The sequence below is a fragment of the Paraburkholderia aromaticivorans genome (assembly GCF_012689525.1).
In the GTDB taxonomy this organism is placed as follows: domain Bacteria; phylum Pseudomonadota; class Gammaproteobacteria; order Burkholderiales; family Burkholderiaceae; genus Paraburkholderia; species Paraburkholderia aromaticivorans_A.
In genome coordinates, this window is record NZ_CP051515.1 from 55019 (window position 1) to 512584 (window position 457566).

The 457566-nt window shown below is 62.3% G+C and carries 427 protein-coding genes and 6 pseudogenes (2 of these 433 only partly in view); 224 read left to right on the plus strand and 209 right to left on the minus strand.

Features of this window, described 5'->3' with window-relative positions:
* The 10 genes in view from HF916_RS12030 to HF916_RS12075 are tightly spaced (at most 45 nt apart) and all read left to right on the plus strand, a layout consistent with a single transcriptional unit that may run on beyond the window.
* Window positions 1-23 carry the end of a cupin domain-containing protein gene (locus tag HF916_RS12030; RefSeq protein ID WP_168789184.1) on the plus strand. It extends 505 nt beyond the left edge of the window, so the window shows 23 of its 528 coding nt (coding positions 506-528); its start codon lies beyond the left edge, outside the window; it ends in the stop codon at window positions 21-23.
* Between the two features lie 45 nt (window positions 24-68).
* Window positions 69-959 (plus strand): alpha/beta fold hydrolase, encoded by an 891-nt coding sequence (locus HF916_RS12035; protein WP_168789185.1) that lies wholly within the window; start codon window positions 69-71, stop codon window positions 957-959.
* Window positions 960-1844, plus strand: coding sequence for an IclR family transcriptional regulator (locus HF916_RS12040; protein ID WP_206001871.1), 885 nt, complete (start codon window positions 960-962; stop codon window positions 1842-1844). It abuts the gene before it with no gap.
* Entirely contained in the window at window positions 1844-2641 is a 798-nt protein-coding gene (locus HF916_RS12045; RefSeq protein WP_168789186.1) for an SDR family oxidoreductase, read from the plus strand. The genes HF916_RS12040 and HF916_RS12045 overlap by 1 nt, the downstream gene beginning before the upstream one ends.
* A complete protein-coding gene (locus tag HF916_RS12050; RefSeq protein WP_168789187.1) occupies window positions 2634-4292 on the plus strand; it encodes a thiamine pyrophosphate-binding protein in 1659 nt (552 codons plus the stop codon). The genes HF916_RS12045 and HF916_RS12050 overlap by 8 nt, the downstream gene beginning before the upstream one ends.
* Window positions 4285-5115, plus strand: a complete 831-nt coding sequence (locus tag HF916_RS12055; RefSeq protein WP_168789188.1) for an aspartate dehydrogenase — start codon at window positions 4285-4287, stop codon at window positions 5113-5115. The genes HF916_RS12050 and HF916_RS12055 overlap by 8 nt, the downstream gene beginning before the upstream one ends.
* A 39-nt stretch (window positions 5116-5154) precedes the next feature.
* The gene (locus HF916_RS12060; protein WP_168791973.1) at window positions 5155-6645 is read left to right on the plus strand and encodes an aldehyde dehydrogenase; all 1491 of its coding nucleotides are present in this window, start codon (window positions 5155-5157) and stop codon (window positions 6643-6645) included.
* A 26-nt stretch (window positions 6646-6671) separates the two neighbouring features.
* The gene (locus HF916_RS12065) at window positions 6672-7637 is read left to right on the plus strand and encodes a VOC family protein (RefSeq protein WP_168789189.1); all 966 of its coding nucleotides are present in this window, start codon (window positions 6672-6674) and stop codon (window positions 7635-7637) included.
* Window positions 7630-8895, plus strand: a complete 1266-nt coding sequence (locus HF916_RS12070) for an NAD(P)/FAD-dependent oxidoreductase (RefSeq protein WP_168789190.1) — start codon at window positions 7630-7632, stop codon at window positions 8893-8895. Before HF916_RS12065 ends, HF916_RS12070 begins: the two co-directional genes overlap by 8 nt.
* Window positions 8896-8920: 25 nt before the next feature.
* Complete coding sequence (locus HF916_RS12075; RefSeq protein ID WP_168789191.1) at window positions 8921-10324, plus strand: MFS transporter; 1404 nt, start codon at window positions 8921-8923, stop codon at window positions 10322-10324.
* Window positions 10325-10431: 107 nt separating this feature from the next.
* Here the strand turns inward: HF916_RS12075 and HF916_RS12080 are convergent, their stop codons facing one another.
* From HF916_RS12080 to HF916_RS12095, 4 genes are all read right to left on the minus strand, one after another.
* Window positions 10432-12156, minus strand: coding sequence for a J domain-containing protein (locus tag HF916_RS12080; protein ID WP_168789192.1), 1725 nt, complete (start codon window positions 12154-12156; stop codon window positions 10432-10434).
* A 6-nt stretch (window positions 12157-12162) separates the two neighbouring features.
* On the minus strand, window positions 12163-13872 hold the full coding sequence (locus HF916_RS12085; protein WP_168789193.1) for a molecular chaperone HscC: 1710 nt from the start codon (window positions 13870-13872) through the stop codon (window positions 12163-12165).
* A gap of 281 nt (window positions 13873-14153) precedes the next feature.
* Entirely contained in the window at window positions 14154-14615 is a 462-nt protein-coding gene (locus HF916_RS12090; RefSeq protein ID WP_168789194.1) for a GNAT family N-acetyltransferase, read from the minus strand.
* 63 nt (window positions 14616-14678) lie between these two features.
* Window positions 14679-15215, minus strand: a complete 537-nt coding sequence (locus HF916_RS12095) for a hypothetical protein (protein ID WP_168789195.1) — start codon at window positions 15213-15215, stop codon at window positions 14679-14681.
* 58 nt (window positions 15216-15273) lie between these two features.
* Between HF916_RS12095 and HF916_RS12100 the strand changes: the two genes are divergently transcribed.
* The gene (locus HF916_RS12100) at window positions 15274-15723 is read left to right on the plus strand and encodes a hypothetical protein (protein WP_168789196.1); all 450 of its coding nucleotides are present in this window, start codon (window positions 15274-15276) and stop codon (window positions 15721-15723) included.
* A 530-nt stretch (window positions 15724-16253) separates the two neighbouring features.
* Here HF916_RS12100 and HF916_RS12105 read toward each other — a convergent pair.
* Together HF916_RS12105 and HF916_RS12110 are read right to left on the minus strand one after the other, a co-directional pair.
* Window positions 16254-17009: a hypothetical protein gene (locus tag HF916_RS12105; protein WP_168789197.1), complete on the minus strand. Its 756-nt coding sequence runs from the start codon at window positions 17007-17009 to the stop codon at window positions 16254-16256.
* A 2-nt stretch (window positions 17010-17011) separates the two neighbouring features.
* Complete coding sequence (locus HF916_RS12110; protein WP_168789198.1) at window positions 17012-17461, minus strand: hypothetical protein; 450 nt, start codon at window positions 17459-17461, stop codon at window positions 17012-17014.
* A gap of 231 nt (window positions 17462-17692) precedes the next feature.
* Between HF916_RS12110 and HF916_RS12115 the strand changes: the two genes are divergently transcribed.
* A complete protein-coding gene (locus tag HF916_RS12115; RefSeq protein WP_206001872.1) occupies window positions 17693-17881 on the plus strand; it encodes a hypothetical protein in 189 nt (62 codons plus the stop codon).
* Window positions 17878-18060 (plus strand): hypothetical protein, encoded by a 183-nt coding sequence (locus HF916_RS12120; protein WP_168789200.1) that lies wholly within the window; start codon window positions 17878-17880, stop codon window positions 18058-18060. The genes HF916_RS12115 and HF916_RS12120 overlap by 4 nt, the downstream gene beginning before the upstream one ends.
* 13 nt (window positions 18061-18073) lie before the next feature.
* Here HF916_RS12120 and HF916_RS12125 read toward each other — a convergent pair whose 3' ends face one another.
* The 4 genes from HF916_RS12125 to HF916_RS12140 all read right to left on the minus strand — a co-directional run bounded on the left by HF916_RS12125 (window position 18074) and on the right by HF916_RS12140 (window position 21207).
* Entirely contained in the window at window positions 18074-18493 is a 420-nt protein-coding gene (locus HF916_RS12125) for a hypothetical protein (RefSeq protein ID WP_168789201.1), read from the minus strand.
* Window positions 18494-18519: 26 nt separating this feature from the next.
* Window positions 18520-19623: an NAD(P)/FAD-dependent oxidoreductase gene (locus HF916_RS12130; protein ID WP_168789202.1), complete on the minus strand. Its 1104-nt coding sequence runs from the start codon at window positions 19621-19623 to the stop codon at window positions 18520-18522.
* A gap of 139 nt (window positions 19624-19762) precedes the next feature.
* On the minus strand, window positions 19763-19966 hold the full coding sequence (locus tag HF916_RS12135; RefSeq protein ID WP_168789203.1) for a DUF3562 domain-containing protein: 204 nt from the start codon (window positions 19964-19966) through the stop codon (window positions 19763-19765).
* Window positions 19967-20142: 176 nt separating this feature from the next.
* A complete protein-coding gene (locus tag HF916_RS12140; protein WP_168789204.1) occupies window positions 20143-21207 on the minus strand; it encodes a DMT family transporter in 1065 nt (354 codons plus the stop codon).
* A 318-nt stretch (window positions 21208-21525) separates the two neighbouring features.
* Between HF916_RS12140 and HF916_RS12145 the strand changes: the two genes are divergently transcribed.
* The 7 genes from HF916_RS12145 (at window position 21526) to HF916_RS12180 (ending at window position 28998) form a co-directional block, all read left to right on the plus strand.
* Window positions 21526-22143, plus strand: coding sequence for a lipocalin family protein (locus HF916_RS12145; RefSeq protein WP_168789205.1), 618 nt, complete (start codon window positions 21526-21528; stop codon window positions 22141-22143).
* A 70-nt stretch (window positions 22144-22213) separates the two neighbouring features.
* Window positions 22214-22990, plus strand: coding sequence for a DUF1295 domain-containing protein (locus HF916_RS12150; protein ID WP_168789206.1), 777 nt, complete (start codon window positions 22214-22216; stop codon window positions 22988-22990).
* Window positions 22991-23053: 63 nt separating this feature from the next.
* Window positions 23054-24154 carry an SAM-dependent methyltransferase gene (locus HF916_RS12155; protein WP_168789207.1) on the plus strand — a complete coding sequence of 367 codons (1101 nt, stop codon included), beginning with the start codon at window positions 23054-23056 and terminating at the stop codon, window positions 24152-24154.
* 532 nt (window positions 24155-24686) lie between these two features.
* Window positions 24687-25286, plus strand: a complete 600-nt coding sequence (locus tag HF916_RS12160; RefSeq protein WP_168789208.1) for a cytochrome b — start codon at window positions 24687-24689, stop codon at window positions 25284-25286.
* A 49-nt stretch (window positions 25287-25335) separates the two neighbouring features.
* Complete coding sequence (locus tag HF916_RS12165) at window positions 25336-26787, plus strand: glycosyltransferase family 2 protein (protein ID WP_168789209.1); 1452 nt, start codon at window positions 25336-25338, stop codon at window positions 26785-26787.
* Between the two features lie 187 nt (window positions 26788-26974).
* On the plus strand, window positions 26975-28195 hold the full coding sequence (locus HF916_RS12170; RefSeq protein ID WP_168789210.1) for an aromatic ring-hydroxylating oxygenase subunit alpha: 1221 nt from the start codon (window positions 26975-26977) through the stop codon (window positions 28193-28195).
* Window positions 28196-28581: 386 nt separating this feature from the next.
* On the plus strand, window positions 28582-28998 hold the full coding sequence (locus HF916_RS12180) for a rubredoxin (protein WP_168789211.1): 417 nt from the start codon (window positions 28582-28584) through the stop codon (window positions 28996-28998).
* Between the two features lie 42 nt (window positions 28999-29040).
* Here the strand turns inward: HF916_RS12180 and HF916_RS12185 are convergent, their stop codons facing one another.
* Together HF916_RS12185 and HF916_RS12190 are read right to left on the minus strand one after the other, a co-directional pair.
* On the minus strand, window positions 29041-29895 hold the full coding sequence (locus tag HF916_RS12185; protein ID WP_168789212.1) for an oxidoreductase: 855 nt from the start codon (window positions 29893-29895) through the stop codon (window positions 29041-29043).
* A gap of 177 nt (window positions 29896-30072) precedes the next feature.
* Window positions 30073-31002 (minus strand): LysR family transcriptional regulator, encoded by a 930-nt coding sequence (locus tag HF916_RS12190; protein WP_168789213.1) that lies wholly within the window; start codon window positions 31000-31002, stop codon window positions 30073-30075.
* A 95-nt stretch (window positions 31003-31097) separates the two neighbouring features.
* Between HF916_RS12190 and lysA the strand changes: the two genes are divergently transcribed.
* Entirely contained in the window at window positions 31098-32360 is a 1263-nt protein-coding gene (gene lysA, locus HF916_RS12195; protein WP_168789214.1) for a diaminopimelate decarboxylase, read from the plus strand.
* Window positions 32361-32373: 13 nt separating this feature from the next.
* On the opposite strand, the gene HF916_RS12200 is transcribed toward lysA, so the two are convergent.
* Window positions 32374-33294, minus strand: coding sequence for a LysR substrate-binding domain-containing protein (locus HF916_RS12200; protein WP_168791974.1), 921 nt, complete (start codon window positions 33292-33294; stop codon window positions 32374-32376).
* Between the two features lie 121 nt (window positions 33295-33415).
* Here HF916_RS12200 and HF916_RS12205 point away from each other — a divergent pair, with 121 nt between their 5' ends.
* Entirely contained in the window at window positions 33416-34195 is a 780-nt protein-coding gene (locus tag HF916_RS12205) for a transporter substrate-binding domain-containing protein (RefSeq protein WP_168789215.1), read from the plus strand.
* A gap of 38 nt (window positions 34196-34233) precedes the next feature.
* Window positions 34234-35349 carry a succinylglutamate desuccinylase/aspartoacylase family protein gene (locus HF916_RS12210; RefSeq protein WP_168789216.1) on the plus strand — a complete coding sequence of 372 codons (1116 nt, stop codon included), beginning with the start codon at window positions 34234-34236 and terminating at the stop codon, window positions 35347-35349.
* Between the two features lie 50 nt (window positions 35350-35399).
* On the opposite strand, the gene HF916_RS12215 is transcribed toward HF916_RS12210, so the two are convergent.
* The 3 genes from HF916_RS12215 to HF916_RS50875 all read right to left on the minus strand — a co-directional run bounded on the left by HF916_RS12215 (window position 35400) and on the right by HF916_RS50875 (window position 38187).
* Window positions 35400-35669 (minus strand): cupin domain-containing protein, encoded by a 270-nt coding sequence (locus tag HF916_RS12215; RefSeq protein WP_168789217.1) that lies wholly within the window; start codon window positions 35667-35669, stop codon window positions 35400-35402.
* 156 nt (window positions 35670-35825) lie between these two features.
* Window positions 35826-37979 (minus strand): phosphocholine-specific phospholipase C, encoded by a 2154-nt coding sequence (locus HF916_RS12220; protein ID WP_168789218.1) that lies wholly within the window; start codon window positions 37977-37979, stop codon window positions 35826-35828.
* Window positions 37980-38037: 58 nt separating this feature from the next.
* Window positions 38038-38187, minus strand: coding sequence for a hypothetical protein (locus HF916_RS50875; protein WP_240975523.1), 150 nt, complete (start codon window positions 38185-38187; stop codon window positions 38038-38040).
* A gap of 375 nt (window positions 38188-38562) precedes the next feature.
* Between HF916_RS50875 and HF916_RS12230 the strand changes: the two genes are divergently transcribed.
* The 5 genes from HF916_RS12230 (at window position 38563) to HF916_RS12250 (ending at window position 46724) form a co-directional block, all read left to right on the plus strand.
* Complete coding sequence (locus HF916_RS12230) at window positions 38563-40548, plus strand: amylo-alpha-1,6-glucosidase (protein WP_168789220.1); 1986 nt, start codon at window positions 38563-38565, stop codon at window positions 40546-40548.
* Between the two features lie 51 nt (window positions 40549-40599).
* Window positions 40600-43407, plus strand: coding sequence for an MGH1-like glycoside hydrolase domain-containing protein (locus HF916_RS12235; protein ID WP_168789221.1), 2808 nt, complete (start codon window positions 40600-40602; stop codon window positions 43405-43407).
* Window positions 43408-43559: 152 nt separating this feature from the next.
* Window positions 43560-45167, plus strand: a complete 1608-nt coding sequence (zwf, locus tag HF916_RS12240; protein WP_168789222.1) for a glucose-6-phosphate dehydrogenase — start codon at window positions 43560-43562, stop codon at window positions 45165-45167.
* Window positions 45168-45335: 168 nt separating this feature from the next.
* A complete protein-coding gene (locus tag HF916_RS12245) occupies window positions 45336-46115 on the plus strand; it encodes an ROK family protein (RefSeq protein WP_168791975.1) in 780 nt (259 codons plus the stop codon).
* Between the two features lie 39 nt (window positions 46116-46154).
* Entirely contained in the window at window positions 46155-46724 is a 570-nt protein-coding gene (locus tag HF916_RS12250) for a YbhB/YbcL family Raf kinase inhibitor-like protein (RefSeq protein WP_168789223.1), read from the plus strand.
* Between the two features lie 31 nt (window positions 46725-46755).
* Here the strand turns inward: HF916_RS12250 and HF916_RS12255 are convergent, their stop codons facing one another.
* Entirely contained in the window at window positions 46756-47751 is a 996-nt protein-coding gene (locus HF916_RS12255) for an aldo/keto reductase (protein ID WP_168789224.1), read from the minus strand.
* Between the two features lie 454 nt (window positions 47752-48205).
* Here HF916_RS12255 and HF916_RS12260 point away from each other — a divergent pair, with 454 nt between their 5' ends.
* From HF916_RS12260 to HF916_RS12285, 6 genes are all read left to right on the plus strand, one after another.
* A complete protein-coding gene (locus tag HF916_RS12260; RefSeq protein ID WP_168789225.1) occupies window positions 48206-50407 on the plus strand; it encodes a TonB-dependent receptor in 2202 nt (733 codons plus the stop codon).
* A gap of 70 nt (window positions 50408-50477) precedes the next feature.
* Window positions 50478-51161 (plus strand): Fe2+-dependent dioxygenase, encoded by a 684-nt coding sequence (locus tag HF916_RS12265; protein WP_168789226.1) that lies wholly within the window; start codon window positions 50478-50480, stop codon window positions 51159-51161.
* Entirely contained in the window at window positions 51158-51880 is a 723-nt protein-coding gene (locus tag HF916_RS12270; protein WP_168789227.1) for a PepSY-associated TM helix domain-containing protein, read from the plus strand. The genes HF916_RS12265 and HF916_RS12270 overlap by 4 nt, the downstream gene beginning before the upstream one ends.
* A 20-nt stretch (window positions 51881-51900) precedes the next feature.
* Complete coding sequence (locus HF916_RS12275; protein WP_240975524.1) at window positions 51901-52296, plus strand: response regulator; 396 nt, start codon at window positions 51901-51903, stop codon at window positions 52294-52296.
* 108 nt (window positions 52297-52404) lie between these two features.
* On the plus strand, window positions 52405-53094 hold the full coding sequence (locus tag HF916_RS12280; RefSeq protein ID WP_168789228.1) for a nitroreductase: 690 nt from the start codon (window positions 52405-52407) through the stop codon (window positions 53092-53094).
* 49 nt (window positions 53095-53143) lie between these two features.
* Entirely contained in the window at window positions 53144-53455 is a 312-nt protein-coding gene (locus HF916_RS12285; protein WP_168789229.1) for a high-potential iron-sulfur protein, read from the plus strand.
* Between the two features lie 52 nt (window positions 53456-53507).
* Here the strand turns inward: HF916_RS12285 and HF916_RS12290 are convergent, their stop codons facing one another.
* Complete coding sequence (locus HF916_RS12290) at window positions 53508-53858, minus strand: DOPA 4,5-dioxygenase family protein (protein ID WP_168789230.1); 351 nt, start codon at window positions 53856-53858, stop codon at window positions 53508-53510.
* Between the two features lie 35 nt (window positions 53859-53893).
* Window positions 53894-54367: a GNAT family N-acetyltransferase gene (locus tag HF916_RS12295; RefSeq protein ID WP_168789231.1), complete on the minus strand. Its 474-nt coding sequence runs from the start codon at window positions 54365-54367 to the stop codon at window positions 53894-53896.
* Between the two features lie 377 nt (window positions 54368-54744).
* Between HF916_RS12295 and HF916_RS12300 the strand changes: the two genes are divergently transcribed.
* From HF916_RS12300 to HF916_RS12310, 3 genes are all read left to right on the plus strand, one after another.
* Window positions 54745-55059 (plus strand): hypothetical protein, encoded by a 315-nt coding sequence (locus tag HF916_RS12300; protein ID WP_168789232.1) that lies wholly within the window; start codon window positions 54745-54747, stop codon window positions 55057-55059.
* A 113-nt stretch (window positions 55060-55172) separates the two neighbouring features.
* Window positions 55173-55445 carry a DUF1488 domain-containing protein gene (locus HF916_RS12305; RefSeq protein ID WP_168789233.1) on the plus strand — a complete coding sequence of 91 codons (273 nt, stop codon included), beginning with the start codon at window positions 55173-55175 and terminating at the stop codon, window positions 55443-55445.
* 1056 nt (window positions 55446-56501) lie between these two features.
* Complete coding sequence (locus tag HF916_RS12310) at window positions 56502-56975, plus strand: hypothetical protein (protein ID WP_168789234.1); 474 nt, start codon at window positions 56502-56504, stop codon at window positions 56973-56975.
* A 98-nt stretch (window positions 56976-57073) separates the two neighbouring features.
* Here HF916_RS12310 and HF916_RS12315 read toward each other — a convergent pair whose 3' ends face one another.
* Window positions 57074-58879 (minus strand): hypothetical protein, encoded by a 1806-nt coding sequence (locus tag HF916_RS12315; protein ID WP_240975525.1) that lies wholly within the window; start codon window positions 58877-58879, stop codon window positions 57074-57076.
* Between the two features lie 589 nt (window positions 58880-59468).
* Here HF916_RS12315 and HF916_RS12320 point away from each other — a divergent pair.
* From HF916_RS12320 to HF916_RS12340, 5 genes are all read left to right on the plus strand, one after another.
* Window positions 59469-59822, plus strand: coding sequence for a YciI family protein (locus HF916_RS12320; RefSeq protein ID WP_168789236.1), 354 nt, complete (start codon window positions 59469-59471; stop codon window positions 59820-59822).
* 149 nt (window positions 59823-59971) lie between these two features.
* Window positions 59972-60385: a YciI family protein gene (locus tag HF916_RS12325; RefSeq protein WP_168789237.1), complete on the plus strand. Its 414-nt coding sequence runs from the start codon at window positions 59972-59974 to the stop codon at window positions 60383-60385.
* A gap of 50 nt (window positions 60386-60435) precedes the next feature.
* Window positions 60436-60963: an SRPBCC family protein gene (locus HF916_RS12330; RefSeq protein ID WP_168789238.1), complete on the plus strand. Its 528-nt coding sequence runs from the start codon at window positions 60436-60438 to the stop codon at window positions 60961-60963.
* 56 nt (window positions 60964-61019) lie between these two features.
* Window positions 61020-61427, plus strand: coding sequence for a VOC family protein (locus tag HF916_RS12335; RefSeq protein WP_168789239.1), 408 nt, complete (start codon window positions 61020-61022; stop codon window positions 61425-61427).
* A gap of 4 nt (window positions 61428-61431) precedes the next feature.
* Window positions 61432-62706 carry an RNA polymerase sigma factor gene (locus HF916_RS12340; RefSeq protein ID WP_168789240.1) on the plus strand — a complete coding sequence of 425 codons (1275 nt, stop codon included), beginning with the start codon at window positions 61432-61434 and terminating at the stop codon, window positions 62704-62706.
* Window positions 62707-62742: 36 nt separating this feature from the next.
* On the opposite strand, the gene HF916_RS12345 is transcribed toward HF916_RS12340, so the two are convergent.
* From HF916_RS12345 to HF916_RS12375, 7 genes are all read right to left on the minus strand, one after another.
* A complete protein-coding gene (locus HF916_RS12345) occupies window positions 62743-63432 on the minus strand; it encodes a class I SAM-dependent methyltransferase (protein WP_168789241.1) in 690 nt (229 codons plus the stop codon).
* Window positions 63433-63617: 185 nt separating this feature from the next.
* Window positions 63618-64235, minus strand: coding sequence for a LysE family translocator (locus HF916_RS12350; RefSeq protein ID WP_168789242.1), 618 nt, complete (start codon window positions 64233-64235; stop codon window positions 63618-63620).
* A 56-nt stretch (window positions 64236-64291) separates the two neighbouring features.
* Window positions 64292-64870, minus strand: coding sequence for a DUF4337 domain-containing protein (locus HF916_RS12355; protein ID WP_168789243.1), 579 nt, complete (start codon window positions 64868-64870; stop codon window positions 64292-64294).
* Between the two features lie 183 nt (window positions 64871-65053).
* Complete coding sequence (locus HF916_RS12360) at window positions 65054-65230, minus strand: DUF1427 family protein (protein WP_168789244.1); 177 nt, start codon at window positions 65228-65230, stop codon at window positions 65054-65056.
* Between the two features lie 55 nt (window positions 65231-65285).
* Window positions 65286-66251, minus strand: a complete 966-nt coding sequence (locus HF916_RS12365; RefSeq protein WP_168789245.1) for a quinone oxidoreductase family protein — start codon at window positions 66249-66251, stop codon at window positions 65286-65288.
* A gap of 149 nt (window positions 66252-66400) precedes the next feature.
* On the minus strand, window positions 66401-67231 hold the full coding sequence (locus tag HF916_RS12370) for an AraC family transcriptional regulator (RefSeq protein WP_168789246.1): 831 nt from the start codon (window positions 67229-67231) through the stop codon (window positions 66401-66403).
* A 136-nt stretch (window positions 67232-67367) separates the two neighbouring features.
* Window positions 67368-68312 carry an AEC family transporter gene (locus HF916_RS12375; protein ID WP_168789247.1) on the minus strand — a complete coding sequence of 315 codons (945 nt, stop codon included), beginning with the start codon at window positions 68310-68312 and terminating at the stop codon, window positions 67368-67370.
* A 122-nt stretch (window positions 68313-68434) separates the two neighbouring features.
* Here HF916_RS12375 and HF916_RS12380 point away from each other — a divergent pair, with 122 nt between their 5' ends.
* The gene (locus HF916_RS12380; RefSeq protein ID WP_168789248.1) at window positions 68435-69301 is read left to right on the plus strand and encodes a LysR family transcriptional regulator; all 867 of its coding nucleotides are present in this window, start codon (window positions 68435-68437) and stop codon (window positions 69299-69301) included.
* Between the two features lie 9 nt (window positions 69302-69310).
* Here HF916_RS12380 and HF916_RS12385 read toward each other — a convergent pair whose 3' ends face one another.
* A complete protein-coding gene (locus tag HF916_RS12385; RefSeq protein WP_168789249.1) occupies window positions 69311-69985 on the minus strand; it encodes a VC0807 family protein in 675 nt (224 codons plus the stop codon).
* Window positions 69986-70175: 190 nt separating this feature from the next.
* Between HF916_RS12385 and HF916_RS12390 the strand changes: the two genes are divergently transcribed.
* Window positions 70176-70709, plus strand: coding sequence for a GNAT family N-acetyltransferase (locus HF916_RS12390; protein WP_168789250.1), 534 nt, complete (start codon window positions 70176-70178; stop codon window positions 70707-70709).
* 75 nt (window positions 70710-70784) lie between these two features.
* Here HF916_RS12390 and HF916_RS12395 read toward each other — a convergent pair whose 3' ends face one another.
* Window positions 70785-71525, minus strand: coding sequence for a GNAT family N-acetyltransferase (locus tag HF916_RS12395; protein WP_168789251.1), 741 nt, complete (start codon window positions 71523-71525; stop codon window positions 70785-70787).
* 124 nt (window positions 71526-71649) lie between these two features.
* Between HF916_RS12395 and HF916_RS12400 the strand changes: the two genes are divergently transcribed.
* Entirely contained in the window at window positions 71650-73173 is a 1524-nt protein-coding gene (locus tag HF916_RS12400) for a PLP-dependent aminotransferase family protein (protein WP_168789252.1), read from the plus strand.
* Between the two features lie 230 nt (window positions 73174-73403).
* On the plus strand, window positions 73404-73736 hold the full coding sequence (locus HF916_RS12405; RefSeq protein WP_168789253.1) for a hypothetical protein: 333 nt from the start codon (window positions 73404-73406) through the stop codon (window positions 73734-73736).
* Between the two features lie 60 nt (window positions 73737-73796).
* Here HF916_RS12405 and HF916_RS12410 read toward each other — a convergent pair whose 3' ends face one another.
* Window positions 73797-74600: an aminoglycoside phosphotransferase family protein gene (locus HF916_RS12410; RefSeq protein ID WP_168789254.1), complete on the minus strand. Its 804-nt coding sequence runs from the start codon at window positions 74598-74600 to the stop codon at window positions 73797-73799.
* Window positions 74601-74793: 193 nt separating this feature from the next.
* On the opposite strand from HF916_RS12410, the gene HF916_RS12415 reads away from it, so the two are divergent.
* Complete coding sequence (locus HF916_RS12415) at window positions 74794-75378, plus strand: flavin reductase family protein (RefSeq protein ID WP_168789255.1); 585 nt, start codon at window positions 74794-74796, stop codon at window positions 75376-75378.
* 31 nt (window positions 75379-75409) lie between these two features.
* On the opposite strand, the gene HF916_RS12420 is transcribed toward HF916_RS12415, so the two are convergent.
* Window positions 75410-75895, minus strand: coding sequence for a GNAT family N-acetyltransferase (locus tag HF916_RS12420; RefSeq protein WP_168789256.1), 486 nt, complete (start codon window positions 75893-75895; stop codon window positions 75410-75412).
* 366 nt (window positions 75896-76261) lie between these two features.
* Here HF916_RS12420 and thrS point away from each other — a divergent pair, with 366 nt between their 5' ends.
* Window positions 76262-77476 carry a threonine--tRNA ligase gene (gene thrS / locus HF916_RS12425; RefSeq protein WP_168789257.1) on the plus strand — a complete coding sequence of 405 codons (1215 nt, stop codon included), beginning with the start codon at window positions 76262-76264 and terminating at the stop codon, window positions 77474-77476.
* A gap of 93 nt (window positions 77477-77569) precedes the next feature.
* On the opposite strand, the gene HF916_RS12430 is transcribed toward thrS, so the two are convergent.
* The 8 genes from HF916_RS12430 to HF916_RS12465 form a co-directional block, all read right to left on the minus strand.
* A complete protein-coding gene (locus HF916_RS12430; RefSeq protein WP_168789258.1) occupies window positions 77570-78301 on the minus strand; it encodes a maleate cis-trans isomerase family protein in 732 nt (243 codons plus the stop codon).
* A 24-nt stretch (window positions 78302-78325) separates the two neighbouring features.
* A complete protein-coding gene (locus HF916_RS12435) occupies window positions 78326-79705 on the minus strand; it encodes an amidohydrolase family protein (RefSeq protein ID WP_431311438.1) in 1380 nt (459 codons plus the stop codon).
* A gap of 79 nt (window positions 79706-79784) precedes the next feature.
* Window positions 79785-81125 (minus strand): nucleobase:cation symporter-2 family protein, encoded by a 1341-nt coding sequence (locus HF916_RS12440; RefSeq protein ID WP_168789260.1) that lies wholly within the window; start codon window positions 81123-81125, stop codon window positions 79785-79787.
* Window positions 81126-81214: 89 nt separating this feature from the next.
* Window positions 81215-82315 (minus strand): CobW family GTP-binding protein, encoded by a 1101-nt coding sequence (locus tag HF916_RS12445; RefSeq protein WP_168789261.1) that lies wholly within the window; start codon window positions 82313-82315, stop codon window positions 81215-81217.
* Window positions 82316-82355: 40 nt separating this feature from the next.
* Window positions 82356-82946 carry a UbiX family flavin prenyltransferase gene (locus tag HF916_RS12450; RefSeq protein WP_168789262.1) on the minus strand — a complete coding sequence of 197 codons (591 nt, stop codon included), beginning with the start codon at window positions 82944-82946 and terminating at the stop codon, window positions 82356-82358.
* Window positions 82943-84337: a UbiD family decarboxylase gene (locus HF916_RS12455; protein ID WP_168789263.1), complete on the minus strand. Its 1395-nt coding sequence runs from the start codon at window positions 84335-84337 to the stop codon at window positions 82943-82945. Before HF916_RS12455 ends, HF916_RS12450 begins: the two co-directional genes overlap by 4 nt.
* Window positions 84338-84412: 75 nt before the next feature.
* A complete protein-coding gene (locus tag HF916_RS12460; RefSeq protein ID WP_168789264.1) occupies window positions 84413-85339 on the minus strand; it encodes an amidohydrolase family protein in 927 nt (308 codons plus the stop codon).
* Entirely contained in the window at window positions 85339-86295 is a 957-nt protein-coding gene (locus HF916_RS12465; protein WP_168791976.1) for an amidohydrolase family protein, read from the minus strand. The genes HF916_RS12460 and HF916_RS12465 overlap by 1 nt, the downstream gene beginning before the upstream one ends.
* A 240-nt stretch (window positions 86296-86535) precedes the next feature.
* On the opposite strand from HF916_RS12465, the gene HF916_RS12470 reads away from it, so the two are divergent.
* A complete protein-coding gene (locus HF916_RS12470; protein ID WP_168789265.1) occupies window positions 86536-87423 on the plus strand; it encodes a LysR substrate-binding domain-containing protein in 888 nt (295 codons plus the stop codon).
* Here HF916_RS12470 and HF916_RS12475 read toward each other — a convergent pair.
* A complete protein-coding gene (locus HF916_RS12475) occupies window positions 87420-88316 on the minus strand; it encodes a LysR substrate-binding domain-containing protein (protein ID WP_168789266.1) in 897 nt (298 codons plus the stop codon). The two genes, HF916_RS12470 and HF916_RS12475, sit on opposite strands and share 4 nt — an antisense overlap.
* Before the next feature lie 147 nt (window positions 88317-88463).
* Between HF916_RS12475 and HF916_RS12480 the strand changes: the two genes are divergently transcribed.
* Both HF916_RS12480 and HF916_RS12485 read left to right on the plus strand, forming a co-directional pair.
* Window positions 88464-88991, plus strand: a complete 528-nt coding sequence (locus tag HF916_RS12480; RefSeq protein ID WP_168789267.1) for a (2Fe-2S)-binding protein — start codon at window positions 88464-88466, stop codon at window positions 88989-88991.
* Complete coding sequence (locus tag HF916_RS12485) at window positions 88992-91250, plus strand: xanthine dehydrogenase family protein molybdopterin-binding subunit (RefSeq protein ID WP_168789268.1); 2259 nt, start codon at window positions 88992-88994, stop codon at window positions 91248-91250. It abuts the gene before it with no gap.
* 379 nt (window positions 91251-91629) lie between these two features.
* Here the strand turns inward: HF916_RS12485 and HF916_RS49910 are convergent, their stop codons facing one another.
* The 8 genes from HF916_RS49910 to HF916_RS12520 all read right to left on the minus strand — a co-directional run bounded on the left by HF916_RS49910 (window position 91630) and on the right by HF916_RS12520 (window position 100275).
* Window positions 91630-92160 carry a hypothetical protein gene (locus tag HF916_RS49910; protein ID WP_206001873.1) on the minus strand — a complete coding sequence of 177 codons (531 nt, stop codon included), beginning with the start codon at window positions 92158-92160 and terminating at the stop codon, window positions 91630-91632.
* 14 nt (window positions 92161-92174) lie between these two features.
* Window positions 92175-94667 (minus strand): CoA transferase, encoded by a 2493-nt coding sequence (locus tag HF916_RS12490; RefSeq protein WP_168789269.1) that lies wholly within the window; start codon window positions 94665-94667, stop codon window positions 92175-92177.
* Window positions 94668-94828: 161 nt separating this feature from the next.
* A complete protein-coding gene (locus tag HF916_RS12495; RefSeq protein WP_168791977.1) occupies window positions 94829-95659 on the minus strand; it encodes a class II aldolase/adducin family protein in 831 nt (276 codons plus the stop codon).
* 602 nt (window positions 95660-96261) lie between these two features.
* Window positions 96262-97230: a formimidoylglutamase gene (gene hutG, locus HF916_RS12500; RefSeq protein ID WP_168789270.1), complete on the minus strand. Its 969-nt coding sequence runs from the start codon at window positions 97228-97230 to the stop codon at window positions 96262-96264.
* Complete coding sequence (locus HF916_RS12505; protein ID WP_168789271.1) at window positions 97227-98003, minus strand: amino acid ABC transporter ATP-binding protein; 777 nt, start codon at window positions 98001-98003, stop codon at window positions 97227-97229. The genes hutG and HF916_RS12505 overlap by 4 nt, the downstream gene beginning before the upstream one ends.
* Entirely contained in the window at window positions 98000-98668 is a 669-nt protein-coding gene (locus tag HF916_RS12510) for an amino acid ABC transporter permease (protein ID WP_168789272.1), read from the minus strand. The genes HF916_RS12505 and HF916_RS12510 overlap by 4 nt, the downstream gene beginning before the upstream one ends.
* A 17-nt stretch (window positions 98669-98685) precedes the next feature.
* Window positions 98686-99441: a transporter substrate-binding domain-containing protein gene (locus HF916_RS12515; RefSeq protein WP_168789273.1), complete on the minus strand. Its 756-nt coding sequence runs from the start codon at window positions 99439-99441 to the stop codon at window positions 98686-98688.
* Between the two features lie 84 nt (window positions 99442-99525).
* Window positions 99526-100275 carry an IclR family transcriptional regulator gene (locus HF916_RS12520; protein WP_168789274.1) on the minus strand — a complete coding sequence of 250 codons (750 nt, stop codon included), beginning with the start codon at window positions 100273-100275 and terminating at the stop codon, window positions 99526-99528.
* 836 nt (window positions 100276-101111) lie between these two features.
* Between HF916_RS12520 and HF916_RS50880 the strand changes: the two genes are divergently transcribed.
* The 3 genes from HF916_RS50880 to ald all read left to right on the plus strand — a co-directional run bounded on the left by HF916_RS50880 (window position 101112) and on the right by ald (window position 103299).
* Window positions 101112-101567 carry a hypothetical protein gene (locus HF916_RS50880; RefSeq protein ID WP_240975635.1) on the plus strand — a complete coding sequence of 152 codons (456 nt, stop codon included), beginning with the start codon at window positions 101112-101114 and terminating at the stop codon, window positions 101565-101567.
* A gap of 206 nt (window positions 101568-101773) precedes the next feature.
* A complete protein-coding gene (locus HF916_RS12525; RefSeq protein ID WP_168789275.1) occupies window positions 101774-101923 on the plus strand; it encodes a hypothetical protein in 150 nt (49 codons plus the stop codon).
* Window positions 101924-102180: 257 nt separating this feature from the next.
* Window positions 102181-103299, plus strand: coding sequence for an alanine dehydrogenase (gene ald, locus HF916_RS12530; protein WP_168789276.1), 1119 nt, complete (start codon window positions 102181-102183; stop codon window positions 103297-103299).
* 172 nt (window positions 103300-103471) lie between these two features.
* On the opposite strand, the gene HF916_RS12535 is transcribed toward ald, so the two are convergent.
* The 17 genes from HF916_RS12535 to HF916_RS12615 all read right to left on the minus strand — a co-directional run bounded on the left by HF916_RS12535 (window position 103472) and on the right by HF916_RS12615 (window position 122491).
* A complete protein-coding gene (locus HF916_RS12535; RefSeq protein ID WP_240975526.1) occupies window positions 103472-104470 on the minus strand; it encodes an alpha/beta hydrolase family protein in 999 nt (332 codons plus the stop codon).
* A 159-nt stretch (window positions 104471-104629) separates the two neighbouring features.
* On the minus strand, window positions 104630-105463 hold the full coding sequence (locus HF916_RS12540; protein ID WP_168789277.1) for an AraC family transcriptional regulator: 834 nt from the start codon (window positions 105461-105463) through the stop codon (window positions 104630-104632).
* A gap of 86 nt (window positions 105464-105549) precedes the next feature.
* Window positions 105550-107058 carry a DHA2 family efflux MFS transporter permease subunit gene (locus HF916_RS12545; RefSeq protein ID WP_168789278.1) on the minus strand — a complete coding sequence of 503 codons (1509 nt, stop codon included), beginning with the start codon at window positions 107056-107058 and terminating at the stop codon, window positions 105550-105552.
* 185 nt (window positions 107059-107243) lie between these two features.
* Window positions 107244-107921: a glutathione S-transferase gene (locus tag HF916_RS12550; protein WP_168789279.1), complete on the minus strand. Its 678-nt coding sequence runs from the start codon at window positions 107919-107921 to the stop codon at window positions 107244-107246.
* A gap of 73 nt (window positions 107922-107994) precedes the next feature.
* Window positions 107995-109218, minus strand: coding sequence for a dienelactone hydrolase family protein (locus tag HF916_RS12555; protein ID WP_168789280.1), 1224 nt, complete (start codon window positions 109216-109218; stop codon window positions 107995-107997).
* Between the two features lie 29 nt (window positions 109219-109247).
* Complete coding sequence (locus tag HF916_RS12560; protein ID WP_168789281.1) at window positions 109248-110888, minus strand: AMP-binding protein; 1641 nt, start codon at window positions 110886-110888, stop codon at window positions 109248-109250.
* A gap of 79 nt (window positions 110889-110967) precedes the next feature.
* Window positions 110968-111363 carry a RidA family protein gene (locus HF916_RS12565; RefSeq protein ID WP_168789282.1) on the minus strand — a complete coding sequence of 132 codons (396 nt, stop codon included), beginning with the start codon at window positions 111361-111363 and terminating at the stop codon, window positions 110968-110970.
* Window positions 111360-111803, minus strand: a complete 444-nt coding sequence (locus HF916_RS12570; protein ID WP_168789283.1) for an acyl-CoA thioesterase — start codon at window positions 111801-111803, stop codon at window positions 111360-111362. Before HF916_RS12570 ends, HF916_RS12565 begins: the two co-directional genes overlap by 4 nt.
* Window positions 111800-113008, minus strand: a complete 1209-nt coding sequence (locus HF916_RS12575; protein ID WP_168789284.1) for an acyl-CoA dehydrogenase family protein — start codon at window positions 113006-113008, stop codon at window positions 111800-111802. Before HF916_RS12575 ends, HF916_RS12570 begins: the two co-directional genes overlap by 4 nt.
* Window position 113009: 1 nt before the next feature.
* On the minus strand, window positions 113010-113861 hold the full coding sequence (locus tag HF916_RS12580; RefSeq protein ID WP_168789285.1) for an enoyl-CoA hydratase family protein: 852 nt from the start codon (window positions 113859-113861) through the stop codon (window positions 113010-113012).
* Window positions 113862-113888: 27 nt separating this feature from the next.
* Window positions 113889-114449 carry a MarR family winged helix-turn-helix transcriptional regulator gene (locus HF916_RS12585; RefSeq protein ID WP_168789286.1) on the minus strand — a complete coding sequence of 187 codons (561 nt, stop codon included), beginning with the start codon at window positions 114447-114449 and terminating at the stop codon, window positions 113889-113891.
* Window positions 114446-115219, minus strand: coding sequence for an SDR family NAD(P)-dependent oxidoreductase (locus tag HF916_RS12590; protein ID WP_168789287.1), 774 nt, complete (start codon window positions 115217-115219; stop codon window positions 114446-114448). Before HF916_RS12590 ends, HF916_RS12585 begins: the two co-directional genes overlap by 4 nt.
* Entirely contained in the window at window positions 115216-117588 is a 2373-nt protein-coding gene (locus HF916_RS12595) for a bifunctional salicylyl-CoA 5-hydroxylase/oxidoreductase (RefSeq protein WP_168789288.1), read from the minus strand. Before HF916_RS12595 ends, HF916_RS12590 begins: the two co-directional genes overlap by 4 nt.
* A gap of 276 nt (window positions 117589-117864) precedes the next feature.
* Window positions 117865-118464 carry a hypothetical protein gene (locus HF916_RS12600; RefSeq protein ID WP_168789289.1) on the minus strand — a complete coding sequence of 200 codons (600 nt, stop codon included), beginning with the start codon at window positions 118462-118464 and terminating at the stop codon, window positions 117865-117867.
* 858 nt (window positions 118465-119322) lie between these two features.
* On the minus strand, window positions 119323-119880 hold the full coding sequence (locus tag HF916_RS12605; RefSeq protein WP_206001874.1) for a glycine zipper family protein: 558 nt from the start codon (window positions 119878-119880) through the stop codon (window positions 119323-119325).
* Window positions 119881-120128: 248 nt separating this feature from the next.
* The gene (locus tag HF916_RS12610) at window positions 120129-120926 is read right to left on the minus strand and encodes a hypothetical protein (RefSeq protein WP_168789290.1); all 798 of its coding nucleotides are present in this window, start codon (window positions 120924-120926) and stop codon (window positions 120129-120131) included.
* Window positions 120927-120949: 23 nt separating this feature from the next.
* Window positions 120950-122491 (minus strand): hypothetical protein, encoded by a 1542-nt coding sequence (locus tag HF916_RS12615; protein ID WP_168789291.1) that lies wholly within the window; start codon window positions 122489-122491, stop codon window positions 120950-120952.
* A gap of 686 nt (window positions 122492-123177) precedes the next feature.
* On the opposite strand from HF916_RS12615, the gene HF916_RS49915 reads away from it, so the two are divergent.
* From HF916_RS49915 to HF916_RS12630, 4 genes are all read left to right on the plus strand, one after another.
* Window positions 123178-123411, plus strand: coding sequence for an immune inhibitor A domain-containing protein (locus HF916_RS49915; protein ID WP_206001875.1), 234 nt, complete (start codon window positions 123178-123180; stop codon window positions 123409-123411).
* 24 nt (window positions 123412-123435) lie between these two features.
* Window positions 123436-123930: a hypothetical protein gene (locus HF916_RS49920; protein ID WP_206001876.1), complete on the plus strand. Its 495-nt coding sequence runs from the start codon at window positions 123436-123438 to the stop codon at window positions 123928-123930.
* Between the two features lie 267 nt (window positions 123931-124197).
* The gene (locus tag HF916_RS12625) at window positions 124198-124587 is read left to right on the plus strand and encodes a nucleotide pyrophosphohydrolase (RefSeq protein ID WP_168789292.1); all 390 of its coding nucleotides are present in this window, start codon (window positions 124198-124200) and stop codon (window positions 124585-124587) included.
* A gap of 51 nt (window positions 124588-124638) precedes the next feature.
* Entirely contained in the window at window positions 124639-126075 is a 1437-nt protein-coding gene (locus HF916_RS12630; RefSeq protein WP_168789293.1) for an MFS transporter, read from the plus strand.
* 83 nt (window positions 126076-126158) lie between these two features.
* On the opposite strand, the gene HF916_RS12635 is transcribed toward HF916_RS12630, so the two are convergent.
* From HF916_RS12635 to HF916_RS12645, 3 genes are all read right to left on the minus strand, one after another.
* Complete coding sequence (locus HF916_RS12635; protein WP_168789294.1) at window positions 126159-126929, minus strand: SDR family oxidoreductase; 771 nt, start codon at window positions 126927-126929, stop codon at window positions 126159-126161.
* Between the two features lie 51 nt (window positions 126930-126980).
* Window positions 126981-127835, minus strand: a complete 855-nt coding sequence (locus HF916_RS12640) for an alpha/beta fold hydrolase (RefSeq protein WP_168789295.1) — start codon at window positions 127833-127835, stop codon at window positions 126981-126983.
* A gap of 92 nt (window positions 127836-127927) precedes the next feature.
* Window positions 127928-128623 (minus strand): alpha/beta hydrolase, encoded by a 696-nt coding sequence (locus HF916_RS12645; RefSeq protein WP_168789296.1) that lies wholly within the window; start codon window positions 128621-128623, stop codon window positions 127928-127930.
* Between the two features lie 173 nt (window positions 128624-128796).
* Here HF916_RS12645 and HF916_RS12650 point away from each other — a divergent pair, with 173 nt between their 5' ends.
* The 3 genes and pseudogenes from HF916_RS12650 (at window position 128797) to HF916_RS12660 (ending at window position 130356) form a co-directional block, all read left to right on the plus strand.
* On the plus strand, window positions 128797-129429 hold the full coding sequence (locus HF916_RS12650) for a CGNR zinc finger domain-containing protein (RefSeq protein ID WP_168791980.1): 633 nt from the start codon (window positions 128797-128799) through the stop codon (window positions 129427-129429).
* A 54-nt stretch (window positions 129430-129483) separates the two neighbouring features.
* Window positions 129484-129735, plus strand: a pseudogene (locus HF916_RS12655) (HAD-IA family hydrolase); the annotation flags it as partial.
* 165 nt (window positions 129736-129900) lie between these two features.
* Window positions 129901-130356, plus strand: a complete 456-nt coding sequence (locus HF916_RS12660) for a hypothetical protein (protein WP_168789297.1) — start codon at window positions 129901-129903, stop codon at window positions 130354-130356.
* 118 nt (window positions 130357-130474) lie between these two features.
* On the opposite strand, the gene arsC is transcribed toward HF916_RS12660, so the two are convergent.
* The 3 genes from arsC to HF916_RS12675 are packed head-to-tail and all read right to left on the minus strand — an operon-like array spanning window position 130475 to window position 132302.
* The gene (gene arsC / locus HF916_RS12665; protein ID WP_168789298.1) at window positions 130475-130897 is read right to left on the minus strand and encodes an arsenate reductase (glutaredoxin); all 423 of its coding nucleotides are present in this window, start codon (window positions 130895-130897) and stop codon (window positions 130475-130477) included.
* Window positions 130894-131979 carry an ACR3 family arsenite efflux transporter gene (gene arsB / locus HF916_RS12670; RefSeq protein WP_168789299.1) on the minus strand — a complete coding sequence of 362 codons (1086 nt, stop codon included), beginning with the start codon at window positions 131977-131979 and terminating at the stop codon, window positions 130894-130896. Before arsB ends, arsC begins: the two co-directional genes overlap by 4 nt.
* Window positions 131976-132302 (minus strand): ArsR/SmtB family transcription factor, encoded by a 327-nt coding sequence (locus HF916_RS12675; RefSeq protein WP_168789300.1) that lies wholly within the window; start codon window positions 132300-132302, stop codon window positions 131976-131978. Before HF916_RS12675 ends, arsB begins: the two co-directional genes overlap by 4 nt.
* Window positions 132303-132534: 232 nt before the next feature.
* Here HF916_RS12675 and nthA point away from each other — a divergent pair, with 232 nt between their 5' ends.
* From nthA to HF916_RS12695, 4 genes are all read left to right on the plus strand, one after another.
* Window positions 132535-133203 (plus strand): nitrile hydratase subunit alpha, encoded by a 669-nt coding sequence (gene nthA / locus HF916_RS12680; RefSeq protein ID WP_168789301.1) that lies wholly within the window; start codon window positions 132535-132537, stop codon window positions 133201-133203.
* Window positions 133200-133871, plus strand: a complete 672-nt coding sequence (gene nthB / locus HF916_RS12685; protein WP_168789302.1) for a nitrile hydratase subunit beta — start codon at window positions 133200-133202, stop codon at window positions 133869-133871. The genes nthA and nthB overlap by 4 nt, the downstream gene beginning before the upstream one ends.
* Window positions 133864-134232, plus strand: coding sequence for a nitrile hydratase accessory protein (locus tag HF916_RS12690; RefSeq protein WP_168789303.1), 369 nt, complete (start codon window positions 133864-133866; stop codon window positions 134230-134232). Before nthB ends, HF916_RS12690 begins: the two co-directional genes overlap by 8 nt.
* 89 nt (window positions 134233-134321) lie before the next feature.
* A complete protein-coding gene (locus HF916_RS12695; protein WP_168789304.1) occupies window positions 134322-134807 on the plus strand; it encodes a RidA family protein in 486 nt (161 codons plus the stop codon).
* 51 nt (window positions 134808-134858) lie between these two features.
* Here HF916_RS12695 and HF916_RS12700 read toward each other — a convergent pair whose 3' ends face one another.
* Window positions 134859-135305: an SRPBCC family protein gene (locus HF916_RS12700; protein ID WP_168789305.1), complete on the minus strand. Its 447-nt coding sequence runs from the start codon at window positions 135303-135305 to the stop codon at window positions 134859-134861.
* Window positions 135306-135860: 555 nt separating this feature from the next.
* Between HF916_RS12700 and HF916_RS12705 the strand changes: the two genes are divergently transcribed.
* The 5 genes from HF916_RS12705 to HF916_RS12725 all read left to right on the plus strand — a co-directional run bounded on the left by HF916_RS12705 (window position 135861) and on the right by HF916_RS12725 (window position 141128).
* On the plus strand, window positions 135861-137162 hold the full coding sequence (locus HF916_RS12705; protein WP_168789306.1) for a gallate dioxygenase: 1302 nt from the start codon (window positions 135861-135863) through the stop codon (window positions 137160-137162).
* A gap of 130 nt (window positions 137163-137292) precedes the next feature.
* Window positions 137293-138642 (plus strand): MFS transporter, encoded by a 1350-nt coding sequence (locus HF916_RS12710; RefSeq protein WP_168789307.1) that lies wholly within the window; start codon window positions 137293-137295, stop codon window positions 138640-138642.
* A 64-nt stretch (window positions 138643-138706) separates the two neighbouring features.
* The gene (locus HF916_RS12715) at window positions 138707-139732 is read left to right on the plus strand and encodes an amidohydrolase family protein (protein WP_168789308.1); all 1026 of its coding nucleotides are present in this window, start codon (window positions 138707-138709) and stop codon (window positions 139730-139732) included.
* A 2-nt stretch (window positions 139733-139734) separates the two neighbouring features.
* A complete protein-coding gene (ligK, locus tag HF916_RS12720; protein ID WP_168789309.1) occupies window positions 139735-140418 on the plus strand; it encodes a 4-carboxy-4-hydroxy-2-oxoadipate aldolase/oxaloacetate decarboxylase in 684 nt (227 codons plus the stop codon).
* Between the two features lie 14 nt (window positions 140419-140432).
* Window positions 140433-141128, plus strand: a complete 696-nt coding sequence (locus tag HF916_RS12725; RefSeq protein ID WP_168789310.1) for a substrate-binding domain-containing protein — start codon at window positions 140433-140435, stop codon at window positions 141126-141128.
* Between the two features lie 12 nt (window positions 141129-141140).
* Here HF916_RS12725 and HF916_RS12730 read toward each other — a convergent pair whose 3' ends face one another.
* The gene (locus HF916_RS12730) at window positions 141141-141392 is read right to left on the minus strand and encodes a hypothetical protein (protein WP_168789311.1); all 252 of its coding nucleotides are present in this window, start codon (window positions 141390-141392) and stop codon (window positions 141141-141143) included.
* 198 nt (window positions 141393-141590) lie between these two features.
* Between HF916_RS12730 and HF916_RS12735 the strand changes: the two genes are divergently transcribed.
* Window positions 141591-142028: a DUF1801 domain-containing protein gene (locus HF916_RS12735; RefSeq protein ID WP_168789312.1), complete on the plus strand. Its 438-nt coding sequence runs from the start codon at window positions 141591-141593 to the stop codon at window positions 142026-142028.
* Window positions 142029-142112: 84 nt separating this feature from the next.
* On the opposite strand, the gene HF916_RS12740 is transcribed toward HF916_RS12735, so the two are convergent.
* Window positions 142113-142865, minus strand: coding sequence for an ArsR/SmtB family transcription factor (locus HF916_RS12740; RefSeq protein ID WP_168789313.1), 753 nt, complete (start codon window positions 142863-142865; stop codon window positions 142113-142115).
* Between the two features lie 132 nt (window positions 142866-142997).
* On the opposite strand from HF916_RS12740, the gene HF916_RS12745 reads away from it, so the two are divergent.
* Entirely contained in the window at window positions 142998-144380 is a 1383-nt protein-coding gene (locus HF916_RS12745) for an MFS transporter (protein WP_240975527.1), read from the plus strand.
* Between the two features lie 121 nt (window positions 144381-144501).
* Entirely contained in the window at window positions 144502-144813 is a 312-nt protein-coding gene (locus tag HF916_RS12750; protein WP_012428971.1) for a hypothetical protein, read from the plus strand.
* Window positions 144814-144914: 101 nt separating this feature from the next.
* Here the strand turns inward: HF916_RS12750 and HF916_RS12755 are convergent, their stop codons facing one another.
* The 4 genes from HF916_RS12755 to HF916_RS12770 form a co-directional block, all read right to left on the minus strand.
* Window positions 144915-145298, minus strand: coding sequence for a nuclear transport factor 2 family protein (locus tag HF916_RS12755; protein ID WP_168789315.1), 384 nt, complete (start codon window positions 145296-145298; stop codon window positions 144915-144917).
* 176 nt (window positions 145299-145474) lie between these two features.
* Window positions 145475-146503 carry a tryptophan--tRNA ligase gene (trpS, locus tag HF916_RS12760; RefSeq protein ID WP_168789316.1) on the minus strand — a complete coding sequence of 343 codons (1029 nt, stop codon included), beginning with the start codon at window positions 146501-146503 and terminating at the stop codon, window positions 145475-145477.
* A 298-nt stretch (window positions 146504-146801) separates the two neighbouring features.
* Window positions 146802-147140: a hypothetical protein gene (locus HF916_RS12765; RefSeq protein WP_168789317.1), complete on the minus strand. Its 339-nt coding sequence runs from the start codon at window positions 147138-147140 to the stop codon at window positions 146802-146804.
* Between the two features lie 120 nt (window positions 147141-147260).
* Window positions 147261-148682: an aldehyde dehydrogenase family protein gene (locus tag HF916_RS12770; RefSeq protein WP_168789318.1), complete on the minus strand. Its 1422-nt coding sequence runs from the start codon at window positions 148680-148682 to the stop codon at window positions 147261-147263.
* Between the two features lie 98 nt (window positions 148683-148780).
* Here HF916_RS12770 and HF916_RS12775 point away from each other — a divergent pair, with 98 nt between their 5' ends.
* The 8 genes from HF916_RS12775 (at window position 148781) to HF916_RS12810 (ending at window position 156469) form a co-directional block, all read left to right on the plus strand.
* Window positions 148781-149719 carry a LysR family transcriptional regulator gene (locus HF916_RS12775; RefSeq protein WP_168789319.1) on the plus strand — a complete coding sequence of 313 codons (939 nt, stop codon included), beginning with the start codon at window positions 148781-148783 and terminating at the stop codon, window positions 149717-149719.
* Between the two features lie 128 nt (window positions 149720-149847).
* Entirely contained in the window at window positions 149848-151782 is a 1935-nt protein-coding gene (locus tag HF916_RS12780) for a putative bifunctional diguanylate cyclase/phosphodiesterase (protein ID WP_168789320.1), read from the plus strand.
* Between the two features lie 6 nt (window positions 151783-151788).
* Window positions 151789-152232 (plus strand): hypothetical protein, encoded by a 444-nt coding sequence (locus HF916_RS12785; RefSeq protein WP_168789321.1) that lies wholly within the window; start codon window positions 151789-151791, stop codon window positions 152230-152232.
* 137 nt (window positions 152233-152369) lie between these two features.
* The gene (locus HF916_RS12790; RefSeq protein WP_168789322.1) at window positions 152370-152594 is read left to right on the plus strand and encodes a hypothetical protein; all 225 of its coding nucleotides are present in this window, start codon (window positions 152370-152372) and stop codon (window positions 152592-152594) included.
* 386 nt (window positions 152595-152980) lie between these two features.
* A complete protein-coding gene (locus HF916_RS12795; RefSeq protein ID WP_168789323.1) occupies window positions 152981-154672 on the plus strand; it encodes a purple acid phosphatase family protein in 1692 nt (563 codons plus the stop codon).
* 270 nt (window positions 154673-154942) lie between these two features.
* On the plus strand, window positions 154943-155383 hold the full coding sequence (locus HF916_RS12800; protein ID WP_168789324.1) for a hypothetical protein: 441 nt from the start codon (window positions 154943-154945) through the stop codon (window positions 155381-155383).
* Window positions 155384-155633: 250 nt separating this feature from the next.
* Window positions 155634-156164 (plus strand): nucleoside 2-deoxyribosyltransferase, encoded by a 531-nt coding sequence (locus HF916_RS12805; RefSeq protein WP_240975528.1) that lies wholly within the window; start codon window positions 155634-155636, stop codon window positions 156162-156164.
* Window positions 156165-156319: 155 nt separating this feature from the next.
* Window positions 156320-156469: a hypothetical protein gene (locus tag HF916_RS12810; protein ID WP_168789326.1), complete on the plus strand. Its 150-nt coding sequence runs from the start codon at window positions 156320-156322 to the stop codon at window positions 156467-156469.
* A 155-nt stretch (window positions 156470-156624) separates the two neighbouring features.
* On the opposite strand, the gene HF916_RS12815 is transcribed toward HF916_RS12810, so the two are convergent.
* Window positions 156625-157071, minus strand: coding sequence for a Fur family transcriptional regulator (locus HF916_RS12815; protein WP_168789327.1), 447 nt, complete (start codon window positions 157069-157071; stop codon window positions 156625-156627).
* 624 nt (window positions 157072-157695) lie between these two features.
* Here HF916_RS12815 and HF916_RS12820 point away from each other — a divergent pair.
* Window positions 157696-158856 carry a porin gene (locus HF916_RS12820; protein ID WP_168789328.1) on the plus strand — a complete coding sequence of 387 codons (1161 nt, stop codon included), beginning with the start codon at window positions 157696-157698 and terminating at the stop codon, window positions 158854-158856.
* 163 nt (window positions 158857-159019) lie between these two features.
* On the opposite strand, the gene HF916_RS12825 is transcribed toward HF916_RS12820, so the two are convergent.
* Window positions 159020-159685, minus strand: coding sequence for a DsbA family oxidoreductase (locus HF916_RS12825; protein WP_168789329.1), 666 nt, complete (start codon window positions 159683-159685; stop codon window positions 159020-159022).
* Between the two features lie 299 nt (window positions 159686-159984).
* Between HF916_RS12825 and HF916_RS12830 the strand changes: the two genes are divergently transcribed.
* Window positions 159985-160278, plus strand: coding sequence for a DUF1330 domain-containing protein (locus tag HF916_RS12830; protein ID WP_168789330.1), 294 nt, complete (start codon window positions 159985-159987; stop codon window positions 160276-160278).
* Window positions 160279-160334: 56 nt separating this feature from the next.
* Here the strand turns inward: HF916_RS12830 and HF916_RS12835 are convergent, their stop codons facing one another.
* From HF916_RS12835 to HF916_RS12845, 3 genes are all read right to left on the minus strand, one after another.
* Complete coding sequence (locus HF916_RS12835; RefSeq protein ID WP_168789331.1) at window positions 160335-161186, minus strand: carbohydrate ABC transporter permease; 852 nt, start codon at window positions 161184-161186, stop codon at window positions 160335-160337.
* Window positions 161183-162073, minus strand: coding sequence for a carbohydrate ABC transporter permease (locus HF916_RS12840; protein ID WP_168789332.1), 891 nt, complete (start codon window positions 162071-162073; stop codon window positions 161183-161185). The genes HF916_RS12835 and HF916_RS12840 overlap by 4 nt, the downstream gene beginning before the upstream one ends.
* Window positions 162074-162216: 143 nt before the next feature.
* Entirely contained in the window at window positions 162217-163449 is a 1233-nt protein-coding gene (locus HF916_RS12845; RefSeq protein WP_168789333.1) for an ABC transporter substrate-binding protein, read from the minus strand.
* Between the two features lie 279 nt (window positions 163450-163728).
* On the opposite strand from HF916_RS12845, the gene HF916_RS12850 reads away from it, so the two are divergent.
* From HF916_RS12850 to HF916_RS12860, 3 genes are all read left to right on the plus strand, one after another.
* Window positions 163729-164502, plus strand: coding sequence for an SDR family oxidoreductase (locus tag HF916_RS12850; RefSeq protein WP_168789334.1), 774 nt, complete (start codon window positions 163729-163731; stop codon window positions 164500-164502).
* Window positions 164503-164577: 75 nt separating this feature from the next.
* A complete protein-coding gene (locus HF916_RS12855) occupies window positions 164578-165660 on the plus strand; it encodes an ABC transporter ATP-binding protein (RefSeq protein ID WP_168789335.1) in 1083 nt (360 codons plus the stop codon).
* 174 nt (window positions 165661-165834) lie between these two features.
* Window positions 165835-166698, plus strand: a complete 864-nt coding sequence (locus HF916_RS12860) for a MurR/RpiR family transcriptional regulator (protein WP_168789336.1) — start codon at window positions 165835-165837, stop codon at window positions 166696-166698.
* A 92-nt stretch (window positions 166699-166790) separates the two neighbouring features.
* On the opposite strand, the pseudogene HF916_RS12865 reads toward HF916_RS12860, so the two are convergent.
* Both HF916_RS12865 and HF916_RS12870 read right to left on the minus strand, forming a co-directional pair.
* Window positions 166791-167652, minus strand: a pseudogene (locus HF916_RS12865) (IclR family transcriptional regulator).
* Window positions 167649-168536 carry an IclR family transcriptional regulator gene (locus HF916_RS12870; protein WP_168789337.1) on the minus strand — a complete coding sequence of 296 codons (888 nt, stop codon included), beginning with the start codon at window positions 168534-168536 and terminating at the stop codon, window positions 167649-167651. The pseudogene HF916_RS12865 and the gene HF916_RS12870 overlap by 4 nt, the downstream one beginning before the upstream one ends.
* A gap of 239 nt (window positions 168537-168775) precedes the next feature.
* On the opposite strand from HF916_RS12870, the gene HF916_RS12875 reads away from it, so the two are divergent.
* The 5 genes from HF916_RS12875 (at window position 168776) to HF916_RS12895 (ending at window position 173354) form a co-directional block, all read left to right on the plus strand.
* The gene (locus tag HF916_RS12875) at window positions 168776-169735 is read left to right on the plus strand and encodes an MBL fold metallo-hydrolase (RefSeq protein ID WP_168789338.1); all 960 of its coding nucleotides are present in this window, start codon (window positions 168776-168778) and stop codon (window positions 169733-169735) included.
* A 54-nt stretch (window positions 169736-169789) separates the two neighbouring features.
* Entirely contained in the window at window positions 169790-171499 is a 1710-nt protein-coding gene (locus tag HF916_RS12880; protein ID WP_168789339.1) for an FAD-dependent oxidoreductase, read from the plus strand.
* A 37-nt stretch (window positions 171500-171536) separates the two neighbouring features.
* Window positions 171537-171773, plus strand: coding sequence for a DUF2783 domain-containing protein (locus HF916_RS12885; RefSeq protein ID WP_168789340.1), 237 nt, complete (start codon window positions 171537-171539; stop codon window positions 171771-171773).
* A 321-nt stretch (window positions 171774-172094) separates the two neighbouring features.
* The gene (locus tag HF916_RS12890) at window positions 172095-172571 is read left to right on the plus strand and encodes a hypothetical protein (protein WP_168789341.1); all 477 of its coding nucleotides are present in this window, start codon (window positions 172095-172097) and stop codon (window positions 172569-172571) included.
* A gap of 87 nt (window positions 172572-172658) precedes the next feature.
* Window positions 172659-173354, plus strand: coding sequence for a 4'-phosphopantetheinyl transferase family protein (locus HF916_RS12895; RefSeq protein WP_168789342.1), 696 nt, complete (start codon window positions 172659-172661; stop codon window positions 173352-173354).
* 20 nt (window positions 173355-173374) lie between these two features.
* Here HF916_RS12895 and HF916_RS12900 read toward each other — a convergent pair whose 3' ends face one another.
* From HF916_RS12900 to HF916_RS12910, 3 genes are all read right to left on the minus strand, one after another.
* Window positions 173375-174226 (minus strand): hypothetical protein, encoded by an 852-nt coding sequence (locus HF916_RS12900; RefSeq protein ID WP_168789343.1) that lies wholly within the window; start codon window positions 174224-174226, stop codon window positions 173375-173377.
* 12 nt (window positions 174227-174238) lie between these two features.
* The gene (locus tag HF916_RS12905; protein ID WP_168789344.1) at window positions 174239-174718 is read right to left on the minus strand and encodes a hypothetical protein; all 480 of its coding nucleotides are present in this window, start codon (window positions 174716-174718) and stop codon (window positions 174239-174241) included.
* A 155-nt stretch (window positions 174719-174873) separates the two neighbouring features.
* The gene (locus HF916_RS12910) at window positions 174874-175548 is read right to left on the minus strand and encodes a nitroreductase family protein (RefSeq protein WP_206001877.1); all 675 of its coding nucleotides are present in this window, start codon (window positions 175546-175548) and stop codon (window positions 174874-174876) included.
* 274 nt (window positions 175549-175822) lie between these two features.
* On the opposite strand from HF916_RS12910, the gene HF916_RS12915 reads away from it, so the two are divergent.
* Entirely contained in the window at window positions 175823-177052 is a 1230-nt protein-coding gene (locus tag HF916_RS12915) for a YbfB/YjiJ family MFS transporter (protein WP_168789345.1), read from the plus strand.
* 40 nt (window positions 177053-177092) lie between these two features.
* On the opposite strand, the gene HF916_RS12920 is transcribed toward HF916_RS12915, so the two are convergent.
* From HF916_RS12920 to HF916_RS12930, 3 genes are all read right to left on the minus strand, one after another.
* Entirely contained in the window at window positions 177093-177566 is a 474-nt protein-coding gene (locus HF916_RS12920; protein WP_168789346.1) for an Lrp/AsnC family transcriptional regulator, read from the minus strand.
* 390 nt (window positions 177567-177956) lie between these two features.
* Window positions 177957-178328, minus strand: coding sequence for a hypothetical protein (locus tag HF916_RS12925; protein ID WP_168789347.1), 372 nt, complete (start codon window positions 178326-178328; stop codon window positions 177957-177959).
* Window positions 178329-178768: 440 nt separating this feature from the next.
* A complete protein-coding gene (locus HF916_RS12930) occupies window positions 178769-179824 on the minus strand; it encodes a LacI family DNA-binding transcriptional regulator (protein ID WP_168789348.1) in 1056 nt (351 codons plus the stop codon).
* A 202-nt stretch (window positions 179825-180026) separates the two neighbouring features.
* Here HF916_RS12930 and HF916_RS12935 point away from each other — a divergent pair, with 202 nt between their 5' ends.
* From HF916_RS12935 to HF916_RS12955, 5 genes are all read left to right on the plus strand, one after another.
* Window positions 180027-181052: a TRAP transporter substrate-binding protein gene (locus tag HF916_RS12935; RefSeq protein WP_168789349.1), complete on the plus strand. Its 1026-nt coding sequence runs from the start codon at window positions 180027-180029 to the stop codon at window positions 181050-181052.
* 62 nt (window positions 181053-181114) lie between these two features.
* The gene (locus HF916_RS12940) at window positions 181115-183001 is read left to right on the plus strand and encodes a TRAP transporter large permease subunit (protein ID WP_168789350.1); all 1887 of its coding nucleotides are present in this window, start codon (window positions 181115-181117) and stop codon (window positions 182999-183001) included.
* Between the two features lie 103 nt (window positions 183002-183104).
* Complete coding sequence (locus tag HF916_RS12945) at window positions 183105-183644, plus strand: VOC family protein (RefSeq protein ID WP_168789351.1); 540 nt, start codon at window positions 183105-183107, stop codon at window positions 183642-183644.
* A complete protein-coding gene (locus HF916_RS12950; RefSeq protein WP_168789352.1) occupies window positions 183641-184939 on the plus strand; it encodes a ribulose-bisphosphate carboxylase large subunit family protein in 1299 nt (432 codons plus the stop codon). Before HF916_RS12945 ends, HF916_RS12950 begins: the two co-directional genes overlap by 4 nt.
* A gap of 26 nt (window positions 184940-184965) precedes the next feature.
* Window positions 184966-186312, plus strand: a complete 1347-nt coding sequence (locus tag HF916_RS12955) for a four-carbon acid sugar kinase family protein (RefSeq protein ID WP_168789353.1) — start codon at window positions 184966-184968, stop codon at window positions 186310-186312.
* Here HF916_RS12955 and HF916_RS12960 read toward each other — a convergent pair.
* From HF916_RS12960 to HF916_RS13020, 13 genes are all read right to left on the minus strand, one after another.
* Window positions 186309-187109: an SDR family oxidoreductase gene (locus HF916_RS12960; RefSeq protein ID WP_168789354.1), complete on the minus strand. Its 801-nt coding sequence runs from the start codon at window positions 187107-187109 to the stop codon at window positions 186309-186311. The genes HF916_RS12955 and HF916_RS12960 overlap by 4 nt on opposite strands.
* 147 nt (window positions 187110-187256) lie before the next feature.
* Entirely contained in the window at window positions 187257-187412 is a 156-nt protein-coding gene (locus HF916_RS12965; RefSeq protein WP_168789355.1) for a DUF3309 family protein, read from the minus strand.
* Between the two features lie 154 nt (window positions 187413-187566).
* Window positions 187567-188793 (minus strand): YbfB/YjiJ family MFS transporter, encoded by a 1227-nt coding sequence (locus tag HF916_RS12970; RefSeq protein WP_168789356.1) that lies wholly within the window; start codon window positions 188791-188793, stop codon window positions 187567-187569.
* An 89-nt stretch (window positions 188794-188882) separates the two neighbouring features.
* Window positions 188883-189497, minus strand: a complete 615-nt coding sequence (locus HF916_RS12975) for a TetR/AcrR family transcriptional regulator (protein ID WP_168789357.1) — start codon at window positions 189495-189497, stop codon at window positions 188883-188885.
* 118 nt (window positions 189498-189615) lie between these two features.
* On the minus strand, window positions 189616-191253 hold the full coding sequence (locus tag HF916_RS12980) for an MFS transporter (protein WP_168789358.1): 1638 nt from the start codon (window positions 191251-191253) through the stop codon (window positions 189616-189618).
* A gap of 7 nt (window positions 191254-191260) precedes the next feature.
* Complete coding sequence (locus tag HF916_RS12985; RefSeq protein ID WP_168789359.1) at window positions 191261-191548, minus strand: DUF3303 domain-containing protein; 288 nt, start codon at window positions 191546-191548, stop codon at window positions 191261-191263.
* 410 nt (window positions 191549-191958) lie between these two features.
* On the minus strand, window positions 191959-192168 hold the full coding sequence (locus tag HF916_RS12990) for a hypothetical protein (RefSeq protein WP_168789360.1): 210 nt from the start codon (window positions 192166-192168) through the stop codon (window positions 191959-191961).
* 183 nt (window positions 192169-192351) lie between these two features.
* Window positions 192352-192636, minus strand: coding sequence for a hypothetical protein (locus tag HF916_RS12995; RefSeq protein WP_091806164.1), 285 nt, complete (start codon window positions 192634-192636; stop codon window positions 192352-192354).
* Window positions 192637-192724: 88 nt separating this feature from the next.
* Entirely contained in the window at window positions 192725-193003 is a 279-nt protein-coding gene (locus HF916_RS13000; protein WP_168789361.1) for a hypothetical protein, read from the minus strand.
* A 676-nt stretch (window positions 193004-193679) separates the two neighbouring features.
* Window positions 193680-193886, minus strand: a complete 207-nt coding sequence (locus HF916_RS13005) for a hypothetical protein (RefSeq protein ID WP_168789362.1) — start codon at window positions 193884-193886, stop codon at window positions 193680-193682.
* 316 nt (window positions 193887-194202) lie between these two features.
* The gene (locus tag HF916_RS13010; RefSeq protein WP_168789360.1) at window positions 194203-194412 is read right to left on the minus strand and encodes a hypothetical protein; all 210 of its coding nucleotides are present in this window, start codon (window positions 194410-194412) and stop codon (window positions 194203-194205) included.
* A 183-nt stretch (window positions 194413-194595) separates the two neighbouring features.
* Window positions 194596-194880: a hypothetical protein gene (locus HF916_RS13015; RefSeq protein WP_091806164.1), complete on the minus strand. Its 285-nt coding sequence runs from the start codon at window positions 194878-194880 to the stop codon at window positions 194596-194598.
* A gap of 88 nt (window positions 194881-194968) precedes the next feature.
* Window positions 194969-195247 carry a hypothetical protein gene (locus tag HF916_RS13020; RefSeq protein WP_168789361.1) on the minus strand — a complete coding sequence of 93 codons (279 nt, stop codon included), beginning with the start codon at window positions 195245-195247 and terminating at the stop codon, window positions 194969-194971.
* Between the two features lie 415 nt (window positions 195248-195662).
* Between HF916_RS13020 and HF916_RS13025 the strand changes: the two genes are divergently transcribed.
* Window positions 195663-197825, plus strand: coding sequence for a serine/threonine protein kinase (locus tag HF916_RS13025; protein ID WP_168789363.1), 2163 nt, complete (start codon window positions 195663-195665; stop codon window positions 197823-197825).
* A gap of 68 nt (window positions 197826-197893) precedes the next feature.
* On the opposite strand, the gene HF916_RS52030 is transcribed toward HF916_RS13025, so the two are convergent.
* Window positions 197894-198544 (minus strand): formylglycine-generating enzyme family protein, encoded by a 651-nt coding sequence (locus HF916_RS52030; protein ID WP_431311439.1) that lies wholly within the window; start codon window positions 198542-198544, stop codon window positions 197894-197896.
* Between the two features lie 531 nt (window positions 198545-199075).
* Window positions 199076-199945 (minus strand): annotated as a pseudogene (locus tag HF916_RS52035) (caspase family protein); the annotation flags it as partial.
* A 279-nt stretch (window positions 199946-200224) separates the two neighbouring features.
* Here HF916_RS52035 and HF916_RS13035 point away from each other — a divergent pair.
* The 9 genes from HF916_RS13035 to HF916_RS13075 all read left to right on the plus strand — a co-directional run bounded on the left by HF916_RS13035 (window position 200225) and on the right by HF916_RS13075 (window position 212905).
* Window positions 200225-200728, plus strand: coding sequence for a DUF4399 domain-containing protein (locus HF916_RS13035; protein WP_168789365.1), 504 nt, complete (start codon window positions 200225-200227; stop codon window positions 200726-200728).
* Window positions 200729-200775: 47 nt separating this feature from the next.
* Window positions 200776-201210, plus strand: a complete 435-nt coding sequence (locus HF916_RS13040; RefSeq protein WP_168789366.1) for a DUF4399 domain-containing protein — start codon at window positions 200776-200778, stop codon at window positions 201208-201210.
* Window positions 201211-201512: 302 nt separating this feature from the next.
* Window positions 201513-201794 carry a hypothetical protein gene (locus HF916_RS13045; RefSeq protein WP_168789367.1) on the plus strand — a complete coding sequence of 94 codons (282 nt, stop codon included), beginning with the start codon at window positions 201513-201515 and terminating at the stop codon, window positions 201792-201794.
* A gap of 225 nt (window positions 201795-202019) precedes the next feature.
* Entirely contained in the window at window positions 202020-203474 is a 1455-nt protein-coding gene (locus HF916_RS13050; protein WP_168789368.1) for an efflux transporter outer membrane subunit, read from the plus strand.
* 229 nt (window positions 203475-203703) lie between these two features.
* Window positions 203704-206286 carry an FHA domain-containing protein gene (locus HF916_RS13055; protein WP_168789369.1) on the plus strand — a complete coding sequence of 861 codons (2583 nt, stop codon included), beginning with the start codon at window positions 203704-203706 and terminating at the stop codon, window positions 206284-206286.
* A complete protein-coding gene (locus HF916_RS13060; protein WP_168789370.1) occupies window positions 206264-207637 on the plus strand; it encodes an HlyD family efflux transporter periplasmic adaptor subunit in 1374 nt (457 codons plus the stop codon). The genes HF916_RS13055 and HF916_RS13060 overlap by 23 nt, the downstream gene beginning before the upstream one ends.
* Before the next feature lie 37 nt (window positions 207638-207674).
* The gene (locus HF916_RS13065; protein ID WP_168789371.1) at window positions 207675-208427 is read left to right on the plus strand and encodes a peptidylprolyl isomerase; all 753 of its coding nucleotides are present in this window, start codon (window positions 207675-207677) and stop codon (window positions 208425-208427) included.
* A 66-nt stretch (window positions 208428-208493) separates the two neighbouring features.
* Window positions 208494-211550: a peptidase domain-containing ABC transporter gene (locus tag HF916_RS13070; RefSeq protein WP_168789372.1), complete on the plus strand. Its 3057-nt coding sequence runs from the start codon at window positions 208494-208496 to the stop codon at window positions 211548-211550.
* Window positions 211550-212905: a sigma-54 interaction domain-containing protein gene (locus HF916_RS13075; protein ID WP_168789373.1), complete on the plus strand. Its 1356-nt coding sequence runs from the start codon at window positions 211550-211552 to the stop codon at window positions 212903-212905. Before HF916_RS13070 ends, HF916_RS13075 begins: the two co-directional genes overlap by 1 nt.
* Window positions 212906-212929: 24 nt before the next feature.
* Here the strand turns inward: HF916_RS13075 and HF916_RS13080 are convergent, their stop codons facing one another.
* Together HF916_RS13080 and HF916_RS13085 are read right to left on the minus strand one after the other, a co-directional pair.
* Window positions 212930-213700 (minus strand): PP2C family protein-serine/threonine phosphatase, encoded by a 771-nt coding sequence (locus HF916_RS13080; RefSeq protein ID WP_168789374.1) that lies wholly within the window; start codon window positions 213698-213700, stop codon window positions 212930-212932.
* A 5-nt stretch (window positions 213701-213705) separates the two neighbouring features.
* Entirely contained in the window at window positions 213706-213993 is a 288-nt protein-coding gene (locus HF916_RS13085) for a hypothetical protein (RefSeq protein ID WP_168789375.1), read from the minus strand.
* A 471-nt stretch (window positions 213994-214464) separates the two neighbouring features.
* On the opposite strand from HF916_RS13085, the gene HF916_RS13090 reads away from it, so the two are divergent.
* Both HF916_RS13090 and HF916_RS13095 read left to right on the plus strand, forming a co-directional pair.
* On the plus strand, window positions 214465-214962 hold the full coding sequence (locus tag HF916_RS13090; RefSeq protein WP_168789376.1) for a lecithin retinol acyltransferase family protein: 498 nt from the start codon (window positions 214465-214467) through the stop codon (window positions 214960-214962).
* Window positions 214963-215043: 81 nt separating this feature from the next.
* Complete coding sequence (locus HF916_RS13095; RefSeq protein ID WP_168789377.1) at window positions 215044-215301, plus strand: hypothetical protein; 258 nt, start codon at window positions 215044-215046, stop codon at window positions 215299-215301.
* Here the strand turns inward: HF916_RS13095 and HF916_RS13100 are convergent.
* The gene (locus HF916_RS13100; protein ID WP_168789378.1) at window positions 215298-216176 is read right to left on the minus strand and encodes a LysR family transcriptional regulator; all 879 of its coding nucleotides are present in this window, start codon (window positions 216174-216176) and stop codon (window positions 215298-215300) included. The two genes, HF916_RS13095 and HF916_RS13100, sit on opposite strands and share 4 nt — an antisense overlap.
* A gap of 128 nt (window positions 216177-216304) precedes the next feature.
* On the opposite strand from HF916_RS13100, the pseudogene HF916_RS13105 reads away from it, so the two are divergent.
* A pseudogene (locus HF916_RS13105) lies at window positions 216305-216556 on the plus strand (serine hydrolase); the annotation flags it as partial.
* Here the strand turns inward: HF916_RS13105 and HF916_RS13110 are convergent.
* Window positions 216549-216773: a hypothetical protein gene (locus HF916_RS13110; RefSeq protein ID WP_168789379.1), complete on the minus strand. Its 225-nt coding sequence runs from the start codon at window positions 216771-216773 to the stop codon at window positions 216549-216551. The pseudogene HF916_RS13105 and the gene HF916_RS13110 sit on opposite strands and share 8 nt — an antisense overlap.
* Before the next feature lie 33 nt (window positions 216774-216806).
* On the opposite strand from HF916_RS13110, the gene HF916_RS13115 reads away from it, so the two are divergent.
* A complete protein-coding gene (locus tag HF916_RS13115) occupies window positions 216807-217271 on the plus strand; it encodes a DUF4126 domain-containing protein (protein ID WP_168789380.1) in 465 nt (154 codons plus the stop codon).
* Between the two features lie 68 nt (window positions 217272-217339).
* On the opposite strand, the gene tehA is transcribed toward HF916_RS13115, so the two are convergent.
* Window positions 217340-218356 (minus strand): dicarboxylate transporter/tellurite-resistance protein TehA, encoded by a 1017-nt coding sequence (tehA, locus tag HF916_RS13120; RefSeq protein WP_168789381.1) that lies wholly within the window; start codon window positions 218354-218356, stop codon window positions 217340-217342.
* 280 nt (window positions 218357-218636) lie between these two features.
* Between tehA and HF916_RS13125 the strand changes: the two genes are divergently transcribed.
* A complete protein-coding gene (locus HF916_RS13125; protein WP_168789382.1) occupies window positions 218637-219401 on the plus strand; it encodes an IclR family transcriptional regulator in 765 nt (254 codons plus the stop codon).
* 29 nt (window positions 219402-219430) lie between these two features.
* On the opposite strand, the gene HF916_RS13130 is transcribed toward HF916_RS13125, so the two are convergent.
* From HF916_RS13130 to HF916_RS13170, 9 genes are all read right to left on the minus strand, one after another.
* Complete coding sequence (locus HF916_RS13130; RefSeq protein ID WP_168789383.1) at window positions 219431-220255, minus strand: citryl-CoA lyase; 825 nt, start codon at window positions 220253-220255, stop codon at window positions 219431-219433.
* Window positions 220256-220257: 2 nt separating this feature from the next.
* Window positions 220258-221457 (minus strand): CaiB/BaiF CoA transferase family protein, encoded by a 1200-nt coding sequence (locus HF916_RS13135; protein WP_168789384.1) that lies wholly within the window; start codon window positions 221455-221457, stop codon window positions 220258-220260.
* A gap of 38 nt (window positions 221458-221495) precedes the next feature.
* Window positions 221496-222929 (minus strand): MFS transporter, encoded by a 1434-nt coding sequence (locus tag HF916_RS13140; protein WP_168789385.1) that lies wholly within the window; start codon window positions 222927-222929, stop codon window positions 221496-221498.
* A gap of 198 nt (window positions 222930-223127) precedes the next feature.
* Window positions 223128-223478 (minus strand): response regulator, encoded by a 351-nt coding sequence (locus HF916_RS13145; protein ID WP_168789386.1) that lies wholly within the window; start codon window positions 223476-223478, stop codon window positions 223128-223130.
* A gap of 6 nt (window positions 223479-223484) precedes the next feature.
* Complete coding sequence (locus tag HF916_RS13150; RefSeq protein ID WP_168789387.1) at window positions 223485-224960, minus strand: ATPase domain-containing protein; 1476 nt, start codon at window positions 224958-224960, stop codon at window positions 223485-223487.
* A 358-nt stretch (window positions 224961-225318) separates the two neighbouring features.
* Entirely contained in the window at window positions 225319-227052 is a 1734-nt protein-coding gene (locus tag HF916_RS13155; RefSeq protein WP_168789388.1) for a tannase/feruloyl esterase family alpha/beta hydrolase, read from the minus strand.
* A gap of 10 nt (window positions 227053-227062) precedes the next feature.
* Window positions 227063-228202 (minus strand): porin, encoded by a 1140-nt coding sequence (locus HF916_RS13160; RefSeq protein ID WP_168789389.1) that lies wholly within the window; start codon window positions 228200-228202, stop codon window positions 227063-227065.
* Between the two features lie 68 nt (window positions 228203-228270).
* A complete protein-coding gene (gene mhpT, locus HF916_RS13165) occupies window positions 228271-229500 on the minus strand; it encodes a 3-(3-hydroxy-phenyl)propionate transporter MhpT (RefSeq protein ID WP_168791982.1) in 1230 nt (409 codons plus the stop codon).
* Between the two features lie 349 nt (window positions 229501-229849).
* Window positions 229850-230350: a MarR family winged helix-turn-helix transcriptional regulator gene (locus tag HF916_RS13170; RefSeq protein ID WP_168789390.1), complete on the minus strand. Its 501-nt coding sequence runs from the start codon at window positions 230348-230350 to the stop codon at window positions 229850-229852.
* A gap of 137 nt (window positions 230351-230487) precedes the next feature.
* On the opposite strand from HF916_RS13170, the gene HF916_RS13175 reads away from it, so the two are divergent.
* The 6 genes from HF916_RS13175 to HF916_RS13200 all read left to right on the plus strand — a co-directional run bounded on the left by HF916_RS13175 (window position 230488) and on the right by HF916_RS13200 (window position 237465).
* Window positions 230488-231315, plus strand: coding sequence for a p-hydroxycinnamoyl CoA hydratase/lyase (locus tag HF916_RS13175; RefSeq protein WP_168789391.1), 828 nt, complete (start codon window positions 230488-230490; stop codon window positions 231313-231315).
* A gap of 81 nt (window positions 231316-231396) precedes the next feature.
* Window positions 231397-232848 carry an aldehyde dehydrogenase gene (locus HF916_RS13180; protein WP_168789392.1) on the plus strand — a complete coding sequence of 484 codons (1452 nt, stop codon included), beginning with the start codon at window positions 231397-231399 and terminating at the stop codon, window positions 232846-232848.
* A 136-nt stretch (window positions 232849-232984) separates the two neighbouring features.
* Window positions 232985-234886, plus strand: a complete 1902-nt coding sequence (locus HF916_RS13185) for a feruloyl-CoA synthase (protein WP_168789393.1) — start codon at window positions 232985-232987, stop codon at window positions 234884-234886.
* Between the two features lie 34 nt (window positions 234887-234920).
* The gene (locus tag HF916_RS13190; protein WP_168789394.1) at window positions 234921-235805 is read left to right on the plus strand and encodes an amidohydrolase family protein; all 885 of its coding nucleotides are present in this window, start codon (window positions 234921-234923) and stop codon (window positions 235803-235805) included.
* A 135-nt stretch (window positions 235806-235940) separates the two neighbouring features.
* Window positions 235941-236987 (plus strand): squalene/phytoene synthase family protein, encoded by a 1047-nt coding sequence (locus tag HF916_RS13195; RefSeq protein ID WP_168789395.1) that lies wholly within the window; start codon window positions 235941-235943, stop codon window positions 236985-236987.
* 229 nt (window positions 236988-237216) lie between these two features.
* Window positions 237217-237465 carry a hypothetical protein gene (locus HF916_RS13200; protein ID WP_168789396.1) on the plus strand — a complete coding sequence of 83 codons (249 nt, stop codon included), beginning with the start codon at window positions 237217-237219 and terminating at the stop codon, window positions 237463-237465.
* 348 nt (window positions 237466-237813) lie between these two features.
* Here the strand turns inward: HF916_RS13200 and HF916_RS13205 are convergent, their stop codons facing one another.
* The 8 genes from HF916_RS13205 to HF916_RS13240 form a co-directional block, all read right to left on the minus strand.
* The gene (locus HF916_RS13205; RefSeq protein ID WP_168789397.1) at window positions 237814-238131 is read right to left on the minus strand and encodes a DUF4148 domain-containing protein; all 318 of its coding nucleotides are present in this window, start codon (window positions 238129-238131) and stop codon (window positions 237814-237816) included.
* A gap of 228 nt (window positions 238132-238359) precedes the next feature.
* Window positions 238360-239052 (minus strand): hypothetical protein, encoded by a 693-nt coding sequence (locus tag HF916_RS13210; RefSeq protein ID WP_168789398.1) that lies wholly within the window; start codon window positions 239050-239052, stop codon window positions 238360-238362.
* On the minus strand, window positions 239052-239534 hold the full coding sequence (locus tag HF916_RS13215) for a glycoside hydrolase family 108 protein (RefSeq protein WP_168789399.1): 483 nt from the start codon (window positions 239532-239534) through the stop codon (window positions 239052-239054). The genes HF916_RS13210 and HF916_RS13215 overlap by 1 nt, the downstream gene beginning before the upstream one ends.
* 97 nt (window positions 239535-239631) lie before the next feature.
* On the minus strand, window positions 239632-241065 hold the full coding sequence (locus HF916_RS13220) for a tetratricopeptide repeat protein (RefSeq protein ID WP_168789400.1): 1434 nt from the start codon (window positions 241063-241065) through the stop codon (window positions 239632-239634).
* A gap of 336 nt (window positions 241066-241401) precedes the next feature.
* Entirely contained in the window at window positions 241402-241668 is a 267-nt protein-coding gene (locus HF916_RS13225; RefSeq protein WP_168789401.1) for a hypothetical protein, read from the minus strand.
* Window positions 241669-242597: 929 nt separating this feature from the next.
* Window positions 242598-243461 (minus strand): ABC transporter permease, encoded by an 864-nt coding sequence (locus tag HF916_RS13230; protein ID WP_168789402.1) that lies wholly within the window; start codon window positions 243459-243461, stop codon window positions 242598-242600.
* A gap of 16 nt (window positions 243462-243477) precedes the next feature.
* On the minus strand, window positions 243478-244272 hold the full coding sequence (locus HF916_RS13235; protein WP_168789403.1) for an ABC transporter ATP-binding protein: 795 nt from the start codon (window positions 244270-244272) through the stop codon (window positions 243478-243480).
* A 39-nt stretch (window positions 244273-244311) separates the two neighbouring features.
* A complete protein-coding gene (locus tag HF916_RS13240) occupies window positions 244312-245331 on the minus strand; it encodes an ABC transporter substrate-binding protein (protein WP_168789404.1) in 1020 nt (339 codons plus the stop codon).
* A gap of 249 nt (window positions 245332-245580) precedes the next feature.
* Between HF916_RS13240 and HF916_RS13245 the strand changes: the two genes are divergently transcribed.
* The 8 genes from HF916_RS13245 (at window position 245581) to HF916_RS13280 (ending at window position 253767) form a co-directional block, all read left to right on the plus strand.
* Entirely contained in the window at window positions 245581-246258 is a 678-nt protein-coding gene (locus tag HF916_RS13245; RefSeq protein ID WP_168789405.1) for a response regulator, read from the plus strand.
* Window positions 246248-247642 (plus strand): sensor histidine kinase, encoded by a 1395-nt coding sequence (locus tag HF916_RS13250; protein WP_168789406.1) that lies wholly within the window; start codon window positions 246248-246250, stop codon window positions 247640-247642. The genes HF916_RS13245 and HF916_RS13250 overlap by 11 nt, the downstream gene beginning before the upstream one ends.
* Before the next feature lie 154 nt (window positions 247643-247796).
* A complete protein-coding gene (locus HF916_RS13255; protein WP_168789407.1) occupies window positions 247797-248837 on the plus strand; it encodes an ABC transporter substrate-binding protein in 1041 nt (346 codons plus the stop codon).
* Between the two features lie 66 nt (window positions 248838-248903).
* Window positions 248904-250286 (plus strand): sensor histidine kinase, encoded by a 1383-nt coding sequence (locus HF916_RS13260; RefSeq protein WP_168789408.1) that lies wholly within the window; start codon window positions 248904-248906, stop codon window positions 250284-250286.
* 25 nt (window positions 250287-250311) lie between these two features.
* On the plus strand, window positions 250312-251010 hold the full coding sequence (locus HF916_RS13265; RefSeq protein ID WP_168789409.1) for a response regulator transcription factor: 699 nt from the start codon (window positions 250312-250314) through the stop codon (window positions 251008-251010).
* Window positions 251011-251192: 182 nt separating this feature from the next.
* A complete protein-coding gene (locus tag HF916_RS13270) occupies window positions 251193-252317 on the plus strand; it encodes a porin (RefSeq protein WP_168789410.1) in 1125 nt (374 codons plus the stop codon).
* A 171-nt stretch (window positions 252318-252488) separates the two neighbouring features.
* The gene (locus tag HF916_RS13275; protein WP_168789411.1) at window positions 252489-253274 is read left to right on the plus strand and encodes a COG4705 family protein; all 786 of its coding nucleotides are present in this window, start codon (window positions 252489-252491) and stop codon (window positions 253272-253274) included.
* A gap of 73 nt (window positions 253275-253347) precedes the next feature.
* Complete coding sequence (locus tag HF916_RS13280) at window positions 253348-253767, plus strand: histidine kinase (protein WP_168789412.1); 420 nt, start codon at window positions 253348-253350, stop codon at window positions 253765-253767.
* Between the two features lie 92 nt (window positions 253768-253859).
* Here the strand turns inward: HF916_RS13280 and HF916_RS52040 are convergent, their stop codons facing one another.
* The 8 genes and pseudogenes from HF916_RS52040 to HF916_RS13315 all read right to left on the minus strand — a co-directional run.
* Window positions 253860-254231: a transposase gene (locus HF916_RS52040; protein WP_431311420.1), complete on the minus strand. Its 372-nt coding sequence runs from the start codon at window positions 254229-254231 to the stop codon at window positions 253860-253862.
* Between the two features lie 761 nt (window positions 254232-254992).
* Window positions 254993-255175, minus strand: a complete 183-nt coding sequence (locus HF916_RS13290) for a hypothetical protein (RefSeq protein WP_168789414.1) — start codon at window positions 255173-255175, stop codon at window positions 254993-254995.
* A gap of 484 nt (window positions 255176-255659) precedes the next feature.
* Window positions 255660-256124: pseudogene (locus HF916_RS13295) on the minus strand (isoprenylcysteine carboxylmethyltransferase family protein); the annotation flags it as partial.
* Window positions 256125-256160: 36 nt separating this feature from the next.
* Window positions 256161-256325: a hypothetical protein gene (locus HF916_RS51715; protein ID WP_346777726.1), complete on the minus strand. Its 165-nt coding sequence runs from the start codon at window positions 256323-256325 to the stop codon at window positions 256161-256163.
* Window positions 256326-256450: 125 nt separating this feature from the next.
* Window positions 256451-256690, minus strand: coding sequence for a hypothetical protein (locus HF916_RS13300; protein WP_240975531.1), 240 nt, complete (start codon window positions 256688-256690; stop codon window positions 256451-256453).
* A 125-nt stretch (window positions 256691-256815) separates the two neighbouring features.
* Entirely contained in the window at window positions 256816-257976 is a 1161-nt protein-coding gene (locus HF916_RS13305) for an iron-containing alcohol dehydrogenase (RefSeq protein WP_168791983.1), read from the minus strand.
* Window positions 257976-258284, minus strand: a complete 309-nt coding sequence (locus tag HF916_RS13310; RefSeq protein WP_168789415.1) for a putative quinol monooxygenase — start codon at window positions 258282-258284, stop codon at window positions 257976-257978. Before HF916_RS13310 ends, HF916_RS13305 begins: the two co-directional genes overlap by 1 nt.
* A 41-nt stretch (window positions 258285-258325) precedes the next feature.
* A pseudogene (locus HF916_RS13315) lies at window positions 258326-258472 on the minus strand (glycerol-3-phosphate responsive antiterminator); the annotation flags it as partial.
* Between the two features lie 318 nt (window positions 258473-258790).
* On the opposite strand from HF916_RS13315, the gene HF916_RS13320 reads away from it, so the two are divergent.
* The 7 genes from HF916_RS13320 (at window position 258791) to HF916_RS13350 (ending at window position 265848) form a co-directional block, all read left to right on the plus strand.
* A complete protein-coding gene (locus tag HF916_RS13320) occupies window positions 258791-259462 on the plus strand; it encodes an RNA polymerase factor sigma-70 (protein WP_168789416.1) in 672 nt (223 codons plus the stop codon).
* 128 nt (window positions 259463-259590) lie between these two features.
* The gene (locus HF916_RS13325) at window positions 259591-259830 is read left to right on the plus strand and encodes an MbtH family protein (RefSeq protein ID WP_168789417.1); all 240 of its coding nucleotides are present in this window, start codon (window positions 259591-259593) and stop codon (window positions 259828-259830) included.
* Window positions 259831-259915: 85 nt separating this feature from the next.
* Entirely contained in the window at window positions 259916-260938 is a 1023-nt protein-coding gene (locus HF916_RS13330; RefSeq protein WP_168789418.1) for a TauD/TfdA family dioxygenase, read from the plus strand.
* Entirely contained in the window at window positions 260935-261801 is an 867-nt protein-coding gene (locus HF916_RS13335; RefSeq protein ID WP_168789419.1) for an ABC transporter ATP-binding protein, read from the plus strand. The genes HF916_RS13330 and HF916_RS13335 overlap by 4 nt, the downstream gene beginning before the upstream one ends.
* Window positions 261798-263906 (plus strand): Fe(3+)-hydroxamate ABC transporter permease FhuB, encoded by a 2109-nt coding sequence (gene fhuB, locus HF916_RS13340; RefSeq protein ID WP_168789420.1) that lies wholly within the window; start codon window positions 261798-261800, stop codon window positions 263904-263906. Before HF916_RS13335 ends, fhuB begins: the two co-directional genes overlap by 4 nt.
* The gene (gene fhuF / locus HF916_RS13345) at window positions 263906-264721 is read left to right on the plus strand and encodes a siderophore-iron reductase FhuF (protein WP_168789421.1); all 816 of its coding nucleotides are present in this window, start codon (window positions 263906-263908) and stop codon (window positions 264719-264721) included. Before fhuB ends, fhuF begins: the two co-directional genes overlap by 1 nt.
* A gap of 77 nt (window positions 264722-264798) precedes the next feature.
* On the plus strand, window positions 264799-265848 hold the full coding sequence (locus HF916_RS13350; RefSeq protein WP_168789422.1) for an ABC transporter substrate-binding protein: 1050 nt from the start codon (window positions 264799-264801) through the stop codon (window positions 265846-265848).
* A 169-nt stretch (window positions 265849-266017) separates the two neighbouring features.
* Here the strand turns inward: HF916_RS13350 and HF916_RS13355 are convergent, their stop codons facing one another.
* Window positions 266018-266458, minus strand: coding sequence for a YciI family protein (locus HF916_RS13355; RefSeq protein WP_168789423.1), 441 nt, complete (start codon window positions 266456-266458; stop codon window positions 266018-266020).
* A 234-nt stretch (window positions 266459-266692) separates the two neighbouring features.
* Window positions 266693-268459 carry a cyclic peptide export ABC transporter gene (locus tag HF916_RS13360; protein WP_168789424.1) on the minus strand — a complete coding sequence of 589 codons (1767 nt, stop codon included), beginning with the start codon at window positions 268457-268459 and terminating at the stop codon, window positions 266693-266695.
* A gap of 281 nt (window positions 268460-268740) precedes the next feature.
* Between HF916_RS13360 and HF916_RS13365 the strand changes: the two genes are divergently transcribed.
* The 5 genes from HF916_RS13365 (at window position 268741) to HF916_RS13385 (ending at window position 288137) form a co-directional block, all read left to right on the plus strand.
* Window positions 268741-278439, plus strand: a complete 9699-nt coding sequence (locus HF916_RS13365; RefSeq protein ID WP_168789425.1) for a non-ribosomal peptide synthetase — start codon at window positions 268741-268743, stop codon at window positions 278437-278439.
* Between the two features lie 34 nt (window positions 278440-278473).
* Window positions 278474-283498 carry a non-ribosomal peptide synthetase gene (locus tag HF916_RS13370; RefSeq protein ID WP_168789426.1) on the plus strand — a complete coding sequence of 1675 codons (5025 nt, stop codon included), beginning with the start codon at window positions 278474-278476 and terminating at the stop codon, window positions 283496-283498.
* A 115-nt stretch (window positions 283499-283613) separates the two neighbouring features.
* Complete coding sequence (locus HF916_RS13375) at window positions 283614-284984, plus strand: lysine N(6)-hydroxylase/L-ornithine N(5)-oxygenase family protein (RefSeq protein WP_168789427.1); 1371 nt, start codon at window positions 283614-283616, stop codon at window positions 284982-284984.
* Window positions 284985-285031: 47 nt separating this feature from the next.
* On the plus strand, window positions 285032-287257 hold the full coding sequence (locus tag HF916_RS13380; protein ID WP_168789428.1) for a TonB-dependent siderophore receptor: 2226 nt from the start codon (window positions 285032-285034) through the stop codon (window positions 287255-287257).
* Window positions 287258-287294: 37 nt separating this feature from the next.
* Complete coding sequence (locus HF916_RS13385; RefSeq protein ID WP_168789429.1) at window positions 287295-288137, plus strand: N(5)-hydroxyornithine transformylase PvdF; 843 nt, start codon at window positions 287295-287297, stop codon at window positions 288135-288137.
* A gap of 70 nt (window positions 288138-288207) precedes the next feature.
* Here the strand turns inward: HF916_RS13385 and HF916_RS13390 are convergent, their stop codons facing one another.
* Complete coding sequence (locus HF916_RS13390; RefSeq protein ID WP_240975532.1) at window positions 288208-289731, minus strand: MFS transporter; 1524 nt, start codon at window positions 289729-289731, stop codon at window positions 288208-288210.
* 321 nt (window positions 289732-290052) lie between these two features.
* Here HF916_RS13390 and HF916_RS13395 point away from each other — a divergent pair, with 321 nt between their 5' ends.
* Window positions 290053-290991 (plus strand): LysR family transcriptional regulator, encoded by a 939-nt coding sequence (locus tag HF916_RS13395; RefSeq protein WP_168789431.1) that lies wholly within the window; start codon window positions 290053-290055, stop codon window positions 290989-290991.
* On the opposite strand, the gene HF916_RS13400 is transcribed toward HF916_RS13395, so the two are convergent.
* Window positions 290988-293171, minus strand: coding sequence for a TonB-dependent siderophore receptor (locus HF916_RS13400; protein WP_168789432.1), 2184 nt, complete (start codon window positions 293169-293171; stop codon window positions 290988-290990). The two genes, HF916_RS13395 and HF916_RS13400, sit on opposite strands and share 4 nt — an antisense overlap.
* A 413-nt stretch (window positions 293172-293584) precedes the next feature.
* Between HF916_RS13400 and HF916_RS13405 the strand changes: the two genes are divergently transcribed.
* Window positions 293585-295813, plus strand: a complete 2229-nt coding sequence (locus HF916_RS13405) for an NADP-dependent isocitrate dehydrogenase (RefSeq protein ID WP_168789433.1) — start codon at window positions 293585-293587, stop codon at window positions 295811-295813.
* A gap of 101 nt (window positions 295814-295914) precedes the next feature.
* On the opposite strand, the gene HF916_RS13410 is transcribed toward HF916_RS13405, so the two are convergent.
* From HF916_RS13410 to HF916_RS13430, 6 genes are all read right to left on the minus strand, one after another.
* Entirely contained in the window at window positions 295915-296145 is a 231-nt protein-coding gene (locus HF916_RS13410; protein WP_168789434.1) for a hypothetical protein, read from the minus strand.
* A 392-nt stretch (window positions 296146-296537) separates the two neighbouring features.
* A complete protein-coding gene (locus HF916_RS13415; protein WP_168789435.1) occupies window positions 296538-297356 on the minus strand; it encodes an alpha/beta fold hydrolase in 819 nt (272 codons plus the stop codon).
* A 183-nt stretch (window positions 297357-297539) separates the two neighbouring features.
* Window positions 297540-298928, minus strand: a complete 1389-nt coding sequence (locus tag HF916_RS13420; protein WP_168789436.1) for an MFS transporter — start codon at window positions 298926-298928, stop codon at window positions 297540-297542.
* A gap of 107 nt (window positions 298929-299035) precedes the next feature.
* Entirely contained in the window at window positions 299036-300307 is a 1272-nt protein-coding gene (locus tag HF916_RS50885) for an acetate--CoA ligase family protein (protein ID WP_240975533.1), read from the minus strand.
* A complete protein-coding gene (locus HF916_RS50890) occupies window positions 300235-301323 on the minus strand; it encodes a CoA-binding protein (RefSeq protein ID WP_240975534.1) in 1089 nt (362 codons plus the stop codon). Before HF916_RS50890 ends, HF916_RS50885 begins: the two co-directional genes overlap by 73 nt.
* A gap of 8 nt (window positions 301324-301331) precedes the next feature.
* A complete protein-coding gene (locus tag HF916_RS13430; protein ID WP_168789437.1) occupies window positions 301332-302528 on the minus strand; it encodes an acyl-CoA dehydrogenase family protein in 1197 nt (398 codons plus the stop codon).
* Window positions 302529-302673: 145 nt separating this feature from the next.
* Here HF916_RS13430 and HF916_RS13435 point away from each other — a divergent pair, with 145 nt between their 5' ends.
* On the plus strand, window positions 302674-303525 hold the full coding sequence (locus HF916_RS13435; protein ID WP_206001878.1) for an IclR family transcriptional regulator: 852 nt from the start codon (window positions 302674-302676) through the stop codon (window positions 303523-303525).
* Between the two features lie 207 nt (window positions 303526-303732).
* On the opposite strand, the gene HF916_RS13440 is transcribed toward HF916_RS13435, so the two are convergent.
* The 3 genes from HF916_RS13440 to HF916_RS13450 form a co-directional block, all read right to left on the minus strand.
* Window positions 303733-305061: a DUF3443 domain-containing protein gene (locus HF916_RS13440; RefSeq protein WP_168789438.1), complete on the minus strand. Its 1329-nt coding sequence runs from the start codon at window positions 305059-305061 to the stop codon at window positions 303733-303735.
* 30 nt (window positions 305062-305091) lie between these two features.
* Window positions 305092-305598: a DUF2844 domain-containing protein gene (locus tag HF916_RS13445; RefSeq protein WP_168789439.1), complete on the minus strand. Its 507-nt coding sequence runs from the start codon at window positions 305596-305598 to the stop codon at window positions 305092-305094.
* 157 nt (window positions 305599-305755) lie between these two features.
* The gene (locus tag HF916_RS13450) at window positions 305756-306649 is read right to left on the minus strand and encodes a LysR family transcriptional regulator (protein ID WP_168789440.1); all 894 of its coding nucleotides are present in this window, start codon (window positions 306647-306649) and stop codon (window positions 305756-305758) included.
* A 99-nt stretch (window positions 306650-306748) separates the two neighbouring features.
* Here HF916_RS13450 and HF916_RS13455 point away from each other — a divergent pair, with 99 nt between their 5' ends.
* From HF916_RS13455 to HF916_RS13465, 3 genes are read left to right on the plus strand one after another with little or no spacing between them, the layout of a single operon-like run.
* Window positions 306749-308053: a CitMHS family transporter gene (locus tag HF916_RS13455; RefSeq protein WP_168789441.1), complete on the plus strand. Its 1305-nt coding sequence runs from the start codon at window positions 306749-306751 to the stop codon at window positions 308051-308053.
* A 25-nt stretch (window positions 308054-308078) separates the two neighbouring features.
* A complete protein-coding gene (locus HF916_RS13460) occupies window positions 308079-309437 on the plus strand; it encodes an acyclic terpene utilization AtuA family protein (protein ID WP_168789442.1) in 1359 nt (452 codons plus the stop codon).
* 1 nt (window position 309438) lies between these two features.
* Window positions 309439-309753: an AtuA-related protein gene (locus tag HF916_RS13465; protein ID WP_168789443.1), complete on the plus strand. Its 315-nt coding sequence runs from the start codon at window positions 309439-309441 to the stop codon at window positions 309751-309753.
* Window positions 309754-309772: 19 nt separating this feature from the next.
* Here the strand turns inward: HF916_RS13465 and HF916_RS13470 are convergent, their stop codons facing one another.
* On the minus strand, window positions 309773-310690 hold the full coding sequence (locus HF916_RS13470; protein WP_168789444.1) for a LysR family transcriptional regulator: 918 nt from the start codon (window positions 310688-310690) through the stop codon (window positions 309773-309775).
* A gap of 179 nt (window positions 310691-310869) precedes the next feature.
* Here HF916_RS13470 and HF916_RS13475 point away from each other — a divergent pair, with 179 nt between their 5' ends.
* Window positions 310870-312138 carry an MFS transporter gene (locus HF916_RS13475; protein WP_168789445.1) on the plus strand — a complete coding sequence of 423 codons (1269 nt, stop codon included), beginning with the start codon at window positions 310870-310872 and terminating at the stop codon, window positions 312136-312138.
* A 232-nt stretch (window positions 312139-312370) separates the two neighbouring features.
* Window positions 312371-313480 (plus strand): alkene reductase, encoded by a 1110-nt coding sequence (locus HF916_RS13480; RefSeq protein ID WP_168789446.1) that lies wholly within the window; start codon window positions 312371-312373, stop codon window positions 313478-313480.
* 122 nt (window positions 313481-313602) lie between these two features.
* On the opposite strand, the gene HF916_RS13485 is transcribed toward HF916_RS13480, so the two are convergent.
* The 5 genes from HF916_RS13485 to HF916_RS13505 all read right to left on the minus strand — a co-directional run bounded on the left by HF916_RS13485 (window position 313603) and on the right by HF916_RS13505 (window position 318210).
* Window positions 313603-314619, minus strand: coding sequence for a LysR family transcriptional regulator (locus HF916_RS13485; RefSeq protein WP_431311421.1), 1017 nt, complete (start codon window positions 314617-314619; stop codon window positions 313603-313605).
* Window positions 314620-314632: 13 nt separating this feature from the next.
* Complete coding sequence (locus HF916_RS13490) at window positions 314633-315217, minus strand: TetR/AcrR family transcriptional regulator (protein ID WP_168789447.1); 585 nt, start codon at window positions 315215-315217, stop codon at window positions 314633-314635.
* 78 nt (window positions 315218-315295) lie between these two features.
* Window positions 315296-316417 (minus strand): Gfo/Idh/MocA family protein, encoded by a 1122-nt coding sequence (locus HF916_RS13495; RefSeq protein WP_168789448.1) that lies wholly within the window; start codon window positions 316415-316417, stop codon window positions 315296-315298.
* Window positions 316418-316497: 80 nt separating this feature from the next.
* Entirely contained in the window at window positions 316498-317244 is a 747-nt protein-coding gene (locus tag HF916_RS13500; protein WP_168789449.1) for an SDR family oxidoreductase, read from the minus strand.
* Between the two features lie 255 nt (window positions 317245-317499).
* A complete protein-coding gene (locus HF916_RS13505; RefSeq protein ID WP_168789450.1) occupies window positions 317500-318210 on the minus strand; it encodes a FadR/GntR family transcriptional regulator in 711 nt (236 codons plus the stop codon).
* A 422-nt stretch (window positions 318211-318632) separates the two neighbouring features.
* On the opposite strand from HF916_RS13505, the gene HF916_RS13510 reads away from it, so the two are divergent.
* The 3 genes from HF916_RS13510 (at window position 318633) to kdgD (ending at window position 322438) form a co-directional block, all read left to right on the plus strand.
* On the plus strand, window positions 318633-319964 hold the full coding sequence (locus tag HF916_RS13510) for an MFS transporter (protein ID WP_168789451.1): 1332 nt from the start codon (window positions 318633-318635) through the stop codon (window positions 319962-319964).
* A 132-nt stretch (window positions 319965-320096) separates the two neighbouring features.
* Window positions 320097-321446: a glucarate dehydratase gene (gene gudD, locus HF916_RS13515; RefSeq protein ID WP_168789452.1), complete on the plus strand. Its 1350-nt coding sequence runs from the start codon at window positions 320097-320099 to the stop codon at window positions 321444-321446.
* Between the two features lie 116 nt (window positions 321447-321562).
* The gene (gene kdgD / locus HF916_RS13520; protein ID WP_240975637.1) at window positions 321563-322438 is read left to right on the plus strand and encodes a 5-dehydro-4-deoxyglucarate dehydratase; all 876 of its coding nucleotides are present in this window, start codon (window positions 321563-321565) and stop codon (window positions 322436-322438) included.
* Between the two features lie 146 nt (window positions 322439-322584).
* On the opposite strand, the gene HF916_RS13525 is transcribed toward kdgD, so the two are convergent.
* The 3 genes from HF916_RS13525 to HF916_RS13535 form a co-directional block, all read right to left on the minus strand.
* A complete protein-coding gene (locus HF916_RS13525; protein WP_168791986.1) occupies window positions 322585-324093 on the minus strand; it encodes an MFS transporter in 1509 nt (502 codons plus the stop codon).
* A 294-nt stretch (window positions 324094-324387) separates the two neighbouring features.
* Complete coding sequence (locus HF916_RS13530; protein ID WP_168789453.1) at window positions 324388-324843, minus strand: type II 3-dehydroquinate dehydratase; 456 nt, start codon at window positions 324841-324843, stop codon at window positions 324388-324390.
* A gap of 61 nt (window positions 324844-324904) precedes the next feature.
* The gene (locus HF916_RS13535; protein WP_168789454.1) at window positions 324905-326281 is read right to left on the minus strand and encodes an MFS transporter; all 1377 of its coding nucleotides are present in this window, start codon (window positions 326279-326281) and stop codon (window positions 324905-324907) included.
* A gap of 237 nt (window positions 326282-326518) precedes the next feature.
* Between HF916_RS13535 and HF916_RS13540 the strand changes: the two genes are divergently transcribed.
* The gene (locus HF916_RS13540) at window positions 326519-327301 is read left to right on the plus strand and encodes an IclR family transcriptional regulator (protein ID WP_168789455.1); all 783 of its coding nucleotides are present in this window, start codon (window positions 326519-326521) and stop codon (window positions 327299-327301) included.
* Here HF916_RS13540 and HF916_RS13545 read toward each other — a convergent pair.
* From HF916_RS13545 to HF916_RS13560, 4 genes are all read right to left on the minus strand, one after another.
* Window positions 327275-328381 (minus strand): SDR family oxidoreductase, encoded by a 1107-nt coding sequence (locus HF916_RS13545; protein ID WP_168789456.1) that lies wholly within the window; start codon window positions 328379-328381, stop codon window positions 327275-327277. The two genes, HF916_RS13540 and HF916_RS13545, sit on opposite strands and share 27 nt — an antisense overlap.
* Window positions 328382-328590: 209 nt before the next feature.
* Window positions 328591-329454, minus strand: a complete 864-nt coding sequence (locus tag HF916_RS13550) for an intradiol ring-cleavage dioxygenase (protein WP_168789457.1) — start codon at window positions 329452-329454, stop codon at window positions 328591-328593.
* A 105-nt stretch (window positions 329455-329559) separates the two neighbouring features.
* Complete coding sequence (locus tag HF916_RS13555) at window positions 329560-330108, minus strand: hypothetical protein (protein ID WP_240975535.1); 549 nt, start codon at window positions 330106-330108, stop codon at window positions 329560-329562.
* Window positions 330109-330463: 355 nt separating this feature from the next.
* On the minus strand, window positions 330464-331342 hold the full coding sequence (locus tag HF916_RS13560; RefSeq protein WP_168789458.1) for an SDR family oxidoreductase: 879 nt from the start codon (window positions 331340-331342) through the stop codon (window positions 330464-330466).
* A 118-nt stretch (window positions 331343-331460) separates the two neighbouring features.
* On the opposite strand from HF916_RS13560, the gene HF916_RS13565 reads away from it, so the two are divergent.
* Window positions 331461-332351 (plus strand): LysR family transcriptional regulator, encoded by an 891-nt coding sequence (locus HF916_RS13565; RefSeq protein WP_168789459.1) that lies wholly within the window; start codon window positions 331461-331463, stop codon window positions 332349-332351.
* A 49-nt stretch (window positions 332352-332400) separates the two neighbouring features.
* Here the strand turns inward: HF916_RS13565 and HF916_RS13570 are convergent, their stop codons facing one another.
* Together HF916_RS13570 and HF916_RS13575 are read right to left on the minus strand one after the other, a co-directional pair.
* Window positions 332401-333033, minus strand: coding sequence for a Vgb family protein (locus HF916_RS13570; RefSeq protein ID WP_168789460.1), 633 nt, complete (start codon window positions 333031-333033; stop codon window positions 332401-332403).
* Window positions 333034-333065: 32 nt separating this feature from the next.
* Entirely contained in the window at window positions 333066-334286 is a 1221-nt protein-coding gene (locus HF916_RS13575) for a helix-turn-helix domain-containing protein (RefSeq protein ID WP_168789461.1), read from the minus strand.
* 107 nt (window positions 334287-334393) lie between these two features.
* Between HF916_RS13575 and HF916_RS13580 the strand changes: the two genes are divergently transcribed.
* The 3 genes from HF916_RS13580 (at window position 334394) to HF916_RS13590 (ending at window position 338298) form a co-directional block, all read left to right on the plus strand.
* Window positions 334394-335161, plus strand: a complete 768-nt coding sequence (locus HF916_RS13580) for a DUF899 domain-containing protein (protein ID WP_168789462.1) — start codon at window positions 334394-334396, stop codon at window positions 335159-335161.
* A 204-nt stretch (window positions 335162-335365) separates the two neighbouring features.
* Window positions 335366-337003 (plus strand): methyl-accepting chemotaxis protein, encoded by a 1638-nt coding sequence (locus HF916_RS13585; protein ID WP_168789463.1) that lies wholly within the window; start codon window positions 335366-335368, stop codon window positions 337001-337003.
* 266 nt (window positions 337004-337269) lie between these two features.
* Window positions 337270-338298 carry a porin gene (locus HF916_RS13590; protein WP_240975536.1) on the plus strand — a complete coding sequence of 343 codons (1029 nt, stop codon included), beginning with the start codon at window positions 337270-337272 and terminating at the stop codon, window positions 338296-338298.
* A 63-nt stretch (window positions 338299-338361) separates the two neighbouring features.
* Here the strand turns inward: HF916_RS13590 and HF916_RS13595 are convergent, their stop codons facing one another.
* Window positions 338362-339708: a PQQ-dependent sugar dehydrogenase gene (locus HF916_RS13595; RefSeq protein WP_168789465.1), complete on the minus strand. Its 1347-nt coding sequence runs from the start codon at window positions 339706-339708 to the stop codon at window positions 338362-338364.
* 242 nt (window positions 339709-339950) lie between these two features.
* Between HF916_RS13595 and HF916_RS13600 the strand changes: the two genes are divergently transcribed.
* A complete protein-coding gene (locus tag HF916_RS13600) occupies window positions 339951-340658 on the plus strand; it encodes a dienelactone hydrolase family protein (protein WP_168789466.1) in 708 nt (235 codons plus the stop codon).
* Between the two features lie 146 nt (window positions 340659-340804).
* Here HF916_RS13600 and HF916_RS13605 read toward each other — a convergent pair whose 3' ends face one another.
* Together HF916_RS13605 and HF916_RS13610 are read right to left on the minus strand one after the other, a co-directional pair.
* Window positions 340805-341551, minus strand: coding sequence for an SDR family NAD(P)-dependent oxidoreductase (locus HF916_RS13605; RefSeq protein WP_168789467.1), 747 nt, complete (start codon window positions 341549-341551; stop codon window positions 340805-340807).
* A 65-nt stretch (window positions 341552-341616) separates the two neighbouring features.
* On the minus strand, window positions 341617-342510 hold the full coding sequence (locus HF916_RS13610; protein ID WP_168789468.1) for an alpha/beta fold hydrolase: 894 nt from the start codon (window positions 342508-342510) through the stop codon (window positions 341617-341619).
* 197 nt (window positions 342511-342707) lie between these two features.
* Between HF916_RS13610 and HF916_RS13615 the strand changes: the two genes are divergently transcribed.
* The 4 genes from HF916_RS13615 to HF916_RS13630 all read left to right on the plus strand — a co-directional run bounded on the left by HF916_RS13615 (window position 342708) and on the right by HF916_RS13630 (window position 347626).
* Window positions 342708-343607: a LysR substrate-binding domain-containing protein gene (locus tag HF916_RS13615; protein ID WP_168789469.1), complete on the plus strand. Its 900-nt coding sequence runs from the start codon at window positions 342708-342710 to the stop codon at window positions 343605-343607.
* A 76-nt stretch (window positions 343608-343683) separates the two neighbouring features.
* Window positions 343684-345270: an alpha/beta hydrolase family protein gene (locus HF916_RS13620; RefSeq protein ID WP_168789470.1), complete on the plus strand. Its 1587-nt coding sequence runs from the start codon at window positions 343684-343686 to the stop codon at window positions 345268-345270.
* Between the two features lie 251 nt (window positions 345271-345521).
* Complete coding sequence (locus tag HF916_RS13625) at window positions 345522-346763, plus strand: Zn-dependent hydrolase (RefSeq protein ID WP_168789471.1); 1242 nt, start codon at window positions 345522-345524, stop codon at window positions 346761-346763.
* Window positions 346745-347626 (plus strand): GNAT family N-acetyltransferase, encoded by an 882-nt coding sequence (locus HF916_RS13630; RefSeq protein ID WP_206001879.1) that lies wholly within the window; start codon window positions 346745-346747, stop codon window positions 347624-347626. The genes HF916_RS13625 and HF916_RS13630 overlap by 19 nt, the downstream gene beginning before the upstream one ends.
* Before the next feature lie 76 nt (window positions 347627-347702).
* On the opposite strand, the gene HF916_RS13635 is transcribed toward HF916_RS13630, so the two are convergent.
* Window positions 347703-348008 carry a panthothenate synthetase gene (locus HF916_RS13635; protein ID WP_168789472.1) on the minus strand — a complete coding sequence of 102 codons (306 nt, stop codon included), beginning with the start codon at window positions 348006-348008 and terminating at the stop codon, window positions 347703-347705.
* A gap of 129 nt (window positions 348009-348137) precedes the next feature.
* Window positions 348138-348770 carry a methylated-DNA--[protein]-cysteine S-methyltransferase gene (locus HF916_RS13640; protein WP_168789473.1) on the minus strand — a complete coding sequence of 211 codons (633 nt, stop codon included), beginning with the start codon at window positions 348768-348770 and terminating at the stop codon, window positions 348138-348140.
* Window positions 348771-349062: 292 nt separating this feature from the next.
* Between HF916_RS13640 and HF916_RS13645 the strand changes: the two genes are divergently transcribed.
* Both HF916_RS13645 and HF916_RS13650 read left to right on the plus strand, forming a co-directional pair.
* A complete protein-coding gene (locus HF916_RS13645; RefSeq protein WP_168789474.1) occupies window positions 349063-350400 on the plus strand; it encodes a leucine-rich repeat-containing protein kinase family protein in 1338 nt (445 codons plus the stop codon).
* A gap of 79 nt (window positions 350401-350479) precedes the next feature.
* The gene (locus HF916_RS13650) at window positions 350480-351469 is read left to right on the plus strand and encodes a substrate-binding domain-containing protein (RefSeq protein WP_168789475.1); all 990 of its coding nucleotides are present in this window, start codon (window positions 350480-350482) and stop codon (window positions 351467-351469) included.
* Between the two features lie 71 nt (window positions 351470-351540).
* Here HF916_RS13650 and HF916_RS13655 read toward each other — a convergent pair whose 3' ends face one another.
* On the minus strand, window positions 351541-351972 hold the full coding sequence (locus tag HF916_RS13655) for a PRC-barrel domain-containing protein (protein WP_168789476.1): 432 nt from the start codon (window positions 351970-351972) through the stop codon (window positions 351541-351543).
* A gap of 397 nt (window positions 351973-352369) precedes the next feature.
* Here HF916_RS13655 and HF916_RS13660 point away from each other — a divergent pair, with 397 nt between their 5' ends.
* Both HF916_RS13660 and HF916_RS13665 read left to right on the plus strand, forming a co-directional pair.
* A complete protein-coding gene (locus HF916_RS13660; RefSeq protein ID WP_168789477.1) occupies window positions 352370-353542 on the plus strand; it encodes a glycosyltransferase family 9 protein in 1173 nt (390 codons plus the stop codon).
* Between the two features lie 103 nt (window positions 353543-353645).
* Window positions 353646-354050, plus strand: a complete 405-nt coding sequence (locus HF916_RS13665; protein WP_168789478.1) for an ester cyclase — start codon at window positions 353646-353648, stop codon at window positions 354048-354050.
* A gap of 11 nt (window positions 354051-354061) precedes the next feature.
* Here HF916_RS13665 and HF916_RS13670 read toward each other — a convergent pair whose 3' ends face one another.
* Window positions 354062-355150, minus strand: a complete 1089-nt coding sequence (locus tag HF916_RS13670) for an alpha/beta hydrolase family protein (protein ID WP_206001880.1) — start codon at window positions 355148-355150, stop codon at window positions 354062-354064.
* Window positions 355151-355205: 55 nt separating this feature from the next.
* Window positions 355206-356432 carry an NAD(P)/FAD-dependent oxidoreductase gene (locus HF916_RS13675; protein ID WP_168789479.1) on the minus strand — a complete coding sequence of 409 codons (1227 nt, stop codon included), beginning with the start codon at window positions 356430-356432 and terminating at the stop codon, window positions 355206-355208.
* A 273-nt stretch (window positions 356433-356705) separates the two neighbouring features.
* On the opposite strand from HF916_RS13675, the gene HF916_RS13680 reads away from it, so the two are divergent.
* A complete protein-coding gene (locus HF916_RS13680) occupies window positions 356706-357167 on the plus strand; it encodes a MarR family winged helix-turn-helix transcriptional regulator (RefSeq protein ID WP_168789480.1) in 462 nt (153 codons plus the stop codon).
* A 127-nt stretch (window positions 357168-357294) separates the two neighbouring features.
* Here HF916_RS13680 and msrA read toward each other — a convergent pair whose 3' ends face one another.
* From msrA to HF916_RS13695, 3 genes are all read right to left on the minus strand, one after another.
* A complete protein-coding gene (msrA, locus tag HF916_RS13685) occupies window positions 357295-357801 on the minus strand; it encodes a peptide-methionine (S)-S-oxide reductase MsrA (protein WP_168791989.1) in 507 nt (168 codons plus the stop codon).
* A 163-nt stretch (window positions 357802-357964) separates the two neighbouring features.
* Window positions 357965-358237, minus strand: a complete 273-nt coding sequence (locus tag HF916_RS13690; RefSeq protein WP_168789481.1) for a hypothetical protein — start codon at window positions 358235-358237, stop codon at window positions 357965-357967.
* Window positions 358238-358328: 91 nt separating this feature from the next.
* A complete protein-coding gene (locus tag HF916_RS13695; protein WP_168789482.1) occupies window positions 358329-358754 on the minus strand; it encodes an Ohr family peroxiredoxin in 426 nt (141 codons plus the stop codon).
* 289 nt (window positions 358755-359043) lie between these two features.
* On the opposite strand from HF916_RS13695, the gene HF916_RS13700 reads away from it, so the two are divergent.
* Window positions 359044-360183 (plus strand): FUSC family protein, encoded by a 1140-nt coding sequence (locus HF916_RS13700; protein ID WP_168789483.1) that lies wholly within the window; start codon window positions 359044-359046, stop codon window positions 360181-360183.
* A 39-nt stretch (window positions 360184-360222) separates the two neighbouring features.
* On the opposite strand, the gene HF916_RS13705 is transcribed toward HF916_RS13700, so the two are convergent.
* Window positions 360223-361134: a LysR family transcriptional regulator gene (locus HF916_RS13705; protein WP_168789484.1), complete on the minus strand. Its 912-nt coding sequence runs from the start codon at window positions 361132-361134 to the stop codon at window positions 360223-360225.
* A gap of 162 nt (window positions 361135-361296) precedes the next feature.
* Between HF916_RS13705 and HF916_RS13710 the strand changes: the two genes are divergently transcribed.
* Entirely contained in the window at window positions 361297-362397 is a 1101-nt protein-coding gene (locus tag HF916_RS13710; protein WP_168789485.1) for an NAD(P)H-dependent flavin oxidoreductase, read from the plus strand.
* Between the two features lie 41 nt (window positions 362398-362438).
* Here the strand turns inward: HF916_RS13710 and HF916_RS13715 are convergent, their stop codons facing one another.
* The 3 genes from HF916_RS13715 to HF916_RS13725 all read right to left on the minus strand — a co-directional run bounded on the left by HF916_RS13715 (window position 362439) and on the right by HF916_RS13725 (window position 364829).
* Window positions 362439-362675: a tautomerase family protein gene (locus tag HF916_RS13715; protein ID WP_168789486.1), complete on the minus strand. Its 237-nt coding sequence runs from the start codon at window positions 362673-362675 to the stop codon at window positions 362439-362441.
* Between the two features lie 60 nt (window positions 362676-362735).
* Complete coding sequence (locus HF916_RS13720) at window positions 362736-363446, minus strand: SDR family NAD(P)-dependent oxidoreductase (RefSeq protein WP_168789487.1); 711 nt, start codon at window positions 363444-363446, stop codon at window positions 362736-362738.
* A 219-nt stretch (window positions 363447-363665) separates the two neighbouring features.
* On the minus strand, window positions 363666-364829 hold the full coding sequence (locus HF916_RS13725; protein ID WP_168789488.1) for a patatin-like phospholipase family protein: 1164 nt from the start codon (window positions 364827-364829) through the stop codon (window positions 363666-363668).
* Between the two features lie 664 nt (window positions 364830-365493).
* Between HF916_RS13725 and HF916_RS13730 the strand changes: the two genes are divergently transcribed.
* The 3 genes from HF916_RS13730 to HF916_RS13740 are packed head-to-tail and all read left to right on the plus strand — an operon-like array spanning window position 365494 to window position 371765.
* Window positions 365494-367179 (plus strand): efflux RND transporter periplasmic adaptor subunit, encoded by a 1686-nt coding sequence (locus HF916_RS13730; RefSeq protein ID WP_168789489.1) that lies wholly within the window; start codon window positions 365494-365496, stop codon window positions 367177-367179.
* Window positions 367180-367182: 3 nt separating this feature from the next.
* Entirely contained in the window at window positions 367183-370350 is a 3168-nt protein-coding gene (locus tag HF916_RS13735) for an efflux RND transporter permease subunit (RefSeq protein ID WP_168789490.1), read from the plus strand.
* The gene (locus HF916_RS13740) at window positions 370347-371765 is read left to right on the plus strand and encodes an efflux transporter outer membrane subunit (protein WP_168789491.1); all 1419 of its coding nucleotides are present in this window, start codon (window positions 370347-370349) and stop codon (window positions 371763-371765) included. Before HF916_RS13735 ends, HF916_RS13740 begins: the two co-directional genes overlap by 4 nt.
* A 26-nt stretch (window positions 371766-371791) precedes the next feature.
* Here the strand turns inward: HF916_RS13740 and HF916_RS13745 are convergent, their stop codons facing one another.
* The 6 genes from HF916_RS13745 to HF916_RS13770 all read right to left on the minus strand — a co-directional run bounded on the left by HF916_RS13745 (window position 371792) and on the right by HF916_RS13770 (window position 376976).
* Window positions 371792-372175 (minus strand): hypothetical protein, encoded by a 384-nt coding sequence (locus tag HF916_RS13745; RefSeq protein WP_168789492.1) that lies wholly within the window; start codon window positions 372173-372175, stop codon window positions 371792-371794.
* Window positions 372176-372248: 73 nt separating this feature from the next.
* Window positions 372249-372692 carry a hypothetical protein gene (locus HF916_RS13750; protein ID WP_168789493.1) on the minus strand — a complete coding sequence of 148 codons (444 nt, stop codon included), beginning with the start codon at window positions 372690-372692 and terminating at the stop codon, window positions 372249-372251.
* Window positions 372693-372882: 190 nt separating this feature from the next.
* The gene (locus HF916_RS13755) at window positions 372883-374016 is read right to left on the minus strand and encodes an alkene reductase (protein ID WP_168789494.1); all 1134 of its coding nucleotides are present in this window, start codon (window positions 374014-374016) and stop codon (window positions 372883-372885) included.
* A 95-nt stretch (window positions 374017-374111) separates the two neighbouring features.
* Window positions 374112-375131 (minus strand): LysR family transcriptional regulator, encoded by a 1020-nt coding sequence (locus tag HF916_RS13760; RefSeq protein ID WP_346777727.1) that lies wholly within the window; start codon window positions 375129-375131, stop codon window positions 374112-374114.
* Window positions 375132-375235: 104 nt separating this feature from the next.
* Window positions 375236-375955 carry a hypothetical protein gene (locus HF916_RS13765; protein ID WP_168789495.1) on the minus strand — a complete coding sequence of 240 codons (720 nt, stop codon included), beginning with the start codon at window positions 375953-375955 and terminating at the stop codon, window positions 375236-375238.
* A gap of 196 nt (window positions 375956-376151) precedes the next feature.
* Window positions 376152-376976 (minus strand): isocitrate lyase/PEP mutase family protein, encoded by an 825-nt coding sequence (locus tag HF916_RS13770; protein WP_168789496.1) that lies wholly within the window; start codon window positions 376974-376976, stop codon window positions 376152-376154.
* 367 nt (window positions 376977-377343) lie between these two features.
* Between HF916_RS13770 and HF916_RS13775 the strand changes: the two genes are divergently transcribed.
* Window positions 377344-378381, plus strand: a complete 1038-nt coding sequence (locus HF916_RS13775) for a LacI family DNA-binding transcriptional regulator (RefSeq protein WP_168789497.1) — start codon at window positions 377344-377346, stop codon at window positions 378379-378381.
* A gap of 44 nt (window positions 378382-378425) precedes the next feature.
* Here the strand turns inward: HF916_RS13775 and HF916_RS13780 are convergent, their stop codons facing one another.
* The 3 genes from HF916_RS13780 to HF916_RS13790 form a co-directional block, all read right to left on the minus strand.
* Window positions 378426-378770 carry a non-heme iron oxygenase ferredoxin subunit gene (locus HF916_RS13780; protein ID WP_168789498.1) on the minus strand — a complete coding sequence of 115 codons (345 nt, stop codon included), beginning with the start codon at window positions 378768-378770 and terminating at the stop codon, window positions 378426-378428.
* Window positions 378771-378842: 72 nt separating this feature from the next.
* On the minus strand, window positions 378843-379883 hold the full coding sequence (locus HF916_RS13785) for a fatty acid desaturase (RefSeq protein WP_168789499.1): 1041 nt from the start codon (window positions 379881-379883) through the stop codon (window positions 378843-378845).
* Between the two features lie 244 nt (window positions 379884-380127).
* The gene (locus HF916_RS13790; protein WP_168789500.1) at window positions 380128-381027 is read right to left on the minus strand and encodes a LysR substrate-binding domain-containing protein; all 900 of its coding nucleotides are present in this window, start codon (window positions 381025-381027) and stop codon (window positions 380128-380130) included.
* A gap of 92 nt (window positions 381028-381119) precedes the next feature.
* Between HF916_RS13790 and HF916_RS13795 the strand changes: the two genes are divergently transcribed.
* A complete protein-coding gene (locus tag HF916_RS13795; protein WP_168789501.1) occupies window positions 381120-382073 on the plus strand; it encodes a nitrilase-related carbon-nitrogen hydrolase in 954 nt (317 codons plus the stop codon).
* A 20-nt stretch (window positions 382074-382093) separates the two neighbouring features.
* On the opposite strand, the gene HF916_RS13800 is transcribed toward HF916_RS13795, so the two are convergent.
* Entirely contained in the window at window positions 382094-382966 is an 873-nt protein-coding gene (locus HF916_RS13800; protein ID WP_106278522.1) for a LysR family transcriptional regulator, read from the minus strand.
* A gap of 193 nt (window positions 382967-383159) precedes the next feature.
* Between HF916_RS13800 and HF916_RS13805 the strand changes: the two genes are divergently transcribed.
* From HF916_RS13805 to HF916_RS13860, 12 genes are all read left to right on the plus strand, one after another.
* Complete coding sequence (locus HF916_RS13805; protein ID WP_168789502.1) at window positions 383160-384125, plus strand: sugar ABC transporter substrate-binding protein; 966 nt, start codon at window positions 383160-383162, stop codon at window positions 384123-384125.
* Window positions 384126-384198: 73 nt separating this feature from the next.
* Window positions 384199-385812: a sugar ABC transporter ATP-binding protein gene (locus HF916_RS13810; RefSeq protein WP_168789503.1), complete on the plus strand. Its 1614-nt coding sequence runs from the start codon at window positions 384199-384201 to the stop codon at window positions 385810-385812.
* A 2-nt stretch (window positions 385813-385814) separates the two neighbouring features.
* Window positions 385815-386816 carry an ABC transporter permease gene (locus tag HF916_RS13815; RefSeq protein WP_168789504.1) on the plus strand — a complete coding sequence of 334 codons (1002 nt, stop codon included), beginning with the start codon at window positions 385815-385817 and terminating at the stop codon, window positions 386814-386816.
* Window positions 386817-386984: 168 nt separating this feature from the next.
* The gene (gene rbsK / locus HF916_RS13820) at window positions 386985-387917 is read left to right on the plus strand and encodes a ribokinase (protein ID WP_431311422.1); all 933 of its coding nucleotides are present in this window, start codon (window positions 386985-386987) and stop codon (window positions 387915-387917) included.
* A 122-nt stretch (window positions 387918-388039) separates the two neighbouring features.
* Entirely contained in the window at window positions 388040-389143 is a 1104-nt protein-coding gene (locus tag HF916_RS13825) for a nucleoside hydrolase (protein ID WP_168789506.1), read from the plus strand.
* Between the two features lie 638 nt (window positions 389144-389781).
* Window positions 389782-391536, plus strand: a complete 1755-nt coding sequence (locus tag HF916_RS13830) for a CHASE2 domain-containing protein (RefSeq protein ID WP_168789507.1) — start codon at window positions 389782-389784, stop codon at window positions 391534-391536.
* Between the two features lie 2 nt (window positions 391537-391538).
* Entirely contained in the window at window positions 391539-391919 is a 381-nt protein-coding gene (locus HF916_RS13835; protein WP_168789508.1) for a hypothetical protein, read from the plus strand.
* A gap of 74 nt (window positions 391920-391993) precedes the next feature.
* Window positions 391994-393628, plus strand: a complete 1635-nt coding sequence (locus HF916_RS13840; protein WP_240975537.1) for a M48 family metallopeptidase — start codon at window positions 391994-391996, stop codon at window positions 393626-393628.
* Window positions 393629-394159: 531 nt separating this feature from the next.
* Window positions 394160-394921: a substrate-binding periplasmic protein gene (locus HF916_RS13845; protein WP_168789510.1), complete on the plus strand. Its 762-nt coding sequence runs from the start codon at window positions 394160-394162 to the stop codon at window positions 394919-394921.
* 79 nt (window positions 394922-395000) lie between these two features.
* Complete coding sequence (locus HF916_RS13850; protein WP_168789511.1) at window positions 395001-395660, plus strand: amino acid ABC transporter permease; 660 nt, start codon at window positions 395001-395003, stop codon at window positions 395658-395660.
* Entirely contained in the window at window positions 395657-396388 is a 732-nt protein-coding gene (locus tag HF916_RS13855) for an amino acid ABC transporter ATP-binding protein (protein ID WP_168789512.1), read from the plus strand. Before HF916_RS13850 ends, HF916_RS13855 begins: the two co-directional genes overlap by 4 nt.
* A 3-nt stretch (window positions 396389-396391) precedes the next feature.
* On the plus strand, window positions 396392-397687 hold the full coding sequence (locus tag HF916_RS13860; RefSeq protein WP_168789513.1) for an NAD(P)/FAD-dependent oxidoreductase: 1296 nt from the start codon (window positions 396392-396394) through the stop codon (window positions 397685-397687).
* Window positions 397688-397718: 31 nt separating this feature from the next.
* Here the strand turns inward: HF916_RS13860 and HF916_RS13865 are convergent, their stop codons facing one another.
* Together HF916_RS13865 and HF916_RS50900 are read right to left on the minus strand one after the other, a co-directional pair.
* Window positions 397719-398609, minus strand: a complete 891-nt coding sequence (locus HF916_RS13865; protein WP_168789514.1) for a LysR substrate-binding domain-containing protein — start codon at window positions 398607-398609, stop codon at window positions 397719-397721.
* An 8-nt stretch (window positions 398610-398617) separates the two neighbouring features.
* Entirely contained in the window at window positions 398618-398956 is a 339-nt protein-coding gene (locus HF916_RS50900) for a hypothetical protein (RefSeq protein ID WP_240975662.1), read from the minus strand.
* On the opposite strand from HF916_RS50900, the gene HF916_RS13870 reads away from it, so the two are divergent.
* Window positions 398906-400069: an NAD(P)/FAD-dependent oxidoreductase gene (locus HF916_RS13870; RefSeq protein ID WP_240975639.1), complete on the plus strand. Its 1164-nt coding sequence runs from the start codon at window positions 398906-398908 to the stop codon at window positions 400067-400069. The two genes, HF916_RS50900 and HF916_RS13870, sit on opposite strands and share 51 nt — an antisense overlap.
* A 75-nt stretch (window positions 400070-400144) precedes the next feature.
* The gene (locus HF916_RS13875) at window positions 400145-401275 is read left to right on the plus strand and encodes a polyamine ABC transporter substrate-binding protein (RefSeq protein ID WP_168789515.1); all 1131 of its coding nucleotides are present in this window, start codon (window positions 400145-400147) and stop codon (window positions 401273-401275) included.
* A 75-nt stretch (window positions 401276-401350) separates the two neighbouring features.
* Here HF916_RS13875 and HF916_RS13880 read toward each other — a convergent pair whose 3' ends face one another.
* On the minus strand, window positions 401351-402193 hold the full coding sequence (locus tag HF916_RS13880; RefSeq protein ID WP_168789516.1) for an IclR family transcriptional regulator: 843 nt from the start codon (window positions 402191-402193) through the stop codon (window positions 401351-401353).
* Between the two features lie 373 nt (window positions 402194-402566).
* Between HF916_RS13880 and HF916_RS13885 the strand changes: the two genes are divergently transcribed.
* Window positions 402567-404063, plus strand: coding sequence for an aldehyde dehydrogenase (locus tag HF916_RS13885; RefSeq protein WP_168789517.1), 1497 nt, complete (start codon window positions 402567-402569; stop codon window positions 404061-404063).
* A 117-nt stretch (window positions 404064-404180) separates the two neighbouring features.
* Window positions 404181-405284 (plus strand): branched-chain amino acid ABC transporter substrate-binding protein, encoded by a 1104-nt coding sequence (locus tag HF916_RS13890; protein WP_240975640.1) that lies wholly within the window; start codon window positions 404181-404183, stop codon window positions 405282-405284.
* 57 nt (window positions 405285-405341) lie between these two features.
* On the opposite strand, the gene HF916_RS13895 is transcribed toward HF916_RS13890, so the two are convergent.
* The 3 genes from HF916_RS13895 to HF916_RS13905 all read right to left on the minus strand — a co-directional run bounded on the left by HF916_RS13895 (window position 405342) and on the right by HF916_RS13905 (window position 407839).
* Window positions 405342-405662, minus strand: coding sequence for a DMT family transporter (locus HF916_RS13895; RefSeq protein WP_168789519.1), 321 nt, complete (start codon window positions 405660-405662; stop codon window positions 405342-405344).
* A gap of 176 nt (window positions 405663-405838) precedes the next feature.
* Complete coding sequence (locus HF916_RS13900; RefSeq protein WP_168789520.1) at window positions 405839-406294, minus strand: carboxymuconolactone decarboxylase family protein; 456 nt, start codon at window positions 406292-406294, stop codon at window positions 405839-405841.
* Window positions 406295-406417: 123 nt separating this feature from the next.
* The gene (locus HF916_RS13905; RefSeq protein ID WP_168789521.1) at window positions 406418-407839 is read right to left on the minus strand and encodes a PLP-dependent aminotransferase family protein; all 1422 of its coding nucleotides are present in this window, start codon (window positions 407837-407839) and stop codon (window positions 406418-406420) included.
* 259 nt (window positions 407840-408098) lie between these two features.
* On the opposite strand from HF916_RS13905, the gene HF916_RS13910 reads away from it, so the two are divergent.
* A complete protein-coding gene (locus tag HF916_RS13910) occupies window positions 408099-408680 on the plus strand; it encodes a TIGR00730 family Rossman fold protein (protein WP_168789522.1) in 582 nt (193 codons plus the stop codon).
* Between the two features lie 4 nt (window positions 408681-408684).
* Here HF916_RS13910 and HF916_RS13915 read toward each other — a convergent pair whose 3' ends face one another.
* Entirely contained in the window at window positions 408685-409272 is a 588-nt protein-coding gene (locus HF916_RS13915; protein WP_168789523.1) for a hypothetical protein, read from the minus strand.
* A 123-nt stretch (window positions 409273-409395) separates the two neighbouring features.
* Between HF916_RS13915 and HF916_RS13920 the strand changes: the two genes are divergently transcribed.
* On the plus strand, window positions 409396-409938 hold the full coding sequence (locus tag HF916_RS13920; RefSeq protein ID WP_168789524.1) for a MarR family winged helix-turn-helix transcriptional regulator: 543 nt from the start codon (window positions 409396-409398) through the stop codon (window positions 409936-409938).
* A gap of 62 nt (window positions 409939-410000) precedes the next feature.
* On the opposite strand, the gene HF916_RS13925 is transcribed toward HF916_RS13920, so the two are convergent.
* Entirely contained in the window at window positions 410001-411224 is a 1224-nt protein-coding gene (locus HF916_RS13925; protein ID WP_168789525.1) for an IscS subfamily cysteine desulfurase, read from the minus strand.
* Window positions 411225-411500: 276 nt separating this feature from the next.
* Between HF916_RS13925 and HF916_RS13930 the strand changes: the two genes are divergently transcribed.
* The 11 genes from HF916_RS13930 to HF916_RS13980 all read left to right on the plus strand — a co-directional run bounded on the left by HF916_RS13930 (window position 411501) and on the right by HF916_RS13980 (window position 421324).
* Window positions 411501-412031: a flavin reductase family protein gene (locus tag HF916_RS13930; protein ID WP_168789526.1), complete on the plus strand. Its 531-nt coding sequence runs from the start codon at window positions 411501-411503 to the stop codon at window positions 412029-412031.
* Window positions 412032-412063: 32 nt separating this feature from the next.
* Window positions 412064-413542, plus strand: a complete 1479-nt coding sequence (locus HF916_RS13935; protein WP_168789527.1) for a 4-hydroxyphenylacetate 3-hydroxylase family protein — start codon at window positions 412064-412066, stop codon at window positions 413540-413542.
* A gap of 40 nt (window positions 413543-413582) precedes the next feature.
* Window positions 413583-413969 carry a cupin domain-containing protein gene (locus HF916_RS13940; protein WP_168789528.1) on the plus strand — a complete coding sequence of 129 codons (387 nt, stop codon included), beginning with the start codon at window positions 413583-413585 and terminating at the stop codon, window positions 413967-413969.
* 2 nt (window positions 413970-413971) lie between these two features.
* Complete coding sequence (locus HF916_RS13945; RefSeq protein WP_168789529.1) at window positions 413972-415315, plus strand: amidase; 1344 nt, start codon at window positions 413972-413974, stop codon at window positions 415313-415315.
* Between the two features lie 59 nt (window positions 415316-415374).
* Window positions 415375-416610 (plus strand): ABC transporter substrate-binding protein, encoded by a 1236-nt coding sequence (locus HF916_RS13950; RefSeq protein WP_168789530.1) that lies wholly within the window; start codon window positions 415375-415377, stop codon window positions 416608-416610.
* Between the two features lie 56 nt (window positions 416611-416666).
* Entirely contained in the window at window positions 416667-417356 is a 690-nt protein-coding gene (locus HF916_RS13955; protein ID WP_168789531.1) for a DUF2848 domain-containing protein, read from the plus strand.
* Window positions 417357-417401: 45 nt separating this feature from the next.
* A complete protein-coding gene (locus HF916_RS13960; RefSeq protein ID WP_168789532.1) occupies window positions 417402-418172 on the plus strand; it encodes an ABC transporter ATP-binding protein in 771 nt (256 codons plus the stop codon).
* Window positions 418153-418923, plus strand: coding sequence for an ABC transporter ATP-binding protein (locus HF916_RS13965; protein WP_168789533.1), 771 nt, complete (start codon window positions 418153-418155; stop codon window positions 418921-418923). The genes HF916_RS13960 and HF916_RS13965 overlap by 20 nt, the downstream gene beginning before the upstream one ends.
* A 14-nt stretch (window positions 418924-418937) precedes the next feature.
* On the plus strand, window positions 418938-419822 hold the full coding sequence (locus tag HF916_RS13970; protein ID WP_168791992.1) for a branched-chain amino acid ABC transporter permease: 885 nt from the start codon (window positions 418938-418940) through the stop codon (window positions 419820-419822).
* 8 nt (window positions 419823-419830) lie between these two features.
* Window positions 419831-420877 carry a branched-chain amino acid ABC transporter permease gene (locus HF916_RS13975; protein WP_168789534.1) on the plus strand — a complete coding sequence of 349 codons (1047 nt, stop codon included), beginning with the start codon at window positions 419831-419833 and terminating at the stop codon, window positions 420875-420877.
* Window positions 420878-421063: 186 nt separating this feature from the next.
* A complete protein-coding gene (locus tag HF916_RS13980) occupies window positions 421064-421324 on the plus strand; it encodes a hypothetical protein (RefSeq protein WP_168789535.1) in 261 nt (86 codons plus the stop codon).
* Window positions 421325-421339: 15 nt separating this feature from the next.
* On the opposite strand, the gene HF916_RS13985 is transcribed toward HF916_RS13980, so the two are convergent.
* From HF916_RS13985 to HF916_RS14000, 4 genes are all read right to left on the minus strand, one after another.
* Window positions 421340-422680 carry a sensor histidine kinase gene (locus tag HF916_RS13985; protein WP_168789536.1) on the minus strand — a complete coding sequence of 447 codons (1341 nt, stop codon included), beginning with the start codon at window positions 422678-422680 and terminating at the stop codon, window positions 421340-421342.
* 107 nt (window positions 422681-422787) lie between these two features.
* Window positions 422788-423522, minus strand: a complete 735-nt coding sequence (locus tag HF916_RS13990; RefSeq protein WP_168789537.1) for a TetR/AcrR family transcriptional regulator — start codon at window positions 423520-423522, stop codon at window positions 422788-422790.
* Window positions 423523-423699: 177 nt separating this feature from the next.
* Window positions 423700-424143: a hypothetical protein gene (locus HF916_RS13995; protein WP_168789538.1), complete on the minus strand. Its 444-nt coding sequence runs from the start codon at window positions 424141-424143 to the stop codon at window positions 423700-423702.
* A 41-nt stretch (window positions 424144-424184) separates the two neighbouring features.
* Complete coding sequence (locus tag HF916_RS14000; RefSeq protein ID WP_168789539.1) at window positions 424185-424379, minus strand: hypothetical protein; 195 nt, start codon at window positions 424377-424379, stop codon at window positions 424185-424187.
* Between the two features lie 235 nt (window positions 424380-424614).
* Here HF916_RS14000 and HF916_RS14005 point away from each other — a divergent pair, with 235 nt between their 5' ends.
* The 5 genes from HF916_RS14005 (at window position 424615) to HF916_RS14025 (ending at window position 430129) form a co-directional block, all read left to right on the plus strand.
* A complete protein-coding gene (locus tag HF916_RS14005) occupies window positions 424615-424821 on the plus strand; it encodes a hypothetical protein (RefSeq protein ID WP_168789540.1) in 207 nt (68 codons plus the stop codon).
* A 317-nt stretch (window positions 424822-425138) separates the two neighbouring features.
* The gene (locus tag HF916_RS14010) at window positions 425139-426650 is read left to right on the plus strand and encodes a sugar ABC transporter ATP-binding protein (RefSeq protein WP_168789541.1); all 1512 of its coding nucleotides are present in this window, start codon (window positions 425139-425141) and stop codon (window positions 426648-426650) included.
* Between the two features lie 17 nt (window positions 426651-426667).
* Window positions 426668-427693 (plus strand): ABC transporter permease, encoded by a 1026-nt coding sequence (locus HF916_RS14015; protein WP_168789542.1) that lies wholly within the window; start codon window positions 426668-426670, stop codon window positions 427691-427693.
* 85 nt (window positions 427694-427778) lie between these two features.
* Window positions 427779-428720: an ABC transporter substrate-binding protein gene (locus HF916_RS14020; protein ID WP_168789543.1), complete on the plus strand. Its 942-nt coding sequence runs from the start codon at window positions 427779-427781 to the stop codon at window positions 428718-428720.
* Between the two features lie 110 nt (window positions 428721-428830).
* Window positions 428831-430129 carry an L-fuconate dehydratase gene (locus tag HF916_RS14025; RefSeq protein ID WP_168789544.1) on the plus strand — a complete coding sequence of 433 codons (1299 nt, stop codon included), beginning with the start codon at window positions 428831-428833 and terminating at the stop codon, window positions 430127-430129.
* Window positions 430130-430548: 419 nt separating this feature from the next.
* Here the strand turns inward: HF916_RS14025 and HF916_RS14030 are convergent, their stop codons facing one another.
* From HF916_RS14030 to HF916_RS14040, 3 genes are all read right to left on the minus strand, one after another.
* A complete protein-coding gene (locus HF916_RS14030; protein ID WP_168791993.1) occupies window positions 430549-431619 on the minus strand; it encodes a rhodanese-like domain-containing protein in 1071 nt (356 codons plus the stop codon).
* 193 nt (window positions 431620-431812) lie between these two features.
* Complete coding sequence (locus tag HF916_RS14035; RefSeq protein WP_168789545.1) at window positions 431813-432469, minus strand: peroxiredoxin; 657 nt, start codon at window positions 432467-432469, stop codon at window positions 431813-431815.
* A 369-nt stretch (window positions 432470-432838) separates the two neighbouring features.
* Window positions 432839-433681, minus strand: a complete 843-nt coding sequence (locus HF916_RS14040) for a DMT family transporter (protein ID WP_168789546.1) — start codon at window positions 433679-433681, stop codon at window positions 432839-432841.
* 221 nt (window positions 433682-433902) lie between these two features.
* On the opposite strand from HF916_RS14040, the gene gcvA reads away from it, so the two are divergent.
* From gcvA to HF916_RS14080, 9 genes are all read left to right on the plus strand, one after another.
* Entirely contained in the window at window positions 433903-434811 is a 909-nt protein-coding gene (gcvA, locus tag HF916_RS14045; RefSeq protein WP_168789547.1) for a transcriptional regulator GcvA, read from the plus strand.
* Window positions 434812-434977: 166 nt separating this feature from the next.
* Entirely contained in the window at window positions 434978-435082 is a 105-nt protein-coding gene (locus HF916_RS49925; protein WP_206001882.1) for a potassium ABC transporter ATPase, read from the plus strand.
* Complete coding sequence (locus HF916_RS14050) at window positions 435079-435174, plus strand: potassium-transporting ATPase subunit F (protein WP_168789548.1); 96 nt, start codon at window positions 435079-435081, stop codon at window positions 435172-435174. Before HF916_RS49925 ends, HF916_RS14050 begins: the two co-directional genes overlap by 4 nt.
* A complete protein-coding gene (kdpA, locus tag HF916_RS14055; protein ID WP_168789549.1) occupies window positions 435171-436979 on the plus strand; it encodes a potassium-transporting ATPase subunit KdpA in 1809 nt (602 codons plus the stop codon). Before HF916_RS14050 ends, kdpA begins: the two co-directional genes overlap by 4 nt.
* An 85-nt stretch (window positions 436980-437064) precedes the next feature.
* Window positions 437065-439128, plus strand: a complete 2064-nt coding sequence (gene kdpB / locus HF916_RS14060) for a potassium-transporting ATPase subunit KdpB (RefSeq protein WP_168791994.1) — start codon at window positions 437065-437067, stop codon at window positions 439126-439128.
* A gap of 19 nt (window positions 439129-439147) precedes the next feature.
* Window positions 439148-439729 (plus strand): potassium-transporting ATPase subunit KdpC, encoded by a 582-nt coding sequence (gene kdpC, locus HF916_RS14065; RefSeq protein WP_168789550.1) that lies wholly within the window; start codon window positions 439148-439150, stop codon window positions 439727-439729.
* 20 nt (window positions 439730-439749) lie between these two features.
* A complete protein-coding gene (locus tag HF916_RS14070) occupies window positions 439750-440448 on the plus strand; it encodes a response regulator (RefSeq protein ID WP_168789551.1) in 699 nt (232 codons plus the stop codon).
* Window positions 440449-440622: 174 nt separating this feature from the next.
* Window positions 440623-440967 (plus strand): hypothetical protein, encoded by a 345-nt coding sequence (locus tag HF916_RS14075; RefSeq protein ID WP_240975539.1) that lies wholly within the window; start codon window positions 440623-440625, stop codon window positions 440965-440967.
* Window positions 440968-441088: 121 nt separating this feature from the next.
* Window positions 441089-441505, plus strand: a complete 417-nt coding sequence (locus HF916_RS14080; protein ID WP_168789552.1) for a universal stress protein — start codon at window positions 441089-441091, stop codon at window positions 441503-441505.
* 18 nt (window positions 441506-441523) lie between these two features.
* Here the strand turns inward: HF916_RS14080 and HF916_RS14085 are convergent, their stop codons facing one another.
* Together HF916_RS14085 and HF916_RS14090 are read right to left on the minus strand one after the other, a co-directional pair.
* Window positions 441524-442489: a D-2-hydroxyacid dehydrogenase family protein gene (locus HF916_RS14085; protein ID WP_168789553.1), complete on the minus strand. Its 966-nt coding sequence runs from the start codon at window positions 442487-442489 to the stop codon at window positions 441524-441526.
* A gap of 186 nt (window positions 442490-442675) precedes the next feature.
* Window positions 442676-443602 carry a LysR substrate-binding domain-containing protein gene (locus HF916_RS14090; protein WP_240975540.1) on the minus strand — a complete coding sequence of 309 codons (927 nt, stop codon included), beginning with the start codon at window positions 443600-443602 and terminating at the stop codon, window positions 442676-442678.
* A 348-nt stretch (window positions 443603-443950) separates the two neighbouring features.
* On the opposite strand from HF916_RS14090, the gene HF916_RS14095 reads away from it, so the two are divergent.
* Together HF916_RS14095 and HF916_RS14100 are read left to right on the plus strand one after the other, a co-directional pair.
* Window positions 443951-445282: an MFS transporter gene (locus tag HF916_RS14095; RefSeq protein ID WP_240975541.1), complete on the plus strand. Its 1332-nt coding sequence runs from the start codon at window positions 443951-443953 to the stop codon at window positions 445280-445282.
* Between the two features lie 85 nt (window positions 445283-445367).
* Complete coding sequence (locus HF916_RS14100; RefSeq protein WP_206001883.1) at window positions 445368-446117, plus strand: maleate cis-trans isomerase family protein; 750 nt, start codon at window positions 445368-445370, stop codon at window positions 446115-446117.
* Window positions 446118-446132: 15 nt separating this feature from the next.
* On the opposite strand, the gene HF916_RS14105 is transcribed toward HF916_RS14100, so the two are convergent.
* Together HF916_RS14105 and HF916_RS14110 are read right to left on the minus strand one after the other, a co-directional pair.
* The gene (locus HF916_RS14105; RefSeq protein ID WP_168789555.1) at window positions 446133-446534 is read right to left on the minus strand and encodes a nuclear transport factor 2 family protein; all 402 of its coding nucleotides are present in this window, start codon (window positions 446532-446534) and stop codon (window positions 446133-446135) included.
* Window positions 446535-446571: 37 nt separating this feature from the next.
* A complete protein-coding gene (locus tag HF916_RS14110) occupies window positions 446572-447693 on the minus strand; it encodes an alkene reductase (RefSeq protein WP_168789556.1) in 1122 nt (373 codons plus the stop codon).
* Window positions 447694-447846: 153 nt separating this feature from the next.
* On the opposite strand from HF916_RS14110, the gene HF916_RS14115 reads away from it, so the two are divergent.
* From HF916_RS14115 to HF916_RS14140, 6 genes are all read left to right on the plus strand, one after another.
* Window positions 447847-448476 (plus strand): TetR/AcrR family transcriptional regulator, encoded by a 630-nt coding sequence (locus tag HF916_RS14115; RefSeq protein WP_168789557.1) that lies wholly within the window; start codon window positions 447847-447849, stop codon window positions 448474-448476.
* A 52-nt stretch (window positions 448477-448528) separates the two neighbouring features.
* The gene (locus HF916_RS14120; RefSeq protein ID WP_168789558.1) at window positions 448529-449428 is read left to right on the plus strand and encodes a LysR family transcriptional regulator; all 900 of its coding nucleotides are present in this window, start codon (window positions 448529-448531) and stop codon (window positions 449426-449428) included.
* Between the two features lie 98 nt (window positions 449429-449526).
* Entirely contained in the window at window positions 449527-450201 is a 675-nt protein-coding gene (locus HF916_RS14125) for a histidine phosphatase family protein (protein ID WP_168789559.1), read from the plus strand.
* A 22-nt stretch (window positions 450202-450223) separates the two neighbouring features.
* A complete protein-coding gene (locus HF916_RS14130; RefSeq protein ID WP_206001927.1) occupies window positions 450224-451243 on the plus strand; it encodes a phosphotransferase in 1020 nt (339 codons plus the stop codon).
* A 44-nt stretch (window positions 451244-451287) separates the two neighbouring features.
* The gene (locus HF916_RS14135) at window positions 451288-452052 is read left to right on the plus strand and encodes an SDR family oxidoreductase (RefSeq protein ID WP_168789561.1); all 765 of its coding nucleotides are present in this window, start codon (window positions 451288-451290) and stop codon (window positions 452050-452052) included.
* 68 nt (window positions 452053-452120) lie between these two features.
* The gene (locus HF916_RS14140) at window positions 452121-453365 is read left to right on the plus strand and encodes an acyl-CoA dehydrogenase family protein (RefSeq protein ID WP_168789562.1); all 1245 of its coding nucleotides are present in this window, start codon (window positions 452121-452123) and stop codon (window positions 453363-453365) included.
* 111 nt (window positions 453366-453476) lie between these two features.
* Here the strand turns inward: HF916_RS14140 and HF916_RS14145 are convergent, their stop codons facing one another.
* Window positions 453477-454124, minus strand: a complete 648-nt coding sequence (locus HF916_RS14145) for a TetR/AcrR family transcriptional regulator (protein WP_206001884.1) — start codon at window positions 454122-454124, stop codon at window positions 453477-453479.
* A 117-nt stretch (window positions 454125-454241) separates the two neighbouring features.
* Between HF916_RS14145 and HF916_RS14150 the strand changes: the two genes are divergently transcribed.
* On the plus strand, window positions 454242-456371 hold the full coding sequence (locus HF916_RS14150) for an alpha/beta hydrolase fold domain-containing protein (protein WP_168789564.1): 2130 nt from the start codon (window positions 454242-454244) through the stop codon (window positions 456369-456371).
* Between the two features lie 14 nt (window positions 456372-456385).
* Window positions 456386-457566, plus strand: the 5' portion of a protein-coding gene (locus HF916_RS14155; RefSeq protein WP_346777728.1) for a long-chain fatty acid--CoA ligase. 655 nt of this gene lie beyond the right edge of the window; only the first 1181 of its 1836 coding nucleotides appear in the window; its start codon is at window positions 456386-456388; its stop codon lies beyond the right edge, outside the window.

Here is a 457566-nt window from a genome sequence, read left to right on the forward strand (position 1 = left end):
CGCTGGCCGCGCTCAAGCGCTAGCCCTTCAAACGCTACCGCAGTTTTAAAACACCCGCGAAGGAAATCATGTCCGCAGTCCCGTCCGTTACCGCCGATCAGCACGCCACGCTCGAAGCCCGCCTCGCGCGCTTTCCTGCGCAGCAGATCGGGCTGGCCTCGCAACGCGCGGTGAGCTATCGCGAAGTGGATAGCGCCGACAGCAGCGCGCTGCCGCTCGTGTTGCTGCACGGTATCGGTTCGGGCGCGGCGTCGTGGGTGCAGCAGTTCGAAGGACTCGGCGCGACGCGCCGCGTGCTGGCGTGGGATGCGCCGGGTTATGGCGCATCCACGCCGGTCGCGGCCGAATCGCCCGCTGCCGCCGATTACGCGACCGTGCTGAAGGAATGGCTCGACGCGCTCGGCATCGAACGCTGCGTGCTGCTCGGCCATTCGCTCGGCGCGGTTGTTGCCGGCGCGTTTGCCGTGACGCATCCGCAGCGTGTGGCTGGTTTGCTGCTGTTGTCGCCGGCTGGTGGCTACGGCGCGGCATCGGCTGATGTGCGCAACACGAAGCGCGATCAGCGTCTCGCGATGCTCAACGAACTCGGCCCGCAAGGCCTCGCTGAAAAACGCAGCACCAACATGCTGTCCGCTCACGCGAGCGACGAAGCGCGCGCATGGGTGCGCTGGAACATGTCGCGCGTGATCCCGCTCGGCTATGCGCAGGCCACGCATCTGCTCGCCAACGCCGATCTCGCCGGCGACCTTGCGCGCTTTAAAGGCCGCATCAACGTGGCCGTCGGCGCCGACGACACCATTACGACGCCCGAAGCCTGCGAGCGACTCGCACGGGCCGCGGGCACCCAACTGCAGGTCGTGCCGCGCGCGGGCCACGCCGGCTATATCGAAGCACCCGCCGCGTACACCGCGATCATCGACACGTTCTGTCGCACGAGCGACGGACCACGGAGCCAATGAATGACGCCCGACACGATTAGCGCCGAGCGCGACGCGGACGAAGACCGCAACGGCACCACCGGCGACACCGCCTATCGGGTGCCGGGTCTCGAACGCGGTCTGAAGATTCTCACGGAGTTCTCGCCACGCGAGCCGGTTCTCGGCGCACCGGAATTATCCAGGCGCCTGAAGATTCCTCGCACGACGGTGTTCCGTCTGTTGCAAACGCTCGAATCGCTCGGCTTTCTGGAGCGTGCCGACAAGGACCGCAACTATCGCCTCGGCGTCGCGGTGCTGCGGCTCGGTTTCGAATATCTGAGCTCGCTCGAATTGACCGACCTCGGTTTGCCGATCATCGAGGCGCTGCGTAACGAAACGGGACTCACCAGCCACATCGTGATCCGCGATGGACGTGACGTCGTGTTCGTCGCCAAGGCACAAAGCCATGCGCCGATTTTCAGCTCGGTGAAGGTCAACGTGGGCACGCGTCTGCCGGCTTATGCCACGACGCACGGCCAGGTGCTGATGGGCGACCTCACGCTCGACGAGTTGAAGAAGCTGTATCCCGAACCGGAACTCGAACGCTTCACGAAGCAGACGCCCGTGACCGTCGACGACCTGTACGAACGGATTTGCGACGACGCGCGGCGCGGTTTCGCGATCAGCGAGTCGTCGTTCGAGCGCGGCATTTCGGTGGTGAGCGTACCGGTGCGTAACGACACGGGCCGCATCGTCGCCGTCATCACGACGACGATTCCGCGCCACGAGATCGACGCGTCGCTGCTCGACAGCGGCCTGATCGACAAGGTACGCCGCGCGGCCGACGAACTTTCGCAGCGGCTCAACTATCGGCCGAAGGCTGGCGCGAAGTCGGGCAGCAATTACATGAAGGCATTGGGGCTCTGATGATCCAAATCGATTTGACCGGACAGGTAGCGGTGGTGACGGGCGGTTCGTCCGGCATCGGCCTCGCGACTGCCGAACTGTTTCTGCGGGCGGGCGCCTCGGTCGCGATCTGCGGCCGCGACACCGAACGTCTCGCGCAAGCGGAAGCCGCGCTGAAGACGCAGTTTGCAAACGCGCAACTGCTGGCGCGCCGCTGCGACGTGCTCGACGCCGACGACGTGAAGGCGTTCGCGGAAGCGGTGCAGACGCGTTTTGGCCGCACGGACATGCTGGTGAATAACGCAGGCCAAGGCCGCGTGTCGACTTTCGCCGACACCACCGACGACGCCTGGCGCGAAGAACTCGACCTGAAGTACTTCAGCGTGATTCGCCCGACCCGCGCGTTTCTGCCGATGCTGCGCGACGCTTCCAATCCGGCGATTGTGTGCGTCAACTCGCTGCTGGCGCTGCAACCCGAGCCGCACATGGTGGCCACTTCATCAGCGCGCGCCGGCGTGCAGAACCTGCTCAAGTCGCTCGCGGTGGAACTCGCGCCGCAGCGCATCCGCGTCAATTCGATTCTGATCGGCATCGTCGAATCGGGTCAATGGCGCCGCCGTTACGCGAAGGAAGCGCAGCCGGGCCAGAGCTGGGAAGACTGGACCGCCGAGCTGGCGCGCAAGAAAAACATTCCGCTAGGCCGCTTCGGTCGCCCCGAAGAAGCCGCTCAAGCGCTCTTTTATCTGGCTACGACGCTGTCGTCCTATACGACGGGCAGTCATATCGATGTTTCTGGAGGCGTTGCACGACATGTCTAACAAAACCACCGTTGGCGAACTGATCGCCGCCTTTCTCGAGCAATGCGGCGTTCAAACCGCATTCGGCGTGATCTCGATCCACAACATGCCGATTCTCGACGCGATCCACAATCGCGGCAAGATCCGCTACGTCGGCGCGCGCGGCGAAGCCGGCGCGGTCAACATGGCCGATGGTCTCGCGCGTGTCTCCGGCGGCCTCGGCGTCGCGTTCACCAGCACGGGCACCGCGGCGGGCAACGCAGCGGGCGCGATGGTCGAAGCATTGACCGCCGGCACCGCGCTGCTGCACGTCACCGGCCAGATCGAAACCGAATACCTCGATCAGGACCTCGCGTATATCCACGAAGCGCCGGATCAACTGTCGATGCTGTCGTCGATCTCGAAGGCGGCGTTCCGCGTGCGTTCGGTTGAAACCGCACTGCCGACGATCCGCGAAGCCGTGCGCGTCGCGCAGACGGCGCCGAGCGGTCCGGTGAGCGTCGAGATTCCGATCGACATTCAGGCCGCCGAAATCGAATGGCCCGCCGATCTGGCCGCGCCGCACATCACGACGCTCACGCATTGCAAGCAGCGCGTCGCGCAGCTCGCCGATTCGCTGGCCACGGCCAAGCGTCCGCTGTTGTGGCTGGGCGGCGGCACGCGTCACGCGACGAAGGCAGTCGAGCGTCTGGTGGCGCTGGGCTTCGGCGTCGTGACCAGCGTGCAAGGCCGTGGCGTGCTGCCGGAAGATCATCCGGCGACGCTCGGCGCGTTCAACGTGCATGCAGCGGTCGAGAGCTTCTACAAGACGTGTGACGCGCTGGTGGTGGTCGGTTCGCGTCTGCGTGGCAATGAAACGCTGAAGTACAAGCTCGCGTTGCCGCAACCGCTGTATCGCATCGACGCCGACGCGCTCGCGGACAACCGCGGTTACCGCAACGAGATGTTCATTCACGGCGATGCATCTTCGGTACTCGAAGAACTTGCAACGCTGCTCGAAGGCCGTCTGAAAGTTGATCCGACGTTCACGCAAGATCTGGCTGCCGCACGCGAAAGCGCCGTCGCCGATGTGGGCAAGGGCCTCGGTCCGTACAAGCGTCTCGTCGATGCATTGCAAGGAGCCGTAGGCCGCGACTACAACTGGGTGCGCGACGTCACGATCTCGAACAGCACGTGGGGCAACCGCATGCTGAAGATTTTCTCGCCGCGTGCGGGTGTTCATGCGCTCGGCGGCGGCATCGGCCAAGGCATGCAGATGGGCATCGGCGCGGCGCTGGCGGGTAGCGCGGCGAAGACCGTGTGCCTCGTCGGCGACGGCGGTCTGATGGTCAACGTCGGCGAACTCGCGACGGCCGTGCAGGAAAACGCCAACGTGATGATCGTGCTGATGAACGACCAGTGCTACGGCGTGATCCGCAACATTCAGGACGCGCAATACGGCGGCCGCCGCTGCTACGTCGATCTGCATCAGCCGGATTTCGCGCAGTTCTGCGAGAGCCTCAAGCTCACGCACTACCGCATCAAATCGCTCGATCAGGCCGACGCGATCATCCGCGAAGGTATGGCGAAGACGGGCCCGGTGCTGGTCGAAGTGGACATGCTGTCGGTCGGCTCGTTCGCGACCGCGTTCGCCGGCCCGCCGGTCAAGGAACAGGAGCCGGAACATGCGTGACGCGGGCTACGCGGGGCATCACGCACCCGTCGACGTCGCGATGATCGGCTTCGGCGCGATCGGCCAGGCAGTGTATCGCTCGGTCGCCGCCGATCCGACCGTGCGCGTGTCGCACGTGATCGTGCCGGAGCGCCACATGGCTTCGGTGCGTGAAGTAGTGGGCGACTCGGTGGATGTCGTGGCCTCCGTGTCCGCCTTGAGCAGCCAGCCGCATTTCGCGCTGGAATGCGCGGGCCATAGCGCGCTGGTCGATCACGTGGTGCCGTTGCTGAAGGCCGGCACGGACTGCGCGGTCGCGTCGATCGGTGCGCTGTCCGACATGCTGCTGTTGGACGCACTGTCCGCCGCCGCCGATGAAGGCGACGCCACGTTGACGCTGCTCTCCGGCGCGATCGGTGGTGTGGATGCGCTGGCCGCGGCCAAGCTCGGCGGTCTCGACGAAGTGCTGTACACCGGCCGCAAGCCGCCCACGGGATGGCTCGGCACGCCGGCGGAGCAGTTCTGCGATCTGCACACGCTGAACGAAGAGACGGTGATCTTCGAAGGCAGCGCGCGCGAAGCGGCGCGGCTCTATCCGAAGAACGCCAACGTGGCCGCGACGATCGCGCTGGCCGGACTCGGTCTGGACCACACCACGGTTCGACTGATCGCCGACCCGAACGTGACGCGCAACGTGCACCGCATCGTGGCGCGTGGCGCATTCGGTGAGATGTCGCTCGAAATGTGCGGCAAGCCGCTGCCGGATAACCCTAAGACGTCCGCGCTGACCGCGTATAGCGCGATGCGTGCGCTACGCAATCGCGCGGCGCGCTGCGTGATTTAAGCCCCAGTTGATTAGCTGAAGCAAACCGGAATGACCGACATGACTCACTTCGATACCAGCCTCGTGCCCAACGGCGATATTTTCATCGGCGGCGAATGGCGGCAAGGGCGTGGCAACCCGTACACAAGCCTGTATCCGGCGGATCAGTCGGTCAACATGGAAATCTCGACGGCCAATGCCGACGACGCCCGCGACGCCGTGGAAGCCGCGGACATCGCATGGCGCCGCGCGGACTGGTCGGGTTTGAAGCCGCATCAACGCGCGCTGATTCTGTACCGCATTGCCGATCTGATCATGGCGCGCCACGAAGCGCTCGCGCAATTGCAGCGCCGCGACAACGGCAAGCCGATTAGCGAAACGCGCGTTTTGGTGGCGAGCGCTGCGAACACGTTCCGTTATTTCGCCGCCTGCCTCGAAACGCTCGACGAAGAAGTCACGCCCTCGCGCGGCGACTATCTGACGATGAGCATCTACGAGCCGATCGGCGTGATCGCCGCGATTACGCCGTGGAATTCGCCGATTGCTTCCGACGCGCAGAAGCTCGCGCCGGCACTCGCGGGCGGTAACGCGGTCGTGTTGAAACCGGCAGAAGTGACGCCGTTGGTCTCGCTGGCATTGGCTCGGATCTGCGAGGAAACCGGCGTACCGAAGGGCGTGATCAGCGTGCTGCCGGGCAAGGGCTCGGTGATCGGCGACGTGTTGGTGCGTCATCCGCTGGTGAAGAAGGTGTCGTTCACGGGCGGTACCGAAGTGGGCCGCGGCATCGCGCGCATCGCGGCGGACAAGCTGATGCCGGTCTCGTTAGAACTCGGCGGCAAATCGCCGACCATCGTTTTCGACGACGCCGATCTCGATCACGCGGTCAACGGCGTGCTGTACGGCATCTTCAGTTCGTCGGGCGAAGCGTGCATCGCGGGTTCGCGCCTGTTCGTACAACGCTCGATTTACGAAGCGTTCATGAAGCGTCTCGCGGAAGGCGCGCGCAAATTGCGTGTCGGCGATCCGACGCGTTCCGAAACGCAAATGGGTCCGCTGATTACGGCGGCGCATCGCGAAACCGTTGAGCGCTATGTCGCGCTCGGCCTCGAAGAAGGCGGCCGTCTGCTGTGCGGCGGCGAACGCCCGGTTGGCGATGGCCGCGAGGCAGGCACCTACTTCCAGCCGACGATTCTCGAAGGCCTGACCAACGACGCCCGCATCTGCCAGGAAGAAATCTTCGGCCCGGTGCTGGTGGCAATGCCGTTCGATGACGAAGCCTCGCTCCTCAAAGAAGCGAACAACAGCGTGTTCGGCCTCGCCGCCGGCATCTGGACGCGCGACTACAAGCGCGCCTACCGGATCGCCCGCGCACTTGAAGCCGGCACCATCTGGATCAACACCTACAAGCTGTTCTCGATCGCGACGCCGTTCAGCGGCTGGAAAGAGAGCGGCATGGGACGCGAGAAAGGCCGGCTCGGCATCCGCGAATACATGCAACAGAAAAGCCTCTACTGGGGCTTGAACGACGCGCCGCTGGCGTGGGCGAACTAATCCGCAAGATACGCAAGAGGCACGTTATGACGATTCTCGGCATTGAACAGATTATTTACGGCGTGACGGATCTGGCCACCTGTCGCCGCTTTTTCGCGGACTGGGGCTTGAAGGAAGTCGCGCACGACGAAACCCAGGCGCGTTTCGAAACGCTGAACGGCTGCACGATTCTTTTAACGAACGCAGACGATGCTTCGTTGCCGCCGGCATTCGAAGAAGGCCCGACGCTGCGCGAAGTGACGTGGGGCGTCGCAACCAAAGCCGAACTCGACGAACTGCGCGGCCGCTTCGCTGGTCAGCCGGGCCATTTCGAAACCGACGACGCCGTCGGCTGTATCGACCCGAACGGCATGGCGATTCGCGTGGAAGTGACCCGCAAGCGCGCGCTCGACATTCACGGTTCGCCGTCGAATGTGTGGGGCCAGACGCTGCGCGTCGATCAGCCTTCGCCGATTTACGAACGCGCCGAACCGGTCGAAGTGGGCCACGTGGTGTTCTTCACGAACCGTCTCGCCGAACAGGAAAAGTTCTATCAAGAGCTGCTCGGCTTCGAAATGTCGGACCGTTATCCGGGCCGTGGCGCGTTCATGCGCTGCGCGCCGCACGGCGGCCATCACGACATTTTCCTGCTAGCGCTGCCCAACGGTAAGCGCGGCCTGAACCACGTCGCGTTCACCGTGCGCGATATCCACGAAGTGTTCGGCGGCGGCATGCATATCAGCCGCTGCGGTTGGGATACGCAACTCGGGCCGGGGCGTCATCCGGTGTCGTCGGCTTACTTCTGGTACTTCCAGAACCCGGCAGGCGGCCTGATCGAGTACTACGCCGACGAAGATCAACTCACGCCCGAATGGCAGCCGCGCGATTTCGAACCGGGTCCGACGGTGTTCGCCGAATGGGCGATCGACGGCGGCATCGACGGCAATACGCGGCGTCAGAAAAACGCGAAGGCGCCGGAAGACAAGTTCATGACGGAGCGGAAAAATGACTGATGCTGCTGCTGCAAAGGCGCAAGCCGCCCATGCCGGACTGGAAGCACCGCGCACGATCGTTGTGATCGGCGGCGGCCAGGCGGCCGGTTGGGTCGTGAAGACCTTGCGCAAGGAAGGCTTCGACGGCCGTCTCGTGATGATCGCCGACGAAGTCCATCTGCCGTACGAACGGCCGCCGTTGTCGAAAGCGGTGCTGGCGGGCGAAGCGGATATCGACACCGTGCGGCTCGTGAAGCCCGACGACTTCGAGGCGCTGAACGTCGAAGCATGGCAGCCGGATTGCGCGACTTCGATCGATCGCGAACAGCGCATCGTGCGCACGCAATCGGGCCGAGAAGTGCAGTATGACCGACTGGTGATCGCCACCGGCGGCGCGGCGCGCAAGCTGCCGGAGTCGCTCGTAAAGACCTCGCACATCGCTTACCTGCGTACGCTCGACGAAGCCGTCGCTTTGGGTGAGCGGCTGCGCGCCAGTAAGCGCGTGCTGGTGGTGGGCGGCGGCTGGATCGGTCTCGAAGTCGCGGCCACGGCGCGCAAGCTCGGCGTCGAGGCCACGGTGGTGGAAGGTGCGCCGCGTCTGTGCGCCCGTTCGCTGCCGCCGATGGTGTCCGGCTTCCTGCTCGACCTGCATCGCGCGAACGGCGTGGACGTGCGTTTGAACGCTTCGCTCGTGTCGCTCGCAGATCATCCGAACGACGGCAATCGCATTCGCGCCACGTTCGCGGACGGCTCGACGCTCGACGCCGATTTCGCGGTGGCCGGCATCGGTCTCACGCCGCACACGGCGTTGGCGGAAGCCGCTGGCGTGAAGGTGGAAGACGGCATCGTGGTCGATCATTTCGGCGCCACCGACGACCCGCGCATTTTCGCGTGCGGCGACGTCGCCAATCATCCGAGCGCGTGGCTCAAGCGGCGCGTGCGGCTCGAATCGTGGGCCAATGCGCAGAACCAGGCGATTGCCGCCGCGAAAGCATTGCTCGGCACCTTCGAACCGTATGCGGACATTCCGTGGTTCTGGTCCGATCAGTACGACGTGAATCTGCAGATTCTCGGCGACATTCCAGGCGATGCACAACTCGCCGTACGCGGCGATTTGCCCGGCAAACGCGCCACGCTGTTCCATCTGGAAGACAGCGCGATTCGCGGCGTGATCGCCATCAATACGCCGCGCGAACTGAAACTGTCGCGCAAATGGATGAACCAAGGCCGGACCATCGACCTTGCCACCCTGACCGACGCTTCAACGGCACTTGCCTAACCACATCTACGGACGGCACAACGGCATGAGAACCATCGACAACACCATGGGGGACCGCAGCAGCGCCGGTGTCTCAGGCCCTGTGACCCGGGGCTCGATCATCGCGCGTCTGGAGCGTTTGCCCAAGAATGCGATGCAGGTGCGCGCGCGTATTCTGATCGGTCTCGCGACGTTCTTCGACGGCTTCGACGTGATCGCGATCGCGGCCACGTTGCCGATCCTGATCGCAAAGTGGCATCTGACGCCGTGGGAAATCGGCTTTCTGATCGGTTCCGGTTCGGTCGGTCAACTGATCGGCGCGTTCGTTTTTCCGTGGTATGCGGAGCGCAAGGGGCGTGTGAAAGCGATCGCGCTGAGCTCGGGGATCATCGGCATCACCAGCATTGCGTGCGGTTTTGCGCCCACATTTGCAGCGTTTGTTGTGCTGCGCGTGATTCAGGGGCTCGGGCTCGGCGGCGAATTGCCGGTGGCCGCGACGTACATCAACGAGATCAGCCGTGCGCATGGACGTGGCCGTTTCGTGCTGCTGTATGAAATCGTTTTCCCGGTTGGACTGCTCGCCTCGAATGCGCTGGGTGCGTGGATCGTGCCGCGTTTCGGCTGGCAAGTCATGTACTTTATCGGCGGCATGCCGTTGATTCTGTTCTTCGTGCTGCGCAAGCTCGTGCCGGAATCGCCGCGCTGGCTCGCCGAACGTGAGCGGATGGCCGATGCGGACGTTGCAGTGCATGTGTTCGAACGCGCGGTTAAAGGTCCGCTTCCGCCGGTGACACAATCGGCTGAATTCGAGGCGATGGCCAATCGTCATCCGAAGCGCCGCATGGCCGACCTGTTCGGTCCCGCGTATCTGAAGCGCACGCTGGCCGTGGCCATGTTGTGGATCACGTGCGGCTTCATTCAATACGGTCTTTCGACGTGGCTGCCGACGATTTACCGCACGATTTACCACGCGCCGCTGCAACTCGCGTTGAATCTGGCGGTGGCCGCTTCGGTGCTCGGCGTGGTGGGTTCGCTCACTTGCGCGTTGCTGGTCGACAAGGTGGGGCGTAAGCCGATCATCAATTTTTCGTTTGTTGCGTGTGCGATTTCATTGCTGCTGGCGGGTGTGTTCCACGATTCGTCGGTGTATGTCGTGGCGACGTGCTGCGCGTTCTCGCTGGGCTTCCTGGCGTGCGGGTTCATCACGGCTTACGTGTACACGCCGGAGCTTTATCCGACGAGTATCCGCGCAATGGGTTGCGGCGTCGGCGGCGCGTGGCTGAAGGTGGCGGCGATCTTCGCGCCGGCTATCGTGTCGAAGACGATGATCGGCGGCAATTTGCAGGTTGCGTTTTATATCCTCGCGGTCGTCCCGTTTCTTGCGGCGGTGGCGGTGCACTTTCTTGGTATTGAAACCAAAGGCAAGGTGCTGGAGCAACTGGAGGCTTGAGGTTTTTTGTCGGTCGAGTTTTGGTGGGCGGTTGATGTTGAAGTACCGCGATAGCAGGAAGACGAAGGGCGCACTGGGTGGTGCGCCCTTTCGTTTTGTGGGGATGCTTACCGCATGGCTTGTCGCGCTTCGCGCCGTTGCTTGATCCCATCAATAACCCAGATACTCATCAGCCCCGCACTCACACAGGCGATGATGTCCGGCTTGTAAATCGCCAGCGCCATCCACACGAGGTTCGCATACCCGCGGAAAAACACCGGTATCGCATTGCGCAAATCGTTCCAACGCGTCGTCGCCAGCACGCCGCCCGCCGCCGACATCACCGCAAACAACGCCCACGCGAACTGCGTCGCACGCGCTTCGCGCTGCAACAGCAACACGATCAACGCTACGAATCCAGCGAACCACAAAGGCACGCAAGCCCAAAACAACCGCGGCCGACGCGCGATCCATCCGCGCCATTCCGCCTGCGAAAACGAGAAGAAGAACGCAAACAGCACACCGTGCGCGTAAGGCATCAGCCACGCATGCGAATCCGTGGCGATCCAGTGGCCCGCAAAACCCAACGCCGTCGCGCTGAACGCAGCCAGTATCGCGAGCCCCTTAATGGGCGGCCAGCCGTGAATCAACGCGGCCCAGATCGTACAGACGCCTAGTGTGGCCATCGCGATCGATGTCGAATGACCGCTGCCGTCCTCACACAGTGCAACGGTGGTCGCGCCAAGCCAAACGGGAATCCAGCCATAACGCAGCCAGCCGATCGAGCGCAACGCTCGCAGTCGATGTTGCTGCGGCTCGGACAGCAGCACGGTCGTGGCGGCGACCGTCATCAGCGCGAGCATCAACGTCGACAGAAAAATGCCCAACTGAGCGGGCGACCACTGATCGAACCACCTGTTGCTATTGGGGTTCAGCGACGCGTTGGCGAACAGCAAACCGCACCACGCGTTCAACGCGAGTGCCGGACCAAACAGGCGGCCCGCGCCGACGCGGAATTTGAGGCAACGTCCCCAGAAATCGACTTTCTCGGCATCGAGCCGCAGCCGTACGACATTCGGATGGTAGCGGCCAAGGGCGGTCAACAGTTGCTCCATCTCGGCGCGCAAACCGGCACGAAGCAGTGCTCGCGCGCCGGTCGCCATTTGCGGCAACGGACCTTCGAGCAATGCCATCGCGTTCGTGAAGCGCAGACGCAGCGCGTTGTAGTCTTCGTCGGCGAACACGCGGTTCAAGGCGAGCGTGGCGATGGCCGCGTTGCGTCGCCGCAGATGCGTCGAGTTGTCCCGCCAGCCGAGGACCGCGCTCAGGTTCATCCGCAGCGTGGCAGGCGTGTCCTCGTTCAGACAATGACACAGCGCCTGCCATTCGAGTTCGTCGCGTGTCGGAATGTTGACGACGGCGGCGAACAGATCCTGCAGCGAACGGCGCGATGCGAGGTCGTCCGTTTGCGCGATGAAGTTCTGCCAGAGTTGGACGGCGGTTTCAAAGGCGTCGGGTTCGCGGACGGTGGCCTCGACGTCCGAACTGTTGACCCTAACGCGGGACGTCGCCGGCACGATTGCCGGCTCCCGCGTGATTCCGATCAAAATCGCGGGTTCAGCGCCAGAGGCGTTCGCGGTCGGCTCCGCAACTGCTCCCTTCGAGACCGCGCCGCTCGCCATCTGCAACGCGGATTCATACGCGTACCGCAGACGCTGAAATGCCTCAGCATCTTCATCCGGACGTTGTTGTTTCAACAGCCGTGCATAAGCGCGACGCACCGCGCGCTCGTCGGCACTCGACTCGATGCCGAGCACGTCCCAAGGCCATTGATTGTTCGAGATCGTATTCATGGCCGGTCAGTAAGTCACATGCACGTCGAAGCGATCCAGCAGCGCGCTCAGTTCGCCGCGCGCCTGCGCGATTTCATCGGTATTCTGGCGCTCGATCAATGCCTGGAAGCGAGCGATATGCGCGGCCAGATATTGCCGATGATCGCCGAGTGTTTCTTCATAGACACGGTCGGCGCGCGTCAACAGCGTCCGGTTCTCGAGTTGATCGCGTGGGTGAATCTTCAGCGCACTCAACGCCGCGAGACGCTGGCGGATTTCTTCCGGCGTCATTACGCCGGGGTTTTCTTCGATCACCATCGCGCGCTTCACGCCGCCCGGGAATGCAGTGGCTTCGACTTCCAGAACGCCGTTGATGTCGTAGGTGAAACGCACATCCGCGCCAGCTTCGCCCGCCGCTTTGAGCGGTACTTCCAGCGTGAATTCACCGAGCGCGACGTTGTCCGTGGTCAAACGCGCTTCGCCCTGAAACACCTTGATGCTGAGCATCTGCTGACGGTCGCGCACCGTGAAAATGCGCTGCATGCGGCTCACCGGCACGATCGTGTTGCGCTCAATGATCGGCAGAAAGTGACCGGGCACGAACTGAGCCGGGCCGACCTGCATGGCCGTGTCGATGCCGAGGCTATAGGGCGCGACATCGGTCAACACCATTTCGTCGAGCCCGGCATCGCGTCCAACGAGTCCGGCCTGTACCGCAGCGCCGAGCGCGACCACTTCGTCGGGGTTCAGATGTCCGGCGGGCAGGCGGCCGAACATCTTCGAGACCAGCTTGCGGACCATCGGCATACGCGAGGCACCGCCGACGAGGATGATCTCGTCGAGCGCGGCGACGGCGATCTTCGAATCGCGCAATGCGCGTTCCACCGGTTTGCGCAGCCGTTGCAGCAGATGCTCGCAGGTGCGCTCCGCGGTGGCCGCGTCGAGTTCGAGCGCGTGCGCGTGGTCGCCGATCATGAGTTCGAGCGTGACGCTGTCGACGCCGTTCTGCGTGAGCTGACGTTTCGCGCGTTCGGCCTGCTGATGCAGCCGTTGCGCGGCAACCGGCGTGAGCGATTGGACCTTGAGACCGTTGCGCTGGCAGAACAATTCGACCAATGCTTCGGTGAAGTCTTCGCCGCCCAGAAAATTGTCGCCGGTGCTCGCGCGCACTTCCATCACGCCTTCGAAGAAGTCGAGCACGGAGACGTCGAAGGTGCCGCCGCCCAGATCGAAGATCAGAAACTTGCGCTCGCTATCGCGTTGATGCACGCCGTACGCGAGCGAGGCCGCGGTCGGTTCGTTGACGAGACGCAGTACATTCAGGCCGGCGAGTTCGCCGGCGATGCGCGTGGCTTTGCGTTGCGCGTCGCTGAAATAGGCCGGTACGGCGATCACGGCGTCGCTGACCGTTGCGCCGAGAAAGGCTTCGGCATCGGCCTTCAACGACTTGAGCACCAGCGAGGACAACTCTTCGGGACGCAGCATTTGCGTGCCGAGCGACACGGTGCGGCTCGTGCCCATATAGCGTTTGAAGTTGGCGGCGGTGCGCTCGGGATGCGTATGCAAACGGTCATGAGCGGGGCGGCCGACGAGGATCGAGCCATCGCCGTCGATAGAGACGCACGAGGGCGTGAGTGTTTCGCCTAACGCGTTCGGGATGAGCACGGCATGGTTGTCGCGCCAGATTGCCGCGAGACTATGCGTGGTTCCAAGATCGATGCCGATGATCGAAGGCATGTACAGTTTCCGATTCGTTTGCGCCCCTCCATGAGGAGATCGCCCAAGGTTTCGCCGATGAACCGCGTGGAGCCGGGTGTAGCTCCGTCCAATGGCGATAACGGCAGACCGCACGCAAACTTGAGCGGCGCGGGTCTGGAAGGTGGCGAGAATCGGACTGGACAATGCGCGGCGCATGGCGGCCGCGCGATCGGTCGGACATAAATGTGCGGTGTGCCGCGCAGGGCGCGCGGCACGGCGCGACGCGCTGAAAGCACGCTACGCGAGCCCGCCACGCGGCATCACAGCGCTTTGCGATACACCACGAAGCCCGAGCGGTCCGCGACCTTGTCGTACAGCTTCATCGCCGTCTGATTCGTTTCGTGCGTTTGCCAGTAAACGCGTTGCGAACCATCGGCTTTGGCGCGCGCATACACCGCTTCGATCAACGCGCGGCCGACGCCTTTGCCGCGCTCGCTGTCGAGTGTGTACAGGTCTTGCAGATAGCAGATCGGTCCTTTCATCGTCGTGTGACGGTGATACAGGAAGTGTACGAGGCCGAGCAACTCGCCGTTGCGTTCGGCGACCATGGCATGCATCGGCTCGTAGCCATCGAAGAAACGTTCCCACGTGATTTGCGTGATCTCGCGCGGCAACGCGGTTTCGCCCGAGCGGCCATAGAACGCGTTGTAGGCGTCCCACAGCGGCAGCCAGGCATCGAAGTCGCCGGGGACGACGGCGCGGATCTGAATCGAATCGGACATGTGCGGTTCCTTGTTGAGTGAAGACTGCCAATCCGTCAGCATAGGAAATTTGACGCACCATTGTTAGCTCCACGAGGCGGCCGGAATTTGGAGCCACGAGTTGGACGATGGGCTGTTGATGTCGAAGTCGAGCGCGCCTTGGGTGGGCGCAAGCTCAGATAATCGAATGACAAGGGCAATATGAGGAAGCTGGTGACGTGTGCGGCTGTGGTGTCCCTGAGCGAGTGCGCCGCCACTCCACCTGGTGCGGGCGCGGCGGAGGTGCCGCCTGGTCGCGCGATGGCGTATCAAAAGAAGCCGCAAGGCGGGGACTATGGCACCGTGCTCATCACGAGCGATAGCTCGTTCTTCGGTGCAGGTAATGTCGCGACGGTGAGCATCGATCGCTAACCGGTGGTCGAGGTGTGAAGTAGTGAGCGCGTGAAGCTCTATGTGCCATCCGGTGAACACATATTCAGCGCAAAGATGCCGATGCTGCCGCGCAAGGATGTTGAAGCGATCATCAATCCGGGTGTGACGCGCTACTACCGGCTCGCGGTTCACTCTTCGGGCGGCATCGATATTGATCCGACGTTGCTGGAGGAGCGAGAGGAAATACAAGATGGCATACGCGTTATATTCAGCGCTTTCCTAGCCCGCCTTCAGCACGATCCGCCTCATGACCTACCACGCCGTTACAGTCACCCTCGAAAACATCGGCGGAATAGTTGCCCAAAAAGACAAAAATGGCGCGAGAACAGTCAGAACAGCCTTTAACGTCACGGTCGCAGGAAAACGTCAGTACGCTGTACAAATAGCCGGCGCCCCCCGACTTGAAAATGGCATGGTGGTGACTGCAGTACTGCGCGATACGGAGAACTGGCAAACACTGGCAGGATGGCTAAATCACGCAACGGGCGAAATTTGTGGCGTTGAATCGCCCGGGAAATCTTTATTTTTGTGCCTGTTTGGTTTCCTTCTGTCAGTCCTGTTCACCGTCAAGATGACAAGCGGGAATGTCAGTGCGGGCGGCTTTACCTTTTGGTGCGTCGCGGTCATAGCGATGAATGCGTGGACGATTTTCTCGTGGCGCAAGTCAGCAATGATCTACCGCCTATTAAAACCCTGAGTGTGAAGATTCACTAGCATCACCCACCCGCCGCGCATCGTTATTCGTGACTGAGCCGCTATTCGCGAGTCTAGCCAAAAAACGCCCGCGCGAGGCGGGCGTTGGCATCCAATGGGCTAATTCGTCACCCCACGCGTCTCACAGATAACCCCTGACTGTATCCGTGTCGATCCAGTCTCTCGCTGCTTTTCGCCGCAGCATCAACACTGCTCCTAAGCGTAGCCAAACGCAGAGCGCTATCAGGGAGATGGCCCACACTCCCAATGCGTACAGATAGGGGGCACCTGAGACGGTCCACACGAGGCTAAAGGCCGCGATCCACTTGAGTAGGTCGTAGCCGCGCTTCTCTCGCTTTAGCACCCAGCATATTGCCAAAGGATTTGCCACTAGGCTTGCAGATGCGGCCAACCAACCTTCCCAAGGCAGAGACAAAAAACAAAATAAAGCAAGTTCTACGGCCGCCTCACACAGAAAGGCGAGGGTGAACGCAATGAGCGAAACCCGAATGCAACGCGGAATTACAGTCATGGCTATCTGAACATCGTGCTCGGACAATAATTCATCCAACTGTCAAGGTCGGAGCCTCCATTCTGATCGTACAAATAGTGGCAGTAGTCCTGCTTGTATTTGGATTCGCTTACTGGCGTGAAACTACCCGGTACGGGAGTTCCCGAGATTCTTAAAATGGAGCCGGATGCCATGTCGTCACTCATACAGGCGAACAATCCTTTTCCCGTCATTAGTTCGTCGTATGAGTAAAGATTCCATCCGCTACCAGTCTGCATGCTACCCCAGTAGAGAGACGCACTAGCAATCGAAGCGGGGTTTGAAAGTTGCAGCGTGTTTGCCAGAACATTGCCGAGCCATATCTTCGCAGAACTCATATACGGTTGAAACGACGATTGCAGATCAGCAGCGAGGGCGAGTGCACCGATTGCCGCCGCTGCACCCGGGCCAATTTCCGCCCACACAAGAAGCGTAATTGCGATCGTTCCGGTCGCGCTTATAAGGGTAAGCACGTCGCCCGGTTGCACTTTTTTGTTCGGGTCTTTCCAATCCATCGCAATACGGGTTAGTGCAGAAGTCGCCGCTAATCCGTTTGTAATGATGCGGATCGGTTGCAGCGCAGAGGAGACATTTGATACGGTCGCAATAAGACTACTGCCGTTCTGAATTATTGATATCGAATCATTTGGGCTGTTTCCTGCATTCATAAACGCTTGATACGAGGACATCGAATTCGATCCTGATTCTACCCATTGAAATACCATTTCTGCCTTTGCCATTTTTATTCGGCCTTTGATTCGGTATTCCAGGGGGCAATCGAATTCACGATTGAACTGACGGAGGGCGAAATCGACGGACTCGATCCAACTACGTAGCGATAATAGAGTTGTGTGCTCCCCGTTTTCGGCGTGTACGCGGGTTGGGCGATATACGATTTCGCTGCCGTCAGAGTGAGCGGCACGACATCAATGATCTGTGAGAAGCCCCTATCTGTTGCCATCTGGAGACTGGCGACGATATCGCCCTTCGGGTCATCAAAATTTATAATGCGTACCCAGAATATCCACGATCCGTCATCGCGCTTCAGTGCGGTTGCGCCGTTTGTCAGCGCATATCCGTGTCGCGCCGTAGCAGATACCTGAGGGTTTGCAGGCGTTGCCCTTGCAACTTGAGACGTGATGCCTACAAGGGACAAAGCGCTAGTGCGCAAAAATAGCCGTCTATTTGTCATCGTTCTTATCCGGTTGAATGGCTTGCGCCGTTTGTATATGTAGCTTTCACTACAGTCACAAACCTATCGTGATGGTGGATGTGGTTGACATCGGAGAATTCCGAAAGCTGGCTACTCTATTGGCAGAGCGATCAGGGCAGGCAGGAACAAGCCGCAGATGCCTTGGCGCGTGCGTAAGGGGAGGGGCGACGGGAATAGAAATAAGGCCGCCAAAGAAGGCAGTCTTTCTTTGTGCTGCTGGTCGATAGTGGGAAATATGCGCGGCATTTGCGGCGCATGCGGCGCCTATATCAGCAACGCCGTGGCGCGCTGGTGGACGCGATCGAGCGTCACATGGGCAACCTGGTCACGATTTCATCCGACGGCGGTGGCATGCATTTGACGATGCGGTTCGACGCGCCGCCGCGCGAGCAGACGTGAGCGCCGTCACGCGTGAGCACGGCTTGTATATCGCAGCCTTGAGTGCGTTGCGCGAGAAACCGGCACGAGACGCCGCGCACTACAACGACTTCATGCTCGGCTATGCGGGCATCAGCCCACAGGAGGCGGATGTGCTGGTGGCGAGGCTGGCTGACGTCTTACGTGGCCTGCTGAATTAAATCGCAACCGCACTCAATAAGAACGCTGCTTGATGCCCCAGCGCCCGTCCTGCCACGTCACGATCCAGACATTGCGATGCTGCGTGATGATTGAACCGTCCGCGCGATTGCGCGAATACACCACACGCAGGTGCACTTTGCGCGGGCTCACCAGCACCACGTGCTTCTCCTGATACGCAGTGTGATGCCACCCGATATCGCGCATCAGATCGTCGAAGAAGCCGGCGGGTAATTGGCCCGGCCGTTCCCAGATCACCAGTTGTTCGCCCGATAGAATGACGTGCGGGAAATGCAAATGCGCGTCCATGCCGTCGAGATCGCGCGCGTTGAAGCAGGCGGTAAAGCCGTCGATGCAGGCGAGCGCGGCAAGCGTCATCGCGGATTCGTCGATGCCGTCCTGCTGCGGGATGAACAATGCGTTGGCGTCAGCCATCGTTACGTATGAGTAAAGGCGCCCGTTCAGACCGTCTCGGCTCTGAGCCATCGGGCGAGCGTGGCGTCGTCGTCCGTCTCCAGCGCCTCCGCGATTCGCCCTCCCACCGCTGCGCCAAATTTGTAGCCGTGTCCGGAGCAAGCCGATACCACCAACGTATTGCCGAGCCGCTTCGAAAAGAAGCGGTTATCCGCTGTAAATGTGTACGCGCACGTTTTTACTTCGGATACCGTATATTCGTCGATCCGGCTGAAAGGCGGCGAAAACAGCCGCCGCAAGCGGTCGCCTTCGTCGGGCGACGCCACGCGATTCGCCTCGGGGTCGGGCGTGCGTGCTTTATTGATGCCGGCGCCAAACTTCAGACCAATGCCGTCGAGCGGCGGCAGCACATAGCCGTCGCTCGCGCCGCCGATATCGACGATCGCGGGCGCCGTCGACCACGCGTCTTCCAGATCCACTGGCGGCTCCAGATAGGCGACGGTGTTGCGATAGGTCATCAGGTTTTCGGCAAGCGCGGGAAACAGTTGCGGCGTCCATGCGCCCGCGGTGACCACCAGCCGGTCGGCACGCACGATCTCGTCGTTTTCGATGTGCACGGAAGCGGTCTTCGGATCGACCGCGTGCACCTTGGTGTGCATGCGAATGTCGGCGCCGCGCATCTTGAGCCACGCCTTCATGTCGCGTGCAATGCGTTCGCTGAAAAGTGCGCCGCCGTCGTGATCGAGGTAAGCGTAACGAAACGTGGCTGGGTCGAGAAACGGATAGCGTGCCGCTGCGTCGAGCGGTTCGAGCCGTTCATACTCGAATCCCATCCGGTCGAGGCCGGTGCGGAACTGTTCGGCGCCATCGCCTGCGAATTGCGAAATGCCGAGCACGCCGCAATTTGCATAGTGGGACACGCCGAGATCGTTCCATAGCAGGTCCCAGCTATCGAACGCCTCTTCGATGTTTCGCGCATAACCATCCGCATCGCCGTATGCGCGACGAATCATGCGATGCCGGTCGCCCGATGCGGCGAGTGGATTTGGAATCGAGCCCTGCTCGATCAGTGTGATGTCATGTCCCTGTTTCGAGAGCGACCACGCCGTGCTTAAACCGGCGATGCCCGCGCCTACGATTGTTACCCGCATGCCAACTCCCCCGAGTCGATGGTTCTGGGCCAGAGTCTATCAGCGGGAAAAAAATCAGTGCGCGTTATGTGAATTTTCGCGCGAGTCGGTCGAGGCGAACAGGTGATTCAGCAGGCGGTGGTCTCCGCGCGCCGCCGTGTCAGTGTTTGCGATTCAAATTGTCGCGAAGCTGGTTGCGTACTTTTTTCGCGGCAAAGAGCGGCACGTAGTCGAATACACGCGCGTCGTGCCGATAGCTGGCCAAGGTGTCTGCGTACATCTTCGAGACCGTTTCCGCCGGCGTGTCGGTTTCTTCGGCGATGCTTTTCACTAATTCGTCTACGTTAGGCTCGGGTTGCGACATAGATCTCTCCAAACATGCAGGCGGGGTGGACGGGTGACACGCGGACAACAGGAATTTCATTACAGGATGTGATGCGCGGCGATGCCAATTGAATCGGTCTATCGCCTGATTTTTTTCCACAGAGATTTTTGTCTTGCGATGCAGCAAGTGCCCGTGCAGCGCGGCCGAGCGAAAAATCAATGCGTATGCCGGTGGTGGATGTCCGGGAAATGCGCATGCGCGTGCGTCATGGGTGCATGGCGGTGCGGATGGGTATGCGGCTCGTCGCCGTTCCACGCGAAATCATGCTCGTGCTGGTGATGCGCGTCGTGCCGGTGACGATGCGAGTGCTCGAGCGGATCGTGCGTGTGCGGATGCTCATGACGTTCGCGAATGTGCAGCCACACGCCCAGCGTCATCAGCGCGGCGGCGACCCAGAATAGCGGCGGAGGCAGCTCCGGCCATAGCAGCCATGACAAGGTCACGCCGAATAGCGGCGCGACCGAGAAATAAGCGCCGGTTCGCGCGGTGCCGAGATTGCGCAGCGCGACGACGAACAGAACGAGACTCACGCCGTAGCCCGCAAAGCCGGTGAGCATGGCGAGCGCGACAGTCGAGAGCTTCGGCCATGCGGCGCCGAGGGTGAGCGCGAGCGCCACGTTGACCGAACCGGCCACGAGTCCTTTTACGCAGGCGATGAACATCGCGTCGTGCGTCGACACTTTGCGCGTGAGGTTGTTGTCCACGGCCCAGCACGCGCAGGCGCCGGCCAGCAGCAGCGTGCCCGGCGGCAGTCCCGCCGCGCCCGGTTGCCAGGACAACGCCACGCCGCCCGCGACGATCGCGGTCATGCCGAGGAACACCTGCACGTCGACGTTCTCGCGAAACACGATCCACGCGATCAGCGCGGTGAATACGCCTTCCAGATTCAGCAGCAGCGAACCGGTGGCGGCGGGCGTCGTTTGCAAACCCAGCATCAATAAAGCGGGCCCCGCGACGCCGCCGGCTGCGATCGCGCCGGCCAGCCAAGGGATTTCGCGTAATGGGAAATGGCTGTGGCCGGCCGGCTGCCCGGCGCCGCTGCCTTTTAGCCGGCGCGCCAGCATTACCGCGGCAAGGCCGCAGCCGCTGCCGAGGTAGAACAGCCCGGCAAGCAGGAACGGCGAGAGCGAGCCGAGCAGCGCTTTGGCGAGCGGTGTCGTCGCGCCGAACAGGGCGGCGGCGAGCAAAGCGGTGAATGGGGCGTTGAAGCGGATCGACATGAGGGAATTCGCGTGGGAGCGGGCGTTGCGGACACGATAGCGCTAACCGGATCACGCCGCTTGTAAGCTTGGCGTAAAGCGTCGCTGGCGTTCGGACAGTAAAGCTACGAAAGCGCGCAGTTTAGACGAATGTGGTCGCCTGGACGGCCAGAGCACCGAAACGGTCGCGCGTGCGCGAGGTGGTCGTCGAGCACGCTTTGCGGGTTGCTGCGTGGCCTTGCGCGAATCAGCCGCGTCGAATCACGGGCGCCGCACGCATCCAGACGGCCCTGTCGAACGTAATACGTTTATTGCCGCCACACGTTCGAGGCCGCTGCCATGCGCCGAGTTGTCTATGCCATTGCCACTGCCGCCGCCACTGCTGTTGCGTCGGTGCTGCTGTTATCGCTCACGGCTTGCTCCAACGATCCGCCCAATCCCAACCCGCGTGCAAGCGAACCGCTCTCCACCGTACCGGTCGACTTGCCGCGCTATATGGGCCGCTGGTACATCATCGCGAACATTCCGTATTTCGCCGAGCGCGACATGGTGGCGAGCCGCGCCGAATGGACACTGCGTCCGGACGGCAAGATCGACGATTCGTACTACGCCCGCAAGAAGAGCTTCGACGCCGAGGAAAAGCACTATCAGTTTCTCGACACGCCCGTGCCCGGCAAAGACGGCGGCGAGTGGAGCGTGCAGTTGTTCTGGCCCGTCCACGTGACGCAACTGACGCTTTACGTCGACCGGGACTATCGCTACACGATCCTCGGTTATCCGGGCAAAAACCTCGGCTGGATCTTTTCGCGTGAGTCGGACATGAGCGACGACACGTATCGGGCCTTACTTGCGCGGCTCGATGCGATGGGCTACGACACGTCGCGTTTCAGACGCGTGCCGCAGCGGCCGGAGCAGTTGGGCAAACCGGGCTTTGCTTCGCCGGGCGACAAGGACTGACGGGCGCGCCGCGCGCATCCGATACCACCGTCGCAGCGTATAACCCGCATCGCCGTCGAACGAGGAAACCATGCCGCCACTTGCCACCGCCGTGATTGCCCTGACCGGACTCGTCGCGATTTTCAGCGCGGTCTGGGCGTGGCAGTTGAAGAGCGAAAACGCCGGCATGGTCGATCCCGTCTGGGCGTATTCGCTCGGCCTCGTGGCGGCGCTCTACGCGGTGCTCGGCACCGGCGACCCCGTCGCGCGCGCACTGACCGCGCTCGGCGGTTTGATTTGGGGCGTGCGGCTCGGCACGCATCTGTGGAAACGCAACGCCGGCAAGCCCGAAGACGCTCGCTATCACCGCTTCCGCGAAGAATGGGGCGATAAGGCGGCAAGCAGGATGTTCTGGTTTTTCCAGATGCAAGTCGTGATTTCGATGCTGCTGTCGATCGCGTTTCTGGTGCCGTCGTATCGCGGCACGGCACCGGCTACAGCATGGATCGTGCTGGCCGTCGTGGTGTGGATCGTCTCCGTGGCCGGTGAAGCCATGGCCGACCGCCAGTTGCAAAGCTTCAAGGCTGATCCGGCCAATCGCGACGCGGTGTGCCGCGTCGGCTTGTGGCGTTACTCGCGGCATCCGAATTACTTCTTCGAATGCGTGCATTGGGTCGCTTATATCGCGTTGTCGATCGGCACGCCGTGGGCTTGGTTCACGCTGTTGCCGCCGGTACTGATGGCGTTTCTATTGCTGAAGCTCTCCGGCATTCCGTTACTCGAAGAAAGCATGGCAAAACGGCGTCCCGGTTACGCCGATTACATGCGCACCACCAGCGCGCTGATTCCGTGGCCGCCGCGGCATTGAACACGCAACCACGGCGCACGCGCACATTCAAAAAGTCCAGAAGAAGGACAGGGAGTTAGCCTCATGAGCCTATCCACCACCGACCACACCCTACCGCCATCGTCTGCCGAGCCCAGCGATGGCTGGCTCATTCAAAGCTGCGAACGCGGCTGGCTACCCGACAGCGTGATCCGCTTCGGCATGCGTCAGCTGATGCGTCAGCGCCTGCGCGATGAAGCGGCCGACAACGGCGAATTACGCGCGCAACGGTTCAACCGTCTGCTCGACGATCTGCGCGCGAGTCCGATCGCCATTGAAACGCAAGCCGCCAACACGCAGCATTACGAGGTGCCGGCGTCGTTCTTCCACGCGCATCTCGGGCCGCATCTGAAGTATTCGTGCTGCCTGTATCCGACCGGTGAGGAGACGCTCGCGCAAGCCGAAGCGGCCATGCTCGAACGCTATGCCGAGCGCGCGGAACTCGCCGACGGTCAGCGGATTCTCGACCTCGGCTGCGGCTGGGGTTCGCTGTCGTTATGGCTGGCAGCGCGTTATCCGAATGCGCGGATCGTCGCGCTATCGAACTCGCATGGGCAGCGTGCGTTCATCGAAGCGCGCGCGGTGCAGGCAGGCTTGCACAACCTCTCGGTGGTGACGGGCAACATCGTCGATTTCGAATTCGACGAAGCGCAGCTTGGCCGCGGTTTCGATCGCGTGGTGTCGATCGAAATGTTCGAGCATATGAAGAACTACGGTCTGCTGCTCGCGAAAATCGCGCGCTGGATGCACCACGACGCGAAGCTGTTCGTGCATATCTTCGCGCATCGCACGCTTGCATATCACTTCCAGGTGGAGGACGGCAGTGACTGGATGTCGAAGTACTTTTTCACCGGCGGTACGATGCCGTCGGAGGCGCTGCTGCTCAATTTCCAGGACGACCTGCGCGTGGAGCGGCAGTGGTGGGTGAGCGGCACGCATTACGAGCGCACGGCGAATCATTGGCTCGCCGCGCTCGATGCGGCGCGTGACCAGGTGATGCCGATGCTCGCCGATACCTACGGCGCGCGCGATGCGGCAGTGTGGCTGCAACGGTGGCGCATGTTCTATATGGCCGTGGCCGAGCTGTTCGGCTACGCGAATGGGAGCGAATGGGGCGTCGGGCATTATCGGTTCGTGAAGCGCTAGACGGCGGCCCGCTGGTTCCCTGATGCGCGAGCCGCGACGCGATTCGCCGGCTGTCTTTCATTGTGTTTTCACGCCCGGCTTCCTGCTGGGCATCGGCTCGCGGCTGCCGCGCGACGATTTATCGCGTCGGCAGGAAACTGCGTAGTCATCCGGGTATCAAACCTTGGGCGCATCCCAAGGTATCCCGCCGCAACGACACTGGCGTTCCGCTCGTCGTTCGCCCATTGCCGCAACCGACCCGCCTGAAATCGCCACTGACTGGATGCGCGTGCAACCAACGGCTGGCTCGACGAATGGACCGAGTCGGCCGCGCTGATCCCGCGGAGCGGCGCATGAGTCGGCGCACGTTTAAGGTGCAACGGTCCCGCTCAACCCGCGCGCACGAAATAATCCGAAACACAGTGTTAAGCGCCCGGTGGAATAAAGCGGCACACTGGGGCGTTTGCCTATACTACGGCGCGCCTGGATGTGCTACGGCCACGCCGGATTTTCAAACAGCTTTCGCAGCCATGCCGCTGCGGACGGAATAAACATGAACACGTACGCCGACCCTTTGACCGATTCGACCGGCACGCCCGTGCCATCGCGCTACACCCGCACGGCCATGGTGCTGCACTGGCTCATCGCGCTGCTGATGATCGGTAACGTCGTGCTCGGCCTGAGCGCGGATTCGTTGCCGGACGACTGGGTGCGTCCGGTGGTCGACACCCACAAGTCGATCGGCATCACGGTACTCGGTCTCGCGCTCATGCGCATCTTGTGGCGCGTGTCGCACAAGCCGCCGCCGTTGCCACGCGAGTTTCCGTCGTGGGAAAAGATCGCCGCGCACGTCGCGCATTTTCTGCTGTATCTGCTGATGATTGCGCTGCCGCTGTCCGGCTGGCTGCACGATTCCGCATGGAAAGACGCGGCGACGCACCCCATGCACCTGTTCAACCTGTTTCCGTGGCCGCGTATCGGCTATGTGATGAACCTCGATCCGGCGCTCAAGGAAACCTTGCACGACCGCTTCGGCGCCTTGCATACCTGGCTCGGCTACGCGCTCTATGCGCTGCTGGCGATGCATATCGGCGGCGCTTTGAAGCATCAGTGGATCGATCGCAAGTCGGTTCTGAAGCGCATGGTGCCGTAAGGGCTGCTTCCCTCTTATCAACCGCAACACAGACTAGCCGGCAGTCATTTTGAAGAAAACCCTGGAACAGGCTCTCGCTCTCGCTTCGCCGCGCATTGTGCCGCGTCGTACGACGCCGTTGAGCACGCTGATTCATCTGAGTGTGGTCGTATTGTGGCTGCTGCTGTTCGCGCGCGCCTTCTTTTTGCAGGGCGCGCTGGCGTGGTCGACGGGTATTGCGTACGTGGTGTACGACACTTTGCTGCTGGCGTTCGTCACGTGGAAAACACTGCCGTTGATGCGGCGTGCGCCGCCGCTCGAGCCAGACTTCGAGCGGCGCAGCTTGCCGAGCATGGGCGTGATCGTCGCGTCGCATAACGAAGCGACCGTGCTGCCGGTAACGATCGCCGCGCTGCTGCGGCAAACGCATGGGCCGTCGCAAATCGTGATCGCCGACGACGGTTCCACCGACGCGACCCGCGAACTGCTTACCGAACGCTTCGGCCTCACCGCGGCCGCCGACGGCGTGCTGAGCGCGCCAAGCGCGCTGTATCCGAATCTGTTCTGGCTGCGCGTGCCGCACGGCGGCAAGGCCCGCGCGCTGAATGCGGCGATCACCGTGATGACCACGGAAACCGTCATGACGGTCGACGCCGACACCCTGCTCGACGACGACGCTACCTACGCCATGCGCGCCGCTTTCGCGAGCGAACCGAAGCTGGTCGCCGCGGCTGGCATTCTGGTGCCGGTATGCGGCAAGTCGGTGTCGGGGCGCGTGTTCGAGTGGTTCCAGACCTACGAGTACATGCGCAACTTCATCGCCCGTTTTGCGTGGATGCGTGCGGACAGTCTGCTGCTGATTTCGGGCGCCTTCGCGTCCTTCAAGCGCGACGCGCTGGTCGACGTCGGCGGTTTCGATCCGCAGTGCCTCGTCGAAGACTACGAGCTGATTCACCGGCTGCGCCGCTATTCGGTCGACCACGATCTCGGCTGGGACGTTCGCGTAGTCGGCGAGGCGCATGCCCGCACCGACGCGCCGGACAACCTCGCCAGCTTTCTGCGTCAACGCCGCCGCTGGTTCGCGGGCTTCCTGCAGACGCAGTACTGGAACCGCGACATGACCGGCAATCCGCGCTACGGCACGCTCGGCATGCTGATGCTGCCGGTCAAGGCGATCGACACCATGCAGCCGATCTACGGCCTGACCGCGTTCGCGCTGCTGCTCGCCTTTGTGTTCGGCGGACATGGCGCGATCGTCGTGTCGATCTTCAGCGTGATCGGCGTGAAAACGGCGATCGACCTCGCGTTCTATCTGTGGAGCATCCATCTGTACCGGCGCTGGACCGGCGAGCGCACCGGCTCGAGTTTGTGGATGGCGATGCTCGCGGCGGTCGCCGAGCCGTTCACGTTTCAACTGGTGCGGCACGTGGGCGCCGCGCTTGGCTGGCTGCATTTCCTGCGCGGCGGTCGGTCGTGGGGCGTGCAGCGCCGCTCGGGACTGGTGGCGCACGACGAGAGCTGACGCGGCGCGTCGCCTCTTCAAGGGTGCATTGGGAGCCGGGCGGCGCGCTTTTATGGGCGGGCGTCACCGCGGGCCGTTGCGCGGTCCCCGAACCCATACGGCTTCGGGTTCTAGTAGACTGACGACGATGCCGCCCGCAATTTGCAGGGTGGCAACCTTCTATCCGCCGGTGCACGGAGACCCACCTATGCATGCTGTTCCCCCGCTAGAACAAGACACCGTCGATGTAACCGTCGATGCGTCGCCTGCTCAGGCCGCATCGCAGAAACCGGTTCACGCGCCGGGCCAGGCCGCCAACGACGCACCGGTGCGCGATCTGCGCCGCGTCGGTATTCACCCTGATTACTGGTATCCGCTGGCGTGGTCGCACGAGGTGAAGCGGGGCAAGACGCATGGTGTGACGTTCGCGGGCGACCCGATCGTGCTGGCGCGCACGGAGTCCGGCAAGGTGTTCGCGCTGGAGGACCGCTGCGCGCATCGTCAGGTGCCGTTGCATCAGGGCGTCGTGGATGGCGAATCGATCCGCTGCGGCTATCACGGCTGGACTTACGACTGCTCGGGCAAGTGCATCGACGTGCCGTACCTGGGCCGCGAGCGTCTGCCGAACGGCGTGCGCTCCTATCCGTGCCGCGAAATCGAAGGCCTGATTTTCGTTTTCCCCGGCGATGCCGCGTTGGCCGAACAACGGCCGCTGCCCGACCTCGCATCGGTCTCGGACAAGAAGTACAAGACGCGCAGTTTCGGCCGTCCGGTGAATTGCCATTACTCGTTCATGCACGAGAATCTGATGGACATGAACCATCAGTTTTTGCATCGCAAGCAGATGGGGCAGATGCGGGCGCGTTCGCTCGGCCGGCGGCGCGGCGAGGGCTGGGTCGAAGTCGATTACACGTTTGCGCGCATGGCCGGCCAGCAGCCGATCGGCGAAGCGATCGTGTTCGGCCAGAGCCGTAAAACCGGCGGCGACAACGACAAGGACGTGATGACGATCCGCACCGAGTATCCGTTTCAGACGCTGCAGATCCGCACGTCCGAGCAGACGCTGGTGATGAATCTGTGGATCATCTACGTGCCGCTCGATCGCGAGCAGCGCACCAATCGCACGTTCGGGCTGCTGTCGATTCGCAAACCGGGCATTCCCGGCGTGTTGAATCTCGCATGGCCGCTGCTGGTGTGGTTCACCGAGCGCATTTTCAAGGAAGACCGCGAGATCGTCGAAGCCGAACAACGCGCCCACGATTCGCAAGGCGCGGACTGGAATCACGAGGTGTTTCCGGTAATCAACGATCTGCGCGCGTTGCTGCGCGAAAATGGCGCACCGGATCAGGTAGTGGGTGCTGGAACGGGCGACACCGCAGTGATTCGCTTCTGGGATTCGCGCCACGGCAGCCCGTTGGCGAAGAGCTGATCTTTCCCCTCCAAGGGGAATTAATCCATCTCCGGACGGTAGGGAATCCAAGGGGATCGAGCAGCGATAATGGCAGCTAATGCACGGCGGTTTGCGCTATTCGACATGCGCCGGCCGCGGACCCGTGTACCATTTCGCTTTTTCCGATCTTCAAGAATAGCCCGTGACTACGCAACAAATCCCTACCGCACCCCGTAAATCCCTCACGCTGCTGCAATTGCTGGGCCTCATCGGCGCCGCCGGCCTGATCGCCGCGATCGTGCTGAACCGGTTCGTCTGATCTCCACGCAGAAGCCTCTGCGTGACGCTTCCGACCCATGCCGGCACGCCCCCAAGGAGATTCCTTGCGGGACGCGCTGCCGGCTTCATCGATATTCCGATTTGCCATGTACAAAAAGGGCGTAGCCGTAGAAATCCAGTTTTCCTCTGAGCGGCTCAACGACGGCGCGGGCGATCCCTACTGGATCGACTTGACGCAGGCTGAAGCGCAGCGACTGCTGGAGAGCCTGCAGGCTCGTCTCGCGGAAACCGGCGTGGGCACAGTCGCGCCTTTGGTGGTGAGCCTCGATGAAACACCGGCGTCGCACGCGGCCGATGCGCCGCAGGCGCCAGCCGAACCTGCCGCGTCGGCGGACGACTTCAAGCAGTGGGTCTGCGTGATCTGCGGCTGGGTCTACGACGAAGCCGCAGGTTTGCCGGACGAGGGCATCGCGCCGGGCACGCGCTGGGCGGACGTGCCGGCCGACTGGCGCTGCCCGCTTTGCGACGTGGGCAAGGAAGATTTCGCGTTGGTCGAGTTTTAAGCCCGGCCAACGGCCAACGGACTGCGTGAAAACTCGCGCGGCTTAACCCGCTCCTTCCGGAAAATCGGCGCCCACCGTGGTGGCTTCCCACGCATCGAAATCGCCGCGCATGAAGTCCACCTTCTTACGCGCCAGTTCAAGCGCCATCTTGCCGAGCAACAATCGCAGTGGCGGTGTGTCCGACAGCGCGGCGTCGATAATGGCCTGCGCGGCGCGCACCGGGTCGCCCGCCTGCTTGCCGCTGCGCGCCTCGGTCTGCTTGCGGCGCTCACCGGCCGTGGCCGCGTAGTCGTCGATTACCGTGGCCGATTGTTTGATCGACGGACCCGCCCAGTTCGTGCGGAACGGTCCCGGTTCGACGATCAGCACGTCGATGCCGAGCGGCTTCACCTCCGCCGCCAGCGATTCGGATAGACCCTCCACCGCGTATTTGGTGGCGTGGTAATAGCCGGTCGCCGCGAAACTCGTAATACCGCCGATCGACGACACATTGACGATCAAGCCGCTGTGCTGCTCGCGCATGATCGGCAAGACCGCCTTCGTGATGTCGATGAGGCCGAACACGTTGGTTTCGAACATGGCGCGGACTTCGTCGTCCTCGCCTTCCTCGATCGCCGCCAGATAGCCATAGCCCGCGTTGTTGACGAGCGCGTCGATGCGGCCGAAACGCTGCTTCGCTTGCGTCACCACGTCGTCGATCTGCTTGGGGTTCGTCACATCGAGTGGCAGGATCAGTGCGCGATCGCCGTGGGCCTCGGCGATATCTTTCACTTTCGACGGATCGCGTGCGGTGACCACCGCGCGCCAGCCGCGCTCGAGCACCAGCTTTGCCAATTCGCGGCCAAAGCCGGTGGAACATCCTGTGATCAGCCAGACGGGATTGTCTCGATTCATCATTTGGGAAACTCCTGTTGATGGTCTACGACATGTGAAAACTCATGCGGCGCGACGGCGCTATGCGTCGTTCGCGTTCGCAATCGGTGTGCTGATGTGCTTAGCTTGAAGCGTGCCCGGACTTTTTCGGTGGTGGATGTCGGCAATGGCTGGCGCGCGTTGATTCGCGAACAAAAGCCGTCACTGCTGCCTGCGTCCGGTGTGGGATTTCAATTGTAGCCGCAGCGCGGCGGCTTCGCTTTGCAGCGCTCCAACGAACTCGCCAGCCAGCGGGTGACCCGGACGATGCTCCGGCTGAATCACACTCACGCGAAACGGCAACGACACGGCGAGCGGCCGGATATGCAGATGGCGGCCCACGAAATCGAGGGCTGTCAGCGGATTGACGATCGCGACGCCAAGCCCTTGCCGAACGAAGCTGCACACGGAGACCGCCGTAGGCGTCTCGACGATCTGGCGGCGCGCGATTCCCGCTTGCGCGAAGGTCTCGTCGATCAGGATCCGGTACGGATCGTTCGACGACAGGCTGATGAACGGCTGATTGGCGAAATCCTTCAACGCGATCACACGCTTGCCGAGCAACGGATGCTCGTCGGGCAGCACGCACACTTCATCCACTTCGAGCAACGGCGTCAGGCGCGTGCCCGCGGGCGGCGCGCCATGTTCGGTCAGGCCGAGGTCGTAGCGCTGCGCGGTCAGCCATTCCTCGAGAAACGGCGACTCCTGCGTCGCGATCGACAGACTCGCGCCCGGTTGGGCATCGTGAAAGCGCTTCGCGGCGCCCGGCAAGATCGAATGTGAAAAGGCGGGCAACGCGATGACGGAAAGCTGGCCGCCCTGAAATTCGCGCAAGCTCGCGGCGGTGGACGCCACGCGTTCGAGCCCGACATACGCACGCTTGATCTCGTCGAACAAGGTCAGCGCGGACAGCGTGGGACGCAGCCGGCCATTCGTACGTTCGAACAGGGCAAAGCCGATGCTCTGCTCCATGCGCGCGAGTTCGCGGCTGACCGTGGGCTGCGAGGTGAACAGCATCTCGGCTGCTTTGGTGACGCTGCCCGCGGTCATCAGCGCGCGGAAGACTTCGATGTGCCGATGTGTGAGCGCCATGATGGGTATATCAAGAGTGAATGAGCATGCCAAAGATTGGTATTTTACTGAATGGAAGGTTTTCAGCATCATGTCGTTCAAGCTAATGCTTCGACATGAAGAGAGAAACGGGAACCGTGACACCATTCAATCCGCAACAACTCGTCGAACTCGCCCACGAGCACGGCACGCCGCTGTGGGTCTACGACGCTGACGCAATCCGCAAACGCATTGCCGAATTGCGCAGCTTCGACGTGATCCGCTACGCGCAGAAGGCGTGTTCGAATCTGCATATCCTCAAACTGATGCGCGACGAAGGAGCGATGGTCGATGCGGTCTCGCTGGGCGAAATCAAACGCAGTCTCGCGGCGGGCTTCACGCCGGATGGCGATCCCGAAGGCGTCGTGTTCACCGCCGATCTGATCGATCACGCGACGCTTGCCACCGTGATCGAGCACCGCATCACGGTCAACGCGGGCTCGCTCGATATGCTCGAACGGATAGGACGGCATGCGCCCGAAGGTCATCGCGTGTGGCTGCGGATCAATCCGGGCTTCGGTCATGGGCACAGCAACAAGACCAACACGGGCGGCGAGCATAGCAAGCACGGCATCTGGCTCGACGATGTGCCGCAAGCGGTCGAGCTGATCCGGCGTTATCGCCTGAAGCTGGTCGGACTGCACATGCATATCGGCTCCGGCGTCGACTATGGGCATCTGTCGCGTGTCTGCGATGCGATGGTCGAAGCCGTGAAGGGCCTGGACCACGATATCGAAGCGATTTCCGCGGGCGGTGGCTTGTCGGTGCCGTATCGCGAAGGCGAGCGCGAGATCGACGTCGCGCATTACATCCGGCTCTGGGATGCGGCGCGCCGGCAGATCGAAACGCATGTCGGACATCGCGTGAGGTTGGAGATTGAGCCGGGACGCTTTCTGGTCGCGCAGGCGGGCGTGCTCGTTGCTGAAGTTCACGCGTTGAATCGACGTCCCGCACAGCAGTTTGCTTTGGTCGACGCCGGATTCAACGACCTGGTGCGGCCGTCGTTTTACGGCAGTTATCATGAGATGACGGTGTTGAAACGCGACGGCGCGTTAAGCGACGCGCCGGTCGATTCGTTCGCGGTGGCCGGGCCGCTCTGCGAAGCCGGCGATGTCTTCACACAAGCCGAAGGCGGTGTCATCACGAACCGCTCAATACACACGCCCGAAGTGGGCGACTTCATCGTGTTTCACGATGCAGGTGCGTATGGCGCGTCGATGTCCTCGAACTACAACAGCCGGCCGCTTGCGCCCGAGGTGTTGCTGGAGCACGGCAAGCCGCGGCTGATCCGCCGGCGCCAGACTCTCGACGAATTGCTCGCGCTCGAAACATCGGCGTGAAATCAGCGCCGCTTCAACGCGCCCGCACCGTGCGCATGTACGAAGCGATCATCGTGGCGAGTTCCTGCGCGGCGGGCGTGAGCGGAATGGCCGCGCGCTGCAGCAGGCAAACGTTCTGTTCGACCGCGCGCTCGCGCACCGGAATAGCGGTGAGCGTGCTCGCAAACGGCCCGCGCTTCACCACGATCGACGCTTCCAGCGACAGGCAATCCGTCGCGCTCACCAGGTGCAGCGTCTCGTACAGGCCTTCCACCGTCGCGACGATTTTCGGCGGCGGCAAGCCGTGGCTTTCGAACAGATGGTTCAGGCGGTTGGTTTGCGGATCGTCCGTGAGATTCGGCGAGCGCGTGGCCACCCACGTGCAATCGACCAGTTCGGCCAGCGAGGTCGCCCCGGCTTTCGGATGCCCTTGGCGGCAGACGACTACCGGATCGGACGGATACAGCGGCATCACCGAGAGATCGGCGGTATCCGTGTGCTTCGACACCAGCGCAACCGCGAAATCCAGCGTGCCTTCGCGAATCCACGAAATCATCATGCGCGAGGTGCCGGTGCGCAGATGCACGGCGACCCGTTCGAAGCGCGTGCGAAATTCCATCAGCACCGGCGCAAAGGCGTCGATCAGCGGTTCGGTCGTCATGCCGAAGGTGACCTCGCCGACGTAGTCGCCGCGCAGTTGCTGCACTTCCTGTTCGGCGCGCTCGCATTCGCCGATGATCGCGCCGGCCCGCTGCAACAGCCGCTGGCCGAGGGCAGTCAGCGCAATGCCGCGATTCGTGCGGGTGAACAGGGTCGCGCCGAGCATCGATTCGAGGTTCTGCAACTGCTGCGTGATGCCGCTCTGCGCGATGCCGAGCGCCCGCGAGGCCGCGCGGATGCTGCCATGCTCGGCCACCGCGGTGAACGCGCGGAGTTGGGAGATCGTCAACGCCATGAAGGCTGCCGTCCAGTGATCGGTAAAAGTGATCATGATAGTCCGAATGGGACTTCTTTGAGGCGCGGACGCGGCATAGGATAGTTCGGTCGTCATCCGCCCACCCACACTCCGTCCTCCCATGAAAATTCCGCTGACAATCTTGGGCGCCGCGTTGAGCGCCGCGCTGGCTTTCAGCAGTGGCGCGTTCGCCGCTGAGCCGACCACGCTGCGCCTCGGTATCGACCCGAGCTATCCGCCGATGGACGCCAAGGCGCCCGACGGCAGCTTCAAAGGTTTCGACGTCGATCTCGGCAACGAAATCTGCAAGCGTATCCACGCGCGCTGCCAGTGGGTCGAACTCGAATTTTCGGGGATGATTCCGGCGTTGCAGGCGCGCAAGATCGACGCGATCCTTTCGTCGATGGCGATCACGGAGAAGCGCGAGCAGCAGATTCTGTTTTCATCGAAACTCTTCCAGTTCAAATCGCGGCTGATCGCGCGGCAAGGTTCGGCGCTCGCGGGCGGCACGAATGCATTGGCCGGCAAGCAGATCGGCGTGCAGTCGGGCACGCAGTTCGAGGGCTATGCGCTGAAGAACTGGGCGCCGCTCGGCGCGCATGTGGTGGCGTACAAGAGTCAGGACGAAGTGTTCGCCGACTTGCAGAACGGGCGACTGGATGGCGCATTGCTCGGCTCGGTGGAAGCGGACATCGGTTTCCTGCGCACGCCGGCGGGCAAGGGTTTTGCGTTTGTCGGCGAACCGCTTTCGATGGGCGATCGCGGCGTGGGCATCGGCTTGCGCAAGGATGAAACCGCGGTGCAGGCCTCCATCAACGCGGCGATCGCCTCGATGCTCAAGGACGGCACGTACGCGCAGATCGCGAAGAAGTACTTCGACTTCGACCCGTACGGCAATTGATTCTTCGACCTCCGACTTCTTTCTACAGACTCCCGCTCATGAATAGGCAATCGATTCCGCTTCTCTCGCCGGCTATCGGCACGCACCGCGAACTGGTGTCGTTTCATTTCGGCCCGGCGAATAGCGGGCAGAAGATTTATATACAGTCGTCGCTGCATGCCGATGAAACCCCTGCGATGTTGACGACCGTTTTGCTCAAGCGTCGTTTGCTCGAACTGGAAAAGCGGGGTGCGCTGAACGTGGAAATCGTGCTGGTGCCGGTGGCGAATCCGGTCGGGCTCGGGCAATACGTGCTCGGGCAGTTTCTCGGCCGTTTCGATCTGGGTAGCGGGAAGAACTTCAATCGTCACTTCCTGCAGTTCTCGAAGCTGGTCGCGCGCGCTAAAGAAACGTTGGGTTCCGATGCAAGCGAAAACGTGCGGCTGGTGCGGCAATTGATCGCCGAGGAATTGGCCGATCAGAAACCGCTGACCGAGTTCGAATCGCTGCAATTGGCATTGCTGAAGCTCTCGTTCGATGCGGATGTGATTATCGATCTGCACTGTTCGCTCGAAGCGGCCATGCATCTCTACACCAGCGAGGCCGCGTGGCCGGAGTTCGAACCGTTGTCGCGCTATCTCGGGGCGCAGGCGTCGTTGCTTGCCACCAATTCAGGCGGCGAATCGTTCGATGAAACGCACAGCCTGGTGTGGTGGAAATTGCAGCAGGAGTTGCCGGCCGATAAGCCCGTGCCCAACGGTGCGATTGCCGTGACCGTGGAATGCCGCGGACAGCGCGACGTGTCCTACGAGGTCGCTCAGGAAGATGCGGACGCGCTCGTCGATTATCTCGTGTGGCGCAAGGCGATCAAGCTCGATGCCAAGTCTTTGCCGGAATTGCTGTCGCCTGCGACACCGCTCGCCGGCAGTGAGCAGTTTTATGCGCCTGTAAGCGGGATTCTGATTCATCGCGCGAAGATCGGCGACACGATTCGCGTCGGCCAGGCGCTGTTCGATATCGTCGATCCGCTGACCGACGAGACGACCACGATCGTTAGCAAAACGGAAGGTGTGTTTTATATGCGGCGCGCGATTCGCTTCGTGACGGCCGGCGCGCCGCTCGGTCGTGTGACGGGCACGCTGCCTTTCAGAACCGGGGTGTTGTTGGGGGCTTGACGTTTTTTATGCAGACAGGCGCGTGCTGTCTTTCTCTTTCTGCCCGCGCCTTACTGCTTCCTGCCCACCAGATACGTTACGCCGTTCGGACCATAGCGCTCCGAATGCGGTTTGTTCGCCGGCAAGTGGAAGACGTCGCCGACGCGATATGCCCGCTCTTCGTCGTCCACGCGGATGCTCAGTTCGCCTTCCAGGATCAGGGCCCTGGCTTCGAACGGATGCTCGTGAACGTCCATCTCGATGTTCGCCTCGCGCGTGACAACCACGGCGTCAGGGAATCCTTCTTTCGTCAGGCTTTCGGTGAATGCGTTACGGTCCATGATGTGCCCATCGGCAGGAAGTGCGGAAGACTGACTGTAACGCTATCCGCCGTTTCGTGCAGGGCGTCTTGCGCGACGACAGCCCGGCGCTGAGCTTCGGTCAAGCGTGCCGCCGAGGCAGCCGCCTGACCGAAGCCCATTTGCCTTCGAGCGCCCTTAATTCGCCACCAACACCGGCGCAACCGCCGCCGGATCGCTAATGCTCGGGCGGCCATTCTCGACGTGACCCGCAAGGCGGCGCGAGAAGCTTGCATCGTCATTACTCGTCACTGTCAAGTCGTACCAGTGATGGCTCGACGCCAGCACCCACGCCTCTTCAATATGCGCGCCGGCCGGCACCAGCACCGGACGCGGGCGCGCACCGTACGCGTTGTCCGTCACCGTCAAGCGTGCAATGCCGCTGCCCTTGTTGCTGAACTTCAGGAACACGTTGCCGTTCGCGGCGTCGTATTGCACCTTCACTTCCGGCTCGGACGGTTTGTTCTTACCGTGGCCGGCGGCAATCTGCGCGTTCTGTGCCGTTGCCTGCTGCGTGTTGCCCGCGAACTTGCGCACGAAACCGTTCGGCCCGAACACTTCGAAGCTGTACACGCCGTTGGTCACCGTGAGATCGAAAGTCTCGTTGATCGACTTGCCCGCTTCGACGGTGTAACGCCACGGACCATCCGTGCGATTCGTAGCGTACAGATAGAAATGTGCGCCCTGGTCGCCGGTGTTGCCGATCGAGATCTCGAACGTGTTCTTCTTCTCGTTGGCCTGGCCGTTCACATGCAACTCATATGGCAACGCGCGCGCGAAACGAATGCCGCTTTCCTGCGGATCGATGGCGCCCGGCGTCGCGGGGACGGTCGGCTTCGGCTGTGTCGCGCACTGGTTGTCGGCGATGCTCTTGTAGTTGCTCGTGTCCGGCAGCGGCGGCACTTTCGAGTCCGGCGTGCGGAAGTCGAAGGCCGTGGTCAGGTCGCCGCACACCGCGCGGCGCCATGCCGTGATGTTCGGCTCGTACACGCCAAAGCGCGCTTCGATGAAGCGAATCACCGACGTATGATCGAACACCTGCGAGCAGACGAAACCGCCCTTGCTCCACGGCGATACGATCGTCATCGGCACACGCGGTCCGAGGCCGTACGGCAGGCCGTCGGCGGTGTAGCTGCCTCCGCGCAGCGGATTCACCACGTTGTGAATTTCGCCTTCGGTGCTGACCGTCGACTGGCCTTGCGCGCCGGTCGTCGCCGGTTGCGGCGGCACGAGGTGATCGAAGAAGCCGTCGTTCTCGTCGTACATGATGAACAGCACGGTCTTGCTCCACACCTCGGGATTCGACGTCAACGCATCCAGAATCTGCGAGGTGTACTCCGCGCCGTAGGCGGGCGTATAGCTCGGGTGTTCCGAGTACGCGGCCGGCGGGCACAACCACGACACTTGCGGCAGCTTGTTGGCCAGCACATCGGCCTTCAGGTCGTCGATGGTGCGCACGGTTTGCGCGCGCTCATACAGCGGCGAACCCGGCTGCGCGTTGATGAAGTTCGTGAAGTTCTGCAGGATGTTGGTGCCGTAGTTGCCGTTCAACGGATCGGCGCCGGTCAACCCCTGCTGGTACACCTGCCAGGAAATCCCCGCGGATTGCAGACGTTCCGGGTACGTGGTCCACGAGAGCAACTGATAATTCGGCGGCCCGTCGCCGTCGACGAAATCGTTGTTGTCGAGCAGCGGACCTCCCAGCGTGCCGCTCGGATCGACCATGCCGGTCATCAGATACGAGCGGTTCGGGTGCGTCGGTCCCGGCAACGAGCAGAAGTAAGCGTCGCAGATAGTGAACGCATCGGCCAGCGCGTAGTGGAACGGAATGTCGCTGCGCAGGTGATAGCCCATCGTCATGTCGGTCTTGTTGGCGGGCCACTGGTCGTAGCGGCCGCCGTCGATCGCGGCATGGGTCTTGTACCAGGTGTGATCGAGATCGCCGACGCATTGCGCGCTGGTGGTCGCCGTGTTCAGATGGAACGGCAGGACCGGCTGGGTCGGATCTTCCTTCGACGGTTGATACCACACCGGCTTGCCGTTCGGCAGCGGAATCGGGAAGCGGTCGTTGTAGCCACGCACGCCGCGCATATGGCCGAAGTAGTGGTCGAACGAGCGGTTCTCCTGCATGAACACGACGATGTGCTCGACATCGCGGATCGTGCCGGTGCGCGAAAACGCGGGAACGGCGAGCGCATTGCGAATCGACTCAGGCAGTGCGGTCAGCGCGGCAGCAGCGCCGGCGGATGAAGCCACGGTCTGCAGGAAACGGCGACGGCTAGTTGATGTCATCGAATATCACCTTCTGCGGGGGGAAGAATAGCGCGCTTCGCGCGCCGGTGGAATTGGGTCAGTTGCTGCTGGCGCTGTCGCCGGGTGCGTAATGCATGACCGGCGCGACTTGCTGGTTGTCCGCGGCGAGACTGGCTTGCATGTTTTGCGTGATCGGATCGGAAGCCGCTGCCGGGTCCGCTGCGAGCGGCGAAGATGCGTTGAGCATTGGCGTCGCGGGAGAGCTAGCCGCATTCGGCGCGGCGTCGTTGTTCGCAACGGCCGGCGTTGAAGATGCTGCCGACGGCGCGGAATCATCCGCACCGCAACCGCTCAACGCTAAAGTTGCAAGGGCAACCAAAGCGGCACTCGCGAGGCGTTGGTTTCTTCTCATGTCTGCATCCCGTTTCGTGAAAGCGGGTGCAGTCTCCAACCCTTTCAAGAAATAATTGTGAAACGTTTGCGAGTGGTAAAACTTGCGTCGATAAGTCGGTTTTTCGAAAGGAAGCGGAAAGTGATAAGTAGGAGAATGGTCACCGCGGCGCCTTATGCCTGACATTCAGGCGCACTGAAAGATGGATGGCTTTGCTCAACCGGTAAGTTCATGACACACATCGAACGACCTTTCGACATCACGCGTCTCGAAGACGAATGGCTGGAAGCCGACGGCTTCGGCGGATTCGCGTCGGGCACCGTGGGCACGCTGCGCACGCGCCGCTATCACGCGCTGCTGCTCACCGCAACGCGTGCGCCGGGCGGTCGCGTGGTGCTGGTCAACGGCGTAGAAGCGTGGCTCGAAGCGAACGGCGAGCGTTATCCATTGAGCATGCAGCGGTACGTGCCGGACGCGATCTATCCGGACCTGACAGCGAGTCTTGTCGCGTTCGATACGAAGCCGTGGCCAACATGGCGTCTTCAGCTCGATGCACATCTGGTGCTGACCGCTGATGTGTTCGTCAGCAAGACGACCCGCGAAACGGTTTTACGGTGGCGCCTGGAAGAGGGTGCGGGAGCCGGTTCTGAAACGAACGCGCTAACGTTGAAAGTCAGGCCGCTGCTGTCGGGCCGCGACTACCATGCACTGCATCATGAAAATGCCGCGTTCAATTTCAACGCGCAGGCAAGCGACGACCAGGCCAGCGTAAATTGGCAACCCTACGGCGACCTGCCGGTGATCCACGCCGCGACGAACGGCGTCTACACGCACGCGCCCGATTGGTATCGCAACTTCTGCTACGTCCGCGAGCGGGAGCGCGGCCTCGACTTCAGCGAGGATCTCGCAACGCCCGGCGTGTTCAGCTTCAATCTCGCCGATGGTGAAGCGGTGATGATTCTCAGCGCGTCAGGCACCACGAGCGGAACGCAACCGGCGAATGCAAAAGCGGCGGCAAGCCACGCAACAGAACTCGCGCGCATCGAACAACAACGCCGCGACGCGCTCGGCTCGCGGTTGCAGCGCTCCGCCGACGCGTACGTCGTGACGCGCAACGAAGGCCGCACGATCCTCGCGGGCTTTCCGTGGTTCACCGACTGGGGCCGCGACACCTTCATCGCGATGCGCGGCCTGCTGATCGCGTCGGGCCGGCTCGACGACGCCGAAGCGATCCTGCTCGAATGGTCGGGCACGCTGTCAGAAGGCATGTTGCCGAATCGCTTCCCCGACTATGGCGATACACCGGAATACAACTCCGTCGATGCCTCGTTGTGGTTCATCGTCACCGTGCACGATTATCTGGCGACGCATCATGCGAGCGCTGCGACGCAGCAGCGGCTGCAACAGGCATGCGAAGCCATCCTCACGGGTTACACGAACGGCACGCGCTTCAACATCCAGGCGTCGGCCGACGATGGCCTCCTGAGCGCCGGCGTGCCCGGCGTGCAACTCACGTGGATGGATGCAAAAGTCGGCGACTGGGTGGTCACGCCGCGAATCGGCAAGCCGGTCGAGGTGCAAGCACTCTGGATCAACGCATTGCGCATTGCAGCAACGTGGAATCCGCAATGGCAGCCGGCCGCCGACCGAGCGTTGCGAGCGTTTCATGAACGCTTCGTCGATCCGTCCACGCAAGCGCTTTTCGACAACGTGGACGTCGACCACGTCAAAGGCACGACAGATCGCGCGATCCGTCCCAATCAGATCTTTGCCCTGGGCGGCCTGCCGTTTCCATTGATCGAGGGCGCGGCGGCGCGCGCGGTGCTTGATCAGGTTGAAGCACAGTTGCTCACGCCGCTGGGACTGAGGACGCTCGCGCCATCCGACCCTGCCTATCGCGGACGCTACGGCGGGTCTCCACTCGAGCGCGATGGCGCCTATCATCAGGGAACCGTGTGGCCGTGGCTGCTCGGTCCGTTCGTCGAAGCGTGGCTGCGAGTCCACGGTGGCGCGGCGGATGCCCGTATGCAGGCGAAAACGCGCTTTCTCGACCCGCTCTACGCGCATCTCGACCACGCCGGTCTCGACCATCTCTCCGAAATCGCCGACGGTGATGCGCCGCACGCACCCGCCGGCACGCCGTTTCAGGCGTGGTCGCTGGGTGAGTTGCTGCGCATTGAACGCCTGCTTGCCGAGTTGGTGGCCGCCGGTGCCTAAACCGCGCTACGATGTGTGTCCCACCGCCAAGCCGAATGCAAGGATGTAGTCATGCCACCGCTGCGCGCTGCCAATCTGCTCGCCACCGTTGAAGGTTCACGGCTGCATTCGGCCGATTGTGCGCATTGGCAGCGCTGGGGCCCGTATCTCAGCGAGCGTCAATGGGGCACCGTGCGCGAGGATTACAGCCCGGACGGCACGGCCTGGGACTATTTTCCGCACGACCATGCGCGCAGCCGAGCATATCGCTGGGGTGAGGACGGCATTGCCGGTTTCGGCGACGACAAGCTCAACTGGTGCGTTTCACTCGCGCTATGGAATCGTAACGACGCGATCCTGAAGGAGCGCCTGTTCGGCGTCACGAATGCGCAGGGCAATCACGGCGAGGACGTGAAGGAACTGTACTTTTACGTCGACGGCACGCCGACGCATTCGTACATGCGCATGCTCTACAAGTACCCGCACGCCGCCTATCCGTACGACGACCTCGTTCAGGAAAACGCGCGCCGTGGCGGCGACATGCCGGAGTACGAAATTCTCGACACGGGCGTGTTCGACGATTTGCGCTACTTCGACGTGCAGGTGGAATACGCCAAACACGCGCCGGACGACATCCTCATGCGCGTGACCATCGAGAATCGCGCGGACCAGGCGGCCTCGCTGGATGTGCTGCCGCAAATCTGGGCGCGCAATTCGTGGTCGTGGAAGGAGAACAAGGACAGGCCCTCGCTCGCCGCCGGCACGGACCATAACGGCGAGGCGCATGTGGTCGGGCATCAGCATGGGCATGAGCCGATTGTCGTGACGGCCTGGTCGAAAGACGCGCCGCAAGTGACGTGGCTCTTCTGCGAGAACGACACCAACGTCAAGCGCCTCTTCAACATGGACGGCGCGGGTCCGTTCAAAGATGGCTTCAACGATTACCTCGTGCACGGCAATGAACAGGCGATTCGCCGCGACACCGGCACTAAGGCCGGCGCGCATGCCGCGATCGAGGTCGAACCGTATGGACGCGCCGTGGTGTACATGCGCTGGCGTCCGCAGTCGAGTCCCGACGACGTGCAACTCGATGCCGACGCGATCTTCGCGCACCGCATCGCCGAGGCCGACGAATTCTATGGCGCGCTGCAACACGAGATCACCGATCCCGACGCGCGCCTCGTGCAGCGTCAGGCGCTCGCCGGCATGCTGTGGTCGAAGCAGTACTACCAGTACGACGTGCAGCGCTGGCTCGAAGGCGATCCGCTTCAGCCGACGCCGGCCGCCAGCCGCAAACAAGGCCGCAATAGGGATTGGCGGCACCTGTGCAACGCGGACATCGTGTCGATGCCCGACAAGTGGGAATACCCGTGGTACGCGTCGTGGGACCTGGCGTTTCATGCGGCTGCGTTCGCACTGATCGACCCGGCGTTCGCGAAACGGCAACTGCTATTGCTGGTGAAGGACCGCTATCAGCATCCGAACGGTCAGATTCCCGCCTACGAATGGGCGCTCGGCGACGCCAATCCGCCCGTGCATGCATGGGCCGCGTGGCGCGTGTATGAAATCGACCGCGCGCTCACCGGCAAGGCGGATCGCGATTTTCTGGAACTCGTGTTCCATAAGCTGCTGTTGAATTTCTCGTGGTGGGTGAACCGCAAGGACGCCGACGGCCACAATATTTTTCAAGGCGGCTTTCTCGGGCTGGATAACGTCGGGATCTTCGACCGCTCATCGCCGCTGCCGACCGGCGGGCACATCGATCAGTCCGACGGTACGGCGTGGATGGCCGCGTACGCGCTCGACCTGATGCGTATCGCGCTGGAACTCGCGTACGCCAATCATGTGTTCGTCGACATCGGCGTGAAGTTCTTCGAGCACTTCCTGTATATCGCCGAGGCCGTGAGTTGCGACGACGGCTGCGAAACCGGCCTGTGGGACAGCGAGGACGAGTTCTTCTACGACAAGCTGCACCTGCCGGACGGCAGCAGCATTCCCATGCGGCTGCGCTCGATCGTGGGTCTGATTCCGCTATTCGCGGTGCACGTGCTCGAAGAGCGTCTGCACGGCGGCTTGCCGGGTTTGCGCGAACGGCTGATCTGGTTCCTCGAACATCGGCCCGATCTGGCGAAGCTGGTCTCGCGCTGGAACGAGCCGGGCAAGGGCAATGCACTGCTGCTCTCGCTATTGCGCGGGCATCGCATGAAAGCGTTGTTGCGTCGTGCGCTCGACGAAAGTGAATTCCTTTCCGATCATGGCGTGCGGGCGCTGTCGCAATACCACCGCGATCATCCGTTCGTGTTCAATCACAACGGCAACAGTTTTACCGTGAAGTATTTGCCGGCCGAATCCGATACGCGCGTGTTCGGCGGTAATTCGAACTGGCGTGGTCCGATATGGATGCCGGTGAACTATCTGCTGATCGAGTCGCTATACGAATTTCACCGCTATTACGGCGAGGATTTCAAAGTCGAGTATCCGACCGGTTCGGGCGAGAAGTTCTCGCTGAGCCAGATTGCCGACGAACTGGCGCGCCGCTGCACCACGCTGTTTCTCAAGAACAGGGACGGTGAGCGTCCGGTAATGGGCGCTTATCCGCAGTTGCAGGCCGACCCGCGTTCACGCGATCTGATCCTGTTCCACGAGTATTTCCATGGCGATAACGGGCGCGGCGTGGGCGCTTCGCATCAGACCGGCTGGACCGGGCTGGTCGCGTTGCTGTTGCAGCCGCGCGCGATGAGCGCGTCGGGCAACGTACCGCTGGCGGGCGAAACGGATCAGGCGCCGATTCCGACGTCACCTTCGGCGCAAGCCACCGCGCCGGCATGCCCGGCCGAGCCCGCGCCGGTTGCCGAGCCGGCGCATGCATCGGTGAAGTAGTGCGCAGCGGCGGCGCGAGCGAGTGAGGTTACACAAGCCATACAACGTCGCAGGGTGAACAGGTTGCGTGGCCGTTTTTGAACTGTGTGGGTTCAAGCGTGGTCTTTCATATACCACCACGTCCGTTCCATTGGTTTCCAAAAGTGAATCCCATGTCGACTACACCGAATACCCCAGCAGCCGATCGTCCCGCCGCCAGCCAACCACCGAGCTGCAAAGTCAGCGCGAGCCCGCAGGAAGCGCCGGCCTCGCCGCCCGGCAAGCGGCCCGCGCCGCCATGCACGCTGGTGATCTTCGGCGCCGGCGGCGACCTGACCAAGCGGCTTCTGATGCCGGCGCTGTACAACCTCGCGGTGGATGGCCTGCTCGATGGCGGGATGAAAATCATCGGCGTGAACCACGGCGAGCGCGAGACGAGCGCATGGCGCGAAGATCTGCACAAGTCGCTCGAACAGTTCGCCGCCGACAAGGCCAGCACCTTCCACGCCGGCAAGCTCGACGACAAGGCGTGGGACTGGGTCGCGCAACGCCTCGAATACATGTCCGGCGAATTCGAAACCGACGATACTTTCACGAAGCTCAAGCAAAAGCTTGAGCAGACGCCGGGCGGCAACGTCATCTTCTATCTCGCGGTCAGCTCGCGCTTCTTCAAACCGATCGTCGAGCATCTCGGCAAGGCGGGTCTGCTGAAAGAGGGCGACGGCGGCGGCTTCCGCCGGATCGTGATCGAGAAACCGTTCGGTGTCGATCTCGCTTCTGCGAAAGATCTGAACGCGCATATCCTGTCGTATGCAAAAGAAGATCAGGTGTATCGCATCGATCACTTTCTCGGCAAGGACACCGTGCAGAGCATTCTCGCGGTGCGCTTCGCCAATGCGCTGTTCGAACCGATGTGGCGGCGCGAATATATCGATAGTGTGCAGATCACGGCGGCGGAAACCATCGGCGTGGAAGGGCGCGGCAAGTTCTACGAACAGACCGGCGCGTTCCGCGACATGCTGCCGAACCATCTGTTCCAGTTGCTCGGCATGGTCGCCATGGAGCCGCCCAATTCGTTCGACGCCGAAGCCGTACGCGACAAGAAGGCCGAAATCTTCGACGCGATCAAGCCGTTGACGCCGGACGACGTCGTGTTCGGTCAATACGAAAAGGGGCCGGCCGGTGTCGGCTATCGCGAGGAGCCGGATGTCGCGGCGGGCAGCACGACGGAAACCTACGCCGCGGCGCGCGTGTTCGTCGAGAACTGGCGCTGGGCCGGCGTGCCGTTCTATTTGCGCACCGGCAAGCGGCTTGCCGCGCGTCGCACGGAAATCTCGGTGCAGTTGAAGCCGGTGCCGTTCCGCCTGTTTCGCGACACACCCGTCGACGCGCTCACGCCGAACGTGCTGACCTTGCGCATCGATCCGGCGCACGGCACGAGCTTCGACTTCAATGTGAAAACGCCGGGGCCGGTCATGCAGATCGGCGCGGTGCAGTCGTCGTTCGACTATGGCGACTTCTTCGCGGAACGCGCCAATGTCGGCTATGAGACCTTGCTCTACGACTGCATGCTCGGCGACGAGACGTTGTTCCAGCGCGCCGACAGTATCGAAACGAGCTGGTGCGCGGTGGACGACGTGCTGCATCCGACATCCGGCGGCGCGGTGCCGGTGCATGGCTATGCGGCCGGCGGCGAAGGCCCCGCGGAAGCAGACGCGCTATTGGCGCGCGACGGCCACGCATGGCGGCCGCTGAAACGGGATGCTGTGCAGAAGAAGTAATTCAACGACGAGTCGCACCAACACAATCGGGGGGACACCGTGGTGACACGCAAGACGACACGTAAGACGGCGACGAAGACGCCAGGCAAGACGGCAAGCAAGACGGCAAGCAAGACGGCAAGCAAGACGCCAACCAAAGCGGCGCGTAAGCCGTCAAGTAAAACGAAAGTGACAGGCAGCACCGAGCGGATTCTGGCGATCGACGTCGGCGGCACGGGATTGAAAGCCGCGATCATCGACGCGGACGGCAAGATGAAAACCGAACGCCTGCGGGTGGCGACGCCGCATCCGTGCACACCGGATCAACTTGTGGACGCGCTGGCGAAGCTGGTTGCACCGCTCGTCGAACAGGAGCCGCCGACGCTGATGTCGATCGGCTTTCCGGGCGTGGTGCGCAACAACCGCATTCTGACCGCGCCGCACTTCGGCGTTGAAGGCTGGCATGACATCCCGCTCGCCGATTCGCTGGCGCAACGCCTGGGTGGCTTGCCGGTCCGTATGATCAACGACGCCGAGATGCAGGGCTTCGCCGCGATCGAAGGCCAGGGCCTCGAATTCGTGCTGACGCTCGGCACGGGCGCGGGCACGGCGATGTTCCGCGACGGCGAGCTGATGCCCCATCTGGAACTCGCCCATCACCCGGTCAGCAAGAAGGGCGTGGCGTACGACGAATACATCGGCGACGCGGCACGTGAAAAAGCCGGGAATAAACGCTGGAACCGGCGCGTTCAGAAGGTGATCGGGATTCTGGATGCGCTGGTGAACTACGACAAGCTGTGGATCGGCGGCGGCAACGCGGCGCGCCTCGCGTTCGATCTGCCGGCGAACGTGGCCACCGTGTCGAACGATGCGGGTATCGAAGGCGGCGCGCGTCTATGGCATCCGAGATCCGTGCGCGAGACGCGGCAACTGCCCGAAGCGAACGCGCGGACGGGCCGCTTCAAGTGATGTTGGACCACCGCTGAACCCTGGCCGGAGTCAGAAACGATGATTCGCAGCAATCGCTTCGGCGTCGCACGACGCCTTTTGCCGGTCGGCGTGTCTGCCGTGCTGGCGCTTGCCGCGGTGCATGCCCGAGCGGCAGAAGTCTTCGTGGTGTCGTCGCCGGGATTGGCCGACGGCGGCACGCTGGATTCGACCCACGCGGCGAGCGCGAACGATTGCGGTGGCGGCAATGTATCGCCGGCCCTGCAATGGCGCAACGCGCCCGCCGGCACGAAGAGTTATGCGGTGACCCTTTTCGATCCCGACGGCGCGAAGGGTCTGGGAATCGTGCATTGGGTGCTGTATGGCGTCGCGCCCTCGATAACCTCGCTCGGTGCCGGCGTCAGCCAGCCGCCCGGCAGCGTCGCGGGCACGAATCGGACGGGCGGCACGGGGTATCGCGGGCCATGCCCGACGGTGGGGGACAATCCGCATCACTACATCGCGCAAGTCTATGCGCTCGATCTGCCGCCGGATGCGCTGCCGCCCGGTTTGACGAGGGACGCGTTGTTCGCCGCAATCAAGGACCACGTGATTGCGGCGACGAGTACGGTGCTGCGTTACGGGCGATGAACGCCGCGGCCTTCGCCGCCGGCGACTAAGCTCATCGCGCAGCGTCACCCCAACGATATTCCACACTCGCTTCATCGAGCTTCGTCTTGATCTCGTCATCGAGCACGAGCTCGGACGCCGCGAGCGTGTCGCTCAATTGCTCGGCACGGCTCGCGCCGATAATCGCCGACGTGACGAGCGGATTCGCCAGCACCCAGGCGAGCGAAACCCGCGTCAGCGATTCGCCGGTCGGCGCCACGATCGCTTTCAATTGCTCGATCGTCTCGAACTCGCGTTTGTGCCAGTACCGTTGCTGATACATCGCGCCGGCCTTGCCGACGGTTTCGGTGAAACGGCCAGACGTGGGCGCGGCATCCAGTTGATGCTTGCCCGTAAGCAGGCCGCCCGCGAGCGGGTTGTACGGCATCACGGCCAATTGCTCCTCGGCTGCGAGCGGCAACAATTCGCGTTCGATCTGGCGGAACAGCAAGTTATAGCGAGGCTGCACGGAGACAAAGCGCGCCACGCGCAAAACGTCGGCGCGGCCCAACGCGCGCGCCAGCCGATACGCGAGAAAGTTCGATACGCCGATATAGCGGGCCTTGCCTGAGCGAACGATCACGTCCAGCGCCTCGAGCGTTTCGTCGAGCGGCGTATTCGCGTCGTCGGAGTGGAGCTGGTAGAGGTCCACGTAATCCGTGCCGAGGCGTTGCAACGAGGCGTCGATCGCATTCAGCAGATGTTTGCGCGACGCGCCTTGATCCCACGCCGACGGCCCCATCTTGCCCACCGCTTTCGTCGCCAGAATAAAGCGGTCGCGCTTGCCCTTCAGCCAGCGCCCGACGATCTCCTCCGTGCGGCCCGCAATGTTCTCACCGCCGCCGAGCGGATACACATTGGCCGTGTCGATGAAGTTCACGCCGGCATCTGCCGCCGTGTCGAGAATGCGATGCGAGACATCTTCTTCAGTCTGCAGGCCGAAAGTCATCGTGCCGAGACATAGGCGCGACACGGTCAGGCCGGTGCGGCCGAATTTGCGGTATTGCATGGTCAACTCCGGGGATGAACGGAACAGTTCGATAGGCAGTGTTGCAAAAAGGATAAACCGACTCGGGATTGAGTGCCGGCCGCGGGTGCAGTCAGTTGTTATTTATTTGAAAGCTTTCGGGTGGCGTCTTTATGCTTTCGACCGTCAAAGTCTTTCCTTTCAACACGCTTAATATTACAAACCTGTAATGAACTGAGATGAGAGCCGGGTTAAAAATTACAAAATGCCTACATCAGTAAAAAATAGAAACAATTCTGTTACTAGGGGTAAGACGCGTCGCGATTGATGCGTTTTTATGCGTGTGGAATGATAGCGATTCTCATTTAACCACTAGCCAGCCATCCCGTCGTCGGCGTCTTGCGCACGCGACCGGCAGCCAGCCAAATTGCGGCTTTGTCATCGATTCCGTCTCAGGTATGCGGATCCGGCGAGCGCATTTCCGACGGGAATTCCCATGTTCAACCACACGCCGCTTGCGACTGCGTTAGCGTTAGCTTTTGCCGTTCCCTTTGCGACTCCGGCGGTCGCGCAGACTGCTCCGCAAACCACTTCGCAGCCGTCGGCCGCGAATGCAAACGCGACGACGACGACCACCGCAGCCGACAGCGGCACCTTGCCAACCATCGGCGTCGCGGCGCAGGCGGAACAACAGGACTTCCAGGCGGAGCGTGCGACGGTCGGTGCAAAGACGCCCACGGCGCTGCGCGATATTCCGCAGACCGTCACCGTCATCAACAAGGCCGTGCTGCAATCGCAAGGCGCCACTTCGTTCCAGGACGCGTTGCGCAACGCGCCGGGCGTGACGATCGGCGCGGCTGAAGGCGGCCAGATCGGCAATAACATCAACCTGCGTGGCTTCACCGCACAGAACGACATCTATCTGGACGGCTTCCGCGATCGCAACCAGTACTATCGCGACACGTTCGACCTCGAAGAACTCGAAGTGTTGTACGGCCCGTCGTCGATGCTGTTCGGCCGCGGCTCGACGGGCGGCGTGATCAACCAGGTCAGCAAGAAAGCGAACCTGCATGACTCGGCGGAAGTCACGGGCATGATCGGCACCGACGCCAAATATCGCAGCACCGTCGACGTCAACCACAAGCTGACAGATACCTCGGCGATTCGCCTGAACGCGTTCGGCCAAAGCCTCGGTTCGACGCGCGACGAGATGAAAAACAAGGACTACGGCATCGCGCCGGAAGTGCGCTTCGGGATCGGCACACCAACCGAAGTGACGATCTCCGCGCTGATCCAGCACAACTACGACATGCCGGACTACGGCGTGCAGGCGTTGAACGGCCGCCCGTCGCCGGTGCCGAAGAACACCTTCTACGGCTTGACCACCGACCGCACGATCCAGGACATCCAGACCTTCACGGCGGGCATCAAGCACAAGTTCTCGGACAACCTGATCCTGACGAACCAGACGCAGTTCTCGCACTCGATGACCGACGCGCGCGAAACCGCGCCGCAAGCGGTGTTGACGGGACCGCTCGCCACCAGCACCGCGTTGACCAATGGCAATTTCACGACGCTGTCGCCGTCTCAACTGTTCATCAAGTTGCAAAGCCACGACCGTGTGATCGAGAACCACTCGCTGTACAACGACACGATGCTCGAATACAAGTTCGACACGGGCCCGATCAAGCATGACCTGATCACCGGTATCGACCTCGGTCACGACAGCTATTCGAACCAGGCGTCCACCCGGAACAACTTGCCGGTCGTGACGATGCTGAACCCGGCGTATCTGTCCAACCCGGCCGGTGTGACCACCACGGTCGGCAACTACGCCGATTCCGGCTCGAATGAAATTGGCGCCTACGTGAACGACACGGTGTCGATCGGGCAGAACTGGAAGGTCATTGGCGGTTTGCGTTGGGATCGCTTCCAGGCGCAGATCCACAACACGATCAGCCTGCCAGGCTATGCGACGCAGACCAACTTCTTCACCAGCGTGCGCGCCGGCGTGATCTATCAGCCGACCGACTGGCAGTCGTACTACGTGTCGTACGGCACGTCGTTCAATCCGTCGCTCGAAGCGCTGACGGTGACCAACCTCACGCAGAACCTTGCGCCTGAGTCGACCAAATCGTACGAAGTGGGCGGCAAATGGGATCTGCTCGGCGGCAATCTCTCGGTGACGTCGTCGTTCTTCCGTGAAGAAAAGACTAACGCGCGCACGCAAGTCTCGCCGACCGAATACGAGCTCGACGGCGACATTCGCGTCGACGGTTTCCAGGCCGGCGTGACGGGCCACATTACCGACAAGTGGCAAGTGTTCGGCGGCTACACGTACATGGACGCCGTCATCCTGAGTGCGCGCGACGGTACGCAAGGACACGTGCCAGCCAACACGCCGCGCAACACGCTGACGTTCTGGACCACCTACGCGCTCACGCCGCATTGGGAAATCGGCGGTGGTCCGACGTATATGTCGCCGCGCTATGCATCGAACACGAACTACGTGCAAGTGCCGGGCTACACACGCTGGGATGCGACCGCTGCGTACCACGCGAAGAAATACGACGTGCGCCTGAATTTGCTGAACATGACCAACAAGTACTACTACGACGCGCTGATCCCGTCGGACGGTGGACGTTCCGTGCCGGGTATCGGACGCACGTTGCTGGCGACGTTCGACTACCGCTTTTGATATGCGTTGAACGGATACGTTAGGCTTGCCGTTTTCGAAGACGGCAAGCCGACGCAAAAAAGGAAACACCATGTTGCTGCACATTCCGAACGTCCTGAACGCCGAGCAGTTGCAGCTCGTGCGCGAGCGGCTCGACCAGGCGGGCGATGCCTGGGTCGACGGCCGCGCGACCGCCGGCTATCAGGGCGCGCCGGTCAAGCGTAATCAGCAGATCGCCGAGCACACGCCGGTTGCGCGTGAACTCGGCGACGTGATTCTCGCGTCGATCGAGCGCAACCCGCTGTTCATCAGCGCGGTGTTGCCGAACCAGGTGTATCCGCCGCTCTTCAATCGTTACGAAGGCGGCATGCAGTTCGGCAGTCACGTCGACGGAGCCGTGCGCGTGCTGCCCAACGGCGTGAAACTGCGCACCGACGTCTCGGTGACGCTGTTCATTTCCGATCCCGCCGACTACGACGGCGGCGAACTCGTGATCGAAGACACGTACGGCGTGCAGCAGGTCAAACTGCCGGCCGGCGACATGATCGTCTATCCGGCGACGAGTTTGCATCAGGTCACGCCGGTCACGCGCGGCGCGCGGATCGCGAGTTTCTTCTGGGTGCAAAGCCTCGTGCGCAGCGATACGCAGCGCGCGATGCTGTTCGACATGGATACGGCGATTCAACGGCTGAACGCCACCAACGCCGACGATACCGCGCGCCGCAGTCTCGTCGGCATCTATCACAACCTGTTGCGGACATGGAGCGAGACGTGAGCGTACCCGAGGCAATCGACATTCAAGCGCCCGCGGGCATCGACCGGACGACGCGCGAGCCGCAGCGGCTGGACAACGACGAATTGAAAGCGCGCCAGCAGCGCTCGCGCCGCGCCACCTTCGTCAGATGGCTGCGCAAGGTGCATGGCTGGATCGGCTTGTGGGGCGCGGCGCTGGGTTTGCTGTTCGGCACCACGGGGTTCCTGCTGAACCATCGCGGCGGACCGCTCAAAGTGTCGACCGGCGAGCCGCAAGTAGCGGTGCTGCAGGTGCCGTTGCCGCAACCCGCGCCGGAAACGCCGCGTGATCTGGGCGAGTGGCTTAAGCACGAACTGAAACTGGCGGGCACGCCCGGACGCGTTCAGAAAGAGCCGGCTCATCCGGTGGCATGGGGCGAGCGTAGCGTCGTCCAGCCGGAGCGCTGGCAGCTCAACTTCGCGTCGCCGCATGAGAACACTTCCGCCGAGTACTGGGTGGGCAACGGCTATGTGACGGTCAAGCGCAGCGAGAACACGTTTCTCGCAATGCTGACGAACCTGCACAAGGGCGTCGGCCTGAGCGTCGGATGGGTGCTGCTGATCGATACGCTCGCGGGCAGCATCATTTTGCTGTCGCTCACCGGCGTTCTGCTCTGGACGGAGTTGAACAAACGCAAGACCATCGGCGCGGTGTTGGTGCTGGGATCGATCGTCGCCGCGGTGTGTGTGGGCCTGCTGTAAAGACGCTGCAAGCCCGACCCATGATGCCGGATAGCGCCGATAGTTTCGTCACTCAGACGCGGCTGCGGATTCTGCTGGTGGAAGACGACGAACTGATTCGCGTGAGCACGGCTGAATTGCTGCGCACGTTCGATTTCGACATTCTGGAAGCCGAAGGCGAGCATGACGCCAAGCAGATTCTCAGCGAACACGCGATCAGCGTGATGCTGACCGACGTGGGGCTGGCGGGCAAGTCGGGTATCGATCTGGCGCTCGAGGTATGTCGCGAGCGGCCCGATCTGCGCGTGATCTTTCTGACCGGCTACGACCTCGTGCTGACGCCGGCGCAGCGCGCGGTCTTGCCGCACGCGATCCTGCTGCGCAAGCCCTACGACCCGCTCGATCTCATCGATGCGCTGAAAACGCCGCTGCGTTAAACCGAACTGCGCGCGGCCGACGCTTGCCGGCCCGCCAGCGGGAAAGTGCGCGCTCGCGCTAGAATTCCCGCAGACCGCCACAACTGCTGGTTCCACCGGAATTCGCCGATGACCACACCCGTCAACGACGTCGACGCCGCGCTCGTCACGCGGCGCTCGATTCGCGCCTTTCTGCCCACGCCGGTGCCGCGCGCCGATATCGAAGCCATTCTTGAAGCCGCCAGCCGCGCGCCGTCGGGCACCAATACGCAGCCGTGGAAAGTCTGTGTGGTGACGGGCGAGTCGCTGGCGCGTCTCTCACAGGCCTTGCTCGACGCTTACGACGACCCGCAACGCGACGCGCTGTACCAGGAAGAGTATCCGTACTATCCGCATCGATGGGTGTCGCCGTACATCGATCGGCGGCGCAAAATCGGCTGGGATCTGTATGGCCTGCTCGGCATCGAAAAGGGCGACAAGGCGCGTATGCACGAGCAGCATGCGCAGAACTATCGCTTCTTCGGCGCACCGGTGGGCTTGTTCTTTACCATCGACCGGGTGATGGAGCGCGGCAGCTGGCTCGACTACGGCATGTTTCTGCAGGCGATCATGACGGCCGCGCGCGGGCGCGGTCTCGATACGTGTCCGCAGGCCGCCTTTACACCGTTTCATCGGGTGATTGCGGAGCAGCTCGGCTTGCCGCCTGAAGAGCAACTGGTGTGCGGCATGTCACTCGGTTTCGCCGACGAAACCGCTTTGGTCAACACGTTACGCACCGAGCGCGAACCAGTCGAACGGTTCACGCGATTTCTCGATTGACGGCGCTCGATCGCGATCGAGGCAAGTCCCCACTTTCCATCGGACCTATATGAAAACGTCGCGTCGCCATTTTCTGCTGCTGGGCGTGAGCGCAGGCTCAGCGCTCATGCTCACCCGTGCCGCCTTCGCAGACACCGCGAATACACTCAACGAAACCGATCCAAAGGCGCAAGCCGTCGGCTATAGAGAGGACGCGTCCAAGGTCGACAAAGCGAAGTTCCCCGGCTACGCCACCGGACAAAATTGCGGCAACTGCTCGCTGTTCCAGGGCAAAGCCAACGACGCATACGGCGGGTGCACGCTGTTCGGCGACAAGCAAGTCGCCGCGCCTGGCTGGTGCAGTTCGTACTCGAATATGTGAACCGCAAGAGGCGGCGCGTGATTCGGTCCGCCGCGCGCCGCGTTCACAGCGGTCAATTCAACGCGCTCAGCACCAGTTCGTGCGAACGGCCGATCCACACGGCTGCGTCGCGATGATCGCGTAACGCGTCGCCGGTATTGGGATGCAGGAAGATGTCCAGCGCGCCGTGATTCAGCGCGAGCCAGCCGACCAGTTCGGCGAACTGCGCCTGCGTGAACGCGAGTTGATACGACCACATGGGATGCGGTCCCACCGGGCGCTCGTGAAAGCGGCCCAGTTGCAGTGCGTCGCCCCAGTGCGCGTCGATCTGCTCGCGGAAAGTCCACGCGGCGTCGCGGCTGCCCGCGTCGAAATACACGTGGGCGTGCCAGCTTGTGATGGCGGAGGTGTCGCGAAAGGTCATAACAGGTCCGTTGCGTATCAGTCTTTATCCGACATTCATTCTGCTTCAATTTCCGCCGACGCGCGCGGCGCGCGCCTCATGTGAAACTGTCTCTCATCTTCGCCGACGATCTCGAAGCCGAGGCGCTCGTACAGTCGCTGCGCGGGATTGCCTTTGAGCACCTTGAGGGTGACCGGCAATGCGTCGGCCTGCGCGGCGCGCAACACCATCTGCAGCGCGCGTTCACCGATGCCGCGCCCTTGCAGCGCCGGCGCGATCTGCAATTGCACGACGACCCACTCGGCGCCGGTGCGATGCGCTTTGAGCAAACCGGAGGGCGCGCCGTCGATGCAAATCACGCGCGCTGTGTCATAACGATGCAGCAGACGCGCGCGATGCTCGGTATCGTCCGACGGTTCGCCGACGCGCGCGAGGTGCTCCGTCATGGTCGCCTTGCGCAGCTCGAATAGAAAGGCCTCGTCCGTGTCCAGTGCCGGACGCAGGGTGAAGACAGGTTCTTGAACGGACATGTTGGTAACGTTGCCGGCGTGCCGACGGCCAGTAAGAATGGTCGTGAATTGTTGCGCCAGCAGCGCTTTTTTACCACGCGGTTATGTTTGTGCCTCTCGCGTTTGCTAGTCGCCGGTCGCGCCGATGCCGTCGTCATAAGGTCCGCGCTGCGAAGGATTCGTGCGCTACCGCGTGCGTTGCTTCAGGCGCGGTCGGCGTTTGCGGCTTGCTGGCGGCATGTTGCCGGCTGTTTGCGTCGTGCTCGCCGCGGTGCGTGCGATGCGTTTTGCGCTCGTTGGCATGCGCTTTGCTGTTGCCTCATCCGCGAATTGCTGGCGCGTGCGGGTTCGTACGTCGAACCACCGAGACACGACGCCAACCTGGCATAACAACGAAAATGCTGAATACGAAACCACATACGGTCACGCACGGGGTCGACGGCGACGCGATGACGCTCGTCTTTTATCCCGATACCGGTTGTCTGCGCTTTGCCGATGCCCGCGGCATGTGCCACGAGCTTCGGCCGCCGCATTCCTGGTTCGCGCTATCGTCCGCGTTGCGCGGCGTGCGGCGCGGTACGCAAGCCATGACGGAAGGGTTGAATGCGCTGCTGCATGAGTTCTGCGCGAAACGTCCGCGCTGGTCGAGCGCGCATGCTTCGGCCCACTCGACGGTGGTCCAGCGCACAGTGAGCCTGGCCGTGGCGCGTTAGCGTGCATTGATCAGTCGAAGGAACTCGACGCGTGTTTCGCATTTACATTCAGTTTTTTTCGGTGTCGTTCGTTCAACACGGCGAGCGGTTTAACGAACTTTGCGAGGTGGGCCATGGAGATTATCGAGTTTGAACCAAGCGTCTCGGCAGACGGACGCGCGGTGATTTTCCAGCTTTCGACGCGAGGACGGGACCTCGAGTGCGCCGTCACGCGTGAGGCCCTGGAACAGCATTTCTGGTTGCAACGCGACGCCGGCGAGGACCGCGTACTGAAGACTTTCGCGGACGGCCGCAAACGCATTACCGCCGTGGCGGAGAGAAAACTGCTGGCGCGTCCAGGCGAAAAAGTGCTGCTGACGATCAGCGATTTTGTCTCCCGCGGTTGACGAGATCACGCTGCTCGTCTTGCAAGCGCCCATGCTCGAAGGTCAGCGAGCGACGGTGACGCGCCGTCGCTCGCGTCGTTGCTGATCCGATCGGCGCGTTTTTTCGGCAGTGCGGCCGACGTCGTCGACGACGAACTGGCCCAGTCAATAACCGCATGTTTCGCAGTGGCGGCGCAGGCTACGCGCTACTCACCTCTGAGGAAATCGGGCTGTTACACCGATTCGCCAAACTGGCTTGCCAAATCCCTTCGCTTCGCCCAATTGCATTCGCATGTGCCGGAATACACTGTTTTCCATGGAGCGACAAATCACCGAGCCCCATCGACGCGGTCTTCCCCCGCGTTGTTTTGAACCGTACCGTTGATGGCAGTTTGCCGCGGTTGTCGAACGCAGCAGGGCAGTAAAGCAGTAGGTAGTAGAAGCAATGCAAACGGCGCGCGATCCATGTAATTTGCGCGTGAATCAGCAGGGGGTTGCAGCCAGGCGATGTTGAAGGCGAAGGACCCGGCTGTGATTGCAGTGAGCAGTTCCGAAACGAATGTTTTTTCGCAGCAGCAGTATGGGCAGCACGGTTTTATTTGTCGTGGTAGTTCACGCAGAACAGCTTTATTTGCAGTGGCAGTTCATGCAACACAGCTTCAGCAGGTGTAGTTCAAGTAACAACAGCTTTGCTAGTTTGCGGTGGGTATACGTCGGCAAGCATCCACGCGCGAGTACGACTGTTCCATCCTGTCAGGCCCTGTTCCCTCGCGGGAACAGGGTTTTTTTTCGTCGTGACACGCGACGCGACTTGCAATTGGCAAGTTCGAGCCGATATCCCTACGCTGCGCGCTACGCTTTTGGCGGAATCGAACAACCGGCGGGCTGCGTAGTGTGGGATGCTGCACACAAACCGGACTTGAAGTCGTTTAAGTCTGTCTTAATAGTTGCTTGCCATGATGGCTGCACAGACTCACATCAGGGCCTGTCAAGCCGCCGGCGTATTGGCGGCGTTTGCCACCGGAGCAGAAGAATTCGGTGGCGAAGCCGAGAGTTAGAGAAGGAGGTTGAACCGATATGTCCAGTAAATCGCGAGTCCGCAAGCACAACCAGTCGGCCATGTCCCCGTTGTTGCGCGCGCTGACCTATAGCCGCACCGCTCATGAGCCGGTTACGTCGGCGATGCTCCTGCAGTGCTACACCGCCCTCGATGCATTCCGGCACGGCCACGGCTCGCGGAATCTGCATATGACCTTGAGCCGGCATTTGCTGGTATCGCAAGAGTTGGCGCGTCTCGGTCTTGGCGAAGATGTTCCGTCTGACATCGAAAGCGCACATGCGGCGATGGTTCAGCTCGATATGCGTGAACACGACGAAGGCGCGTGGGCACTGCAAGACGGCGAATACGCCCGCTTGTGCACGGCGTTGGCGATTCTCGACGGACAACTATCCGTGGCATCGCTGAGCGAGATCGCGAGCGCGGAAGCGCGAATGATCGAAGGATTGATGAGGTCCGCGCAGGTGCAGGCGATTGCGGAGGCCGCGGTCTGAGCCGCCCGCACGCGTTTCTCCTTTCTCATACGCGCAGATGAAACGCCCCACGTGGGGCGTTTTTTCGTTCAGCCGCGTTGACGTACTAAGGGACGGCACTAATCGTTGTACGCCGTCGAATCGTAGAACGCGGTTGTGTCCTGCCCGCCGTTCAATTGCACGAGCCGTGAATATCCCGAGGTCAGCGGCGGGAATCCGCAATTCAAGCAAGTCAGCACGCCGAGCGAATTGCTGCCTGCGCTGACCGTCGCCTGATACTGTCCGACGACGGCAGAGCCGTTCGGCGCGCCAACGAAATAGCCGTCCACTTCCGGGGCTGGCCCCGAGGCTGTCAGACCGGTTGCCTGAATCTGCACGGATGTCACCGGAAACGCGAGGTCCTGCCCGTTCATGAGGCCCGACCACGTCACGCTCGCCGTGCTCTGCAGACCCGCGAGCGAACCGCCGGGCGTCAGGAATTGATTGGCGAAATCCGGCAGCAGCGTCGGCCATACGATCGAGTTGCCAGCCGCCGCGCTCAATGCGCTGCCCGGATTGATGATCGGCGACTGGCCGAGTTGCGCGCCGTTCCTGTCGTAGAACGTGATCGTGTAGGTCGAGTAAAGCGGCACGATGCTCGCGTCCACCGGGTGCACGGCGTAGTAGCCGCTCGCGGCGGGCGCGAGGAAGTTCGCTGTCGACGAAATCGATTGCCACGACCAGCGATAAAACGTCGTGTTGCTGCCGGTCGTGGCAGGCGACACCGGCGCGGCGCTCAACGCCGCGTCCGACAAAGCCAGCGTGCTGCCACCGGGGACCGTGCGCTGCATCAGCCAGACCGGCGCGGCGAGACCCGGACCGGTAACGGAAGCCGAATACACCGACGGATTCGACGCGGTCGGGATCGTGATCATCAGGCCCGACTCGTAACGGTCCACATCGTTCGGCTTCAAATCGAGGAAGGCGCGTCGCGCGATTTGCGAGTTGATCGACACGGCGAATTGCGACTGATTGCCGATCAGATCCCAGCCAAACTGCGTGCCGTCGGTGAGCGTGACCGGCGTCGCGCGTTGTTGCACGATGCTGTAGAACAGGCCCGCCGACTTGCCGTCCGAGAGCGTGACCGGGAACTGCACGAGCGTCTGCTGCTTGCCGTTGAGTGCGACGAAGGCGAGCGTCTTCGGCGAACCAAATACGGCGCCGGTCAAGTCCGCATCCGTGAAGCCATGGCCGACGGCGAGATCGGTCGAACCGTTCTCCAGGAACGTGGCGTCGATCGCCGGCGAGCAGGACGCGTTGAACGTCCCGGATGCGGCGCAGGCGGTCAGCAGCGTCGCGAGCGGTTCCAGATAATTCGCGGGTGCGGGTGGCGGGTCGAGTATCACCCCTCGCGTGGTGCTCCTGTTCAGCGCCACGGTCGTATTGGGCGCGGCATTCGACAGCAGCATCAAGCCGCCGTTAGCGGCCGGGACGACGGACACCGCGTCGATGACGGCGTCGACGCCGGTATGGTCCGGTGTGAACGCCCCGCCCATCAGATCGAAGTCGATCCCTCCGACGCCGTTCCGCGCGAGGATAGTCCCCAGTATCCCGCTGAGCGTATCGGCTTCGATCTGCACGGTGGCCTGGGCTACCTTGGCAAGCGCCGTGGGCGACGCGAGGTCGAGCGGGTTGCCGGAGACCGTGAGCATGGCGGCAACCGCGGTGGTCAGCGTCGTGACGTTGGCGACGGCCGGCGCCGGGCCGTCCGGTAACTGGGCCAGCACCGAAACGAGCGGGGCGGACAAACGGGCAGCGTCGCTGGCGACGATCAGGAACGGCGGCGTCATGCCCTTCACCGAGATCGAGTACACGCTTTGCCCGTTGGCCGACCCGTTAACCCAGACGCCGGTCGAATCGATCACCGTGACATGCGCGTCAGGCATGAGGCTGCCTGCGGTCACCGTCCCGGTGAGGACGGTCGTCGGGACCGTCGGCGTGCTCGACGAGCTGGAGCCCGAATTGGAGCTGGAGCCGCCGCCACCGCCGCAACCGCTGAGTTGGAAAAAGGCCAGGGCCACGATGGCGGCAACGCCGTTGCGCACTAACGATCGATGCATGATTTTCCCCACTGCTCTAATCATTCGATTGCTTGTGAATCGGCCGTTTTTTTGCGGGCAGATTTTGCCAATCATTGCGCGCAATCTGGACCGTGCACCGTCCTCAAATTGGAAGCCGGTTATTCACGTGTGTCAACACGATAAAACGCCACCTTCACGGCGGTCTTTAGTGCGTTGGGGGATGATTTCAACGTGGCGTTATTGTGCCGCACGGTAAAAAGCATTCCTGATGACGTGCGCATATTACGAGTCTCCGTAAGACGCCCGATTGGCCGCCGCGTCAGCGCCGGATCGGGTTTGCCGGAGGCTTTCATGCTTGTTAGACTGCCTCTCGCAAGCCCACCGCACGCGCGTTTTTGTCTTCATACGCCTCCAGGGCGTTCACATCCGCGGCGCGATCAAAATCGGAGACACCATGTCTTATATGCTGCTCATCGTCGAACCCCCGAATCAACGCATTGAACGCGGCGAGGCCGCAGGCCGCGAAGTCTACGATCAGATGGTGCACTTCGCCGCCGATCTGAAAGAGCGCGGCAAACTGGTCGCGGTCGAATCGCTCACGTCCTTGAATGACGCCGTGCGCGTACAGGTGCGCGACGGCCACCCAAAACTGCTCGACGGCCCGTTCGCCGAGGCCAAGGAAATGGTCGGCGGGTTCTTTCTCCTCAATTGCGAAACGCGTGAAGAAGCCGTGGCGATTGCCCAAGCCTGCCCGGCCGCAACGTGGTGCACGGTCGAAGTCCGCAAGCTCGGGCCTTGTTTCCTCTAGCCGGTTCGCGCATCGACAGCATTTGTTCTCGGGGTTTTCCCTGGAGGATCGGCAAGTGTGTCGATCCGGCTGCGCGTTGCTCGTCGTGTGAGTAAGAAGCCAGCCTAGGGGCGCGGCTCTCCCTCTCACAACGATAAGGAGTAACGGCGATGCGATTCATGATCCTCGTAAAAGCGACCGCTGCCAGCGAAGCCGGTGAGATGCCGGAAGCGTCCCTGATGGCCGCGATGGGCGCGTACCACGAAGAACTGGCCAAAGCCGGCGTGCTGCTCGACGCCACCGGCCTGCAACCGAGTTCGAAAGGCTGGCGCGTTCGCTACAGCGGCGGCAAGCGCTCGCTGGTCGACGGCCCGTTTCCGGAGACCAAGGAACTGATTGCCGGCTACACGCTGATCCAGGTGCGCTCGCGTGAAGAAGCCATGGAATGGGCGCGGCGCTTTCCGGCGCCGTTCGGCGAGCAAGCGGACGGCGAAATCGAAGTGCGTCAATTGTTCGAACTCGACGACTTCGAACCCGGCCCGGAGTTGGACCGGTTCCGCGAACTGGAAGCCGGCAAGCGCTGAAGCGGAAACGCAAGGCGCGCGCCGCTCCGGTTTTATCGAGAGGATTCATCATGCTCAAGACCATACTGATTGCCGTGGTCGCGGCCGTGGGCCTGCTGCTGGTCTACGCGGCGACCCGGCCCGACACTTTTCGCATCGAGCGCAGCGTGCGCATCCAGGCGCCGCCCGAGCGGATTTATTCGTTGATCGACAATCTCCATCAATTCAACTTGTGGAATCCGTTTTTGCGTAAAGACCCCGCGACCCATGGCACCTATAGCGGCACCCCGAACGGCAAGGGCGCGCGTTATGCGTGGCAAAGCGAAAAGGTCGGCGTGGGGCAAATGGAAATCGTCGATACGGCCGTGCCGTCGAGCGTGACGCTCAACCTCGATTTTCTGAAGCCGTTCGAAGCGCACAACATGGCCGAATTCACGTTGAAGCCTGAAACGGGTGCGACTGAAGTGACCTGGGCGATGCACGGACCCGCGCCGTTCATGTCGAAGTTGATTCAGGTGTTCTTCAGCATGGACAAAATGGTCGGCAAGGATTTCGAGGACGGCCTGAACAATCTGAAGACGCTCGCTGAGGCGAGCTGAACACGGCGCACCGGGCCGCAGACGCCCGAGCCATAACCCGATCACCGGACTCCATCATGCATAAGCAGATCTACGTCAATCTCGCGGTCGACAATCTCGAACGATCGAAAGCCTTCTTCAGCGCGATCGGTTTGAGCTTCGAACCGCAATTCACGAACGAACAGGCGGCCTGTCTGATCCTCGGCGAGAACCTCTACACGATGCTGCTGGTCAAGGACCTGTTCAAGTCGTTCACCCGCAAGTCGCTGTGCGATCCGAAGGAAAGCACGGAAGCACTGGTGGGCCTGTCGTGCGAAAGCCGGGCGGAGGTGGATGCGCTGGTCGCCAAAGCGCTCGCCGCCGGCGGCACCGTACCGCGCGCGCCGCAAGACTACGGCTTCATGTATGGGCACGGCTTCGAGGATATCGACGGCCACATCTGGGAGCTCATCTACATGGACCCGAACGGCAAGGCAGCGGGCTGAAGCTGTGACCACGGCAGCCACCCACCGTGCCATCGAGGCAGTCTGGCGGATCGAATCCGCCAAGGTCATCGCCCATGTCGCGCGGATCGTGCGCGACGTCGGGCTCGCCGAGGAATTGGCGCAAGACGCGCTGGTGGCCGCGCTCGAACATTGGCCCGACGCGGGCGTGCCCGACAACCCGGGAGCATGGCTGATGGCGACCGCAAAGAACCGTGCGCTCGACCGCTTGCGGCAGGAAGCGTTGCATGCCCGCAAGCGCCAGGAGCTGGGTCACGATCTCGACGCGATGGAGGCGCATCTCGTGCCCGATTTCGTCGATGCCCTCGATGCCGCCCGCGCCGACGATATCGGCGACGACCTGCTGCGGCTGGTGTTCACCGCGTGCCACCCGGTGTTGTCGACCGATGCACGCGTCGCGCTCACCCTGCGCCTGCTTGGCGGCCTCACCACGGACGAAATCGCGCGCGCGTTTCTCGTGCCGGAGCCGACCGTCGCGCAGCGTATCGTGCGGGCCAAGCGCACGCTCTCGGCGGCCAAGGTGCCGTTCGAGGTGCCGCAGGCGGACGCACGCGCGCCGCGGCTCGCTTCGGTGCTGCAGGTCATCTATCTGATCTTCAACGAAGGCTACTCGGCCACGGCCGGCGACGACTGGATGCGTCCGGCGCTCTGCGAGGAAGCGCTGCGGCTCGGCCGTGTGCTGAGCGGCCTCGTGCCCGACGAAAGCGAAGTGCACGGCCTCGTTGCGCTGATGGAGATTCAGGCCTCGCGCACGCATGCCCGCACGGATGCGCAAGGCCGTCCGGTGCTGCTGCTCGATCAGGATCGCAGCCGCTGGGATCCGCTTCTGATCCGTCGCGGGCTGGCCGCGCTTAACAGCGCGCATGCGTTGGGCGGCGCGAGCGGCCAGTATGCGCTGCAGGCGGCGCTCGCCGCCTGTCACGCCCGTGCGCGTCGCGCGAGCGATACCGACTGGGCGCAGATTGTCGCGTTGTATGACGCGCTAGCGCAGGTAGCGCCGTCGCCGGTGGTCGAGTTGAACCGCGCGGTGGCGGTCGGCATGGCGTTCGGTCCGGCGGCCGGCCTGGAGATCGTCGATGCGCTGGCAAGCGACGCCGCACTCGCGAACTATCACTGGCTGCCGAGCGTGCGCGGCGATCTGCTGGCGAAGCTCGGACGCGTGGAAGAAGCGCGCGCCGAATTCGAACGTGCCGCCGGGATGACGCGCAATGCGCGCGAGCGCGAGTTGTTGCTCGAACGCGCACACGGTATCGCGCATTGAAGCTCGCCGTGTATCGCGCTGACTTGTGCGGCCGTGTCAGACGGCGCTCGCCCGCAGCAGATAAAACTCGCGCGGGCCACGCTCTTGCGGCGGATCGCTGAGCGGCTCGAGGTAGCGGGTGATGCCGATCCGATCGAATCCCGCGGTCACGCAGGCGGCTTCGAGTGCCGCCGCGTCATGCACAGTGAAGCCGTACTCTGCGAAAGGCATCTCGATTGCTGCCTCGGGCGTAATGGCCGCGATCACCAGCGTGCCGTCCACGCGTAACACGCGGCGTATTTCTTTCAGGCCGGCCGTCAGGTCGGGCCAAAAGTATGTGCTGTTGCTCGTAACCGCTTTGTCGAACGAAGCCGCGGCGAACGGTATGGCGACGACGTCGGCGCTTTCGAGCCTGACGCGGCCGTCGCGCACGAACTCCGCATTGCGGCAGCGCGTGGCGGCAATCATGGTCGGCGATATATCGATGCCGGTGAAGCGCAACCTCTCAGCCAGATCGAGTACGAAGGCGATGTGGCCGCCGTTGCCGATGCCCACTTCTAGCACTCGCTCGTTCGCGTGCAGGTCGAGTAGATCGAATGAAGTAATGATGACGGCGCGATTCGAGCGCTCCAGCATATCGGCGACTGCTACGCCTATCTTGCCCGCAGGACAGCCGAGCTGCGGAATAAGAATGCTTTCCTCGAGGTTGGCGGTCACCTCGCCTGACGGATCAGTTGTTTCTCTCACAGCGATTCCTCCATGACAGATCGCGCCGAATGCGGTGTTCGCCGCACACGCGCTGACGGTAATACGTCCTCCTCAATTTATGTCATGGAGCCGCGCTGCGGGTATCTCTTTAATACCCGCCTTTTTCGACGCGAGATGGAGTGCAAAACAGTCTGAACGCACGCCTCGTGCGTAGGAGCGCAGAACTACCGGATCAACTGACGCACGCCCAACGCGACGATCAGCCCGCCGCACACGCGGTCGATCCACCCCTTGCAGCGCCGGTACGCGGTCGCGATCCGCTCATGCGACAAGGTGAGTGCGACGAACCCGTACCAGCTGCTCGCGACCACGCACACCATGCCGAGCATCGCGGCAAACGTGCCGACGCTCACATGCGCAGGCGCGGCGGAAGAGAACACGGCGGCGAAGAACGCCATCGACTTCGGATTCGCGATGTTGGTCGCGAAGCCTTGCGCGAACGCTTGCCGGAAACCGCCTGCCGTGGCATTGACGCCGGCGGTCGGCTTGCCCGCCGACGCGTTGACGATCAGGCGTCCGCCGAACCAGATCAGATAGCCGGCGCCGGCCAGCTTCACCGCCAACGCGAGCCACGGAAAGGCCGTGAACACGATGCCGACGCCGAGAATCGCGCAGCTTGCCCAGAACAGATTGACCAGCACGATGCCGCCGACCATCGCGAGCGCTTCGACGCGCGTCGCCGATGCGGCCTTGTGCGCGACCGCGACGAAGTTCGGGCCGGGAATCACCACGCCGGCCACGTACACAGAGAAAACGCCTAGAACCGCGGACCCATCAATCACGCTGTACTCCTTCATTCGCACCGCGCGGCCACTATGGCTGCGCGATGTTTCACCCATCAAGCCGAGAAAAACGCCAACGCGCCGGTGATCACACCCGCACCCGCCACCACGAACGAGAGATTGCGCAGCCATTTCTTGCGGGTCAGCAATGTGATCGCGCACAGGGCGATCGCCACCTGAATCAGCGTGGTGGCCTGCGCCCAGCGATGATGGCCGTGCAGCAACCCTTCGCTGCGCGCGTCGTTATCGACGACTTCCTTTTCGATCGCTTCAGCTTTCGCGCGGATCGGCTCTTTCTGCTGCTTGTACTTGTCGACGTCGGCGAGGAATTTCGCATGCGCGTCCGTGTTGCCGGTGGACAGCGCCGCGCCGAGTTCGGCGAGATTCTGCTTCTCGCCCTTCGCCTGGTAGTAGTTCCACTGGTTCGACGCTTCGGTCTTTTTGATCGCGGCTTCGTTCTTGTAGTACAGCGCGAGATTTTCGCTGTTGCCGCTCTGGTACGCGCACAGCGCGCCGATCGTCGCGAGAATGGCCGTCATCACGGCCATTCGGCTCGCGAACGGATCCACATCGTGATGACCGGCGTGTTCCACCGCATGGTCGTGCGGACCATGCACTTCATATTCTTCAGGCATCTGATTCTCCGAGGCAAAGCTTTTCTTGTCGTAGGCGGGCGACGCACGGGCCCGTCGGGCTCAATCTTAGCGTGTGACGCAGGGTGACGGAAAAGGTGCCCCTTGGAGAGGCGGCCGCGCCGGTGTTTTATCCGACGACTGCGCTGAATCCGGCGCGAGCGAGGCGCGCCGGCAAGATGCGTGTCAATAAATGCCTGATGCCAGCCAGGTCCGCACCAACGGAATCATGTGTTCGCCGCCGAGCATGCCGAGCAGCCCGACCAGCGCGACGGTCGGCGGCGCGGGCGACTTCACGTCCATCACGCTGTAGAGGAGGCCGACCAGCACACCGGCGGCCAGCGAGATCAAATACGCTTTCATGACTGTTGTATCCAGGTGAGAGGCGGGCTGCCACGCCCGCCGGCCGCGACGGCAATTACATGGTGATGACGACCCGGCCGCGTGTGCCGGCGGCCACGGCCTCGTAGGCTTCGCGAGCGCGTTCGAGCGGGAATGTCTGCGCGATGGCCGGGCCGGTCAGCTTGCCGGTTTCGAAGCCTTCGACCAGCGCCGTCATCAACGGCGCCGATTCCGCGACGCCGAGCTTTGCGCTGTCCACACCCAGCAATTGCGTCTCGTTGTGATAGAAGTCGATCAGATCGAATTCGACGCGGCGCTTGCCCGTGCCGCTGATTTCTAGCACGCGGCCACGACGTTTGACGAGGCTCAATGCGGTCTCGAACGCCACGCCGCCGACTGTGTCGTACACCACGTCCGCGCCCGCGCCGTCGGTGAGCGCCCTCACGCGGTCCGTGACGTTTTCATCGAACGGCACGTAGTCGTCGATCAGGCGGCCCGCCGGCGTGTCCGCGTCGAGCGGATGACGGTCCACGGCGATCACACGGGCGCCGCGCGCCTTGGCAATCTGCACCACCGCACCGCCCACGCCGCCACCCGCGCCGATCACGGCGATGGTTTCACCCGCTTGCAGATGCGCGTACTCGACCGTGCCGAGCCAGGCGACCACGAAGTTCACGCCGATCGCGGAGGCTTCCGCATGGCTCAGCGTTTTGGGTTTGCGCGAGAGTGCCGCGAGCGGCACCTTGATGAACTCGGCGTGCGTGCCATCGCGCGTGAAGCCGATGTCGCCGCCGGTGCCCCACACTTCGGCGCCGAGCCAGGCTTGCGGGCCGTCCACCACCACACCGCTGAAGTCGCGCCCCGGCGTGCGCGGCAAGACCGTGTGTCCGAAATGCCCGGAGACGTTCTTGACGTCGCTCGGGTTCACCGAGGCCGCCTTGACCTGCACGACGACGTTGTCGGCATCGGCTTGCGGCGTCGGCAGATCGGCGTAGTCGAGCACCTCGGGGCTGCCAAAAGATTTGAACTGGATGGCTTTCATCGTGTGTGGCTCCAATTGGATTCCGGGCTGCTTCGCGCAGCAGATTGAACGTTAGTCTAGGTGACCGGTAGAAAGGCGTTGAGACAAAGACTTTCGAAATTCGGACAAGACGCGTGGAAAGCCGTGCGCCCGCGATGCTGCGAAGCTGATCAACTTTGACGGCTTTTTGCGGCTTCGGGCGAGACAGCGGAAGCGGCCTCGCTCAACGTGCCGCTCGGATCGAAGCCGGTCGGCGGCGCGCCCAGTTCGCGCCGGAACATGTCGCTGAAGCTGCTCGGCTGGAAACCGAGCGAGCGCGCGATGCTGCTCACCGGGCGTCCTTCGGCGAGCCAGGAGACGGCGACCGCCAGTTGCACCTGGCGGCGCCATTCGGCAAAGCCGACGCCCAGTTCGCGCGTGAAGAGCCGCGCCAGCGTTCGCACGCTCGCCCCGACCGAAGCCGCGTGCTGCTCGAAGCTGATCGCGATCGACGGATTGTCGATCACCGCGCGGCACAACGCTTCGAGCCGCCGGTCCGAAGCATCGGGCAGCGCGATGCGCAGCGACGAGCGCGGCGCGTGTCCCAGTTCCAGCATGGCGAGACGGTACGCGGCGTCGAGATAGGTTTGATCGCGCGAGTCGCTGCCTTCATGCTCCGCGATCGAGGTGATCAGTTCGCGCAGCAAGCCGTTCACCTCGAACACGTCGCTGCGCCGGCTTAGATGACCGACATTGCGCGCGTGGAGATAGAGATTGCGCATCTCCACCTCGCTCATCATGTGGATGGAGTGCAGCGTGCCCGCCGGCAGCCAGACCGCGCGCTGCGGCGGCACGACCAGCGCTTCGCGGCCGACCTCGACCCACATCACGCCCGATACCGCGTACAGCACCTGCGCCCAAGTGTGCGAATGCGGGTCGATGCGCAGCCCGCGCGGATAGTGCCGCGCGAGCGAACGGGCGTCGGCGTCGTCGTGGAGTTCGGGTGGGCGGGCTTTGGGCACGGGGGTTTAAGGTCAGGCTTCGCGTATTGCAAATGAAGGTCGCGGACCGGGTCGATCCGTTCGCGAAGCATAGCGCGAGGCGCGGGCCTGTGCAGCTTGCGCGCCGGTCGGCGCGTTCGGATGCGCCTGGATGCGCTTACGTGCGATGGCCCATCAACGGCAGCAGCAATGAGAGGGTCACGATCGAGCCCACGGTCGACAGCAAGATCGTTCGCGAGGTGATATGCGCTTCACGTTCGTAGAACTCGGCGAGCATGAACGGGCCGGTGCCAGTGGGCAACGCGGCGAGGATGACCGCCATTTCGACCAGCGTGGACGGGAGTCCGAACACGCGCGCCGCGAGCCACCACGTTAGCGCCGGCTGCACCAGCAGCTTGACGCCGGTCAGCAACCAGGAGATGCCTCGTGCGCCGTCGTCGGACGGGCGTTTCTCGGCGAGGAACAGGCCGAGGCTCACCAGCGCGCACGGACTCGCCGCGCCGCCCAGCAGTTTCAGGAAGGTCTCCGCGCTGGCCGGCAACGCGACATGGAGACTGGCAAACAGCACGCCCGCAATCGGCGACACGATCAGCGGATTGCGCGCCAGTGAACGCAGCACTTTCAAACCCAGCTTATGCGGCGTGCGCTCGGTCTGCAGACCCACTTCGATCAGCACGATCGCAACCGCGAACAGCACGCACGCGACAAGGATCGTGGCGATCGTGGTCGGCGTCAGGCTAGCCGAGCCGAACGCGATCATGCCCAGCGGGAAGCCGATATAGCCGGTGTTCGGATACGAGGCCGCAATCGCATCGACGCTCGCATCGGCGAGATGCCGGCCGCTCATCAACCGCATCGCCAGAATCAGGACGAACACGCTGACGCACGCAATCGAAAATGTGGCGACGAAAGCCGGTTGATAGAGCTGCTGCCAGGTGGCGTGCGCCATGATGTCGAACAGCAACGCCGGCAGCGCCAGCCAGACCACGAAGCGGTTCAGCTCCGACGCCGAGTTCGGTCCGAGCACGTTGCGCCGGCGGCAGGCGAAACCCGCGAAAATCAGGCCGAAGACGGGGAGCAGGATTTCGAGGGTGGCTAACATCGGCGCAGAAATGTGGGGAGGATGGCGATTCGCCAGCGTAGTGGCTAGCGGCGATACAATCCAATACTGTTTTTTGTGCCGGACAATACCTTTTTTGCATTGTCATTTCGCGTGAGTGCATCGTGATCGATATCAAGCCGCTGCGCTACTTCGTGACGCTTGCCGAGACGCGCCATTTCGGCCGGGCGGCCGCGCGTCTGAATCTGTCGCAGCCGCCGTTGAGCCGGCAACTGGCGGCGTTGGAGGCGAGCATCGGCGTGACGCTGGTCGAGCGCAGCCCGCGCAGCGTGACCTTGACCGCCGCGGGTGAGCGTTTTTACGCCGATGCGAAAGCGATTCTCGCCTCCGTTGAGCAAGCCGTCAGCAACGCGCAAGCCGCCGCGCATGGCGACGCCGGCAAGCTCGCGATCGGCTTCACGATGTGTGCAGCGTATAGCGTCGTGCCCGGTTATGCGCGAGCTTTTGGCGCCGCGTTTCCCGAAGTCGCGTTGAACTTGCGTGAGGTCGTCTCCAACGATCTCACCGCGCAGGTGCTGGCCGGCCAGATCGACGCGGCCATCATGTTCCCGAACGTGCCGGACAAGGGGCTCGCCACACGCACGATTCTCAGCGAGCCTTTATGCGTTGCGCTGTCGCGCAGCCATCCGCGGGCTCGCGCGCGGCGTCTGAAGATTGCGCAACTCGCCGGCGAACCGTTCGTGCTCGCATCCGAAGAAGTCGCACCGACGTTGCGCGCGACGATCCTAAAGCATTGCCGCTCCGGCGGCTTCGAACCCGACATACGTTTCGAAGTGCAGTTGCAACAGACGGTGCTGAGTCTCGTCGACGAAGGGGTGGGCGTGGCGCTGGTGCCGGCTTCCATGCGCCGCGCGCAACTAGCCGGCGTGGTGTTCCGGCCGCTGGTCGATGCGCCGCTGATCCAACAGGTGTTGGCGTGGTCGCCGGCGAATCGCAATCCGTGCCTGGCGCGCTTTCTCGAACTGGCGTGAGGGCCGGGCTCATGAACTGGCGAGGGGGTTTGTCTTTGTCGGGTCTACGGTGTCGTCCGGATAGCGCAGCGCATCTTGCTTGATGAGCCGGCGGCACCAGAAGGTCCAGGCTGTCAGGCCGGCATAGACGCCGTACCTCAGCACGTTGGACGCGATGGCCGAGTGCGGGTCATCGGGCCATTGCCAGACGATCAGACTGCGCAAGATGTTCTCGCCCGTCAAGCCGATGCCCCACACGAGCGTCATCAAGCGGATGTACGCGACGAGCGAGGGACGTTCGCGCCAATGCTTTTCGAAGCTCTCGATGTTGCGATGATCCTCACGCGACATGGTCGAGCGCGCGAGGTAAAACACGAGCGGCTTTGGCAATGCTAGCGACACCAGGAACGACGCGCCGATCATTCCGGACACCATCGGCTCTTCGATCTCGCGCATTCGAGCGTTGCCGCCGAGGCCCACGCTGATCGCCAACAGCGAAAGCAGGATGCCGACCAGCACGAGCGCGCTGAGCGCGTCGAAATGGCGATAGCGAAGCAGATCCCAGCTCATCCACGCAATCAGCGGCAACGCCGACGCGGCCAGCGCGCCGAGCTGGCCACAGTGCGGGAAGGCGAGCCGGTAGGCGAGCCAGGGCAAGGCGACGTTCACGATCAGCGCGGTGAGGTAGCGCAGGCGAGGTTTCATCGACGGAGCGGTGGTGAGCGTGGCAACGATGTATGGCCGTACCCGGCGAGTGTAGGGCGAAGTCTCTTCGCATGCCATAGCTTGCGGCGTGCACGGCCAGGATTTTGTCCACGTCCCAGGCGCGCAAAAAATCTGCGATCATCGAACCGCTGTTTGCCGAGCCACTCCATCAACTATCCGCTCCTACGCAATGTCGATTGCTCCCCCACTCCTCACCACCCCCCGCCTCACCCTGCGACCCCACACCCGCGACGATTTCCTCGAAAGTTACGCGATGTGGTCCGATCCCGAGGTGATCCGCTATATCGGCGGCAAGCCCTTCACGCGCGAGGAAGTCTGGGCGCGTCTGCTGCGTTACGCCGGTCATTGGGCGATGCTGAACTATGGCTATTGGGTCGTGCGGGAAAAGGAGAGCGGCCGGTTTCTCGGCGAAGTCGGCTTTGCCGACTACCATCGCGAGATCGAGCCGTCATTGATGGTGCCCGAAGTCGGCTGGGCGCTGGACCCGGCCGTGCATGGCCGCGGCTACGCGACCGAAGCCGTGCGTGCCGCGCTGGAGTGGGCCGACCAGCAATGGCCGGATGGCGAGACGGCCTGCATCGTCGCGCCGGAGAATCTGCCGTCGCTGCGCGTCGCTCATAAGTGCGGCTATCGTGAGCAACATCGCACCACGTACAAAGGCAAGCCGACCATCGTGCTGCGTCGGCAGGCACATACAGGTTGAGCCGGCGCGCGGCGCGCGCCGCAGTTGCCGGTTACGTCGAGCGAGCCGTGTGCGCCGGCCGGCTCGACAATCAGCTCACTGCGCGTCGCCGCTTGCCAATGACCGCTGCTGTGCGATCAGATCCACCAGCCGTTCGACCTGCTGGCCTTGCGCATCGAAGTTGCCGGTATCCAGCCATCGCGTGTAGCTCGGACGCAGTGCGGGCCATTCACTGTCGATGATCGAAAACCACGCGGTATCGCGATTGCGTTCGCGATATACGATCGCCTGACGGAAGATCCCCTCGAACGTGAAGCCGTAGCGCAACGCCGCCGTGCGCGACGGCTCGTTCAACGAATCGCACTTCCATTCGAAGCGCCGATAGCCGAGTTTGTCGAACACCTGCGTCATCAGCAGAAACATCGCTTCGGTGGCGATGCGCGTGCGCTTCAGGCGCGGCGAATACGTGACGTGGCCGACTTCGATCACGCCGTTCGCGCGGTCGATGCGCATCAGCGCCAGCGTACCGACAGCCTTGCCGGTCGCCAGATCGATCACCGTGTGGTGCAGCGGATCGGTGGAGGCGGCGGCGCGCGTCAGATGCTCGCGATAGGCGGCGAGACTCTCGAACGGACCGACCGTCAGATAGGTCCAGTCGCGGCCGTCTGTGGCGGAGCTGTAAGCGTCGTAGAGGTCCTCGGCGTGACGTTCCACGTCCACCGGTTCGATCCGGCAATAGCGGCCTACCAGCGGCTCGCGGCCAGGGGCCTGAGCGCCGTTCCAACCCGGCACGGGGGCGCCGATCGGCTGGTCGAATGCGTTACGTCTGGATTCCATATCTCTGGTCCCATGCAAGATGGTTGCTGTCGGTTACGAATGATCGTCGATGATGGAGAACGATACGGCAAACGTGGTATGTTAAAAAGATCCACGCCAACCTCATTTGATAGGTCCAGCTGCGATGATCGAGATCATTGGCCCGCTTGCCAGCCCGGCTGCGTCGGCGGCCGCCGGCAACGGTGCAAAGCCCGAGCCGCTGCAAAAACAATTGCTCGAGCGCCTGCAGCAGGCGATTCTCGCGGGCCGTTTGCCGGCGGGATCGCTGCTGCCGTCGTCGCGCCTGCTCGCGGCGGAAATGGGCGTCTCGCGCAACACGGTGGTGATCGCGTACGAGCATCTGGCCGCCGTCGGCTATGTGGTCGCCGACAAGAAGGGCACGCGCGTGAGCCCGCTCTCCAGCCCGTCCGCACGCGGTGAGCCGCCCTCGCAGCCTGCCGCGCCGGAGGTGGCCTACGCGTCGCGCGTCGGGCAGTTCGCGGCCACGCGCACCCACGCCGACAACACCTTCCCTCTGACGCCCGGCACGCCCGCGCTGGACCGATTCCCGGTGACCGCGTGGCGGCGCGCGCTCGAGCGCGCGATGGAGCGCGCATTGCCCCTCGCGCTGGGCTACGGCACGCCCGCTGGCGAGCCCGCGTTGCGCGACGCCATCGCCGCACATTTGCGCATGGCGCGCGGCGTGCGCTGCGAAGGATCGCAGGTGGTGATCACCGAGGGCGCGCAGGAGGCGCTGAACCTGTGCGTGCGCCTTTTCACCAATCCGGGCGATGTCGCGTGGGTCGAGGACCCCGGCTATCGCGGCGCGAAGGCCGCGTTCAATCTGGGCGACCTGACCGCGCTGCCGATACCCGTCGACGCGGAAGGCATGGCGGTGCCATCCGACGCATGGCGCACGCAGCCGCCGAAGCTGATCTACACGTCGCCCGCGCATCAGTATCCGACGGGTTCGGTGCTGTCCGTGGCGCGTCGTCTGGAGCTGATTGCCCAGGCGCGCCGCAGCGGCGCGTGGCTAATCGAAGACGATTACGACGGCGAGTTCCGCCACACCGGCGAGCCGATTGCCAGCATGCAAGGGCTGGTGGAGGACGCGCCGGTGTTGTACGTCGGCTCGTTCAGCAAAACGATGTTTCCCGCGCTGCGCATCGGCTTCGTGGTGTTGCCGCGACCGATCGCGGCGCACACTGCCGTCGCGGTGCAGGAGATGCTGCGCGGCGGCCATCGGCTGGAACAACTGGCGCTTGCGCATTTCATCGAGAGCGGCGAGTTCGGGCGGCATCTCGGGCGCATGCGGCGTCTGTATCGCGAGCGCCAGCAGGCGTTGCGCGACGCGCTGACCACGCATTTCGCGCCGTCGCAGATTCTCGGCGGCAATTGCGGCATGCATCTGACGCTGCGCTTGCCGCCGCGCATCGATGACCGGACCCTGGCCGAACGCGCGCTCGCGCAAGGGCTCAATCCGCGTGCGCTGTCGGGTTTCGCGTTACAGCCGCGCGCCGAAACGAATGGGCTCGTGATCGGTTACGGCAATACGCCTGCCGAACGACTGGCGCCCGCAATTCGCGTGCTGGCCGGGCTCGCGGCCGAGTTGGACGGCAAGCCGAAGCGCCGTCCGGCAGCCACGTCGGGCACGAAGATGCACGTGTAACTTTTTGCGTTTGTCCGCGCGGGCCATGTCGCGCTATCGTGTCGCTTATGCGCGGCGATTTCGGAGTGTGCGACATCGACGGATCGCCCGCAGCTCATGCCGCACGCGCCGCACTGCAACATCGCGTGATACGTGGTGCCGCAAGCGCGCTTACCGGGTCGTTGTTGGCCCGGGCATGAAGAATGCCTTTGTTGTGGTTATCTATGACGATCTATCCGACCGGAGACGACATGAAGGAAATCGAACCGACCCCGTGGTTTGAGCTTGAGGCCCACACGCCCGTCCGTGAAGGCTGGTACGAGGTGCAGTTGACGAGCGGGGACACGGCTTTTGCGAAATTTGGCGACGGCGTATGGACGGAGAAGCCGTTGCTCGTATTTACACACTGGCGCGGCTTGTCCGCCGATCCATCAACAGCCGGCGAAGGCGAGACCGAATCGATCGCCGCCGAGGCCACCGCGGCGCAAGGCGTGCGGGCCGCCTGGAACGCGTTCTTCCCGGGACTTGGTGAGGAACAGCACAAGCCACTGGACGCCGTCCCCAACGGTAAAGCGCCGCACTGAGGCACGCCTGGGCGGCGGCTCACGAGTTGCCGCCCTGATTTGCCTGACCTTACTTGCGCTTCAGCGCTTGAGCGCCTCGGCAGCCAGCTTGCCGATCTCCCTATCGATGTCGGGCGCCTCGCCCGTCTCGATAATCCACGCCGCGGACAAACCGGACCACGCCAGTATCCACTGCAGCAGACGGCGCCGGTCGAGTCCGGCCATCCGCGCGACCCGTTCCACGCGACGCTCGAACGACCCCGGTCGCAATGCCGATTTGTCGTCGGGATTGCAGAAAATGTTCGCGTAGTCGAATCCGCGTTCGCCGTAGAGGCCTTTCGGGTCGATCGCCTGCCAGCCGCGCGGGCCGAAATCGAGTACGTTGCCGTGATGGATGTCGCCGTGCAGCACCACAGGGTCTTGCGGCGTGGCGAGTAAAGCTTGCGCGACGCTGGCGCTGTCCTGCAACCAGCCGCCGTATTTTTGCGCGGCAGGCCAGAGGCTTGCAAACCAGCGTGGCAAATCGATCAATTCGGGCAGCGGTTTGTTTCGCGGCGCGTGGAGCCGCGCGGCGGTGGCGCAGAGAATGTCGGTGGCTTGGTCGTCGGCGTCGCTATTGCCGGTGCGTGCCAGATCCGCCAGCGCGTGACTGCTTTGCGCGCGCTCGAGCAGCAGGGCGTCGGCATCGTGCGCGAGCACGCGGGCCGCGCCTTCGCCGTCCCACCACAGCATCAACCGCGCGCCGAATTTCTCTTCGGGTTCCTGCGCGACTTTCAGCATTGCGGGCATGCCGTGGTGGCGCACCGGCAGCAGCCGGCTGCTGTGCGTGCGAATCGGCTCGCCGTCCTGCTGCAGATCCCATTTGACGATGTACTCGGTGAACATTTGAGCTTCAGTTCGCGAGCGCGGCGATGTTGCTGTTAGCGGTATGCAGGCAGACGATGCGCACGGCTCCTCCAACGAGTTCGACGGTCTTGCATTCTCGCCTGGATCGGCTAGAAATGGCACGCGCAGCGCGCAGCGCGTATCGAGCCCCGACGCTACAATCGCTCTCATTCATTTGACGCGGAATCTACGTATGAAAATCACCCGAGAACCCGTGGCCTTGCCGCGGGCCACGCAGCTGCTGAATCATGGGCCGGTCACGATCATCACCAGCGCGCACGGCGGCCGCTCGAACGTGATGGCGGCGTCGTGGGCGATGCCGCTCGACTTCAATCCGCCGAAGGTCGTGGTGGTAGTGGATAGCCGCACGCTCACGCGACAACTGATCGAGGCAAGCGGCGTGTTCGGACTACAAATGCCGAGCCGTGGATTCGCTGCGCAAACGCTGGCGGTGGGTACGAACGCGGGCACCGAACTCGACAAGTTCTCCGCCTTCGACCTGGAGACGTTCCCCGCGCAACAGATCGACGTGCCCATGCTCGCGGGTTGCATCACGTGGATGGAGTGCAGAGTCATTCCGGACGATAGCCAGCGCCACGATCTGATCATCGGCGAAGTTGTCGCAGCGTATGCGGATAGCCGCGTGTACTCGAACAACCGCTGGCATTTCGGCGATGATCCCGATCTGCGCACCTGTCACTACGTGGCCGGCGGGACGTTCTTTGCCACGGGCGATGCGTTCGAGGTGGACGCCGTGGCGAATGGCGCGGCGGAGTGAGCGTCGGCGGGCGCGCAAACACGCGCAACACTCACGCGTCGCCCTCGGCAAACTTCTTCAGCGCGTCTCCCGCCAACCGATACCGCACCCATTCGCTTTGCGCGCTCGCGCCGATCGATTCATAGAAGCCGATGGCCGGCTCGTTCCAGTCGAGCACGCTCCATTCGAAGCGGCCGCAACCGGTGTCGCAGGCAATGCGCGCGAGGTGGCGCAGCATCTGTTTGCCCGCGCCACTGCCACGCGATGCCGGCGACACGTACAGGTCCTCCAGATAAAGCCCCTGCTTGCCGAGCCAGGTGGAGTACGAAAAAAAGTAGACGCAAAAGCCGATGGGCTCCCCGTTCATCTCGCAGATCAGCGCCTTCGCGCTGGAAGCGGCGGAAAACAGGCTCGCTTCGATGTCGTCGACGGTCGCGACGACTTCGTGCTTCGCCTTTTCGTACACCGCGAGTTCGGTGATGAAGCGAAGAATCAACGCTGCGTCGGCGGCGTAAGCGGGACGGATATGGATAGTCAAGGTCAGAGGCTCGATTGATCGGTTGAGTTGCAGACCGAAGTTTCGCGCAGACGCACGGGCTTCGGATCAGACATACATCGTAGCGTTTAACGTGCCGTTCTGACCAGAGCGCGACAAGAATGCGATTGACGTCCCGTCACAAAATCGTTTACTGTCGATCCATGGACTTCCATTCGATTCCCTTCGCTGCCGTCACCACCACGACGACCACCTTCGCAGGCGGGTCGTCTGGAGGTTGCGCGCACTAGAAGCAGGACGCTGTGGCAAACCACCAAAGGCCTCGCCGGAAACGGACGGGGCCTTTGGCGTTTCAGGACCTCCGTTTGCGGCATCCATTCGCGGTAACCGATCAAATGGAGCAAGACTGTGAACGACATCGACCATCGTGTACTAGGCAATAAACTCGACCTCTTCCATCAACAGGAAGAAGGCGCCGGCATGGTTTTCTGGCATCCGCGCGGCTGGGAGCTGTATCGCGTGCTCGAAGATTATGTGCGTGCGCGCATGCGTCGCGCAGGTTTTCGCGAGATTCGCACGCCGCAATTGCTGGCGCGCTCGCTGTGGGAAAAGAGCGGGCATTGGGAGAAGTTCGGCGCGGCGATGTATTCGTTGGCCGATGCAGAAGAAGGCCGCGCGCTGTGTCTGAAGCCGATGAGTTGTCCCTGTCATGTGCAGGTGTTTAATCAGCGCGTGCGGTCGTATCGCGAGTTGCCGGTGCGGTACAGCGAGTTCGGCGCCTGTCATCGAGACGAACCGTCGGGTTCGCTGGAAGGGCTGAAGCGCACGCGTGCTTTCGTACAGGACGATGCGCATGTGTTCTGCATGGAGGCTCATATCGAGGCGGAAGTCGGCCGCTTCTGTGCGTTGCTGCGCGCGGTCTACGCGGATCTCGGTTTTCCCGAGTTCAAGGTCGCGCTAGCGACGCGGCCGGCCATGCGCGCGGGCGACGATCAAACGTGGGAACGCGCGGAAGATGCGTTGGCGAACGCGGCGCGTGCGGCTGGTCTTGAGTTCGACGTGCTCGAAGGAGAGGGCGCTTTTTATGGGCCGAAACTCGAATTTCATCTGATGGACAGCCGCGCGCGGAGTTGGCAGTGCGGCACGATCCAGCTTGATTTCGTGTTGCCCGAGCGGCTCGACGCGGAGTTCGTCAACGAGCGCAATGAGCGTGAGCGGCCTGTGATGATTCATCACGCGGTGCTTGGCAGCATGGAGCGGTTCATCGCGATGCTGATCGAGCACCACGAGGGATGGTTGCCGGTGTGGCTGGCTCCTGAACAGGTCGTGGTTGCGACGATTAGCGATGCGAATTGCGCTTACGCGCAAGAGGTCATGCAGGCGCTCGATGATGCCGGTGTCAGGGCGGTGCTTGATAGCAGGCCTGAACGGCTGGAGAAGAAGATCGTCGATGCGCGCGAGAAGCAGGTGCCGCTTCTGGTCGTGGTGGGTTCGCGCGATGAGCGGGATCGGACGATTAGTATTCGCTTGCGGGATGGGCGGCAAATGACTTTGTCGTTTGCCGAGGGCGTCGAGTATTTGAGGGTGGCGGCGCGGCCGCCTGTGGTGGCGTCGAGGATTTGACGTGACGCTTGCTGGGGGGGCGTTTTGAGTCGCGCCCTCCGGTCTGTCGACTCGACGGCGGGCGGCGCGGCGTCATGGCTCAGAGGCAAGAACCTACCGCACCTCCGCAAACAACCGCCCCCACCGCCCCAACGGCTCCATATCCACCCCCACCATCCTCAACGCCTTCCAAACCACCGTCGCCACCGTGTCATACGCGGGAACATCCGTAGCCGTCTCAAACGCACGCACCAGATGCGCCGCATGCAAATTCGTGCAGAAGGTCGTCACCGCATCCGGTCTCGCGAACGCGGCTTCGCGCATCATGATCGAGAGTTGTGTATCGGGCACTTCGGCAAAGCTGAAATTATCCTGCAGCCCCAAATGCCGCTCAGCCACGCATTCGATGCCAAGCTTCTCGTAGTTACGCACGATCCGCTGCTGAACATCATCGGTATAAGGCGAAACGAGACCCAATCGCCGTACGCCGGTCTTCTCAAAGATCTCGTTAAGCGCCAGCACTGAAGTCGTCGCAGGAATGCCCGTCGCCTCCGTAATCTGTCGACACAGCGCCTGATCGCGCTCGAACCCCAGCCACCCCGCCGACGTGCCGCTCCAGCCGATCACGTCCACCCGCGCATCGCCCAGTTGACGCGCGGCCGCCAGAATCCGGCTCACATCGAACTGGCCGAGCGCCTGCTCGGACAACGCGATCTCCGTCACCGTGAAGCGGGCAAAATGCGCGCTGACGCGCGGCAGTTCGCTCAGCATCGCCGCCGTCATCGGCTCGAGCGCGGTGTTCGACGACGGCGTCAGAATACCGAGCCGGATTCGTTTGCTTTGCATCGCAGCGTGTCCTTGACTCTTAGCTTAATCGGCCAGCAGCAACTTCACGCCCTCGGCGGCTTCATAACGAAGCGCGTCGAGATCGAGACCCGGAATCACGCCGTTATCGACCACCACGCGGCCATTCACCACGTTGTAGCGAACGCGCGCCGGCTCGCCCGCCGTCACCGGCGCAACGGCAACATCGTGAAAACCGTTGAAGCGCAGGTCGCTAACGTCATACAGCACGAAGTCCGCCGCCTTGCCGACTTCAAGCGTCCCGACCGCGTCGAGTCCGAGCACGCCTGCGCCGCCTGCGCTGCCCCAGTGGATCGTCTCTTCCACAGTGGTCGCGGACGCGCCCTGCGCCGCGCGATGCACGAGCCACGCGAAATGCGCTTCGTTGGTCATGCTGCCGGATTCGTTCGACGCCACGCCATCCACGGCGAGCGACATCGGCACGCCCGCGGCCGCCATTTGCGGCGCAGGCGCGATGCCGCTGCCCAACCGCGCATTACTGACCGGGCAATGCGAGCAACCGCTGCCAGTTTCAGCGAGCATCGCGATCTCGCTCGCTTGCAGATGCACGAGGTGCGCAAACCAGACATCGGGTCCAAGCCACTCGTGATCGGCAACGAACTCCACCGGCAGTTTGTTGAAACGCTCCTTGCAGAAATCGACGTATCGGGTCGTCTCGGACAGATGCGTATGCAACCTCAAACCCATCCGCCGAGCCGCGCGCGCGACTTCAGGCAACAGTTCGGGCGGCAAGGAAAACGTCGGCGTGGTCGGCGCGACGACAACGCGACGCATCGAAGCCTCGCCACCATCGTGATAGCGCGACTTCAAACGTTCGATATCGGCGAGCATCTGATCGAGCGTCTCAGGCTTGAGCGCGACTTTGGAAAAACCCGGATGATCTCCCGCCGCCTGCAATGCGCCGCCACGACACAGCACGAAGCGCATGCCGAACGAAGCCGCTTCGTCGAATAGCAGATCGCCGGTTTCGGTGGTGCCGTCCGCGTGATAGAGATAGTGATGATCGGCGCAGGTCGTCACGCCGGAGAGCAGCAACTCGGCAAGACCCAGGCGAGCGGCAACGCGCGCCAGATCCGGCGTAAAGCGCGCGAGACGCGGATACGGCACGGCAGCCAGCCATTCCTGCAAATCCGCATTGATACCAGACGGCACGGCCTTCAGCAGGTTCTGGAACAGATGATGGTGCGTGTTCACCCAGCCCGGATAAACCACACAGGAACGCGCGTCGATCACGCGTTCATCGGCACGAGGTTCGAGATTCGGCGCGATGGATTCGATGCGGCCTTGGCGAATCCGCAGATCGACCTGGCCGAGCCTTGCGCGCTCGCCGCCCATTCCGCTCATCACGGCGGCAGGGTTCTTGATCAGCAACGCTTCAGTTTGCATGCTCACGATTCGATGTCCTTTCAGTTACTGCGAAGCGGCCGTCTTTGCAAGGACGGCCGTGCTCGTCATGCAGCGTCCGTTATTCGCGGACCATGTTGTGCGCCGGCACCACGTCTTCTTCATGCGCGCCGTTGAGCACCGCGTTCAGCACCACGGAAACGAGGCACGCCAGCACCACGCCGCTATGCAGGAACGGTTGTGTCCAGTCGGGCATGTGCTTGAAGACTTGTGGCGCCATCACCGGAATCAACGCGGTGGCGATCGTAAAGCCGACGATCAGCACGTTGTAGCGATTGCGCTCGAAGTCCACCTTCGCCAACGTCTGCACACCCGCCGCGACCACTACGCCGAACATGGCGATACCTGCGCCGCCGAGCGCCGCGGAGGGCGTCGAGGCTACGACCGCACCAATCTTCGGCACTAGCGCCACTACGCACATCAGCACGCCGCTGATCGCCACCACCCAGCGGCTGCGCACGCCGGTCAGAATGACGAGCCCGACGTTCTCCATGAACGCGATGAACGGAAACGCCGCGAACATGCCGGCAATCGCGCTCGCCAGACCGTTGGCGCGCATGCCGCGCACCACGTCCTCCTCACTCACGTCCTTATCGACGATGTCGCCGATCGCGACGAACAGGCCCATGGATTCGACCATCTGCACCACCATCACGACGATCATCGTCAGCACCGGCACCAGCGAAAACACGGGCGTGCCAAAGTGAAACGGCATCGGCATGGTGAACCACGGCGCCTGCGCCACGCTCGTGAAGTTCCCCATGCCGAGCGAGCACGCCAGAACGCCACCGGCAATCAAACCGATCAGCACTGACAGATTGCGCAGGAACGCATTGGCAAAGCGGTTGATCGCGAGAATCACCAGTGCGACGAACAGCGTGACGCTCAGGAAGGGCAGCGCGCCGAACTGCTGTTGCGCGGCCTCGCCGCCACCGGCCCATTGATATGCGACGGGAAACAACTGCAAGCCGATCACCGTCACGATGCAGCCGGTCACCACGGGTGGGAAGAATCTTCGTAAGCGCCCGACCAGCGGCGCGGCGAACATCGTGAACAGACCCGCGCCAATCACCGCGCCACACACGCCGGCAAAGCCGACGCCCGGACTCGTGCCGATTGCGATCACCGGCCCGACGCTGCTGAATGCGACGCCTTGCAGAATCGGCAGACGCACACCGAACTTCCAGACGCCGACGGTTTGCAGAATCGTCGAGATGCCCGAGCAAAACAGCGCCGTGCTGATGAGCACGGTGGTGTCGGCCGGCGACATCTTCAGTGCCGACGCGACGATCAGCGGCACCGCAATGGCGCCGATGTAAGCCACTAGCATGTGCTGCAAACCGAGCGTGATCATCTGGCGCTTCGGCAGAATGCGATCGACGGGGTGTATGGCGGTGTTCATGACGTGTCTCCAGATTATGTTTATCGATCGGAGCGCGCCGCGCGGACCTAGCCGCGCGGCACTACATCGCGCGCCGACCGGATCTCCCGTCAGGCCGCAACCGGCACGGCAAGACAGGCATGGAAGCGGTCGGTCAGTGCGGCGCGATCGAGATCGCGTCCGATGAAAACGATGCGGCACGAACGCGGCTCACTGCCCCACACTTGCGCCGCGCGCAGTTCGATGACGTTGTGCACGCCTTGCAGCACATAGCGATGCGACTGGCCTTGCACGGCGAGAATGCCTTTCATACGGAACAGGTTCGCGGCATCCGAGTCGCGTAACTCGGCGAGCCACGCTTGCAGTGCATCGAGGTCGATATCCGCATCGACTTCGATCCCAACCGAGGAAACGCTTTCGTCGTGCTGGTGGTCGGCGTGATCGTCGTCGTGATGAGCGTGCTCGTGCTCGTGCTCATGCTCATGCTCATGGTCTTCATGGCCATGCGCGTGTTCTCCTTCATGCAAGCCATCGGTCTCGACGAGAATCTGCGAGAACTCGTTCGCGCCTACGCCGAGAATCTTCCCGAGGTCGATCTGCGCATAGCTCGACTCGACGATTTCCGCCGTGGCATTGAGTCCGCGAATGCGCTGCGTGAGCGAAGCGATATCGTCCGGTCCCACCAGATCAACCTTGTTGATGACGATACGGTCCGCGCACACGATCTGATCGACGGCCTGATTGTCGCTGCCGTCGAGTACCAGATCGTCCAGATGCGCAGCGATATGCTTCGCGTCCACCATCGTGACGACGGCGTCGAGGGTGACTTGTTTGGCGATGGGATCATCGAGAAAGAACGTCTGCGCAACCGGATACGGATCGGCGAGCCCGCTGGTTTCGACGATGATGTGATCGAGCCGGTCCGGCCGTTCTACCAGCATACGCACGATCCTCACCAGATCCTCGCGCACCGCGCCGACGCAGCACACGCAGCCGTTCGTCATTTCGTAAATCTCTTCGGTCGATTCGAGCACGAGGCCACCGTCGATGCCGATTTCGCCGAACTCGTTTTCGATCACCGCGATCTTGCGGCCGTGCTTCTCGCGCAGGATGTAGTTGAGCAGTGTCGTTTTGCCGGCGCCGAGAAAGCCGGTCAGCACCGTGACGGGGATTTTCTCGATTTCGTTGTGGGTGGTGTGAATGTGATTCATGGCTCGTCTCCGTTTCTTCGTTCGTACTGCGGTTCGGCTATCAGGCGATATACGGTGCTTGTGTTTCAACTTCTCGCCAGCGTTTGACGGTGCCCGCTTCGAGGCCGAACAGATCGAGCACGCGGCCAAGCGTGTGATCGATCATCTGGTCGAGGGAAGCGGGGCGCGCGTAAAACGCCGGCACGGGTGGCGCGACGATCGCGCCCATTTCGGTTACGGCAATCATGTTGCGCAGATGCGCCAGCGTGTACGGCGTTTCACGCGCCAGCAGTACTAGCGGGCGGCGCTCTTTCAACGTGACGTCGGCGGCGCGTGAAATCAGGCTCGACGACATGCCGCTGGCAATTTCGGCAAGTGTCTTCATCGAACACGGCGCGACGATCATGCCCAGCGAGCGGAACGAGCCGCTGGAAATGGCCGCGGCCATGTCGTCGCAACGATAGGTGGCGCTGGCCAGCGCGCTGACGTCGGCGAACTTGTAGTCGGTTTCGTGCGTCATCGTGAGCAGCGCGCTGCGCGAGACGGTCAAATGCGTTTCGATATCGAGTTGACGCAGCAATTGCAGCAGGCGTACACCGTACGCAAAGCCGGATGCGCCGCTGATGCCGACCACGAGTCGCCGCGCGCTCATCGCTGTGCTCCGGCGGCGCGGGCCAGAATGTCGATGGCCTGTTGCGAGGCGCGTTCGCTGATGCGAGCGCGGATGCCGTCGAAATGCGAGCCGCGTGTCGCGTCGATACCCATACGCGACGTGGTGCCCGCCGCGGACGACGAAGGATCGAGCGGACTGCCCGGCAGGCCATCGACGATAAACACGTCCTGGTGCGGCTGAAAATGCGTGGCGATGGCCCACAGCACTTGCGAGTCGTTGGCGATGTCGATGTCGCTATCCACTGCCACGACGTTCTTCAGGTACGGATCCCAGCCGAGCAGCGCGAGCATGATCTGGCGCGCTTCGCCGTCGCGAGTCTGATTCAGCGCAACGTAGCAGTGAAAATGCGTGCCGGAGTTGGGGTAATGCAACGCGGTGACCGACGGAAAGCGCGCCTTCAACTTCTCGCTCATCTCCGCTTCGCGCGGCAAACGCGCAAGCGTCAGATGCTCTGCGTACGGGCCGCCGACCACGTCGACGAGCCAGGCATCGTCACGACGCATCATCGTGTCGACGCGCAATACGTTGTTGGTCGAGCGGTCCGATGAATAGCCGGTGAATTCGCCGAACGGGCCTTCTTCGGCGTGGGCTGAAGGATCGATCGTGCCTTCCAGCACGAACTCGGCGGAAGCGGGCACGCCGATGCCGTAGCGCGGCGTGCGCACCAGTTCCAGCGGCGCACCGAACAGACCGCCTGCGATTGCGCGTTCGTCGGTGCCGAACGGCACGCGCGCGGCGGCCGCCAACATGAACAGCGGATGCGCGCCGATCACCATCGCGACTTTCAACGTGTCGCCGCGTGCCTGGGCGGTTTGCAGCATGCGCCAGAGATGGCCGCGCGAATGCAGGCTGGTGGCCAAAGCGTTTTTCGCGTGCCGCATCGAGCGGTGATAGCTGAGGTTCGCCACGCCGGTGACCGGATCTTCGGCGACGATTACGGCATTCGTAATGTACGGGCCGCGGTCGGTATCGAAGTGGCGGATCATCGGCAGTTGCGCGAGATCGACGGCGTCGCCTTCGATCACCTGATCCAGCACGGGACCGTTCGCCACATATGCCGGCGCAATTGGCGCATTCGCACGCTGTTGATATGCGTCGAACAAACCAGACGCATCGACATCGAACAGGCGCCCAATGCGTGTACGTGACGCAAAGAAATTGGTGACGAGAGGCGTTGCGATACCGTCGACTTTTTCGCAAATCAACATGGGATGCTGCCCGCGCGCCGCGAGTTCGGCGACCACCGCCGTGACATCCTGATCGGCGGATACCGGCTGCGAGAGCGTCAAAACATCATCGGGATAGTGCTCGCGATACGCATGCCCAAAGCGATGAAAATCCTGCGTGGCGCGGAAGAGGTTATCCGCCATAGTGAACTCCGTGTGAGACAACAGAGGCAGGCACGGCGCTGACCGCGCCTGCTTTGAACCATCAGTCAGTCAGCGTTAAGCCGGCTGCGTGACGTCATTCACATAAGTCGCCTTCAACCGCTTCTCCGCTTCAGCGAGGTCCTTCGGCGGCTTGGTCGGTTCGATTCCGACCAGACGGGCGATGTTATTGCCCATATAGTCTTCGAGACCGTCCTCATCCAGATTCATGCCTTGCGGCGTGGGACCGCACAGCATTTCCAGTTCGCGCAGCCACATGCCCGGCTCGTTCGGCGGCGAATCCGTGCCGAAAACGATCTTGTTGCGCGGCAGTTCGCGAGCGAATTCGACGATGCGCGACTGATAGCACCAACCCGATTCGCAATACACGTTCGGCGTATCCATCGCCATCCAGAAGGCTTCGAACGAGTAGTTGCCGCCCGTCTGAATCCCGAAGTGACCGATGATGAAATTCACCATCGGGAATTCGCGGATGATCGGATAAAACTGCGTCGGAATCGTGTACGGCCCATCGCCGGTGTGAATCAGCACGACCACGCCCAATTCCGCGCACTTCTTCATCGCAGGACGCAACCAGTCGAGCGCGCGATCCGGCCGATAGCCGTGCATGTTCGCGTGCAGCTTGAGCATCTTGAAGCCGTATTCCTTGACGTGGAATTCGAGCTCGGCTGCGCCATTCTCCGGACCCCAACGCGGGTTGTACGTGAAGTTGCCGATAAAGCGATCCGGGTACTTCTGCGTCAATTCGGCGATATACGACATGTAATCTCGAATGCCTTCACGGCCGCGTCGATTGCCGTCGCGATAGCCCGTGTTGCCCGGCGGCGGCTGAATGAAGCCCATGTCGATACGGCGCGGCTTGCCGTTGATGATGTACGGACCGTCCATCATCTTCAGCAGACGTTCGCCGGTGAATGGCTCGCCGGTATGGCGCCAGGCTTCGTCGACGAGATTCGTGGGGTGCAGATGGGTATCGATGATCATCAGCGGGCTCCTGCGTAGTCGGCCTGGCCCGCGTGTTTCTTCGCGGCGCCGGCATGGTGTTTCAGATAGGCTTGCGCTTCTTCGACGCTTCTCGGCCGCGCGCTCGGCTCAATGCCGATCATGCGGGCCAGGTTGTTGCCGAGATAATCCTCGAGCGTGTCTTCGTCGAGATTCAGGCCTTGCGGCGGTTCGTGACACAGCACTTCGAGCAAACGCAACCACATGCCCGGCTCGTTCGGTGGCGTGTCGGAGCCGTAAAGGATCTTGTGCGTGGGCAGTACCTTCGCGAATTCGACGATGCGCGATTGCAGGCACCAGCTCGATTCGCAATACACGTTCGGTGTATCGAGCGCCATTTGATACGGTTCGAAGCAATACACGCCACCCGTCTGCACGCCGAAGTGCGCCATGATGAAATTCACCGACGGGAATTCGCGGATCAGCGGATACCACTCGCTCGGAATGCTGTATGGGCCGTCGCCGGTATGCAGCTTCACGAGCAGGCCGAGGTCCGCGCATTTGCGCAACGCGGGGCGCAGCCAGTCGAGCGCGCGGTCGGGACGGTACGCATGCATGTTGGCCTGCAACTGCACCATCTTGAAGCCGTGTTCCTTCGCGTAGAACTCGATCGCTTCAGCGCCGTTCTCCGGACCGCAACGCGGGTTATAGACAAAACAGCCCAGCAGACGGTCCGGATACTTCTGAACGCATTCCACGGTGTACGCCATGTAGTCGTCGATCGACTCGCGGCCCGAGCGTTCGCCGTCCGTCCACGTATAGATGGTGTTGCCTTGAGGCGGTTGAATAAACGCCTTGTCGATACGGCGAGGCTTGCCGTTGATGATGTAGGGGCCGTCCATCACCTCGATCAGACGCTCGCCGGAAAATGGCTCGCCGTCATGGCGCCACGCGAGGTCGACCAGGTTGGTCGGATAACAGCTAGTGTCGATGATCATGTACTCGATCTCCTTGAGAGGAACTGGTGTATCCAGTTGCCGGATCGCGGGCAGGCGCATCGATGGACTCAGCCCGTTGGGCTTGCCCATGCGGCCCTTTGCAAGGCGCCGTGTTCGTGCGCCTTCCCCTCGCCGGCATCGAGTGTCACACTGATGTGCACTGCTGCTTGCGATGCAGTCTCACAAGATAAAAACGCTCTGTACAATATTTTTTAACCACGATCTTGATACGTTTGCGATATGGACATCCGGCTGTTGCGTTACTTCGCGGTACTTGCCGACGAACTGCATTTCGGCCGGGCAGCCGCGCGGCTGCACATTTCCCAGCCGCCGCTGAGTCAGCAGATTCGCATCCTCGAAGAGGAGATGGGCACCGCGTTGTTCTCGCGCTCGCAACATCGTGTCGAACTCACCGAGGCAGGGAAAACACTTAAAGAGCAGGTGCCGTTGATCTTCGCGCAGTTCGAACGCGCGATCGATCTGACGCGCTGCGCGGGGCGTGGCGAAGTGGGGAGCCTCGAGATCGGCATCATCAGTTCGGCGATGGTCGAGCCGATTCCGCGCGCGCTACGGGTATTCGCGGAGAAGCATCCGCAAGTGCGGTGGACGCTGCATGAGATGACGCCGGCCGCGCAGATTCTCGCGTTGAAAGAGCGCCGGCTCGATGTGTGTTTCTTCCGCGTCTCGCATGAAGACCCGGAGATTCGCAGCGAAGTGGTGATGCGCGAGTCGGCGGTGGTCGCGTTGCCGTTGGGGCATGCGCTGGCGTCGCGTGGGGAGATTGCGCTTCGGGAGTTGGAGGCCGAGCGTTTCGTGTCGTTCGGTTTGCGGCAGTCGCAACTGGCGCGCTTTCTACAGGACTGTTGCGTCGAAGCAGGGTTTACACCGCGCATCGAACAGGAAGTGGTCGAGGTGCATACGCTGTTGTGTCTCGTGCGCGAAGGGTTGGGCGTGGCGCTGCTGCCTTCTTCCGCGCGGCAGTTGTCGACAGGCGGCGTCGCATTTGTGCCGGTGGCCGCGCCGCGACCCGAAGTGTCGCTGCACGCGCGCTATCGGGCCGAGACGCCTTCGCCGGTGTTGTCGCGGTTTCTCGATACCGTGCGGGAAGTGGCGGCTAGTACGACCTAACGCGCGCTGTTAGTTTGTGCGACCAGGTTGCGGATCACGTCGATTAGCGGCGCCACACGCTCGGCTTTCTCACGCGGCCACACGGCGTAGAGGTTGTAGTGCGTTGGAATTTCCACTTGCGTGAGTTCGACCAGACTGCCGTTGCGTTGGGCGTCGGCGGCGAGCAGGCCGCGCGCCAAACCTGCGCCGACGCCTGCGCTGGCGGCGGCGATCAAGCCTGCGGCGTTATCGAAAACCGCTACGGCGTCGGGCTCGACCTCGGGCAGGCCCGCTGCGGCGAGCCAGGGAATCCACGAACGCTTCGTATAGCCGAGCAACGGCAAATCCAGTAGCTGCTCAGGCGTGAGCGGCACGTTGAGCCCGCGTGCCTGTAATAGCGACGGCGAGCCCACCGCCGTCAGACGGTCGCCGCAAATCAATGCGTTTTCGAACCCGTCCCATTCTCCATACCCATACCGCAGCGCCATATCCACGCGCTCGAACGCGCTGCGGTCATGACGCGGCGTGGACAGGACAGTGAGCGACGTGCCCGTCAACGCGCCGAGTAACGCCGGCAAACGCGCCACCAGCCAGCTCTGCGCGAGTTCGGGATCGACGTCGAGTGTGATGGACTGCTTGACCTTGCGTTCCTTCACCGACGACAACGCACGATCGATCTGTTCGAAGCCATCCGCCAACTGATTCGCGAACAGCACGCCCGCATCGGTCAGCACCACGCGGCCGCTTTCACGCACGAAAAGCGGCTGGCCGACGAACTCCTCGAGCGTGCGGATCTGCTGGCTGATTGCGCTATGCGTGAGCGACAACTGCCGCGCCGCGCTCGAAAAGCTGCCGACGCGCGCGGCCTGCAGGAAGGCCTGCATCGACTGAATGGACGGATAGCGCTTCAACATGGTGTTAGCCGGACTGACAGACGGTGGAAGAAATGGTCGCTGGCGTTGCGCTTAACGGCTTTCAATAATGGCCGCAAGCACGCGGCCCTTGTCATGCATCCACTCATGCATGCGCCGCGCTGCACAACGACATTCAGGAGACAGCGCATGATCGAGATCGTGGTCAACGATACGCGGCACTCGCTCGACAATGTACCGGAAGACATGCCCCTGTTGTGGGTGTTGCGCGACCGGCTCCAATTGACCGGGACGAAATTCGGCTGCGGCGGCGGTTTTTGCGGCGCGTGTACGGTGCATCTGGAGGGCGAGGCGGTGCGCTCCTGTTTGCTACCCGCTGTTGCCGTGGCCGGCAAACGCATTACGACGATAGAAGGGTTATCGAAGGACGGCCGGCATCCGCTGCAACTCGCGTGGGTCGCCGAGGATGTGCCGCAATGCGGCTACTGCCAGTCCGGACAGTTGATGCAGGCGGCCGCGTTTCTCAAGGACAAGCCGACCGTCAACGACGAAACCATCACGACGGCGATGTCGGGCAACATCTGTCGATGCGGCACATACTCGCGGATTCGCAAGGCGATCAAGCGGGCGGCGTCGGGCGATCCGGCGTTGGCGGCTGTAGATACACCTGAGTGTGCGGCGGCCTGCTCGTCCTATGTCACGAACGAGGAGGCCTGAATGTACAACGACAAAGAAGTGTTGACCAGCGCTCGCGGCACCGCGCGTCGTCGGTTTATCAAACAGAGTTCGGCGTTGTTGGCTTCGGGTCTCGCGATCGGCTTCCAGTTGCCCGAAGCCTTCGCCAAGGGCGACAACAAAAGCGGCGACCCCAAACCGCAGGCCGGTGAATTCGAACCGAATGCGTGGGTGCGCGTGCTGCCGGACGATACGATCAAGCTGGTTGTTCATAAACACGATTCCGGTACGGGGACGCGTACCGCGCTGGCTGCGATGGTCGCGGAAGAACTGGACGTCGATCTGTTTCGCGTCGATGTGATCACGCCGGAGAATCCGTTTTACGGCGACTACATTCATCCGTTGTGGAAGGTGTTTTCGACGGGTGGGAGTACGAGCGTGTCGTTGGAATACGAGCGCTTGCGGCGTGCGGGTGCGACGGCGCGCGCGATGTTGATTGCTGCGGCCGCGAAACAATGGAATGTGGCACCGTCGACGTGTTCGACGGAAAACGGCTTCGTGGTCAATAAGGCCAGCGGCAAGCGCGCGAACTATGGGTCGCTTGCGCAGGTCGCGGCGCAAATGCCCGCGCCGAAAGACGTCGTGTTGAAAGATCCGTCGCAGTTCAAATACATCGGCAAATTGCGGAAGAAACGCGGCGCTGCGGAGAAGGCGAGGGGCGCGTTTCCGTACAGCATCGACGTGTCGTTGCCGGGCATGCTGGTCGCGGTCGTCACGCGTGCGCCGGTGATCGATGCGCGCGCGCGCAGCGTGGATGCCAAAGCGGCGTTGGCCGTGCCGGGCGTGCGGCAGGTGTTGCAGATTCCTGGGCGGCCCGACATTCTCGGCGGCAATCAGGCGGGCGTTGCGGTGTTGGCCGATGATTATTGGTCCGCGCATAAGGGGCAGGCGGCGTTGCATGTGGAGTGGGAAGATAGTCCGCTTGAGACTTTCGATAGCAGCACGCTTGCTGCGCGTCAGGCGGCGTGGCTCGATGATCCTGCGGCGCGGGTGGTGCCGACTATTCAGAGTGGGGATCTGAAGACTGCGTTTCCGCACGGGGCGCGGGTGATTGAGGCTTCTTATTCGATGCCTTATAAGGCGCCGTGTCCGCTTGAGCCGATTAATGTGACTGCGTGGGCTAAGAAGGACGGTTCGATTGAGTATTGGGGTGGGCTGCAAGTGCCGTCGACGGTGCAGGAGGCGGCTGAGGTGATCGGCGGCATTCCTGCGAATCGTGTGGTGTTGCATGAGCTTGTTTCAGGTGGGAGCTTTGGGTCGCGTGAGTCGAAGTACTGGCTTTTTGAAGTGACGTGGCTTGCGTTGAAAGTTGGGAAGCCGGTCAAGTTGATGAATAGCCGTGAAGATGAAATGCGGGCGCTTTATTACCACTCTGCGAGTTATCACCGGGCGAAGGCTGTGCTCGATGCGCGTGGGAATTTGGCGACGTTGCAGTTGCGTGCGGTGATGCCTGCTTCGCCGGAACAATGGGAACCTGGGTACTTTGATCGGCCGGATCGGATGGATTACAGCACCACTGAGGCGATCAGTAAGTATGAGTTCGCTTATGGGGCGCCGCATGTGGATATTGGTTGGGTGCGGCATGAAACGGGTGTGCCGACTGGATGGTACCGGGCGGTGAGTTATATCCCGAATGTGTTTGCGGTTGAGTCGTTTGTGGATGAGGCTGCGCATGCGGGGCATCGGGATGCGGTTGAGTTTCGGCTCGCGCATATGAAGGATCCGAGGCATCAGGCTGTTTTGCGGGAGGCGGCGAAGCGGGCTGGGTGGGGGAAGGCGTTGCCCGCTGGGACTGCTTTGGGCGTGGCGACTAATCAGGCGTATAGCAGTTATGTGGCGGTGGTGGCGCGGGTGGCTCGGAAGGGTGATGGGGTTGTGATTGAGAAGCTGACTTGTGTCGCGGATTGTGGGTTGGCGGTTTCGCCTGGTGGGGTTGAGGAGCAGCTTTATGGTGGGTTGATGTGGGGGCTTGGGCATGCGACCGCGGATCGGGTTGATATTCGGCATGGGCAGATCCAGCAGAAGAACTTTGATACTTACCGGGTTATGCGGATGAGTGATTTGCCGGAGGTTGATATTTTGATTGTGCAGGGGGATACCTCCAAACCCGGCGGCGTGGGGGAGTTGTCTAGTCCTTCGGTGGCGCCTGCGGTGGGGAATGCGGTTTTTAGGCTTACTGGGAAGCGGGTGAGGGAGACGCCTTTTGAGCTAGTGACGATGGGCGGGAAAGGGAAGGCTTGAGACAGCGGCTGGCCGGTCAAATTGTGGTATCCCAAGGGACGATAGCTTGCGTATCGCGACCGATACCTTGGTTTCCGCAAGTCGGCCATTGCCGACATTGGGAGAGGCCGGGTTCCATGTCAGCAATGTGGCGGACAGCTGACGATGACGGCATCGAACACTCGACGTCGGTTTCCTGCATCAGCGAAATCACACTCACGCCCCATTGACGACGGTCGTCTCACCACAGTGACGGGCAACTATCGAGCCGCCATAGGACACTCGAAGCCGCAGACAATTTTTGATTTCGGCATTCAATGTTAGGTGGATTGAGCCTCGGTCCTCACTGTGCACGGGTAGCGCGCTTTAGCGATAGTCGATGGGTTTTGGCATCATAGCGTCACGTTCGGCGTTCAGAAGATCCATAAGACGCATTGATAGTGCTATCACGCGCCCTCCAGCCCAGTTGAATAAGCATTGTCTCGATGGGCAAACGAGGCGGAACGGGCCACAGCACGATGGGCAAATCGGGCCGTTGAGCCGCTCCCGGCCTGGCCGGACCACGGCACGGCGAAAGCGGCGCACCACCGTTCAGGGCGCTTGCAGCCGCTGGTGGCCTCACTTCGCGAAGGACTTCGACAGCGCGATGCGTTGCACCCCGTTGAGATACCGGTGTAAATGCTCGTTCGCGAAAAAATAAGATGCAGCGCTCATACGTATCGGGTACGCCACCACGCAGTTCTTCGGCGTGCGTGCCGTCGCGCATGTGTTCGCCGATAGCCGCGTCGGCGAACATCCTCGCACCTTCCTTGGCGAATGGCGGGGCAAACTGGTACGTGATGATCCAAGTGCCTAGAAAGAGGGCTTTCGGCAAGGCATGACTGAAATCGGGTGTGTTCCAGATCCGCGCCGAAAACTCCTCGAACCGCAAAAGAACCACGAGAGTCAGAGGGGAAGATAGTGATGCAGTACAGACCACCCGTCTCTGGTGATGCCTCGTTCCTTCAACTCAGCGATTTCCTCGGGGCCAAATCCGAAATCCCGAAGAACCTCTGTTGTGTCGGAACCGGGAAGCGGCGCCGACCGAAGTTGCGCGATGGGAGTGCGAGCCGTCCGATACCACGTGGGCAAAAGCGTTGAGACGGCGTAACCACTGGGATGGTCAAAGTGCTGCATCACGATGGAGCGCTTGTCCGCTGCATTGGGACTTTTTTGAATTCCTTCCAGCTCATACTCCGCGCGAAGCTCGTCCAGCCGTCGAACCGCGACCGCCGCAGTAAGTGGGACGCACGCAACTGCCTCCGAGACCTCCCGCTTGCCGAGTTGGCGAATTCTGGCTGCGATTCCGTCGTAACTCGTGGCGTCGGCCTTCAGCGCGTCGGCAATCGCTTCAATAGACGACTTTCGGCCCCCAAGGTAAACCCAGCCGTCTGCCGCACGATAAACGGCCTGAACCGGGCCATAGCCGGTAGCGCTCGATACTTCTGGCTCGTTCAGTCGACTTACGCTGTCGACGACATACGGGAACTGCACGAGCTGGCCGCCCATGCTCAGGGACGTTTGCACATTTGCGCTTCCGCGGCCCAGTTCTCTTGCTATCAGCGACTGAGCAATACCCAGGGCCGACAGGAAACCGGTTATGTAGTCGATACACGATGCCAACCCGTGCAGGACCGGTTGCCCGGCGGTGCCGTAGCGGGAAGCAATGCCGACGCCGAACTGCACGACGGGGTCGTAGCCAGGGTCGTTCTTGCGGGGACCGCCCAAGGGGCCGCGCCATGCGGTTATCTGGGACGCAATCGCAGCAGGGTTGGCGTCAGAGATCTGAGGGAGCGAAATCCCCAGTTTCTGGCTCGACTCGTCGAGAAAATTCTGGATGACGACGTCGGATTGCTTAACGATCCGGCGCAGCGACTCGCGGCCTTCTTCGGCCTTCAGGTCGATGATGATGGCCCGCTTACCCTGGTTGACTTCCATGCCGAACCACATGGTGTGGCGAGGACCTGCAATCGGTGCCGGCGGATCAACGCGAATGACGTCAGCTCCGAATTCAGCCAGGACCCGCGCGGCCGCAGGGCCGGCAATCGTATTGGAGATATCCACCACGCGGATACCCTCCAGCACGGTCTGACGCCCGGCGTTGACTGCTTTGGTTTCGATACGTTTGCCGGACCACCGCGCCGCTAGCGGGTCGGCAATATGGCAGTACGGGCGCAATTCCGGTGAAACACTTTTACCATTCGCGCCAAGCAAGGTTACGAAACGACCGGCTTGACGAGTCTCGCCAAGGATCGGATCAACCAGTGACGTAACGTTGCCACCTTCCAGTGCAGATGGAAGCTGGAGCCATTCTTTGGTCGTGCGAACGATAGAGACAGGTACGCCGGCGTGGGCAAGGTGCATTTCCCATTCGGCGGCCGGTCGGGTGGAGATGCATTCTGCGATGGCTGTCCGCAACTTCTTCCGCCAACTGACGCTCAGCGTCGCCAGATTGACGTTGTTATCAGCTCCGCTCTCGTCGAACGGACTGCCAAGTACGAGTCCGTCGCCAATCATGCGATCGAGCAACCCGAGTGCCTGCAGGAGCGCACGGGACTGCTGGACATGTTCCACCGCATTGATGAAGATCTGCCTGCCATCCGAGCAGCGATACGTCGCAAACATCGGCCATGCGAAGTCGGACAGGTAGCCGTCCAACGCGGCGCGATGTTCGGCCGTGAGGTGCGTCGAAAGGTCCCGCAGAATCGGGAAAGCAACATCCCGCATCGCCTTTTCAACCGGCGGGAGGTCGAACCGCACGGGTTGGTTTTCAATATTAATCGCCAGCAGCGCCATCGCAGACATCGCCGCATCTGCCAGCGGGACTTCAATGTACTGTCCCATACCGCTGCGCAGTCGATGGAGATAGCCCATGCTTGCGGCAATCGCCCCGTGCACGCCGCCGTATGCCGAAGCCAGCGGAATGGACGTAAAGCGCGGGGCACCGCCACGCAACGGTCCGGCAAGATGGATGTCGGTGTACACGCCGCAGACCGCGTTGATCACGCCTTCCCAGCCGGGGATTTCGCTCTCCACGCTCTGTGATGCGAACGCAGGCAGCGAGATGTAGACGGTTGCAGGATTGAGTGCCTCGATTGCAGGATAGTCAATACCGAAACTTGCGCTTCGGCCTGGGCCGAGATTTTCGATAATGATGTCCGCGTCCTGGGCGAGCGCGACGGCGGCCCGGCGACCCGGTTCGGATTTGAGGTCGAGAGTTATGCCGGTTTTGCCGCGACCCAGCAGCGCATCTTCCGCGGAAGTTTGTCGATTCGGCGGCTCAATCTCGATGACTTCCGCGCCCTGGTCGGCAAGAAGCATTGCGGCAACCCGGCCGGCCCAGGCGCTGCCGAGATGGAGTACCCGGACATCTTTCATCGGGTAGGTGAGTTTGGTCATTCGCTGTCTCCTCGAGTCGTCCACTTTTAGAAGCGCACCGGCAAAGTCAGGTTTCGCGGCGAGATTAGTCAGGCTTTATCCGGTAGTTCCTGCTCGCCACGGAATTCGTCGCGCTCGATGACAATTTCAGCGACAGCTTGCAGATGGACGTGGCCACGGACTCAGTCCAGCAGATCCGGTTGTTCCTTGGCGATGCGGGAATAGAGGAGCTGGAACTGGAACCAGCCCGCCTGCGCGGAGCCGACGATCGAATGCGACTGGCGCGCGGCGGCATCGGAAATCGTCTTCAGCGGTGCGCCGGTGTGTGCCGCTGCAGCTTGCGCCATCAGTTGCACCTGGCATGAACGCTCCATGGTGATGAACCACCATGCGGCCTCGTCCACGGTCTTGCCAACAGTCAGCAAACCATGATTCTGCAGAATGGCCGCCTTGTTCGAACCCAGTGCATCGGCTATGCGCTGGCCTTCGTCCAACTCCACTGCCACGCCGCCGAATTCATCATAGAGGGCATGGTCGTTGTAGAAGGCGCAGACATCCTGCGTGATCGGGTCCAGCGGGCGGCCGAGCGTCGACCACGTTCTGCCGTAGGTACTGTGCGTATGCGCGGCTGCCATCGCGTCGGGACGGGCCTGGTGCACGCGCGAATGGATCGCAAAGGCCGCGGCGTTGACTGGGAGGTCTCCCTCCACGACTTTGCCATGATGGTCGCAGCGGATCAGGTTGGACACCTTCATCTGACTGAAATGCACGCCGAACGGATTGACCCAGAAGGTGTCGCCAAACTCTGGATCGCGCATCGTGATGTGGCCCGCCGCACCTTCGTCGAAGCCGAACTTGGAGAACAGCCGGAACGCAGCCGCGAGGCGCTGCTTGCCGTGCAAACGCGCCTGCGCCGGGGAATCGAACTCAGGTGGGCGAGAGACATGCTGGTATCGTGCCTTGAGTTCATCGGAGAGGCCCGTAGCCATATCAAAGCCGGGCGCAGCTTGCATTTGGGGGGACGTCATGTCGATTTTCGCCTGAGTGGATTTGCGAGTGAATGGATGGATACGTGCAGTCACTGCGCTGCACTCTCACAATGACACCCGTTTCCATTCGGCTTGACCACATCCTAAGACCTCGCATAATCATTAATCTGCAAGATTTCTTCCATTTTCAGGTTTTCCGATGCAGTTTCTGATTCGCCCGGTTTTGCTATCGATAGTCTCCTGGTTAAGTACAAGCGGTCGCTGGTGGAGCACCTTCGAGTGAGCGGGTCTGGCCGATTGCACCCGCTGAGATCCTGCGTCACCAAGCTGCCCCTAGCGCCGGAAAATTTTTTTGACTGGCAGCATACGGCTAACGTGGTTGGACGCGAACAATCGGCCAACTGCAGACGTTGGCACACCGGTTTACACGGACCTTCGAACGACCGCAGCATCCAGATACCGGACCTTCTCTAGCGGATCATGCCAGTCGGTGGGGTGCAGCCGAATCGGAAATTCGCAGCCGGTAGCACCTCTCATCCCTGGCAATCATGACGCATGATCGTCGCATTTTGTGGGATGGGCGGTGCCGGGCGTCCACGCATGACAGAGCCGCGCGATAGCGCGATTCAAAGCAGCCGGTACGCCAGTCGCATGGCCGCCCTCGCAGTGCGCTTGTCCTGATCGAGCGTCGGGTTGTACTCCGCGATATCCGCCACGCGCAGCTTACCCGAAGTCCGCACGTGCAGGACCATCGCTTCGACCACCGATAGCGGTACGCCTAGCGCAGCGGGCGCCGACACACCCGGCGCCGTGCCAGCCGGCAACACGTCGAGGTCGATCGTCAGATAGACGTCGTCCGCTGCGTCCAGGAACTGCTGAAGCTCATGCAGACGCTGCGACAGTTGCGTTTCCTGCATATCGACGTCAAGCACGTAGCGCACGCCGAGCCGCTCCGCGTGCGCGAACAGCGAAGAGGTATTGCCCAGATCGCTGATGCCGAAGCACACGTAGTCGAACGGCACACCTCGTTCTGCGCAGTCGAGCGCGATCTGATCGAACGGCGTCCCGGAATTGGCGGGCCGCTTCTGGCGTAGATCGAAGTGAGCGTCGAAGTTGATGATCAGTAGTTTACGCAATGTGAGTGGCACGGCTGCGTTGTCGGCTTCACGCTGCTGGTGCAGCCGCAGGCCGTTATACGTCCCCCACGCGACTTCGTGACCGCCACCAAACACCAGCGGCCGTCCACCGCTCGCCAGGACATCGCTAACCACCTGGGCCAGCTCCGCCTGCGCACCTTCGAGGTCGCCGTCATCGCACACGACGTCGCCTGCATCAGCAAGCGCGGCCATCGACGCTTTGGCCGGCAAGCCCGCCAGCACACGGCGCAATTCCATGGGTGCATGCGCTGCGCCGATCCGCCCCTGGTTGCGGCGTACGCCTTCATCGGAGCCGAAGCCGACGATTACCGGCACATCGCGCCGCACCTGCACGGCGTTACTAAACGGTATCACCTGATTGAAAACGCGCCGCGTGTCGCCGGGCTCGCCGTCGTCGGACCGGCCTACCCACGCCCTGTCATTGAACGGAACTCTCATGCGCGTGACAACACCGCTTGCAGGAAGGCCCGGGTGCGCGGCTGCGAAGGCGCAGAGAATATCTCCGCCGGCGGCCCCGCTTCGACGATCACACCGCCGTCCATAACGACCACCACGTCGGCCACTTCTTTCGCGAAGCCCATTTCGTGCGTGACGACCACCATCGTCATACCTTCACTCGCGAGCAGTTTCATCACTTGCAACACTTCGCCGACCAGTTCGGGATCGAGCGCGGACGTCGGCTCGTCGAACAGCATCACGCGCGGCTGCATCGCTAAAGCGCGAGCAATCGCAACCCGTTGCTTCTGACCGCCCGAGAGACTCGCCGGCATCACATGCGCCTTGTGCGCGAGTCCGACTTTTTCCAGCAGCGCGATCGCAGCCGCTTCGGCCTGCGCCTTACCGAGACCGCGCAACATGCGCGGACCGACAGTGATATTGTGCAGCACTGACAAATGCGGAAACAGATTGAACGACTGAAACACCATGCCGACTTCGGCGCGCAGCGCATTCAGCGAACGCTCCTTGAGCATCTCGCCCTGCTCGACGAGTCGATGCCCGCAGATGTCGATCGTGCCGCCTTCCGCTTGTTCGAGTCCGTTGCAGCAGCGCAGAAAGGTACTCTTGCCCGAGCCGCTCGGCCCGATCACGACCACGACCTGTTGTGGCTGGATATCGAAATCGATGCCGTTGAGGACGGTATGCGAGCCGAACGATTTGGTCAGCCCCCGAATGCTGACGATAGGCTCATTGACTTTGGCCACGGTATTCATTGCACCATCCCTCCCGCACGCAAACGACGCTCGACGCGATGCAGTGCGTAATTGGTCGCCTGCGTCAACACCAGATACACCAACGCGATGGCCAGATACACTTCGAGCGAACGATACGACACGCTGATGATCTTCTGACCTTCGTGCATCAGATCGTCGATCGTCAGCAGCGACACCAGCGCCGAGTTCTTGATCAACGCGATGAATTCGTTGCCGAGCGGCGGGATCATCCGCACGATGGCCTGCGGCAGAATGATCGCGCGCATCGCCTGCCCCGACGACATGCCGATCGAACGCGCTGCCTCCATCTGTCCGCGATCGACGGACTGAACCGCGCCGCGCACGATCTCCGAGACGTAAGCCGCCGAATACAGGCCGAGCCCCAGCATGCCGCACACAAACGCCGGCAGCAGAATGCCGAATTGCGGCAGGCCAAAGAACAGCAGGAAGAGTTGCACAAGCAACGGCGTGCCGCGGAAGAACGTCAAATATGCGGTACAGAGGCCGTACACGATGCGCCGCTTCGGCGTCAGCCGGCCGATGCCGATCAACAGGCCAAGCACGCAACTGAGCGCGAGCGACGCGGCGGTCACTTCAACCGTCACCAATGCGCCGTGCATGATGTCTGGCCAACCGGCAATCACCGGCGAGAAATCAAGTTCCATTTCGTTTGCCCGGCCGTTTATTGCGCACTCGCGCCGAACCATTTCTTGACGATCGCCGCATACGTGCCGTCAGCCTTGATCTTGGCGAGCGCGGTGTTGAAGGCCGCTTTCAGTTGCGGCTCGTCCTTGCGCACGGCGATGCCGTAGGCTTCGGTCGTCAGCGTTTTGTCGAGCACGCGGAAGCCGCTGCGCGTTTTCGCGAGTTGATACGCGGCCGGCTTGCCCGTCACGGCAGCGTCGGCACGACCGATCCCCACCAGGTCGAACATTTCCTGGTTCTTCTCGACCTCGACGCGAGTGATCTGCGGGAAGTTGTCGCGCAGGAAGTTCACCGACTTCGTGCCCACCTGGACTGAAACTTTCTTGCCGTTCAGATCGGCTACCGTCTTGATCGGCGAATCGCTTTTCACCAGCACGGCCAGACCGCCCGCATAGTACGAATCGGTGAAGTCGACCACTTTCGCGCGCTCGTCGGTAATGTAAATTCCTGAGATGGCAGCGTCGAAACGATGCGCGATCAAGCCTGGAATCAGCCCCTTGAAGTCGATGTCGGTCCATTGCACGCGTTTGCCCATCGCCTTCGCGAGCGCATTCATCAGGTCGACGTCGAAGCCGGTGCGTGCGCCGTTTTCGGTGTACTCCATCGGCGGGAAGGTGGCGTCGGTGGCCACGTTCAGCACGTCCGGCGTTTGTGCCGACGCCGCGCCGGAGAAGCCGGCAAACGTCACGGCGAACGTGACGCATGCGAGGGACAACAGTCGTTGCAGTTTCATGGGGGTAGGCTCCTGGTGGTTCTATCGATTCGTGCGGTTCGTTCGGAATCCGTATTGAGGATGAAATTGAAAAGCTTCGTCCAGTCAATCGGTTTGCATATGCTCGGAAATGGCGCGGGCCGTACGTAGCGTCCCGTCGATGAATTGGCTTTCGCGGCCGATAGCACGCGTGGACGGCGCCATCAACGTGATCGAGGCGCCGCTGCCGGCGCTGCGTCCACTGCGATGAAAGATCGGGGCGCTGACGCCCCACACACCCGGGTCGACTTCGCTGTCGCTGACGGCGTAGCCCTGGGCGCGAATCTGTTGAAGTTCTGCTTCGATCTTGGCACGGCCGACGGGGTCGTTGTCGAACACGCTGTCGAGCACTTCGGCACGCGCCTTGTCGGCCATGAACGCCAATAGCGATTTCGCCGAAGCGCCCGCTTTGAGCGGCACGGCGCGGCCTTTCTCGAACGAGCAACGCAACGAATGCTGACTGTCGACCATCTCGAGGCACATCACCTGATGCTTGACTGCGACCACCAGTCCAATGCTTTCCTGCGACGCGCGCGCGAGTTGCTGCATTTCGCTGCGACTGGCTTCTATGAGCAGCGAATTAACGTCGAAGCCAAGCGCGAGTTGCAGGCTGATCGGACCAGGCGCGTAATACCCCCCGTTTTCGGCAACGAAACCCCAGCGCTTGAGCAGCGTGATCTGCCGATACAGCGTGCTTTGCGCAAGGCCGGTCACGGCTAGCAGATCTTTGACCGACAACGCCTTGCCCTGACTGGCGAGTGCGGCCAGCACCAGCAGTACCCGTTCGGCCCCTGTCACACCTTGTTCGACGTTCACGATCGCGCCACCCACAATCCAACAAGAGTTCAGAATGCCAGAGCATTCTCGAAATTGGAAAGCCTAATTCCTGGGTGACGGGAATCATGGGGCAGGGATTTCCCGGAGCAGTGCATCGGCGGGGCGGGATAGTCCCGTCACTCGACTGCCCTTAACGTTGAAAAGGGAAACGATTTCCAGAATGGACCGGGTTCATTGGCCCCAACCCATTCCAGCTGAAGCAACCATCCGGCGCGCTCGAATGTCCGGTTGTCGCGAACGGCCGAAGTGACCGAGGACGTAGCGACGAAAAAGGCGTCTGGAGCGGCAACTGCATCACTGTAATCTGCCCTTCAGCAACTGATGGGTCGAAAGACAGCAGTGGGTCGGGAGGGTGAGTTCGCAAATGCAGGAAGCGGCCGTCGAATTGCTCCCTGCCGCCATCGTCAGCAGTCCGGCACATTGCTGACGTAGAACCCAATCCGCCTCAATGACAGCAATGGCCTAATTCCAGTCATCGCGACCTATGCCGCTGTCCCTTGGACCAAATTAAACATTTAGCCTGCACAGTTGATAGCAACCCGTTTGCCCTGATTTATCATCTCCAAGTCGCTGGGAGACACCCGGCGACCAGGTTTAGCAGCCTGATCGTTACGTCCGCGCTCCTACCCAGGTGGGAGCGCGTCTACCGCTGCACGTCTATATTCCAATGGGCGGGTCGTGGTGGGGGAGCCGCGAGGCTCGCCGGTTTGACGTAACGCCGGTCTGCTAACCCCGTCACGTGCCCGCTCACCCCTTTGCAAGCGAGTGTCGGGCGATCCAGGGAATCACCAGGGAGATCGCACCATGACCAAGTCATCAAAAAAAACCAGCCAACCTCACGTCCACCTGTCGACGCACTCCAGTACGAAAAACTCGCCCTCTCAGCATTCGATTTATGCGACCGGCAGGTGGGTCAACTGGACACATTGATCACACTTGCATCCTCGATATGTAGGAATCCTGCTATCACGAGTGACGAAAGACGGCGTCATCGAACGCTCCTTGAATTGCTGGTGGACACAGCAGAGCAATATCAGCAGGAGCTCGAATGCGACCGTGAACTGTTCCAGGTGATCGCACTCAATGCGAGGGGCGTCCCGCATAGTCGCATCACGGCACGTCACGCGGCAAACCTGTTGGCCGAGGCATCGCAGAGAGCGAAAGCATCCGAAGCTGCCGCAAGCGAGTCACAGCACAAAAGCCCATCATCGAAAGGTCCCGCAACGTTAAGCGCCGGCGCGGCGCAGCAACCGGCCGCCGCGCCTCACTGAGGGATCGAGAAAAGGCGGCAGGCTGAGAAGGGCTATACCCCATCCTGATCAAAATCGCCAAGGGACTAACGCTGCCTACGCGCCGCTCACAGGCGTCACTGTGAGCGACAAGCTCTGGCAGACCCCGGAACACGGCGCGGAGGAGATCGGACCAATCGCCCATGCCTTGAACCTATTCGTCAAGCCCATTGTGCAAAGCAGCAGGTGTGGCGAATCTGGACCTGATCGATTCACTGGACCTCATCAAAATCGCGCGGGAAGTGGGCCATTATTTGAACCGCTCATTACGCGAGGCGCTGGCGGAAGTCCCGATCGCGGGCGATGCGCACGGCGAGAGGAATGCTGGCGGCCATTAGCCTATCGCCAATCGGAATGACCTCCTCTTCTTCAATCCAGCGCTCAAGGTCAGCCCACCCATTGCTGCGCCGCTCCTTGACAACAACATCATTAGACGCGCCATCCTTCAAAGCGATATTCTGAACTCCACGCCTCCGCGTTATCCGATCCACGCGGAAGCGAACGTTACCGTCGACGCACCACCAGGCGCAATCGACGCGATCACCAGCGCACTTGCCACAAGCGAGCGCCTGAATCCACTCCGAGGAGACATAAAATGAAAATCGCCGTACCAAAGGAAATCAAAACGCAGGAGTACCGGGTTGGTCTGACGCCGGTGTCGGTCGCCGAGTTGGTTCGACATGGCCATAGCGTCACCGTCGAGAAAGGCGCGGGCGAAGGATCAGGCATCGCTGACAGCGACTACGTCAAGGCGGGTGCAAGCATCGAGGAATCGGTCGAGCGCCTGTGGAAGGAGGCGGAGTTGATCGTCAAGGTCAAGGAGCCGCAAGCGATAGAACGCGCACGTCTGTCCCGCGGCCAGATCCTGTTCACCTACCTGCACCTCGCGGCCGACGCCGATCAGACGGCCGATCTGATCAGGAGCGGCGCCACCTGCATCGCATACGAAACAGTGACCTCGCGTTCAGGCGGTTTGCCTTTGCTGACGCCCATGTCGGAGGTGGCGGGCCGGCTTGCGCCACAGGCGGGCGCCCGTTGCCTCGAAAAATCGATGGGTGGCCGCGGCGTGCTGCTAGGCGGTGTGCCCGGTGTGCCGCCGGGAGAGGTGCTGATTCTGGGTGGCGGCGTGTCCGGCACACACGCGGCGACGATCGCGCTGGGCATGGGCGCGAAGGTGACCGTGGTCGACCGGTCCGCCGACGTTCTGAAGCGTCTGACGGTGCAGTTCGGCAGCGCGATCCAGACCGTCTTCTCGGTGCAGGCTCAAGTCGAGGAGCTGCTTGAACGGGCCGATCTCGTGATCGGATGCGTGTTGCTGCCCGGCGCGGCGGCACCGAAGTTGATCAAGCGGGAAATGTTGGCGCGCATGAAGCCGGGTTCGGTGATTGTCGACGTCGCGATCGATCAAGGCGGCTGCTGCGAGACCTCGCGGCCGACAACGCACGACGCACCCACGTACGTCGTCGACGGCGTGGTGCACTATTGCGTTGCAAATATGCCCGGCGCGGTGGCGAGAACGTCGACATTCGCCTTGAACAACGCCACGCTGCCGTTCGTCGTCGATATCGCGAACAAAGGCTGGAAGCAGGCATTGCTTGACGATGAGTACCTGCGTCCCGGCCTGAATGTTCATGAAGGCCGGCTCACCTGCAAACCGGTCGGCGACGCGTTGGGGATAGATAGCTGGGAGGTCAGTGACGTGCTCGCAGCCTGAGTAGCGCCTGCTTGGTAATTCGAGGGCAATCTTTTTTCCGGGGCGGTTGCAACCGCGTGCGACCTCTCCGGATATTCAAGCAATGACCTAGTGAAACACTCGCAAGATTCAATTGAAAAGTCGCGACCGATTTCGCGGCATACGGGCCAGCGTAGGCAGGAGGATAAGTTTCCTATCGCAGCGTTGCCTCAAAAAACTGCACCACGTCGGCGTTGAATTGCTTATGAAACGCCTCGCGGTCGAAGCCCGGCAGGCTGTTGCAAATTTCCGGCCGTAGCCGGGAAAGACGCGCATCGCAGGGTGGCAGGAAGTCGTAGTGGCCTGCGTTGGCAACGACGTGATATTCGGGCGCGTGGGGCAAGTCGTCGCGCACGGCCTCGTCATAGTAGGGATGCGGCTGATGACGATCGTCGGCAGCGCTCCAGAGCTGGACCGGGGCGCGAACGCCGCCTAGCCTTGCGCTACCGAACGCAAACCCAAACGAAGGCGCGGCGGCGACGACGGCCCTGATGCGCGGATCGTGGACCCAGGCGCCGGCGGGGACATTCGCGCCGGCATGGAGGTCGACGCCGGCATGCCGCAGGGCTTCACACAGATCTTGATCCGGATGAGCCTCGCAAAACGGGGCGATTGTCGACAGATCCGGGATACCGCCTGCTGCCACGAGCACGGTGAAGCCGCCGTTAGAAAAGCCAAACGCACCGACGCGCGCCGCATCCAACTGTGCGTGCCCGTGCCACTTGTCGAGCATGTAATCAACCAGCCCGTGAAGATGGGCAGGACGGCGCCAGAGTTGCAGGACCCGGCTCTGATCATCGAAAGTGTCACCGGCGTGACTGACCGCTGCCACGACGAAGCCCACCTGAGCCAACGCGAGAGCCGTATCGTAATGCCCGCCGTACCAGCTTCCGCCGCCGTGCGACATCACCACGAGTGGCAGGCGATTGCCGGCGATGGGCGCGTCCGCTGCCACAGTCTGGGTGAAATTGCCCAAGACGTGTGACGTCGCCGGCGCATCAGTCGGATACCAGATGCCGACAGTGAGCGGCGGCTCAGCACCATTCGGTATCTTGACCTCCTCAAAGCCGACATTGGCCGCGAAGACGGGCGCGGCCACCAGCCCCAGAAGCAAGGTGACGATGGCCATCAATCTCACGGTGGTTTGCATCATTGTCGTCACTCAAACCGAATCGGACAAAGTAGGCACGGAGAAACGAGCAGTCGTATGAGCGAGACACATCGGTCGCATCGCGCCCATCCTATCAGCCGATAGCGGGGTTACCGGCGATGCACCTGCCACATGCATCGCCGAGACGAGCGGGCGGGCTCCTCAGGTCTTCAACGGCAACCAGATCTCAAGCCCGCCCATCCCGCTGACAGGATCGAATTTCTCGTCATAGCGCTCGAAGTTCGGCGCATCGGCAGGAATATGTCCCGATGCCGGCAGCCACTGATTCCAGATCGTATTCCAGGTGCGCCGGATAGTCGAAATATGCTCGCGATGGCTAAACACCGCATACCGCTGCGGCGAAATACGCAAGCGGCTCAGCTCAGCAGGCAACGCCGAGAAGTCGCTGACTTCAACGCCACTCAGATAATCGATGTTGCCGCTGTCGTCAGCGTTATAACAAACGCCATACGCCACATTGCCGACCTGCCCCGGCACTTTGCCGAAGTAGTCACCAAAGCGCTGCCACTGCGACGGAATCGCGGCACAGGTTTCGCTGGTATAGCGCTCACTCAGGCCCGCGACGAGAAACGCTTTGCCGTCCTCAAAGCGCGGCGGTTCGAGATGGGTAAGCAGGGTTTCGTCCATTTTGATCGGCTCCACGAGGGCGAGATTGTCGAGACGGCCACGCGCGCGCAGCGCGTCGGGCGTGAGCCCGAATTGCTCGCGAAACGCGCGCGTGAATGCCTCGTGAGAACCGTAGCCGGCGTCGATGGCAACCGCGAGGATATCCGGTGCGCCGCTCGCCAGCCGACGCGCCGCTTCGCTCAAGCGACGCCCGCGCACATAGCGCATCACCGAAAACCCCGTGGCCGCTTCGAAGGCGCGCGCCAGATGAAAACGCGACACGCATCCGCCATTGGCGATGTCGTCGAGCGTCAACTCGTGGGCAAAGTGGCTTTCGATAAACCACAGCGCTTTTCCAACCGGGTTCATGTGGGGTCTCATGTCAGCATGGAAGCAGCATAGCGAGCGCCGATCAGGGGTGTTTGATCGGGATTGCGGTTCTGCGGAAACGCGTTTTAATAGTTCTCGGTCACGGTTTTGTTGCCCGTGGCGGTGGAATGTCCATCCGTTGCCGTCACGTTGTGACCGTGAGCGTCTTCACTCGAACCCGCACCACCCGCGCGCCCCGTCCGCAACAACAAGCCACCCAGAATCCCCGCCACCGCCGCAAAAATCGCCCCAAACAAAAACGCGACGTGATACCCGCTATTCAGCGCCGCCACGGCATCGCCAGACGATGCCTGCATCGCGTCACTCCGCGCTGCGGCAAGACTCGCGAGCACCGCGAGCCCAAGCGCGCCACCCATCATGAACGACGTATTGACGATACCCGACGCGAGCCCCGAATCGCTAGGATCGACATCGCTCATAGCGGCCAGCAGCATCGGATTAAAGACGATACCTGCGCCGACGCCAAGCAGAATCATCCCCGGCATAACATCGAGCACAAAACTGCCGCCAACCGGCGCGCGAGCGAACAACGCAAGACCGCAAGCCGCGACCAGCAGCCCCACGGCTAGAGGAACACGCAGCCCAAAGCGCATCACCACCCGCGCCGACAGCCCGAGCGAAAAGAACCCCATAATCAGATTAGCGGGCAGGAACGCAAGCCCAACCTGCAACGGCCGATAGCCAAGCACACGCTGCAAATACAGCGCGGAGATAAAGAACCAGGCGAACATCGCCGCCGCCCACAGCACGCCGACCACATTCGCAGTCGCGACATTACGCAAGCGGAACAGACCCAGCGGCATCAACGGATGCTGCACGCGCGATTCAATCACCAGGAACACGGCCAGCAGCGCCAGCGCCGCAAACAGCAAACCAAGCGTCTGCGCCGAAGTCCAACCCGCCTCATTACCATTCACCACCGCATACACGGCCAGCATCAGCGACACAGTGACGGATACCGCGCCGGCCACATCGAGGCGCTCGCCATGTGCATGCCCGCGCGCGGACGGCAACAGCGCGACACAGAGCGCGTACACAGCAATACCAATGGGCAGATTGACGAGAAAGATCCAATGCCAGCTCAGCAGATTAGTGAGCAGCCCGCCGAGCAACACACCGATACTGCCGCCACCCGCACACACGAACCCGTACACGCCCATGGCTTTCGCGCGCTCGCCGGGCTCGGTGAACAGATTCATGATGAGCGACAGCGAAACCGCCGAGACGATGGCACCCGCTACACCTTGAACCGCACGCGCACAAACCAGCAGCCCTTGTGAGTTCGAAATGCCGCAGGCAAGCGACGCCAGCGTAAACAACGTGATACCGATAAGAAACAGCTTGCGATGCCCATACAGATCGCCGAGCCGCCCACCGAGCAGCAGGCAACCGCCGAACGTCAGCATATACGCATTCACCACCCACACGAGCGACGTCTCGGTAAACCCAAGATCCGCCGCGATGGACGGCAGCGCAACGTTCACGATCGTCGTATCGAGCACGATCATGAGCACGCCGAGGCACAGCACGATCAGTGCGAGCCAGCGTTTGTTGCCGTGGATGGAATGGGTCATGCAGGCGACTCCTTAGGCATGGTCGATCGAATGCCGAGCATGCCGCTGCCGAAACAGGCACCGCGCCAAAAGAACCGGCGCAGTCCAGCCCAACCGGTAGGCAACTCGTTGACGACAATAGGATTTGTCAGTCTAGCATCCGCGAATTTCGACCCACAACTACGAGTTCCAGGTTTGCGCGAACCTCAATCGCCGCCGAGCAATTCGTACTTGCCGCCGCGCTCCAACGCCCGCTGATAAGCCGGCCTCGCATGAATGCGCTTGAGGAAATCGACCACTGCCGGAATTTGACCTTCCATCCCGCCGCGCGCCGTGGCGGCTTCGAGCGGGAAACTCATCTGTACATCAGCCGCCGTGAAGTCGCTGCCGACGAACCAACCGGTCGCGCTCAGTTCTTTGTTGATGTAACCCAGGTGCAGCTTCAACTGCGGATCGATGAAACTCGATTGCAGCGTGCCGGCGATTTTGCGCGCGATCGGCTTGGCGAAAAACGGCATCGGCGCGCTGGCAATCCGCAGCGCCACGAGCTTGAGCAGCAGCGGCGGCATCGCCGAACCTTCAGCGTAATGCAGCCAGTATGTATAACGCAGCCGCTCCGGCGTGCCCGGTGCCGGCGCAAAACGTCCCTGCCCGTATTTGTCGATCAGATACTCGATGATCGCGCCCGATTCGGCGATAGTCTGGCCGTCGTCGGTAATCACGGGCGACTTGCCGAGCGGATGCACCGCGCGCAATTCGGGCGGCGCGAGCATCGTCTTCGGATCGCGCTGGTAGCGCTTGATCTCGTACGGAACGCCGAGTTCTTCGAGCAGCCACAACACACGTTGCGAGCGGGAGTTATTCAGATGATGGACGATCAGCATGGGTCGAGGGACGGTGGCCAGTAAGGTGTCACATCATAAGGATGTTGTGCAGAGGCGGGCCTCTAGTCGCACTTCACACGCGTGATTTGCTACCCATCAACTGATTCGACGGCAGCGTTTCGTCGAGCAGCTTGCGCGCGCTCTCGATACCGGCCACCGGCAGTCCCTCGGGGTTCAACAAGCCCACCTGCACCAGCACGGAAGCCTGATCCCAATAGATGTGCTCGTTATAGAGCTTGTCGCCTCGGAAACAAACGACCGCGAGCATGGGCACCTCGAAATACTTACCGGTCGGTGCAACGCCGGGCAGCAACCAGTCGATTTCGCAGCTATGTGTGCAGCTAAAAATAAATTCATCGACGATGCGATCCGCACCGATGGTGCGCGAAATCGGAATCAGCTTCGTATCGACGGGATTCGAGTTGACGAAGTGATGCGTATAGAAACGCTTCAGGTTGTCATGACCGACTCCGCCGGTCATGGTCGGAACGTGATTGACATAGGGTTGCGCGACCATGGTCGGCATGACGGCATCCACGTCGCGCGTGGCGAACTCATAGTAGCAATGCGCTTCCCACAGCGCGTTGAGATCGTAGACCGGCCCGAGCACTTTGCGCAGCAGCGCGAGCGTACGCGAATACGCCATCATCGCTGCGGGCTTGTCGTATTGCGGGCGCGACGGTGCCGCGAACGCGTGACCGCAACCCGGGTACACGTATTGCTCGATTTGCGGCCGCGTGCGCAATGCGGCGCTGATGCGTTCGCGGATTTCCGGCGGGCAGTGCGAGTCGTTTTCGGGGAAGTGGAACACCATCGGGCAGCGAATCGCGGGCACTTCATCCAGATGCGCTTCGAGGCCGACGCCGTAGTAGCTGACCGCGCAGTCGACATCGGTTCGCGCGGCGCTCAGGAACGCGAGCTTGCCGCCGAGGCAGTAGCCCACCGTGCCGACTTTGCCGGCCTGTTCAGGCATGGCACGCATTGCGGTGAGCGTGGCGGCGATATCGTCGATGGCCCGATCCGTGTCGAACTGACCGAGATAGTCGAGCGCCTGTTTCATGTCGGCTTCGCCGTAACCGAGCACGATGCCCGGTTTGATCCGCCAGAACAGATCGGGCACCAGCACCACATAACCCTCTTCGGCGAAGCGGTCGGCCATCGCCTTCATCGTGTCATTGATGCCGAAAATTTCCTGCAGCAGCACGAGTCCCGGGCCCGACCCTTGCGCGGGGCGCGCGACGTAGGCATTGAAACGGCCGCCATCCTGGGCGACGACTTCGATGAAAGAGGCGGTCATGCGGTGTGTCTCCATGCAGGTAATTTGAGCTATGCCATCGTACGCAATTCGAAGCGTTTGAGCTTGCCGGTTTCGGTGCGCGGCAATGAATCGACGAAAACGATGATGCGTGGATATTTATACGGCGCCACGCTATTTTTCACGAAATCCTGCAGTTGTGCGACCAGTTTGCCGTCGCGCTCGTAACCGGGATTCACCACGACGAACGCCTTGACGATCTGCCCGCGGGTGTCGTCCGGCACGCCGATCACGCCGCATTCGGACACCGCGTCGTGTTGCAGCAGGACGCTTTCCACTTCGGGCCCGGAGATGTTGTAGCCGGCGGAGACGATCATATCGTCGGCGCGCGCCTGGTAGAACACGTAGCCGTCTTCGTCGAGATAGACGGAATCGCCGGGCAGATTCCAGCCGTCGCGCACGAACTTCTTCTGCCGCTCGTCGGCGAGATAGCGGCAGCCGGTCGGGCCACGCACCGCGAGTTTGCCAATCGTGCCGGGCGCGACCGGCTGCATGTCGTCATCCACGGCTTGCACGACGTAACCCGGCACCGCGCGGCCGATGGCGTTCGGGCGAATCTCGTCGCCCTGCGCCGAAATGAAAATGTGGATCAACTCGGTGCCGCCAATACCGTCGATCATGTCGATGTCGGTCGCGTCACGCCACAGACGCCGTGTCGAATCCGGCAACGCCTCACCCGCCGACACGGTTTTTTTCAACGAAGAGATGTCGTGGTGCGCAACCAGCGGCGCCATCTGTCGATAGAAAGTCGGCGCGGTGAACATGACGGTCGCATGAAACCGCTCGACGGTCTGCAACAATGTCTCGGGCGTGAGCCTCTCGATCAGCACCGTGGATGCGCCCACTCGCAACGGAAAACACAGTAAGCCGCCAAGCCCGAACGTAAACGCGAGCGGCGGTGTGCCGCAAAAAATATCGCTCGACGTCGGCTTGAGCACGTGACGCGGAAACAGATCGCACATGGCCACGACATCGCGATGAAAGTGCATGCAGCCTTTCGGCGCGCCGGTCGTGCCGCTGGTGAAGGCGATCAGACAGACGTCATCGGCGGCGGTGTCGCACGCGGAGAAGTGGTCGGGCTTGTTGATCGCGAGCGTGTCGAGCGAATCGGCGGCGTCGTCGTGGAAGAGGCGCGTTTGCTTCAGGCCCGCGCAGTAAAACTCGTCTTCTGGATCGCTGCAGCGCGCGAGTTCGGCGGTCAGACGGGCGTCGCACAACGCTGCACCAACTTGCGCTTTCTCGATGATCTGCTTCAGTTCCTTGGCTCGCAGGAGTGGCATGGTCGGCACCACGACGAGCCCGGCCTTCAGCGCCGCGAGCGCGGTCACCGCCATATGCAGCGTATTCGGGCCGCGCAGTAAAACGCGGTTGCCGGGCTGCAGTCCCATTTCGTCGACCAGCACGTGCGCGCTGCGATTCACGAGCGCCAGCAATTCACCGTATGTGGTGGCGCGCGGCGTGCCATCCACATCGGACCAGATCGCGGGGTCATCCCGATGGCCCGCGTCGATGGTTCTGTCGAGCAACTCCGTCGCGCAGTTCAAGCGCGCCGGGTACGCGACGTCCGGATTGTCGAGCAGAAAGACGGGCCACTGATCCTGCGGCGGAAGATTGTCGCGCGCGAAGGTATCGACGTGTGCTGACGGTTCCATCATGGTCTCCCGGGCGTTGAGCCGGCTAAATGCGCTTCGGTTGGCTTGGTGGGTTCTTTTCGTGTGCTTTGTTGCTCTGTTACTGAGGGACCACCGCGGTCGCCTCGATTTCAACTTTCGCTTCGTCTTCGATTAGCGCAACCACTTGAACCGCGCTCATCGCGATGTCGTAGTCGCCGATCAACTCGCGAAACGCGCGGCCGATGTCTTTCAACGACGCGAGATATTCACGTTTGTCGGTGACGTACCACGTCAATCGCACCAGGTGCTCGGGCTTGCCGCCTGCCTCATGCAAAACGGCGAGCACGTTCTTGAGCGCCTGGATGGCTTGCGCGGCGAAGTCGGTCGTCTGGAAACGCGCCTGTTCGTCCCAGCCGATCTGGCCGGCGATGAACACCTGCGTGCCGGTTGCCGCGACGCCGTTAGCGTAACCACGCGGCTTGACCCAGCCGGCGGGGAGAAGAGCTTTTTTCATGAGCGATGCGCCTCAGTGGAGTCGGGCTGTGGGGCAAACGTCGCGAGCGCGCTCGCGATGTCGGCGGGAATGTCGATGGATGTGCCGCGTTCGAGCGACGTCGTTACAAGCACCTGTTTCGCGCGGAAACGGGTTTCGCCGTTGCAATGGCCGACGATCTCGATGCTGATCGAGCGTCGGCCGATCGCGATAACGTTGAGTGTCAGCGTGATCGTTTCGCCCATCTGGCTCGGCCGCGAAAACTCGCAATCAAGTTTGACGATCGGCAAACCGAGGCGGCGTTGCGCGATCATGTGCGCGTAGTCGATATGCAGGCCTTCGTTGAACCAGTCTTCGACCAGCGCGTTGGTCATCACCAGATATTGCGGGAAGAACACGATGCCCGCCGGATCACAGTGCGAGAAGCGAATGCGTACGGGCCGTTCGAAAGACGCGCTCATTTGGCGTTGTCTCCGGCAGTCGCGGCTGCGTGCGCTTTCAACAGATCGCGTCCGATAATCAGTTGCTGCACTTCGGTCGCGCCTTCGTAAATGCGCAGTGCGCGGATCTCGCGATACAGCATCTCGACGGCCGTGCCGCTTTGCACACCCATGCCGCCGTAGAGTTGCACGGCTGCGTCGATCACCTGTTGCGCGCCTTCGCTCGCATGCCATTTCGCCATCGCGGCTTCACGCGTGACGCTTTCGCCTTGATCGCGCAGCCACGCAGCGCGGTAGACCAGCAACGCGCTGCTGTCGATGGTCAACGCCATCTGCGCGAGTTTGGCTTGCGTCAGTTGAAAATCGCCGAGCGTCTGCCCGAACATCTTGCGCGACGCAGCGCGTGCGAGACCTTCGGCCATCGCATGACGCGCGAAGCCGAGCGACGCAGCCGCCACGGAGGTACGGAAAATATCCAGCGTGCGCATGGCGAGCTTGAACCCTTCGCCGGGCGCGCCGAGCATCTGGCTGCGCGGCACGCGCGCGCCGGCAAAATGCAAACGCGCGAGCGGATGCGGCGCGATCACGTCGATGCGTTCAGCGATCTCCAGTCCTGGCGTATCCGCATCGACAATGAATGCGCTGATGCCGCGCGCACCGGGCGCTTCGCCGGTTCTTGCGAACACCACATAGAAATCGGCGATGCCGCCGTTGGAGATCCACGTCTTGTCGCCGTCGAGCACGTAGGCGTCGCCGTCCTCGCGAGCGGAGAGCGCCATGGCGGCGACGTCGGAGCCGGCTTCAGGTTCGGACAGCGCGAACGCTGCGAGCGCCGTGCCGTTGGCGACGCGCGGCAGATAGCGGGTCTTTTGTTCGTGCGTGCCGCCGAGCGAGATGGCGCCCGAACCGAGTCCCTGCATCGCCAATGCGAAATCCGCGAGTCCGGAATGTTTGGCAAGCGTTTCGCGCAGCAGGCAAACGGCGCGCGTGTCGATCGTGTCGCCGTGGCCGCCGTACGCGACGCCGCCCACGCCATATTTCAGCCAGCCCGCCGCGCCGAGTTCACGCACCAGACGGCGACAGGTTGCATCGACGTCCTTGTGGTCTTCGTGCGAGAGGTTCGCGCGGCACCATGCCTCGATACCCGCAGCCAGTTCGCGATGGCGCGGCTCGAAGAACGGCCACGCCAGCGCGCTATGCAGATCCAGATCGGTGTTGGCGCTCAATTCAATCTCCTTCGAACACCGGACGCGACTTCGCGGCAAACGCACTGTAGGCGCGCTCGAAATCGCGAGTGCTCATGCAGATGGCTTGGGCTTGCGCTTCCGACTCGATCGCTTCGTCGATACTCATGCTCCATTCCTGATGCAGCATCTTCTTGGTGATGCCGTGTGCGAAAGTCGGACCGGCGACGAGATCGGCGGCGAGCTTGTGCGCTTCTTCAAGCAGCGCGGCGGGTTCGCACAACCGGTTGTAGAAGCCCCATGCGTGGCCTTCGTCGCCGCTTGCCGAGCGTCCGGTGAAGAGCAGTTCGGCGGCGCGTCCCTGGCCGATGATGCGGGGCAGAATCGCGCAAGCGCCCATATCGCAGCCGGCGAGACCGACGCGCGAAAACAGAAAAGCGAGCTTGCTGCGCGCGGTGCCGAGCCGCATGTCGGACGACATCGCGAGAATCGCGCCGGCGCCGGCGCAGACGCCGTCGACCGCTGCAATGACCGGTTGCGGGCAATGGCGCATGGCTTTCACCAGATCGCCGGTCATGCGCGTGAAGAGCAGCAACTCAGGCATCGGCAGATCGATCAGCGGCGCGATGATGTCGTGCACGTCGCCGCCGGAACAGAAGTTTTCACCTGCGCCGTGAATCACCACGGCCTTGACATCGGTCGCATAGGTCAATTGCCGGAACAGATCGCGCAACTCCGCATACGACTCGAAAGTCAGCGGATTCTTGCGCTCGGGGCGGTTCAGCGTGATCGTCGCGACCTTGTCGGCGACCGACCAGCCGAAGTGCCGCGCTTCGTAGCCGGCCAGCGTGAGGCGATTGCCGGCCAGCAGGGCGTCGGCGTTGGATCGTGTCATGAGTCTCTCTCCGCGGTTCGATGTCGATCAGTCTTTCAGACTGTCGAGCAGATGTTGCTTGAGTTTGCCGAGGCGCTGATGGGTCCGCGATTTTTCATCGAGACTCAAACCGCCGAACAGTTCGACCACCCATTGCTCGTGCGCGACCGCCATCTTGTCGAACGCTTTGCGTCCGGCCGGCGTCAGGCACACGCTGATCGAGCGTCGGTCGTTCGGATCGTTATCGCGCGACACCAGGCCTTCTTTTTCGAGCTGATCCGTGATGCCGGTGATGTTCCCGCCCGTCACCATCAAGCGACGCGACAGTTCGGTCATCTTCAAGCCTTCAGGATGACGCTCCAACTGCGCCATCAGATCGAAACGCGGCAACGTGGTGTCGAATTCGTTGCGCAGACGCTTGCGCAGTTCCGCTTGCACGAGGTTGGTCGTCGTCAGCATGCGCAGCCACAGACGCAAGCCCATGTGGCTATCCGCGCCCGTGCTCATTTCGAGGTCCACGACGTTCTCCGCGGGTTTGGGGACGCCTTTGCGCGGCGGTTTCGTGTCAGCCGCCGCCGCGGGCTTCTTGATGTTCGATGACTTGGTCACATGACTTCTCCACCGGAGATGGAAATGGATTGCCCCGTGATGGCGTCCGAGCCGGGTTGGCAGAGCCAGAGCACCGCATTGGCGACCTGTTCCGGACTCACGAAGCGATGTTGCGGATTCGAGCGAAGCAAGCTTTCGCGCGCCTGTTGCTCGGTGCGCGAGGTCTTGCCGGTGATCTGTTCAAGCGATGCGTGCAGCAGTTCTGTTTCCGTGTAACCGGGGCAAACGGCGTTGACGGTGACGCCTTTTTTCGCGACTTCCAGCGCAAGCGAACGGGTGAGACCGATCACGCCATGTTTCGCGGCGCAATAGGCGGCGACGTACGCGTAGCCGATCTGTCCCGCCGTGCTGGCCACGTTGACGATACGTCCGTGGCCGCGTTCGAGCATGCCGGGCAATACCGCGCGCGTGCCGAGAAAGACGCCGGTGAGATTCACGTCCAGCATGCGCTGCCAGAGCGCCATGTCGGTGTGCGTGAACGGCGCGGCCTGCGCCTGGCCCGCGTTGTTGATGAGGATGTCGACAGCGCCGGCCTCGGTGAATGCACTCGCGACGGAGTCTTCCTGCGTGACGTCGACGCTGATGCAAGCCACGTCGCCCAGCGCGCGACATTTCTCGCGCTGCATGTCGAGACGTTCCGCGTTGCGGCCCATCAACGTGACGCGCGCGCCGGCGCGTAGCAGAGCTTCCGCGACGGCGGAGCCGATGCCGCTGCCGCCGCCGGTGACGACCGCATGCTGGCCCGCGAGGGTGGAATTGAGCGTGTTCACACGGTTCCTTCGGCGCGTTGCGCGCGTTCTTGCGCCGACAGTCCGGCGTTCGCGGCGGCTTGAGCGCGCTCGCGTTCGAGGTTGCGTTCGAGTTGAGACTTCGCTGCGGTGTAGGGCTTCGGCCACATCACGTCGAAATAGCCGATCTTGGCCGCTTCGTTCAACGTCCACGAAGGATTCGCCAGATGCGGGCGCGCAATCGCGCACAGATCCGCGCGGCCCGCCGCGATGATGCTGTTCACGTGATCCGCTTCGGAGATCGCGCCGACCGCGATCGTCGCGATGCCCGCTTCGTTGCGCACGCGGTCGGCGAACGGGGTCTGGAACATGCGGCCGAATACCGGCTTTTCTTCCTTGCTGACCTGGCCCGACGAGACATCGATCATGTCTGCGCCGGCTGCCTTGAAGGCTTGGGCGATCTTGACTGCGTCGTCGGGTGTCGTGCCGCCTTCGACCCAATCGTTCGCCGAGATACGCACGGAAATCGGCTTGTCCTGCGGCCAGACCGCGCGGATCGACTTGAAAACCTGCAACGGATAGCGCAGACGATTTTCGAGCGAGCCGCCGTATTCGTCAGTTCGGTGATTGGTGAGCGGCGACAGGAAGCTCGACAGGAAATAGCCGTGCGCGCAATGCAATTCGAGCCAGTCGAAGCCTGCCTCGGCCGACATTTGTGTGGCGCGGACGAACTGCGCTTCGATTTCGCGCAGTTCGTCTTGCGTGGCTTCGCGCGAATGCTGGCTGACGTCACGCAGATATTGTTGCGGCGATGCGGAGATGAGCGGCCAGTTGCCTTCCGCGAGTGGCTGATCGATGCCTTCCCACGAGACACGTGTTGAACCTTTCGCGCCGGAATGGCCGATCTGGATGCCAATCTTCGCATCCGACTGACGATGCACGAGGTCGACGATACGCTTCCAGGCGGTGAGATGCTCGGGCGCATACATGCCGGGACACGCGGGCGTAATGCGCGCTTCGGGGGAGACGCAGGTCATTTCCGTCATGACCAGCCCTGCGCCGCCCATGGCGCGAGCGCCGAGATGCATCAGGTGATAGTCGCCCGCAATGCCGTCGACGGCGGAGTATTGCGCCATGGGCGATACCACTACGCGGTTTTTGAGCGTCACGCTACGCAACGTGAAGGGCGTGAACATGGGCGGGACGGAGTGCTTCTCGGGCGCGCGATTCACGCCGGAGCGCTGGGCGAGCCAGTCTTCGAAACCGGATAGATACTGCGCGTCACGTTCACGCAAATTCTCGTGTGGGATGCGCTGCGAGCGCGTGAGCAGCGAATACGCGAACTGTTCCGGCTCGAACGACGTATAGCGGTCGACATGCTCGAACCATTCCGTCGAATTACGCGCCGCGTTCTGAATACGCAATACGTCGATGCTGCGCACGTCGGTGTAATGCTTCAGCGCGGCCGACAGATCACCCGGATGCGCGCCCATGCTGTTGGCGAGTTCGATCGAATCTTCGAGCGCGAGCTTGGTGCCTGAGCCGATCGAGAAGTGGGCAGTATGCGCGGCGTCGCCCATGAGGACGACCGGCGTTTGCGTGCCGTCAGCGTTGCTGCGCCAATGCACCCATTCGTCGTTGACGACACGTGGGAAACGAATCCACTGCGACGAGCCGCGCAAATGCGTCGCGTTCGACAGCAGGGCGTTGCCGTCCAGATACTTCGCGAACAGTTTCTCGCAGAAGGCGATGCTGTCTTCCTTGCTCATTTCGTCGAGGCCGGCAGCACGCCACACGCGCTCCGGCGCTTCGACGATGAACGTGGAGGTCTGATCGTCGAAACGATAAGCGTGCGCCTGGAACCAGCCGAATTCGGTTTCCTCGAAGGCGAAGGTGAAGGCGTCGAAGAGTTTTTTGGTGCCGAGCCAGACGAAGCGGCAATCGCGCATGTCGATGGCGGGCCGATAGGTGGCCGCGTACTTTTGACGAACCGCGCTGTTGGCGCCGTCGCAGGCGATGATCAGGTCGGCTTCGTAGACGCTGTCGTCCGTGACCTGGGTTTCGAAAACCAGCTTGACGCCGAGTTCTTCGCAGCGCGCCTGCAGGATATTCAGCAGACGCTTACGGCCGATGCCGCAGAAGCCGTGACCCGACGAACGGATTTGCCGGCCGCGGAAATTGATCTCGATGTCGTCCCAGTGATTGAAGGCATCGAGGATCGCGTCGGCGCTGGGGGCGTCGGCGGCGCGCAGATTGCCGAGCGTCTGGTCGGAGAAGACGACGCCCCAGCCGAAGGTGTCGTAGGGACGGTTGCGCTCGACGACCGTGACGTCGTAGGCCGGGTTCCGGCTTTTCATCAAGAGGCCGAAGTACAGGCCGGCTGGGCCGCCACCAATGCAAACGATGCGCATGCTTGTTCCCCATATGTGAACGCTGCTGATGGGGGTAATTTAGGCTTCGATAGTTTAGATGTCAAGTAAATTTGGGGGTGGAGGGCGCGTCGGTGCCCGCCAACATGACGAGCACCGACGGCCTACGGCGTTCACATTGCGATAGATCGGAAAGTTGAAACCATCATCTCGCTGTACGCGCAGGCATTAAAGAGCAAAAACTTGCGCCCAACCTCGGGCCCGGCTCCCTTCATGAAAGCGCAATAGCGAGCAAGCGCGAACCTATCCAGGACTCGACTAGCGAAAGCCGTAGACCAGGACCTTTTTCCCCTCAAAGCTTTCTTGCACACCTTGCGTGCAACTCGGGGGGCATATTGTGCCGTCCGGCGTCTGGCCAGCTACGGTGACCGCCTTGGAGACAACCGATTCGACGACCGACCCGTCGGCAGCGACGACGATTTGCAGGTCAGTCTCGACGCCGGCCGGCACGGGTCCGGCGGTATAGATGATTTGCATGGTGCCGGTGCAATCCGAGTTCACCGTGTAGGTGCCGTTCTGGTTCGGATTGAATGTCGTCTGCCCCCCTTTCGGCAGGCCGGCGATTACCCCGTAGTCGGTGCGTGAGAATTGGCCTGCACCGTTGAACGTCACGAGGGCGACGTCATCGAGGATAGACGGGGACGCGTACGGATGCACCAAATTATCCGGACCGATCAATCCAAGAATTTGTCCGTGACCGATAAACGCATACGGTCCCTTTAGCGTTGCGTTCGAACAAAGGCCGCCGGAATGGTCGCCGCCGCCCGCATGCTCGCCGCCGCCAGCCTGCGCGGCGCCGCTGAGCGAGAGAAGCGCAACGGCAGTTGCCGACAGAATGCATAAATGCTTGATCTTCATGGTCATCTCCTTGTTAGCGAATCAGGCGTTTAACATCACAGCGCGCAGGAGGGCTGTCGCCTGGCTGGATCAGGTGTCCAATTCAAACAAACAAAATTAAAAATCGCCGCCGTTTGCGGAGCAAGCAATGAGAGAACGCGAGGCCGTGGGTGCGGCCGGCTGTTCCGGAGAGTGAGGCGAGAAAGGCCAGGCGTAGGCCAAAGCAATCAATGGCGAAATGCTTCACCAAGCGGTCATTTTTCGCTCGATGTCGGCGGACACGTGCGGAAGGGGTGCACACAAGCACGCGCAATGGTGACTTCGTGAGTCGGCCACGCTTTAAAGTCGCATAGCAAAAAAAGTGTAATCCACGATATGCGGGGGTGCCAGATGAATATCGGACAAAAGACAGGCGCATTCAGAATCGCGTGATGAGGACAATGCGCAATCGGCGGTTAGCGAATGACTGCGGAGGCCTCATAGGTCGGCCGGCACGTAGGCGGGATTGTCGACGTCACGGCAACACGGCAACACGGCAACACGGCAACACGGCACTCTGGCCGAGTTGCACCAAAGCAAGCTCTCGTACGTGGACTTGCGGTCGTTCGTTGGTGAATTGCACGAAGCCCGAGTTCCATCATCCTTGCGTTGACGTACCTCGCGATTCGCGCTCATGCCAACATCGCGATCGGGCGGTAGATACATCAACCCAATGTGTGCCGGCACGACGCGCCGAACTCGACACGATCCTGTCGGCCGCGATCTGGATTGGCTTGTCGGAGCAACGAACCACTTCTGATGCGACAGCAGGCTAACGCTGTTGGTGAACCATGGCCGCATCTTCACGCGCCAGAGTGAGAAGCGCGTTAGCTCGGACAGTCAGTAAGACCAGTAGCCGAAGCGTTGCGGGTAGCCATAAACGACGGGAGCCGGTGCATACGCGACGGGAGGCGGAGCGTAGACAGGCGCGGTGGTATAGACGGCCGGCTGGGAAATACTGTTGCCCTTCGAGGCCATGCATTGCGCGTAGGCGGCGTTGTATCGCGCCTGCAGACTGGCCGAAGTGGCTTGCGCGCCGTTTGCACCGACGGCACTGCCAAGCAGCAGGCCCGCGCCCGCACCGATCGCTGCGCCAATGCCGGCGTCGCCTGCCGCAGCGCCGAGCAGCGCGCCAGCGGCCGCTCCGCCCACGGTTCCGATCGCACTGCTGCCGACGCCCTCAGGTATTGCGCCGTGTGCCGGTGCGGCGGCATTGTCCGAGCGGAACGCGTAATCCCGGCAAGCGTAGTCTTCCTGCTGGAACACGCTTATCGGTTTGCCGCCTGGCGGCAATGCAACGACCGACGGGCCGGTCGGCGGCATGACGGCGCAGCCGGTGAGCGCAACGGTGACCAAGCATACGGGCAAGGCTATGCGCGCGGTTCTTAAGAGCTTCATGATGTCACGTCCCCTGATTCGATGACGCCATCTTGAACGCGCACAATTAGCCCTGAATTAGCTTGACGCCGCGCAGGGCGGGCGAGGGTTTGTCTAACCCCATTCCTTCATCACCGCCGTCGGCTTCCCGGGATGATTCCACCATAGCTATGACGCGCTTGAGGTTGTACGCCAATACCCGAAGCTTGCGGATAGTCGCCTGACGCGACTAAACAGCAATGTCCGATGCGCTATCGGCCGTTACGGCATCACCCGCCGCTCGGAAAATACGATGCGTCGACGAGATAGTGCTCGCGGGTGAACGCGCCGTAGATATATTGCGGATTCTCGACGTCCTTGTTGTAGTACTCGTGCCACCAGCTTGCCGACTGCCAGATCGCCTCGGGGCAACTGGACCGGCTCTCAAGTCCGGGCGTGAGATCGAATCCATTGGCCGCATACGCCGTCTCCAGCATCGCGGCCGAAGGCATGCCGAAGCCTTCGCCCAATGGATTCGACGGCACGCCGCAACCCCAGGCATAGCCTATCCAACGCAGCAGCAGACTCGACAGATCAATCGACATGCGCTCACGGTGCAGTTGCGTGAGACTCGCTTGAATCGCTTCGCCCGCGACGGGCCACACGATGAGCGCCACGTTCGGATACTGTTCGGGGGAATCGATATGCGCGAGCGTGCCTGTCTGGATCGCATTGCAGATGGGCGCAAATCCGTCCGGCGGATACCAGGCTTCCGGCGAAAGCGACACGCTGATCACTTCCGTGTCTTTCGTCGCGGCTTTGCTTTTCACGCCAATGAACATCGCCTGCGACCACGAACTCGGCGACATGTCACTGCGCACGTGCGCCTGCGCGAGTCTCAAGCGGAACGACAGTGGATCGGCGCCGCCGATCAACAGGATGAAACTGTGCTCCTTGATGCCTTTCAACGGGACGCTCTTGAGCGCCCGGTTGATCCACACGATGTTGCCTTCCTTCTTCTTCCGTGTCAGCGCGAGCAGATTCTTATTGCGGGCTGCCGCTCTGGACCGGCGTGCGATGACTGACATGATGGTGGTCTCCCTTGATCGTTTCAGTGAGCGGCCGTCAGTTTGAAATGCGCGCTCCAACGCGTTTTCGCATTCACTTCCTGATCGCGATGAAGCGGCACGCAGTCGACCTGAACATTGAGAGACCCGCCCACACGTTGAATGCAGAGCATCAGCGCAAGATTGCCTCTCATCGTTGACGAGGGGCGAGGGTTGAGGGTCGTCGGCAGCAGGAGCGACTGATAGTCGCCCAGGCTGCCGAATCTCGATGGCGGATCGCCGGGGTTAGGGTGCGTGGGCCAGGGATCGCGTGGCCCGAACCAGCCGGCAATCGCCGACTTGACCTTCTTGAATTCGTCGATCCCAAGCGACTTGACCAGCGACGTGGGCGATGAAATCACTTCATAGACCGGGCCGCGGTTCAACGTATCGGCGCGCAGTATCCTGCCCCAGTGAACATCGCCGGTCAGGCAGGTCAGCGGCAATCCCGCAGTCGAGACGCGTTCGATCTGTTCCACCATGAAGCGATAGTCGGCTTCGTAATTCGCCAACTCGTAGTCCGCAACGTGGCCATCGAACGCGCTCGCCGGATCGGCAAAGAGCGATTGTCCCGTCAATAGAAAACCGTAACGGGGGTTGGGCATGTTCGCGGAGGCAACGAGCGTGTTCACCCATGCGGCGAGCGCGTCGCGGCCCGCGTTGCCAAGCAGCGCACCTGACGGGTTGAGCATGGTTGCGTGATCAGGCGCATTGCCGACGCCTCTTTCGCGCTGACTGCGCGTATCCAGCAACAGGATCGAAAGAGGCTCTATGTCGATCACGCGTGGCTGCCCCAGCGGGCCCGGGTAGCCTTGCTGAAACATGCTGAAGCCGATTTCGGCTGCGGTGCGCCAGCGGTCCCTGCCCGCTTCGGTCCAACTATTCTGGATGAGCGGGCTCTTGAAGGGGGCGTTGTTCCAGTACTCGTGATCATCGGGAATCGACGCGACGGGCGCCAGCGAGAGCAATTGCGGAAACCCTTCTGGAATGCCGCTTCCATTCGCGGGCGACGCACCGGGCGCATACCAGTTGCTCACGTAGTCTTCCTGGAACTTTGCTTCGAGCCAGGCCTGGTTATTCGAAAAGTTGAGTTCCGTGGGCAGGTCCAGATAGACCTGATCGCCTGCGAACAGCACGAGGTCTGGACGCGGCTTATATGACGAGATCCATCTGCCCGCTTCGCCGTGCCGGTCCTGTGCGCCGTGAAAACATGACAGAAGCAGCAGATTGAATCGCTCACCGAATTCCTGAGGGATCGCTTGAGGCAGGGTGCGAAATGACCGCACGACGGGCGCGATGGCGTCGAGGCTCAATCCGGCTTCATGCTCGGAAGCCGGCGCAAGGCCACTGAATTCGACAACCGTGGAGCAGAAAGGGAGCTTTCCCTGAACTTTCCAGCACTGCAGCGGGCGCACGGTCGAAGGCACGACCGGTTTGCCGCCGAGTGTCCAGGCCAGCGCCGATGCAGTGCCATTGGCAGCCGCGAGAATGCCGGCCCATACGCGTAACGTCGTGGCGTTATCGGCGACGTGATTCACAAGAGACACGATCATTTCGATGGCCCGGAAGAATGATTCGTTCTTGTGTTTCGAACGGGCAATACCTGTCCGGCGCAATCAAAGTTGCGCGGACGAGCACGGCATTCGATGGCCCACTCGATCAGGATGGAATTCTCCAATCAGCATAGAAATAGACCTGACAATTTGTAATGAGGGTTTTCCGGACCACCAGACAGGCGATCAATCGCTCCAACGTGCGGAAGTCAACATTCAATCAGGCGCGCAAGGCGTATGAAAGCATCGTTGAAAGCAAAAAAGAAAACTAATGCGCCGACGGTCTATCCAGGGCGGCTGACGGGCGAGAGAGCCATCCGGGGAAGCTGCATTCGGTCGAGGAGATCGATACGGAAATGCAGAAACGCTTCGGGAACATGAATCCCCGAGAGCCTGTCTCCGATCCTGATGAACGGAGGTGATTGCCATGCGTTGCCACGTCAAGCCTATCCGCAATCATGTTTGCACCCACGCGTTTTGCCGCGTGCCGCTGTCGCCAGACGCAATCGCTCAACTCTATGCGCGCTTCATGGAGCTCAAGGAAAAGCGCCGGTTGCCAAAGAGCATGACGTTCGACTAGTACTATTCTGTTTGGCGCAGCAGCAGGCGCGGCGAGAATTTCGTGGGTCTGGACGACGGCGCTCTTTATCATCCATGCGGGCGGCGGAGCGGAGCAGACATTGTCGCGCGACGACGTATGGAGCCACAAATGGGTCATTCCAGACGGCGTGAAGGTTGGCCCCAAACTTACCGTGCAAACTTATCTGACGGTGCCGGAAGATTGCAACATGGGCGTATGCGCGCACGAATGGGGACATCTCGCCGCGCGCTGGGCCGACTACTACGACACGGGCCGCGTTCAGCAGATGCAGTCGAACGGGCTCGGCAATTACTGTCTGATGGCGGCGGGCTAGTGGGGCAACAACGGACTGACGCCCGTGCTTCCGAACGGCATGCTGCGCATGTTTCATAGCTGGATCGAACCAAGGCTCGTCACGAAGACGACGAAGAACATTGACCTCGAACCCGCGGCCGAGGGCGGCAGCATCGTCTATATCAACAACGCTGCGCGAATGGTCGAAGAGCAGTACATCATCGTCGAGTATCGGCGGCGACGCGGACAGGATTCGTTTGCGCCGGATAAGGGCGTGGCAATCTATGTCGTGGACGAGCGGATCGACAACGTCAACGACGAACAGCATCTCGCCATCGAACTGATGCAGGCCGACAACCGGCGCGATCTCGCGAAGATTTTCGAACAGGGTAATCGCCGCGACTCGACGGACCTGTATCCGAACGGCACCAAACGCTCGATCGGCAAGGCAACCAAGCCCGCGCTCCATTTGCCCGATGGCAAATGGAGCGGCGTGACGATCACCGTGTCGGGAACGCCTGGGGCTGACAAGATGAAAATTAGCGTGACGATGGAGTGAGGCGGGCGCAGCGCAGTATCGGCGAAGGCCGGACCGGACGAGATGAACGCGTTCGGTCGGGCCTCCCGTGCGCGAGGTAATGACTCTTCTGTTCCGAGAGCTGCCGCTTAACTGATCGTGCGGCTACCCGCCAAAATGGGGCGAAAGTAGCGCTGACGCGACAGACTATATCTCGCGGTCACATACGAGTTTCCTTGGTGTTGCGTGTCAAGATGGCGGAGACCGGTCCCTACCAGTATGCTATCGGACTCGGCGATCGATCCACGCATGCAACACGGGAGCAACGTGAAAAAGACGGAGTTGCGAAACGACCTATTGGAACTGCGCGAACTCATCCGCGAGTTTGTCAGCGAGCGCGACTGGGACCAATTCCACACGCCGAAGAATCTGGCAACGGCGCTAAGTGTCGAGGCAAGCGAACTGCTCGAACCTTTTCAATGGCTTGTTTCGGGTGACAAAAGCGAACTCGACGAAGCGAAGGAAACAGCTATCCGACACGAAATGGCCGACGTTCTGGTGTACCTCGTTCGCCTCGCCGACAAGATGGATGTCGACCTGTTTCAGGCTGTGGTGGAAAAGATGGCGCTCAATCGGCAAAAATATCCCGTCGACAAAGTGCGCGGCGACTCGCGAAAGTACTCCGAGTACAAAGACTAAAGCAGCGAGCCGTTCTCGCAGCCTCACCCCGCAATTCAGGAGTGTCAGCCGATGTCGGCTTCGTCATCCGCCACCGCACACCCCGGCGCTTCCTCGCTGATCACCTCGCTGGTCGCGGCCGCGTTGTTCATGGAAAACCTCGACGGCTCGATTATCGCAACCGCGCTGCCGCAAATGGCGCATTCGTTTCATATCACGCCGGTCGAGCTGAGCATCGGCATCACCTCGTATCTGTTGACGCTCGCGGTATTCATCCCGATCAGCGGCTGGATCGCCGACCGGGTCGGCGTGCGCACGGTGTTCACGGCGGCGCTTGCGATCTTTACCTCCGCATCGGTGCTGTGCGGATTGACCGACAACCTCGTCGAATTCACCGGCGCGCGGATTTTGCAAGGCATAGGCGGCGCGATGATGGTGCCGGTGGGACGGCTCGCCGTGTTGCGCGCCACGCCGAAAGAAGGCCTGATGCGCGCGATCTCGATCATCACGTGGCCGGGGCTGGTCGCGCCGGTCCTCGGACCGCCGCTCGGCGGCTTCATCACGACGTACTCGTCGTGGCGCTGGATCTTCTATCTGAACGTGCCGCTCGGACTCGTGGGCATGGTGCTGGCCTGGCGCTTCATCAGCGCGGAACGCGACACGGATCGCCGTCCGTTCGACATGCTGGGTTTCGTGCTGACCGGCGTCGCGGGCACCTCGGTGATGTACGCGATGGAGGCGATCGGCCGCGCGGACTCGTCATGGCGCACGGCGTTGGTGTTTCTGGCAATCGGTCTCGCGGCTTGCGCGGGGGCGTGGTTTCATCTGCGACGCAGCGCGCATCCGATGGTCGATCTGTCGGCGTTCCGGATCAAGACGTTCATGGTGGCGATCGGCGGCGGGTCGCTGTTCCGGATTGCGATCGGCTCGGTGCCGTTCCTGCTTCCGCTGATGTTTCAGGTCGGCTTCGGCATGAATCCGTTTCAGTCGGGCTTGCTCACGCTCGGAGTATTCGCCGGCAATCTGTCGACGAAACTCGTCACGACGCGGATCTTGCGGCGCTTCGGCTTTCGCTCGGTGCTCCTGTACAACGGCGCGTTCGCCGCGGTGACGCTGGCGAGCATGAGTCTGCTGACGGCCTCCACGCCGTATGGATGGATCCTTTTCGCGTTATTCGTCAGCGGCGTCGCGCGGTCGTTGCAATTCACGGCGATCAACACGCTCGGCTTCGCGGATGTGCCGAAGCAGCAGATGAGCGGCGCGTCGACCTTATCGAGCACCTTGGGTCAGATGACGATGGGGATGGGCGTCGCGGCTGGTGCGATCGCGTTGCGGATCGCCGCGTGGTGGCACGGACACGACGCACAAACATTGGCGCCGGCCGATTTCACGATCGCGTTTCTGATAATGGCGGCATTGAGCGTGATCGCGATAGCGGATGTCATTTCGTTGTCGCCTGATGCTGGCGCGCATGTCAGCGGGCATCGGCGGGCGGGCGAAAAGTCGTGACGAAACGGGTGAACTGCACACCCAACGTTCTACGCCCGGCTTAGACAATAAATCCGCGACACCCGAACATCGCGGCCCGCGACTCAAATCGACTTCACTTCTCCACCGTCCATCCGCAAGCTCGATCCTGTCATCCAGCGCGCCTCGGGCGATACGACAAACGCCATCAACGCGGCAATCTCCTCCGGCGTGCCGTAACGCGTAATACCGGCTTCAACGGGAAACTTTGCCGTCGCTTCTTCGACGGACATGTTGTGCAGCGGAGCCCAACGCTCCAGATACGAGCGGCGCCGGCCGGTCATCACGGGCCCCGGCAGCACGCTGTTCACCTGCACGCCATCGGTGATGCCACGATCCGAGAACGCTTTCGCCAGCGCCACGATCGCCGCGTTGATCGTGCCCACGGCCGCATAGGGCGCCTTGGGGAACAGCGCAGAATTCCCCGACATCAGCACGACCGATCCTGAACTCTCCTTCAGCGCCGGCCACGCCGCGATCGTCAATCGACGTGCGCCGTGCAGCTTGAGCGCGAGACCGCGGTCCCATTGCTCGTCGGTCATCTCCAGCACATCGATCTGCGGCACCGCGCCGGCAATGTTGAGCAAGGCGTCGATCCGCCCGAACGTCGCGAGCGTCTGCTCGACGACTTGCCGCGCGACGTCGGGTTCAGAGAGGTCGACGTCGATAACGAGCGTCGCGGCGCCGGCCTTCTTCACCTCCACAGCGGTTTCTTCGAGGTTCGCGCGGTTGCGTGCCACGAGCACAATCGAATCAAAATCCCGCGCCAGTCTGATGGCGGTCGAACGACCGATACCCTGGCTTGCGCCCGTCACGATGGCGACTTTGCTGGACATGTTGCTTCTCCTGATTGATTGAATGAAGCACGGTTCAGTGCTTCGGATAGGTCAGTGGTCGAGGAAGTCCGAAATTGCCGCGGCGATTTCCGTGGCGTGCGTCTCCAGCGCGAAGTGGCCGGTATCGAAGAAGCGCACCACGGCGCCCGGAATGTCGCGCCTGAATGCGTCGGCGCCAGCGGGCAGAAAGAAGGGATCGTTTTTTCCCCACACGGCGAGCAGGGGCGGTTGATGCGTGCGGAAGTATTGCTGGAATGCCGGGTACAGCGCGACGTTGCTTTGATAGTCGCGGAACAGATCGAGTTGTACCTCGTGCGCACCCGGCCGGCTCAGATAGAAGTCGTCGAGCGAGTAACCGTCAGGCGACACGGACGCCGTGTCGGACACACCGTGCGTGTACTGCCAGACGGTCGTTTCGTGCGTCAGCAGCGCGCGAAGCGCGTCCCGATTCGACGGCGAAGCGTCTTGCCAATAGGCACGGATAGGATTCCAGCCTTCGCTCAATCCTTCTTCGTAGGCGTTGCCGTTCTGCGAAATGATCGCGGTGATTCGCTCGGGATGGCGGATTGCAAGGCGGAAACCGGTCGGCGCACCGTAGTCGAATACATAGACCGCAAAACGGTCGAAGCCGATCACCTCTGTGAAATGCTCGATAACGTTGGCGATGTTGTCGAACGTGTAAGCAAAATCGTCGCGACTGGGCATGTCGGACTGCCCGAAGCCCGGCAGATCCGGCGCGACGATATGGAAACGGTCGGCGAGCTTCGGAATCAGGTCCCGAAACATATGGCTCGAACTCGGAAAGCCGTGCAGGAGCAGCAGCTTTGGCGCGCCCGGGCGGCCGGCTTCGCGGTAGAACACCTTGAAGCCGTCGACGTCGGCGTGACGATAGGCAATTGAAGTCATGATTTCCCTCCTGAGGGGAACAGAGTTAAACGGGTGACGTAGGCGCCGTGCGATGTTGGGTATCGCAGGTCGCATAGAACTCGCGGATAACGTTAGCGAGCGGAAACCGACTGGACTGCTTCGGCGATGACATGCGTCACAGCATCCGAAGCCGTCACGATCGGCGTGTGGTCGGCCTGATACGACCGCACGTGCGCATTCATGCGAGCCGCCATGAAATGCTGGGTTTCAGGGTTGATCATCCGGTCCTGTTCGGCGATCAGGAACCAGCTTGGACGATCTTTCCACAGCGGACGCCCGACTGCTTCGCCAATGCACGCCACGGAAATCGGACGCTGCACCGCAGCGAGCATCGCCAATTCTTGCTGCGTTGCGTGCTGCGCAAACGCCTGGGCGAACGCCTCTTGCGGCAGCCATATCAATCCGTGTCGATCCGGCGCGAGTGTCGGCGCCAGCGGATGCGTTTCGCCGCGATAGAACACGTCACCGACCGTTTCGCCTTCATCGGGTGCCAGCGCGGCGACGTAGACCAATGCCCTGATTTTTTCGGACCGGCTCGATCCGATCACGGCGCCGGCATACGCATGGCCGGCTAGCACCACCGGGCCATCGATCCCTTCGAGCGTCCGGTCGAGCGCGGCCACGTCCTCGCTCAGCGACGTGAGCGGCAGCGGAGCCGCAACCGCATCGATCCCCTGTTTCTTCAGACCTTCGATCACCTTGCCCCAGCTCGATCCGTCCGCCCACGCGCCGTGCACCAGCACTGCGCTCGCCTTGCCAGAAGACATGTCCCACTCCTTTGAAGATAGTGAATGCTGCTTGCGAAATGCGGCCAGATTCGCCGTATCTAGGTAACCTGTTTGACGCTGTTTTAAAGGTTACTTATTTAAGATGTAACTTGTCAAGTGCGTTTTTAGTGGTTACGATACTGACATCGTCATTGCAGATTGATCACAAGAAAATGGACTACCGTCAGATTCCCGCGATATTCGTAGCCGATGCGCCGGGCCTCGATTTCCTGAACTCGGTCGCGACGCCGGTGGATGAACAGGTCGACTGGATCAGCGATGGAGGCGGATTGCTGGCCTGGCTGGAGCAGGCTGGACTGGCACCGCGCGCCGCGCTTGCGGCACTGCGGTCGCAGTCCACGCCGGCCGAACTCGACGCTGTGGCGGAGCAGGCTCGCGCGCTGCGCGAGTGGTTCAGGGTATTTGCGCAGAAGAGGAAGGGGCGGCCGTTGACCGCGAGAGATTTGCGTGAGCTCGCGCCGCTGAATCAACTGCTCGAGCGCGACGACCGGTATGGAGAAATCGTCGCCGATGCGACGGGCGAAGTGTCGCCTTTTGAGTTCCGGACGAATCGGCGTTGGAAGTCGCCGGAGTCATTGCTGATGCCCATCGCGGAAGCGTTGGCGAACCTGGTGTGTGTCGAGGACTTCACGCACGTGAAGGCATGTGAAGGTCCGCGCTGCACGCTGATGTTTGCCGATCACACGCGGGGGCACGCGCGCCGCTGGTGCAGCATGGCAATTTGCGGGAATCGCGCGAAGGTGGCCGCTCACCGGAAGCGGCTCAAGGAACAGCAAGGCGAGTGACGTAACGTGGTTCGCGAGTCAGCGTTGTACTGAGGTCTGTTTGGGAGGCGTGATATGGACCACATCAAAGCAATTGCATTCGATTTGTACGGCACCCTTTACGATGTCCACTCAGTGGTGGCGCGGTGCGATGAACAATTTCCGGGGCGCGGGCGTGAAATCAGCACGCTCTGGCGACAGAAGCAACTCGAATACACGTGGCTGCGGAGTCTGATGAACCGCTACGTTACCTTCGAGCAGGCGACGGAAGACGCATTGCGCTTTACCTGCCGGCACCTTCGGTTCGATCTGGATGATGAAGCCTACCCGACTGGCAACTGCAAGGTCTTGACGGATTGCTAGCGCTATTCGATGGCGGCGCCGGCGGGTCGACGCAGCGCTGATCCCTGGTGCATGCCGTTCGAGCGAATCTGTGAACGCTTCCGGCGCGCAGCTATAATCGCGCTCGAACATGGCTAGGGGAAGTTACTCGTGAAAAAGATCGCCGCCTTTGCGCTCGTTGCGCTTGTCCTGACTGGTTGCTCGTCTGCCGAAAAGCAGGAGCAGCAAGCACAGAAGTTCCTCCACAACGAAACCAACCTTGCCGCCGCTCAACGCAATGCGGCGGTCGACTGCGAACCGGCGAACTGCGACGCCGCTTGGGCGCTCACGAAACGCTATATCGAGCAGCATTCCGATACGGCCGTGACGCGCGCGGACGCAGTCGCAATCGACACCGACGTGCCGGGTGGTTCAGGCAAGGTCGCCTTTTCCGCGACCCGCGCTGCAAAAAGTGCGGGCGCGACCTTGACGCTCTTTGCGCAGTGCCGCGGTATGTATGGGCCGGAGAACGCAAAGGGTTCGGACTATGACGAGTGCGCCGAGAAAATCCTCAAGGCGCAGAACGGCTATGTGGCGTTTCTTAGGGCGCACGCGTCCGGTCAGTAACGCCTGGAGCTGGCGCAGCCTCGACGATCTGTCGGCCCGCGCTTATCGACTCGCCGGCATGCACTGCGCACTTACTAGCATCACTACGAGCCGCTGATGTCGGAAGCTTTCTCCCGCATCAACGCACCCTCCGTCCCGCACTATCGATCACCTGTTCGCCGTCCTCTTTTACAAACGCACGTTGTTGCCCGGCGGGGAGGATGTCGAGCACGATTTCAGAAGGTCTGCATAAGCGCACGCCGAGCGGCGTGACGACAATCGGACGATTGATGAGGATTGGATGGGCCAGCATGGCGTCGAGTAACTGCTCATCGCTCAGCGTCGTATCAGCGAGGCCGAGTTCGTCGTAGGGCGTGCCTTTTTCGCGTAGCACGGTTCGCACGGTAAGGCCCGCGCGTTCGATCAGGTTCTTCAGCGTGTCCCGATCGGGCGGGCTGTTCAGATACTCGATGATCTCCGGCTCGATGCCGGCATTGCGAATCATCGCCAACGTATTGCGCGAAGTGCCGCAATCCGGATTGTGATAGATCGTGACGCTCATACACGTTGTCCTTTCACGCCTGGTTTCGTCTCGTACCAGTGCTGCGAACGATTGACGACGCCGACCACCAGCAGCATCACCGGCACTTCGATCAGCACGCCTACAACGGTAGCTAGCGCGGCGCCCGAGTGGAATCCGAACAGACTGATCGCCGTGGCGACCGCCAGCTCGAAGAAATTGCTCGCGCCGATCAGACTCGACGGACCCGCCACACAATGCGCAACGCCGAGCCGGCGATTCAGCAGATACGCGAGTCCGGAATTGAAAAACACCTGAATCAGAATCGGCACCGCGAGCATGGCGATGACCAGTGGTTCGTCGACGATGGCCTGTCCCTGGAAGGCGAACAGCAACACCAGCGTGGCGAGTAGCGCGCCGATCGAGTAGGGGCCGAGATGGGCGACCACCTGCTGGAAGTTGGCGTCGCCCCTGGCCAGCAGACGCCGTCGCAGTAACTGGGCGAGGATGACCGGAACGACGATGTACAGACCGACTGATGTGATCAGCGTGTCCCATGGCACCGTGATGGCTGATAGACCCAGCAAAAGCGCGACCAGTGGCGCGAAGGCCACGATCATGATGGAGTCGTTGAGCGCCACTTGTGAGAGCGTGAAATACGGGTCGCCCTTGCAAAGCTGCGACCAGACGAACACCATGGCCGTGCAGGGTGCCGCGGCCAGCAGGATGAGGCCTGCGATATAGCTGTCGAGTTGAGTGGCGGGAAGCCAGGGCGCAAAGACATGCCGGATAAAAATCCAGCCGAGCAGCGCCATCGAAAACGGCTTGACGAGCCAGTTCACAAACAAGGTGACGCCGATGCCGCGCCACTGGCTTTTCACCTGCGTCATGGCGGTGAAATCGATCTTGATCAGCATCGGAATGATCATCACCCAGATCAACACGCCGACCGGAAGATTGACCTGCGCCACTTCCATACGGCCGATCGCCTGGAACAGCAGAGGTAGCCATTGTCCAAGCGCGACGCCGCACACGATGCACAGCGCGACCCACACGGTCAGGTAACGCTCGAAGAATCCAATCGCGGGCTGCGCGCCGCGAATCGTCGTGACAGTGCTGGTCATTTTTCGCAGCAGCCCGGAAGATCCGTGGCGCTGCACGTCGCGCCGGCACAGCAGTTTTCCGTGAGGAAGCCGATCAGGTCCGTCATGGAATCGAAATTCGCCGAATAGATGACGAAGCGGCCGTCTTGCCGCGGCTTGACCAATTCAGCATGCGCCAGATCCTTGAGGTGAAAGGACAGGCTGGACGGCGAGAGCCCCAACTGTTGCGCGATTTCACCGGCAGCCATGCCGTCTTTCCCGGCGACAACCAGCAGGCGGAAAATCGCCAGGCGAGATTCATGAGCGAGCGCGCCAAGGACGCGTACCACGAGGTTCGAGTTCATGACCGAACGATACGCCCTTCGTTTTTATATTTCAAGTATTGTTGAAATGACGCCGTGAACATCGCGACTGCAACAGGTCACACGCAGGGCGCTTTCTATTGGAATTTCGCAGGCGCTGATCGGCTGAACTTCACGGGATGACCCTGCATGCACGCTTGACTTAACCCAGATTGCATTTGCTCTCCGCGCGAACCATACTTGTTTTCTCTTTTATTGCTCGCGGTGAACGGCGATGAACGGTAACGATCACGATGGCGATCACCCCGCGCACCCGCACACCGACACGCACGACCACCACGCTAGTGCTTTGTCGGAGATGGATCTGCGTGTTCGTGCTCTGGAGTCCCTGCTGGTCGAGAAAGGGTATGTCGATCCGCAGGCGCTGGACATACTCGTCGAAACCTATGAGCACAAAGTCGGGCCGCGCAATGGTGCCCGCGTGATCGCAAAGGCGTGGCGTGATCCGGCGTACAAACAATGGCTGCTCGACGACGCCACCGCGGCGATCGCGTCACTCGGCTACACGGGCCGACAGGGCGAGCACATGATCGTGCTGGAGAACACACCCGCGACGCACAACATGGTGGTCTGCACATTGTGCTCGTGCTACCCGTGGCCTGTGCTCGGACTTCCGCCGGTGTGGTACAAATCGGCGCCTTACCGGTCGCGTGCCGTCATCGATCCCCGTGGTGTATTGAAGGAGTTCGGCTTCGAATTACCCGCGGACGTCGAGTTTCGTGTGTGGGATTCCACCGCTGAAGTTCGGTACCTCGTGTTGCCCATGCAGCCGCCGGGGACCGATGACTTCGCCGAAGAGGCGCTAGCCGAACTGGTGACGCGCGATTCGATGATCGGCACGGGATTGCCGACGACTCCGCAATCGACACGGGGGACACCATGAACGGCGCGCAGGACCTTGGTGGCATGCAGTCGTTCGGTCCGATATGCCCCGACAACGACGTCTCGCCGTTTCACGCCGACTGGGAGCGCAGGGTGCACGCGACCACGATCGCCATGGGCGCAACCGGTAAGTGGAACATCGACATGTCGCGTGCGGCGCGAGAGAGTTTGCCGCCGGCACAATACCTTTCCAGCAGCTACTACCAGATCTGGTTCGAGGGTTTGAAGAAACTCATCCTGAGCACCGGTCTGGCCACGGCCGACGAAATCGAGTCAGGCGAGTCGAGGACTCAAGCGGCGCCGGTTCCACGCGTGCTGATGGCCAAAGACGTATCCGCGGCGCTGCTGCGGGGCAGTCCGGTCGACCGGCCGGCGGCCGTCGAGGCGAAGTTTGCCATTGGCGATTGGGTGGGGGCCCGTCAAATCAATCCTTCCTCGCATACTCGATTGCCGCGTTATTGTCGGGGAAAACGCGGGCGCATCGTCGCCGTGCACGGCGCGCATGTCTTTCCCGACGCCAACGCGATCGGCCTGGGCGAGCAGCCGCAATGGCTTTACACGGTGCGCTTCGACGGTGCGGAGCTGTGGGGACGTGATACGACTGCGGCATCGGTGTGCGTCGACTGTTGGGAACCGTATCTCGAGCCGCCGCCTGCCCACGATGACTGACGCTCAAACGAAACTGCCCGAACTGCGCGCCGTGTTGCCAGCACTGCCTTGCGACGACGCTGGGCCGGTTTTCAACGCACCGTGGGAAGCGCAGGCGTTTGCGATGACGCTGGCGTTGCACGAGCGCGGCATGTTCACCTGGGGCGAGTGGGCTGCGTGCTTGAACGAGGCAATCCGCGACGCGCAGGCCGGCGGTGATGCAGACCACGGCGACACTTACTACTCGCACTGGCTGACAGCGCTGGAGCGCATCAGCACGATCAAGGGACTCGTGACCGACGACTCGCTTCTGCGTCGCCGCAGCGCGTGGGACGCAGCAGCGCGCCGCACGCCGCATGGACAGCCGATCGAACTCGGGTGACGGTGCGCTTGATTGGTAATCCGCACGTTACGACTTGAAAAGCGGATTGCCGGCATCTAACGTTCTTCGTAGGTTCCGAGGAGACGGCGATGGCAAGAATCGAGGCAAAGCTGGCGCAAATGGGATTGACCTTGCCGCAGCCGTTACAGATGCCAGCAAACGTACGCATGTCCTTGCCCTTCGCCTGGGTGCGCGTGAGCGGCACGCGAGCGTTTGTCTCGGGCCATGTGCCGCTCAATGCCGACGGGACGATCGCACAACCCGTCGGTAAAGTCGGCGCCGAGGTTTCGCCGGACGAAGGCTACGCAGCAGCACGCCTTGTAGCGCTCGCACAATTGGCCAGTCTTCAGAAAGCGCTCGGCGACCTGGATCGCATTACGGCGTGGGTGCGTGTCTTTGCCATGATCAACGCGGCGCCAACTTTCGACCAGATGCCAAGGATCGCGAACGGCTTCTCGGATTTGATCCTTGATCTGTTCGGGCCGGACATCGGAACGCACGCCCGGTCGGCAGTCGGCGTGGCGCTCCCCCTCAACGTGCCTGTGGAATGCGAGGCGGAGGTCGAGTTTGACTGATCACGTCTGCAGGCATCTCGAACGCCGGCGCGCACGCCAGTGTGCCCGTCGTCAGTCAGGAATCTCAGGCTCGACGAGCCTCGCCAACTGAACAAGCGACTCCTGCCAACCGAGGTAGCACATCTCCACAGGAATGACCTCGGGCACGCCCTCCTGCACGATGATGAGTTCAGTTCCGCACGACATCTGCCGCAATGAAATGGTGGCGTGCATCTCGCCCGGCAGGTTCGGGTCGTCGAATCGATCCGAATAGCGGATTTTCTCGAACGGCACCAGTTCGAGATACTCGCCGCCGAACGAGTGGCTGTGGCCGGTGCCGAAGTTACGGAAGGACATCTTGTGGGTGCCACCGACCTTGGCATCCATGTGGTGAACCTGACAGGTGAACCCGTACGGAGGAAGCCACCGGACTATCGCATCTGGTTCGAGGAAGGCGCGATAGATGCGTTCGGGCGTGGCGCGCAAGACGCGGTGGAGGTGGATCGTTCCGGTAGCCATGGTGTGTTTTCCTTTTCATTAAAGAAGTTGGACATACTTCTACGACGATCCGACGACGCCGGTGTCGACGTAGGTTAAGACCAGGAAAAACCCGAAGGCGTTGCGCGGTTCAAACTCGCAAATCGACGGCGAGCTTACTCCCTCGGCGAGACTCACTCATCCCTCCACGCTGGACATGTCTTTTTATCAAGTCTTCTACGCGCCCGTTCCCCATTTACTCCCGCGTTTGCGATCTCTTCTTGCCGGCGCCGTGTGTCCGGCAGTTTGCGAATTGAATTTAGACCCATCTGTTTTGTTTATCGCGATCTGAAAGGCCGTTAAAACCGGTTCACAGAGCGGAGCGGACGCGGGACCCCGAAAGCGCTTTACAGGGCGCGGCCCGCCGATATCGTCAGATCAAGCGACAGGAAGCGTAACGGCGCTTCCAAGCCGCTAATTCATGGTTTACCCGCACTTTCTGCCAAGCCGCGCTATTCATACCTTTGTATCCCGAGATGCCCGCTGTCTGAGTTGATTGCGCCGGCGGTTCAAATGAGTTTTTGAAGGAGTACAGGCATGGCACGGATCATTGGAGGCATCGCTGCCTCACACACACCAACCATCGGTTTTGCTTTCGATAAGAACAAGCGTGACGATCCCGTGTGGGCACCCATCTTCGAAAACTTCGCCCCGCTGGCCGACTGGCTCGCCGACAAGCGTCCTGACGTGTTGCTGGCGATCTACAACGACCACGTCACTTCGTTTTTCTTCGATCACTACTCCGCGTTCACGCTAGGCGTGGGACCCGAGTGGAACGTCGCCGACGAAGGGGGCGGCGCACGCGATCTGCCGCCCATCAAAGGCCATCCGGCGTTGGCCGCGCACATCGGCACCTCGCTGATGACCGATGAATTCGACATGTCGTTCTTTCAGAACAAGGCGCTCGATCACGGCTGCTTTTCGCCGCTGTCGATGCTTTGCCCGCACAAGCCCGAATGGCCGGTGAAGCTCGTGCCTCTGCAGATGGGCGTACTGCAACTGCCGGTTCCGAGCGCACGGCGCTTCTACAAGCTTGGGCAAGCATTGAGACGTGCAATCGAGAGCTATCCCGAAGATCTCAAAGTCGCGATCGTCGCAACGGGTGGCCTGTCGCATCAGGTGCACGGGGAACGTGCGGGTTTCAACAATACCGAATGGGACCAGCGCTTTCTCGATCTCTTCGAAAACGATCCCGAGCAACTGGCCGAGATGACGCTTGCCGAATATGCGGAGCTGGGCGGCTTCGAAGGCGCGGAAGTGATCATGTGGCTCACGATGCGAGGCGCACTGCCGTCCAACGTCGGTTGCAAACATCGCAGCTACTACCTGCCGTCGATGGCAGGCATCGCGACCGCGATCTACGAAGGCGAAGAGAACGAGACGAAGCCTTCCGTCGTCGAACGTCACCGGCAGCGGATGGCGGTTCAACTCGCCGATGTCGAGAAACTCGAGGGCACTTATCCGTTTTCGATCGAAGTCGCCGTGCGGGCCTATCGGATCAACGATTACCTTCACCGGATGGTCGAGCCTGCCCATCGCGAAGCGTTCCTGAAGGATCCGGAAGCGAGCTTGGAAGCGGCGGCGTTGAGCGAGGAGGAGCGCGACCTGATCCGCCGTCGCGACTGGCGCGGCCTGCTGCACTACGGTGTGATCTTTTTCATGCTCGAGAAACTCGGCGCCGTGGTTGGCGTGTCGAATCTGCACATCTATGCCGCCATGCGCGGCGAAACGCTAGAGGCTTTCCAACGCACCCGCAACGCGCCCGGCGCACTTTACTCAGTGGCGGGGAAAGCCGCTGGAAAACTTGATTGGGACAACGCAGAAAAAGGAAAGAGCTGAAAGACGAAGCAGCAGCGCCGATGCTTTCGCCGCCCGGGCGGAGTATCGGACTCGATAGAAGCAGGGCGTGACGGAAAACAACATAGTCAACTACGTCAGTACGCCAAAGCAAGGAGACAGGAGTAAATCGATGACAAACGGAAAAGCGATCGACATCAAGGCGTTTATCGACGAGCGAGCCATCTCGCCCTACCAGTGGTTACTGGTGGCGCTGTGCTTTCTCGTGGTGACAGCCGACGGCATGGACGTGGCGATCATGGGCTTTGTGGCGCCCTCGATCATCCACGATTGGGGGATTTCACGCCCCACATTCGGACTCGTGATGAGCGCGGCGCCGCTGGGACTCGTCATCGGCGCGTTGGCGGCGGGTCCGGCTTCGGATCGTATCGGGCGGAAGTGGGTGCTGATTACCTCGGTTTTCCTGTTCGGCATTTTCACCATTGCGACGGCTTTCACTCACTCGCCCATGGAAATGGCGGTGCTGCGGCTGCTGACAGGTATCGGCCTCGGCGCCGCAATGCCGAACACGACGACGCTTCTGTCCGAGTACGCGCCTCAGCGCAAACGCTCGCTGATGATCACGGTCATGTTCACCGGCTTCAATCTGGGTTCGGCATTGATCGGCTTTGCGGCCGGCTGGCTGATTCCCGTCCATGGCTGGCGTTCGGTTCTGATTTTCGGCGGCGCGCTGCCGTTGGCGCTGATCCCGTTGCAAGTGTGGCTGCTGCCGGAATCTGCCCGCCTGCTCGCGGTGCGCGGCGCATCGCCGGCGCGTATCGGCGCCGTGCTCGGTCGGGTATGCGGTGCGCGCTTTACCGGCGACGAGGTATTCATTTCCAACGAACCGCCGTTGCCCACGCGCAAGCCGATTGGCGTGCTCTTCTCGCAAGGCTATGGCGTCATGACGGCGACGCTTTGGGTGACCTATTTCATGGGTCTGCTCGTCATCTATCTGCTGACGGGCTGGCTGCCCACGTTGATGAAAGACGCAGGGTTGACGGTCACGTCGGCCGCTAACGTCACGGCGATGTTCCAGATCGGCGGAACGATCGGCGCCATTCTCGTGGGTTGGGTGATGGACAAGGTGCGGCCGGCGCGGGTGATCAGCGCGGCGTACCTCGGCGGCGCGCTGTGCGTTCTTGGACTCGCATGGATCGGCGCATTGTCGTCGTCGCTGGCCTTGCTGGTATTCGCGGCGGGTTTCTGCATGAGCGGCGCGCAGACGGGCTTGAATGCGTTCGCGCCTGGCCGTTACCCGACGGTTGCGCGTGCCACCGGCGTCAGCTGGATGCTGGGTATGGGCCGTTTCGGCAGCATCTTCGGCTCCGCCATCGGCGGCGCGTTGCTCGGCCTCGGCTGGCAGTTCGGCGCGATTCTCGCGATGCTGGCCGTACCCGCAACTCTGGCTGCACTCGCCATCACGTTCGCTCAACGGGCGAGGACCGGCGAGCCGGCTGTGCAGGTGACTGCGGCGCACTGAGAAAGTCATCGGGCGATGCCATTCGTGGCATCGCCCGATAAACGAATCAACTGTTGGAGTAACGATGATCATCGATATTCACGGCCACTATACTACGGCGCCCAAGGCGCTGGAGCAGTGGCGCAACCGCCAGATCGCGGGCATCAACCATCCTTCGGAAATGCCCAAGGTCTCCGAGTTGCAGATCAGCGACGATGAGTTGCGCGAATCGATCGAGACCAACCAGTTGCGCCTGATGCGCGAACGCGGCCTCGATCTCACCATCTTCAGCCCGCGCGCCAGTTTCATGGCGCATCACGTTGGCGATTTTCAGGTGTCCAGTACCTGGGCGGCGATCTGCAACGAGTTGTGTTTCCGTGTGAGTCGGCTTTTTCCCGATCATTTCATTCCGGCCGCGATGCTTCCGCAAAGCCTTGGCGCGGATGTCGCCACCTGCATTCCCGAACTCGTGAAGTGCGTGGAGCAGTACGGCAACGTGGCGATCAATCTCAACCCGGATCCGTCGGGCGGTCATTGGACCAGCGCGCCGCTGTCCGATCGCTCCTGGTATCCGATCTACGAGAAGATGGTCGAGTACGACATCCCCGCGATGATCCATGTGAGCACGAGCTGCAATGCGTGCTTCCACACGACGGGCGCGCATTACCTGAACGCCGACACCACGGCGTTCATGCAGTGCCTGACGTCGGACCTGTTCTGCGATTTTCCGACCTTGCGCTTCGTGATTCCGCACGGCGGCGGCGCGGTGCCCTATCACTGGGGGCGTTTTCGCGGACTCGCGCAGGAACTCAAGAAGCCGTTGCTGAAAGACCATCTGCTCAACAACGTGTTCTTCGACACCTGTGTGTATCACCAGCCTGGCATCGATCTGCTCACGCGCGTGATTCCGGTGGACAACATCCTGTTTGCGAGCGAGATGATCGGCGCCGTGCGCGGCATCGATCCGGAGACGGGCAATTATTTCGACGACACAAAGCGCTACATCGAAGCCGCGCATATCGATGCGGACGAGCGCTACAGGATCTACGAGGGCAACGCACGTCGCGTCTATCCGCGCCTCGATGCAGCATTGAAGACAAAGGGACATTGATCATGGTTGAACTAGGTGTGGTGTATCGCAACATCCAGCGGGCAGACGGCGACGTCGCCGCGAAGCTCGGTGCGCTCGGGACCGCCACCGTGCACGAGGCAATGGGCCGCATCGGTCTGTTGAAGCCTTATATGCGCCCGATCTACGCCGGTGCACGTGCCCACGGCACGGCCGTCACGGTGCTGCTGCAGCCCGGCGACAACTGGATGCTGCACGTCGCGGCGGAACAGATCCAGCCGGGCGATATCGTCATTGCCGGCGTCACGGCCGATTGCACGGACGGCTATTTCGGCGACCTGCTGGCGACGAGCTTCAAGGCGCGCGGCGCCCAAGGATTGATCATCGATGCCGGCGTGCGCGATGTGAGCGTGCTCACTGAAATGAAGTTCCCGGTCTGGAGCAAGGCGATCTCCGCCAAAGGGACAGTCAAGGCGACGCTCGGTTCGGTAAACATTCCGGTGGTGTGCGCCGGGGCGCTGGTGAATCCGGGTGACGTGGTCGTCGCGGATGAAGACGGTGTGGTCGTGGTCCCCGCAGCGTCGGCACAGAAGGTGCTCGACAAAGCGGCGGCGCGCGAAGCCAACGAAGGCGAGAAGCGCGCGAAGCTGGCGAGCGGCGTGCTGGGTCTCGACATGTACAACATGCGCGAACCGTTGCGACAAGCCGGACTGCGCTATATCGATTGAGAGGCAGAGAAACCATGAGCAGACAGCTCACCGGCATCTCGTCGATGGCCACCCGCACTGTGCTCGCCGAGTTGGTCCAGAACTATGAACGGCTTTCTGGGCAGCCGGTTGTCGTCAAGTCTGTTGGTGGTGTCGATGCGGCGCGGCGCGTCGAGAGCGGCGACGGGTTCGACTTTGTCGTACTCGCCGCCGATGTGATTGATCGGCTGGAAGCCGCCGGCCATGTCGTGTCGGGCAGTCGGGTCGACGTGGCCCGCTCGGGAGTGGCAATCGCGGTGGCAGCCGGTGCGCCGCGACCCGATGTCGGCACTGAGGCGGCGCTTCGCGACGCTATTCTCGCCGCGCGCAGTATTGGGTATTCGACGGGACCCAGCGGTTCACATCTGACCCGCCTGTTCGAGCGCTGGGGCATTGCCGACGTGGTTGCGCCGCGGATTGTGCAGGCCCCGCCCGGTGTTCCGGTCGGCGCGCTTGTTGCACGCAGGGACGTCGAGTTGGGTTTTCAGCAGCTAAGCGAATTAATGCACTTGCCGGGAATCGATGTAATTGGTCCTATGCCTGCGGAAGTTCAGATCGTAACCGTCTTTTCAGCCGGCATCTGCATGGCATCCGGGCAAAAAGATGTCGCGAAGGCGTTCCTGTCTTTTCTGGCTTCGTCACAGTGCGATCAAGCCAAGCTGAGTCAGGGGATGGAACCTGCTATCCGGTAAAAACGAAACGATTCAGCGCTCCTTTCTATGCGCTTGCGCGGCGACCATCCAACAGACCACTGCACCCGCAGCCCAACCGCATGCGAACATCAGTTCGAGATCGAGCAAGCCCTGGAAATTCTCCGCATTCTCGTAGCTGCATGTTCGATGAGTTTGAAACTGGATACAGCCGGTTTGTATGTCCTGGAAGACGACAAATAACTTATACAGACCGAACACAGTGAATGCCAGCGCGAGAAGCGCGAGTTTTTTTGGTTTGGTCATCGCATGTTCCCTTGGTTCGGTCTAACAGCATACCAATTGTCAGCGATACACACGCGCTGATTTCCCTCATTCGACAGGTCGCGGGAATTCGTAGAGAATCGGTCGGCATATCCCGCTGCGGATTGGCGCACTTGCGACTTTCCTTCCGCGCGTCTTTAAACGACACAAGGAGCCGGGTATGAAAGGGGACCAGAGTCGATGAACAAAGAACCATTAGATGCATCGGAACGTATCGACCAACTGATCGCCGGACTAACGGACTGGCGTGGCAAAACGTTCGCGAGTGTCCGCAAGGTCATCCTCGAGGCTGACCCGGAGATAATCGAGGAATGGAAGTGGATGGGTAGCCCGGTCTGGTCTCGGGACGGCATGATCGCGGTCGCCAATGCTCACAAAGGGAAGGTGAAGGTTACCTTTGCGCACGGCGCGGGCTTCGACGATCCTGACAAGCTCTTCAACGCGGGTCTCGAAGGCAACGAGCGACGAGCAATCGATTTTTTGGAAGGCGATAAGGTCAATGGGCGCGCGCTAAAAAATCTCGTCCGCGCCGCTATTGCGTACAACCAGACCCATTTGAAGAAGAACAAAACGCCCGCGAGCAAGCGGGCAAAAGTGGACAAGAGTAAAGCGAGGTGAAGGTTAGGCCGTCGGCTACCTGAGAGCGGAAACACAAAGCGCCGGTTTGCGCCGGTTCGACTGCGGTGGCTCCGCTAGACCGTATCACGCGAACGCGGATCGCTCATCCGTCTTGTCGGTTTTGGGAAGCGACGCGGACGCCTCGCACCTATCGCGCGGAATGCCGAAGTGTTTGTCGAGCGCCACCCACCCTTGAGCAGTGATGGTCACTGACCGCGTAACGGGTGACTTGCGCATCCAGTCCCACGCCAGAAATGCGTCCATGAGCCGGGCGCCCAACGGTCCTGCAATGTGGTATTGCCGCTCGGTCCAGTCGAGGCATTGTCGCGCATGCCCAGCGTGGTCGATAGCCGGGTCGCCCGCGTCGATGCCGAGTTCTTGCAACCACTCGCGGCCCGACACCGTGAGTGCGTATTGCCGATCGTCCGCCTCGAGGAGGAAGCCACGCTGGAGCATGCTCTGCGTGACGGCGACGCCGATCTGACCCGCCAGATGGTCATAGCAGCAGCGGGCGAAGCGCAACTCGCGAGCCGAGCGGTTCGGCGTACTGCGCCAGGCAGGCGTAACCGGTCCGACCGACGCCAGGCTTTCGAGCACATGTGAAACATGCGCGCCGGCGAGCCGGTAATAGCGGTGCCGGCCTTTGCTTTCGACGGTCAGCAAACCGCCGTCCAGCAGTTTGGCAAGGTGGGAACTCGCGGTCTGCGCGGTTACGCCCGCTGCTTCCGCAAGTGCGCTCGCCGACAGCGCGCGGCCATCGGCAAGCGTGATCAGAATCGTGGCGCGAACGGGCTCGGCGATGAGGTGCGCAACGGTGGAAATATTGTGCTGGCCCATTATTTCAGCGTCCGGAATTGATGCGTGTCGGCCAAAAAGAACCTTTGCCTTCGATTACACACTTCGACACGCCTCGAAGCATTCTCGGTGCACGCCGCACTATAGTCAATCCGGGAATGGCTAATGGGGCTGATGCTCGTGAATCAAGAAAATGAATACCGAAAGCGGGTATTAACGGCGACGAGTCTCAGCTATGTCATCGTCATATTGGATACGTCGATCGTCAATGTCGCGCTGGAGCCCGTTGCGGCAAGCTTCGGTTCGGACATTACCGGCCTGCAGTGGGTCGTCAACGCTTATACGCTCACGTTTGCGAGCTTGCTGCTGAGCGGCGGCGCCTTGGGGGACCGGCTCGGTGCCAAATCTGTCTATCTTGCCGGGTTGCTGATCTTTGCCTGCGCGTCGGCACTATGCGGAGTCGCGCCGGATTTGCAGATTCTGGTTGCCGCGCGGATTTTGCAGGGCGCGGGTGCCGCACTGTTGGTGCCGTGCTCACTGACGCTTATCAATAGCGCTTTTCCGGTTGCCCGGCAGCGGGCGAGTGCGATCGGTGTGTGGGCCGGTTGTGGCGGTATCGCGATGGCGGCCGGGCCGCTGGTCGGTGGCGTGCTGATTCATCTACTGGGCTGGCGAAGCATTTTTCTGGTGAACGTTCCCATTGCGCTGATGGGCGCCTGGTTGACCACGCGCGTCGAATCCATTCGACCGGATGCGTCCGGCAAACCGTTGGACGTGGCCGGTCAGTTGCTCGCGATAGTTGCACTTGGCGCGTCCGTGGCGGTCCTGATCGAGGGCGCGAAGCTGGGGTGGCACGCACTCGCCATCCGCGCCGGCGCCGCGGCCGCCATTGTCGGCTGGCTTGCCTTTGTGTCGGTCGAAACGAGGCGCAGGCAACCGATGCTGCCCATGGGTCTGTTTCGAAGCCCGGTATTTTCCGCATCGGCGTTTGCTTCGATGATCTCGGGCCTCGTGTTCTATGGATTGTTCTTCCTGCTGAGTCTCTATTTCCAATCGGCGCGCGGTTGGCCGCCGTTGCAGACCGGACTGGCGTTTCTGCCGTTGACCGCAAGCGTCGCTATCGGCAGTTTCGTTTCCGGCGCGTTGAACCGTGCGTACGGTGCACGCCGGCTCGTGTGCGGCGGTTTCCTGCTGTACGCCGCGGGTTTCGCCGGGCTGCTCGCGCTTGCCGAGCATGCGCCTTATTGGCGCATCGCCCTGTGCTTTCCCGCGGTCGGTTTCGGCGCGGGCGTGATTACGCCGGCCGCGACCGCCGCTTTGATGACCGCAGTGGACAAGGCACGCGCCGGCGTTGCAGCGGGCGTGCTCAACGCGAGCCGGCAAGCGGGGTCCGCATTCGGGGTCGCGATCTTCGGCGCGCTGATGAGCGCGATCCAGCCACTCGACGCCGGGATTCGGGTGACGGTGTATCTGGCGGTCGGCTTGTCGTTGCTGGCTGCGCTTTCCTGGAGCGTCGCGCTGACGCTGGCCACGCGTCAGGCGCGCAGTACGGCCTAGCCCGCTATGCGCGTTGCCTCGCATTCACACTGGACTCGCTCAAATAGACCCGTTAGTCTGACAACATTGCACGACGCAGTCTGGCGATGCTGTTCCTAACCGAAAACGTGGGAGCCGAAACATGGAAGTGAGCACGGAAGCGCTTGTTGACATGCTGCGAGAAGTCGAAGCCGACGACCCGATCGACTACGCCGACCTTCCTTTCGGCGAGCAGGAACTCAGGCGTCTGGTGATGACCTCGCTCGTCGAGCGCCATCACCAGGTCGAGGCCGGCAACATGTCGGTGTCCGACATACATGCGCTGTACCTCCTTAGCACCGCCAAGCTGGTTCTTGAAAATACGGTGCTTCACGCAAGGCTGCTTCTGCTTCAGGGGCGGCAGATCGATGTGCAGTCTCTGCTGGCTCCATTCACGCTCAAGGGCAAATCATAGGCCGGGCAAGGAAGGATCCCAGCCACAGCGAGAACCACGTCGTCAAACGAGCGTGGTTCGCTAGCACGAAGGCTGATTGACCCGAGCCAGGATGTTCAAGGCTAATAAGGGCGCGCGGCTGTATCGAAGAATTCCACCCAACGGGTCACCAGACCGTCTTTGACGGTGAAGATATGCGCCCATTCTGATTCGAACGATTGGCCTGTCGCCTTGATGGTCGAAGCGACAAAGCCGAGCACGATAACGTTCTCGCCCGCATCGATGAATTCACGGGGCTCGAATCGGGTAATGTCCTCAGCCAGAAAGAGGTCATCGAAATAGCGCTGCACGTCTGCGCGCGTGCGACATTGAGTGGCATACGGGAGACTGGCGGGCCCCACCACTCGCCAGTCGATGTCAGCGGGCATCAGCGCCAGCAGCGCGTGAATATCGCCCCGGCCAAAGGCGGCGTATGCATCTTTGACGACCTTCATCGCGTTGCTCATGTCAATCTCCCGGGCGACAGCCAACGTGGACATAGAAGAGCACGCAGACATGGACGGACGCGTTACTCCGCTATCGACAGTGACTGCGTCCTATCATAGAACCCGTCCGGTCAAAATTCACGCTGCAGCGCGGTTCAGCCGGCGGCCGGAGCAAAACGCCGCCCGCCGGCTTTCGCTCAGTTCTGAAAGTAGTTCAGACCGAGCGCATTTTTTACCTCGGATACCGTCGCGCCCGCCACTTCCCGCGCGCGCATCGTCCCGCGGCGCAGGACGTTCAGCACCTCCGCACGGTCGGCTTCGAACTCGCGGCGGCGCTCCCGAATGGGGGCGATCATCGACTGCAGCCGTTCGTTGAGCACGCGCTTGACCGCGCTGTCGCCGAGGCCGCCGCGGCGGTAGTGCGCCTTGAGTTCGTCGACCATCGGGACGTCCGGCTCGAACGCGTCGAGGAACGCGAACACCACGTTGCCTTCCACCTGGCCCGGATCGCTGACGCGCAGATGGTTGGGGTCGGTGTACATGTTGTTCACGGCCTTGGTGATTTCGTCCGGCGTCGCGCCCAGCGTGATCGCGTTCCCCAGCGACTTGCTCATCTTGGCTTTGCCGTCGATGCCCGGCAACCGTGCAACGTGCGAGAGCACGGCTTCGCATTCGACCAGCACCTGTTGATCGACCGTGTTGTTGAAACGGCGCACCAGTTCGTTGGTTTGTTCGATCATCGGCAACTGGTCGTCACCGACAGGCACGCGCGTCGCCTTGAACGCGGTGATGTCGGCGGCCTGGCTGACCGGATACGTCAGAAAGCCGGCGGGGATGTCCCGCTCGAAACCGCGCAGCACGATTTCCGCCTTGATGGTCGGGTTGCGCTCGAGGCGTGCGACCGTGACGAGATTAAGCAGGTACTGGGTCAGTTCCGCCAGCTCGGGCACCTGCGACTGGATGAAGATGGTCGACTTCGCCGGGTCGATGCCGACGGCGAGATAGTCGAGCGCGACCTCGATGACGTTTTCCGTGACTTTCTGGTGCCGGCCGACGTTGTCGGTCATGGCTTGCGCATCGGCTAGCAACAGGAACTGCTGCGCTTCGTGCTGGAGTTGCACGCGCGAGCGCAACGAGCCGATATAGTGGCCAAGGTGCAGCGGGCCGGTCGTTCGGTCGCCGGTAAGGATAATGGGTTGGTTCGTGGTCGGTTTTGCGTCTGTCATGGTCTGGGGTTGTGCGTTTGTCGATACCACCAGCCGTCAGCGCGCAGAAACGAAAATGCCGCCAGGACTGGCGGCATCACGTTTCGATGGTCGAGTGGAAACGGGCCGCCTAAGTCAGGCGCGCCACCAACAGTTCAGCGTGATCGGCTTCGTATCCATCGGCAGAGTATAACGCGGCGGATCGCCAGGTCGTCAACGGCGGGCCGGAAAGTGCGTCCCCACGGCCGCAACCCGGGAGTGCGGACGCGTGACGACTACGCGCCGTGTAATCCGCCCTACAACCGATCCGCACCGCCGTCTAGGCCGCCGAAAAAACAACCGCTGCGGCGTCCTCGACCTGCGTGAAAGTGCGTACAAAGCGATAGGCCTGGCCGCCTATCTCCATCTCGTTGACGCCCGAGCGGGTCAGTTCCAGCATCTCATTGGCGAGCGGGATGGCAATCGTGCCAAGCTTCTTCATTTCCTCGATCAGACCGGCCGGGTCGCCCAGGTAGACCGTGCAAACGTCGTTCGTGTGGCGCGTCATGACCACGCTCGCCGCCCTGTCGAGCGAGAGTTCGAGATACTCGACCAAGGTCTGCAGCGACTCTGGCACGGGCTCGCGAGAGCCGTTCATCGATGTATTTGCGACTGTCATCTCGTAGTCCCCCATCGCGCCGATCTACGGGTAGGCCGCTGGAGATCAGCGGTGCATCCACTATACGGCATCGTACATCGATACTCGACTCACGCGGCTCCCGGGGGCGGCGATGACCAATCAGAAAACACCCAGCACCGACTTCGGCTCCAGAAACGCTTCCAGCCCGAACGTACCGTATTCACGCCCAATACCGGATTGCTTGAAGCCGCCGAACGGCGCAGCCGGCTCGTGGGCCAGCGTGTTGACCAGCACGCGTCCCGCTTCGATCCGCGACGCGACCTCATGCGCGCGTTGCGTGTCCCGCGACAACACATAAGCCTGCAAGCCGTAGCTCGTATCGTTGGCGATCGCGATGGCCTCGTCGATGTCGCGATAGCCAATGATCGACAGCACCGGGCCGAAAATCTCCTCACGCGCAATCGTCATGTCGTTCGTGACATCGCTGAAGACGGTCGGACGCACGAACCAGCCCGTGTCGACGCCATCCGGCCGTCCCTGGCCGCCCGCGATCAGGCGTGCGCCTTCGTCGATGCCGACGCGGATATAACGCTGCACTCGCTCCCATTGCTTCTGGCTGACCATCGGGCCGACCGTAGTTTTCGGGTCGCGCGGATCGCCTGACTGGCTGCGCGCGACCTCTTCCTGCACGCGCGTTTCGAACTCCGCGAGCCGTTGCCGCGGCACCAGAATGCGAGTGCCCGCGATGCATGCCTGACCGCTATTCATGAAGCCGGCCTGAATGGCGAGCGGCACCGCTTCGTCGAAGTCCGCGTCGTCGAGCACGATTACGGGCGACTTGCCGCCGAGTTCGAGCGTCACGCGCTTCAACGTGTCGGACGCCGCGCGCAAAATCGTTTTGCCGACGGCCGTGGAGCCCGTGAACGACAGCTTGGCGACGTCGGGATGCGAAGTGATCTCCGCACCCACGGTGTCGCCGCGCCCTGTCACGATGTTGAACACGCCCGCGGGCAGGCCCGCTTCATGCAGCGCCTCGGTCACGATGCGCGTCTGGATCGCGCTCATCTCGCTCGGCTTGATAACGGCTGTGCAACCCGCAGCCAGAGCGGCCGCGAGCTTGCCGCAGATGAAACCCGCGTCGCTATTCCACGGCGTGATCAAACCGGCGACGCCCAACGGCTGCATGACGACCTCGGCGCTGCCCGCGCGGCGCGTGAATGCATAGTCCTGCAAGACCTTCGCCGCTTCGAGCAGCACGCTGCTCGCATGCTGCGCCATCCAGCGGCCACGCGACACTGGCGCGCCATATTCTTCGGTGATCGCTTCGTAAAGCTCGTCTTCTTTTGCCACGACGGCTTCATGCATGCGCTTTAGCATGTCGATGCGTTCACGCGGGCTGGTGCGCGAAAAGGCGGGAAACGCGCGTTTCGCGGCGCCGATGGCGTCGCGTGCGTCTTGCGCGTCGGCGAGGCGCACCTGGCCGATCACTTGCTCCGTCGCCGGGTTGAAGAGGTCGAACATTTCGCTGCCGTGCGGCGTGACGAACGCGCCGTCGATATAAATCCTGTCGATGATCTGCATGCTTGCTCCAAAGAAGTCTCGAACGAATCACAATAGACCGCTGGCATTGCGTTGACTAGCCGTACAATCAAGAACGTCACGTTGAAAAATTTGGGACAATGAAAACTTCGGGTCTGGGTGAACTGGAGGCCATTCTGGCCGTCGCGCGCCATCGCAGCTTTCGGGCGGCCGCGACTGAACTCGGCCTGTCGACGTCCGCGCTCAGTCATGCGGTCGCGGCGCTCGAAGCGCGCATCGGCGTCCGGCTTTTCAATCGCACGACGCGCAGCGTGTCGCTGTCGGAAGCGGGCGCGCAATTCGTGGACAGCGTGGCGCCCGCGCTGTCCACGATCCGCGTTGCAATCGAACAGGCCGGCAGCTTCCGCGACACGCTGTCGGGCACGCTGCGCGTCAACGCGTCGGTGGGCGCGGCGAGGCAAGCCATGCCGCTCTTCATCGCGTTTTTGCAGCGCTATCCCGACATGAAGCTCGATCTCGTCACCGAGGGCAGGCTGATCGACATCGTCGTCGAAGGTTTCGATGCGGGTATCCGTCTGGCCGAAACGGTGCCGCAGGACATGATCGCGGTGCCGTTCGGCGATAAGCAACGCTTTGCGGTCGTCGGCAGTCCCGCGTACTTTGCGCAGCACAAGGCGCCGCGCACGCCCGCCGATCTGCTCGCGCACCGCTGTATCCGCACGCGCATGCCGAGCGGCGCGATCTATCAATGGGAATTCGAGCGCCGCGGCGAGACGGTGCGGATCGACGGAAAAGGCGCGCTGACGCTCGACGAACCGGGTTTGATGCTGGAAGCGGCACGCGCCGGCCTCGGCGTGACCTATCTGACCGAATGGAATGTCGCCGCGGATCTGCAGGCGGGCACGCTGGTACGCGTGCTGGAGGACTGGACTCCGCCGCTGGACGGCCTGTGTTTGTACTATCCCGGCCGTCGTCACGCGCCAGCCGGGTTACGGGCGCTCATCGATATGATCCGCGAGCACGCCGATGCACAGCGCGAACAGGCGCGGACCAGGCGTAAGGTGCGTGGTCCGCGGTAAGTCATTTTTTCCTGCCCGGATAGAGTCCGGCTCGTTTCCTCAGTCGAATTAACCCGATCCTCTATGTTTGCGTAATAATCGCAACACGCGCGGGTTTCGATTTATCAACCATCAAAAATGCGTAGGTCATGGCTTTCAGCGAACCAAGGTCTCCATTTTTCAAGTGGGTCGTCTCGTCCTCTCAGGATCTGAGCGCGGATAATCGCCAGATATTGCTTGCCAATCTGTTCACGCGAACCGCGTCGATCGTGTTCGCGTCGATTTGTGAAATCAGCGTCTGCGCAACTGCTTACTACCTTTATCCCAAGGCCCTTTACGCGAGTTGGGGCAGCGCCGTCGTCGCATTGCTGATCGCCCGGCTCGTGTTGATCTGGTTGTGCTGCTCGCGCAGCGCCAACGGTCAGCCGACTCCTACCTCCGCCTTTCTGTTCGCGAGCCTGCTCTGGAGCGTGCTGTTCGGCTTCGGCACCTTGCTGTGCAATATCAGCGGAGACCAGACACTGTTCCTGCTCGGCAACGTTTGCGCAGTGGGCGTTATTGGCGGATTGGCCGGCCGTAATGCGGGCACGCCCCGGCTCGTATTGTTGCAAATCACGTTTATTCTCGGGTTATTGGCTCTCGGTGCAGCGCTGTCGCCCGGCTCCGGCAAACTGGTGCTGCTGTTCCAGGCGCCGTTCTGCGCCGCCGGCTTCTTTACGGTTGCGCTGCGCAGCAATCGCGACACGGTCGCGTTGCTTCTGGCGCGGGAAAACAGCCACCGGCTCGCCCATCACGACAGCCTCACCGGTTTGCCCAATCGCGCGCGTATCAGCGAACTGCTGCTCGAACGCACGGAGATGGGCGCGCTGCGCAAAGATCAATCGTTCGCTGTTCTACTGATCGATCTGGACGGATTCAAGGCCATCAATGACAGCCTGGGCCATGCCGCCGGCGATCAGATCCTTCAGGAAGCGGCAATTCGTTTGCGTGAAGTGTTGCCGAGTGGCGACCTCGTCGGGCGCCTGGCCGGCGATGAGTTCGTGGCGCTTTCCGATGGTATGGGGCAGGCTCGCGACGTGCGCATTCTGGCGGACCGCATCGTGAAGACGCTAGCGCGCCCGTTCGCGTTGCGCGAGGCGCTGGTGCATATCGGCGCGAGCGTGGGCGTCTCGCTCTATCCCGAACACGCGAGGACCGGCCCGCAACTGTTGATTTGCGCCGATCGCGCCTTGTATGCCGTGAAACGCAGCGGCAAAAGCGCGTTCGCTATTTTCGATGCCGCGAAACACGCGTCAGATGAAAGCCTGAGCCTTCTGCGCAGCGATCTGGAAGGCGCGCTGCATTCGTTCAGCGGTTTGCGCATGGAGTACCAGCCCATCGTCGATCTCAGCAGCGGTGCGGTGTCCGGCCGCGAGGCGCTGATGCGCTGGACCCATCCCACACGCGGCGAACTCTCGCCTTCCGCGTTCATTCCTACGGCCGAACGTACGGGCCTCATTCTGTCCTTGGGCGAGTGGGCTTTGCTGCAATCGTGCAAGGAAGCGGTGACCTGGCGAGACAAGGTGATCGTCGCCGTGAATGTATCGCCGGTGCAATTGCGGGAGGAGTCGTTTGCGTCGACCGTTTCGGCGATTCTCCGCAAGACGAAGCTTCCGCCGCAGCGCCTGAATATCGAGATCACGGAAACGGTGCTGCTGAACGACGATGTCGTGACCCGGCGCAACGTCGGGAGGCTGCGAGCGTTGGGCATCGGTCTCGCGCTCGACGATTTCGGCACCGGCTTTTCGACCATGTCGACGCTCGTGCGCTTTTCGTTCGACAAGCTCAAGATCGATAGCTCGTTCGTCAAGGAGTCCGTGCACCGTCGAGAATCGGCGGCGGTGGTGCGTGGGATTGTGGCGTTGGCGCGGGAAATCGGCATGCCGACTACGGCGGAAGGCATCGAGACGCAAGAGCAACTGGACTTCGTGCGCGTATGCGGATGCACGCATGCTCAAGGTTTTCTGCTCGGCAAGCCGGTGCAAAGCCACGAGATTGCGCGGATCGAAGAAAAGGTTGCCGCGCATTCCGCGGATAAGGAATGAGCGTTTATGAATGCCGACACCGAGGCGACTAGGGAACCTGCCTTGCGGTTCCAGCTACGGATTACCGTCTCGCTCGAACTGGCCGACACGCTACGTGCTGACCCGACGTGTGCGTCGCATAGCGCGCTCCGTGATGTTCTGCACAGGCACGACGCGACGTTGAAATGCCAGTTCGATGCATTCGCGGACTATGTGAGCGAAGCAGAACGCCATGGCACGGAAAACTATCCGCTCTATCAATGGACCCGCGAGACGATCGAGAACCCGGAGAAGAAGGCGAAGTACCTGCGGTCGTTTACTGTCTACGTGAATGGCGGCGAAGTCTACGGCAAAGATGTCGCCGATATCATGGAGAACGAACTATTGCAGTTGATCCGCGAAGACGGAATACAACGCATCTCCAGATTCAATACCAATCCGGCGAATAATCCGCAGCCGCCCCAGCGATAGGCGTCACGCTTACTAAACGTAAAGTTCGTCGTGCCTTTCAGCGGTGTCAGCTTATCGTCATTTCGGTTTTACATTTGAGGACAAGGCGCCGAGTTTCGTGAGACGATGCAAGCTCACTTTTTTTCGAGGAGAGCGACATGGGACTCTTGGACGAAGCAGGAAAGATTGCGGGGGCGATCGCCGCCGTTGAAGCGGCGGAAAAAGTGGATCCGGAAGCGGGTTTGCTGACGAAAGGCGTCGCCGCTATCGCCGGTTTTGAAGGCGCCGGCAAGCTGGAATCAATGATCGAAAAGAAAGACGACGACAAGCAGGACGTCGCCGACAATACCCAGTCCACGGACGACACGAATCCGCAGACGTAAGTGATGGTTTGCCGCCGGTCGCATGATCCACGATGGAATCCATGCGCCGGCAACTTCGGCGCTCAGTTCTGAGTGTCGTCTATTGTCCGTTCATTCTCTGCATGTGCCACTGCCCGGCGTTCGCTCGGTGCGGAACGGCATTCAACGCGAAACTTGCTCGTCGTTCACCATCGAATCATCGCGTGTCGTCGCCGCGCCCTTGCACGTCAAATGGGGGCGAACCTCTACGCCTCACGCCGTTTCATCTGAGTGTCATAGCCTGGCGACTACGATGGCTGGTCGTCTCCGTTGCGCGCCGGTCTTCAGCGTACTCGCCGTTCACGAAGAACGCGGTGTGCCCGGCCTGCGCGTCGGCGTCCTTCCACCCCCGTACAACAACACCAGACATGTCGAACAAAAAAATCGCTAAGGCTTCGCCGACCGATGAAGGCGCTTCCATCGTCTCGCGTCGCGGGTTCCTGAAGTTTGCCGGCGCATCCAGTCTCGCTACGGCGGCGGGCACGCTTTCATCGGCGGCGCGCGCGGCGAACAGCGCGCCCGACGGCACACCGGAGCAGGTCCACCTGACTTGGGGCAACGATCCGACCCATGAGGTCACGGTGTCATGGGCGTCGCTTGCGCCGGCAGTCAACCCCCAGGTGCGCGTCAGCGGCGCGCGCGAGGGGAAACATACGGTGCATGGCGTTCAAAGCACCTATACCGACGGCCTCAACGGCGAGGTGGTGTTCACGTATCACGCGCGTCTGCGAGATCTGAAACCCGATACGAGCTACGAATACGAGGTCACCGCCGAGAACGACAGCAACGCGGCTCAGCCCTTCACGGCCAGCTTCCGTACTGCGCCGCGCGGACGTGCGCCGTTTCGCTGGACGAGCTATGGCGATCTCGCGACGCCGAATACCGGCTGGGTTCTGTCGTCGCCGCAAAGCCGCTTCGCGGTGCAGGCGGTCGAGCGCTTCCAGCCGCTGTTCCACTTGCTCAACGGCGACCTGTGTTACGCCAACCTGAATCCGACGCACCAGCCGGACGTGTGGCGCGACTTTGGCAACAACTGCCAGACGTCCGCGTCGAACCGGCCGTGGATGCCGTGTCCGGGCAACCACGAGCTCGAGTTTCATAACGGCGAACAAGGCCTTGCTTCGTACCTCGCGCGCTACACGCTGCCGGACAATCACACGCGCTTTCAGGGCCGCTGGTACAGCTTCCGCGTGAGCTCCGTGCTGTTCATTTCGCTCGATGCCGACGACGTCGTCTATCAGGACGCGGCCGCGTTCGTTGCCGGCCCGGATCCGCTGGTGCCGGTTGCGAGCACCGGCAATCCGCCCATTCAACCCGGCACGTCGCTCTATGTGCGCGGCTATAGCGCCGGCGAGCAGACGCGTTGGCTCGAGAGGACATTGCACCGTGCAGCCGAAGACGACGAGGTCGACTGGATCATCGTGCAGATGCATCAGGACGCGCTGAGTTCATCGAAGACCGGCAACGGGTCCGATAAAGGCATCCGCGAAGCCTGGTTGCCGCTGTTCGATCGCTACGGCGTGGACCTGGTGTTGTGCGGCCACGATCACGACTACGAACGCAGTTATCCCGTGCGCGGCTGCAACCACGACAAGGGCACCGACATCGCGACGGGCCGGCCGGTGGATACGTTGCAGCCGAAACCGGTGATGTCGGCGGTGTCGCCGGGCGCATCGACGTTCGATACGAGCCACGGCACGATCCACCTGATTCTCGGCGGCGGCGGCACGAGCGCGCCGCTGGATGTCTATGGCGTGGATGCCGGCACGGGGCTGCCGCAGGCGCGTATTTTCACGCGTCCCAACCGCCCGGTGACCGGCACGACGGCCGGGACTTTCGTGCGCGCGAACGCGGACGCCGTGGAAGATGCGATCTGGTCGGCGCAACGCGATACCGGCACCGGTTATGGGATCGCGGTGTTCGATCACGATCCGGGGCATGCGGGCGGCGAGACCACGATCACGATGAACTACTATCACGCGCCCGGCGCGGATCAAACGCCGACGCAGAACTACGAATTGTTCGAGACCGTCGAGCTGAAAAAGAAGCGGCGCGGATAAGGTTCGACAGTGAGCGGTTGACGGGCTGCTGGTCTACGGCGGCCCGCCGGTATCGTCGGCGCGATAATCAAGATGATTAGCTATCCGTAGGATATCCAGGAGCAACCGGCAATCTTCTCTTCCTGTTTGACTTGAAGCTTTTAAAAGCCTCCGCTCTCGACCCTTCGATCATTTTGTTACACGTCTTACTGATGTGGCACGACGTGGTTACAAAAGCCTTTCATGAGCGCGGTTATACTCGGCGCCGTCAACAACAATGAAAGAGCTTTTATGTCGAAGAGAATCCTCAAGATTGTTGCCGTTGCCGCGCTCACGGCTTCGGCGTCGTTGTCGGCAATTGCCGGCGATATGAACAACGCGCTTGGCGGCGCGCTCGGCGGTGTCGCCGGCGCTGCGCTGGGTGGCGCGGTGGGCGGCAGCACGGGCGCCGTGCTCGGCGGAGCAGTCGGCGGCGGCGCCGGCGGCGCGGTCACGTCGAACCGCAGGGAACGCACGGGCGCCATTATCGGCGGCGCGCTTGGCGGCGGTGCGGGCACGGCGGCCGGCAATGCAATGGGCGGTCGCGGCGGCGGTCTCGTCGGCGCTGCGTTGGGCGGCGGTGCGGGTTCGGCGCTCGGCGGCAATATCTCGCGCTCCAACTCGTACGCCGACGACTATTCCCGCGGCAACCCATCGGGCAAGCGTCATCACAAGCATCGGCATTACGACTGAGCGGAGAGCGAGAGGGCGGCGTAATGCGTAGCACAGGTATTTGCCCGCGCGCCGAGTGCGCCGGGCAATAGGTGACCGACGCTGTGCATTGACTTTGCTTCGTCGATGGTTATCGTAAACGGTCCTCGCAGTCGCATGCCGACACACGCTGCGAGGGTACTTCACGATTTCCTCCGTCCTCAGGAGACGAAAAAAGATGCCACGAGTGTATTGCGCGGGTCCGCTCTTCAACGCAGCCGAACGAACCGAAATGGATTCGATTGCCGCCACGCTGGAGGCTGCGGGTTTGACGACATTTCTTCCGCATCGCGACGGTCTCGAGTTCGCGAAGCTGAAGCCGGAACTTGAGAAACTTGGCGCGTCGGTTGAAGAAGCCGCGCACTTGCTCGACCGCGCAATCTTCAGCCTGGATACGTATCAGTTGCTCAGGCGTTGCGATGTGGTCGTCGCCAATCTCAACGGCCGCGTTGCCGATGAAGGCACGGTTGTCGAGGCGTCGCTGGCGTGGCACGCGGGCAAACCGCTTGTGCTCTTCAAGGCTGACGCACGGTCCATGCTCAGCGGCTCCGACAATCCGATGCTCACGGGCTTAGGCGATTTCGACGTGGTCGACCAACTGTCGGCGCTGCCGCAGGCTATTCTGGAAGCCGTGGCGCGCGATCGGAGTCGCAGCGTGGAAGGGACGTTGGACAACGGTGCGGAGATCGCGTCGCTTCGCGAGAGCGGTGGTGAGTTGACCGCGCTTGCGAAGACGCTGTATAGCGCTTTCAAGAAGGCCTAAGCCACGATGCCTGCGAGGCAGGCGCTCTATTTGGTCGATTGCAACAGTGAAGCCGACTGACGCTCATTCGACGTTCGCGTTGCCGTTTGCGCGGATACTGATCCCGCCGCGGCAGCGGCGACGGCAAGCACGATCGTGGCGATCAGCACAGACAGGTGGCGCGGCGGATTCATTTTCTGATCACCACCACATTGCTCGAACCCGACACGTTGGTAGCAGCGCCACCATTCGTGGTCGCGTTCTGGTTGACCGGTTGCGGCGGCGGTGGCGCGGGCGCCGCCGAAGTGGCGGACGGAGCGGGGTGAGTTTCGGGCGGCGCCGGCCTCGCAATACAGCGCATTTCACATTGCCATCGCGAGCAAACTCCTTTGCCACACCGGCGAACTTCCGCGCGCTTGCGGCCGCAGCGGCAGAAGCTCCAGCGGCGCAAGTATGAGTCGAAGAGCAGCGTCGCGAGTCGCTATCTCCTGACTACCGCTCTTGTCAGCGCACCGCTCTTTCTACACTCGGCACACATGCCGAACAGAACCAACTGACGTCCCGTCACCGCGAAGTCGAGGCTGTTCGCGACAGACTGCTGTCGCGCCTCGATTTCCGCATCGAAGAACTCATAGATTCGACCGCAGACCGTGCAGACGAGGTGATCGTGCCGGGTTCCGTCATTCAGTTCGTAGACCATGCGGCTGTCGCCAAAGGCTACGCCAGACAATAAATCCGCATCCACGAGTTGACCGAGCACGCGATAGACCGTGGCGAGACTCATGTTGCGCATCTCATCGTTGAGAAGCTTATAGACCTGTTCAGCGCTGAAGTGGTCACGAGCGTGCTGATGGAAAAACTCCAGCACCAGGACTCGTGGGAAGGTGGGCCGCAGACGGGCTTGCTCCAGAATTCTATAAATGTTCATGGACGTCGTCGCAATGGAGCAGTGGCGGCCGACCTGTTGGATTCCAGGTCGCCGCCATGAAGAAGTCGTCGGGAATGACGTCGTGCTGTTTCGACAAGACGAACCGCGAGTGGCCGAACTATGTAAGCCGGTTCCTTAAGAGAGCCTTAAGCGCCAGTATCAGGAAGCATGGGACGATCGCGAACCGATGAATTCAAACGAGTTCTCCCCGTTAAATTACGTATTCCTTTCGCTCGGGGTTTTGCCGTCAAAATCGCGCCACACTGACTCCCGGCACATGCCGCAACCCGTTAAGCTTCGTCCCCTCATTGTTCTTTTGACGCCACGCGGCTTATTTTTTTTGACACCGCATTTATTTTCATCGCCCTATGATCGGGGGGCTCGTTTTCCGCCGCGCTGGCTAGCACGCGCCGACAGAGCCGATTTGAAAACCATGCAATAGATAAGCGCACACCATGGCAAAGCCATTGAAATGACGTGTCGCGCAATAAACATCCTATAACTACTTATGCTTCTCGCAGTTTGCGCAACAACGGTTGCAAATGTATTGCATGCGTGTTCACGGTGCTGGTGGAAAGAGCAATTGATACCCTCAATTACCGCTTGATCACGGAGCCAACAAGTATGAAAAAGTCTTTACTCGCGGCCGCGCTCTTCGGCGCATTTACGATGTCGGCGCATGCGCAAAGTAGCGTGACGCTCTACGGCCTCATCGATACCGGATTGGTGTACACGAACAATCAGTTTGGGCACAGCAACTGGCAGGAAGTGAGCAGCTCGACCCAGAACACGGTCTTCGGTCTCAAGGGCTCTGAGGATCTGGGTGGCGGTTTGCACGCGGTCTTCAAACTCGAGCAAGGTTTCCTGCTGAACAACGGTGCCCAGGCATTCTCCGGCGATGGTTTCGGTTCTCAGGCGTGGGTCGGCCTGCAAAGCGATCCTTACGGCACCTTGACGTTCGGCCGCCAGTTCGACGTGATGAACGACCTCGTCGGACCGCTCACGGCGGAGTTCAACACGTGGGGCGGCAGCATGGCCGCGCATCCGTTCGAAAACGACAACCTTGCTGCGAATTCCGTCGTGATCAACAACTCGGTCAAGTACGCGAGCCCGACTTACCGCGGCGTTACGTTCGAAACGATGTATTCGTTCAGCAACAAGGCGGGCGACTTTGGGAATAACCGGTCGTACGGTTTCGGCGTTTCGTATGCGCAAGGTCCGGTGAATCTCGCCGCCGGCTATCTGCAACTGAACAACGCGGGCAATGGCAGCGGCGCGGTGACGTCGAGCGATGCAAGCGCGAACTTCCTCGCACAACGCCAGCGTATCTGGTCGCTGGGTGGTAACTACACGTTCGGGCCGGCCACCGTCGGGCTGGTCTGGAGCCACGCTCAGATCGACAACGCGTCGGGCGTGTTCTCGTTCGGCACGGGTAGCTACCTCGGTTCGGGCGATACGTCCGCGGGATCGCTGGGTGGTTCACTGCGTCTCGACAACTATGAGTTGAACGCGAAGTACGCGCTAACGCAGGCGTTGAGCGTATCCGGCGAATACACGTACACGCATGGCGCGTATAACGGTTCGTCGCCGGGATGGAACACGGCCATGCTGCAAACCGACTACGCGATCAGCAAGCGCACGGACTTCTATCTCGAAGGCGTTTATCAGAACGTGCATGGTGCGCCTGCGGACTCCGTACTCTCGCATGCCATGATCAACACGTTGTCGCCGTCGGCGACCAACACGCAAGTGGCGGTCACCGTGGGCATGCGTCACGCGTTCTAAGCAGGCTTGCGCCAAGTAATGTGAAGACGCATGCCTTGTTTTTGCAGGGCATGCGTCGTCGTGCAAGCTTGTTGGTGAAGGGCTTGAATCGATCGGAACGATCAGGTTTAGAAGCGCGATCCCGATCGCATCGGTGTTTCCGATGCCTGCACGACGTTCAGCGTTACGTGCCCTGTGAACCCTCATTCTTCGCTTCAGCCAGAATCTGCTGGATGACTTGCTCGAAAGTTTCGACAGGCTGTCCGCCGCTCACCAGGTAGCGACGGTTGAAGATAATGGCCGGCACCGACTGAATAGCCATTGCCTCGTTATTCCGCTCCTCTGCGCGAACCTCGGCGGCATAGGTTCGGTTTTGCAGTACGTCACGCGCCTCCGCGGCATCGAGCCCGACGGACTGCGCGGCTTCGATCAGCACTTCGTGATCGCTCGGATCTTTGCCCTCAGAGTGATACGCCCGCAGCAGCGCCAACTTGAGCGGCAACTGCTTGCCCTCGATGCCCGCCCAATGCAACAGACGGTGCGCGTCGAAGGTGTTGTACACGTGGGTGCGCGGGCCAAAAGTAAAACCGACGCTCGCACCACGCTCGCGGATCGCGGCCTGCGTTTCGGCGATCTGTTCCGGTGTGCGGCCATATTTTTTGCCGAGATAGTCGACAATGGTCTCGCCGTCCGGTCCCATGTCCGGATTCAATTCGAACGGATGCACGACGATTTGCGCGTCGACCGCATCGCCGAGACGCGAGAGCGCGCGTTGGAGCGAGGAGAGGCCGATCGCGCACCATGGGCATGCGATATCGGAGACAAAATCGATAGTGAGCGCTTGAGTCATTGCGGTGATCCTGTTGACCAGAGCACTTACTCTGGTCCCATGCGAGATAGTTGCGAGTGGAGATGATCTGTCGCGTGGCCACTTTGGTGCCACAGCGAAATCCGCGAACAGCGTAACCTGAATCGCCAGGTTTTGCAGGACCGCCCTCGTGACGGAACGCGAGCCGGCGCTTTACAATTCACCAGCCGCAGTTGAAACCATTGACCACACGAGCAACAGGGATGCCGGCAGGCGTCATAATCCCTCTTCGCCGTCGTGCACGATAACGACTGCTTTTCCAACGTTGAAAGGAGCTTCAAATGAGCAAGGGATATTGGGTGACGTCATATCGCGCGACGAAGGACGCAACCAAACTGGCCGCGTATGCGCAGCTTGCCGTACCCGCGGTGGCGGCTGCCGGCGGCAAGTTCATCGTGCGTGGCGCGGCGGAAGAGGCTCGTGAGCAAGGCTTGAAGGAGCGGACGGTCGTGATCGAGTTTCCGACCTACGAAGCGGCCCTCGCCGCTTACGACAGCGAACTCTACAAGAAAGCGCTGGCGGCATTGGGCGATGGCGTCGAGCGCGATCTGCGGATTGTGCGCGGCACGGAGTAACGCGAAGGATAGGGCGAGCGCGGCCTGCCCATGCAGACCCGCGCTCGCCCCAATTTCTACTTCACCGCCCCCAACGCCAGTCCCTTCACCAGATACCTCTGCAACCACGCGAACACGATCGAAACCGGCAACGTCGCGCAGAGCGTAGCGGCCATCACCAGATGCCACTGGACCACGTATTTCCCGGCGACCATGTCGGTCACCTGCACGGTCAGCGTCTTGTTCTCGGGTGAGCGGATCAAGGTATAGACCACGGCAAACTCGTTCCACGCGTTGATGAACGTGAAGATCGCGGTGACGACGATCGCCGGCACCGCGAGCGGCAGGAACACTTTGAAGACCGCCTTGGTCCGTCCGCATCCTTCGAGCCACGCCGACTCTTCCAGATCTCGCGGCACCGTCTGAAAGTACGAAGACAGCATCCACACGGCAAACGCGATATTGAAGGCCGCGTAAGACACGATCACGCCGATCTTGGAGTCAACCAGATTCCCATCGCCATAAGGAATCATCGCTGCCAGCCGGAACAGGCCGACCACGAGCAGAATCGGCGACAACATCTGCGTGACGAGCAGAAACTGACGGTAGAGCCCGCGTCCGCGAAACGGAAATCTGGCCAATGCATAAGCCGCCGGCAAGCTGACAGCCAGCGCAAGCGCGGTCGACAGCAAGCTGATTACCGTGCTATTGCGCAGCGCCACGCCGAAATTGGCCGCCACCCACATATCGGAGAAATTGCTCCACTGCCAATGCACGGGCAGCCAGCGCGCCGGATACACAAAAATCTCGGAGGCCGGCTTCAACGCGGTGAACAACATGACGGCAAACGGAAACAGCACCACTACGACCAGCGGCGACAGCGCGAGCCAGCACCACAGCGTGCGCTTCATCTTGACGCTGAGACTCATGACGGATCTCCTTCTTTCGCGGGCTGCAGGCGCAGATAGGCGATCGAGAAAACAAACAGCATGACGAGCATGATTAGCGACACCGCCGCGGCTTCGCCGGGACGCCCGAGCCGGAAGCCGAGTTCATAAAGATACGTGACGAGAATGTGCGTGCTGTTGTCAGGACCACCTTGCGTCATCACCCAGATGATCGGAAATGAGTTGAACACGTAGATCACGTTCAACAGAATCGTCATGTTGATGAACGGACGCAACAGCGGCATGGTGAGTTTACGAAACTGTTGCCAGGCGCTCGCGCCGTCCATGCGCGCGGCTTCGTAAATATCGCCGGGCACCGAGGACAAACCGCCCAGCAGAATCGTCACCGTAAATGGAACCGACACCAGAATGCCGACCGCGATTTCGACCGGAAACGCGAGTTCCGGCGTGGCCAGCCAATGAATCGGACCGCCGATCAAGCCGAGCCTCTGCAACGTGACGTTGACCATGCCGTAGTCGTCGTTGAAGGCCCAGCGCCAGACCACGGCGGTCATGGTCAGCGAGACGGACCACGGCAGCATCACGATCGTGCGCGCTACGCCGCGCCCGTAGAAATCCTGATTCAGCACTAGCGCAACGGGCACCGAGATCAGCACCGTGCCGCCCACCACGCAGACGGTCCAGACAAGGGTCCGCCTAGCGGCGGCAAGAAACGCGGGATCGCTGAAGATCGTGTAGAAATTCTGCAGGCCGGTGAAATCGCGAATCGCGCCGAAGCGTGAGACCTCGTGCAGCGATTGCCACACGATGTTGAATATCGGATAGCTGATGATGAAAAGCGCCAGTACCAGACTCGGCGCAATCAGCAACCAGGGCGCTTGCAGGCGCGAAGAAGCGGAGCGGCTCATGCGTGCTCGATCGTAAGACGCGTCCGCGTTGATCGGCGGGCGCGACGGGATGGGCCGGATAGTGCATTACGACCGAAACGCGCACCGCCTTTGCAGTGGCGGCGCGCGTTCCGGGTTCAGCAGATCACTACGAGACTAAGCGATTACTTGCCGAGCGACTTGTTCGCTTGCGTGGCCGCCGCGTTCAATGCGTCAGCCGGCTTTGCCTTGCCCAGGTAGATCGATTGCATCGCGTCGGTCACGGCCTTCGCGGTGTCTTCCCAGCCAGTGACGGTCGGTGCGAAGTGGGCGGTCGGCAGCAGTGCGACGAAGGCCTTGGTGTCCGGATCGTTGAATGCCGGATCGGTCGCCTCAGCCTTGGTGGTCGGCAGGAAGCCTTCGGTCGTGGTGAACTCCACGCGCGGTTCCTTCGTGAACAGATAGTCGAGGAACTTCCACGCCGACTTCTTCACCTTCGAGTTCTTGAACATCACGATCGAGTCCGTGACGGCGTAGGTGGCGTGCGCCGTGCCCATCGGAATCGGATCGATGCCGTACTTCAGGTTCGGCGCTTCTTTCTTGATCTGCTTGGCGAGGAACGGTGCGGAGATCATCATCGCGACGCGGCCTTGCTTGAACAGATTCTGCACGTCTTCACGGCTATAGCCGGTCACGCCCGGTTGCGTCAGACCGTCGTCGATCATCGTCTTGTACAGCGTGGCTGCCTTGATGCCGGCCGGCGAATTGAACGCCGCCTTGCCGTCCTTGCCGACCACGTCGCCGCCATTGGTCCACAGGGCGTAGTAATAGTAGACGTCGGTCTCGATTTCCTTGCCTTGCAGACCGAAGCCGGCAATGCCCTGCGCCTTCAGTTTCTTCGACGCTTCGATCACGTCGTTCCAGGTCTTCGGACCGTCGGGATAGCCGACCTTGGCGAGCAGGTCCTTGTTGTAGTACAGCCCACGCGCGGACGCGGCGATCGGCAGGCCGTACACCTTGCCGTTGATTTCACCCGGTGCGAGGAACGGGCCGATGAAGCGGCTCTTGAAGTTCGCGTCCATGTAGCCGTCGAGCGGCTCGGCGACGTCGTCCTTCACGAAGTCGAGCAGCCAGCGCGTGCCGACGATCGCGAGGTCGGCGTTGGCGTTGCCGGAAATGTCTGTCTGCAGTTTCTGTTGCAGCGTGTCCCAGTTCACGTCTTCGATCTTGATCGTCGTGCCGGGATTGGCCTTCTCGAAGTTGCGGGCCATTTTTTCGAAGTACGGCGCGGTCGCGTCGCTGTAGTGTGCGACGGTCACGCGAACCGTGTCGGCGTGAGCCGCGACGGCGATACCTGCAAACGCGAGCGCCACGGCAACTTTGCCTAGCGCGAGGGAAGCACGGGCATGCAACGACATTTCTCTCTCCTGGATGGTTTGCTGCCGTCGCCGGCCGCTTCGGGTTAAATTGTTTGAAAAAATCCTACATGACGCAAAATAGCTTGTCACGTAGGGTCTGCCATATTTTTTCCCAGCCAGTTTTGTGCATAAGATGCTGTAAAGCAGGGGTATTCTGCGCAACGCGATGTCATGGATACCCAATCTTCGGGATGACTAGACAACTGTGGCGAGTGAGGATTTGTAGGAAATTTACACGCTAATCCGGGCTGGCGGCGCGGTTGAACAGCGAGGCGGACAATGAATCGTGTGGTGTTGGTAACGGGCGCTTGCGGCGGCATTGGCAGCGTGTTGTGTAAGCGCTTCGTGGAGCAGGGCGATACGGTGCTGGCGCTCGACATCGACGCCGCCGCGCTGAAGGCTTTGAGCGCGCAGCTCGGCGAGGCCAACGTCACGCCGATCGCGGTCGATCTCGGCGACGCCGCCGCAGTGCAGCAAGCAGTGGCCGCCGCGGTCGAGTTGCGCGGTCCGGTGGATGTGCTGGTCGCCAACGCGGGCGCGGCACAAGGTCTGACGCTCGCCACGACCGACGTCGCGAGCTGGCAGCGCGACATCCATCTGAATCTGAACGGCACGTATCACACGGTTGAAGCGGTGCGCGCGTCGATGATCGAGCGGCAGCGGGGCGTGCTGGTGCTGATCGGTTCGGTGAACGGCATGGCCGCGCTCGGTCATCCGGCGTACAGCGCGGCGAAGGCCGGGCTCATCAGTTATACGAAAGCGCTCGCGCTCGAACTCGGCCGCTACGGCATTCGCGCGAACATCGTGTGTCCAGGCACGGTGAAGACGCAGGCGTGGCAGGCGCGCGTCGACAAGAACCCGCAGGTCTTCGAGGATCTGAAAAAGTGGTACCCGTTGCGCGACTTCGCGACGCCTGACGACATCGCCGACGCGGTGCTGTTTCTCGCCTCGCCGATGGCGCGTGTGATTACCGGCGTCGCACTGCCGGTCGACGGCGGCCTGATGGCCGGCAACCGTTTGATGGCGGAAGAACTGACGCTCGAGTCGCTCTGAACGGCCTGAAGCAACACGCAGCAAATACGCAGGCACCACGAGATCGAGTCAACCAAGCAAGACGATGAGGACAGCATGGCAGCAGTGCAACTGAGCGGCATCTTCAAACGCTATGGCGACACGCAAGTGGTGCACGGCATCGATCTCGACATCGACGACGGTGAGTTCGTCGTGCTGGTCGGGCCGTCGGGCTGCGGCAAGAGCACGTTGATGCGCATGGTGGCGGGGCTCGAGGAGATCAGCGGCGGCGATCTGATGATCGGCGGCACGCGCGCGAACAGTCTCGCGCCGCAGCAGCGCAATATCTCGATGGTGTTCCAGAGCTACGCGCTGTATCCGCATCTGTCCGTCTACGAGAACATCGCGTTCGGGCCGCGGATTCGCAAGGAGTCGGCGGCGAGTTTCAAGCCGCGAATCGAAGCCGCCGCGAAGATGCTGAACCTCAGCGGCTATCTGGACCGTTTGCCGCGCGCGCTGTCCGGCGGTCAACGGCAACGCGTGGCAATGGGCCGAGCGGTGGTGCGCGAGCCGTCGCTGTTCCTGTTCGACGAGCCGCTGTCCAATCTCGACGCCAAGCTGCGCGTGCAGATGCGCACCGAAATCAAGGCGCTGCATCAGCGGCTGAAGAATACGGTGATCTACGTCACGCACGATCAGATCGAAGCGATGACGATGGCGGACCGCATTGTCGTCATGAACGCGGGGCGGATCGAGCAGATCGGCCGTCCGCTGGAGCTGTACGATCATCCGGCGAATCTGTTCGTGGCGAGCTTCCTCGGCTCGCCGTCGATGAATTTCGCCGAAGGTGTGATCGCGAGCCGCGCGCAAGGCCAGGGCCTCGCGTTGAATCTCACGGACGGCGGCGAGATCGTGCTGGAGGGCGCGCCCGCATCGGCGGTGGTCGGCGCGAAGGTCACGCTCGGCGTGCGGCCGGAACACATCGAAACCATGACGCAGACGCCCGACGCGACGATGGAAGTCGAAGTGGTCGAGCCGACTGGCGCGGAGACTCACTTGTACGGGAAAATAGGCGGCGGCACGTGGTGCGTGACGACTCGTCAGCGCTCGAAGATCGAGCCCGGCCAGCGCGTGACGCTGCGTTTGCCGGCCGAACATATTCATCTGTTCGATACGGAGAGTGGACGCAGGCTGGTCTGAACCGCGTGTTGCCGTTTGAGGTCGATACGAGCTTGCCTCAGGCTCACTGAAGTTGCGACGCGACGCGGATTTATTTAACGCATGAGAAAGCGCCGGGTCGCCCCAAGTTTTCTCAGCCCGTCGGGGGGCCTGGCGCGAAGCGACAGGTCTGGGGGCGCTTTGAAGGAACACCGGGTGTCCGCACCGAACTTGATTCCCCACATCCGCAGCGCACTCGCCAGTTTGCGGCCCGCCGAGCGCAAGGTCGCCGAGATGGTGCTGAGCGACGTCGACTTCGCGATGCGCGCGAGCATCACCGAACTCGCGCAACGCGCGGAGGTGTCCGAGCCTTCCGTCACGCGCTTTTGCCGCGCCATCGGTGCGCATGGTCTGCGCGACTTCAAGATGCAATTGGCGCAAAGCGTGGCGGGCGGGCTGCCGTATGCATCCACGGCGGTGGCGCGCGACGACGACGTGCAGACGCTCATGGACAAGGTGGGCGAGGCGGCGGTCGACGGCATCACGCACGCGCGTGGCGCGCTGGATCCGGCGGTGGTCGAGAGTGCGATCGCGGCGCTGTCGAGCGCGAGGCGGGTGTTTTTCTTCGGCGTCGGTTCGGGCTCGGGGCTGGTCGCGCAGGATGCGGCGCTGCGGTTTCTACGGCTCGATATTGCGTCCACAGCATTTACGGATGGACATCTGCAGCGTCTTTACGCGGGCCTGATGGAACCAGGCGATGTGGCCTTTGCGATTTCGCATTCGGGCCGTAGTGTTGAAGTCAACGAGAGCATTCAGATCGCCAAGGAACGCGGCGCCACTACGATTGCGCTGACCAATGTCGGCTCGCGCCTTGCGTGGCTGGTGGATATTCCGCTACTGCTGCGCGTACCGAGCCCGATCGATCCGAACACGCCGGGCGTGTCGCGGCTCGTGCATCTTTGCATCATGGACGCGCTGGCGATCGGCGTCGCGCTCAAAGCCGGGCCGAAGACGCTCGAGAAGATGCGGCATGCGAAGGCGAGGCTGGCGTCGCATGAGCCGGAGGCGGCGAGGGATTGAGGGAGGGCGCGGACGTAGCTCGTCGTTTTCCGCGCAGTTTTGATTATTCGGCTCTCGAAACGATTACAAACGGCCAGATTTCTAAAAAACGCTTACTCGGAAGCCCCGGCTATCCACCCAAGACGCCGCGACAGCCTGGACGTCGCGGCGCGCAAAGTCTGCGCCGGCCCGCCCGCCAATTCGCTGTCGAAGCTGCCGCTCAGCCCCATCAACGCCAGAACGAGACAGATGCTGCCCGTATGATCCAGCACCGGCGCGGCTAGCGTATTAATGCCCGGTACAGGCCGGCTGAGCGCCGTATCGATCCCATCCGCGCGGATTTGCGCAAGACGCTGCGCCCGTGTCGCTCGCCGCTTTACCTTTGCCCGCCGGCGCCGGCTTTCCTTCAAAAACATCCGCCGCATCCGCCCCCGCCAACCGCAGATGATCCTGCGCCAGCAAACCCGCGCGCACATCGTCCGCGACATAAGCGGCGAACACGCGGCCAATCGCGGTATTCGCCAGCGACATCACCGTGCCGACCCGCAGGCTCACATGCAGCGGCCGCGCCGACTCCTCCAGACGCACGACGGTCGGCCCAAGCGGACCGAGCACCGCCATCGCGACGCTCATGCCCGTCGACGCCGCCAATTCGACCACTTCGGGGTCCGCTTCACGTGTCGGCGACAAGCGCTGCAAACCGATCAAACCGAGCTCCAGCGCGAGCGGCCCGGCTTCGAAACAGCCCGACGCATCGCGATTAAGCAAGCCGATTTTCAGCAGACTCACCAGATGCGGAAACGCCTTCGCCGGCGGCATGCCCGCGGCAGCGGCAAGATCGCGCAGGCTCAACGGCCGCGCCGCCGCGACCAGCGCCGCCAACAATTCGCCCGTGCTATCGAGCGACTGGATGCCGCGCTGCGGTTTCGCATCGGCGGCGGAATGAGCGTGAGAAGTGTCGAGAGAATCGGTCACGATGCGGAAGAAGCCAGCATGGGAGGGGCAATCGCCAATTCAGCGCCGATGTCGCGCGCTGTCGCAAGCAGCGAACGCGCGATCGGACCGTCGGCGGCGACGTCGATCGCGCCGGTCGAGCCGATCACCGTCAGCGCGAGCGACAAGTGACCGTCGGCATCCAGCACGGGCGCGCTCAGACTGCTGATGCCCGGACTCGGCGCATCCACGCTGTACTCCAGGCCGCGCGCGCGGATCGCGTCCAGCGCGGCTTCGAAGGCGGCGCTTTGGTCAGGCGGCGTCATGGCATTGCCAATAGCGCCCGATTGATTCGCCCACATTGCGTCAAGCACCTCGTGCCGCGAATAAGCGCAAAACACCCGTCCCGTCGACGTGGCCGGCAGCGACATCACCGTGCCCACATGCAAATTGACGTGCAACGGAAAGCCCGCATGCTCATAGCGAACGATGGTCGGCCCTTGCGGCCCGGCAATACAGATCGCGACGCTGAAGCCGATCGCTTCCGCCAACGCGGCTACGCGCGGCACGGCGGCGCGAAACGCCGGCTGGTTCTCCAGATGCAGCAAACCGAGCCGCAACGACAGCGGACCGGGTTCGAAGCGGCCCGACAGTTCGTCGCGCTTGATCAAACCCAGCCGGCTTAAGCTCACTAAGTAGGCGTGGGCCTGCCCCGGCGCGATCTGCGCGGCGCTGGCGAGGTCGGACAAGGCGAGCGGCGTGCGCGCCTGCGCGAGCGCCAGCAACACGCGGCCGCCCACTTCGACGCTCTGAATGCCGCGCTGCGTCTTGCCACCGTCCGTCGTCTCGCTGCCGCCCATGCCTTTGCCCGTGGCCGATTTCGCTGCTTTGCTCACACCCGCGCTCGTCCGTAAAAAAGGGTCCATGTTAACCGAAGGCCTATGCCTTCCTATCCTCATCTTAGGCCTCTCAAGATTTGCGTATGGCGATACATTTCGCTATTGACAAATAAACGGGCGCCGTCCTAAGATGCATTCACCCCGACACACCGGCGCAGTTATAGAGTCAAGAAACGGGGCGAGACAATCCTCCAATACCGTCAGCCCGCGCGGCATTCGCGCAGCCGGCCGTCTCGCCTCACGTCCAACTTTTGAGGGAGACAAGCATGGCAAAGGCATTCGCATCCCAGGCCGATCTGGAAGTCAAGAAAGTCACGTGGACCAAGCTATCCGAGAACGCCTACGCGTACACCGCTGAGGGCGATCCGAACTCGGGCGTGATCATCGGCGACGACGGCGTGCTGATCGTCGACACCACCGCCACGCCGGCCATGGCGCAAGACCTCATCGCGAAGATTCGCAGCGTCACCGATAAGCCGATCAAATACGTCGTGCTGTCGCATTACCACGCGGTGCGCGTGCTCGGCGCATCGGCCTATTTCGAGGAAGGCGCGCAGGAAGTGATCGCGAGCCGCGGCACGTACGAGATGATCGTCGAGCGCGGCGAAGCGGACATGAAGTCGGAAATCGAACGCTTCCCGCGTCTGTTCGCCGGCGTCGAAACGGTGCCGGGCCTGACGTGGCCGACGCTCGTGTTCGAAAAGGAAATGACGCTGTTCCTCGGCAAGCTCGAAGTGCGCATCGCTCATCTCGGCGCGGGTCACACCAAGGGCGATACGGTGGTGTGGCTGCCGTCGCAGAAGGTGCTGTTCTCCGGCGATCTGGTCGAATACGACGCCGCCTGCTATTGCGGCGACGCGCAACTCGAACAATGGCCGGCCACGCTCGAAGCGCTGCGCGCGCTGAAAGCCGACAAGCTGGTGCCGGGCCGCGGTCCTGCATTGACCACGCCGGAAGACGTCAACAAAGGCCTCGATTACACGAAAGATTTCGTCACCACGCTGCTGCAACAAGGCCGTGAAGCCGTCGAACAGAAACTCGATCTGAAAGCCGCGATGGCGCACACTCGCAAGGCCATGGACCCGAAGTTCGGCCAGGTTTTCATCTACGAGCACTGTCTGCCGTTCGATGTGTCGCGCGCTTTCGACGAAGCGAGCGGTATCGCGCATCCGCGTATCTGGACCGCGCAGCGCGACAAGGAAATGTGGGACGCGCTGCAAGCCTGATAAGAACAGACGCACAGCAAGACCAAGCAGAGCGGAGAAGGACGGAGACACAAGATGAGTATCAACTACCAGACGCTGTCGTTCGAATACCAGCCGTGCCGTGAACAGAGCGCGCAGGGCGACGCGGACCAGGCGGCCTATCCCGTGATCGTGGTCGGTGCAGGCCCGGTGGGTCTCGCTACCGCGATCGATCTCGCACAGCAGGGCGTGCCGGTCGTGCTGGTCGACGACGATTGTTCGTTGTCCACGGGATCGCGCGCGATCTGCTTTTCGAAGCGCTCGCTCGATATTTTCGATCGCCTGGGATGCGGGCAGCGAATGGTGGACAAGGGCATCAGCTGGAATGTCGGCAAGGTGTTCCTGAAAAACGACTTGGTGTACACGTTCAATCTGCAACCCGAAGCGGGCCACAACCGGCCCGCGTTCATCAACCTGCAGCAGTACTACGTGGAAGGCTTTCTGCTCGAACGCGCGCAGGAGATGCAGAATCTCGAGATCCGCTGGAAAAACAAAGTGGTCGGCGTGCAGCAAAGCGGTACGCCCGGCACGCACGACGCCAGCGTGACGCTGACAGTCGACACGCCCAATGGTGAGTACGCGTTGCGCGGCCGCTATGTGGTCGCCGCCGACGGCTCGCGCAGTCCGATCCGCAATCTGATGGGACTCGACAGTAAAGGTGTGACGTTCAAAGATCGTTTCCTGATCGCCGACGTCAAGATGGAAGCGGAATTTCCCACTGAACGCTGGTTCTGGTTCGATCCGCCGTTTCATCCGAATCAATCGGTGTTGCTGCATCGTCAGCCGGATAACGTATGGCGGATCGATTTCCAGTTAGGCTGGGACGCCGATCCGGTGCTGGAAAAAACGCCGGAGCGCGTGATCCCGCGCGTGCGCGCGTTGCTCGGGCCGGACGCGAAGTTCGAGCTGGAATGGGTCAGCGTCTATACGTTTTCTTGTTTGCGCATGGAGCGCTTCCGCCATGGCAACGTGCTGTTCGCCGGGGACTCCGCGCATGGCGTGTCGCCGTTCGGCGCGCGTGGTGCGAATAGCGGTGTGCAGGACGCGGAAAACCTCGCATGGAAACTGGCGATGGTGCTCGAAGGCAAGGCCTCCGATGCTTTGCTCGACACCTATGCAAGCGAACGCGAATTCGCCGCCGACGAAAACATCCGCAACTCCACGCGTTCCACCGATTTCATTACGCCGAAGAGTCCCGTGAGCGGTGTGTTCCGCGACGCGGTGCTGAAGCTCTCGCGTCATCATCCGTTTGCGCGGCAATTGGCCAATAGTGGCCGGCTGTCGGTGCCGGCGGTGTTGAGTGATTCCCCGCTGAATACAGCGGACTGTGACCAGTTTGAAGGGTCGATGGTGCCGGGTGCGTCATGCGTCGATGCACCTCTGCAAGTCGCGGCACAACCGGCATGGCTGCTGCAGCAACTCGGCCAGCAATTCACCGGCGTGCTGTTCTGCGGCGAACAAGGTGTCGATCAGTCGATTCAGACCGCGTTGGACACGTTGCGCGCGGGACCGATTCCGCTGAAGCTCGTCGTGGTGACGCGTGGCGATCCGCAGGCCGTTGCGTCGGCGGGCGCGCAAGTGGCGCACGATATCGAAGGGCTGGCCCACGCACGCTACGATGCAAAGCCCGGCTCGTTTTATCTGATCCGTCCGGACCAGCATGTTTGCGCGCGCTGGCGGCAACTCGATGCCGGTGATGTCGGGTATGCGTTGAAACGCGCGTTGTGCGTCGAAGGTACGGCTTGAACGGGCGGCATCAGCAAAAAAATAGCAGGAGACACACATGACACTAAACACGCATCCGAATCTCGCCCACCCCGATGATTTCTACGAGGCGTTGATCGATATGCATCGCGATCTGGACGATGCGCAGAGCCAGTCGGCCAATGCGCAACTGATCCTGCTACTCGCCAACCATATCGGCGATCACGCCACGCTGCTCGAAGCGATACGGCATGCCCGCGAGGGCGTGACCGACATGCCGGCGCGAAATGGTGAAGCGCGTCCGCTAGCTGCTTAAGCGCCTGACGCGACCAAAGTTTGACTTTGCGCAAGGCGGATGTCGGAAGACGTCAATAGTAGTGATTTGTTGCGCGCGCTTCCTCTCAAACTCGCGGTGGATAACCCGCGATTTCTCTCAATTGTTTCTTTCCTACTATCAGATTCTTCTTAGCAAAGTGGCACATGCGCTGCCTCATACTAGCCGGCTTGCTGAGCGAAGGATGATTAGATCGCATAGGGTGTGACGTTCCCGTGAGCCGGATTGCTTCGTGCCGGCGCGCCATGTCCTCGTGCGTTGCCGGTGGGAAATTTCCCGCGTTCGGCTAGAAAGAGACACGAGATGAAATTCTTTTTGATAAGCGACCTTGTCGTTCAAGAGTTGGCGTCGATGAAAGTCGACGGAAAGTGGCTTTCTCCCGCGCAGTTTGCCGAATCGGCGTTGCTCTGGATCAACCACTACGCGCCTGGTCTGGACGTGCCTGAATCATTTTTTTTCGAAGTCGAGTGCGAAGTGCTGCAAATCGCCACGCAACTCGCGGTCGGAGAATTGGCGTCCATCGACGATTCGCCATTAGCGCAGTTGTTTGGCGATTATCCAACGGTGAATTACGCGCATCCTTTGAGCGCGAAAGCGTTGGCCGCGACGCTTGCAGCATGCCGCGAAAAAATCTCCAGTGGTACTAAGACTGCATCGCCGAATGATGCGTCCTGGTCGCGGCAGTTCGCTCGCTGTACGAAGAACGCGCCGCAGTCTCCTGGGTGTCACCCCATCCTTTGCCAGTTGATGTGCCATATCGGCGACACGTCGAAGGCATGAAGCGTCGCTAAAGATCGAGGGCTTCGGACGTTATATCGGGTAGAGTCGCGGCTATGCGTCCGCGATTGCACCCATCACGTCCGAACTATGTATTCCATCGACCCTGTTCCGCTGCCCCACGACGGCCCGCCCGACATTGCGTTGTGGCGGATTGACATCGACTTCACTGCGTCGCTCGACGCGCCCGCCTTCGCATCCCTCAGCGACGACGAACGCACGCGAGCCCGCAACTTTCGCCGCCATGAAGACGCGTTGCGCTTCGCCAGCGTGCGCGCCGCGCTGCGTGAAGAGCTCGCGCGGCGGCTCGACATCGCGGCGCACGCCGTGCGTTTTTCGCTCGACGCCAACCACCGACCTCATCTCGCGGATTCGGATCGCTTCGATTTCAATGTGTCACATGCGGGCGCGTATGGATTGATCGCGATGTCGCCGATTCGGCGCGTCGGCGTCGATATCGAGCAGTGCAGCGACAAATTCGATTGGCGTTCGATTGCGTCCTTGACGCTCGACCAGGAAGAGGCCGCGTGGATCGAACGTCTCGACGCGGGACAGCAGAGCGCTGCGTTTTACGACGCGTGGGTCGCCAAGGAAGCGCTCGTCAAAACAACGGGCGTGGGCATCACACGCGGGTTGCAGCATTTGACTGTGCTGCCGCGTGAGAGTACGCGCGTGACGCTGCGCAAGCAGATTCCCGCCGATATGCGCGATGTCGCCGCGCACTGGCTCGCCGCACCGGACGCCTACGCTGCGTGCGTCGCGTGGTCGGTGACCGCGTTCCGGTAATTGCAAACAGACTCAGCGCGCTAGGCGTTTGCCTGCCCGAACGCCAAAGCCTTCGGCCAGCCGAATGTATGCACGTGGGTGAGCGGCTGCCTGGCCGGCTGCGCAAGCGCGACCGCCGCGCGAATCTTGCCGGCCATCGGTACATCGAGCACATGCCAGAGCCCGTGTTCGGCGAGATCGAACGCACCGGTTGCGGTGTGGCTGAACAGCCGTTCGACATCGATGTCGACGGGTGCGTAACGCAGCGCATTGCAGAGACTGCCATAGCGAGCGCGCCGGCGCGAGGCTTCCGGCGTCTTGTCGGGCGCCGCGCCGGGCGAAGGCACGACGACGCTCAATCCCAGCGTCGCCGATGCAATGCCGATCACGATCCAGATGCCGCCGTACGCGATATCGATCGTGATGCCGCGACCGTCGCGAGGATGACGTGCCCGCAGTTTCTCGTTGCCGTCGTCCTGGAGATCGACGGCGTGCGGCTCGCAGTCGAACAGATTCCCGACGATCCAGCGCACCACCACGCGCGCACTGACAAAGCGCTTGCGCAACGCGGCGTTCGGATGCAGCCGCGCGCGCTCGCGTTCGCTCTTCGACAACCAGCTATCGCCTTCCTGCACCGGCACCGGTAGCCATTCGCAGCGGAACCGCCAAAGATGCAACTCGCCTGCGCGCGGCGCGGCGACGTTGTACGGATAGCTGCGTGTCAGCGGATGACACAGGAATGCGGGTGCGGCCGCGGCGGCGATAGGGGGTGCGATGCTGGCGGCCTGCACGGTAGGTTCGCCGGCACTGCGTTCAGCGACGACTTCGCGTGACTCGCGGCTGTCGCGCACACGCGAAGTCGCCGGGCAAGCCTGGTCCAGTTCCAATGGCATAGGCCTGCTTCCTTAATGCATGTAGGTGATGCGCCGTGCTTGCACGTCGAGTTCCACACCGGCGTCGAGCAGATCGATGGCAAACCAGCGAATCAGCTTCAGGACGCCACTCACCGCGGGCGCGGGCAGCCATTCGTTCAGCATGCGCAACGCCGCGCCGCTATGCGTTTTTTGCAGCAACGCGATGGTCTGCAGGATCACGGCTTCGTCCTTGCCGAGATCGCTGGCGCAGCGGCAGCGCATATCGAGCGGTCGGTACGACACGTGCATCAGCGAACGCATCAGCAGATCGAAGTGTTCGATGCCGTCCTGTCGCAGACCGACGCCGCTGAGAATGTCGCGCCAGTGCACGCCGCCGCGCGCCGTTTCGCAAGCGGGCCGCAGCCATGTGCGGACGGCGCTCAGGACGGTGCGGTCGGGCGCGTCGGCGGTGTCGGTCGGATGATCGTCGATCAGTTCCTGACGGCTGCTGTGTTGAGAGCGAAAGTTCATCGATGCTCCTGAATGGACACGGTCCAATGAATCGCGCCGGCCGGATGGGACGGGTGCCGCGTCGCAGGCCAGCGCTTGTCGCGTGCGACGGATGGACGATGACGCAGAGCCTGCGTCGGGTGCTTAGGTGTTTGTGGCCGTTACCGGCGTTTGCTTCAGCTTTGAGCCGGCTGCGTCGGTTGCGTCGGTTGCCACTCGCGCGCGTGCGCGCTGCGCGCCGGACGCGCCGGTGCTTGCCCCGGCGTTTTCGGCGTGCCGACAAAGAGGAAGCCGAGCAGGCGCTCGTTCGGCGCGAAGCCCAAGGCGTCGTGCAGGCGCGCTTCATAACTGTCCGGTCCGGTGGACCAGAAGCCGCCATAGCCGAGCGCGTGGATCGCATTGAGCATGTTCATCGCTGCCGCGCCGGCGGCCAGCAATTGCTCGATCTCGGGCACCTTGGGATGCGCCGAGATCGCCGCGCCGAGCGCGATCACCAGCGGCGCGGCGAATGCCTTCTGCCGGCGATGCGCATGCGCGGAACGCGGTTCGTCCGGCGAGCGGGCGCAGGCGAGGTCGACCAGCACGTCACCGAGAGGGCCGCGCGCGTCGCCGCGAATCGTCACAAAGCGCCAGGGACGCAGATTGCCGTGATCCGGTGCGCGCAAGGCGGCGTCGAAGATCAGGTCGAACTCGGCGTCGGCCGGACCGGGCTCGGTCAGCGGCCATTGCGATTGACGTGACAGCAGGACGTCGAGCGCAGCCGAAGCATTTGGCCCGACGCCGATGGCAGGCTTTGCCGCCGCTGGGCGCTGGCTTTCGGTTCCGGGGCGGCTGATGTCTAGCGTCGTCATGATTTCGGGTTCGGCTGATGGTGTGAGCCGAATAATGAGCCAATTTGCCAGTAAATGCAAATCATTCGCATTTAGAAACTGTATTCGTGATTGGGTTTCGCGCCTGTCCGGCGCTCTGCGCGGAACGCGGGCGGTATGACCAGCCAAGGGACAAGGCACTAACGCAACTAACAGTCAACCGCGCCCGGCGCCCCCGGATATGATGACGAAGTGCCGAATTCAGCCTTTCTGGCAAAAGCGGCTTGCAGCCTCCTTGCCCACTTTCGCTCGCCCCATGCCGACAAAAACACTCGACGCCGCATCGACTTCCAAGGCCACCGAAGCAGCGCAGCGCCTCCCCACGCTGATGCTCGCCGCGTCACTGTCGCTGGGCAGCGCGATCGCGCTCGGGCTCGCCCGCTTCGCGTACGCGCTGCTGCTGCCGTCGATGAAACTCGACCTCGGCTGGAGTTTCGCGCAAGCCGGCGCGATGAATACGGCCAACGCGGTGGGTTATCTACTCGGCGCGCTGGCTTTTCCGCGCCTTGCGCGCCGCTGGTCGGCCGGCACATTGTTCAGCGGCGGTTGCGTGGCGACTGCGCTACTGATGGCCGTCAGCGGTCTGCTTGCCGACACGGACTCGCTGCTCGCCTTGCGCGTTATCACCGGCGTGAGCAGCGCGGCGGTCTTTATCAGCGGCGGCGTGTTGGCGGCGCGGCTCGCGTCGGCGAGACCGCACGACGCAGGGCTCGTCCTCGGTTTGTATTACGGCGGCACGGGGTGGGGCATCGTGGCGTCGTCGGTGCTGGTGCCGCTGACTATCTTCAATGTCGCGCACGGCTGGCAGTACGCGTGGTTCGCACTCGCGCTCGCGTGTGCGGCGCTCGCCGCGGTGGCCGTCGGCGCAGCGCGAAAAATCGAGACCGTGCACGCGACGGCGTCGTCGGCCACGCAATCACACGCCACCGTCGACGCGCCCCGCTGGCCGCGATTCAGCCTCGCGCTGGCGGGCTACACCTTGTTCGGCGTCGGCTATATCGGCTACATGACGTTTATCGTGGCGCTGCTGCGCAACGCGGGCATGAGCGCGGCGATCGTGACGTGCTTTTATCTGCTGCTCGGCGTGGCGACCGTGGTCTCGGCGCGCGTGTGGTCGGGGTTGCTCGATCGCATGCGCGGCGGCCAGGCACTCGCGGTGCTGAACGCTTTGCTCGCGGTCGCGACGCTGCTGCCCGCACTGTTCACGCAGCCGTGGGTGGCGTTCGTGTCCGGCGTGTTGTTCGGCGCGACGTTCCTCTCCGCCGTGGCGTCGACCACGGCTTTCGTGCGCCACAATCTGCCCGCGAGTCATTGGGCCAAAGGCATCAGCGCGTTCACGATCGTGTTCGCGTTCGGGCAGATCGTCGGGCCGATGGCGATCGGCTGGGTCTCGGACGGCGCGGGTCTCGCGCGCGGGCTGGTGTATTCCGCGCTGCTGCTCGCGGCGGGCGCGGTGCTGGCGGCCTGTCAGAAGGCGTTGCGCTAAACGTGACTCCGCGCATTCAGGCCAGGGCGCTGCACGCTTTTCACACCTGCACGGACGGGATGCTCTTCATGCAACGCAAGGCGAACATCGAACGGCTATGACGGATGCCGGCGATCTTGTAGAGCTTCTCACGCAGAAATCGCTCGTAGCCAGCCGTGCCGTCGACCGCTACCTTCACCAGATAATCGTAGTCGCCAGACACGAGATACGCTTCCAGCACTTCGGTTAGCGTCGCCAACTCGGCGCCGAAGCGGGCGAGGGCGTCGTCGTCGTGACGGTCGAGCGTCACTTCGAGCAGGACGATGTCCGCGAAGCCGAGCTTCTGCTGATCGAGCAACGCAACGTAGCCGCGGATATACCCCTCGGTTTCCAATTGACGCGTGCGATTCCAGCACGCGGTGGTCGACATGCCGACCAACTCTGCCAACTCGGCATTGCTTAAGCGCGCGTTCTTTTGCAGTTCGCGCATGATCTTGCGATCCTGGTTGTCGAGCGGGCGATTTCGGATGGTCATGGGCGTCACTGGAAGTTTGTTCTGGAAAATCGCATTCTAAAGGAAGATCGTCCCGACAGCGCGTGGGAAGCCTAGTGCTTTAAGAAGCCTATCCAGCCTGCGTCCCGGTATATTTTCAGGGTGCATTCATGCCCGGGACAACCGTCCGGGCTGCGGGCCTCGCGCCTGCGGCCTTGCGCGGCCACAAGCTGCCATCCGGTGTCTCGCCGCCTTTCACAGGAAGGCGGCACGCGGGCGAATTGCGGCGTTACCAGCGCCGCAAGACGCGCTCGCCGGGCATGGACGCATGTTCCTGACCGAATGCCTGCCAGCATGATCGTCCGCACGACCGGGTTTTTCGACCCGCATCGATAGCGGCGGTGCGTTGAGAAGCGACGTGTAGCCGCCTGATCAACCTGGTTTGGTCGGCGCTTTGGCCGCGCTCTGTACCGCGACATTGCGGTAGACGTCACGGCAAAATTGCATGCCGCTTTGATGCGTGCCGTTGACACCCGCCGCGATGCGTACCGTTCCCTCCACATGCTGAGGTGCCGGCGGATTGACGATGCCGGCGTCGATCGCGAACGGATCAGAAGGCGACGCGCGCATGATGCCGATGCCCTTGATCGTCACGGCAAGGCAGGGGTCGGGTAGTTGCGGAGCGTGGCCGGCCGCGACGTCGAAATTGATGTTCAGCGTCCAGAAACCCTCGTGAATATCCTGATGAATAATGACGGCCTTCACCACGTCCTGGTGTGACAGCGTGTACTCGTTGCTTGCCATTGGTCCCTCCTTGCTCGTACGCATTCTGAGCGTACGTGTGCAGAAATGGCATTTTTCGCGGACTAGGGAAGGTTAGTTTTACGCGCCATTCCTCGCCGCGCAAGGGGAAAGATAGGCGTGTCGATGCGTCAGCAAACGAGCATCGTGCGGACGCACGAAAGGCGACGCCTGGACGCTGGCGTCGCCTCTCTCGCCGCAGCCACGTGGGCTGTGGCGCAATGGAACGAACCTCAGATCACTCGCGCAAACGAGTAGGTTTCAAGGGTTAGTGGAAGATGAGGTACAGGATGACCAGTACGATCAACGGGACGCCAAGCAGCCAGCCGAGAAGGTAAGGCATGGTGTGATCTCCTTTCGTATCGAGGTTTGAATACAAAAGTGATTGAGCATCCGGCGTGCCTGACATGCCGCCTTGAGCCCTCGGCACCGTCACGGCAACGTCAAGGCAAATTCTCCCGCAGAACAATGCTGAATTGCACCGGCTTCACGTCGCTCATCGCATCGCGCTTCTCGCGCACGTTGCGAAAAATACGCAGACAATTTCCCACCATGGCTTGCGGCGTTTGCGTGATCAACGCATCCATGGTTCCGTCGATCAGCAACGCTCGCGTGTCGGGCGTCAAGCCATGACCGACAAACAGAATCTTCTGCTCCGAGCGCGCCTCCACGATCGCGCGCGCCACGCCATCCGATCCGCCGCCGCTGTTGTAAATGCCGGCAAGATCGGGATGCTGTTCCAGGAGCTTGCGCGTCTGCATATAGTTGCGCTCGCTATCGTCGTGTCCTTCACGTAATCCGATCACGCGCACTTGTGGAAACGTCGATTCGATCAAATGCAGAAAACCGATCTCGCGTTCCTCATGCCCACGATAGTTGAGGCTGCCCGCGAGCATCGCGATCTTTCCGTTAGGCCGAGGCCCCATGAAGCGCCCGAGCAGCAACGCCGCCGTGCGTCCCGCCGAACGATTGTCGATGCCCACATAAGCCAGCCGCCGCGCATTCGATAAATCCGAGATCAGCGTGATGGCCGGCACGCCCTGGTCCGCCAATGCATTCACGGCGTCGCGCACCACGGGATGTTCGAGCGCCATGAACACCACGCCATCCGCGCGCTTTCCGTAGTGCAACAGACGGTCGGCCAGTTCCTTCGGGTTGAAACTCTCGACGTAGTGCACACGGCACTTCATGTCCAACGCGTTCCACTGATCGTGCGCGAAGTCGATGTAGTCGCCGAGCATATGCAAGTAGCGATTGGTGCCGGCAGGCAGCAGGAACGCGATGCGCATCGGCTTCGAGGTGGGCACGACAGGCACCTCTGGCGTGAGCAGATAGCCGAGTTGGGCGGCCGCTTGCAGCACGCGTTGCGCCGTCACGGCGCGCACGCCTTCGCGGCCATTGAGCACGCGATCCACCGTGGCGGTCGACACACCGGCGGCGCGCGCAATGTCGGGAATGCGGGCACGCGCGGCGGCGGTGAGGACAAGCGTATCGGACATGGCAGTCCTTCCTTCGCAGAACGGAAGTCCATCAAAAAACATCAAGCTCGCGGTTTGACAGCGCTAGCCGCGCACGCCTAGTCTTGCAGCTATCACACGACGACGCGACACCGGTGACTATAAGCCAAGGCGTAGCGAGCGGGCGATGATCGTTTTTGATGGATTCGACAGGCACATCAATTATAAGCAAGGAGACGCTCAAATGACCAACCTCGCGAGACGCACCCTGCTGCGTGCGGCGGCCGCCGTGCCGGTAGCCAGCGCGCTGGGCTTTCCGGCGATCGTGCGCGCGGCGTCCGGCCCGGAGTTCGTGTTCAAGTACGGCAACAACCTGCCGCTCACGCATCCGCTGAACGTACGCTCGCAAGAGGCAGCGAATCAGATCAAAGAGGCGTCGAAAGGGCGCATGGAGATCCGCATATTCCCTAACAACCAGTTGGGCGGCGATACCGACATGCTCGCGCAGGTGCGCAGCGGCGGCATCGAGATGTTCACGCCGTCGGCGCTGGTGGTGTCGACGCTGGCGCCATCGGTGGCAATCAACGCGGTGGGCTTTGCATTCAGCGACTACAACCAGGTGTGGGGCGCTATGGACGGCAAGCTCGGCGCCTACGTGCGCGCCGCGATGCAGAAGGCCGGCCTCGAATCGTTCGAAAAGATGTGGGACAACGGCTTTCGTCAGACGACCACCAGCACCGGTCCGATCACGAGCGCGCAGAACATGCGCGGTCTGAAGATTCGCGTGCCGGTGAGTCCGCTCAGCATCGATATGTTCAAGGGACTCGGCGCTTCGCCGACCAGCCTGCAATTCAGCGAGGTCTATTCGTCGCTGCAAACCCATATCGTCGATGCGCAGGAAAATCCGTTGCCGATCGTGCAGGTCGCGAAACTCTACGAAGTGCAGAAGTACTGTTCGCTCACCAACCACATGTGGGACGGCTACTGGTTCGTTCTGAACCCGCGCGCGTGGCAGCGCTTGCCGAAGGATCTGCAGGGCATTGCCAGCGACGCGTTCAACCAGTCGGCGCTCAAGCAGCGTGAAGACGTGCGCAAGCTGAACGACGCAGCGGTCGCGGATCTGCAAAGCAAGGGTCTGTCGATCAACCGTCCCACGCCCGACACGTTCCGCGCGGCGCTGCGCCAGGCGGGTTTCTACGCCGAATGGAAAAGCAAGTTCGGCAATCAGGCGTGGGACCTGCTCGAACAATCGGTCGGCAAGCTAGCCTGACCGTGCTGCATACGGGTGAGCCTGAGACGAAGCGCGGCGAGCCGCCGCGAGGAGACAGCAGGATGTCGAATCACGCATTGAATCCGGCGGACGCGGGCGTGCCGTTGCACGCGGCGAGCATGCCGCGCCGCTGGCTGAGGAGCTTCGACCGCGGTCTGATCGCGCTCGTCGAAGTGTGCGCGGCGGCGCTGCTTGTGATGGAGATTGTCGTGATGTTCGCGGGCGTGGTGTGTCGCTACGTGCTGCATCAACCGCTCGTCTGGTCGGATGAACTGGCCGGCATTCTGTTCCTGTGGCTCGCCATGCTTGGCGCCGTGCTCGCGTTGCGGCGCGGCGAACATATGCGGATGACGGCGCTGGTCAGCCGCCTGTCGCCGCAGCGGCGCGCATTCGTCGATACGCTGGCGATCGCCGCATCAATCGCTTTGCTTGCGCTGTTGATCGCCCCTGCTTACGACTATGCGTCCGGTGAGGCGGCGATCGTGACGCCCGCCTTGCAGATCAGCAACGCGTGGCGCGCGCTCGCCTTGCCGATCGGCGCGGCGCTCATGCTGCTAGTCGGCCTGATCCGTCTTGCCCAGGTGAGCCGTGCGCGCGACGTCGTAATCGTGCTCGCGATCACCGCTGTATTGGCCGCGGTGGCCGTGTTCGCCGGGCCGTGGTTTCAGACGCTCGGCAAAACCAATCTCGTGATCTTTTTCGTCGGCGTGGTGGCGATGGGGATTTTTTCGGGCGTGCCCATCGGCTTTTCGTTTGCGCTCGCCACGTTCGGTTATCTGGGACTCTCGACCTTTACACCGCTCGAAGTCGTGGTCGGCCGTATGGACGAAGGCATGTCGCATCTCGTGCTGCTGGCCGTGCCGCTCTTCGTCTTCCTCGGCTTGCTGATCGAAATGACCGGCATGGCGCGCGCGATGATCGAGTTTCTCGCGAGCCTCGTCGGTCATGTGCATGGTGGTTTGTCGTTCGTGCTGATCGGCGCGATGTATCTGGTCTCGGGCATCTCCGGTTCGAAAGTGGCGGACATGGCGGCGATCGCGCCGGTGCTGTTCCCGGAGATGAAAAAACGCGGCGCTTCCGAAGGCGATCTGGTCGCGCTGCTCGCCACGACCGGCGCACAAAGCGAAACCATTCCGCCGAGCATCGTGCTGATTACGATCGGTTCGGTGACGGGGCTGTCGATTTCCGCGCTCTTCACGGCGGGCATGCTGCCGGGCGCGGTGCTCGCGCTGATTCTGTGCGTGGTGGTGTGGTGGCGCTATCGCAAGGAAGACCTGAGCGGCGCGCAGCGTTTCAGCAAGCGGCAGATCGGGCGTTTGTTCATCGTGTCGCTGCCGGCGCTGGCGTTGCCGTTCGTGATTCGCATGGCGGTGGTCGAAGGTGTGGCGACGGCGACGGAGGTCTCGACCATCGGCATCGCCTATTCGATGCTGATCGGCCTGCTGGTGTATCGCCGTTTCGAATGGCGGCGGCTCGGCCGCATGCTGGTGGATGCGACGACCTTGTCGGGCGCGATTCTCTTCATCATCGGCTGCGCCACGGCGATGGCGTGGGCGCTCACACAGTCCGGCTTCTCGCAGGACCTCGCGCAACTGATGGGCTCGATGCCTGGCGGCGCGTACGGTTTTCTGGCGGTGTCGATCGTGGTGTTCGTGATGCTCGGCAGCGTGCTCGAAGGGATTCCCGCCATTGTGCTGTTCGGGCCGCTGCTGTTTCCCATCGCGCGGCTCGCGGGCGTGCATGAAGTGCATTACGCGATCGTCGTGATTCTTTCGATGGGCGTGGGCCTCTTCTCGCCGCCGTTCGGTGTCGGCTACTACTCGGCGTGCGCGATCAGCAAGGTCAATCCCGATGCGGGCATTCGTCCGATTGTCGGTTATATGGGCGCATTGATCGTCGGGCTGATTCTGGTCGCGGCGATCCCCTGGATTTCGATCGGGTTTCTTTAAGCAGATCTCTCAAGTTCATTAACAGGTTCGACCTTCGGGCGCTGCGTTCTCGCCGCGCCGGGGTGTCGCTCGTCTTTCAACCCCGCAGCATCGGGAGAGTTTCATGAGTCGTTTCTTTGGCGAAATCCGGCAGGCAGGCTACGTGGTGCGGGACATCGAAGCCGCGATGGACTACTGGAGCCGCGTGCTCGGCGTGGGTCCGTGGTTCTATAACGAACGCGTGCCGATCGAGAACTACACCTACCGTGGGCAATCGTATGAGGTGCATAACTCGGTGGCATTGGCGAACTCGGGGCCGTTGCAGGTAGAACTGATCCAGACACGCAACGACGCGCCGTCGATGTATCGCGACTTTCTCGCCGCGGGCCATACCGGCTTGCAGCACAACGCGTACTGGACTACTTCGTTCGACGCGGATCTCGCGCGACTGCAGGAGCAGGGTTTCAAAGTCGCCATGAGCGGCGAAGTGGGGCGTAACGGGCGCTTTGTCTACTTCGATACGGAGGACCATCCTGGCACGGTGATCGAGTTGTCCGAGATCGCCGGGCCGAAAGGCAAGCTTTTCGACATGATCTACGCGGCGTCGCGCGATTGGGACGGCCGCGAGCCAGTGCGTCGTTTTCCCGATCTGGGCACGCTATGAGCGAGACGCTGCAACCACGCGCCGTCGACGACGATACGCTACAGGCCGACTATCTGATCGAGACGCCGCTCGATCCCGCGCGCGTCGCCGACGTCATGGCCGGCGAGCAATCGAGCGGCACCTTCGTGCGCGTTGCCAACGAATCCGATGCGCTGCGCTCGCGCAGTCGCGCGAGCGTGCTGCGCGTCGAGGAACTCGAAGCGGCGGCACGGCCCAGCTTGCCGAACGCATGGCTCGAGCGTCAAGGCACGCCGGGGCCGTGGCGGCGCGCGCGCATCACGCTGTCGTTTCCGCTCGCTAATATCGACGCGAATCTGCCCACGCTGGCCGCGACCGTCGCCGGCAATCTGTACGATCTCGGCGAAGTGACCGGCATGCGGCTGCTGTCGTTGCGCTTGCCGGCTTCGTACCGCAAGCGTTTCGAATTGCCGCGTCATGGCGTGGCCGGCACTCGCGCGCTGACGGAGGTGAAGGACAGGCCGATGATCGGCACCATCATCAAGCCGAACGTTGGTCTGAGCGCGGCGGAAACGGCTGCGTTGGTGCGCGATCTGTGTGAAGCGGGCGTCGATTTCATCAAGGATGACGAGGTGTGCGCGAATCCCGCACATGCACCGTTGGCGGAGCGCGTGCGCGCGGTGATGTCCGAAGTGCACCGCTACCGTGAACGCAGCGGCCGCCTTGTCATGGTCGCGTTCAATATCACCGACGACCTCGACGCCATGCGCCGTCACGCGGAACTGGTCGAGCGCGAAGGCGGCAGTTGCGTGATGGCCAGCATCAACTGGTGCGGCTTTTCCGCGATCCAGACGCTGCGCCGCGCCACGCCGCTCGTGCTGCACGCGCACCGCAACGGCTACGGCATGATGTCGCGCGATCCGGCGTTGGGCATGTCGTTTCAGGCGTATCAGACGCTCTGGCGTTTGAGCGGCGTCGATCATATGCACGTGCATGGTCTCGTCGGCAAATTCGCGCAGAGCGACGCCGAAGTGATCGAGTCGGCGCGCGACTGCGCGACGCCGCTCGCCGCGGGTTGCGACGATACGGTGCTGCCGGCATTTTCATCAGGGCAATGGGCCGGCACCGTGCAAGCGACATTCGACGCGGTGCGCTCCACCGACCTGCTGTTCATGTCGGGCGGCGGCATTCTCGCGCATCCGGACGGTCCCGCCGCGGGTGTCATGAGCGTGCGCCAGGCATGGGCGGCGGTACAGGCCGGCACGCCGCTGCCGGTGTACGCCGAGCACATGCCGGAACTGCGACGCGCCTTGGCGTTTTTCGGCCGCCGCACGTGAACGCTTCAGGCGACACGGAACAAAAGATGAGCGACGAAGCAAACGGCAACGGTCCCGCTTACGCCTTCTACGGCGACGACTTCACCGGCGCAACCGACACGCTGGCGCATCTCGCCCGCGCCGGTTTGCGCACCATGCTGTTCTTCGCACCGCCCGATGCCGCGCGTCTTTCGATGCTCGGCCGTTTGGATGCACTCGGCGTGGCGGGCGCCGCGCGGACCATGCCGCCGGCCGCGCAGCGGCAGGAACTCGAACGTGTCGGCGCCGCCTTCGCCGCGCTCGGCGTGCGGGTGATGCACTACAAAGTGTGCTCGACGTTTGATAGCGCGCCGGAAACGGGCAGCATCGGCGTGGCGATTCGCACCTTGCGCGAGTACTGCGCGAATGAGCTTGTCGCGGTGGTCGGCGGTCAGCCGAATTTGCGGCGCTACTGCGTGTTCGGCGAGCTGTTTGCGGCAGCCGGCGCGGACGACAGCGCGCAGTCGATTTACCGCATCGACCGTCATCCGACCATGAGCCGCCATCCCGTCACGCCGATGAACGAAGCGGACTTGCGCGTGCATCTTCAGCGCCAAGGTGTGAAGAATGTGCAATCGATCGACTGGCGTTGCTACGCGCGCGGCGATGCCGAACTGCAAGAAGAAGTGCAGCGCCGGCTCGATTCGAACCCCGACGCCGTGCTATTCGACGTACTCGACGATTCGCATCTGCAAGCGATTGGCCGAGTGATCGCGCGTCATGCCGCGGTGTCGGCGCCGTTGCTCGCGGTTGGTGCGAGCAGCGTTGCACAGGCTTATGCATTGGCGCGCGAGACTCTCGCCGAACCCGCCGTTTCACAAGCACGAACCACGCCGCCATTGACTCGCGCACGCGGCCCCGTATTCGTGCTCGCAGGCAGCCTCTCGCCATTGACCGAAGTACAAATCAGCGCCGCGCAATCCTATCTGCGTGTGGAACTGGACCCGCTGAAAATGACCGGCGACGCAGCCTCCGGCTATCTGGCGGAGCGCGTGACGGCGATAGCCGGACCCTTGCGCGATGGACGCAACGTGCTCGCTTTCACGACGCGCCGCGCGTCGAGCGAAGGCGGCGCGCTGCCACAACTCGCGCACGCCTGTGCGTCACTCTTGCAACAGGTACTCGGCGCCGTGCGATTGCAACGCATCGGCATTGCGGGCGGCGACACGTCGAGTTTTGCGGTGCGCGCGCTCGGCGCTTGGGGACTGTCGTATCTCGCGCCGTTATCGGCGGGCGTCACCGTCTGCCGTCTCCATGCCGATCGCGCGGAACTCGACGGCATGGAGATCATGCTCAAAGGCGGGCAAATGGGCGACGCGGATCTGTTCGAGCAACTGCTCGAAGGCAACGGCTAACCGTTGTCGGCGAAACCGGGATAGAGCGTCATGCCGCCATCGACGAACAATGTCGTGCCGACCACGTAGTCGCTTTCATCCGAGGCAAGCCAGACGGCGGCCTTGCCGATGTCGTCCGCTTCGCCCACGCGGCCGTAGGGAATCAACTTCAACAATTTCTGCAGCGCGGCCTCGTTGTCCCACGCGTCCTTATTGATCGGCGTGCGGATCGCGCCCGGCGCAATGGAGTTGACGCGGATCCGTTCGGGCGCGACCTCCTGCGCGAGCGATTTCATGAACATCTGAATACCGCCTTTGGACGCCGCGTAATTGACGTGCCCCGCCCATGGAATGACCTCGTGAACCGAGCTCATGCAAATGATCTTGCCGAGCGCTTTGGAGGTGGTCCTCGGGCCGCGTCGCCGGAATTCTTTCACGGCCGCTTGTGCGGTCAGGAACTGGCCGGTGAGATTGGTCGCCAGCACCTGTTGCCAATCGTCCAGCGTCATATCGGCAAACGCATTGTCTTTCTGCAAGCCCGAATTCGCGACCACGATATCCACGCTCTCGAAACGCGCGCGGCATGCCGCGAACATCTTTTCGACCTGTGCGGGATCGGCGACGTCGGCCTGAACCGCGAGAGCGGCGCCGCCAGCTTTCTCAATCTCGGCGGCGAGTTGCTCCGCCTCTTCGGCATGTGAGTGATAGTTCACGACGACGGCCGCGCCCGCATCCGCGAGCGCCTTGGCGACGCCGGAACCAATGCCCGAACTGGCGCCCGTGACCAGCGCGACCTGATTCGCGAGTAACTTTTCCATTGCTGCTCCCGAGGTGACAGGGGGAATGTGCATCGACCATCGACATAGCAAGGCCGCCGGATCTCCATGCAGCGAACTGCACGGATATCCGGCGGCCGACCCGCCTTCAAGGAATGCGGATACTACAAAAGACAACAGCAGCTAAGGCTATATGATGCCGACGACCAGCAGCACGATCACCACGATCACGACGAGTCCGAGACCGCCCGTAGGACCGTAACCCCACGCACGGCTGTGCGGCCACGTGGGGAGCGCACCGATGAGGAGAAGAATCAGCACGACTAGAAGAATAGTTCCCAACATATGAATGACCTCCGCCTAGTTAATTGGACCTGCCTTCACGACCGCCACGCAAGGCCCGCTTTGCGGGCGTTCCTGCGAAAGGCAATATCGATGTCATGGAGGAGCAAGCCGCATGCCCGAGGTGACAAGTCGAACCGGAAATGTTTTGAACCCGTCACGCCGCTGTGTGGCGGGCGGTGCCGATACGCGACGCAATCAAATCCCCGACGAAGGCGACAGCGAGCGCCGCCGCACCGCAAGCGAAGATCAACGCGTAATCGTTATGCGTATGCGAGAAAAGGTATGAGTAGCCATAGCCGCCGAGCGCCTGGAAAAGCGCGAAGGCCGTCGTCGCGCGACTCCATGCGGCCCGCTGTTCTGTGTGATCGTGCGGCACGAGTTCATGAATGCGGCCGAGCACGAGCGGCACGATGCCCGGCGTGAAGATGCCGAGAATCACAGTCGACGCAGCCAGCACGAACGTGCTGCCCGAGAACGCGAGCATGGCGACGGCGGCCGCTTGCAGAAGCAGGCCGACGCGATAGGCCTTGCCGAAGCCAATGCGATCGGCCACGTTGCCGCAAATCACCGGTCCGGCGATTGCAGCGAGGCCATAGAGCACCCAGTAGTCCGCGCCGATTGCGGCGCCGCGTCCCAGGCCGCGAGCGACATAGTCGACCAGCAGCACCATCGCCGGGACGAGACCGAGTGCGTTCGCCGCGTATTGCGCGTACAGCACGCGCAGCGTGAAGCCTTGCGGGCGCATCGCGTGATGCGCGCCGGACGGCACGACCGGTGCGGGCGGATTGGTCGACGGCCAACCGAACCAGCTCACCGCGGTCAGCACCAGTGCTACGACGCCGAGACCGATCCACGTGGTTTGCAAACCATAGTGAAGCAACTTCGGAATCAAGGTGCCGGATGCCGCGATACCGAGACCGAGTCCAAGAAAGATCATGCCGCTCACGAAGCCTCGGCGTGGCGTCGGAATGTGCGGAAGAATCGACGTCGCCACCAGCACCATGATCGCGCCGCCGGAAATGCCCGACAACAAACGCCACGTGAAAAACCAGCTCACCGAAAGCGGATACGCGCAGGCGAAGAAGGCGGCCGTCACCACCGCCATCAGCATGCGCAACGCGCTGCGGTTCGACAGCGCCGCTGCGAGCGGACGGCCGATCAACGCGCCGACCAGATAGCCGGCGAAGTTCGCCGCGCCGAGCGTTACCGCTTGCGACGACGTGAACCAATGCGCCTGGATCAGCGACGGAATCAACGGCGTGTACGCGAAGCGCGCGAGGCCGATGGCGACGAGACTGCCGCACAGACCTGCGAGCGTTGCGAAGAGTGCGCGGGCATCGAGTGAGACTGGATTGTCGGACGTTATCGAAGCAGCGGACATGACGGTTCCTTTACCGGTGCGCGTCCTGATGGCGGCGCTGCCGGATGTCGGTGGGAAAGCGAAGGGGCGCGCCTTGTCAGGCGCGTGGCTCAGGCGTCGTAGTCGGTCGACGGTAGGGCAGGCAAACCAAGCAGCAGCAAAGCCGGCGCAATCGCGCCAACCAGCAGCGTTGGTTGCGGATTGACCCGCGCGAGAACGCGGACGCCGATCAACGTGGCCAGCAGGTGAGTGGCGGCGTCATCGGCGGAAACGACGGCCGTAATCTCGCCGCTCTCGGCGACTGCAACCATGCAGCGGTGGAAAAATCCACGGATTTCAGCGAATTCCGTGGCGACGATTTCACGGAATGCTTCGTCGTCCGATGTGGTTTCCAGCGCGGAGTTGACCAGCATGCAGCCGCGCTTGCCGGGATCGGCGAGCGTTCGCTCCAGGATCTCCTGGAAGAACATCGTAACGCCCAGTGCCGGCGATACGGTGCGTTCCAATCGCCTGATCCGCTCACGCAAGGTGTGCTCGAGATAATGCTCGAGCGCGCGCAGATATAGCGTGCGCTTGTCGCCGAACGCGTTGTAGAGGCTCGGCTGCGTCAGGCCGGTCGATTTGACCAGGTCGCGCGTGGAGGTCGCCTCATAGCCCTTCGTCCAGAAGGCCGCGCTGGCGGCTTCCAGCACCTCGTGTTCGTCGAATTCGCGGGGTCTTGCCATGGTGGATGTCCTTCCAGCGTCACTGACGACTGATTCTGTATCAGTCGATATAAAAAGCGATTATATATCGATCGATACAGAACGCAAGAAGAAGATTCGAGGATGTCCGGCGCTGCGCTTAAAGTACGCTTCGGTGCGGTGGACGGGGATCGGCGGGTGGTTGCCCATCCGGTGCGAGTTCGGTTTCCGGATAGCTGATGCGCACCGGCGGCACGAACCAGGCGAGGCACAGGCCGATCAATGCGGCGGCGCCGGCCACCAGAATGCCGATATGAATCGACTGCACCAGTGCCTCGCGCGCGGACCTCATCATGGCGTCGCCCGACTGGCCCGCACTCACCAGACGATTGATCAGCGCGGCCTGTTCCGCGCGATCCACTAGCAACTCGGGACTGGCGAAGGACTTGAACCACTGCGTCGCCTGATACGAATCGAGCGAGCGATGCACCCCGCGCGAGTAGAGATGGCCGAGCAACGCGCCGGTCATCACCGTGCCGAGCATGCCGCCGAATGTCCGCAGCGATTGAAGCAGCGCGGTGGCCGCGCCGACATGGTCCCGCCCGACGATTTGCTGCGAGCAGACGGTCAGGCTGGTCGCCACCAGGCCGAGGCCGAGCCCGCTGATGCCCATGCACGACGCCCACACCAGATGCGGTTCCGTGCCCCGCAAGACGACCACGCTCAGACAGGCAAGCGCGGACAGCGCAAAGCCCACATACATGATGCCGTTCGCGCGGCGGACTCGTGTGACGATACGATTGTTGAGCACGCTGCCCACGGTCGTGCCGAGCAGCAGCGGCGTGATCAGCATGCCCGAGTCATGCGCGGACATCGCGTAGCCGCCCTGAAACAGCAGCGGTACGTAGAACACCAGCGAAAAGAGCGCGAAGCCGCCGAGCACCGACATCGCGAACAGCGCGGAGAGCTTGCGGTCCATGAGCATGTCCACCGGCACGATCGGATAGCCGATGCGCCGCTCCCAGAGCCAGAGAACCAGCCCACAGGTCACGGCTACGATGGTCAGCACGATGGTCGTCGTGTCGATGCCGCGCCTCGGAAACAGTTCGATCAGCACTTGCAGTGAGCCGAACGTGACCGCGAGCACAAACGCGCCGAGCCAGTCGAGCCGCACGGGACCCTTGCGTCGCAGATGAAGCAGCGGAGGCAGAAAGCGCTGCACGAACAGCAGCGAGACGAGCCCGATCGGCACGTTGACGAAAAACACCAGCCGCCAGCCGCCGTACTGCGTCAACATTCCGCCGAGCGTCGGCCCGACCATATTGGACACGCCGAAGGCGGACGTGACGAACACCAGCCAGCGCAGTCGCAGTTTCGGATTCGGAAACAGATCGGCGACGGTGGCGAACACTGTGCCGATCAGAATGCCGCCGCCGATGCCTTGCAGGCCGCGCGAAATCACCAGTAGGAACATACTGCTGGCGAATCCGCACAACACCGAGGCGCCGGTGAACAACAGGATCGCGGCGATCAGAAACCGCTTGCGGCCGAACAGATCGCCCAGCCGCCCGAAGATGGGAATCGTGATGACGGACGCGAGCATGTACGACGTCGCGACCCACGCGTAGAGGTCGAAGCCCTTCAGTTCCGCGACGATGCGCGGTAGCGCCGTGCCGACGATGGTTTGATCCAGCGCCACCAGCATCGCGACGAAAGCGATGCCGAGCATCGCGAGGAACGATTCGCGGAACGGCAGCAGTTGGCCGCTCGGAAGCGGTGCGGTGAACCCGGTGCTCATGGCGTGCTTACTTGTTACCCGCTGCGCCATATTTGCCGAGGGCGCCGCCTAGTTCTTCGTCGGTCAAGGCCGGGGAGATGTTCATCGTGAGCAGGTCGCCCCATTCGAGCGCCAGCGCCGCCATCGCGCCCGTGTCCTCAGACTCGACGATCGCAACGCCGTGCAAGCCGCCGATAGCGTGCCAGCGTCCCAGCAGTTTGACTCCGTCCGGCACCCGGCCGCCGGTCTTCATGAAACGTTCGATGACGGAACTCTCGGCGGTCGGCAGACCGTTCCATAGGACGATAAATTTCATTGCGCGTCTCCAATCCGAATTGGCGATGCCGGCTCGTGGCGCGCTGCCATCGTCGCTTATGGGTACGGCGCGTCGTGGATGCGGTGCGTCGTGTTCACTTCTGCGCCAGCAAGCTGTCCGGATAGTGCGTGCTATTGGCGGACAGCGATAAAAAAACCACGTGGCGTCCTAAGCATCATAGGTGAGCGTAGGGCGGCCGGCGTCGCCGCGTGCGGACATTCACCAGGCGAATTGCACAAGTCCACTTTCATGGCAAAGAAGCGAGGAGCGCTGTCGCCAGTTGGGAATATTTCGTGGGTCGTTTGCGTTATCTGGCTGAGGCGCTGCGCTTCTGTCGACAACAAAAGCAAAAGGCACGCGTGGGTGACGCGTGCCGTTGTTGTGACTGTGCGACGCTGGGGCTGCGCGCGCTACGGTTTGCGCTGCATGGCCGCTTTGGCAATCGTCTGATGCGCGGCGGGGAACCCCGGCGGATATTCGACGACGCGTGCCGAAGCCGGCACCAGCGGCACGGCCGCGTTCAGCCGCGCGCCGATACGCGCGCCGCCGACGATGGCCGTCATCGCCTGGCGATCGAGTTCGACGCTATCTTTGAGGTCCCTGATGATCAGCTTGGTCATGGTGGCTCCAGGAAAGGAATCGAGCGGTGCGCCGGTGCAATGCGCCGGCCGCCGCTCGGGTGTGTCGTGAAGTGTGCTGAGGTCTCCCCGCACTATCAGTATAGGAAATCTCGCTGCAACTCGCCGGCCGGCGATGATCTGCCGGCATTAGTGAGGCCCCCCGGCCCTCGCGACGGCAAGCCGTCACACGTTGGCGTAGTTGGCGCCCCACAGCGACGGGCTGACGTTCAGGTGCAGCGGCACGAAGCCCGCGCCGATCACGCCGACGTTGTTGAGTGCGGCGACGTTGACGTACTGCATCTGGTTGAGGTTCTGGTTGATCGAGACGTTGACGTTGGCAATGCCGCCAAGGCCGGCGACCGAGGGCAGGCCGGGCACGCTGCTGCCGGTGCCGCCGGCCACCGCCGACATCGCGCGGCGGTCGAGCTCGCGGGTGCCGGACAGATCGCGAATCATGAGGGATGACATGGTGCTTCTCCAAAGGTGCGCGGAAGACGGGGGTAATCGTCGGCAGGCGAAGCGCGCCGGCGAGCCGGGCGCCCCGTCTCGCCACGCATTACACGTGGATGTTGTTGCTCGTCGTGACGTACGGGCTGACCGTCGAGCTGATGCCGGTGGCGAACGCGACGTTGTTGCCGTTGGCGTTCTGCAGGCTCAGCTGGTTGTTGATCAGTTGCGTGGCATCGACCTTCTTGCTGTCGTTCGGAGCAAAGACGGGGCTGAAGTTGAAGTACGAGGAGGACGGATAGTAGCCGGTGCCGCCGCGCACGGCGCTCATGGCCTTGCTGTCGAGTTGTTCGGTGATGGACAGGTCTTTGATCATCAGTGCGTTCATGGTGAATCTCCAGAAGGTAAAGGTCAGGGTCTTGCGGTCGGGTGCGAGCAACTTGTCTGCTCGGGTATCACTAATGCACAGGCTGTGCCAGTTTTATTCAAGGTTCCTAAGAAAGTTGGTGCACGCCTGCTGCACAAGGGTTTCGCGCCACCGTGCCGGGCTCGCACCAGCGCACTGCCGCGTGGAAGCGATGAACGACTGACGGCACACGCCCGACAGACCACTGCATGCTGTTGGATATCGAACGACACACGCATCGGCGAAGGGAATCGCTTTGACCGGGGCGTTCAGACTTCGAGAGGATGCAGAAGGTGTTTGATCTGGAATTGACCACAGCGCGCGCGCGATTCACGGCACAGCGCGCTCGGCTGTGACGCTGTCGCCGGGGTGGATCGGTTCAACGATTGTCCGATGCCGTCGCAGACTCGATGACTTCGTGCGAGGAATTCGATGGATTGGTTGGCCTGGACGAAGCGATGGCCGAAGAGATGTCGTTCAACGTCGGGGCGTCGAAGTGCGAGCGTCAAGGCGACGCCGCTTGAAATGAGTTGCCAGGCAAGAGGCAAGCATCGGTGAGAACACGATAGGCGGGGCATTCATCCCATCAATGAACAGGCCCCCTTCAACGGCGAAGACTGAAGGGGGCCTGTTTCTAATTGCGGACACCTCGCGCGTCCTATAAGTAAGGCCCTTTAATACGCCCTTCGAAGATGGCGGTGTTGATACCGAAGTCGTCGACCTGGCCGAGAGGGCCACGGTCGACGGTGACAATGACGGAACGGCCGCCCCGCAGAGCCTTCATCTGCGCGGCGGTGAGCGTCATTTCGTCGTGTGTGTGATCCGCGGAACGTGGCAGGTCCTTGATGATGACGGTGGATTTCATGGCACTACTCCTGAAGGTGGATGAGTGAGCACGGTGCGGTGCTCACCCATGGTTCTGCAAGGGGCATGCCAATTTGCGGACGATGAGCGAGGAAACAGAATGCGAGGCGGCAACGCAAGACCAGCAAGCCATAGACGATATGCGTTCTTCGACTATGGCGTTCAGTGAACTTGAGATTCGACGGAACTGTTTGGCGACGTCCCACCAATCGCGTGTGGGATGTCGGCTTATGGCGCTCCATCGACAACAAAGGCAAACGGCACGCGTGGGTGACGCGTGCCGTTGTTGTGACTGTGCGACGCCGGGGCTACACGCGCTACGGTTTGCGCTGCATGGCCGCTTTGGCAATCGTCTGATGCGCGGCGGGGAACCCCGGCGGATATTCGACGACGCGGGCCGAAGCCGGCACCAGCGGCACGGCAGCATTCAGCCGCGCGCCGATACGCGCGCCGCCGACGATGGCCGTCATCGCCTGCCGATCGAGTTCGACGCTATCTTTGAGGTCCCTGATGATCAGCTTGGTCATGGTGGCTCCAGGAAAGGAATCGAGCGGCGCGCCGGTGCAATGCGCCGGCCGCCGCTCGGGTGTGTCGTGAAGTGTGCTGAGGTCTCCCCGCACTCTCAGTATAGGAAATCTCTCTGCAACTCGCCGGCCGGCGATGATCTGCCGGCCTTCGTGAGGCCCCCCGGCCCTCGCGACGGCAAGCCGTCACACGTTGGCGTAGTTGGCGCCCCACAGCGACGGGCTGACGTTCAGGTGCAGCGGCACGAAGCCCGCGCCGATCACGCCGACGTTGTTGAGTGCGGCGACGTTGACGTACTGCATCTGGTTGAGGTTCTGGTTGATCGAGACGTTGACGTTGGCAATGCCGCCAAGGCCGGCGACCGAGGGCAGGCCGGGCACGCTGCTGCCGGTGCCGCCGGCCACCGCCGACATCGCGCGGCGGTCAAGCTCGCGGGTGCCGGACAGATCGCGAATCATGAGGGATGACATGGTGCTTCTCCAAAGGTGCGCGGAAGACGGGGGTAATCGTCGGCAGGCGAAGCGCGCCGGCGAGCCGGGCGCCTCGTCTCGCCACGTATTACACGTGGATGTTGTTGCTCGTCGTGACGTACGGGCTGACCGTCGAGCTGATGCCGGTGGCGAACGCGACGTTGTTGCCGTTGGCGTTCTGCAGGCTCAGCTGGTTGTTGATCAGTTGGGTGGCATCGACCTTCTTGCTGTCGTTCGGAGCAAAGACGGGGCTGAAGTTGAAGTACGAGGAGGACGGATAGTAGCCGGTGCCGCCGCGCACGGCGCTCATGGCCTTGCTGTCGAGTTGTTCGGTGATGGACAGGTCTTTGATCATCAGTGCGTTCATGGTGAGTCTCCAGAAGGTAAAGGTCAGGGTCTTGCGGTCGGGTGCGAGCAACTTGTCTGCTCGGGTATCACTAATGCACAGGCTGTGCCAGTTTTATTCAAGGTTCCTAAGAAAGTTGGTGCACGCCTGCTGCGCAAGGGTTTCGCGTCGCCGTGCCGGGCTCGCACCAGCGCACTGCCGCGTGGAAGCGATGAACGACTGACGGCACACGCCCGACAGACCACCGCATGCTGTTGGATATCGCACGACACGGGCGCGCTGCGCAGGCAGCGGGGCAATCCTGGTTTGCGAAAGGACGGAGCGGGAGCTAGTATCGAAGCGGCACATGTAACTGGTTACGAAAGGTTCTCTATCAGCCCGACAGGCTTGGGTCGCACGCGACCCGGCCCAACGGCAGCGGCGGCGCTTCGCACAAATGGCTAGCCTTGCGCGTGTGATTCACGATTTTCAGAACGGCGAGCTGTCCCGTGACGAGTTCGTGGCTCAACTCGACAGCACGTTGACGACCGAAGGGCTCGGCCCCACGCAGCTGCTAGACATGCTTGGCGCGGCACATCGCAAAGCGCCGCTCCCCAACGATCTCTACGTGGAAGTGCGGCGGCGCATCGAGCAGTTGCGCGTCTCGAACGTGGCGGCGGGCGGCGACGAAACCGGCATCCAGACCACCGTCGAGATTCCGTCGATACGATCGGCAAGTGCGGGCAGCGCAGCCAATGCAGCCAATGCAGCCAATGCAGCCAATGCAGCGGGCGCCGGCAGTACTGCGGGACACGACCAGATCAAAGGCACCGGCGACACGCTCAATAACCGCTTCGTGCTCGAGGAATGCCTCGGCGTCGGCGGCATGGGCACGGTGTACAAGGCGCTCGATCTGCGCAAGCTCGAGGCTTCGGATCGCAAGCCGTATCTCGCGGTCAAGGTGCTCAACGTCCAGTTCCGCGGCAACCCGAATTCGCTGGTCGCGTTGCAGCGCGAGGCGCGCAAGGCGCAAGTGCTCGCGCATCGCAACATCATCACGGTGTACGACTTCGACCGCGACGGCCCGATCGTCTATCTGACGATGGAGTACCTGTCCGGCAAGCCGCTCAGCCAGTTACTGCGCACGCCGGGCTATCAGGGCATGCCGGTGCGCGCGGCGCTGCCGATCGTGCGTGGCATGTGCAGCGCGCTCGCCTATGCGCACGAACGCGGCTTCGTCCATTGCGACTTCAAACCCGCCAACGTGTTTCTCACGACGAACGCCGAAGTGAAGGTGATCGACTTCGGCATCGCCCGCGTGTTCCAGCGTCCGGAAGAGGAGAGCGATGCAACCGTCTTCGATCCGGGCAGCCTCGGCGCGTTGACGCCCGCGTATGCCAGCCCGGAAATGATCGAGCATCGCGAGCCGGATCCGCGCGACGATATCTACGCGCTCGGTTGCATCACGTATGAGTTGCTGACCGGCCACCATCCGTTCGACCGCTTGTCCGCGACGCAAGCCCGCAATTCCGATTTCAAGCCGCAGCGGCCGGCCAATCTCGATTCAAAACAATGGCGGGCGCTGCGTGCCGCGCTGTCGTTTGATCGCAATGCGCGCATGTCGAGCGTGGTGCGCTTCATCGCCGAGTTCGATAACGAAGCGCGCGCGGAAAAGTCGGGCACGCTGGCGAAGGTGGGGCTCGCGAGTTTCGCGGTGGTGTGCGCTGCAGCGGTCGGCGTGTTCGCGTTCCGCTCGGGGGCGAACCGGCATAACGGATCACAGACGCAAGCAGGCGCATCGCAGGCTTTGACGGAGCAGGTGGGTTCGTCGACTTCGGAAGGGACGGTGACCGCGCCGCCTGTGGCACCGCCGGCAAGTCCGGTCGCGGCAGCGCCCGCCACGCCACCGGCGGCGCCCGCAGCGAAGCCTGCGCCGAAGCCGGCGCTGACTCTCGCCGCCGTCACACCGGCGCTGACGCAAGTGCCCTGTTCGGCGCTGTCCGCCTCAGTACAGGACCACTCGCTGACGGTGCGGGGCTACGTCTCGCAACGCTATGGCGCGGCGCATCTGAAGGACACGCTGGCGGCGTTGCCGGGCGTCGATACATTGACGCTCCAGGCGGAGCCGCTCGCCGACGACAAATGCGACACCATCAAGGCGTTCGCGCCCTACTGGATTCACAACATGCAGACGGGCCACGTTGCGGCCTTGCATGTGCGGCCGCCCGGCGGTCAGTTGAGCGACGGCGACCCGCTGGTCGTCGACGTCACCACGCCGGGCTACGACTCGTATGTGAACCTCGACTACTACCAGCTCGACGGCAGCGTCGTGCACATGGTGCCGAGCCCGCGCGCGAAGGACAATCAGGCGCCGCCGCACTACGCCGCCACGGTCGGCAGCGCCGGTGACTGGATCATTTCGAAGCCGTTCGGATCGGAGATGGTGGTGCTGCTGATCACGCCGGCGCCGCTATTCGACAAGCCGCGCCCGGAGAGCGAATCACGCGCCGATTATCTGCGCGCGGTCGACGCACGGCTCGCGCAGATCGGCGGCAAATACGGCCACGATCACATCGTCGCCGATTTCGCGCCGATCACGACGAAGCCACGGTCCCCCTGAGTGGAGTGTGAGCGTGGCTCGCGAGTCGGCTGCGAGTCCGACCGGGAGCCGCTTGCGGCCCCGACAAGTCACTTGAGATCTTTGACGACCCGGAAGCCATCCTGCGATTGGCGCACGCCCGAGCTGTACTTGAAGCGTGTCGCGCTGAGCATGTAGCCGCCGCCTTCGCGCCACGAACCGCCGCGAATCACCCGCATGTCGCAGCCGGGGGTGTCCCATGCGTGGCCATCGGCGGGCGCGCCCTGGTAGGAGTTGTGCCAGCAGTCGGCGGTCCATTCCCAGACGCTGCCGTTCATGTCGTACAGGCCGAGCGGATTCGGTGCGAACGAACCGGCGGCCTCGGGTCCTTCCTTGTGCCACGGGTCGCCGCAGTCCTTGCAATTGGCGTTGCCCTTGCGCATCTGGTCGCCCCACCAGTAGGCGGTCGTGGTGCCGCCGCGATCCGCGTATTCCCATTCCGCTTCAGTAGGCAGACGGTACGGTTTGCCGGTGGTCTTGCTCAACCATTTCACGTATTGCTGCGCGTCGTCCCAACTGAGGTCGCGCGCCGGTGCGGCTTTGTTGGTGTTGCTTTCCGGCGTGAGCTTCTGGCACGCATTGGCGGCGACGCACGCGTTCCACTGGTCGACCGTTACCTCGTACTTGCCGATCGCGAACGGCGCGCCAATGGTCACGTGATGAACGGGCTTTTCGGACGGGTCGTCGGTACTGCTGCCCATCGAGAACGAACCGGCGGGCACGGTGATCACGATCGGACAGGTCGCGCAATCGCGGCTTTCGCCGGCAACCGGCGCATGCGTGACGGGCTTTTGCGCGACCGCCGCCGCAGTTGGCGCAGCGGGCGGGGCGGCACTCGGAGCGGGCTTGGGTGCCGGGGTACTGGCCGGCGGCGTTGGCCGCGCGGCCGGCGGCGCGGGTGCTGCTGAAGGCGCAGCAGGCGTGGCTGCGGACGGCGCATTCGACGTCGCCGCAGCACGTAAGCGGTCGATGCGGGCATGAGCGAGCGTGGCGAAGCGGCCGTTCGGATAGACCTTCAAATACGCCTCGTAGTCGCCCGGGTAGTTGCTGTCCTTGATCGAATTCCAGAACGTGATTTCGTATTGTTCGCTGCTGTCTTTCGGCAGGATGCCTCTGCTGTGCAGCGTGACGATGGGATTGTCCCGCGCTGTGGATGCAGCGTCGGCCGTCAGCAAGGGCCGAGGAAGCGACGAGGCAAGCCACGGCGATTGCTCGCCGCCAGTCGCGTCGCGAACCTGCGCTGCGACGCGTTGCAGCAGATCCGCCAGCGTTAGCGACGGAGCACTGTCGAGCGCGTGCAGCCATGCATTCGTATAGACGCCATGCCGTGCGCCGTCCGCCGCAAAGCCGCCGGGCGCGGTTGCGTAGGCAACCACCGTATTGCCGGGAAGCGCTGACGTATCGTCCGTCAGGTTCGCCGAGAACGGATCGTTCAGACACGTATCGAGGATCACGAGATTGAGCCGGCCGTCACGCGGCCCGCGCATTGCCTGCAATACGGTGTGCAGATCGACACCGTTGCTCACGACCAAAGCCGGCGAGCGAGCATCGAGTCCTGCGGGAATGAGCAGTGTTTGCGGGCCGATCCGCATGCCGTGTCCGGCGAAATAGAAGAGACCGACACCGCCCGCCCGTAAGCGCTGATGAAATTCGCCGATGGCCTCGCGCATTTGCTGCGGCGTCGCATTCGTGCGCATGATGACGTCGAAGCCGAGCGTCTGGAGCCTATCGCGCATGGCTGCGGCGTCGCGTGGCGCGTTCTCCCACAGTGCATCCACTTGCGGGTCGTCGCGATCCACACCGTCCGCACCATACGCGCCGTTACCGATCACAAGCGCGATCCGTGGAGGAAGCGCGTTGCCTCGTTGTGGCGTGAACGGAGTAACCAGCGTGAGTGGCAAACTCGGCGCACTCGCACCCCGCTCGACGCCATCACGTTGCGGCGCCGCAAAAGCATCGCCCCAATGCGCCTGCATTGCCCCGGCCATGCACACCAGCATGAATATTCGCCACATCTTCACATCCTGTTTGTTCCGGACAGAACATAGGCAATCGAGGACCGCACAACTCGCAGCCGCCGCCGGAGTGAATCGCGCGAACATCGACGCCGCTATCGACCATCCATCTGCAACCTCTTAATAACGATAGCACGCGCTTTGCGCGCCACAACTGTCCGCGTGCCCCGAATGCGTCATACGGTTAACGAGTGTGGCGTATCTTTTTGGCAAGTTACGTCCTAAGCTAATTCACAAAGTAGGGCGGCAAGCTCGTTTTAACCAGGTGGCCGTCCAATCGCGCGTGCGTCCGCGACATCCAGCCGGAACGCCCGGCCTGCCTTGTGCAGCCGAGCTGGCCATGACCCCTCTTCGGGAGAGTGCGCTATGCGAAGAACCGTTAGCCCCGTTGTTCTCGACGTGCGTCATGGATCGAATGCGCGTCGCGAGGTATTGCGCCGAACGTTGCGCGCGACGCTCGTCCTCATGTTCGGCAACATGGTGCCGAGCGTCTTTGCGGCGGCCGAGCACACGGCGTCGCCGCCGGGCGCCGAGGAATACATCATCTGGCCATCGGACGGCACGGTGATTCACGGCGGCAAGTTGTGGGTGCGCATGGGACTGCGGAACATGGGTGTATGCCCGAAGGGCGTCGTGTTCCCGAACACCGGCCATCACCATTTGCTGATCGACACTGACCTGCCGCCGCTCGATCAGGAGATCCCATCGGATCGCAATCACCTGCACTTCGGCGCGGGTGAGACGGACGCGCGGATCGAGTTGCCGCCGGGCAAGCACACGTTGCAGCTCATTCTCGGCGACCACAACCACGTGCCGCATGTGCCGCCTGTGTATTCGAAAAAGATCACTATCACCGTGCTAAAAGACTAGCGCGATCCGTTCGTTCAACGCGGGTCCGTCAGGACGGAGAGACCTTCATGTACAAGATCATCGCGGTCGCGGCGCTCGTCATGTCGGCGGCATTCGCTTCGCCGAATGTCGCCATTGCAGGTACGACGCCGGCGCCGGCCGGCGCCCACGCGTATATCGGCTATCCCAACGATGGCCAGGCGGTGCCTGCCAACAAGCCGTTCAAGGTGTGGTTCGGCCTGCGGTACATGGGCGTGGCGCCGAAAGGCGTCAAGTATCCGAATACCGGCCACCATCATCTGCTGATCGACACCGACTTGCCGCCGATGGATCAGGAGATTCCGTCGGATCGCAATCATCTGCACTTCGGTGCGGGTGAGACGGAGACCATGATTCAACTCCCGCCAGGCAAGCACACGTTGCAGTTGCTGATGGGCGACGACATGCATGTGCCGCACAATCCGCCGGTGTATTCGAAGAAGATCACCGTCATTGCGCGGTGACGCGCGCTTGTGCATTGCGCGGCGTGACGCGGCGCGCCGGTTAGCGCCCCAGTGTCACGCCGCAACCAACAATTTCGCACGGGTTGTTGGCCGCGATCCACCATCCTCCGCGCGTCGCTTCACGGCTCCATCTCGCGTTCGCCGTCCGGCCAGCCCCGCAACCCTTTATCTACGGCATTCCGGCATATTTCTTAGGAGAGGAAAGCAGTCCTGGCACAGCCCATGCATTAGTGACACTCGAGCAGACAAGTTGCTCGAACCCAACCGCAAACTGTGCTGTATTCCCTTCCAGGAGATTTACCATGAACACGCTGATGATCAAAGACCTGTCCATCACCGAACAACTCGACAGCAAGGCCATGAGCGCCGTGCGCGGCGGTATGGGCTACTATCCGTCCTCGTCGTACTTCAACTTCATGCCGGTGTATGCGCCGAACAACAGCAAGACCGTCGACGCCACCCAACTGATCAACACGACGATGAACATCCAGAATGCCAACGGCAACAACGCAGCGTTCGTCGCCGGCATCTCGACAACGATCGACCCGCACGTGACCGCGAGCAACAACATCAACGTGCACTAAACGGCGCAGGCCGCCGCGGAGGCGCGACAGCCTCCGCGGACTCTCACCGGCCGCTCCTCAAAAAGATTTCGCAGCCAATCGTTCTTTTCACGCCACCCCCGTTTCACCGCCCGATTCCCGCGCCGATCTTCTTGCATCGCTTCGATGGTGAAGCCGCGCAGGAGATGCTTTACTTAAAGGGCGCGCGCTTCTCGTGCAACGAAGTGGGCGTCATCGGAGACCATCGTGTCAGCGTTGCTTTCATCAGCTCGTCAGCGCTTCTTTCGCAGGACATCCGCGCTGCGCAGCGTTTGCGCGGCGACGGTATGCGCGCTCTCGCTGTCGGCCTGTATCGATGTCAGCATGCCCGACTACAAGCGTCCCGACACGCCCGCCAAGGCCTCGTGGTCGGATCAGAAAGGCTCGCCCGTATCGGCCGCCGCGACGATCGAACCCGACTGGTGGAAAGGCTTCCACGATCCCTATCTCGACACGCTGATCGCAAAGGCGATTGCCGGCAACTTCGATATCAAGGTGCTGGCCGCGCGTATCGACGTGGCCGGCACGCAGATCGGCGAAGCCAAGGCGGGCGCCTTGCCGACCATGGATCTCGGCGCCGGCGCCGATTTCGAAAAGACCACGCACCAAACCTTCTCGAAGCAGTACAACCTCGCGACCCAGGTGAACTGGGATATCGATATCTGGGGCAAAGTCGAGAAGGGTGTGCAGGCGCAAAAGGCGGAATTCCACGCCAGCGAGGCGGACTGGCGCGCCGGTTATCTGGAACTGGTGTCGAACGTGTCCAGCACATACTTCCAGATTCTGCAATTCGACGACCAGATCGAACAGCAACAAAAAACGCTCGAAACGAACCGGCAGATTCTCGCGATTTACGACGGCCAGCGCCGCAACGGCCTCGTGCCGCAAACCCAGGTGTTGCGCCAGCAGGCGGAGATCAACCGCCTGACCAATCAGCTGCTTGAGCTGCGCCGTTCGCGCGCGCTGGCCAACAACGCGCTCTGTACGTTGACCGGCGTGCCGGCGGGTGAGTTTCAGATGCCCAAGGGGCATTTGCAGCAGCGCGTGCAACTGCCGCCCGTGCCAGACGGCTTGCCCGCACAACTGCTCGCGCGCCGTCCCGACGTGGTGGCCGCCGAGTTCAGAGTGCTGGAATCCTACGACCTCGTCGGCCAGGCCAAGCTCGCGCAACTGCCGACCATCAGCCTGACCGCGCACGGCGGCACCGCGAGTTTCGCGCTGACCGATCTGCTGAAATCGTTCACCTACGGCTTCATGCCCAGCATCAACATTCCGCTGCTCGATCCTGGCGTGCGGGCGCATGTGAAAGTCACCAAAGCGCAATCGACGGTGGCCGAGCAACAGTATCGCGTGGCAGTGATGGCCGCGTTCGAGGAAGTGGAAAACGCGCTGGTCAACGTGAATTCGCACAAGGAACAGCGCGTGGAGTTGCAGCAGGAGGTGTCGCGGCTGCAGATCGTCGCGGACCAGATCCAGTCGCAGTTGCGCCTCGGCGTGGTGTCGCAACTGGAGGTATTCGAAACCGAACGGACCTTGCTTGAGGCGCAGCAGGAACTGCTCGCCAACCATCAGCAGATTCTGTCCGACACGGTGTTGCTTTATAAAGCGCTGGGCGGGGGCTGGCCGAGCGTCGACGTGCAGACCGAAGTAAAGGAACACTGAGCTAATCCGCAATGTGGCGCGCAGCGTGGGGTATTTCGGCTGCTTTCGACGCACTCGTTGCCTTCATAACCGACGATCGGAAAATTGACACTCGCCATGTGTGACTTACAATCATTAAGGAGTCGGCTTTTGCACGGCTCACACGAACAATATCTTTTCGCCGTAGTCCTTCGTCCCGTTTCCGTTGCGCTCTCGCTGCAACGGGTAAACGCTTAGTGATCCAGATAAAATGGCCGCCGGCGAAGCTCCGATTGCTGAGATGCGCGCGACAGAAGACGCCGCGTTCGACGTGGTGTTGTCGCCGGCTGCGTCCGCGCAACGTCCCGCGCTCGACGCGATCCGTATCGTCGACAACCTGTTCGCAATCGGGCGCAGCGAAGCACCTTTTACCGACTATCCCGCCGAGCGCATTGCGCGCCTGTCCCGCCGTCATGCGCGGGTTTTCACGGAACACGGCGCGGTCTACGTCGCCGACCTCGGCAGCAAGAACGGCACGACGGTGAACGGCGTGGCGGTGCGGCAAACACCGGCGCGCGTGCGTGCCGGCGACGAACTGTGCTTCGGCGGCGAGCTCTGCTACCGCGTGAGCATCGAGCCGCGCGCGCGTATCGTGGCGGTCGCCAGTTCGTCCGCCGCGCCGGGACTGCTGCTGGTGCCGCAGCGCGACGACCTCGACCTGCAACCTATCGAGGTGCAGGCATTTCCGTTTCTCGTCAGCAAAGCGGATGAAGTCTTCTCGCGCTACAAAGACCGCTATCCGCATCAGGTCAACTACATCTCGCGCCGGCACGCGCACATCTTTCTGAAGGGCGGTGAGCTCTATGTCGAGGATCTCGGCAGCACCAACGGCACATTCGTCGGCGGAAAGCGGCTGGACGAATCCGCGCTGCCGCTGGTAGAAGGAGACCTCGTTGCATTTGGCGGGGACCACTTCGTCTACAGGGTGACGCTGCAGACACCCCCTGAAGTCGAGCCCACCGTGACACAGCTATTCCTCAATCCGGCCGCCGACGAAGCGGCGGATCCCGACAAGACCACCTTTGTCGGCGCCGCGCATTCATTCCTCGATATCTTTTGCGTCGACCCCGGCCTCCAACGTGAAGACGAAGTCAACGAGGCGGCACAGCCCGCGTCCGCGCATGCGAAGCGCGACGCGCCGACGGGCACGGCAAGAGGGGCGACTGGCACGAACGGAACCAACGGTGCGAATGGCGCCGCCAACGCGGCTGCCGCGAAGGGCCGGTCGCGCCGTTGGCGCTTGCTCGCGGGCGAACTCGGCAAGGCGTTTGCCATCGACGATCGCGCAAGCGTGCGGCGTATGGCGACATGGGGCGGCGTGGGCGTCGTGGTGCTGGCGGCGATTGGAACGACGCTGTATATGCGCGGTTCGTCGGAGCGCGAATTGAAGAACCTGCTGGCGAACGGCGATTACTCGAGCGCGGTCACGGCGGCATCGGGCTATCTGGCGAGCCATCCCACGGATACCAAAGTCAGCGCCCTCGCGAGCGAAGCGCTGTTGAAGGCGAAGCTCCCCAACTGGCTGAATGCGCTGCAAAAGGCGCAGTTCGATCAGGCCGACGCGTTGCTCAAGGAGATGCGTTCGTCGAGCGCAAACAATGCGGACGCCGCGTCGTTGATCAACGAGCTGCAATGGGTGGGCGATCTGGAGCGTTTCGTCGCGGCGCGCGGCGGCATGGACGCGCCGATTCGCATGTACGCGGACGAGGGCACGATCAACAACCTGCTGCAACGCTGGGAAGACGACGCGAAGAGCCATCAGCGCGCGCTCGACCGCATTGCCTCCTACGTGCCCGTGTTCGCCGATCCCTATGCGCAGGCGCTGAGCCATCTGCGCAAACTGGAAAGCGACGATTCGGTGTATCTCGCCGCCATCGACCGTCTGAATGGGACGATTCGCACCGAACTGGCGCGAGACAAACCCGACGCGCTGCCTCCCGTGCTCGACGATTACGCGCAGCGCTATCCCCGTCTCGCGGGCATAGACCGGGTGCGTCAGGATTTGCGCCAATACACCGATTTGTTGAACGCAGCGCTGAGCCGGCAACTGGTGCCGTTGCTCGCGATGTTGAAGTCGGCGCACTTCAGCACGCCGCCTTTTCAGGCGCAGTTTCAACAACTGGCGACGAGCCGTTTGCCTTCGCCTGATGTGATTGCGCGCCACGACGCGGTGACGGCGGCCTGGCAGCGCGGCGACGCACAACAGGCGCTTGCCGGTCTGCAGGCCATGCCCGCGGGGCCGTGGTCCGACGTGCTCGCGGCGGAACTGGCGCACAAGAAGGCGCTGCTCGATCAGTATGCGCAGCTGCAGAAGACGCGCGGCGACAAGGATTACGACCAGCGTCTGCTGTCGTTCTACGCGAGTCTCGATCCGGCAACGGACGTGTGGTTCCTGCAATCGATCCAGAAAGACGTCGCCGCATTGCACGACAAAGCGCTGGCGCGTGCGCAAGACCTGCTGCTGCGCGCCCAGAGCCTGTGGAAACAGTATCGCGCGGGCGGATCGATCGGCGGTACACAGCGTCTCGAAGCCGGCATTTCGCCGGGATTTCGCAGCGAGGCGCGTCTGCTTTCCGATGCGCAAACGTCGGCGCAACAGGGCATGCGTATCTACACGCAATTGAAGGCGGATCATCCCGCCGACTTCGACCGTCTGCTGGCGGACATCGAAGCCGAAGCCAATCTGCAGCGCCGTTCGCTAACGGAGTTGCGCATGGTGCTGGACCCGGGACTTCTCAAAGCGAAGCTGGCATTGATCGGAGGCGAGCAGAGTGAAACGCGACAGTCACCCTAAGCCGTTGTCGGAGGCACTGGAAGATCACAGCGTCGAGGGCATCGCTATTCTGATGGCGGAGCCGGTAAAGCTCGCGCGCGCGCTGATCTGGGCGATGGTCGCGTTGGTCGTGGTCGGTCTGTTGTGGTCGTTCGTGGGGCGTGCCGACGTGATCGTCAGCGCGCAGGGCACCTTGTCGCCGGAATCCGAGGTGCGCCGGATCTATGCACCGATCGACGGCGAACTCGCCGATCTGTATATCGCTGAAGGGCAACCCGTGCAGAAAGGCGACGTGCTGGCGCGGCTGAATGCGCGCGGCGCGATCGAGGCCGCCAGCAATGCGTTGCAAGCGCAACTCAAACTGGAAGACGCCGAGCGTGACTGGAAGCAGTTTCCCGAGAAGAAAGCGCTCATGGAGCGTAAAGCCGCCGCGCTCAAGACACAGATGGAAGTGGAAGCGCGCCAGCATGAAACCCGCGTCTCCGAAGGCACGACCAAACTCGCTGAAGGGCAGAAGGCCGAACTCGACGAAGCGCGTAGCAATCTCGACAATGCCCGGCGAGTTCGTGAAGCGGCGCGTCAGGAACTGGACCGCTACTCGCGGCTTTTCGCGCAGCCGGGCGGCGGCGGTATTGCCGAATTGCAGGTGGAACAGAAACGCACCGCGGCAATGGAAGCAGATAACGCGTACCGCGTCGCGCAATCGAAACTCGCGGAACTGGATTTCCGCTTGAGCCACGAATATACGCAGGCGAATGCGCAACTGGAAACCAGCGGCCAGCAGACCACCGACCTGCAGCTTCAATACGATTCGGCTGTGCGCGACATTACCGACGCGGAAGACAAGTTGCGCCTGCAACTGCAAAGCGCGCGACTGGTGTCCGAAGCGGCCGCGCGGATTCGCTTCGAGAACATCGACAAAGACAATTTCCTGCTGATTCTCGCGCCGGTCTCGGGCGTCATCACCGACGTGACGTCGACCCAGCGCGGCGACAAGATTCAGGCGAACGCGCCGCTCGGCGGCATTGCGCCCAAAGACGCGCGGCCCGTGCTGAAGATCGAAATCGCCGAACACGATCGTGCGTTTCTCCATGAGGGCCTGCCGGTCAAACTGAAATTTAACGCTTTTCCGTATCAACGCTATGGCCTGATCAGCGGCACGCTGGCCTACATTTCGCCGGCCACCAAGCCGTCGGCGACGGACAAACAGCCGGTCTACGAAGGCCGCGTCACGCTCGACAAAAATTACTACCAGATTGCCGACACGCGTTATCCGTTGCGCTACGGCATGACGGCAAGCGCTGAGATCGTGGTGCGCGAGCGGCGCCTGATCGATCTGGGTCTCGATCCGTTCAGGCAGGTGGCGGGTTGACCGCACGGATCACACGTCAATTAAAGGAGCGGATGAAATGACCGCGATAGTGCGAATTGATGACGAAGTCGTGGACGTGTCCGAGTTCATTCGTCTTCTGAAACTGACGGGCCAGTTCGAGAGCCTGATCGAGCAGATCGTGCGCGACAAGCTCACGGTGCACGCGGCGAAAAAGCAAGGCCTGGCCGTCACCGCCGACGAAATCCAGCAACGCGCCGATCAGTTCCGTCGCGTGCGCGGCCTGCATCGCGCGACGGATATGAATCAGTACCTCGACGCGCTCAACGTCAGTCTCGACGAGTTCGAGGCCTTCATTACCGACGGGCTGTATCAGGAGAAGATGCTCGACGAGATCGGCAACGAGGCCGCGATCAAGGACTACTTCGCGCTGAATTCGCCGAAGTTCGACGCGATCGAAGTGAGCCACATCGTGCTCGACAGCGAGGGCAAGGCGAAGGAAATGATTTCGTATCTGCACGACGATCCCGACAGTTTCGCCGACATGGCGCGCGAGCATTCGATCGCGGACACGCGCGAGGCGGGCGGCGTGATCGGCAAGGTACTGCGCGGCTCGTTGAAGCCGGATATCGAAGCGAAGATTTTCAACGCGGCGGTGGGCGATCTGCTGGGACCGTTTCCGTCGGCGGACCGTTCGTGCTTCGAGATTTTCGCCGTGACGGCCAAATATCCGGCGACGCTCGACGCCGACGTGGCCTCCGAAGTCCGGCGCCTGCTGCGCGAAAGCTGGTTGATTTCACGCGCCCAGGAGCACGTGATCGAAGCGCGCTAGCCTGTTCGAGGCCGCACGCTGTATTAAAACAACCCAACGACACGCCGATTCGAGGTCCGTAAGCACATGGATGCACCCCAGACCACGCCCTCCGCAGCCGAGTTTCTCACCTCGGTGGAAATTCTTTCGCCGTTTTCGCGCGACGAGATCGAGCGTCTTGCCGAATATGCGCAAGCGCGCTTCTATGCGTTCGGCGAAACGGTGTGCTCCGCGGGCGAGACGGCTGACGGGCTGTATGTGATTCGCTCGGGTTCCGTGCGGATCTTTACGGAGGAGCACGGCAAGGAAACCAGCATGGGAGTGCGCAAGTCGGGCGAGATCTTCGCCGATATTGCGATGTTGCGCACCTATGTCCACGAAGCGTCGGTGCGGTCGTCGGCGAAAACCGAGTTGCTGTTCATTCCGCGCGCCGCGATCGAGCCTGTGATCGCGGGCAATCAGGCCGCGTTGGCGTTCGTTGCCAGCTATGTGGCGATCAATTCGGCGGGCGGTTTCGTCGCGCAGTTATTCGATCTGCGCGGCAAACTGAATAAGGCCGAACTCGAAGAGTATGTGCGCAGCGTCGGCGTGAAACGGGTGGCCGCAGGCAAGGAAATCCTCAAGCAGGACGGACGCGAGGACCGGCGCCTGTACGTGGTGCGCCATGGCGAAGTGCGTATCGTGCGGCACGAGGAAGGGCATGACTACACGCTCGCCACGCTCGGTGAAGGCGAGATATTCGGCGAGAAAGCGTGTTTGATGCGCCAGGAGCAGATGGCGTCGGTGGTCGCGACGACCGATACGCGGTTGCTGGTGATTCCGGAGCGCACGGTCCATTTCATTCTCGAACGCAATCCGAAACTGCGTGAGGTGCTCGACGAGCGGATTCGCTACGGTGACCGCGAATTGCAGCGGCAAAAGCGGGTCGAGCAGCGGCGCAGGTTGCCGCTGATGCTCGATTTGCAGACCAAGCCCGCGATGGGCGAGAAAGTCATCAAACGCTTCGCGCTGGTCGAACAGGCGGAAGAAATGGATTGCGGCGCGGCGTGCCTTGCCATGGTATGCCGCCACTACAGCATTCCAATGACGCTCGGCAAATTGCGCGAACTCGCCAACGTCACGACTCAGGGCGCGACGCTCGACAGTCTCGCTCGTGCCGGCGAATCGCTGGGCTTTACAGCGCGCGGCGTGCAATGCACGTTCGATTCGCTACGTGGTTTCGATCTGCCGTTCATCGTGCACTGGGAAGGCTATCACTACGTCGTGGTGTACGGGCTCTCCAAGGATTACGTGTGGGTCGCGGACCCGGCGGTCGGCTTCAAGAAAATGACGGTCGAAGATTTCGAGCGTGGCTGGAGCGGCACTTGTCTGCTGTTTACCGGCGGACCGCATCTGCTGCAAATGTCCGCTGCGCGTTCGCCGTGGATACGCTTTGTCGGCTATCTCACGCCGTACAAAAAGATTCTCGGTCACCTGTTTCTCGCCACCTTCGTGATCCAGGTACTGGGCGTGATTCCGCCGCTGATTATCCAGAACATTCTCGACGGTGTGATCGTGCATCAGAATGTCAGCCTGCTGCATCTGCTGATCGGCGGCCTGATCATCGCGAATGTCTTTTCGCAATTGATGTCGTCGATTCGCGCGTATCTGGCGAATTTCATGGTGCGCAACATGGACTTCGCGATGATGTCGCAGTTCTTCAAGCACACCATGTCGCTGCCGTTTTCGTTTTTCGCCAAGCGCAAGACCGGCGACATTTTCGCGCGCTTCCAGGAGAACCAGACGATCCGCGCCTTCCTCACCGAATCCACCGTCACCACGGCGTTGAACCTGCTGATGGTCTTCATCTACTTCACGATCATGTTTGTCTACAACGTGAAGATGACGCTGGTGCTGATCGCGTTCGTGATTCCGATCATGGCGCTGACCGCGATCGCTACGCCTAAGATCAAAGGCTATGCGCGCGAAGTGTTCACCGCGTCGACCGAGTCGAAATCGTTTCTGATGGAAGCACTCGCCGGCGTGGAGACCATCAAGGGCATGGGCATCGAGCGGCCGGTGCGCTTGCGCTGGGAGAAGAAGTACGCAAAGGCGCTCGAAGTGCAGTACCGCGCGCACGCGTTCAGTATTCTCGTCGGACTCGGCAGCCAGTTGCTGAACGCCGCGACGACGATTGCGATTCTCTGGGTCGGCGCGAATCTCGTGCTGGCGCGCGAAATGACGATCGGTCAGTTGATCGCGTTCAACGCGTTCATGGGTAGCGTACTGGGTCCGCTAATGGGCCTGGTCGGCTTGTGGAGCATGTTGAACGATGCGGGCGTGGCGATGGAACGTCTCGGCGACGTGCTCGATATCGAACCCGAGCAGAAGCCCCAGGATTTGCCTTCGCGTGTGATGTTGCCGGAACTGCAAGGCGAGATCAGCCTCAGCGGCGTCTATTTCCGTTACGGCGAAAACGACTCGGCGTACGTGCTCGAAAACATCAGCTTCGATATCAAGCCCGGCGAACTGGTGGCAATTGTCGGGCGCAGCGGGTCGGGCAAGACGACGCTCGCCAAATTGCTGGTCGGCTTCTACACGCCGACCGAAGGCAAGATGACGATCGACGGTTACGATCTCGGCGTGGTCGACAAAGCCTATTACCGTGCGCAGATCGGCTACGTGATGCAGAGCAATCTGCTGTTCTCCGGCACGATTTCGGAGAACATCGCGAGCGGCGACGACGCGCCCGATCGGCGCCGCATCGAGGAAGTCGCGAAGATGGCCGACGCGCACGGATTCATCAGCAAGATGCCGCTCGGCTACGAGCAGATTGTCGGCGAGCGCGGAATTGGGTTGTCCGGTGGGCAGATCCAGCGGCTGTGCATTGCACGGGCGCTGTATCACGATCCGCGTCTGCTCGTATTCGACGAAGCGACCTCGGCACTGGACTCGCAATCGGAGAGCAATATCCTCGGCAATATGCACGACATTCTGAAGGGCCGCACGGCGGTGATCATCGCGCACCGGCTCAGCACGATCATGCGTGCGGACAAGATTCTCGTGCTGTATGAAGGGGCGATTGTCGAACAAGGCCGTCACGACGAGCTGATCCAGCGCGGCGGGATGTATTACCAGCTGGTCCAGAAACAGTTGAGTGCATGATGATGAAAATACTCGACCAGATTGAAGAGGCCAGCCCCGCGATTTCGTACGCGGGCCTGATCGAGCGGATCGAGATTTTACGCTCGACATTGCGCTGGTCGTCGCGGCTGGAGCGCGCGGACATCGACAAACTGCTCCGGCAAGCCACCTCGCTGCGCGACGAGGTGATGCAACTCTCGCACAAGGAGCGCTTCGTGCAGGCGGCGGTTGCCGCCGAGCCGCAAGCGAGCGCCGACCAATCGCGCGGCGCGCGCCGCAAAGCGCTGCTCGAACGCAGTTTCATTTTCGAAGGGACGTTTGGCGACAATCCGCGCCTGCTCGAATCGCTCGAAATCGCCGAGAAAGCGGCACCGACCGATTTGCCGGTTTTGATCGACGGCGAGAGCGGCACCGGTAAGGAGTTGATGGCGAAGGTGATTCACGCCAACGGCTCGCGTTCCGACAAGCCGTTCATTTCCGTGAACTGCGGCGCGATTCCGGACAATCTGCTGGAGTCGGAATTGTTCGGCCATCGCAAGGGTGCGTTCACGGGCGCTTCGAACGATCGCAAGGGAAAATTCGAAAGCGCGCATACAGGTACCATCTTTCTCGACGAAATCGGCGAGTTGCCGCTCGCCGGCCAGGTGAAGCTGCTGCGTGTGCTGGAAGCGCATGAGATTCAGCGCGTCGGGTCCGATGAGACGATTGCGGTGGACACGCGCATCGTCGCGGCGACCAATCGCAATCTGCGGCGGCTCAGCGAAGAGGGCAAATTCCGCGAGGATCTGTTCTACCGGCTTAGCGTGATTCATGTGACGTTGCCGCCGCTGCGGGAGCGTCGCGATGAAATTCCGCTGCTGATCTCGTGGTTCGGCGACGAAGCCGCCGGCACGTTAAAGCGCAGGCCCGTGCGAATGACGCCGCGTCTGCGGGACTTTCTGCTGAACTATGCGTACCCAGGCAATATCCGCGAGTTGCGCAACGTGATGTATCGCGTGTCGTGTCTGGCCGGCGATATGGCCGATGTCGATCATTTGCCGGTGGACATGCGGCCGGCGGCGCCCGGATCGGCGGCGGCGTCCAACGCCGCGACCGCGACGGGGCAGGAGCCGATCAGCGTGGCTAACCTGATGTCGCTGAGCGACGCGAAGCGTGCGGCCAGCGACGACGCCGAAAAAGCCTTTCTCGAGCGCGGCCTTCGCGAAGTGAGCGGCACGGTCGCGGAACTGGCCCGTCGTATCGACATGAACCGGTCGCATCTGCAAATGCTGTTAAAGAAACACGGCCTGCATTCCAAAGACTTCCGCAACCGCAATCAACCAGGCGCGAACAAGAACGGCGCGGAAGATCGCGACGACGAAGACAATGAGACGTGAGACCGCGTCGTTAAAGCAGTAGGCTCAGGGCGACGGATTCAGAAGGGTTTTGTCTGACGCATTAGGGTCTTCAGCGCGCACGACAACGGCGGTGATGTTGTCGCGGCCGCCGCGCGCGAGCGCCAGGTCGACGAGTTCTTCAGACGCGTTCGCGCCCGCCGCATTGCTTAGCACAGTGAGCATGTCGTCTTCGCTGACTTCGTTGCTCAGGCCGTCGCTGCAGAGAAGGAAGACGTCGCCGTCCGTGACCTCGATGGCATCGTCGTCGAGTTCAAGCACGTCGGTCGCGCCGACGGCGCGCGTGATCATGTGTTGCGCCGGATGATGCCGCGCCTCTTCCTCGGTGAGCACGCCGAGCGACTTCAGCGCTTCCACCTGACTGTGATCACGCGTGAGTTGCCGCAGGCTGCCTTCGCGCAGCAGGTACAGGCGGCTGTCGCCGGCCCATATGTAGCCGCAGAAGCGATCGCAGGCGAGCAGCACGACGACCGTGCTGCCGATACGCTGCACCTGGCGGCGCGCGGCTTCTTCCCTCAATTGACGATTGGCGGTTTGCAGGCGCGCGCGCGCATCGGCGACGAAGGACTTCATGCTGATCGGCGGCGTGAGCCGGCCGAGCGCGTCGATCACCAGACGGCTCGCCAGATCGCCGACCGCGTGTCCACCCATGCCGTCGGCGACGGCCCAGCGTCCGAGCGCGGACTGGTCGAGGCAGGAATCTTCGTTGATTTCGCGGACGCGTCCGGCGTCGGAACGCGCGGACGACGTCCAGCGAAATTGGCTCGCACAGGTCACAACGTTTACACCGTATCGTTTCTGCTGCGTGCGTCGGGAGAGACACTGATGTTCGAGTTCGCGCCGGTGTTGCGGACATCGACCGACTGGAACGTGTTGATCATCTGGTTAGCATAGAAGTTGTTGGTCACATCGTACAGGTTCACGACGGGTCCAATGCTCGGCGTATCGCGTACATAAGGCTGAATCCAGCCGTACACCCACGGGGCGCCGCCGCCGCCGCGAATCGCCGTCATCGCTTTACGGTCTAGCGCGAGGTTCAGCGAGAGGTCGCTTACTGTAATAGAAGCCATGTCGTTTCTCCGGTTGGCCGCGTGTGTAACTCGCGCGGTGACGCGCGGTTAAGAAGTGTCTGGCCGTTATAGTGCAAGTGCTATGCCAATTCGCGAGTGATTCGCGCGGTTTGTCGTAACGCCTTGATTGCCGGGCGATTGCGCGCGCTTGCGGATACAGCGCACGGGCGCGCATGAATTCATCGGTCGGCGGGCAGCCAACATACCCCTACGCGGACCGGTGCGCGACCCAACACATTCCGGCCGCTCGCCGTACCTCTTCAATCTACGCACTTCCTCCATCCACGGCAGCGGCAAATGAGCGCCGCTCGCCAACACTTCGACCAGATTTCTGTCGGCCCGCGACACACACTCGTCGCCCCCGGAGTATCGTGGTTTCTCGCGAAGCCCTTTAAATAAAGGCTTTCGCGCACATGGCCCGGATGATGCAAAAGATCTCGCAACAGTGTTGGAAATCGAAGCGAGACAGCCATGAACACGAACCAAACCAGCAGCGAAAACAGCGAAGACCGCTGCGACGCTGCGTCCACCATCGACCTGCCGATCGGCGCGCATCTCGTCACGCAACGTCGCGGTTACGAACACCACGGCATTTATGTGGGCAATGGCCACGTGGTTCATTACTCGGGCTTTGCGGGTTCAGCGCATCGCGGCCCGGTTGAGGAAGTGGAACTGGAACGCTTCGCGGCCGGCCATCCGCTGACAATCCGTTCTACCCCGTCCGCCCGCTACGTCGGCGACGAAGCCGTGAGCCGCGCACGCTCCCGCCTCGGCGAAAACCATTATCGCCTGCTCACGAACAACTGCGAGCACTTCTGCGCATGGTGCCTGCTCGGCGAAAGCCGTAGCGAACAAGTGCATTGCTGCCTGCGCCATCCGCGTACCGGCATGCATGCGCTGGTGTGCCTCGTGAAGGCTTTTGTGGAAAGCAGCGCGAAGGGCGCTCACGGTTCCGCTCAGTTGGCGTGAACCAGCGACACCGAATTTCAGTGACTCATTTCGGTGACTCATTTTAGTGATTCAACCATTCAAGGATTCAAGGAGAACATCATGGCTGCCGCAGAAAAGACCTTGCACTGGGCTGTGGACAAATGGCTCGCCCCGACCCCGTCGATGCCCGCTCGCGTCGTACAGTTCTGCCACCGTGCGTCGCAACATCAGCGCTATGTGTGCGTGGAAGCCTTGCGCCCGGGTGGCTTGCTGTCGATCTTCTTCTTCCGTCACGACGACGGCTCGTGGAACGTGTTTCCGCCGCAAGCTGAACGGCCCGCCATGAACGGACATCGCCGCGCTTTGCTAGCTGCCTAGTTCTCTGTCTGTGCAGACGCTTTCTTGATGATCCACTGATTGAACAGCAGCATCGCCGGCGTCATGGGTTTGCCCTTCAACCATGTCAGCCAGTAACTGCCGGCGTGAACCTCCACTTCGAACGGGCGCACCAGCCTGCCTGTATTGATCTCGTGGTCGAACATCAGCGCGGGCGCGAGCGCGATACCCGCACCCTGCATCGCCGCTTCCACCATCAGCCGCGACGAATCGAACACCGGCCCGCGAATCGGCCGCGGCGGAATGCCCGCGGCGGTGAACCAGCTTATCCAGTCGTCGGTGCGATAGGAGCGCAGCAAGGTCTCGTCGACGAGATCCTCCGGCTTCGACAGACGCGCGGCGATCTCCGGCGTGCACAGCAGCGCAAGCGGCGCGTCGAGCAGACGGGTCGCGAGCGAACCGGGCCACGTGCCGTCGCCGAAACGGATCGCGAAGTCGAGGCCTTCGGTGGCGAGATCGACCAGGTTGTTGTTCGTCAGCAGCCGCAGTTCGACGAACGGATGCGCGTCGCGAAACGACTTGAGGCGCGGCATCAGCCAGCCCACCGCGAAGGTACCCACCACGCCGACCGTCAGCACCTCGTGAAAGTGGCCGCCTTCGAATTGTTTGAGCACCGCTTCGATGCGATCGAATGCGTCGGTCAGCACCGGACGCAGCGCGAGGCCCTCGTCGGTCATGGCGAGGCCGCGCGGCAGGCGCTTGAAAAGCGGGGTGCCAAGCCGCTCTTCCAACGTTCGGACCTGCTGGCTGACGGCGGCCTGGGTGACGTTCAGTTCGAGTGCCGCGCGCGTGAAGCTCAGATGCCGGGCGGACGATTCGAAGGCGCGCAGCGCGTTCAACGGAAGGTACGGTCTCATGGCGAAGGCATAAGATTTTCTTGTGAGTTGGCTAACTTATCATCGTTTGTCAGCGACCGGCGGAAAACTGATAGTTGCGGCTTCACACAAAGGAGCGGCGATGATCACAAGACGGAAGTTCGCGGGCGCAACTGCTGGCGTGGCTCGCGGCCAACGAGACCGGCGGCGCACGGATTCGCGCGAAGATGCCGAAGGACTGGGGCGTGGGCGACAAGACCGGCACCGGCGATCACGGCACCGCCAACGACGTGGCGATTCTGTGGCCGCCCGGACGCGGTCCGGTGCTGGTGACCGTGTACCTGACCGAAACGGATGGCGACGCGGCGCGCAGCAATGCGGCGATCGCGGACGTGGGCGCGCTGGTGGTGGCGTCTATCTGATGCCGGCGCGGACAGGCACATACGCGACGCAATGAAGGCCGCTGCGTCCCGCGGCCATCGCCGCCGATGCGCCGATCGAAGTATGCGACACTAGGGCCACACCGAAAGGAGGCGACTGCGGATCGGCCTCGATGGATGCGGTGAGAAGTTGACTGTCCATGGAAATGCTCGACACCTTCTGCCGACGTTCGTCCAGGTAAGCCGTCGGCTTGTCCAACCACGCATCGTTGCCCTTGATTCGGAGTCCCCTATGTCTGTCTATGTCCTGGCATTGCTGATCGGCGTCGTGGCCGGTCTCCGCGCGATGACCGCGCCCGCCGCGGTCAGTTGGGCGGCATATCTGGGCTGGTTGCCGTTGCAAGACACGCCGCTGGCATTTCTCGGCTTCACCGCCACGCCGTATATCTTCACGGTGCTGGCCATCGTCGAACTGATCACCGATCAACTGCCGAAAACCCCTAGCCGTACCGTGCCGATGCAATTCGGCGCGCGTCTCGTGCTCGGCGGGTTGAGCGGTGCGGCGATCGGCGCGGCGCATGGCGGAGTGGGGAACGGGTTGATCGCGGGATTGATCGGTGCCGTGATCGGCACTTTGGGCGGCGCGAGAGTCCGTGGCGCGCTGGCGCGTGCGTTTGGACGGGACCAGCCGGCCGCGTTGATCGAAGATGCGGTGGCGATCGTCGGCGCGGTGTTGATCGTGATGGCGTTGCGTTAATGCGCTTCAGCGAGACGAGACGAGACGAGACGCGTCTCGCCTCATTTCGCTGAAGCAGTTCGGGCAGTCTAGCTGGCCCGTGCGATACGTGAACCGGCGGGTGCCCGCGGTGCGGGCAGGGCACCCATAGCCGCAGTGGCGGGAATCAGTTTGCCGCGCACCAGCAAGCCCAACGTCTTCACCGCCAGAATCGCGATGATCACATTCGCCGCGATGAACAGAACCGGCGCGGCGTATTCAACCGGACCCGTCGCGCCTCGTTCGACCATCCAAAGCGCCATCGTCGGCAGGGCAGCCACGCCGAAGCTGAAGGCCCAGTAAGCCGGCACAAAAGCCTGTTGGCGAATCCACGGCAGCAAACGCAAGAGCAGCAGAGCCTGGTACAAGCCATAACCGAGCAGCACCAAAGCGAACAAGTCGGGCGTGCCGTTGCTCAGGCTCAGATAGGCCACGCCACCCACCACCGGCGGTGCAAGCTGGATGCCGAGCACTGGGCGCAATGCGTCGGGCAGCGGTTCATGCACGGCGGCGCGGTGCAGGATCAGCGATTCGATCGCGAGCCACGACAGCAAACCCGCGCCGAAAAACAGCCCGCCCAACTGATGGAAACCGAAGGCCGCCGCCGCTGTGCCCGCCACGAAGCTCGGCGCCACGGTCGGCAGATAAATGGCGGGCGTCACCAGTTCAGGCTTGCGCCCGCCTTGCCAGAGCCGGCCGTGCAAATACATGCCGAGCGCCAGTTGCGCGACCACGGCCACGCCGAACAGCGCGAGCGCCAACGTATGCGCGTAAGGCTGCAGAAGCTGCGCGGCCAGCAGGCTCGATACGGGGCCGAGCGCCGAGAACGACGATTGCACCGGATGCTGCATTTCCGTGCGGGCTTCGTCGGCGTGCGTCAGCCACTTTTGCCCGTATGCCACCAGAATCACGAGCCACACGACGAGCGCGGCCACGGTCATCACATCGCCCACCACGGCGGGCAGGTGCCAGAGCCTGATCGCCACGCGCCACAAATTGGCGAACGCCAGCGCGCCCACCGCGATTCCGAAGAAAGCAACAGGAATCGTCCCACGATTGCTGTTCATCATCGATTCTCCAAAAGTTGCGTCGCGCTCCGATCTTCCGGTTCCACGCAATCGATGACCTACTTTAAAAGGCGGCGGCCAAACGCTGAATGCTGGGTGCGCTCAACAAATCGCGCGATCGTCTCAAGATGCAGCGAGCCGCATGCGGCAAGTGTTTGCGTCGTGGTTTCCGCTCATACCCCGGATTCCGCGCAGATTCAGCGCCGAAGCGCCCGTGGCGGGTATGACAGCCCGGCGTCCTGGCGTAAAATTTCCGCTTCCCTATGAAGTCATGCCATCCATGCCAACGCCTGCGGACAAATCGAACACGAAGGAAAGCGAAGGTGTTGCCGTCATCGATCGTGCTTGCGCCATCCTGTTCGCCTTCCGGCCGGACGATGCCGCGCTCACGCTCGCCGAACTGGCGGCGCGCACGGGGCTTTACAAGAGCACGTTGTTGCGGCTCGCGGGCTCGTTGATCCAGCACCGTCTGCTGCTGCGTCTCGACGACGGCCGCTATCAGCTCGGCTCCGCCACCTTCATGCTGGGCGCGTTGTATCAACGCAGCCTGAACCTCGGCGATATTGTTGTGCCGCTCATGCGCGAACTCGCGGAAACCAGCAGCGAAAGCGTGTCGTTTTACGTGCGCGACGAAGCGGTGCGGGTGTGTTTGCATCGGGTGGATTCGAAGCATGCGGTGCGTTTTCACGTGCGCGAAGGCGACGTGCTGCCGCTGGAAAGCGGTTCGGGCGGCCACGCATTGCTCGCCTTCGACGGCATGCCGGGCGTACCGTACGAGAAGATTCGGGAGGACTTCTACTGTGTGTCGATCGGCGAACGCGATCGGGAGACGGCGGGTATTTCCATGCCGGTATTCGGCGTGCGGCAGAGCCTCCGTGGCGTGCTGACGCTGGCGGGTCCGAGCTCGCGTATCGATCAAGCCTTTCTCGAACGCAATCTCGGCGCGCTATTCGATTGCGCCGCGCGCGCCACTGATGCCTTGGGCGGCGATTCGCGCGCCATGCGCAACGCGCAGCGGCGCGCGGCCGAAGTTCAGGACAAGTAGTTCAGGGCAAGCGGCTCAAGGCAAGCGACTCAAGGCAGGTGCCGCTCGGGCTTGCCGGTGTAGGTATAGGCCATCTGGCGCGGCATCGGACCTTTGTTGCGCTCTTTGCGTCCGCGCTGCTCCCATGCATGCGACAGAATGCCGACCGCGCGCGACAGGCAGAACACGCCGCGCGCCAGCTCGGGCGCAAAGCCGAGTTCGGCGTAGATTACGGCGGTGGCGCCGTCGATATTCATCGGCACGGGCTTGCTCTTGCGGCTCATGAGCAGCGCTTCGATGCCGCGCGCGATCGCGGCATAGCGTCCGCTGATACGCTCCGCGCGGACATTCTCGTCCACCAGCGCGAGAAGGCGCGGCGCACGCGGATCGACCGGATGAAAGCGATGCCCGAAACCGGGCAGATATTTACCGTGCGCCGCGATGAACGCATCGACACCTTGTTCGACGGCGTGTTCCAGAGTGGCGCCCGCTTGCATGCGCGCGTCGATAGCGTCGTACAGTTCGACCGCTTGCTGACCCGCGCCACCGTGCACGTCGTCCAATGCGTTGATCGCCGAGGCCATCGCGCCGTTCAGCGGCAAGCCGCAACTCGTCGCCATCCGCGAGATGGCGATCGACGGCGCATGCGGGCCATGATCCACCGACGACACCAGCGCCGCTTCGAACAAACGCGCTTGGTCTGCGTCAGGCAACTCGCCGCGCAGCATCAGCCAGATCATCTGCGGAAAGCTGATGTTGCCGATCAACTCCTGAATCGGGAAACCGCGCACGTTGATCGAGCCCGGATGAATGTCGATGATCGAGGTGCTCCAATAGTCGGCAGCGAGCTTCGCTGCGTCGAATGCTTGCGTCATGTTCAGACCACTCCTTCGGCGCGTAGTTGGTCGATGTGTGCGTCGTCGTAACCGAGCGCGACGAGATGTTCACGCGTGTGAGCGGAGAGAACCGGCGCGGGTGTGCTCGGCGCCGTGTCGGCATCATGCAGACGAAAACCGGCACGGGTCACGCGCTGGCGGTCCGTGTTGGCATCGGCGGCGAATTCGCGGATGAACCTGCGCGACTCCAGATGCGGATGCGCGAGAATCTCCGGCACGGACATCACGCGGCCGGCCGGCACGCCGGCTTCGAAGAAACGGGCTTCCCAGTTCGCGGCGCTATCGTGCGCGAGGGCCGTTTCGATCTCCGCTTTCAATGCCGCGCGATTCAGCTTGCGGGCGTTGCGCTCGGAAAAACGCGGATCGTCGAGCAGATCGGCCCGGCCGATCAACTGACACAAGCTCGCGAACTGTTTGTTCTCGTTGGCGGCAATGTTGAGTGGGCCGTCGCCGGTTTTGAACGTGCCGGACGGCGCGGCGGTGAAGTTCTCGTTGCCCATCGGCGTCGGCGTGACGCCGGCGTTCAGGAAGTTCGAGACGACCCAACCCATGGTCGCGAGCGTGGCTTCAAGCATCGACACGTCGAGCATGCGGCCGTGGCCCGTGGCGCGCGCGTCGAGCAACGCAGCGCAGATGCCGAACGCCGCGGTGAGGCCGCCCACCGTGTCCGACACCGGATAGCCGACGCGCAACGGTGCGCTGTCGGCATCGCCGGTCACGCTCATCACGCCGGAAATGCCCTGAATGATCTGATCGTAAGCAGGCCGTTTCGAAAACTCGCCGTCCATGCCGAAGCCGGAGATCGCGCAATACACGAGTTTGGGATTGACCTCGCGCAGCGCCTCGAAATCGAGTCCGAGCCGCGTCATCACGCCGGGCCGGAAATTTTCGACCAGCACGTCCGCCGTTTTGACGAGGTCGCGCAGAATCGCCTTGCCGCGCGGGTCTTTCAGATTGAGCGTGACCGACTGCTTGCCCGCGTTCACGGCGACGAACGAGGTGCCCATATTGCGTGCCGACGCGTCCTTGTCGGCGCCCAGACGGCGTGCCAGATCGCCGCCTTCTGGATGCTCGACCTTGATCACTTCGGCGCCGAGCAACGCGAGTTGATACGCGCAAAACGGCCCGGCCAATACATTCGATAAGTCCAGTACGCGGACTCCAGCCAACGGCAGCGTCATGTTCAAAGCCTCTTGTTCAAAATGCGATTCAATGCAGTTCAATGCGAAATTTCGTCGAGATTGAGATTGTTGGTCCGCGGCCCGAAGATGCCGATCGCGCCCATCACCATCACCATCGACGCGCTGATCAACGCGAACACGCCGCTCACGCCAAAGTGACGCAGCGCGAACGCGATCATGAAGCCGGAGAACATGGCCGACAGACGCGACATCGAATAGACGAAGCCGACGGCGCGTGCCCGCAAGCGCGTCGGGAAGAGTTCGGTCTGATACGCGTGATAGCCGACCGAGAGCAGCGTGCCGCTCAGTGTGATCAGCACGCCGAGCGTCATCAGCATGGCGGGCGAGGTTTGCGTCGCGAACAGGCTGCCGAACACGGCAATGCCGAGCGCCGACACTACGATCAACGTTTTCCGTTCGATGCGGTCCGCGATCGCCATGCCGATCAGCGGTCCGAACGGATTTGAAACCGCGATCACGAACGAGTACAGCAGACTGTGCGTAATGGTCACGCCTTTGGAGACGAGCAGTGTCGGCACCCACGAGGCGAAGCCGTAGAAACCGATCGCCTGGAACAGATTGAAGACGAGCATCGTGATCGCGCGTTTGCGATACGGCGGCTGCCAGATTTCGCGGAAGGCGGCCTTGGTGGTCGCCGGTTCGACGGTCGGCACGGCGGGCGGCAGCGGCTTGCCGTATTGCGCGGCGACTTTCGCTTCCAGCGCCTGCAGCACCTGCTCGGCTTCGGCAGCGCGGCCCTGTTGCGCGAGCCAGCGCGGGCTTTCCGGCACACGCCGGCGAATCGCCCACACCACCACCGCGCCCAACGCGCCGATGATCACGACCCAGCGCCAGCCGTCGAGTCCGAATGGCGTGAGCGGCACCAGCCACCACGCGAGAAACGCGACCGACGGCACCGCCGTGTACTGCACCAGATGAACAAACGCAAAGGCTCGGCCGCGCAAATGTTTAGGCACGAGTTCGCTGACGTAAGTATCGATCGTCACCAGTTCGACGCCCACGCCGATGCCGGCGATCAGGCGCCACAGATTGATGGCGGGCGCCGTGCTTTGCAGCGCCATGATGAGCGTCGCGGCGGAGTACCACAGCAGCGACACGGTGAACACGGTCTTGCGGCCGTAGCGGTCGGCCATCCCCGCCAGAAAGAACGTGCCGATGAAGAGTCCGGCAAACGAAGCCGCCACGAATGCGCCAAGGCCGGAGACGCCGAAGAACGACGCGGTGGTCGTCGAGTAGACGCCGCTTTTGACGAGACCGGGGCCGACGTACGCGGTGAAGAACAGATCGTAAAACTCGAACCAGCCGCCGATCGACAGGAGGAACACCAGCATCCACACCGCGCGCGTCGCGGGCAGGCGGTCTATGCGCGCGTTGACGCCGGGCGTGAGCCCCTGCGCGCCGGCGCTTGAATGGGGCGACGCGCCGGACGTGTCGATCGGCAGGCTTGCCATGGAATTCCTCCTTCGGGTGTCTCTCGGCAGCGTCGTTCTGTTAGATAGAACGACGTTCTGTTTAATGGATGTGCCGAGAGTAGTCGGTGTGGCCGGTGCCAGGAATCCGGGGTTTTACCTAGAGAGGGGGAAAGGCGCTTGCGGATAGGCGCTCGCGCGGCGTGCGCGCCGGCCCGCCGTATGAGGCGCTCCTACGCTTTACGCGGACATGCGCTGAAGCATGGCCAGCAGCGTATCGAATGAAAGCGGCTTACGCGCGTATTCGATGCGGGGATTCGGCTGCACGGGGATATCCGCGGCCGCGCTGCACAGAATGATCGGAATGACGCGCAGATCAGGATCGGCGTTCAGCGCCGCGCACAATTGCAGCCCCGACATGATCGGCATCATGCAGTCCGACACGATGATGTCAGGCCGGGTCTTGCGTATCTGTTCGAGCGCGGCGGCCCCGTTCGACGCCGTCAGGACGGTATAGCCGTGCCGCTCCAGCAGCAGCCGCCAGACTGTCAGGATGTCGAACTCGTCGTCCACGACCAGAATGGTTTTCATGGGCGGCTAGGTATTTCGTCTCGGCTGAAGCGTGGCCGACAGGCCGGCCGGCGCATGCAGGCTGGCAGCACTCGCCGGGTTTTCGATGACATCGAGGCCTTGAGACGAAATCACAAGCTCGCGCAAAGAAGTGTCGTGGGCGCTTTCACGCTGCTTGACCACGGAAATCATGCGCCGCAGACCCGCCTCGGTTTCGGCGTAACGCAGCAGCACGAGGTTTTCCGTCAGCGCTGAAACGCGCACGCTCTTCGCGTGGCCGGGATCGGCGTAAAGCGGCAGTTCTTCGGTCAGCAGCGTGGAGACGCAGGCTTCGCGAAGCTGGTGCAACAGCGCATTCAGGAACAGGCCGAAGCGCTCGGTACGCAACGCGGAATCGCGGAACCCTTCCACGCCGTCGATGACGATGCGCGACGCACCGATCCGCTCGACGGTGGCGAGCGCGGTGGCCGCGACTTCGTCGATGGCCAATTCAATGGCGGGTTGCCATTGAATCACGAGTCGGCCGTCCTTATACGCGTCCGTGAGTCCGATCGACACGGCTTCGGCTTTGCCGATCAGCCGCTGCGGTCCTTCGTAAAAACCGAGGTACACGCAGCGCTCGCCTCGCGCGACGCCGGCCGCGAGAAATTGCAGACAGAGCAGCGTCTTGCCGACGCCCGACGGTCCGATCAGCGTAGTCGTGGAGCCTTGCGCGAAGCCGCCGCCGAGCAGGCCGTCGAGATGCGGCAGGCCGAAGCCGAGACGCGTTTTCAGATCCACGGGACCGGGTTGCGCGGCAGATTGCGCTTCCAGGCGCGGGAACATCAAGAGCCCGCTTTCGGCGATACGGAAGAAATGCTTGCCCATCAGATGATTGCGCGCGCGCATCTTGTGGACTTCGATTTCGCGCGAGCGTCGCATGCCGTCGCTGTAGCGGTTCAGTTCGATCAGGCCGTCGACGAGCGTATGTTCCGGATGCGGCTCATTGCCGGAGAGCGGCGCGAGCAGCAAGGTCGTGCAATCCATGGCCGCGACCAGCGCATTCAATTCGTGGATGAACTTGGACAGCGACAGCTCGGTTTCGCTGAATTCACGTGCGCTCCGAAAGCCGTCGATGATCATCAGGCTCGGGCGGTAATCGTAGATGCTCGAGGCAATCAGCTTGAGGAAGCCGTCGAGGCCGCCCTGCATCAGTTCGTGATAACCCGACACGAACAGCATCTGCTGGGAGACCGCCTTCTCGTCGAAGAAGCTTAGACCCTTGAGATGACCTAGCAGCTTGTCGTGCGATTCGGCGATCAAGGTCATGTACAGCACCTTCTCGCCCTGGCTTACACGATGAAAACCAATCTGGCTCGACAGGATTGTCTTGCCGGCACCGGCCATGCCTTCCAGCAGATACACGCCGCCGCGGACCAGACCTCCGCCCAGGATCTCGTCGAGACCGGGGACACCCGTTTCCACGTTGGATCGGGAAGATGTCTGAGATTCGTGGTTAGTCATTGTCGAAAGTGTCGTTCAAAGTGCGGAGAAGCGATGGCTCGCACAGGAACCGTCCATTGCTCAAACTACTATTACCAGCAATCCGCGTTCCCGCTCCGGGGCGGCGACGCTGTGCGTCGGCATGAGATGCAGGGGATTCTACCTGGCGGCGAGGCGCTTGGCGAACGGCATCTCGGCAGTGCGGTGCGGTGCGAGGCGTGGGGGGCGGACCGTTGGCGATCACCGAATAGCGGCGAACTTTTCAACGCGATGCAAGGAAGAGGAAAGAACGGGGCCGCGCCTCGCGCATGCGATAGTACGACGGTGCATTGCATCCGCGAGGCGGGTAAAGCGAAGCGGGCCGATGCCCGCTCTTGACTCAGCTACAAGCGAAACTACTTGCGGCGTTGACGTCGCCGCCCTGGTAGCGCGCCACTTTCGGATACGGGCACAGCGGCCGCGTGCGTCCCGCGCCCCAGCCGGCGGGCACGTCCGCGTTCGGCACGACATTGCTGGCGTCGCGCGCGGTGGCGACCACGCTGTCCGGCGCCTTGCCCTGTTCGACCCATGCGACGAGCGGCGTGAGCATGTCGAACTGATCGGTGCTCGGGCCGCCGCTGCAGTGGTTCATGCCGGCAATCGTGTAAAGACGCGCGAAGTTAGACGCGTCGCCGCTGTTGGCCGTGGTGAGCCGCTGATACCAATCGGTCGTGTCGTTCGATGAAAACACCGGGTCGCTCGTGCCGTGATAGACCATCAGCTTCGCCCCGCGCTGCTTTAATGCGCTCAGATTGGTTTCGTCGGGCGGCGTCATGAATGACCAGGCCGACTCGCTATACGCGCCGCTGGTGGCGAAGATCTTCGGCGCGTCGGTGTCCATGCTGAAGTTCAGTGCGTACGCCGACAACTGGCTCAACACCGATGCGCTTTGCGGCAGCGTGGTGAATGTAAAGGCCGCCGCGGCCGGATCGAGCGTGATCGAGTTGGCCTGCTTCCATGCCGACCAGCCGGGGCCGAGTCCGGCGTCATACGGAAAGCTTGCATAGAGGGCGGTGCCGGCACTGTTGCGCGCGCCGGAGAACACGTTGCCGACGGCGTCCTTCTGCGCGCTCGTCAAACAGGTGCCGTCGCGGACGTTGTTCGTGCACGTGGGGATATCGGTGACAAGGCTGAAATTTGCCTGGCATGCCTTGATATCCTGAATGAGGCCGTCGGTCGCACCGTCGAGCGCATCGCACTTTGACAGTATTTTCGACGCCACCATTTGACGTTCCGCAGCAGTGAAGCCGGTCGTGATATCGGGCAGGCCGTTCGAGGTCGTCGCCGTCGCCACTTTCGCGAGCTGCTGCGCGCTCCACATTTCACCGACGGCCGCCTTCGGCAGATGAAAGCCCGGATCGCCCGCAATGATGCCGTCATATTCCGCCGACGAGCGTGCCGCCGCGACCAGCGCATGACGTCCACCGTTGGAGCAGCCGTCGAAGTAGCTGCGGTCCGGCGCTTTGCCGTATGCGAGCTTGATGACCTGTTTGGCCATCGGCGTGAGCGTAGCGACCGCGTTGTAGCCGTAGTCGATCCGCGCCTGCGGGTCGAGACCGAACAGCGGATTTTGCGCCGAACTGTGCCCCGCATCGGAGCTGATGACCGCGAAGCCCATGTTGAGCGCGTCGCTGGTGGGACCGCCGCCGCCGATCTCGCCGGTGGCCGTGACCACATTGCCGTCGAGTCCGCCGTTGGCCTGATAGAAGAAACGCCCATTCCATGCAATCGGCAGACGCATTTCGAAGCCGATCGCATAGGTCTTGCCGTCGACGCTGCTGACCCGCTGATTCATGCTGCCTTGAATCAGGCAGTGTTCGGCGATCGGCTTGCCGGCCACTTTAAGCGTGCCGGCCGCGACGTCCGTCACGGTGGTGAAGACGGTGTTGGCAAAAGTGAGCTTCGCGGCGAGCGCCGCGCAATTCCCCGCGAGCGTGCCGGGCGTGGCCGCGCTCAGTTGCGGCAAGGCGGAGGAGTTGGCGCTGGTGTTGGCGGCGCTGCCGAGATCGTTGCCGCCGCACGCGGCGAGTGTGAGCGCTGCGGCCGACGCAAGCGCGATAGAGGTGCACTTCATGCTGTGTCTCCTAGAACGAATGACGAATGCCGACCATCGCGCCGGTCTGGCCGGTGCCTGCCGCGGGCGTCGTGCCGCCGCCGCCGGCGCTGACCGAGTAGTGCGCCTTCGCGCTGTTGGCGAGGTACGAACCCTGGGCGTAGACAGCGGTGCGCTTCGAAAGCAGATAGGTGGTGCGCAGCGTGCCCATCGTGGCGCGCGTGTCGTGTTCGCTATTGGTGATGTGATAAACCTCACCGTCGACGATGAAAGCGGGCGTCACGTAGTACGACGCGGCCACAAAGAACAGATTCGAACGCACGCTGGCAATCGTGTCCGCGCCCGGTTCGACGCGGCGGTTGAGCCATCCCACGCCGAGCTTGGCCTTGCCGAGGTTCGCGTAGGCGCTCACATGCGTGCGGATGTCCTTGTCGCCGGCGCTGGTGAGTGGAGTCGGCGCGATGCCGTCGAAGAAGTTCGCCGCTGCTGTGCTGCCGCCACGCTGCTCTTCATACGATGCCGCAACGCCGAAGAGCGGCGCGTCGTACTTCAGCATCACGGACCATTCGCGGCATTGAGTCGCCTGTCCGGCGACCGATCCCGTACACGTGCCCTGGCCCGGCGAGTTGCCGGTGCCGGCTGCGTCGCGGCCGAACGAGTAGTTCGCGCCGAGCGTCACGCCCGCATAGCTGCCGAGGTAGACCACCGAGTTGTCGGCGCGGGCGTTGGGCACATAGGCGTCGAGCGAGCCGAGACCGTAGATGTCCGGGCCGATCAGGTCCGCGCCCATCAGCGCGAGGTACGTCATCGTGTACTGGCGGCCGAACGAGACCGTGCCGTACGGGCTCTTGATGCCGACGAATGCCTGACGGCCGAACAGCCGCCCGCCTTGGCCGAGATCGCCGGCGCGCACGTTGAAGCCGCTTTCCAGCGTGAAGACCGCGCTATAGCCGCCGCCCAGGTCTTCATTGCCGCGCAGTCCCCAGCGCGAAGGCAGTTCGCCCGTGACCGACGGCATGCGGAACACGCTCTTGCCCGCGGCGTTCGCGTGCGAAACGTATTCGATGCCGGTATCGACAATGCCGTAGAGCGTCACGCTCGATTGGGCCGCTGCGGCGCCGCTGACGGTGCACAGTGCGCCGCAGAGTAAAAGACGTGCGGATGCTTGCATGAAGGGTGTCTCCGAACCGTTGAATGAATGTGTGTGTTTGTTGTTGTTGAGTCTTCTTGTGCGGACGATCAGTCGTCGGCGCGCGGGCGGCGCAGCAGGAGCAGCGCGGCTGCTGCTGCGATCAGCGTGACGGGAATGCTCGCGCCGATCACGGTCGACGAACTGCGGCCCATCGCCAGCAATTGACCCGCGGCGAGCGGCCCGACCACCGAGCCGATGCGGCCCACCGCCACCGCCGCGCCGACGCCGGTGCCGCGCATCGCCGTCGGATAGAACGCCGCGGAAAGCGCGTACAGCACCGATTGGCCGCCGATCACGAACATGCCCGCGAAGAAAGCAGAGGCCGCGAGCGCGCCGAAGCCGTGCGCCATCGAAAGCGTCGCGAGCGAGGCGATGATTCCGACATACATACCGGCCACCACGACGCCCGAGCGCATTCGATCCATCAACATGCCGATGCACAACGCGCCGATCCCGCCGCCGATGTTGAAAAAGATCTGCACGTAGCCGACCTGCGCGCGCGTCAGACCGCTCGCGGCCATCAACGAGGGCAGCCAGTTGAGCAGAAAGTAGAGGACGATCAGCGTGCAGAAGTAGCTAACCCAGATCTGCACGGTGGAGAGGCCACGCGTGCCGCCAAACAGGATTTCGCCGACCGGCGCAGGCTTGGCTTGTCCATCGCGTGATGCTTTGGTGAACGCCTTCGAATCCGCGAGGAATACGAGCAGCAGCGGCACCAGCACCAGCGGTCCCGCACCGCCGACGTAAAAGATGTGACGCCATTCGGTGTCGCCGGCGCTCAACACGCCGATCACCGACGCGATCACGCCGCCGAACGGAATGCCGCAATACATCACGCTCACGGCGGTGCTACGCGAGCGCGGCTCAACCGCTTCCGACGACAACGCAATCAGATTCGGCAGTGCGCCGCCGAGTCCGATACCTGTCAGCACCCGCACGATCACGAGCGTGTGAAAGTCGCTCACCAGCGCGGTCATGATCGACAGCAGCCCGAACAGGCACGCGGATATCACGAGCACGCGCTTGCGGCCGATGCGGTCGGCGAGTCGTCCGCCGAACATCGCGCCGGGCAGCAAGCCGAAGGTGCCGGCGCTGAACGCCAGTCCCATTTGCGCGACCGAAAGGCCGAACTCGCGCGCCATGCGCGGCGCGGCGACGCCAACCGACTGCAGGTCGAGTCCTTCGAGCAGGGCGATGGCAAAGCACAATCCGAGGGTGACGAAGGCGCCTGTCCGGCTGGACGTCGCCGGGACCGTGGTGGCTTCGGTCGAATTCAATGTGCCGGCTCTTTTCACGTTAGTGATCCTTATTAAATGGCGTGGTTTTCCGGTTTCGCTGAGAGACAGCAGATGCCGAGTCGCCGTCTTGCACATCAGACGGGTTCGGCAAGCGGGCTTCAGATCATCGTCGAGGCCGCGATTGAATGCCCGGCAGCAGCGCAGCGAACACCGCCGCGCGCGGCGCATCGTTTCGATGGCCAGACGACGGTGCATTTGCTTCGAGGCGATGCGGCGCGTCTCCACACGCTGCATCGTGGACTGGATTTAATATCAGGTAGGCTGATAACACAAGCGCAAATTGTTCGGTGAAAACACCTAGCAATTCGGCGACGTGGCGCGAGCGGATCTAGCCGCGCAGATTACGAACGAAAGTTTCGAGGTGGGTTTGGACCGCGCCGGCGGCATCGAGCTCGATGCCTTCCATCATTTGCTTTTCGATGGTCTTGACGGCCTGCTCGCATTCGCGCAACACGGCGCGCCCTTCATCCGTGAGTCGCAGCAGCACGATGCGGCCATGCGTCGGGTCCGGCTCGCGGCTCACCCAGTTGCGGCTCGCCATCGCGTTCATCACTTCGTTGGCTGATTGCGGCGTGATGAACGAACGCTCGGCGACCTGCGCATTGGACGCTTGTCCTTTGGCATCGAGCACGGAAAGCGCGGTGAATTGCGCGAGCGTCAGGCCGAGCGGCGCGAGCGCTTCAGTCATGCGGCGTCGCAGAATGCGGTCGAGACTGCCGATCACATAGGTCAGGCGCAGGCTGGAACGGCGAGTGCGCGTGGCGGCAGGTTCGGCAGGCGTATTTTGATTTTTGCTCATCATGGGCAGGAGGTTCGGTCTATCCCGCATCTTAGCGCGCCTCGACGCGAATTCCGCCGCTAGGGGTTTGCACCGAGCGGGTGAATTTCCGCTTTACATATCAGGCAGCCTGATATTAAATGTGTTCATCAGGCCGCGGTCGCGGCCAACGTTCACGGAGAAAGCAGATGAGTTATGAAGGCCGTTGGAAAACCGTCAAGGTCGATGTCGTGGAAGGAATCGCATGGGTCTCGTTCAATCGGCCCGAGAAGCGCAATGCCATGAGCCCGACGCTGAACAAGGAAATGATCGAGGTGCTCGAAGCCGTTGAACTCGACACCGAAGCGCAGGTTCTGGTGCTCACGGGCGAAGGCGACGCGTGGACTGCCGGCATGGACCTGAAGGAATATTTCCGCGAAGTCGACGCCGGCCCCGAGATCCTGCAGGAAAAAATCCGCCGCGACGCGTGCCGCTGGCAATGGCAACTGCTGCGCATGTACGCGAAGCCGACCATCGCGATGGTCAACGGCTGGTGCTTCGGTGGCGGCTTCTCGCCGCTGGTGGCGTGCGACCTGGCGATTGCCGCTGATGAAGCCACGTTCGGTCTCTCCGAAATCAACTGGGGCATTCCGCCGGGCAATCTGGTGAGCAAAGCGATGGCCGATACTGTGGGGCATCGTCAGGCGCTGTATTACATCATGACGGGCGAGACGTTCACCGGGCAGGAAGCGGCGCAGATGGGCCTCGTCAACAAGAGCGTGCCGCGTGCCGAACTGCGCGAGGTGACGCGCGTGCTCGCCGGCAAACTGCTGGAGAAGAACCCGGTGGTATTGCGCGCCGCCAAGAATGGCTTCAAGCGTTGCCGCGAACTGACGTGGGATCAGAACGAAGACTACCTGTACGCGAAGCTCGATCAGGCGCAACTGCGCGATCCGGAAGGCGGCCGCGAACAGGGCCTCAAGCAGTTCCTCGACGACAAGGCGATCAAGCCGGGTCTGCAAACGTACAAGCGCTGATCGGTCGCATCGGCGTGGACTTCGGTTCACGCAGACTACGGCGAGAGACGCAGCGAGAGAGACAGCGAGGAGACGACAGACATGCATGAAGTGACTTTGTTGATTGGCGGCGAAAGCCGTGGCGCGTCGGACGGCAAGACCTTCGAGCGGATCAATCCCGCGAGCGGCCGAGTTGCATCGCGTGCGGCAGCGGCCACGCTAGCCGATGCCGACGCCGCGGTCGAAGCGGCGTCGCGGGCCTTTCCGGCCTGGTCGGCGCTGGCGCCGACCGAGCGCCGCAAGCGGTTGCTGGCGGCAGCCGATCTGATGGACGCCCGCACCGCGCAGTTCATCGAAACCGGTGTCGCCGAAACCGGCGCGATGCCGAACTGGTACGGCTTCAACGTGATGCTGGCCGCCAACATGTTGCGTGAGGCCGCGGCCATGACCACGCAAATCGACGGCGACGTGATTCCTTCCGACGTGCCGGGCAGTCTCGCGATGGCGGTGCGCCAACCATGCGGCGTGGTGCTCGGTATGGCGCCGTGGAATGCGCCGGTGATCCTCGGCACGCGGGCCATTGCCATGCCGCTCGCGTGCGGCAACACGGTCGTGCTCAAGGCGTCGGAAGGTTGTCCGGGCGTGCATCGATTGATCGGCAGCGTGCTGCAGGAAGCCGGTCTCGGCGATGGCGTAGTCAACGTGATCACGCATTCCGCTGAAGATGCACCGGCGATCGTCGAGCGGCTGATTGCGCATCCGGCAGTACGTCGCGTGAATTTCACCGGTTCGACGCGAGTGGGGCGCATTGTCGCGCAACATGCGGCGTCGCATCTGAAGCCGGCGTTGCTTGAACTCGGCGGCAAGGCGCCGGTGGTCGTGCTCGACGACGCCGATCTGGATGCGGCCGTGGCCGGCATCGCGTTCGGCGCGTTTTTCAACCAGGGGCAGATTTGCATGTCGACGGAGCGGGTGATCGTCGACCGGAAGATTGCGGACGCGTTGGTCGAGAAACTCGTGGCGAAAGCGCTGACTTTGAAAGCGGGCGATCCGGCCGCTGCGGATTCCGTGCTCGGCGTGCTCGAGAGCGCCGCCGCCGCGCAACGCATCAAGACGTTGATCGAAGATGCGCGCGAGAAGGGCGCCAGGTTGCCGGTCGGCTGCTCGGTCGAAGGCGCCGTGATGCAACCGGCGATTGTCGACGGCATCACGCCTGCCATGAAGCTGTACGCGGAAGAATCGTTCGGACCGGTGGTCACGGTGCAACGCGTGGACGGCGACGAAGAAGCGATTCGAATCGCCAACGACAGCGAGTACGGACTCTCGGCAGCGGTATTCAGCCGCGATGTGTCCCGAGCGTTGAACGTGGCGAAGCGTATCGAATCGGGCATCTGCCATATCAACGGTCCGACAGTGCACGACGAAGCGCAGATGCCGTTCGGCGGTGTGAAGAAAAGCGGTTACGGGCGATTCGGCAGCAAGGCGTCGATTGCCGAGTTCACGGATCTGCGGTGGATCACGATTCAAACCGGACCTCGGCATTATCCGATTTGAGCGTGGCGCTCGCGGTTTTCACACCAGATCAAAGCATTAAAGAAGGTGGCTTTGCCGCATAGGGCACAGAGCACAGAGTGAAGCGCCCGGCGTCGCAGCAAGGCGCCGCGCAGGCACTTTTCCAAGGAGACAGGCTTTGCATTCCGAGCCGATACAACCGAACACCCCCGACGCGCCAAAGCGCTACCGGGCGACGACGATCGGCGCTTCATCGTTGCACACGCAACGCCAGGGCGACACGTGGTATTTGCGCGCGGCTGAACCGCTCGGCGAGCATCCGCAACGTATGACCGAACGGCTCGCGAGCGGCGCGCAAGCGCATCCCGAGCGATGGCTGGCGGCGCGTCGCGGCAGCGATGGTCAATGGATCGGCCTGAGCTACGCGAAAGCATTGCAAAGCGCTCGCGCGATCGGCCAGGCGCTGCTCGCGCGGGATCTTTCCGCTGAACGGCCCGTCGTGATTTTGTCGGGCAACGATCTCGAACATCTGCAATTTGCGCTGGGTGCGATGTGGGCGGGGATTCCCTATGCCGCGATTTCGCCCGCCTACGCGCTTGCTTCCGGCGATTTCGGCAAGCTGCGCCATACGATCGATTTGCTGACACCGGGTCTCGTGTTTGCAAGCGCCTACGATACGTTCGCCAAGGCAATCGACGCAGTCGTGTCGGCCGATGTTGAAGTGGTGGCCGCGAGATTGCCACGAGAACAGCCGGCGACACGCAACGTGACTTCGTTCGACGACCTGCTGAACACAACGCCAACCACGGTCGACTCCGTTCACGCCACGGTGAGCCCGGACTCGATCGCCAAATTTCTTTTCACCTCGGGCTCCACCAAGCTGCCGAAGGCAGTGCCGACCACGCACCGCATGCTGTGCAGCAACCAGCAGATGCTGCTTGAAACGTTTCCCGAGTTCGCGAAGGAACCGCCGGTGCTGGTCGACTGGCTGCCCTGGAACCACACGTTCGGCGGCAGCCACAACGTGGGCATCGCGCTCTACAACGGCGGCACGCTCTACATCGACGACGGCAAACCGGTCAACGGCAAATTCGAGGAAACCCTGCGCAATCTGCGCGAAATCGCGCCGACCATCTACTTCAACGTGCCGAAGGGTTGGGAGGAGCTGGCGATTGCGCTGGAACGCGACGAGCAACTGCGCGAGACGTTCTTCTCGCGCGTGAAGGTCTGTTTCTTCTCCGGTGCCGGCTTATCGCAAGCGGCGTGGGACCGGCTCGAACGCGTCACTGAAACATATTGCGGCGAGCGCATTCGCATCATGGCCGGACTCGGCATGACGGAAACGTCGCCGTCGTGTCTGTTCACCACGGGGCCGATCATGCGCGCGGGCTATGTGGGCCTGCCCGCGCACGGTTGCGAAGTCAAACTCGCGCCGGTCGGCGACAAGCTCGAGGCGCGTTATCGCGGGCCGCACGTCATGGCCGGCTACTGGCGCGCCGACGCGGTGGAGTTGCAGAACGCCTTCGACGAAGAAGGCTACTTCCGCAGCGGCGACGCCTTGCGCTTTGTCGACGTGGCGCGACCAGAACTCGGACTGCTGTTCGACGGGCGTATCGCGGAGGACTTCAAGCTGAGTTCGGGCACGTTCGTGAGCGTCGGTCCGATGCGGGCACGCGTGATTTCCGAAGGCGCGCCGTATGTGCAGGACGTGGTGGTCGCCGGCATGAATCGCGACGATGTGGGGTTGCTGGTCTTTCCACGTCTGGACGATTGCAAGCGGCTGGCTCGCTTGCCCGCTTCGGCGAGCGCGCAAGAGGTGGTCGAAGCACCCGCCGTGCGCGCGCACTTCGCCGCGCTGCTCGACACGCTCAATCGCAGCGCCACGGGCGGCGCGACCACCATCGCGCGTCTGCGGCTCATGGACGTTGCGCCGTCGCTCGATCTCGGCGAGATCACCGACAAGGGCTCGATCAATCAACGCGCGGTGTTGACGCATCGTGCCGCGCTCGTCGAGACGATGTATGACGTGGCGCAGCGCGATCCCGCGGTGATTGTCGCGAACGCATGCGGCGCGACGTGACGTGCGCGCCGCGGAATCAGACAGGGAACGGTAGATGAATCTCGATCAACTCGTCGCAATCGACACCCACGTGCACGCGGAAGTTTCGTGCTGCCAGCCGCCGGATCTGTTCGGCAAGGAATTCGACGATGCCGCCGACAAGTACTTCGGCACCGTGCTGAAACTCGGGCGGCGACCAACGATTCCCGAGACCATCGAACACTATCGCGAGCGCAAGATCGGCTTCGTGATGTTCACCGTGGACTGCGAAGCGAACCTCGGGCGGCGGCGCATTCCGAACGAAGAGATCGCCGAATTCGCGCAGAAAAACAGCGACATCATGATCGCCTTTGCGAGCATCGATCCGCACAAGGGCAAGATGGGTGTGCGCGAAGCGCGCAAGCTGATCGAGGAACACGGCGTGCGTGGTTTCAAGTTTCATCCTACGATGCAGGCCTTTTTTGCCAGCGACCGCCTTGCCTATCCGCTCTATGAACTGATCGCCGAACACCGTCTCACGGCGGTTTTTCACAGCGGCCATTCCGGCATGGGATCGGGCATGCGAGGCGGCGGCGGGTTGCGTCTGAAGTATTCGGAGCCGATTCATCTCGACGACGTCGCGGCGGATTTCCCCGACATGAACATCGTGATCGCACATCCGTCGTGGCCGTGGCAGGAGCAGGCGTTATCGATCGCCTTGCATAAGCCCAATGTCTATATCGACTTGTCCGGCTGGTCGCCGAAGTATTTCTCGCCCGAGTTGATCCGCCACGCCAACACGGTGCTAAAGCGCAAGATGCTGTTCGGTTCGGATTTTCCGCTGATTCAGCCGGACCGCTGGCTGGAGGATTTCAAGCAGGTCGGTTTCAGGGAAGAGGTGCAGCCGTTGATTCTCAAGCAAAACGCAATCGGCCTGCTGGGACTTCAAAAAGACACCTGAGCGGCCAGGGGCGGTGAGAGGGTTGTTGGGAGCAGGACAGGTCCACCGCGCACGGCAGAGGCGTTTCGCCGTATACAATTCGGCAGCGCCTGACTTTTGCCCGCTTTTTTGCCCAATACCGACCTGATCCCATCCATGCCGAATCCGACCCGGGCCTTCCTTCTTGGCCCGCTCCTGAAAGGCGTTTCACGCTCCTTCTATCTCACCCTGCGCGTGCTGCCCGTCGGGATGCGCGATCCGATCGGACTCGCTTACCTGCTGGCGCGCGCGGCCGACACGATTGCGGACACCTCGCTGATCTCGCCGGAACAACGCCTCGCCTTGCTGTTGTCGCTGCGTGCTCAGGTGAACGGCGCGACGGACGACGGCGCGTTGTTCCAACGCATGGCCGCGGAAGTGGCGGGGCAGCAGGACCAATCGGACGAGAAAGTGCTGCTCGAATCGCTCGGCCCCGCGCTCGACGTGTTGTCGCAACTGAGCGAATCGGATCGCAAGGCCGTGCGCGAGATCGTCTCGACGCTGACCGAAGGCATGGAGTTCGATCTTCGCACCTTCCCCGATGAACGTTCCGGCCAGATCGCGGCGCTGCGCGAATACGACGAACTCGACCGCTACACGTATCTGGTGGCGGGCTGCGTCGGCGAATTCTGGACCACGATGACCTACGCGCACATGCCCGGCACGCTGAAGGAACGGCCCGAGACAATGGCTCGCCGCGGTGTGCGGTTCGGCAAGGCGCTGCAGATGACTAACGTGTTGCGTGATTGCGGCAAGGATTTGCGGATCGGCCGCTGTTACCTGCCGCAGACCCTGCTCGACCGATACGGTCTAAGCGCACGGGATTTGTTGTTGCCGGCCAATTGCGTGCGTGCCCGTCCGCTGATGGTCGAGCTTTTGCGCAAGACACTCGATCATTTCCGCGAAGCCCTCGATTACACACTGGCGATTCCCGCGTTTTCCGTGCGTTTGCGGCTCGCCTGTTTGTGGCCGATTCTGATCGGTCTTGAGACGCTGCTCCTGCTCGTGGACAACGATGCCTGGCTCGATCCGCAGAAAGTGTCCAAAGTGCGGCGTAATAGGGTGTATCAGATCATCGCGTCGTCGCTGTTGCTGGTGCCTTCGAATGGACTGGTGCGCAACGCCATTGAACAGCGAATCAGGCAAATCGAAGCCCGGCTCTGAGGGCGGCGAAACACACAGTGTGTGGGAACGTATCAGATAAAAACCCGGTGCCGTAGTTTGGTGGACAACCCCTTTGTTCGATCCAGCCTCACATGGTGCTCACCAGTCAACACCATTGCGACAGCCTCGGCCTGATTTAATCTGCATCATGGAATAGCCATCGATCGGGAAACCCCTAGGACCGTGTATCCATGGTTCGCGTTAGTCTCTTCCAAAGAGGAGGCGAACCATGAGACAAGCGTTCAATATTGCCGTAGTGCTGTTGCTCGGCTATCTGATGGCAGATAGAGCGCTGATGCGCGCGCAAGCGGGAGAGATGGGAACAATAACGTGTCACCAGGGCGCGGAGATGGTCAAATCGAACGCGCTGAAAAAAGGCTTCGGAGACATCGGGGCCAGCAGCCAGGGCGAGAATTTTCTCTCGAGCTGCCTCGTCACCGGGCGCGGTCAAGTGGGCGATCTCGTCGCACGCGACTGACGCGGGTCGCCGGCCCAACATCTGAAACCGGCATCTGGTCCGCCATTGCGGGCGCCGTTTCGATACTGACAAAGGCACCGCCGAACAGGGCGCCAATAAAAAAAGTGCCCGGACCGTGAAGGGTCCAGGCGAAGCCATCGGGAACCCGATGACGGAGGTAACGGATAGACATCTGGCCCGCGATCGGGGACACCGGTCGCGGGCCAGTTTGTTTTGAACCATCGCGCACCGGTTACTGGCGCGCCAGGCGGTTGATCGTCGCACAAGAATGCTTCGTGCCTGTGCCGTCGAACTCGCGGTATAGCGGGTTACTGTCGGGTTACTGCCTGATTACCGCGTGGCTACTGCTCAATTGCCGAAATAAACCGACTTCGGACCATTCGCGGGAACCGGGCGACCCGCTTGAGAAGCGCTGTTCACCGTGCCACCGTAACCACTTTCCGCTGCCTGCGCGGTGCCGTTTTCACGAGCGACGCGAGCTTGTGCGGCCTGAATGTCGGCCGGGTAGTACGGGTCGGCGAGGCCGGGGTGATAGCCTGCCTTTTCGAGCTGAATCAGTTCGGCACGCACTTGGGCGCGGGTCACGGGCTGGTTGGACTGCGCAAACGAAGCAACAGGAGCGGCCAGCACAGCAGCGATAACAACAGCTTGAATGAGCGATTTCATGATGAACTACCTCCAATTCGTTTTTTATCTTGCTACGAACGTTGTTGTTCGTATTCAGTGATTGCATTGTAGTTTTGCGACCTGGAGAGAGTAATCACCGTTTGAGGTAATGTTTGTTGCTGAATTTGAGACAAACAGCTGAACTTCAAACGCAAGACACGCGCGACGCAGCACGCGGCGAGCCGTTCTCTCGTCGCGTGCTTCGTTTGGTCCGTGAACGAATCGCCATCAACTGCCCGAGAAAATCGGACCCTGCCCACCCGGCGTGAATTGCTGGAATGCCTCGCTGTGCGACGGAGCCGGCGCCGCTTGTGGATGCGCTACTGAAGCGGTCGCGGGCTCGCGCAGCGTGAGCGCGCTGTCCGGCGTGATGGGCACGCTGGGCTTGGCGAGCAGTTCGGTCTTTCGCATCGATCCCACCGACGTGCCGAAGTAGTAGCCGATGATGCTGATCCACGCCGTACCCAATGCGCCGACGATCACGTTGACGAGATCCTTGTTCGCGCCCGGTAGCGGCTGGAAGGCCATGAGCAGCAGAATGCCGAAGAAGCCGGCGGTGACCGCCATCGCAAGGACTTTGGGCACCCAGTCCTTATTGCTGATTCCCATTGCGCGCGCGTCGGCCCGATCGGCGGCCTGGATGCGCGCCATATCGCTTTGGTGCGCAAGGCTCGCCTGGGCGGCAGTGACCATCAATTGTTGCAACTGCAGCGAGTTCGCACTCTCGGCTTGCCGGACCTTCTCGAGCGCGCTGGGATCGTTCAACGCGAGTTCCACGACGCCGGGATCGCTCGGCGTGCCGAGCGCATGCGAAATAATCGCGGCGGCGGCCGTCACGCCCACGCCGATCGGACCACCCACGAGGCCGGCGAGAAGCGGTGCGCTACTGCCGATGTTCGACGCTACTTTAGACCAGTCCATCATGCTGCTCCCAGGAGAAGATTAGCGGCCATTCTTTCGGTCCATCCACGGCTGAAATTGGGCCATGCGTGCAGGTTCCGCAGGTAACGCAAGCGATGGGCGGCAAAGCGCATGACAAACTTCAAAGGGTCCGCGCTCTTGATCGCGTCGAGTGTGTCCGGGCCGAACTTGCCATCTTCTTTCGCACCGGAAGCTTTTTGCATCCACAACACCACCAGGCCGCCGTTGTAATTGGCGTCGAATATCTGGAAGGCAACGCGCGGGTCGAGTTCGTCGAGATGCAGCGGGTCCCAGTACTTCTGTTTGGCGATCTGTCTGGCGGTATCCAGCGGCAGGTCTTTCATGGCGCCGGCATAGCCCGCGCTGCGTGCCACGCGCGCCGTGACGCCCCACATCGTTTCACCGCCAGGGTCATGCGGATTGAAGGAGTAACCGCCTTCATTGCCGATCAGGGCCCTGTACGCATCTTCGAAATTGTCCATCGAACATCTCCTCTTCAACTAGGTGTATGACTGCAACGGTTAGGTGCTGCGGACCAAGCCATCTGCATGGCAACCATCCGGTATGGCCGGGTGTTCGTTACGCGGTTTGCAACTGAGTTGAGGCGGGTGGATTCGAAACAGGCCTGACGCCGCCGTTGGGTTTCGACGCGTCTGGGCGATTGCCTCCCTGCGCCGCTCTGGCAAGCCGCGCCAGATGACTTTCTCGCGCTGACAAAGTCCCCGCATCGAGTTGCAACGCTTGCGCATATTTGCGCGAGGCGCCGGGCAGATCGCCTTTGCGATCCAGTGCCCGGCCCCATTCCGCGTAGGAGGGCGCGAGATCGGGGCGCAATGCGACGGCGCGGGAGAGCTTTTCGATTGCTTCGTCATAGCGTCCCACGGTGACGAGCGCTTCGCCCCAATCGTGCAGGTTGTCGACAGAGTCCGGCTTCATTCTGTCAGCCTGCTTGAATGCATCGAGTGCTTCGGAATAGCGATTCGCATGCAACAGCACGTCGCCGAGAAGACGCAAATTTTCCGCCGTCTTCGATTTCTCGCTGGCGCCGGCTCGCAAGGCTTCGAGCGCGTCGTCGATGCGATGCTGCTGTTCGAGTGCAATGCCAAGGCTAGCGTGCAGCACCGCCGAATGCTGGTACACGGTCAGCGCTTCGCGGGTCTGCTGCTCGGCCTCCTTGGACAGCCCCTGATTGGCAAGCAGCCACGCTTTGCCGGCGAGCGCCCATTCGCCTTGCTCGGAGGCGGGCAGTGCGAGCACTTCGTCGTAGATCGTGACGATCTCGCCGTAGTCGCATTGCGCGAGCGAACACTTGGTTCTCTGAACTTGCGAGTAGAGATGACTGGCGAGAATATTCGGCTCGGCAAGACGCATGGCTTTGACCGCGATGTCGTGCACGAACTTCTCCAGGTCGCGTCCTGCGAAAGACACCGTGCTTTCGCGGGAATTAAACGGACCGCCTTCAATCTGCACATGCGCCACGTAGGCGTCCGCGCTGTCGTTGACCTTCGTGATGCCGACATGAACGACAACGTCCGTGCGTTTGATAACGCCTTTGATGAAGCGCACGGTGGTCGCATACGACATCTCCTGACCGGGGATCTGAATGTCCGGTTGTGCGTCGTTGTCCGTCATGGTGTCGTGCGGGATCGACTCGGCGTCCTGACCGATTGCTCGCATCGAAGACATGATGCGTTCCGCGAGAAAATTCGATGTATAGCCGCGTTCCACCAGCGACTGCGGCGTTTCGACGGGCGGCACCAGCAATTGCCGCGTGAGTACGCCGCGCACCACGAGGCAGAAAAAACCGATGGTGAGCACCGCGAAAACCCACGGCAAAACATACGGCCACAATTGTTTCGGGCCTCGCCCGATGAAGCCGGCGGTCCGCAACCCGAGCGGCACGAATCCGGTTGAAAAGTCGCGATTTGCAGTGTGACGCTTTGAACTGCCTTCCGCGGAAAAAGACCGGCTTCGCCAATTCACTCGCCGACGTTGGCTCTGCACACTCGACATGACGCACCTCGATTCAACCGATGTTGGTAAGTGCACGACTGGGTGGCGTGTATTACGCATCGACCGTGCCATTGCGCACAGTGCCTTATGCAACGGGCGTGTAGGCGTTCGCAGCGAATGTAAACGCGGAAATGTGTTGCGTGGCGGCCAACGAATGTGGAGCGTGAGTTTGCTGGCTGGAGACAGGCGGCGGGGAGTGGGTGGGGAAATGAGGTGTTTCGATCAGGCGCCATATTTTCTCCCGTCGGGCGACGGGACAAATACGGCGTCATTCATGCAGCGAAGCCGGCGGCGAATTATTCCGCTACGCGACCGGCTCCCATGCCACGGCGCAGTTCAGTTGCCTCCCTTGAACAATTCTTGCAGGCGCGCTGCTTCGCCGCTTTTCTGCGATTGAACGAGCTGCTGGTAGACGTCCGCACGAGTGAGTCCCTGTGCTTTTGCTGGACCGCCGGACATCGAAGTGGTGGAGGGTTGCCCGCCCACCGCGTCGGCTGCTGTCGGCTGAGCTTGCGCTGTACTCTCCGTGCTGGTGTCCTGAGCGTGCGCTTGCCACGTGAACGCGCAAAGCAGTCCGCCTGCGATGATCAGAGCCTTCTTCATGTCCCTCTCCTTCAAAGCTTTGGCGCCGCCCTCGCGGCACCGCATTTCGGAAGTCCCGCCAGGCTTGCACACGACACATGCCGGACAAATTGGCGGGACACAGGGCGGAGACGATCACCGGCTTCCTTGTCGAATTCTGCGCAGCGCACCAGGGAGGTGCGTTATCGAAATGCTTCGTATTGCAAGGAAAGGTGCACGCTGAGGCTTTGTCGTTCGGCGACGGTTCAGAGAGTCGGACTTGCCTCCACCATGTGAAAGAGACGGATGGGTTGCATTCAAATTCAAGTATTAATCAGCCATCCTGAATGCGTATGTGGAAAAAATAAACGGAAGTAGCGATTTTGAACACCCGTCTCGCATTCAAGGTTCGATTTGGCTTACAGATTGAGTTGATTGGACGACGCATCCTCACCGCGGCATCAACTTACGATTTTGAAATCTATCAGGTCGTTCGGCCAGCAATCAGGCAAAGCCTAATTTCCGCGCATGGATTCCTCTGACTGTCCCACCGCTATCCGTCGTCATACGATTGCGCTCGCTGTTGTTCGTCGGCTGCCAGTGCTTCGATAAACGTCGCCATCAACATTTCAATTAGTAATGCATAGCGGTAAGGAAATGGTGCGATACGTGCTCCATGGCGTTAGCGTTTTGAAAGACGCTGGATCGAAGCGCTGCTGAAGAACGAATGACTTTGACGGCGAGTCTTTCGCTTTGGAGATGAAGTGATCAGATTGCCAAATGCATTGTGTGGTGCCTTGCTTTTGGCAACACTGCTGCTGCCTCCGGACTGCAGCATGGCGTTTGCGCCTTTCCCGCGGTGATAGGAAACGCGTCTTCATAGACTAAAAAAGAAAATGCCGTTCAGTCCACGACTGAACGGCATTAGCCTCGATGCGGGTGTTGCTATACAGCGTGCTGGGACACCGTGATCAAACCGCAGCCGGCCGCCACTTCAACAGTCGCTGTTCGACCGCAGTCAACAGATAATCCGCTGCCAGTGCGACCACGGCCAACACAATCATCGCGGCGAAAACACCACTTGCGTTGAACGCGCCTTGCGCAGTCGAGATCAACAGTCCGATACCTTGCTTTGAGCCGAGGAACTCGCCGACCACCGCACCGACCAGCGCAAAACCGAAGCTCACGTGCAAGCTGGCAAGAATCCAGCTCAATGCCGACGGGATCACCACCGAGGTCGTCACCTGGCGGCGCGATGCGCCGAGAATCTGCGCATTCGCGATCATGTAGCGATCGGCTTCACGCACGCCCTGAAAAGCGTTGGCGAACACGACGAAGAACACCATCACCACCGCCAGCGCCACCTTCGACGCCATACCCAGCCCCAGTGCAATCACGAACACCGAACCGAGCACCACGCGCGGAATCGAGTTGGCGATCTTGATGTAGAGACTGAAGACGTCGGACAGCAGCTTGTTGCGGCCGAGCACGATGCCGCAGAACACACCGGCGACCGAACCAATTATGAAGCCAAGCCCGGTTTCTTCGAGCGTGACCCACACTTGCGTCAGCAGCGGACCTTGCGAGGTGCCGTTCACGAACCAGTCGATGATCTGTTCGAAAATCGCGCTCGGCATTGAGAAGAAGAATGGGTCGATCCACTTCAGGCGCGCGGACAGTTCCCACCCGCCGAGTACGACCACCAGCACGACGATACGCAGCGAGATCACCAGCGCGTGACGCTGCCGGATGCGTTTTTGCGCCACACGTTCGACATGGGCGAGCGATGCGGCGTCGATGCCCGAGCGCATCATCTGTTGAGGGGTAGTAGACATGTTTGCCGTTCCTTGATTAGCCGATCTGCACTTCTTCGCGCAGGTCGTGCCAGATGTCGCGCGAAATTTCGATGAAACGCGGGTCGTAGCGCACTTCCGAGGTGACCCGCGGACGCGGCAGATCGATTTCGTACACTTTCTTCAGCGTCGCCGGACGCGCGGTCAGCACGAATACGCGGTCGGCGAGCGCGATCGCTTCCTCCAGGTCGTGCGTGACGAACACCACCGAGCCCGCGCCGCCCCACAGTTGCAGCAGTTCGTCCTGCATCAGCGTGCGGGTCTGCATGTCGAGCGCCGAGAACGGCTCGTCCATCAGCAGGATTTCCGGCTTGTTGATGAAGGTCTGCGCGAGCGCCACGCGCTTTCTCATGCCGCCGGACAGTTGATGCGGATAATGCTTGCCGAACTTGTCGAGGCCGACACGGCGCAACCATTCGTTGGCTTCGTCGTACGCGGCGGATTTCGAACGGCCTCGATACAGCGGACCTGCCGCCACGTTGTCGAGCACCGAACGCCACGGGAACACGGCGTCGGCCTGAAACACGAAACCGATACGCGGATCGATGCCGTCCACCGGCGCGCCCATCACGCGCACTTCGCCCGTGGTGGGCTTCAGCAAGCCGGTGATCATGCTGAGCGTGGTGGACTTGCCGCAACCCGTGGGGCCGACCACCGCGACGAATTCGCCGCGCGCCACCGACATGCTGAAGTCGCGCAACGCGATCGTCGCCTTGCCATCAGGAGAAATGAAACGGCACGACACGTTGCGCATCTCGATCGCTGGCGTATCGCGTGACAGGGGTTGATTCATCGGCTGATGCCTCGTTGTTCTCGTGATGTTGAAAAGGCGTTACTTCGCCGCCGTCTTGACCGGTGCCGACACGTAGTCGTTGGTGTAAGTCTTGGCGAGGTCGATATGCTTACCCTTCACCGAAGGATTGAACGCCGACAGCACTTTCAGCACGGTATCCGGGCCGTCGGCGGGCATCTTGCCGTCCTTCGTGAACATCGGCAGCGACGCCCTCAGCGCGCCCACGTACAGGTCTTTGTTGTTGCCGTAGTAGTCCTTCGGCATCTTCGCGGCGATCTCTTCGGCGCTATGCGTCGCGATGAAGTTCAGCGTCTTCGCGAAAGCGTGCGAGAGTTTCGCGGCGTCGTCCTTGTGCGATTCCGCCCACGCACGCTGCACATAGAAGCTCGAAGCCGGATAGGTGCCGCCGAGCGCGGCGCGCGTGCCTTCCAGCGTGCGCATGTCGACCAGCACCTTGGCGTCGCCGGTCTTCAGCAACTGCGAGACGGTCGGCTCGGTCGTCATGCCCGCGTCGATGCGGCTCTGCTTGATGGCCGCGATAAAGCTGTTATCCGCGCCCACCGGCAGCAGCGTGTATTGCGTGGACGGCACGCCCGCACGTTGTGCGAGGTATTGCGTGAGGAAGCTGGTCGATGAACCGAGCCCAGTCACGCCGAGCGTTTTGCCCTTCGAGTCGGCCATGCTCTTGAAGCTGTCGACGGCCTTGGTGGAAACCATTTCCACTTCACCCGGCACCTGGCCGAAGATCACCAGCGCCTGGATTTCCTTGCCCTTGCTCTGCAGGTCGATGGTGTGGTCGTAGAAGCCCACCACGCCTTGCACCGCGCCCGCGAGCAGTTCGTTTTCCGCGTCAACGCCGGCCGGCTGCGAGAGGATTTCGACGTCGAGGCCTTCGTCCTTGAAGTAGCCGAGTTGCTCCGTCAGCTTGGCGGGCAGATAGATGATCTTGGTGGCGCCGCCGACCATGATCGTGAGCTTTTCCGCGTGAGCGGCGGCCGAAGCGGCGGCAAGGGTGAACGCAACACCTGACACAGCGGCAATCTGGCGCAAGGTACGCATGAAGCAGTCTCCTTAGGTTTGGTCGCCGCTGTGTGTTGCGCGCGGCGCTTTCTGGATGAATGACGGCGATTATAGAAATCGGAAACCTTCTGCCAGCTTTCGGGGGTGCGGGCAAATCATGGGTGTTAACCCGCAACTTTCCTGCAACCCTGCCCAAAACTTCGCGGCGTATCCCGCACACCACACAGCACGCGCGCAACCCCCTTGTTTTACGGCACAATCGACGGCCTGACTTTTGCCGTTCCCGCCATGAAGCTGCTGCTCATCGAAGACAACCCCACGCTGGCGCACTGGCTCGCGAAGATGCTGGAGCAGGAGGCGTTCGCGCTCGACGCCGTGCAGGACGGCGACGCCGCCGACCAGCTGCTGCGCACCAATCACTACGACGTGATCCTGCTCGACCTGAATCTGCCCAAGCTGTCGGGCAAGAACGTGCTGCGGCGTCTGCGTCAGCGTGGCGACGCGACGCCGGTGCTGATTCTGACGGCGAGCGGCTCGATCGACGAAAAGGTGGAACTGCTCGGCGCCGGCGCGGACGATTACCTGGTCAAGCCGTTCGAAGTGCGCGAGTTGATCGCGCGGATCAAGGTGGCGATCCGCCGGCAGTCACCCTCGAAGGCGAGCGAAGTGGTGTGCGGCGATCTCGCGTTCGACATCGATACGCGGCAGTTCACGCTGAAGGGCGCGCCGCTGAACGTCACGCCACGCGAGCGCTCGGTGCTCGAAACGTTGATCCTGCGTCTGGGCAAAACCGTGACGAAGCCGGCGCTGGTCGACGCGATCTTCACGCTCGCCGACGAGCCGAGTGAAGATGCCGTCGAAATCTACATCTCGCGTCTGCGCAAGAAACTCGATGGCAGTTTGGCAGCGATCGTCACACTGCGCGGGCTCGGCTATTTGCTGCGCAAGAAAGAAGATGACCAATAGTCTGCGCATGCGCCTGTTGTGGTGGCTGCTGGTGCCACTCGCGTTGTACGTGTTCGTGACAGGCAAGGCCGAATACGACAACGCGCGGCGCACGGCGGATCTGGTGCAGGACAATCAGTTGATTTCGTCGGCGCGCATGATCGCGGGCGAAGTGGAATGGGTGGACGGCTTCCTGCGTGTGGATGTGCCGCCCGCCGCGCTCGAAGTATTCGTGTCGCCCTACCGCGACCAGGTGTTCTACAGCGTGCAGGTCGACGACGGACGCCTGCTCGCCGGAACACCCGATTTCCCGACGCGTCCGGCGCAGGCACCCGATACGCCGGATCACTACGACACCCATCTGCAAGGCCACACTGTGCGCGCGGTTGGCCTCGTGCGTCTCATGTACGACAATGGCGCGACGCGTCGCGTGCGCGTGACGGTCGGCAAAACCGTGCGTTCGCGCGACGCCATGGCTCAGCAGTTGTGGCAACCGCAGCTCGTGAGGCAGATCGAAATGATCGTGTTGGCGGTCGCGCTGGTGTGCATCGGCCTCACCTTCGAGTTGCGGCCGCTGATGAAAGTCAAAGAGGAGGTGGCGGATCGCGACCCGATGCAACTGGAGCCGATTCGCGTCGAGCGTCTGCATACCGAGTTGCGGCCGATCGTGGAAGCGATCAATCAATGTATTGCGCGGCTCGGCGTGCAGGTGGCCGCGCAACGCCGTTTTATCGCCGACGCCGCGCATCAGTTGCGCACGCCGCTTACTTTGCTCGGCACGCAATTGCAGTTCGCCCGTCAGCAGGAGGGCTTGAATCCCGCGCTCGACGAAGCACTGGCCGCAATGCACCGTAGTAATCGTTCGATGGTGGGTCTCACGAACAAGCTGCTTCTGCTCGCGCAAGCCGAGGCCGCCGACAACACGCAACTCACCGTGGAAACGGTGGACCTGGTGCCGCTCGCCATGGAAGTCGTGGAGGACCTCGCGTTGCTCGCAGAGGCGCGAGACATCGATTTAGGCGCCGAACTGAACGGTGCCGCGCCGGTGGCGGGGCACCGCGGGCTACTGCAGGCGTTGATTGCCAATCTGGCGGAGAACGCGATCCGCTATACGGGCAGTGGCGGTCACGTCACCGTGGGCGTGAGCGCCGACGCCGATACCGTCACCGTGAGCGTGCTGGACGATGGTCCCGGCATTCCGGCCGAGTCGCGTAGCCGGGTATTCGAGCCGTTTTTCCGGGCTTCAGCGGATACGGAGGGCACTGGTTTGGGCCTCGCCATCGTGCGTGAAATCGCGGACGCCCACCACGGCGAGATCACGCTCAAGCCGGGCGAGGGTGGCAAAGGCGTGCACATCAGCGTGTCATTTCCGCGAGCCGCGGCAGAGCGGTTTAAGGCCGGTTGAAGCCGCTATTTCACCGCGACTCGGGACAAACCCGCAATCAGGACCGGACAGGCATCGGCGAAAGCTTTGAGAAGGATTCGCGCGCCTAGAATTTTTTCAGGCGATCCCTCAGGCGCTCACCGCGGATGCGGAAAAATAAACGGAGACACCCACCATGCCTCATGCTGTGACGCGCGTTGCGCGCGCCGTCCATGCCGCCGTCGCGGCGTCGCTCACGATCTTCCTGCTCGCCCAGCCGGCGGCGCCCGCGTACGCGGATTCGCCCGAAAAAGTCGTCATCATGGTGGGCGGCATCACCAAGCTCATCTATCTGCCCGCACGCCTGACCGAACAGCTTGGCTACTTCAAGGCAGAGGGGCTCGACGTCGAACTGCAATCGCAGCCGGCGGGCGTCGATGCGGAAAACGAATTGCTCGCGGGCGGCGTGCAGGCTGTGGTCGGCTTCTACGATCACGCGATCGATCTGCAAGCCAAGGGTAAGGAAGTCAAGGCGATCGTCGTGTTCGGACAGGTGCCTGGCGAAGTGGAGATGGTCGCGACCAAGGCAGCCGGTTCGATCAAAAGCATGGCCGACGTGAAGGGCAAAACGCTCGGCGTGACGGGCCTCGGTTCTTCGACCAACTTTCTCACGCAGTATCTCGCCAGCCTCAAAGGCGTGCCGAGTTCACAATACACGGTGCTGCCAGTGGGCGCCGACAACAGCTTTATCGCCGCGATCCGGCAAGGGCGTATCGACGCGGGCATGACCACCGAGCCAACCGTCTCGCAACTGCTCAAATCCGGCGACGCCAAGGTGCTGGTGGACATGCGCAATGTCGAAGGCACGCGCGCCGCGCTCGGCGGAACGTATCCGGCCTCAAGCCTGTATGTGCAGAGCGCGTGGCTCGACAAGCACCCGCAGGAGGCGGCCAAACTCGCGCGCGCGTTCGTGAAGACGTTGCGATACCTGAATACACATAGCGCCGAAGAGATCGCCGCTCAAATGCCGAAAGACTACAGCGGCAATGACAAGGCGCTCTATGTGAGCGCGTTGAAGGCCACGCTGCCGATGTACACCGTCGACGGCAAGATGCCCGCCGACGGTCCGGAAACGGTGCTCAAGGTGCTGGCGGGTTTCAACCCGTCGGTGAAGGATCGTCATATCGATCTGTCGAGGACCTTCACCAATCAGTTCGTCAATGAGGTGAAGCCGTAAGATGGAAACCGGCCGCGTCTCTCTCGACGAGGCGCGCCGGCATCCTTTAGAGAGGGGCGACGCATCGTGTTTTCAGGCAGCTTGCGCGGACGCTTGCTGTGGTGGCTTCTGCTACCACTGGCGGCGTTCGTTTCCATTTCCGGTGTGATTTCGTACCGCAACGCGCAGACCACGGCGGACCTCGTGCAGGACAATGCGTTGCTCTCGTCGATGCGTATCATCGGTGAGGATATCGATTGGGACAATGGCAATGTCTCGATCCAGATTCCGCCGGCTGCGCTGGAACTGTTCGAGTCGCCGGAACAGGATAGCGTGTTCTATCGTGTCGAGGCGAGCGGCCACCGCCTGGTGGCGGGCAGCCTCGAGTTGCCGTTGCCGCCGCACACCGGTGACAGCCCCACGCTCTACGCCACCCGTCTTGCAGATGGCCGCGCCGTGCGCGCAGTCGCTTACGTCCGGCAGCTTTACGACACGGGGCGCACGGAAGAAGTCATCGTCGCGGTTGCGAAAACCGAGAGTTCGCGAGATGCGATGGTGTGGCGCCTGTTGCGTCCGCAGCTATTCGGCGAGGTGCTCACGCTCGTGCTCGCGATGGTGTTCGTGTACCTCGGATTGACTTTCGAACTGCGTCCCTTGATGAAAGTGAAGGACGATGTCGCCGATCGCAATCCATCGCAGCTACAGCCAATTCGTGTTGCGCGCCTGCATGTCGAACTAAGACCGATCGTCGATGCAATCAACCAGTGCATCGCGCGCATGGGTCAGCAGGCCGCGACTCAGCGGCAATTCATTTCCGATGCCGCGCACCAGATGCGCACGCCGCTCACGCTGCTGGTGGCGCAAATCCAGTTTGCGCGGCAACGAGAGAACCGCGACGCGCCACTCGCCGAAGCGCTGGCGGGCATGCATAAGAGCAGCCGCAAGCTGACCACCTTGACCGACAAACTTCTGCTGCTCGCGCAGGCCGAGTCCGCTGCGCCCGCCAGTGCGTGCGAACGCGTCGATCTGAGTGCGTTGATCGCGGGTGTGCTGGAGGAGTTGATTGCATTTGCGCAGTCTCGCGAAATCGATCTGGGCGCCGAACTGGAAGACGGAATGATCGTGACCGGCGACGAGGCATTGACCGCGGCGCTCGTCACCAATCTCGTCGACAACGCGCTGCGTTATACCCAGCCGGGCGGCCGCGTCACCGTGCATACCGCGCGCCGCAACGACATGGCCATCGTGCGTGTGATCGACAATGGACCGGGTATCAAGGCCGAGGCGCGGGCGCGCGTGTTCGAACGCTTCTATCGCGCGTCGAGTCACGCAGACGGCACCGGCCTCGGCCTGCCGATCGTGCGCGAGATTGCCCATCGCCAGGGCGGTACCGTCACGCTCGAATCCGGCGAGGATGGTATCGGTCTCGTCGCCACGGTGGGAATGCGACTATGGACCGCCGCAACATGATGCGCGACTGCATAAGGGGAGAATGATGAAACTGCTGCTCGTTGAAGACGACGCGGACCTCGCGCGCTGGGTGATGAACCTGATGCAGGTCGAGCACTTTGTGATCGACTGGGCACAAAACGGCGAACGGGCCGAGACGCTGCTCGGCTTGCAATGCTACGACGCCGTGTTGCTCGATTTGCGCTTGCCCGGCATCGGCGGCAAGGATGTGCTCGCGCGGCTGCGCCGCAAACGCGACAACGTGCCGGTGCTCATGCTTACCGCGAATGGCTCGACCGACGACAAGGTCGCCTGCTTCTCCGCCGGCGCCGACGACTATGTCGTGAAGCCCTTCGACGCACGCGAACTGGTGGCGCGCATCAAGGCGCTGATCCGCCGCCAGGCGGCCGGCGACAAGGGCCAGTCGATCGAGTGCGGCGACTTGCGCTATCTGTTCGACTCGCGTGAATTCATGCTGCAAAGCGAGCCTTTGCCGTTGCGCCGTCGCGAACATGCCATCCTCGAGACGTTGATGCTGAAACAGGGCAAGACGGTTTCTAAGGCGACGCTGATGGACAAGGTCTTCACACTCGACGACGAACCCAGCGCCGATGCAATCGATATCTATATTCACCGCCTGCGCAAACATCTCGCAGCGTCGAGCGCGAAGATCATGACCCTGCGCGGGCTCGGCTACATCCTGCGTGAAGAAGAACCGCGCGAAGCGTTTGCTGTTGCGTTGTAGTGGTTCAAAGGCGAATCGAATCGCCTGACTGTACGTTGTCAATGCCGTTGCGTTTAGTGTTTTCACCGACGTTTGCCGCGTGCCCGCGAAAGAGGCGTGAAGGGTTGGTCTGACTATCCTTGGTTCTTCTACTCAAGTGGAAATCAGATCAATTCAACGCAGCAGGTTCGGAGGAGACATCGATGAAAAAGACCAGGTTGTTGCTGGTGGCAAGCACCGGCGCATTGGCAATGGGGAGCGCTCATGCGCAATCGAACGTACAGCTTTATGGCTTGATGGATCTGAGCGCGGTGTCCTATCAGACTAATGCGAACGCAGACGGCAAGCATGTAGTTTCAATGGGCATCAACGGCGAGCCGTGGTTCAGCGGTAGCCGGTTCGGTATGAAAGGCGCGGAAGATCTGGGCGGCGGCATCAGAGCGATCTTCAAGCTCGAAGCGGAGTATCGCGTGAGCGACGGCGCGATGGAAGACCCCGGTCAGATCTTTGACCGCGATGCATGGGTGGGCGTGGAGAGCGACACGTTCGGCAAGTTCACGGCCGGGTTCCAGAACACGGTCGCACGCGACGCCGCAGCGATCTACGGCGACCCGTACACCAGCGCTTCGCTGAACACGGAAGAAGGCGGTTGGACCAATACCAACAACTTCAAGCAACTGATTTTCTACGCGGGCAGTGCGACCGGCACGCGTTACGAAAACGGCCTTGTCTGGAAGAAGCTCTTCTACAACGGCATTTTCGCGGCCGCGGGCTACGCGTTCGGCAACAAGACGAGCTTTGGCAACAACGCGACCTACACCGGCGCGCTCGGCTATAACGGCGGTCCGTTCAACGTGTCTGCGTTCTACAACCACGTGAACAACAACGGCTTCACCAACAAGGCGTACTCGATTGGCGGCAATTACACGTACAGCATCTTTCGCGTGAACGCCGGCTATTTTCACTACACGGGCGATCAGGGCGCGCTGGGTGAACGCCATGACAACGCATGGACGGTGTCGTTCAAACTGGCGCCGAAGGGACCGCTCGACTACGAAATCGGCTATCAGCAGATGCACGCCTCGAATGCCGCATTCGACGACAACGGCAGCATCGCCAATGCCAACCTCAGCTTCAATCCAGATACCGGATCCGGCAGCGGTTATAAGGAGACTTTGTACGGCTCGGTGTTTTATCACTTTTCCAAGCGCACGGAAGTGTACGTGGCCGGCGACTACATGAAGCTGCACAGGGGCTATGTCATTGCATCGACGTTCGGTGCGAAGAACCAGTTGGAGCTGACGACGGGCATTCGCACGCGTTTCTAAGTGTTGTTTCAGAGAGCCGCCGCCGATGTCTTGCGGCGGTTTCGTTTGCGCAGGCAACTCACGTAAGGTTTCCTTAAGGTTCTCCATTGCATAGTCGGCGCACTGGCTGAGCAGGAGCGCCCCCGTTCGAAGCGTCGAAGCGGGTGCTCATAAAAATGGAGAACCAGCGTGATGGAAACGTCGAATTATCGCGTTGTTCTGGCGAACAACAAAGTGCCCGAGGCGACATTCGTCTTCTGGGCGATCAAGATTCTCGCGACTACGGTCGGTGAGACAGGCGCGGACTATCTGGCCGTCCACGTGGGTCTCGGCACCGCGCTGACCGACACGATCATGGCCGTGCTGCTGATGGCCGTGCTGGTCGTGCAACTCCGCATGAACAAATACGTGCCGTGGATCTACTGGCTGACGGTGGTTCTGGTCAGCGTGGTCGGCACGCAGATCACCGATGCACTGACGGACAAGCTCGGCGTCAGTCTCTACGCCAGCACGGCCGTATTCGGCCTGGGTCTCGCTCTGGTTTTCGCGCTCTGGTATCGCAGCGAACGGACACTCTCGATTCACACCATCTATACGACGCGCAGAGAGCTTTTCTACTGGGCCGCGGTGTTGGTCACGTTCGCATTGGGCACGGCGGCTGGCGATCTCGCAACCGAAGCGCTGGGACTCGGCTTCGTCATCGGCGTGATGGCGTTCGGCGCGCTGATCGTTCTGGTGAGTTCGATCTATTACGCCGGCGGCAATCCGGTACTGACTTTCTGGCTGGCCTACATTCTGACGCGGCCACTGGGCGCCTCGCTCGGCGACATGCTTTCGCAGTCGCGCGCGTACGGCGGTTTTGGTCTCGGCACCGTCAACACGAGCGCGCTATTCCTGGGTGCAATCGTCACGTTGGTGATTGTCGCCAGCGTGGTCGAACAGCAGGCGGTGCGCCCGAGCGCGGTACATGAACCTTGAGCGTGCGCAGTTGAGGAAGCTGACCACGTAGTCCCTTTCAATCCAGTACCCGATCCAACGGAAGACCACCATCATGAATCAACGCGTTCTTAGCAAAGCCGTCATCGCTTCGTTCATCGCGCTCTCCGCGATCAGTATCGGACATATCGATGCCGGCCGAGTGAGTCTATTGTCAGCCAAAGCCGCGGAGCCGGCCAAAGCATCGAAACTCGGCGATCTCGCGCCGTTCCGCAAGATCGCAGCGGACACCGCGACACTGGTCGGCAAAGGTGACCTGGCGGGCGGCAAGGCGCGCATCAAGGACCTCGAACTCGCGTGGGACGACGCCGAGCCGTCGCTGAAGCCGCGCGCCGCAGCGGACTGGCATACGGTCGATAAAGCAATCGATCGCGCGCTGAGCGCCTTGGGCGCCAGTACGCCGAAAGCAGTGGAATGCAAACAGTCGCTCGCCGATCTGCTGGCGGTGATGGATCGCATGAGCGGTAGAGTCTGATGCGAGGACGGTGCGTGGTTGTGGAGGTGATCCGTTAGTCAGCGCATCACTTGCCCGTCGTTACGGGATTCGAATCAATTAATACGTATCAATCAACCGTTCGAAATCTCCGGATCGTGCAGAGGAAGGCGCTCGTTCACCTGTTCCAGCACGCCCGTCTTCTTCCACGCCATGTACCTAAGATAGCACGTCTGTTGCGGCGGGAAAGTCGCAGGAAGCCTGTGCCATTTTTCTTTTCGTTGCTGCAACCAGAGTATCGCGTTGAGGATGTCGCGATCGCTGCGGCGAGGCCGTCCACGCGTTGAAGAAAGCAGGGGAAAAAGACTTGGGACGCGAGCCAATCGGCGTCTGAAAGCGGGATTTCTAGCATTGAACTGTCTGAGTACGTTACGTGACTCGTAACGGCTCGCAGCGATCGAGAACGGAAAAGCGGGAGAGGTGCTGCACGCTGTGTCTAGGTCCAAGGAGATGCTCGCGCCGCCGAACTTGAAGCGCGCGTCGGGTATCGCTTCCGCTTGTGGCGCCCGGAGATCACCCGGTCCATGTCGCGCTCACATAAATGCTGTTGAATGCGGGCTGGAATCTTTGCTGATGCCGATTAATTGGTGTAAATGCGGATGTCGTCGATTTGCAACTCAATCAACACGACAGATCCAGATGCCGCTGGATGTTTTAAAGAATGCGCAATGCTAATTCCGCCGCGCCTCGGATTCACTCCACATGAGGAAACTGCTTCCCATATCGCACCCATCCCTGCGCGTCATCTCCACACTGCCGCGGTATCCAGGGAGCACGAATTTGAGTACCGGGTGGCGTTCTCCTAGCGCCCTTTTCCGCCTCAAACCTATCCAGATCCCCAAGCAAATGCTGGATCTGCGACGCTTGCGTTTCGGTCAACCGAAATTCGTTTTGTATACGCTGAAGCCGCCTCCGCCAATAAGCCGGCTGCAAAACCGGCTCGCCGCGAAACGCGCTCAGCGACGGCACCATCACACGCGCCACGTGCGCGATGTCTTCATCCATTGTCATGCCATAACCCCGATGACCTCACCATTCATTTAGTAGTGGCCCTGTTCTGATGTTGCGGGTGGACTGAATCTATCAGGCAGTGTGTGTCCGATTGCGGCGGCCATCATCCTACAAAGCCGCAATCCTTCGGTCAAGGGTTCCGATGCTCGATGACGCAATGACGGCCCGACCCAAGTCGGGTCGTCACGCGGTTTGTTCAATCCGACGTGCGCTTGCTGCGTTGCATGATCTGCTGTTTTGTCATTGGTTTCCCACCGATCGTGTAGTCGCGATCGACGCCAATGGTGATCCGGCCGTAGCGATAGCCAATGCTGAGAAAGACGCGCTGGCCGGGTCGGAAGCCAGCGAATTCGAGCATCGTGTGGTGATTTGCATCCATGGAAAGGCGACCCGCTTACGCTTGTCTTGCAATGTGTCCGAAGGCGCTGCTTGCTCGAGAACAACAGAAATTCGCGTGCACTCCTCGGCACGGGTTCGGCGTGGTTTAAGATTGGCGTTAGCCATGAGCAGCTCCTTGGTTGAGTTGGTTGTGGTCAGCGGGCCTTGAGCGTTGGTAGCACTCCTGGTCCGCGCTTCTTCTGCTGCGTATATCCCCTTTTCGGTCACCAGGTGTTGGCGGTCAATTTCACCTTAAACCTGCGTCCTCTTCACTCAATCCGATAGACTCACGATTAAGACTTTTAAGAAATACCTATAAGATTCCTAAAGATCACGGCTCGTGGTCTTCATGGAAAAAACACACCATTGGGATGAAGATTGATGGTTAAACTATACAGTCAATCCCTAACTCAATAAATTGAAGTGTCGATATTTTTTGATCGAAGAGGTCTTGGGGCGCCGGCTTTTCTCTCAGACCTCGTTGCTCAATCAAACACCCGCGACAACTTGGCAAAGACCCCGTTCCGCGCAATCCACGCCGCGTACTCCCGGTACTTCGGATCATTCATCAAATGCTTTTCTTCTGTCGTGGCACGTAAGAAATAAAGCATGTTCACCGCCGGTAGCGCCGCGCAATGCGTCACCGCCGCTCGCCATCCCAGCGGCTCGATAAACGGCACCCCCACCATCCAGTAGGAAAGATTCTTGGCGATATTGGCGGGATGCTTGGTGAACCGATAAGGTCCCGAAGTGATGATCCCTCGATTGGTCAAATTCGAAAACCGCAAGCCGAACGAGATCGTGCTGAGCGCATAGCAAAGCAGCAACGCAACGATAACTGCGCCCCAAAGCACGCGCACAACAGGCATCGAAATAAGCCAGTTGTCCCAGAACAACGAGCCTTCGTAGTGGATGTACTGGTTCGAGATCAGCGACCAGAACGGGTCATATAGCTCGCAAACGGCGATGGTCGCGATGATCGCCAGTCAGGCAACGGTACTGCGCGCGGCGCCATCTAGCGAACTGCTGTCGCGCAGCAACCAGAGCGTGAGCAATCCAACGGCGATCCCGAGCAGGCCGATCGAATAGGGCGTCGCCGAGCGCGGCTGCGGGTCGTGCACGCGCGCGATGGTATCGAAAGTGGAGTTCATGTCATCACCGTCGTCATGACATTGAAGGCGGCCGGCCTGTTGATTTTTGGGTGCCCGGCCGCCGTGCTTGCGTAGCGCTTATTTGCCGGCCGCAGCGACGCCGCCCAGCGATCCGAGGTTGCCGATCAGTCCGGTCGACGGCGGGATGGAGACGCCGCCCGAGTCACCTGTGCCGCCAAGTCCGCCGATTCCGCCGATCCGCCGATTCCGCCGATCGGCCCGAGCAAGCCCGTGATCGGCGCGAGCGGATTGGTGGTCGCGCCCGTGAACAGCCCGCCCGTGCTCGTAGACGTTTTGCTCAATTGGCTCACGACGCCGCCGACGTCCTTGCCGAGTTGATTCGCTGATTCGCTAATTCGTCTCAACGGCAAACTCATGTTCCGCTCGCGTGCTACGTAACGCGCGCGCCCGACGTAACGGTGCGAGACGGCTGCCAATCATCGAGCAGCGCCTTCGCATCGGAACGGCAAGCGCGCGCCGCAAACCAGCATCAGAACGCGGCCGTATAAATCGCCAGCGCATCCACCTCGCTCACCGGCCGCGGATTATTCACCAGCAACCGCGTCTGCAACATCGCATCGCTCGCCATCCGCTCCAACCCGCCTTGCTCGATGCCGACATCGCGCAGACGCGCCGGAATCGCCGTCGCGGCAATCATCTGTTCGAGCCGCTCAATCAGCGCTTGCGTCTTGCTCTCGTCACTGCCGGTCACGCCCGGCACGACTACCTCAGCGAGTTCCGCGTACAACGGCGCCGCCGCTTCCGCATTGAAGCGCAACACATGCGGCAACACGAGCGCGTTCGAAAGACCATGCGGCACGTGATAAATGCCGCCGATCGGATACGCGAGCGCGTGAACCGCGGCAACCGGCGAATTCGCAAACGCCTGGCCCGCGAAGGTGGCGCCGAGCAGCATCGCCTCACGCGCCTCACGGTTGCCGCCGTTCTCACAAGCCGGCAGCAGGTTGCGCGACAACAGGTCGAGCGCCTTCACCGCGAGCAGGTCGGAGACCGGATTCTTCAGATGCGCGGACGTGTACGCCTCGATCGCATGCACCATCGCATCGACGCCGGTCGCCGCAGTCGCCGCAACAGGCAGGCCAAGCGTGAGCTCGGCGTCGAGAATCGCCAGATCCGCGATCAGTTGCGGCGCGACCACGCCCATCTTCTTCGCTTCGCCCACCGTGACGATCGACACGGCCGTGACTTCGGAGCCGGTGCCCGCGGTGGTCGGCATCTGCACGAGCGGCAGACGCGCTACCATGATCTTGTTGACGCCGTACATCTCGCTGAGCGCCTGCTGTTGCTGCGGCGCGAGCACGGCGATCAGCTTCGCCACATCCATCGACGAGCCGCCGCCGAGCCCCAGCACGATTTCCGCGCCAGCAGTCCGTGCACGCGACGTCGCGTCGAGCACGATGTGTTCGGGCGGATCGGCGATCACGTCGTCGATCACGGTGGTGTCCCAGCCATGCGCCGCGAGATCGGCGAGCGCCGGATTCAACAACCCACTCCTGTGCAGAAAACCATCGGTGACGACGCACACACGCGTCAGCGCCGGAAATTGCGCGCGCAACAAAGCGCCGAGACGGCGCGCCGCACCGAACTCGACGACGAGCGTCGGCACCGTTTGAAACCGGAACGCGTTCATCATGGCGCGTCTCCGGACACCATATGGCTTTCGACTTCGCGCCGGTCGAGCAGCGGAATGATGGTGCCGAAGCCGATTCGTTGGAAATGCTCGGTCTCGCGATGATCGGCGAGCCCGTCGGCGTCGCGGTACTTCTCGAGAATCACGAAGTGGTCCGGCTCCAGCGGCGAGCGAAAGAATTCGTAGTAAAGGTTTTTCGGCTCTTTCCGGGTTGCCGCGGCGAGTTCCGTGAGGGGCTTCACGATCGCTTCGCCGTTACCGGGCTTGGCGAAATAATGCGCGATCACCTGCAGGTAAGCATGGGTCATCAGTCACTCCAACGGGGTGAGTACTTCAACGTTTCAGCGTTTTAACGCTCAGGATTCAGATTCCACAACTCGCTGTCGCTGGTCGAGACCGCGACGGCGCCGTTCTTCATGGGCGCAGGCGACAGTTGTACCAGATTCGGATCGCTTTGCTCCAATGCCTTGACGCTGCGCGGCCACGTAGAGCGTCCGTCACGAAGACTTCGATGCATAGCGAGGATGCCGAGCGTTGGAGCGAAAGAGAGCCGAACGCGATTGCTTGGGACCAGGGCACGGATTTCCGCTATTGCACGGCCATCTCAAGCGACGCGCTTCGCCACCGATGGTACGGATGCCTAACATAATTTCACGGCTGCTAGCCTGGGCGGTAAGCGGCCGGCCGCCGTTATGCATTTGGAATCATCAGACAAAACTATCGGAAACTGTAAGGTTATTCCAGATCTTGATTGAGAATGATTCGCGTTTACGTTAGATTGGCGCTTCATCCTTTGAGAAAGCGGAGCGAATCTATGGCTGAGGTGCTCGTCCGGCGAGAGCCTTCAACAGCGATGCCGATATCGGTTCTCAACACCGGAGGCGCCTGTCCACCCGTTTCGCGGCGCGCGCGCAACCACGCGCGTGAGGTGGATTCGGAGAACGGGACGCTGCTGGACGTGCTGATCGACAACCGGCCGATGCTCGTCAATCTGGCGCGCGGTTTCGTGGGTTGCGCGAGTCTCGCGGAAGACGTGGTGCACGACGTCTTCATCAAGCTGGTCGACTTCCCCGATCAGGACGCGGTGCGTCAGCCGGTCGCCTACGTAACGCGCATGGTGCGCAACGCGTCGATCGACGCCTTCCGCCGCCAGAGCCTCGAAAACACCTATCACGCCGACGAAGACGACGGCCTGCACGTGCCATCGCCGGAACCTTCGCCGGAAGCGGCGCTGCTCGTGCGCGACACGCTGCGGCACGTCTACAACGCGCTGGAGCAACTGCCGCCGCGTAGCCGCGCCGCATTCGAAATGGTGCGCCTGCGCGAGGAAACGCTGCAAAGCACCGCACGAGCCCTCGATGTCTCGCAGACGCTGGTGCATTTCATGGTGCGCGACGCCGAAAAGCATTGCGCCGATTGCCTCGACGCCTGCAATCGCGGCGAGGCCGGCCCCGCATTCTGCAGCGGCCGCGCGCGCCGGCGGTAAAAAAGCGCGCGCATCAAACGTCAACTGAATAGAAGCGGTGCGCGAGCGAATGCCGGCGCCGCCGTGCCGGGACATGCCAGCGGGCTGTCCGGGCGCTTCCTGACCTTTCATCGACTGAGCCTTTCATCATGACGCAAGCACAGCAGACCTCCAGCGCGGCAGCCGGCGAGGCGGACGACCTCGTCTACAACGTCGTCATCAACGACGAAGAGCAGTACTCGATCTGGCCGACGTTCCGCGACGTGCCGGCCGGCTGGCGCGAAGTGGGCGTGCGCGGCCAGAAGGCCGAATGCCTCGCGCACATCGAGACCGTGTGGACAGACATGCGTCCAGCCAGCTTGCGCCGCCACATGGACGCGACGGCCTGACGCGTCGACCTGACGCGCGCGCAGTGCAACCCGGTGGGCTTGGCCACGTGGCTGGCCGCGCCGCTTCAGCAAAAGGATTCAGAGTATGACCATGCTTTCGATGCCGCTGCCCACGCTCGCCGATTTATCGATCGAGCCGGGCTTGCCGACTGTCGTCTCGCCGCGCGCGGGCGCGGAGATTTCCTTGGAGGAAGCGGCGCCGCTTCTACGTACGATTGTCGACGGCACGCTCGAACGCTCGGGTGGCGTGCTGTTCACGGGTGTCCGCGTGGCCTCGATCGACGCGTTTCAACGTTTCGCGGGCTCGTTCGGGCATCCGCTGATCGGTTATGAGTTCGCGTCGACGCCGCGCAGCCAGGTGGAAGGCGCGGTGTATACCTCGACCGAATATCCGCCGCATCGCTCGATTCCTTTGCATAACGAGCAGTCGTACACGCGCGAATGGCCGCTGCGTATCTGGTTTCACTGTGCGCTCGCCGCGCGCACCGGCGGCGCGACGCCGATCGCCGATAGCCGTGCAATCTATCGCGCGCTCGATCCGGCGCTGGTCGAGCACTTTGCGAAGCGTGAACTGCTCTACGTGCGCAACTTCGGGCAAGGGCTCGATCTGCCGTGGGAGCAGGCGTTCGGTTCGGAGGATCCGCGCACGGTCGAGCAGATTTGCCGCACGCGCGGCATCGAATGCGAATGGCGCTACAGCGAAGACGGCGAACTGCTACTGCGCACGCGCGAGCGCTGCCAGGCGGTGGCGCGCCATCCGCACACCGGCGAGCGTGTCTGGTTCAATCAGGCGAATCTGTTCCATCTTTCGTCGCTCGACGAAGACATGCAGGAGGCGCTGATCGACTCGGTCGGCCTCGAAAACGTACCGCGCAACGTCTATTACGGCGACGGCGAACCGCTCGAAGCCGACGCGCTCGCGGAAATCCGCGGCGTGCTCGATCAGCAGCGAATCGTGTTCCCGTGGCTGACCGGCGACGTGCTGATGCTCGACAACATGCTGACGGCGCACGCACGCGATCCGTTCGAAGGCCCGCGCAAAGTCGTCGTCGCCATGGCGCGAAGCTACAGCGAGACCGAAGGCGAGAAACGGACGGCCGCGCAATGACGAAATCGCAGGGCGCGGCGCTTGCGGCGCATTCGCTGACGGTCGGCTACCGCGATCACGTCGTGCTCCACGGTCTGAATCTGAGTATTGCGGCCGGCCGCATTACAGCGTTGTGCGGACCGAACGGCTGCGGCAAAAGCACGCTGTTGCGCACGCTTGCCGGCTTGCAACCGGCACTGTCCGGCAGCGTCGATGTCAACGGTGTGCCGCTCGCCTCGCACGGGCGCCGCGTGTTGGCGCGCACGCTCACCATGCTCGCGCAGTTCAACCAGATCCCATCCGGCCTCACCGTGCGTGAGCTGGTCGCGTATGGTCGCTACGCGCACGGCGGCTGGCTGCGCGGACTCTCGCGCGCGGACCACGCAGCAATCGACGAGGCGCTCGTCACCAGCGGTCTCGCCGACGACGCCGCACGCGACGTCGCCGCGCTCTCGGGCGGCGAACGGCAACGCGCGTGGATCGCGATGGCGCTCGCACAACAGGCGCCGATCGTGCTGCTCGACGAACCGACGACCTATCTCGACATTCATCATCAACTAGATATTCTGCGCGAGTTGCGGCGTCTGAATCGCGAGCGCGGCCTCACGATCGTATGGGTGCTGCACGACCTGAATCAGGCGGCGGCCTACAGTGACGAAATCGTGTTGATGCGCGCCGGCCGCATCGTCGCGCAAGGTTCGCCCGATGCAATGCTCGACCCGCGTCATCTGAACGAGACCTTCAGCGTGCCGATGCTCAAGATCGCGCATCCGCAAACGGGCGCGCCCATGTGTGTGCCGGCGTATGAAGGCGACCTCTTGGACAACCACGCCGACGCCCCTTCATTCGGCGAGAAAGCCATGAGCAAGGACGTCGCCGCATGACGACGCTTGCCGCACGCAAACGCCTGCGCCGTAGCACGCCGGTGATGGACAGCTATCGTGCGCCCGTCAAAAGCCGCGTCACGACGATCGGCGCCGCGCTCGTCGCGTTGATCGTCGTCGTGGCTGTGATGCGGCTTGCGCTCGGGTTCCGCACATGGCTCGCCGCGCCTGCGGGTAGCGACGCCGCGCAGCTCGCCGGCATTCTGCTGTTCGACCTGAGCGTGCCGCGCATTCTGGCGGCACTGGTGGCGGGCGGCTGCCTCGCGGTGGCCGGCACCTTGTTTCAATCGCTGACGCGTAACCCTTTGGCTTCGCCGGATCTGCTCGGCATCACCGGCGGCGCGCAACTCGGCTTGCTTGCCGCGATGCTGGTGCCGTCGCTCGCGGGCGTGGCGTCCGTGCCGCTGCTGTTCGTGTGCGGTCTGGGCGCCGCCGCGTGCGTGGCCGCGGCGGCAGGCGGCTGGCGTGCCACGCCGTTGCGGCTCGTGCTCGCCGGCAGCGTCTGCATGCTGCTGTTCTCCGCGCTGACCACGCTGATTCTCGCGTTCTTCGAGCAGAGCATCGTCGGCGTGTCGTTGTGGGCAAGCGGCAGTCTTTATCAGCCTGGCGCGGCGGGGCTCAAGATCGCTGCTTCCTGGCTCGTGCTGCCGCTGGTCGCCTTGCCCTTCGTGATTCGTCCGCTCGATCCACTCGCCTTGGGCGACGACGCCGCAGCGGCGGCGGGCGTTCGCGTGGATGCCACTCGGCTCGCGGCGATGGTGGTGGCGGTGGGCCTCGCTAGCGTTGCAGTGAGTGTCGCTGGACCGCTTTCGTATGTCGGTCTGATCGCACCCAATCTGCTGCGTCAGATGCGTGGCGCGAAAGCGTCGCGGCTGGCCGCGCTCGTGCCCTTATCCGCGCTGGTCGGCGGCGCGCTGGTGCTCGTCACCGACAGCGCCGTGCAGGCGCTCGATCTCGACGCGACCCTCTCGACCGGCGTGGCGATTGCCTTCGTCGGCACGCCGTTGATGCTCGCGATGATCCGCAGCGGCGCCGCGTGGTCGGGCGCGTCGCATGCCGGTCAGGAGCGCACCGTCGCGCGAGCAGGCACGCGTTTCGTGCGCGCGATCGATGCGTGGCCGTGGCCGCTGACGGCTAGCGCGTTTGCGCTGCTCGGCGTCGTGATCGTGTGTGCGGGCGCATCGTTCGGTCCCACGACGATCGGTGTGCAGCGCTGGCTTGCGGCGTTCGATCACCGCGACGAACTCGCGAGAATGCTGCTCGACCTGCGTCTGCCGCGCCTCATCTGCGCGTTGCTGGCGGGCGCGTTGCTCGCCGCGAGCGGGGTGCTGATGCAAAGCATCGTGCGCAATCCGCTTGCCGGACCGGAAGTACTGGGGGTGACGCAAGGCGCGGGCCTCGCGACGCTCGCCGCGCTCGTGATGTGGCCGCTTGCCACCCATTCGACGCTGTCCGCCGCTTCGCTCGCGGGTGGCGGCGTCACGCTGGCCCTGACGCTGCTGCTGAATCGCCGGCATCGCTATGCGCCGCTCGCGGTCGCGCTGACGGGCATCGTCATCGGCACGCTGTGGACGACGCTGTCGCAATGGCTCATCACGCAGCAAAGCGTGCAGCCCGCGCGCTTCGTCGTGTGGCTGGTGGGCGGCACGTACGGACGCAGTTGGGGCGAAGTGACGACGTTGCTGCCGTGGTGCGTGCTGGCCGTGCCGGTGTTCGCGCTGCTCGCGCGGCCGCTCGATCTGCTCGCATTGGGCGACGACCAGGCCGCCTCGCTGGGCTTGCCGATCGGCGTGTTGCGTCCGCTGGTGCTGACCGTGGCGACGCTCGCTGCGTGCGCCGCGGTGGCCGCGGTGGGGCCGGTGGGCTTTATCGGATTGATGGCGCCGCATCTGGCGTCGATGCTCGGCGCGCGGGCTCATCGCACGCGCTTGTGGCTGGCGGCGGCGTGCGGCGCACTGGTGCTGGTCGTGGCCGATATCGCGGCGCGCACGCTGCTGGCGCCGCGCGAAATTCCCGCCGGCGTACTGACTGCGCTGATCGGCGCGCCTTATCTGCTTGCGCTGCTGATCGTGGAGGCTCGGCGCGAGAAGCGGGGCAAACGGTGATGCGGCAACTCGGCGACGATGAGCGCGCGCAGTGCTTCGCACAGTTCGCGCCGGAGTCGATCGCGCATTATCTCGAGCACGTGTGGCTCGGCACGCCGGACGCGATCGAGGAACCCGCACTCGCCGGTGACGCAACCGAGTCGCTGAGCGTGGTTCCCGTCAGCGCGTTAGCCGACCACCGCGCCGAATTGCTCGATGCGATGGTCACGCTCTACGGCGGCCAGCGCGAAACGCATGCGCGCGCGTTGTTGTCGCAATGGACCAAGTACTACTTCGGTTTCGCGGCGACGGCCGGATTCGTTGCGGCAGCATTGCTGCGCCGGCCGCTTGCGATGTCGCCGGATAAAACCCATGTCGTGCTGCGCGACGGTTTTCCCATCGCCGCGTATTTCGCGGCAGACGCATTGCAGCCGGTCGAGTGCGATCTGGCACGCCGTTACGCGGCACTCGTCGATCATCTGAATACGGTGATCGAGACGCTGTGCGCAATGACTAGAATCGCGCCGCGCGTCTTGTGGAGCAACGCCGGCAATCTGCTGGACTATCTGTTTGAACAATGCGCGCCGCAATTCGATCTGACGGACGACATCGCGTGGCTTTTCGGTCCGATCGCTGCCGATGGCGAGACCAATCCGCTGCGTCTGCCCGTGCGCCTGGCAAAACCTCGCGCCGCGAGTTTGCCGAATCCGTTCAGCGCACGGCGCGTGTGCTGCGTACGTTATGAAATTCCTGGAGAGACGCAACTGTGTGGACGCTGCCCCCTGCTATTGACGATGAGCGATGCGGAAATCGCATTGCAGGCCGCTTCGCATTGATACTGATGACGTCGACGACGCCCTCGGCGCCACGGTCGCGCCGCGAGAAGAAAACCCCGCGTTTCAGGCGACATTGCATGAATGCTGTGGTGGCGGCCACGCTGTTTTCCAACGCGTATGCGTTTGCGCAAGATAGTAGTAGCGCCGCCGCAGTAGCGGGCACAAGTGGTCCGACTTACCCAAACACCGCACAAGCGCAGCAGCAAACCTGCAAGCCGCTCGCCGACAACCCGATCGTCTCGCAAGCCAGTCCATCGTTACCCGCACAGCCGAAGCGCATCGTGGTCCTCGAATTCATGTTCGCCGAAGACCTGGCGGCGGTCGGCATCACGCCGGTCGGCATGGCCGATCCCCAGTATTACCCGGTGTGGATCGGTTACGACAATGCGCGTCTTGCGTCGGTGCACGATATCGGCACGCGGCAGGAGCCGAGTCTTGAGGCGATTGCGGCGGCCAAACCGGATCTGATCCTCGGCGTCGGATTGCGCCATGCGCCGATTTTTGCAGCGTTAGAACGCATTGCACCGACCGTGCTGTTCAAATACGGTCCGAACTTCACCGAAGACGGCTCACGCGTCACGCAACTCGATTGGGGCCGCAAGATTCTGCGCACCATCGGCTGTCTGACGGGACGCGAGGAGGCGGCGCGCGCCGTCGAAGCCAGGGTCGATGCAGGTTTCGCCCGCGACGCGCAGCGTCTCGCCGAAGCGGGCCGTCGCGGCGACCAGGTAGCGTGGTTGCAGGAGCTGGGCTTGCCGGACCGCTACTGGGCGTTCACCGGCAACAGCACGGCAGCGGGTGTCGCGCATGCGCTCGGGCTCAACTTGTGGCCCGCTGAAGCGACTCGCGAAGGCACCGCGTACGTGAGTTCGGAAGACCTGTTGAAGAAGCCGAAGCTGACCGTGCTGTTCGTCAGCGCGACTGAAACGGATGTCCCGCTCGCCACCAAGCTCGATTCGCCGATCTGGCGTTTCGTGCCGGCTCGCAGCGCGGGGCGCGTCGGGCTTGTCGAGCGGAATATCTGGGGTTTTGGTGGACCGATGTCGGCGCTGCGGCTTGCCGATACGATGACGGATACGTTGTTGTCCTTGCCGGCGCCGGGTGGCGGCGAGAATCAGGAACACTGATGCTGTCGCCGGTGGCTTCGTCTGGCGTCGGTCCGCTTGCCGTGATCCCGAGACGCGAACGGAACATGCCTCGCGATACGGTTGCCCAAATGGCTCGCTAAGAGCGCAGTGCCTGCGATCGTTCCTGCCTTCCAGACGATTAGGCGTGCACTGCGGTGGCGAACGCCCGTCAACGGCGCTCTTTACCTTGATTGGATTCGATCTGCTGTCGCAGCCGCTCTTCGCCCTCCTGAAGCTCAGGCGTGAACGCCTCTCCAAAGTCAGCAGCCTCGTAGAAGGGGCGGATTTCGATTTCCGAGTCGCTCGGCATCGGGTTCGGGCAGCGGCGCACCCATTCGATTGCTTCTTCCATGGATTGCACTTGCCAGATCCAGAAGCCGGCAACCAGCTCCTTGACTTCGGCGAACGGACCGTCGACGACGCTTCGGTCCTTGCCGGAAAACTTCACCCGCACACCCTTTGAGCTCGGTTTCAGTCCGTCGCAGTCGACCAGGATGCCGGCCTTGACCAGTTCCTCGTTGAATCGGCCCATCGCCGCGAACTCTTCCTTGCTGGGCAGCTGACCCGTTTCGGATTCGGGGGTTGCCTTGACCATCACCATCACACGCATTTCGTTTCTCCTGTCAGAAAGGTCGGCCACCTGTTTCGTCGGAAGACATTCGGTGACTTCAACACTACGACGATCGAATGCGCACGGATTCGACAGGCCAATGGCTCGACGGTCCAAAAAAATTCATGGAGCGAATCGCGGAGGCGGGCGGTGCGTCCCTATTCGCTACGCGCGACGCCTGAAAGCCCGCTGAGCGCCTGACCACCCGCGCCCAGCGAGCCATCCTCCACGTCATCACCCCATCGTACCGTTCGCCACCGCCGGACTCAGCACCGCCTGTGCCGAACCATGTGTCTCACTGACGATACTGCCATTCTCCAGCTTCAACACACGATCCGCGAGGTGGAAGTAGCGGTCGTCGTGGCTGATCACCAGCACCGTTTTGCCGCGCGAGCGCAGCTCCGGCAGCAATTGCTCGTAGAACACCGCTTTGAACTGAGGATCCTGATCGGCGGCCCATTCGTCGAACAGATAGAACGGCCGGTCTTCCAGATACGCGACCACTAGCGCGAGGCGTTTGCGCTGACCAGTGGAAAGCGCTCGCGTGGAGAACGCGCCGTTCACGACCTGCACCTTGTGATCGAGCGCGAGCTTCGCGACCAAGGCGTTGGCGCGGGCATCCGCCTGTGCGCGTGATGCATCGTTCGGATCGACAATGCCAAGCAGCGCGTCGAACAGATGGAAATCGTTGAACACAGCCGTAAAGCGCTGACGATACGCGGCGCGTTCAGCGAAGCCGACCCGCTTGCCGTCCAGTTCGATCGTGCCGTCTTCGGGTTCGTAGAGGCCGGTCAGCACTTTCGCGAGCGTCGTCTTGCCGCTGCCGTTGCCGCCGACGATGAACACCAGCTCACCCGGCCTGAAGGTCAGATTGACCGGGCCGACGCGGAACATCCGCTCGTCGCGCTCATGAAAGTACGAGTGCGTGACGTTGCTGAGCGTGAGCGTGCGATACGGTGCGTGCGAAGCGTTTTCGTCCGGCGGCGGCGAGGTGCGCAGCGCGCCGAATTCGCCCATCACCTTCTCGATGCGATCGAGCGAGACACGCGCCGCATTCAATGTCGGCACGTTGTTGAGCAGGCCGTCCAGCGGCAGCAGCATGAACAGGAACACCACCACGTAGCCCGATGCCGACGGCGCATCGGCGTGCACGCCGAGTGCCGGCCAGAATGCCGCGACGCCCAGGAACACATAAAACAGGAACACGATCCAGCCGACCCCGACCGCGTAGGCGCTGAACGCGCGGCGCCGATGATCGCGCACTTCGTCGATGGCCGAGCCGAGCTGGCCGTCCACGAATTGACGCGAACGCGCCTGATGCAGCTTCAGTTCCTTCGCGCCGGTAAAGAGCGCGCCGAGATAGCCGAACAGTTTGTCCTGCGAGCGGCCTGCGGCTTCGAGCGAGGCGATCGCGCGCTTGTCGCCGGCGTGATAGCCGAACGAGCCGACCAGGATCGCAGCGACCGCGAGCAAACAAACCGGCCACGACAGCCACGCCAAATAACCGAGGCAGCCGAACACGATCGAGCCGTGCATCACGAGATTGGGCAGCGCGAAGAACAGCATCGACACGTTGGTGGCGTCGTCGGTCAGCACGGACTGTACGGGCGCCGCGCCGATGCGCTCGACATCACGCAACTCGGCCTCGGCGACGCGCCGCGCGACGTGTTCACGCAACTGCGCCATCGTGTCCTGTGAGAGGCGCGCGAACAGCACGCCGGTGATCACGCGCGTGACGAGCGCGACGACCGCGCACAACGCGAAACGCATGGCGAGCGACATATCGGCGGCGCCTGTTTGCGACAGTGCGCGGCTCAAGGTCGCCACGAGCAGCACGCTGGCGATGCCGTTCAGCACGCATGCGGTCAACGCGATCGCGAAGGAACCGCGAGAGCGTTTGAGCAGCGCCATGATCAGGCGCATGGCGGGCTTGCCCGCGGAGTGGGAGGGAGGTGAAGCAGACGAGGGTGGCGCGTCGTAGCGCTCGTTGGCAGCGGTCATCGGCAATGTGTCGCAGTGGGTCGCAAATGGATCGGCGAACGGCGGCGCATGCGGGCATGCGGCCATTCAGCGGGGCGCAAAGACACGCCCCTCGCCTGATAGACGAATGGGCGAAGCAAACATTTACCGCCCGCGTTCATCTGCCACATCAAAAAGATGCAGTCCAAATAAAAACAACACACGCGGTAAAGATTTGCGATCGCGGATCGTCACACCAATGAAGCGGCCCATTGCGGCCTGCGACTTGGCCTATGCGGCCAGTTCTAACGGATTTCATGCCCATGACGAGCTTCCCGATTGCGTTGCACCACCAGATCCGCGCCATGGCGCGCATCGATCCCGATGCGCCCGCGTTGGCGTCCTTCACGCCGCATACTGTGCGGCTGACGCGCGGCGAACTGGATAGCCGCGCGGCGCGGCTTGCCGCGCAACTGCGCGCGGCGGGTGTGACGACTGAAGTGCGCGTGGGTGTTTGCGTCGCGCGGTCCTGCGATCTGTTCGTCGCGTTGCTCGCTGTATTGAAGGCGGGCGGCGTATTCGTCGCGCTTGATCCGCGTCATCCGGCAGCGCGCCTCGATTGGGTCGCGCGGGATGCGGGGCTCATGCACGGGATCGTCGACGGTTCCGCCGATGCGGCGATGCGCGCGCGTTTCGCGCAATGCTTCGACGTCGCAAGCGCTGTTGCGGCAGATGCGGCAGCGCCGCGTTTCTATGGCGATGAAGAAAACACGCCGGTGCATCCGCGTGCGGCGGCCTACATGATCTACACGTCGGGTTCGACGGGTACGCCGAAAGCAGTTGCCGTCGAACACGGACCGCTTGCCGCGCACGGCGAAGCGCTGGCTGACTCGTTGCCGATCGGTGCAAATGACCGCGTGCTGCATTTCGCGTCGGTCAATTTCGACGTCTCCATCGAAGCATGGTTAGTACCGCTTGCCGTCGGCGGCAGCGTGGTGATCAGCGATCCGCCGCCGTTCGCGCCGGAAACCACGCATGCCTTCATGTTGCGCGAAGGCGTCACCAATACGACACTGCCGCCCGCTTATGTGCGCGAGTTCGCGAACGTTTGCGAGCGCCTCGGCGTGCCGCCTTCGCTGCGCACGCTGCTGTTCGGCGGCGAAGCGATGTCGCAAGACAGTTTTGACGAGATTCGCCGCGTGTTTCCTGCGGTGCGTCTGGTTAACGGCTACGGGCCGACCGAGGCGGTGATCTCGCCGATGCTGTGGCCCGTCGATCCTGGCAAGATGCCCGCGCTCGAGGATGGCAATGGCTTTGCGTCGCTGCCGATCGGTTGGCCGATCGGGCGACGCGTGGCGCGCATCGACGGCGCGACGCAACAGGGCGAAAGTGGTGAACTGCTGCTTGGCGGCGTGTGCCTCGCACGCGGCTACCATGGCCGCGCGGCGCTGACGGCTGAACGTTTTCTGCCCGACCCGAACGGCGAACCGGGCGAGCGGATTTACCGCACCGGCGACCTCGCGCGTGAACGCGCGGACGGCTCGTTCGATTATCTCGGCCGCATCGACGATCAGGTTCAGGTGCGCGGCGTGCGCGTCGAACCTGGCGAGATCGCGGCTTGCTTGCTGACGCATCCTGCGGTGGCTGACGCAGGTGTGCTAGCTGAAACGGCTGGCGGTCGAACGCAACTGATCGCCTGCGTCGTGCTGCAAGACGAACTCGACGATGCCGCGCTGCAAGCACATCTCGCCGCCCATTTGCCGCAGGCGTGGATGCCGCATCGCTTGGTGCGCTTCGAGCGCCTGCCGTACACGTTGAACGGCAAGCTCGATCGCGCCGCATTGCGCGACTTCATTGCCACGATGCCGACTGTCGTCGATGTGAATCATGTCGCGCCTCGAACCGCCACGGAAACGCGCCTGGCCGCGCTTTGGCAAACCTTGCTCAGCGACCCGGCGCCGATCGGTTGCGGCGACCGATTCTTCGCACGTGGCGGCGATTCGCTCGCGGCGATGCAATTGCAGGCGGCGATCCGTATCGAATGGCGCGTGAATCTGCGGCTCGACACGTTGTTCGACGATCATCCGCTCGAAGCACTGGCGCGTCTGGTCGACGATAGCGAGGCCGAAACGTCGGTGGGTTCGCATGCCATCACCGTGGTGCAGACCACCGGCGCGCCGTTCGTCGACCGTGCCGCCTCGTTCGCGCAGCAGCGCTTCTGGGTGCTCGCACAAACGCAGGACGCCGGCGCGGCATATCACGTCGCTGTGCAATGGGACGTGCAGGGCGCGTTAGAGATCGGCACGCTGCAACGCGCGCTCGATTGTCTGATCGCGCGTCATCAGGCGTGGCGAACCACGCTCGTCGAGTCCGACGACGGCATCGTCATCCAACGCATTCATGCCCATTTGCCGGTGTCGGTCGCGCAAATCGATTTGCGTGCTTGCGACGAGGCCGAACGCGCGTCACGATTGATGGAGTTGACCGAACAGCAAGTCGGCGCGGCCTTCGATCTATCTAAAGGTCCACTCGTGCGTGCCGCGCTCGTCACGCTCACCGACAACACGCAGCGCTTCCTGTTGACCACGCATCACTCGATCAGCGACGGCTGGAGTTCGCGCTGCGCCTTCGACGAACTGCGAGCCGCCTACGCAGCCTTCGCGATGGGAAGCGAGCCGCAATTGCCCACGTTGACCATCCAGTACGCCGACTACGCGCAGTGGCAACGCGACTGGCTCGCAGCCGGCGAAGCCGAACGCCAACTGGCGTACTGGCGCGACGCTTTGCGCGATGCACCCGAAGCGCTAGCCTTGCCGCTCGACCGGCCACGCTCGCCGGAGCACGACTATCGCGGCGGCCGCGTCGCGCTGCGTTTGCCCGTCGCGCTGTCCGAGGCCGTGCGCGAAACGGCGCGACGCGCGCAGGCATCGCCGTTCACCGTGCTGCTCGCCGCCTTCGACGCCTGGCTTTACCGATTGACCGGCACGACCGACGTGGTCGTGGCCGCGCCGATCGCGCATCGGCAACGGGCGGAGACCGCGCCGTTGGTGGGTCTCTTCCTCAACACGCTTGCGCTGCGCGCGCGTGTCGCGCCGGATCAATCGTTCGCTGCGTTGCTCGACGGCGTGCGCCGTTCCGCATTCGACGCGTTCGCGCATCAGGATGTGCCGTTCGATCAGGTGCTCGACGCCGTCAAGCCGCCGGTGCGGCGCGGCGACGCGTGGCTCAAGGTCAAGTTCGCGCAGCAGTTCGATCTGGAACTGTCGGCTGAATTGCCGGGCGCTTCGGTGCGCATGTCGCCGGGTCTGGATCTCGCCGCCCGCTTCGATTACGCACTCGATTTCACCGACGATCCGCGCGGCATCGAACTGGTCGTCGCGTATGCGCTCGACGGTATCGATGAAGCGACCGCCCGCGCGTGGCTGCACAGCTATGCCGCGCTCGTCGCCGATGCCGTGCGCGATCCGCAGCGCGCGATTGCCGAACTGGATTGCGCGGATAGCGCCGACTATCGTGCCGCGCGGCGTGGCCGTGAATTCCAACCGGCGGATGACAATGTGCTCGCGCTGTTCGCCCGGCATGCACGTGAAACGCCGCATCGTGTGGCGCTCGCGGATGCCGATACGCAACTCACGTACGCCGAAGTCGATGCGGCGTCGGACCGTATCGCGTTTGCTTTGCGTCAACGCGGGGTGGAGATGGAGCAGCCGGTGGCCGTGTGTATCGAGCGGTCGGTGCGCTTTGCTGTCGCGCTGATCGGCGTGATGAAGTCCGGTGCGTACGTCGTGCCGCTCGATCCTGCCGCGCCGCATGAGCGTTTGACTGCTTCCGTCGAGGCCTGCGGCGCGCGTTGGATGTTGACGGCGGGTAAAGACGTCACTGCGGGTGGCGCTGCGACCGTGCTCGACTTCGACACGCTCACGCGAGCTTCGTCTCCGGCGGGCATGAATGACTCAACGGCAACCGCAACCGCATCGCACGCGCCGCCATTAGCCAATCAAGCCGCCTACCTGATCTTCACCTCGGGCTCGACCGGCACGCCGAAAGGCGTCGTCATCTCGCATGGCGCACTGGCCGACTACGTCGAAGGCATGCTGAACGAACTCGCATTCGCCGCCGACGCATCCATGGCAATGGTCTCCACCGTCGCCGCCGACCTCGGCCATACGACGCTATTCGGCGCGCTCTGCTCGGGCCGCACACTGCATCTATTGCCCGCGCAATGCGCATTCGATCCCGACCGCTTCGCCCACGAAATGCGCACGCGCAACGTCGGCATTCTCAAGATCGTGCCGAGCCACTTGCATGCGCTGCTGGACGCGCAGCATCCGGCCGACGTGCTGCCCGTGAATGCGCTGGTGACGGGCGGCGAAACGCTGCCGTGGTCGCTCGTCGAGCGGATCGCAGCACTGAAGCCGGCGTGCCGCGTAATCAATCACTATGGCCCGACCGAAGCAACGGTAGGCGTATTGACGTGCGACACGTCCGCGCCCGCGCAAGCCGCGCTGCGTGCGCTGAGCGCGCGCAGCGCGCACGCGGTGCCGCTTGGTCTGCCGCTGCCGAACGCTTACGCTTGCGTGCTCGACAGCCACGGCGCGAGCGTGCCGCCGGGCGCGATCGGCGAGTTGTATCTCGGCGGACCGGGTTTGGCGCGCAGTTATCTGAATCGCGCTGCGGCGACCGCTGAGCGTTTCGTGCCGAGTCCGTTCGCGGCGGGCGAGCGTCTCTATCGAACGGGCGATCGCGTGAGACTTCGCGCCGATCGCCGGCTGGATTTTCTCGGACGGCTCGACGATCAGGTCAAGATTCGCGGCTACCGCGTCGAACCTGGCGAGGTCAGTGCGGCATTGCGCGCGCTCGACGCTATCGCTCAGGCCGAAACGCTTGCCGTGGAGCATGAAGGGCGTTTGCGTCTGGCATCGTTCGTCGCCTTGACGAGCGGTGCCCGTTTCGACGAAGCCGCATTGCGCGCGGCGTTGAGCGCGCGTTTGCCGGACTACATGGTGCCGGCCGTGTTGCAGCATGTCGCCGCGTTGCCGGTGACCGCGAACGGCAAGGTGGATCGCGCGGCATTGCGGGCGCTGGCGGCTGCACCGGCGCCGTCGGTGGCAGCGGGCGATGCGCCGCAAGGCGCAACGGAAGAAACTCTCGCTGCCGTCTGGAAAGACGTGCTCAAAGCCGAGCGTGTGGGCCGCGACGACAACTTCTTCGAACTGGGCGGCGATTCGATTCTGGTGTTGCAGGTGATTGCTCGTTCGCGCAAGCGCGGTGTGCGCTTCACACCGAAGCAACTGTTCGATGCGCCCACGCTAACGCAACTCGCACGTGTCGCAACGACGGTGGATGTCGCCGCGCAGGCTGCGCCTGGCGCATCGAAGACACACGCTGCATCCGCCAAAGTCGAACACACCGCCGCGCTCACGCCCGCACAACTGCGTTTCTTCGCACTGGAAATTCCACGGCGTGGCCATTGGAATCAATCCATCGAACTCGACACGCAAGCACCGTTCGACTTCGAGGCTTTCGCGCGCGCATTCGAAACGCTGCTGACGCATCACGAGATTTTCCGTCAGCGTTTCACGCCGGTCGGTGCGCAAGGCGAATGGCGTCTCAAGCTGGCTGAGCGCGCATTCGAGACACTGCCGCTCGCCGCGATTTCCGCTCGCGACGAAGCCGACGCGCTAGCCCAATTCGACGCCTTGCAGAGCACGCTAGATCTGACGCACGGTCCGCTCGTCTGCGCGCTGGCCGCGCTGCTGCCCGACGGCACCACGAAGCTCTATCTGGCGATTCATCACATCATCGTCGACGGTGTGACGTGGCGCGTGTTGCTCGACGACCTCGACGCAGCCTATCGCGCTGCTTGCGAGCGTCGCAGCGTGCGTCTCGCGTCGACGGGAACGAGTGCGCAGGAATGGGCGGCACAGCTGGCACGCGCCGCGCTCGATATCGCGAACTCGCCGTTTGCCGCCGAACTACCGTACTGGACCGCGCTCGCCGCGCCCTACGACGATCTGCCGCTCGACCGTCCGCAAGCCAAGGCGACCAACGCCGACGCGCAATCCGTGATCCAGACCATCGGCGCCGATCTGACACGCGCCGCATTGACGGAAGCGAATGCCGCGTACCGCACGCAGATGATCGAACTGCTGATCGCGGCGCTGGCGCAGTCGCTCGACATGCCCGTTTGCCGTATCGAACTCGAAGGCCACGGCCGCGAAGCTTTGTTCGACGATGTCGATGTCAGCCGCACGCCTGGCTGGCTCACGAGTCACTATCCGGTGCAGTTCACGCTCGAAAGTACGCCGGCGGCCACGCTCGGCGGGGTCAAAGACACGCTGCGCGCGGTGCCGAACAAGGGTCTCGGTTTCGGCGTGCTGCGCCACTACGGCGACACGGCGACGCGCGCGGCGCTCGCCGCCGTGCCGCGCCCGCATGTGACGTTCAACTATCTCGGCCAGTTCGACGCGCCGCGCGAAGCGGCGCTCGTGCCGCGTTTCGGCGGCGCGGGCCGCGAACGCGATCCGGCGGGGCCGATTGGCAACGCGTTGGCGATTCACGCCTATATCGACGGCGACGCCACGCGCACACTCAAAGTCCATTGGGTCTACGGAGCGACGCAATTCGAACGAGCGACCGTGGAAGCCATTGCGCAGCGTTTCGAAAGCGCGCTCGCGGCATTGACGGCGGCATGCGCGGCGCGTCTCGCGCAACGCGGCGGCGGCGCGACGCCTGGCGACTATCCGCTCGCGCGTTCGGGCGGCTTGACGCAGGCCGCGCTGGAGCGCATGCCACTCGACTTGCGCACCATCGACGACATCTATTCGCTTTCGCCGACGCAGCACGGCATTCTGTTCCACTCGCTGTTCGCGCCCGAGCAATCCACCTATGTGAATCAGCTGGTCGCGACCTTGATCGAACCGGACGTGGAACGTCTGCGCGTTGCATTCGAAGCTGCCGTGCCGCGTCACGACATTCTGCGCACCAGCTTCACGCCGGATGAAGCGACGCCGATGCAGGTCGTGCATCGCCAGGCGCGTATGCCGGTCGAGATTCTCGATTGGCGCGAGCGTGGCGCGCACGCGCACGATGCATTCGAAAGCTGGCTCAACGCCGACCGTGCGCGCGGTTTCGATCTGACGTCGCCGCCGTTGATGCGCGTCGCGCTGATCCGCATCACGGACGACGCATGGCGTCTCGTCTGGACGCGTCACCATTTGCTGCTCGACGGCTGGAGCACGGCGCGTTTCTTCGCCGACGTGCTGCGCGACTATATCGATCCACCGCGTCCGCAACCGTTCGCGGCGCCCGCGAAAACGCGCTATCGCGACTTCATCGCGTGGCTGGCCACGCGTGACGCCGACAGCGAGCGCGCCTTCTGGCTGCAACGTCTCGCCTTGCTCGACGAACCGACGCTGGTTGCCGAGCGTGAGTCCGTGAGCGGCCGCGAGCCGCAACATCTCACGCGGCGTGAAACGATCGACGCTGCGACGACCGCGCGCCTCACCGACACCGCGCGCCGTCTGAAGGTCACGGTCAACACGATGGTGCAGGGCGCATGGGCACTTGCATTGCAACGGATGACGCATCACACGGCAGTCGCGTTCGGCGCGACCGTCGCCGGGCGTCCTGATACGTTGCCGGACGTCGATACCGTGCTGGGCCTTTTCATCAACACACTGCCGGTAATCACGGCGCCGTTGCCGCGACGCCGGGCATCGGCATGGCTGCATGATTTGCAGCGCGACAACGCCGCAGCCGCAGAGCACACGCATACGCCGCTCTACGAAATCCAGCAATGGGCGGGACAAGGTGGCGGCGCGCTGTTCGACACGCTGGTCGTGTTCGAAAACTATCCCGTGGATGAAGCATGGCAAGGACGCGACGAGCGCGCGCTCAAGCTGCGTGAATTGCGCAATATCGAAGCGACTGATTTCGCGCTCACGCTGGTGATCGAAGCGGGCGCGACGCTCACGATCGACTACGGCTACGATGCCGCGCAACTCGATGAAGCGCGTGTCGCCGCATTGCATCGCGCGTTTGCTGCGTGCCTTGCGGGCTTGATCGCCGATCCGGAGGCGCCGCTCGGCACGATTTCGATTTCCACCGCCGACGATCTGGCCGCGCTGGCGCGTTTCAACTCGACCGCGCAAGTGTGGCCGGGCACGCAGCAGCAGGCGCTGCATCGCCAGTTCGAACAGAAAGCGCTGGCAGCGCCCGACGCGATCGCGCTCGAATTCGCCGACCCGCAAGGACATACGCAGCAGATGACCTACGGCGAACTCGATGCAAATGCCGATCGCGTCGCCGCCTCGCTCATCGAAGCCGGCGTGCGCGCGGACACGGCGGTGGCGCTGTGCGTCGAGCGTTCGTTCGACATGGTCGTCGCGCTGATGGGCGTGCTCAAAGCGGGCGCCGCTTATCTGCCCATCGATCCCGACTATCCGGCGGAGCGCATCGCGTATCTACTCGACGACGCGAAACCCGCTGTCGTGCTGACGCAGCCGCATCTGCTGGAACGTGTCATGACAGCGGTTGACGGTAACGGCGTGAAGATCCTCACCGTCGACGCACTACGCGGCGCCGACTTCACGCTCAGCGCTCCCGTGGCAGTCGCGCCCGATCAACTCGCTTACTTGATCTACACGTCCGGTTCCACAGGCAAGCCGAAGGGCGCGGGCAATACGCATCGCGCGCTGGCGAACCGCATTGCGTGGATGCAGGACGCGTATCGCCTCGACGCCAACGACGTCGTGTTGCACAAGACCCCGTTCGGTTTCGACGTGTCGGTGTGGGAGTTCGTATGGCCGCTCGCCGTCGGCGCAAAGCTCGCAATCGCGGCGCCCGGCGACCATCGCGATCCGTCGCGACTCGTCGCGGCCATCGAAACACATCGCGTCACGACGCTGCATTTCGTGCCGTCGATGCTGGCGGCCTTCGTCGCCCATCTGGAAGACTTTCATGCGGCGGCGCGCTGCACGAGCATCGAGCGTATCGTCGCCAGCGGCGAAGCGCTCGCGCCGGAACTGGCGGCGCGCGTCGCAAAACAATTGCCTCACGCGCGGCTCTACAACCTCTACGGCCCGACCGAAGCCGCCATCGACGTTTCGCATTGGACGTGCGATGCGCGCGATGCCGACGCGGCGTCTGTGCCGATCGGTCACCCGATTGCAAACCTGCAATTGCACGTGCTGGACGCGGCGTTGCAACCGCTGCCGCAAGGCGCGATCGGCGAACTGTACCTGGGCGGCGTGGGACTGGCCCGCGGCTACCTCGGCCGCGCCGCGCTGACGGCGGAACGCTTCGTCCCCGATCCGTTCTCGCACGGCGCGCGGCTCTATCGAACCGGCGACCTTGCGCGCCGTCGCACGGACGGCGCGCTCGACTATCTCGGCCGCATGGATACGCAAGTGAAATTGCGTGGCCAGCGCATCGAGCCCGGCGAAATCGAAGCGCTGCTGCGCGCGGCGCCGGGTGTGCACGACGCGGTGGTGATCGTGCGTGACGAACAATTGATTGGCTACGTGGCGCGCGGCGCGGACAACGCGCTCGATACGCAGGCGCTACTCGACGATTTGCGTGCGCAACTGCCGTCGTACATGGTGCCCTCGTATCTGATCGCGATGGATGCGCTGCCGGTCACGCCGAACGGCAAATGCGACCGCCACGCGCTGCCGGCTCCCGTGCGCGGCACCGCCTCAGAAAACGCCGTCTGCGTGGCCGCCACCGAGACGGAGCGTGAACTCGCCGAGATCTGGAAGCGCGTGTTGCGCATCGACACGATTGGCCGCGACGACGACTTCTTCGCGCTGGGCGGCCACTCGCTGCTCGCGACGCAAGCCAACGCGCAGGCGAATCTGCACTGGACGCTGATCCTGCCGCTACGCACCCTGTTCGACGAACGCACGTTGCAGCGCTGTGCCACCGCGATCGACCGCGCGCTCGCCGAGCGCGACGCGCACGGCGCAGGCGATACCGCGAGCGCGATCGATGCGCTCCTCGACGAATTCGAACTGCAATAAGCCAACACGTCGACCTGTACTGAGACCACTTAGCATGACCACTGCCAAACCGGATCTGCTTTCCCTCGCGTCACGCTTCGCGCTGTTGCCGGATGCGCAGCGCAAGGCCTTTCTCACGAAGCTCGACGCCGCCGGCATCGACTTTCGCGTGCTGCCGATTCCGCCGCGCGCCGAGCGCACCGCGAGCGTGCCGGCTTCGTTCGCGCAAACGCGTCTGTGGCTGCATGCGCGGATGATCGACGAACCGGCCGCGTATCACATCACCGAACGGCTGCGGCTCGACGGCGCGCTCGACGCCAACGCGCTGCGTCTTTCGTGCGACGCGCTGATCGCGCGCCACGAAGCGCTGCGTACCACCTTCACCGAAAGCGGCGACGGCGTGTTGCAGACGGTGCACGCGCCGTCGCGCTGCCCGTGGCACGCGAGCGATGTAAGCGCGTGGCCCGTGGATCAGCGCGAGACGCGTGCCGCCGACATCGCGCGGGCCGACGAGGCGAAGTCCTTCGATCTGTCGCTCGGCCCGCTGATGCGCGCGCACCTGATCCGTCTCGATACGAACACGCACTGGCTCGCGCTGACGACGCATCACATCGTCTCCGACGGCTGGTCCGCGGACGTGATACTGGCGGAACTGGCATCGTTCTATCGCGCGTATGCGAAGAGCGAGGCGGTGTCGCTCGCGCCGTTGCCTATCCAGTACGCCGACTTCGCGTTGTGGCAGCGCCGCTGGCTCGACGCGGGCGAACGTGAGCGTCAGTTGGCGTTCTGGCGCGAACGGCTCGACGCGAATCGCGACGTGCTGATGTTGCCGGGCGCTGCGCCGCGTCCGGCGCAGCGCAGCGCGCGTGGTGCACGGCATCGCTTCGTTCTCGATGCCGCGCTCGTGCGGCAAGTGAAGGCAGTGTCCAATGCGCAGCGTGCGACGCCGTTCGCCATATTGCTGGCGGCATTGAGCGTGTTGCTCGCGCGCTCGTCGGGTGAAACGCAGATTCAGATCGGCGTGCCCGCGGCGAATCGTGAGCGCGGCGAAGTGGCCGGTCTCGTCGGCTTCTTCGTCAACACGCTGACGCTTGCCACGCCGGTTCCCGCGACGCAGCCATTCGCCGCGTTGGTCGGCGCGACGCAGCAAACGCTGATCGACGCCCAGTCGCATCAGGACGTGCCGTTCGAACAAGTGGTCGAGGCGCTCGGCGTGGTGCGCAGCGCGAGTCATCATCCGCTGTTTCAGGTGATGGCCGCTTATGGCGCGCGGCGCCGTCTGCCGTCGCTCGCGGAAGTGCGCATGACGGAGTTGCCTTCGGGTGCGCCGTTCGCCAAGTTCGATTTGACACTGAGCTTCGAGGAACGGGACGACGATTCGATCGATGCTTACTTTATCTACGCACTCGATCTGCTCGACGCCGACGCCATACAGCGCCTCGCCGCGCGATTCATCGAGTTGCTGTCGAATGCGACGGCGGCATCCGCCACTGAGGTCGGCGATTTGCAATGGCTGGCGCAAACGGAGCGCGCCCAACTCGTCGCATGGAATAGCACCGCGCTCCCGCCTGAAACGGCATTCCGGCCGGTGCATCAGCGCGTGGCCGACCACGCCGCTGCGCGGCCGGATGCGCGTGGCGTCGCGGATCTGCATCGCTCGCTCACGCGCGCCGAGGTGGATGCACAAGCCGCGCGGTTGGCGCAACGCTTCGTCGCGGCAGGCGTGCGTGCGGAGATGCGGGTCGGCGTCGCGCTGAGCCGCTCGGTGGATCTGCTGGTCGGCCTGATCGCCGCGCTGAAGTCGGGCGGCGCGTTCGTTCCGCTCGACCCGAGCCATCCGCGTGAGCGTCTCGCACAGATTCTCGACGATGCGCAGATCACGCACGTCATCACGGAACGCGGGAGTCTCGCTGCGTTGCCGGCGTCGGACCGTTTGCGGTTGTGGCTGATCGACGAGGAACCGCAGGCTGACGAGCCCTCGGCAGCGGACGTCGAGCTGCCGCGCGTGTCGCCGCATCAGGCGGCGTATGTGATTTATACGTCCGGTTCGACGGGCAAGCCGAAGGGCGTGGTGGTCGATCACGGTTCGTTTGCACTGCATTGCGCGGCGATCGCGGAGCGCTACGGTGCGGGCGAGCGTGACGTGTTCCTGCTGTTCCAGTCGGTCAATTTCGACGGCGCGCATGAAGGCTGGTTCTCGCAGTACATGTCCGGCGCAGCCGTGGCCATCACCGCGGACACATTGTGGCCGCCCGCGCAAACCTGCCGGATGATGGTGCGCGAAGGCGTGACCATGACCTACGTGCCGCCCGGTTGCGCCACCCAACTCGCCGAGTGGGCGCTCGCGCACGGTGCGCCGCCTAGCTTGCGTTCGCTGACAGTCGGCGGTGAAGCCACCTCGCGCGAAGCGTTCGCGCTGATGCGCCGGGCGTTTCCGAATGCGCGCATCGTCAACGGATACGGGCCGACTGAAACCGTCATCACGCCGATGCTGTGGATGTTCTATCCGGCCGACGACACCGCGAAGCTCGCGGACAGCGCCTATTTGCCGATCGGCACGCTGGTCGGCGCACGTTCCGCGCATGTGCTCGATGCACGCTTGAATCCGCTGCCTGTCGGCGTGATCGGCGAGTTGTATCTGGGCGGCGAGGGCGTGGGTGTCGCGCGTGGTTATCTCGACCGGCCGGCGCTCACGGCCGAGCGCTTCGTGCCGGATCCGTTCGGTGCATCGGGCGCACGGCTCTATCGTACGGGCGACCTCGTCAAGCGGCGCGCGGACGGCGTGTTCGACTTTATCGGCCGCGTCGATCATCAGGTGAAGCTGCGCGGCTTGCGGATCGAACTGGGTGAGATCGAAGCACAGCTCGCCGGGCACGACGATGTGCGCGAAGCCGTGGCGATCGTGCATGGCAAGGGTGCGCAAGCGGCGCTAGTGGCGTATGTCGAATTGAGCGCCGAAGCCCGTGAGCGCAGCACGCGCGCGGATGCGGCCGAACTCGACGCGCATCTGCGTCACACGTTGCCGGATTACATGGTGCCCGCGCATATCGTCGTGCTCGACGCGTTGCCGCGCAATGCCAACAGCAAGGTGGACCGCGCGGCGTTGCCGGAGCCACAGCGTGTCGCACGGGCTTATCAGGCGCCCGCTGCGGGGCTCGAAACCGCGCTTGCGCAGATTTTCCGCGAAGTGTTGGGCGTGGAGCGTGTCGGCCGCGCCGATCATTTCTTCGAACTCGGCGGGCATTCGCTGGCTGCGGTCCGCGTGGCGACGCGCGTGGCTGAGCGGCTCGCGCGTGATGTGCCGGTGCGCACGCTCTTCGAAGCACCGACGCTCGCGCAATACGCGCAGCGGGTGCTGGCGTCGGCACGCAGCGAAACGCTGGCCGATGTGGGCAATGACGCTTCGAGTGGCGCTTCGAATTCACACCCGATAGCGGACGCGAACGGCGTTCTGCCGCTTTCTTCCGCGCAATTGAGCTTGTGGTTCCTGTGGCGCGCGCATCCGGATAGTGCGGCTTACAACATTCCTGTCGCGCTGCGATTGCGTGGCTCGCTCGATGTCGATGCGTTGTGCGAAGCGTTTGCGCAAGCGGCCGCTCGACATCCGGCGCTGCGTGTGCGGCTCGTTGAACGCGACGGGCAGTTGCCGGGCCAACGCGTGACCGGGTCGGCGCCGTTCGACCTGCCCGTTGTCGATCTGTCGGGCGATCGGATAGACACGGCCCGCAAGAGCGCCGCTGTTGCGCTCACCGACGAAGACGCGCTCACGCCATTCCATCTTCTCGACGGGGCGCCGCTCTGGCGTGCGCGATTATTGCGTCTTGCCGAGCACGATCATGTGTTGTCGCTGGTCGTGCATCACATCGTGTCGGACGGGCAGTCGATCGATCTATGGCTCGATGACGTGCGCACCACTTATGTAGCGATCGTGCGCGGTGCGTCGCCGAGCGCTTCGGTGTTGGCATCGACTTCGAATCAAGAGCTGGTCTTGCCGGTCGCCGCGCCGCGAGCGCGCCTGTCGTTCTGGCGCGATGCATTGGCGGATGCGCCGTCGCACGTGCTGCCGTCGCCGTCGTCGGGCCGTGCGGCGTCGCCGTGTTGGAGCGCCGGCCGTCTCGCGTTTGAATTCAGCCCGGCGCTCGTGCGCCGCGCCCGCTCGATGGCGCTCGAAGTTCACGCTACCTTGCCCATGCTGCTGCATGCCGCGCTGAACGTGGCCTTCTATCGCGCGACGGGCGCCACCGATCAACCGGTCGGCGTGCTCGCTTCGACGCGCGAACTGACCGGCGAGGCCGCGCGCCGCGCGCTCGGACTCTTCATCAACGCGGTTGTCGTGCGCACGCGGCTCGCGAAAACCGACACGCCCGCGACGCTGCTCGCCGAAGTCCGCGACGCCGCGCTCGCCGCTTATGCGCACGCGGACACACCTTTCGCCGACGTGGTGACGGCTTTGCGCGCTCGGCGCGGCGAAGCCGGCAATCCGCTCTTTTCGGTGATGTTCAACTACCTGCGCCCGGCCGGGACAGCGGAACGGGACTGGGCCGGTCTCACGCTCGACGATTTCAACGACGTGCGGCATCGGGTGGTGTTCGAACTGGAACTGGATGTGGTCGAGCATGCCGACGGACGCGTGACCGGCGCCTTCTCGTACGCGAACGAGCTGGTGGATGGCCGCTTCGTCGAGGTATTGACCGCGGGCTATCTGGACGTGGTGCAACAGTTCGTCGATGCGCCGCATGAGCAACTGGGTGCCTCAGCCGCGCGTTTTGCATTGGAATCCGCGAGCGTTGCAGCCGGCGCGCAGGCAAGCGCGACATCTCACAACGAAGCATCGCATCGCGCCCAGGCGCTCGAACGCGTCTGGAGCGATCTCTTCGAAGGCAACACGCCCGCGCATCACGACGACCTGTTCGAAGCGGGCGCGAGTTCGTTCGACGTGGTGCGCTTCGTCGATGCCGCGCGAGTCGCCGGCCACGCGCTGGAGATCGCCGACGTGTTCGCTGCGCCGACCTTCGCACAACTTGGGGCACGGCTCGTTGCGCGAGCGTCGAACGTCGCCGAGTTACGGGACGGCGCCTGAAGCCAGTAAGAAACCCGGCAGAAAACGCAGTCAATAAAAACCGCATCAATCACGAAAGATTTTTCACCGGCCCGCGCATCCGGCGCGCCGGCTTCCACCGATAAGGACCTGCGACATGCACAGAGACACCGTATTTGATCTGATCGGAATCGGCTTCGGACCGTCGAATCTGGCGCTTGCCGTGCGCCTCGCTGAAGAGGCCGGCGTGTCGGACCTCGCGCATTGCTTCATCGAGCGTCAGCCGGAATTCGGCTGGCATCGCGGCATGCTGCTCGACGATTGCCGGATGCAGATTTCCTTCCTCAAGGATCTCGTGACGATGCGCGATCCGAAAAGCCGCTTCACGTTCATCAACTATCTGTTCGAGCGTGGACGTCTGGCCGAATTCGTCAATCTGAAGAACTTCTATCCGACGCGCGTGGAGTTCCACGATTACCTGGGCTGGGTCGCGGCGTCGTTCGACGATCGCGTGAACTACGGCCAGACCGTGACCGGCATCGAAGCGGTCAAGAGTGCAGCCAACACGAACGACGTCGAAGCGCTGCGGGTTTTCTCGCGCGACAGCGAAGGCCGCGAGTGGCAGCGCGTGACACGGGCGCTGTCGGTCGGCATCGGCGGCGGTCCGCAAGTGCCGGAAGCATTTGCCGCGCTCGGCACGCACAACATCGTGCATTCGTCGCAGTACCTGACGTCCATCGACCGCGTGGTCGGACCCGCGGACGGCGCGCGAAAACGCGTGGCGGTGATCGGCGCGGGACAGAGCGCGGCCGAGGTGTTCGTCGATCTGACGCGCCGCTTCCCGCACGTCGACGCGAGCCTCATCGTCCGTTCGAGCGCGCTGAAACCCGCCGACGACAGCCCGTTCGCCAACGAGATCTTCAGCCCTGCCTTTACCGATGTCGTCTACGCGCAGCCTCGCGACGGCCGCCGTTCGCTGATCGAGCGCTTTCGCGACACCAACTACGCGGTGGTCGATCGTCCGCTGATCGAGCAGATCTACGAAATGCTCTATCTGCAGAACGTGTCCGCCGATCCGCGGCACCGGCTGCTGGCGAACACCGGCATCGAAACGGCGGTGCGCACGGCGGGCGGCCAGATCGAACTCACGTTGCGTGATCGGCTGAGCGGCCACGCGCGCGCTGAGCAATTCGACGCGCTCGTGCTCGCGACGGGATATCGCCGCGACACGCATTTCGACTTGCTGGATGGGCTTGCGCCGCATCTCGGCGATGCGCTTGCGCAAGGCAACGTCGAACGCGATTACCGGCTCGCCACGCCGGCGAGCTTCAAACCGCGCGTTTATCTGCAGGGCTGCTGCGAAGACAGTCACGGGCTTTCCGACACGCTGCTGTCGGTGCTCGCGCTGCGCTCCGACGAGATCGCCGCCTCGCTCGCACATCACACATCGCAAGACCGGTCGGCCGGCCGGACACAACAAGCACAAGAAAACGCGACGAGCGTGGGCCGCTTGGCCTTCGCTCTTTAATAAAAAGCGGCCTTTTTGGCGGCATTAAAAACCTGGAGCATCGAGAGATGGAGTGGGCAATAGGCACGCGCCGGAGCGCAACCGCCGCCGCGGCGAGCGTGGCGTTTTATGCGGCGGCAGCCGCAACCGCACAGGCGCAGCAGTCGGCGCAACCCGAGGGCAACGCGCAGCAAGGAATCCGTACAACTCAACCGGATGCCACGCCGGCCAGTACGCTGCCTGCGATCAGCGTCGAAGGCTCGGCCGGAAACGACGGCACAGTGGGCCTCGTTGCGCGCCGTAGCAGCACCGGCACCAAGACCGATACCCCGCTGAAGGAAATTCCGCAGACGATCAACGTCGTCACGGCGCAGCAGATCGAGCAGACCGGCGCGACCAGCATCAACGAGGCGCTGCGCTACATTCCGGGTTTCTCGACCTATGGCGCGGATATTCGCTCCGACTGGTATTCGGTGTTGCGCGGCTTCACGCCGACGGTGTTCGTCGACGGCCTGCAGGTGCCCAATACCCTCAATCTCGCGAGCTGGCGTGTCGATCCGTTCATGATCGACAACATCACCGTGCTGCGCGGTCCGACCTCGGTGCTGTACGGCCAGGGCGATCCTGGCGCGATCATCGACGTGCAGAGCAAACTCGCCAACGGCGAGCGTATTCGCGAAGTGGAAATGCAACTGGGCGACTACGCGCGCAAGCAGATCGCATTCGACGTGGGCGATAAGGTCGATAAGGACGGCACGCTGTCTTATCGTTTCCTCGGCGTAGGCCGCGATGGCAATTCGCAGACCGGGCCGAATCCGGAGCAACGTGTTGCACTGGCGCCGTCGGTGAAATGGCAGCCGAACGCGAAGACTTCGCTGACGGTCGAGGCGAGCTATCTGCAGGATTGGGGCGACGCGTCGAATAACTTCTTGCCGGCGCAGGGCACGGTCTTGCCGAATCCGAACGGCAAGATTTCGCCAGACCTGTACACGGGCGATCCGGAGTTCTCGCACTATCGCAAGAAGCAATGGTCGGTGGGTTATCAGTTTGAATACAAGTTCGATCCGGTGTGGACGTTCCGGCAGAACACGCGCTTGATGCACCTCTCGCTCGATCAGGGACAGGTGTTCGGCGGCGGTCTCGATCCGGCTGATCCGACCGAGGCGTCGCTGCTGCGCTATGTCGGCCTGTACCAGCTGAACTACAGCCGCTTCGATGTCGACAATCAGGCGCTGGCCCGCTTCGGCACCGGTCCGCTCGATCATACGGTGCTGCTCGGCTTCGAATACAACCGGCAGTCGACCACCGATAGCGAATCGATGGCGACTGGTCCGAGCCTGAACATGTACAACCCGGTGTATACGCCGATCACCAACGCGATCTTCAGCGGACCGGACGCGTTCCCGCGTACCGATACGAAGTCGACCATGAACGCGTTCGGCGTGTACGCGCAGGACCAGATCAAGTGGCAACGCTGGGTGCTGACGCTCGGCGGACGCCAGGACTGGAGCAACACCACGCAGAACGATATCGCCGGCGGCAGCCGTCTCGAGCAGAACGATCATGCGTTCTCCGGGCGCGTCGGTCTCGTGTATCTCGGCGATTATGGATTGTCGCCGTACATCAGCTACTCGACGTCGTTCAATCCGCTGGTCGGCGTGAAGATCGCCGGCGGTGGCATTGCCGAGCCGACCAAAGGCAAGCAGATCGAAGCCGGTTTGCGCTGGCAGCCGGCCGGCAAGAACCTGATGCTGAACGCCGCGGTTTATCAGATCAACCAGACCAACGTCGTCACGCCCGATTTCGCCATCGACCCGACCGGCAGCACCAGCGTGCAGACCGGCGAGGTGCGTTCGCGCGGGATCGAATTGAGCGGCGTGGGCAATGTCACGCGCAACTTCTCGGTGATCGCCGCGTACGTGTATCAGGACGTGAAGAACATCAAGGCCGGCGACGACACGCTGGGCAAGTGGCCGGTGGATATTCCGCGGCCGCGCCAGATGGCGTCGCTATGGGGCGATTGGACATGGCACGCCGGGCCGCTGGCAGATCTCGGTTTCGGCGCGGGCATTCGCTACCAGAGCGGCGCGGCGGGCGCCGCCGACAACTCGCTGTACGTGCCGAGCTACACCGTGTACGACGCGGCGGTTCACTACGAAACGCGCAACTGGCGCTTCGCGGTGAACGGCCAGAATATTTTCAATCGCCGGTTCGTGAGCGGTTGCCAGTCCGTGAATACCTGTTTCTATGGGAATCCACGCACGGTGATCGCAACTGCCAAATACGACTGGTAAGCATTGTGGCAATGACGCACACACATAGGAACCGACTATGCCGAAGAAGAAACTCGTTTACATCTGGTCGCTGAGAAACGCAGCGGCCGACAAAGCTGGCCAGGACGTCGCGTACAAGAGCGGCACGCGCTACATGAAGTCGGTGCTGGAGTCGCTCGTCGAGGCGCTCAACGACACCGAATTAGGCGATCAGTACTCGCTCGAAAAAGTCATTTACGACGATGATGCGGGGTCCAGCGTGGATCGCGAGAAACTGAAGGAATACGGCTTCGCTTATGAGCCGGGCAAGCGCCGGTTCTATCCGCCGAATTTGCGTGTGCAGGGCAAGCCGGTCAACGATCTGCTGCTCGCAATTCCGTCGACGTACCGGCGTGAGCCGCTCGATGCAGCAGGACGACCGGCAGGCAAGAGCGCTTTTGAAAAGCATCTGCTCGATACGCTGGTGGCGTTGAAGGCCGATATCGTCGTGCTCGACGGTTTGCTGATCATTCTCGACGAACTGGTTCGACCGGGTGCGCCGTTCTATCGCAAGATCGTGAATATCCATCCGGGCGTGACGCGCGCCGAATCGCCGTACGAGCGGCGCGGCGCGTATGCGACGCTCGATGCGCTCTACGGCGCGCGCGGCAAGAAGGTGGTCAACTGGAAGACGATGGAAACCGTGGCGGTCGAACCGCTCTATTTGACGGGGGCATCGTTTCACTATGTCGACAACGGAATCGATTCGGGCGAGGTGATTCACGACGTGCTGAATACCGAAATCGATAAGGACGACACGATCCTCGAACTGCGCTGGAACAATTTCAACCGTAGCCTCTTCCCGGCTCTGAACGAAGGGCTCGCGATGATGGCGGGGCAGTCGGTGCAAGTCGAGGCGTGAGTGGCGGAGCGGCGTGCGCGTCGCTCCGAAATCTACTTGCGGGCACACGGCGCCGTCGACGAAGCGCTATTTAACACGCGTCGCATCGGGCTGATTGTCGCTGCTGTTGCGCAGACACGCGCTTCTCGCTGCTCAGCCTTCTCGACGCGTTGCCGGAAATCACGAAGCTGAGCGCGGCAAGCACCCACACGCCGACTCCGCCATAGACCATCACCCAGCCGAACCCTTGCATCAACGCGGCATGCACGACGCTTCCTGATGGGTCGATTTGCGCCAACGCGGGCATCCCCGTTCTGACCGCTTCGACATCACCGGCCGCGATTTTCTCCGCGAGCCTGCCGAGCGGCGCGGTGTCGAGCGTCTTCGGCAATCGCGTCTTCAGACTGACGAGAATCCCGCCGACCAGGATCGCACCCATCAACGCGATGTTGATCGCGAGCGTAATCATCCGCGCACTCATATCGATGCCCGACGCCATACCCGCGCGTTCCGCGGGAACCGCGGCGGTCGTCGTATTGGTGACGGGCGTGTTGGTGAGACCGAGGCCGGCGCCCGCGATCATGCAGCCGGGCAACAGGGTCCACACGTCGGCATGCGCGGCGCCGCTGCCGTAACGCATCAGCATGAAGCCGAGGCCGATCGTAAACAAGCCGGCAGGTATGGCGATTCCCGAGCCGTAACGCAGTGCGAGACGTTCGCCGAGTGGCGGAAACAGCAGGGTCGGCAGCGTATAAGCGAGTAACGCTAGTCCGGCGCTCGCGCTGTCATAGCCGAGGCCGATCTGGAAATAGATCGGTAGATAGATCATGAACGGCCAGAAGCTGAAGTTCATGCCCGCCGAGCCCATCAACGCGCCGGAAAACTGCGGAATCCTGAACACGGAAAAATCGAACATGGGCCGCGCATTGAGTTTCTCGGCAAACAGAAAAGCCACGAAAGCGACCAGCGTCGCCGCGATGATGAGGAGCGCACGCGGATTGCCGAAGCCAAGCGCTGGAACCTGCGTGATGAAATACACGAGCCCGAACACAGCCAGCGACAACGTGACGATGCCGGCAACGTCGAGCGTATGCGCATGCGGGTCGCGCGATTCCTGCACGCCGCTGGAAACGAGCGTCAAGGTCACGACAGCGAGCAATGCATGCACCCAGAAGACCCATTGCCAACTCGACAGTGCCACGATCGCTCCGCCGATGATCGGCCCAAAGCCAAGTCCGATACCGAAGATGATGCCCCACGCGCTGAATGCGCGAGCGCGTTCGGGTCCTTCGCTGAACTGATGCGATAGCACGGCCACCTGGCAGATCAGCATGGCGCCGCCGCTCGCGCCTTGCAACAGTCGCGCGGCGATCAGCGTCGGCACGCTTTGCGCGAGTCCGCAGATCAACGAGGTGATGCCGAACAGCGCGATGCCGATGACGAAGATGCGTCGGCGGCCGAACCGGTCCGCCAGCGTGCCGGTCGCCATCAGGACGGTGGTCACCGCGAGCGTGTAGGCGTTCATGATCCACTGCATGCCTTTGAAGTCGCCGTGCAGCACGCGTTCGAGCGTCGGCAGGATCACCGGCACGCTGGAGATTTCGAGGCCGAACATCAGCGACGCCAGACATACCGCGCCCAACGCCAATGTGTTTTTGCGGAGTGAGTGGAAAGTGGCGGGCTGCGGGGTCTCCTCGCTTGCAACTGTGTGTGCACGATGCGCTTCGCGCGAAGGCGGTTGTCGCCTAACTGCTGCGTTTGTGCGGGGCCGTCTTTCACGCTGTGGCGGCGCGATCGGGTCGTTGGACATGGAATTTCACCTCGTTAGTCGATTGGCTCGCCCACCATGGACTGTGTAATATAGGGGGAATTTGAGTCCCCATTGACGCGAAAGAATCCCGGCAATGTGTCTCCATGGGAACCAATAGGCAAAGATATGAGCGACATCCTTGACGGTGTGACGACGTTCGTGCGCGTGGTGGAAACAGGCAGTTTTTCGCTCGCGGCGGAGCGGATGAACCTGACGCGCTCGGCGGTCGGCAAAGTGATCGTGCGGCTAGAGAAGCGCCTCGGCGTGCGCCTGCTCAATCGCACGACGCGCAGCCAGAGCCTCACCGAGGACGGGCAGGCTTACTACGACCGCTGCGTGCGCGCGCTGGCCGAACTCGAAGCCGCCGAGGCCGATCTGGACTCAGGACGCCGCGAGCCCCAAGGCCGTTTGCGCGTGAGCGTGCCGCAGGCTTTCGGGCACTACTGCGTGGCGCCCGTGCTGCTCGGACTTGCGCGCAAGCATCCGCAACTGAAGATCGACATTTCGATTACCGACCGCTTCGTCGACGTGATCGAAGAGGGTTTCGATCTCGTGGTGCGCGTGGGCCCGCTCGCCGACAGCGTGAGCCTCGCCGCGCGCAAGCTCGGCATGCAGCACGCGAGTATCGGCGCCGCGCCGGCTTATCTGGCCCGCCACGGCACACCGCGTAACGTGGACGAATTACGCGGCCACGCGGTGATTGCCTACTTGCGGGCGGGATCGGCCCAGCCGTGGGACGTGGTCGACGTCGACGGGCAAATCCGCCGCGCGCAGGTTCAGCCGCAGCTCGGTTTCGACGACATGAAGGGGATTGTCGATGCCGCTCTCGCCGGCTTCGGCCTCGCGTGGCTGCCGAGTTGGCTATTGGCCCGTTATGAGAAAACAGGCGAGCTGGTGACGGTGATGGAGAATTGTTTCCGGCCTGCTCAGGAGATTCACCTGGTGTGGCCGAAGAGTCGCTATCTGGCGCTGAAAACGCGCTGTGCGATCGATGCGCTGGTCGCGGAGATTCCCGCCATGATCGGGGCGCCCACTGCGGGCGCCCCTCGTTCACGCGATGCTTAGAACTGCAGCGTTGCGCTGGCGACCGCAGTGCGCGTCGGCGACGGCGCCACGTAATAGCCCCACGCCGTCGTCCAGTAACGGCGATTGAACAGATTGTTGATCCCCGCGCGGAACGTCACGTCCTTGCCGGCGATCTTCGTCTCATACCGGCCGCTCAGATCGAACGTGGTGTAAGCCGGCACGAACTGCGTGTTCTGCGCGTCGACGGCCTGGTTGCCGACGTACTTGCCGCCGAACGCCAGCGTCAGCGGACGCAGATACGACGGGTTGTATTCGATCCGGCCCGTCACGGTGAAGCGCGGCGCGCCATAGATGCGCTTGCCTTCCACGGTCGGGTCGTTCACGTCCATGGCCTTCGTGTCGAGCCACATCACGCCGCCCATCACGCGCCATTCGCTCGTCAGCGCAAGCCAGCCGCTCGCGTCGAGGCCCTGATAGCGTTTGGTGCCGTCCTGCACGAAGATGTTGTCGACGTTCGTGTAGTTGTAGCCCTGATCGACGCGGAACAGCGCGAGGTTGGCGCCCCACTTGGCGTGATCGGTTTTGAAGCCGACTTCGTACTGCTTGCTGCGCAGCGGGCCGAACGTGTCCGGGTAGTTGAGGTTGGTGTTCGACGCGGCACCGCCCTGTTCCAGCGACTCGACGTAGCTCGCGTACAGCGTCGAGTACGGATCGGTCTTGAACATGAGCGCGAAGGTCGGCGTGACCGGGTCCGCCTGGTATTGCGACGACACCGCGCCGCTCGGGTCGTACACGTGCTGCTGGTACTGCGTGTAGCGCACGCCGACCAGCGCCGACAGACGCGACGTGAGCTGCACCGTGTCGCTCGCGTAGACGGCGGCTTGCGTGGTGCGCTGCTGGCGGTACAGATTCGAGCCGATGCTGACTTCGTCGTTGGTCAACAAGGTGCTGGCGTACAGATTGCCGTAGCCGAGCAAGTAGCCTTCGTTCCAACCCGTGCTATTGCTGTACTCGCTGGTTTGCGTTTGGAAGCCCGCGCCCACCACCACGTCGTGCTTGATGCTGCCGGTGTTGAAATGGCCTTGCACCATCCCGTCGACGTTCTGATAGAAGTAGCGCGTCATGGCCGCGTAGAGCGTGTTCGAGTAGTTGCCTGCGGCGTCGGAGACGAACAGGAAGCTATCCGAATTGGTGCGGTTCTCCTTGGCGAAGCGGTACTTGATGCTCGCGTGCCAGTTTTCGGAGATGCGGTAATCCAGGCCCGTGCCGAACGAGGCCATCTCGGTCTCGTAGTAGTTCTGCGGCTGCGTGAGCGCGTGGGTGACTTTGCTCGCGTCGGGAATGCCGCCGGCTTCGGAGCCGAACATCAGGCCGAACAGCGTGCCGTTGGTTCTGCGCTTCTGGTAGAACGCGTCGGCGCTCCACGTCAGGTCCGGCGTGATGCGGAAGTCGAATGCCACCGACGCGACCTGGCGGCGAATATGGCCGTGATCTTCAGCGGTGTTGCCGTCTTCGTTGACGAGGTTCAGGCGATAGCCGAAACGGTCGTCATTGCCGAAGCGCCCGCCCAGATCGACCGCCTCGCTGAACACGCCGGCTGACTTGTAGCCGACCGTGATGCTGCGGTACGGCGTGTCGGTGGGGCGCTTCAACACGTAGTTGACGATGCCGCCCGGCGAGCCGAAGCCGTACATGAAGCCCGACAGGCCCTTGAGCAATTCGACCTGCTCGAACGGTTCGAGCGAGAGGTCGGTATCCCACGACGGGAAGGTCTGGCCGTCCACCTTGATGCTGTTCAGCGTGTCGATCGGCATGCCGCGCACGGTGAACATCGAATTTTCGCTGATCGCGTTTTCGCTGGTCACCGACACGGCCGGATCGTACTTGTACAGATCATTGGCGGTTGTCGCGAACAAGTCCTGCGCTTCGTCGCTCGTCACGACGTGGGTCGAGAACGGCGTGTCCACCTGCTTGCGCGAACCCAGCGCGCCGGCGCTGACGGTGTCGGCCTGCGCCACCGTGGTGTCTTTTGCCGCCGAGACGCTCACGGCCGGCAGCGTCGCGCCGGCGTCGCTGGCCGCGACCTGCGCCCAGCCCGAAGTCGACAGCGTGGAAAGCGTCAAACCGACGCTGGCCAGAAGCCCCGCGCTCAGCAGCGAGGGAGTACGGCGTTGGCCGCGCACAAACGCCGGTCGGCCGGCGACAAAGAATTTCTGCATGTTGTTCGAATTGGACAGAGTGACGCCTGTCGCGCACTGGGAAAAGTGCGAAACGGCCTCATCGGAAGCGAGTGGTTAAGTAATCGAAGTGTAAGAACTGAGGTGCGCTCAAATGGTAATGCATCTGATTCGCATTAACAATCTATTTGTTCGGAGTCATTAGTCATCTATAAGACATCTGTCATAAGACAAGGCAAAATCGGCGCAAAGCCTTGCCTGGCGGGGCTCGACCCCGTGGCTGGTGTCTGCTGGATATGTTTGTTTAGCAGCGAGTAGAGGAAAACACGCATATACTCACGGCTTGGCCGTAGAAAGTAGTGCCGTGCGTCGCGCCGCATTGTTGTTTTGCCGCAGTGCGCCAGTCGGCACCGCTCAACGCTCTGTCTAACACTTCACCTAGCAAAGCACCGAACATGTCCACACCGCCGAAGATCATCTACACCCTGACCGACGAAGCGCCTGCTCTGGCGACCTACTCGCTGCTGCCGATCGTGAAGGCGTTCACGCGCTCGTCCGACGTGATCGTCGAAACGCGCGATATTTCGCTTGCCGGCCGGATCATCGCTGCATTCCCCGATTACCTGAGCGCGGAACAGAAGGGTCCCGACGATCTGGCGGAACTGGGTGGACTCAGCACGCGTCCGGAAGCGAACGTCATCAAGCTGCCGAACATCAGCGCGTCGGTGCCGCAACTGAAGGCCGCGATCACCGAACTGCGCGATCAGGGCTACAAGCTGCCGGCGTATCCGGACGTCGCGAATACCGACGCCGAAAAAGACGTCAAGGCTCGCTACGACAAGATCAAGGGCAGCGCGGTCAACCCGGTGCTGCGCGAAGGCAATTCGGACCGCCGCGCGCCGCTGTCGGTCAAGAACTACGCCCGCAAGCACCCGCACAAGATGGGCGCCTGGAGCGCGGACTCGAAGTCGCACGTTTCGCACATGAGCGGCGGCGATTTCTACGGCAGCGAAAAGTCGGCGCTGATCGCGGCAGCCGGCGCAGTGAAGATCGAACTGACGGCCGCCGACGGTTCGAAGACGGTCCTGAAGGAAAAGACGGCCGTGCAAGCGGGCGAGATCATCGACGCTTCGTTGCTGTCGAAGAACGCGCTGCGCAGCTTCATCGAAGCGGAAATCGCCGACGCGAAGGCCAAGGGCGTGCTGTTCTCGGTGCACCTGAAGGCCACCATGATGAAGGTGTCGGATCCGATCATCTTCGGTCACGTGGTGTCGGTGTTCTACAAAGACGTGCTGACCAAGCACGCCGACGCGCTGGCGCAAGCCGGCTTCAACCCGAACAACGGTATCGGCGATCTGTACGCGCGCCTGAAGGACCTGCCGGCTGAAACGGTTGCAGCAATCGAAGCCGACATCAAGGCGCAATACGCACAACGTCCGCAACTGGCCATGGTCAATTCGGACAAGGGCATCACCAGCCTGCACGTGCCGAGCGACGTGATCGTCGACGCGTCCATGCCGGCCATGATTCGCGAGTCGGGCAAGATGTGGGGCGCGGACGGCGCGCTGCATGACGCCAAGGCCGTGATTCCGGACCGTTGCTACGCGGATGTCTATCAGGCGGTGATCGAAGACTGCAAGAAGCACGGCGCGTTCGACCCGGTCACGATGGGCACGGTGCCGAACGTCGGCCTGATGGCGCAAGCGGCTGAAGAATACGGCTCACACGACAAAACCTTCCAGATCCCGGCAAACGGCGTGGTTCGCGTGACGGACGCGGCCGGCACGGTGCTGATCGAACAGCAAGTGGAAGCGGGCGACATCTGGCGCATGTGCCAGACCAAGGACGCGCCGGTTCAGGACTGGGTCAAGCTCGCGGTCAATCGCGCCCGCGCCACCAACACGCCCGCCGTGTTCTGGCTGGACGCGGCGCGCGCGCACGATGCCCAGATCATCAAGAAGGTCGAGCAATACCTGAAGAACCACGACACCAACGGTCTGGACATTCGCGTCATGACGCCGGTCGAAGCGACCAGGTTCTCGATCGAGCGCATCCGCGCTGGCAAGGACACGATCTCGGTCACCGGCAACGTGCTGCGCGACTACCTGACCGACCTGTTCCCGATCATGGAACTGGGCACGAGCGCGAAGATGCTGTCGATCGTCCCGCTGATGGCCGGTGGCGGCATGTTCGAAACCGGCGCGGGCGGTTCGGCGCCGAAGCACGTTCAGCAACTGGTCGAAGAAGGTTTCCTGCGTTGGGATTCGCTGGGTGAATTCCTGGCGCTGGCCGCGTCGCTCGAACATCTGAGCAGCGCGTATCACAACCCGAAGGCGCAGGTTCTGGCCAAGACGCTGGATCAGGCAACCGGCAAGTTCCTCGACAACGACAAGTCGCCGGCGCGCAAGGTTGGCGGTATCGACAACCGTGGCAGCCACTTCTACCTCGCGATGTACTGGGCGGAAGCCCTGGCCGCGCAAGCCGAGGACGCGGCGTTGCAGGCGCAATTCGCCGGCGTGGCGAAGGCATTGGCTGAGAACGAAGCGAAGATCGTCGAAGAACTGGGTGCGGCACAAGGCAAGCCGGTGGACATCGGCGGTTACTATCGTCCGAACGTCGAGTTGACGAGCAAGGCTATGCGCCCGAGCGCCACGCTGAACAAGATCGTGGACGCGGTTGCGTAAAGTACCAAGGCAAGCACAGAAGTAAGCGGTAAACATGACGATGGCGCTTTCGAGCGCCATCGTCGTTTCTACGCCAACGTGAGTAGCCGCCATACCGGCCATCACACGTGAACGATTTCCCAATCGCTGAGTTTCTCTGGAATTTCGAGCGTCGACGTGTCGTCGCCTTCCGAGAGATTCGAGCAGGTCAAGCCGCGCGCGAGGTCGTCCGCCGCCTGTTGCGGGCTGGCAAATTCACCGAGCGTTTCGTTGCCGTAGGTGGCCTCCCAACCGTCCTGGCCCGGCAAAATGTAGAAAGCACCCTGATTCGAACCGAAGCGAAAGCCTTTCATTTTTAGTCTCCCAAGTGCCATTTAAAAACCGCGGCGCCGTGGCGGCTTCGTTTCAGAGGTTGGGATTCTTCAGACAGTGTTCCGTCTCCTCCCACTCCGCTCGACTACTGAAGCGCCGGCTCTTGTAAAAGAGTCTACGGCAGCAGGCAGTGGCGCAAGTGGTTGTTAGACGCTTCAATTGATTAAAAAATATCTATTAAAAACAGCAGCATATCGCCTTTGTTTCACGATGTGCAACGTGGGGCGACATTGCGAAATGCCGAATTTGTGCCACGCACCACGATTTTTTACGAGGCGCGCGATCGTTCCGCATCGTGAAATTTTGAGGGTTTCGGTGCGACCCTCGCGCCGAAGCGGGCGGCCAGGCGACGCGGCGAGCGCCGCCATCCTGTTCAACCGGCAATCCGGCGCAAGAAATCCAGCATCACGCGATTGAATTGCGCCGGCCGTTGCAGTGGCGCGAAATGACTCACGCCTGGCAGCAGGATCAACTCCGCGCCGGGAATGCTGCGGGCGAGATAGTCGGCGTGTTCCGGTTTGATGAACTCGTCGTGCTCGCTTTGCACGATCGCGACCGGCACGCGAACTTGGGCCAGATCGTCGGCGGAGTAGTTGGGCTCGGTTTTCATCATCGTGCTGACCGCGCCGACGAACGCCTCGAAGTCGTCCGGTGTCGCCGATAGATCCACATAGTCTTTGGCATGGCGGCTGAAGCAGCGCTCGATCGCGGGGGTCGGTACAAACGGCTTCGTGCCGCTCGGGTCCATATTGCAGCCGAAGAAGAACACGCCCGCTACGCGCTCAGGGGCGGTTGCGCCCAATACCATCGCGACGCAGGCACCGTCGCTCCAGCCCACCAGCGCGGCGCGGTCGAGTTGCAGCGTGTCCATGACGGCCAGCACGTCGGACGCCATCAGCTCGTAGCGGTAGGGCCGTGCGTCGCGGGTGCTGCGGCCGTGGCCGCGGCTGTCGACGACCACGACGCGATGCCCCGCGTCGAGCAGCGCCGGAACCTGGTAGCCCCAATTGCCGCTGTGTCCAAGACCGCCGTGCAGCAGAATCACCGGCGCGCCGGCGCCATACGACGCGTACCAGATTCGCGCGCCTTCGCGCTCGACGTAGCCTTCGTCGCTCGGGACCGGCAGCGACGCTGCGCCGTGCGCTTCGAAGTGTTCGAGGTCGTCGTCGTGCGGGTGGGTGGAGGGTTCCATTGCCGTTGTCTCCGCTGTGTCGACCGGAGTTGGCGCTTCAGCGCGTTACTCCGGTCCCATGCAACAAGGTTGCCTTGGGAATTCGCTAGGTTGCCAGCATTGCAGGCAGAAGATCAACAGACCTACGAGTTTTTGTGTTCGGACAGTGTGGGGACGCCTTCCTGCGTCCCCACACTGCTCTCTTCAGTGATGCGTCTGTCCGAGCCCAGGTTGTGCCGACGCGTTGCCGCCGGTGGCGCCAACGGCGAGCTTTCTCCCCGGTGCGGGAAACACCACCAGCATCAACACGACGCCGGCCAGCAAAACGGCTGCCAGTCCGATCAATCCATATTGCGCGCTGCCGGTCTGCGTCTTGACCCAGCCGACGAACGCCGGACTCACGAAGCCGCCGATGCCGCCGAGACTCGTGATCATCGCAATACCGCCTGCGGCCGACGAACGCGGCAGGAACGTCTGCGGAATCGTCCAGAACACCACGAACGAGCCATACGACGCCGCCGCGGCAAGCGCCAGCAGCCCGACGCCGAGCGTGACGTTATGGCCGGCGGCGGGCAGCAAGGCAAACGCCAGCGCGGTCACGCAGGCGCTCGCCGCGACGTGCCAGCGCCGCTCCATGGTCCGGTCCGAACTGGCGCCCACGACATAGGTCCCGAGCGCCGCCGCGACAAAAACCAGCGCCGACAACAGGCCCACGTCCAGCACACTGGCGACGCCCAGGTCGCGGATGATGGTCGGCGCCCAGAAGCCGATCGCGTTGAACGGCATCATCACCGCGAAGTAGACAAGCGCCGCGAGATAGACGCGCGGGTTGGCGAGCGCGCCGCGCAGTCCGTCGAGATGGCCGGTCTGCTTTGCCTTTTCGTCGGCGGCGAGTTCACGTGAGACCAGCGCCTTCTCGCGCTCGTCGAGCCAGCTCACCTCGTCCGGCTTGTCGCCGAGCATGAGGAACGCGACGATGCCGAGCGTCACGGCCGGCACGCCTTCGAGCAGAAACAGCCACTGCCAGCCGGGCAAGCCGCCCACGCCCGCCAGCCGCGTCATGATGAACCCCGACATCGGGCCGCCGACAATCCCGGCCACCGCCGTCGCCATCATCAGAAAGGCGGTGACGCGAGCGCGCCGCGCGCCCGGAAACCAGCAGCTCAGATAGAAGATGATGCCGGGGAAGAAGCCCGCTTCGGTTACGCCGAGCAGGAAGCGCATGGCGTAGAACTGCGTCGGCGTGCGCACGAACATCATCAGGCTCGACACCAGCCCCCACGCGAACATGATGCGCAGGAGCGTGCGGCGTGCGCCGATACGCTGCATCCACAGGTTGCTCGGCACTTCAAAGAGCACGTAGCCGATGAAAAAGAGCCCCGCACCCAAGCCATACGTCGACTCCGAGAAGCCTAGATCGTGCATGAACTGGAGCTTGGCGAAGCTGATGTTGACGCGGTCGACATAGCTGATCACGTAGCAGAGAAACAGCAACGGAATCAGCCGGAAAAAGATCTTGCGATAAGTGCGTTCGACGTCGACGGACGTGATGTCGTCCGTTGTCGATGTGCCTGAATGCGAATAGCCGTGCATGATGGTCTCGCGCGAAAAATGCCAACTGCGGTGAGCGTGCCGGTTCGTGTCACTGCATGTCGCGGATTTGTGTTGCGCGTCATGCGGCGCCCCGGCGGCGCCCGATCTCAAAGCGGCCCTGCGCCGCTGCACTGTCCGTCCACCACGGCCGGCGCGCAATGCTCGCTTTCGTGCATGGCGTCGGTGCGGTCCGCAGCGTCGGTCGAGCCAGCAGTGAGCGGCAGTAGGCGCGCCAAAGCGTCACCGGCGCGCACGCCTTTGCCCGCGGGCAGCACGAAGAGCGGATTGATATCCAGTTCACGCAGGCTCGACTGCTGATCGAGCGCCATCGTGGATAGCGCGACGATGGTCTCCACGAGCGCCTCGATATCGCCGGGCGGCTTGCCGCGCGCACCGTCGAGTATCGCGAACGAGCGCAGTTCGCGGACCATCGCGTGAGCGTCCGCATGCGTGACCGGTGCGAGCCGGAAGCTTACGTCTTTCAGCACTTCGGCATAGATACCGCCGAGGCCGCACATGACCGCCGGTCCAAACGATGCGTCGTTTTCGATGCCGACGATCATCTCGATCGCATCGCGGATTTCCTCCTGCACCAGCACGCCCTCGATCCTCGCGTGAGGTACATGACGGCGCGCGTTCCCGACGATTTCGTCGAAGGCGGCGGCCACCGATGCTTCGTCGAGGATGCCGACCCGCACGGCGCCGGCTTCGGTCTTGTGCGCGATATCGGGCGACTGAACCTTGATGACCAGCGGAAAACCGATCGCCCGCGCCAGCGCGCACGCTTCGTCACGATTCTGCGCGAGCCCGCTTTTCGGGGCGTCGATGCCGTAATCACGCAGCAGCGCTTGCGACGCGTGTTCGGTCAGGTTCAGGTCGCCCGGCTCGCCCTGACTGGCGGCCAGTAAGGCATGGGCGAGCTCGAAGTCGTAGCGACGCAGCGCGCGCGGTTGTGCATCGCGCGCCTCTGCTCGCGCGCGGCGCGCCTGCGCATAGTCGGACAACGCAGCGAACGCGCGTCCGCAACGCACCGGCGTTGCGTAGAGCGGCACACCGTTCGCCTCGATCGTCTCGTACGCTTCGCGCGCCATGTCGCGGCGCGCATTCCAGGCGAGCATCAGTGGCTTGTCGATGCTGCCGTAAACGCGCACGATCGCCGTGGCCATCGCCTGCGCGACTTCGCCGCTGGCCGCCGCGGCCATGATCGCGATGGCGTCGATGTTCGGATCGTCGGCGATGATCTGCAAGGCGTCCGCGAAAATTTTCGGCTCCGCGAGAATGCCCGCGGTCAGGTCGATCGGATTGTTCAGCGAGGCGAACGCGGGCACGATCGGCTTGAGGCGCTCGAGCGTGGCCGCCGACAACGCGGGCACCGACATGCCGCGTTCAGCGCAGGCGTCGGTGATGAGAATGCCGGCGCCGCCCGAGAGCTGACGACCGCGATCCGCTTGCCGCGAGGCAGGCGTCCGGCTTCGAACGCGCGAGCGTAGTCGCCGAGATCGGCGACGTCGTTCACTTCGATCACGCCCGTCTGGCGGAAGGCCGTGCGATACAGCGCCGAGGCGCCGCCCAGATTCGCCGTATGCGACGCGGCGGCCTTGGCGCCGTCGGCGGTGTTGCCGACCTTCCAGGCGAGCAGCGGTTTGCCCGCGTCGAGCGCGCGGTTTGCCACATCGACTAGTCGTCGCGCATCTTTCAGACCTTCTATATACGTTGCAATCAACGAGGTGTGCGGATCGGCGATGCAGGCGTCGACGAGATCGAGCAGGCTGACATCGGCCTCGTTGCCAGTCGTGATGAAGTGCCGCAAGCCGATGCCGAGTTCGTCGGCCATGAGCAGCAGCGCGCAACCGAAGCCGCCGCTTTGCGAAATCAGCGACAGGCCGCCGCTCCGGTAAGCGACGCCGAAGGGCGCGCCGAATCCGGCGTAGACGTGTGCGCCCGTGCTGACGAAACCCTGGCAGTTCGGTCCGATCACGCGAATGCCGTACGCCTTCGCGATGTCCGCGCATTCACGCTGCAGCGCGGCGCCGGCGTCGCCCGCTTCGGCGAAGCCCGAGCTGTAGACGATCGCAAAGCCCACGCCTTTTTCGCCGCACTGACGCAGCATGTCGGGAACGCGGCGCGCCGCGACAAGGATCAGCGCGAGATCGGGCGTGGCCGGCAAAGCGGCAATGCTGTCATGGCACGCCACGCCGTCGATCTCCGCATATTTCGGATTCACCGGATAGAGCGAGCCCTGGTAGCCGTGCTGCATGAGAAAGCGCATCGGCTGGCCGCTGATCGACTTCGGATCGTTCGAGGCGCCGACGATTGCAATGGAACACGGATCGACAAGCCGGCTGATATCGAGCGAGTCTGCGCCATGGTTTGCTGATTGCGGGGCGGTTTTCATGGTGGTCCTCATGCTGCGTGCGCGGCGTCGGCTCGAACGTTGGCCTGATCCCGTTCGGCGGCGCGCCGCAGCGTGATCTTCGCGATGTTCAATTGATGGATCTGCGTGGTGCCTTCGTAGATGCGAAAGGCGCGGACGTCGCGGTAAAACCGTTCGACCGCCTTGCCCGCCAGATAGCCGCGTCCACCGAGCATCTGGACCGCACGGTCCGCGACGCGGCCGCACATTTCCGAGGCGAACATCTTGCACATCGACGCCTCCAGCGCGACGTCCTCGCCCGCATCGCGCTTGCGCGCGGTTTCGAGGATCATCGAGCGCGCGGCGTAGATTTCAGTCTGACATTCGGCGATCAGCGCCTGCACGAGCTGGAATTCGGCCACCGGCTTGCCGAACTGCTCGCGCCGCGAGGTGTAGGCGACCGCTTCTTCAAGCATGCGCATGGCCGGACCCGTGCACAGTGCGGCGAGATGAATGCGCTGTTTGTTCAGCACCTTCATCGCGGTACGGAAGCCCATGCCTTCCTTGCCGCCGATCAGGTTGGCGGCCGGTACACGGCATCCTTCGAACAGCACGTCGCCGACCGGCGAGCCCGCCTGGCCCATCTTGTCGTACGGCGCGCTGGTGGAGAGCCCCGGCGTGCCACGCTCGACGAGAAACGCGGAAATGCCGCCCGCGCCGGGCATGGCCGGGTCGGTTCGCGCCATCACGGTGAACAGATCGGCAATCGGCGCATTGGTGATGAAGCACTTGCTGCCGTCGAGAATGTAGTGATCGCCGTCGCGCCGCGCCGCGGTGCGCAACGCGGTGGCGTCCGAGCCGGCATCGGCCTCGGTCAGCGCGAAAGCGCCGGTGAATTCGCCCGAAGCGAGCCGCGGCAGATAGCACTGTTTCTGCGCGTCCGTGCCGTCGGCCACCAGTGCTTCCGAACCGATGCCGGTGTTGGTGCCCACCCGAGCGCGAAATGCCACCGACGCTTGCGACAGTTCGAACGCGCCGCGCACCAGTTGCTCGGTCGACAGCCCGGCGCCGCCGAAATCGCGCGGAATGCTCCAGCCGAAATAGCCGAGTTCGCGCATGCGTTGGACGAGATCCGCCGGCACGGCGTCCGCCTGTTCGATCTCGTTTTCACGCGGGATCGCTTCGTCGCGCACGAACCGTGCGACGCCGACGAGCATCGAGTCGAAATGCGAGGAATGGCTGGTCATGCTTTGTCTCCGTCATGTGAGTCGATTTATGCCTTCACTATCGAAGATTTACTGACGGACCGAGCGATTTGTTCGACTCTGCAGAACAGAGTTTGGATATGCAGAACGCGAGGCGCAGAATGGTCTCTCACGGAAGAGAGAAACCATGGCAGCCAACAGCAAGCATTCCGAGCCGACGGCACTCTCCAGCGACTATCTGGATTCGAAGGCGCGCTACGTGCCGGACGAATTCGACGGCGACCGTCAGTTCGCCACGACGCTGGCGCGCGGCCTCGACATCCTGCATTGCTTCACGCCGCGCGAATCGCAACTCGGCAATGCCGAACTGGCGGCGCGCACCGGCATGACTAAGGCCACGATTTCGCGCTTCACGTACACGCTCACGCGGCTCGGCTACCTGCGCGTCAACCGTATGAATAACAAGTTTCAGCTTGGCTCGGCCGTGCTGTCCTTGAGCTATCCTTTGCTCGCGAGCCTGAGCGTGCGGCAGATCGCGCGGCCGTCGATGAAGGAGTTGGCGGATCAGATTCGCGGTTCGGTCTCGCTCGGCATGCGTGACCGGCTTAACGTCGTGTATCTGGAAAGTAGCCGTAGCAACACGCCGCTCGGATTGCCGGCGGACATCGGGCTCAGTTATCCGATCGTGCGAACGGCGATGGGCCGCGCGCTACTCGCGGCGCTGCCGGCCGAGCGGCGCGAGGCGCTCTGCAATGAAATCGCGGTGAAGTCGCCGCAGGAATGGAGCACGTTTCGCGAGCGAGTGATGAGCGCGATCGACTATTTCTACGAGCGCGGCTTTTGCGTGTCCTATGGCGACTTGCGACGCGAGGTGCACGCCGTCGCCGTGCCGATGAAGCCGTCAGCCGATGGCGAGATTCTCGTCTTCAATTGCGGCGTGCCTTCTTATCTGCTGAAAGAGAATCAACTGGAAGGCGATATCGGGCCGCGGCTCGTTTCGATGGTTCGCAGTGTGGAAGGGGCGATGGGGATTTACTGAGGAAGCAAAGAGGCGCCGGATTCAAGCGCGTTAATTCGAAACCGGGCGGGCCTGCTTGAGCCAGACGCTATACGGCGTCGAGGACATTTGCTCCGGTCGTTCGGCTCATTTATCCACGCAGTATCTGCTCAATTACGAGCAGATACTGTCTAAAATGAGCAGATTGTTTGGCAGCGAATCGTCAGTCACATCCTCGCTGACCACCACTCAACCCGAAAAATAAGCCACATACGGCCCCGTGCCACCCCCAGCCGAAGCACGCCCCGAAATGCCGTAATACACATGACGGCCATAAAAGAACGGCAAACCGAAGTCGAACTGCCGGGTCATATAGATCCCGAGATTATTGAACGCGTTATTCCCCGATGAAGTCAGCGTCGCGCCGTTTGCGATATTGAAGCCGAGCGACACGCTCGCCGGATTGGTCCCCGCCAGCGTCGAGGTACGGCCCACGGTCGCAGCCGGGATGTAGTATCCGGACGACGCGTCGCGAGCGATTGTCGTGTCCGGAAAGAACAGCACCGTCGAGCCCGAATCGAAGAACGTCTGCGTGAACGTGGTGTTGCCATAAGACGAGGTGAAGTCGCCATTCAGATCCGTTCGGAGAATCGGCGCGCCCGTGCCGTTCAGCACGTTATTGGCCTGCGTGTCGATACCGAACACGAGCGTGCCTAGAGCCGTCGCGCTGCCGCTATCGGACACCTGCGCCATTTCCAGAATCACACCGTTGTTATCTTGCGTGAATCGCGCGACCGGATTGCTGATCTGCTTGGAGACGGGCACCGACGTGGCATTGCCGGCATTGGTGTAATAGAACTGCGAGAGCACCGTCAGCGCACACTGCGAGCCGCAGTCCGTCGGGCTCACGCCGATGCCGAGAATGCCGTTCGCGCCGAGATCACCCGCGGTGGCCAGTAGCCGGCCCACCTGGCATTCGCTCGGCGCGGCAATGGTCAGCGCCGAATCGCCGATCACGTGGATCGGCACCGACGGGGCAATCTCGCTCGACAGCCCGATATCCGCGAGATGCACCGAACCCCATGCATAGCCGCTGCCGAACAACGCGCATTCAGCGAGCGGCAGGCCGCTCGATTGATCCGTTTCGGCGGTGAGCGCATTGAAGGTGGCGGTCGGGATCGCGGAGCGCACCAGACGCAGCCCGAACGATGCCGTATCGACGATCACATTCGGAATCGTCGTGCAACTCGCAGTCGCGTTGGAGCCGGGGGCGCAGAGCTTGATGCTGACCATCGGCTGGTTGTGAATGCCCGTTCCGCTTACCGTCACTGACATCGTATTGCCCGGACCGACCGGTGTGGGCACGGCAGACGCATCGACGGCGAGAGCGTTGGAGGTCGAGTCACCGGTCAAGGGGTTGGACGTCGTGCCGCCCGGGCCCGCCGGCGCACTGGCCGCAGCCGGTGCATTAGCCGTCGAGGTGCTGCTGGAGCCGCCACCCCCCCCGCCGCAGCCGGCAAGACCCAATGCCAACCCGAGCCCGAGCGCCGCGGCAATAATCCCTGCGATTTTGCGCACTGTTGTTCTCTCTCTAATGATTTTAATGAGTTACTTGATATCGTCAGCGCTCACGCCTTGCGGCAGCGCTTGCGGTAAATAGGCGCGGCCCACGAAGGCGCCTATATGGCCGCCGGTCTCCACGACCAGCGCCGACTGATGCACGACGGCGGGTCCGTAGCCGCCGCCTTGCGTGGCATGGGCATCGGTGAGCGCCTGGACATAAGACGGGAAGTAAGTGGCGAGCAGCGTTTTGAGCGGCGGCATGGTCGGGCCTTGCCAGCTCAACGCGAAAACCGTGTTGCTTGTGCTGATGTACTCGCTCACCACGGTGCCCGACGGCAGCGTCGTCTGGCTCACGGTGTAATTCGCCGAGACCGCACTGCCGCTGGCGGCGAAGCGCGCCACCGCTGCGCTATTCTGGCTGGCCGTCCCTGCACTCGTGCTACTGGCCGTCACCGGATAGGTCGGCGCGGCGCCCAATGCGGCATACGCCGGAGCGGCCAGAGCGAACGACGCTGCGGCCACCGTGAGCATTCGAAATTGACTCGTTATCATTTTTTCGTTTTCGAAGTTTTGGAGAATACGCGCGAGCGGTCTTTATCCTCGAACTCGCGCGCAGCCGATATTAGCGCGAGCGCGTCCGATTAAATCAGATGACTAATGACGAAAATCGGGCTCTGTTTGACAATGAAAGGTAACGCGCATCCGCCGTTCAATGCTCGCCGAGCTTCTCGATCAGCATCGCCACGAAGGTTTCCGTGACGGGCGGCAATGTCCTGCCGCGCTTCTTGATGAGGGCGATAGGGCGGGTGAACGCGGGGTCGTCGACCGCGCGCACGATCAGTTCGGGCTCCGCCCGGACTTCGCGGGCCGACGCCGGCAGGATTGTCACGCCGAGTCCGGCGCGCACCATCGCGACCGCGCTCATCATGTAGGTCGGCTCGCACGCAATCTCCGGCGTGCAGCGAGCGTTCGCGAAAGCGCTATCGACCACCGCCCGCACGCTCGTGCCTTGCGCCGTCAACACGAGCGGCACGGCGGCGAGATCGGCCAACGTGATGCGCCGCCGCCGGGCAAGCGCATGCCGCTTCGGGAACACGGCAACCAGCCGGTCGATGCCCGCATGCAGCACCTCGAAAGCGGCATCGTCGAGCTGGCCGCCGGTCAGCCCGATGTCGACCTCTTCATTGCGCACCAACGTGTTGACCATGCTGGCAACCACGTCGCGCACATGAAAGCTCACGCGCGGCACGGCCTTCTTGATGCCCTGCACGAGTTCGGGCAACACGCTGGCCGCGAACGTCGGCAAACAGGCGATCCGCACGGTGCCGCTCGCGCCTTCGCCGAGCGCGCGCGCGTCGATCAACACATGCTCCATGTCATGCAGCGACTTCTGCAGGAGCGGCAGCAGTTCACGGCCGGTCGGCGTCAGCGCGACATTGCGGCTGTTGCGGTCGAACAGGCGCAGGCCGACCGTTTCTTCGAGGCGGCGAATCTGCACCGTCAGCGCCGGTTGCGACAGATGCAGCCGCGTCGCTGCGCGCGTGAAACTGCCCGTTTGCGCCACGGCGATAAACGCGCGGATGTCCCGAAGATTCAGATCCATGATGGTTTGTAATTGCTGCGATCAAATCATTTCAATTGATTTATGGCCGCTTCGAACTTACGCTGGATCGCAGTAAAAAACAATCTCGGAGACAAGCACATGCTGCCATTACTGGGGCTCGCTACCATCGTCGTGCTGCTCGGCGCGATTCTGTCGAAACGCATGTCGCCGCTGGTGGCGCTCATCATCGTGCCGATTGCGGCGTCGCTCATCGGCGGCTTCGGCTTTCAGACCAGCAAGTTCGTGATCGACGGGCTCAAGAGTCTTGCGCCGGTCGTCGGCATGTTCGTGTTCGCGATTCTGTACTTCGGCACCATCACCGACGCGGGCACGCTCGATCCGATCATCGACCGAATTCTGCGTGCGGTCGGCACGCGGCCTACGCGTATCGTGATTGGCACCACGCTGCTCGCGCTGCTGATCCATCTGGACGGCTCCGGCGCTGTCTGCTTTCTGGTCACGATTCCCGCCATGCTGCCGCTCTACGATCGCCTGAAGATGGACCGGCGCGTGCTGGCCGCGGCGGTTTCGATGGCGGCCGGCATCAACTTTTTGCCGTGGACCGGGCCGATGATTCGCGCTTCCGCGTCGCTGCATCTGCCGATTTCGGCTCTGTTCAATCCGCTGATTCCGGTGCAGGTGATCGGCCTCGCGTTCGTGTTCGGCATGGCGTTCTGGCTCGGACGACGCGAGGAAAAACGGCTCGGCCTCTCGGCCGCAAGCGGCTCGGTGCCCATGCCCAAACGCGAATTGACGCCCGAAGAACAGGCGCTGCGCCGGCCGAAGAATTTCTGGTTCAACATCGTGCTGACGCTGGTGGTGCTCGGCACGATGGTCGTGATGGGCGAAAAGATTCCGCCGGCGATCATGTTCATGGTCGGCCTGTGCATCGCATTGATGGTGAACTATCCGAACGTCGACATGCAGCGCAAACGCATCGACGCGCATGCTCGCGCGGCCTTGATGATGGCCGGCATTCTGCTCGCGGCCGGCGTGTTCACCGGCGTGTTGCAAGGCAGCGGCATGCTGAAGGCGATGGCGCAGGCGGCGGTCGGCTTCGTGCCGCCCGCGATGGCCAGTCATATTCCCGTCGCGCTCGGCTTGTTGTCGATGCCGCTCAGCATGCTGTTCGATCCCGACTCGTTCTATTTCGGCGTGCTGCCGGTGATCGCCGAAGTGGCCGGACAACTCGGCGTGCCGGCAGTGCACGTCGGCCAGGCCGCCTTGCTCGGCCAGATGACCACCGGCTTCCCGGTCAGCCCGTTGACGCCGGCCACGTTCCTTGTGGTCGGCCTGTGCGGGATCGATCTCGCCGACCATCAGAAATTCACGTTCCCCTTGCTGTTCGGCGCCTCGATCGTCATGACGATCGCCTGCGTCGTGCTGGGGATATTCCCACTGTGAGCTTCACTGAACGGATGTGACCAGCATGACAGCCACTCAATCTCAACGCACGGTGCGCATCGGCGCGGGCGCGGGTTATTCCGGCGACCGTATCGAACCCGCCGTCGAACTGGCGGAACACGGCGCGCTCGATTACCTCGTCTTCGAGTGCCTCGCGGAACGCACGATTGCGATCGCGCAGCAGGCGCGCAGCAAGGACCCTGAACTCGGCTACGACCCGTTGCTCGAAACGCGCATGAAAGCGGTGCTGCCGGCCGCGTTGCGCAACGGCGTGCGGATCATTTCGAACATGGGTGCCGCGAATCCGCTCGCGGCGGCGCGCAAGACTGCGGAGATCGCGCGCTCGCTCGGTCTCGGCGAGCTGAAGATTGCCGCGGTCACCGGCGACGAAGTGCTCGACGTCGTTCTCCAAGGCGATTTCTGCTTCGTGGAATCCGGAGAACGTGTCTCGGACTACAAGGATCGGCTCGTGTCCGCGAACGCGTATCTCGGCGCGAGCGCGATCGTCGACGCGCTCGCGGCCGGTGCGCAGATTGTGTTGACCGGACGCGTGGCCGATCCATCGCTGTTCGTCGCGCCGCTGATTCACGAATTCGGCTGGCGCATGGACGACTGGCAGACGCTCGGTCAGGCGACGGTGATCGGCCATCTGCTCGAATGCGCGGGGCAAATCACCGGCGGCTATTTCGCGGATCCCGGCTTCAAGGACGTTCCTGAACTGGTGAGGCTCGGTTTTCCGATTGCCGAAGTCGGGCAGGACGGCGCGGTGGTCATCACCAAGCTCGCGCAAGCCGGCGGACGCGTCACCGAGGCGACCTGCAAGGAACAACTGCTGTACGAGATTCACGATCCGCAGCGCTATCTGCAACCGGATGTCGTCGCGGATTTCTCGCAGGTGCATGTCGCGCAGGAAGCGCCGGATCGCGTTCGCGTGAGTGGCGGGCGAGGCACGCCGCGTACGGATACGCTGAAGGTGTCGGTGGCTTATTTCGATGGCTATATCGGCGAAGGGCAAATTTCCTATGGCGGTCCTGGCGCGTTGGCGCGCGCGCGGCTCGCACTCGATATCGTGCGGGAACGGCTCGCGCTGACCGGCGTGGAGACTCGTGAATTGCGCTTCGATCTGATTGGCGTGAACGCGTTGCATGGCGAAACGGCGGCTGCCGGTTATGCCGAGCCGTACGAAGTGCGTGCGCGAGTGGCGGGGCGCACGACCTCGCTCGCGCAAGCGGTGCAGATCGGTAACGAGGTGGAGACGCTTTACACCAACGGCCCGGCGGGCGGAGGCGGCGTCACGAAGTCGGCGCGCGAAGTCGTCGCGGTGCAATCGGTTTTGCTGCCGCGCGAGCATGTGACGCCGGCGTTCTCGATGGTGGAGGCGTGACATGAAATTACGTGAGCTGGCTCATTCGCGTACCGGCGACAAAGGCAATACGCTGAACATCTCGGTGATCTGCTATGACGCGAAGCATTACGAACATCTACGCACGGTGCTGACGCCGGAACGGGTCAAAGCGCATCTGCGTGACGTCGTGCGCGGCGACGTGGTGCGCTATGACCTGCCCGCTATTGCCGCGTTCAATTTCGTGCTCGGCAATGCGCTCGGCGGCGGTGTGACGCGTTCGCTCGCCCTCGACGCGCACGGGAAATCGTTGAGTTCGGCGTTGATGGATTTCGATGTCGAGGCGCCTGCCTCGTAGTGCGCGCATGCGGCCGCTTTCAGGCGTCCGCTTCTTCCCAAGGCGGCATTGGCTGCCACGCTTCGATCAACTCATCGATGAAAAGCCGCACCTTCGGCGTCAGATGCCGGCGCGTCGGATAGATCGCGCGAATCGGCAGCGCCTCCGCTGCGAACGATTGCAGCAGCGGTTGCAAGTGGCCCTGACGGATCTCGTTCGCAACCAGATAGTTGGGCAGATTGATGATGCCCACGCCATTCACCGCCGCGCCGATCAACGCCTCGGCGCTGTCCATCTTCAATCTGCCGCCGGTCTCCACCACCTGTTGCTCGACGCCCGCGAAGAGCCACGGTTGCGGACGTCCCGCGCTGACGAATTGCAGGCACTCGTGATGCGCGAGATCGAGCGGCGAGGCGGGCACGCCGCGCTTCGCGAGATAAGCCGGCGAAGCACACGTGATCAGCTTTTGCGTCGCCACCGTGCGGGCGATGAGGCGCGAGTCCGGTTTCGGTTCGCCGACGCGGAGGGCGACGTCGATCCCCTCGTCGACGAGATCGACGAAGCGGTCCGTGAAGCTGACCTCGGCGCTGACTGCGGGCCAGCGTTCGAGAAACGACGCGATGATCGGCAACACCTGGCGGTGACCGAGCGCAATCGGCAGGCTGATGCGCAACGAGCCGGCCGGCGTCGCGCTGCGCACCGCCATGGCCGTTTCGGTTTCTTCGAGGTCTTCGAGAATCTGCGTGCAGCGCGCGTAAAACACGGCGCCGTCGTCCGTGAGTCCCAGACTATGCGGCGTTCGATGCAGCAGGCGCACCTGCAAGCGCGCTTCGAGACGCGCAATGATCTTGCCGACCGCCGAGCGCGTGATACCGAGTTGCTGCCCCGCCGACGTGAAACTACCCGCCTTGACCACGGTGACGAAGGTCGCGATGTCGTTGATGTTGCCGAGCGCCAAGTCGAGATTCTCCCAGCAGGTGTGTGCAATGTGGATGAGCGCGCGCGATCCGTCGCGCTCCGATGATATCGCGTCGCCCGTCTGTCGCGGTGAAGGGGAGCCACATTCCCCATCGATCCTCCTACTCTCCGTTCAGGACGCAATGCCCTCAATTTCAATGTCTGAATCGGAGAACATCCATGGATGCCAATCAACTTGCCGGACCGTCCGCGAGACCGGCACTCGCTAGCGACGGCGCGCTCGACGCGCCGCTCATGCCAACAGGGGCGGCCGCCTCGCGCGGACCGTCGTGGGCCGCGGTTTTGTCCGTCGCGGTCGGCTCATTCGCCTTCGTCGCTACGGAATACATGCCGGTCGGCTTGTTGCCGCAGATCGCGCATGAACTCGGCGTCACGCCCGGCACAGCGGGACTGATGGTGACGACGCCGGGCATCATCGCCGCGATCTCGGCGCCGGTGCTGCTGCTCGCCGCCGGCCGCATCAACCGCCGTTTGATCCTGTTGCTGCTGGCCGTGCTGCTGGTCGCATCGAACGTGATCTCGGCAATCGCGCCGAGCTTCGCCGTGATGCTGGTGGGCCGCGCGTTGCTGGGCGCGAGCCTCGGCGGCTTCTGGACCGTTGCGCTCGGTGCGTCGGGGCAACTCGTGCGCGAGGACCAGGCCGCCCGCGCCGGCGCGACGATTTTCATGGGCATCACGCTGGCGACGGTGATCGGCGTGCCGCTCGGCACCTTGATCGCCGACCTGAGTTCGTGGCGCATGTCGTTCCTCGCGACTTCGGTGCTCGCGGCCGTCGCGCTGGCCGCGCAGGCAGTGTTCCTGCCGTCGCTGCCGCCCAAGGCAGCAATGCGTACGGACGACTTCCGCGCCATGCTGGCACGCTCGAACGTGCGCCGCAGTCTGTTGATGGTCGGGCTGCTGTTCGGCGCGCACTTCGCGGCCTATACGTACATCGCGCCGTTCCTCGAGCGCAATGCGGCGTTCGGTCCGTCGTGGATTACGGCCGTGCTGCTCGGTTTCGGCGTAGTCGGCTTCGCGGCGAATTTCGCTGTCTCGGCTTTAGTGACGCGCCACCTCAAGATCTCGCTGCTGATGTTGGGCGCACTCATGGCGCTCACCCTGTTTGCCTTGCCGATGCTGCAGGTCTCGCGTGTGGGCGTGATCGCGGCGGTGATGGTGTGGGGCATCGCGTACGGCGCGATCCCGCTGAGCCTGAGCATCTGGATGCAATGGACTTCGCCGGAGCGCCCTGAAGCGGGTTCGTCGATGTTCGTCAGCACCGTGCAGACCTCGATCGCGCTCGGCTCGCTGGCTGGCGGCGCGGTGGTCGATCACCTCAGCATCGCCTCGACGATGCACTTCGGCGGCTTGCTCGCCGTGCTGAGCCTGCTCGTGATCATGACGTTCAGCACGCGTCACGCGAGCCTGAAGGATGTGCTCGACAAGTAGCCGGCACGCGGTTGAAACACAGTTGCCGCGCCATTCAAACAATCGGTGATGGGTGTGCAGTCCAGCCGGCGCAAGGGTTTCGGTGCATTGCGGACTGCACGCTCCGAAGTCTTCGGAGCGGCGGCCCGTTTTTCTGCACGGGCCGCGCCTATAGATTGTCAATCAACGCCAGACAGCGCCGCGAAGCGCTCGGCGGCAATCAATCACCGGATCAACTTGAAAAGAAAACATCATGACCAAGCTCTTTACCTCCGTCAAAGTAGGACCTTATGAATTCGCGCATCGCGTCGTGCTCGCACCGCTGACGCGCATGCGTGCCGAAGACGGCGCACGCCCCGGCCGTCTGATGGCCGAGTATTACGCGCAGCGCACTTCCGCGGGCGCATTGCTGATCGGCGAGGCGGCCATTGCCGCTGCCGATGGCAACGGTTATCTCGGCGCCCCCGGCCTTTACGACGACAGCCAGATCGCCGGCTGGCGCGAAGTCACCGACGCGGTGCACGCGAAGGGCGGCAAGATCTTCCTGCAGCTGTATCACGCAGGCCGTCAGTCGAATGCCGAATTGCAGCCCGAAGGACGCCGGCCTGTGGGTCCGTCGGAAGTGCTGCATGGCGGCGTCGCTTATACGAAGGCCGGCTGGATTCCGAACACGCCGAACCGCGCGCTGGAGATCGACGAGATCACCGCGATCGTCGAGAGTTTCCGCACGGCGGCTGAACGTGGCGTGAGGGCGGGCTTCGACGGCGTCGAATTGCACGCGGCGAACGGCTATCTGTTCGACCAGTTCCTGCAGGACGGCAGCAACAAGCGCACGGATATCTATGGCGGTTCGTTCGCGAATCGCGCGCGCTTTCTGATGGAAGCCACGCGTGCGGTGATTTCCGTGTGGGGCAGCGACAAGGTCGCCGTGCGTCTCGGACCGAGCGGTTCGTGGGGCGATATGTCGGACAGCGATCCGGTCGGCCTCTTCACGTACGTTGCGGCTGAGTTGGCCAAGCTCGATCTCGCGTATCTGCATCTGATCGAGCCGCGCATCGCCGGCAATGTCGAAGATGAAAGCCGCGACCCGAACCCGGTCGCCGCGCAGACGATCCGTAAGCACTACGCGGGGACGATCATCGCCGCGGGCGGCTTCAAGGGCGATTCGGCGGAAGCGATTCTCGCCGACGGCGATGCCGATCTCGTCGCGTTCGGCCGCGATTTCATCGCCAATCCGGATTTGCCGGAACGGTTGCGCCGCAAGCTGCCGCTCAATACGTACGACCGGCCGACGTTCTTCGGCGGCACGGAAGTGGGTTACACGGACTATTCGCTTTACGAGGAAGAGACCGTGAGCGCGTAAGCTCGTCGATGGTCGATGCGGGTGTTGTGAAAGCCGGCGTGTTCGGTGTGTGTTGCTGAGTACGCCGGTTTTTTTCGTGAGATGCGATGCACGCTGACAAGTCCTGAGCGCCGATAGTCCACTCAAACGCGCCCAGCGGCACGCGCCGCCGCAGCGGAAACAGGAAACAGATGCTCGCTCAGATAATCGACGAAGACTCGCGCTTTAGGCGAGATCTGGCGCCCGGACGGCCACAGCGCGCGAAACACAGTGGGCGTATCCGTGTACGGCTGCAACACGGCGACCAGCGAGCCCCGCGCGAGCTGGGCGCGTATCGTGAAGTCAGGCACGCAGGCGAGGCCCAGGTCCTGTTCGGCAAGCATCGTCAGAGGCTCGACGGCAGTCGCGATGGCCATGGTCGGAAGGTCGATGTTCAGCATCTCGCCGTCGCGGATCAAGGGCCAGCGGCGCAATTTGTTGGTGGTCGGGAAACGATGTTGCAAGCACGCGTGCTCACGCAGTTGCTCGGGTTCGCTGGGCACGCCGCGCTGCGCGAAGTAGGCCGGCGAGCCGACGATCACATGCCGGTACGTGCCCATCGTTCGCGTGACGAGCGTGGAGTCGATCGCATCGCCGGTGCGCGTCACGACGTCGAACCCTTCCTCGATCACGTCGACCATGCGGTCCGAGAAGTCGATATCGAGCACGATGTCCGGGTACGTCTTCATGAAAGCGGCGATTACCGGCATCATCAACGTGCTCACCATCGGCATGCTGACGCGCAGCAGTCCGCGTGGCGCGGAATGCGCGAGCGCCAGTTCGGTCTCGGCCGCTTCGATTTCTCCAATGATGCGCTGGCAGCGAGTCAGAAAGGTCGCGCCCTCGGGCGTCAACGCGATGCTGCGGGTGCTGCGGTGAAAGAGCCGTACGCCGAGCCGTCCTTCGAGCCGCGAGATCGCCTTGCCGACCGCCGACGACGAAATGCCCAACTGGCGCCCCGCTTCAGTGAAGCTGCGGGTTTCGGCGGCGCGCACGAACACGTTGAGCGAGCCGAAGCGGTCCATCGCGCCGGGCGTTGCGCCGTTCTCGGCAGGAGTCGCTAACGCCGTCGAGCGCGTCGTGGCTGCGGCAGCACGGCCTGCATGCTTGGGCGGCGTCATCGGGAGCTCCTTGTCAGGCCCGCTGCAAAACGCTGGAAAACAGCACTTCCTTCAGATTGACGACCGGCGCCGGATCGCGCTGCGCTTTGGCGAGCAGAAACGCGCCTTGCATCGACGATACGATGAACGTGGCGAGTTGCTCGCAGTTCGTGCCGGCTCGCACCTCGCGCGCCGCGACGGCGGCCTGCAGGCAATATAGAACGGACTTTTCGGTTTCGGCGAAGATCGCATTGATCCGCGCGCGGATCGCTTCGCTGTCGCTCGAGTCGGCGGCGAAGTTGCCCAGCAGGCAGCCATTGCGCGAATCGTTCTGGCTGATGAGCCGGATATGGACGTCGATGTACTTGCCGAGCCGGAACAACGGTTTCAGTTCGTCGTTGAGCAGCGTCTCGCGCATCTCGCCGCGCGCCCGCTCGAAATACAGTTCGATCACTTCGAGGCCGAAGGCTTCCTTCGACGTGAAGTGGTTCGTGAACGAGCCATGCGGTACGCCCGCCGCCTTGACGATGTCCCGCACGCTCGCCCCGTTGAAGCCGAATTCGTGGATGACGCGCATGCCTTCGGCGATCAGCGTGTCTTTGTGTGAAGGTTTCGGCATGGTCGGAAGTTCTCTGGCAATACAGGCGCCCCGCATTGTGTCATGCACAAGTGCGGGGCGCTTGCTGGGTGGGCCGCTTCAGTCGAGTTCGATGTGGCGGCCGCTGTCCGATGATTCTACGGCGGCGTCGAGCAGCTTGTGCAGACGCACCGCGTGCTCGAACGTCGGCGCGGTGTGGCTGCCGGTGTGGACGTCGTCGGCAAAGGCTGTGTACAGCTGGGCGAGTTCCAGCACCGCTGACGGCAAGTCGGACGGCGGCAGCCGGTCGTACGACGCGGGCACTGGCAGCGTCGCGAGCTGCAGGTTGTCACCGTGTGCGCCTTCGATCACGTAGTCGTCGCCGACATTGCCGAACGCCGAGCGGTTGGTGATGCGCAGATCGCCCTCCGTACCCGTGATGTCGATCTGCACGCCCGAGCCGTTGCGCTTGCCGCCTTCGATATGCACCGACAGCACCGCGCCATCCGCGAGGCGACCGGCGAGAACGAGTTGATCGGGCGTGGTGGTCGGCATGACTTCGCCGGTCTCCGCGATCGTCACCTGCTCGAACTGATTGACGCTCAGCGCGGCGATGCTGTGCGGCCAACCCGTCGCTTCGAACAGCATGTCGAGGAAGTGGCCGGCGTAGATTGCGATCACGCTTGAGAAGTTTTCCGGCGGCACGGTCCAGCGCAGCGACTGCGACCGCAGCGCCTGGAAGTAATTCATGCTCACGTGAATGCGCACCGAGCGCAGCTTGCCGACATAGCCTTGCGCGAGCAGATCGCGCACGTAGCGGTTATGCGGCGCGAGCCGCCGTTGCAGCCCGACCACGTGGCGCACATTGGCCTCGCGTGCGAGATCGATCAATTCCTGCGAGGTGGCGACGCTCGGCGTCAGCGGCCATTCGCAATAGACGTCCTTGCCGGCCGCGATCGCGGCGCGCACGCCTTCGGCGTGCTGCGGCGCCGTTGTCAGCACGATGACCAGATCGACTTCGGGATGCTTGACCAGTTCATCGAGGGAATCGACCACGTATTTAAAGCCGTAGCGTTCGGCGACGCCTTGCGCTGCTTCGCGGCGCTGGCTGAACACGGCAGTCAGTTCGTATTGGGGCAACAGGCTCAGCACGCGCACGTGCCCGTGTTGCGCCCAGTTGCCGACGCCGACGATACCGACGCGAATCGGTGCGACGCTGGATACTGCGGAATTTTCAGTCATGGGAACACCTGCGCGATGGCGCGCAACGGAGCCGGCCGGAAACGCGACACCTGTTTTCGGCCGGCTCAAACAACAATGGATTAGACGCCGGCGAACAGGTCGTTGAACTGCGTGACAAACGCGGCTTCGTTCGGGCCGGGGTTGTTACGCAACGGACGGGCGACTTCGACGATGGCTTCGTCAGCATCCGTGCCGAGTTCATGCATGGTTTGCTCGATGAACGGCGCAAGCGGCATGGCGCGCGGTTCGTTCTTGCTGTCGAGCAAGTCGGTTTGCACCCACGGCGGCGCGATTTCGACGACGCGCACCGACGTGTCCTTCAGCTTGTAGCGCAGCGATTGCGTGTACGAATGGATCGCGGCCTTGGTTGACGAGTAGACGCCGGAGATCGCCATCGGCACGAAGCCGAGTACCGACGACACGTTGACGATGGTCGCGTCACCCTGTTGCTTCAGATGCTCGACGAGCGCGCCCGTCAGGCGGATCGGGCCCATCAGATTGGTGGTGAGCGTGGAGACGATCAGCGCGTCGTCGACCGGTTTGCTGAGGTCGTCGATCTGCATGATGCCGGCGTTGTTGATCAGGACGTTCAGCGACGGGTACTGCGCGATCAGTTGCTGTGAGACCGAGGCGATGCTGTGCGGGTCCGTGATATCCAGTTCGACCGACTGCATGCCGGGGTTGGCGGCAATCGTTTCTTCCAGATTCGCCTTGCGGCGGCCGGCGATGATGACCTGATTGCCGAGTTGGTGGAACGCTTCAGCGAGTCCGCGACCGATGCCCGAGCCGCCGCCGGTGATGAGAATAGTGTTGCCTGTGAGCTTCATGATGGGTTTCTCAAAGTGGATTCAAGGTCCGCGTTGTCGTCGGGGTTGGACAGCAACACGCGATGGGAGGAATATGGACGAACGTATTAAACCAATCAAGCGGCTCGACATGAATGCACTATTCCACTTAGACCAACAATGTTAGGGAGGCGGACAGTGCTGCGGCCGCGCCTTTCCATCCGGTTGGTATCTGAACCAGTACGGTTGTATTTTTTTGTCAGAGGGAAGGCGGCCCGCCGTCAGCTTACTGGCGAATCAGTCGCTCGCTTTGCTCAACTCGTGGGCGCGGCGCAGCCGTTCGCGGCTGTTGCTCAGGTGCATGCGCATGGCGGCGCGCGCGTCGTCCGGGTCTTGCCGCTCGATCGCGCGATAGATCATCTGATGCTCGCTGAGCACGTTGCGCAAATGCTCGATATGGTCGAGTTCCGCGATCTCCGCGGAGCCGAGCCGCGTGCGAGGACTCACCGCGCGGCCGAGCTGGCTGAGCACGTCGAAGAAATAGCGATTGCCGCTCGCTCGAGCGATCTGCAAATGAAACTCGATGTCGTGCGCGAGCGTGTCGGTGCTGCCGCGCTCGAGTTCGGACTCGAAACGCTCCAGCGCGCCGCGGATCTGCTTGAGGTTCTGGTCGGTGCGCCGTGCCGCGGCGAGTGCGGCGGAGGCGGCCTCGACGTCGATACGGAATTCGATGATCGCCATCACGTCCAGCATGCTGGAGAGGTCGGCGCCGGGCAACTGCATGGATTTTTCAGTGGCTGGCGCCAGCACGAAGGTGCCGATGCCGTGACGCGTCTCGACCACCTTGGCTGCCTGCAGGCGCGAAATCGCCTCGCGCACCACGGAGCGGCTCACCGACAGTTGCTTCATCATCGCGACTTCGGTGGGAATGCGGTCACCCGGCCTCAGGGTGCCGCGGCGGATTTCATCGGAAAGGGTGGCCACCACCTTCTCAGTTAGGCTGCTCATTTCTGTGGCTGGTTGATTGTTCGGCTGGAAATGCACACGTTGCGCGTGCGAATTGTGGCGTGTGACGCCTCGGTATAGCCATCATAGCGTCTGTCCGGCCTGGAACGATTTGATTCTCGCGTTCTGGATGGATTGCGGGGATGCGGTTCGGTTCCGGCGTGTAAGCCAGAAAGCACAGTAATTTCTGAAGACATCAGACGTCTTATTTAATTCGCCTTTCATTTTGATAAACGTGGCGCCCCGCTTTGGAGCCTCTTCGTAGGCGCGACTGCAGGGTAAACACGGCATTGGAAGCCGGTGTAGAAACACGGTAGACTGTCATCAGACAACGTATCACACGTTTCGGGCCGCGAATCAGCGTGCCTGAACGCGCCGCGTTGCGTTCGATCAGGCTGCCTGAGCGGCCGAAACTGGAGAACATCTTGACCTCTGCGCTCGCCCCGGCCGCTGACCCGCTCGAATCAGCGGTCTCCAAGGTCAAGCGGCACGTGCTGCCGCTGTTTCTGATCATGTTCATCGCGAACTACATCGACCGCGTGAACATCGGCTTCGTCAATTCTCACATGCAGACGGACCTCGGCATCGGCGCCGCGGCATACGGCCTCGGGAGCGGTTTGTTCTTTATCGGCTACGCGCTGTTCGAGGTGCCGTCGAATGTGCTGATGCAGAAGTACGGCGCGCGCGCGTGGCTGACCCGCATCATGGGCACGTGGGGGCTGGTCGCGGCGGCGATGGCGTTCGTCTGGAACGACACTTCGTTCTATGTGTTGCGCTTTCTGCTCGGCGTCGCCGAAGCCGGCTTCTTTCCTGGTGTGGTCTTCTACTTCACGCAGTGGCTGCCGCAGAAGGACCGCGGCAAAGCGGTGGCGGTTTTTCTCGGTGGCTCCGCGCTTGCGTCGGTGTTGTCCGGTCCGATCACTGGCAGCTTGCTGTCGATTCGCGGCTTCGGTTTGCACGGCTGGCAATGGATGTTTCTCGTCGAAGGCGGCTTTTCGATCGTGTTGTGCGGGGTGAGTTGGACGCTGCTGAAGTCGCGTATTCGCGATGCCTCGTGGCTCACCGCTGAAGAGCAGCATGTGCTCGAAACGTCGATCGCGACGGAACAGGCCGAGCGCGAGGCGCACGGCGGCGCGCATCTGCCGGCCATGAAGCTGCTGAAGGACCCGCAGATTCTGCTGTTCTGCTTTCTCTACTTCGCGATTCAATTGACCATCTACGCGGCCACCTTCTGGCTGCCCACGATCATCCGCAAAATGGGCGGTCTGTCCGACTTCCAAGTTGGCATGTTCAACGCGATTCCGTGGCTCATCGCCATGTTCGCGATGTACTGTTTCGCGTTGTTGTCGGCGAAATGGCGCTTCCAGCAAGCGTGGCTCGCCGTGGCGCTCGTCATTGCAGCGTGCGGGCTGTTCGCTTCGACTTCGGGTAATCCGGTGCTGTCGTTTGTGGCGATCTGTTTTTCGGCGATCGGCTTCAAGGCGGCGGCTTCGCTGTTCTGGCCGATTCCGCAGGGTTATCTGGACGCACGTGTGGCCGCGGCGGTGATCGCGCTGATCAACTCGGTCGGCAATCTCGGCGGATTCTTCGCGCCGGCCGCGTTCGGTTATCTGCAGCAGCACACCGGCTCGATTACCGGCGGCCTGTACGGCCTTGCCGTGGCTTCGTTGATCGCGGCGGCGGCCGGCTTCCTGACCCGTAACCGACGCGTGAACCACGACGCGCTGCCGGAATCGCTCCAGCATAAAGTCCACTGACTACACTAACTGACAGAGCCGCCCAGCATGCGTCACGTCATTTCCAGTTTCCGTCCGGTGCCCGTGTCGAGCGCGATCGCACAGCGCCTTGATTTACGCCACCTGGCTCCCTAACTTATCGGGTCCAACATCATGTCCACGAAACCTTCCGAATCGAACGCTACTCCGGTCGTCACTGAACTGCGTGTCGTGCCTGTCGCCGGCCGCGACAGCATGTTGCTCAATCTGAGCGGCGCGCACGGCCCGTTCTTCACGCGCAATATCGTCATTCTGCGCGACAGCGCGGGACACACCGGCGTCGGTGAAGTGCCGGGCGGCGAGAGCATCCGCAAGACTATCGACGACGCGCGTCCGCTCGTCGTCGGTCAGTCGATCGGCAATCTGCAAGCGGTCCTGAACAAGGCGCGTACGCAATTCGCCGACCGCGACGCGGGCGGCCGCGGTTTGCAGACCTTCGATCTGCGCACCACCATTCACGCCGTGACCGCGCTCGAAGCCGCGCTGCTCGATCTGCTCGGTCAGCATCTCGGCGTGCCCGTCGCCGCATTGCTCGGCGAAGGCCAGCAACGCGACGAAGTGGAAATGCTCGGCTATCTGTTCTATATCGGCGACCGCAAGAAGACCGACCTGGAATACGCGAGCGGTGCCGATGGCCGCGACGACTGGGATCGTGTGCGCACCGAAGAAGCCATGACGCCCGAGGCCGTCGTGCGTCTGGCCGAAGCCGCACAAGCGCGCTACGGCTTCAACGACTTCAAGCTCAAAGGTGGCGTGCTGTCCGGCGACGCCGAGATCGAAGCCGTCACCGCACTCGCCGAACGTTTCCCGAGGGCCCGCGTCACGCTGGACCCGAACGGCGCCTGGTCGCTCGTGGAAGCGGTGCGCCTGTGCCGCGACCAGCACGACGTGCTCGCCTATGCGGAAGATCCATGCGGCGCCGAAAACGGTTATTCGGGACGCGAGGTGATGGCCGAATTCCGTCGCGCCACCGGCTTGCCGACGGCGACCAACATGATCGCCACCGACTGGCGCCAGATGGGTCACGCGATCCAGTTGCAGTCCGTGGATATTCCGCTTGCCGACCCGCACTTCTGGACCATGCAAGGCTCGGTGCGCGTCGCGCAGATGTGCAATGACTGGGGTCTCACGTGGGGCTCGCACTCGAACAATCACTTCGACATTTCGCTCGCGATGTTCACGCACGTGGCGGCCGCCGCGCCCGGCAAGATCACGGCAATCGACACGCACTGGATCTGGCAGGACGGCCAGCGTCTGACGCTCGAGCCGCTGCAGATCGTCGGCGGCAAGGTCAAGGTGCCGCAGGCCGCGGGGCTCGGTATCGAACTCGACATGGATGAGATCGAGAAGGCGCACGCGCTTTATCAGCAACACGGCCTGGGCGCGCGCGACGACGGCGTGGCCATGCAATACCTGATTCCGAACTGGAAGTTCGACAACAAGCGCCCGTGTCTGGTGCGCTGAACCGATCGATGATCCGGGTAACCGCGCGCGCTCACCACACTTGATGCTATTCAAGCCAATCACGCTATTACGCCATGACTTCACCTCAAGAACTCAAAGCCATCGTTTCCTAAGGGCTGCTGTCCTTTCCCGTGACCGACTTCGACGCGCACGGCGAGTTTCGCGCCGACACCTATGCGAAGCGTCTCGAATGGCTCGCGCCCTACGGCGCGACCGCGCTGTTCGCCGTGGGCGGCACGGGCGAATTCTTTTCGCTGACGAAAAGCGACTACACGAACGTAATCCGCACGGCGACCGAGACCTGCCGAGGCAAGGTGCCGATTCTCGCGGGCGCGGGCGGCCCGACACGCGTGGCGATCGAGTATGCGCAGGAAGCCGAACGTCTCGGCGCCAGCGGCGTGCTGCTGATGCCGCATTATCTGACGGAGGCGTCGCAGGAAGGTATCGCGGCGCACGTCGAACAGGTGTGCAAGGCCGTGCCGAACGTCGGCGTGATCGTCTACAACCGGGCGAATTCGAAGCTGAACGCGGACATGCTCGAACGTCTCGCGGACCGCTGCCCGAACCTGATCGGCTTCAAGGATGGCGTGGGCGAGATCGAAGCGATGGTGACGATTCGCCGTCGCCTCGGCGACCGTTTCTCGTACCTTGGCGGACTGCCGACCGCCGAAGTCTACGCGGCGGCTTATAAAGCGCTGGGCGTGCCGGTGTATTCGTCGGCGGTGTTCAACTTCATTCCGAAGACGGCGATGGACTTTTACCGCGCGGTCGCTGCTGACGATCACAGTACGCAAGCCAGGCTGCTCGACGAATTCTTCCTGCCGTATCTGGCGATCCGGAATCGTCGCGCGGGTTACGCGGTGAGCATCGTGAAGGCGGGCGCGAGGCTGGTGGGCCACGACGCCGGTCCGGTACGCGCACCGCTGACCGATTTGACTGAGGAAGAGATGGCGCAACTCGATGCGCTGATCAGGAAGCTCGGCGCGCAGTAAGGGGGCGCGGGATTTCTGCCAATACAACGCCGCGATGTTTGTGCGGCGTTCGTCTTAACGGTTGGAACCGACCGCTGTGATTCCAACGCAATGACGGCGGCCGGCAGAGTCTCCACGCGGCATGCGCTGAGACCCGATCACCACCTTCAACTCTTGCGAAACACCACGTGCGAAATCCGCTGCACCAGCAGCGCGGCCGCCAACGCCGCGACCGCCGTCAGCCACACGCCGATATGAATCGACTGCACCAGCGCATCACGCGCCGTGTCGATCAGCGCGAGCGTATTGAGCCCTGACGGCTTCATATCCGCGATCAGCTTCAGACGCGACGCTTCGTCGATAAGAATCCGCAGGTCGACGAAGCGCGGCCGCCATTGCGACGCGGCCGGCTCGCCGAGCACGCTCATCGTGCGCGTGACCACGTCGCGGTAATGATGCTGCACGACGGTCGCGACAATGCTCGTGCCCAGCATCCCGCCCACCATGCGCGTGGATTGCAGCAGCGCTGTCGTGATGCCGAAGCGCTCGCGCCCGGCAATCTCCTGGCCAAACACATTCAGATTGTTGAGGATGAAACCGAGGCCGATGCCGACGGCGGCCATCGGCAATTCGATCCAGACGTGCGGCGTGTCCGGATTCGCGAACGCCAGCGCGATGGCAGCGAACAACAGCAGCGCGAAGCCGATCGACAGGATCTGCGTGGGCTTCTTCATGTGAATCACGATGCGCGTATTGAGCAGACTGCCGAGCGCGATACAGGCGGCAATCGGCGTGGCGAGCAGGCCGGCCTGTTGCGGCGACAAGCCGAAGCCGCCTTGCAGCAGCAGTGGCGCGAAGAAGATCAGCGAGAACATCACGAAGCCGGACAGCATGCCGAGCGTGAATAGCGTGACGAGTTGCGGGTCCTTGAACAGGTCGAGCGGAATAATCGGATGCGTGGCGCGCTTCTCGCAGATCAGTAGCGCGATCGCGCCCACGATCACGCAAGCGGCCAGCGTGAGATTGCCGGCGGTCAGGCCGTCTTTCGGCACGGCTTCGATAAAAGCCTGCAGACCGCCGAGCACGGCGGCAACCAGCGCCGCGCCGAGCCAGTCGATTTTGACTTCGCCTTCGTGCGGACGCCGGAAGCTCGGCAGATGCGCCCAGATGAAATACAGCGCCGCCGCGCCGACCGGCAAATTGATCAGGAAGGTCGAGCGCCAGCCCCAGTGTTCGCTCATCCAGCCGCCGAGCGACGGTCCCGCCGCGGTGCCGATGCCGTACGCGGCGGCCATCACCACTTGCCAGCGCACTCGCGCGCGCGGATCGGGAAACAGATCGGGAATCGAGGCGAATGCCGTGCCGACCATCATGCCGCCGCCGACGCCTTGCAGGCCGCGCGCGATGACGAGAAACAGCATGTCGTTCGCGACGCCGCAGAGCACCGACGCCAACGTGAACGTGATGACCGCGGCGATCACGAAGCGCTTGCGGCCGAAGTAGTCGCCGAGCCGCCCGAACACCGGCACGGTGACCACCGAAGCCAGCAGATACGCGCTGGCGATCCACGCGTAGTACTCAAAGCCGTGCAGCTCGGCGACGATGGAAGGCAGCGCGGTGCTGACGACCGTCTGATCGAGTGCGACCAGCATGTTGACGAGGCCGATGCCGAGCATGGCGAACAGGGCGTTTCGGAAAGGCAGGGCAGTGGCTGTCGGATTCACGGATCTGAGGGGAAAGGCTTTCGAGTGGACGCTGCGCGGCCGGCGCGGGTCAGGGTCTTGACGACGGGTGTCCTCTAGTTGTCTGACCTCTCGGAAAGGATTATACGGGTTTTCCCTTACATAAAACTATTCTCTGGAATTACAGGGCAAAAAAATGCCGTGCGCAGCCGGCACGGCATGATCGGTGGGCGAGGCGGCACCAGGCGTTAGAGTTGCGCGCCGGTCGGCCGGCGTGCGCCGGCAGCTTCAGCCGAAACTGGGGCTTTTGCCGAGCGCCATCGCCATCGCTTGCAGCGCGACGAGATAGCCGTTGGCGCCGAGTCCGCAAATCACACCGGTGGCCGCGCGCGAGATCAGCGAATGGCGATAGGTTTCGTCGCGTTTGTGGATGTTGGTGATGTGCAGTTCGATCAACGGACGCTCGATCAGCTTGACCGCGTCGAAGACCGGCACCGACGCGAACGAAAAACCCGCCGGATTGATGATCACCGCGGCGTCGCGTTCGAACGCTTCCTGCAGCCAGTCGACCATGGTGGCCTCGCTGTTGGTCTGGCGGAACTCGCATTCGAGTTCCAGCCGGACCGCGAGCGCCTCTACCTGCTGCTGGATCTGCGCCAGCGTGGTCGTCCCATACAGATGCGGCTCGCGCTTGCCGAGCATGTTGAGGTTCGAGCCATTCAGTACATATACGAGTTCAGTCATTGTTCGGTCGCCTGTTTGCAAAATTTCGATGATTCAGCGTGACGCCGCGGCGCCGCGCGTATTACGTGCGATGGCTGTTGCTCACGCGCGCCGGCGCAAAGTCCGCTTCGCCCGTGACGGCCGCCGTCGAGTCGGTGCGGTTCATGTCGATGCCGAGGGTTTCGCGCGCCGTCAGGATCATCACGAGCGAAATCACGTTGAAGACCACGCACACGGCGACCACACCCCACGGCGAGCCGTTGCACACGGAGAAAAGCCACACGGCCAGCACCGGCATCGGGCCGCCCGCCACCAGGTTCGCACCGGTATAAGCGAGCGCGGAGCCGGAGTAACGCACGTTGGTCGGAAACGCTTCGGCGAACGCGACCGGCTGAATGCCGCTTTGAAACTGCGTGAAGCCGAGGAAGAAGCCCATCGCCGCGAGCATCGGTACAAAGCTTTTGGCGTCGAGAATCTGGAAGTACACGAAGAGCATCAGCAAGGTTGCGGTCGAACCGATCGCGAGCGCCTTCTTGCGGCCGATCTTGTCGCTCAGCATGCCGCCGGCGAGCGCACCGACGATCGCGCAGACATTGGCGCCCATCAGCAGCAGAAAGCCGGTTTGCTTCGGGATAGCGAGTGTCTTCGTGATGTAGCTGAGCGAGAACACCACGATCAGGTAGAAGATCGCCGCGGGCCCGCAAAAGAACAGCATCCAGCGCAGCACGGTTCTCCAGTGCAGGCGCAATGCATCGCGCAGCGGACTGCCCACATGCACGACTTCCGTTTTACGCAGCGCCACGAAGGCGGGCGTCTCGCTGACTCGCAAGCGGATATACACGCCGACCACCACCAGAATGAAGCTCAGCACGAACGGGATGCGCCAGCCGTACGAATCGAATGCCTGCGCCGACATCGTGGACGACAGCAGAAGCAGCACGCCGTTGGCCATGATCTGACTGAGCGGTGAACACAGGCCCAGCAGCCCGGAGTACTTGCCGCGCCGGTCGGCGCTGGCGTGTTCGATCGCCATCAACTGCGCGCCGGTCGACTCGCCGCCCAGCGCGAAGCCTTGCAGAATGCGCAGCAGCACCAGCAGGACCGGCGCCCATACGCCGATGCTCGCGTAGGTCGGCAGCAGGCCCATCAGCATCGAGGCGAGGCCCATCACCGTGACGGTGCCGAGCATGAGATTGCGTCGCCCGAGCTTGTCGCCCAAATGGCCGCAGATGATCGCGCCGAGCGGCCGCGCCGCGAGCCCCACGCCGAAGGTCGCGAGCGAGGCGAGCAGGGCGGACGTCGAATCCATCGAGGGGAAAAACAGTTTGGGCAAAACCGTGGCGGCCAATGCGCCGTAAAGCGTGAAGTCGAACCACTCGAGCGCGGTGCCGACGGCCGCCGCCGTCACCGCTCGCGTGCGCATCGCGGCATGCGTGCCTTGTTGTGTGTCCTGAATCATGTTGTCTCCTTAACCGTCGCCGCACGGGATGCAGGTCGCAAGCGATGAGCGTCGCCGACCGTTTCCCGCTCTCTTGTCTGATCGATGAACTCGGGGCGCTTTCGACTCGCTGTGCGCGTCACGCCGCCTTGAAACCAAGGTTAGCACCCTTGGGTGGGATGCCGTTCCAGGGTGGAATTTGATCTCATAATGTGCAAAACTGCCCGCGCGAACACTTGAAAGAAGACGGAGACCGATATGCCCGGCGTCACGGAGCGCACCCTCGCGGTACTCGAATTTCTCGCCACGCAAATGGAGGGAACGCCGCTCGCGATGATCGCGGACGAGCTCGATATTCCGCGCAGCGCGTGCCATCGGTTGCTTGTCGATCTGAAGCAATGCGGGTATGTGCGGCAGTTGCGGGAGCATGGCGATTATGTGCTCACCACCAAGCTCGTTGGCCTGGGGCTCGGTTTTCTCGCGACGTCCGGCATTGTCGACATCGCGCAGACGATGCTCGACAGTCTCGCCGAGACATCCGGCGAACTAGTGCGGCTGGCGATCGTGGACGGCGACCGGCTGACGTGGGTCGCCAAGGCGCAGGGCGCGCTGAAGGGTTTGCGCTACGACCCGGATATGGGCATGGACACGATCCTCTCGTGCAGCGCCACGGGCCATGCGTGGATGATGACCATGACCGATGAACGCGCGCTCGAACTCGTCTCGCGGCAGGGCTTCGGGCAGCCGAAACAATACGGTCCCAACGCGCCGACCACGATCAGCGGACTACTGAAGTTCGTACACGCCGCGCGTGAGCGAGGCTACGCGACGATCAACGAAGTCTTTGCCCCTGGCATGACGGCAATGGCCGCGCCCGTGCAGCGGCGCGGCTATCCCGCCATGGGGGTGATCAGTATCGCCGGGCCGCTCGTGCGGCTCGACGAAAAACGCATGGCCAGCCTCGGCTCGACACTGCTTGCGGCCGCTTTGGAACTCGCCGCCGCGAGCCACGCGTCACCTCTTTTCAATCGAGGCCGCTAGCCGCGTGCGGGTATCGCTGGGAATGATGCGCTCCGCCTTCAACCGCTCGAACAGCGCGAAGAAAGCGTCGGGCGTGCTCTGATAATCGAGGAAGCCTGCCTGCCGGCTCTTGGTCATATCCGTGAGCACTTCCATTGGGCGGCCAAGGTCCGCGTCGGTGTGCCACCACGAGGCGAGCTTGCCGATGTCGGCCTCTTTCAGATCGAAGCGAGCGGCGATATCGGACCATGCCTGTCCGGCGTCCTGCATGCGGCCTTCCAGCGGACGTGCTTCGCCATCGAACGGCACGGCTTCGATACCGAAGTAGCCGGCGATTTGCGACCACATCCATTTCCAGCGGAACACGTCGCCGTTGACCACGTTGAAGTCTTCGTTGCGCGCGTTCGCGGACGTAGCGGCCCACTCCAGGTGACGCGCCAGCAGTCGCGCGTCGGTCATGTCGGTGAGGCCGTTCCATTGCGCCGCCGAGCCAGGGAAGACAAACGGCTGGCCGGTCTGCTTGCAGAGCGTTGCGTAGACGGCGAGCGTCACGCCCATGTTCATCGCGTTGCCGAGCGCAAAGCCGATGATCGTATGCGGACGATGCACGCTCCAACTGAAACCGTGGCGTTGCGCGGCATCGAATAAACGGTCTTCCTGCTCGTAGTAAAAGTTGTCGACCGGCTGGCGGCCCTGTTCCTCGCGAAACGGTGTGATCGGCACGGCGCCGGTCGCATACGCTTCGAACGGACCGAGGTAATGCTTGAGTCCTGTCACGAGCGCGGCATGCTCGAGCGTGCCGGACGGACCGACGGCGTCCATCACGTGACGCACCATCGCGCCGTTCACACGAATGTTGTCTTTCTCCGTGGCCTGGCGCGACCATGCGGTGAGGAACACGTGGCTGAATGCCTTGTCGGCGAGTGCCTCGCTGACGGAGTCGGCCGATTGCAGGTCGGCCGTAATCGATTCGATTGCCGGCGACACCGGCGTGCGCCCGCGCGAAAGTCCGGCGACGTGCCAGCCATTCGAAAGCAGCTGGTCCGCGAGATTGCCGCCGACAATGCCGCTCGCGCCGATGATGAGTGCTCGTTTTTCCATGGAAGTAAAGTCAGTAGAGGAATGCCTGTCGACGCGGATCGGTTCTGCGACCGGCTTTGATCCGCGGGCTCAATGTGTTCGTGTCGACCAGAGTTGGCGCTTTAGCGCCTTACTCTGGTCCCATGCACAGCGGTCGACCAGAGTTGGCGCTTTAGCGCCTTACTCTGGTCCCATGCAAGACGGTTGCTGCGATAGGAAAGTGACTCGCGTCACGCGGATCGGTTCAGCACAAAGTCGAATTCGAGCGTGCTGAACGGCGTAGTCATGGACGTACCGTCCGGCGCCGTGCCTGCCTCATGGCGTTTCCACTGTGCGACGAGCGAAGAGCGAACGCCGAACACGGCGTCCGAATCGAGGTATTGGTCGCCTTCGCGGAACACGTGGGTCACGAGGCGCTCGTAGCCGGGCGCCGTGATCATGAAATGCAGATGAGCCGGACGCCACGGATGCCGGCCGAGCGCTGCGAGCATGCGCCCGACCGGTCCGTCGTGGGGAATCGGATAAGGCTCGGCGACGATGGAACGGAAGTGATAGCGCCCGTCGACGAGACTATGGAGCACGCCTCTGGCTCGATGCGTGTCGTCGCCGGCGTGTTGCACATCGTAGAAGCCGTCCGCGTCGGCTTGCCAGATTTCGATGCGCGCGTTGGCCACAGCTTCGCCGTCCGGTCCCTTGACGCTTCCCGACACGAAGCAGGGTTCGCCGCGCGCGCCGTTGGACACGTCGTCGCCGTTTCGATAGGCGGGCGCGCCTTCGACGAAAAACGGCCCGAATACCGTCGCTTCCGTGCAGCCCGGCGGCTTGCGGTTCGCCATCGCCGTGACGAGCATCGACAAGCCGAGCGTGTCCGAGAGCAGGATGAATTCCTGGCGCTTGTCGTCGGTGATATGGCCGACGTCGGTCAGGAAACGAATGCCCTGTTCCCATTCGCTCTCGGTCAGGTTCACTTCGCGCGCGAACGCATGCAGATGTCGCACGAGGCTCGTGACGATGGTTTTCAGCCGCTCGTCGCCTGCGTGCGCGTGGCGCGCCAGAACCGCTTCCGTGATCGTGTTTTCGTCGAGATTGCGCATGACCGTGGTGTCTCCTTCCTGTCGGTCATGCGATTATCGGCTTGTTTGGAAGCGGGCGCAGGCAAGCGGATTACGCCGCGCGCCGTTCAGATTAGCAGCTGACGTTCAGTGGTTATTCCACCATTCGGTGGCTTTCTGTTTATCCCAGGCCGGCAGCACTTCACGATCGATCGACGCGTTGGTCAATGCCGGGAAGTCCTTTTTGAATGCCGTCACGTCGTCGTCGAAGTGGTCGGTCACGCTGATGTCCCATGTGCCGCCGCTGAAACCGGCGACCGCCTGATCGACCAGCGGAATGACCGGTCCCGCGCGCAATTCACCGTCTTTACGTTCGACGATCGTGGCGTCGATATGGCCGAGATACACGATCGAATTCGGCTTGATGTCGACGACTTCGTGAAGCGGCGTAAAGAACATGCCGTGGAACGGGAATATGCCGCTTTGACCGGTAATGCCGCGCATCACATATTTGCCTGGCGCCAATGGAAGGCGAATGAAATAGTGATTGCCCGTGTCGCTCGTCGTGGTGGCCTGATCGTCGAATTTGAAATTCAAACGGTCTTCCCGCGAGTCTGCCGCGCCGCGCTCCATATTCACCACGATAGGGCTCGGCTGGTAACTGGTGTGATAAGCGTTCTTGAGTGTCACCGTCATTAACGCGTACGAGTTTTTCGTGGTGTCGACCGAATTCGACGATGTGTCGGCGACATGGTGGAAACAGTCGCGCAGCCTGAAGTCAATAGCGTGCCGGCAATGGCAAAGAGTGCGAAGTGCTTTTTCATTACGGATTGAAGGGAGTGTGGTTTGTATTTCTGCTAAAAATTAGCGTTGGTTATGCGGCGTGAATGATGTGGCACACGGCGCATGCCGGGTATACGACAGCGCAAGAGAAAAACTTGAGCGTGTGGTTAATTGATGGCTTTTGAAACTCCGACAGTCAATCCGCTTATTCAAAAGCAGCAGTGCGTTGAATCGGGCAACCAATTGCCTGATCGCCCGATTCAACCGCTCAGCTTTTCGCCCATACCGCCGCCATATCTACCGCGAAGTCCCGATAAGATCGCGGCTGCCGGCCGAGCAGCGTCGCGAGATGATCGATTTGCGCTTGCGATGCGACCGCGCCGTCCTGCTGATAGCGGCCCATCATCAAACGCATGTCGTAAGCGAGCCAGGCCGGAGCGGCTGCCTTCAAACGCTGTTCAAGCACGTCGAGGTCGTCGCCGCCGTAGCGCACGGTGCGTCCCAGCGCTTCAGCCCAGATCGACACCACGGTTTCCGACGTGATCGCGTCGGGCCCGACCAGTTCATACGTCTCGCGCGGCAAGCGGCTTGCGGCCCGCTCGCGGCGCAGCAGTTCGCGTGCGGCGGCCTCGCCGATATCGCGCACGTCGACCATCGAAATACCTTTGGCGCCGATCGGCATGCCGTACACGCCATGCGTCAGCAGCGGCTCTTTCTGGCGCACATCGTTCTGGATGAAATACGCGGGACGCAACACGGTGGCCGGCAGATCGCAATGTTCGATCATGCGCTCGACCGTGTGCTTTCCGGTGAAGTGCGGTACGTCGACATACTCGGCGCCCTTGAACACCGACAGATACACCACGCCCTTCACGCCGGCTTCGCGCGCCACGCTCAGAGTCTGCAACGCCTGTGTCAGTTCGTCCGGGGCGTTGGGTGCGAGCAGGAACAGCGTGCTGACGCCGTTCATCGCGCGGCGCAATCCGTCCACGTCGGACAGGTCGCCCTGGACCGCGGCGACGCCGTCCGGGAATTGCGCTTTCGCCGGCGTGCGAGTCAGCGCGCGAACTTGCGTGCCGCTGCCGCTTAGATGTTCGAGAACCTGCTTCCCAACTACGCCCGTGCTGCCGGTTACGAGGATTGCCATGACTTTTCTCCTTCGGGTTGGATGGGCTGGAAGTCAGCCCGTAGACACACAATAGATGTTCCATTTAAGAAGCGAAAGTGCAAAAATCCAGACATCTCGTCTCATATTTGGAACGATCATGGATTTGACATCACTGGCCGATTTCAATGCGGTTGCGCTGCACGGCGGCTTCGGCCCGGCCAGCCGGGCGCTGGACCGCCCCAAGGCGACGCTGTCGCGGCGCGTGGCGGAACTGGAGGAAACGCTTGGTGTGCGGCTGATCGAGCGAGGCTCGCGCACGCTGCGGCTGACCGAAGAAGGTCTCGTGCTGCACGAGCGCACGCGGGGGTTGATGGCCGAGATTCTGGAGGCGGGTGAGGCGGTGGCGTCACGCGCGCCAGTGCCGCGCGGACGATTGCGGATCAGCGCGCCGGTCGTGTTCGCGCACGTGGTGCTGGTTCGGATCGCGACACGTTTTGCGTTGGCCTATCCGCAGGTCGAGCTCGAGGTGATTGCGGAGGACCGCGTCGTCGATCCGGTGGAGGACGGCTACGACCTGGTGATCCGCATCGATCCGCCGCGCGACGAGCAACTCGTGGGACGGCGCATTCTCGGCGACGAACGGCTCGTGGTCGCGGCGCCCACGATGTCGATACCTTCCAGGACCGCCGGCGACGCTGCCGCGTTGGCGGTGCCTGCGGTCGTGTTGGCTGCGGCATCGGCGGGTGCGATCTGGAGCGTACGCACGGAAGGCGGTCTGAGGTCGCTCTCGCCGACGCCGGTGCTGCGGCTCTCATCGCTGCTGATGGTGCGCGACGCTGTGCTCGATGGGGTGGGCGCGGCGCTGTTGCCCAAGTTGCTGGTCGAGCAGGACGTGGCGGCAGGGCGGCTCGTTTGCTGGGGCGCGGAAGATGGGCCGCCGGTTGAGATATGGGCGCTGTACAACTCGCGGCGTCTGCTGAGCGCCAAGGTGCGGGCGTTTATGGATATGTTGCAGGACTTGCCGGGACGCGAGCGGAAGACGGGGTAACGGGGTGCCGACCACGGTTTGCATGCCGAATCGGCGCCCAGCCACAACTTCACTTAGGCCGCCGCACCGCCCGCACCTTGCCGCTGCTTCCGCCGCCGCAAAAGAACCGATCGGCGCCATCGGACTCAAGTCCCGACACGCTGACCCCGGACGGCATCTCCAGCCGCTCCTGAACTTCGCCGGTGCGCGGATCGATGCGCCGCAATTCGCTTTCATCGCCCTCCCACGTGCCGTGCCAAAGCTCACCGTCGACCCAGGTGACGCCGGTCACGAAGCGATTGGACTCGATGGTGCGCAGAATCGCCCCCGTCTGCGGATCGACTTGATGGATCTTGCGCTCCCGATACTGTCCGACCCACAGGGTCCCTTCGGCCCACGCAAGTCCCGAGTCCGCACCGCCGCCCGGCGCAGGAATCGTGGCGAGCACTCGGCCGGTTTTGGGATCGATCTTCTGGATACGGTCCTCGGCAATCTGGAACAGATGCTGGCCGTCGAAGGCCGTACCCGCGTGCGCGGCGACATCGATCGAGCGGACTGTCTTGCCGCTCTCCGGATCGAGCGCGTTCAACGCGTCGCCCGTCGCGAACCAGACGTGCTGGCCGTCGTACGTCACGCCATGCACGTGTTCTATGCCCGCAAAAGGTCCGTACTCGTTGATGATTTCGGCGGCTGATCGTTTCATGACTTGTCCCTCGTGGTTTTCGTGTTGCCATCCTAATCAATCGGCAACGGAGCGGGGAGTAACAAGGTCGTCGTGAATCCGGGCATGGGCGGAGTCATCCAGCGACGCGCGCGCCCTCGGCCCAGCGACTGCACCTTGTCTTGCGCCGCGAGCGTATCGAGGGTCCGCTGCACGGTGCGCTGGCTCGCGCCGAGCGCGAGCGCGAGGGCCGAACTCGACCACGACTCGCCGTCCGCGAGCAAGGCAAGCACGGGCGCATGTTTGTCCTCGACAGGCCGCGCCAGCACGACCACCTCTTGCGCGTGTCGCGGCACCAGCGCGAACCCGCGCCGCGTCGCGCTCACGCCGGCCACTGTGCGAAGCACCGAACGCAGCCGCCCGAGTTCGACCCGCAGGCGCGCGCGATGCGATTCGTCGGCGGCCTTGGCCCTGAAGGCTCGCGCGACGAGCACGTCGCGCGATACGTCCTCAGGCCATGCTTCAGCCAGCACGCGGGCGAGCACGAACAACACCGGTCGGCTGGCGAGCGAGATCACCGCGCCCGCGTCGCGCACGACGTGACGGCACGCGTCCACGATCAATGCCTTCGATGCCAGCAGCGCTTCCACCTCGTCGAGCAGCAACGGACGTTCCTCGCCGCGCGCGAGCAGTCGCGCCGCGGGTGTGTTCAGAACGAGCGCGGCGTTGTCGACCTCCGCCGTCAGGGCAGGGATACCCGCAAGACCCGCTGCGCGCCGGGCTCGCTCGAGTGCGGCGCGTGCCGCTTTGGTCTGAAGGCGGCGCAGCGCAACACCGGCCACCACCAGTTCGTGTGCGGTTCGCAATGACGGTGGGAACGGCGTAGGGTCGAGCCCGGCGAGCGCGCGTTCTGCCTCGTCGAGACGCCCGATCAGCAGCAGGCGCCGCACCGCCAGATAGCGCGCATGCGCGGCGTTGAGACGGTCGCCATGGGCTTCGAGCGTGGCGCGTGCGGCTTCCAGGGCCTTGGTGGGCCAGTTCAGATCGCGCGAGACGAGTGCGATCTCGGCCTCGGCGACGACACATCGCGCGCGGGCCACCGGCTCTCGCGCACCGAAGGCACGCGCGGCGCTTCGCAAGAGCGCCTTCGCCCGTACCAGATCGCCGAGTTGCGCCATGGCGATGCCGCGCAGCGCGAGCGCGGGCGCGTCGTCGCGCAAGGCGACGCGATTCAACGCGCCGAGCGGATCACCTGCGGCGAGCGCGCGCGCCGCCGCCGTGACTAGCGAGTCCATGGTCGAGGTGAATCACGCCACACTTGTCACTCCCGTCGTTCGAAGCCCGGGGCTAATCTAGCACGACCCACCCACAGCACTTCGCATAGCGAAGCAAGGAGGCAAGCATGACGACGAAACACAGCATCGGCACACGGGAAGAATGGCTGAGCGCGCGGCTCGAACTGCTCGAAGCGGAAAAGGCGCTCACGCGGCAGAGCGACGAACTGGTCCGGCAGCGACAAGCGCTGCCCTGGGTTCGAATCGACAAGGCGTACCGGTTCGAGACCGATGAAGGCAGCGCCTCGCTGATTGATCTCTTCCGGGGACGCTCGCAGTTGCTCGTCTATCACTTCATGTTCGGCCCCGACTACGCCGCGGGCTGTCCGTCGTGTTCGGCGGTCGCGGACGGGTTCGACGGCTCGGTGGTCCATCTGGCGAATCACGACGTCGCAATGACGGCGGTATCGCGGGCGCCGCTCGCGAAGCTGCAGGCGTACAAGCGGCGTATGGGATGGACGTTTCCGTGGGCGTCGTCGGCGGGCAGCGACTTCAACTTCGACATCAACGTCTCGTTCACTGAGCAGCAGCAGCGCGAAGGATGCGTCGAATACAATTACCAGCGCGGCGGCCATGCAATGGATGCGACACCGGCGCCGGCGCCCGTGGTCGAGTTCGCGACCGCCTGCGGAACCGACGCGCCCACGTATTCACTCGACCGGCCCGGCATGAGCGCGTTCGTGCTCGAAGACGGCGTCGTGTACCACACGTATTCCACTTACGGACGCGGTGTGGACGCACTGTGGGGCATGTATCAGTGGCTCGACCGCGCGCCCAAGGGACGTAACGAAACGGGTGTGTGGTGGCGTCGGCATGACGAGTACGAGAAGCACTGAGGAAACTGCGGGCCGAACGCATTGCGGTAGCTCAGGCTCACTGACTCCCCGCAAAGGGTTTGTCTCTACACATAACATGCACGCGCTTGCCGATAACTGAATCGGGTGGTCGCATTCATGCAACGGCGCGCCGATTCCAATATCGGCACCTCTTGCCATGATGAGACCCGGCTCGATCATTCGATACCGATGTGGGGCGCGTGCATGGTCCGATTCAGTTTTACACAGAAGCTCTGGCTGCCGCTGGTCGTCAGCCTCGTGGCACTTCTCGCCGTGTCGGTGTCGGCGGCTTGGCTGTCGCGGCAGACGCGCATCGAGGAGCGCAAAAACGATCTGGTGAACGTGGCGCATGTCGGGCTCGGCATCGTGACGGAATATGCGGCGCTGGCGCAAAGCGGCGCGCTCAGCGAAGCGGACGCCCGCCGGCAGGCGCTCGAACGGCTGCGCGGCATACGTTACGGCGAGGACGGCTATTTTCTCGTCATCGATTCGACACCGCACATGGTCATGCATGCGATGAAGCCTGCGTTGAACGGCAAGGATCTCGCCGGCACCGCCGATGCCGACGGCCGTCACCACTACGTGACGTTCGCCGCGGTCGCGCAGAAGCCGAACGGCGGCTTCGTCGATTATGTGTTCCCGCATCCGCAGGACCCGCCCGCCGCCGCGGTCGGCAAGATCGGCTACGTCGTGCGTTACGCGCCGTGGGACTGGATCATCGCCACGGGCGCTTACGTGGATGACATCGACGCCGCGTTCAAGGAGTCGCTGTATTTCGTCGGCGGAATCTTTGCCGGCGTCGCGCTGCTGCTGTCCGCGCTTGTCTCGCTGACCAATCGCAGCATCCGGCGCACGATTGGCGGCGACCCGGCCTACGTTGCGCAAGTGGCCGGCGAAATTACCCAGGGCAACCTCGCCATTCCCATCAGCCTCCGTGACGGCGACGAGTCGAGCCTGCTGCATACCATGCACCTTATGCGCGACGCGCTCGCCCACACGATCGAGCAGATCAAGGGCGCAGCCGACAAAGTGGCGACGGGCGCGCGTGAGATTGCTGGCGGCAACACGGATCTGTCGGCGCGCACGGAGAATCAGGCGGCGTCGCTCGAGGAAACCGCGGCGAGCATGGAGCAAATGACGGCAATGGTCCGACAAACGGCGGAGAACGCTCAGACAGCGAGCCGACTGACCGCCGGCGCTGAGCAGATCGTCAATCGTGGCGGCGAGATGGCGGCGCAAGCGGTATCGACGATGCAGGAGATATCGACGGAATCGCACAAGATGGTGGAGATCATCTCGGTCATCGAAGGCATCGCGTTTCAGACCAATATTCTCGCGCTGAACGCGGCGGTGGAAGCGGCCCGGGCCGGCGATGCGGGGCGTGGTTTCGCGGTCGTCGCCGGCGAGGTTCGCACGCTCGCGCAGCGCAGCGCGGCGGCAGCAAAGGAAATCCGCACGCTGATCAGCCGCGCGGTGGACAAGGTCGGGACCGGCGCCGAGTTCGTCGGCCAAACCGGCGCGACGATTCACTCCGCGCGCGAGGCCATTGCGAAAGTGTCGGGCGTCATGCGCGATATCGCGGCGGCGGCCGCCGAGCAAAGCGCCGGCATCAATCAGGTCGGCGACGCCGTCGCGCAGATGGATAGCGTGACCCAGCAAAACGCGGCGCTGGTCGAGCAGGCCGCGGCGGTGGCGCAGACGCTGACTGAACAGGCGAGGCTGCTGCAAGTGTCGATCAGCCAGTTCAACTTGCAGCAGCAGGGTTCCGGCGAGGGAACCGGGCCGTTGCGAGTCCATCGGCCGACAGCGAAAGAAGCGCGCGGATTTGCAGCCGTCGTTTGAACGTTGTGCACCTTAGGCGCGCCAGAACGCTCTGAATTCACAGCGCTGAAAATTGCAAACCGGCTCAGGTCTGTTATGTTGGCTGCTGGACCGTTCAACACCCGTTCACATTCCACTCGTGATGCGGCGGTGGGCGTCCTCATTCCGGAACACACGTTCGACGTGCCTATGGAGGACTGCATCTGGTCGGCGCCGCGAAAACTCTATTCGACAAGCCGCGACGAACGTGCGATCCGGTGGCGCCGGTCGCCGCCTGGAGCCGTCGCGTGGGCTGGCGCGCGGGCGTAGGCGGCGCGGCGCTGTTATTTTGCTTGCACAGCGTGGCGGCCTCCGATGGCGGCGCGGGCACCGTCACGCTGTATGGCGTGCTGGACACCAGCCTCGAAATAACGGACCCGGGGTCCGGCTGGACCCCACGTATGGACTCGGGTGCCTATCGCGGTTCGCGGGTCGGCTTGCGGGGCAGCGAGTCGCTCGGCAACGGCACCGATATCATCTTCACGCTGGAAAACGGCTTTAGCTCGGCCGACGGTACGCTTCAGACTCCGGGTGTTCTATTCAACCGTCAGGCGTGGATCGGCACGCGCAACGGCTGGGGCGAGGTGCGTTTCGGCCGGCAATATTCACCCATCTATATCCCCTTCAAGGGCGACCTCGATGCGTTCGGGGCCGGCACGATCGCGTCCGGACTGAACAACCTGTCGAAGATCACGCCCTACGCCAGCAACGCGATCGCGTATTTCTCGCCGGTCGTCGGCGGCTTCAGCGCGACTGTGATGACGGCCACGCGTGATCCATCGGAGAATGACGGCAACGGCATCGACGGGTATTACGTCACCGCCGCCTATCAGATCGACAACCTCAGGCTGCTATACGCGCGCCAGCAGACCCACGGCGCGGGCTCGCTGCGGGCGAATCTCGGTGGCGCGACCTACGCGATCGACAAGGTGCGTGTGTGGCTCGCGTTCTTCAACGGCGATGGCGGCACGCCGCTCTATCACGGCGCGGGTGGATCGCTGTCGGCTCAGTACAGTCTTTCTCCAGATGCTCGCGCGTCGCTGGGCTATGCGCACGTGCGCGACTATACCGGCGCCGGCGCGAGCGCCGACCAGTTCAGCGTGGCGTTCGAATACAACTTTTCGCGGACTTTGCTGTTCTATTTCAGCGGAGCCTATCTGGCGAATCACGACGATGCCAGCTTCACCCTGCGCGGGGTCAACGTGACCGGGCTACCGGTCGCGTATCCCGGTGCGCCGGTCAAGGGCGTTCAGCTTGGCGTGCTGGAGCGCTTCTGATTTGCGCGATCAGACTACCGCGGATCGTCCGTTGTTATGCCGGCAAGCGGCTGGCGGATGCGCTCATTGAACTGGCGGCGTACCGGCTGCCGCGCCGGTATCGGTACGCGGCGCGACACGCCAGACCGCATTGCCGACGTCGTCCGCCACCAGCAGCGCCCCACGCGTATCCACCGCGACACCGACTGGCCGACCCACGGCGTGACCTTCGGCGGTGAGAAAGCCGCTCAGGAAATCTTCCGGAGCGCCTGCCGGTCGGCCATCGGCGAAGGGGATGAACACCACCTTGTAGCCACTATACGGCTTGCGATTCCACGAGCCATGCTGACCGACGAAAGCGCCGCCACGGTAATGCGCGGGGAACAGCGTCCGGTCGTAAAAAACCAGTCCGAGCGATGCCGTATGGTTGCCGAGCGCATAGTCCGGTGCGATTGCCGTGGCGACCAGGTCGGGGCGCTGAGGTTTGACGCGCGTGTCGATATGCTGGCCGTAATAGCTGTAGGGAAACCCGTAAAACGCGCCGTCTTTCACGGCAGTCATGTAATCCGGCACGAGGTTGTTGCCCAGGTCGTCGCGCTCGTTGACGGCGGTCCACAGTGCGCCACTCTCCGGCTGCCAGGACAGTCCGTTGGGGTTGCGCAAGCCTGTCGCGAAGGGCCGCATCTGGCCCGACGCCACGTCGAATTCGAGAATCCGTGCGCGGTCTGCTTCGGCGTCGGCGCCGTTTTCTCCCGCGTTGCTGTTCGATCCCACCGTCACGTAGAGATGCTTGCCCGAACGGTCGGCCAGGATGTTTTTGGTCCAGTGATGATTGATCGGCCCAGCCGGCAAATCAGCCACCTTCACGCCAGGTGTTGCGATCTGCGTCGCGCCGGGCGTGTAGTCGAATCGCAGAATGGCGTCCGTATCGGCGACATACAGTTGATTGCCAATCAGCGCCATCCCGAACGGCGAGTGCAGATCATGGAGGAACACGGTCTGTTGATCGGCGACGCCGCTGCCGGTGGTATCGCGCAATAGCACGATACGGTCGGGACTCGGCGTGCCCGCTCCCGCGCGTTTCATGACCTTTTTTCTGATCCAGCCGAATACGCCGCTTCCTTCGTCGTGCTGCTGCGGCGTGTTGCTTTCCGCCACGAGTACATCGCCGTTCGGCAACGGGTAGAGCCAGCGCGGATGAGTCAGCCCGCGGCCGAATTCCGTCACGACGAAGCCATTTGGCGCAGTTGGGAGAAAGTCGGTGGTCCGCGCCTGAACGGGCGCGATATTGACCGTGGTAACCAGCGACGATTCCGGCGCGGGCAATACCGGTGACGGGCCAAAGCCGGTATCGATGGAACTCGACGGACCTGCGGCGCACGCGGCGAGCGGCAACAGCATGAACAAGGCAAAGCGGTGTAACTGACGCATCCCACGCTCCCGACATTGAAGATGTTCGACCTATTGTCGGTAAGTTCAGCAAGATGCTTGCCTGACACCTGAATCGCTCATCCTGTTAGTGCGTCTACCCCTAAAACCGCTGACGCCCAGCGGCAGATTCCTTCGCTGCGCAGCGCGCTGTTCGTACCGACCGGCCGGACGCGGCAGCGGGCGAGCAGAACCTGCCGCGTCAGGACTATGCTAGCGCTTTCGTCTACTTCGAGGAGCAACTGATGACACAGACAGCAGGTTCGATGATCACCTTTAGCCGGCCCGACGGCCAGCAGATCCAGGGCTATCTCGCCAAGCCGCAGAAGCTGGAGGGCGCGCCCGCCATCGTCGTGATTCAGGAGTGGTGGGGCGTCAACGAACAGATTCGCGGTGTGGCTGACCGGCTCGCGCAGGCCGGCTATCTGGCGCTGGTGCCCGATCTCTTTCGAGGCAAAACGACGGTCGAAGAGGAAGAAGCCCACCATCTGCTCGACGGGCTCAATTTCGGCGACGCCGCCACGCAGGATGTGCGCGGCGCGGTCCAGTATCTGAAGCAGCACGCGACGAATGTCGGCGTGACGGGCTTTTGCATGGGCGGCGCGCTGACCTTGCTCGCGCTATGCAATATCCCCGAAGTGTCGGCCGGCGTGGTCTGGTACGGTTTCCCGCCGCTGGAATATATCGACGCATCGAAAATCAAGGCGCCGCTGATTGGCCACTGGGCGTTGCAAGACGAGTTCTTCGTGGCTGAAACGGTCGACGCGCTGGAGAGCAAACTGAAGGACGCGAATGTCGACGTCGAGTTTTACCGCTATCTCGCACACCACGGGTTCTCGAACGAAACGGCGGTCGGCCCGGGCCGTATCCCCAGGACGCAGTTCGATCCGGTGTGGTCGCAACTGGCCTGGGATCGCACGCTGACGTTCTTCGGCCGCACTTTGTGGAAGTAAGCGGCTCGCTCGCCGCTTGAGGCGCGCGCCGTCCGGCTGGCGCGCACCAAGTCGCGCCGGCGAAGACTCACGGAATGCCGCCATGCAGGGACGGCATTCCAGAAAGTCTTCCCGGCGCGATCTCAAACCGAATCGCGTTCACGGATTCAGAGCTTCGAACCGCCGTCGACATGCAACGTTTCGCCGGTAATCCACCGCGCGGCATCCGAGGCGAGAAAGGCCACGGCGCCGCCGATATCATCCGGTTGCGCCACGCGCTTGAGCGCCTGCATACCCAGCGTCGCCGCGCGTCCCGTGTCCGTCTTCGTGAAGTTCGACATATCGGTTTCGACGACACCCGGCGCCACTGCATTCACACGAATGCCACGTTCACCGAGCGCGGCGGCGAAATGCTTGACGAGCGTATCGACCGCGCCCTTGGTGGCGGCGTAGGCCGACAGCGTGCCGACCGCGGCGCGCGCCGCGAGCGACGACAGCAGCACCACGCTGCTGCCCTTGCACATCACCGGCAGCAACTGCTGCACGAGGAAGTAAGGCGCGCGCACGTTCACGGCGAACAGATCGTCGAAGTCTTCGACGGTCGTGTCCTCGATGCTGACCCCCTTCGAAATCCCGGCGTTGGCCACCAGAATATCCAGCCGATGGCCGATCACGGCGCGCACCTGTTTGGCGAGCGTATGCGGGCCATCGGCCGCACGCAGATTCGCGGCGACTTTCTGCGCATTGCCGCCGGCCGCGCGAATTTCCGCGACCACGGCATCGGCTTCTTTCTCGCCGCTGCTGTAGTGAACCAGCACCTGGGCGCCGGCTTGGGCGAGCGCGAGGGCACTGGCGCGGCCGATGCCGCGTGAAGCGCCCGTGACGAGCGCGGTTTTTCCTGTGAGGTCGTTCATGGTGAAACTCCGTCAAGTTGATTCGAGTGCAAGGCAATCAAGGTGGTGAACGCAGGGCCGTATGCTCAGACCGCGGACCCACTTTCGGCGAGGAACTGCGCGACATGGGCCACGAAACGCTCCGGATACTGGTACAGCGAACCGTGGTTCGCATCGGGATAGATGATCAACTGCGCGTTCGGCAGGTTCTGCTGAAGAATCCACGAGTTGATCGAGTAGATGATCACGTCGTGGTCGCCGTTGACGACGAGCGTCGGCTGCCTGAGGGCCTTCAGATAGTCGAAGGGGTTTTCACGCGGCGCGCCCCATTTGGCGAGCGCGGCGAGTTGGGCCGGCGCGACCTTCTCGTTGGCCTCGGGGTCGCGTCCTTCGCTACGCTGGCGGAAGCGCTGCAGGAAGCGGCGGCCGGCGGTCTGGCTCGCATCCGACGGCGAAAAGTGCACGCGCAGCCACAGATGATCCGGTCGTGCATACGCAGCGCTGAAAATCTCTTGAGCCTCGGGCGTGAGCGATTGCATCGCCTCGCCGCTGCGCGGGCCGGTGCCGACCAGGATCACACGGCGCACCAGTGCCGGTTCGGCGATCGCCAGCGTCTGCGCGATCAGGCCGCCCATCGAAAAGCCCAGCACGTCGACTTGCTTGAGGCCCAGCGCCTTGATGAACGCGGCGGCGTTGGCGGCCATCTCTTCGATCGACTCCGGCACGTCGCCGGACGTGCTCGAAATGCCGGCGTTGTTGAACAGGATGACTTCGCGATCCTGCGCAAGGCCATCGGTCACGGCCGGGTCCCAGTGGTCCATCGTCCCGGTGAAATGGATATTGAACACGAGCGGCACGCCGCCCGTCTTGCCGAAACGGCGATAGGCGAAGCGGATGCCATTCGCGTCGACATACCGGGTCGGCGCGGTCTGATGCGTGTGGCGGGTCGCGGCGGCTTCGTTCGAAGCTGTCTGGTTCATTTTCGGTTCCTCGGCGATATAGATGAAAGGCATGGAGCGCGGGCGCGTGTCGAAAGGCCGTGGTGTTGATTAAGCGGTCCTTCGTCGCGCTGCATGAGGGGTAATGTAGTAGGGGCTTGCGCAAAGGGAAAAGACTTTGTAGGCTGATGGGCATGCCTGTCAGGCATACCATTCGAAGGAAGACTCACAGAGGTTTTATGGAGCTTCGACATCTGCGGTACTTCGTGGCTGTCGCCGAAACGGGCAGCCTGACGGTGGCGGCGGAACGGCGTCTGCACACGTCGCAGCCGTCGCTGAGCCGCCAGATTCGCGATCTGGAAGACGAGGTCGGCGCGGAGTTGTTCAGCCGCAGCGCGCGCGGCGTCGAGTTGACCGCGGCGGGCAAGGCTTTCCTCGACCACGCGCGGCTCGCGCTGTCGCAAGTCGACGCCGCCACCGAAGCCGCACGCCGTGCCGCGCGGCCCTCCAAGCAGGTTTTCGCGCTGGGATTTCTGACCGGCGAGGAAATGACATGGCTGCCGCGCGCCATGCAGGTGTTGCGCGATGAACTGCCGAATATCGACGTCACGGTGTCGAGCCACTATTCGCCGGACCTCGCCGACGCGCTCGCGCGCGGCAAGCTCGACCTTGCGTTTTTGCGTGCCGAACCGGGCTTCGATCTGGACTATCGGGTGGTCAGTAGCGAGAAGCTCATCGTGCTCATGCCGAGCGACCATCGCCTCACCGAGCGCAGCGCGATCCGTCCGGAGGATTTCGCCGGCGAGACCTTCATCATGGCGTCGAACAAGGCGCGCGTGCTGCACGACGTGATCCAGCGCTATCTGCACGAGAGCGGCATCACGGTCACGCCCGAGCATGGCGTCGACAACCTGGCCATGGCGATGTCGCTGGTCGCCTCCACGCGCGGCCTTGCGTTGATGCCCGAGTATGCGACCAACCTGCTGCCGTGGTCGGTGGTCAGCCGGCCGTTGGAAGGTGAGACGCCGACCGTCGATCTCGTGATCGGCTATAGCAGGTCGAATACATCGCCGGTGCTGAAGCTGTTTCTTTCGAGGGCCGACGAGTTGATGGCGCACGCGAGGGACGAATCGCGCTGAGCCGGCCGGTTTACCTATACTCGTCTCACTCTGCAAGGCCGCCACTCGTCGTCATACCAACAAGACGGAGCCTCACATGTGGGTAGCTATCCGAAACGCGGCCCTCGGGTTGCTGACATGTTTCGCCTTGGGGGCGTGTGCCAATGCGCCTGCCGACTCCCGATGCGGCGAAGCGTGCAATTCCCGCGGCCAGCTTCTCGATCATCACGTCACGTTAAAGCAAAGCGCCGCGGAGTTTGCGAAATTGCTCGCGTCGAGCGCGGGCGGCCAGCAGCTTGCGCGGATTGCCGGCGCGCCCGCGTGCGGCGTCGAGATCGTAAGCTTTCGCTACCGGACCCTCGGTGGCGCGGGCGAACCCACTCACGCGAGCGGCGCGTTGATGATCCCGTCGGGAAGTTCGGCGGCATGCAGCGGACCGCTTCCGCTGATGCTCTATACACACGGCACCACCGCGTATCGCAACTACAACCTCGCCGATATCACGCGAACGGACCCGGGCAACGGCGACGGCGCCGGGGAAGGCATCATCGTGGCGGCCATGTATGCGGCGCAAGGCTATATCGTGGTGGCGACCAACTATGCGGGCTACGCCGGCTCCGATCTCCCGTACCACCCGTATCTCAATGCCGACCAGCAATCCGCCGATGTGATCGACTCGCTGCGGGCGGCGCGCGTGACGCTAGCCGACATGAAGCCGGAAGTCGGCACGCGCGAAAATGGCAAGCTGTTCGTCACCGGCTATTCGCAAGGCGGCTTCGTTGCAATGGCAACGCATCGGGCGCTGCAGGCGGCCGGCGTCAAGGTGACCGCGTCCGCGCCGGGTTCGGGGCCGTACGCACTTGCCGCCACCGCCGACGCACTCATCGAAGGCGAGGTCAACCTGGGCGCGACGCTCTTCTCGACGCTAATCGTGACGGGCTATCAGCATGCTTACGGGAATATCTACCGCCAGCCCGGCGACTTCTACGAAGCGGCTTACGCGCCGGCTATCGAAACGCTGCTGCCGAGCCTGCAGCCGCTCAACACGCTGTTCACCACGGGCAAACTGCCGTCCGCGCATCTCTTCAGCAGCGTGCCGCCCACGCCGCAGTTCGCGTCGATGACGCCGCCTGCTTCGCCGCCGTTGACGCCGCCTGTCTTGAAACCGCTCTTTGCCGCGGGCTTCGGCAATGCCAACCTCGTGCGCAACGCCTATCGCCTGACATTGCTGGAGGACGTCGCCGCCAATCCCGATGGTGCGTTTCCCAACCCGACCCTTGCGATGAAACCGGCAGCGAATCCGCTGCATCCGTTGCGCCAGGCGTTCAAGCGCAACGACTTGCGCAACTGGCTGCCGCGTGCGCCCGTTCTGATGTGCGGCGGCAAGTCGGATCCCACGGTGTTCTTTTTCAATGCGCGCATCGAGCAGGCATATTGGCAGAACGCCAACGTGCCCGCGGGGCTCACGTCCGTGCTGGATGTGGACTCGCCCGTTGTCGGGCCCGACGATCCGTATGCGCGCGTCAAGCAGGGATTCGCGGGCGCGAAGGCAGAGGTCGCGAGTCAGGCCGTGGCCCGTGGTGCGACCGACGGCGGCGCGTCAGCGGTGCTGCGGGCCTATCACGGCGAACTGGTCGCGTCGTTCTGCATGGTGGCGGCGCGGGCGTTCTTCGCCCAGTTCTGAGCGCGTGCAAGGCTGAAATTTCACCCTAAGCGAGGGTCGCGAAGTGCGGCTATCATGCGCAGACAACGAATCTGGCGGGGAAAAACCGTGACGACCGAGTCCGTGACGAGAGATGCGGTTCCTGCGAACTGCGTCCATAGCCACTTTAGTACGCACCACGAAGCGCCGCGCGCGCAGTTGCCCGCGTGGCGCGACCGTCTGGGCCATTTTCTCGATGTGCCCATTTACCGACAATCGAAGGAGATGAGAACGTGGTGAGGATCGATCCGGACCGGTTGCTGACCGATCTCAAGCGGCTACGCAGTTTCGGCGCCACCGGCCCAGGCGTCGTTCGGCTGGCGCTTTCGCCGGTGGATCTGGCGTCGCGCGAATGGCTGGCCGGGCGCATGACGGAGGCCGGGCTCGAGGGCGTGATCGACGGCGTGGGGACCGTGTTCGGACGCTCGCGCAAAAGCGGGCCCGCGCTCGTGATCGGCTCTCATACCGACACGCAGCCGACCGGCGGCTGGCTCGACGGCGCGATGGGCGTGATCTACGGCCTGGAGATTGCGCGCGCGCTCGCGGAAAACGAGTCGACGCGTCACTTCGCGGTGGACGTCGCATCGTGGATCGATGAAGAGGGTACGTTTTCCGGCTTGCTCGGCAGCCGCAGCTTTGTGGGCGATAACGTCGACGAGGCGATTCGCGACGCCACGAATCGGCAAGGCCAGCGTCTCGAAGAGGTGCTCGCCACTGCGGGTCTGGCCGGGCGGCCGCGTGCGCGCTTCGAGCCGGGCCGGCAGGTCGCCTATCTCGAACCGCATATCGAGCAGGGCGGCCGGCTGGAAGCGGCTGGTAAGTCCGTCGGGGTCGTCACCACGATCGTCGGGCTTCGGGAATTGCGGCTGCGCTTCACGGGGCAGCGCAACCATGCCGGCACAACGCCCATGGCGATCCGGCGCGACGCCGGCGCGGCGCTGGTCGCCTTTATCCCGCAGATGAACGAAGCGTTCGCGCAACTCGCGGATGCCGATACCGTCTGGACGGTGGGCCGCATCGACATCGACCCCGGCTCGCTGAGCGTCGTGCCTGGCGCGGCGGAGATGTCCCTGCAATTCCGCGACGCGAACGCCGCGCGTTTGCAGGCGATGGAAGACAGGCTCGCCGGGCTGGTACGGGACTTCAACGCGCGCGGCTCGGTGAGCGTCGCGCTGACGACCATCGACGAACCCATGCAACCGGTGACCATGCACGCGGCGCTCGCGGACCATCTCGCCCGCGCCGCCGATGCGGTGGCACCCGGCCAATGGATCCGCATGCCGAGCGGCGCCGCGCACGACGCGCAGGTCATCGCCCGCTGCATGCCGGCTTGCATGATGTTCGTGCCGAGCATCGGCGGCGTGAGCCACGATTTCATCGAGGATACGGCCGAGGCGCACATCGTTCTCGGTTGCCAGGTCGCGGCCACGGCTGCCGCGGCGATTCTGGAGGAACAATGGGCGAAACGATCGTGACGAACGTGAACGAACCGGCCGATTTCGTCGTGCGCACGATGTCGGCCGAGGACGTCGCGTTGGCGGTCGAATGGGCCGCGCAGGAAGGATGGAACCCCGGTCTGCACGATGCGGACTGCTTTCGTGCGGCCGACCCGGACGGGTTTTTCATCGGCGAATGGCGCGGCGAACCGGTGGCGTGTCTATCCGCTGTTGCGTACGGCGAGGACTTCGGCTTTATCGGCCTATATATCGTGAAACCGGCGTTTCGCGGTCGAGGCTTCGGCATGCGCGTCTGGCAGCACGGCATGGACTATTTGCGAAACCGCAATGTCGGTCTGGACGGCGTGGTCGCTCAGCAAGCGAACTACAGGAAGTCCGGATTTCAGCTGGCCTATCGCAACATCCGCTTTCAAGGCGTTGCGCAAGACATCGCGCAGGGCGAGCCCGACGCGGACTTGCTGCATGCTTCGGCGCTGCCCTTCGAATCGTTGAACGACTACGATCGACAATGCTTTCCCGCGGCGCGCGAGCGCTTTCTCGCTGCCTGGCTCGCGCAGCCTGGCGCGCTTGCGCGAGTCGCCGTGCGCGACGGCCGGGTAGTGGGCTACGGCGTAGTGCGGCGTTGCCTGACGGGTTACAAGATCGGCCCGCTCTTCGCCGATAACGACGAGATTGCCGGCCGCCTGTTCTCTGCGTTGACGTCGAGCATCGCGGGCGAGGTATTTTTCTTCGATGTGCCGGAGATCAACGTGGATGCGATTGCGTTGGCCGAGCGGCACGGCATGACGAGCGTGTTCGAAACCGCGCGGATGTACACGCGGGAGCAGCCCGCCATATCTATTGAACGCGTGTTCGGCGTGACTTCGTTCGAGCTGGGCTGATCACAGCACGATGATGCCTGGTTGTTTGTTTGTGCAACCATCGGCGGTCCACGTCGCGAACCGCCGATAACAAGCACTATTTCCATTTCGAGCCGAGATTCTCCAGTCCGGCTTTCATCAGGTCCTCCGGCAACATTGCAATGCGCATCTCGCAGTCGGCGTTGAATTTCAGAAACCACGGCTCCGCCAGCGCGGGAATCGACGATGCGCTGTCGACATCCACCACGACCACTGCACCGCGAGCCCCGCTCTGCTCGGTGAAGTAGACGGCCTCCGGTTTTATCTCTTCCAGTATTTTCCCGATCACTTGCCCGGCGGTGCCATCACGCACCAGGGTGTTGAACGGTTCGTGCGGGATTCGTATGTTGAGAAGCATGCGCATGTCATCCTCCTGGTTGACGCCCAAAGGGCTTCTTAAGGATAGGTGCTTTATGCGGACGGCAATGCGATCTATCACGAAGCGTTCAACGCGACGCAGTGAGTCCGCTACCGCTGCGGACCCTGCATCCGGTTAATTTCCGAACAACGACGCTTGCGTGCCGCGGCTCGGCGCGTGGCGCGCGGGTTTCGTCTGAGCTTCGGATTTGACCTGAGCCTTGGTCTCGGTCTTTTCTTCAACCGCGAACATATCCGCTTGCCCGTCCGCGTCCGCTTCGAGCGAAGTCTGTCCAGCCTCGAGCGACAGCAGCAGCATCTTGTTCGCCAATCCCCCCGCAAACCCGGTTAATTCGCCAGACGCGCCGATCACCCGATGGCACGGCGCCACGATGGAAATCGGATTTCTGCCGTTCGCCGCGCCGACCGCCCGCACCGCATTGACGTTGCCGATCTGCGTTGCGATTTCCGAGTAGCTGCGCGTCTGGCCGAACGGTATGGTCAACAGCGCGGCCCACACCTGCTTCTGGAAGTCCGTTCCCTGGAAGGTGAGCGGGAGGTCGAATTCATGCCGCGTGCCGGCGAAATACTCGTTCAACTGCCGTTCGGTCTCGATCAGCACAGGCCGGTCGTTTGCTTCGATCAGTTCGCCAAGACGCACCCGGTTTGGCTTGTCGTGCTCCCACAGAATGGCGGCGAGGCGCTCGCCGTTTGCAACGAGTTTCAACTGGCCGACGGGCGAGTCCATCAACTTGTAGGCGTATGTCACTTTGCTTGCTCCTGACTGGTTGGAGGCACAGATGCTGCAAGGCGAGTCTGCGAATACGCGCGCCAGGCGCGCCGAATATCCGACAGTGTGAGCCTCGTTCTCTCTGAAGGCGCTCCGAATCTTGCTGTCCAATTCCTCGCGACCGATGTCGGTCAGGCGGCTCGTTGTTCTGGACGGGACGATGCATTACTGTACAACCCTTTTCAACCGTTTTCGCGCCAGGCTCGCGACTCAGTAGAATTGATACCTTCGATATGAAGCGCACCGGCAACCGGACCTCTCTTCCACGACTGTGACGACGACACTTGATCAATTGCGGGCCGGCCAGCTCGCGGGCACGCGCCGGCTGAAACTGGCCTGCGGCCTGACTGAATTTCCGCGCGAGATTTTCGACCTCGCCGACACGCTGGAAGTTCTCGACCTGTCGGGCAACGCGCTCACCTCGCTGCCCGACGATCTGCCACGTCTGCACAAGCTGCGCATTCTCTTCGGCTCCGACAACCCGTTCACCGAATTGCCCGAAGTGCTGGGACAGTGCTCGCAATTGAGCATGGTCGGCTTCAAGGCCAACCGCATTCGGCATGTATCCGGCAAAGCGCTGCCCCCGCAATTGCGCTGGTTGATCCTCACGGACAATGAGATCGAAGCGTTGCCTGTAGAAATCGGCGGCTGTACGCAATTGCAAAAGCTGATGCTGGCGGGCAACCGTCTGCGAACGCTTCCCGAGGAATTGGCCGCCTGTTCGCAGCTCGAATTGCTGCGTCTCGCCGCGAATCGGCTCAGTGGACTGCCTGCCTGGTTGCTGCGTCTGCCGCGGCTGTCCTGGCTGGCGTACGCCGGCAATCCGTTCAGCGAAGCGCTCGAAGCGGCGGCGTTGATCGACACGCCGAGCGCCGCGATTTCGTGGCATGACTTGAAACTCGAAGCGCCGTTGGGCGAGGGCGCTTCGGGTGTCATCTATCGCGCGGAGCTTGCGGGTCGGCACGGCGCGTCCCGCTCTGTCGCGGTGAAACTGTTCAAGGGCGCGGTCACGAGCGATGGTTTGCCCGACTGCGAAATGGCAGCCTGTATTCGCGCGGGCGATCATGCGAACCTGATCCCGGTGGCGGGGAAAGTGAAGGATCATCCCGCCGACACGCACGGTCTCGTGATGGAACTGATCGATCCGCAATTCACCAACCTCGCCGGTCCGCCGAGCCTCGAATCCTGCACGCGCGATATCTATGACGCCGACACACGCTTCGATATGGCTTCAGCGTTCGGTATTGCGTATGGCATCGCGTCGGCGGCGTGTCATCTGCATGAGCAAGGCATCATGCATGGCGATCTGTACGCGCACAATATCCTGTACGGCGGACAAGGGCGCGCGTTGTTGGGGGATTTCGGCGCGGCATCGTTCTATGCTTTGGGCGATGGGAGCGTCGGCGTCGCGCTGCAGCGCCTCGAAGTCAGAGCCTACGGTTGTCTGCTCGAAGAGTTGCTCGAACGATGCGACTGGCCCGAGGCGCAGGCGAACATTCGGGCGCTCTTAGTGGAGTTGAAGGACAATTGCTTGAGCGAGGCGATCGGCAGCCGGCCGTTGTTCGATGAAATCACCGCGCGTTTGCTCGCGCTGATGGGCGATCGATGAACGGCGGGCAGCGCGATGGCCGCGTTTCGTCCGAGTGCAATACTGCGATTCGTCAGCGCGGCCCAGAAGGAGAGATTCGATGATGCAGAAGACGCCCCGAAGGAGGTCCTCCTGGGGGATGCGTCGCCGCGTGGTGTTTGCCGGCGCGCTGGCTGCGGCCGGCATCGGCGGCGCGGCAGATGCAGCGGTCACGCCGGGCAGCAAGCTCAAGATCGCGCTCGTGCTGAAGTCGCTTGGCGATCCATTCACGGTGGCGATGGCGAACGCCGCGCAGAACTACCAGCAGCATTACGCCTCGCAATTTGATTTGACGGTGCGTGGCACGGCCACCGAAAGCGAAACGGCTGGGCAGATCCGCATGGTCGAGGAGATGATCAAGGCGAAGATGAACGCGATCGTCATTGCCCCGACCGATTCGAAGGCGCTGACGGCGGTCGTCGCGCGCGCGATCAAGGCGGGCATCATCGTGGTCTCGATCGACAATCCGCTCGACGAGGCGTTTCAGGACGCGGCCGGCATTTCCGTGCCGTTCGTCGGTCCGAACAATCGCAAGGGCGCCCAGCAGGTGGGCAATTATCTGGCGGAGCGGCTCAAGGCGGGCGATCAGGTGGGCGTTATCGAAGGCAGTTCAGCCGATCGCAATGCACAGCAACGCACCGACGGTTGCAGGGATGCAATGAACGCGGCGGGCATCAACATCGTCGCCGTTCAGGGCGGCGAGTGGGAGTATGGAAAGGGCCGCGACGCCGCCTCGAAGATGCTCAGCGATCATCCGCAGATCCGCGGGCTGCTGTGCGGCAACGACAATATGGCAATGGGCGCGGTCGACGCGGTTCGCGATGCGGGCAGAACCGGCGGCGTGTACGTCACCGGCTACAACGATATCGATGCGATCAAGCCGTTGATCGCCGATGGCCGCGTGCTCGCCACGATCGATCAGTTCGCCGCGCGGCAAGCCGTATTCGGCGTCGACGTGGCCTTGAAGGCGGTGACCGAACAGAGGAAGCAGAGCGAATTGTCGAGCGTGATCGAAACGCCGCTGCAACTCGTTACGGCCGCGAATCACTAAAAATGCGAGCCGTCGCAAGGCCGCTGCGAACGTGAGCGGTCTCACGCTCGCATCAGCCCATGCCACGTCGATTATTCCGCCTTGACCTTGCGCGGCTTGGTCGCTTTTTCGAGTTTGTTGTATTCGAACTCGGGCACCGACTTCAGCGCATCCTTCGTCGCGCCCGCAAGGAACAGGTTGCCGTCGCGGATCTCGAAGTGATCGACCGGGATCGCCACATAGTGCTTGCCCATGCCGAGGAAGCCGCCCACCGACACGACCGCATACGTCGCCTTGCGGTCCGGCGAAATGATCACGTCATAGATGCTGCCGATCTTGTCGTTCAGATCGTTGTAGACCGGCTCGTCGACGAGCGCGCGCCGCACGCTCCAGCCCTTCAGCAGCGCATTGGTTTGCTCGACCGTGCCGCCGAGCGGTTGCAGTCCGGCAATCTGCGCGTAGGCGCCTTGTGACGCGCAGATCGCGGCGAGGGCGGTCGCGCAGATCAGTGTTCTTGCTTTCATCTTCGGCTCCTTGTTGTCTGTCCAGCAGTCAGCTTCATACCTCGGTATGGGCAAGCACGTGACGTGCCCGGGCGGCGCCGCGGCTGGCCGCGGCCGGCCTGTTGATGGTGTTCGCCGGCCGCGCAAATCGCCGGGCGGTCGAGGCCTGCTGATAGCGAGGCGCAGAATCGGATGGCGTCCCCGGCGGCATTCGCTGGCGACGCGGCAAGATCGACCGGCTGGATTCGACGCGGCGGACGCATACACAGTCCACGGCTCTGTACGCCCGGCCACAGAGCGCGTTGCGGCAACGATGCACAATCGGCGTGATATCCGGGCGGCGCCTGCGCCCGGCGCGCCTGCCGGCGCGAACCGATGCGCGGCGACGGCGACCGCCACCTGCCGCATTGGAGAAACAATGGGTTGGAAAAGTCTGCTGATCGAAACGCCGGTCTGGTTGATGGGCCGCTTCTACCCGCCACGGTTCGATCCGGATCGCGACACGCCGCGCGAGATTCTCGTGCTGCGCCCGAACGATTTCGGCGAACTGCTCACCACCACGCCGCTCTTCGAGGCGCTGCGCAAGCGTTTTCCGACGACGCGCCTGATCGCCGGCGTAGGCAATTGGGGGCGTCCGATACTCGAGAACAATCCCTTCGTCGACGAGATCGTGGAGATCGACGCGCCCTGGAACAACAAGCTGGTCGAGGACCGCTCGCACGGCAACGTATTGCGTTTTCTGTGGAAGTCCCCGCAGGTCGCCGCGCTGCGCGCGCGCGGCGGCTTTGATGTGGGTATCGACGTGCTCGGCAGCTACATGGGCGCGCTGCTGATGATGCGCATGGGCGTGCGGTATCGCATCGGCGTGCGCGGCTATCGCGGCGGCTGGAGCGGGTGCCAGGCGTTTATCGAATTCGCGGCCCGGCAATGCGGCCGCGCCGCGCTCGCGCAGGGCGAACTGCTCGGCGCAACGGCGCTGCCGGAAGCGCGCCCGCAACTGTTCCTGACCGACGACGAGCGCGCCACCGCCGCGCAAATCTGGAATGCGGGCAACGTGCCGGGGCGCCGTACCGTGCGGTTGATCGTCGGCGTCGGGGCCGGCGTGCCGACCAAAGCATGGGACGCGCGCCTGGTCGGCGTCGCGCTCGCGCAAATCGCGCAGACACTGGAACGAGCCGGCGACGCGTGCGATATCGTGATCGTCGGCAGCAAAGCGGATCAGGCGCGCGCCGCTGAGGCGATCGCCGCGACGGGTCCGGGCGTGCCGGTCCGCTCGCTGGCGGGCGAGGTGCCGATGCGCGTCATGTTCGCTCTCACCGAAGAGGCCGGCGTCGTGCTGACGAACTCGTCGATGCTGATGCACATCGCGGCCGCGTTTCGCCGTCCGACCGTCGCCGTGATTGGCGGAAGCATCACCAAACCCGATCGGCACGATGCCATCTGGGGTTATCCGCCGCCGTATCGCAGCGTGTCGCCTGAGCAGTATGTGGCGGGCGAACACGCGCGGAACTGGCCGAGCGTCGAGCGGGTCGTGCAAGCGGTGCTGGAGGCGGTCGGCACGCAGCGGGCGCAAGTCGGCGCGGCAGCCTGAGGTCGTGCCGTCGCTGCGATTTCCGGGCCGTTAACCACGGCGGTAGAATTTCAATTCTGCCTGCCTCGCAGCACGGACCTTGTACAAGGACGGAGCAATTGCCGTGGACACGCCTGACCTCTACAACCTCTACCGGGATTACATTGGCTGCCTGAACAAACAGGACTGGCCGAACCTCGGGCAGTACGTCGACGACGACGCGCACTACAACGGCCAGCGCATCGGCTTATCTGGTTATCGCGAGATGCTGGAGAGAGACTTCCGTGAAATTCCGGACCTTTATTTCAACATCCAGTTGTTGATTTCGGATCCGCCTTATATAGCCAGCCGGCTCGGCTTCGCCTGTACGCCGAAGGGCGCGTTCCTCGGTCTCGCCGTCAACGGGAAGCGCGTTTCCTTCACGGAGAACGTGTTCTATCAATTCCGCAATGGAAAGATCGAGCAGGTATGGTCAGTGATAGATAAGGCGGCCATCGAAGCGCAGCTCGAATCCGCCGGCGCCGCTTAAACGTTGAGCCGTTAGTTTTTCGGGCTCCGCGTCACATTCAGATTGGTGTCGAAGAACTTCAGCGCCGCATTGCCAATGTAGGCGTGCAGTTCGGTGCGATCCACGCCCGGTGCATCGATACACATTTCCGGCCACGTGTCCCTGCCATACTGGTCACATTCGTTGGCGAAGATTTCATGATCGACGGGACCCGGCATCACATCCAGTTGCGTGTGCGGCGCGTATTTCGCGGCGAATTCGGCATTCTCTTTGGGCGGCGCCTGCGTGTCCCTCGCACCCACGATGATATAAGCGGGCACCTTCAATTGCGCCACGCTTTCCTCATCCATGCCGAAACCCTGTAGATCACCGGGCGCCATCGCGACAACCGCCTTGATGCGGCGGTCGTACACCTTGAGCGCCGGCGCGGCATCGAGCGGCAATTCCTTGCGCAGCGAGGCCGGCGCCAGTTCGTTGTTCTTCCAGGCCTGTTGATAGGCGAGGTACTTGTCCGGATTCACCATCGCGCCACCAATCCAGAGCGACGTGAAGCCGCCCTGCGAATGACCGGCGACGCCGATCCGATCCGGATCGATATGCGCTCCCCAGCGTTTGTCGTTCAGAAGGAAGGTGATGTCCTTGCTGATGTCGACCGGGCGCTGCCAGAGTTTGCTTCGCGTGTACATGATCGTGGCGTCATACGTGTTGGCGCGGTAGTGATACAACGTGGCCACGATATAGCCGCGCGACGCCAGATACTCCGCAAACCAGGCATAGTAAAGTCCGTTGCTGCCATGTCCGTGGGAGAACATGACGAGCGGCCGCTTTATTCCATCGGACACGATGTCGGCGTTCTTGTAGAGATGCAGGTTGGTGAAGAAAACCATGCGCGTCGGCGTGGCCGAACCGGCGGGTACGGCGGGATAGAACAGCGTGAGCGCGAGGTGTCGGTTGCCCTGCGCTGTGTCGATGTATTCCAGCTGTTTCATCCCGACCGGATACGGTGCGCCAGGTTGGATCGATTGCGCGAACGTGACGGCCGACCACACAGCCATGCAGCCGCACAGAATCGCCGATATCGGACGGATCAATCCACGCTTTGTCAGCAGAGCGGTCTTCATCTTTTGCCTCTTTCCGACAAAGGGTTGATTAGCGTCGTTCGTGAACTCCGCAGGTTCAACGAGCCGCGGCTGTTGGCGGCGGTGTCTGCACGACAGGCGCGGCAGCTTGCAGGATGTCGTCTCGAAGGCCCGTGCGCGGCGGATAGATGCGTATGCAGTTGATGGTCTGCTTGGTCGCTTTGGCGGCGTCGCCTTCGGACACGAGATGCCGGTCCCAGCCCTCCGTGTACACGGCGCCCCACGGACCGAGATCGAGAATGGTCGTGTACCAGTCGATATGAAGCGGCAGCATCTCGCCACCGAGCAGATCGCAGACGACGTTGTGACCGGCGTAGCGTCCCATCGGCCGGCTGTGCTGGCACGACATGACGGATGGCCGCGCGCCGTCGATCAACACGCGCGCGCAGTCACCGGCAGCGAATACATGCGGTACGTTTTCCACGCGCATGAAGGCATCCACCGGAAGGCGTCCAAGCGGATCGAGTGTCACGGGGATTTGCGCGGTCAACGCGTTCGCGCGCATGCCGCCGCACCAGATCACCGTGGCCGCTTCAATGTGCCTGCCATTCGTGAGCTCGACGCCGTCGGCGTCCACCGATTGCAAGGACACGCCGGCGAGCATCTCGACGCCGAGGGCGTCCATGGCGCGCTCGATGACCGGTTGCGCGCCGCCCATCGCCTGGCCGATCTTCGCCGAGCGATCAGCCAGCACGACATGCACGGCGTCGTGATGCGCGTCGCCCGCGATGCCGCGCAACCGCGCCGGCAGTTCGGCCGCCAGTTCAATACCCGTCAAGCCGGCCCCGACCACGACGGCCGTAAACGGACTCGCCGCACTCGCGAGCGACGGTAATCCGCTTAGATGCGCCGCGAGTTTCGTTGCGCCTGAGAACGTATCGACGTCGAACGCGTGCTCGGTCAAACCGGGAATATCGGGGTGGACGAGTTGGCTGCCCGCCGCGATGACGAGCCGGTCGTAGGCGAGCGTCTGCGTCGGCCCTTGGGTCTGAACGGTGATGCTGCCGTTGGCCGAATCGATGCCGGATACTGCGCCTTCGACGAGCCGCACGCCGATCGGCCCCAGAACATCGGCGAGCGGCACGCGCGTCTCATGCAGATTCTGTTCGTAGTTCCGCACCCGAATACTGTGATACGGCGTGCCGTTGATGACGACCACTTCCACCTGATCGGCGGGAACGCGCAGTTCGTCGAGTTTGCGCGCCGCGCCCACCGCGCTCCACAGTCCGGCGAAGCCCGCGCCGATCACCACGATCCGCTTCAAGACGTTCTCCCAAGGGAAACCTGTGTGGACCTTCAAGTGTTCGGCGCAGCGGCCGATTTCAGGGTCATGATTGTCCGCGCTCGTAGCTTACTCGCGCCGACGGGGACGCTAAAGCCGATCGTCAGTGCTCCTCCGCCAACCCGGCACGGCTTCGCGATCCGCAAGTGCTCCACGCGGGACGGGTGTTCGAGCCGTTTGAGCGACTGCGATATAATCGCATGCGATGTATGATGCTGGTAGCGAGGCGCCAGCCTCTACCCGACGAGGATGCAGATGAAATCGACCGACCAACCCGCTTCCACGGATGTGAAGCTCTCTGACTTCCTCTGCTTCGCGGTCTATTCCGCAAACCTGGCATTCGGCAAGGCCTACAAGCCGATTCTCGAAGAGCTCGGGCTGACGTATACGCAATACATCACGATCATTGCGCTGTGGGAGGAGGACGACCAGACCGTCAGCAGTCTGGGCGAGAAGCTGTTCCTCGAGTCCAACACGCTCACGCCGATCCTGAAGAAGCTGGAGGCGGCGGGTTATGTGGAAAGACAGCGGGACCCTGAAGACGAGCGTCAGGTGCGGGTGGGTCTCACGAAAAGTGGCCGGCGCTTGCGCGAAAAAGGCCTGAACATGGACCTCGTCGAGGCAACCGGCCTCGCGCCGGATGAGTTCTCGAAAGTGCAGAAGGCGATCGTGACGCTGCGCAACAATCTCGTCAAAGCGGTCCAGAACGGGGAATGAGCGGCGGATCATGCGATCCATGCGCCCATCCGGCGCCGCCAAACGAAGAAGCCCGCGAACGATGTTCGCGGGCTTCTTCGTTTATTGCGCCACGGCGTTGCTCGACCGTTGACGCTCAATTTAACCTTCAGCCGCGCTCGGGCAGCTTCCAGTTCGGGCGGACGAAGTGGCAGGTGTAGCCGTCGGGAATGCGCTCCAGATAGTCCTGATGTTCCGGCTCGGCCTCCCAGAACGGGCCGGCGGGAGCAATCTCGGTGACGACCTTGCCGGGCCAGAGATCGGACGCATCGACGTCAGCGATGGCTTTCTCGGCCACTCGCTTCTGCTCATCGTCGAGATAGAAGATGGCCGAGCGGTAGCTCATGCCGATGTCGTTGCCCTGGCGGTTTTTCGTCGTCGGATCGTGAATCTGGAAGAAAAACTCCAGGATCTTGCGATAGCTGATCTGGCTCGGGTCGAACACGATTTCGAGCGCCTCCGCGTGCGTGCCGTGGTTGCGATAAGTGGCGTTCGGCACGTCGCCGCCCGTGTAGCCCACGCGCGTGGACAGCACGCCGGGGTAGCGCCGCAGCAGGTCTTGCATGCCCCAGAAGCAGCCGCCGGCCAGGATGGCGGTTTCGGTTTGCGTCGTCATTTCAATCCAATCCTTTTCGTCAGTGGTTGGCTCGCCGTTTATCGGATGCGATCCCGCAAGCATGCCAGAGATCGGCTCGGCCAGCCGACGGGCAGGCAAAGCCCATCATGGCGCCATTGGCATGCATGACCGGCCGGGACGTTGCCGCGGCCGGCCGCGCGCCTCAATGACGTGCGTAAAGGTTGTCGCGGGGCGCGACGGCGACACGGCTCGCGGATTCCGACTGACCGGAGACGACGCCGCCATACGCCGCTTGCGAGCCGGCTGCGTCGTCGTTACTTGCGGCAACGGTTTGCGCGCTTTGGCCGCGTTGCGACGCCGGGGCGCCGACCGAAGGCCGGTAGAAGGGAGCCGGACCATAGCCGCTGGCGAACGCGGGCGCGGCGGCGGAAGCAGACAGTACGAGGAGCAATGCAGCAACGAGTTTGGTTTTCATGATGGAACTCCGCTTAAAAGATGTTCGATGAGGGGGCGCGAGCCTTGCCGGATCGCGCCCTGAAATGCCGGTTCAGTGACCGAAAAAAGGATCAAGCTACGTTGACGACGACGTCGATGTTTCCGCGCGTGGCTTTCGAGTACGGGCAGATCTGGTGCGCTTCATGCGCGATGGCCTCGGCGACTTCGCGCGCCACGCCCGGCACGCTGACGTTGAAGCGGGCCTGGAGGAGGTAGGCGTCGCCGGTCATGCCCAGATCCACCTCGATATCCACGGACAGATCGGACGGAAGCGTCACCTTCTTCGCCTGAGCCACGAGGCCGATCGCGGAGATGTAACAGGCCGACCAGGCGCCCGCGAACAACTGCTCCGCCGTCGGATGCGCCTCTACAGCCGGGAACGCGATGTCCGCGCCGGCGCCTTTGGCCGCCGACAGATTGAGGTCGACGCGACCGCCGCGGCCGCTGAACGTCGTATGGGTTTTGCCGGTGAGCAGGACAGTTTCGATCTTGGTCATGATGAATTCCTTGAGGGACATCGGTGTGAAGTTGCTTTAAATCGGATGCGATGCAATCGCATGCGTCGCATAATGAAGAAGAACTTTGATGTTGTCAAGCGTGTGCGATTAAATCGTATGCGACTTTCGATAGTCAAAGCCCGCGATCGATCGATGGCCGTCAGGACGCGGCCGTCACCGGGCTGGCGACCCGAGCCGCTGACAACGATTTCCGACCGGTCCGCGCCGTTCCGATCGACTAGACTACGAGGTACCCCAATCCGACGCGCACCACGCCGTGAAGCGAACGATGATCCCGGAGGACGACGACAAAGAGATCGGCGCCGACGCGCAAAGTCGTGCGGCGAGCGATGGCATTCGAGTTGAGCCCACGGCCGAGGGCGGACGTGGCGCCTTAAGGTCGGCGACGACATGGCTGGAGCAGCTCGATCCCGGCACGCATCGCCGGATCAAGGGACTGCGGCTCGTCACCGCCTACGGGATCGCCGCCGCGCTCGGGACGTTGCAGGACATCACGCACGGTCTGCCCGGCGCGACGCTGGTCGGTTCGCTGGCGGGCAACTTCGCGCTATGGGCCAGCGTTTCGGAAGCGCGCATCTCCCGGCCCGAGTCCAGCCGCGACCTGGCATTCCTGTGTGCCGCCGCCGTGCTCGGCGCCGCCATGTTCATCGGATTCGCCCCCATCCTGCAAACAATCGGCAAGGCGGGCCCCGAACTGACGCTCGTGACGGGCGCCTTTCTCGTTGGCTACCTCAAGCGCTTTGGCATTCTGGGCGCGGGAATGGGCTCCCAGATATTCATCGGCCAATTGCTGGCCTACACCGTTCATCTGACGCTGGCCGATCTGCCGGCCGTCGTAGTGGCGGGGCTGATCGCCATGCTCGCGTCCATTGTTCCGCGTCTGCTCAGCGGTCCGGCGGAGCGTCCGGCCATGACGGTGCTCTCGCCCGTCGACATGCCGGATCGCTGGAAACTTTCGGCTGAACTCATCATGGGCCTGCAGGCGGCGAGCGGCGCGCTGGCCGTGGTCCTGTTGAACGAGACGATCGGACTCAAGGAGTCCGCCTGGGCAATCACGGCAAGCACCTACGTGGTGGCGGGCTCGGCGAGCGGCACGGCGGAACGGGTGCGCCGAAGGATCATCGGCACCTTGGTCGGCGTTCCGCTGGGTTTGGCCTGCCTGCCGCTCGTCGAGCACGCGCCGTTGCTCGCCTGGGCCGCCGTCGCGGCCGCCATGATCATCTACGCGATGGCATTGCCCGATCGCTACGACATCGCTTGCGGGGCGTTCGCCTTCACATTGATCGTGACGCTGGCGATCGGCGGCGTGCACTCCATTTCGATTCTTGGCGCGCGCGCCTGGGAGACGCTCCTCGGCGGAGTGGTTGGACTGCTGGCGGCGAGGTTCATCTTTCCGTTGCGCTTGTGACGGGTCGTCGTGGCGAGCGTCGTGCAACCATCCGCCAGCCTACGATCCCAGTTTTTCCATCAGGAAGTCGACGAAACTGCGCACGCGCGACGAGAGATGCCGGGCATGCGGATAAAGCAGCACGAACGGCCGCGAACAACCGCCATAGGGAATGAGCAATTCCTTGAGCGTTCCCGCGGCGATGTCTTTCTCGACGATGAACCGATAGGTTTGAAAAAGGCCCGCTCCGTGACGCGCGAGCGTTGCCCCGGCAAGCACGTCGCCCGATGACGTGTAACCGCCGCTCGTCATCGTCTCGACAACCTCGTTTTCGTATTTGAACAGCCACGGAAGATTGCGGCCGGTGCTCGGCAACGCGTACTGGACACAGTCGTGATGGATCAGGTCGTCGGGCGTTTTCAGTTTGGCGGCGCCACGCAGATAAGCCGGCGAAGCGACGACCACCAGTTCCGCGTCCTCGATCGTGCGCGCGATCAGCCCGGAGTCTCCGGGCGCCGCGCCGCGAATGGCCAGGTCGAAGCCTTCTTCGCCAAAATCGATATTGCGATTGCTGAGATGCGTTTCGACGGTCACGCCCGGATAGCGTTGGCGAAACTCGGCCAGCAGGGGCAGCACGCGGTAGTGTCCATACGGCGTCGGCATGCTGATGCGCAGCACGCCGGTCGGCGCGGTTTGCTGTCCGGTGGCTTCGCGCTCGGCTTCGGCGAGCTGGGCGAGCGCCAGACGACATTGTTCGAAGTACCGTCGTCCCGCATCGGTCAGCCGGATCTGGCGGGTGGTCCGCACGAACAATCGCACGCCGAGACGCTCCTCCAGACGCGCGACCGTGCGGCTGACGGCGGCCGGCGTAACGCTCGCGGCGTTCGCGGCCTCGGTGAAACTCTCCAGTTCGGCCGCCAGGCAGAACAGCTCGATACTGCCCAGAAGGACATCTTCAAATTGACGCTGCATGGTCTCTCGGCGAGGTGCCTGATCGCGCTGTCTTGTCCGGGCAATGCCGCCCGGAATGGCCGCCCCGCGAACGCAACGGCGGCTCGGCCGCGTTCGGCGCGGAACAAGGGTTCGTACGGAATATCAGGACTATATTGTAGTGAGACTCGATGAGGAAGCGACATGACCAATCAGACAGGCAAGCGTGCCTTGCTGCCCTTGCTGGGCATCGACAAACCGATCATTCAGGCGCCGATGGCGGGTGTCAGCACGCCCGCACTGGCCGCGGCTGTTTCCAATGCAGGCGGGCTCGGCTCGTTGGGCGTCGGAGCGATGAACGCTGACGGCGCGCGCAAGGTGATCAGGGAGACGCGCGCATTGACGGGCAAGCCGTTCAACGTCAACGTTTTCTGCCATCAGCCTGCGCAAGCGGATGCCGCGGTCGAGCAGCAATGGTTGAGCTGGCTTGCGCCGCATTTCGAAAAGTATGGGGCAACGCCGCCGGCGAAGCTGTCGGAGATCTACACGAGCTTTCTTGCGGACCCCGCCATGCTGGCGGTTTTTCTGGAGGAGAAGCCGGCGATCGTCAGTTTTCACTTCGGCCTGCCTTTCGCCGATGTCATCGCCGAACTAAGGAAGGCGGGCATCAAGCTGCTCGCCAGTGCGACAAATCTGGAGGAAGCGGCGCAGGTTGAAGCGGCGGGCCTCGATGCGATCGTGGCGCAAGGTATCGAGGCCGGCGGGCATCGCGGTGTCTTCGACCCGGATGCATTCGACGACCGGTTGGGCACGTTCGCCCTGACGCGTTTGCTGGTCAGGGAATGCCGGCTGCCGGTGATTGCGTCCGGCGGCATCATGGACGGCGCCGGCATTGCGGCGGCGCTCGCGCTCGGCGCTCAGGCCGCGCAGCTTGGCACGGCCTTTGTGGCGTGCCCGGAAACGTCGATCGACGAGGGGTACCGTCGCGCGTTGCTTGGCGAGGCGGCTCGCCGCACGACTTTCACGGCGGCGATCTCAGGGCGGGTGGCGCGAAGCATGGCGAACAGCTTCACGGCGCTTGGCGCCGACGCGCGTTCGCCCACGCCGCCCGCCTATCCCATCACCTACGATGCCGGTAAGGCGCTGAATGCGGCAGCGAAGGCGAAAGGGGAGTTCGGCTACGGCGCGCAATGGGCAGGCCAAGCCGCAGCGCTGGCAAGGTCGTTGCCAGCGCTGGAACTCATGGCCCAGTTGGAGCGCGAACTGAAGCAGAGCATCGAGCAGCTGCGGCAGTTCGCGAACTGAAAACTAACAGCGCAACGGGTTGATCGATCGCGTCCCGACGCTCAACCCGGCTTCTGGGCTAGCTGCTTGCGATAGGCCTCGACCGGCAATCCACCCCAGCCCCAGTTTTCGGTGTCCACTTCTTCGATGACCACGAAGGTCGCTGCGAGCGGCTTGTTCAGCACGTCCAGCAGCACCTGACTGACGCCTGCGATCAGCATGGCTTTTTCGTCGGCCGTGACGGCATCGTTGCCGGGTTTGGAACCTTCGCGGGTCACCTGAATTGTGACGATAGGCATGGCGTTCTCCGTAATCCTCGGTTGACGTGAAGGGCGCCGGTCAGCGGCGCCCTGGCGCGATCAGTGGCCTGCGCTCTGGCCGCCGTCGACGTGCAGGATTTCGCCCGTCACGAACGGCGCCGAGTCCAGGAACAGGACTGCGTTCACGATATCGCTCATTTCGCCCATATGCCCGACAGGATGGAGTGCGCCGAGCGCCGCATGGGTTTCTTCCGCATGCATCGGCGACTTGATGATGCCCGGCGCGACGGCGTTCGCGCGGATGCCCTTCTTCGCGTATTCGATGGCGAGGGACTTCGTGGCCGCGTTCAGGCCGCCTTTGGTCAGCGAGGCCAGCACCGAGGGCACGCCGTCGATGGCGTGGTCGACGAGACTCGTGGAAATGCTGACCACGTGGCCGCTGCCGTTCTTTTCCATCTCGGCGATGGCCAACTGCGTGATGAAGAAGAAGCCGTTGAGGTTCACGGCGGTGACCTTGGCGTAGTCTTCGGCCGTATAGCTGGTGAAGGGCTTGGCGACGAAGATGCCGGCGTTATTGACGAGAGTGTCGATGCGGCCAAAACGGGCGATGGCTTCACGGATCACGCGCTGCGCGGTGGCCGGGTCGCCGATATCGCCTGCCACGGTCAGGATGTTCGGATCTTCCGAGGGCTTGACCGAACGTGCGGTTGCGACGACGCGGTAGTCGAGCTTGCGAAACGCGTTGACCAGTTCGGCGCCGATGCCTTGCGATGCACCCGTAATGACAACGACTTTTTGTGACGTGTTCATGGCTAAATCTCCGGATAAGTAACTTGGGATCAAATGCTGATCGGGCCAGTGGCTCCGATGGGTATGAAATTTAGGCGCATCGGCGCCGATCTCGAACACCCGCCATGGACAAACAGTCTTGCGTGCGAGGTACAAATGGGTTTTGCGGTGAGTGGGCGGGCGCGCAACGCCTACGCCGCGCCCGGCGTCGCGAGTTGCTGCTTGCGGCGCTGACGCGATTTATTTTTGGCTTTCCGCCGAGGCCATGCGAAAGACCGAGAGGCCTTCCATTGGGTCCAGTGTTTCTCGCCACGGTGCGCGCTTCAGCAAGCGGACCGTGTCTTCGTAACCCGCAAGCCAGCGCCGTTTGATGCCGGCCGCAGAAAAATCGATGTCCCTGTTCAGGTCGTCGTTATCGAATGCCGGTGCGTCGAGTTCCAGCACGCGCATCGTCGTGCCGCAGCCCCAGCCGAGCAGATCGCGCACCTCCGGATCATTGAGTGTCGCTTCGGGCAGATGCTGGCCGAGTTCACGGATCACGTGACGCAAGCGGTGAATCTGCTTCTGTCGATCGAGATGACTTTCCGCGCGGCTCGAATACTGAATGTCGCGTTGCCGGCTCATGACCTGCAAGATCGATTCAGGTTCCGGACCGCTCGAAGGCCACAACTGCACCGAGAAAATCACCGAGTCGCGCCGCGGCCGGTCATCGAGTACGGCTTCGAGCGGCGTATTCGAATAGATGCCGCCGTCCCAGTACGATTCGCCTTCCAGTTGCACCGCCGGGAAGCCGGGCGGAAAAGCGGCGGAAGCCATCACGTGTTCGACGTCCAGCAGCGCATCGCGATTCGTGAAGTAGCGCATGCGTCCACTGCGGACATTGACCGTGCCGACTGTCAGCCGCGTCGTCTTCTGATTCAGGTAGTCGAAATCGACTAGCGAGGCCAACGTTTCGCGCAGTGGTCCGGTTGAATAGAACGCAGCCTGATCGGAACGAACGCGTGCCTGAAGGCCTGCCCAGGACTGCAACTGCGGCGTGAAAAACGACGGCACGCCTTGAGTGACCGTGGCGAGATCGCGCAGCCAGTTTGCGAGTCCCGGCAGCCAGTTTGCCGCCTCGATGCCGTGACGTGCCACGCCGTTCCAGAACTGGGTCAAGCGCGCCATACGGTTTTCGGGCAGATTGCCGGCGATGATCGCGCCATTTATCGCGCCGATCGAGGTGCCGATGACCCAGTGAGGTTCGACTTTGCCGTCATGAAGTGCCTGATACACGCCCGCCTGGTAAGCGCCGAGGGCGCCGCCGCCCTGAAAGACCAGCACAATCTGGCCAGGAATGTCCGGTGCGGCGTCCGACCCGCTGGTTGCGCCGGTCTGATGTTCGACGTGTGTTTCGTTGCCCATCACAAGCCTCCCGGCCCCATGCTGCGGTGCCGCTGATTCTGCCACGGTATGGATCCACGCCATCACGCGCAGCGGTGAATTTAGTCAACGTTTCCTTAATTTTAAAAATAGGTGCGTTGACGCTAGATAACGTTTTAATGCGATTTAGATATTGTCCGATCTCTTTCAGCGCATTGAAAAAGCGCTGACTACGCGGATCCTGGCTTTCGATAATCCACTCACTCTCTTATTCTGATCGCGTGTTGTTTTTTTGATTAGCGATGCTACACTTCCTCAGCAAACAAATAGAAAGCCTTCCGCGGCGACTGGCCATTGCCTTCTGCCGCCACTGCAAGGCGTCAGGCATCGTATTGACATGCCGCTAGAAAAAAAAGGAGCACGTATGCACCGGTTGGCGAGCGAGTCCTCACGCATTCATTGGCATCACACCCACCAGGCGGCTTGTGGCCGTCCACTTCCTTTTGACTTCCGTAGTTAACGCAGCAATTGATCAGCAAGCGAACCTGCCTGCGAGAGCACGCGCATCGCGGACGCGAAGCTGACGCGTTAGCGCAGTTTCAACAGTGTTGCCAGGCCCGCACCGGAGCTGCAAGTCTCCGGAGTGGCCGGTTGCGCCTCGACGCCCGCGTCATACCGCCGCGGAGATTTTCCGACGGAGATCAAGATGACACGACGGACGCACGTCTTTGCCGCTTGCCTCGTACTGACAGCCTTCGCGACGCTGAGCGGGTGCCATGAAAAAGAGGCGCCCGCAGCCGCGCGCCCACCGGTCAATGTTGACGTGGTCGACATTGCATTACGCGACGTGCCGGTCGTGTTCGATTATGTCGGCCAGACGGAAAGCTCGCAGCAGGTCGAAATACGCGCGCGCGTAAACGGCTTTCTCGAGAAGCGCGTCTATCAGGAAGGCTCGATGGTCCATCAGGGCGACGTGATGTTCGTGATGGATCGCAAACCCTTCCAGGCAAGTCTGGACGCCGCGCGCGCAGAGTACGCGCAGCAAAAAGCCCGTCTCGACACCGCGCAGGCGAATCTCAACCGCGTGCGTCCGCTCGTCGCGAAGAATGCGTTGAGCCAGAAAGATCTCGACGATTCGATCGGCCAGCAGCAGGCAGCGGCGGCGGCGCTCGAACAGGCACGTGCTAACGTCACGAGCGCCAACCTGAACCTCGGCTACACGACCATCACGGCGCCCGTCACCGGCCTGTCGAGCTTCGCGAAAAAGCAGAACGGCTCTTACATCGATTCGACCAATAGCCTGCTGACTTATGTCGCGAAGCTCGATCCCATGTGGATCAATTTCTCGTTGTCCGAGAACGAAATGCTGCAACTGCGCACGCAGACCGCGAATGGCACGCTGAAGCTGCCGCAGATTGACGATCTCGAAGCGGTCATCGTGCTCGCCGACGGCAGCATCTATCCGCAACGCGGCCATATCGCGTTCAGGGACGCGTCGCTCAGTTCCGAGACCGGCACGTATCTGATTCGCGCGGCCGTGCCCAATCCCGCGGGCGCGCTGCGACCCGGCCAGTTCGTGCGCATCAAGCTGCTCGGCGCCGAGCGGACCGCGGCGGTCGCCGTACCGCAAGGCGCGATCTTGCAGGGACCTCGCGGCGAATATGTGTGGACCATCGACAAGGACAACAAAGCCCAGCAACGTGCGATCGAAACGGGCGAGTGGAACGGCAACGACTGGGTCGTCAATTCTGGTCTGCGCGTGGGCGATCGCGTGGTGATCGACAACACGTTGCGGCTGATGCCTGGTGCGGCGGTGAATGCACACGTCGTGCCGATGCCGGCCGCGAGCGTGAATATTGCCGCGTTGTCGGGCGGCGGCGCGGGGCCGGCTGGCAGCGGCGATAACGGTGGCAACGCGGCGAGCGTGGCGGGCCAAGCTGGAACAACTGCCGCCTCGGGCTCAATGAATGGCGCTGCCGCAGCGGGCTCCGCGGGCGCGTCAGGCAACACCACCGGTCAGGCAAACAGCACATCGGCGGGCGCGGGCAGCGCATCAGCGGCGACCTCCGGACAGACGGCGGTGTTCTTCGCGGTCGGCAGCGCGAGCCTCGATTCGCAGTCGGCCGACGCGCTCGCGGGCGTCGCGCGCCGTTTGCTCGCCGCGCCTGGTTCGCGCGCCGTGATTTCCGGCTACACCGATTCCAGCGGCTCCTATGAAGCCAACGTCAAGCTCGCCGCCGCGCGCGCCGCGACAGTCCGTTCAGCGCTGATTGTCGCGGGTGTCGATGTCGCGCGTATCGATATGCGCCGTCCCGCGCGCATCGTGGCAAGCGACGCGCCCGACAAGTCGCGCCGTGTCGATGTCACCCTCGCGCCGTCGACGGGGGGCTGATCGATGAAGTTCGCCCACTTTTTTATCGACCGGCCGATCTTCGCGTCGGTGCTGTCGATCATCCTCGTGGTGGCCGGCACCGTCGCGATGTTCAACCTGCCGATCGCGCAGTTTCCCGATATCGCGCCGCCGACCATCACCGTGAGCGCGACCTATCCGGGCGCGAGCGCGGAGGTCGTCGCGCAGAACGTCGCGGCGCCGCTCGAGCAGCAGGTGAACGGCGCGGACAACATGATGTACATGAACTCGTCCAGCTCGTCGACCGGCAACATGACGTTGACGGCGTACTTCAACATCGGCACGGATCCGTCGCTGGCGCAGGTGGACGTGCAGAATCGCGTGAACCTGGCGCTGCCCACGCTGCCCGATTCGGTGACGGCGCAGGGCGTCTCGGTGCAGAAGCGTTCGTCGGCGTTCATGATGGTGATCGCGATCTACTCGCCGGACAACGCGTTCGACCAGTCGTATGTGGCGAACTACGCGAACGTCTATGTGCTCGATGCGTTGAAGCGCATTCCGGGCGCGAATCAGGCATCGATTTTCGGTTCGGCCGACTACGCCATGCGGATCTGGATCAAGCCTGACCGCATGGCGAAGCTCGCCATCACCGTCGCCGACGTGCAGCAGGCGATCAGCAACCAGAACCAGCAATTTTCCGCGGGCCGCCTCGGCCAGGCACCCACGAACGCGCCGGTTCAGCAGACGTTTCCGGTGGCGACCAAAGGCCGCATGACTGAGCCTGCCGATTTCGACAACATCATCTTGCGCGCCGGGTCGGGCGACGCGTCGACCATCCGCATCAAGGACATCGGCCACGCGGAACTCGGCGCGAAAGATTACTCGCTGCGCGGACGCTACAACGGCAAGACCGCGACGCTGATCGCCGTGTACCAGCAACCGGGCGCGAACGCGCTGCAGGTTGCCAAGCAGGTGCATGCCACGCTCGAGCAGTTGCAAAAGGCCTTTCCACCCGGCCTCAAATATGAAGTCGCGCTGGATACGACTGAGTTCGTGCACGAATCGATCGGTGAGGTCATTCACACATTGCGTGACGCGGTGATCCTCGTGATTCTCGTCGTGTTCATTTTCCTGCAGAGCTTTCGTGCGACGCTCGTACCGCTTCTCGCCGTGCCCGTGTCGATTCTCGGTGCGTTCATCGGCATGCTGGCATTCGGCTTTTCGATCAACATGCTGACGCTGTTCGGCATGGTGCTGGCCATTGGTATCGTCGTCGACGACGCGATCGTCGTGATCGAGAATGTCGAACGCAATATGACCGAGTTCGGTCTGCCGCCGAAAGAGGCCGCCAAACACGCGATGGACGAAGTGACCGGACCGGTCATCGCGATCGTGCTCGTGCTGCTCGCGGTGTTTATTCCCGTGGCGTTTCTGTCCGGCATCACGGGGCAGTTGTACAAACAGTTTGCGGTGACGATCGCCGTCTCGGTGGTGATCTCCGGCATTGTTGCGTTGACGCTGTCGCCGGCGCTTGCCGCGATCGTGCTCAAGCCCGGCACGCACAAGAAGAACCGCTTCTTTCTCTGGTTCAACGAACGGTTCGACCGCCTGACGCAAGGCTATGGACGCGCGGTGCAACTCGCGATGCGTCGCGTCGCGTTGTCGATCCTGCTGATCGTCGCGATGGTGGCCGCGACGGCCGGGTTGTTCAAGCACATTCCTTCGTCCTTCCTGCCCACTGAAGATCAGGGCTATCTGCTCGGCGCGGTGGTGCTGCCGGACGCGGCGAGCCTCGACCGCACCGGCGACCTCTCGCAGCGCGCGGAACAATGGTTCGCGAAGCAGCCCGCGGTCAAATCGGTCGCCGCGCCGATCGGTTACAGCCTGATCGACTCGCAGTACAAGTCGAATGCGGGCACGCTATTCATCACGCTCAAAGGCTTCAAGGACCGTGGCGAGAACGGCACTGCGCAAGACCTGATCCGCGATGCGAACAAGGCTTTTTCCGGCTACAAGGACGGCGTGGTGGTGCCGCTGAATCCGCCGTCCATTCCAGGGCTCGGCACCACGGGCGGCTTCGAGTTCTGGCTGCAAAGCACTGGCGACGACAGCTATCAAAAACTCGAAGAGAAGGTCCGCGCGTTCATTGCGAAGGCGCGTCAGAATCCGGCGTTACGCGGCGTGAACTCGACCATCAACACGAACTCGCGGCAATTGCTCGTCGAGGTCGACCGGGAGCGCGCGGAATCGCTCGGTGTACCAATTCAGGACATTTACGCCGCGTTGCAGACCATGTTCGGCTCCTCGTACGTGAGTCAATTTCCGAAGAGCAGCCGGCTCTTCCAGGTGATCGTGCAGGCCGAGCCGCAATACCGCACGCAGCCGGACGACATCCAGCAACTCTACGTACGCAATCGCAGTGGCGACATGGTGCCGATCAAGGCCGTCACGACCGTCCGTTTCGTGCCGGGCGCCGACATCGTCACACGCTTCAACAACTTTCCCGCCGCGAAGATCACTGGCGATTCCGCGCCGGGACACAGTTCGGGAGAGTCCATCGCCGCGATGGAGCAGATCGCGCAGGAGGTGCTCGGCGACGGCTACAGCTATGCGTGGAGCGGTCAGGCTTATGAGGAAAAGCAGGCCGGCTCGACCGCGGGCCTCGTGTTCGGTTTTGCCTTGTTGATGGTGTTCCTGATCCTCGCCGCCCAATACGAAAAGTGGTCGCTGCCGATCGGCGTGCTGCTCGCGGTGCCGTTCGCGATATTCGGCGCGCTTATCGGCATCCTGCTGCGTGGCATGGAAGACGACGTGTACTTCCAGATCGGCCTGACCGTGCTGATCGCGCTCGCGGCCAAGAACGCGATTCTGATCTTCGAATTCGCCGTCGAGATGCGCGAGAAGGAAGCGCTGTCCCCGTACGACGCCGCGCTCAAAGCCGCGAAGCTGCGGCTGCGGCCGATCATCATGACGTCGCTGGCGTTCATTCTCGGCTGCGTGCCGCTGGCGATCGCGAGCGGCGCATCGGCTGCGAGCCGGCGCTCGCTCGGCACCGGTGTGATTTTCGGCATGCTCGGCGCGACGGTCATCGCGTTGTTCTTCATTCCGATGTTCTTCTGGGGACTCGAAACGCTGTCGTCGCGCGGCAAGAAGGCGCCTGCGCCGGATGCCGGACCGCCGGTGTCGCCAGGGCCGCGGGAGGGGGGGACATGAGATTCCCTCAGTGTCGCCTATTGGCCGTCGTGTGCGCCTGCTGGTTTGCCGGCTGTACGGTCGGCCCCGACTATCACCGGCCTGCTGTCGATACACCGTCGTCGTTCCGTTACGCGTCGCCGGATGCCGAAGTGCTCGATCAGGGCGCGGTGCAATGGTGGAACCAGTTCAACGATCCGGTGCTCGACGGTCTGATCCAGCGAGCGCTCGATCAGAACAAGGATCTCGCCATCGCCGCCGCGCGCGTCGATGAGTTTTACGGTCGCCTGATGACGACGCGTGCCGGGCTCTTCCCGCAAGTCAGCGCGAACTTCGGCGGCGGCCGGGGCCGCAGCGTACCGGCGCCGGGCTTCGCGCCGGCGGTCGGCAATCAGGTGCAACTGGACGTGATGGCGTCGTGGGAAATCGATCTGTTCGGCCGCATACGGCGCATGACCGAAGCCGCGCGCGCCGACTATCTGGGCACCCAGGCCGCGCAGCAGGCGACGCGCATCGCGTTGATTTCGAGCGTGGCCACGTCGTATTTGTTGCTGCGCGATCTCGACCAGCGGCTGGAAATTGCGAAGTCGACTCTGGCCAGCCGTTCCGATGCACTCTCGCTGTTTCAGGAGCGCTTCACAGGCGGCGTCGTCTCGCAACTCCAGGTGAGCCAGGCGAAATCCGAGTATGAGTCGGCGCAGGCGTCGGTGTATGCGTTCCAGCAGCAGATCGCTCAACAGGAAAATTCATTGTCGCTGCTGCTCGGCGACAACCCGGGGCCAATTCCGCGCGGCAAACCGCTGACGCAACTCAGCGCGCCCGCGATTCCGGCGGGCCTGCCGTCGTCGCTGCTCGAACGGCGGCCGGATATCCTGCAGGCCGAACAGGCGCTGATCTCCGCGAACGCGTCGATCGGCGCGGCGCGCGCGCAGTACTTCCCGAGCATTTCGTTGACGGGCATGTTCGGCGCGGCGAGCACGGCGCTCTCAGGATTGTGGACGGGGCCGGCGCGCATCTGGTCGTTTGCGGGCGCGATCGCGCAGCCGATCTTCACCGGCGGCGCGATCACGGGATCGGTACGCACCGCCGAGGCGCAGCAGCAAGAGGCGCTGTTCAGCTATGAGCAGGCTATCCAGTCCGCCTTTGCCGATGTAGAAGATGCCCTCGTCGGCGTGGCGCGCGTGCGTGACCAGTTGCAGGCGACCAATCGCCAGGTCGAGGCGCTCGCGCAATATGCTTCGCTCGCGCGGGATTTATACGAGGGCGGCTATACGAGTTACCTGGAAGTGCTCGACGCCGAGCGCAGTCTGTTCAATGCGCAGCTTCAGCAGTCGCAGTTGCAGGATCAGCAGCTTGCGGAGATCGTCGCGTTGTACAAGGCGCTCGGCTATGGCTGGACCGTCGACACCGGCTCGCAGGCGCAAACGCGTGGGTGAGCCGGCCAGTCGAACGGCGTGACGCGCTACGCCTTTGGCAGCGTAGATTTCTTGCCGCGCGCACGCGGCTTCGGCTCGACGCCCACGCGCGGATCGCGGGCCAGCACCAGCGCCGTCAATGCTTCGGCGACGGTTTCAAACGCCGGATCGTCTTGCGCTATGTAGAGCCATTTGCCGAGCACCGGATGCGGCCGCAAAGCCGGCATTTCATCGACGAGCGCGGCGTGGCGCTCGTGCGATGTGCACACCAGCAGGCCATTCCACGGCTTGTCGCGATCCGCGGCAATCAGGCACAAAAGACCATCGATATATGCGGCGTCGCTGCCGAACATCCGCTTGCTGATGTAAGTCGGATCGCGCTCGAACGCGTCGAAGATCCAGATGAGCGAGTTGCGGACGGACGAGGGCATCGGCGTGAGGACCTTGGCGACGTGGGCGATGAGGAGCGAAAAGCATAGCACCACGCCGCTCGGCCGCGCTCCGTCAACCGCTGCAGATCACCGCGGTCAGCAGCAACGGAATGACCGAGTGCACCTTGGCGGTGCTTCCGGCCGCGCGCACGCGCGACTCGACCGACTCGCTCGGCGCGGACAGCACGACGCCGTATAACGGGTCCGCGAGTGCCTGGCCGCGGCCCTTCTTGAACATCTCGTCGTCCGGCTCGTAGCCGAGCACGGCGTAGACGCGAAAGCCGAAGACGGTCATGTCGCTGCCGTGCACGGGACGAAACGCGTTGACGGAGTTCGTGTCGACCCGCATGGGATTGGACTCGATGTAGTTCTCGTCGATGAGTTGCGTGATGAAGGCGTGGGGACTCGCCTGGCAGTCGAACTGTGCGTCGAGCGCGTAGGCATGCGATGCCGGCGGGCAGAAGCCGACGCTTGAGGCGAGGAGTGCGGCAAGCACTCTGAGAGGACGAGGTTCCATGGCTGACGTGCACGAACTGCGGGCGTCGGCAGGCTGAACGCACGCTAGACATTAGTCTCTCACGGCTACGCGAACAGCGTACGTGCGTCAGCGAACGATGGCGGCGTCGTGCATCCGGGACGGAAGCCGCGGCGCTCGCCGCACGCGCAAGCGCGTGCAGGCGGTGCGGGACGTCTGCTGATGCTCGGACTCAGGCCGCCAATTCCAGTGCCGCTTCACGGCTCGCTTCGGGCGTTGTGTAGAACGGGTAGTCGGTGTAGCCGACAGCCGTGCCGCCGTAGAACGTGTCGCGATCGTAGTCATTCAGCGGCAGTTTGTGGCGAAAACGTTCGGGCAAATCGGGGTTGGAGATGAAGTAACGGCCGAACGCGACCAGGTCGGCGCTGCCTTCGGCAAGAATCGCTTGCGCCGAGTCGGCGTCGAATCCACCGGCCGCGATGATCACACCGCGATACGACTGCCGGAACAGGCGCGCGGCGATCGGGTTCTGATCGCGGCTTTCGTCGGCGGCGTTACCCGCGACACGCGGTTCGATCAGATGGAGGTAAGCGAGATCGAGCTTGTCGAGTTCCTTCACGACATGCGTGAAGAGCGCGACGGGATCGCTATCCGACATGTCGCCGAACGAGCCGCTGGGCCCGATGCGCACGGCCACGCGATCGCTGCCCCACACGGAGATCGCGGCCTGCGTGACGTCGAGCAGGAAACGCGCGCGGTTCTCGATCGAACCGCCGTACGCGTCGTTACGCTGGTTGCTGCCGTCATGCAGAAACTGGTCGACGATATAGCCGTTCGCACCGTGAATCTCGACGCCGTCGAATCCTGCTTCCAGAGCGCGCCGTGCTGCCGAGCGAAAATCTTCGACCAGCGCCACGACTTCGGCTTCGGTGAGCGCACGATTCGGCGTGCTCGGCACCCAGCCGCTGGCGGTGTAGGCGAGTCCTTCCGATTCGATTTCGGACGCGCCGACAGGCAGCACACGATCCGGCTGCATATCGCGATGCGACTGACGGCCTGCATGGAACAACTGAAGGAAAATGCGGCCGCGTTTTGCGTGCACGGCCTCGGTGATTACCTTCCAGCCGGGAATCTGCGCATCCGAGTAGATCCCGGGCGCGCCGAGGTAGCCGTTGCCGTTCGCCGACACGACAGTCGCTTCCGACACGATGAAGCCACCCGCCGAGGTGCGCTGCTCGTAGTATTCGCGCATCAACGGATTGGGCACGTCGCCTTTCGCCGAACGCATACGTGTGAGCGGCGCCATCACGACGCGATGCTGCAATTGATAAGGACCTACCTTGATGGGATTGAAGAGTTCAGACATGTCGATCACTTTTTTCTGTGGAGTGCTCGCGTGGAGCAGATGGACACAGATTAAGTGATCGCCAGTCGGCAATAAATAGGCGTGAAGGTCCTACTTTATTTCACCTGTGAAACAATCACGGGTAGCAGTTCTACCTGCAATGCCGGTTTGTACGCTGTATCGCTGGCCGCGAACAGGGCGACCAGCCAATCGACGAATACGCGTACCTTGGCGCTTAGATGCCGGTTCGGCGGATAGACGACGTACACGGGAATAGGGTCGGCCCACCAGTCGGCAAAGGCCGGTTCCAGTGTGCCGCTTTCGAAATGCATCCGGCCCAGAAACGTCAGCGCATGCACGACGCCCAGGCCCGACAGGCCCATCGCGAGACAGGCCGTCGAATCATTCGCGGTCAGTGTGCGCTCGGGCGTGACGTCGACTCTCTCGCCGTTTCGGGTGACCGCGATCGGGAACGCCCGTCCGGTTCGCGCCGCAACCATCTGGATCACCACGTGCTCATGTTCCAGTTCAGAAGGATGCTTGGGGCGGCCATACCGTTTCCAGTAGTCCGGGGTGGCGCACAGCACCTGGCGCACTTCGCCGAGCCGCCGCGCGACCAGCGACTGGTCGGTGACCTTGCCGGTGCGCACGACGCAATCGATGTTCTCAGTCACGAGATCCAGCGGCCGGTCGCTGACACCGAAGTCGAGTTTGATATCCGGGTAGCGCGCGACGAAATCGGGCAGCGCGGGGATGATGAGGCCGAGCCCGATCGGCACCGGAAAATCGACGCGCAGACGGCCGCGAGGATTGCTCTTCGAGCGCGACATCACGCCTTCGAGTTCCTGCAGTTCGTTGAGCAGCCGGACGGCACGTTCGTAGTAGGCGGTGCCGTCGGTGGTCGGGCTGACCTTGCGGGTGGTGCGGTTGAGCAGCTTGGTGTCCAACTCCGCTTCGAGCGTTTGAATCAGCCGGGTGACGGTTGGCTTGGGAATGTCCAGGGTTTCGGAGGCCCTCGTGAACGTTCCCGTTTCCACCACGCGCACAAAAGCCTGCATCGCCTGAAATTTGTCCAAGGGCCACCCCTGTTGAATTGGCTGGTCGAGCCGCACCGGCGGGCGGTGCGATCCGATCATACATCGAGTTAGCCAGGCTTCTTTTGGGCGAGGGGTGCCGTTGCCAGCATTGCGGATGACGCTCACACGGGCTTGCCGCCGATTGAGCGCCGCTGCAACCTGCTTTAACTGAACTCGATAAGGCCGAAGTCGAGAGCGACGAGCAGGGGTTCCGGCACCTTCCGCATCGCACTGTCATAGGCGTAGATGCGACGCCGCGTGGGCATCTGGATGCCCTGGAACTCGCGATACTCGCTGACGTAATTCGCGCCGGTCGCGCCACCGAGAATATCGACCGTGTAATCGTGACGGCGCATCAGCCCATCGGGGCCGAAATGCGTAATTTGCGTACGCGTGTGGCTCGCGATGTGATCTGGGAATGTCACCTTCAGGCGGCGCCAGGTTTCGCCGTTCTCCTGCCACGGTTCGATTTCCTCGCTTTCGAAACCCGGGTAGGTGTAAAGGAAAGGCGACGTCAGGTAGGTCCAGAAAGCTTCACTGGCGAAGTACGCCACGTGCAATTTATCCCACTGCGTCTCGACCGAGTGACCGGCAAAAGCGGCCTCCGGATGCTCGCGCGTTTCGGTGACCGCGCCGTCGAGGGTTTCCAAAGTCAGGAGCCCAGGCACGAAGACGCTGCGCAGATCGGGCGCCGTGAACGGCGTGATGCTCAGCTTCTCGGTATGCGTAGTGAGGTCGATGCGCTTGTCGATGAGCAGTCCAGGCTGTTGCTTGACATGCCAGATGGCGCCGTCGACGGACAGTTCGGCGGAAAGCCGCGTGAAGCTATCCCAGCGTTCCATCCCACCATGTGCGTCGACAGCGAATGTCAGGAGATCGTTCATGGGTTCCACCTCAAGAGTTGACGCGGGCAACGGCAGCGTGCTGGCACGGATAGTCGGGAAGCCAAAACATCCTATATGCCATACCGGATTCGTCGTACGTCAAATGTTCCCTCTTTCCCGTCAATCACGCGCATTCGTGGCGATACCGGCGCCATGAGGCGCCGTCGCCGGTAACCGCAAGCCGCGTCACCACGTCTTACGCGCGGTTCTCAAACAGCTCGTTGAGTTGCGAGCCCGGCGCCGCGCCGGCAAAGCCGTCGAAGCGGCCTTGAGCCAGCGACTGCGCCGCCTGCATGAAACCGCCCCACGCCGCGCGGGCTAGCGCGCCGCCGACACTGACGCGCCGCACGCCGAGCGCGGCCACGTCCTGCAGCGTGAACGCCGACGTCGAACCGATCAGCAGATTGACGGGTTTCGGCGCGACGGCGGCGACCACCGCCTCGATCTGCTCGCGCGTCTGAATGCCCGGCGCGTACAGACAGTCGGCGCCGGCCTCGGAATAGGCCTTCAGGCGCGCGATCGCATCGTCGAGATCGGGCGAGCCGGCAAAGAAGTTTTCCGCCCGGCCGACCAGCAGCGTATCGCCGCCGTTTTCGTCGATGGCGCGGCGCGCGGCGCGGATTCGCTCGACGGCAACCTCGATGGAGAAAAGCGGCGCGGCGGCATCGCCGGTGGAGTCTTCGATCGACAGGGCTGCCACGCCGGTTTCGATGGCGAGCCTGACGCTTTCCGCCACTTCGTTCGGCGTGCTGCCGAAGCCGTTCTCGAAGTCCGCGTTGACGGGCAGGTCGGTCGCTTCGACGATCTTGCGCAGATGCGCGAGGATCGCGTCGCGGGGCAAGGCGTTGTCGGCGTGACCGGTGGACCAGGCAAAGCCCGAACTGGTCGTGGCGAGCGCCTGGAAGCCGAGCGTATGCAGATAGCGCGCGCTGCCGGCGTCCCACGGATTGGGCAGGACGAAACAACCGGACGTGTGCAGGGCTTTGAAGGCGGCGCGCTTCTCGGCGACGGTGCGGGACATGGCGTATCTCCTGAAAACGGACGAGCCTGAGCTGCCCGAGCTGGTTATGCGACCTCGAGGTCCACGACCGGGAAGTCGGTTTCGGTGTCCGCCGTGCGCGGATCGCCGGCGTGATGGACGTGGCGGAGCGGGTTGCGGCGGGTCTCATCATCCGTGAAATTTACCCTTCTGTGTGCGACATACGTATGTCCGGACAGGCATCGCCGCTCGCTAGTCTCGCGAGCGCGCCTTTCGACAAGCAACGACAAGGCAGCTCGGTGACTTCCCCGATCGATCTTTGCGCAACCACCAGCGCGGCTTGATGCACCGCAGCCGTAATGCGATGATCCCCTCATCGTCGCTTCTCCTCTCCGTCAGGCTGACGCGAATGCCCAGTTCCACTCGCCGCAAAACGAGCATGACCGACATCGCGAAAGCCGCCGGTGTCAGCGAGGCGACCGTCGACCGTGTGCTGAACGGACGAGGCGGCGTGTCGCGCGCGAAGGAAATGAGCGTGCTCGAATGGGCACGCAAGCTGAAGATCGACCGCGCGCTCGACTCGGTGTCGGTACGCTGGCTGCGTATCGCGATCCTGTTGCAGCAACCGGCGTCGCCCTACTACGTGTCGTTGAAGCAGGGCTTTGAAGTGGCGCAAAAGACGTTCGAGGGGCAGCGCGTGATCTGCGCAGTCACTTACTTCGAAAGCCTCGAGCCGGCGCGTGTGGTCGACACCATTCGCCGCGCCACGCAGAAAGCCGACGCGCTCGTCATCGTCGCGTACGAGCATCCGGACATTGCCGCGGCGCTGCGGCAGATCAGCCGCACCATTCCAGTCGTGACGCTCGCCAGCGATCTGCCGGGCACGGAGCGGCTTGCCTACGTCGGCATCGACAATCGCTGCGCGGGACGCGTCGCCGGCGAACTGGTCGGCCGCTTTATCGGCGAGGCGGGCGGTAAGGTGCTCGTCCTGACCGGCATGCATGATTTCCTCGGCCACGAAGAACGCGAAAGCGGCTTTCGTTCCGTGCTGCGGCGACGCTTTCCGAACTGCGACATCGTGGAAACCGTGGAGAGCCGCGAGCAGTCGGTGATCACCGAACGGCTCACTCGCGACGCTTTCCGGCGCTATCCCGACTTGCGCGGCATCTACAACATTTCAGTCGGCAACGAAGGCGTCGGCGCGGCGCTCGTGGCACTCGAGCGCACGCGCTCGACGGTGTTCGTCGGTCACGAACTCAACGAGAGTTCGCGACGGCTGCTGATAGAGGGCACGCTCGACGCCGTGCTCGATCAGAATCCGGCCGGCGAAGCCATGCGTTCCATCGAAATCGTGCTGCGGCACTACCATCGCGATCCGGGCGTGGCCTTGCCTCATCAGATTCCCGTCACCGTGTTATTGCGCGAGAACCTGCCGCTGAGCGACTAGCGCCACTCTGCCCGCGTCGACGATGACCCTCGCGGGATGGCTTGTCACGACTCGTCCGTCGCGGGAACGCCCAGCAGCACCTCGCCGTTCTCGACGCGCACCGGATAGGTTTGCAAATGCACGCACACTGGCGGGCTTTTCGGCGTGCCGGTGGGAATGTCGAAACGTCCCTGATGCAGCGGACACTCGATCTCGCGATCCACGACGAAGCCGTCGGCGAGATGCGCGTGTTCATGCGTACACCAGCCGTCGGATGCGAAGAAGCCCTGATCGATCCGGTACACCGCGTAGCTCGCGCCCGCGTGATCGAAGCGGATCACGTCTTCTTCATCGATATCGCCGGTGGCGCAGGCCACCACCCACTTGATGTTGCTGGTTTCGACGGTCACGCGAGTCTCCGTTATTTGATGAGGTTTAGAGGCGTTCAGGCGTTCGACTGTGCGGGGACTCCGCCGCGCGGGTCACGCGGGCGCGTCCTCGACCGGAATCTTCCGTTCAATCACGTGCCAAGGATCGGAGCGCTGTTTCCATAGCGCGGGCAGCATCTCGCGATACGCCGCAAAGAGACTCGGATAGGCCGGCGGTAACTGGTCCTTGATCGCTTCGTGCAGACGCGGCAGCGCGTGGAACGGCACCATCGGCAGAAGATGATGTTCGAGGTGGTAATTCATGTTGAGGTAGAGAAAGCGGAACACCGGATTGATATGCACCGTGCGCGTGTTCAGCCGATGGTCTTTCACGTTGACGGCGAGTCCCGCATGTTGCGTGAGGCCGAGCAGTTGATGCAGCCAGCCGCCGTAGAAGCGCGGGGTCCAGACGAACATGAGCGGCAGGTAGCTGCGCATGGCGATCGCGAGCACGATCGTGCCCAGCACGACGGCGAGGTAGATGCGGCAGGACCAGATCATCTTGGGTTTCTCGGAGGCAGGGAGAAACGCGTCGGTCGCGGCGTCGACGCGGCCGAACGCGTGCCGTACGACCTTGCCGATTTCCACCGTGCAGCCCACCATGCCGAGAAAGTCGATGACGATCGGCCAGACTTTGGTCGGCCGTGCGACCTGGATCTCGGGATCGCGCGCCTGAAAGTAGGTGTGCGTGTGGTGCCGCGCGTGGCTCCAGCGCCACCAGTAGCCTTCGCGAATCGTCATGAACGACGACAGGTGATAGAAGAAGTCGTTGGCGCGGCGGCTCTTGAACGGCGTGCCGTGCGCGAGTTCGTGCCAGCGCGCATCGCTCGACGAATAGATCGTGCCGTAGACGAAGAACGCCGGCACTGCCCACCAGCTTCCCCATGTCATTGCCGCGACGACACCTGACGCGATCAGCAAGGCCAGCCACAGTCCGAAGTTGCGCCAGCCTTCAGCGTCGCTGCGCTTCATCAAATCCTTGAGCACCGCGCGCGCGATGATGGGCTGATACCACTGCTGGCCGATGCCGTCTTCAAAGGCTGTGTCGGTGACGCGAGGTGCGGCTGCGCTGCCGACGCCGGGAGTCGTGGACATGGGGTGTCTCCTGATGACCGCTTTGTGCTTGCGGGCTTCCCGTCAGTCCGATGGGGCGGCCGCGCTTCTCGTTGGGTCAACGATAGAGGATGGGACGGGCGGCTTCACGCTGAAAAATGATGGATTTCCATCAATGGTCGCGCGTGCCGCGCCGGATAAGGCAATCGTGCAGCTTGAAGCGGTAGCGGGCGCGACGGTCGGTGAAGGCTTCGCCAGGCGGGCGAGTCCGCCGACGCGTTATCTATCAGGCCGGCTCAGTGGAACCGGCACGCAGCGACTTCTTCGACGCGCGAACGAATGCGACGAAATTCGCCACCACGGGATCGTCGCGCGTGGTCTGCCACGCCATCCCGACACGCCAGCGGGCGGCAGCATCGCGCAGCGGCAGCACCCTTGCGTCGCGCAACAGATATTGCGCGCGCGAGGGCAGGAACGCCGCGCCGACGCCCGCCGCCACGCCGGCGAGAACCGATTGAATCTCGTCGGCTTGCTGGATCACCCTGGGCACGAAGCCATGTTCGCCACACCAGTGGTCGATTTGTGCCGCGAGGCCAGGGCCGCGTCCGCGTGACAGCGCGATGAACCCGGGCTCGTTCAATTCCTGCAGATTCGACGGAACGCGTTTCCAGCGCGCGTACTGCGGTATCGCCAATGCCAGGGCTTCGTCGAGTATCGGCAACGTCGACAGGCCGGCGTCGGCGGGCAAGCGCAGGAAGCCGACATCGAGCTTGCCGGCGAGAAGCCGCCGCGATTGCTCCGCGGAAGACAGATCGTTGAGGGTGACGCTGACTTTCGGATGGAGCTTGCGGAATTGGGCGATCAGTTGCGGCGCTTCGGTCAGGGTCGAGAGTCCGAGGCCGACGCGTAGATAGCCGCGCGTGCCGCTGCTCGCCTCGCGCGCACGCGCGAGAATGTTGTCCGCGTCGCGGACCAGCGCCTCGGCGTCGGCAAGAAATCCTTCGCCGAAGATCGTCAGTTCCGCGCCATGCCGCCCGCGTTCGAACAGCCGCGCGCCAAGGCTCGCTTCCAACGCCACGATCTGCTTGCTCAGAGCGGGCTGACTGACATACAGCGCTTCGGCGGCGTGCCCGAAGTGGCGGAGTTCGGCGACGGTCAGAAAAGCGCGCAGGAGTTTAAGTTCCATTCCAGCAAGTGATTGAACGCATAGAATTTTTCATTTTACTTATCGAAGGGGGAGCGGTCCAATGGTGTCGTTCTATCTATCCGGTCGTGAAGATGTGCTCCTCCACTGTTCCATTGCTTCGCGTTGCAGCCGCCTCGCTCGGTTCACGTCCCGGCGACGCCCCGCATAACGTCGCGCGCATCACGGATTGCCTGGCGCTTGCCGCTGAGAAGGACATCGGGCTGGTGGTATTTCCGGAGACCTGTATCGGTGGCTACGGAAGCATGGCGAAGCTTCATCGCGCGGAACTCGATGCGCTTGCTGAACCGCTCGACGGACCGTCGATCCGCGCGGTTGCCGATGCGGTCGAACGCTCTGGCGTGGCCGCTGGTGTGGGCTTCGTCGAGCGCGCAGCCGATGGACGTTTGTTCAACAGCTACGTGGTGTGCCTGCCGGGCGGTGTACGCCATTGCCACCGCAAGCTGCATGCGTTCGAGCATCGGCGGATCAGCAACGGCGACCGGTTCACCGTCTTCGATACGACGTGGGGCGTTCGCGTGGGCATCCTCATTGGCGGCGACAATTATCTGGTCGAGAACATGCGGATGACGGCGCTCATGGGCGCGACGCTGCTGATCGCGCCGCATCGCAGCGACGGCGCAAACCGGACCGGCGATAGCCGAACGCAACCTGTTGCGATGGCACAATCGCTGCGTCGCTCGCTGCCGGCGCGAGCCGGTGACAACGGCATGTTCGTCGTCTTCAGCGAAGGGGGCGACGTGGACGACCCAGAACAGTCGAGCGGGGCAGGGATGATCGTCGATCCATGCGGTCGCGTGCTCGCCGAGAGCAGCGCGCGAGACGCACTCATTTCCGCCGATCTGGACAGAGGCCTGATCGATGGAAGTGCCGGGCAGCAATGGCTGACGGCCCGTCGCCCGGAACTCTACGGCTTACTGACCCGATCCGGCCATCGAGCGGCGGATTTCGAGCCACGCGGCGTCTCTTCGCGAGGCGCGATCGCGCTCAGTTTTGCGCAGGTTAGCCGCAATCGGCCGATACGCTAGCGTTCGTTCTTCAGGCGACGTCAGCGGAAGATCTCGGCAATCAGGTTCGCCACGGTCCGGATCCGCTCGCTGTCGCGCAGAGCGGGATGCAACACCATCCACACATCCTGATCGAGCGCCTTGATGTGCTTCTCCACGCAGACGAGATCGCTCGTCGTGTCACCGGCTAGCTGGGCGAGTATGCCGAGCCCGGAGCCACCCAGCACGCCGTCGAACACGCCCATGCCGTAGCTGCTGCGAAGCGACGGCGCCGGTGCGCCGGGCAGCGCCTTCAGCCATTGCGTCGCCGGGTGATCGGGCTGACGGTCGTCGTAGCCGACGAACGACAGCTTGTCCCACTCCTTCTTCACGATCGCCGCCTTGTGACGGAGATAGTAGTCGCGCGAGCCGAACAGCCCGAAGCGGATTCTGCCGATCCGCCGGACGTACAGGTCGCCCTCTTCCGGGCATTCGGACCACAGGGCAATGTCCGCCTCGCGCCGCGCAAGGCTATAGGGACGCCGCGAAGTCAGCACTTCGATCGCAAGCCCAGGCAGCCGGTCCTGAAACGAGCCGAGCAGCTTCAGCAGAATGTACGACGGCCACTCGACGGCGTTGATGCGCACCGTGCCATGCGCGGGCGCGCCGCCGTTCACGTCCGCGGCGCGTTCGATCTGGTGCGCGAGGTCCTCCATCTGCTCCGCCCAGGCCAGCACCTTGGCGCCGAACGCGGTCACGGTACAGCCCGACGGCACCCGGTCGATGAGCGGTTCGCCCAGGCGTCGTTCAAGCTCGGTCAGGCGGCGCGACAGGGTCGGCGCGCTCAGGTCGCACGCCGCGGCGGCCGATCGCATCGTTCCCTCGCGGGCGATCGCCACCAGAATCCGCAGGTCGTCCCAGTCTACGTGTTCCATTTTTGAAACGATAGGTTTTGAAATTTGGCATAGCATAACGCAGTTCGCGGAGATAGGATTGGATCTGGCCATACTTGCCCGGCATCACGCGAAAGACCTGAAGGGTCGAGCAAGTGGTGGCAAGTGCGGCGTTCCTACCCATCACACGACTCAACGGCTCTCAGTAGACCGAACGAGCGATACGGAGACATCAATGATTCGCCATTTCCTACCGGCGCGCCGTCGCGCCATCGCAGCCGGCGCAGCTTTCCTCGCTGTGTCGATTTTGCCGATGCCGGCAGCCTTTGCTCAGGCCGCCCATAAACCGAAAGTCGCGCTTGTCATGAAGTCGCTGGCGAACGAGTTCTTCCTGACCATGGAAACGGGCGCCAAGGACTATCAGAAGCAGAATCCGGCGAAATTTGACCTGGTCACCAACGGCATCAAGGACGAAACGGACACCGCGAACCAGATCCGCATCGTCGAGCAGATGATCGTCTCGAAGGTCGACGCGCTGATAATCGCGCCGGCCGACTCCAAGGCACTCGTGCCGGTCCTGAAGAAAGCGGTCGACGCGGGCATCATCGTGGTCAATATCGACAACAAGCTGGACGACGAGGTCCTCAAGTCGAAATCCCTGAATATCCCGTTCGTCGGGCCGGATAACGCGAAGGGCGCGCAGAAGGTCGGTGACTACCTGGCCAAGCACCTGAAGTCGGGCGACAACGTCGGCATTATCGAAGGTGTCACGACCACGACCAACGCGCAGCAACGCACGGCGGGCTTCAAGCAGGCCATGGCGACGGGCGGCATGAAGGTCGTCGCGCTGCAATCGGGCGAGTGGGAAATCGACAAGGGCAACGCCGTCGCGAGTCAGATCCTCAACGCGAACCCGGACGTCAAGGCTTTGCTGTGCGGCAACGACAACATGGCGATCGGCGCCGTGTCGGCCGTGCGCGCGGCCGGCAAGGCCGGCAAGGTGCAGGTAGTGGGCTACGACGACATCAACGCGATCAAGCCCATGCTCGCCGACGGCCGCGTGCTCGCCACCGCCAATCAATATGCGGCCAAGCAGGCGGTGTTCGGCATCGACACGGCTCTGAAGGCGCTCTCCGAACACAAGAAGCAGTCTGAATTGTCCGGCGTCGTCGAAACGCCGGTCGATCTGGTCACCAAGTAAGACGGGTGCAAGGTGTGGCCCGCTCCGTCAAGGGGCCACGCCGTCTGATTTCTGTCCAGCCTGAATCAATCTGATGTCCACTCCCCTCTCATCCCTTGGTGACGCCGCGCCCGTGCTGCGCGTGCACGGTATCGGCAAGACCTATGCCGAGCCCGTGCTCGCCGATGTCTCGCTGGAACTGCGCGCGGGCGAAGTGCTGGCGCTGACCGGCGAAAACGGCGCCGGCAAGAGCACCTTGTCCAAGATCATTGGCGGCCTCGTCACGCCGACTACCGGATCGATGACCCTCGGCGGCGCGGCCTACACGCCGGCCAGCCGCAAGGACGCCGAGGCGCTCGGTGTGCGCATGGTCATGCAGGAGCTGAACCTGTTGCCCACGCTCTCGGTGGCGGAGAACCTTTTTCTGAACCGTTTGCCGCAGCGCGGCATGTTTGGCTGGATCGACCGCGCCAAGTTGCGTGAGGACGCGCGGCATGCCATGGCGCAAGTCGGCCTCGACGCGATCGATCCCGATACGCTGGTCGGCACGTTGGGTATCGGACATCAACAGTTGGTCGAGATTGCGCGCAATCTGATCGGCGATTGCCGCGTGCTGATTCTCGACGAACCGACTGCGATGCTGACCGCCCGCGAAGTGGATTTGCTGTTCGAGCAGGTCGAGCGGCTGAAGGCGCGCGGCGTCGCGCTGGTGTACATCTCGCACCGGCTGGAAGAGTTGAAGCGTATCGCGAGGCGCGCTGCCGTGTTGCGTGACGGCCGGCTCGTGCATGTCGACGAGATGGCCAACCTCACCACCGACCGTCTCGTGACCCTGATGGTGGGGCGCGATATCGGCGACCGGATCGATCTCGGCGAGCGACGCATCGGCGAAGTGGCCTTCAAGGTCAGCGGCATGACGCGCGATCCGGTGGTGCGCGACGTGTCTTTCGAGGTCAAGGCCGGCGAGATTTTTGGCATCAGCGGGCTGATTGGCGCCGGGCGCACGGAGTTGATGCGGCTCATCTATGGCGCTGACCGTGCGGACGCGGGCACTGTGTCGATCGGGCGTAAAGGCGGCGCGCTTGAGCCCGTGATGATTAACTCGCCGTCGGACGCCGTGAAGCACGGCATCGCGCTGATCACCGAAGATCGCAAAGGCGAGGGTCTTTTGCTGACCCAGCCGATCGCCGCCAACATCTCATTGGGCCACTTGCGTTCGGTGTCGAGCAAGGGCGTGGTGGATGGCCGTCGTGAAGCGGCGTTGGCGCACCAGCAAATCGACGCGATGCGCATTCGCAGTTCTGGGCCGTCGCAACCGGTGTCCGAGTTGTCGGGCGGCAATCAACAAAAGGTGGTGATCGGCCGATGGCTCGCGCGCGATTGCACGGTGCTGCTGTTCGATGAGCCGACGCGCGGCATCGACGTCGGCGCGAAGTTCGACATCTATGCGTTGATGGGCGCGCTGGCTCGCGAAGGCCGCGCGCTGGTGGTGGTATCGAGCGATCTGCGCGAATTGATGGCCATTTGCGACCGGATCGCGGTGATGTCGGCGGGACGCATGACAGGCCTGTTCGAGCGCGGCGACTGGACGCAGGACGCGCTGCTGGCGGCGGCATTCGCGGGCTACGCGAAACGCGATGACATGCTGCACGAGCCGATCGACCCCGACGCGAAGGCGCCCGACGAAAATAAATTAGTGGAGTATTGAGCATGACCGTGGAAACCAGCCTGCCTACGCTGCAGAACGAACCACCCAAAAACGCGAAGCCGCTCGGCACGCGACTCGGCTTGTCGAACTACCTTGGATTGCTCGGCGCGCTCCTCGGGATGATCGTGCTGTTCTCGCTGCTGAGTTCACACTTTCTGACCTACGACACGTTCAGCACGATCGCGAACCAGATTCCCGATCTCGTCGTGATGTCGATCGGCATGACGTTCGTGCTGATCATTGCCGGCATCGATCTGTCGGTCGGCTCGGTGCTGGCGCTCGGCGCGGCGCTCACGAGCGTCGCGGCCTTGCAGTGGCATTGGCCGGCGCTGCCGGCGGCCTTGCTCGGCATGGCGGGCGCGACCCTGACCGGCTGCGTGACCGGCGCAATCACCGTGGCGTGGCGGATTCCGTCGTTCATCGTGTCGCTCGGCGTGCTGGAAGCCGCGCGTGGTCTCGCGTATCAGCTGACCAACTCGCGCACGGCTTATATCGGCGATGCCTTCGATTTCCTCTCCAACCCGGTCGCGTTCGGCATCTCGCCGGCGTTCATCATTGCCATTGTGGTGATGGTCGCCGCGCAGTTCGTGTTGACGCGTACCGTCTTCGGCCGCTATCTGGTGGGCATCGGCACGAATGAGGAAGCGGTGCGGCTCGCGGGCGTCAATCCGCGACCCTACAAAATCGCCGTGTTCGCGATGATGGGTTTGCTGGCCGGCTTGGCTTCCCTGTTCCAGATTTCGCGGCTCGAGGCCGCGGACCCGAATGCCGGGCAGGGCATCGAATTGCAGGTGATCGCGGCGGTGGTGATCGGCGGAACGAGTTTGATGGGCGGCCGCGGGTCAGTGACGAGCACCTTCTTCGGCGTGTTGATCATTTCGGTGCTGGCCGCGGGTCTCGCGCAGATCGGCGCGACCGAGCCGACCAAGCGCATTATTACGGGAGCTGTGATTGTCGTGGCTGTCGTGCTGGATACTTATCGAAGCCGGCGTCGCGCCGCATAATTGGACCGCTTTGCATGGGGCCGGAGTAGGTGCTAAAGCGCTAACTCTGGTCGGAGCTTTGCATGGGATCGGAGTAAGCGCTAAAGCGCTAACTCTGGTCGACCGCTTTGCATGGGACCAGAGTAAGCGCTAAAGCGCTAACTCTGGTCGACACAGGAGAGAATGAACGTGTCAAAAGAAACGAAGCAGGGCCGGGTGCTGGTAGTGGGTAGCATCAATACGGATCTCGTCGCTCGCGCGCCGCATTTGCCGCGCCCCGGCGAGACGATTGGCGGACATGAGTTCTCGCAGGTCGCCGGCGGTAAGGGCGGGAACCAGGCTGTCGCCGCCGCACGCATCGGCGCGCAGGTGGCCATGGTCGGATGCGTCGGGAAAGACGCGAACGGCGCTCAGCGGGTCAAGGATCTGGAAGCGGAAGGGATCGACTGCAGCGGAGTCGAGGTTCATCCGGGCCAACCGACCGGTGTCGCCATGGTGACGGTGTCGGACGACGGGCAGAACACGATCGTCGTGGTCGCCGGCAGCAACGGCGAACTCACGCCGGAGAGCGTGGCTCGTCATGAAGCGGCCATCAAGGCTTGCGATATCGTGGTGTGCCAACTGGAAACGCCGTGGGATTCCGTTCACGCAACGCTCGCGCTGGCTCGCCGGCTCGGCAAGATCACCGTGTTGAACCCGGCGCCGGCGACAGGGCCGTTGCCGGCGGAATGGCTGCCGCTAGTCGACTATCTCGTGCCGAACGAGGTCGAGGCCGCCATTCTGGCCGGCCTGCCGGTCGAATCGCAAAGCGGCGCGCGGCGCGCGGCGACGGAATTGCAACAGGGCGGCGCGCGCAATGTAATCGTCACGCTCGGCGCGCAGGGCGCTTATCTACTAGTGGAAGGCGGCGAGGGCATGCATTTCCCCGCGCCGCAAGTGCAAGCGGTCGACACGACTGCGGCCGGCGACACTTTTATTGGCGTCTTCGCCGCGCAACTCGCCTCACGGCAACCGCTGGAAGGCGCGATCAGCCTCGCGCAACGCGCGGCGGCGATTTCCGTGACGCGTGCGGGCGCGCAGCCATCGATACCGACTCGCGCGGAAGTCGATAGCGCAGCCTGACACGGATGCCGGTTGTGACATGAGGCGGTCCGTATTGCCACTTTCGGTGGCGCGACGTTGATTTATCGGCACCATCTCACGATGGTGTTCCCTTGTTAATCACGCTCTCGAATGGACGAAACATGAAATCACAATACGTAGGCATACTGATGATATCGTTGGGACTTGCTGCGTGCGGAGGCGGCATATCGACCACTGATCCTCTCGCCAATGCGCCGAAGGTCATCATCGATTCAGACTTCAACACGATGGGCGACGACGGCCAGCTTTTCGCCATGACCACGCAGTTGATGGGGCAGGGCAAGGTCAATCTGCTTGGACTCACCGTCGTCACCGGCAACGACTGGTTGCTGCAGGAGGAGTCGGATGCGCTCAAGTCAGTGGAACGCATGGGTGTGCAGAACGTCGTGGGCGTGTACGGCGGCGCCGACTATCCGTTGCAATACGATGTAGCGAGTATTCGCGCGCAGCAGGCGGCCAATCCGAACGGCTATTTTGGCGCGTGGAGCCGGCCCGAACCGACTCAGCAGTCTCACCTCGTTGCGCCGCCGGATGGGTTCGCGGTGGCGACGAAACTGCAGGCGCTGGGTGCTGCGGATTTCATGATTCAGACCATCAAGCGCTATCCGAACCAGGTCACTATTCTCGAGGTCGGGCCGCCCACTAACCTTGCCACGGCGATCATGAAGGCGCCGGAGATCGTGCCGCTGATCAAACGGATCGTCTACATGGGCGGCGCGATGGCGGTGCCGGGCAATGCGAACGCCGTGGGTGAACTCAACTGGTGGTTTGATCCGCTCGCTGTGCGCACGGTGTTGCAGACGTCGATTCCACAAGCCGTGATTCCGCTCGATGTGACGAATACGGTGCCGCTGACTCAAAGCGTGTATGACCAGATCGTCAATAACCCGAGCAAGCAGACTGCGGTGACGAGGGCGTATGGGATTGCGAATGCTGGGGCGTTTGCTAATAATACGGATTTGTTCGATACATTGACGATCGCGTATTTTCTTGATCCTACTTACGCTACGCAGACGAAGAGTGCGTACCTGGATATCGATACTACGAGCGGTGAGGATCAGGGGCATGTGACGGTTTATCCGGATCAGCCGGCAGCGGGTGCTTCGCCGCAGAAGATCACTTATGTTACGCAGTTTGATAACAATCGGTTTTTTGGTCTTTATGTGGATTTGTTGACGCGGCCTGTGCCGATTACGTTGCCGTGACCTCGCGGTATGCGTCTAGAACCGGTAACGTTACAGGGGCACACGCTCCCGGTCGGACTTGATGGACGAGTTCTTCCGAGGGGCGTGGCATAGCGCCCGGATAGGCGTCCGACTGGCCGCCTCTGCGTGCGCTCGCCTGGCAGGGGGCGCCGCTCATTCCATTTCGCTCTTCAGCGCTTGCTTGATGTGACGCCGGTGGTTTTGACCGGTAAATCTTTGATCGCGTCTTTACGCCACGGAACATCATCGGTTGCAAAAGACTGTGCCCCGACCTCAATCGCAATATGGCGAAACGAGTTGCAACTGAATAGTCTTTGTCCGCCAGCTGTGCCTGTTCGGAACATTGTTTGCGACTAGGGCTGCCGCACAGGAGACAAGTGGCGGCGAATTGCTAACTATCGGCTGATGTACCCAGCGCTGACCTTGCCAGAGAGGAAGGAAAGCGGTGGCAGATCTTAGTCATCCAGACGAAAAAAATGACAGTTGTGATCCGCGAAGGACTTTATTCATACGTAAGGTGCTCACGCCATGGAGGCTTCGCTTCGCGTTTACCCGACGAAAATTAAGCTAACGTAAAGATATAGGATTTTCTAGACTCCTTTCTGTTGTTTCGTTCCTCTGACATTCCAGGCCGGGCAATGGCGACGCAGAAAGAAGAAGAACAAGGGCATAAAGGTGCGAAGCACGAAGGCGGCGGCTTTTGGCATTTGTTCGGCCGGGCTGCTCTATCGGTAGTGCTGGGTATCGTGCTTGCTTTTCTGCTGCCCACACGTTTTGGCGAAGAAATGGGTGCGCAGACGATGGCGCGCTACGCGGCGCCGTTCTCAGGCTATCTGTTTGACCGCGAGCGAGAGAAGGCGGTCGATAAGGAACAGAGCGATTGGCACGGCAAGAGCATCACCGTGCTCGTAATTGATGCCGAGGTTCTCGCTGCCTGCAAAGAAGGCTGGCCGGCTCATTACCCTTTTTACAGCTGGCTCCTGGGATATCTCAACAAGTTTCCGCCGAAGGGTGTTTTTATCGATGTGATTCTTTCCCAGTCCAAGGGACAGGATGCCGCGAAACCCAAGAAACCCAACAAACCCGAATGTATTGACGAGACCGTCAAGCCTGGTCCTCACAAAACATTGGAGGATTCTGACTTCAACGACTTCAAAAACGGGGTTATGCGCTTGACGTCGCACGGAATACCGGTATTTCTGGCTGCTCGCCGGACGACCGAAAACACGCTTACCACTAACCCGGATCTCGATAGCGATCACGACTTGAAGAACCTGAGACGTGTTGGCATTGAGTTTTCTGCCCATTCGGTGGACCGGCTAGCATGGACTTATCCACTCGTTTATCCCAAGGACGAGTCCGCCAGCAAACAAACACAGAGCACCGAGCAAACAGCGCACGCTATGCCGGAGCAACCCGGCACTTCGGAAGGCGACTGTCCACGGAGTGCCGCCTTCGCGATCTTCAAGGACGTGTACAGCGGAAAGCTGGATGTGCCGTGCGACAGGGCCGCGTTCATGTCGGTCACGTGGCCACTCGACACGGCGGCATACGGCTTGCGTTGGCGAGAGTCCATGGACGAAGAGAGGGAGGAGCGTCATGGGTTTTGGCCGCGGGTGGACTCCGGGGACGACGACGAGGAGATGTACTGCACGTCGAGCGAGGACCAGATCAGACTCTTGTTGCGCGCGGAGGCACGTGCGTTCTTGCGTCCATTGAGCCGGCCGCTCTGTGTGCACTATCGGACCATCCACGCTAGCCGGCTGCCAAAGCAGATGGGTGATGGACTGAACGTTGGCGCGCCGAAAGACACGGAACTCAGTGATCCTGAACTCAGCGACGCGTTCAGGGGGCGCTTCGTGATGATTGGCACATCGTTCGCGTATTCCAATGACCTCGTCCTATCGCCCCTTCAAGACCGTATTCCAGGCGTGTTTCTGCATGCAGCCGCGCTCGACAATCTCTTGAGTGATCACTCCGATCTGGAAGACGTCGAAGCCTGGGAGCTCAAATTCAAAATGCCCGTCACCAGGTGGGTCAAGATTCTCCTTCTTGGTGGCATTGGTTTCATCGGGTTCTTCATCATTGTGAGCATCAAGAAGAAAGTCAGGAAGGTATTTGCGGAGTTCCATCACGAGCGCACGCATTGGAGAAAGCGATTCCATCCGCACTGGTGGGTCGCGAAGTCAATCACGGCCAGTTTCAATATCGCGTTGCTTGCAATCAGCCTTGCCGTGCTTGTGTCATTCGGCGTGGCGATGATCCTGCTTGGCGCCGGGATGCATGTTCCATTTCTCGTCGTGGCGCATATCCTCGCCTGCGCTATTGCAGTCGAATGGCTCGAGTGGAGCGAACATCTGTTCAACTGGATCACCGACAGCAAGGAGAAGTGATCATGCAAAAAGTTCGAAATGCCCGGCAGCGGATCAAGCACGCCTTGCTGGCTGCAACGGCGGCCGCAGCGTTCGTTGCAACTACTGGCGGCAACGCCTTCGCTCAAACTGCGACATCTGTCGAAGCGCTGAAACCTGGCGAAGCAGTGAAGATTTACAGCGCGCCAGACACCAAGAGCAGTTCGAAAGATGCGACGGAATCGCGGCTTGCTGTAGTGGGCGCGTCAAAAAATGGCTTCTATCCCGTGACGTCCGACGGCAAGCCCTATTGGGTAGACGGCATGGCTGTGAAGGTCGTTCGCAAAGCGCAGGCGCAATGCAGTAAGTCTGCCGGCGTCCAAGCCGCCGGCACACTAGGCGCCGCCACCAACCGGTGCCAATAATCATGCACACCGGACGGCGATACTTCTGCGGCGCATGCGCGAGCCTTCTACTCGGCGCATGCGCGGACGTCAAAATGCCAAGCGCCCTGTCGAACCTGAACATCGGCGGCGGTTCCGCGAAAGGACCAACCCTCGACACCGTCGGCTCCATTCCCCCGCCACCGGCTCGCGATTGGCCCGACATCAAACTCGACCTGATGAATGCGCGAGCCGACGGCTGGGGCCTCGTGCCGATGCCTGACATGGAGGCATATCTCAACGGCCTGCTCGCAACGATCAAGAAAACCGCGGGCACGCCGAACTACCCAGGCTCGGTGCATATCATCTCCGAGACCGGACTCAACGCGAATTCGAGCGCGGGCGGCAACATCTTTGTCTCGGTCGGCTGGTTGCAGTCAGCCGAATCGGAGGACGAGATATTTGCGATCCTCTCCCACGAGTTCGGCCATATCTACCTCAACCATCACGCGATTTTCGACGCGCGCACGGCCGGCGACACATCGCTTGCCATCGTGTCGCTCGCCTGGACAGTGACGAACAAATCGCCGACGTCCAACACGTGGTCGGGCGTCGACAATATCGCCGTGGTGCAGACACTCGGCACACGCGTGCTGTTCCCTGCCTGGCAACGCAGCGTGGAGGAACAAGCGGACCGATTCGGCGCGACGATCAGCCTGCGTTGTGGCTATTCCTATGTCGACGGATTCAAGGCTTTCTTCGAGCGCGTGATCGCATACGATCAGGACGCCAAGGCACGACGTCAGAAGTTGCGTGAGAAGCAACTCCAAGCCGGGCGGGAGAAGGCCGGACAGCAGGCCGCGGCGCAGGCACACACCCAGCCGCTCGCGCCGGCGGCAGGCGGCGGCGCGGCGCAAACGGCGAATCAGCTCAGCAGCATCGGCGAACTGCGTGACGCGGTCTCACAGTACACGTCCGCGCGTGCGGGCGCACAGGCGAGCGTCGCGGAAAATCTCTTCGACGCCCGCGCGGTGATCGACGACCAGATCTCGGCGCAACTCGAAACCTTGCACGACGATCACGGCGATCCGGCCGCTCGCGAAGACAACTTGACCGAACTCGTGCGCCCGATGCTCGGAGACAAACGGCCCGACCCGCGGATCGAGCCGTGGAACGCCGCGCGCAAGCGCGGTTCTACGCCACTGATTCTGGCCCACTACAAATCCATATCCGACATGCAGGATCTGCAAGCCGCAGGCAACTACTCGCAAGCGCTGCAAGTAGCGACGACGATCGCATCAGGCCCGACAGCGGACCACGCATACCCCGTGTTCCTGTTGTCGAATCTGATGACGCTATCGCGATCGGGTCCGTCGGATTCACAGACGCAGGTGCTGCGGCGCAATCTGGGCTCACGCGACCGCTCATGGGCGGTGCAGACCAATCTTGCCAACCGCATAGGGCAGAAAGACCCGAAGCAAGGTGAAACGTTTTTACTGCAACAGTTCGAATATTTCGGCAGGACGTCGGTGACCTGGCCCAACGTGATCTCGTGGTATCGCGAGCATGGGGATATGAACCGCGCGAAGCAGTTGGCTAACACATGCTGGACGGAGCATCCGGAAATGCGTGCTGCCTGCGTCGCCGCTTCGCAGGCGCCCGCGCAAAAGAAGATCGACGATCAGGCCGGCGGGTTCAGTAAGGCGGTCGACAAAATGCTCGACCAGGCTAAGGGGCTGTTGCCGAAGTGATGGCTCAAGTGGTTTGTCGCCCGAGTTGTCACGGAGCAAGCGGAAGGTAAATACGTCACCCGATTTCATCATCGACCGAAGCTGTCACTCGCCCATCGGCGTCTGAGCGTCCGCTCGACGCCGATAAACGGGCACTGCACCCGCCGGTTTTCAACGCCCAACTCACATTGCGGTGGATGCGCCCGCGCGACGCACCCCGCGTCAAGCAGACCTCTACCTTCCTCCGGGCCAGAGAAGTCTCCATCTCGAAGCCGATCCCAGTATCGGTCTGCGATTTCGTGCGCGCGAGCGTTACCCCGCCTTTGGTGGCGGCTGCGGCATCTCGACTGGCCCCGATAATTACCCGACAAACCTCTCAAACACCTCCACCGTAGCTGAATTGTTTTGCCTTGACAGTCGCTGCGCTGTGCGTTGTAGAATATGGCTATACGATTTTAATAAATTGCTGTGCGATACGATAAATGGTCGTAAAAATTCGGTTCAACTGCTAGCAGCAGCTCGCGACCCAACACCAGGACGGAGACACCCAACATGTTGAAACAACCCCTAAAGGCGCTTTTTGCGGCCATAGCCTGTGCCGCCGCACTCAGCTCCGCGCATGCCGAGCTCCCCGTATTGAAGGTCGGCGCCACCCCCACGGCGGTGCCATTCAACTTCCTCGATCCCAGAACCAACACACTGAAGGGCGTGATGATCGACGTAGCCGAGGCGGTCGGCAAAGAGGTGGGCTTCAAGGCGGACGTCGTCGCAGTCCCGTTCGCGTCGCTGGTGCCGGCGTTACAGACCAACAAGATCAGCCTGATTTCATCGGCGTTCGCCAAGACGCCGGCGCGCGCCGAGGTGGTTGATTTTTCGGACGTCGTCGTCGAATACGGTGAATCGCTCATCGTGCCGAGCAAGGATATGACGCCGTATCAGCGCTTCGCGGACCTGAAGGGCAAGGTCGTCGGCGTGCAGATAGGTACGGCGTATGTGGAGCCGCTCCAATCCGTGTCCGGCCTGAAAGAGTTGAAGATGTACGAAACCATGGCCGACATGATGCGTGACATTTCGCTAGGCCGACTGGACGCCGCATTCGGCGATGGACCCGTGCTGGCTTACCAACTCCAGGCAAGCGGTTCAAAGGACGTTCGGATCGTCACCACCTACAGGAGTGTCGTACCGACCAGGATAGCGCTGGCTGTCAGGAAGGGAGACGCCGATTCGCTGCGCAAGATCAACGCCGCCATCGTCACGCTCAAAGCCAATGGCGCGCTGGACGGCATCCTGAAGAAGTGGGGCGTCGTTTCCTGATTGCCCGTTTTCCCGCAGACCACGCTTTTCCTGTTCCAGAAACGCAAACGTGCTGGCTTGGCATGATTAGGTACCCGAAATGCTTCAATCTTTTTTTAGTGACGCCACCGAATTCTTCCCCGTATTACTACAGGGCGTATTGACGACGGTCTGCATCACCGTTGCAGCACTGGTTATCGCCACGGTGCTGGGCTTGATCTGGGCGTTGCTGCGCGTCAGCGGCATCCGGCCGCTAGCCAATGCGAGCCGCGTGCTGACCAATGTGATTCGCGGCGTGCCGATCATCGTGTTGCTGTTCTACATGTATTTCGTGATTCCGGAGATTGGAGTGAGCCTGACCGCCTTCCAGGCCGGCGCGTTGGGTTTGGGAATCGCGTATTCCTCGTATATGGCCGAGGTGTTCCGCGCCGGCATCGACGCAGTCGATATCGGTCAGTTCGAGGCCGCGCAATCACTGGGGATGTCGCGCGTCAAGCTCATGCGTCGCGTCGTGCTGCCTCAGGCGTTCAAGATCGCGTTGCCGTCATACGGCAACAACGTCGTCATGATGCTGAAGGATTCCTCACAAACGGCCGTGATCACGGTGGTCGAACTGTCGATGCAAAGCAAGCTGATCGCCTCCGCCACCTTCAAGAGCGCCACGATCTTCACGCTGGTCGCCCTGATGTATCTGGCAATGAGCCTGCCGATGATGTATTGCATCGGCCAACTGGAACGCCGTTTTGGGCACCGCAAATGATCAAGATCGAGCAATTGAATAAATCGTACGGAACGCATCGTGTGCTCTCGGGTATCAACGCCGAAATTCAATCCGGCGAAGTGGTGTGTCTGATCGGGCCGTCAGGCTCGGGTAAGTCCACGTTGCTTCGCTGTATCAACGGACTGGAGCGCTACGACAGCGGCAGCGTCACGATCGCCGGCCAACGCGTGGATGCAGCGAGGCCGCAGATACGGCAGCTTCGCCAGCGCGTCGCGATGGTGTTTCAGCGCTTCAATCTGTTTCCTCATCGTACAGCGCTCGAAAACGTGATCGAAGGGCCAGTGCATGTCAAGGGCGAGACAGCGGCGTCGGCACGCGAACTAGCGAAGGAAATCCTGGCATCGGTCGGCCTCGCGGAGAAGATGGCCCACTATCCGCATCAATTGTCCGGTGGCCAGCAGCAACGCGTGGCCATTGCACGCGCCTTGGCCATGGAGCCCGAAGCGATCCTGTTCGACGAACCGACCTCGGCACTGGATCCGGAATTGGTTGGCGAAGTTCTGGCGGTGATGCGCAAACTCGCCGAGAAGGGCATGACGATGGTCGTCGTGACCCACGAGATGGACTTCGCGCGCAATGTGTCCGATCGCGTTCTGTTCCTCGATGGGGGGCGCATTGCCGAGCAAGGCACATCGAAAGAGGTGCTGACGAATCCGAGAAACGATCGCATGCGCGACTTCCTGAGGCGCGTGACTCACGCGGAATAACCGATGAATACTGATCTGTTTTCTTTCCGCAGCACGCTGTGGGCGGCCACGACTGCGCCGCGCGCCGCATCCGCCGCGCTGGCGGGACCGCTGGATGTGGACGTTGCGGTGATCGGCGGCGGCTTCACCGGCTTGTCGGCCGCGCTTCACCTGGCCGAGGCCGGCGTCAAAGTGGCGTTGTTCGAGGCCTACGAAGTCGCGCACCGTGCCTCGGGGCGCAACGGCGGGCAAGTGGTGCCGGGCTTCAAGCCGACGCCGTCCGCGATGATCCAGCGCTTCGGTGTCGAAACGGCGCGGCGCATGATGAGGTTTGGATACGGCAACGCCGACATGCTGTTCGATCTGGTGGACCGTTACCGTATCGATTGCTCGCCGTCGCGCGATGGTTGGATACAGGGTGCGTTCACCGAGACATCCGGGCAGTACCTGAAAAAGCGGGCCGCGGACATTAACGCGAATGGCGGCGATGTCCAGTACCTGGACCGCGAGACAATGCGTGAGGCGTCCGGATCCCAGTTCTGGCCAGCGGGCTTGCTGGAGCGACGCGCAGGCGCAGTGCATCCGCTGGCGTATGCGCGCGGACTGGCGCGGGCGGCCACGGAACTCGGTGCATCGATCTACGAGCGTTCTCCGGTAACGGAGATTTCGCCGCGTGTTTCCGGCGTAACGTTGTCGGTCAACGGCCATGCGGTGACGGCGAAGCACGCGATTCTGGCGACCGACTCGTACACCGAAACGCTGTGGCCCGCGGTCGCGCAGTCGTATGTCACGGTTGCGAGCGCGCAGATTGCCACCGACCCGCTTCCCGACGCACTACGTGAACGCTTGATGCCGAAAGGCGCGGGCGTGTCGGAGACGCGCAAGATCACGTACTACTGCCGCATCGATCCGGAAGGCCGTTTCGTGATCGGCGGGCGTGGCCGCTCCACCGATTCACTGGACGACGCCACGCGCACGCAATTGCGAAACGCGGCCGAAGAGCGCTTCCCCGAACTGGCAGGCGCGACGTGGAGCCATGGCTGGGCGTGCCGCGTCGGAATGACGATGGATGATCTGCCGCGCGTGCATCAACTGGCCGACCGCTTATGGACTGCCTACGGCTATTGCGGCCGCGGCGTGGCAATGGGCACGGCACTTGGACGTGTGCTGTCGGAGGCGGTGCGCGGCGTGAGACCCGCACAACTCGACTTCCCGGTAACGCCGGTGAACCGCATGCCGTTCTATCCGGCGCGGCAAGTGGGTGCGGCACTGACCATCAATTGGTATCGTCTGCGTGATACGTTGGGCTATCCGGCCTGAGCTTTGAAGCGCGAGGCAGGGCGAACTGGATTTACGTTCGCACGGAATGTCGCGCGAACCATTGCAGAATGCGTTCGCGCGCCGGATGCAGGGCGCCAGCGGTTTGCAGCCAAAGCACATAGACGCCGGTGGTTTTCAAAGGCGTGCCGAACGGAACAACCAGCGTGCCGCGATTGATCGCGTCCTGCGCCAACGTCAGGTCCGTCATGGCAACACCTAATCCACGGCTCGCCGCATCCATCGCGAGTTCGTCCAGATTAAAGGTGATGTGCTTATAGCCGTTTGTAACCGACTCGCCGTTCGCCTGCAGCCAGGCGGTCCATTCGTGATGGCCGGTCGATCCGTGAATGAGCGTGTGGTCCGCCAACTCCGCGAGCGAGGTTGGCGGCTCTTTGCCGTTGACGGCGGAAGGCGCGCATACCGGCACGAGGAACTCCTCGAATAGTGTCAGGAATGCCGGATCGTCGGGCATTTCGGCGAGATAGAGGATATAGGCGTCACACTCGCCCGAAGCTTCGACCACTTCCGTAGCGACAGTCTCGATCGACAGCGACAGATCGGGGCATTGGGCATAAAAGTCGAGCATGCGCGGCAATAGCCAGCGAACCGCGAGCGACACGAATATACGAATGCGGAACGGCCTGTCGCGCCGAGTGAGTTGCTCGTCGAGCGCTCTCAGTTCTCCGAGCACCTTTCGGGCGACTTCCAGGACCGCTTTTCCGTGCTCGGTCAATTGCATGTTACGGCTGTTGCGAACGAGCAGCGGCGCACCGTAGTGACTTTCCAACTGCTGAATCTTCCGGCTCACCGCGCTTTGAGTCAGATGCAGTTTGTCTGCCACCTCGGTGAAACTGGACGACTCCGCCACGAGTGCGAGCGCCTGAAGGGCCTGTAGAGCCGGTGGACGATAGAGTTTATCCATGCGTTTTTTTAATGCTTCAATGAATTAATAACGATGGCAGACGCTTTCAGCACGCCATATAGTTGCACAAAAGCACGCGAATTATCGGGCAACGATGCCAATTTTTCATACTTTAGAAAAATCATGGCTGCTCGCATCGAGGTAGGAGACATGTCTTGATCGAAAATGTATGCGGCTGGATTGCGCAGGCGGGTGTCTCGCCTGTTCGAGCAGTCCTGAGCGGAACTCAGCGAGCGGATTGGCTGGTGATCGGCGGTGGTTTTACAGGCTTGTCGGCGGCGCACACGCTGGCTGAAATGCATCCACAGTCGCGGATTGTCCTGGTCGATCGACAGCGCGCGGCGCAAGGTGCGTCGGCACGTAACTCCGGTTTCGTGGTCGCGTACGAGCGCCCCGATTCCGATGAGTTGAGCGGTCGATCGCTGAACGAGAAATATCTGGACGTGACCGCGATCGGCAAAGCGGCGAGCGATGAGGTAAGGCGACGCGTGGCGACCTTAGGCATCCGGTGCGACCTCAGCGACGTCGGCTATTACTTCGCTGTCCACGATCCGGCGAAACTCGAGGAGGCGGAAGCCCAGGTGCGAACCCTGCGTGAAGCAGGCGCAAACGCGGAATTGCTGGGAAGCCGCGAGATGGCGCAGCGCCTGGGCTCGCCTTTCTACCAGGCGGCGATATGGTGCGGCGGCGGTAACGGTCTACTGCAGCCGGCAAAATACGCGAAAGGGTTGCTGGATGCGTTGCCCGAAAATGTTTCACTCTACGAGATCACAGAGATCTCCAGTCTCGAACGGATGAGCGGTGGTGGTATTCGCGCGTATTCGAATAACGGCGACATTGAAGCCAATCAGGTCATTGTTTGCGTGGGAGCGTTTTTGCCACGAGTGGGAGTGGCGGACCGCGCCGTCTTCCCTCTTGAACTCAGCGCATCCCTCAGTCGGCCGCTGAACGAAAACGAGCAGGCGCAACTCGGCAACGCGGCGGAATGGGGCGTTCTTTCGACCCGAGCTGCCGGTGCCACGCTACGCCTGACGCGCGACAAACGTCTCCTGATTCGCAACACGGTCGAATATCGCCATCGCGATCTTGCGGGGCACTCACTCGCGGTTCGTCGGGCTACGCATCTCCAGGGACTACAGCGCCGCTTCCCTTGGGTCACCGACGAGCATCTGCAATTCACCTGGACGGGCCATCTAAGTGCAACGCGATCCGGCGAGCCGCGCTTCGCGAAACTCGAGCACGGTGTCTATACCGCGGCCGGCTGCAACGGTTCGGGTGTGGCACGCGGCACGCTGTGGGGACGACTGCTTGCGGAAATGGCATCGGGAGGCCAGTCGTCGTTACTGACCGCAGTCCTGAACAATGCGAAACCAGGCTGGGTCCCGCCGCGACCGTTCTTCGATATCGGCGCTTCCATGCGTCTGCGATACGAAGCTCATCGCGCGGCTACTGAGTCTTGATACCGTCGCCGCGTTCGATCGCGGCCTGAGTGACCAACCACTTCCCCTATTGATAACCTGTCCGAGGAAAACATGATGCGCGTTTCCTGTGTTGGATCTCGTTTGCGGCACGCCATGCTTGCAAGCGCCTGTATAGCGACGGCGGTCGCCGCATGGACCGCATTGCCAGCCCGTGCCGCCGACAATGAATTGAACGTGTACAACTGGTCGGACTACATCGCGAAAGACACGGTGCCGAATTTTCAGAAGCAGACTGGCATTCACGTGCGATACGACAACTACGACAGCAACGACACGCTGCAAGCCAAGCTGCTCGCAGGCAGCTCTGGCTACGACATCGTCGTGCCGACGTCGAACTACATGGGCGCGCAGATTCAGGCAGGCGTGTATCAGAAGCTCGACAAGTCGAAGCTGCCGAATCTGGCGAATTTGAGTCCGACGCTCATGCAGATGGTCGCGGGAGCGGACCCTGGCAACCAGTACGGCGTGCCTTGGGCATTTGCAGTCATCGGTATCGGCTACAACGCGCAAGCGGTGCAGAAAGCACTGGACGCCACTGCGCCGGTCGATAGCTGGTCGCTGGTATTCGATCCGACCAATCTCGCCAAACTGAAGGGATGCGGCGTGTCGTTCCTCGACGAATCGGTCGATGTATTCGCGGCGGCGCTTCAGTACATGCACAAGGATCCGAATAGCACCAACCCGGCCGATTACCAGGCCGCCTTCGAGATGCTCAAGAAAGTGCGGCCCTACGTGACCGAGTTCAACTCGTCCGGCTATATCAACGATCTTGCGAATAGCGACGTGTGTGTCTCGATCGGCTTCGCTGGCGACGTGGGAATCGCGCATCGGCGCAGCGCCGAGGCCAAGCATCCGTTCGATATCAAGTTCTCGAACGTCAAGGAAGGCGGTCTGGTGGCGTTCGACATGATGGCGATTCCCAAGGACGCGCCGCACCCGGAGGCGGCGCTCAAGTGGATCAATTACATCGAAGACCCGAAGGTGAACGCGGCAATCACCAATGAAGTGTATTACCCGACAGCCAACGCGTCCGCGCGCAAGTTCGTCACGCCTGCCATTGCGCAGGATCTCTCGGTCTATCCGCCGGACGATGTGTTCAAGAAGATGACGCTGATGAAGCCGAAGCCGACTGAAATTCTGCGGCTTGAAAACCGCTTGTGGTCACAGCTGAAGAATATTCATTGAGCGTGAATGCCAGCAGGACGCTACTGGCGTATTGCGCGTCTCGCCGGAGATTGGTCCGGCGAGACGCGTTGATGTTCAGGTCGGTGTGTCCGACGAGCCCGATCGGGCAGCGCCGCTGCCGATGCGAAACGGCGCGAGCGAAAGCGGCGTCGGCGGCGTGGTGGAAATCAGGCGTGCCGTTTCGAGCATCATCGGCACGAACTTGGCGACAGCTTTCGTCAACGACCAGTTCGCCGCCGCGACGGAGATATTGACCGCAGCCACCGGGCGCTCGCCGCGGTCGAAAATGGGCACCGAAAGCGCGAGATCGCCACGGTAGTACTCGCCTTCCACCGCGGCAAAACCCTGCTCCCGCGCTTGTGCGACCCGCTGCATCAGTGCGTCGACATCGGTCACGGTTTGCTGGGTGTAACGAACGCGATCCGACGCCTGAATCAATTCGAGCGCTTTGTCTTCCGGAAGACCCGAGAGATAGGCTCTTCCCGACGACGAACAGTAAATGGGCAGACGCCGTCCCACAGGCATATGCACCATGCTGCGTACCGGACTCGGAAACCGCGCGATGTGAATCATCTCCAAACCGGCTGGCTCCGCGAGATTCACGGTCTCCCGAGACGCGCGGTTGAGTTCGAGCAGATAGGGATTCGCGCGCTCCAGCAGCGGATGCGACTGAAGGTAGTGATAGCCCACGTCGATGTTGCGCGACGACAGCGCATAACGCTTGGTGACGGGATCCTTCACGAGGAGACCGACGGCTTCGAGCGTGAACGCGAAACGTTGCGCCGCGCTCTTCGTGATGCCGGCAGCGGCAGCAATCTCCGGCAGGCTCATCATCTGCCGTTCGCCGTTGAAGACGTTCAGTACGGAGATGCCCGACGCGAGCGATTGGACAAACAGAGGCGATTCTTCCGGACTCATTTTTCTGACTCGTGGGTTAGCGAATGGAGCGTTCGAACGTCATGTCCTGACAGTCTGGCGAATCGCACGTCGATACTCTTAAGCAGCCTGCCAATATTCTATCTTACTTGGCTGTTCGCTGGCGCGCTCCGCTTGCATGGCTAATACTCGCGATAAAGCCGCTAAAACCACCATTCATTGGCAGGGCAGACGGGTTTACCCACCGGCCTCGCGCCTTGACAGCAAAATTTTGCACGCTTATAAAATTGCTATGCGAGTTACAGATATCGTACAGCGATACGACAAAAGAATCGATGTCGTAATGTGTCGATAAGCAAGAAGCCGAGAAATCGTCATTTACCGCCTGATATTGATAGAGGCAGGAGTGCAAGTCATGAAAACTGTCGCCGAATGGCACCAGCAAGCTCAGACGCTAGCCGTGAATGGGCAAGCGTTCATCAACGGGTCCTATTGTTCCGCGGCATCCGGCAAGACGTTCGATTGCGTGGACCCGGCTTCCGGTCGCGTTCTGGCACACGTGGCCGCGTGCGATGCGGCAGACGTGGACCGCACCGTCAGATTCGCCCGCGCGGCGTTCGAGAGCGGCGTATGGTCCCGCATGTCGCCGGCAGAGCGAGGGCGTCGTCTTGTCCGGTTCGCGGACCTGATTGATCGCCACAGCGAAGAACTCGCCCTGCTGGAATCGCTCGATGTCGGCAAACCCATTCGCGACTCGCTCGCCGTCGACATCCCTCTCGCCGCGAAGGCGATCCGCTGGTACGGGGAAGCGATCGACAAGGTTTATGGGGAAATCGCGCCGACCGATTCGTCGACGATGGCACTCATCAAACGCGAGCCGATTGGTGTCGTTGCCGCCGTCGTGCCGTGGAATTTCCCGCTCCTGATGGCGGCGTGGAAGATCGGCCCGGTTCTCGCCGCGGGGAACTCCATCATCGTGAAGCCCGCGGAGCAGTCGCCGTTGACCGCGCTTCGAGTAGCGGCACTTGCGTCCGAAGCCGGCATTCCGGATGGCGTGTTCAATGTTCTGCCGGGATATGGCGAAACAGCGGGACAGGCGTTGGGACGGCATCCTGATGTCGATGCCGTCACGTTCACGGGTTCTACCGAGGTCGGAAAACTATTTCTCCGATATGCCGGCGACTCGAATATGAAACGTGTGTCGCTCGAATGCGGTGGCAAGTCGCCGAACATCGTCTTCAAGGACGCACCCGATCTGGATACGGCGGCGACCGCTGCAGCCTGGGGAATCTTTTATAACCAGGGCGAGGTGTGCAATGCGGGGTCCAGGTTGCTGGTGCAACGGGAGATACATGATGAGTTTGTAGAGCGCGTGCTTCAGGTTGCACGGACCATCAAGGTGGGTGATCCACTGGATCCGTCGACCGAGATGGGGCCGATTGTGGACCGGTCGCAACTGGAACGTGTTCTCAGCTATATCGAAGCAGGAAAAGCCGAGGGCGCGCAGCTTCGTGTGGGTGGAGAGCGTCTGGCCGGACTTCAGGGAAACTTTGTTCAGCCGACTGTGTTCGACACCGTATCGAACACGATGTGCATCGCGCAGGAAGAAATCTTCGGGCCGGTGCTTTCGGTTATTCAGTTCGACACCACGGCCGACGCGATCGCGCTCGCAAACGAAACACAGTATGGACTTGCCGCTGGCGTGTGGACGAGAGACATCAACAATGCCTTCCACGTGTCGAATGCGCTCAAGGCGGGAGTCGTCTGGGTGAACTGTTTTGACAAGGGCGACATGTCGGTGCCATTTGGCGGCGTTAAACAATCCGGGTTTGGTCGCGATAAATCACTTCATGCTCTGGAAAAGTACACGGATTTGAAATCAACATGGGTTCATCTGAGCAGCGTCGACTGACAGCATGGCGAGGGAAGGCATTATTTTTCATATCAATTTACACTAATTATTTAGGATGACGATATGCGTGCGTTCTCTATGAACCGTACTCTTTTAAAGGTCAGCATTGTCGGTGCGATGATCGCGATTGTCCTGCCATCCGCGAACGCGACGCAGGTCGTCAAGATTGGAGCATCGAACCCGCTGACAGGTGGTAGCGCCGCAAACGGAAAGGACATCGAGAATGGTGTACGCATGGCGATCGACGAAGCGAACGAGCGTCACTTCAAGATCAACGGCGAGGACGTGCAATTCGTTCTCGACTCCGTCGACGATCAGGGTGATCCGCGTATCGGCGTGCAGGTCGCGCAAAAACTCGTCGACGACGGCGTCGCGATTGTCATCGGTCACTACAATTCGGGCGTCACTCTGCCGGCTTCGAAAGTCTATGCCGCAGCGGGTATTCCGCTGATCGATCCGACCGCCACCAATCCGGCTATCACGCAGCAAGGTTTCGGTTCGGTATTCCGTATCATCCCGACCGACGCGCAGAATTCAGGAAACGCGGGGAAGTATGCGGTCAACGTCACCAAGGCGAAGCGCATCGCGGTGATGGACGACAGAACGGCGTTTGGCCAAGGCGAGGCGGAAGAATTCAAGAAGGCCGTCGAGGCGGCCGGGGGAAGTATCGCTGTTTCTGAGTTCACGAACGACAAGGCCGTAGACTTCAGCGCGCAGCTGACGAATATCAAGCGTGCGAATGCCGATCTGCTCTTCTTTGGCGGCGTGGACAATCAGGCAGGCTTGCTGGTGAAGCGCATGAAGCAATTGGGGATGCGCACGCAGTTTCTCGGTGGCGGCGCGATTGCGGACACGATTTTCACGAACATCGCCGGAAACGATGCGGCGGAGGGCGCGCTCGCGTGGGAATATGGACGTTCTTTGGAGCAGTTGCCTGGCGGAAAAGGCTTCGCGGAAAAGTACAAGAAGAAATTCGGCACGGACAACCTGACCTACTCGCCTTTCTCCTACGACGCCACTTGGGTCGCGATTACGGCAATGATGCAGGCGAAATCCACCAGGCCCGCAGAGGTGATACCTGCTATTCGAGACATTCACTACTCGGGGATCACCGGCAAGATCTCGTTTGATCAGCGCGGCGATCTCAAGAATCCGACATCGACGCTGTATCAGGTCAAGAAGGGCGCCTGGGTGCCGGTGACCATGATCGGCGCTGAGTGACGTGATTCTGGATTGACAATTGCATGCCGGCGGTCGCCCGACCGTTGGCACTCTCTTTCAGTTTCCCGAAACCAACTTGAGTCCGATAACGCCTGCGAGAATAAACACAATGCAGAGCACCCTCATCGGCGCAGCGGAGTCGCCCAGCACTATCATTCCCAGTATCGCGGTGCCCGCCGCTCCGATGCCGGTCCACACCGCGTAGCCGGTTCCTACTGGCAGCGTACGAAGCGAGATGGAAAGAAGAAAGACACTCGACAGGCCGGTGGCGACCGTGAACAGTGCGGGTGTCAATCGCGTGAAACCTTCAGACCACTTCATGCCAAAGGCGAATGCGATTTCGAGAATGCCGGCGATACTGAGTAATGCCCATGACATGGGTGACAAATCCGTTCGTTGAATCGCCAGATGTTGCGGCCGGCGAAGTGGGAGCCGCATCCGGCTCGATCCACTGACTTAAAGGTGGACCGGAAAGCTTCACCTCCGGCCACTGCTCGAAGAAGCGAACGCTACCGAATAGACATTTCCGTGCGTGAAGCGTCCGCTTGCGGCGCTCAGGCTTTGGAAGCTGCAGCGGGGGGCGTACGGAACGTGATCCCCAATCGATTGAAGGCGTTCATCAATCCGATCGCGTAGGTGATATCCGCGAGTTCCTTGTCGCTGAATTCCGCGGTCGCGGCTTCATAGTCGGCGTCCGGAACGTGGGTTTCGGCTATACGTGTCACGGTTTCCGCCCAGGCAAGCGCGACCCGCTCGCGGCTACTGAAGACTTCACCCGAGTCGCGCCACACGGGCACGAGTACGAGCTTGTCGACCGTCACGCCGAGTTTGAGCAGGTCGCGAGTATGCATATCGATGCAATATGCGCAGCCGTTGATTTGCGAAACACGTAGATACACAAGATCGACGAGCTCTTGTGAAAGGCCGGACTTTTGAAGTGTGACGTACACGCCTCCGAAGGCCTTGTAACCTTCAGGCGAAGCTTTGGCGTAGTCGATACGGTGGCTCATGACGAATCCCTTTGTTTGATGATTGAGAGACTCCATCGTGAGGCATCTTGGCCTATGCGAGAAGAGCCATGATCCACCTTGTGTACTAGGCCATGAATGTTTGCCTGACGGCTACCGCCAGCGTTAAATCAGCTTCAAAATGCGTTTGCCGAGATTCTCGGCCCTACTCTGTGCATCGATATTTGTGAAACTCAAAAGCAAAGCTGACGCAGCATCACTGCCTATCGTCCAGTCCGTCAATGCTTCCGCGTATAGACCGTCTTCCCGCAAGCGTGCGGCGAGCCGACGATCTGAGCGTCGAGCTTGCAATCGCAAGATCAAATGCATTCCTCCTGGTTGCGCATCGATCCGCATGTGTTTCCCCAGCACGCTTTCCAAGCCCGCAACCGTCGCTTCCCGACGCTCTGCGTAGAGTTTCCGCATCCGTTGGATATGGCGCGCGAAGTGCCCTTCCTTGATAAAGGCTGTGACGATAGCCTGAGTAAGCTCGGGGCTGCCGCCCGCAAAAGCTTGAATGATCTGCTCAAACCTCTCGACCTGCGTTTCCGGCACGACAAGATAGGCAAGCCGGATACTCGGAAGCAGCACCTTGCTGAACGTGCCCGCATAGAGCACGCGTCCATCACGGTCGAGGCTTTTTAGAGCGGGCAGAGGACGGCTAACGTACCGGTACTCGCCGTCGTAGTCGTCTTCGATGATCCATGCGTTATTCCGTGCGGCCCAGTCCAGCAACGCCTGACGCCGGGGCAACGATAAAGACACGGATAGCGGACTCTGATGCGCGGGCGTGACCACCGCCGCACGCGCCCGTGGGGCCAGCTTGAGTCCTTCGGCGACGACCATGCCGTCCCGGTCTACAGGCACCGGGACGGCTGCGATATTCATATTTCCCAATAGTTCGCGAGTAGGTGGATAGCCAGGGTTTTCAAGCCAAACGCGGTCTCCTGCCTTCAGCAGCGCATGAGCAATCAACTCGATGGTATGACGATATCCCGATGTCACGAATATCTGCGAAGGGGAGCAGTTGATGCCACGCGACACCTGAAGATAGGCCGCGATTTCGGCACGCAGTTCCGGCACACCAAATACAGGCGGATGAACCATGTCCGATGGCTGCATGGCCCGTACACATCGCGCGCCCAGGCGTGCCCAGATTTTTCTAGGAAAGGCATCCAGAGCGGGCAAACCCATCTGGAACGGCCAGATCGAATCCGGACGAAAACTGGGCGCGGCCATGCTGCTAGCGGGCCGTGGCATCGCGCTGGCGACGGGCATTCGCGGTTTGAGGTCAGGCGTCACGATGGTTCCCGCCTGGCCACGTGCCTGGATATACCCCTCAGCGGCTAACAAAGAATAAGCAGCCTCGATCGTGCCTCTTGCCAAACCCAGTTCCTGGGTCAGCGCACGTGCCGAGGGTATCCGGTCGCCTGGCTTCAACACCCCGCTGGCGATCGCGGCACGAAACCGATCGTAGATCTGCCGATAAAAAGGGGCGGCCGCTGTCGGATCCAACGGCGAGATATTGCTGCTTTTGGCGACGGGCATAGGGACGGGTCAACTCTGCAAAACAATGGAAAAGGATTGCGCCGCGATGACCCGGAGTGACAGTTCGACGTTATCTAGAACGAGGATGAGCAAGCCAACGGAATCATGGATCAAATTGTATGTCGATTCATGGACCTTTTTGATGGACCATGCGGTTCGTAGAATGATTGCCTGTCTCGCTTCAAAGCAGCACCGCGCGTTGGGCGGCCCCGGATCTGAATGCAATCTTTTGCAGTCACCGTAATGGAGTTCATGCTATATGCCGATACGTTCAATCAAAATCATTGCCGTGTTCTGTGGATCAAACTACGGCGCTGTCGACGAGTTCGCTGACGGTGCGCGAGCACTCGGTCGGGCTTTGGGAAAAGCAGGAATAACGGTCGTCTATGGCGCAACGACAAAAGGTCTGATGGGCGTTGTCGCCGATGCCGCTTTGGCTGCCGGCGGCGACGTGCATGGTGTGATTACCGAAAGCCTGCATCAGCGTGGGCAGTCGCATTCCGGTCTGACTCACCACGAAATCGTGCAGACCTTGCGTAGTCGGAAAGAACGAATGGTCGAGCTTGCCGATGCATTCATCGCCCTGCCAGGAGGCATCGGCACCATTGAGGAACTGATGGAGGTGTGGACGATGAATCAACTTTCGGAGATCGACAAACCAGTGGGTCTATTGAACACAGCCGGTTTTTTTGCCGCGTTTCTGGGGTTTATCGACCATATGGTCAACACGAAATTCCTGCCGGCGGCACATCGGCATTCGATATCCGTGGATGCAGACTCAAACGCCCTGATCGAAAAAATTCACAACTACGCACGTGTCGATGTGCCCAAGTGGCTGTAGCATCTCAGTCAAACACGGCAGGCTGTTTGAATGGAACGGCGAACTCAGCGTCCGAAGACGTAGCGATGAAGCTTGCCAACCTAGCCCGTAGCTCTGCCGGCGGAAGCCACGGATAAAGCAAGGACCCTTGCAGCGCGTTCAACTTCTCCGCGCGCGGGTCTGGCACGGCGTCCATGCGTTCGATATGAATGTGTAGCTGGACGATCCGATCCTCAGCGTTGCCGCTCTCGTCTCCGAAGCGCCACCGATACATCCCTTTTCCGATCCGCAACGACTCGGTCTCCTTCTGCCGCATGACGACAAGCCACGGCATCGAGCAGTTCTGACTTTCATCCACCAGCGGTTCCGCGCAGACATAGTAGGTCCGGCATCGGTCGAAGCGTTCGCCGAAGTCGGCCACCAGCGTTTTGGCGATCGCGGCGGCACCGAGCACGCGCCGGGGAAAATCGATATCGTCGGTTGCAATCGAAAAGGTCAATTCCGCATCGGACGAGAAGCACTCGGATATCACTTCCGGCTGATTCAAATCCTTGGCACGAAGGTAACATTCAAGCAGTGACCGAACGGACGAAGACGAGAGGGAAGTATTCATGGATCTGCCTCGGATCGAAGTGAAGGGAGCCGCGAGCGCCGAGCCGAGCGGAGCGCTCGAACCTTTGAAGTATAATTACCTTCCAAAGGTAAAAGTAGGCGCGGCACTCAGAGTGGAGAGGTTATGGCTAAGAGTCAAGAAGAGGTTGTTCTGACGGTAACAAACCCAGCCTGTCTGGTCGACGGCTCGGACGCGGAGTTTCGGCATCTGGTGAACGGGTTGCTGCCGTTCGCGGCGCGCTTACTGTCGGTTCGGGATGGGTTCGGCACGTTGATCGGCCTCACGGGAATTCAGTATTCGTTGCTTATCGCGATCGCCCAGCTCTCGCACGACGATGTCGTCACGGTCAACCAGTTGGCGGACCACCTGCATTTGAGCGGTGCGTTCATTACCATCGAAACCGGCAAGCTCAAAAAACTGGGCTTGATCGACAAACGGTCCCATCCCGAAGACAAACGGAAGATGCGGCTGACCGTTACCACGGCGGGTTCCAGGTTGCTGAAAGAGCTGGCCGCCAAGCAGCAGCATATCAACGACGTGCTGTTCGAAGGCGTGACCAAAACCGAGTTCAAGGTACTCTGTTCGGTGGTGGATCGACTGGTCGCCAACGGCGATCGCGCCACGCTCGACCTTTCGCACCTGATCGCGCGGCAGGAAAAACGCTAGCGATTCGCCCACCGCTGTCTGGCATGAAGGAGCGAATCGGCGCGCGCCCTCACGCCAGCTGCTCAATGCGCGGCCCATTGAATCGTGCTCAGATCGATTCCTTCGAGGTGCATGTCCCAAAGCGGACTCAGCGCACGCAGTTTGGCCACGGTGGTCTGCACCTGCAGAATCACCTGATCGACTTCTTCCACCGTGGTAAACCGTCCCAGCGTGAAGCGGATCGAGCTGTGCGCCAGCTCGTCGTTGCGGCCGAGCGCTCGCAAGACATAGGACGGCTCCAGCGAAGCCGACGTGCAGGCTGATCCCGATGAGACCGCGACCCCCTTGATGCCCATGATCAAGGATTCGCCTTCCACGAAATTGAAGCTGACATTCAGGTTGTGCGCAATGCGGTGTGTCATGTCACCGTTGACGTAGACCTCTTTCATCTCTGTCAAGCCTGCCAGCAGCCGATTCCGCAAGTCCCCGACCCGGCGGCTCTCGGACACCCTCTCTTCCTTTGCAATTCGAAACGCTTCACCCATGCCGACGATCTGATGGGTGGGCAGCGTTCCCGAGCGCATTCCCCGCTCATGGCCGCCGCCATGCATCTGCGCTTCGATCCGGATGCGCGGTTTGCGGCGCACATACAGGGCACCCACGCCTTTCGGGCCGTACACCTTATGAGCCGTCACGGTCAGAAGGTCCACATTCAGCGCATTGACGTCAATCACAATCTTGCCCGCCGCCTGCACCGCGTCGCAATGAAACACGATGCCTTTGGCGCGGCACATCGCACCGATCTCCGCAATGGGTTGCACGACGCCCGTTTCGTTGTTAACCATCATGACCGAGACGAGCACCGTGTCGGGCCGCATCGCATTCTCTAGCACGCCCAGATCCAGCAGGCCGTCCTGCTGGACGTCCAGGTAGGTCACTTCGAAACCCTGTCGTTCCAACTCGCGGCACGTGTCCAGTACCGCTTTATGTTCGGTTTTCACCGTGACGATGTGGCGGCCCTTTTCCTTATAGAAATTGGCAGCGCCCTTGATCGCGAGATTGTTGCCTTCGGTCGCGCCGGAGGTCCAGACGATTTCGCGCGCGTCCGCTCCCAGAAGCTCGGCAACCTGTGTGCGAGCGGTTTCCACCGCGTCGTCTGCCTCCCAGCCGTAACTGTGGCTGCGGGAGGCGGGGTTGCCGAAGCTCTCGTTCAGGAACGGAAGCATGGCTGCGACGACCCTCGGATCAACCGGCGTCGTTGCGCTGTAGTCCATATAAATCGGACGGGATGACTGCTTGGTTTGCATTGTTTCTATTCCAGAAGGCCCGGCCGATTCGTATCGAGTGCATGCCGGCAGATGCAGCGAACGGAGTGTAGCGCGGAGTCGACCGCCTCCTGGCCAACATCCATCCAGCGAGTAGGGTCGTCGCTTCCATGCCATCTTCAAATCGGGGTTTACGATAGCTTGCTTAGCTTTATTGAATAGCATGTAATAAAAGCTAAGTAACAAAGCTAATAAACAACGCTTTGTGTGATGAATTCTAGCATCGCCTTGTCGGCGGTGCACCGGAAGGAGGGCGAGATGAGAGAAAGCACTACGACGTCTACGGACAATGCGGACACGCAACGGCGGTTTCGCACGGCGTTGTCGATGTTCGCGACAGGGGTGGCTGTAATCACGGCGCCTAGAGACAACGCGCCGCCCATCGGTATCACCGTGGCGTCGTTCAACTCCGTTTCGCTCGACCCGCCCTTGATTCTGTTTTCCGTCGACCGGCGAAACCTGAGCTTGCCCGACCTGAGCGCGGTCGGCACCTATGCGGTGAACGTGCTCGAGGAAGCCCAGCAGGATCTGTCGAATCGATTCGCCAAGGCGAACAGCGACAAATGGGGAGGCATGCCCGGCGTTTCGGAAAAGCGCGCCGACGCGGTTCTTCTGCCCGACTCGCTGGCCACTTTCGAATGCGAGCCGTATGCGCAGTACGACGGTGGAGACCACGTCATCTTCGTCGGTCGCGTCAAGAAATATCAAACCCGGTCGGAAGGCCGACCGCTCGTCTTCTTCGGCGGCCGATACCACACGCTCAACGGTGCTCACCAGCCTTCCGCTTGAGCGCATAGCTGCCCCAATTTTTGGAGAACATCATGATCAAGAACGGCACTCAACATATCGCGTCGCTGCGCGATGGACGGCAGGTCTATATCAACGGTCAAGCCGTCGGCGATGTGACGGCGCATCCCGCGTTTCGCAATTCCATTCGCAGCTACGCGAATCTGTACGACTTCCAGGCTCGCCCCGAGAACGTCGAAAAGATGACCTTCGCGTCGCCTGACACCGGGCGTCGCATCAGCAAGATCTGGCAACTGCCGACCTCCTATGACGAACTGGTCGAGCGGCGCTCCGCGCTCGAAGCATGGACGGAACTCCACTACGGCTTCATGGGCCGTTCGCCAGATCACGTCGCTTCGTGCATCTCGGGCATGTATATGGGCATCGATGTGTTCGAGCAGTATGATCCGGCGCGCGCCGGCGCCTTGCGCGATTACTACAAATATGCACGCGACAACGACCTCTTTCTCACCTATGTGATCGTCAATCCTCAGGCCAATCAGGCGAAGGCGGCGCACGAGCAGGAAGACAAGTACTTGGCGGTCGGTATCGTCGATCAGGACGCGGAAGGTATCACCGTGCGCGGCGCGAAGATGCTCGCTACCAGCGGCATCATGGCAAACGAGGTTTTCTGCAGTTGCATCCAGCCGCTACGCCCGGGCGACGAGATGTATGCGTTGTCGTTCGCCATACCCATGAACGCCAAGGGTATGAAAGTGATGTCGCGCAAATCGTACGAAGAGAATTCGCCTTCGGTTTTCGACAACCCTCTGTCGAGCCGCTACGACGAAAACGACGCAGTGCTGTACTTCGACGACGTCAAGGTGCCGTGGGAGCGCATCTTCGTGGCCGGCGACGTGGCAATGTGCGCGAAGCAATTCCACGCAACACCTGCGCACAGCTATCAGAACTACCAATGCCAGGTACGCCTGATGGTCAAGCTGCGCTTCCTCGTCGGTGTGGCGCTGAAGATCACGGAAATCAACGGGACCAACAGCTTCCCGCAAGTCCGCGAAACGTTGGGGCAACTCGCCTCTGAAGCGTCGATGGTGGAAGCGTGGGTCTACGGCATGGAGGCGAAGGGCCGCGTCGAGAACGGCTACTTCGTGCCGGACCGCAACATGCTTTACGGCTCGCAGGTGGTGACGCAGCAACTGTATTCGAAGGTGCTCAACACGCTGCGCGAACTCGCGGGCGGCGGAATGATCATGCTGCCGTCGAGCATTCGCGACTTCGAGAATCCGGATCTCCTGCGCATCATCGAAAAGACCCAGAAATCACCTGTCTGCAGCCCCGAGGAACGCGTCAAGTTCTTCAAGCTCGCGTGGGACGCTGTCGGCTCCGAGTTCGCGTCGCGCCACAACCAATACGAATTGTTCTATGCGGGCGCGTCGTTCGTCACGAAGGGCCACGCATTCCGCACCTACGACTGGCCGCGCGCGACGAGCCTCGTCGACGAACTGTTGTCGAGCTACTCGCTCGGCGCTGAACTCGCGACATTGCAGGCCGCCTGATTTCGCATTGCACCGATTCCAACTCACACAGGAGAGCAGCATGGCAATCAACAAACTTCATGACGAGTTTCACACGCTGGAAATGCAGCGGGGCTGGCAATTGCCGGAAGGCTACGATCCCGCTTCCGGCGCGCAGGAACTGATCCTTTCCGGCTCGCTGGATACGGAGAACAGGAAAGGCAGCCGCACGCGTTTGCTGCGCTTGCCTGCCGGACTCTTTACGAAGAGGCCGTTCGTGCACGACTACTGGGAAGAGGTGTTTCTGGTGGAGGGCGACCTGACGGTCGGCAACGACGAAGTCGGTCAAGGCGGCACGCCGTTCAATGGCTACACCTATGCGGTGCGGCCGCCCGGCGCCTACCACGGTCCGTTCAAGTCGGAAAAGGGCTGCGTGCTGCTCGAGATTCACTACTTCGATCCGGCCTGATCATGTTGCCCGCCATCGACGCCCTGCGTACTCAACTCGCCAATCGCCATCTCGACGCACAGGCGCTGCTCGCCTCATGTGTCGGGAACATCGAAGCCGATGCGGGTGAGGGCCGAAGAGTCTTCCCGCACGGCACCAGCCCCGCGGCGGCCACGCAGGCGATGGCGAGCGATGCGCTGCGTCGATACGGTGTCGCGGGCCCGCTCGCCGGAATCCCGATTTCGGTCAAGGACCTCTTCGACGTGCAAGGCGAAATCACCCGGGCTGGGGCGCGCATTCTGCCCGAGCAGGCAGCCGCGCGCGATGCCGTGGCGATTGGCCGGTTGCGTGCGGCCGGCGCCGTATTCGTGGGCCGAACCAACATGACGGAGTTCGCGTACTCGGGTCTCGGCATCAATCCGCACTACGGCACGCCGGCGAATCCGTTCGATCGCGAGACGGCGCGCATTCCTGGCGGGTCATCCTCCGGCGCGGCGGTGTCGGTGGCGGACGGCATGGCGGCAGCCGCGATCGGCTCGGACACGGGCGGTTCGTGCCGGATTCCCGCGGCCTTGTGCGGCGTAACCGGTTTCAAGCCCACCGCGTCGCGTATTTCACTGGACGGCGTGGTGCCCTTGTCGTGCAGTTACGACTCGGTCGGATCCATGGCGCCGAGCGTCGCGTGTTGTGCCTTGATCGATTCGGTCATGGCCGGCGAAACAGACGCGTCAACGTCGCCTTCTTCGGTACGCGGCTTGCGCCTCGCCGTGCCGACGAAACCGGTGCTCGACGACATGGACGTGCACGTGGCCCACGCGTTCGAGATCACGCTCTCCAGACTCGCGGCAGCCGGCGCGATGCTGCGAGAAGTGGAATTCGACAGCTGGAACGCACTCGCCGAGTTGACGCAGCACGGCGGACTGGTAGCTGCCGAAGCGTGGGCGTGGCACGTCGACATGATCTGCAACCAGGCGAATCAGTATGACCCGCGGGTTCTGTCCCGCATCCGTTTCGGCAGCCAGCAAAGCACAGCCGAATACATCCGCACCCAAGCTCGCCGCTCGCTGCTGTGCAGGCAGGCCGATATCGAATTGCAGCCGTTCGATGCGGTGGTATGTCCGACCGTACCCATTGTCGCGCCGCGCATCGCGGATCTTGCCGACGAGCGTGTCTATACGTCGACGAATCGGCTGCTACTGCGCAATCCGTCGATCGCCAACCTGCTCGATCTGTGCGCGTTGTCCATTCCTTGTCACGAGACGGGTCGCGCGCCCGTCGGTGTGATGTTGATGGGACGACCGATGAGCGACCGGCGTCTGCTTGCAATCGGCGCCGGTGTCGAAGCGATTCTGCGTCATACCGGCTGACATCGCGCGTTGGTTAGCCGTCCGGCACCACGCTCGCTATCCCTATCAAGGAGGAGTCCATGTTCAAACGTTCCGCGCTTACCGCCGTGCCAGTCGCGGCCATGCTGTGCGCCGCTCTATCCCATGCCGCCGATCCGGTCATGACCAATGGCGGTGTGGTGAAAATCGGTGTGCTCACCGATATGTCTTCCATCTTCTCCGACATCGGCGGAAAGGGTTCCGTGGTCGCTGCGCAGATGGCGGCGGAGGATTTCGGTGGCAAGGTTAATGGCGTACCCATCAAAGTGATCAGCGCCGATCATCAGAACAAGACCGATGTGGCCGCCACCGTCGCGCGAGACTGGTTCGATAACCAGCACGTGGACATGGTCGAGGACTTGTTGCCGTCCTCCGTCGCGCTGGCGGTGTCGAACGTGGCGAAGGAGAAGCATCGGATCGCCATTGCGAGCGGCGCCGGGACCACACGTCTTAGCAATGAAGACTGCTCGCCGTACACGATTCAATACTCGTACGACACGTATGCATTCACCACGAGCCTCGTGAAGTCGATGGCGCGCAGCGGCGACAACACCTGGTTCTTTTTGACCGTCGACTATGCGCTCGGGGCGTCGCTGGAAAAGGACGCGACCGCCGCATTGACGGCAGCCGGCGGCAAGGTAGTGGGCAAGGCGAAGCATCCGATCAATTCGTCGGATCTCTCGTCCTATCTGTTGCAGGCTCAGGCGTCGAAAGCAAAGGTGATTGGCCTCGCCAACGCGGGCAGCGATACCGTGAATGCGATCAAGACGGCACGCGAATTCGGCGTGATCGGGCAAGGCAAGCAAAAAATCGCGGGTTTGCAGTTATTTATCAGTGACATCAATAGCCTGGGACTGCAGGCGGCGCAGGGAATGATGCTGACCACGCCTTTCTATTGGGACCGCGATGACGCAAGTCGCGCGTGGTCGCAACGCTTCTTCGCGAGAACCGGGCGCATGCCGACGCTGGTCCAGGCGGGCGTCTATTCGTCGACGCTGCACTACCTGAAAGCCATCAAGGCGAGCGGAACCGATGCGGCCGATACGGTTATCGCGCAGATGAAGAAAACCCCTGTCGACGATTTCTTCGCGAAGAACGGCACGATTCGCGCCGATGGCCTGATGGTCCACGACATGTATCTGGCCGAGGTCAAGAGCCCGCAACAGTCCAAAAAGCCGTGGGACTACTACACGATCAAGCAGGTCATTCCGGCGCAGGAAGCGTTCGCGCCGCTCAGTGCGAGCCGCTGTCCGCTCGTCACCGCGAAATCTAACTGAATCGAATCGCGTGTGGCCGGGGCGTCGAACGGGCACACGCTTTTAAGGAGTATGTGATGAAAGACATTTCGTTTGAGGTCGAAGACAGTCACGGTTCGTTCGGGCGAATCATCTCGATCGACACGTTGGTCATCGCCGGCTGGACCGGCCGCGACACCGTCGCCATGGAAAAGCACATTCGCGAGCTGGAAGAGTTGGGCGTCAAGCGGCCGGCTTATACGCCCGTCTTTTACCGTGTCGCCGCCGACCGGCTCGAACCGACACCGAAGATCCAGGCGACCGGCACGCAGAGCAGTGGCGAAGTGGAATTCGTCTTGTTGAAAGACGCGGGCGAAACGTTCGTCGGTATCGCGTCCGACCACACCGATCGCGAAGTGGAAACCTACGGCATCACCGTATCGAAACAGATGTGCGGCAAGCCGTGTTCACGCAAGCTCTGGCGCCTGAGCGAGGTCGCCGGTCACTGGGACGAACTCGTGTTGCGTTCCTACGCGACGATCGACGGCGAGCGCGTGCTCTATCAGCAGGGCAAGGTGACAGCCATGCGCGCGCCGCAGGATCTGCTCGACGAGTTTGCCCGCCGGGACGGCCGCTTCGTGGATCGCACAGCCATGCTCTGCGGCACGCTCGCCGCGCTCGGCGGCATCAGGCCGGCCGAGCGTTTCGACATCGAACTCGAAGATCCGATCCTGCGGCGCTCGTTGACGCATAGCTATGCGATCGAAACGCTCCCCGTGGTCGGCTGAAACCCTCTTTTTAACGCATGCGTCCAATGGACGAGGAGAGCGGGTATGGCGCACACCGACCTGATTCTTGAAACCAGCAGCCTCACCAAGTCGTTCAACGGCTTTACGGCTGTCAACGCCGTCGATTTGCGTGTCCGGCGCGGCACGATCCACGCACTGATCGGGCCGAACGGCGCGGGCAAGACGACCTGCTTCAACCTGCTGACCAAGTTTCTGACGCCCACATCAGGGCAGATTTTCTTCGACGGCAAGGAGATCACGCGCGCGGCGCCGGCCTCGATCGCACGACGTGGCGTGATTCGATCGTTTCAGATCTCCGCGGTATTCCCGCATCTGAGCCCGGTTGAGAACGTGTGTATTGGTTTGCAGCGCGCGCTTGGCGTGTCGTTCCGTTTCTGGATGAGTAGCGCGGTGCTCGGTCGACTCAGGAAGCGCGCGCTGGAACTGCTCGATGAAGTGGGCCTGGCCGCATTTGCCGACATCAAAACCGCCGAGCTTTCATACGGCCACAAGCGTGCGCTCGAAATTGCCACGACGCTCGCGATGGATCCGGTGTTGATGTTGCTCGACGAACCGACCCAAGGCATGGGTCATGAAGACGTGGATCGGGTCACGGCGCTCATCAAGAAGGTCTCGGCCGGCCGAACAATTTTGATGGTCGAACACAACATGAAAATCATTTCCAGCATCTCGGACACCATCACGGTGCTGCAACGCGGAGAGGTTCTCGCGGAAGGCGCCTACGAAGTCGTGGCCGCCGACCCTCGAGTGCGGGAAGCCTACATGGGGACCGAAAATGGATCGCTTGAACACTGAACGCCTGGAGAGCCTGGCGTCGGCGGACAACCAGCAAACACGTGCCGATGTTCTGAATATCAAGGGACTGCATGCATGGTATGGGGAATCGCACATTCTGCACGGCGTCGAGGTTCGCGCGGCACGCGGCGAGGTGGTCACGTTGCTGGGACGCAATGGTTCCGGGCGCAGTACGACGCTTAAGTCCGTCATGGGTTTAACCGACGCACGGCGAGGGTCGATCTGCGTGAACGGCAGGGAAACGATCGGGATGCCACCGCAAGGCGTCGCGCGATTGGGTGTCGGTTATTGCCCGGAAGAGCGCGGCATTTTCGCGGGCTTGTCGTGCGAAGAAAACCTGCTGCTGCCGCCGCGGCTGCCGGTGTCGAATGCTATCGGCATGTCGCTCGAAGAGATCTACGAGATTTTTCCAAATCTCGCGGAACGCAGAGCGAGTCAGGGCACGCGCCTGTCGGGCGGCGAGCAGCAGATGCTGGCGATTGCGCGGATTTTGCGCACCGGCGCCAACCTGTTGCTACTCGACGAAATTTCGGAGGGGCTGGCGCCCGTGATCGTGCAGACGCTGGCGCGCGTCATCACGCTCCTCAAGTCGCGCGGCTTCACGGTGCTGCTGGTCGAACAGAACTTCCGATTTGCGGCTCCGCTCGCCGATCGCTTTTACGTAATGGAGCACGGGCAGATCGTCGAAACATTCGACGCAAGCCTTCTAGCCGAAAAGACTGGCGTGCTTCAGGAACTGCTCAACGTTTGAACGGGACGATCATCGTGGAACTCTTTGGTATTCCGCTTGCGGCGTTCTCCAGCCAACTGGTCCTCGGTCTCATGAACGGCTGCTTCTATGCTGTCTTGAGCCTGGGCTTGTCTGTCATCTTCGGGCTGCTGAACGTCATCAACTTCATGCACGGCGCGTTCTTCATGCTAGGTGCGCTATTGGCATGGATGGGCACGAACTATCTCGGTCTCGGCTATTGGCCGATGCTGATCGCCGCACCGTTCGTGGCCGGCGTGTTAGGGGCGCTCGTCGAGCGGACCATGCTGCGCCGGATCTACAAGCTCGATCATCTTTACGGCTTACTGCTCACGTTGGGCCTGACGTTGATTATCGAGGGACTATGCCGGTCCCTTTATGGTGCTTCGGGCATGTCCTATCCGGCGCCCGAGGGGCTGATGCAAGGCATGCAGTTAGGTTTCATGGTGCTGCCGGCTTATCGGGGATGGGTGGTGGTGGCGTCGTTGCTCGTGTGTGCCGGCGTCTGGTGGACGATCGAGCGTACGAATCTTGGCGCGCTGCTCCGCGCGGCGACCGAGAACCCCAAGCTAGTGGCGGCATTCGGCGTCAACGTACCGGCCATGGTCACGTTGACTTACAGCAGCGGGGTGGCACTTGCCGCGCTGGCCGGCGTGCTCGCCGCACCCGTCATGCAAGTGTCGCCGCTGATGGGCCAGAGCGTGATCATCACCGTGTTTGCGATCGTCGTGATTGGCGGCATGGGATCGATCGCGGGCTCGGTCATTACCAGTCTGTGCCTTGGCCTGATCGAAGGGCTGACCAAGATGTTCTATCCGGAAGGGTCCGCGACGGTCGTGTTCGTGATCATGGCGCTCGTGCTGCTCGTGCGTCCAAGTGGTCTGTTTGGCAATTCGAAGTGAGGCACATCATGCGAAATTGGATTGTAGGGGTTGTCGTGTTGGGCTGTCTGGCTGTCGCTCCGTGGATGGGTGCCTATCCGGTGTTCTTGATGAAGCTGATGTGTTTCGCCCTGTTCGCGTGCTCGCTGGATTTGCTGCTCGGCTATGTCGGCTTGCTGTCGTTCGGGCACGCGGCGTTCTTCGGCGGGGCCGCTTTCATCGCGGGCAGCGCCATGCGGGACCATGGCTGCCCTCCGGAAGTGGCGTTGCTTCTCGGTACGGGTGTGGGCGCGGCACTCGGGCTGATATTCGGGCTCTTCGCCATTCGCCGCAAGGGAATCTATTTTGCAATGGTGACGCTGGCCTTTGCGCAGATGCTGTTCTTTTTCTGCGTTCAGGCACCGTTCACGGGCGGTGAAGACGGTTTGCAAGGCGTACCGCGCGGGCGTCTGTTCGGCGTGCTTCCGCTCGATAACGATCTAACGCTGTATTTCGTGATCCTGTCGATTACGACGGTCGTCTTTCTGTTCCTTGGCCGGGTCATTCATTCTCCGTTTGGAAGAATCCTCACGGCGCTGCGAGAGAACGAAGCGCGGACGATTTCCCTCGGTTACGACGTGGACCGCTTCAAGCTTCTCGCGTTCGTACTATCGGCCGCAATGGCGGGGCTTGCCGGTGCGATGAAAACGTTGGTGCTGGGTTTTGCGACGCTCTCGGATGTGCATTGGACGCTATCCGGTACGGTCATTCTGATGACGTTGATCGGCGGCCTTGGAACGCGGCTGGGCCCGGTGGTGGGCGCGGTGATCGTCGTCGTGCTGGAATCCAGGTTGGCTGCGTTTGGCGGCTGGCTGGCCGACGTGACGCAGATCGCGTGGTTTCAAGGGTTGGGCGAGTCGGTCAGTTTGTTGACCGGCGTGATGTTCGTAGCCTGTGTTTTGCTGTTCAGACGCGGCATCGTCGGGGAATGCGCGCAATGGATGGCACGGCGCGGGCGTAGGCGAGCCCGCGGCGCTGAACGTCCGGCGCAGCACGACGCTGTGCGGACCGGGCTGGCCGAAGGGCAGGGCGGGTAATCCGGGTTCCCTCATTCAGCGCTAATTCTGGGCGCGCAATATGTCTTCGTGGCTGGCCGGGTTACTTCGTAAAGAACCGCCGTTCATTTGCAAACGGAGCCGCGATTGACCCGGCAAGCAACGTCGCGATAGCGCGAACCGCATCCCATACCCAGAATGAAGTTGCAACTTTGAAGGAGAATGACCATGAACAAGTTTCTTCGCACCACACTGATCGCCGGCATGATCGCTTTGCCGACTGCGGCGTTCGCGCAACCTGTCACGCAGATCGATGAAATGCAGGTCGAGACGGTGGCCTATGAAGTCGTCAGTGTCGATTCACCGCAAATGTCGGCGCATACCGCGCCGGCTGTCGGCAACAACGGCACGCATGCGAGCGCAGCTTCGGTCGAGTTGTTGCGTCCGGGCCATGACGTGGGTCTGAAGTCGATTTACTTGCGCCACTAAAACCGGATATGAAACTCATCGACCACCACCGTCCGGCTCGATCGGAAAACTGACCGTCGCAACGATGCCGGACTGCCCATCGCCGCGATTTCGCAGCGTCACCGTCCCGCCATACCGCGTGACAATCGCTTTCACAATCGACAGTCCGAGCCCACTGCCTTCAATGTCCGTATTGGCGCGAAAGAACCGATCGAACACGCGAGGCAGCAGGGTTTCGTCGATACCGGAGCCGGTGTCCTTCACTTCGACAGAGACCATGCCGGCCTGCACGCGGGTCGACAAATCGATTGTGCCGCCGTCGGGCGTATAGCGAACCGCATTGCTGACGAGGTTCTTGATCACCGTGCCGACGTCGAGTTCGATTGCGCGCACATTGGCGCTGACCATTTCGTCCGCGCCGATGTCGATGCCACGCTGCATGGCAATCGGCAGCACATCGGAAATGGCGTTGACGACGGCGGCCGCGACATCGACGCTGACCATTGCCCGTGTCAGCGATTGACCGACGGGCGGCGCGTCCGCGCGCGCGAGCCGCAACAACTGCGAAATCAGATTGCTGCTTCGTGTGATACCGCCTTGAAGCGCGCGAAACCGTTCCTGATTGCTGGGCATGATGTCGCGTTGCAGATTATCGGCCTGCAATTGCAGAGCCGTGAGCGGCGTTCGCAACTCGTGCGCGGCATCGGAAATGAATTTGCGTTCACTCTCGATGGAGCGGGCAAGTCGCTCGATCATCAGATTGATCGAGCGGATGAACGGCAGCAATTCGGTGGGTACGCCTGTGAGCGGCAGCGCTTGCAGATGGTTCACATCGATAACACGGGCCTCGTTGCCAAGCCGGTTCAGTTCCCGCAACGAACGACTCACGACGAAGATAACGGCGGCCCAGACGAGCGGAATCAGCACGACGATCGGCCATAGGGTCTTCGTCGCGGCGGTCTCCTCGATCTCATGACGCACGGACAGGCGCTGCGCGACCTGCATGGTCTGAGCGCCGTCGCGAGCGGTGTAGATCCGCCACCGTTCGCCATTGACGACCGGCGACGTGAAGCCCGCGGCCGCATCGCGCGGCAGGAGCAGCGACGGCTCGGTGGAGCGCACCGGCTGTGTCTCGCCTTCCTTCCAGATGACGATGAAAATATCGCGGGCGTCTTGCGACCCGCGCGCCGGAACCGTCGGGATGCCGTCGCCGAAGCCGCCCCGTAAACGCGATGCGACCTGTTCCATGCGCAGGTCGAGCACCGCGCTCATGCCGGCCACGCAGAACTGGTAGGAGCTGACGCCTTGCAGAATAGCGAACAGGCTCACCACGGCGCCGATTGCGATAACGAGTTGGTTGCGGAGCGATTTGAGCATGTAGGTGAACTTCACGAAGAGCGAGTGGCCAGGACGCGAGAGGAAGCACGCCTTCCCGTCGTTGACTTCAGGATGCGCGTTGTTTCATCGCGACGTGAGCCTCGCGTTCATTTTCTGCCTTTGCCTGCGGGATCGGCGGGAACGATCTGGACGTGCTCGATCGCGGCTTCCACCAGATCCTCGGCGCTTCGTATGCCGTCGGCGGATGCGGCCAGCGCATTCAGGCGTCCGTCGATCAGAAGCAAAGCAAGCCCGTGAACGTACGCCCAGGCTGCGGTCATGGCAATGGCCTGAGCCGCAGTGGTTCGGCCGAACGAGGACTTATCCTCCTCCGTGCGTTCGGTGGGCGCGCTGACTACCCCGGCCAGGGCGCGCGCCGACGCTTGCCGCGCCTGCACGAGGGCAGGGCGCGCGGCGTCGAGCATTTCGTTGCGCGACATGAGGTGCAGCAAATCGGGATTGGCCACCGCAAACCTGACGTAGCCACGGGCGGTAGCTTTGCGCCGCGCCTGGCCCGCTTCGATACCGTCCGCCTGCTCCGCCATGGTAGCGGCGAGCCGCCGGTGTCCGCTGGCGGCAAGTTCGCTCAACACACCGGCTGTGTCGCCGAAATGATGCTGGGGCGCCGTATGCGATACGCCCGCTTCACGTGCAATAGCGCGCAACGTCAGGCCGCGAATGCCGTCGCGCCGTAGCACGACCTCCGCCGCTTCGAGCAGCGCATGGGGCAGCGCGCCGTGATGATACGGTTTGTCACGCGACGAGTGATCAACTGGAGTTGGGGCTGGGGCTGGCGCTTTCGGCGGCGCGGACGCTTTGCGGCGTGACGTTGCTTCTTTCATGGTTGTGGGTCGCGGTCGGTATTTTTACAATGAAAAGATATATTGACCGGCCGACAGGGAAAAGTCAAAATCTTCGCGCTGGAAATATCGACGATAAGTGTTTCACGCGCGACTGCCTCATGCCGCGTGCGCGTGCTGCGCAACCTGGCCGGCTATGTGCCGAGGCGCGCGAGCGCATCACGCATCGGGGCGATCGGTATCTTGACGATGCCGTCGAGCGGCGTATCCATCTCGAATTTCGGGGCTATCCAATCTGGCTGCACGGGTGGCGTCGGAGGAGGCGAGCAGATCGATCCAGGCGGCGTAATTGCGCCTGAGCGAACTACGCAAGTCCTGAGTCTGCGGCCCATACTCCGACAGCACGCTATCGAGCCGGATGATGTTGGCGGCGTTGTGAATCAGGTCGTTATCGACGGTATCGAACGAGCCCTTCGCGGACGAAATCAACAAGCCGAGCACCAAGGCCGCAATCGTCGCCACAAGACCGATGGCGAGCTTGATTGCGCTGCTCGACGCATCGCTCAAATGATGATCGGGCAACATGGAGCTCAAGTACAGTCCAAGCAGCGCACTGCTGAACACGCACAGAAAGACGCCGAGTGCGATGAACAGGTGACTCACGCTGCGATGCTCCTCTGCCGATTGCCGGCATACGTCACGGCCTACCTGCCGTCCAGCCGATAAAGCCGGTATCTCAAACGCTGCGCTTTTCCCATCCGGCCGACATCGCGATGTTTGACGACATGCCGGCGCGTCTCGCCAGCCACGCCGACCAGCAGCAGAAAGATCGAACCGGTGGCCGCGGCACTCGCGCTCGCCACCGAGATATCTATGAGCCATTCAAGCACGTCGGCCATGGGTCATCCCCGTCGTTATCATGACGATGATCGTATCGGGCTTGAATTAGCGATGAATTAGCGTGATTTTCAGACTAACGTAAGCTTCGCGGCTGGCGGGCGGACCACGGCGAGGCCATGCCGCGCGCCGCTGGACGACCTGGACCATTGCCGGCCAACCTGGTAGGATCACGCGCAGAGACGCCGTGGCTAGTCGGCGGCCCTGCAACTTGCTGGACATCTATATAGATTGGGTATGGAAAAGAAACGATCGCGGATTCGCCGGGAAACGCTGTGCCCGCCGATTGGCGCGCTGCTGCACTACCAGGCGCGCATCGTGCGCGTCGTCGCCGAAGCGCGTGGCCAACGAGCGATGATCGAATCGCTCGACACCACGGGCCGCACTTTTGTCAGCACCGTGAAATGGAACAGCCTGCGCGAGCTTGGCGCCCAACTGTTCTGATATTGAAGGCCAACAAATCGGCCTGAAGTCGGCGACAAATCAAATAGTGGGAAGCGGGCGCGGCGCATTCGCCTCATGATATTAGGGAATGCCTAACCTTGAGCCGGCGACGTCCAGCGTCGTAAAATCGTGGCACATCGATTTGAGGGCCCAGCAATGCGTCTGGCTTCTCGTTGCGATTTCAACCGCGCTTTGCACCGTCCGTCTTTGCACGGTGATACCTGGCGGCGCCCGGCCCAGCGGCGTTCCATGCTTTTTCGCTCCGCTCCTCGCAATGAGGCTGGCGGCGCTCGCGGATTTGTCGTTCGATCCGCATCATGATCCCGCTCATTTCCGTCAAACGGCTCAGCAAGCGCTTTCCTGGCGTGAGGGCACTTCACGAAGTCCAATTCGAACTCATGGCGGGCGAGGTCCACGCGCTAATGGGCGAGAACGGCGCGGGCAAGTCGACGCTGATGAAAATCCTCGCCGGCGTGTACACACGGGATACCGGCGAAATTCTCTATGACGGCCAGCCGGTCGATTTCCAAAGCCCGCGCGAGGCGCAGGCCGTGGGCGTCGGCATCATTCATCAGGAGCTCCAGCTGATGAACCATCTGACCGTTGCGCAGAACATGTTCATCGGCCGCGAGCCGCGTGGACGCCTCGGCCTGTTCCTCGACGAAGACAAGCTCAACGCGCAAGCGCACGACATTCTCGCCCGCATGCACGTGACTCTCGATCCGCGCGCGGTGGTCAGCTCGCTCACTGTCGCGAGGCAGCAGATGGTCGAGATCGCCAAGGCTTTGTCGTTCGATTCGCGCGTGCTGATCATGGACGAACCGACCTCGGCGCTCAACGACGCCGAAATCGCCGAGCTGTTCCGCATCATCCGCGAGTTGAAGAGCCGGGGCGTGGGAATCATCTATATCTCGCACAAGATGGACGAGCTGAAGCAGATTGCCGACCGTGTCACCGTATTGCGCGACGGGGAATATGTGGCCACGGTCGCGGCGAAAGACACTACCGTGCAAGCGATCATCGGCATGATGGTCGGGCGAACCTTGACCGACGCCGCGCCTTCCCAGCACATTGCCAACCAGGGCGAGGTCGCACTCGAAGTCACCAATCTGAATGCCGGCCCGCTGGTTAGAGACGTAAGTTTCGCGCTGCGCAAGGGCGAGATACTGGGCTTTGCGGGCTTGATGGGCGCCGGTCGCACCGAAGTCGCGCGCGCGGTGTTCGGCGCCGATCCGATCGAATCGGGCGAGATCGTCGTGAAAGGCGTGAAAGCGACGATCAGGAATCCGAGCGATGCAGTGGCGCGCGGGATCGGCTATCTCTCGGAAGACCGCAAGCGTTTCGGTCTCGCGACCGGCATGAGCGTCGAATCGAACATCGTGATGTCCAACTTGCGCAAATTCCTGTCGCTGAACTTCTTCCTGCGCCGCACGCAGATACGGCGGACCGCCGCGCATTTCATCAATCTGCTCGCCATTCGCACGCCTTCCGCGACGCAGGAGGTACGGCTGCTGTCGGGCGGCAATCAGCAGAAGATCGTCATTGCGAAATGGCTCGAGCGCGACTGCGACGTGCTCTTCTTCGACGAGCCGACGCGCGGCATCGACGTCGGCGCCAAAAGCGAAATCTACAAGCTGCTGCGCTCGCTCGCGGAGCAGGGCAAGGCAATCGTAATGATCTCGTCGGAACTGCCGGAAATCCTGCGCATGAGCGACCGCATCGTCGTGATGTGCGAGGGCCGCATTACTGGCGAACTTCCGGCGGCGGGTGCGACCCAGGAGCGCATCATGCAACTGGCGACGCAGCGCGAACCCTTAAACGCGGCGTGAGCCTCAAGAGGTCTTTCATGACATTGCCATCGGATGCATCGGCGCTGGGTAGTAAAAAGACATTTTCGGGCCTGAGAGCCCGCGTCTTTACGCCGACCGCTTTGCAAAAGCTGCTCGCCTTCGGGAGCCTGATTCTGCTGCTGGTGTTTTTCAGCTTCGCGTCTCCCGCGTTCATGCAGATGGACAACATGCTCGGGATTCTGCAGGCGACGGCGGTCAACGGCGTGCTGGCGATCGCCTGCACGTTCGTCATCATTACCGGCGGCATCGATCTGTCGGTCGGCACGTTGATGACCTTCACGGCGGTCATTTGCGGCGTGTTTCTGACCTACTGGCATTTGCCGATGTGGACCGGCGTCCTTGCCGCGATTGGCACGGGCGCGATCTGTGGGACCGTTTCGGGAACGCTGACGGCGAAAATGAAAATACCGCCGTTCATCGCCACGCTGGGCATGATGATGCTGCTGAAAGGGTTGTCGCTGGTTGTCTCGGCCGACAAGCCGATCTATTTCACCGACACCGAAAACTTCTACATGATCTCGCAGGATTCGTTGATCGGTGACCTGTTGCCGAGCCTGCCTGTGCCGAACGCGGTCCTGATTCTGTTTTTCCTGGCGGTGGTGAGTTCGATCACGCTCAATCGCACGGCGCTCGGCCGCTATACCTTTGCGCTCGGCAGCAATGAAGAAGCAGTGCGCCTGTCCGGCGTGAATGTCGATCGGTGGAAGATCGCCGTTTACGGCCTGAGCGGAGCGATTTGCGGCGTCGCCGGTCTGCTCATCGCCTCGCGTTTGAATTCGGCGCAGCCGGCGCTAGGCCAAGGTTACGAGCTCGAAGCGATCGCGGCCGTGGTGATCGGCGGGACTTCGCTCAGCGGCGGCGCGGGCACGATTCTCGGCACGATCATCGGTGCGTTCATCATGAGCGTGCTGACCAACGGTCTGCGCATTATGTCCGTCGCGCAGGAATGGCAGATCGTGGTGACCGGTCTCATCATCATTCTCGCGGTCTATGGCGATATTTTGCGGCGCAAGAAAAGCTGACGCGACGCGGGACAGGATAAGGAATGGAGCGCCATAAGCTCCCCAACGGCTGAAGTTGATAGCCCATCTTAGGAGGAGAAACACCATGTTGAAAAGAAAACTAATCGGTGTCGTGGTCGGCGTTGGCGCTCTCATTGGCGGGACGAGCGTGACCTACGCGCAGGACACCTACATCCCGCTCATCTCAAAGGGTTTCCAGCATCAGTTCTGGCAGGCCGTCAAATCCGGCGCCGAACAATCGGCCAAGGAGCACAACGTCAGGATCACCTTCGAAGGTCCGGAAACCGAGGCCATGGTCGACAAACAGATCGACATGCTTTCGGCCGCGCTCGCCAAGAAACCGCAAGCGCTCGGCATCGCCGCGCTCGATAGCAAGGCGGCCATTCCGCTATTGAAGCGCGCGCAGGCTTCCAAGATTCCCGTGATTGCTTTCGACTCCGGCGTGGACAGCGATATTCCATTGACGACGTGTGCAACGGATAACATTGCCGCGGCCGCCCTCGCTGCCGACAAGATGGCCGAGGCGGTCGGCAATGCCGGCGAAGTCGGCGTGATCGTGCACGACCAGACGAGCCGCACCGGCATCGATCGCCGCGACGGCTTCCTCAATGAAATGAAAGCGAAGCACCCGAACATCAAGATCGTCTCGGTCCAGTATGGCGGCGGCGACCATTTGAAGTCGGCGGAAATCGCCAAGACGATGATTCAGGCCAACCCCAATCTGAAGGGCATTTTCGGAGCGAATGAAGGCTCGGCGGAAGGCGCCGCGATCGGCGTCAAGGAATCGGGCAAGAAGCTGGTTCTGATCGGCTACGACTCGGGCAAGGAACAGAAGGACGACATCAATTCTGGCTTGATGGCCGGCGCGATTACGCAGAACCCGGTCGGCATCGGCAAGTGCGTGGTCGACTCCGCGGTGAAGGCGCTGAAGGGCGAGAAGCTGCCCAAGAAAGTCGACACGGGCTTCTACTGGTACGACAAGACGAATATTACCGATCCGAAGATCGCAGCCGTGCTCTACGATTGAGCGTCGCTGTTTGAATGCGGCGAGAGGGAAGGGTCGCGGCGTCTTTCGATGCCACGGCCCTCTTTGCTTTTTGACCGAAGTCGATGGCTGTCGCAGAGGAGTGTGTTCAGATGCCCACGATCACCAAGCTGTCCGTCCGTGACATTCGGTTTCCCACCTCGCGTTCGCTGGACGGCTCCGATGCGATGAACGCCGCGCCGGATTATTCCGCCGCCTACGTGACGCTCGAAACCGATTCGCCCGACGCGCTCACCGGCCACGGCCTCACCTTCACGATCGGACGCGGCAACGAGATCTGCGTGACTGCGGTACAGGCGCTGGCTCCGCTGATCGTCGGTAAAAGGCTTGAGGATATTGCCGCGAACATGGGCGCTTTCTGGCGCGCACTGACGTCGGACAGCCAGTTGCGCTGGATCGGCCCGGACAAGGGCGCGATCCATCTGGCGACGGCGGCTGTCGTCAATGCGGCCTGGGATCTGTGGGCCAAAGCGGAAGGTAAGCCCGTGTGGAGGTTGCTCGTCGACATGAGCCCCGAAGAACTCGTGCGTTGCCTCGATTTCCGCTACGTGACCGACGCGATCACGCCGCAGGAAGCCATCGCGATGTTGCATCGTCATGCGAAGACGCGGGGCGAGCGCGAAAAGGAAATGCTCGCGCAGGGCTATCCCGCCTATACGACATCGGCGGGTTGGCTCGGCTATGACGACGACAAGATCCGCCGGCTCGCGCGTGAAGGCGTCGCGCAGGGCTGGACGCACTTCAAGCAGAAGGTGGGCGGCAATCTCGACGAGGATATGCGCCGCGCTCGCATCCTGCGCGAAGAAATTGGCGCGGACCGGAAGCTGATGATGGACGCGAACCAGGTGTGGGATGTCGACGAAGCCGTCGCGAACATGCGGCGCCTCGCGGAATTCGATCCGTGGTGGATCGAGGAGCCCACGAGTCCCGACGACATTCTCGGGCATGCGGCGATCCGTCAGCGGCTTCGGCCCATCGGCGTCGCGACGGGCGAGCACTGTCATAACCGAGTGATGTTCAAGCAGTTGCTCCAGGCGCAGGCCATCGACTTCTGTCAGGTCGATAGCTGCCGGCTGGGTGGCTTGAACGAGGTCATCGTCGTTCTGCTGATGGCGGCGAAATTCGGCGTGCCGGTGTGCCCACATGCGGGTGGTGTCGGATTGTGCGAGTACGTCCAGCATATTTCGCTGTTCGACTATATCTGCGTGTCGGCGTCGCTGGAAAACCGGGTGCTCGAATACGTGGATCATCTGCATGAGCATTTCGTCGATCCGGTTGTGATCCGCAATGGCCGTTATATGCCGCCGCAGCGTCCGGGTTACAGCATCGAGATGCATGCGGCGTCGCTCGATGAATATGACTTTCCTGAGGGAGCGGCGTGGAAGGGATAAGGCGGCGCTCGCTCCCCTGGTTCGATCACTTAACGTAACCCAGGCGCGAGCTCCGCAAACTGCATGGCTCGCGCGTACGCATCGCCATAACGGTGCGCGATGTACAGCGTGGTCGTGGTGTCGGTTTCATCGAGCGCAGCGCCTGTGTTTGCAAACGGCGAGTATGTGAGTACCGGGCAATCGTCGACGGCGGTGCGCGTGGGCCTTCGCACGTTGTTTTAGGGTTCTGTTTTGATACGTCGGTCTGGTTGATAGCGCATTCCACGATCGGGAGTCCGCGCGGCCGGTCGCATGGCCGCGGTATTTCGCGCTCTATCAAAGCTTACCGACCGTAGCGTCGATGGCGTGACGCGCGCCGCCCGTGACGAAAGAGAACATCGACCCGGTGAAGCCGGCTTTCTAGCAGTAGCGAAGACCGCCTACACACTGCCGTTTTCAACGACGCGGCCTTCCGCACGCCAGCGCAGCATGCCGCCGGGAAGGTTGGCAACCTGCTCGAATCCGGCCTGGCGCAGCATGACCGTGGCTTGTGCCGAGCGTCCACCGGCCCGGCAGACCGTCACGATCGGGCGGTCCTTCGTGAGTTCAGCGGTCCGCCCCGCCAACTCGCCCAATGAAATGAGCCTGGCTGCGGGGATGCGCCCCAACGGTCCGTTGAACTCGTCAGGTTCCCGCACATCGACGAGTTCGACCGCGCGCAGATTTTCCTCCAGCCACTGGGCATTGATTTCCCAGATGCCCGCAAAGCTGCAGGTCAGCGGCGCCCAATCGGGCTCGGTCATCTGCGTAGGGACGCTCGCCGCCAGGCCGCATTTCAGATTCGCGGGCACCGCTACATCGATCTGCTTCGGATGCGGCAGGTGCAGGTTCGTCATGTATCCGGTGAAATCGTCTTCACACAGTTCACCGCCAAGGCGTGGATTGAAGCGCCGCTCCTCGCCCACGCTCGTGACCGTCAAACCGCGATAGTCGTGAGCCGGGTAGAGCAGGCACGCGGTGGGCAGCGTGAAAATCTGGCCATGCACCGCGCGAAACATGGTGTGCGCGTCGCCGCGCTGGAAATCCGTGCGGCCCGTGCCTCTGATCAACAGGCAATCGCCGGTCAACGCCATGGTCTCGTTGTCGAGTACGAGCGTGATGCATCCATCGGTATGTCCCGGTGTCGCGCGTATCGTCAGGTATCTCGCGCCGAACTCGACTTTGTCGCCGTGGCTCAGATAGCGGTCCGCGCCTTCGGCGCCGCTCGCAGCCGAAATCGCAATCCTGCTACCTATGCGGCGATTCAACATCCATGCGCCGGTCACGTGATCGGCGTGCACGTGGGTATCGATCGTATAAAGCAGATGCAAGCCGAGTTCTTCGATCAGGGCGGCATCCCGGCGCACCTGTTCGAATACCGGATCGACCAGCACCGCCTCTCGCGTCGTGCTATCGGCAAGAAGATAGGTGTAGGTCGACGATTGCTGATCGAATAGCTGCCGGAAGATCAACACGATTTCGCTCCGCGGCCCGCTCCTGCGAGCGCTTGAAGATGGCGGCCCGCCCGGCGTCGCCAACTGCCTCGCAGGCAGTCGAATTGGGCGCTGCCCCGTTCAGAGGGCCGGGCGCACGAATGTACCCGGACTCACTTCACGCGCCGGACTTCGCACTGTCCGGCGCGCGCCGCTCCAATCAATGCGCGCTTTACTTCGGTTGCGCAACGTACCGCAGATAAGGCTTCACGGTTTTGAAACCCTGCGGATATTTTTGCATCGCGGCATCGTTGGAAACGGACGTTGGAATGATGACGTCTTCACCCGGTTTCCAGTTCACCGGTGTCGCCACCGCGTGTTTCGCGTTGAGTTGCAGCGCATCGAGCAGCCGCACCACTTCGTCGAAATTGCGGCCGGCGCTCATCGGATAGACGAGCATGGCTTTGACCTTCTTGTCCGGCCCGATGAGAAACACCGAGCGCACGGTCGCGTTGTCGACCGCGGTGCGCGGGCCGCCGCCGCTCGCCTCGGGATGGATCATGTCGTAGAGCTTCGCGACCTTCAGGTCGGAGTCGCCGATCAACGGATAGCTGACTGCGTGGCCCTGCGTCTCCGCGATATCCTTGACCCACTCCGTGTGGTCGCTGACGGGATCAACGCTGAGCCCGATAATTTTTGTGTTGCGCTTATCGAATTCTGGCTTGAGGGCCGCCAGGTATCCGAGTTCCGTGGTGCAAACGGGGGTGAAATCCTTCGGATGCGAAAACAGGATTGCCCAATGGTCGCCAATCCATTCGTGAAAACGGATCGTCCCTTCGGTGGTTTCCGCGGTGAAATCGGGAGCGTCTTCTCCTAGTCGAATCGACATCATCAGTCTCCATAGGTCGGGTGCACCAGGGTTCGAGTGCCGCGGTCGGAGCGACGTCCGCCGGGCTTCCTGGGTGTTGAGTGGCGATGGGTCTGGCACGAGATCACCTCCGGCCGGTTACACCGTACCGTGCTGGAGGAACATCTGCGGGGTGCAGCAGAGTCAGAGGCTTTCCCAGATAGCCGTGATGCGGGACAGACATCGGGACGCGCTGCGGGCCGCACCTATAGCGTAGAACAAAAAAGACTTTCGTAGTTGGCAGACTGTAGGGCGAATCCGCCGTCATGGCAGCGAAGTTGCTTGTACTCCGAAGAACGCTGAAGAAAGGTAACTCGCACTTCGATTCGGGCTGGTTGGGATCTTGTCTGGTCAAAGCCCCAAACAAACCGCCCCGGCGGCGACGATCACGCACGCGAGCCAGCGCTTTCCGCTTACCGCTTCCCGCAAAATCACGCGCCCGATCAGCACCGCGAACACCACGCTGGTCTCTCGCAACGCCGATACCGCGCCCATCGCGCCCGACTGCATTGCCCAGATCACGATGCCGTACGCCGCGATCGACACCAGGCCGCCCGCGAGCGACGCGCCGACGGCGATGGGCTCCGCTCGTACCGGTGTCCACAGCGCCACGAGCCCGCGCATCGCGACGAACAGCACCGGCATCAGCCAATAGAACAGGAACATCCACGCGGTGTAGGCGAGCGCCTCGCCGCCGGATAAACGCACGCCGATGCCGTCGATCACGGTATAGAGCGCGATCGACGCGCCGGTCGCCAACGCGGCCAGTGCACCCGCGCGCGACAAGCGCCCGCCTTGCAGCGCGAGCGCGATGATGCCGCCCGAGATCATCGCGATCCCGAGCGCGTGCAAGGGGCCGATTGCCTCATGCGCGAAGAGCGCCGCGCCGAGCGTGACGAGCAGCGGCGACGAGCCGCGCGCGATCGGATAAGCCTGCGCCAGATCGCCGCGACGATAGGCCCGCACGAGGCTGACGTTGTAGACGATATGCACGAGCCCCGATGCGGCGATGTACGGCCAGGCCGCGTCGGCGGGCCGGGGCGTGAACAGGATCACGAGCGTGGCGACCGCCGCGATGGCGATGCTCATCCACGTCATGGACAGGAAGCGGTCGCGGTTGCCGTGCAGCATCGCGTTCCAGCTCGCGTGGAGCAGAGCGGCAAAGAGGACGAGACCGCCGGTATAACTGAGCATGCAGTTTCAAGGCCGGAAAGAGTGCGGGAGATGACGCCCACGCGTGCAAGCGCCATCTGTGAGCGCGAGGTGTCGGCGAACTCGAACATGCCTTTCCAGGTCCGCTCGCTGACTTGTGACCGCCTTAACCCAGATCAGCGGTGCAGTAAGAAGGATATCTATCTTGCAGCGGCCCTACAAACCAGATAAATTGAGGATTCGCGTTAGATAAACTCTTGCGAATGAAACGGATACTGCCACCGCTCAATGCCTTGCGGGCCTTCGAGGCCGCAGGCCGTCTCGGCAGCTTCAAGGAAGCTGCCGCCGAACTACATGTGACTCACGGTGCGGTGAGCCAGCACGTGCGCGCGCTCGAAGAGTGGCTTGGCGCATCGTTGTTCGAACGGCACAACCGCCGCGTCGCGCTGACGCCGGCGGCGAAGGCTTATCTGGCGGAAATCGGTCCTTTGTTTGAGGAGCTCTCGCAGGCAACGGCCAGATACGGTTTCCCCGAAACGCTCTCCCGGACATTGTCCGTGAATGCGCCCGCGACCTTCACATTGCGCTGGCTGGTGCCGAGACTGGCGACATTCCGCGCCGCGCATCCCGACGTGGACGTGAATGTGCAGACGTCGAACGAGTCGTTGGAGAGTCTGAAGGAGACCTACGACGTGATCGTCCGGGGCGGTCCGGACACCTTCTATGGCTACGCGATGCGGCCTTTCCTGTCCGAGGAGCGAATCCCGGTCTGTAGTCCGGCGCTCTTGCAGTGCCTGCCGCTTCAAACGCTGGACGATATGCGGCGGCATACGTTGCTGCATACATCGAGTCTTCCGCGGGTTTGGCCGGACTGGCTGGCGAGCGCAAAGATTCCCGCACTCAGGCCGGCTGCCGCCCTGACTTTCGACCACTTCTATCTGACGTTGCAGGCGGCCATCGACGGGATAGGCATTGCAATGGGACCGACCGCGCTGGTCGCCGACGATCTCGCGACCGGCCGGCTCGTCGCGCCGTTCGCCGGTCCTCGTCTGCCGTCGCGGAGCTATTGCACTTACGTTCCGGAGATGAAGTCGGCAGATGAGTTGGTCGTGCTGTTCCGCTCGTGGCTCGAGCGCGAAGGGATGCGCTCACAAGCGGAGACGGCCCCTTAGACGCCGGCTCACCGCGCCCTCGCGATGTCCATTCTGGCCATCCACGCACAACCGTCTCTCACACCAGGTCCACGTTTTTTACGAATCTCCGCGCTCTCTTAACAGTGCGTTTACGCGGAGTTTCCTAAATTCGTTGGTGCGGAAGTCCGATGTGGGAGGCCACGCCATGGATCTGCTTTACGTCATTGCAATCATTGCATTCAGCGGCCTCGTCGCCGCGTTCGTGGTGGGCTGCGACAAGCTTCGCCGCGCGCCGGGAGGCCGTCCATGACTACCTGGATGACCTGGCTTGCGGCGGCCTCGCCGCTGATTCTGTTCGCCTACCTCGTCTACGCCTTGCTGCGCGCGGAGGCACTCGAATGAACTTCAACAACCTGTTTCAGCCCGGCGTCTACATCGTCGTGCTGATCGCGCTCGCGATTCCACTCAGCCGCTACATGACGGCGGTGCTCGACGGTTCGTCGGTTGTCGTGCGCCGCATTGGACGGCCGATCGAAGCGGTCGTGTACAAGCTGGCCGGCGTGGATCCCAAGGCTGAGATGTCGTGGAAGTATTACGCGCTAGCCGTGCTGGTGTTCAACACGCTCGGCGTGCTCGCGGTCTATGCTTTTTTGCGCATTCAGCAATGGCTGCCCGCCAATCCGCAAGGCTTCGGTCCCATGACGCCGGACGCCGCCTTCAACACGGCCATCAGCTTCGTGACCAACACGAACTGGCAGGACTACACGCCGGAATCCACCGTCAGCTACCTGACGCAGATGGCTGCCCTGACGGTGCAAAACTTCTTGTCGGCCGCCACGGGTATTGCCGTCGTGGTCGCGTTGATTCGCGGCTTCGCGCGTCATACGACCGCCACGATCGGCAACTTCTGGGTCGATCTGACGCGTATCACGCTCTATATTCTCGCGCCGCTCGCGACGGTTATCGCGCTCGTCTTCGTCAGTCAGGGCGTGATCCAGAATTTCGAATCGTACCAGGACGTGCCGACCCTGCAGGTCACGACGTACCAGACGCCGAAGACCGATGCCCAGGGCAACGCCGTCAAGGACGCGAAGGGCAATCCCGTGATGGTTGACAACAAGGCCGACAAGCAGACCATCGCGATGGGTCCGGTTGCGTCGCAGGAAGCGATCAAGATGCTCGGCACCAACGGCGGCGGCTTTTTCAACGCCAATTCGGCGCACCCGTACGAGAACCCGACGCCGTTCGCCAACTTCGTGCAGATGATCGCGATGCTGCTGATTCCGGCTGCGCTATGCCTCGTGTTCGGCCGGATGGTCGGCGACCGGCGTCAAGGCTATGCGGTGCTCGCCGCGATGACGATTGCTTTCGCGGTGGCCTGCTGGGGTGAGATTGCATCGGAGCAGAACGGCAATCCGCTGTATTCGTCGCTGCATGTCGACCAAAGCGCGTCGGTCGCGCAGTCCGGCGGCAACATGGAAGGCAAGGAAACCCGCTTCGGCATCGCGCAATCGGGCATCTTCACGGTCGCGACCACGGCGGCTTCGTGCGGCGCTGTCCTCAATACGCACGATTCGCTCACGCCGATGGGCGGTTTCGTCCCGCTCCTGCTGATCGAACTCGGCGAGGTGATCTTCGGCGGTGTCGGCTCGGGCCTCTACGGCATGCTCGTGTTCGCGTTGCTGGCGGTATTCGTGGCCGGATTGATGATCGGGCGAACGCCGGAATACATCGGCAAGAAAATCGAGGCGTACGAGATGAAGATGGTGTCGATCGCCGTGCTGCTGACGCCGCTGCTCGTGCTGGTCGGAGCGTCGATCGGCGTGCTGGCGTCTGCCGGCACGGCGGGTATCGCCAATCCGGGGCCGCACGGTTTCTCCGAGATTCTCTACGCCTACAGTTCCGCGGCGAATAACAACGGCAGCGCGTTTGCCGGCTTGTCGGTGAACACGCCGTTCTATAACTCCACGCTGGCCATCGCCATGTGGTTCGGCCGTTTCGGCTCGATCGTGCCGGTGCTGGCGATTGCCGGGTCGCTGGCCGCCAAGAAGCGTATCTCCGCGACCGCCGGGACTTTGCCGACGCACGGCCCGCTGTTCGTCGTGCTGCTGCTCGGCACGGTGGTGCTGGTCGGCGCGCTGACGTATGTGCCGGCGCTCGCGCTCGGCCCCGTCGTCGAGCATCTGATCATGGTCGCGGGACATTGACTGAGAGGACAGCATGAGCAACGGATTTCAACCGCCGGTTCATCAGCCCGGCAACATCGGCCAGGCACGCAATGCCGCGCGCTCGATGTTCGACCCGGCCATTGCCCGGCCGGCCCTCGTCGACTCGTTCAAAAAGCTCGCGCCGCGTCACCAGTTGCGCAACCCGGTGATGTTCTGCGTCTATGTCGGCAGCATTCTGACGACCATTCTCTGGATCGCCGCGCTCGGCGGCCAGGCCGAGGCGCCCGCCGGGTTCATCCTCGCGATCGCGTTGTGGCTGTGGTTCACGGTGCTGTTCGCCAACTTCGCGGAGGCGCTCGCCGAGGGACGCTCGAAAGCCCAGGCGGCGTCGCTGCGCGGCGCGAAGCGCGACGTTATGGCGAAGAAGCTGCAAGACTCGCATCCCAAGTCGCCGATCCGCATCACGACCGCGACCGATCTGCGTAAAGGCGACGTCGTGCTGGTCGAAACGGGTGACGTGATCCCGGCGGACGGCGAGGTGATCGAAGGCGTGGCATCGGTCGACGAATCGGCGATTACCGGGGAATCCGCACCGGTGATCCGCGAGTCGGGCGGCGACTTTTCGTCGGTGACGGGCGGCACGCGGGTGCTGTCGGACTGGATTGTCGTGCGGGTCAGCGTGAATCCGGGCGAGGCGTTTCTCGACCGGATGATCGCGATGGTGGAAGGCGCGAAGCGTCAGAAGACACCGAATGAAATCGCGCTGACGATTCTGCTCGTCGCGTTGACGCTCGTGCTGCTGTTCGCGACCGCCACGCTGCTGCCGTTCTCGATGTTTTCGGTCGAAGCGGCGAAGGCGGGACATGTCGTCACGATTACCGCACTGGTCGCGCTGCTGGTGTGCCTGATTCCGACCACCATCGGCGGGCTGCTGTCGGCGATCGGCGTGGCGGGCATGAGCCGCATGATGCAGGCGAACGTGATCGCCACGTCAGGCCGCGCGGTGGAAGCGGCCGGCGACGTCGATGTGCTCCTGCTCGACAAGACCGGCACCATCACACTCGGCAACCGCCAGGCTTCGCAATTCGTGCCGGCGCCGGACGTTACCGAGGACGTGCTCGCCGACGCCGCGCAACTCTCCTCGCTCGCGGACGAAACGCCGGAAGGGCGCAGCATCGTCGTGCTCGCGAAGCAGCGCTTCAATATCCGCGAACGCGATATGCACGCGCTGCAGGCGACGTTCCTTTCGTTCAGCGCGCAGTCGCGCATGAGCGGTGTCGATTTGCCCGACCGCCAGATCCGCAAGGGCGCGGCCGATGCGATCAAGCATTTCGTCGAAACGCATGGCGGCCGCTTTCCGGCTGAACTGACGGCCGCGGTCACGGAGATCGCGCGGCGCGGCAGCACGCCGCTGGTGGTCGCGCAGCTACGCCATGGCGAAAACGTTGCGCATTGCATGGGCGTGATCGAGTTGAAGGACATCGTCAAGGGCGGCATCAAGGAGCGCTTCGCCGAACTGCGCAAGATGGGCATCAAGACCATCATGGTGACGGGCGACAACCGGCTGACCGCGGCGGCCATCGCCGCGGAAGCCGGGGTGGACGACTTTCTCGCCGAGGTCACGCCCGAGGCCAAGCTGACGGCAATCCGCACGCACCAGGCCGAAGGGCGCCTCGTCGCGATGACCGGCGACGGCACCAACGACGCCCCGGCGCTCGCGCAGGCGGATGTCGCGGTGGCCATGAACACCGGCACGCAGGCGGCCAAGGAAGCCGGCAACATGGTCGACCTCGATTCCAATCCGACCAAGCTGATCGAGATCGTGGAGATCGGCAAGCAGATGCTGATGACACGCGGTTCGCTCACCACGTTCTCGATTGCCAACGACGTCGCCAAGTATTTCGCCATCATCCCGGCGGCATTTGCGACCACTTATCCGCAGCTGCGCGTGCTCGACGTGATGCATCTGAGTTCGCCTTCGTCGGCGATTCTGTCGGCGGTGATTTTCAACGCGCTGATCATCGTGGCGCTGATTCCGCTGGCGCTGAAGGGTGTGAAGTACCGGCCGCTGGGCGCCGCGTCGCTGCTGCGCCGCAATCTGCTGATCTACGGGCTGGGCGGGATTCTCTTGCCGTTCCCGTTCATCAAGCTGATCGATATGGTGCTGAACGTGTTCGGCTGGGTTTGAACGCAACGGAGTGGAGATCATGAAAACGCTGATTCGCCCGGTACTCGTCCTCTTTATCCTGATGACCGTGATCACCGGCGTGCTCTATCCGGTCGTCGTCACGGCCCTCGGCCGCGGCGCCTTCGGGGCGCAGGCCCGCGGCAGTCTGATCGAGAAGAACGGCAAGCCGGTCGGCTCGACACTGATCGGTCAGCAGTTCGACGCGCCGTACTATTTCTGGGGACGCCTGTCGGCCACCAGCCCCATGCCGTACAACGCGCAGAGTTCGGGCGGTTCGAACCTCGGGCCGACCAACCCCGCGCTCGCGGACGAAATCAAAGGCCGTCTCGATGCGTTGAAAGCCGCGGGTAACGACATGTCGCAACCGGTGCCGGTGGATCTGGTGACGTCCTCGGGCAGTGGGCTCGATCCGCAAATCAGCCCGGCGGCCGCGGCCTATCAGGTCGCGCGCGTGGCACAAGCGCGAGGTCTGCCGGTCGATCAGGTTCGCGACCTTGTCGCCGGCAATACGCAAGGGCGGCAGTTCGGCATATTCGGCGAGGCGCGCGTAAACGTGCTTCAGCTTAACCTTGCGTTGGACGACCTCAAGCCAATGCATTGACGTCGACGCTCGCGGCCTCTATGAGGGACCCCACCATAACAGTCGTTGTGATAGACGATGACACAACCATAAGCCGCTTCATTCGCACGCACCTCGAAGCGGACGGGATGAGCGTGTTCGGCGCGCAGACCGGCGCACAAGGTCTCGCACAGGCCGCGACGCGGCGCGCGGATCTCGTCATCATCGATCTGGCGTTGCCTGACATGGACGGCATCGACGTGATACGTCAATTGCGCGCCTGGTCGGCGATGCCGGTGATCGTTTTGTCGGCGCGAAGCCGCGAGGAAGACAAGGTCGCCGCGCTCGACGCCGGCGCCGACGATTACCTGACCAAGCCGTTTGGATTGCCCGAGCTAGGCGCGCGGATTCGTGCCCAACTGCGCAGGCAGGTCTCATGCGGGCGGGTCGGCTTGCCGCAGGTCCGTTTCGGCCTGGTCACAGTCGATCTTGGCGAGCGGCAAGTGCTGCGCGATAGCCGTATCGTCCATCTCAGTCCGATCGAATACCGGCTTCTCTCGGCGCTGGTGCGCCATCCAGGGCGGGTATTGACGCATGCGCAATTGCTCGGCGAGGTGTGGGGGCCGTTGCAAACCGATAACCACCATTACCTGCGGATTTACATGGGCCATCTGCGGCACAAGCTCGAAAGCAATCCGGCGCGCCCCGAACACATCATCACCGAGTCGGGGGTCGGGTACCGGCTGGTCGGCGTGAGGTGAATTTCACACAATATTTACGGCATCGCCGGCAATCGTTGCGGGTTCTTTACCGCGGACTTCGTATAGTTGGTGGCTGGCTTTGCGCTGCAAAGAGATGAAGCGATCTATTGGAGTCGATATGGCATTCAAGCAAACGAAGGGTCGCGTGACCGTCGAGTTCGGCGTCTGACCTCCATGACACCCTCAAGACCCGCGATGATGTTCAGGGGGCTGTGCAAGGTGGTGGCCATCGCCTTCGTCACGAACCAGGTTCTGACGACTATTTTCACGTATTTCGCGCAGCAACTCGATTCCGAGCCACCGCATCAGGCCGTTTGGATTTTCAGCTGTGTGACTTGCGGGATGGTGACGTTATGGCTGCAGGCCGACGCGCGACGCGCATTCGGCTTCGCGCGCGAGAAGGGATTTGTGAAGAAGAGCGGCGAAGGCACGCAAGACGTGCGGATCGCGGACGACTGCCCGAAGCGGTGGCTCGTCGTCCTGCATATGGAATTGAACCCCGCGGCGAGACAGGGCTAACGGGGCGGCGCGGCGGGTTGGCCGTATCGGTGTCATTGCGCCCGGACGGTCTAGTACTTTTACACTGTCTTAACGCAGCTTTAGCTAAGCTCAAAGCGATACTGGCTTCCAGGAGTTCTGGATGATACGAATGCTGATCCCCGTCCTCGACCACTGCGGTGCGGTCGAAGCAGCGCGCTATGCCGCGTTCATGTTTCTTGAGCACGGCATAACGGAGGTCGAACTACTGGAAGTTCTCGAGCCCGTCGCACAAGGACGTGCAGCAGCTTTCCACACTCGAAGCTCGCTGGTGCGCCACGAGAAGCATGCCATGCTGAAGGCTTTGATCGATGCTCGAGCCATTCTCGACGAAGCAGGGGTGCCCTACCACTGGAAGCGGGTCTTCGGTCACCCTGCCAAAGTGATTGCTGACTATGTAGCCGCGACTCGACCCGACGTCATGGTGATCGACGCCAGCCATATGGGTTTCTTCCGCAGGCTCGCCATGCTCGCGTCTTTATCGAGGCGAACGATTACGCCGGTGACGATGGTTCATTGAAAAAGATCGTCTCCTCCGCTAGCCTCGTGCGGAACCTCCGGTTTCATCAAGCCACTGAACGATGTTACGCACGGTATCGCCGTAGAAGGTGCGATATAACTCCTTCGATACATAGCCGATATGCGGCGTCGCGAGTACGTTGGGCAATTCGCGCAGAGGGTGTGGGTTGTCGAGCGGTTCGACGTCGTACACATCCAGTGCGGCGCCGGCAATCTGGCCGGCCGTGAGTGCCGCAAGCAGTGCGGCGGAGTCGACGATCGGACCTCTCGACGTATTGATCAGCCGGCTCGTGGGTTTCATCTGTGCGAATTCCGCCGTACCGACCAAGCCTGCGGTTCGCTCGCTAAGCCGCACGTGGATCGACAAGAAATCCGCCGTTGAGAAAAGCACATCTCCGCTGACTCGCTGCACGCCCTTTTCCGCGGCGCGTTCCTCGGTGAGGTTCTGGCTCCACGCGATAACGTTCATTCTGAATGCCCGCCCGATGATGCCGACGGCCGAGCCGACGCGGCCAAGACCCAGCAATCCAAGCGTCTTGCCGGCGAGTTCATCGCCAAGCGAAAGCTGCCAGCCTCCCTGACGCAGTGACTGATTTTCGAGGGGAATATTGCGGGCCATCGCGAGAATTAGCGCCCACGTCATCTCGATTGTCGGCGTGGACGAATAGCCCGTATGACGAATCTCGATACCGTGCTCCGCAGCCGCATTCTGATCGATCGACGTATTCCCTGCGCCGGTCGAGGCAATCAGCTTCAGGTTCGGCAGGCTTTCGATGACCTCGCGGGGCAGCGGTGTGCGTTCCCGCATCACGCAGATGACGTCGAACGGCTGCAGGCGTTGAATCAGGTTCACGATATCGGCGACGTGGTCGTTGAACACCGTCACGTCAGCACGGTGCTCGAGGGGCGACCAGTCTGCCATGCTCAGCGCAACGTTCTGATAATCGTCGAGGATCGCTACCTTGATGGGGGATTTGTCGTTCATATTGCGCACTCCGGGAATTGAAACGCTGGGTACCGTGATCTGAACTTCCGAACTGAATGCTATGAAACCCGGCCGACGACGTAAATCAATAACTCGCGACGCCACCCATCGCGAACCACGATGGCGTAGTCGGTGGACTATCAGGCCATGCGCGGCGTGGGAAGAAACGCAGAGCGGCAACGGTCCTCACGACTCATTCTCATGATGCGCTTCGAGGTGATCGACCAGCATGCGCGCAGGAAGCGGCAGGGTGTCAAAATTGCGCGCAATGATCGACAGCGGTCGCAGCGACCACGGTTCGTCAAGCTCAACGACGCGAAATGGCGCCGAATGCACATAAGGTGTCACGCTTCCCTTAGGGAGCACGCCGATGCCGAGTCCCGCGCTGACCATGTTGCGCACGCCCTCGAAACTTGTCACCTCGATGCGCACGCGCAGGCGGCTGCCGTCACGCTCAGCAGCGGCGCGGCACAGTTTGGAAATGGACGTCCCGTAGGGCATGCTGACGAAGTCGTCCTCCAGAGTGTCCGCGAAACTCACGCTTGCGCGCCCGGCGAGCCGATGATCCGACGGCACGATCACGACCAGCTTATCCACGCTGTACGGGCGCCACTGCAGATCGCGGAGCGAGTCCTCGGTCGCCGAGCAGATGCCCAGATCGGCGATGCCGCTGGCGATCGCCTGCACCACTTCATCGCTCGACTTCTCGACCATGTCAATCCGCACGTTTGGATTGGCGCGTAGAAACGAACGCAGCACGCCGGGCAGATACTGAACCATGGCGGTAAAGTTCACATAAATCCGCGTGTGGCCCCTCAATCCCGCCGAATACTCAGACAGTTCGTCCGAAATTTGCTGCAGGTGCTCGCTCAGCCGCTTCGCGTGATGATAGAGCGCTTCGCCCGCGGGCGTAGCTTGAACACCGCGGCTGTGCCGATATAGCAGCGGCGTGCCAGCGTCGTCTTCGAGATCGGATATGCGCTTACTGACGGCCGATGCCACGATGTGCGTGCGGGACGCGGCAGCGGCAATGCTGCCCTCTTCGATGACCGCCACGAAAATGCGCAGTGACTCCATGTCGAGTCGCAACGGCCGATCTGCTGAAACACGCATCCTCACTCCTTCAGGGGGGAATATCCGGTCGGTTGGCACCCATCGCGTTTGGCGATGCCTGTATTGAACATTGAGAAGTGTTCAATCAGCACGGCAACCGGCATCCTATGTGTCATGGAGATCGGTCCTCGCAGGATCGGATCAAGACGCGGGACCGGCAGCGTGCATGGCGATTTTATGGCGAGGGAAGCGACGTTGCTCTGGCCGCCGCCGGTGGAACATGGTACACCGCCGCCCAATTGCACGATATGTTGCGGCGCCGCGCGTGCCGGCGCTGTGAGACCGGAACGCCTGAAAATTCTGTTGAAAATAGGAAGGAGACGAGAGATGGAAAACAAAGAGCTAACGATGAGTTCGCGAACTCACTGGTACGACGGTCTCACGGCAATGCACTGGCGTGTACTGAAAGCGAGTTTTCTCGGCTGGATTTTCGACGGCTACGAAGCACTGGCACTCGTCGTCGTTCTCGGGCCGATGCTGCATTCGGTCCTGACGCCGGCGCAAGCCGCGTCCCCTACGACCTATGCGGGTCTGGTCATCGGCATCACGTTGCTCGGCTGGGGCGCGGGCGGCCTGATCGGCGGGATTCTCGCGGACTATGTCGGACGTAAGCGGATGATGCTCTGGTCCGTCTTTCTCTATGCGTTGTTTTCGGGGTTGACGGCGTTCTCGCAGACCTTCTGGGTGTTGTGCGGGCTGCGTTTCCTCACGGGCCTCGCAATGGGCAGCGAATGGAGCACGGGCGTCGCGTTGCTGTCGGAAACCTGGCCGGAGCGGGCTCGCGCGAAAGGGGCCGGCTTCCTGCAATCGGGCTTCGGCTGGGGCACGCTGATCGCGGCAGTCGTGTGGTATGCGCTTTCGACGACGCACCCATTCGGCGCCGAAACCTGGCGGCTGATGTTCGTGCTTGGCGCAGTCCCGGCGCTCTTCGTGCTGTACATTCGCCGCGGGGTCAGCGAGTCGGAGAAATGGCAACGCGCGGTGCGCGAGAAGCGCTGGAGCGCGACGAGTACCGGGCAGGTTGCGGGCGACGCATCCGCATCCGGGAAGCGTCCCTTCACGCTCACGCAACTGTTCAATGAACCCGAAGCACTGCGCCGCACGCTGCTCCTGCTTGTGCTGTCGATTGTCACGACCGTCGGCTGGTGGGCCATTTCAAGCTGGCTGCCGACCTTCACCGTATCGCTCGCCAAAGCCGAGGGGATTCCGGACGCGTTGTCGTGGGGCTCGAAGATATCGATCGCGTACACCGTCGGCGCGATTGTGGCCTACATGATCGCCGGTTTCGTCGTGGACGCCATCGGACGGCGAGCCTTCCTGTCACTCACGTTCGTCGGTTCGCTGATCACGACGTTCGTCACGTACAAGCTGACCACAAGCGTCGAAGCGATGATGATCGTGGCGCCGATCAATGGCTTCTTCACCTTGGGCTGTGCTTATGTCTGGATGGCGATCTACCCATGTGAACTCTTCGGTTCCAGCGTACGTTCCACCGCGATCAGCTTCGTGTTCAATGCGGCGCGCCTGATCGCGTGGGTCTTCCCGATCATCGCGGGCAGCATGATCAAATCGTTTGGTGGCGTGTCGCAGGCGGCGTTGGCGCTCGGCTCCGTGTATCTGATCGGCATCGTGCTGCCCTGGTTCTTGCCTGAGACGCGTGGCGCAGGCATGCCGGACTGAGACCGCGATTTTTTACGCGGATCAGGACACCATGAAAATACTTTCATCATTTGGGATGTCTAACTTTATTTCGGAGATTTGAAAAATGCCTCAAAACTTTCGTATTGGACAGATTGTTCCAAGCTCGAATACGACCATGGAAACCGAGATTCCGGCCATGTTGCGTGCCCGTGAAGCCATTCGCCCCGAGCGGTTCACTTTCCATTCGAGCCGGATGAGAATGCACAAGGTCACGAAGGAAGAATTGGTCGCGATGAACAAGGAAGGCTTGCGCTGCGCGGCGGAACTCGCCGACGCTCGTGTCGATGTCATGAGCACCGCGTGCCTGGTCGCGATCATGGCGATGGGGCCCGGCTATCATCGGGAAACTGAGCGCGAGCTGTTGGAGGTCGCGCGCGCCAATCATTGCCTCGCACCCGTCATGACCTCCGCGGGCGCTTTGGTGGAAGGCCTGAAGATCATGGGCGCTCGTCGGATTTCGCTGATGGCGCCGTATATGCGCCCGTTGACCGACCTGGTTGTTGCTTACATCGAAAACGAAGGAATCGAAGTCATCGATTCCCTCTGCTTTGAAATTCCCGATAACCTCGAAGTCGGTTTGCGCGATCCGATGCAACTGGTCGACGACGTTCGGCGCCTGAATACCGAAGGCGCTGACGTAGTCGTAGCGTCCGCATGCGTCCAGATGCCCTCATTGCCGGCGATTCAGCGCATTGAAGACATGTTGGGAATCCGCACGGTCTCGACTGCGGTATGCACCGTGCGGCGCATGCTGGATCATCTCAAGCTCGAGCCGATCGTCCCTGGCGCCGGAGCGTTGCTTTCCGGCGCGTGATGGGCAACGGGCGAGTCAGCTCGGAAAGCTATCCCCGAACATAGGCAGGCCGCTATTCGACTCGGCCTTGCTTGCCTCGTCCTGCAGCACGTCCCAATGCTCGGCCAGCACGCCGCCCGCAAAGCGCAGGATATCGGCGGCGACCCATGCGGCGGGGCGCCCATGACCTGAAAAGCGCCCATGCACGATCACATAATCGCCGTCCGCCACGATCACGCCGGGTTCGTATCGCAATGTCGGCGGCAAGGTCTTGATCAGGTTGAACAGACCGTCGCGCCCCGGTGCGATATGCGCGCTGTGCTGGATATAGTCGGGCGACCAGAAACGCTCGGCGGCGGCGTAGTCGCGTTGGTTGAAAAGCGTATCGAACGCTTCGAGTACAAAGGCCTTGTTGGCTACTTCGGTCGTGGTGGTCATGATGGTTTTCCTGAAAGGTGGATGGCGTGGCGGCGTGTCATGCCGCCACGGCCTGAAAGGACGGATAGTCGGTGTAACCCTCGGCTGTCGCGCCGTAGACCTTCGGCCAGTCGACTTCGGCAAGCGGCGCATCGACGGCAAAGCGCGCCGGCAGATCCGGATTGGCAATGAACGGTCGGCCAAACGCGACCATATCGACGAGCCCGGCTTCGATCAGCCGATTGCCGCGCGCACGATCCATATCGACGTTGGCAATGATGTTGCCGCGGTAGAGCTCACGGAAATGGCGGAACATGCCATCGCCGGCCAATGCTGCGAGCGGCGTCGCCGACAGGTCGGCCATTGCGCCCATCAGCAGTAGATGAGAGAGATCGAATTCGTTGAGCCGGCCGATGACGTATTCGGAGGTGGCAAGCGTTTCGTCATTGGACACGAATGCACCCGTCTCCGACGTTGCAGGTCCCGTCTTGATGCCGGTGCGCTGCGCCCCGACTGCCTCGACCACCGTTTCCACGACTTCGAACAGAAAACGCGCCCGGTTCTGTGTCGAACCGCCGTATGCATCCGTACGCAGATTGGTGCGAACGTTGAGGAACTGGTTGAACAGATAGTGATAGCCGCCCTGGATCTGCACGCCGTCAAAGCCGGCCGCGATCGCGTTGCGTGCGGCCCGGCCAAAGTCGGCGACCGCGCGACGGATCTCGTCCTTCTCCATGGCACGCGGGACCACGGTGTCCTTGCGGCCGGCCGCGGTCACGCTCTGCTGCTCCGGATTGACCGCTGACGCGGATCGCGGCGCCTTGCCGGCGTGGAAATCCGGATGCCCCAACGAACCCGTGTGCCAGAGTTGCGCGACGATCCGGCCACCCGCGCGATGTACGGCGTCCGTCACCGTGCTCCAGCCACGCATCTGGGCTTCGCTCCAGAGTCCGGGCACGTTTGCCCAGCCGACTGCCTCGGGGCTGACGAAAACGCCTTCGCTGACAATCAGCCCCGCCGAGGCGCGCTGCGCATAGTACTCGGCGTGCAAGGCCGTCGGCACAAGCTCGGGATTCGCCGCGCGCGTGCGCGTCAACGGCGCCATGACGATGCGGTTGGGCAGATCGAGGTCCCCCAGCCGAATCGGCTTGTGCAGGGGCTGGTTGCTTTCGATGTTCATAGAGATTTCCTACGACGTTTGAAGGATTCACCGAACACAATGGTGATTGACATTGAGTCTGATGGGCCGATCGCGAAAAGTCAATGTCGATCACCATTGTATTTTTCGAAGATGGTTATAATCGAGCTGACAACGGCGTGGGAGCATTGAACGATGGGCGTTTCAAAACAGCAGGTGGTGGAGAACCGGAAGACCATCATTACGGCTTCGGAGAAGTTGTTCCGTGCGCATGGCATCGACGGTGTGGGCCTGAGCGCGCTGATGAAGGCCGCGGGCTTTACCCAGGGCGGCTTCTACAACCACTTCGAATCGAAGGAGGCGCTGGCCGCTGAAGTCGTGGCGACCGCGATGGACAAGTCCAACCGCGACCTGCAAGAAGCCATTGCCGCGCCGCTCGAGCCGGGCGGGAACCGCCTGAAGCGACAGGTGGACTTCTACCTGTCCGGCACGCATTGCAGCGATATCGAGCAGGGTTGCGCGATAGCCGGCCTCACCGCGGACGTGCGCCGGCTTGGCCATGAGGCACAGTCGCACTTCGCAAGCGGCCTGCAAACGATGCTTGAAACGTTCACAGCGCTCGTCGCGGAACAGCGCGCCGAAAGCGGCGAGACGGACGAAGCGCGCCGGGAGGCCATCGCGTTCTACAGCGAGATGGTCGGTGCGCTGATCCTGTCGCGGGCGGTAGCCGATGCCAATCCCCAACTCGGAGAGGAAATACTGAACGCGAATCGTCAGACGCTGCTCAGAAAGCTCGCGCTGGAAGAGGGGCAGGGCAAGCGCTGACTTCCAGCGAAAGAGGGACTAGCACTCCAGGTGGCGTCAGGGAACCCGAAAAATGCCTCTATCGAAGATTGATCTCAATCTGTTCGTTGTTTTCGAAGCAGTCTATAAAACGCGAAACCTGACGCGTGCAGCGGAGATGCTATTTATCACGCAGCCTGCTGTCAGCAATGCGTTGGCGCGTATGCGCAAGGCGTTCGACGATCAACTCTTTGTGAGCACGTCGGCCGGCATGGTGCCGACTCCGGTTTCCGAAAACATCATTGGGCGCGTCCGCGAGGCGCTACAACTGCTCGATTCGAGTACCCATGCCGGCGAACTATTCGATCCGGCTTCGTCGGAACGAACCTTCCGGCTGAGCATGAACGACCTGACCGAGGCGTTGCTGCTCCCTGCGCTGGAGGAAGTTCTGCAACGCCTCGCACCCGGCATACGCATCGAAAGCTATTTCACGACGCGCAGAGATGTGCCTGAAGCATTGGCGAGCGGCGCGGTCAATCTGGCGATCGATGCGCCGCTGCTCGACGACCCCTACCTCGAGCAGGAGCCGTTGAGCCGGGACCGGTATGCATGCATGCTGCGTCAGGACCACCCGTTTTCGAAGAAGAAGCTAACCATCGATGACTACCTCGGGTTCGGTCACATCCACGTGTCCAGCCGGCGGCAGGGGCCCGGTCTCGTCGACGCGGAACTCAACAAGCTAGGTCTCAGGCGTGCGATCCAGACGCGGGTTCAGCACTATCTGGTCGCCCCCTTGATCGCGATGCGGACCGATCTCGTCCTTACCGCACCGCTCACGCTGCTTCAGCGTTATGACGCACGTATCCTGGAGTTGCCGTTCGATCTTCCCAATCTCGAGTCACATTGCTACTGGCACCGAAGCGTCACCGGCGATCCGGCGCACCGTTGGCTGCGCGAGCAGATCGGCGGTCTCATGCGGGAGGCGAATCCATAGTCGGTATCACGAAAATATATCGCTAGCTATCACAACAATAAATTTCCTGAATGATGCGGGGATCGGTATTGTTCTAGTCATGTTTAGACGAGGACGACATGGCGGAACTCTACCTTGTACGGCACGGTCAGGCGTCTTTCGGCGCGGCAAACTACGACGAGCTATCACCTTCCGGTTGCCAACAATCGCGATGGCTCGGAGAGTACTTCGCGCAGAACGACCTGGCGTTCGATCGGGTTGTCATCGGCACGATGCGACGGCATGAGCAAACCGCTGACGCACTGCTCGCAGCGATGCGAGGTTTGCAAGTCGAGGTCGTGCAAGACGCGGGTTTGAACGAATACGATTTCCAGGGCTTGTTTGCGGCTCTCGGCGAGGACGAGTTTCCGCTGAGCTCTTCTGCCGAAAGTTCGAAGAAGAGCTTTTACAAGCGGCTCAACAAAGTGCTGCAACTTTGGTCCGACGATCTCTTGCCGGGACGGGTTCCCGAAACGTGGCGACAGTTCCAGTCGCGCGTCGAGCGCGCACGTCTCGCCATCCTGCGAGCGGGAGGCAGGCGGGTTCTGGTGGTGAGTTCCGGCGGTCCGATTGCTGTCTTTGCCCAGCAGATTCTGCAGGCGCCGGCGGCGACCGCCATTGCGCTCAACATGCAGATCCGAAATAGCAGCGTTTGCCAATACGTCTTTAACGACACTGCGATGTCGCTAGTCACCTTCAACTCGCTGCCTCATCTCGAGCCTATCGAGAGGCGCGAATTCGTCACCTACGGTTGATTCGAATCGGGACTCCCGCAACATTATGAATACTGGCCTTCAATTCGACGTCGAAAAACTCACGCGTTATCTGACGGCGCACGTGCCCGGGTTTAAGGGGCCGTTGTCCGTCGAGAAATTTGTTGGTGGACAATCCAATCCAACTTTTCTTCTGAGAGCGCAAAGCGGCAGCTATGTCTTGCGGCGTCAGCCGCCCGGCATGTTGCTCAAGTCCGCGCACGCGGTGGACCGTGAATTCCGCGTGTTAACGGCCCTCGACCAAACGCCGGTCCCTGTCGCGCGCGCATTTCACCTTTGCGAGGATCGTGACGTCATTGGCAGCATGTTCTACGTCATGAGTTTCGAGGACGGACACATCTTCTGGAATCCGGCGTTGCCGGAAGTGCCCGTCGGCGAGCGCGGCGCCATTTACGATGCTCTGCTCGGGACGATGGCGGCCCTCCATGACGTGGATGTCGAAGCGGTTGGTCTAGCCGACTACGGTCGCCCCGGAAATTATTTCGCGCGCCAGATCGACGTATGGACCAAACAGTATCGTGCAGCGCAGACCGACGCGCTCGAATCTGTCGAGGCACTGATCGAGTGGCTGCCGGCGCACTGCCCGGTCGAAGCCGGCAAGCCTTCGCTCGTGCACGGCGATTTCCGTATCGACAACCTTATTTTCGAGCGTGGCTCGTCGCAGGTTCGCGCGGTTCTCGATTGGGAACTCTCCACGCTCGGCAATCCTCTGGCCGACCTCGCTTACTTCTGCATGTGTTTGCGACTCCCTCCCGCCGGTCATATCGCCGGGCTTCAAGGGTTGAACAGGACGGAGTTGGGCGTGCCGGATGAGGCGGTGATCATCGAACAGTACTGTCGGCTGCGGGGAATTGCGTCGATTGAGAACTGGAACTTCTACCTTGCGTTCAGCTTCTTCCGGCTTGCCGCCATCGCACAGGGCGTAAAGAAGCGGGCGTTGGGCGGCAATGCGTCGAATGACAAGGCGCGCCAGGTCGGAGAGATGGCAGGGGCGCTTGCGAAGATGGGCGTTGAGCTGATCTGACGGCAGGCGGGAAAGTGGAAACCTGAAACACACAGAGGCTGATCGTGACTACTAATTTGTTTAGTCTGAAAGGAAAGGTTGCACTGGTTACCGGTGCCAGCCGAGGTATCGGTGAGGAGATTGCCAGGTTGCTCGCCGAGCAAGGCGCCCACGTCATCGTATCGAGCCGCAAGCTCGAAGATTGCGAGGCGGTGGCGAGCGAGATCAGGAGCGCAGGCGGGAGCGCAGAGGCAAAACCGTGTCATGTCGGTCGCGTCGAGGACATTCTCGCGATCTTCCAGGATATTCGTGCGCGGCATGGCCGTCTGGATATCCTGGTCAACAACGCGGCGACGAATCCCTATTTCGGCCATATTCTCGATACCGATCTGGTGTCTTTCGAAAAAACGGTCGAAGTCAATTTGCGCGGTTACTTCTTCATGTCTGTGGAAGCTGGCAAGTTGATGCGGGAGAACGGCGGCGGTGCGATTGTCAACACGGCTTCCGTCAACGCGTTACAGCCGGGCGACAAGCAGGGGATCTACTCGATCACGAAAGCGGCCGTCGTCAACATGACGCGGGCATTCGCGAAAGAGTGTGGGCCGTTGGGGATTCGGGTGAATGCGCTGCTCCCAGGTTTGACCAAAACCCGATTTGCCGGGGCGCTGTTCGACGATCAGGGCACGTATGAAAGCTGGATGTCGAAAATCCCGCTGCGCCGTCACGCGGAGCCTCGCGAGATGGCGGGTACCGTGCTTTACCTCGTCTCCGATGCCGCGAGCTATACCAATGGGGAGTGCATTGTCGTCGACGGTGGACTGACGATTTAGTCACCAGGTCGGTGCACGGTATTGGACGATGCATCGACGACATTTACCAGCAATCAGGAAGATTAAAAATGGATTTCTCATATAGCCCGAAAATGGAAGCGCTGCGCACGCAGGTGCGCGCGTTTATGGACACGCATATCGTTCCGCGCATCCGGCAATGGCATGAAGAAGTGAGCGCGGGGCAATATCCCGTCTCCTTCATGGAGAGCTTGAAGGAACAGGCGCGTGCGGAGGGCCTCTGGAATCTTTTCCTTCCGCATCTGCGGGATGACGAGCCAGGCACCGGTCTGACCAATCTCGAGTACGCCCCCTTGGCCGAGATCATGGGGCGCGTATCGTGGGCCTCCGAGGTATTCAACTGCAATGCTCCGGACACGGGCAATATGGAACTGCTCCATATGTTCGCCACACCGGCTCAGCGCGAAGAGTGGCTCAAGCCTCTCCTCGACGGCAAGATCCGCTCGGCGTTTGCGATGACGGAGCCGGCAGTGGCTTCCTCGGACGCGACGAATATCACCACGTCGATTCGTCGTGATGGAGACGACTATGTCATCGATGGGCGAAAGTGGTTCATCACGAACGCGGCACACCCGAATTGCAAGATCTTCATCGTGATGGGGAAAACGGACCCCGACGCACCGGCCCACCGTCAGCAAAGCATGATTCTCGTGCCTCGCGATACGCCGGGCGTCAAGATGATCCGGAATATCACGGTAATCAATCACGTGGCGCCGGAAGGCCACTGCGAGATCGAATTCAAAGGCGTGCGCGTACCGCGGTCGAATCTGCTCGGCGAAGAGGGGAGCGGCTTCGCGCTCGCTCAGGCGCGCCTTGGACCGGGACGGATTCATCACTGCATGCGTTCGATCGGCGCCGCTGAACTCGCGCTCGAGTTGATGGTGGAACGGGCCCAGTCACGCACGGCATTCGGCAAGGCGCTGCATGAGCACGGCTCGGTCGCCGAGTGGATCGCGAAGTCGCGAATCGAAATCGATCAAGCGAGGCTGCTGGTTCTGAAGGCTGCGTGGATGATCGATAACGTGGGCGCGAAGGAAGCACGCAAGGAAATCGCGATGATCAAGGCGCTTGTGCCGAGCGTGCATACCGCCGTCTGCGAGCGGGCGATACAGGTATTCGGCGCAATGGGGCTGAGTCCCGATACGCCTCTGGCGGATAGCTGGACTTGGGGGCGTGCGCTGCGTTTTGCCGATGGCCCGGATGAGGTTCACCTGCAGAGCATCGCTCGCATGGAAATCAAGGCCCAGCGATACGAGCCGGGAAGCGCCAATCCCTATTTGACGACGCCGGTGTAGGCCATAGGCCGGGCCTTTTCGGAAATCCTCTACGGGCGACACAACGTCGCCCTGGTCGCCGAGCAATATGACGCTTCGGGTCATGAATACGCCAACGCGATCGCCGGTGTGTCAGCGCGACGACTGGCCGCCGTCCTCCGACTCACTCAGCAGAGACCGCGTCTCTTCCGACGGCTCTGTAGCGAGTACGCTTTCAAAGGTATCCATCAAGCTGGACACGGCATAGTCGGGCGACCAAAGCTGTCCCGACTCGCCACTGTCCCGGCTCGCTTCCCACGCCGCCAGCGCTGCATTGCCATAGATGCCGACGAGCGACAGTCTGTGATCGAGTAGCGACAGCGGAACCTGCGGAAGCAGGTCGCGGAGCTGCGCGTTGCAACGCTGATAGCCCAGATTCCACTTGTTTTCTAACGCCTCGCGCAAGAACGCGCGGTTGTTCAACTGCAAGTTGGCGATCATGCGGATGTAGGTCGCCTGACCCGTGCGCTCCGCCAGATCAAGCATCGGAAAGATCAGCGCGCCCAACACCGCTCGCACGGTGATCCCACCCTCTACCTCCAGTCTATCGAGCCGCGCCTGACGATCTTCGTCGATGAGCTGCGCGCCGTCGACGACCAGTTCGCGTGCCAGTTCAAGTTTGTTCCCAAAGTAATAGCGCAACGACGCGCTATTTCGCTGTCCTGCGGCGGAAATGATGTCCTGCACGGACACGCCATCCAATCCGCGCAACGCGAACAGACGCTGCGCTTCCTCTTTCAAGCGAGTTCGGGTCTCAGCCCCATCCGAGCGTAGGGGTTTTCCTGATGTAACCATTACTTTACCGTTTCGAGTTAATTAACTAAACTGAGTTAACTAACCCAGTTGGAGAAACTTAGCATGAAAATCGTCATTGTTGGAGGAGGCATTGGCGGCCTCACAACCGCCCTGGCGCTGTTGCGCTATGGCATCGAGCCGATTGTACTGGAGCGTGCGCCGCAGTTGACGGAGGTGGGAGCGGGCGTCCAGATTGCCGCGAACGGCACGATCGTGCTCCGTGAACTGGGGCTCGAGCCGGCGCTGGCGAGCATTGCGACCGTGCCGGAGCGCTTCGATTACCTCGAGTTGTCGACGGGGCGTCTGCTGTACGTCGCGCCGCTCGGCAAGGAAGCCGAGGCGCGTTACGGCGCGTTGCTCTACAACGTTCACCGGGCCGATCTGGTCGATTTGCTCGCAAAGGCGTTGCCGCCCAATGTGGTCCGGCTGGGCGCAGAGTGTGCGTCCGTTTCGCAGGACGAAGACGGCGCTTACGTCACACTGCAAACCGGCGAAGTGATTCGTGGCGATGCCGTGATTGGTGCGGATGGCATTCACTCGGCCGTTCGAACGGCCCTTCGGGGACCCGAAGAGAAGCAGTTCGCCAACATTCTGATGTGGCGCTCGCTGATCCCTGCGGACCGGCTCACAGGGCTGAGGCTGCCGGTGGCCGGGAACAACTGGTTCGGCGTTGGCAGAAACATCGTCTCGTACTGGGTTCGTAAGGACCTCTACAGCATTCTGGCGTCGGTGCCGGCGACTGAAGTGAGCCGTGAGTCGTGGACGCAGTCGGGGGACGTCGCACAACTGCGGCGCTCGTTCGAGGGTTCTGAGCCGACCGTCCAGACCATACTGGAAGCCGTGGACTCGGCTTTCATCACGGGGATGTACCACCGGGATCCGATCGAACACTGGAGTACCGGACGGATCGCCTTGCTCGGCGACGCCGCGCACGCAATGGTGCCTTACCTTGCGCAAGGTGCCTGCCAGGCGATCGAAGACGCGTGGGTCCTCGCCAGTTGCCTCAATGACCATGGCCCGGCGGGCGTTCAGGACGCGCTTCTGGAATACGAACGGCGTCGTCAGCCGCGTACCACGCGGATTCAGGCTGGAGCGCGATTTGTCGTCGACTGGGCGCACGAGCCTGACGAGGCGCGTGTGCGTCAACGCAACGGACGCCTGAAGGGGCTCTCGCGTATCGACCCGTTGGCTGAGGCTTCGTGGTCGTTCGCCTGGGGGCACGACATTCTCAAGGCCGCCAAGCTGCCGCCGGGCGAGGTCGTGGGCTTGAGCGCGGCGCGTGAAGGAAAGCGGATGGCGCGCCCCGAGAGCCAGCGCGCCTTCGATCTTTGGAAGGGCGTGTTCACGCCGGATGACATCGCGCGTGGCGACCGCGGGCAACGGGCGGCTTACGAACGGTTCCTTCTGGAGCAGTTCCCTGCGCCCGCAGACACAGAAGTGACGGAAGTCGATCTTCACGGGGTGAGTTCGTTGCGGGTGGTTGCCGCGGGCGTAGGGCAAAAAGCGACCGTATTGCACTTCCACGGCGGCGGCTACGTGCTGGGTTCGGCGACGAGCTCGGTTGAATACGCAAGCCGTCTTTCGCGTGCGCTGAACGGTCCGTGCTACACGGTCGACTATCGTCTCGCCCCCGAGCATCCCTATCCGGCGGCATTCGACGACGCATTCAGTGCCTATCGCGGCTTGCTCGCTTCGGGCGTCGATCCGTCGACGATATTCATGAGCGGCGAATCGTCCGGGGGCGGCCTGGCTCTGGCTCTGGGCGCCGCGCTACGTCGCGCGGGCTTGCCCTTGCCGGGCGGCGTCATCGCAATCTGCCCGCTCACCGACCTCACGCTGGGCGGTCCCTCTGTCATGGCGAATTCGGGAGACGATCCGGCCGCGAATCGCGAGACGCTTTCCAACCTTGTCGCGTCCTACTTCCAGGGCCACGAGCCGACAGATCCGATGGTTTCGCCTCTGTTCGCGGACCTGGCAGACCTGCCGCCGGTGTTCATTTCCGCCGTGGAGGGCGAGGTACTGGAAAGCGATACGACTCGTTTTGCGGAGCGGGCCAAGGCGGCCGGGGCGAATGTGACGTTGAAAATGGTGGCCGATTCGGTTCACGTCTTCACGCTCTTCCCGTTCCTGCCGGAAACCGCTGAAACGCTCGACGCGATAGGCCAGTGGAGCCGCCGGCTGCTTCAGGAGTAACGAGCTGCAATCGCTTGCTGCTCGACACCGTGCCTCAACGTGGCAGCTTGCGCAAACGTCTTTGGCGTAGGTCGATCCTGCGTGCCGTCACGGGCGATTTGTCCGTGACGGAAGCAAACAGCGTCAGCGCATTACGCCATACCACTGCATTTCGTCTCACGCTCGGAGTAGACATGACGGCAACATCAACGCGTCGGCCGGTCGGCGAGCCGCGCCATTTATCCGCGCCGCGGACATCGCTGTACACGAATCTCGAAGTCTCAGCAAACCGCCATCCGGAGAAGTCCGCGATCGCTTATTACGGCAATTCCGTGAGCTACAGGCGACTGCGGGATGAAGTGGAGGCCATGGCCGGATTCCTGCAGCAGCATTGCGGCATCGCCCGAGGCGACCGCGTTGTCCTGTATATGCAGAACAGTCCGCAGTTCGTCATTGCCTTCTATGCGGCCCTGCGCGCCGATGCGGTAGTCGTGCCGGTCAATCCAATGAACCGGACTTCGGAGCTGCAACACATTCTTGAGGATAGCGGCGCAAGAATCGCCTTTGTCGGCGAAGAGCTCATGGAACATGTGAGGCCGCTCTCAGGCCGCTTCGTGGACCATGTTATTACCGCACGCTATGCCGACTATCTGCGCGACCGGACCGATTTGCCGCTGCCCGACATTCTGACTTCGGTTGAGCCGCGGCTTCATGCCCTAGCTGTCGACGGCCATGCTGCCGTGATCGGCTGGAATGACGCGCTTGCTCGTGCGTGCGTTGCGCGCGACCACGAATCCAGTCCCGACGATCTGGCGGTTGTTCCGTACACGTCCGGCACGACCGGGCGTCCAAAAGGATGCATCCATACCCATCGCAGCGTGATGCATTCAACGGTCTCGTGCGGTGAATGGCCGAACCTCCCGAACGAGAGCGTGATGCTCTGCTCCGTGCCGTTGTTCCATGTCACCGGCATGCAGAACTGCATGAACATGCCGATCTACATCGGCGCGACCATGGTGCTCATGACCCGCTGGGACGCGACCTGCGCCGCACATCTGATCGAACGCCACCGGGTGAGCACGTGGGTAACCGTTCCCACCATGCTCATCGACCTGCTGAACCTTGCGGACGTTGGCAAGTTCGATCTGAGTTCCATTACCTATCTGAGCGGGGGCGGCGCCGCGATGCCGCAGGCTGTTGCGCAACAGATTCAGGC

Bases quoted from the DNA above. Each gene is read 5' to 3' on its own strand.
- HF916_RS12035 (WP_168789185.1), top strand. From the start codon at position 69: ATGTCCGCAGTCCCGTCCGTTACCGCCGATCAGCACGCCACGCTCGAA.
- HF916_RS13475 (WP_168789445.1), top strand. From the start codon at position 310,870: ATGGATGCCAATCAACTTGCCGGACCGTCCGCGAGACCGGCACTCGCT.
- HF916_RS14020 (WP_168789543.1), top strand. From the start codon at position 427,779: ATGTTGAAAAGAAAACTAATCGGTGTCGTGGTCGGCGTTGGCGCTCTC.
- HF916_RS13225 (WP_168789401.1), bottom strand. From the start codon at position 241,668: ATGAAGAAGGCTCTGATCATCGCAGGCGGACTGCTTTGCGCGTTCACG.
- HF916_RS13465 (WP_168789443.1), top strand. From the start codon at position 309,439: ATGAAATTACGTGAGCTGGCTCATTCGCGTACCGGCGACAAAGGCAAT.
- HF916_RS13720 (WP_168789487.1), bottom strand. From the start codon at position 363,446: ATGAACACGTCACAAAAAGTCGTTGTCATTACGGGTGCATCGCAAGGC.
- HF916_RS13945 (WP_168789529.1), top strand. From the start codon at position 413,972: ATGTTGCCCGCCATCGACGCCCTGCGTACTCAACTCGCCAATCGCCAT.
- HF916_RS12485 (WP_168789268.1), top strand. From the start codon at position 88,992: ATGTACAACGACAAAGAAGTGTTGACCAGCGCTCGCGGCACCGCGCGT.
- HF916_RS12125 (WP_168789201.1), bottom strand. From the start codon at position 18,493: ATGGCTGACGCCAACGCATTGTTCATCCCGCAGCAGGACGGCATCGAC.
- HF916_RS12080 (WP_168789192.1), bottom strand. From the start codon at position 12,156: ATGAATACGATCTCGAACAATCAATGGCCTTGGGACGTGCTCGGCATC.
- HF916_RS12205 (WP_168789215.1), top strand. From the start codon at position 33,416: ATGAAAATTCCGCTGACAATCTTGGGCGCCGCGTTGAGCGCCGCGCTG.
- HF916_RS13790 (WP_168789500.1), bottom strand. From the start codon at position 381,027: ATGGAACTTAAACTCCTGCGCGCTTTTCTGACCGTCGCCGAACTCCGC.
- HF916_RS13205 (WP_168789397.1), bottom strand. From the start codon at position 238,131: ATGAAATCGCTCATTCAAGCTGTTGTTATCGCTGCTGTGCTGGCCGCT.
- HF916_RS13835 (WP_168789508.1), top strand. From the start codon at position 391,539: ATGCAAAAAGTTCGAAATGCCCGGCAGCGGATCAAGCACGCCTTGCTG.
- HF916_RS12950 (WP_168789352.1), top strand. From the start codon at position 183,641: ATGAGCGAGACGCTGCAACCACGCGCCGTCGACGACGATACGCTACAG.
- HF916_RS12895 (WP_168789342.1), top strand. From the start codon at position 172,659: ATGTATTCCATCGACCCTGTTCCGCTGCCCCACGACGGCCCGCCCGAC.
- HF916_RS13850 (WP_168789511.1), top strand. From the start codon at position 395,001: ATGCTTCAATCTTTTTTTAGTGACGCCACCGAATTCTTCCCCGTATTA.
- HF916_RS13735 (WP_168789490.1), top strand. From the start codon at position 367,183: ATGAAGTTCGCCCACTTTTTTATCGACCGGCCGATCTTCGCGTCGGTG.
- HF916_RS12085 (WP_168789193.1), bottom strand. From the start codon at position 13,872: ATGCCTTCGATCATCGGCATCGATCTTGGAACCACGCATAGTCTCGCG.
- HF916_RS12460 (WP_168789264.1), bottom strand. From the start codon at position 85,339: ATGATCATCGATACCCATCTGCACCCCACGAATCTCGTCGACGAAGCC.
- HF916_RS13580 (WP_168789462.1), top strand. From the start codon at position 334,394: ATGACGACGAAACACAGCATCGGCACACGGGAAGAATGGCTGAGCGCG.
- HF916_RS12335 (WP_168789239.1), top strand. From the start codon at position 61,020: ATGCATAAGCAGATCTACGTCAATCTCGCGGTCGACAATCTCGAACGA.
- HF916_RS12710 (WP_168789307.1), top strand. From the start codon at position 137,293: ATGACAAACGGAAAAGCGATCGACATCAAGGCGTTTATCGACGAGCGA.
- HF916_RS14100 (WP_206001883.1), top strand. From the start codon at position 445,368: ATGCCTCAAAACTTTCGTATTGGACAGATTGTTCCAAGCTCGAATACG.
- HF916_RS12465 (WP_168791976.1), bottom strand. From the start codon at position 86,295: ATGATCATCGACACTAGCTGTTATCCGACCAACCTGGTCGACCTCGCG.
- HF916_RS13705 (WP_168789484.1), bottom strand. From the start codon at position 361,134: ATGCAGCGTCAATTTGAAGATGTCCTTCTGGGCAGTATCGAGCTGTTC.
- HF916_RS12155 (WP_168789207.1), top strand. From the start codon at position 23,054: ATGAGCCTATCCACCACCGACCACACCCTACCGCCATCGTCTGCCGAG.
- HF916_RS12560 (WP_168789281.1), bottom strand. From the start codon at position 110,888: ATGGAACCGTCAGCACACGTCGATACCTTCGCGCGCGACAATCTTCCG.
- HF916_RS13025 (WP_168789363.1), top strand. From the start codon at position 195,663: ATGGCTAGCCTTGCGCGTGTGATTCACGATTTTCAGAACGGCGAGCTG.
- HF916_RS12805 (WP_240975528.1), top strand. From the start codon at position 155,634: ATGGATTCGATTGCCGCCACGCTGGAGGCTGCGGGTTTGACGACATTT.
- HF916_RS12400 (WP_168789252.1), top strand. From the start codon at position 71,650: ATGATCGAGATCATTGGCCCGCTTGCCAGCCCGGCTGCGTCGGCGGCC.
- HF916_RS12880 (WP_168789339.1), top strand. From the start codon at position 169,790: ATGAGTATCAACTACCAGACGCTGTCGTTCGAATACCAGCCGTGCCGT.
- HF916_RS13070 (WP_168789372.1), top strand. From the start codon at position 208,494: ATGGATGCACCCCAGACCACGCCCTCCGCAGCCGAGTTTCTCACCTCG.
- HF916_RS12610 (WP_168789290.1), bottom strand. From the start codon at position 120,926: ATGTCAGTCATCGCACGCCGGTCCAGAGCGGCAGCCCGCAATAAGAAT.
- HF916_RS13310 (WP_168789415.1), bottom strand. From the start codon at position 258,284: ATGACCCATGCTTACCTGCAGGTGATCGCGCATTATTTCGCCAAGCCC.
- HF916_RS13560 (WP_168789458.1), bottom strand. From the start codon at position 331,342: ATGGCAATCCTCGTAACCGGCAGCACGGGCGTAGTTGGGAAGCAGGTT.
- HF916_RS12870 (WP_168789337.1), bottom strand. From the start codon at position 168,536: ATGGACCCTTTTTTACGGACGAGCGCGGGTGTGAGCAAAGCAGCGAAA.
- HF916_RS12145 (WP_168789205.1), top strand. From the start codon at position 21,526: ATGCGCCGAGTTGTCTATGCCATTGCCACTGCCGCCGCCACTGCTGTT.
- HF916_RS12600 (WP_168789289.1), bottom strand. From the start codon at position 118,464: ATGAAGATCAAGCATTTATGCATTCTGTCGGCAACTGCCGTTGCGCTT.
- HF916_RS12180 (WP_168789211.1), top strand. From the start codon at position 28,582: ATGTACAAAAAGGGCGTAGCCGTAGAAATCCAGTTTTCCTCTGAGCGG.
- HF916_RS12260 (WP_168789225.1), top strand. From the start codon at position 48,206: ATGTTCAACCACACGCCGCTTGCGACTGCGTTAGCGTTAGCTTTTGCC.
- HF916_RS13555 (WP_240975535.1), bottom strand. From the start codon at position 330,108: ATGACGGTGACACTCAAGAACGCTTATCACACCAGTTACCAGCCGAGC.
- HF916_RS12955 (WP_168789353.1), top strand. From the start codon at position 184,966: ATGAGCGACGAAGCAAACGGCAACGGTCCCGCTTACGCCTTCTACGGC.
- HF916_RS12385 (WP_168789249.1), bottom strand. From the start codon at position 69,985: ATGAAACCTCGCCTGCGCTACCTCACCGCGCTGATCGTGAACGTCGCC.
- HF916_RS12800 (WP_168789324.1), top strand. From the start codon at position 154,943: ATGTCGAAGAGAATCCTCAAGATTGTTGCCGTTGCCGCGCTCACGGCT.
- tehA (WP_168789381.1), bottom strand. From the start codon at position 218,356: ATGAACAGCAATCGTGGGACGATTCCTGTTGCTTTCTTCGGAATCGCG.
- HF916_RS13985 (WP_168789536.1), bottom strand. From the start codon at position 422,680: ATGCTCAAATCGCTCCGCAACCAACTCGTTATCGCAATCGGCGCCGTG.
- HF916_RS13880 (WP_168789516.1), bottom strand. From the start codon at position 402,193: ATGAGTCCGGAAGAATCGCCTCTGTTTGTCCAATCGCTCGCGTCGGGC.
- HF916_RS12855 (WP_168789335.1), top strand. From the start codon at position 164,578: ATGGCAGCAGTGCAACTGAGCGGCATCTTCAAACGCTATGGCGACACG.
- HF916_RS13355 (WP_168789423.1), bottom strand. From the start codon at position 266,458: ATGCGTGTGATGGTGATGGTCAAGGCAACCCCCGAATCCGAAACGGGT.
- HF916_RS12045 (WP_168789186.1), top strand. From the start codon at position 1,844: ATGATCCAAATCGATTTGACCGGACAGGTAGCGGTGGTGACGGGCGGT.
- HF916_RS12910 (WP_206001877.1), bottom strand. From the start codon at position 175,548: ATGACGACGCTAGACATCAGCCGCCCCGGAACCGAAAGCCAGCGCCCA.
- HF916_RS13650 (WP_168789475.1), top strand. From the start codon at position 350,480: ATGATGCAGAAGACGCCCCGAAGGAGGTCCTCCTGGGGGATGCGTCGC.
- HF916_RS13715 (WP_168789486.1), bottom strand. From the start codon at position 362,675: ATGCCTATCGTCACAATTCAGGTGACCCGCGAAGGTTCCAAACCCGGC.
- HF916_RS12900 (WP_168789343.1), bottom strand. From the start codon at position 174,226: ATGCCATTGGAACTGGACCAGGCTTGCCCGGCGACTTCGCGTGTGCGC.
- HF916_RS13610 (WP_168789468.1), bottom strand. From the start codon at position 342,510: ATGAACCAGACAGCTTCGAACGAAGCCGCCGCGACCCGCCACACGCAT.
- HF916_RS12625 (WP_168789292.1), top strand. From the start codon at position 124,198: ATGCAACACGGGAGCAACGTGAAAAAGACGGAGTTGCGAAACGACCTA.
- HF916_RS12430 (WP_168789258.1), bottom strand. From the start codon at position 78,301: ATGCAAAGCAAACGAATCCGGCTCGGTATTCTGACGCCGTCGTCGAAC.
- HF916_RS12405 (WP_168789253.1), top strand. From the start codon at position 73,404: ATGAAGGAAATCGAACCGACCCCGTGGTTTGAGCTTGAGGCCCACACG.
- HF916_RS13870 (WP_240975639.1), top strand. From the start codon at position 398,906: ATGCATCCACAGTCGCGGATTGTCCTGGTCGATCGACAGCGCGCGGCG.
- HF916_RS12850 (WP_168789334.1), top strand. From the start codon at position 163,729: ATGAATCGTGTGGTGTTGGTAACGGGCGCTTGCGGCGGCATTGGCAGC.
- HF916_RS14015 (WP_168789542.1), top strand. From the start codon at position 426,668: ATGACATTGCCATCGGATGCATCGGCGCTGGGTAGTAAAAAGACATTT.
- HF916_RS13550 (WP_168789457.1), bottom strand. From the start codon at position 329,454: ATGCGCAATCTCGACGAAAACACGATCACGGAAGCGGTTCTGGCGCGC.
- HF916_RS13630 (WP_206001879.1), top strand. From the start codon at position 346,745: ATGGGCGAAACGATCGTGACGAACGTGAACGAACCGGCCGATTTCGTC.
- HF916_RS12475 (WP_168789266.1), bottom strand. From the start codon at position 88,316: ATGTTGAAGCGCTATCCGTCCATTCAGTCGATGCAGGCCTTCCTGCAG.
- HF916_RS13710 (WP_168789485.1), top strand. From the start codon at position 361,297: ATGACCAATCAGACAGGCAAGCGTGCCTTGCTGCCCTTGCTGGGCATC.
- ligK (WP_168789309.1), top strand. From the start codon at position 139,735: ATGGTTGAACTAGGTGTGGTGTATCGCAACATCCAGCGGGCAGACGGC.
- HF916_RS12505 (WP_168789271.1), bottom strand. From the start codon at position 98,003: ATGAATACCGTGGCCAAAGTCAATGAGCCTATCGTCAGCATTCGGGGG.
- HF916_RS13830 (WP_168789507.1), top strand. From the start codon at position 389,782: ATGGCGACGCAGAAAGAAGAAGAACAAGGGCATAAAGGTGCGAAGCAC.
- HF916_RS13740 (WP_168789491.1), top strand. From the start codon at position 370,347: ATGAGATTCCCTCAGTGTCGCCTATTGGCCGTCGTGTGCGCCTGCTGG.
- HF916_RS13900 (WP_168789520.1), bottom strand. From the start codon at position 406,294: ATGAGCCACCGTATCGACTACGCCAAAGCTTCGCCTGAAGGTTACAAG.
- HF916_RS14085 (WP_168789553.1), bottom strand. From the start codon at position 442,489: ATGAACGACAAATCCCCCATCAAGGTAGCGATCCTCGACGATTATCAG.
- HF916_RS12265 (WP_168789226.1), top strand. From the start codon at position 50,478: ATGTTGCTGCACATTCCGAACGTCCTGAACGCCGAGCAGTTGCAGCTC.
- HF916_RS13525 (WP_168791986.1), bottom strand. From the start codon at position 324,093: ATGCTCGGCATCGGCCTCGTCAACATGCTGGTCGCACTCGATCAGACG.
- HF916_RS12835 (WP_168789331.1), bottom strand. From the start codon at position 161,186: ATGAGTCTCAGCGTCAAGATGAAGCGCACGCTGTGGTGCTGGCTCGCG.
- HF916_RS12060 (WP_168791973.1), top strand. From the start codon at position 5,155: ATGACTCACTTCGATACCAGCCTCGTGCCCAACGGCGATATTTTCATC.
- HF916_RS13020 (WP_168789361.1), bottom strand. From the start codon at position 195,247: ATGAACGCACTGATGATCAAAGACCTGTCCATCACCGAACAACTCGAC.
- HF916_RS12645 (WP_168789296.1), bottom strand. From the start codon at position 128,623: ATGTCTTCTGGCAAGGCGAGCGCAGTGCTGGTGCACGGCGCGTGGGCG.
- HF916_RS12055 (WP_168789188.1), top strand. From the start codon at position 4,285: ATGCGTGACGCGGGCTACGCGGGGCATCACGCACCCGTCGACGTCGCG.
- HF916_RS13660 (WP_168789477.1), top strand. From the start codon at position 352,370: ATGGGTTGGAAAAGTCTGCTGATCGAAACGCCGGTCTGGTTGATGGGC.
- HF916_RS12730 (WP_168789311.1), bottom strand. From the start codon at position 141,392: ATGACCAAACCAAAAAAACTCGCGCTTCTCGCGCTGGCATTCACTGTG.
- HF916_RS13395 (WP_168789431.1), top strand. From the start codon at position 290,053: ATGAGCGACATCCTTGACGGTGTGACGACGTTCGTGCGCGTGGTGGAA.
- HF916_RS12330 (WP_168789238.1), top strand. From the start codon at position 60,436: ATGCTCAAGACCATACTGATTGCCGTGGTCGCGGCCGTGGGCCTGCTG.
- HF916_RS12845 (WP_168789333.1), bottom strand. From the start codon at position 163,449: ATGTCGTTGCATGCCCGTGCTTCCCTCGCGCTAGGCAAAGTTGCCGTG.
- HF916_RS13210 (WP_168789398.1), bottom strand. From the start codon at position 239,052: ATGGACTGGTCTAAAGTAGCGTCGAACATCGGCAGTAGCGCACCGCTT.
- HF916_RS13540 (WP_168789455.1), top strand. From the start codon at position 326,519: ATGCCCGGCGTCACGGAGCGCACCCTCGCGGTACTCGAATTTCTCGCC.
- HF916_RS13215 (WP_168789399.1), bottom strand. From the start codon at position 239,534: ATGGACAATTTCGAAGATGCGTACAGGGCCCTGATCGGCAATGAAGGC.
- HF916_RS12780 (WP_168789320.1), top strand. From the start codon at position 149,848: ATGGCTTTCAGCGAACCAAGGTCTCCATTTTTCAAGTGGGTCGTCTCG.
- HF916_RS12110 (WP_168789198.1), bottom strand. From the start codon at position 17,461: ATGACAAATAGACGGCTATTTTTGCGCACTAGCGCTTTGTCCCTTGTA.
- trpS (WP_168789316.1), bottom strand. From the start codon at position 146,503: ATGACAGACGCAAAACCGACCACGAACCAACCCATTATCCTTACCGGC.
- HF916_RS13895 (WP_168789519.1), bottom strand. From the start codon at position 405,662: ATGTCATGGGCATTACTCAGTATCGCCGGCATTCTCGAAATCGCATTC.
- HF916_RS12255 (WP_168789224.1), bottom strand. From the start codon at position 47,751: ATGCAATACCGCAAATTCGGCCGCACCGGCCTGACCGTGTCGCGCCTA.
- HF916_RS13485 (WP_431311421.1), bottom strand. From the start codon at position 314,619: ATGACGCCGCCCAAGCATGCAGGCCGTGCTGCCGCAGCCACGACGCGC.
- HF916_RS14105 (WP_168789555.1), bottom strand. From the start codon at position 446,534: ATGACCACCACGACCGAAGTAGCCAACAAGGCCTTTGTACTCGAAGCG.
- HF916_RS13755 (WP_168789494.1), bottom strand. From the start codon at position 374,016: ATGTCTGAACTCTTCAATCCCATCAAGGTAGGTCCTTATCAATTGCAG.
- HF916_RS13065 (WP_168789371.1), top strand. From the start codon at position 207,675: ATGACCGCGATAGTGCGAATTGATGACGAAGTCGTGGACGTGTCCGAG.
- HF916_RS13100 (WP_168789378.1), bottom strand. From the start codon at position 216,176: ATGAGACCGTACCTTCCGTTGAACGCGCTGCGCGCCTTCGAATCGTCC.
- HF916_RS12480 (WP_168789267.1), top strand. From the start codon at position 88,464: ATGATCGAGATCGTGGTCAACGATACGCGGCACTCGCTCGACAATGTA.
- HF916_RS12550 (WP_168789279.1), bottom strand. From the start codon at position 107,921: ATGCTGATCGTCCATCATCTGAATAACTCCCGCTCGCAACGTGTGTTG.
- HF916_RS13075 (WP_168789373.1), top strand. From the start codon at position 211,550: ATGATGAAAATACTCGACCAGATTGAAGAGGCCAGCCCCGCGATTTCG.
- HF916_RS50885 (WP_240975533.1), bottom strand. From the start codon at position 300,307: ATGTCGGTGCCCGCGTTGTCGGCGGCCACGCTCGAGCGCCTCAAGCCG.
- HF916_RS14010 (WP_168789541.1), top strand. From the start codon at position 425,139: ATGATCCCGCTCATTTCCGTCAAACGGCTCAGCAAGCGCTTTCCTGGC.
- HF916_RS13385 (WP_168789429.1), top strand. From the start codon at position 287,295: ATGCCGAAGAAGAAACTCGTTTACATCTGGTCGCTGAGAAACGCAGCG.
- HF916_RS12130 (WP_168789202.1), bottom strand. From the start codon at position 19,623: ATGCGGGTAACAATCGTAGGCGCGGGCATCGCCGGTTTAAGCACGGCG.
- HF916_RS14080 (WP_168789552.1), top strand. From the start codon at position 441,089: ATGATACGAATGCTGATCCCCGTCCTCGACCACTGCGGTGCGGTCGAA.
- HF916_RS13415 (WP_168789435.1), bottom strand. From the start codon at position 297,356: ATGGAACCCTCCACCCACCCGCACGACGACGACCTCGAACACTTCGAA.
- HF916_RS12315 (WP_240975525.1), bottom strand. From the start codon at position 58,879: ATGCCTGACGCGCATGTCACGGTGATCGATTCGACCGGCGTCTGGGTT.
- HF916_RS12700 (WP_168789305.1), bottom strand. From the start codon at position 135,305: ATGGCTACCGGAACGATCCACCTCCACCGCGTCTTGCGCGCCACGCCC.
- HF916_RS12100 (WP_168789196.1), top strand. From the start codon at position 15,274: ATGACCTACCACGCCGTTACAGTCACCCTCGAAAACATCGGCGGAATA.
- HF916_RS13265 (WP_168789409.1), top strand. From the start codon at position 250,312: ATGAAACTGCTGCTCGTTGAAGACGACGCGGACCTCGCGCGCTGGGTG.
- HF916_RS12450 (WP_168789262.1), bottom strand. From the start codon at position 82,946: ATGAGCGCGCGGCGACTCGTGGTCGGCATCAGCGGCGCATCCGGCTTT.
- HF916_RS13655 (WP_168789476.1), bottom strand. From the start codon at position 351,972: ATGAAAGCAAGAACACTGATCTGCGCGACCGCCCTCGCCGCGATCTGC.
- kdpA (WP_168789549.1), top strand. From the start codon at position 435,171: ATGAACTTCAACAACCTGTTTCAGCCCGGCGTCTACATCGTCGTGCTG.
- HF916_RS12445 (WP_168789261.1), bottom strand. From the start codon at position 82,315: ATGAATCACATTCACACCACCCACAACGAAATCGAGAAAATCCCCGTC.
- HF916_RS13350 (WP_168789422.1), top strand. From the start codon at position 264,799: ATGAATGCTGTGGTGGCGGCCACGCTGTTTTCCAACGCGTATGCGTTT.
- HF916_RS12775 (WP_168789319.1), top strand. From the start codon at position 148,781: ATGAAAACTTCGGGTCTGGGTGAACTGGAGGCCATTCTGGCCGTCGCG.
- nthA (WP_168789301.1), top strand. From the start codon at position 132,535: ATGAACGGTAACGATCACGATGGCGATCACCCCGCGCACCCGCACACC.
- HF916_RS12210 (WP_168789216.1), top strand. From the start codon at position 34,234: ATGAATAGGCAATCGATTCCGCTTCTCTCGCCGGCTATCGGCACGCAC.
- HF916_RS12545 (WP_168789278.1), bottom strand. From the start codon at position 107,058: ATGACCCATTCCATCCACGGCAACAAACGCTGGCTCGCACTGATCGTG.
- HF916_RS13745 (WP_168789492.1), bottom strand. From the start codon at position 372,175: ATGCCCTCGTCCGTCCGCAACTCGCTCATCTGGATCTTCGACGCGTTC.
- arsC (WP_168789298.1), bottom strand. From the start codon at position 130,897: ATGAGCGTCACGATCTATCACAATCCGGATTGCGGCACTTCGCGCAAT.
- HF916_RS13875 (WP_168789515.1), top strand. From the start codon at position 400,145: ATGCGCGTTTCCTGTGTTGGATCTCGTTTGCGGCACGCCATGCTTGCA.
- HF916_RS13320 (WP_168789416.1), top strand. From the start codon at position 258,791: ATGGCTGAGGTGCTCGTCCGGCGAGAGCCTTCAACAGCGATGCCGATA.
- HF916_RS13095 (WP_168789377.1), top strand. From the start codon at position 215,044: ATGGCTGCCGCAGAAAAGACCTTGCACTGGGCTGTGGACAAATGGCTC.
- HF916_RS12735 (WP_168789312.1), top strand. From the start codon at position 141,591: ATGAACAAAGAACCATTAGATGCATCGGAACGTATCGACCAACTGATC.
- HF916_RS13760 (WP_346777727.1), bottom strand. From the start codon at position 375,131: ATGATCGGATCGCACCGCCCGCCGGTGCGGCTCGACCAGCCAATTCAA.
- HF916_RS12105 (WP_168789197.1), bottom strand. From the start codon at position 17,009: ATGGCAAAGGCAGAAATGGTATTTCAATGGGTAGAATCAGGATCGAAT.
- HF916_RS13240 (WP_168789404.1), bottom strand. From the start codon at position 245,331: ATGCGTACCTTGCGCCAGATTGCCGCTGTGTCAGGTGTTGCGTTCACC.
- HF916_RS13975 (WP_168789534.1), top strand. From the start codon at position 419,831: ATGCGAAATTGGATTGTAGGGGTTGTCGTGTTGGGCTGTCTGGCTGTC.
- HF916_RS13090 (WP_168789376.1), top strand. From the start codon at position 214,465: ATGAACACGAACCAAACCAGCAGCGAAAACAGCGAAGACCGCTGCGAC.
- HF916_RS13200 (WP_168789396.1), top strand. From the start codon at position 237,217: ATGAGACAAGCGTTCAATATTGCCGTAGTGCTGTTGCTCGGCTATCTG.
- HF916_RS12675 (WP_168789300.1), bottom strand. From the start codon at position 132,302: ATGAACTCGAACCTCGTGGTACGCGTCCTTGGCGCGCTCGCTCATGAA.
- HF916_RS13430 (WP_168789437.1), bottom strand. From the start codon at position 302,528: ATGACCAGCCATTCCTCGCATTTCGACTCGATGCTCGTCGGCGTCGCA.
- HF916_RS13150 (WP_168789387.1), bottom strand. From the start codon at position 224,960: ATGACTAACCACGAATCTCAGACATCTTCCCGATCCAACGTGGAAACG.
- HF916_RS13805 (WP_168789502.1), top strand. From the start codon at position 383,160: ATGATTCGCCATTTCCTACCGGCGCGCCGTCGCGCCATCGCAGCCGGC.
- HF916_RS12725 (WP_168789310.1), top strand. From the start codon at position 140,433: ATGAGCAGACAGCTCACCGGCATCTCGTCGATGGCCACCCGCACTGTG.
- HF916_RS12755 (WP_168789315.1), bottom strand. From the start codon at position 145,298: ATGAGCAACGCGATGAAGGTCGTCAAAGATGCATACGCCGCCTTTGGC.
- HF916_RS12140 (WP_168789204.1), bottom strand. From the start codon at position 21,207: ATGTCGATCCGCTTCAACGCCCCATTCACCGCTTTGCTCGCCGCCGCC.
- HF916_RS13035 (WP_168789365.1), top strand. From the start codon at position 200,225: ATGCGAAGAACCGTTAGCCCCGTTGTTCTCGACGTGCGTCATGGATCG.
- HF916_RS14090 (WP_240975540.1), bottom strand. From the start codon at position 443,602: ATGCGTGTTTCAGCAGATCGGCCGTTGCGACTCGACATGGAGTCACTG.
- HF916_RS12290 (WP_168789230.1), bottom strand. From the start codon at position 53,858: ATGACCTTTCGCGACACCTCCGCCATCACAAGCTGGCACGCCCACGTG.
- HF916_RS13810 (WP_168789503.1), top strand. From the start codon at position 384,199: ATGTCCACTCCCCTCTCATCCCTTGGTGACGCCGCGCCCGTGCTGCGC.
- HF916_RS13275 (WP_168789411.1), top strand. From the start codon at position 252,489: ATGGAAACGTCGAATTATCGCGTTGTTCTGGCGAACAACAAAGTGCCC.
- HF916_RS14095 (WP_240975541.1), top strand. From the start codon at position 443,951: ATGAGTTCGCGAACTCACTGGTACGACGGTCTCACGGCAATGCACTGG.
- HF916_RS13845 (WP_168789510.1), top strand. From the start codon at position 394,160: ATGTTGAAACAACCCCTAAAGGCGCTTTTTGCGGCCATAGCCTGTGCC.
- HF916_RS13170 (WP_168789390.1), bottom strand. From the start codon at position 230,350: ATGCGGGATAGACCGAACCTCCTGCCCATGATGAGCAAAAATCAAAAT.
- HF916_RS14075 (WP_240975539.1), top strand. From the start codon at position 440,623: ATGACACCCTCAAGACCCGCGATGATGTTCAGGGGGCTGTGCAAGGTG.
- HF916_RS13460 (WP_168789442.1), top strand. From the start codon at position 308,079: ATGACAGCCACTCAATCTCAACGCACGGTGCGCATCGGCGCGGGCGCG.
- HF916_RS13420 (WP_168789436.1), bottom strand. From the start codon at position 298,928: ATGCACGGCTATTCGCATTCAGGCACATCGACAACGGACGACATCACG.
- HF916_RS13045 (WP_168789367.1), top strand. From the start codon at position 201,513: ATGAACACGCTGATGATCAAAGACCTGTCCATCACCGAACAACTCGAC.
- HF916_RS13505 (WP_168789450.1), bottom strand. From the start codon at position 318,210: ATGAGCAGCCTAACTGAGAAGGTGGTGGCCACCCTTTCCGATGAAATC.
- HF916_RS13480 (WP_168789446.1), top strand. From the start codon at position 312,371: ATGACCAAGCTCTTTACCTCCGTCAAAGTAGGACCTTATGAATTCGCG.
- HF916_RS12235 (WP_168789221.1), top strand. From the start codon at position 40,600: ATGCCACCGCTGCGCGCTGCCAATCTGCTCGCCACCGTTGAAGGTTCA.
- HF916_RS12285 (WP_168789229.1), top strand. From the start codon at position 53,144: ATGAAAACGTCGCGTCGCCATTTTCTGCTGCTGGGCGTGAGCGCAGGC.
- HF916_RS52030 (WP_431311439.1), bottom strand. From the start codon at position 198,544: ATGGGCAGCAGTACCGACGACCCGTCCGAAAAGCCCGTTCATCACGTG.
- HF916_RS12745 (WP_240975527.1), top strand. From the start codon at position 142,998: ATGCTCGTGAATCAAGAAAATGAATACCGAAAGCGGGTATTAACGGCG.
- HF916_RS12905 (WP_168789344.1), bottom strand. From the start codon at position 174,718: ATGAACTTTCGCTCTCAACACAGCAGCCGTCAGGAACTGATCGACGAT.
- HF916_RS14005 (WP_168789540.1), top strand. From the start codon at position 424,615: ATGGAAAAGAAACGATCGCGGATTCGCCGGGAAACGCTGTGCCCGCCG.
- HF916_RS13490 (WP_168789447.1), bottom strand. From the start codon at position 315,217: ATGCCGAAACCTTCACACAAAGACACGCTGATCGCCGAAGGCATGCGC.
- HF916_RS12495 (WP_168791977.1), bottom strand. From the start codon at position 95,659: ATGCAAGCTGCGCCCGGCTTTGATATGGCTACGGGCCTCTCCGATGAA.
- HF916_RS12310 (WP_168789234.1), top strand. From the start codon at position 56,502: ATGTCCAGTAAATCGCGAGTCCGCAAGCACAACCAGTCGGCCATGTCC.
- HF916_RS12395 (WP_168789251.1), bottom strand. From the start codon at position 71,525: ATGGAATCCAGACGTAACGCATTCGACCAGCCGATCGGCGCCCCCGTG.
- HF916_RS12930 (WP_168789348.1), bottom strand. From the start codon at position 179,824: ATGTCCGATACGCTTGTCCTCACCGCCGCCGCGCGTGCCCGCATTCCC.
- HF916_RS13825 (WP_168789506.1), top strand. From the start codon at position 388,040: ATGAAATCACAATACGTAGGCATACTGATGATATCGTTGGGACTTGCT.
- HF916_RS13375 (WP_168789427.1), top strand. From the start codon at position 283,614: ATGCACAGAGACACCGTATTTGATCTGATCGGAATCGGCTTCGGACCG.
- HF916_RS13455 (WP_168789441.1), top strand. From the start codon at position 306,749: ATGCTGCCATTACTGGGGCTCGCTACCATCGTCGTGCTGCTCGGCGCG.
- HF916_RS13800 (WP_106278522.1), bottom strand. From the start codon at position 382,966: ATGGAACACGTAGACTGGGACGACCTGCGGATTCTGGTGGCGATCGCC.
- HF916_RS13950 (WP_168789530.1), top strand. From the start codon at position 415,375: ATGTTCAAACGTTCCGCGCTTACCGCCGTGCCAGTCGCGGCCATGCTG.
- HF916_RS13920 (WP_168789524.1), top strand. From the start codon at position 409,396: ATGGCTAAGAGTCAAGAAGAGGTTGTTCTGACGGTAACAAACCCAGCC.
- HF916_RS14115 (WP_168789557.1), top strand. From the start codon at position 447,847: ATGGGCGTTTCAAAACAGCAGGTGGTGGAGAACCGGAAGACCATCATT.
- HF916_RS12650 (WP_168791980.1), top strand. From the start codon at position 128,797: ATGGACTACCGTCAGATTCCCGCGATATTCGTAGCCGATGCGCCGGGC.
- HF916_RS13700 (WP_168789483.1), top strand. From the start codon at position 359,044: ATGATCCCGGAGGACGACGACAAAGAGATCGGCGCCGACGCGCAAAGT.
- HF916_RS12765 (WP_168789317.1), bottom strand. From the start codon at position 147,140: ATGACAGTCGCAAATACATCGATGAACGGCTCTCGCGAGCCCGTGCCA.
- HF916_RS12820 (WP_168789328.1), top strand. From the start codon at position 157,696: ATGAAAAAGTCTTTACTCGCGGCCGCGCTCTTCGGCGCATTTACGATG.
- HF916_RS12635 (WP_168789294.1), bottom strand. From the start codon at position 126,929: ATGTCCAGCAAAGTCGCCATCGTGACGGGCGCAAGCCAGGGTATCGGT.
- HF916_RS12230 (WP_168789220.1), top strand. From the start codon at position 38,563: ATGACACACATCGAACGACCTTTCGACATCACGCGTCTCGAAGACGAA.
- HF916_RS12695 (WP_168789304.1), top strand. From the start codon at position 134,322: ATGGCAAGAATCGAGGCAAAGCTGGCGCAAATGGGATTGACCTTGCCG.
- HF916_RS12050 (WP_168789187.1), top strand. From the start codon at position 2,634: ATGTCTAACAAAACCACCGTTGGCGAACTGATCGCCGCCTTTCTCGAG.
- HF916_RS13335 (WP_168789419.1), top strand. From the start codon at position 260,935: ATGACGAAATCGCAGGGCGCGGCGCTTGCGGCGCATTCGCTGACGGTC.
- HF916_RS13925 (WP_168789525.1), bottom strand. From the start codon at position 411,224: ATGCAAACCAAGCAGTCATCCCGTCCGATTTATATGGACTACAGCGCA.
- HF916_RS12925 (WP_168789347.1), bottom strand. From the start codon at position 178,328: ATGGCAAGCAACGAGTACACGCTGTCACACCAGGACGTGGTGAAGGCC.
- HF916_RS13680 (WP_168789480.1), top strand. From the start codon at position 356,706: ATGAAATCGACCGACCAACCCGCTTCCACGGATGTGAAGCTCTCTGAC.
- HF916_RS13005 (WP_168789362.1), bottom strand. From the start codon at position 193,886: ATGAAATCCACCGTCATCATCAAGGACCTGCCACGTTCCGCGGATCAC.
- fhuB (WP_168789420.1), top strand. From the start codon at position 261,798: ATGACGACGCTTGCCGCACGCAAACGCCTGCGCCGTAGCACGCCGGTG.
- HF916_RS12975 (WP_168789357.1), bottom strand. From the start codon at position 189,497: ATGGCAAGACCCCGCGAATTCGACGAACACGAGGTGCTGGAAGCCGCC.
- HF916_RS13940 (WP_168789528.1), top strand. From the start codon at position 413,583: ATGGCAATCAACAAACTTCATGACGAGTTTCACACGCTGGAAATGCAG.
- HF916_RS13840 (WP_240975537.1), top strand. From the start codon at position 391,994: ATGCCAAGCGCCCTGTCGAACCTGAACATCGGCGGCGGTTCCGCGAAA.
- HF916_RS14025 (WP_168789544.1), top strand. From the start codon at position 428,831: ATGCCCACGATCACCAAGCTGTCCGTCCGTGACATTCGGTTTCCCACC.
- HF916_RS12355 (WP_168789243.1), bottom strand. From the start codon at position 64,870: ATGCCTGAAGAATATGAAGTGCATGGTCCGCACGACCATGCGGTGGAA.
- HF916_RS13600 (WP_168789466.1), top strand. From the start codon at position 339,951: ATGACACAGACAGCAGGTTCGATGATCACCTTTAGCCGGCCCGACGGC.
- HF916_RS13410 (WP_168789434.1), bottom strand. From the start codon at position 296,145: ATGAAAGGCTTTCGCTTCGGTTCGAATCAGGGTGCTTTCTACATTTTG.
- HF916_RS13155 (WP_168789388.1), bottom strand. From the start codon at position 227,052: ATGAAGTGCACCTCTATCGCGCTTGCGTCGGCCGCAGCGCTCACACTC.
- HF916_RS13085 (WP_168789375.1), bottom strand. From the start codon at position 213,993: ATGGCTTCTATTACAGTAAGCGACCTCTCGCTGAACCTCGCGCTAGAC.
- HF916_RS13615 (WP_168789469.1), top strand. From the start codon at position 342,708: ATGGAGCTTCGACATCTGCGGTACTTCGTGGCTGTCGCCGAAACGGGC.
- HF916_RS13530 (WP_168789453.1), bottom strand. From the start codon at position 324,843: ATGACTGAACTCGTATATGTACTGAATGGCTCGAACCTCAACATGCTC.
- HF916_RS13930 (WP_168789526.1), top strand. From the start codon at position 411,501: ATGAGAGAAAGCACTACGACGTCTACGGACAATGCGGACACGCAACGG.
- arsB (WP_168789299.1), bottom strand. From the start codon at position 131,979: ATGACCAGCACTGTCACGACGATTCGCGGCGCGCAGCCCGCGATTGGA.
- HF916_RS13960 (WP_168789532.1), top strand. From the start codon at position 417,402: ATGGCGCACACCGACCTGATTCTTGAAACCAGCAGCCTCACCAAGTCG.
- HF916_RS13815 (WP_168789504.1), top strand. From the start codon at position 385,815: ATGACCGTGGAAACCAGCCTGCCTACGCTGCAGAACGAACCACCCAAA.
- HF916_RS12630 (WP_168789293.1), top strand. From the start codon at position 124,639: ATGTCGGCTTCGTCATCCGCCACCGCACACCCCGGCGCTTCCTCGCTG.
- HF916_RS12580 (WP_168789285.1), bottom strand. From the start codon at position 113,861: ATGACACGATCCAACGCCGACGCCCTGCTGGCCGGCAATCGCCTCACG.
- HF916_RS13160 (WP_168789389.1), bottom strand. From the start codon at position 228,202: ATGCAAGCATCCGCACGTCTTTTACTCTGCGGCGCACTGTGCACCGTC.
- msrA (WP_168791989.1), bottom strand. From the start codon at position 357,801: ATGACGACGCAAACCGAAACCGCCATCCTGGCCGGCGGCTGCTTCTGG.
- HF916_RS13635 (WP_168789472.1), bottom strand. From the start codon at position 348,008: ATGCGCATGCTTCTCAACATACGAATCCCGCACGAACCGTTCAACACC.
- HF916_RS12075 (WP_168789191.1), top strand. From the start codon at position 8,921: ATGAGAACCATCGACAACACCATGGGGGACCGCAGCAGCGCCGGTGTC.
- HF916_RS13380 (WP_168789428.1), top strand. From the start codon at position 285,032: ATGGAGTGGGCAATAGGCACGCGCCGGAGCGCAACCGCCGCCGCGGCG.
- HF916_RS13040 (WP_168789366.1), top strand. From the start codon at position 200,776: ATGTACAAGATCATCGCGGTCGCGGCGCTCGTCATGTCGGCGGCATTC.
- fhuF (WP_168789421.1), top strand. From the start codon at position 263,906: ATGCGGCAACTCGGCGACGATGAGCGCGCGCAGTGCTTCGCACAGTTC.
- HF916_RS13405 (WP_168789433.1), top strand. From the start codon at position 293,585: ATGTCCACACCGCCGAAGATCATCTACACCCTGACCGACGAAGCGCCT.
- HF916_RS13725 (WP_168789488.1), bottom strand. From the start codon at position 364,829: ATGGGCAACGAAACACACGTCGAACATCAGACCGGCGCAACCAGCGGG.
- HF916_RS13000 (WP_168789361.1), bottom strand. From the start codon at position 193,003: ATGAACGCACTGATGATCAAAGACCTGTCCATCACCGAACAACTCGAC.
- HF916_RS12945 (WP_168789351.1), top strand. From the start codon at position 183,105: ATGAGTCGTTTCTTTGGCGAAATCCGGCAGGCAGGCTACGTGGTGCGG.
- HF916_RS14070 (WP_168789551.1), top strand. From the start codon at position 439,750: ATGAGGGACCCCACCATAACAGTCGTTGTGATAGACGATGACACAACC.
- HF916_RS13690 (WP_168789481.1), bottom strand. From the start codon at position 358,237: ATGAAAACCAAACTCGTTGCTGCATTGCTCCTCGTACTGTCTGCTTCC.
- HF916_RS13795 (WP_168789501.1), top strand. From the start codon at position 381,120: ATGTGCTCCTCCACTGTTCCATTGCTTCGCGTTGCAGCCGCCTCGCTC.
- HF916_RS12985 (WP_168789359.1), bottom strand. From the start codon at position 191,548: ATGAAATTTATCGTCCTATGGAACGGTCTGCCGACCGCCGAGAGTTCC.
- HF916_RS12280 (WP_168789228.1), top strand. From the start codon at position 52,405: ATGACCACACCCGTCAACGACGTCGACGCCGCGCTCGTCACGCGGCGC.
- HF916_RS13130 (WP_168789383.1), bottom strand. From the start codon at position 220,255: ATGACGCAAGCATTCGACGCAGCGAAGCTCGCTGCCGACTATTGGAGC.
- HF916_RS12415 (WP_168789255.1), top strand. From the start codon at position 74,794: ATGAAAATCACCCGAGAACCCGTGGCCTTGCCGCGGGCCACGCAGCTG.
- HF916_RS13935 (WP_168789527.1), top strand. From the start codon at position 412,064: ATGATCAAGAACGGCACTCAACATATCGCGTCGCTGCGCGATGGACGG.
- HF916_RS13955 (WP_168789531.1), top strand. From the start codon at position 416,667: ATGAAAGACATTTCGTTTGAGGTCGAAGACAGTCACGGTTCGTTCGGG.
- HF916_RS14150 (WP_168789564.1), top strand. From the start codon at position 454,242: ATGAAAATCGTCATTGTTGGAGGAGGCATTGGCGGCCTCACAACCGCC.
- HF916_RS13230 (WP_168789402.1), bottom strand. From the start codon at position 243,461: ATGTCTACTACCCCTCAACAGATGATGCGCTCGGGCATCGACGCCGCA.
- HF916_RS13535 (WP_168789454.1), bottom strand. From the start codon at position 326,281: ATGATTCAGGACACACAACAAGGCACGCATGCCGCGATGCGCACGCGA.
- HF916_RS13365 (WP_168789425.1), top strand. From the start codon at position 268,741: ATGACGAGCTTCCCGATTGCGTTGCACCACCAGATCCGCGCCATGGCG.
- HF916_RS13245 (WP_168789405.1), top strand. From the start codon at position 245,581: ATGAAGCTGCTGCTCATCGAAGACAACCCCACGCTGGCGCACTGGCTC.
- HF916_RS13670 (WP_206001880.1), bottom strand. From the start codon at position 355,150: ATGAAGACCGCTCTGCTGACAAAGCGTGGATTGATCCGTCCGATATCG.
- HF916_RS12185 (WP_168789212.1), bottom strand. From the start codon at position 29,895: ATGATGAATCGAGACAATCCCGTCTGGCTGATCACAGGATGTTCCACC.
- HF916_RS13270 (WP_168789410.1), top strand. From the start codon at position 251,193: ATGAAAAAGACCAGGTTGTTGCTGGTGGCAAGCACCGGCGCATTGGCA.
- HF916_RS13605 (WP_168789467.1), bottom strand. From the start codon at position 341,551: ATGAACGACCTCACAGGAAAAACCGCGCTCGTCACGGGCGCTTCACGC.
- HF916_RS12200 (WP_168791974.1), bottom strand. From the start codon at position 33,294: ATGGCGTTGACGATCTCCCAACTCCGCGCGTTCACCGCGGTGGCCGAG.
- HF916_RS13585 (WP_168789463.1), top strand. From the start codon at position 335,366: ATGGTCCGATTCAGTTTTACACAGAAGCTCTGGCTGCCGCTGGTCGTC.
- HF916_RS12995 (WP_091806164.1), bottom strand. From the start codon at position 192,636: ATGTCATCCCTCATGATTCGCGATCTGTCCGGCACCCGCGAGCTCGAC.
- HF916_RS12555 (WP_168789280.1), bottom strand. From the start codon at position 109,218: ATGACCGCCTCTTTCATCGAAGTCGTCGCCCAGGATGGCGGCCGTTTC.
- kdpB (WP_168791994.1), top strand. From the start codon at position 437,065: ATGTTCGACCCGGCCATTGCCCGGCCGGCCCTCGTCGACTCGTTCAAA.
- HF916_RS13435 (WP_206001878.1), top strand. From the start codon at position 302,674: ATGGCAGCCAACAGCAAGCATTCCGAGCCGACGGCACTCTCCAGCGAC.
- HF916_RS13865 (WP_168789514.1), bottom strand. From the start codon at position 398,609: ATGGATAAACTCTATCGTCCACCGGCTCTACAGGCCCTTCAGGCGCTC.
- HF916_RS12690 (WP_168789303.1), top strand. From the start codon at position 133,864: ATGACTGACGCTCAAACGAAACTGCCCGAACTGCGCGCCGTGTTGCCA.
- HF916_RS13305 (WP_168791983.1), bottom strand. From the start codon at position 257,976: ATGAACGCGTTCCGGTTTCAAACGGTGCCGACGCTCGTCGTCGAGTTC.
- HF916_RS12150 (WP_168789206.1), top strand. From the start codon at position 22,214: ATGCCGCCACTTGCCACCGCCGTGATTGCCCTGACCGGACTCGTCGCG.
- HF916_RS12360 (WP_168789244.1), bottom strand. From the start codon at position 65,230: ATGAAAGCGTATTTGATCTCGCTGGCCGCCGGTGTGCTGGTCGGCCTC.
- HF916_RS12990 (WP_168789360.1), bottom strand. From the start codon at position 192,168: ATGACCAAGCTGATCATCAGGGACCTCAAAGATAGCGTCGAACTCGAT.
- HF916_RS13990 (WP_168789537.1), bottom strand. From the start codon at position 423,522: ATGAAAGAAGCAACGTCACGCCGCAAAGCGTCCGCGCCGCCGAAAGCG.
- HF916_RS12490 (WP_168789269.1), bottom strand. From the start codon at position 94,667: ATGACCAAACTCACCTACCCGATGAAAGATGTCCGGGTACTCCATCTC.
- HF916_RS13010 (WP_168789360.1), bottom strand. From the start codon at position 194,412: ATGACCAAGCTGATCATCAGGGACCTCAAAGATAGCGTCGAACTCGAT.
- HF916_RS13115 (WP_168789380.1), top strand. From the start codon at position 216,807: ATGTCTGTCTATGTCCTGGCATTGCTGATCGGCGTCGTGGCCGGTCTC.
- HF916_RS12040 (WP_206001871.1), top strand. From the start codon at position 960: ATGACGCCCGACACGATTAGCGCCGAGCGCGACGCGGACGAAGACCGC.
- HF916_RS12565 (WP_168789282.1), bottom strand. From the start codon at position 111,363: ATGAAAAAAGCTCTTCTCCCCGCCGGCTGGGTCAAGCCGCGTGGTTAC.
- HF916_RS13910 (WP_168789522.1), top strand. From the start codon at position 408,099: ATGCCGATACGTTCAATCAAAATCATTGCCGTGTTCTGTGGATCAAAC.
- HF916_RS12960 (WP_168789354.1), bottom strand. From the start codon at position 187,109: ATGGAAAAGTTACTCGCGAATCAGGTCGCGCTGGTCACGGGCGCCAGT.
- HF916_RS12275 (WP_240975524.1), top strand. From the start codon at position 51,901: ATGATGCCGGATAGCGCCGATAGTTTCGTCACTCAGACGCGGCTGCGG.
- HF916_RS12915 (WP_168789345.1), top strand. From the start codon at position 175,823: ATGCCGACAAAAACACTCGACGCCGCATCGACTTCCAAGGCCACCGAA.
- HF916_RS12785 (WP_168789321.1), top strand. From the start codon at position 151,789: ATGAATGCCGACACCGAGGCGACTAGGGAACCTGCCTTGCGGTTCCAG.
- HF916_RS13190 (WP_168789394.1), top strand. From the start codon at position 234,921: ATGAATCTCGATCAACTCGTCGCAATCGACACCCACGTGCACGCGGAA.
- HF916_RS13595 (WP_168789465.1), bottom strand. From the start codon at position 339,708: ATGCGTCAGTTACACCGCTTTGCCTTGTTCATGCTGTTGCCGCTCGCC.
- HF916_RS13905 (WP_168789521.1), bottom strand. From the start codon at position 407,839: ATGCCCGTCGCCAAAAGCAGCAATATCTCGCCGTTGGATCCGACAGCG.
- HF916_RS14000 (WP_168789539.1), bottom strand. From the start codon at position 424,379: ATGGCCGACGTGCTTGAATGGCTCATAGATATCTCGGTGGCGAGCGCG.
- HF916_RS12885 (WP_168789340.1), top strand. From the start codon at position 171,537: ATGACACTAAACACGCATCCGAATCTCGCCCACCCCGATGATTTCTAC.
- HF916_RS13330 (WP_168789418.1), top strand. From the start codon at position 259,916: ATGACCATGCTTTCGATGCCGCTGCCCACGCTCGCCGATTTATCGATC.
- HF916_RS13180 (WP_168789392.1), top strand. From the start codon at position 231,397: ATGCATGAAGTGACTTTGTTGATTGGCGGCGAAAGCCGTGGCGCGTCG.
- HF916_RS12065 (WP_168789189.1), top strand. From the start codon at position 6,672: ATGACGATTCTCGGCATTGAACAGATTATTTACGGCGTGACGGATCTG.
- HF916_RS12840 (WP_168789332.1), bottom strand. From the start codon at position 162,073: ATGAGCCGCTCCGCTTCTTCGCGCCTGCAAGCGCCCTGGTTGCTGATT.
- HF916_RS13220 (WP_168789400.1), bottom strand. From the start codon at position 241,065: ATGTCGAGTGTGCAGAGCCAACGTCGGCGAGTGAATTGGCGAAGCCGG.
- HF916_RS13500 (WP_168789449.1), bottom strand. From the start codon at position 317,244: ATGAAGCTCACAGGCAACACTATTCTCATCACCGGCGGCGGCTCGGGC.
- HF916_RS12410 (WP_168789254.1), bottom strand. From the start codon at position 74,600: ATGTTCACCGAGTACATCGTCAAATGGGATCTGCAGCAGGACGGCGAG.
- HF916_RS12220 (WP_168789218.1), bottom strand. From the start codon at position 37,979: ATGACATCAACTAGCCGTCGCCGTTTCCTGCAGACCGTGGCTTCATCC.
- HF916_RS14040 (WP_168789546.1), bottom strand. From the start codon at position 433,681: ATGCTCAGTTATACCGGCGGTCTCGTCCTCTTTGCCGCTCTGCTCCAC.
- zwf (WP_168789222.1), top strand. From the start codon at position 43,560: ATGTCGACTACACCGAATACCCCAGCAGCCGATCGTCCCGCCGCCAGC.
- HF916_RS12190 (WP_168789213.1), bottom strand. From the start codon at position 31,002: ATGGCGCTCACACATCGGCACATCGAAGTCTTCCGCGCGCTGATGACC.
- HF916_RS12135 (WP_168789203.1), bottom strand. From the start codon at position 19,966: ATGTCGCAACCCGAGCCTAACGTAGACGAATTAGTGAAAAGCATCGCC.
- HF916_RS12090 (WP_168789194.1), bottom strand. From the start codon at position 14,615: ATGTCCGATTCGATTCAGATCCGCGCCGTCGTCCCCGGCGACTTCGAT.
- HF916_RS13450 (WP_168789440.1), bottom strand. From the start codon at position 306,649: ATGGATCTGAATCTTCGGGACATCCGCGCGTTTATCGCCGTGGCGCAA.
- HF916_RS13140 (WP_168789385.1), bottom strand. From the start codon at position 222,929: ATGGCAAGCCTGCCGATCGACACGTCCGGCGCGTCGCCCCATTCAAGC.
- HF916_RS12510 (WP_168789272.1), bottom strand. From the start codon at position 98,668: ATGGAACTTGATTTCTCGCCGGTGATTGCCGGTTGGCCAGACATCATG.
- HF916_RS13855 (WP_168789512.1), top strand. From the start codon at position 395,657: ATGATCAAGATCGAGCAATTGAATAAATCGTACGGAACGCATCGTGTG.
- HF916_RS13775 (WP_168789497.1), top strand. From the start codon at position 377,344: ATGCCCAGTTCCACTCGCCGCAAAACGAGCATGACCGACATCGCGAAA.
- HF916_RS12535 (WP_240975526.1), bottom strand. From the start codon at position 104,470: ATGATGCAAACCACCGTGAGATTGATGGCCATCGTCACCTTGCTTCTG.
- HF916_RS12320 (WP_168789236.1), top strand. From the start codon at position 59,469: ATGTCTTATATGCTGCTCATCGTCGAACCCCCGAATCAACGCATTGAA.
- HF916_RS12715 (WP_168789308.1), top strand. From the start codon at position 138,707: ATGATCATCGATATTCACGGCCACTATACTACGGCGCCCAAGGCGCTG.
- gudD (WP_168789452.1), top strand. From the start codon at position 320,097: ATGTCCACGAAACCTTCCGAATCGAACGCTACTCCGGTCGTCACTGAA.
- HF916_RS14110 (WP_168789556.1), bottom strand. From the start codon at position 447,693: ATGAACATCGAAAGCAACCAGCCCCTGCACAAGCCGATTCGGCTGGGG.
- HF916_RS12515 (WP_168789273.1), bottom strand. From the start codon at position 99,441: ATGAAACTGCAACGACTGTTGTCCCTCGCATGCGTCACGTTCGCCGTG.
- HF916_RS12365 (WP_168789245.1), bottom strand. From the start codon at position 66,251: ATGAAAGCCATCCAGTTCAAATCTTTTGGCAGCCCCGAGGTGCTCGAC.
- HF916_RS13175 (WP_168789391.1), top strand. From the start codon at position 230,488: ATGAGTTATGAAGGCCGTTGGAAAACCGTCAAGGTCGATGTCGTGGAA.
- lysA (WP_168789214.1), top strand. From the start codon at position 31,098: ATGAAGAGAGAAACGGGAACCGTGACACCATTCAATCCGCAACAACTC.
- HF916_RS12170 (WP_168789210.1), top strand. From the start codon at position 26,975: ATGCATGCTGTTCCCCCGCTAGAACAAGACACCGTCGATGTAACCGTC.
- HF916_RS13730 (WP_168789489.1), top strand. From the start codon at position 365,494: ATGACACGACGGACGCACGTCTTTGCCGCTTGCCTCGTACTGACAGCC.
- HF916_RS13915 (WP_168789523.1), bottom strand. From the start codon at position 409,272: ATGAATACTTCCCTCTCGTCTTCGTCCGTTCGGTCACTGCTTGAATGT.
- HF916_RS13370 (WP_168789426.1), top strand. From the start codon at position 278,474: ATGACCACTGCCAAACCGGATCTGCTTTCCCTCGCGTCACGCTTCGCG.
- HF916_RS12435 (WP_431311438.1), bottom strand. From the start codon at position 79,705: ATGCAAACTGAAGCGTTGCTGATCAAGAACCCTGCCGCCGTGATGAGC.
- HF916_RS49925 (WP_206001882.1), top strand. From the start codon at position 434,978: ATGGATCTGCTTTACGTCATTGCAATCATTGCATTCAGCGGCCTCGTC.
- HF916_RS13765 (WP_168789495.1), bottom strand. From the start codon at position 375,955: ATGAACGATCTCCTGACATTCGCTGTCGACGCACATGGTGGGATGGAA.
- HF916_RS13135 (WP_168789384.1), bottom strand. From the start codon at position 221,457: ATGACGCTGCCGTTGGCTGGAGTCCGCGTACTGGACTTATCGAATGTA.
- HF916_RS13890 (WP_240975640.1), top strand. From the start codon at position 404,181: ATGATCGCGATTGTCCTGCCATCCGCGAACGCGACGCAGGTCGTCAAG.
- ald (WP_168789276.1), top strand. From the start codon at position 102,181: ATGAAAATCGCCGTACCAAAGGAAATCAAAACGCAGGAGTACCGGGTT.
- gcvA (WP_168789547.1), top strand. From the start codon at position 433,903: ATGAAACGGATACTGCCACCGCTCAATGCCTTGCGGGCCTTCGAGGCC.
- HF916_RS12825 (WP_168789329.1), bottom strand. From the start codon at position 159,685: ATGACTCAAGCGCTCACTATCGATTTTGTCTCCGATATCGCATGCCCA.
- HF916_RS12470 (WP_168789265.1), top strand. From the start codon at position 86,536: ATGGACATCCGGCTGTTGCGTTACTTCGCGGTACTTGCCGACGAACTG.
- HF916_RS12935 (WP_168789349.1), top strand. From the start codon at position 180,027: ATGACCAACCTCGCGAGACGCACCCTGCTGCGTGCGGCGGCCGCCGTG.
- HF916_RS12390 (WP_168789250.1), top strand. From the start codon at position 70,176: ATGTCGATTGCTCCCCCACTCCTCACCACCCCCCGCCTCACCCTGCGA.
- HF916_RS12790 (WP_168789322.1), top strand. From the start codon at position 152,370: ATGGGACTCTTGGACGAAGCAGGAAAGATTGCGGGGGCGATCGCCGCC.
- HF916_RS12295 (WP_168789231.1), bottom strand. From the start codon at position 54,367: ATGTCCGTTCAAGAACCTGTCTTCACCCTGCGTCCGGCACTGGACACG.
- HF916_RS14050 (WP_168789548.1), top strand. From the start codon at position 435,079: ATGACTACCTGGATGACCTGGCTTGCGGCGGCCTCGCCGCTGATTCTG.
- HF916_RS12570 (WP_168789283.1), bottom strand. From the start codon at position 111,803: ATGAGCGCGTCTTTCGAACGGCCCGTACGCATTCGCTTCTCGCACTGT.
- HF916_RS13015 (WP_091806164.1), bottom strand. From the start codon at position 194,880: ATGTCATCCCTCATGATTCGCGATCTGTCCGGCACCCGCGAGCTTGAC.
- HF916_RS13495 (WP_168789448.1), bottom strand. From the start codon at position 316,417: ATGACTGAAAATTCCGCAGTATCCAGCGTCGCACCGATTCGCGTCGGT.
- nthB (WP_168789302.1), top strand. From the start codon at position 133,200: ATGAACGGCGCGCAGGACCTTGGTGGCATGCAGTCGTTCGGTCCGATA.
- HF916_RS12750 (WP_012428971.1), top strand. From the start codon at position 144,502: ATGGAAGTGAGCACGGAAGCGCTTGTTGACATGCTGCGAGAAGTCGAA.
- HF916_RS12305 (WP_168789233.1), top strand. From the start codon at position 55,173: ATGGAGATTATCGAGTTTGAACCAAGCGTCTCGGCAGACGGACGCGCG.
- HF916_RS13325 (WP_168789417.1), top strand. From the start codon at position 259,591: ATGACGCAAGCACAGCAGACCTCCAGCGCGGCAGCCGGCGAGGCGGAC.
- HF916_RS13290 (WP_168789414.1), bottom strand. From the start codon at position 255,175: ATGGATGCAAATCACCACACGATGCTCGAATTCGCTGGCTTCCGACCC.
- HF916_RS13885 (WP_168789517.1), top strand. From the start codon at position 402,567: ATGAAAACTGTCGCCGAATGGCACCAGCAAGCTCAGACGCTAGCCGTG.
- HF916_RS13145 (WP_168789386.1), bottom strand. From the start codon at position 223,478: ATGAAAACCATTCTGGTCGTGGACGACGAGTTCGACATCCTGACAGTC.
- HF916_RS51715 (WP_346777726.1), bottom strand. From the start codon at position 256,325: ATGAACTCCACTTTCGATACCATCGCGCGCGTGCACGACCCGCAGCCG.
- HF916_RS12940 (WP_168789350.1), top strand. From the start codon at position 181,115: ATGTCGAATCACGCATTGAATCCGGCGGACGCGGGCGTGCCGTTGCAC.
- HF916_RS12980 (WP_168789358.1), bottom strand. From the start codon at position 191,253: ATGAGCACCGGGTTCACCGCACCGCTTCCGAGCGGCCAACTGCTGCCG.
- HF916_RS13980 (WP_168789535.1), top strand. From the start codon at position 421,064: ATGAACAAGTTTCTTCGCACCACACTGATCGCCGGCATGATCGCTTTG.
- HF916_RS12250 (WP_168789223.1), top strand. From the start codon at position 46,155: ATGATTCGCAGCAATCGCTTCGGCGTCGCACGACGCCTTTTGCCGGTC.
- HF916_RS50890 (WP_240975534.1), bottom strand. From the start codon at position 301,323: ATGAAAACCGCCCCGCAATCAGCAAACCATGGCGCAGACTCGCTCGAT.
- HF916_RS12705 (WP_168789306.1), top strand. From the start codon at position 135,861: ATGGCACGGATCATTGGAGGCATCGCTGCCTCACACACACCAACCATC.
- HF916_RS12325 (WP_168789237.1), top strand. From the start codon at position 59,972: ATGCGATTCATGATCCTCGTAAAAGCGACCGCTGCCAGCGAAGCCGGT.
- HF916_RS12890 (WP_168789341.1), top strand. From the start codon at position 172,095: ATGAAATTCTTTTTGATAAGCGACCTTGTCGTTCAAGAGTTGGCGTCG.
- HF916_RS13860 (WP_168789513.1), top strand. From the start codon at position 396,392: ATGAATACTGATCTGTTTTCTTTCCGCAGCACGCTGTGGGCGGCCACG.
- HF916_RS12440 (WP_168789260.1), bottom strand. From the start codon at position 81,125: ATGAACACCGCCATACACCCCGTCGATCGCATTCTGCCGAAGCGCCAG.
- HF916_RS12830 (WP_168789330.1), top strand. From the start codon at position 159,985: ATGAGCAAGGGATATTGGGTGACGTCATATCGCGCGACGAAGGACGCA.
- HF916_RS13195 (WP_168789395.1), top strand. From the start codon at position 235,941: ATGCCGAATCCGACCCGGGCCTTCCTTCTTGGCCCGCTCCTGAAAGGC.
- HF916_RS12300 (WP_168789232.1), top strand. From the start codon at position 54,745: ATGCTGAATACGAAACCACATACGGTCACGCACGGGGTCGACGGCGAC.
- HF916_RS14035 (WP_168789545.1), bottom strand. From the start codon at position 432,469: ATGTCGATTCGACTAGGAGAAGACGCTCCCGATTTCACCGCGGAAACC.
- HF916_RS13785 (WP_168789499.1), bottom strand. From the start codon at position 379,883: ATGTCCACGACTCCCGGCGTCGGCAGCGCAGCCGCACCTCGCGTCACC.
- HF916_RS12875 (WP_168789338.1), top strand. From the start codon at position 168,776: ATGGCAAAGGCATTCGCATCCCAGGCCGATCTGGAAGTCAAGAAAGTC.
- HF916_RS13055 (WP_168789369.1), top strand. From the start codon at position 203,704: ATGGCCGCCGGCGAAGCTCCGATTGCTGAGATGCGCGCGACAGAAGAC.
- HF916_RS13360 (WP_168789424.1), bottom strand. From the start codon at position 268,459: ATGACCGCTGCCAACGAGCGCTACGACGCGCCACCCTCGTCTGCTTCA.
- HF916_RS12640 (WP_168789295.1), bottom strand. From the start codon at position 127,835: ATGACTTCAATTGCCTATCGTCACGCCGACGTCGACGGCTTCAAGGTG.
- HF916_RS12920 (WP_168789346.1), bottom strand. From the start codon at position 177,566: ATGACCATCCGAAATCGCCCGCTCGACAACCAGGATCGCAAGATCATG.
- HF916_RS13250 (WP_168789406.1), top strand. From the start codon at position 246,248: ATGACCAATAGTCTGCGCATGCGCCTGTTGTGGTGGCTGCTGGTGCCA.
- HF916_RS13620 (WP_168789470.1), top strand. From the start codon at position 343,684: ATGTGGGTAGCTATCCGAAACGCGGCCCTCGGGTTGCTGACATGTTTC.
- HF916_RS12375 (WP_168789247.1), bottom strand. From the start codon at position 68,312: ATGTTAGCCACCCTCGAAATCCTGCTCCCCGTCTTCGGCCTGATTTTC.
- HF916_RS13575 (WP_168789461.1), bottom strand. From the start codon at position 334,286: ATGGACTCGCTAGTCACGGCGGCGGCGCGCGCGCTCGCCGCAGGTGAT.
- HF916_RS12595 (WP_168789288.1), bottom strand. From the start codon at position 117,588: ATGCGCATCGTTTGCATTGGTGGCGGCCCAGCCGGCCTGTACTTCGGC.
- HF916_RS12770 (WP_168789318.1), bottom strand. From the start codon at position 148,682: ATGCAGATCATCGACAGGATTTATATCGACGGCGCGTTCGTCACGCCG.
- HF916_RS13965 (WP_168789533.1), top strand. From the start codon at position 418,153: ATGGATCGCTTGAACACTGAACGCCTGGAGAGCCTGGCGTCGGCGGAC.
- HF916_RS50875 (WP_240975523.1), bottom strand. From the start codon at position 38,187: ATGCTCAACGCATCTTCGCCGCTCGCAGCGGACCCGGCAGCGGCTTCC.
- HF916_RS14120 (WP_168789558.1), top strand. From the start codon at position 448,529: ATGCCTCTATCGAAGATTGATCTCAATCTGTTCGTTGTTTTCGAAGCA.
- HF916_RS12070 (WP_168789190.1), top strand. From the start codon at position 7,630: ATGACTGATGCTGCTGCTGCAAAGGCGCAAGCCGCCCATGCCGGACTG.
- HF916_RS13570 (WP_168789460.1), bottom strand. From the start codon at position 333,033: ATGAAACGATCAGCCGCCGAAATCATCAACGAGTACGGACCTTTTGCG.
- HF916_RS13125 (WP_168789382.1), top strand. From the start codon at position 218,637: ATGCCAACGCCTGCGGACAAATCGAACACGAAGGAAAGCGAAGGTGTT.
- HF916_RS13695 (WP_168789482.1), bottom strand. From the start codon at position 358,754: ATGACCAAGATCGAAACTGTCCTGCTCACCGGCAAAACCCATACGACG.
- hutG (WP_168789270.1), bottom strand. From the start codon at position 97,230: ATGAGAGTTCCGTTCAATGACAGGGCGTGGGTAGGCCGGTCCGACGAC.
- HF916_RS13770 (WP_168789496.1), bottom strand. From the start codon at position 376,976: ATGTCCCGCACCGTCGCCGAGAAGCGCGCCGCCTTCAAAGCCCTGCAC.
- HF916_RS14140 (WP_168789562.1), top strand. From the start codon at position 452,121: ATGGATTTCTCATATAGCCCGAAAATGGAAGCGCTGCGCACGCAGGTG.
- HF916_RS12815 (WP_168789327.1), bottom strand. From the start codon at position 157,071: ATGAACATTTATAGAATTCTGGAGCAAGCCCGTCTGCGGCCCACCTTC.
- HF916_RS12965 (WP_168789355.1), bottom strand. From the start codon at position 187,412: ATGTTGGGAACTATTCTTCTAGTCGTGCTGATTCTTCTCCTCATCGGT.
- HF916_RS12740 (WP_168789313.1), bottom strand. From the start codon at position 142,865: ATGGGCCAGCACAATATTTCCACCGTTGCGCACCTCATCGCCGAGCCC.
- HF916_RS13235 (WP_168789403.1), bottom strand. From the start codon at position 244,272: ATGAATCAACCCCTGTCACGCGATACGCCAGCGATCGAGATGCGCAAC.
- HF916_RS12970 (WP_168789356.1), bottom strand. From the start codon at position 188,793: ATGTCCGCTGCTTCGATAACGTCCGACAATCCAGTCTCACTCGATGCC.
- HF916_RS13445 (WP_168789439.1), bottom strand. From the start codon at position 305,598: ATGATAACGAGTCAATTTCGAATGCTCACGGTGGCCGCAGCGTCGTTC.
- HF916_RS13750 (WP_168789493.1), bottom strand. From the start codon at position 372,692: ATGGAACCTCGTCCTCTCAGAGTGCTTGCCGCACTCCTCGCCTCAAGC.
- HF916_RS13400 (WP_168789432.1), bottom strand. From the start codon at position 293,171: ATGCAGAAATTCTTTGTCGCCGGCCGACCGGCGTTTGTGCGCGGCCAA.
- HF916_RS13545 (WP_168789456.1), bottom strand. From the start codon at position 328,381: ATGGAAAAACGAGCACTCATCATCGGCGCGAGCGGCATTGTCGGCGGC.
- kdpC (WP_168789550.1), top strand. From the start codon at position 439,148: ATGAAAACGCTGATTCGCCCGGTACTCGTCCTCTTTATCCTGATGACC.
- HF916_RS13390 (WP_240975532.1), bottom strand. From the start codon at position 289,731: ATGTTCGGCCTCGAAATCTCCAGCGTGCCGGTGATCCTGCCGACGCTC.
- HF916_RS12215 (WP_168789217.1), bottom strand. From the start codon at position 35,669: ATGGACCGTAACGCATTCACCGAAAGCCTGACGAAAGAAGGATTCCCT.
- HF916_RS12605 (WP_206001874.1), bottom strand. From the start codon at position 119,880: ATGAAGCTCTTAAGAACCGCGCGCATAGCCTTGCCCGTATGCTTGGTC.
- HF916_RS12455 (WP_168789263.1), bottom strand. From the start codon at position 84,337: ATGGCGGATAACCTCTTCCGCGCCACGCAGGATTTTCATCGCTTTGGG.
- HF916_RS14125 (WP_168789559.1), top strand. From the start codon at position 449,527: ATGGCGGAACTCTACCTTGTACGGCACGGTCAGGCGTCTTTCGGCGCG.
- HF916_RS13255 (WP_168789407.1), top strand. From the start codon at position 247,797: ATGCCTCATGCTGTGACGCGCGTTGCGCGCGCCGTCCATGCCGCCGTC.
- HF916_RS12160 (WP_168789208.1), top strand. From the start codon at position 24,687: ATGAACACGTACGCCGACCCTTTGACCGATTCGACCGGCACGCCCGTG.
- HF916_RS13280 (WP_168789412.1), top strand. From the start codon at position 253,348: ATGAATCAACGCGTTCTTAGCAAAGCCGTCATCGCTTCGTTCATCGCG.
- HF916_RS12795 (WP_168789323.1), top strand. From the start codon at position 152,981: ATGTCGAACAAAAAAATCGCTAAGGCTTCGCCGACCGATGAAGGCGCT.
- HF916_RS13565 (WP_168789459.1), top strand. From the start codon at position 331,461: ATGGATTTGACATCACTGGCCGATTTCAATGCGGTTGCGCTGCACGGC.
- HF916_RS12540 (WP_168789277.1), bottom strand. From the start codon at position 105,463: ATGAACCCGGTTGGAAAAGCGCTGTGGTTTATCGAAAGCCACTTTGCC.